284 protein-coding genes and 3 riboswitches (2 of these 287 running past the window's edge) are annotated in these 461,373 nt (G+C 73.5%); of the genes, 180 read left to right on the top strand and 104 right to left on the bottom strand.

The window, feature by feature from the left end:
- From J3R08_RS20625 to J3R08_RS20570, 12 genes are all read left to right on the top strand, one after another.
- Positions 1-718, top strand: partial view of a type I polyketide synthase gene (locus J3R08_RS20625; RefSeq protein WP_209962523.1) — the 3' portion only. Its footprint begins 21,851 nt before the window's first position; only the last 718 of its 22,569 coding nucleotides appear in the window; its start codon lies off the left edge, out of view; the stop codon is at positions 716-718.
- Between the two features lie 26 nt (positions 719-744).
- Positions 745-30,561 (top strand): type I polyketide synthase, encoded by a 29,817-nt coding sequence (locus J3R08_RS20620; protein ID WP_209962521.1) that lies wholly within the window; start codon positions 745-747, stop codon positions 30,559-30,561.
- A 349-nt stretch (positions 30,562-30,910) separates the two neighbouring features.
- A complete protein-coding gene (locus J3R08_RS20615) occupies positions 30,911-40,981 on the top strand; it encodes a type I polyketide synthase (RefSeq protein ID WP_209962519.1) in 10,071 nt (3,356 codons plus the stop codon).
- 43 nt (positions 40,982-41,024) lie between these two features.
- Positions 41,025-55,670 carry a type I polyketide synthase gene (locus tag J3R08_RS20610; RefSeq protein WP_209962517.1) on the top strand — a complete coding sequence of 4,882 codons (14,646 nt, stop codon included), beginning with the start codon at positions 41,025-41,027 and terminating at the stop codon, positions 55,668-55,670.
- 40 nt (positions 55,671-55,710) lie between these two features.
- Positions 55,711-66,897 carry a type I polyketide synthase gene (locus J3R08_RS20605; RefSeq protein ID WP_209962514.1) on the top strand — a complete coding sequence of 3,729 codons (11,187 nt, stop codon included), beginning with the start codon at positions 55,711-55,713 and terminating at the stop codon, positions 66,895-66,897.
- Between the two features lie 46 nt (positions 66,898-66,943).
- Positions 66,944-81,070, top strand: coding sequence for a type I polyketide synthase (locus tag J3R08_RS20600; RefSeq protein WP_209962513.1), 14,127 nt, complete (start codon positions 66,944-66,946; stop codon positions 81,068-81,070).
- Positions 81,071-81,117: 47 nt separating this feature from the next.
- Positions 81,118-92,067: a type I polyketide synthase gene (locus tag J3R08_RS20595; RefSeq protein ID WP_209962511.1), complete on the top strand. Its 10,950-nt coding sequence runs from the start codon at positions 81,118-81,120 to the stop codon at positions 92,065-92,067.
- Between the two features lie 36 nt (positions 92,068-92,103).
- On the top strand, positions 92,104-97,098 hold the full coding sequence (locus J3R08_RS20590) for a type I polyketide synthase (RefSeq protein ID WP_209962508.1): 4,995 nt from the start codon (positions 92,104-92,106) through the stop codon (positions 97,096-97,098).
- A gap of 46 nt (positions 97,099-97,144) precedes the next feature.
- Positions 97,145-106,642 carry a type I polyketide synthase gene (locus J3R08_RS20585; RefSeq protein ID WP_209962507.1) on the top strand — a complete coding sequence of 3,166 codons (9,498 nt, stop codon included), beginning with the start codon at positions 97,145-97,147 and terminating at the stop codon, positions 106,640-106,642.
- A gap of 25 nt (positions 106,643-106,667) precedes the next feature.
- Positions 106,668-112,127, top strand: a complete 5,460-nt coding sequence (locus tag J3R08_RS20580; protein ID WP_064445432.1) for a type I polyketide synthase — start codon at positions 106,668-106,670, stop codon at positions 112,125-112,127.
- Between the two features lie 87 nt (positions 112,128-112,214).
- Positions 112,215-113,267, top strand: a complete 1,053-nt coding sequence (locus tag J3R08_RS20575) for an ABC transporter ATP-binding protein (protein ID WP_043322803.1) — start codon at positions 112,215-112,217, stop codon at positions 113,265-113,267.
- Complete coding sequence (locus J3R08_RS20570; RefSeq protein ID WP_043322806.1) at positions 113,264-114,103, top strand: ABC transporter permease; 840 nt, start codon at positions 113,264-113,266, stop codon at positions 114,101-114,103. The genes J3R08_RS20575 and J3R08_RS20570 overlap by 4 nt, the downstream gene beginning before the upstream one ends.
- Before the next feature lie 109 nt (positions 114,104-114,212).
- On the opposite strand, the gene J3R08_RS32495 is transcribed toward J3R08_RS20570, so the two are convergent.
- Positions 114,213-117,035 carry a LuxR family transcriptional regulator gene (locus J3R08_RS32495; protein ID WP_209962505.1) on the bottom strand — a complete coding sequence of 941 codons (2,823 nt, stop codon included), beginning with the start codon at positions 117,033-117,035 and terminating at the stop codon, positions 114,213-114,215.
- 513 nt (positions 117,036-117,548) lie between these two features.
- A complete protein-coding gene (locus J3R08_RS20560; protein WP_209962503.1) occupies positions 117,549-120,404 on the bottom strand; it encodes an AAA family ATPase in 2,856 nt (951 codons plus the stop codon).
- A gap of 1,271 nt (positions 120,405-121,675) precedes the next feature.
- On the opposite strand from J3R08_RS20560, the gene J3R08_RS20555 reads away from it, so the two are divergent.
- On the top strand, positions 121,676-123,049 hold the full coding sequence (locus J3R08_RS20555; RefSeq protein WP_069088287.1) for an AMP-binding protein: 1,374 nt from the start codon (positions 121,676-121,678) through the stop codon (positions 123,047-123,049).
- A gap of 42 nt (positions 123,050-123,091) precedes the next feature.
- On the opposite strand, the gene J3R08_RS20550 is transcribed toward J3R08_RS20555, so the two are convergent.
- On the bottom strand, positions 123,092-123,529 hold the full coding sequence (locus J3R08_RS20550; protein ID WP_069088288.1) for a cold-shock protein: 438 nt from the start codon (positions 123,527-123,529) through the stop codon (positions 123,092-123,094).
- Positions 123,530-123,685: 156 nt separating this feature from the next.
- Here J3R08_RS20550 and J3R08_RS20545 point away from each other — a divergent pair, with 156 nt between their 5' ends.
- Positions 123,686-124,348, top strand: coding sequence for a 4'-phosphopantetheinyl transferase (locus J3R08_RS20545; protein WP_064445435.1), 663 nt, complete (start codon positions 123,686-123,688; stop codon positions 124,346-124,348).
- On the opposite strand, the gene J3R08_RS20540 is transcribed toward J3R08_RS20545, so the two are convergent.
- Positions 124,345-125,757 carry an acyl-CoA synthetase gene (locus J3R08_RS20540; RefSeq protein WP_209962501.1) on the bottom strand — a complete coding sequence of 471 codons (1,413 nt, stop codon included), beginning with the start codon at positions 125,755-125,757 and terminating at the stop codon, positions 124,345-124,347. The two genes, J3R08_RS20545 and J3R08_RS20540, sit on opposite strands and share 4 nt — an antisense overlap.
- Positions 125,758-125,954: 197 nt before the next feature.
- On the opposite strand from J3R08_RS20540, the gene J3R08_RS20535 reads away from it, so the two are divergent.
- The 13 genes from J3R08_RS20535 (at position 125,955) to J3R08_RS20480 (ending at position 136,931) form a co-directional block, all read left to right on the top strand.
- A complete protein-coding gene (locus J3R08_RS20535; RefSeq protein ID WP_104112197.1) occupies positions 125,955-126,620 on the top strand; it encodes an HAD-IA family hydrolase in 666 nt (221 codons plus the stop codon).
- A 304-nt stretch (positions 126,621-126,924) separates the two neighbouring features.
- Positions 126,925-127,866 carry an ABC transporter ATP-binding protein gene (locus J3R08_RS20530; RefSeq protein WP_209962500.1) on the top strand — a complete coding sequence of 314 codons (942 nt, stop codon included), beginning with the start codon at positions 126,925-126,927 and terminating at the stop codon, positions 127,864-127,866.
- Positions 127,863-128,600: an ABC transporter permease gene (locus J3R08_RS20525; protein ID WP_043322827.1), complete on the top strand. Its 738-nt coding sequence runs from the start codon at positions 127,863-127,865 to the stop codon at positions 128,598-128,600. Before J3R08_RS20530 ends, J3R08_RS20525 begins: the two co-directional genes overlap by 4 nt.
- 251 nt (positions 128,601-128,851) lie before the next feature.
- Complete coding sequence (locus J3R08_RS20520; protein ID WP_104112198.1) at positions 128,852-129,094, top strand: DUF5988 family protein; 243 nt, start codon at positions 128,852-128,854, stop codon at positions 129,092-129,094.
- Between the two features lie 20 nt (positions 129,095-129,114).
- The gene (locus J3R08_RS20515) at positions 129,115-129,495 is read left to right on the top strand and encodes a glyoxalase/bleomycin resistance/extradiol dioxygenase family protein (RefSeq protein ID WP_064445437.1); all 381 of its coding nucleotides are present in this window, start codon (positions 129,115-129,117) and stop codon (positions 129,493-129,495) included.
- A 457-nt stretch (positions 129,496-129,952) separates the two neighbouring features.
- On the top strand, positions 129,953-130,516 hold the full coding sequence (locus J3R08_RS20510; protein ID WP_166456131.1) for a dihydrofolate reductase family protein: 564 nt from the start codon (positions 129,953-129,955) through the stop codon (positions 130,514-130,516).
- A 178-nt stretch (positions 130,517-130,694) separates the two neighbouring features.
- On the top strand, positions 130,695-131,309 hold the full coding sequence (locus tag J3R08_RS32135; RefSeq protein ID WP_245254778.1) for a hypothetical protein: 615 nt from the start codon (positions 130,695-130,697) through the stop codon (positions 131,307-131,309).
- Positions 131,310-131,338: 29 nt separating this feature from the next.
- Positions 131,339-132,925 (top strand): hypothetical protein, encoded by a 1,587-nt coding sequence (locus J3R08_RS20505; RefSeq protein ID WP_245254777.1) that lies wholly within the window; start codon positions 131,339-131,341, stop codon positions 132,923-132,925.
- A 141-nt stretch (positions 132,926-133,066) separates the two neighbouring features.
- Entirely contained in the window at positions 133,067-134,188 is a 1,122-nt protein-coding gene (locus J3R08_RS20500) for a glycosyltransferase (RefSeq protein WP_374102411.1), read from the top strand.
- Positions 134,189-134,228: 40 nt separating this feature from the next.
- A complete protein-coding gene (locus J3R08_RS20495) occupies positions 134,229-135,083 on the top strand; it encodes a DMT family transporter (protein WP_043322834.1) in 855 nt (284 codons plus the stop codon).
- Positions 135,080-135,214 (top strand): hypothetical protein, encoded by a 135-nt coding sequence (locus J3R08_RS32490; protein WP_255358557.1) that lies wholly within the window; start codon positions 135,080-135,082, stop codon positions 135,212-135,214. The genes J3R08_RS20495 and J3R08_RS32490 overlap by 4 nt, the downstream gene beginning before the upstream one ends.
- A 45-nt stretch (positions 135,215-135,259) precedes the next feature.
- Positions 135,260-135,796: a phosphatase PAP2 family protein gene (locus J3R08_RS20485; RefSeq protein ID WP_158559977.1), complete on the top strand. Its 537-nt coding sequence runs from the start codon at positions 135,260-135,262 to the stop codon at positions 135,794-135,796.
- Between the two features lie 748 nt (positions 135,797-136,544).
- Entirely contained in the window at positions 136,545-136,931 is a 387-nt protein-coding gene (locus tag J3R08_RS20480; protein WP_124778765.1) for a hypothetical protein, read from the top strand.
- 82 nt (positions 136,932-137,013) lie between these two features.
- Here J3R08_RS20480 and J3R08_RS20475 read toward each other — a convergent pair whose 3' ends face one another.
- Positions 137,014-138,651 carry a hypothetical protein gene (locus J3R08_RS20475; RefSeq protein ID WP_043322839.1) on the bottom strand — a complete coding sequence of 546 codons (1,638 nt, stop codon included), beginning with the start codon at positions 138,649-138,651 and terminating at the stop codon, positions 137,014-137,016.
- Positions 138,652-139,406: 755 nt separating this feature from the next.
- On the opposite strand from J3R08_RS20475, the gene J3R08_RS20470 reads away from it, so the two are divergent.
- The 6 genes from J3R08_RS20470 to J3R08_RS20445 are packed head-to-tail and all read left to right on the top strand — an operon-like array spanning position 139,407 to position 143,960.
- Complete coding sequence (locus tag J3R08_RS20470) at positions 139,407-139,709, top strand: urease subunit gamma (protein WP_187693725.1); 303 nt, start codon at positions 139,407-139,409, stop codon at positions 139,707-139,709.
- Positions 139,706-140,086 (top strand): urease subunit beta, encoded by a 381-nt coding sequence (locus J3R08_RS20465; protein ID WP_069088292.1) that lies wholly within the window; start codon positions 139,706-139,708, stop codon positions 140,084-140,086. Before J3R08_RS20470 ends, J3R08_RS20465 begins: the two co-directional genes overlap by 4 nt.
- Complete coding sequence (locus J3R08_RS20460) at positions 140,083-141,786, top strand: urease subunit alpha (protein WP_043322842.1); 1,704 nt, start codon at positions 140,083-140,085, stop codon at positions 141,784-141,786. Before J3R08_RS20465 ends, J3R08_RS20460 begins: the two co-directional genes overlap by 4 nt.
- Positions 141,786-142,475, top strand: coding sequence for an urease accessory protein UreF (locus tag J3R08_RS20455; RefSeq protein ID WP_209962498.1), 690 nt, complete (start codon positions 141,786-141,788; stop codon positions 142,473-142,475). The genes J3R08_RS20460 and J3R08_RS20455 overlap by 1 nt, the downstream gene beginning before the upstream one ends.
- Positions 142,465-143,223 (top strand): urease accessory protein UreG, encoded by a 759-nt coding sequence (gene ureG / locus J3R08_RS20450; protein WP_197494839.1) that lies wholly within the window; start codon positions 142,465-142,467, stop codon positions 143,221-143,223. Before J3R08_RS20455 ends, ureG begins: the two co-directional genes overlap by 11 nt.
- Positions 143,223-143,960, top strand: coding sequence for an urease accessory protein UreD (locus J3R08_RS20445; protein WP_209962496.1), 738 nt, complete (start codon positions 143,223-143,225; stop codon positions 143,958-143,960). Before ureG ends, J3R08_RS20445 begins: the two co-directional genes overlap by 1 nt.
- Here the strand turns inward: J3R08_RS20445 and J3R08_RS20440 are convergent.
- On the bottom strand, positions 143,947-144,423 hold the full coding sequence (locus J3R08_RS20440) for a MarR family winged helix-turn-helix transcriptional regulator (RefSeq protein WP_209962493.1): 477 nt from the start codon (positions 144,421-144,423) through the stop codon (positions 143,947-143,949). The two genes, J3R08_RS20445 and J3R08_RS20440, sit on opposite strands and share 14 nt — an antisense overlap.
- 96 nt (positions 144,424-144,519) lie before the next feature.
- Here J3R08_RS20440 and J3R08_RS20435 point away from each other — a divergent pair, with 96 nt between their 5' ends.
- The 8 genes from J3R08_RS20435 (at position 144,520) to J3R08_RS20400 (ending at position 152,725) form a co-directional block, all read left to right on the top strand.
- A complete protein-coding gene (locus J3R08_RS20435; protein ID WP_043322855.1) occupies positions 144,520-145,602 on the top strand; it encodes a substrate-binding domain-containing protein in 1,083 nt (360 codons plus the stop codon).
- A gap of 404 nt (positions 145,603-146,006) precedes the next feature.
- A complete protein-coding gene (urtA, locus tag J3R08_RS20430; RefSeq protein WP_043322858.1) occupies positions 146,007-147,251 on the top strand; it encodes an urea ABC transporter substrate-binding protein in 1,245 nt (414 codons plus the stop codon).
- A 65-nt stretch (positions 147,252-147,316) separates the two neighbouring features.
- Complete coding sequence (urtB, locus tag J3R08_RS20425) at positions 147,317-148,204, top strand: urea ABC transporter permease subunit UrtB (RefSeq protein WP_043329910.1); 888 nt, start codon at positions 147,317-147,319, stop codon at positions 148,202-148,204.
- Positions 148,201-149,331 carry an urea ABC transporter permease subunit UrtC gene (gene urtC / locus J3R08_RS20420; protein WP_209962491.1) on the top strand — a complete coding sequence of 377 codons (1,131 nt, stop codon included), beginning with the start codon at positions 148,201-148,203 and terminating at the stop codon, positions 149,329-149,331. The genes urtB and urtC overlap by 4 nt, the downstream gene beginning before the upstream one ends.
- Complete coding sequence (gene urtD, locus J3R08_RS20415) at positions 149,328-150,104, top strand: urea ABC transporter ATP-binding protein UrtD (protein ID WP_209962489.1); 777 nt, start codon at positions 149,328-149,330, stop codon at positions 150,102-150,104. Before urtC ends, urtD begins: the two co-directional genes overlap by 4 nt.
- The gene (gene urtE, locus J3R08_RS20410; protein ID WP_069088657.1) at positions 150,104-150,796 is read left to right on the top strand and encodes an urea ABC transporter ATP-binding subunit UrtE; all 693 of its coding nucleotides are present in this window, start codon (positions 150,104-150,106) and stop codon (positions 150,794-150,796) included. The genes urtD and urtE overlap by 1 nt, the downstream gene beginning before the upstream one ends.
- A 182-nt stretch (positions 150,797-150,978) precedes the next feature.
- Complete coding sequence (locus tag J3R08_RS20405) at positions 150,979-152,046, top strand: lytic polysaccharide monooxygenase (protein WP_043322864.1); 1,068 nt, start codon at positions 150,979-150,981, stop codon at positions 152,044-152,046.
- 94 nt (positions 152,047-152,140) lie between these two features.
- Positions 152,141-152,725: a hypothetical protein gene (locus J3R08_RS20400; RefSeq protein WP_104112210.1), complete on the top strand. Its 585-nt coding sequence runs from the start codon at positions 152,141-152,143 to the stop codon at positions 152,723-152,725.
- Positions 152,726-152,834: 109 nt separating this feature from the next.
- Here J3R08_RS20400 and J3R08_RS20395 read toward each other — a convergent pair whose 3' ends face one another.
- Complete coding sequence (locus J3R08_RS20395) at positions 152,835-153,434, bottom strand: TetR/AcrR family transcriptional regulator (protein ID WP_043322870.1); 600 nt, start codon at positions 153,432-153,434, stop codon at positions 152,835-152,837.
- Between the two features lie 129 nt (positions 153,435-153,563).
- Between J3R08_RS20395 and J3R08_RS20390 the strand changes: the two genes are divergently transcribed.
- Positions 153,564-154,721 (top strand): alkane 1-monooxygenase, encoded by a 1,158-nt coding sequence (locus J3R08_RS20390; protein WP_209962488.1) that lies wholly within the window; start codon positions 153,564-153,566, stop codon positions 154,719-154,721.
- Positions 154,722-154,948: 227 nt separating this feature from the next.
- A complete protein-coding gene (locus tag J3R08_RS32735; RefSeq protein WP_280841733.1) occupies positions 154,949-156,664 on the top strand; it encodes a lipopolysaccharide assembly protein LapB in 1,716 nt (571 codons plus the stop codon).
- Positions 156,665-156,756: 92 nt separating this feature from the next.
- Here J3R08_RS32735 and J3R08_RS20380 read toward each other — a convergent pair whose 3' ends face one another.
- The gene (locus J3R08_RS20380) at positions 156,757-159,096 is read right to left on the bottom strand and encodes a lysylphosphatidylglycerol synthase domain-containing protein (RefSeq protein ID WP_209962486.1); all 2,340 of its coding nucleotides are present in this window, start codon (positions 159,094-159,096) and stop codon (positions 156,757-156,759) included.
- 119 nt (positions 159,097-159,215) lie between these two features.
- Between J3R08_RS20380 and J3R08_RS20375 the strand changes: the two genes are divergently transcribed.
- From J3R08_RS20375 to J3R08_RS20315, 13 genes are all read left to right on the top strand, one after another.
- Positions 159,216-159,872, top strand: coding sequence for a DedA family protein (locus J3R08_RS20375; protein WP_209962484.1), 657 nt, complete (start codon positions 159,216-159,218; stop codon positions 159,870-159,872).
- A gap of 39 nt (positions 159,873-159,911) precedes the next feature.
- Positions 159,912-162,452 carry a magnesium-translocating P-type ATPase gene (gene mgtA / locus J3R08_RS20370; protein WP_209962481.1) on the top strand — a complete coding sequence of 847 codons (2,541 nt, stop codon included), beginning with the start codon at positions 159,912-159,914 and terminating at the stop codon, positions 162,450-162,452.
- 102 nt (positions 162,453-162,554) lie between these two features.
- A complete protein-coding gene (locus tag J3R08_RS20365; protein WP_209962479.1) occupies positions 162,555-164,147 on the top strand; it encodes a beta-1,3-glucanase family protein in 1,593 nt (530 codons plus the stop codon).
- Positions 164,148-164,259: 112 nt separating this feature from the next.
- Positions 164,260-164,479: riboswitch (cobalamin riboswitch) on the top strand.
- Positions 164,480-164,594: 115 nt separating this feature from the next.
- Positions 164,595-166,844 (top strand): 5-methyltetrahydropteroyltriglutamate--homocysteine S-methyltransferase, encoded by a 2,250-nt coding sequence (gene metE / locus J3R08_RS20360; RefSeq protein ID WP_209962477.1) that lies wholly within the window; start codon positions 164,595-164,597, stop codon positions 166,842-166,844.
- Positions 166,845-166,967: 123 nt separating this feature from the next.
- The gene (locus tag J3R08_RS20355) at positions 166,968-168,599 is read left to right on the top strand and encodes an Ig-like domain-containing protein (protein ID WP_209962475.1); all 1,632 of its coding nucleotides are present in this window, start codon (positions 166,968-166,970) and stop codon (positions 168,597-168,599) included.
- Positions 168,600-168,813: 214 nt separating this feature from the next.
- Positions 168,814-169,974, top strand: a complete 1,161-nt coding sequence (locus tag J3R08_RS20350) for an alkaline phosphatase PhoX (protein ID WP_209962473.1) — start codon at positions 168,814-168,816, stop codon at positions 169,972-169,974.
- Positions 169,975-170,175: 201 nt separating this feature from the next.
- A riboswitch (cobalamin riboswitch) is annotated at positions 170,176-170,312 on the top strand.
- Positions 170,313-170,409: 97 nt separating this feature from the next.
- Positions 170,410-171,453 (top strand): peptidase, encoded by a 1,044-nt coding sequence (locus J3R08_RS20345; protein ID WP_209962471.1) that lies wholly within the window; start codon positions 170,410-170,412, stop codon positions 171,451-171,453.
- Positions 171,454-171,521: 68 nt separating this feature from the next.
- Positions 171,522-171,974: a hypothetical protein gene (locus J3R08_RS20340; RefSeq protein WP_181373699.1), complete on the top strand. Its 453-nt coding sequence runs from the start codon at positions 171,522-171,524 to the stop codon at positions 171,972-171,974.
- Between the two features lie 85 nt (positions 171,975-172,059).
- Positions 172,060-172,197, top strand: a riboswitch (cobalamin riboswitch).
- A 136-nt stretch (positions 172,198-172,333) separates the two neighbouring features.
- Positions 172,334-173,788 (top strand): terpene cyclase/mutase family protein, encoded by a 1,455-nt coding sequence (locus J3R08_RS20335; RefSeq protein ID WP_209962469.1) that lies wholly within the window; start codon positions 172,334-172,336, stop codon positions 173,786-173,788.
- Complete coding sequence (locus tag J3R08_RS20330) at positions 173,785-174,684, top strand: hypothetical protein (protein WP_209962467.1); 900 nt, start codon at positions 173,785-173,787, stop codon at positions 174,682-174,684. Before J3R08_RS20335 ends, J3R08_RS20330 begins: the two co-directional genes overlap by 4 nt.
- Positions 174,677-175,921 (top strand): CbiQ family ECF transporter T component, encoded by a 1,245-nt coding sequence (locus J3R08_RS20325; RefSeq protein WP_209962465.1) that lies wholly within the window; start codon positions 174,677-174,679, stop codon positions 175,919-175,921. The genes J3R08_RS20330 and J3R08_RS20325 overlap by 8 nt, the downstream gene beginning before the upstream one ends.
- On the top strand, positions 175,918-177,549 hold the full coding sequence (locus J3R08_RS20320) for an ABC transporter ATP-binding protein (protein WP_104112224.1): 1,632 nt from the start codon (positions 175,918-175,920) through the stop codon (positions 177,547-177,549). Before J3R08_RS20325 ends, J3R08_RS20320 begins: the two co-directional genes overlap by 4 nt.
- Positions 177,546-178,400, top strand: a complete 855-nt coding sequence (locus J3R08_RS20315; protein ID WP_051610840.1) for an ECF transporter S component — start codon at positions 177,546-177,548, stop codon at positions 178,398-178,400. The genes J3R08_RS20320 and J3R08_RS20315 overlap by 4 nt, the downstream gene beginning before the upstream one ends.
- A gap of 20 nt (positions 178,401-178,420) precedes the next feature.
- Here the strand turns inward: J3R08_RS20315 and J3R08_RS20310 are convergent, their stop codons facing one another.
- Positions 178,421-179,779: an RICIN domain-containing protein gene (locus J3R08_RS20310; RefSeq protein ID WP_223200961.1), complete on the bottom strand. Its 1,359-nt coding sequence runs from the start codon at positions 179,777-179,779 to the stop codon at positions 178,421-178,423.
- On the opposite strand from J3R08_RS20310, the gene J3R08_RS32125 reads away from it, so the two are divergent.
- The 3 genes from J3R08_RS32125 to manD all read left to right on the top strand — a co-directional run bounded on the left by J3R08_RS32125 (position 179,778) and on the right by manD (position 181,830).
- Complete coding sequence (locus J3R08_RS32125) at positions 179,778-179,963, top strand: hypothetical protein (protein WP_223200962.1); 186 nt, start codon at positions 179,778-179,780, stop codon at positions 179,961-179,963. The two genes, J3R08_RS20310 and J3R08_RS32125, sit on opposite strands and share 2 nt — an antisense overlap.
- Positions 179,964-180,366: 403 nt before the next feature.
- Entirely contained in the window at positions 180,367-180,537 is a 171-nt protein-coding gene (locus tag J3R08_RS20305; protein WP_013287071.1) for a hypothetical protein, read from the top strand.
- Between the two features lie 84 nt (positions 180,538-180,621).
- Positions 180,622-181,830, top strand: coding sequence for a D-mannonate dehydratase ManD (manD, locus tag J3R08_RS20300; RefSeq protein ID WP_043322904.1), 1,209 nt, complete (start codon positions 180,622-180,624; stop codon positions 181,828-181,830).
- Between the two features lie 10 nt (positions 181,831-181,840).
- Here the strand turns inward: manD and J3R08_RS20295 are convergent, their stop codons facing one another.
- The 6 genes from J3R08_RS20295 to J3R08_RS20270 are packed head-to-tail and all read right to left on the bottom strand — an operon-like array spanning position 181,841 to position 189,708.
- Entirely contained in the window at positions 181,841-183,952 is a 2,112-nt protein-coding gene (locus J3R08_RS20295) for an alpha-glucuronidase (RefSeq protein ID WP_043322907.1), read from the bottom strand.
- Complete coding sequence (locus J3R08_RS20290) at positions 183,949-184,638, bottom strand: hypothetical protein (protein ID WP_043322910.1); 690 nt, start codon at positions 184,636-184,638, stop codon at positions 183,949-183,951. The genes J3R08_RS20295 and J3R08_RS20290 overlap by 4 nt, the downstream gene beginning before the upstream one ends.
- Positions 184,635-186,161: a xylan 1,4-beta-xylosidase gene (locus tag J3R08_RS20285; RefSeq protein ID WP_043322913.1), complete on the bottom strand. Its 1,527-nt coding sequence runs from the start codon at positions 186,159-186,161 to the stop codon at positions 184,635-184,637. The genes J3R08_RS20290 and J3R08_RS20285 overlap by 4 nt, the downstream gene beginning before the upstream one ends.
- Positions 186,158-187,801 (bottom strand): extracellular solute-binding protein, encoded by a 1,644-nt coding sequence (locus tag J3R08_RS20280; protein ID WP_043322916.1) that lies wholly within the window; start codon positions 187,799-187,801, stop codon positions 186,158-186,160. The genes J3R08_RS20285 and J3R08_RS20280 overlap by 4 nt, the downstream gene beginning before the upstream one ends.
- A gap of 42 nt (positions 187,802-187,843) precedes the next feature.
- Positions 187,844-188,782: a carbohydrate ABC transporter permease gene (locus J3R08_RS32120; RefSeq protein WP_223200963.1), complete on the bottom strand. Its 939-nt coding sequence runs from the start codon at positions 188,780-188,782 to the stop codon at positions 187,844-187,846.
- On the bottom strand, positions 188,779-189,708 hold the full coding sequence (locus J3R08_RS20270) for a sugar ABC transporter permease (RefSeq protein WP_043322921.1): 930 nt from the start codon (positions 189,706-189,708) through the stop codon (positions 188,779-188,781). Before J3R08_RS20270 ends, J3R08_RS32120 begins: the two co-directional genes overlap by 4 nt.
- 67 nt (positions 189,709-189,775) lie before the next feature.
- Here J3R08_RS20270 and J3R08_RS20265 point away from each other — a divergent pair, with 67 nt between their 5' ends.
- On the top strand, positions 189,776-190,804 hold the full coding sequence (locus tag J3R08_RS20265) for an acetylxylan esterase (RefSeq protein ID WP_209962464.1): 1,029 nt from the start codon (positions 189,776-189,778) through the stop codon (positions 190,802-190,804).
- 29 nt (positions 190,805-190,833) lie between these two features.
- Here the strand turns inward: J3R08_RS20265 and J3R08_RS20260 are convergent, their stop codons facing one another.
- The 3 genes from J3R08_RS20260 to J3R08_RS20250 are packed head-to-tail and all read right to left on the bottom strand — an operon-like array spanning position 190,834 to position 193,087.
- Positions 190,834-191,799: an ABC transporter permease subunit gene (locus J3R08_RS20260; RefSeq protein ID WP_104112233.1), complete on the bottom strand. Its 966-nt coding sequence runs from the start codon at positions 191,797-191,799 to the stop codon at positions 190,834-190,836.
- Positions 191,796-192,695, bottom strand: coding sequence for an ABC transporter ATP-binding protein (locus J3R08_RS20255; protein ID WP_104112234.1), 900 nt, complete (start codon positions 192,693-192,695; stop codon positions 191,796-191,798). Before J3R08_RS20255 ends, J3R08_RS20260 begins: the two co-directional genes overlap by 4 nt.
- Positions 192,692-193,087: a GntR family transcriptional regulator gene (locus J3R08_RS20250; protein ID WP_043322934.1), complete on the bottom strand. Its 396-nt coding sequence runs from the start codon at positions 193,085-193,087 to the stop codon at positions 192,692-192,694. The genes J3R08_RS20255 and J3R08_RS20250 overlap by 4 nt, the downstream gene beginning before the upstream one ends.
- A gap of 155 nt (positions 193,088-193,242) precedes the next feature.
- Between J3R08_RS20250 and J3R08_RS20245 the strand changes: the two genes are divergently transcribed.
- The 4 genes from J3R08_RS20245 (at position 193,243) to J3R08_RS20230 (ending at position 198,309) form a co-directional block, all read left to right on the top strand.
- Positions 193,243-194,769 carry an alpha-N-arabinofuranosidase gene (locus J3R08_RS20245; protein WP_209962462.1) on the top strand — a complete coding sequence of 509 codons (1,527 nt, stop codon included), beginning with the start codon at positions 193,243-193,245 and terminating at the stop codon, positions 194,767-194,769.
- Positions 194,770-195,161: 392 nt separating this feature from the next.
- A complete protein-coding gene (locus tag J3R08_RS20240; RefSeq protein ID WP_043322939.1) occupies positions 195,162-196,418 on the top strand; it encodes an ABC transporter substrate-binding protein in 1,257 nt (418 codons plus the stop codon).
- Between the two features lie 71 nt (positions 196,419-196,489).
- Entirely contained in the window at positions 196,490-197,443 is a 954-nt protein-coding gene (locus J3R08_RS20235) for a carbohydrate ABC transporter permease (RefSeq protein ID WP_051611455.1), read from the top strand.
- Positions 197,440-198,309, top strand: coding sequence for a carbohydrate ABC transporter permease (locus J3R08_RS20230; RefSeq protein WP_043322941.1), 870 nt, complete (start codon positions 197,440-197,442; stop codon positions 198,307-198,309). Before J3R08_RS20235 ends, J3R08_RS20230 begins: the two co-directional genes overlap by 4 nt.
- A gap of 17 nt (positions 198,310-198,326) precedes the next feature.
- Here J3R08_RS20230 and J3R08_RS20225 read toward each other — a convergent pair whose 3' ends face one another.
- Positions 198,327-199,856 carry a glycoside hydrolase family 43 protein gene (locus J3R08_RS20225; RefSeq protein WP_209962460.1) on the bottom strand — a complete coding sequence of 510 codons (1,530 nt, stop codon included), beginning with the start codon at positions 199,854-199,856 and terminating at the stop codon, positions 198,327-198,329.
- An 80-nt stretch (positions 199,857-199,936) separates the two neighbouring features.
- On the opposite strand from J3R08_RS20225, the gene J3R08_RS20220 reads away from it, so the two are divergent.
- Both J3R08_RS20220 and J3R08_RS20215 read left to right on the top strand, forming a co-directional pair.
- Positions 199,937-201,601, top strand: a complete 1,665-nt coding sequence (locus J3R08_RS20220) for a CocE/NonD family hydrolase (protein ID WP_209962458.1) — start codon at positions 199,937-199,939, stop codon at positions 201,599-201,601.
- Between the two features lie 27 nt (positions 201,602-201,628).
- Positions 201,629-203,593: a right-handed parallel beta-helix repeat-containing protein gene (locus J3R08_RS20215; protein WP_209962456.1), complete on the top strand. Its 1,965-nt coding sequence runs from the start codon at positions 201,629-201,631 to the stop codon at positions 203,591-203,593.
- A 65-nt stretch (positions 203,594-203,658) separates the two neighbouring features.
- Here J3R08_RS20215 and J3R08_RS20210 read toward each other — a convergent pair whose 3' ends face one another.
- The 6 genes from J3R08_RS20210 to J3R08_RS20185 are packed head-to-tail and all read right to left on the bottom strand — an operon-like array spanning position 203,659 to position 212,151.
- Positions 203,659-206,088, bottom strand: coding sequence for a phosphoketolase (locus J3R08_RS20210; protein WP_064445476.1), 2,430 nt, complete (start codon positions 206,086-206,088; stop codon positions 203,659-203,661).
- A 33-nt stretch (positions 206,089-206,121) separates the two neighbouring features.
- On the bottom strand, positions 206,122-208,716 hold the full coding sequence (gene adhE / locus J3R08_RS20205; protein ID WP_245254776.1) for a bifunctional acetaldehyde-CoA/alcohol dehydrogenase: 2,595 nt from the start codon (positions 208,714-208,716) through the stop codon (positions 206,122-206,124).
- A 56-nt stretch (positions 208,717-208,772) separates the two neighbouring features.
- Positions 208,773-209,591: an ABC transporter ATP-binding protein gene (locus tag J3R08_RS20200; protein ID WP_043322950.1), complete on the bottom strand. Its 819-nt coding sequence runs from the start codon at positions 209,589-209,591 to the stop codon at positions 208,773-208,775.
- Complete coding sequence (locus tag J3R08_RS20195) at positions 209,584-210,399, bottom strand: ABC transporter permease (protein WP_064445478.1); 816 nt, start codon at positions 210,397-210,399, stop codon at positions 209,584-209,586. Before J3R08_RS20195 ends, J3R08_RS20200 begins: the two co-directional genes overlap by 8 nt.
- Entirely contained in the window at positions 210,396-211,166 is a 771-nt protein-coding gene (locus J3R08_RS20190; protein ID WP_043322952.1) for an ABC transporter permease, read from the bottom strand. The genes J3R08_RS20195 and J3R08_RS20190 overlap by 4 nt, the downstream gene beginning before the upstream one ends.
- Positions 211,167-211,173: 7 nt before the next feature.
- Positions 211,174-212,151 carry an ABC transporter substrate-binding protein gene (locus J3R08_RS20185; protein WP_064446444.1) on the bottom strand — a complete coding sequence of 326 codons (978 nt, stop codon included), beginning with the start codon at positions 212,149-212,151 and terminating at the stop codon, positions 211,174-211,176.
- A 238-nt stretch (positions 212,152-212,389) separates the two neighbouring features.
- On the opposite strand from J3R08_RS20185, the gene J3R08_RS20180 reads away from it, so the two are divergent.
- Genes J3R08_RS20180 through J3R08_RS20170 form a run of 3 tightly spaced genes read left to right on the top strand, consistent with a single transcriptional unit; the run spans position 212,390 to position 214,565 of the window.
- Complete coding sequence (locus J3R08_RS20180) at positions 212,390-213,619, top strand: flavin-dependent oxidoreductase (RefSeq protein WP_280841735.1); 1,230 nt, start codon at positions 212,390-212,392, stop codon at positions 213,617-213,619.
- The gene (locus J3R08_RS32115) at positions 213,616-214,083 is read left to right on the top strand and encodes a MarR family winged helix-turn-helix transcriptional regulator (protein WP_209962451.1); all 468 of its coding nucleotides are present in this window, start codon (positions 213,616-213,618) and stop codon (positions 214,081-214,083) included. Before J3R08_RS20180 ends, J3R08_RS32115 begins: the two co-directional genes overlap by 4 nt.
- Positions 214,080-214,565 carry a DUF3237 domain-containing protein gene (locus J3R08_RS20170; RefSeq protein ID WP_051610848.1) on the top strand — a complete coding sequence of 162 codons (486 nt, stop codon included), beginning with the start codon at positions 214,080-214,082 and terminating at the stop codon, positions 214,563-214,565. The genes J3R08_RS32115 and J3R08_RS20170 overlap by 4 nt, the downstream gene beginning before the upstream one ends.
- Before the next feature lie 103 nt (positions 214,566-214,668).
- Here J3R08_RS20170 and J3R08_RS20165 read toward each other — a convergent pair whose 3' ends face one another.
- Both J3R08_RS20165 and J3R08_RS20160 read right to left on the bottom strand, forming a co-directional pair.
- Positions 214,669-216,102 carry a class I adenylate-forming enzyme family protein gene (locus tag J3R08_RS20165; RefSeq protein ID WP_209962449.1) on the bottom strand — a complete coding sequence of 478 codons (1,434 nt, stop codon included), beginning with the start codon at positions 216,100-216,102 and terminating at the stop codon, positions 214,669-214,671.
- Entirely contained in the window at positions 216,092-217,636 is a 1,545-nt protein-coding gene (locus tag J3R08_RS20160) for an NAD(P)-binding domain-containing protein (RefSeq protein ID WP_043322960.1), read from the bottom strand. The genes J3R08_RS20165 and J3R08_RS20160 overlap by 11 nt, the downstream gene beginning before the upstream one ends.
- A 63-nt stretch (positions 217,637-217,699) precedes the next feature.
- Between J3R08_RS20160 and hutH the strand changes: the two genes are divergently transcribed.
- The 7 genes from hutH to J3R08_RS20125 are packed head-to-tail and all read left to right on the top strand — an operon-like array spanning position 217,700 to position 226,439.
- Positions 217,700-219,187, top strand: coding sequence for a histidine ammonia-lyase (gene hutH / locus J3R08_RS20155; RefSeq protein WP_043322962.1), 1,488 nt, complete (start codon positions 217,700-217,702; stop codon positions 219,185-219,187).
- An 11-nt stretch (positions 219,188-219,198) separates the two neighbouring features.
- On the top strand, positions 219,199-220,764 hold the full coding sequence (locus tag J3R08_RS20150; protein ID WP_209962447.1) for an NAD(P)-binding domain-containing protein: 1,566 nt from the start codon (positions 219,199-219,201) through the stop codon (positions 220,762-220,764).
- A 1-nt stretch (position 220,765) separates the two neighbouring features.
- The gene (locus J3R08_RS20145) at positions 220,766-221,839 is read left to right on the top strand and encodes an alpha-hydroxy acid oxidase (protein WP_064445489.1); all 1,074 of its coding nucleotides are present in this window, start codon (positions 220,766-220,768) and stop codon (positions 221,837-221,839) included.
- A complete protein-coding gene (locus tag J3R08_RS20140; RefSeq protein ID WP_166456168.1) occupies positions 221,836-223,170 on the top strand; it encodes a cytochrome P450 in 1,335 nt (444 codons plus the stop codon). Before J3R08_RS20145 ends, J3R08_RS20140 begins: the two co-directional genes overlap by 4 nt.
- Entirely contained in the window at positions 223,167-224,435 is a 1,269-nt protein-coding gene (locus J3R08_RS20135; RefSeq protein WP_209962445.1) for a cation:proton antiporter, read from the top strand. The genes J3R08_RS20140 and J3R08_RS20135 overlap by 4 nt, the downstream gene beginning before the upstream one ends.
- Before the next feature lie 52 nt (positions 224,436-224,487).
- A complete protein-coding gene (locus J3R08_RS20130; protein WP_104112254.1) occupies positions 224,488-225,159 on the top strand; it encodes a response regulator transcription factor in 672 nt (223 codons plus the stop codon).
- Positions 225,159-226,439, top strand: a complete 1,281-nt coding sequence (locus J3R08_RS20125) for a HAMP domain-containing sensor histidine kinase (RefSeq protein WP_069088329.1) — start codon at positions 225,159-225,161, stop codon at positions 226,437-226,439. Before J3R08_RS20130 ends, J3R08_RS20125 begins: the two co-directional genes overlap by 1 nt.
- 132 nt (positions 226,440-226,571) lie before the next feature.
- Here the strand turns inward: J3R08_RS20125 and J3R08_RS20120 are convergent, their stop codons facing one another.
- Together J3R08_RS20120 and J3R08_RS20115 are read right to left on the bottom strand one after the other, a co-directional pair.
- Positions 226,572-227,282: a hypothetical protein gene (locus J3R08_RS20120; protein ID WP_233607837.1), complete on the bottom strand. Its 711-nt coding sequence runs from the start codon at positions 227,280-227,282 to the stop codon at positions 226,572-226,574.
- Between the two features lie 11 nt (positions 227,283-227,293).
- Positions 227,294-229,663: a fibronectin type III domain-containing protein gene (locus J3R08_RS20115; RefSeq protein ID WP_104112255.1), complete on the bottom strand. Its 2,370-nt coding sequence runs from the start codon at positions 229,661-229,663 to the stop codon at positions 227,294-227,296.
- 191 nt (positions 229,664-229,854) lie between these two features.
- Between J3R08_RS20115 and J3R08_RS20110 the strand changes: the two genes are divergently transcribed.
- From J3R08_RS20110 to J3R08_RS20080, 7 genes are all read left to right on the top strand, one after another.
- Positions 229,855-230,652, top strand: coding sequence for a TIGR02452 family protein (locus J3R08_RS20110; RefSeq protein ID WP_209962444.1), 798 nt, complete (start codon positions 229,855-229,857; stop codon positions 230,650-230,652).
- A 9-nt stretch (positions 230,653-230,661) separates the two neighbouring features.
- Positions 230,662-231,114, top strand: coding sequence for an OsmC family protein (locus J3R08_RS20105; RefSeq protein ID WP_209962441.1), 453 nt, complete (start codon positions 230,662-230,664; stop codon positions 231,112-231,114).
- Between the two features lie 254 nt (positions 231,115-231,368).
- Entirely contained in the window at positions 231,369-232,823 is a 1,455-nt protein-coding gene (locus J3R08_RS20100; RefSeq protein WP_166456172.1) for a family 43 glycosylhydrolase, read from the top strand.
- 41 nt (positions 232,824-232,864) lie between these two features.
- Entirely contained in the window at positions 232,865-234,376 is a 1,512-nt protein-coding gene (locus J3R08_RS20095; protein ID WP_209962439.1) for a family 43 glycosylhydrolase, read from the top strand.
- 38 nt (positions 234,377-234,414) lie between these two features.
- Positions 234,415-235,863 (top strand): RICIN domain-containing protein, encoded by a 1,449-nt coding sequence (locus J3R08_RS20090; RefSeq protein WP_209962437.1) that lies wholly within the window; start codon positions 234,415-234,417, stop codon positions 235,861-235,863.
- 285 nt (positions 235,864-236,148) lie between these two features.
- Entirely contained in the window at positions 236,149-237,804 is a 1,656-nt protein-coding gene (locus tag J3R08_RS20085) for a glycoside hydrolase family 43 protein (protein WP_181373695.1), read from the top strand.
- Between the two features lie 151 nt (positions 237,805-237,955).
- Positions 237,956-239,296, top strand: coding sequence for a cytochrome P450 (locus tag J3R08_RS20080; protein WP_158629871.1), 1,341 nt, complete (start codon positions 237,956-237,958; stop codon positions 239,294-239,296).
- A gap of 65 nt (positions 239,297-239,361) precedes the next feature.
- On the opposite strand, the gene J3R08_RS20075 is transcribed toward J3R08_RS20080, so the two are convergent.
- Genes J3R08_RS20075 through J3R08_RS20045 form a run of 7 tightly spaced genes read right to left on the bottom strand, consistent with a single transcriptional unit; the run spans position 239,362 to position 247,006 of the window.
- Positions 239,362-240,552 carry an acyltransferase gene (locus J3R08_RS20075; protein ID WP_043322976.1) on the bottom strand — a complete coding sequence of 397 codons (1,191 nt, stop codon included), beginning with the start codon at positions 240,550-240,552 and terminating at the stop codon, positions 239,362-239,364.
- Positions 240,549-241,865: a glycosyltransferase gene (locus J3R08_RS20070; RefSeq protein WP_043322978.1), complete on the bottom strand. Its 1,317-nt coding sequence runs from the start codon at positions 241,863-241,865 to the stop codon at positions 240,549-240,551. The genes J3R08_RS20075 and J3R08_RS20070 overlap by 4 nt, the downstream gene beginning before the upstream one ends.
- A gap of 20 nt (positions 241,866-241,885) precedes the next feature.
- Entirely contained in the window at positions 241,886-242,806 is a 921-nt protein-coding gene (locus J3R08_RS20065) for a diacylglycerol kinase family protein (RefSeq protein WP_043322980.1), read from the bottom strand.
- Positions 242,793-243,788, bottom strand: a complete 996-nt coding sequence (locus J3R08_RS20060) for an NAD(P)-dependent oxidoreductase (RefSeq protein WP_043322983.1) — start codon at positions 243,786-243,788, stop codon at positions 242,793-242,795. Before J3R08_RS20060 ends, J3R08_RS20065 begins: the two co-directional genes overlap by 14 nt.
- Complete coding sequence (locus tag J3R08_RS20055) at positions 243,788-244,837, bottom strand: thiamine-monophosphate kinase (RefSeq protein ID WP_043322986.1); 1,050 nt, start codon at positions 244,835-244,837, stop codon at positions 243,788-243,790. The genes J3R08_RS20060 and J3R08_RS20055 overlap by 1 nt, the downstream gene beginning before the upstream one ends.
- A 1-nt stretch (position 244,838) precedes the next feature.
- Complete coding sequence (locus tag J3R08_RS20050; RefSeq protein ID WP_069088339.1) at positions 244,839-245,825, bottom strand: UbiA family prenyltransferase; 987 nt, start codon at positions 245,823-245,825, stop codon at positions 244,839-244,841.
- Entirely contained in the window at positions 245,822-247,006 is a 1,185-nt protein-coding gene (locus tag J3R08_RS20045) for an aminotransferase class I/II-fold pyridoxal phosphate-dependent enzyme (protein ID WP_208635142.1), read from the bottom strand. Before J3R08_RS20045 ends, J3R08_RS20050 begins: the two co-directional genes overlap by 4 nt.
- A gap of 823 nt (positions 247,007-247,829) precedes the next feature.
- On the opposite strand from J3R08_RS20045, the gene J3R08_RS20040 reads away from it, so the two are divergent.
- From J3R08_RS20040 to J3R08_RS20030, 3 genes are all read left to right on the top strand, one after another.
- The gene (locus tag J3R08_RS20040; protein WP_223200967.1) at positions 247,830-248,213 is read left to right on the top strand and encodes a VOC family protein; all 384 of its coding nucleotides are present in this window, start codon (positions 247,830-247,832) and stop codon (positions 248,211-248,213) included.
- Positions 248,214-248,261: 48 nt separating this feature from the next.
- Positions 248,262-248,912, top strand: a complete 651-nt coding sequence (locus J3R08_RS20035; RefSeq protein WP_043329946.1) for a M23 family metallopeptidase — start codon at positions 248,262-248,264, stop codon at positions 248,910-248,912.
- Between the two features lie 157 nt (positions 248,913-249,069).
- Complete coding sequence (locus J3R08_RS20030; RefSeq protein WP_231915417.1) at positions 249,070-249,888, top strand: endonuclease/exonuclease/phosphatase family protein; 819 nt, start codon at positions 249,070-249,072, stop codon at positions 249,886-249,888.
- Here the strand turns inward: J3R08_RS20030 and J3R08_RS20025 are convergent.
- Positions 249,868-250,695 carry an SAM-dependent methyltransferase gene (locus tag J3R08_RS20025; protein WP_043322995.1) on the bottom strand — a complete coding sequence of 276 codons (828 nt, stop codon included), beginning with the start codon at positions 250,693-250,695 and terminating at the stop codon, positions 249,868-249,870. The two genes, J3R08_RS20030 and J3R08_RS20025, sit on opposite strands and share 21 nt — an antisense overlap.
- A gap of 254 nt (positions 250,696-250,949) precedes the next feature.
- Here J3R08_RS20025 and J3R08_RS20020 point away from each other — a divergent pair, with 254 nt between their 5' ends.
- From J3R08_RS20020 to J3R08_RS19955, 14 genes are all read left to right on the top strand, one after another.
- Positions 250,950-254,090 carry a BTAD domain-containing putative transcriptional regulator gene (locus J3R08_RS20020; RefSeq protein ID WP_140946095.1) on the top strand — a complete coding sequence of 1,047 codons (3,141 nt, stop codon included), beginning with the start codon at positions 250,950-250,952 and terminating at the stop codon, positions 254,088-254,090.
- A 116-nt stretch (positions 254,091-254,206) separates the two neighbouring features.
- Positions 254,207-255,907, top strand: coding sequence for a bifunctional 3-(3-hydroxy-phenyl)propionate/3-hydroxycinnamic acid hydroxylase (locus J3R08_RS20015; RefSeq protein ID WP_209962435.1), 1,701 nt, complete (start codon positions 254,207-254,209; stop codon positions 255,905-255,907).
- A gap of 199 nt (positions 255,908-256,106) precedes the next feature.
- The gene (locus J3R08_RS20010; RefSeq protein WP_043329952.1) at positions 256,107-258,131 is read left to right on the top strand and encodes a hypothetical protein; all 2,025 of its coding nucleotides are present in this window, start codon (positions 256,107-256,109) and stop codon (positions 258,129-258,131) included.
- 1,322 nt (positions 258,132-259,453) lie between these two features.
- A complete protein-coding gene (locus J3R08_RS20005) occupies positions 259,454-268,144 on the top strand; it encodes a type I polyketide synthase (protein ID WP_209962433.1) in 8,691 nt (2,896 codons plus the stop codon).
- Positions 268,141-272,967, top strand: a complete 4,827-nt coding sequence (locus tag J3R08_RS20000) for a type I polyketide synthase (RefSeq protein ID WP_209962431.1) — start codon at positions 268,141-268,143, stop codon at positions 272,965-272,967. The genes J3R08_RS20005 and J3R08_RS20000 overlap by 4 nt, the downstream gene beginning before the upstream one ends.
- A 1-nt stretch (position 272,968) precedes the next feature.
- Positions 272,969-276,340: a non-ribosomal peptide synthetase gene (locus J3R08_RS19995; RefSeq protein ID WP_209962429.1), complete on the top strand. Its 3,372-nt coding sequence runs from the start codon at positions 272,969-272,971 to the stop codon at positions 276,338-276,340.
- 16 nt (positions 276,341-276,356) lie between these two features.
- Positions 276,357-282,005, top strand: coding sequence for a type I polyketide synthase (locus J3R08_RS19990; protein WP_209962427.1), 5,649 nt, complete (start codon positions 276,357-276,359; stop codon positions 282,003-282,005).
- Between the two features lie 103 nt (positions 282,006-282,108).
- Entirely contained in the window at positions 282,109-286,662 is a 4,554-nt protein-coding gene (locus J3R08_RS19985) for a non-ribosomal peptide synthetase (protein WP_209962425.1), read from the top strand.
- The gene (locus J3R08_RS19980) at positions 286,659-291,353 is read left to right on the top strand and encodes a condensation domain-containing protein (RefSeq protein ID WP_209962423.1); all 4,695 of its coding nucleotides are present in this window, start codon (positions 286,659-286,661) and stop codon (positions 291,351-291,353) included. Before J3R08_RS19985 ends, J3R08_RS19980 begins: the two co-directional genes overlap by 4 nt.
- Positions 291,350-293,062: a cyclic peptide export ABC transporter gene (locus J3R08_RS19975; protein WP_043323008.1), complete on the top strand. Its 1,713-nt coding sequence runs from the start codon at positions 291,350-291,352 to the stop codon at positions 293,060-293,062. Before J3R08_RS19980 ends, J3R08_RS19975 begins: the two co-directional genes overlap by 4 nt.
- On the top strand, positions 293,016-293,879 hold the full coding sequence (locus J3R08_RS19970) for a thioesterase II family protein (protein ID WP_209962421.1): 864 nt from the start codon (positions 293,016-293,018) through the stop codon (positions 293,877-293,879). Before J3R08_RS19975 ends, J3R08_RS19970 begins: the two co-directional genes overlap by 47 nt.
- Positions 293,876-296,743 carry an amino acid adenylation domain-containing protein gene (locus J3R08_RS19965; RefSeq protein WP_064445514.1) on the top strand — a complete coding sequence of 956 codons (2,868 nt, stop codon included), beginning with the start codon at positions 293,876-293,878 and terminating at the stop codon, positions 296,741-296,743. The genes J3R08_RS19970 and J3R08_RS19965 overlap by 4 nt, the downstream gene beginning before the upstream one ends.
- 83 nt (positions 296,744-296,826) lie before the next feature.
- Positions 296,827-297,816: a TauD/TfdA family dioxygenase gene (locus J3R08_RS19960; RefSeq protein WP_082930898.1), complete on the top strand. Its 990-nt coding sequence runs from the start codon at positions 296,827-296,829 to the stop codon at positions 297,814-297,816.
- Positions 297,817-297,943: 127 nt separating this feature from the next.
- Positions 297,944-300,259: an MMPL family transporter gene (locus tag J3R08_RS19955; protein WP_209962419.1), complete on the top strand. Its 2,316-nt coding sequence runs from the start codon at positions 297,944-297,946 to the stop codon at positions 300,257-300,259.
- Positions 300,260-300,335: 76 nt separating this feature from the next.
- Here J3R08_RS19955 and mce read toward each other — a convergent pair whose 3' ends face one another.
- Positions 300,336-300,806 (bottom strand): methylmalonyl-CoA epimerase, encoded by a 471-nt coding sequence (mce, locus tag J3R08_RS19950; protein WP_064445516.1) that lies wholly within the window; start codon positions 300,804-300,806, stop codon positions 300,336-300,338.
- Between the two features lie 130 nt (positions 300,807-300,936).
- On the opposite strand from mce, the gene J3R08_RS19945 reads away from it, so the two are divergent.
- On the top strand, positions 300,937-301,755 hold the full coding sequence (locus tag J3R08_RS19945; RefSeq protein ID WP_064445517.1) for a M23 family metallopeptidase: 819 nt from the start codon (positions 300,937-300,939) through the stop codon (positions 301,753-301,755).
- A gap of 46 nt (positions 301,756-301,801) precedes the next feature.
- Here J3R08_RS19945 and J3R08_RS19940 read toward each other — a convergent pair whose 3' ends face one another.
- From J3R08_RS19940 to J3R08_RS19920, 5 genes are read right to left on the bottom strand one after another with little or no spacing between them, the layout of a single operon-like run.
- Positions 301,802-303,220, bottom strand: coding sequence for an adenylosuccinate lyase family protein (locus J3R08_RS19940; protein ID WP_043323016.1), 1,419 nt, complete (start codon positions 303,218-303,220; stop codon positions 301,802-301,804).
- Positions 303,217-305,190 (bottom strand): FAD/NAD(P)-binding domain-containing protein, encoded by a 1,974-nt coding sequence (locus tag J3R08_RS19935; RefSeq protein WP_064445519.1) that lies wholly within the window; start codon positions 305,188-305,190, stop codon positions 303,217-303,219. The genes J3R08_RS19940 and J3R08_RS19935 overlap by 4 nt, the downstream gene beginning before the upstream one ends.
- Positions 305,187-306,395, bottom strand: coding sequence for an FAD-dependent monooxygenase (locus J3R08_RS19930; protein WP_209962417.1), 1,209 nt, complete (start codon positions 306,393-306,395; stop codon positions 305,187-305,189). The genes J3R08_RS19935 and J3R08_RS19930 overlap by 4 nt, the downstream gene beginning before the upstream one ends.
- Positions 306,392-307,963: a class I adenylate-forming enzyme family protein gene (locus J3R08_RS19925; RefSeq protein ID WP_209962415.1), complete on the bottom strand. Its 1,572-nt coding sequence runs from the start codon at positions 307,961-307,963 to the stop codon at positions 306,392-306,394. The genes J3R08_RS19930 and J3R08_RS19925 overlap by 4 nt, the downstream gene beginning before the upstream one ends.
- A 9-nt stretch (positions 307,964-307,972) precedes the next feature.
- Complete coding sequence (locus tag J3R08_RS19920) at positions 307,973-308,515, bottom strand: SRPBCC family protein (protein ID WP_064445522.1); 543 nt, start codon at positions 308,513-308,515, stop codon at positions 307,973-307,975.
- Between the two features lie 136 nt (positions 308,516-308,651).
- Between J3R08_RS19920 and J3R08_RS19915 the strand changes: the two genes are divergently transcribed.
- Positions 308,652-310,301, top strand: a complete 1,650-nt coding sequence (locus J3R08_RS19915) for a helix-turn-helix domain-containing protein (RefSeq protein ID WP_209962413.1) — start codon at positions 308,652-308,654, stop codon at positions 310,299-310,301.
- Here the strand turns inward: J3R08_RS19915 and J3R08_RS19910 are convergent.
- The 4 genes from J3R08_RS19910 to J3R08_RS19895 are packed head-to-tail and all read right to left on the bottom strand — an operon-like array spanning position 310,269 to position 313,898.
- Positions 310,269-311,291, bottom strand: coding sequence for an alcohol dehydrogenase catalytic domain-containing protein (locus tag J3R08_RS19910; protein ID WP_244205980.1), 1,023 nt, complete (start codon positions 311,289-311,291; stop codon positions 310,269-310,271). The two genes, J3R08_RS19915 and J3R08_RS19910, sit on opposite strands and share 33 nt — an antisense overlap.
- Positions 311,288-312,127: an arylamine N-acetyltransferase gene (locus J3R08_RS19905; RefSeq protein WP_209962411.1), complete on the bottom strand. Its 840-nt coding sequence runs from the start codon at positions 312,125-312,127 to the stop codon at positions 311,288-311,290. The genes J3R08_RS19910 and J3R08_RS19905 overlap by 4 nt, the downstream gene beginning before the upstream one ends.
- Positions 312,128-312,130: 3 nt before the next feature.
- A complete protein-coding gene (locus tag J3R08_RS19900) occupies positions 312,131-312,940 on the bottom strand; it encodes an arylamine N-acetyltransferase (protein ID WP_209962410.1) in 810 nt (269 codons plus the stop codon).
- 4 nt (positions 312,941-312,944) lie between these two features.
- Positions 312,945-313,898 carry an amidohydrolase family protein gene (locus J3R08_RS19895; protein ID WP_245254775.1) on the bottom strand — a complete coding sequence of 318 codons (954 nt, stop codon included), beginning with the start codon at positions 313,896-313,898 and terminating at the stop codon, positions 312,945-312,947.
- Between the two features lie 253 nt (positions 313,899-314,151).
- Here J3R08_RS19895 and J3R08_RS19890 point away from each other — a divergent pair, with 253 nt between their 5' ends.
- Complete coding sequence (locus J3R08_RS19890) at positions 314,152-315,156, top strand: 3-oxoacyl-ACP synthase III family protein (RefSeq protein ID WP_043323037.1); 1,005 nt, start codon at positions 314,152-314,154, stop codon at positions 315,154-315,156.
- Positions 315,157-315,172: 16 nt separating this feature from the next.
- On the opposite strand, the gene J3R08_RS19885 is transcribed toward J3R08_RS19890, so the two are convergent.
- Both J3R08_RS19885 and J3R08_RS19880 read right to left on the bottom strand, forming a co-directional pair.
- Positions 315,173-316,267 (bottom strand): transposase, encoded by a 1,095-nt coding sequence (locus tag J3R08_RS19885; protein ID WP_209962406.1) that lies wholly within the window; start codon positions 316,265-316,267, stop codon positions 315,173-315,175.
- Positions 316,268-316,406: 139 nt separating this feature from the next.
- On the bottom strand, positions 316,407-317,102 hold the full coding sequence (locus J3R08_RS19880) for an NAD(P)-dependent oxidoreductase (protein ID WP_043323041.1): 696 nt from the start codon (positions 317,100-317,102) through the stop codon (positions 316,407-316,409).
- Between the two features lie 128 nt (positions 317,103-317,230).
- Here J3R08_RS19880 and J3R08_RS19875 point away from each other — a divergent pair, with 128 nt between their 5' ends.
- Complete coding sequence (locus tag J3R08_RS19875; RefSeq protein WP_064445529.1) at positions 317,231-317,908, top strand: TetR/AcrR family transcriptional regulator; 678 nt, start codon at positions 317,231-317,233, stop codon at positions 317,906-317,908.
- A gap of 51 nt (positions 317,909-317,959) precedes the next feature.
- Here J3R08_RS19875 and J3R08_RS19870 read toward each other — a convergent pair whose 3' ends face one another.
- A complete protein-coding gene (locus J3R08_RS19870) occupies positions 317,960-318,628 on the bottom strand; it encodes an NAD(P)H-dependent oxidoreductase (RefSeq protein WP_064445530.1) in 669 nt (222 codons plus the stop codon).
- A gap of 190 nt (positions 318,629-318,818) precedes the next feature.
- Between J3R08_RS19870 and J3R08_RS19865 the strand changes: the two genes are divergently transcribed.
- Positions 318,819-319,235 (top strand): DUF4440 domain-containing protein, encoded by a 417-nt coding sequence (locus tag J3R08_RS19865; protein ID WP_064445531.1) that lies wholly within the window; start codon positions 318,819-318,821, stop codon positions 319,233-319,235.
- A 51-nt stretch (positions 319,236-319,286) separates the two neighbouring features.
- Here the strand turns inward: J3R08_RS19865 and J3R08_RS19860 are convergent, their stop codons facing one another.
- On the bottom strand, positions 319,287-320,291 hold the full coding sequence (locus tag J3R08_RS19860) for a nitronate monooxygenase family protein (RefSeq protein WP_209962404.1): 1,005 nt from the start codon (positions 320,289-320,291) through the stop codon (positions 319,287-319,289).
- Between the two features lie 83 nt (positions 320,292-320,374).
- Entirely contained in the window at positions 320,375-322,474 is a 2,100-nt protein-coding gene (locus J3R08_RS19855) for an MMPL family transporter (protein ID WP_197494845.1), read from the bottom strand.
- Positions 322,475-323,495: 1,021 nt separating this feature from the next.
- On the opposite strand from J3R08_RS19855, the gene J3R08_RS19850 reads away from it, so the two are divergent.
- On the top strand, positions 323,496-325,169 hold the full coding sequence (locus J3R08_RS19850; protein ID WP_209962402.1) for a LuxR C-terminal-related transcriptional regulator: 1,674 nt from the start codon (positions 323,496-323,498) through the stop codon (positions 325,167-325,169).
- Between the two features lie 54 nt (positions 325,170-325,223).
- Here the strand turns inward: J3R08_RS19850 and J3R08_RS19845 are convergent, their stop codons facing one another.
- Positions 325,224-327,893: a helix-turn-helix transcriptional regulator gene (locus tag J3R08_RS19845; RefSeq protein WP_209962400.1), complete on the bottom strand. Its 2,670-nt coding sequence runs from the start codon at positions 327,891-327,893 to the stop codon at positions 325,224-325,226.
- 419 nt (positions 327,894-328,312) lie between these two features.
- Here J3R08_RS19845 and J3R08_RS19840 point away from each other — a divergent pair, with 419 nt between their 5' ends.
- The 14 genes from J3R08_RS19840 (at position 328,313) to J3R08_RS19775 (ending at position 342,283) form a co-directional block, all read left to right on the top strand.
- Complete coding sequence (locus tag J3R08_RS19840; protein ID WP_064445534.1) at positions 328,313-329,401, top strand: polyprenyl synthetase family protein; 1,089 nt, start codon at positions 328,313-328,315, stop codon at positions 329,399-329,401.
- Positions 329,401-330,456 (top strand): mevalonate kinase, encoded by a 1,056-nt coding sequence (gene mvk, locus J3R08_RS19835; RefSeq protein WP_209962399.1) that lies wholly within the window; start codon positions 329,401-329,403, stop codon positions 330,454-330,456. The genes J3R08_RS19840 and mvk overlap by 1 nt, the downstream gene beginning before the upstream one ends.
- The gene (gene mvaD / locus J3R08_RS19830; RefSeq protein ID WP_051610894.1) at positions 330,446-331,486 is read left to right on the top strand and encodes a diphosphomevalonate decarboxylase; all 1,041 of its coding nucleotides are present in this window, start codon (positions 330,446-330,448) and stop codon (positions 331,484-331,486) included. The genes mvk and mvaD overlap by 11 nt, the downstream gene beginning before the upstream one ends.
- On the top strand, positions 331,483-332,592 hold the full coding sequence (locus J3R08_RS19825; protein ID WP_043323053.1) for a phosphomevalonate kinase: 1,110 nt from the start codon (positions 331,483-331,485) through the stop codon (positions 332,590-332,592). The genes mvaD and J3R08_RS19825 overlap by 4 nt, the downstream gene beginning before the upstream one ends.
- Positions 332,589-333,671, top strand: coding sequence for a type 2 isopentenyl-diphosphate Delta-isomerase (gene fni, locus J3R08_RS19820; protein ID WP_069088370.1), 1,083 nt, complete (start codon positions 332,589-332,591; stop codon positions 333,669-333,671). The genes J3R08_RS19825 and fni overlap by 4 nt, the downstream gene beginning before the upstream one ends.
- Positions 333,668-334,723, top strand: a complete 1,056-nt coding sequence (locus J3R08_RS19815) for a hydroxymethylglutaryl-CoA reductase (RefSeq protein WP_113973015.1) — start codon at positions 333,668-333,670, stop codon at positions 334,721-334,723. Before fni ends, J3R08_RS19815 begins: the two co-directional genes overlap by 4 nt.
- Positions 334,724-334,725: 2 nt before the next feature.
- A complete protein-coding gene (locus J3R08_RS19810) occupies positions 334,726-335,901 on the top strand; it encodes a hydroxymethylglutaryl-CoA synthase (protein WP_209962397.1) in 1,176 nt (391 codons plus the stop codon).
- 53 nt (positions 335,902-335,954) lie between these two features.
- Positions 335,955-336,845 carry an aromatic prenyltransferase gene (locus J3R08_RS19805; protein ID WP_104112297.1) on the top strand — a complete coding sequence of 297 codons (891 nt, stop codon included), beginning with the start codon at positions 335,955-335,957 and terminating at the stop codon, positions 336,843-336,845.
- 90 nt (positions 336,846-336,935) lie between these two features.
- On the top strand, positions 336,936-338,069 hold the full coding sequence (locus J3R08_RS19800) for a sensor histidine kinase (protein WP_245254774.1): 1,134 nt from the start codon (positions 336,936-336,938) through the stop codon (positions 338,067-338,069).
- Positions 338,066-338,728 carry a response regulator transcription factor gene (locus J3R08_RS19795; RefSeq protein ID WP_030499014.1) on the top strand — a complete coding sequence of 221 codons (663 nt, stop codon included), beginning with the start codon at positions 338,066-338,068 and terminating at the stop codon, positions 338,726-338,728. Before J3R08_RS19800 ends, J3R08_RS19795 begins: the two co-directional genes overlap by 4 nt.
- A gap of 191 nt (positions 338,729-338,919) precedes the next feature.
- Positions 338,920-339,315 (top strand): DUF6223 family protein, encoded by a 396-nt coding sequence (locus tag J3R08_RS19790; RefSeq protein ID WP_209962393.1) that lies wholly within the window; start codon positions 338,920-338,922, stop codon positions 339,313-339,315.
- A gap of 54 nt (positions 339,316-339,369) precedes the next feature.
- Positions 339,370-339,834 (top strand): DUF6220 domain-containing protein, encoded by a 465-nt coding sequence (locus J3R08_RS19785; RefSeq protein WP_043323072.1) that lies wholly within the window; start codon positions 339,370-339,372, stop codon positions 339,832-339,834.
- Positions 339,831-341,882, top strand: a complete 2,052-nt coding sequence (locus J3R08_RS19780; RefSeq protein ID WP_209962391.1) for a multicopper oxidase domain-containing protein — start codon at positions 339,831-339,833, stop codon at positions 341,880-341,882. The genes J3R08_RS19785 and J3R08_RS19780 overlap by 4 nt, the downstream gene beginning before the upstream one ends.
- Positions 341,883-341,893: 11 nt before the next feature.
- Positions 341,894-342,283 carry a VOC family protein gene (locus J3R08_RS19775; protein ID WP_113973010.1) on the top strand — a complete coding sequence of 130 codons (390 nt, stop codon included), beginning with the start codon at positions 341,894-341,896 and terminating at the stop codon, positions 342,281-342,283.
- 141 nt (positions 342,284-342,424) lie between these two features.
- Here J3R08_RS19775 and J3R08_RS19770 read toward each other — a convergent pair whose 3' ends face one another.
- Positions 342,425-342,892, bottom strand: a complete 468-nt coding sequence (locus J3R08_RS19770; protein WP_209962389.1) for a DUF6069 family protein — start codon at positions 342,890-342,892, stop codon at positions 342,425-342,427.
- Between the two features lie 94 nt (positions 342,893-342,986).
- Complete coding sequence (locus tag J3R08_RS19765; protein ID WP_209962387.1) at positions 342,987-344,972, bottom strand: anthranilate synthase family protein; 1,986 nt, start codon at positions 344,970-344,972, stop codon at positions 342,987-342,989.
- A gap of 214 nt (positions 344,973-345,186) precedes the next feature.
- On the opposite strand from J3R08_RS19765, the gene J3R08_RS19760 reads away from it, so the two are divergent.
- The 9 genes from J3R08_RS19760 to J3R08_RS19720 are packed head-to-tail and all read left to right on the top strand — an operon-like array spanning position 345,187 to position 353,955.
- On the top strand, positions 345,187-346,470 hold the full coding sequence (locus tag J3R08_RS19760) for an aspartate kinase (RefSeq protein ID WP_198033257.1): 1,284 nt from the start codon (positions 345,187-345,189) through the stop codon (positions 346,468-346,470).
- Between the two features lie 15 nt (positions 346,471-346,485).
- On the top strand, positions 346,486-347,307 hold the full coding sequence (locus tag J3R08_RS19755) for a 2-amino-3,7-dideoxy-D-threo-hept-6-ulosonate synthase (RefSeq protein WP_043323078.1): 822 nt from the start codon (positions 346,486-346,488) through the stop codon (positions 347,305-347,307).
- A 31-nt stretch (positions 347,308-347,338) separates the two neighbouring features.
- A complete protein-coding gene (locus J3R08_RS19750) occupies positions 347,339-348,442 on the top strand; it encodes a 3-dehydroquinate synthase II family protein (protein WP_064445545.1) in 1,104 nt (367 codons plus the stop codon).
- 26 nt (positions 348,443-348,468) lie between these two features.
- Positions 348,469-349,230, top strand: coding sequence for an amidohydrolase family protein (locus J3R08_RS19745; RefSeq protein ID WP_209962385.1), 762 nt, complete (start codon positions 348,469-348,471; stop codon positions 349,228-349,230).
- Complete coding sequence (locus tag J3R08_RS19740) at positions 349,227-350,543, top strand: phenylacetate--CoA ligase family protein (RefSeq protein ID WP_187692351.1); 1,317 nt, start codon at positions 349,227-349,229, stop codon at positions 350,541-350,543. The genes J3R08_RS19745 and J3R08_RS19740 overlap by 4 nt, the downstream gene beginning before the upstream one ends.
- Before the next feature lie 10 nt (positions 350,544-350,553).
- Positions 350,554-351,744, top strand: a complete 1,191-nt coding sequence (locus J3R08_RS19735) for an FAD-dependent monooxygenase (protein WP_187692350.1) — start codon at positions 350,554-350,556, stop codon at positions 351,742-351,744.
- Positions 351,744-352,529 (top strand): 2,3-dihydro-2,3-dihydroxybenzoate dehydrogenase, encoded by a 786-nt coding sequence (locus J3R08_RS19730; RefSeq protein ID WP_187692349.1) that lies wholly within the window; start codon positions 351,744-351,746, stop codon positions 352,527-352,529. The genes J3R08_RS19735 and J3R08_RS19730 overlap by 1 nt, the downstream gene beginning before the upstream one ends.
- Before the next feature lie 32 nt (positions 352,530-352,561).
- Complete coding sequence (locus J3R08_RS19725; RefSeq protein WP_209962383.1) at positions 352,562-353,242, top strand: isochorismatase family protein; 681 nt, start codon at positions 352,562-352,564, stop codon at positions 353,240-353,242.
- A gap of 11 nt (positions 353,243-353,253) precedes the next feature.
- Positions 353,254-353,955, top strand: coding sequence for an SDR family NAD(P)-dependent oxidoreductase (locus J3R08_RS19720; protein WP_209962381.1), 702 nt, complete (start codon positions 353,254-353,256; stop codon positions 353,953-353,955).
- Here the strand turns inward: J3R08_RS19720 and J3R08_RS19715 are convergent.
- A complete protein-coding gene (locus J3R08_RS19715; RefSeq protein WP_209962380.1) occupies positions 353,948-354,688 on the bottom strand; it encodes a DUF6081 family protein in 741 nt (246 codons plus the stop codon). The two genes, J3R08_RS19720 and J3R08_RS19715, sit on opposite strands and share 8 nt — an antisense overlap.
- Before the next feature lie 195 nt (positions 354,689-354,883).
- Here J3R08_RS19715 and J3R08_RS19710 point away from each other — a divergent pair, with 195 nt between their 5' ends.
- The 8 genes from J3R08_RS19710 (at position 354,884) to J3R08_RS19675 (ending at position 364,337) form a co-directional block, all read left to right on the top strand.
- Entirely contained in the window at positions 354,884-355,219 is a 336-nt protein-coding gene (locus J3R08_RS19710) for a DUF485 domain-containing protein (RefSeq protein WP_043323102.1), read from the top strand.
- On the top strand, positions 355,216-356,895 hold the full coding sequence (locus tag J3R08_RS19705; protein WP_051610899.1) for a cation acetate symporter: 1,680 nt from the start codon (positions 355,216-355,218) through the stop codon (positions 356,893-356,895). The genes J3R08_RS19710 and J3R08_RS19705 overlap by 4 nt, the downstream gene beginning before the upstream one ends.
- Positions 356,896-356,955: 60 nt before the next feature.
- Positions 356,956-358,554: an FAD-dependent monooxygenase gene (locus J3R08_RS19700; protein ID WP_209962378.1), complete on the top strand. Its 1,599-nt coding sequence runs from the start codon at positions 356,956-356,958 to the stop codon at positions 358,552-358,554.
- 78 nt (positions 358,555-358,632) lie between these two features.
- A complete protein-coding gene (locus J3R08_RS19695; RefSeq protein WP_209962377.1) occupies positions 358,633-359,874 on the top strand; it encodes a 3-deoxy-7-phosphoheptulonate synthase in 1,242 nt (413 codons plus the stop codon).
- A gap of 345 nt (positions 359,875-360,219) precedes the next feature.
- Positions 360,220-361,158, top strand: a complete 939-nt coding sequence (locus tag J3R08_RS19690) for a ParB N-terminal domain-containing protein (protein ID WP_197494849.1) — start codon at positions 360,220-360,222, stop codon at positions 361,156-361,158.
- A gap of 180 nt (positions 361,159-361,338) precedes the next feature.
- Positions 361,339-362,820, top strand: coding sequence for a vanadium-dependent haloperoxidase (locus tag J3R08_RS19685; protein WP_209962375.1), 1,482 nt, complete (start codon positions 361,339-361,341; stop codon positions 362,818-362,820).
- 108 nt (positions 362,821-362,928) lie between these two features.
- A complete protein-coding gene (locus tag J3R08_RS19680) occupies positions 362,929-363,267 on the top strand; it encodes a PadR family transcriptional regulator (protein WP_043323114.1) in 339 nt (112 codons plus the stop codon).
- A complete protein-coding gene (locus tag J3R08_RS19675; protein WP_209962373.1) occupies positions 363,264-364,337 on the top strand; it encodes a DUF1700 domain-containing protein in 1,074 nt (357 codons plus the stop codon). The genes J3R08_RS19680 and J3R08_RS19675 overlap by 4 nt, the downstream gene beginning before the upstream one ends.
- Here J3R08_RS19675 and J3R08_RS19670 read toward each other — a convergent pair.
- A complete protein-coding gene (locus J3R08_RS19670) occupies positions 364,334-366,325 on the bottom strand; it encodes an acyl-CoA dehydrogenase (RefSeq protein WP_069088386.1) in 1,992 nt (663 codons plus the stop codon). The genes J3R08_RS19675 and J3R08_RS19670 overlap by 4 nt on opposite strands.
- 176 nt (positions 366,326-366,501) lie before the next feature.
- Between J3R08_RS19670 and J3R08_RS19665 the strand changes: the two genes are divergently transcribed.
- Genes J3R08_RS19665 through J3R08_RS19655 form a run of 3 tightly spaced genes read left to right on the top strand, consistent with a single transcriptional unit; the run spans position 366,502 to position 371,562 of the window.
- Entirely contained in the window at positions 366,502-368,223 is a 1,722-nt protein-coding gene (locus J3R08_RS19665) for an ABC transporter ATP-binding protein (RefSeq protein WP_209962372.1), read from the top strand.
- Entirely contained in the window at positions 368,220-370,004 is a 1,785-nt protein-coding gene (locus tag J3R08_RS19660) for an ABC transporter ATP-binding protein (RefSeq protein WP_209962370.1), read from the top strand. The genes J3R08_RS19665 and J3R08_RS19660 overlap by 4 nt, the downstream gene beginning before the upstream one ends.
- A 34-nt stretch (positions 370,005-370,038) precedes the next feature.
- The gene (locus J3R08_RS19655; protein ID WP_069088388.1) at positions 370,039-371,562 is read left to right on the top strand and encodes a methyltransferase; all 1,524 of its coding nucleotides are present in this window, start codon (positions 370,039-370,041) and stop codon (positions 371,560-371,562) included.
- A gap of 41 nt (positions 371,563-371,603) precedes the next feature.
- Here J3R08_RS19655 and J3R08_RS19650 read toward each other — a convergent pair whose 3' ends face one another.
- Genes J3R08_RS19650 through J3R08_RS19625 form a run of 6 tightly spaced genes read right to left on the bottom strand, consistent with a single transcriptional unit; the run spans position 371,604 to position 376,724 of the window.
- The gene (locus tag J3R08_RS19650; RefSeq protein ID WP_069088389.1) at positions 371,604-372,302 is read right to left on the bottom strand and encodes a LysE family translocator; all 699 of its coding nucleotides are present in this window, start codon (positions 372,300-372,302) and stop codon (positions 371,604-371,606) included.
- Positions 372,295-372,678 carry a hypothetical protein gene (locus tag J3R08_RS19645; protein ID WP_205796696.1) on the bottom strand — a complete coding sequence of 128 codons (384 nt, stop codon included), beginning with the start codon at positions 372,676-372,678 and terminating at the stop codon, positions 372,295-372,297. Before J3R08_RS19645 ends, J3R08_RS19650 begins: the two co-directional genes overlap by 8 nt.
- Before the next feature lie 5 nt (positions 372,679-372,683).
- Positions 372,684-373,943, bottom strand: a complete 1,260-nt coding sequence (locus tag J3R08_RS19640; RefSeq protein ID WP_104112319.1) for a lysine N(6)-hydroxylase/L-ornithine N(5)-oxygenase family protein — start codon at positions 373,941-373,943, stop codon at positions 372,684-372,686.
- A 16-nt stretch (positions 373,944-373,959) separates the two neighbouring features.
- The gene (locus J3R08_RS19635) at positions 373,960-374,997 is read right to left on the bottom strand and encodes an FAD-binding oxidoreductase (RefSeq protein ID WP_043329999.1); all 1,038 of its coding nucleotides are present in this window, start codon (positions 374,995-374,997) and stop codon (positions 373,960-373,962) included.
- Positions 374,990-376,354: a class I tRNA ligase family protein gene (locus J3R08_RS19630; RefSeq protein ID WP_043323134.1), complete on the bottom strand. Its 1,365-nt coding sequence runs from the start codon at positions 376,352-376,354 to the stop codon at positions 374,990-374,992. Before J3R08_RS19630 ends, J3R08_RS19635 begins: the two co-directional genes overlap by 8 nt.
- Positions 376,347-376,724 (bottom strand): cupin domain-containing protein, encoded by a 378-nt coding sequence (locus tag J3R08_RS19625; RefSeq protein ID WP_043323137.1) that lies wholly within the window; start codon positions 376,722-376,724, stop codon positions 376,347-376,349. Before J3R08_RS19625 ends, J3R08_RS19630 begins: the two co-directional genes overlap by 8 nt.
- A gap of 298 nt (positions 376,725-377,022) precedes the next feature.
- Here J3R08_RS19625 and J3R08_RS19620 point away from each other — a divergent pair, with 298 nt between their 5' ends.
- Entirely contained in the window at positions 377,023-377,928 is a 906-nt protein-coding gene (locus tag J3R08_RS19620) for a helix-turn-helix domain-containing protein (RefSeq protein ID WP_205796698.1), read from the top strand.
- Positions 377,929-377,970: 42 nt separating this feature from the next.
- Here the strand turns inward: J3R08_RS19620 and J3R08_RS19615 are convergent, their stop codons facing one another.
- From J3R08_RS19615 to J3R08_RS19590, 6 genes are all read right to left on the bottom strand, one after another.
- On the bottom strand, positions 377,971-378,645 hold the full coding sequence (locus tag J3R08_RS19615; protein ID WP_069088392.1) for a pyridoxamine 5'-phosphate oxidase family protein: 675 nt from the start codon (positions 378,643-378,645) through the stop codon (positions 377,971-377,973).
- 118 nt (positions 378,646-378,763) lie between these two features.
- On the bottom strand, positions 378,764-379,126 hold the full coding sequence (locus J3R08_RS19610; protein WP_043323144.1) for a helix-turn-helix transcriptional regulator: 363 nt from the start codon (positions 379,124-379,126) through the stop codon (positions 378,764-378,766).
- Between the two features lie 78 nt (positions 379,127-379,204).
- Positions 379,205-379,612 (bottom strand): arsenate reductase ArsC, encoded by a 408-nt coding sequence (locus J3R08_RS19605; RefSeq protein ID WP_209962368.1) that lies wholly within the window; start codon positions 379,610-379,612, stop codon positions 379,205-379,207.
- Positions 379,613-379,668: 56 nt separating this feature from the next.
- On the bottom strand, positions 379,669-380,754 hold the full coding sequence (gene arsB / locus J3R08_RS19600) for an ACR3 family arsenite efflux transporter (RefSeq protein WP_113972990.1): 1,086 nt from the start codon (positions 380,752-380,754) through the stop codon (positions 379,669-379,671).
- Between the two features lie 100 nt (positions 380,755-380,854).
- Entirely contained in the window at positions 380,855-381,547 is a 693-nt protein-coding gene (locus tag J3R08_RS19595) for a helix-turn-helix domain-containing protein (RefSeq protein WP_064445567.1), read from the bottom strand.
- A gap of 82 nt (positions 381,548-381,629) precedes the next feature.
- A complete protein-coding gene (locus J3R08_RS19590) occupies positions 381,630-382,013 on the bottom strand; it encodes a metalloregulator ArsR/SmtB family transcription factor (protein WP_064445568.1) in 384 nt (127 codons plus the stop codon).
- 328 nt (positions 382,014-382,341) lie between these two features.
- On the opposite strand from J3R08_RS19590, the gene J3R08_RS19585 reads away from it, so the two are divergent.
- Genes J3R08_RS19585 through J3R08_RS19575 form a run of 3 tightly spaced genes read left to right on the top strand, consistent with a single transcriptional unit; the run spans position 382,342 to position 384,324 of the window.
- Positions 382,342-382,668: an ArsR/SmtB family transcription factor gene (locus tag J3R08_RS19585; protein WP_369799347.1), complete on the top strand. Its 327-nt coding sequence runs from the start codon at positions 382,342-382,344 to the stop codon at positions 382,666-382,668.
- Positions 382,669-382,723: 55 nt separating this feature from the next.
- Positions 382,724-384,139: an NAD(P)-binding domain-containing protein gene (locus tag J3R08_RS19580; protein WP_209962366.1), complete on the top strand. Its 1,416-nt coding sequence runs from the start codon at positions 382,724-382,726 to the stop codon at positions 384,137-384,139.
- Entirely contained in the window at positions 384,139-384,324 is a 186-nt protein-coding gene (locus tag J3R08_RS19575) for a hypothetical protein (RefSeq protein WP_069088398.1), read from the top strand. Before J3R08_RS19580 ends, J3R08_RS19575 begins: the two co-directional genes overlap by 1 nt.
- On the opposite strand, the gene J3R08_RS19570 is transcribed toward J3R08_RS19575, so the two are convergent.
- On the bottom strand, positions 384,321-385,103 hold the full coding sequence (locus tag J3R08_RS19570; RefSeq protein WP_104112325.1) for a DUF2470 domain-containing protein: 783 nt from the start codon (positions 385,101-385,103) through the stop codon (positions 384,321-384,323). The two genes, J3R08_RS19575 and J3R08_RS19570, sit on opposite strands and share 4 nt — an antisense overlap.
- Positions 385,104-385,254: 151 nt before the next feature.
- On the bottom strand, positions 385,255-385,551 hold the full coding sequence (locus tag J3R08_RS19565; RefSeq protein ID WP_064445572.1) for a DUF1540 domain-containing protein: 297 nt from the start codon (positions 385,549-385,551) through the stop codon (positions 385,255-385,257).
- Between the two features lie 636 nt (positions 385,552-386,187).
- Here J3R08_RS19565 and J3R08_RS19560 point away from each other — a divergent pair.
- Positions 386,188-386,763, top strand: a complete 576-nt coding sequence (locus J3R08_RS19560) for a VanZ family protein (RefSeq protein ID WP_209962364.1) — start codon at positions 386,188-386,190, stop codon at positions 386,761-386,763.
- A gap of 84 nt (positions 386,764-386,847) precedes the next feature.
- Here the strand turns inward: J3R08_RS19560 and J3R08_RS19555 are convergent, their stop codons facing one another.
- Entirely contained in the window at positions 386,848-389,568 is a 2,721-nt protein-coding gene (locus J3R08_RS19555; protein ID WP_043323166.1) for a sugar-binding protein, read from the bottom strand.
- A 508-nt stretch (positions 389,569-390,076) separates the two neighbouring features.
- Here J3R08_RS19555 and J3R08_RS19550 point away from each other — a divergent pair.
- The 7 genes from J3R08_RS19550 to J3R08_RS19520 all read left to right on the top strand — a co-directional run bounded on the left by J3R08_RS19550 (position 390,077) and on the right by J3R08_RS19520 (position 398,723).
- Positions 390,077-391,225 (top strand): ROK family transcriptional regulator, encoded by a 1,149-nt coding sequence (locus J3R08_RS19550; protein WP_043323169.1) that lies wholly within the window; start codon positions 390,077-390,079, stop codon positions 391,223-391,225.
- 259 nt (positions 391,226-391,484) lie between these two features.
- Entirely contained in the window at positions 391,485-392,537 is a 1,053-nt protein-coding gene (locus J3R08_RS19545) for an extracellular solute-binding protein (RefSeq protein WP_064445575.1), read from the top strand.
- Between the two features lie 61 nt (positions 392,538-392,598).
- Positions 392,599-393,672 carry an ABC transporter ATP-binding protein gene (locus J3R08_RS19540; protein ID WP_043323172.1) on the top strand — a complete coding sequence of 358 codons (1,074 nt, stop codon included), beginning with the start codon at positions 392,599-392,601 and terminating at the stop codon, positions 393,670-393,672.
- Positions 393,669-395,417 carry an iron ABC transporter permease gene (locus J3R08_RS19535; RefSeq protein ID WP_064445576.1) on the top strand — a complete coding sequence of 583 codons (1,749 nt, stop codon included), beginning with the start codon at positions 393,669-393,671 and terminating at the stop codon, positions 395,415-395,417. The genes J3R08_RS19540 and J3R08_RS19535 overlap by 4 nt, the downstream gene beginning before the upstream one ends.
- A complete protein-coding gene (locus J3R08_RS19530) occupies positions 395,405-396,226 on the top strand; it encodes a creatininase family protein (RefSeq protein WP_209962362.1) in 822 nt (273 codons plus the stop codon). Before J3R08_RS19535 ends, J3R08_RS19530 begins: the two co-directional genes overlap by 13 nt.
- Before the next feature lie 47 nt (positions 396,227-396,273).
- Positions 396,274-397,728 (top strand): argininosuccinate lyase, encoded by a 1,455-nt coding sequence (locus J3R08_RS19525; RefSeq protein WP_043330003.1) that lies wholly within the window; start codon positions 396,274-396,276, stop codon positions 397,726-397,728.
- Positions 397,729-397,823: 95 nt separating this feature from the next.
- Positions 397,824-398,723, top strand: coding sequence for an ROK family protein (locus J3R08_RS19520; protein WP_043323180.1), 900 nt, complete (start codon positions 397,824-397,826; stop codon positions 398,721-398,723).
- Positions 398,724-398,793: 70 nt separating this feature from the next.
- Here the strand turns inward: J3R08_RS19520 and J3R08_RS19515 are convergent, their stop codons facing one another.
- From J3R08_RS19515 to J3R08_RS19405, 23 genes are all read right to left on the bottom strand, one after another.
- On the bottom strand, positions 398,794-399,654 hold the full coding sequence (locus tag J3R08_RS19515; RefSeq protein WP_209962360.1) for a CoA ester lyase: 861 nt from the start codon (positions 399,652-399,654) through the stop codon (positions 398,794-398,796).
- Between the two features lie 12 nt (positions 399,655-399,666).
- Positions 399,667-401,130 (bottom strand): dihydroorotase family protein, encoded by a 1,464-nt coding sequence (locus J3R08_RS19510; RefSeq protein WP_043323186.1) that lies wholly within the window; start codon positions 401,128-401,130, stop codon positions 399,667-399,669.
- A gap of 22 nt (positions 401,131-401,152) precedes the next feature.
- Entirely contained in the window at positions 401,153-402,559 is a 1,407-nt protein-coding gene (locus J3R08_RS19505) for an MmgE/PrpD family protein (RefSeq protein ID WP_064445579.1), read from the bottom strand.
- Positions 402,552-403,391 (bottom strand): cyclase family protein, encoded by an 840-nt coding sequence (locus J3R08_RS19500; protein WP_187693394.1) that lies wholly within the window; start codon positions 403,389-403,391, stop codon positions 402,552-402,554. Before J3R08_RS19500 ends, J3R08_RS19505 begins: the two co-directional genes overlap by 8 nt.
- A 31-nt stretch (positions 403,392-403,422) precedes the next feature.
- A complete protein-coding gene (locus J3R08_RS19495; protein ID WP_043330005.1) occupies positions 403,423-404,622 on the bottom strand; it encodes a CaiB/BaiF CoA-transferase family protein in 1,200 nt (399 codons plus the stop codon).
- Positions 404,615-405,475 carry an IclR family transcriptional regulator gene (locus J3R08_RS19490; protein WP_043323194.1) on the bottom strand — a complete coding sequence of 287 codons (861 nt, stop codon included), beginning with the start codon at positions 405,473-405,475 and terminating at the stop codon, positions 404,615-404,617. Before J3R08_RS19490 ends, J3R08_RS19495 begins: the two co-directional genes overlap by 8 nt.
- Positions 405,476-405,517: 42 nt before the next feature.
- Positions 405,518-406,507, bottom strand: coding sequence for an EamA family transporter (locus J3R08_RS19485; RefSeq protein WP_069088405.1), 990 nt, complete (start codon positions 406,505-406,507; stop codon positions 405,518-405,520).
- Positions 406,494-406,958 carry an Ohr family peroxiredoxin gene (locus J3R08_RS19480; RefSeq protein WP_043323200.1) on the bottom strand — a complete coding sequence of 155 codons (465 nt, stop codon included), beginning with the start codon at positions 406,956-406,958 and terminating at the stop codon, positions 406,494-406,496. The genes J3R08_RS19485 and J3R08_RS19480 overlap by 14 nt, the downstream gene beginning before the upstream one ends.
- Entirely contained in the window at positions 406,955-407,782 is an 828-nt protein-coding gene (locus tag J3R08_RS19475) for an alpha/beta fold hydrolase (protein ID WP_043323203.1), read from the bottom strand. Before J3R08_RS19475 ends, J3R08_RS19480 begins: the two co-directional genes overlap by 4 nt.
- The gene (locus J3R08_RS19470; protein WP_043323205.1) at positions 407,779-409,143 is read right to left on the bottom strand and encodes a M20/M25/M40 family metallo-hydrolase; all 1,365 of its coding nucleotides are present in this window, start codon (positions 409,141-409,143) and stop codon (positions 407,779-407,781) included. Before J3R08_RS19470 ends, J3R08_RS19475 begins: the two co-directional genes overlap by 4 nt.
- A gap of 34 nt (positions 409,144-409,177) precedes the next feature.
- Positions 409,178-409,924: an SDR family NAD(P)-dependent oxidoreductase gene (locus J3R08_RS19465; RefSeq protein WP_043323206.1), complete on the bottom strand. Its 747-nt coding sequence runs from the start codon at positions 409,922-409,924 to the stop codon at positions 409,178-409,180.
- Between the two features lie 100 nt (positions 409,925-410,024).
- The gene (locus tag J3R08_RS19460) at positions 410,025-410,876 is read right to left on the bottom strand and encodes an ABC transporter permease (RefSeq protein ID WP_043323208.1); all 852 of its coding nucleotides are present in this window, start codon (positions 410,874-410,876) and stop codon (positions 410,025-410,027) included.
- Between the two features lie 12 nt (positions 410,877-410,888).
- Complete coding sequence (locus J3R08_RS19455; protein ID WP_209962358.1) at positions 410,889-411,719, bottom strand: ABC transporter ATP-binding protein; 831 nt, start codon at positions 411,717-411,719, stop codon at positions 410,889-410,891.
- Between the two features lie 24 nt (positions 411,720-411,743).
- A complete protein-coding gene (locus tag J3R08_RS19450; RefSeq protein ID WP_043323209.1) occupies positions 411,744-412,853 on the bottom strand; it encodes an ABC transporter substrate-binding protein in 1,110 nt (369 codons plus the stop codon).
- A gap of 128 nt (positions 412,854-412,981) precedes the next feature.
- Entirely contained in the window at positions 412,982-413,368 is a 387-nt protein-coding gene (locus J3R08_RS19445) for a hypothetical protein (protein WP_043323211.1), read from the bottom strand.
- On the bottom strand, positions 413,368-413,679 hold the full coding sequence (locus J3R08_RS19440) for a hypothetical protein (RefSeq protein WP_064445583.1): 312 nt from the start codon (positions 413,677-413,679) through the stop codon (positions 413,368-413,370). Before J3R08_RS19440 ends, J3R08_RS19445 begins: the two co-directional genes overlap by 1 nt.
- The gene (locus J3R08_RS19435) at positions 413,679-414,755 is read right to left on the bottom strand and encodes a class I SAM-dependent methyltransferase (RefSeq protein ID WP_064445584.1); all 1,077 of its coding nucleotides are present in this window, start codon (positions 414,753-414,755) and stop codon (positions 413,679-413,681) included. Before J3R08_RS19435 ends, J3R08_RS19440 begins: the two co-directional genes overlap by 1 nt.
- 63 nt (positions 414,756-414,818) lie before the next feature.
- Positions 414,819-416,846 (bottom strand): FAD-dependent oxidoreductase, encoded by a 2,028-nt coding sequence (locus J3R08_RS19430; RefSeq protein WP_209962355.1) that lies wholly within the window; start codon positions 416,844-416,846, stop codon positions 414,819-414,821.
- A 361-nt stretch (positions 416,847-417,207) separates the two neighbouring features.
- The gene (locus tag J3R08_RS19425) at positions 417,208-417,792 is read right to left on the bottom strand and encodes a TetR/AcrR family transcriptional regulator (protein ID WP_043323222.1); all 585 of its coding nucleotides are present in this window, start codon (positions 417,790-417,792) and stop codon (positions 417,208-417,210) included.
- Positions 417,793-417,850: 58 nt separating this feature from the next.
- Entirely contained in the window at positions 417,851-418,576 is a 726-nt protein-coding gene (locus tag J3R08_RS19420) for an ABC transporter ATP-binding protein (RefSeq protein ID WP_069088408.1), read from the bottom strand.
- Positions 418,573-419,703 (bottom strand): ABC transporter permease, encoded by a 1,131-nt coding sequence (locus J3R08_RS19415; RefSeq protein WP_069088409.1) that lies wholly within the window; start codon positions 419,701-419,703, stop codon positions 418,573-418,575. Before J3R08_RS19415 ends, J3R08_RS19420 begins: the two co-directional genes overlap by 4 nt.
- Before the next feature lie 115 nt (positions 419,704-419,818).
- Positions 419,819-420,286, bottom strand: coding sequence for an SRPBCC domain-containing protein (locus tag J3R08_RS19410; protein WP_209962353.1), 468 nt, complete (start codon positions 420,284-420,286; stop codon positions 419,819-419,821).
- On the bottom strand, positions 420,240-420,620 hold the full coding sequence (locus tag J3R08_RS19405; protein WP_176722809.1) for a metalloregulator ArsR/SmtB family transcription factor: 381 nt from the start codon (positions 420,618-420,620) through the stop codon (positions 420,240-420,242). Before J3R08_RS19405 ends, J3R08_RS19410 begins: the two co-directional genes overlap by 47 nt.
- Positions 420,621-420,944: 324 nt before the next feature.
- On the opposite strand from J3R08_RS19405, the gene J3R08_RS19400 reads away from it, so the two are divergent.
- The 10 genes from J3R08_RS19400 to J3R08_RS19355 all read left to right on the top strand — a co-directional run bounded on the left by J3R08_RS19400 (position 420,945) and on the right by J3R08_RS19355 (position 431,746).
- Positions 420,945-422,147: a dipeptidase gene (locus J3R08_RS19400; RefSeq protein WP_043323232.1), complete on the top strand. Its 1,203-nt coding sequence runs from the start codon at positions 420,945-420,947 to the stop codon at positions 422,145-422,147.
- On the top strand, positions 422,144-423,769 hold the full coding sequence (locus J3R08_RS19395) for an ABC transporter substrate-binding protein (RefSeq protein ID WP_209962352.1): 1,626 nt from the start codon (positions 422,144-422,146) through the stop codon (positions 423,767-423,769). Before J3R08_RS19400 ends, J3R08_RS19395 begins: the two co-directional genes overlap by 4 nt.
- Positions 423,770-423,801: 32 nt before the next feature.
- Positions 423,802-424,755, top strand: coding sequence for an ABC transporter permease (locus J3R08_RS19390; protein WP_043323238.1), 954 nt, complete (start codon positions 423,802-423,804; stop codon positions 424,753-424,755).
- Positions 424,756-424,819: 64 nt separating this feature from the next.
- A complete protein-coding gene (locus J3R08_RS19385) occupies positions 424,820-425,701 on the top strand; it encodes an ABC transporter permease (RefSeq protein ID WP_223200978.1) in 882 nt (293 codons plus the stop codon).
- A gap of 2 nt (positions 425,702-425,703) precedes the next feature.
- Positions 425,704-426,885 (top strand): Xaa-Pro peptidase family protein, encoded by a 1,182-nt coding sequence (locus J3R08_RS19380; RefSeq protein WP_166456228.1) that lies wholly within the window; start codon positions 425,704-425,706, stop codon positions 426,883-426,885.
- Positions 426,882-427,718: an alpha/beta fold hydrolase gene (locus tag J3R08_RS19375; RefSeq protein ID WP_043323247.1), complete on the top strand. Its 837-nt coding sequence runs from the start codon at positions 426,882-426,884 to the stop codon at positions 427,716-427,718. Before J3R08_RS19380 ends, J3R08_RS19375 begins: the two co-directional genes overlap by 4 nt.
- The gene (locus J3R08_RS19370; RefSeq protein WP_043323248.1) at positions 427,715-428,698 is read left to right on the top strand and encodes an ABC transporter ATP-binding protein; all 984 of its coding nucleotides are present in this window, start codon (positions 427,715-427,717) and stop codon (positions 428,696-428,698) included. Before J3R08_RS19375 ends, J3R08_RS19370 begins: the two co-directional genes overlap by 4 nt.
- On the top strand, positions 428,682-429,671 hold the full coding sequence (locus J3R08_RS19365) for an ABC transporter ATP-binding protein (RefSeq protein ID WP_043323250.1): 990 nt from the start codon (positions 428,682-428,684) through the stop codon (positions 429,669-429,671). The genes J3R08_RS19370 and J3R08_RS19365 overlap by 17 nt, the downstream gene beginning before the upstream one ends.
- Before the next feature lie 29 nt (positions 429,672-429,700).
- On the top strand, positions 429,701-430,903 hold the full coding sequence (locus J3R08_RS19360; protein ID WP_198033260.1) for a dipeptidase: 1,203 nt from the start codon (positions 429,701-429,703) through the stop codon (positions 430,901-430,903).
- An 87-nt stretch (positions 430,904-430,990) separates the two neighbouring features.
- A complete protein-coding gene (locus tag J3R08_RS19355; RefSeq protein WP_064445588.1) occupies positions 430,991-431,746 on the top strand; it encodes a GntR family transcriptional regulator in 756 nt (251 codons plus the stop codon).
- Between the two features lie 67 nt (positions 431,747-431,813).
- On the opposite strand, the gene J3R08_RS19350 is transcribed toward J3R08_RS19355, so the two are convergent.
- Complete coding sequence (locus tag J3R08_RS19350; RefSeq protein WP_082930904.1) at positions 431,814-433,181, bottom strand: PHB depolymerase family esterase; 1,368 nt, start codon at positions 433,179-433,181, stop codon at positions 431,814-431,816.
- A gap of 242 nt (positions 433,182-433,423) precedes the next feature.
- On the opposite strand from J3R08_RS19350, the gene J3R08_RS19345 reads away from it, so the two are divergent.
- The 4 genes from J3R08_RS19345 to J3R08_RS19330 all read left to right on the top strand — a co-directional run bounded on the left by J3R08_RS19345 (position 433,424) and on the right by J3R08_RS19330 (position 437,373).
- Positions 433,424-434,395 carry a PaaX family transcriptional regulator C-terminal domain-containing protein gene (locus tag J3R08_RS19345; RefSeq protein ID WP_064445590.1) on the top strand — a complete coding sequence of 324 codons (972 nt, stop codon included), beginning with the start codon at positions 433,424-433,426 and terminating at the stop codon, positions 434,393-434,395.
- 76 nt (positions 434,396-434,471) lie between these two features.
- Positions 434,472-435,725: a cytochrome P450 gene (locus J3R08_RS19340; RefSeq protein ID WP_209962350.1), complete on the top strand. Its 1,254-nt coding sequence runs from the start codon at positions 434,472-434,474 to the stop codon at positions 435,723-435,725.
- A 95-nt stretch (positions 435,726-435,820) separates the two neighbouring features.
- A complete protein-coding gene (locus J3R08_RS19335) occupies positions 435,821-436,081 on the top strand; it encodes an acyl carrier protein (protein WP_030499102.1) in 261 nt (86 codons plus the stop codon).
- Between the two features lie 53 nt (positions 436,082-436,134).
- Positions 436,135-437,373, top strand: a complete 1,239-nt coding sequence (locus J3R08_RS19330) for a beta-ketoacyl synthase (protein WP_043323254.1) — start codon at positions 436,135-436,137, stop codon at positions 437,371-437,373.
- 8 nt (positions 437,374-437,381) lie between these two features.
- Here the strand turns inward: J3R08_RS19330 and J3R08_RS19325 are convergent, their stop codons facing one another.
- The 3 genes from J3R08_RS19325 to J3R08_RS19315 all read right to left on the bottom strand — a co-directional run bounded on the left by J3R08_RS19325 (position 437,382) and on the right by J3R08_RS19315 (position 439,743).
- A complete protein-coding gene (locus tag J3R08_RS19325; protein ID WP_209962348.1) occupies positions 437,382-438,704 on the bottom strand; it encodes a glycosyltransferase family 2 protein in 1,323 nt (440 codons plus the stop codon).
- A gap of 2 nt (positions 438,705-438,706) precedes the next feature.
- Entirely contained in the window at positions 438,707-438,976 is a 270-nt protein-coding gene (locus J3R08_RS19320; RefSeq protein ID WP_030499105.1) for a phosphopantetheine-binding protein, read from the bottom strand.
- An 86-nt stretch (positions 438,977-439,062) separates the two neighbouring features.
- Entirely contained in the window at positions 439,063-439,743 is a 681-nt protein-coding gene (locus tag J3R08_RS19315; protein WP_209962346.1) for a 4'-phosphopantetheinyl transferase superfamily protein, read from the bottom strand.
- Between the two features lie 65 nt (positions 439,744-439,808).
- Here J3R08_RS19315 and J3R08_RS19310 point away from each other — a divergent pair, with 65 nt between their 5' ends.
- A complete protein-coding gene (locus J3R08_RS19310) occupies positions 439,809-441,215 on the top strand; it encodes a condensation domain-containing protein (RefSeq protein ID WP_069088419.1) in 1,407 nt (468 codons plus the stop codon).
- Between the two features lie 16 nt (positions 441,216-441,231).
- Here the strand turns inward: J3R08_RS19310 and J3R08_RS19305 are convergent, their stop codons facing one another.
- Complete coding sequence (locus J3R08_RS19305) at positions 441,232-442,434, bottom strand: cytochrome P450 (protein ID WP_043323260.1); 1,203 nt, start codon at positions 442,432-442,434, stop codon at positions 441,232-441,234.
- 10 nt (positions 442,435-442,444) lie between these two features.
- Positions 442,445-443,608 (bottom strand): nucleotide disphospho-sugar-binding domain-containing protein, encoded by a 1,164-nt coding sequence (locus J3R08_RS19300; protein WP_209962344.1) that lies wholly within the window; start codon positions 443,606-443,608, stop codon positions 442,445-442,447.
- A gap of 193 nt (positions 443,609-443,801) precedes the next feature.
- Here J3R08_RS19300 and J3R08_RS19295 point away from each other — a divergent pair, with 193 nt between their 5' ends.
- A complete protein-coding gene (locus J3R08_RS19295) occupies positions 443,802-444,968 on the top strand; it encodes a cytochrome P450 (RefSeq protein WP_064445596.1) in 1,167 nt (388 codons plus the stop codon).
- Between the two features lie 7 nt (positions 444,969-444,975).
- On the opposite strand, the gene J3R08_RS19290 is transcribed toward J3R08_RS19295, so the two are convergent.
- On the bottom strand, positions 444,976-445,839 hold the full coding sequence (locus tag J3R08_RS19290) for a TauD/TfdA family dioxygenase (RefSeq protein WP_064445597.1): 864 nt from the start codon (positions 445,837-445,839) through the stop codon (positions 444,976-444,978).
- A 161-nt stretch (positions 445,840-446,000) separates the two neighbouring features.
- On the opposite strand from J3R08_RS19290, the gene J3R08_RS19285 reads away from it, so the two are divergent.
- From J3R08_RS19285 to J3R08_RS19260, 6 genes are all read left to right on the top strand, one after another.
- Positions 446,001-447,026, top strand: a complete 1,026-nt coding sequence (locus J3R08_RS19285; protein WP_043330014.1) for a methyltransferase — start codon at positions 446,001-446,003, stop codon at positions 447,024-447,026.
- 244 nt (positions 447,027-447,270) lie between these two features.
- Positions 447,271-448,290, top strand: coding sequence for a polyprenyl synthetase family protein (locus J3R08_RS19280; RefSeq protein WP_069088422.1), 1,020 nt, complete (start codon positions 447,271-447,273; stop codon positions 448,288-448,290).
- Positions 448,287-449,324, top strand: coding sequence for a UbiA family prenyltransferase (locus J3R08_RS19275; protein ID WP_064445599.1), 1,038 nt, complete (start codon positions 448,287-448,289; stop codon positions 449,322-449,324). Before J3R08_RS19280 ends, J3R08_RS19275 begins: the two co-directional genes overlap by 4 nt.
- Positions 449,321-451,018: a prenyltransferase/squalene oxidase repeat-containing protein gene (locus J3R08_RS19270; RefSeq protein WP_209962342.1), complete on the top strand. Its 1,698-nt coding sequence runs from the start codon at positions 449,321-449,323 to the stop codon at positions 451,016-451,018. Before J3R08_RS19275 ends, J3R08_RS19270 begins: the two co-directional genes overlap by 4 nt.
- The gene (locus J3R08_RS19265; RefSeq protein WP_209962340.1) at positions 451,015-452,286 is read left to right on the top strand and encodes an NAD(P)/FAD-dependent oxidoreductase; all 1,272 of its coding nucleotides are present in this window, start codon (positions 451,015-451,017) and stop codon (positions 452,284-452,286) included. Before J3R08_RS19270 ends, J3R08_RS19265 begins: the two co-directional genes overlap by 4 nt.
- Positions 452,283-453,308: a histidinol-phosphate transaminase gene (locus J3R08_RS19260; RefSeq protein WP_209962338.1), complete on the top strand. Its 1,026-nt coding sequence runs from the start codon at positions 452,283-452,285 to the stop codon at positions 453,306-453,308. The genes J3R08_RS19265 and J3R08_RS19260 overlap by 4 nt, the downstream gene beginning before the upstream one ends.
- Here the strand turns inward: J3R08_RS19260 and J3R08_RS19255 are convergent.
- Positions 453,213-454,217 carry a hypothetical protein gene (locus J3R08_RS19255; RefSeq protein WP_043323270.1) on the bottom strand — a complete coding sequence of 335 codons (1,005 nt, stop codon included), beginning with the start codon at positions 454,215-454,217 and terminating at the stop codon, positions 453,213-453,215. The two genes, J3R08_RS19260 and J3R08_RS19255, sit on opposite strands and share 96 nt — an antisense overlap.
- 15 nt (positions 454,218-454,232) lie before the next feature.
- Positions 454,233-455,171 carry a 3-oxoacyl-[acyl-carrier-protein] synthase III C-terminal domain-containing protein gene (locus J3R08_RS19250; protein WP_043323271.1) on the bottom strand — a complete coding sequence of 313 codons (939 nt, stop codon included), beginning with the start codon at positions 455,169-455,171 and terminating at the stop codon, positions 454,233-454,235.
- A gap of 71 nt (positions 455,172-455,242) precedes the next feature.
- Between J3R08_RS19250 and J3R08_RS19245 the strand changes: the two genes are divergently transcribed.
- From J3R08_RS19245 to J3R08_RS19220, 6 genes are all read left to right on the top strand, one after another.
- A complete protein-coding gene (locus tag J3R08_RS19245) occupies positions 455,243-456,439 on the top strand; it encodes a glycosyltransferase (protein WP_051610904.1) in 1,197 nt (398 codons plus the stop codon).
- Between the two features lie 48 nt (positions 456,440-456,487).
- The gene (locus J3R08_RS19240; RefSeq protein WP_043323273.1) at positions 456,488-457,465 is read left to right on the top strand and encodes a daunorubicin resistance protein DrrA family ABC transporter ATP-binding protein; all 978 of its coding nucleotides are present in this window, start codon (positions 456,488-456,490) and stop codon (positions 457,463-457,465) included.
- A 23-nt stretch (positions 457,466-457,488) separates the two neighbouring features.
- Entirely contained in the window at positions 457,489-458,253 is a 765-nt protein-coding gene (locus J3R08_RS19235; RefSeq protein WP_030499122.1) for an ABC transporter permease, read from the top strand.
- A gap of 121 nt (positions 458,254-458,374) precedes the next feature.
- Positions 458,375-460,027 carry a class I adenylate-forming enzyme family protein gene (locus J3R08_RS19230; RefSeq protein WP_043323274.1) on the top strand — a complete coding sequence of 551 codons (1,653 nt, stop codon included), beginning with the start codon at positions 458,375-458,377 and terminating at the stop codon, positions 460,025-460,027.
- A gap of 44 nt (positions 460,028-460,071) precedes the next feature.
- A complete protein-coding gene (locus tag J3R08_RS19225; protein WP_069088428.1) occupies positions 460,072-460,548 on the top strand; it encodes a hypothetical protein in 477 nt (158 codons plus the stop codon).
- 347 nt (positions 460,549-460,895) lie between these two features.
- Positions 460,896-461,373, top strand: the 5' end (the start) of a protein-coding gene (locus tag J3R08_RS19220) for a glycoside hydrolase family 11 protein (RefSeq protein ID WP_064445607.1). 521 nt of this gene lie beyond the right edge of the window; 478 of the gene's 999 nt are visible here — the first part of the coding sequence; the start codon lies at positions 460,896-460,898; the stop codon falls past the right edge of the window.

The raw sequence follows: 461,373 nt of genomic DNA, 5'->3' as shown, positions 1-461,373 counted from the left end.
GACCGCCATGGCGCCGGCCGACGCCGTGCACGCCATGCGGTACGCCGCCGGCCTGCCCAGGGCGGCGCTGACCGTGGTGGACGTCGACTGGGCGGTCTTCGCCCCGGCGTACGCCTCGGCCCGCCCCCGGCCGCTGCTCGACGACATCGCCGAGGCCCGGGAGGCGCTGCACGCCCACGCCGTGGAGCAGCAGCCCGGCGGCGCCGCCGACGCCCTGCGGGAGCACCTGCTCACCCTGCCCCGCCCCGAGCGGGTCCGGCACCTGGTCGACCTGGTCCGCACCCACGCCTCGGCCGTGCTCGGCCACGCGGGAACGGACCGGGTCAAGCCGCAGCGGGCGTTCAAGGAGCTCGGATTCGACTCGCTGACGGCGGTCGAGCTGCGCAACCGACTGACCGGCGTCACCGGCCTGTCGCTGCCCGCGACCCTCGTCTTCGACTACCCGAACCCGGCCGTGCTCGCCGAGAACCTGCTCGACGGTCTGCTGCCCGAGGCGGCGCAGGCGGACGACGGCGACCCGGCGGAGGCGGCCGTCCGGCAGACGCTCGCGGCGATCCCGCTGGCCCGCCTCCGTGAGGCCGGGCTGCTGGACCTGCTGCTCAACCTCGCCGACACCGACGGCGACGACGGTGACGAGTCCACCGACGAGGACCTGGACCTCGACGACCTCGACACCGACGCCCTCGTCAGGCTGGCGCTTGACGGAACCGATTCCTGACCGTTGTCCCCAGTACGGAGCTCATGATGTCTACGTCCGCAGACAAGGTCGTCGAGGCGCTTCGCGCGTCGCTCAAGGAGACGGGCCGCCTCCGTCAGCTCAACCAGCAGCTGACCGCCGCCGCCAGGGAGCCGATCGCCATCGTCGCGATGTCCTGCCGCTATCCGGGTGGCGTCGCCAGCCCCGAGCAGCTCTGGGACCTGGTGGCCTCCGGCGGCGACGCGATCGGCGGCTTCCCGACGGACCGGGGCTGGGACCTGGACAACCTGTACGACCCGGACGCCGACCGGGCCGGCCGCTCCACCACCCGCGAGGGCGGCTTCCTCTACGACGCGGCCGACTTCGACGCGGAGTTCTTCGGCATCTCGCCGCGCGAGGCCGTGGCGATGGACCCCCAGCAGCGGCTGCTGCTGGAGACGTCGTGGGAGGCGTTCGAGCACGCCGGCGTCGCACCCGCCTCGATGCGGGGGCAGAAGGTCGGCGTCTTCGTCGGCACCGCCGCCAACGGCTACGGCATGGGCCCGCAGAGCGAGGCCGAGGGCGCCGACGAGGGCTACCTGCTGACCGGTACGGCCACCAGCGTCGTCTCCGGGCGGATCGCGTACGCCCTCGGCCTGGAGGGCCCCGCGGTCACCGTGGACACCGCCTGCTCGTCGTCGCTGGTCGCCCTGCACCTGGCGTGCCAGGCGCTGCGGCAGGGCGACTTCGACCTGGCCCTGGCCGGCGGCGTGTGCGTCATGGCCACCCCCGGCCCGTTCGTGGGCTTCTCCCGGCAGCGAGGGCTCGCCCCGGACGGCCGCTGCAAGTCGTTCGCCGCCGCCGCCGACGGCACCGGCTGGTCCGAGGGCGTCGGCATCCTGCTGGTGGAGCGGCTGTCGGACGCGCAGCGCAAGGGGCACCCGATCCTCGCCGTGATCCGCGGCAGCGCCGTCAACCAGGACGGCGCGTCCAACGGTCTCACCGCACCCAACGGGCCGGCCCAGCAGCGGGTGATCCGGCAGGCCCTCGCGAACGCGCGGCTGACCACGGCCGACGTGGACGCCGTCGAGGCGCACGGCACCGGCACCGTCCTCGGTGACCCGATCGAGGCGCAGGCCCTGCTGGCCACGTACGGCCAGGGCCGCCCCGCTGACCGGCCGCTGCTGCTCGGCTCGATCAAGTCGAACATCGGCCACAGCCAGTCGGCCGCCGGTGTGGCCGGTGTGATCAAGATGGTGATGGCGATGCGGCACGGGCTCGTGCCGTCCACCCTGCACGTCGACGAGCCGACGCCGAAGGTGGACTGGTCGGCCGGCGAGGTGTCGCTGGTGACCGAGGCGACGCCGTGGCCCGCGACCGACCGTCCCCGCCGGGCGGCCGTGTCGTCGTTCGGGATCTCCGGCACGAACGCGCACACCATCATCGAGGAACCGCCCGCCCCGGACCCCGCCGACCCCGCCGACACCGGGCCGGCCCCGACCGTCGCCCTGCCGGCGGTGCCCGTGCTGCTCTCCGCCCGCTCCGAGGCAGCGCTCAGCGCGCAGGCGGGTCGCTGGGCCCGGTGGCTGGAGGACGACGAGGCCCTGCGCACCGTGGACGTCGGCTGGTCGTCGGTCGTGTCACGCTCCGCGCTGGAGCACCGCGCGGTGCTCACCGCCACCGACCGCGAGGAGCTGCTGGCCGGGCTGCGCGCCCTCGCCGCCGGCCAGCCGTCCGGCGCGCTGGTCGCCGGGCAGGCCGCCGACCGGGGTCCGCTCGCGGTGCTCTTCTCCGGTCAGGGCGCGCAGCGTGCCGGCATGGGCCGGGAGTTGTACGCGGAGTTCCCGGTCTTCGCCGCCGCGCTGGACGAGGTGTGCGCACAGCTCGACGCGCTGTTGCCGCGCCCACTCAAGGAGGTGCTGTTCGCACCCGAGGGTTCCGCCGAGGCGGAGCTGCTGGACCGGACGGTGTTCACGCAGGCGGGTCTGTTCGCGGTCGAGGTGGCGTTGTTCCGCCTGGTGGAGTCGTTCGGCGTCGCCCCCGACCTGGTCGGCGGTCACTCGATCGGCGAGGTCACGGCCGCGCATGTGGCGGGGGTGTTGTCGCTGGCGGATGCGTGTGTGTTGGTGGCGGCGCGGGGCCGGTTGATGCAGGCGTTGCCGGCCGGTGGTGGGATGGTGGCCGTCGCGGCGGCCGAGGCCGATGTGCTGGCGACGCTGGACGGCTTGACCGGTGTGGGGGTCGCGGCTGTCAACGGGCCGACGTCGGTGGTGGTCTCCGGTGCGGTGGAGGCGCTCGACGAGGTGGAGCGGGTCTGGCGTGGGCGGGGTGTGCGTACGCGCCGGTTGTCGGTGAGTCATGCGTTCCACAGCCCGTTGATGGAGCCGATGCTGGACGAGTTCCGGGTGGTCCTGGAGGGGTTGACGTTCGAGGCGCCGGCGTTGCCGGTCGTATCGAACGTGACCGGTGCGCCGGCTGACGTCGACGAGATCCGTAGTCCCGACTACTGGGTGCGGCACGTGCGGGAGGCTGTGCGTTTCGCCGACGGGGTCGCCGCGCTGCGCGCCGCCGGGGTGGACACGTTCCTGGAGATCGGCCCGCGCAGCGTCCTGACCGCGATGGTCGGCGACATCCTGCCCGCCGACGACGGGGTGCTGGCCGTCGCCGCGCAGCGCGCCGACCGCCCCGAGGCGCGGGCCCTGCTCGCCGGCCTCTCCGAGCTGCACGTCAACGGGGTACCCGTCGACTGGGCGGCCCTCTACGCCGGCGCCGGAGCGACCCCGGTCGCCCTGCCCACGTACGCGTTCCAGCGGCAGCGCTACTGGCCCGAGCAGATGCCGGCCTCGGCCACCGGCCCGGTCAGCCCGGACGTGGTGGACGTCGAGTTCTGGTCGGCCGTCGAGCGCTCCGACGTGGCGGCCCTCGCCGCGCAGTTCGGCACCGACGGGGCGGGCGTCCTGGCCCCGGCCCTGCCGGTCCTGTCGTCCTGGCGCAAGGCGCGGCTGCGGGACGCCGTAGTCGACAGCTGGTCGTACCGGGTGGTGTGGAAGCGGACCACCGTCCCCGCACCGCTCACCCCGCCGGGACGCTGGCTGCTCGTGGAGCCCGCCGACGACGCCGCCACGACCGAGTGGGCCGGGGCGCTCGCGGGGGCGCTGAGCGCCGCCGGCGGCGAGGTGTCCCGGCTGGCGGTGGACCCGCTCGCCGAGCGCGACCAGGTGACGTCGCGGCTGGCCGGCGCCGCGGGGGACACCCCGTTCACCGGGATCGTCTCCCTGCTGGGCCTGCTGGAGCGACCCCACCCCGGCCAGCCGGCGGTGCCGCTCGGCACGGCCGCCACGATGACGCTGGTGCAGGCCCTGCACGCCGCCGACGTCGCGACACCACTGTGGATGCTCACGCGGGGCGCTGTCGGCACCGGCGACACCGACCCGGTGCGCAGCGTCGCCCAGGGCGGGCTGTGGGGCCTGGCCCGGGTCGCCGGGCTGGAACACCCGCAGCTCTGGGGCGGCCTGGTCGACCTGCCGGACGCGCCCGGGCGCGGCGACTGGGACCACGCGGTGGGCGTCCTGACCGGGGGCGGCCACGAGGACCAGGTTGCCGTGCGGCCCTCCGGCGTCTTCGTGCGGCGCCTGGTGCGCGCCACGCCGGCGGCCGTCGGCACCGTCGACCGCTGGCAGCCGTCCGGCACCGTCCTCGTCACCGGCGGCACCGGGGCGCTCGGCGCGCACGTGGCCCGCTGGGCGGCGGCCAACGGCGCCGAGCACCTCGTGCTGACCAGCCGCCGCGGCGAGCACGCCCCCGGGGCGGCCGAGCTGCGCGACGAACTGACCGCGCTCGGCGCCCGGGTGAGCCTGGTCGCCGCCGACATGGCCGACCGCGCCCGCGTCGAGGCGCTGCTGCGCGACGTCGACGCCGACCCGGCGCCCCTGACCGCGGTGGTGCACGCCGCCGGGGTGGGCCAGCTGAACTTGCTCGTCGACACCGACCTCGCCGGCCTGGCCGGGGTGCTCGACGGCAAGATCGCCGGCGCCGTGCACCTGGACGAGCTGCTGGGCGACCGACCGCTCGACGCGTTCGTGCTGTTCTCCTCCATCGCCGGCATCTGGGGCAGCGGCGGCCAGGCCGCGTACGCCGCCGGCAACGCCTTCCTCGACGCCCTCGCCGAGCGGCGCCGCGCCCGCGGCCTGACCGCCACCGCGGTGGCGTGGGGCCCCTGGGCCGACGGCGGCATGGCCAGCGGCGAGGGGCAGGAACTGCTGGCCCGCCGTGGCCTCAGCCCCATGTCGCCGGCCCAGGCCGTGTACGCGCTGCGCAGCGCCGTCGGCCGGGCCGGGCCGGCGGTGACCGTGGCGGACGTCGACTGGTCCCTGTTCACCCCGGCGTTCGCCGCCGCCCGCGCCCGCCCCCTGCTCGACGACATCGCCGAGGCGCGCGACGCTCTGCGCGTGGTCGACGCGGAACCGGAGGGGACCGTCGGCGGCGGGCTGCGGCAGCACCTGCTGACGCTGCCCCGCGCCGAGCAGGACCGCCACCTGACCGAGCTCGTACGCACGCACACCGCCGCCGTGCTCGGCCACTCCGGCACCGAACTGGTCAAGGCCAACCGGGCGTTCAAGGAACTCGGCTTCGACTCGCTGACCGCCGTCGAGCTGCGCAACCGGCTCGGCGCCGCCACCGGCCTCACCCTGCCCACCACCCTGGTCTTCGACTACCCGAACCCGGCCGCCCTCGCCGACCACCTGTCGGCGACGCTGCGCCTGCACGAGGTCGAGACCGTCACCGCCTGGGGCCCCGCCGGGCCGGTCGACGACGACCCGATCGTCATCGTCGGCATGAGCTGCCGCTACCCGGGCGGCGTGGCCAACCCGGACGACCTGTGGGAGCTGGTCGCCACCGGGCGCGACGGCATCAGCGGCTTCCCCGACGACCGCCACTGGGACATGGGCCGGCTGCTGGCCGTCGACGCCGACGGGCAACCCGTCTCACACACCCGCGAGGGCGGCTTCGTCGACGGCGCCACCACATTCGACCCGGGCTTCTTCGGCATCTCGCCGCGCGAGGCCGTCGCCATGGACCCGCAGCAGCGGCTGCTGCTGGAGGCGTCCTGGGAGGCCATGGAGCAGGCCGGCATCGACCCGGAGGAGCTGCGCGGCAGCCGTACCGGCGTCTTCGTGGGCGCCTCCCCGTCGGGCTACGGCACCACCGACACCCCGGCCGAGCTGGCCGGCTACCAGCTCACCGGCGGCGCGCACAGCGTCATCTCGGGCCGGGTGTCGTACACCTTCGGGCTGGAGGGCCCGGCGGTGACGGTCGACACCGCCTGCTCGTCTTCGCTGGTGGCTGTGCACCTGGCCGCCCAGGCGCTGCGCGGCGGCGAATGCGACATGGCGCTGGCAGGCGGCGTCACCGTCATGGTGACGCCCGGCGCCTTCGTCGAGTTCTCCCGCCAGGGCGGCCTCGCCCCGGACGGGCGCTGCAAGTCCTTCGCCGCCGACGCCGACGGCACCGGCTGGTCGGAGGGCGTCGGCGTGCTGCTCGTCCAGCGCCTCTCCGACGCCCGGCGGCAGGGCCGCCAGGTGCTCGCCGTGCTCGCCGGCAGCGCCGTCAACCAGGACGGCGCGTCCAACGGTCTCACCGCCCCCAACGGGCCGGCCCAGCAGCGGGTGATCCGGCAGGCCCTCGCGAACGCGCGGCTGACCACGGCCGACGTGGACGCCGTCGAGGCGCACGGCACCGGCACCGTCCTCGGCGACCCGATCGAGGCGCAGGCCCTGCTGGCCACGTACGGCCAGGGCCGCCCCGCCGACCGGCCGCTGCTGCTCGGCTCGATCAAGTCGAACATCGGCCACAGCCAGGCCGCCGCCGGCGTCGCCGGCATGATCAAAATGGTCCAGGCGATGCGGTACGGCCTGCTCCCACGGACCCTGCACCTCGACGAGCCGACCCCCCACGTGGACTGGTCCGCCGGCGCGGTCTCCCTGCTCACCGAGGCGCGCCCCTGGCCGGCGGTGGACCGGCCCCGCCGGGCCGCCGTGTCGTCGTTCGGCATCAGCGGTACGAACGTGCACCTGATCCTGGAGCAGCCGCCCACGCCGACCGACGCGGACGAGCCGGCCGACGGCGACGAGCCGGTCACCGGTGACGAGCCGTCCCGGGTGCCGGTGGTGCTGCCGCTGCTGCTGTCGGCCCGCGACGCGGCCGGGCTGTCGGCGCAGGCCGGCCGCTGGGCGCAGTGGCTCGGCGGCACCGGGGCCCCGCGCCCGCTCGACGTGGCGTGGTCGTCGGTGGCGTCGCGTTCCGTACTGGAGCACCGGGCCGTCGTGTGCGGGGCGAGCCGGGACGAACTGCTGGCGGGCCTCGAAGCCGTGTCGGCGGGCGAGGTCTCGGCCGGCGTGCTCACCGGCCCGGGCGGCCAGCGCGGCCAGTTGGCGCTGTTGTTCTCGGGTCAGGGTGCGCAGCGTGCGGGGATGGGGCGGGAGTTGTCTGCCCTGTTCCCGGTGTTCGCCGCCGCGTTGGACGAGGTGTGCGGGCACCTGGATCCGTTGTTGCCGCGTCCGCTCAAGGAGGTGCTGTTCGCTGAGGCGGGTTCCGCCGAGGCGGGGTTGCTGGACCAGACTGTGTTCACGCAGGCCGGGTTGTTCGCGGTCGAGGTGGCGTTGTTCCGCCTGGTGGAGTCGTTCGGGGTCGTGCCGGACATGCTGGCCGGTCACTCGATCGGTGAGGTGACCGCGGCGCATGTCGCGGGCGTGTTGTCCCTGGCCGACGCGTGTCAGCTCGTCGCCGCGCGGGGTCGGTTGATGCAGGCGCTGCCGACCGGTGGCGGGATGCTGGCGGTGGCCGCCGATGAGGCTGCGGTGGCGGAGTCGCTCGTCGGGATGACCGGCCGGGTCGGTGTCGCGGCCGTCAACGGGCCTGCCGCCGTCGTCGTCTCCGGTGCCGTCGAGGCCCTGGACGAGGTGGAGCGGGTCTGGCGGGATCGGGGCGTGCGCACTCGCCGGCTGGTGGTGAGTCACGCGTTCCACAGTCCGCTGATGGAGCCGATGCTCGACGAGTTCCGCGCGGTCCTGCACGGCCTCACGTTTGCTACGCCGTTGTTGCCGGTGGTGTCGAACGTGACCGGTGCCCTGGCCGGCGACGAGATCCGCACGGCCGACTATTGGGTGCGGCATGTGCGCGAGGCGGTGCGCTACGCCGACGGGATCGCCGCTCTGCGGGCTGCCGGGGTGGACACGTTCCTGGAGGTCGGGCCGCAGAGCGTCCTGACCGCGATGACCGCCGACGTGCTGCCTGACGACGAGGCCGTGCTGGCCGTCGCGGTGCAGCGCCGTGACCGTTCGGAGGCGCAGGCGTTGCTGCACGCCCTGGCGGAGCTGCACGTGCACGGGATGCCGGTGACCTGGACGCAGTGGTTCGCCGAGAGCGGCGCGCGGCGGGTGGACCTGCCCACGTACGCCTTCCAGCGGGAGCGGTACTGGCTGCCGCCCACCGGCCAGTCCGCCGACGTCTCCGGGGCCGGCCTCGGCGTGGCGCGGCACCCGCTGCTCGGCGCGGCGGTGTCGGTCGCCGGCGAGGACATGGTGGTGCTGACCGGCCGGCTGTCGGTGCCGACGCACCCGTGGCTCGCCGACCACATCGTCTCCGGCGCCGTGGTGGTGCCGGGCACCGCGCTGGTGGACCTCGTCGTCCGGGCGGGCGACGAGGTCGGCGCGTCCCGCGTCCGCGAGCTGACAGTGCTCGCCCCGCTCGTGCTGCCCGCCACCGGCGGCGGGGTACGGGTCCAGGTCCGGGTCGGTCCCGTCGACGGGACCGGCAGTCGCTCGGTGACCGTGCACTCCCAGCCCGAGGACGACTCCGAGTCGGGCTGGACCCGGCACGCCGACGGGCTCGTCAGCGTCCCCACTGCCGACGAGCCCACCCCGGGCGCCTGGCCGCCACCCGGCGCGTCCGAGGTGGACGTCACCGGCTGGTACGCGACGGTCGCCGAGCACGGGCTCGCGTACGGGCCGGTCTTCCGGGGCCTGCGCCGGGCGTGGACCGCCGACGGCGAGGTGTTCGCCGAGGTCGCCCTCCCCGACGAGGTCACCGGTGACCCGGCGGGCTTCGGGGTGCACCCGGCGTTGCTGGACGCCGCCCTGCACCCCGTCGGGCTGCTGCCCGCCGACCAGTCGGGCGGCGGTCCCCGGGTGCCGTTCGCGTTCGAGGGTGTGCAGGTCCACGCCGTCGGCGCCCGGACGCTCCGGGTCCGCCTCACCGCCTCCGGCAACTCGGTGCGGCTGGTCGCCGCCGACGAGACGGGCGTGCCCGTGGTGTCGGTGGACTCGCTGGCACTGCGCGAGATGACCGGCCTGGCGGCCGCGCCGGACGAGGCGTACCGATCCCTGTTCGAGGTCTCCTGGCAGCCCGAGCAGATCGCCGCGCCCGACGGCGCGTACGGCTGGGCCGTGCTCGGTGACCGCCCGCTCGACGGCGCGCCGCAGCTCCCGGCGTACGCCGACGTCGCCGCTCTGACCACGGCGGCGACGGACGGCACCGCCCCGGCGGCGCTGCTGCTACCCGTCACCCCGGCGACCTCCGGGACGGACGTGCCCGACGCGGTGCGCTCCGCCACGACGGACGTCCTCGGCGCGGTGCAGGCGTGGCTGGCGGCCGAGCCGCTGGCGGACTCGCGGCTGGTCGTCGTGACCCGCGGCGCCGTGACCACCGGCGCCGACGACCGCGTCAGCGACCTGGCGGGGGCGGCGGTCTGGGGCCTGCTGCGCTCGGCCCAGTCGGAGCACCCCGGCCGGCTCGTGCTGGCCGACCTGGAACCCGGCGCCGACCTGGACGCCGACCTGCTGGCCCTGCTCGCCGCAGCCGCCGACGACCCCGACCTCGGCGGGCAGGTCGCGGTGCGTTCGGGTACGGCGTACCTGCCGCGGCTGGTCCGCGCCACGGGCGCCGCGCGGACCCCGGCGACCCTCGGCGGGGGAACCGTCCTCGTCACCGGCGGCACCGGATCGCTGGGCGCCCTGGTGTCCGAACACCTCGTCACCGCCTACGGCGTGCGTTCGCTGGTGCTGGCGTCCCGGCAGGGCCCGGGGGCCCCCGGAGCCGACGAGCTGGTGCGGCGGCTGGCCGCGCTGGGCGCGACCGCCCGCGTGGTCGCCACGGACGTGACCGACCGTGAGCGCGTCGGCGAGCTGGTCCGGTCCATCACTGCCGACGACCGCCTGGCCGGGGTGGTCCACACCGCCGGCGTCCTCGACGACGGCATCGTCAGCGGGATCACCGCCGACCGGCTGGCGGACGTGCTGGCCCCGAAGGTCACGGCGGGCTGGTGGCTGCACGAGGCGACCGCCGAGCTGGACCTCGACCTGTTCGTGCTCTTCTCCTCCGTCGCCGGGGTGCTCGGCTCTCCCGGCCAGGCCGCGTACGCGGCCGGCAACGCCTTCCTGGACGCCCTCGCCGTGCTGCGGGCGCAGCGCGGGCTGCCCGCCGTCAGCCTCGCGTGGGGCATGTGGGACACCGACGGCATGGCCGCGTCGATCAACGACACCGACCGGGCGCGGGTGACCCGGGCCGGTCTGGTCCCGATGACCGCCCCGGTCGGGCTCGGGCTGTGGGACGCCGCCCTGACCCACGGCGGCGCGGCGCTGGTGCCGGCCGTTGTCGACCTGCCCGCCATGCGGGCACGGACCGCCGCCGGCCGGGTGCCGGTGATGCTGCGGGGCCTGGTGGGACCGGCCGCGAAGCGTCGCCGCTCCGGCACCGGCGCGTGGGCCGACCGGCTGGCCGGCCTCGACCCGCAGGAGGCGCGTACGCAGGTGGCCCTGCTGGTGCGCGGGATGATCGCGCAGGTGCTCGGCCACGGCGGCGCCGATGCGGTGCCGGCGGACCGGGCGTTCCGGGAACTGGGCTTCGACTCGCTGACCGCCGTCGAGCTGCGCAACCGGATCAACAGCGCGAGCGGACTGCGGCTCACGTCGACGCTCGTCTTCGACTACCCGACCCCCGCTGCCCTGTCGGAGCACCTGTACGAGCAGCTGTCCGGCCAGGTCGCCGAGCAGCAGCGGGCCGTGCGGGCGACAAACGTCGACGAGCCGATCGCCATCGTGGGCATGGCCTGCCGCTACCCGGGCGGCGTGACGAACCCGCAGCAGCTGTGGGACCTGGTCGCCGCCGGCGCCGACGGTATCGGCGAGTTCCCCACCGACCGGGGCTGGGACCTCGACCGGCTCTTCCACCCCGACCCGGACAACCCCGGGACGTCGTACACCCGCCACGGTGGCTTCCTGTACGGGGCCGCCGAGTTCGACCCGGACTTCTTCGGCATCTCGCCGCGCGAGGCGATCGCCATGGACCCGCAGCAGCGACTGCTGCTGGAGGCGTCCTGGGAGACGTTCGAGTCGGCCGGCCTCGACCCGTCGCGGCTACGTGGCAGCCGGACCGGCGTCTTCGCCGGGCTCATGTACCACGACTACGCCTCCGGCGTGCAGGACCTGCCCGAGGGCGTGGGCGGCTACCTCGGCACCGGCACCTCCGGCAGCGTGCTGTCCGGCCGGGTCGCGTACACCTTCGGCCTCGAAGGCCCGGCCGTCACTGTCGACACGGCGTGCTCGTCGTCGCTGGTGGCGCTGCACCTCGCGGTGCAGGCACTGCGCGGCGGCGAGTGCGACCTCGCGCTCGCCGGTGGCGCGACGGTGATGGCGACGCCGGGCACGTTCATCGAGTTCTCCCGCCAGCGGGGCCTGTCGCAGGACGGTCGCTGCAAGTCCTTTGCGGCGTCGGCGGACGGTACGGGCTGGTCCGAGGGTGTGGGCGTGCTGCTTGTGCAACGACTCTCCGACGCGCAGCGGGAGGGCCGGCGGATCCTGGCGGTGGTACGGGGCAGCGCCGTGAACCAGGACGGTGCGTCGAACGGGCTGACGGCCCCCAACGGCCCGTCGCAGCAGCGGGTGATCCGGCAGGCCCTGGCGAACGCCCGGCTCACCACGGCCGACGTGGACGCCGTCGAGGCGCACGGCACCGGCACGACCCTGGGTGACCCGATCGAGGCGCAGGCCCTGCTGGCGACGTACGGGCAGGACCGGCCCGCCGACCGGCCGCTGTGGCTGGGCTCGATCAAGTCGAACATCGGCCACACCCAGGCCGCCGCCGGGGCGGCCGGCATCATCAAGATGATCATGGCGATGCGGCACGGGGTGCTGCCGTCGACGCTGCACGTCGACGAGCCGTCCCCGCACATCGAGTGGAGCGCCGGGGCGGTCTCCCTGCTCACCGAGGCCCGCGACTGGCCCGCGGCGGGTCGGCCCCGTCGCGCCGCGATCTCGTCGTTCGGCGTCAGCGGCACCAACGCGCACGTGATCATCGAGCAGCCCCCCGCCGAAGCGGAGCCCACCCGGGGCGAGCACGCGCCGACGCCCGCCGCCGGGTCGCTGCCGACCCCCGTGCTGCTCTCGGCCCGCTCCGAGGCCGCCGTCGCGGCGCAGGCCGACCGCTGGGCCCGCTGGATCGCCGACGACGAGAAACTGCGCCCCGCCGACGTCGGCTGGTCGTCGACAGTCAGCCGGGCCGTGCTGGAGCACCGTGCGGTGGTCACCGCGACGGGCCGGGACGAACTGCTGGCCGGGCTGCGGGCGCTCGCCGCCGGTGAGCCGGCCGCCGCCGTGGCAACGGGGACCGGCACGACGCGTACGCAGCTGGCCGTGCTCTTCTCCGGCCAGGGTGCGCAGCGTGCGGGGATGGGCCGGGAGCTGTCCGCCCTGTTCCCGGTGTTCGCCGTCGCGTTGGACGAGGTGTGTGCGCAGCTGGATCCGTTGCTGCCGCGTCCGTTGCGGGAGGTGCTGTTCGCGTCGTCGGGGTCCGCTGAGGCGGGGCTGCTGGACCAGACGGTGTTCACGCAGGCCGGGTTGTTCGCGGTCGAGGTGGCGTTGTTCCGTCTGGTGGAGTCGTTCGGGATCGTGCCGGACATGCTGGCTGGTCACTCGATCGGTGAGGTGACGGCTGCGCATGTGGCCGGGGTGTTGTCCCTGGCCGACGCGTGCGTTCTCGTGGCCGCGCGGGGTCGGTTGATGCAGGCGTTGCCGGCCGGTGGCGGGATGCTGGCGGTGGCCGCCGACGAGGCTGCGGTGGCGGAGTCGCTCGTCGGGCTGACCGACCGTCTCGGTATCGCGGCCGTCAACGGGCCCACCGCCGTCGTCGTCTCCGGTGCCGTCGAGGCCCTGGACGAGGTGGAGCGGGTTTGGCGCGACCGGGGGGTGCGGACCCGCCGGCTCACCGTCAGCCACGCGTTCCACAGCCCGCTGATGGAGCCGATGCTCGACGAGTTCCGCGCCGTCCTGGCGGGGCTGGCGTTCCGGGCGCCGCTGCTGCCGGTGGTGTCGAACCTGACCGGCGCGCTCGCCGACCCGCAGGAGATCACCCGCGCCGAGTACTGGGTGCGGCACGTGCGGGAGGCCGTCCGCTACGCCGACGGCATCGCCGCCCTGCGGGCCACCGGGGTCGACACCTTCCTGGAGATCGGCCCGCAGAGCGTCCTGACCGCCATGAACGCCGACCTGCTCGCCGATGACGCGCTGGCGGTGGCCGTCCAGCGTCGGGACCGGCCCGCCCCGCAGGCACTGCTGCACGCCCTCGCCGACCTGCACGTCCACGGTGTCCCGGTGACCTGGACGCAGTGGTTCACCGACGCCGGCGCCGCCCGGGTCGACCTGCCCACGTACGCCTTCCAGCACCAGCGGTACTGGCTCGGCGCGGGCCAGACGCGTACCGCCGACGTGTCCGGGGCGGGCCTCGGCGTCGCCGGGCACCCGCTGCTCGGCGCGGCGGTCTCCGTGGCCGGCGAGGACATGGTGGTGCTGACCGGCCGCCTGTCGACGTCGACGCACGCGTGGCTCGCCGACCACATCGTCTCCGGCGCCGTGGTGGTGCCGGGCACCGCGCTGGTGGAACTGGCCGTGCGGGCGGGTGACGAGGTGGGCGCGTCGCGGGTGCGGGAGCTGACCGTGGCCGCGCCGCTGGTGCTGCCGGAGTCCGGCGCGGTGCGAGTGCAGGTACGCGTCGGCGCGGCCGACGAGACCGGCACCCGGGTCGTGGCGGTGCACTCGCAGTCCGAGGGTGATCCGGAGGCTGACTGGGTGCGGCATGCGGAGGGCGTGCTGGAGCCGGCGTCGGCCGACGAGCCGGGCGTGGGGGAGTGGCCGCCGGTCGGTGCGTCCGAGGTGGACGTGGCGGGCTGGTATCCGGTGCTTGCGGAGCGTGGCCTGGCGTACGGGCCGGTGTTCCGGGGGCTGCGCCGGGTGTGGACGGGCGGCGACGAGGTGTTCGCCGAGGTGGCGTTGCCGGATGAGGTGGCGACGGAGGCGGCGCGCTTCGGTGTGCACCCGGCGCTGCTGGATGCGGCGCTGCATCCGGTCGGGCTGCTGGTGGGTGCGGAGGGTCCGGGTGGGCCGCGGGTGCCGTTCGCGTTCGAGGGTGTGCAGGTGTATGCCTCGGGCGCGCGGGTGCTGCGGGTCCGGCTGTCGCGTACGGGCTCGGCGGTGCGTCTGGTCGCGTGCGACGAGTCGGGCGCGGCAGTGGTCTCGGTCGACTCCCTCGCCCTGCGCGAGCTGACCGGCGTGACCGCGGCAGGCGCGGCGGCCCGCGCGATGTTCGAACTCACCTGGCAGGCCGACGAGATCGCCGCCGCCGGAGACCTCTCCGGCTGGGCGCTGGTCGGCTCGCCGGCAACCGCCGACCTGCCGGCGTACGGCGACGTCGAGGCGCTCGTCGCGGCCGTCGACGCCGGCCGGACGATCGCACCGAAGGCGCTGCTGCTGCCGCTCGACGCGGCGGAGAGCGCGGTCCCCGACGCGGTACGCGCGGCGACCACAGCCGTGCTGGCGACCGTGCGGTCCTGGCTGGCGGCGGACGCGCTGGCGGAGTCGCGGCTGGTGGTGGTGACCCGGGGCGCGGTGTCGGTGGCGGCGGACGACGGGGTGTCCGACCTGGCCGGTGCGGCGGTGTGGGGTCTGCTGCGGTCGGCGCAGTCGGAGCACCCGGGTCGCATCGTGCTGGCGGACGTCGACGTCGACGTGGACGCCGGGCTGCTGGGTGTGCTGACCACAGTGGCCGACGAGCCGGTGGCGTTCGGTGGTCAGGTCGCGGTGCGTGCGGGTGAGGTGTTCGTGCCGCGCCTGGTGCGTGCGGTCGCTGCGGTGTCGGTGGAGACGCCGGTTGTGGGTGACGGTGCGGTGCTGGTGACCGGCGGTACGGGTGCGCTCGGGGCGCTGGTCGCGGAGCATCTGGTGTCGGCGCATGGTGTGCGGTCGCTGGTGCTGGTGTCGCGGCGCGGTCCGGAAGCCGCCGGTGCGGGCGAGCTGTCGGAGCGGCTGTCGGCGCTGGGTGCGTCGGTGCGGGTCGTTGCCTGTGACGTGACGGACCGGGACCAGGTGTTCGGTCTGGTGGCGGAGGTCGTTGCCGGGGGTCGGCTGGCGGGTGTGGTGCACACCGCCGGTGTCCTGGACGACGGCGTGGTCGAGGGGCTGACCGCCGAGCGGCTGGCGGGGGTGTTGGCGCCGAAGGTGTCGGCGGGTTGGTTCCTGCATGAGGCGACGGCGTCGCTGGGTCTCGACTTGTTCGTGGTGTTCTCGTCGGTTGCTGGTGTGTTGGGTTCGCCGGGTCAGTCGGCGTATGCGGCGGGCAACGCCTTCCTCGACGGGCTTGCGGTCCACCGGCGGCAGCTCGGGTTGCCTGCGGTGAGTCTGGCGTGGGGGATGTGGGACACGGCAGGCATGGCCGCCTCGATCGACGAGGCGGACCGGGCGCGGTCCGCGCGGGCGGGTCTGACGCCGATGAGCGCCGAGATCGGGTTGGAGCTGTTCGACGCCGCCCTGGTGGCGGAGCGGCCGGCGTTGGTGCCGGCTGTGATCGACGTACCGGCGATGCGCGCAGCGCTCGGCGCCGGCCCGGCGCCGGCCGTGCTGCGTACCCTGATCGGGTCGACGGCGGCCCGGCGACGGGCCGCGCGGAGCGGCGACTGGGCCAACCAGCTCGCGGGCCTGGCGCCCGACGAGGCACGCGCCCAGATCGACGTGCTGGTGCGCGGTCTGGTCGCGCAGGTGTTGGGGCACGGTGGTGCGGAGTCGGTGCCGGCGGACCGGGCGTTCCGGGAGCTGGGCTTCGACTCGCTGACGGCGGTGGACCTGCGTAACCGGTTGAACGCGGCCACGGGGCTGCGGCTGGCCTCGACGCTGGTGTTCGACTATCCGACCCCGGCCGTGCTCGCCGACCACCTGCACGAGCAGGTCTCCGGGCAGATCACCGCCCGCCAGACGGCGGTGCTCACCGCCGGCACCGACGAGCCGATCGCGATCGTGGGCATGGCCTGCCGCTACCCCGGTGGCGTCGACAGTCCCGACCAGATGTGGGCGTTGCTGGCCGGCGGCGGCGACGGGATCTCGGAGTTCCCCACCGATCGCGGCTGGGACCTGGAGAGCCTGTTCGACCCGGACCCGGAGCACAGCGGTACGTCGTACACGCGCCATGGTGGTTTCCTGTACGGGGCGGCGGAGTTCGACCCGGGCTTCTTCGGTATCTCGCCGCGTGAGGCCCTGGCGATGGATCCGCAGCAGCGGTTGCTGTTGGAGGCGTCGTGGGAGTCGTTCGAGTCGGCGGGGCTTGATCCGCAGCGGTTGCGGGGCAGCCGGACGGGTGTGTTCGCCGGTGTCATGTACCACGACTACGCCTCCCGCCTGATGGACCTGCCGCCGGACGCCGAGGGCTTCGTCGGCACGGGCACGTCGGGCAGCGTGCTGTCCGGTCGGGTCGCCTACACCTTCGGGTTGGAGGGGCCGGCGGTCACCGTCGACACCGCGTGCTCGTCGTCGCTGGTGGCGCTGCATCTCGCCGCGCAGGCGCTGCGTTCCGGCGAGTGTGATCTGGCGTTGGCCGGTGGTGTGACGGTGATGGCGACGCCGGGGACGTTCATCGAGTTCTCCCGTCAGCGCGGGCTGTCGCAGGATGGTCGCTGCAAGTCGTTCGCGGCGTCCGCCGACGGCACCGGCTGGTCCGAGGGCGTCGGCGTGCTGCTCGTGGAGCGGCTGTCGGACGCGCGGCGCAACGGGCACCGCGTGCTGGCGGTGGTGCGGGGCACGGCCGTGAACCAGGACGGTGCGTCGAACGGGCTGACCGCGCCGAACGGTCCGTCGCAGCAGCGGGTGATCCGGCAGGCCCTCGCGAACGCGCGGCTCACCACCGCCGAGGTGGATGTGGTGGAGGCGCACGGTACGGGCACGACGCTGGGTGACCCGATCGAGGCGCAGGCTCTGCTGGCGACGTACGGGCAGGAGCGTCCGCAGGATCGGCCGCTGCTGCTCGGGTCGGTGAAGTCGAACATCGGGCACGCGCAGGCCGCGGCCGGTGTGGCTGGTGTGATCAAGATGGTCATGGCGATGCGGCACGGTCTGGTGCCGGCGACGTTGCATGTGGACGAGGCGTCGCCGCATGTCGACTGGTCGGCGGGAGCGGTGGCCCTGGCCACCGAGCCCACCCCGTGGCCGGCGGTGGACCGGCCGCGTCGGGCGGCGGTGTCGTCGTTCGGGATCTCCGGCACGAACGCGCATGTGATCATCGAGCAGTCGCCGGCTGAGACGATCGAGGGTGAGATCGTCGCCCGCGACGTGCCGCCGGTCGTGCCGGTGCTGCTGTCGGCCCGCGACGCCGCCGCGCTGTCGGCGCAGGCGGGCCGGTGGGCGCGCTGGCTGACCGCCGACGAGGCCCCGCGTCCGCTGGACGTGGCCTGGTCATCCGTCACCACCCGGCCCGCGCTGGAACACCGGGCGGTCGTCACCGTCGCCGACCGGGACGACCTGGTCGCGGCGTTGACCGCCCTCGCCGACGGCGACCCCACCGGTACGGTCGTCTCCGGCGCCACCGGCCAGCGTGGCCAGCTCGCGCTGCTCTTCTCCGGCCAGGGCGCGCAGCGCGCCGGCATGGGCCGGGAGTTGTACGCCGGGTTCCCGGTGTTCGCCGCCGCGCTGGACGAGGTGTGTGCGCACCTCGATCCGCTGCTGCCGCGCCCGCTGCGGGAGGTGCTGTTCGCGTCGTCGGGGTCCGCCGAGGCGGAGTTGCTGAACCAGACGGTGTTCACGCAGGCCGGGTTGTTCGCGGTCGAGGTGGCGCTGTTCCGTCTGGTGGAGTCGTTCGGGATCGTGCCCGACATGCTGGCCGGTCACTCGATCGGTGAGGTGACCGCGGCGTATGTGGCCGGGGTGTTGTCCCTGGCCGACGCGTGCGTCCTCGTGGCCGCGCGGGGTCGGTTGATGCAGGCGTTGCCCACGGGCGGCGGCATGCTGGCCGTGGCCGCCGACGAGGCTGCGGTGGCGGAGTCTCTCGCCGGGATGACCGACCGTCTCGGTATCGCGGCCGTCAACGGGCCCACCGCCGTCGTCGTCTCCGGTGCCGTCGAGGCCCTGGACGACGTGGAGCGGGTCTGGCGCGACCGGGGCGTGCGCACTCGCCGGCTGACGGTGAGCCACGCGTTCCACAGCCCGCTGATGGAGCCGATGCTGGCCGAGTTCCGCGCGGTCCTGCACGGCCTCACCTTTGCCACGCCGCTGCTGCCGGTCGTGTCCAACGTGACCGGGGCCCTGGCCGGCGATGAGATCTGCACGCCGGAGTACTGGGTGCGGCACGTGCGCGAGGCGGTGCGGTTCGCCGACGGGATCGCCGCCCTGCGGGCTGCCGGTGTGGACACCTTCCTGGAAATCGGGCCGCAGAGCGTCCTGACCGCCATGACCGCCGACGTGCTGCCCGACGACGACGGTGTGCTGGCGGTGGCTGTGCAGCGCCGGGACCGTCCGGAGGCGCACGCGCTGCTGCACGCCCTGGCGGAGCTGCACGTGCACGGGATGCCGGTGACCTGGACGCAGTGGTTCGCCGAGACCGGCGCGCGGCGGGTCGACCTGCCCACGTACGCCTTCCAGCACCAGCGCTACTGGCCCACCGCCGGCCGGGCGCGTACGGGCGACGTGTCCGGGGCCGGACTCGGCCGCACCGGGCACCCGCTGCTCGGCGCGACAGTGGACCTGGCCGGCGACGACGAGATGGTGCTGACCGGCCGGCTCTCCCTGACCACGCACCCGTGGCTGGCCGACCACACGGTCTCCGGGCTGACGCTCGTACCCGGCACGGCCCTGGTCGAGCTGGCCGTACGGGCCGGCGACGAGGTGGGCCTCTCCCGGCTGCGGGAGCTGACCATGGCCGCCCCGCTGGTGCTCCCCGAATCCGGCGGCGTACGCATTCAGGTGCGGGTGTCCACGTCGGAGTCGCCGCAGCGTCCCGTCGCCGTCTACTCCCGCCCCGACGACGATCCCGAGGCGGGCTGGACCCGGCACGCGGAGGGTGTGCTGGAGGCGTCCACCGCCGACGAGCCCGACACGATCACCTGGCCCCCCGCCCCGGCGTCGGAGGTGGACCTCGCGGGGTGGTACGCGACGCTGGCGGAGCACGGCCTGGCGTACGGGCCGGTCTTCCAGGGACTCCAGCGCGCCTGGGTCGGCCGCGACGAACTGTTCGCCGAGGTGGCCCTGCCGGAGGCCGCCGCCATGGAGAGCGCCGGATTCGGCGTGCACCCGGCGCTGCTGGACGCCGCCCTGCACCCGATCGGGCTGCTGCTCGGTGGCGAGGAATCGAGCGGACCACGGGTGCCGTTCGCCTTCGAGGGCGTGCAGGTCCACGCCGCAGGCGCGGGGACGCTGCGGGTGCGCCTGACCCGCGACGGCTCCGGGCTGCGGCTGGCCGCGTACGACGAGGTGGGCGCGCCGGTCGTGTCGATGGACTCCCTCGTCCTGCGAGAGCTGACCGGCGCGGCCGCGCCGGGCGTGGCCTCGCGGTCGCTGTTCGAGCTGCGGTGGCCGGCCGTGCAGACCGCACCCGCCGGGGAGCTTTCCGGATGGGCGCTGGTGACCGGCGGCCTGGAGCTGCCGGCACCGGTAGGAATGCCCACGTACGCCGATGTGGCGACGGTCGCGGGGGAGGAGTCCGTCCCCCGGACGCTGCTGCTGCCGGTGTTCCCCGCGCCCGGCGCGGCGGCGCCGGAGTCGGTCCGGGCAGTGACCTCGGACGTGCTGGCGACGGTGCAGTCCTGGCTCGCGGCGGACGCCCTGGCGGACTCGCGGCTCGTGGTCGTGACCCGGGGTGCGGTGTCGATCGGCGACGGCGACCGGGTGACCGACCTGGCGAGCGCGGCGGTGTGGGGTCTGCTGCGTTCGGCGCAGTCGGAGCACCCGGGCCGCATGGTCCTCGCGGACGTCGACGGCGACCTGGACGCCGCGCTGGTTGCCCTGCTGGACGGCGTCCTGCGGGAACCGGCCATGACCGGCGGCCAGCTCGCCGTCCGCGAGGGCGCGGTGTACTCGCCGCGCCTGGTCCGGGCCGGCGTCACGGCCGCGCAGACGCCCAGCCTGGGTGACGGCGCGGTGCTGGTGACCGGCGGTACGGGTGCGCTCGGGGCGCTGGTCGCGGAGCACCTGGTGTCGGTGCACGGCGTGCGGTCGCTGGTGCTCGTGTCGCGGCGCGGTCCGGAGGCCGCCGGTGCGGGCGAGATGTCGGAGCGGCTGTCCGCGCTGGGCGCGTCCGTGCGGATCGCCGCCTGTGACGTGACCGACCGGGACCAGGTCGGCGCTTTGGTTGCCGAGGTCATCGCCGAGGGTCGGCTGGCGGGTGTCGTGCACACCGCCGGCGTCCTGGACGACGGTGTCGTGGAGGGGCTGACGGCGGCGCGGCTGGCCGGGGTGTTGGCGCCGAAGGTGTCGGCGGGTTGGTTCCTGCACGAGGCGACGGCGGGTCTGGATCTGGATCTGTTCGTGGTGTTCTCGTCGGTGGCGGGTGTGCTCGGCTCGCCCGGTCAGTCGGCGTACGCGGCGGGCAACGCCTTCCTCGACGGGCTTGCGGTCCACCGGCGGCAGTTGGGTCTGCCGGCCGTCAGTCTCGCGTGGGGCATGTGGGACACCGCCGGCATGGCCGCCTCGATCGAGGAGGCGGACCGGGCGCGGTCCGCGCGGGCGGGTCTGACGCCGATGAGCGCCGAGGTCGGGCTGGAACTCTTCGACGCCGCCCTGCGTGCCGACCGTCCGGCCCTCGTACCGGCCGTGATCGACGTGCCCGCGCTGCGGGCGGCGACCTCCGGCGGCCCCGTGCCGGCCGTGCTGCGCACCCTGATCGGCGTGACCGGCACCCGCCGCCAGGCGGGGCAGGGCGGTGGCGGCTGGGCCGACCGGCTCGCCGGGCTCACCGAGGACGAGGGCCGCGCCCAGGTCGACGTGCTGGTGCGGGGCCTCGTTGCGCAGGTGTTGGGGCACGGTGGTGCGGAGTCGGTGCCGGCGGACCGGGCGTTCCGGGAGCTGGGCTTCGACTCGCTGACGGCGGTGGACCTGCGTAACCGGTTGAACGCGGCCACCGGGCTGCGGCTGGCCTCGACGCTGGTGTTCGACTATCCGACCCCGGCCGTGCTCGCCGACCACCTGTGGTCGGAGTTGGCCGGCGTGCGTCAGTCGACCGCCGGACCGGTCGCCGGCACGGTCCTCGGCGCCGACGAGCCGATCGCGATCGTGGGCATGGCCTGCCGTTACCCGGGCGGGGTGGAATCCCCCGACGAACTGTGGGAGTTGCTGGCCGGCGGCGGTGAGGGGATCGGGGAGTTCCCGGCGGATCGCGGCTGGGACCTGGAGTCGCTCTTCGACCCGGACCCGAACCGCAGCGGTACGTCGTACACGCGCCACGGCGGTTTCCTGTACGGGGCGGCAGAGTTCGACCCCGGTTTCTTCGGTATCTCGCCGCGTGAGGCCCTGGCGATGGATCCGCAGCAGCGGTTGCTGCTGGAGGCGTCGTGGGAGTCGTTCGAGTCGGCGGGGCTTGATCCGCAGCGGTTGCGGGGCAGCCGGACGGGTGTGTTCGCCGGTGTCATGTACCACGACTACGCCTCCCGGCTCATGGACCTGCCGACCGAGGTGGAGGGCTACGTCGGGACCGGCACGTCCGGCAGCGTGCTGTCCGGTCGGGTCGCCTACACCTTCGGGTTGGAGGGGCCGGCGGTCACCGTGGACACGGCGTGCTCGTCGTCGCTGGTGGCGCTGCACCTCGCCGCGCAGGCGTTGCGTTCCGGCGAGTGTGATCTGGCGTTGGCCGGTGGTGTGACGGTGATGGCGACGCCGGGGACGTTCATCGAGTTCTCCCGGCAGCGCGGTCTGTCGCAGGATGGTCGCTGCAAGTCGTTCGCGGCGTCGGCCGACGGCACCGGCTGGTCCGAGGGCGTCGGCGTGCTGCTGGTGCAGCGGCTCTCCGACGCCCAGCGCGAGGGCCGGAAGATCTACGCCGTGGTGCGGGGCACGGCCGTGAACCAGGACGGTGCGTCGAACGGGCTGACGGCGCCGAACGGTCCGTCGCAGCAGCGGGTGATCCGGCAGGCCCTCGCGAACGCGCGGCTCACTGCGGCCGACGTGGACGCCGTGGAGGCGCACGGCACGGGTACGACGCTGGGTGACCCGATCGAGGCGCAGGCCGTCCTGGCCACGTACGGGCAGGACCGGCAGGGGCGGGAGCCGTTGTGGCTCGGCTCGGTCAAGTCGAACATCGGGCACACGCAGGCCGCCGCCGGTGTCGCCGGTGTGATCAAGATGGTCATGGCGATGCGGCACGGCGTCGTCCCGCCGACCCTGCACGTGGACGAGCCGTCCCCACACATCGACTGGTCGGCGGGGGCGGTGGCCCTCGCGACCGAGCCCACCCCGTGGCCGCGGGTGGACCGGCCGCGTCGGGCGGCGGTGTCGTCGTTCGGGATCTCCGGCACCAACGCGCACGTGATCGTCGAGCAGCCGCCCGCCGAGACGATTGAGGGCGAGATCGTCGCCCGCGACGTGCCGCCGGTCGTACCGGTGCTGCTCTCCGCGCGCTCCGACGCGGCCCTGGCCGGCCAAGCGGGCCGGTGGGCGCGCTGGCTGGCCGCCGACGAGGCCCCGCGTCCGCTGGACGTGGCCTGGTCCTCCGTCACCACCCGGCCCGCGCTGGAACAGCGCGCCGTCGCCGTGGTGGCCGACGGCAACGACCTGCTCACCGCGCTTCGGGCCCTCGATGCGGGCGAGCCGTCGGGGGCTGTCGTGACCGGTTCTGCCGCCGCGCGCGGCCAGCTGGCGCTGCTGTTCTCGGGTCAGGGTGCGCAGCGTGCGGGGATGGGCCGGGAGTTGTCCGCCCTGTTCCCGGTGTTCGCCGCCGCGCTGGACGAGGTGTGTGCGCACCTCGATCCGCTGCTGCCGCGTCCGCTCAAGGACGTGCTGTTCGCGTCGGAGGGTTCCGCTGAGGCGGAGTTGCTGGACCAGACGGTGTTCACGCAGGCCGGGTTGTTCGCGGTCGAGGTGGCGCTGTTCCGTCTGGTGGAGTCGTTCGGGGTCGTGCCGGACATGCTGGCCGGTCACTCGATCGGTGAGGTGACCGCGGCGCATGTCGCGGGCGTGTTGTCCCTGGCCGACGCGTGTCAGCTCGTCGCCGCGCGGGGTCGGTTGATGCAGGCGCTGCCGACGGGCGGCGGCATGCTGGCCGTGGCGGCCGACGAGGCTGCGGTGGTCGAGTCGATCGCCGGGCTCGCCGACCGGGTGGGCGTCGCTGCGGTCAACGGACCCACCGCAGTGGTGGTGTCCGGTGGCGTCGAGGCCCTCGACGAGGTGGAGCGGCACTGGCGCGACCGGGGCGTGCGCACTCGCCGCCTGACGGTGAGCCACGCGTTCCACAGTCCGTTGATGGAGCCGATGCTGGCCGAGTTCCGCGCGGTCCTGCACGGCCTCACGTTTGCTGCGCCGTTGTTGCCGGTGGTGTCGAACGTGACGGGTGCCCTGGCCGGCGATGAGATCTGCACGCCGGAGTATTGGGTGCGGCATGTGCGTGAGGCGGTGCGGTTCGCCGACGGGATCGCCGCTGTGCGGGCTGCCGGTGTGGACACGTTCCTGGAGGTCGGGCCGCAGAGCGTCCTGACCGCGATGACCGCCGACGTGCTGCCTGATGACGACGGTGTGCTGGCGGTGGCTGTGCAGCGCCGTGACCGTCCGGAGGCGCACGCGCTGCTGCACGCCCTGGCCGAGTTGCACGTGCACGGGATGCCGGTGACCTGGGCGCAGTGGTTCGCCGACACCGGCGCACGCCGCGTCGACCTGCCCACGTACGCCTTCCAGCACCAGCGCTACTGGCCCGAGGGCACGGCCGAGAAGCGGGCCGCCCCGGACGGCGGCGACGTCGAGTTCTGGACCGCCGTCGAGCGTGGCGACCTGGCCGCCCTCGCCGCCGAACTCGGCGACGACCCCGACGCCCTGGACACGCTCGGCCCGGCCCTGCCGGTCCTCTCGCGCTGGCGTCGTCACCGGTCCCGGGACACCGCGTTGGACGGGTGGTCGTACCGGATCGGGTGGGAGCCGGTCCGGCCGAACCCGAAGACCAGGCTGTCCGGGCGGTGGCTGATCGTCACCGTCGACAGCGGCGCCGACGCGGGCGTGGCGAAGACCCTCACCCAGGCCGGCGCCCGGGTGGACACGCTCACCGTGTCGTCCACCCTCGACCGCGCCGACCTGGGCGAGCGGCTGCGCCGGATCAGCGGGGACGGCTGGGCCGGGGTGCTCTGCGTCCTGCCCCGCCAGGACCGGCCCCCGGCGCACACGCCGGCGTTGCCCGCTGGCACGGCCGCCCTGCTCACCCTCGTCCGGGCGCTCACCGACACGGGCCTGGCCGGACGGGTGTGGGCGCTCAGTCGGACCGCGATGCCCGTCACGGCCGGCGAACGGGTCGACGACGTCTGGGCGGCCCTGGCCTGGGGCCTGGGCCGGGTCGTCGCCCTCGAACAGCCGGACCGCTGGGGCGGCCTGGTCGACCTGCCCGCCCGCGCCGACCGCGGCGCCCGCGCCGGGCTCGTCGCGGTCCTCGCCGACGGCACCCTGGACCAGGTGGCCGTCCGGCGCAGCGGCATCTTCGGCCGGCGGCTGGTGCCGGCCGCGCCGCCCGCCGGGTCAGGTTGGCGGCCCGCCGGGACGGTGCTGGTGACCGGTGGTACAGGAGCGTTGGGTCGGCACGTGGCCCGCTGGTTGCTGGCGAACGGGGCCGGTGAGGTGGTCCTCGCCTCGCGGCGGGGTCCGGGGGCGCCGGGTGTGGCGGAGTTGGTGGCCGAGTTGGGTGCGGTGCGGGTCGTGGCGTGCGACGTCACCGACCGGGCCGCCGTCGACGCCCTCGTGGCGGACCTGCCGGAGCTGACCGCCGTCGTGCACACCGCCGGAGCGTCCGGCGGCACCACCCCGGCGTACGAGGTGACCGACGGCGAGCTGTCGGACACCCTGGCCGGCAAGGTACTCGGCGCCCTGCACCTCGACGCCGCCTGCCGGGGTCGCGACCTCGACGCGTTCGTGGTCTTCTCCTCGGTCGCCGGTGTCTGGGGCGGCGGCGGGCAGGCCGGCTACGCGGCCGGCAACGCCCTGCTCGACACCCTCGTCGCAGCCCGCCGGGCGAAGGGCCTGCCCGCCACCGCGCTGGCGTACGGCCCGTGGGCGGAGGACGGCATGGCCGCCGGGGAGACCGCCGACGGCCTGCGCCGCCGCGGGTTCAGCCCGCTCGCGCCCGACGCCGCCGTCGCGGCGCTCGGCCGCTGGGTGAACGCCCCCGAGGCGGCCCCGGTGATCGTGGACGTCGACTGGTCCCGGTTCGTCACGGCGTTCACCGCCGCACGGCCGAGCCACCTCTTCGACCGGGTCGCCCCCGCCGTCGCCGAAGAGCCGCAGCGGCCGGAGAGCGCCGCCGCCACCGACGGGCTGCGCAACCGGCTCGCCACGCTGCCGGCGACCGGCCAGGAGGCGCTGCTGGTCGACCTCGTCCGCGCGGAGGCGGCGGCCGTGCTCGGCCACCCCACCACCGACCAGGTGCCCGCCGGCCGGGCGTTCCGGGAACTGGGCTTCGACTCCCTCGCCGCCGTGCAACTGCGGGACCGGCTGGGCCGGGTCACCGGCCTGACCCTGCCGTCGACAGTCGTCTTCGACCACCCGTCCGCGGCGGAACTGGCCCGCTTCCTGCGTACCGAAATCGTCATCGGCGCGGACGGCGGCCCGGTCACCGGCGGCGTGGCCTCTGCCCGGCCGGCGGCCGACGAGCCGATCGCGATCGTCTCCATGGCCTGCCGCTTCCCTGGCGGGGTGTCGTCGCCGCAGGAGCTGTGGCGCCTGCTGGCCGAGGGGGTGGACGCGGTCACGCCGATGCCGGCCGACCGGGGCTGGGACCTCGAGGGCCTGTTCGACAGCGACCCGGAGCGGGTCGGCACCAGCTACACCCGCAGCGGCGGCTTCCTGCACGACGTCGTCGGCTTCGACGCCGCGTTCTTCGGGATCAACCCGCGCGAGGCCCTCGCCATGGACCCGCAGCAGCGGCTGCTGCTGCACACCACCTGGGAGGTCTTCGAACGCGCCGGCATCGACCCGCACCGGGTACGCGGCTCCGCCACCGGCGTGTTCATGGGCACCAACGGGCAGGACTACGCCACGCTGCTGCTGGGCGCCCGCTCGCAGGTGGAGGGCTACCAGGCGACCGGCAACGGCGCGTCGGTGGTCTCGGGCCGCCTGGCGTACTCGTTCGGGCTGCACGGCCCGGCGGTCACCGTCGACACGGCCTGCTCGTCGTCGCTGGTGGCGCTGCACCTGGCCGCGCAGGCGCTGCGCAGCGGCGAGTGCGACCTCGCCCTCGCCGGCGGCGTCACGGTGATGTCGACCCCGGGCGCGTTTTTGGAGTTCTCCCGGCAGCGCGGCCTCGCGGCCGACGGGCGGGTCAAGGCGTTCGCCGAGGCCGCCGACGGCACGGGCTGGGGCGAGGGCGTCGGCGTCCTGCTGCTCCAGCGGCTCTCCGACGCCCAGCGCGACGGCAACCGGATCCTCGCCGTCGTACGGGGCAGCGCCGTCAACTCCGACGGCGCGAGCAACGGCCTCACCGCCCCGAACGGACCCGCCCAGCAGCGGGTCATCCGGCACGCGCTGGACAACGCCGGCCTCACCCCCGCAGACGTGGACGTCGTCGAGGCACACGGCACCGGCACCACCCTCGGCGACCCGATCGAGGCGCAGGCGCTGCTGGCCACGTACGGCAGGGACCGAACCGCCGAGCGGCCGCTGTGGCTCGGGTCGGTGAAGTCGAACATCGGCCACACCCAGGCCGCGGCGGGCGCGGCGAGCCTGATGAAGATCGTGCTGGCCCTGCAACACGAGGTGCTGCCGAAGACCCTGCACGTCGACGCGCCGACTCCGCACGTCGACTGGTCCTCCGGCACGCTGGCGCTGCTCACCGAAGCACGTCCGTGGGCCGCCACGGACGGACCCCGCCGGGCCGGCGTCTCCTCGTTCGGCATCAGCGGCACCAACGCCCACGTGATCATCGAGGAGGCCCCGGCGCCGGTCGCCGCCGCCGGCACCGCAACGTTCGACGTGACCGCGGGGCACGGCGAAGCGCGACGCGACCACCGCGCCGTGGCCCTGCCGTGGCCGGTCTCCGCCGCCGATCTGCCCGCCCTGCGCGAGCAGGCCGGGAAGCTGGCTGACCACGTCGCGACCGGCGACGACCCGGCCTGCCTGGTCGCCTGGGCGCTCGCCGACGGCCGCGCCCACCTCGGCCGGCGGGCCACCGTGATCGCCGCCGACCGGGAGACCCGGCTGGCCGCGCTGCGCGCCCTGGCCGCCGGGGAGGAGCACCCAGCGGTGGTCACCGCCCGGCGACGCGCCGGCGGCCTCGCCGTCCAGTTCTCCGGCCAGGGCGCCCAGCGCCCCGGCGCCGGCCGCCAGCTGTACGACACGTTCCCCGTCTTCGCGGCGGCCCTCGACGAGGTCTGCGCGGCCCTGGACCACCAGCTGCCGCAGCCGCTGAAGCCGGTGCTGTTCGCGGCCGAAGGCAGCGCCGAGGCGGCGCTGCTCGACGAGACGGTCTTCACCCAGGCGGGGCTGTTCGCGCTGGAGGTGGCCCTGTTCCGGCTGGTCGAGTCGTTCGGGGTGGTGCCCGGGCACGTCGCCGGGCACTCCATCGGCGAGATCACCGCCGCGCACGTCGCCGGCGTGCTGTCCCTCGCCGACGCCGCCACGCTGGTGGCCGCCCGGGGAAGGCTCATGCAGGCCCTGCCCGCCGGGGGCGGGATGCTCGCCGTCGCCGCCGACGAGGCGGCCGTCGTCGAGTCCCTGGCCGGGCTGGGTGACCGGGTCGGCGTCGCCGCCGTCAACGGCCCCACCGCCGTGGTGCTCGCCGGGGCCGTCGACTCCCTCGACGGGCTGGAGCGGCTCTGGCGGGAACGCGGGGTGCGCACCCGCCGGCTGCGGGTCAGCCACGCCTTCCACAGCCCGCTGATGGAACCGATGCTGGCCGAGCTCCGGGCCGTCCTCGACGGACTGGCGTTCGCCGCGCCGCTGCTGCCGATCGTGTCGAACCTGACCGGGCGGCTCGCCGAGCCCGACGAGATCCGTACGCCCGACTACTGGGTGCGCCACGTCCGCGAGGCCGTCCGGTACGCCGACGGGATCGCCGCGCTGCGCGACGCGGGCGTGGACACCTTCCTGGAGCTCGGACCGCAGGCGGTGCTGACGGCGATGGCCGCCGGCCTGCTGCCCGGCGACGAGGACGGCACTGCCGTGGCGGCGCTGCGCGCCGGCGCCGACGAGCCGGCCGCCCTGCTCGCCGCGCTGGCCGTCGTGGACGGCACCGGGCGGGACGTCGACTGGGCGGCGGTGCTCGCCGCGCTGGCCGGCCCCCGCCCGGATCCCCGCCTGCTGCCCGAGCTGCCGACGTACGCGTTCCGGCCGCAGCGCTACTGGCCGACCCTCGACACGTCGCCGGCACCGGTCGCCGACCCGGTCGACGACGCGTTCTGGCGGGCCGTCACCGACGGCGACCTGGGCCGCCTCGGCCTCGACCCGGACCAGCCGATGCGCGAGCTGCTGCCGGAACTGGAGTCGTGGCGGCGTCGCCAGCAGCTCGACGGCACCCTGGCCGGCTGGCGGTACCGGGTCACCTGGGAACGCCGGGCGCTGACCGGCGCCGACCCGGGCACGTGGCTGGTCGTGGCCCCGCCGCACCAGGTCACCGACCGGGTGCTCGCCGCCCTCACGGCCGGCGCCGCGGCGGTGCACCTGCTGACCGTCGACCCGGCCACCGCCACCCGCGACGGTCTGGCCGCCGACCTCGACCGGCTCGCCGCCGCGCACCAGCCGACGGCGCTGCTGTCCCTGCTGGCATTGGACGAGGCGCCGCACCCGGAGCAGACCGCACTGCCGACCGGCCTGGCGGCGAACCTGCTGCTGGTGCAGGCGCACACCGGCCGCTCCGGCCCGGCCGTACCGCTGTGGCTGGCCACCACCGGCGCCGTCGCCGTCGACGGGGAAGCGGTCGCGCACCCGGCGCAGGCCACCACGTGGGGCCTCGGCCTCGTCGCCGCGCTGGAACACCCCCGGCACGTCGGCGGAGTCGTCGACCTACCGGCGGGCCCGGCCGAGGCGGCGTACGCCGCCCTGGTCGGGGCGCTGGTCAACGTCGACGGTGAGGACCAGCTCGCCGTCCGGGAGGCCGGCGTGCACACCCGGCGGCTGGTCCGCGACACCGGGCTGCCGGCGGCGGGCAACGGCTACCGGCCGAACGGAACCGTCCTGCTCACCGGCGGGACCGGCGCCCTCGCCCGGCACACCACCGACTGGCTGGGACGCCACGGCGCCGAGGTGCTCCCGCTGGCCGAGCCGGCCACGGGCAAGCTCGGTGACCTGATGGAGCAGCTCGCCGCCGAGGAACGCTCGGTGACCGCGCTCGTGCACGTCCCGGCCGAGACCGGCTCGGTGCCGCTCGCCGAGCTGACCCTCGCCGGCCTGGCCGCCGACCTGGCCGCCACCGTCGGCGACGTCCCCAGGTACGCCGACGAGCTGGCGCACCGCCCGCTCGACGCGTTCGTGCTGTGCACCTCGACCACGGGGGTGTGGGGCGCGGGCGGCCGGGCCGGCCAGTCCGCCGGCGATGCGCTGCTGCACGCGCTCGCGGCGAACCGGCGGCACGGGGGACTGGCGGCCACCGCCGTGGCGTGGGGCCCGTGGAGCGACGACCCCGAGTCGCCCGAGCAGGCGCAGCTGCGTCGGCGGGGCCTGCCGGGGCTGCCCCCGGAGCTGGCCCTCGAGGCGTTCGGTCAGGCGCTGCGGGCGGAGGCGGGGCTGATCGTCGCCGACGTGCGCTGGGACCGGTTCGTGCCGACGTTCGCGTCGATGCGGCCGTGCCCGCTGCTGACGGGGGTCCCGGAGGCGGGCGCGGCGATGCCCGCCGACGACGAGCGCCAGCCGGCGGACGACGAGGCGGCGACCGCGCTGCGGGAGCGGCTGCGGCCGCTGAGCCCCGCCGAACGCGAAGGCGTCCTCGTCGACCTCGTGGGCGGCCTGGCGGCGACCGTGCTCGGCCACGGCGGGGACGCGGGGCTGGAGCCCGACCGGGCGTTCCGCGAGGTCGGGTTCGACTCGATGACGGCCGTGGAGCTGCGCAACCGGCTCCGCGCCGCCACCGGCGTCCAACTGCCCGCCGCCGTGGTGTTCGACTACCCCACGCCGGCGGCCCTCGCCCGGCACCTGCGCGACCGGCTCGCGGAGGACGGCGCCGCCGCGGCGGCCCCGCTGCTCGCCGAGCTGGAACGGCTCGACGGTGTCTTCGCGGCCGACGCGCCGGACCGGCTGACCCGGCAGAAGCTGCTGGTGCAGCTGCAGGCGTTCGTCGCCCGGTGGGGCGACGACCGTGGTCCCGTCGAGGAGAAATCGGCCACGCACACCCTCGACGACGCCACCGATGCCGAGATCTTCGATTTCATCCACCGCGAGCTGGGTGGCCCCGGCGGCAATTTGCCGGGGATCTAGGAATGGTGTCGTACGACCGTTGTCGACGGTCGTGACACGCTGGGCCGGGCGGGTCCGCGCACCCGCCCGGCCGCACCCCGCGAGGGCGGTGCGCCACACCGGTCGCGGGGCGGGTCGGCCCAGCCTGGGCCCCCGCCACCTAGGGGCACCCGTAGGGGCACGCTAGGGGTTGTGACCGCCGTCCGGCGACAATTACCTTTCGTCCGGCGCGTAAGACCTGGTGGGGGGCTGAAACGCCATTTTGTCTGGCAATTCGTGGTCGGCTGAATGGGTTTGGATCTTCGCGGCTTGTGGCGTCCGTGGACGGTATTGGGTCGCTGTTTCTCTCCGACCCGAAGAGGTGGCGTCAATGGCGACTGAAGATACGCTCCGGGAGTACCTGAAATGGGTGACGGCGGACCTTCACCAGACCCGGAGGAAGCTCGGCGAGCTTGAGGCGGCCAACCGCGAGCCGATCGCCATCGTCGGCATGGCCTGCCGCTTCCCGGGCGGGGTGGCCTCGCCCGAGGAACTGTGGGAGCTCGTCGACTCCCGCCGCGACGCCTACTCCGCGTTCCCCGCCGACCGCGGCTGGGACCTGGCCCGGCTGTTCCACCCGGACCCCGACCACCCCGGCACGTCGTACGTGGCCGAGGGCGGCTTCGTCGACTCCGCCACCGAGTTCGACGCCGCGTTCTTCGGCATCTCGCCGCGCGAGGCGCTGGCCATGGACCCCCAGCAGCGGCTGCTGCTGGAGACGTCGTGGGAGGCGTTCGAGCACGCCGGCATCGACCCCTCGACGCTGCGCGGCCACCAGGTCGGAGTGTTCGCCAGCACCACCGGCCAGGACTATGTGGGGCTGCTCCAGCAGCCGCCGCCCGGCACCGAGGGCTACATCCTCACCGGCACCGCGGCCAGCGTCGTGTCCGGCCGGATCTCGTACGCGCTCGGCATCGAGGGCCCCGCCGTCACCGTCGACACCGCCTGCTCGTCGTCGCTGGTCGCGCTGCACCTGGCCTGCCAGGCGCTGCGGCAGGGCGAGTGCACCCTGGCACTGGCCGGTGGGGCCACCGTCATGTCCACCCCGTCCGCCTTCATCGGCTTCAGCCGCCAGCGTGGCCTGGCCATGGACGGCCGGGTCAAGTCGTTCGCGGCCGCCGCCGACGGCACCGCCTGGGGCGAGGGGGCCGGCCTTCTGCTCGTCGAGCGGCTCTCCGACGCCCGCCGCAACGGCCACCCCGTCCTCGCGGTCGTACGCGGCAGCGCGGTCAATCAGGACGGCGCGAGCAACGGTCTGACCGCCCCCAACGGCCCGTCCCAGCAGCGGGTCGTGCTCCAGGCGCTGGCCAGCGCCCGGCTCGCGCCCGAGCAGGTCGACGTGGTGGAGGCGCACGGCACCGGCACCACCCTCGGCGACCCGATCGAGGCGCAGGCGCTGCTGTCGACGTACGGGCAGGGCCGCCCGGCCGACCGGCCGCTCTGGCTCGGCTCGGTGAAGTCGAACATCGGCCACACCCAGGCCGCTGCCGGCGTGGCCGGCGTGATCAAGATGGTGATGGCGTTGCGGCACGACACCGTGCCCGCCACCCTGCACGTCGACGAGCCGACGCCCAACGTGGACTGGACGGCCGGCGCGGTGTCGCTGGCGACCGAGCCGCAGCCGTGGCCCGCCGGGGAACAGCCCCGCCGCGCGGGCATCTCCTCCTTCGGCATGAGCGGCACCAACGCCCACGTGATCATCGAGGAGGCGCCCGCCGCCGACCCGGCGGACGCCCCGGACGGCCCCGCCGCCACGACCGACCCGGTCACCGCGCCCGTCACCGCCCCGGTCGACGGTGCCGGCCTGGTGCCGGTGCTGGTCTCCGCCCGCGACGCCGCGTCCCTGACCGTGCAGGCCACCCGCTGGGCCGACTGGCTCGACGAGCGCCCCGAGCCGCGGCTGACCGATGTCGGCTGGTCCTCAGCGAGCACCCGGGCCGGCCTGGAGCACCGCGCCGTGCTGCTCGCCGGCGACCGCGCCGACCTGACCGCCGCCCTGCGCGCGCTGGCCACCGGCGGCGACGCCCCGGGCCTGGTCACCGGCGCGGGCCCGCGCGGCGGCAAGCTCGCGTTCCTCTTCTCCGGCCAGGGCGCGCAGCGCAGCGGCATGGGCCGCGAGCTGGCCGCCGCGTTCCCCGTCTTCGACCGGGCGCTGACCGAGGTCTGCGTCGAGCTGGACCGGCACCTGCCCCGCCCGCTCGCCCCGGTGCTCTTCGCGCCCGAGGGCGACGAGGCGGCCGGGCTGCTCAACCAGACCCTCTACACCCAGGCCGGTCTGTTCGCCGTCGAGGTCGCGCTGTTCCGGCTCCTGGAGAGCTGGGGGGTCGTCCCGGACGTGCTGCTCGGCCACTCGATCGGCGAGCTCTCCGCCGCGCACGCGGCCGGTGTGCTGTCGCTGCCCGACGCCGCCACGCTGGTGGCCGCCCGGGGCCGGCTGATGCAGGCCCTGCCGACCGGCGGCGCGATGCTGGCCGTCCAGCTCCCCGCCGACGCCGTCCGAGCCGCCCTGGCCGGCGTCGAGGACGCCGTCGCCGTGGCCGCCGTCAACGGGCCCACCGCCGTCGTCGTCTCCGGCTCCGCAGTCGTCGTCGAGGAACTCGAACGCCGCTGGGCCGACCAGGGCGTACGTACCAGGCCGCTGCGGGTCAGCCACGCCTTCCACAGCCCGCTGATGGAACCGATGCTCGCCGAGTTCGCCGCCGTGGTGCGCCGGCTGGAGCTGCAACCGCCGGCGCTGCCGATCGTGTCGAACCTGACCGGCGCCGTCGCCGACGCCGACGAGATCCGTACCGCCGAGTACTGGGTGCGGCACGTGCGGGAGGCGGTCCGCTTCGCCGACGGCGTCGAGCAGCTGCGGGCCCTGGGCGTGCGTACGTTCCTGGAGGTCGGCCCCAGCGGGGTGCTCACCGCGCTGGCCCGCGACGTCCTGGCCGACGACGAGACCGCCGCCGTGGCGCTGCTGCGCCGCGACCGCCCCGAGCCCACGTCGGCGCTCACCGCCCTCGCCGAGCTGCACGTCGGCGGGGTGGAGGTCGCCTGGACGCGGCTGTACGCGGGCGCCGAGACCGCGCGGGTGCCGCTGCCCGGGTACGCCTTCCGCCGCCAGCGCTTCTGGCCCGAGCCGCCGCCCGCCGGCCCCGACACCGCCTCCGCCGACGGCGACGACGAGTTCTGGGCCGCCCTGGAGCAGGCGGACGTCGACACGCTGCGCGGCGAGCTGGGCGACGACGACGAGCAGGTGCGGGCGCTGCTGCCGGCCCTGCCCGTGCTGTCCTCCTGGCGCCGGTCCCGGCGGGAACGCTCCCTCGTGGACGGCTGGTCGTACCAGGTGAGCTGGCAGCCCGTGCCGGTCGGGGACGGCGACGCCCCGGCGGGCCGCTGGCTGGTCGTGCTGCCCGCCGAGGACGCGCCGGCGTGGGCCGACGGCCTGGCCGGGCTCTTCGGCGACGCCGAGCCGCTGGTGCTGCGCGTCGGCGCCGCGGACCTGGACCGCGCGGCGCTCGCCGCCCGGCTCCGGGTGCTGACCGGCGGCCGCGCTGTCGACGGCGTGCTCGCCGTCGTCGCCGGCCAGGACCGGCTGCTGCCCGAGCACCCCGGCGTGACCCTCGCCGCCGCCGGCACCCTCGCCCTCGTCCAGGCGATGACCGACCTGGACCTGGTGGCGCCGCTGTGGTGCGTCACCAGCGGAGCGGTGGCGGCGGCCCCGGGCGACCGGGTCACGCACCCGCTGCAGACCGAGGTCTGGGGCCTCGGCCGCGCGGCGGCCGTCGAGCAACCGCACCGCTGGGGCGGCCTGGTCGACGTGCCGGCCACCGTCGACGCCGCCACCACCCGGCGGCTCGCCGCCGTGCTGGCCGGCCACGGCGGCGAGGACCAGGTGGCCGTGCGCCCCGGCGGCACCTGGGCCCGCAGGCTCACCCCGGCCCCGCCGCCGAGCGACGAGAGCCCGGCCGGTGACTGGTGGTCCGGCGCTGTCCTGGTCACCGGCGGCACCGGCGCCCTCGGCGGCCACGTCACCCGCTGGCTGCTCGACCGGGGCGCCGGGCGGGTGGTCCTGGCCAGCCGCCGGGGCGCCGCCGCCCCCGCCGTGGCGGACCTGCTCGACCGGTACGGCGCCGACGGGCGGGTCACCGCCGCCACCTGCGACGTCACCGACCGGCGGTCCGTGGCGGACCTGGTCGGCTCGCTGCCCGACCTGACGGCGGTCGTGCACGCCGCCGGCACCGACCAGCTCACCCCGATCACCGACACCACCCTCGACGAGTTCTCCCACGTCGTCGCGGGCAAGGTACTCGGCGCCCTGCACCTCGACGCCTGCCTCGCCGAGCGCGACCTCGCCGCGTTCGTCATGTTCTCCTCCATCTCCGGCGTGTGGGGCAGCGCCGGGCAGTGCGCGTACGGCGCCGGCAACTCCCTGCTGGACGCCCTGGCCGTCAACCGGCGCGACCGGGGCCGGCCGGCCACCGCCGTCTCCTGGACGGCCTGGGGCGGCGCGCACGGCATGGCCGCCGAGAACGTCGCGACCGAGCAGCTCAACCGGATGGGCCTGCCGCCCGTCGATCCGGAGAAGGCGCTCGTCGCCCTCGACCGGGCGCTGCGGCGGCCCACGCCCTGCGTGACCGTCGCCGACGTCGACTGGAGCCGGTTCCACCCCGCGTTCACGGTGGCCCGGCCCAGCCCGTTCCTCGGCGACCTGCCGCAGGTGCGGGCGCTCGTCGCGCAGGAGGAGGCCGCCGCGCCGGCGGACGGGGTCGCGGCGCCGCTGCGCCACCTCGCGGCGCTCCCGGCGGCGGAGCAGGAGCGGGAGCTGCTGCGGCTGGTCAACGAGCAGACCGCGGCGGTGCTGGGCCACGCCACCCCCGACGAGCTGCGCGGGCGCCCGTTCAAGGACCTCGGTTTCGACTCGCTGACCGCCGTGGACTTCCGGGGGCGGCTGAACGCGGCCACCGGCCTGCGGCTGCCCACCACGCTGGTCTTCGACTACCCGACCCCCGCCGAGCTGGCCGCGCACCTGCGCGAGCTGGTCTCCGGCGCCGCCCCGGCCGCCGCCCCGCAGGCCGTCGTCGTCGACGCCGACGAGCCCGTCGCGATCGTCGGCATGGCCTGCCGCTACCCCGGGGGCGTCGACGGGCCGGAGGCGTTCTGGCGGCTGGTCGCCGACGGCGTGGACGCCATCTCGCCGTTCCCCACCGACCGGGGCTGGGAGATCCCCGAGCCGGCCGAGGGGACGCACCCGCCGGCGGGCGGCTTCCTCCACGACGTGGCGGACTTCGACCCCGCGTTCTTCGAGATCTCGCCCCGCGAGGCCCTCGCGATGGACCCGCAGCAGCGGCTCACCCTGGAGACGTCCTGGGAGGCGCTGGAGCGGGCCGGGGTGGACCCGGCGTCGCTGCGGGGCACCCGTACGGGCGTCTTCGTGGGCGCCTCCACCTCCGGCTACGGCACGGGGCTGACCGAGGTACCCGAGGGCGTCGAGGGCTATCTGATGACGGGCGCCGCGCACAGCGTCATCTCCGGCCGGGTCGCGTACGCCCTCGGGCTGGAGGGCCCCGCCGTCACCGTCGACACGGCCTGCTCCTCGTCCCTGGTGGCGCTGCACCTCGCCGGGGCGGCGCTGCGGCGCGGCGAGTGCGACCTGGCGCTGGCCGGCGGCGTGGCCGTGATGGCCACCCCGACGGCGTTCCAGGAGTTCTCCCGCCAGGGCGGACTCGCCTCCGACGGGCGGTGCAAGTCCTTCGCCGCGACGGCGGACGGCACCGGCTGGTCCGAGGGCGTCGGCATGCTGCTCGTGCAGCGGCTCTCCGACGCCCGGCGGCAGGGCCGCCGCGTCCTCGCCGTGGTACGCGGCTCCGCCGTCAACTCCGACGGCGCGTCGAACGGGCTGACCGCCCCCAACGGCCCCTCCCAGCAGCGGGTGATCCGGCAGGCGCTGGCCGGCGCCGGGCTGGCGGTCACCGACGTGGACGTCGTCGAGGCGCACGGTACCGGCACCGTCCTCGGTGACCCGATCGAGGCGCAGGCGCTGCTGGCGACGTACGGGCAGGACCGGGGCGACGCCGGCCCGCTGCTGCTGGGCTCGGTCAAGTCGAACATGGGCCACGCGCAGGCCGCCGCCGGTGTGGCCGGCGTGATCAAGATGGTGCTGGCGATGCGGGAGGGCACCGTACCGGCGACGCTGCACGTGGACGAGCCGTCGCCGCACATCGACTGGTCGGCCGGCGACGTGGAGCTGGTGACCCGGTCCCGGCCGTGGCCGGCCGCCGACCGGCCCCGCCGCGCGGCGGTCTCCTCGTTCGGTATCTCCGGCACGAACGCCCACGTGGTCGTCGAGCTGCCCGCCGACGCGCCCGCCGGCGCCGAGGCGGCCGACGCGCCGATGCCGCCGCCAGCCGCTGCGGCGGGGGAACGCCCCGCCGGGCTGCTCACCGCCGACGTGGTGGCCTGGCCCGTCTCGGCCCGCTCCGCCTCGGCCCTGGCCGCGCAGGCGTCCCGGCTGGCCCGGCATCTGCGCGCGCACCCCGGCCTCGCCCCGGCGGCGGTCGGCTGGTCGCTCGCCGCGACCCGCTCGGCGTTCGACCGGCGCGCCGCCGTGCTCGGCGCGACCCCCGGCGAGCTGCTGGCCGGCCTGGACGCGCTCGCCGCCGGCACCCCGGCCGGCAACGTCGTGACCGGCACCGTCGCCAACCACGGCGCCGGACCGGTGTTCGTCTTCCCGGGCGCCGCCCCGGCGGGCGCGGTGGCCGAACTGGTGGGCCGCTGCCCGGTCTTCGACGACACCCTCGCCGAGTGCCGGCAGGCCCTCGCGCCCTGGGTCGACGTCGATCCGGCCGCCCTGCTCACCGGCGCGGACGCTGCCTGGGTCGACCGGCCGGAGCTGGCCCGGCCCGTCCGGTTCGCCGTCGGCGTGGCACTCGCCGCCGTCTGGCGGCACGCCGGTGTCACCCCCGCCGCTGTCGTCGGCACCGGCGACGGCGAGGTCGTGGCCGCGTACGTGGCGGGCCTGCTGTCCCTGCCCGACGCCGCCCGCACGGTGGCGATGCGGGCCCGCGCCGCCGCCGGCGGCCTGGACCACGACGGCCTCCGCGCCGCCCTGGCGGGGCTCGCGCCGCAGCCCGGGACCGCCCGGCTGGCCTCCACTGTCACCGGGGACTGGGCCGACGCGGCGGGCCTCGGCGTCGACCACTGGACCGACCCGGCCACCCTGGGCACCGACCCGGCCGTCCCCGGCGCCGGGGACGGGGGGCCGGAGCGGCTCGACGCCGCCCTGCGTGCCGCCGTCGCGGCCGGCCACCTGACCTTCGTGGAGGTCTCGCCGGAGCCGGCACTGGCTGCCGGGATCGCCGCCGCGCTCGACGCCGCCGGCACCCCCGGACACGTCCTGGACACCCTCGGCGGCTCGGCCGACGCCGCCACCCGGCTGCTGACCGGCCTCGCCACCGCGCACGCCCTCGGCCTGCCGGTGGAGCACCGCCGGCTGCTGCCCGAGTCCGAACCGGTCGACCTGCCCACGTACGCCTTCGACCGGCACCGCTACTGGCTGGAGCGCACCGGCGCGCACCGCTCCGTCCTGCCCGCCGTGGGCCTCGACGTGGTGGACCACCCGCTGCTCAGCGCGGTGGCCGACCTGCCCGGCGACGAGGGCCTGCTGTTCACCGGCCGGATCACCCTCACCACCCACCCCTGGCTCGCCGACCACGCCGTGCTGGGCACGGTGCTGCTGCCCGGGACGGCCCTGGTGGAGCTCGCGTCCTGGACCGGCCGGCAGGCCGGCGCGGCGACCGTCGCCGAGCTGAACCTGGAGGCGCCCCTGGCGATCCCCACCGAGGGAGGAATCGACCTGCGGGTACGCGTCGGCCCGCCGGACGAGACCGGGCACCGGCCCGTCGCCATTCACACCCGGCGCGACGACGACACCGCGGCCGACGGTTCCCGGCCCTGGCAGCGGCACGCCTCCGGGCAACTCGCCGACACCGCCGACCCGGACCCCGCGCCGGCCGCCGTGTGGCCGCCGGCCGACGCCGAGCCGATCGCCCTCGACGGGCTCTACGCCCGGCTCGCCACCCAGGGCTACCACTACGGCCCCACCTTCCGGGCGCTGCGTGCCGCCTGGCGCTCGGGCCCGGACATCCTCGCCGAGGTCGCCCTGGACGCCGACGCGTCCACCGACACCACGGCGTTCTCGGTGCACCCGGCCCTGATGGACGCGGCGCTGCACGCCATCGGCGCCAGCGCCACGGCCGACGACCCGGCCGGCGACCCCGCCGGCGGCGCGTCGGGCACCGACGGCGGCCCCGGCATCCGCCCGGGCCTGCCGTTCACCTGGTCGGGCGTCACCATCCGGCCCACCCGTGCCCGCGAGCTGCGGATCCGGCTGCGCGCCACCGACGCCGGCTCCGTGGCCCTGACCGTCACCGACACGGGCGCGACCCCGGTCGCCTCCGTCGACGGTCTGGTCCTGCGGCCCATCTCCGGCGAGCAGCTCAGCGCCGCCCGCCGCTCCGCCAGCCGGTCCCTGCACCGCCTCGACTGGCTCGCCCCCACCACCGGCCGCGCGGACACCGCCTCCCGGCTGGTCGTCCTCGGCGCCGACTGGTCCGGCGCCGACCGGCACCCGGACCTGTCGACGCTGGTCGCCGACGTACGCGCCGGTGCCGCCGCGCCCGACGCGGTGGTGGTGACCTGCGCCGGAGCCGCCGCCGACGAGCCGCACCCGGCCGCCCAGGCGCACCGGGTCGCCCACCGGATGCTCGCACTGGCCCAGCAGTGGCTCGCCGAGGAGGCCCTGACCGCCGCCCGGCTGGTGGTGGTCACCCGCGGCGCGGTCCGGGTCGACCCGGACGAGCGGATCGCCGACGTGCCGGCCGCCACCGCCTGGGGCCTGCTGCGCTCCGCCCAGTCGGAGAACCCCGACCGGATCGTGCTCCTCGACGTCGACGACGACGCCCCTGCCGCCGCGCTGCTGCCGGCCGCCCTCGCCACGGGCGAACCCCAGCTCGCCGTACGCGCCGGGCAGCTCCGGGTGCCCCGGCTGACCCGCCTCGGGCCGCCCCCGGCCGAGGCGTCCGGCCCCGACCTGGCCGCCGGCACCGTCCTGGTGACCGGGGCGACCGGCCTGCTCGGGCGGCTCGTGGCCCGCCGGCTCGTCACCCGGCACGACGTACGGCACCTGCTGCTGGTCAGCCGCAGTGGAGCGGACGCCCCGGGCGTCGCCGCGCTGGTCGACGAGCTGGCCGGACTGGGCGCCACCGTCCGGGTGGCCGCCTGCGACGTCACCGACCGCGAGGCGCTCGCCCTGCTGGTCGACCAGCTCCCCGCCGACCTGCCACTGACCGGCGTGGTGCACGCCGCCGGGGTGCTCGACGACGGTGTCCTGCCGGCGCTCACCCCGGAGCGCTTCGACACCGTGCTGCGACCCAAGGTCGACGCGGCCTGGCACCTGCACGAGCTGACCGAGAAGCTGGACCTGGCCGCGTTCGTGCTCTTCTCCTCGGCGGCCGGCCTCTTCGGCGGCCCCGGGCAGGCCAACCACGCGGCGGCGAACTGCTTCCTCGACGCCCTCGCCCAGCACCGGCACGACCGGGGACTCCCGGCGCTCTCACTGGCCTGGGGCCCGTGGGTCAACGACACCGGCGACGGGCAGACCGGGCACGTCGACGAGGCCCGGATGAACCGGGGCGGCTTCGTGCCGCTCGGCGCCGAGGAGGGCATGGACCTGTTCAGCGAGGCCCTGCGCTTCGCCGAGCCGGTGGTCGTACCGGTCGACCTGGACCTCGCGTTGATCGGCCGGCACGGGCCGGCGGCGGTGCCGCCGGTGCTGCGGTCGCTGGTGCGGCCGTCGGCGACGGGCGCGGCCCGGGCCGCCGAGCGGAACCCGGCCGAGGCGCTGCGGGAGACCCTCGCCGCCACGGCGGAGGCCGACCGCGACCAGGTGCTCTCCGACCTGGTGCGGACCCACGCCGCCGCCGTCCTCGGCTACGCGTCGATCCGCTCGATCGACGCCGAGCGCGGCTTCGTCGAGCTGGGCTTCGACTCGCTGACCGCTGTCGAGTTCCGCAACCGGCTCAACGCGGCCACCGGCCTGCGGCTGCCCTCCACGCTGATCTACGACCGGCCGACCACGGCCGCGCTCGTCGAGTACCTGCGCGGCGCGCTGCTGGCGGAGCGCAGCACGTCCGCGCTGACGGTGCTCGGCGAGCTGAACAAGCTGGAGCACGCCATGCGCGCGGTGTCCACCGGCGACACCGACAGGGCCGCCGTCGGCGTCCGGTTGCGCGAACTGCTCTCCCTGTGGACCTACACCGAGGCCGGTGCGGACTCCGCCGCCGACGAGGGCACCAGCCTCGAGTCGGCCTCCGCCGAGGAGATCTTCAGCCTGCTGGACGAAGAGTTCGGCTCGGCCTGATCCGGCATGTCGCACACCTCGAACCCCGATACGGAGTGGCCCGATGCCCACTGAGGCAGAGTTCCTCGACTACCTCCGGCGTGCCACTGCCGACCTGCGCGACGCGCGCCGGCGGGTACGCGAGGTGGAGGCCAAGGACCGCGAGCCGATGGCCGTCATCGGCATGGCGTGCCGGTTCCCGGGCGGGGTGTCCAGCCCGGCCGAGCTGTGGGACCTCGTCGACCGGGGCGGCGACGGGGTGGGCGACTTCCCGACCGACCGGGGCTGGGACCTGGAGCGGCTCTTCAACGTCGACCCGGACAACCCGGGCACGTCGACCAGCAACCAGGGCGGCTTCCTCTACGACGCGCCACAGTTCGACCCGGGCTTCTTCGGCATCAGCCCCCGCGAGGCCCTGGCGATGGACCCGCACCAGCGGCTGCTGCTGGAGACCTCCTGGGAGGCGTTCGAGCACGCCGGCATCGACCCGCAGGCGCTGCGTGGCAGCCGGACCGGCGTCTTCGCCGGGGTCATGTACCACGACTACGCGTCGCGGGTGCTGGACCTGCCCGACGGCGTCGAGGGCTACATCGGCACCGGCAACTCCGGCAGCGTGGTGTCCGGCCGGGTGGCGTACACCTTCGGGCTGGAGGGCCCGGCCGTCACTGTGGACACGGCATGCTCGTCGTCGCTGGTCGCCGTGCACCTCGCGACGCAGGCGCTGCGCCAGCGGGACTGCGACTTCGCGCTCGCCGGCGGTGTGACGGTCATGTCCACCCCGGGCACGTTCGCCGACTTCTCCCGCCAGCGGGGCCTGGCCTCCGACGGCCGGTGCAAGTCGTTCGCCGCCGCCGCCGACGGCACCGGCTGGTCCGAAGGCGTCGGCGTGCTGCTCCTGCAACGGCTCTCCGACGCCCGCCGCGACGGCCGGCGCATCCTCGCCGTCGTCCGGGGCAGCGCGGTCAACCAGGACGGCGCCAGCAGCGGACTCACCGCCCCCAACGGCCCGTCGCAGGAGCGGGTGATCCGGCAGGCCCTCGCCAACGCCCGGCTCTCGCCGGCCGACGTCGACGTGGTCGAGGCGCACGGTACCGGCACCACCCTCGGCGACCCCATCGAGGCGCAGGCGCTGCTGGCCACGTACGGGCAGGACCGGGGCGACGGCGGGCCGCTCTGGCTGGGCTCGGTCAAGTCGAACCTGGGTCACACCCAGGCCGCCGCGGGGGCCGCCGGCCTGATCAAGATGATCGAGGCGATCCGCCACCGCACCATGCCCGCCACCCTGCACGTCGACGAGCCGTCCCCGCACATCGACTGGTCCGCCGGGCAGGTCTCCCTGCTGACCGAGGCGCGCGCGTGGTCGGCCACCGACCGGCCGCGCCGGGCCGCCGTGTCGTCCTTCGGCATCAGCGGTACGAACGCGCACGTCATCCTGGAGGAGGCGCCCGGCGACGACGCCCCGTCCACCGACGAGGCACCCTCCGCCGTCGACGCGCCGGTCGCGCTCCCGCTCGCCCCGGTGTTCCTCTCCGCCCGTACGCCGGAGGCGCTCGCGGGGCAGGCCGGCCGCTGGGCCGACCACCTCGCCCGCGTCGACGCCCCACGTCCGGTGGACGTCGCGGTCTCCTCGGTCAGCCGCGCGGGGCTCGAACACCGCGCGGTCGTCCTGGCCGGCGACGCGGACGACCTGCTCGCCGGGCTGCGGGCCCTCGCCGCGGGCGAGCCGACCGGCGCCGTCATCACCGGCGCGTCGGCCCCGCGTGGCCGCACCGCCGTCCTCTTCTCCGGCCAGGGCGCGCAGCGCGCCGGTATGGGTCGCGGGTTGTACGGGGCGTTCCCGGTGTTCGCCGCCGCGCTGGACGAGGTGTGCGGTCACCTGGATCCGTTGTTGCCGCGTCCGTTGCGGGAGGTGCTCTTCGCCGGGGCGGGCACGCCCGGGGCGGAGTTGCTGGACCAGACGGTGTTCACCCAGGCGGGCCTGTTCGCGGTCGAGGTGGCCCTGTTCCGGCTGATCGAGTCGTTCGGTGTCGCGCCGGACCTGGTGGCCGGGCACTCCATCGGCGAGATCGCGGCGGCGCACGTGGCGGGCGTGCTCTCCCTGGCCGACGCGTGCGCGCTGGTCGCCGCGCGGGGCAGGCTCATGCAGGCCCTGCCGGCGGGCGGCGGCATGCTCGCCGTGGCCGCCGACGAAGCCGCGGTGGCCGCCTCCCTGGCGGGGCTGACCGGCCGGCTGGACGTGGCCGCCGTGAACGGCCCCGCCGCCGTGGTGGTCGCGGGCGACGTCGAGGCGCTCGACGAGGTGCAGCGGGTGTGGTCCGAGCGGGGTGTGCAGACCCGCCGCCTGCGGGTGAGCCACGCCTTCCACAGCGCCCGGATGGACCCGATGCTGGCCGAGTTCGCGGCCGTCGCCGAGGGACTGACGTTCCGGCCGCCGACGATCCCCGTGGTGTCGAACCTGACCGGCCGCGTCGCCGACGCCGACCAGCTCTGCGACCCGGGCTACTGGGTGCGCCACGTACGCGGCACCGTTCGCTTCGCCGACGCCGTCGACTGCCTGCGCGCCGAGGAGGTCGACACCTACCTGGAGGTGGGACCGAACGGCGTCCTCACCGCCATGACGCAGAACTGCCTCGCCGAGCGCGCGGAGGACGAGCCGGCGCCCCTGCTGGTGCCGGTGTCGCGCCACGACCGGCCTGAGCCGCAGGCCCTCCTGGAGGCCCTCGCGTCGCTGCACGTGCACGGCCGCGCCGTCGGCTGGGCGGGCCTGCTCGACCGGGCCGGCGGCCGGCACGTCGACCTGCCGACGTACGCCTTCGAGCACCAGCGCTACTGGCTGGAGCCGGCGGGCCGCTGGACGGACGTCTCCGGTGCCGGCCTCGGCGCGGCCGGGCACCCGCTGCTCGGCGCGGCGGTCTCCGTGGCCGGCGAGGACATGGTGGTGCTGACCGGCCGTCTCTCGACGTCGACGCACGCGTGGCTCGCCGACCACGTCGTCTCCGGCGCGGTGATCGTGCCGGGCGCTGCCCTGGTGGAGTTGGCGGTGCGGGCGGGTGACGAGGTGGGTGCGTCGCGGGTGCGGGAGTTGACCGTGGCCGCGCCGTTGGTGTTGCCGCGGGTGGGTGCGGTGCGGGTGCAGGTACGCGTCGGCGCGGCCGACGAGGCGGGCGTGCGTGTGGTGGCCGTGCACTCGCAGCCCGAGGGTGATCCCGAGGCGGAGTGGGTTTCGCACGCGGAGGGTGTGCTGGAGCCGGCGTCGGCCGACGAGCCGGGCGTGGGGGAGTGGCCGCCGGTCGACGGTGTCGAGGTGGACGTGGCGGGCTGGTATCCGGCCCTGGCCGAGCGCGGCCTGGCGTACGGGCCGGTGTTCCGGGGGCTGCGCCGGGTGTGGACGGGCGGCGACGAGGTGTTCGCCGAGGTGGTGTTGCCGGACGAGGTGGCCGGTGACGCCGCGGGGTTCGGCGTGCACCCGGCGCTGCTGGACGCCGCGCTGCACCCGATCGGGCTGCTGTCCGGCTCGGAGGGCTCGGGCGGGGCGCGGGTGCCGTTCGCGTTCGAGGGTGTGCAGGTGTGGGCCTCGGGTGCGCGGGTGCTGCGGGTGCGGTTGACCCGCAACGGTTCGGCGGTGCGCCTGGTCGCGTGCGACGAGTCGGGCGCGGCCGTGGTGTCGGTGGACACCCTCGCCCTGCGTGAGCTGACCGGGGTGTCGGCGTCCCCGGACGCGTCGGCCCGGTCGCTGTTCGAGGTCGCCTGGCAGGCCCAGGAGGTCGCCCCGGCCGGGGACGCCTCCGGGTGGGCGCTGCTCGGCTCGCCCGCCGCCGGCCTGCCGGCCGTCGCTGAGCTGCCGGTGTACGCCGACGTCGAGGCGGTCGCCGTGGCGTCGGGTGTGGCGCCGCGTCTGTTGCTGGTGCCGGCGGGTGGCCTGCGCCGGGCCCTGCACGCCGAGACGGAACCTGCTTCGGTCCCCGGTGAGATGCCCGCCGCCGTCGACAATGGCCCCGAGTCGGTGCGGGCGGCGACGTCGCAGGTGCTGGCGACGGTGCGGTCCTGGCTGGCGGCGGACGCGCTGGCGGAGTCGCGGCTGGTGGTGGTGACCCGGGGTGCGGTGTCGGTCGGGGACGGAGACCGGGTCACCGACCTGGCCGCGGCGGCGGTCTGGGGTCTGCTGCGCTCGGCGCAGTCGGAGCATCCGGGCCGCATCGTGCTGGCGGACGTCGACGGTGACGCGGACGCCGGGCTGCTGGCTGTGCTGGGTTCCGTGGCCGACGAGCCGGTGACGTTCGGTGGTCAGGTCGCGGTGCGCTCGGGTGAGGTGTTCGTGCCGCGTCTGGTGCGTGCGGTAGCGCCCTCGTCGGCGGACGGTGCCGTGGTGGGTGACGGTGCGGTGCTGCTGACCGGCGGTACGGGTGCGTTGGGCGCGTTGGTGGCGGAGCATCTGGTGTCGGTGCACGGTGTGCGGTCGCTGGTGCTGGTGTCGCGTCGTGGTCCGGAGGCTGCGGGTGCGGGTGAGTTGTCGGAGCGGTTGTCCGCGTTGGGTGCGTCGGTGCGGGTGGTCGCCTGCGACGTGACGGACCGGGACCAGGTGTTCGGGCTGGTCGGTGAGGTTTCCGCCGAGGGTCGGCTGGCGGGTGTCGTGCACACCGCCGGCGTCCTGGACGACGGTGTCGTGGAGGGGCTGACGGCGGCGCGGCTGGCCGGGGTGTTGGCGCCGAAGGTGTCGGCGGGTTGGTTGTTGCATGAGGCGACGGCGGGTCTGGATCTCGACTTGTTCGTGGTGTTCTCGTCGGTGGCGGGTGTGTTGGGTTCGCCGGGTCAGTCGGCGTACGCGGCGGGTAACGCGTTCCTCGACGGGCTTGCGGTCCACCGGCGGCAGCTCGGGTTGCCTGCGGTCAGCCTCGCCTGGGGCATGTGGGACACCCCCGGCATGGCCGCGTCCCTCGACGAGGCGGACCGGGCGCGATCGACCCGGGGCGGCATCACCGCGATGAGCGCCGAGACCGGGCTGCGGCTGTTCGACGCCGCCCTGACCGCCGGCCGGCCGGCCCTGGTGCCCGCCGTGATCGACCTGGCCGCCCTCCGGGCCGCTGCCGGCGCCGGCCTGGTGCCGCCGATGCTTCGTAACCTGGTCGGTACGACCACGACCCGCCGCCAGGCGGGACAGGGCACCACCTGGGCGACCCGCATCGGCGGCCTGACCGCCGACGAGGCGCGCGCCCAGCTCGACGTGCTGGTACGCGGCCTCGTCGCGCAGGTGCTCGGGCACGGCGGGGCGGAAGCCGTGCCCGCCGACCGGGCGTTCCGCGAGCTGGGCTTCGACTCGCTGACCGCCGTCGACCTGCGTAACCGCGTGAACGCGGCCACCGGCCTGCGGCTGCCCTCGACGCTCGTATTCGACTACCCGACGCCGCAGGCGCTCACCGCCCATGTGCACGCCGAACTGGCCGGCGCCGCAGGTCGCCCCGCCGCGCCGGGCGCGCGGACCACCACCCGCGCCGACGAGCCGCTCGCGATCGTGGGCATGGCCTGCCGCTACCCGGGCGGCGTCGAGACGCCCGACCAGCTGTGGGCGCTGCTGGCCGCCGGCGGGGAGGGGATCGGGGAGTTCCCCACCGACCGCGGGTGGGACCTGGAGAGCCTGTTCGACCCCGACCCCGACCACCCCGGCACGTCGTACACCCGCCACGGCGGTTTCCTGTACGACGCCGGCGCGTTCGACCCCGCCTTCTTCGGCATCTCGCCCCGCGAGGCCCTCGCCATGGACCCCCAGCAGCGGCTGCTGCTGGAGGCGTCGTGGGAGACGTTCGAGTCGGCCGGGCTGGACCCGCAGCGGCTGCGGGGCAGCCGGACCGGTGTCTTCGCCGGCGTCATGTACCACGACTACGCCTCCCAGCTGATGGAGCTTGCCGACGAGGTCGAGGGCTACGTCGGCACCGGCAACTCCGGCAGCGTCCTGTCCGGCCGGGTCGCCTACACGTTCGGCCTCGAAGGCCCGGCGGTCACCGTCGACACCGCGTGCTCGTCGTCGCTGGTGGCGTTGCACCTCGCGGCGCAGGCGCTGCGGTCGGGTGAGTGTGATCTGGCGTTGGCCGGTGGTGTGACGGTGATGGCCACGCCCGGCACGTTCGTCGAGTTCTCCCGGCAGCGGGGTCTGTCGCAGGACGGCCGCTGCAGGTCGTTCGCGGCGTCGGCCGACGGCACGGGCTGGTCCGAGGGCGTCGGCGTGCTGCTCGTGCAACGACTCTCCGACGCGCAGCGGGAGGGCCGGCGGATCCACGCCGTCCTGCGCGGCACGGCCGTCAACCAGGACGGCGCGTCGAACGGGCTGACCGCCCCGAACGGCCCGTCGCAGCAGCGCGTGATCCACCAAGCCCTCGCGAACGCCCGCCTGACCCCGGCCGACGTGGACGCCGTCGAGGCGCACGGCACCGGCACGACGCTGGGTGATCCGATCGAGGCGCAGGCTCTGCTGGCCACGTACGGGCAGGAGCGTCCCGTCGACCGGCCGCTGCTGTTGGGGTCGGTGAAGTCGAACATCGGGCACACGCAGGCCGCCGCCGGTGTCGCTGGTGTGATCAAGATGGTCATGGCGATGCGGCACGGCCTCGTCCCGCCGACCCTGCACGTGGACGAGCCCTCCCCGCACGTCGACTGGACCGCCGGGGCGGTCGCACTCGCCACCGAGCCCACCCCCTGGCCGGCCGTGGACCGGCCGCGTCGGGCGGCGGTGTCGTCGTTCGGGATCTCCGGCACCAACGCGCACGTCATCATCGAGCAGCCGCCCGCCGAGACGGTCGGCGCGCGGCCCACCGACCGGCCGCGCGCCGACGTCGTACCCCTCGTGCTCTCCGCCGTGGACGCCCCGGCGCTGCGCGACCAGGCGGCCCGGCTGAAGGCGCACCTCGCGGCACACCCGGAGCTGGCGCCGGCCGACGTCGCGCACGCCCTGGTCACCACCCGGGCCACGTTCGACCACCGCGCCGTCGTCCTCGGCCGCGACACCGTCGACCTGACGCGGGCCCTGGAGTCGTTCCACCTCGGCGAGGCCACCGCCGCCGTCACCGGCGTCGCGGCGCGCGCCGCCGACCCGGTCCTCGTCTTCCCCGGCCACGGCGACCCGTGGCCCGCCGCGACCGTCGAGCTGCTGGACCGGGCACCGGAGTTCGCCACCGCGATCGCCGCCTGCGAGGCGGCCCTCGCCCCCCACGTGGACTGGTCGCTCGCCGCCGTGCTGCGCGGCGCGGACGGCGCTCCCACCCCGGCCGACCCCGGGGTGGCGCCGGCCGTCCGGTGGGCCGTGGCCGTCTCGCTGGGACGCTGGTGGCGCTCCCTCGGCGTACGACCCGCCGCCGTGCTCGGGCACGCTCACGGCGCGCTCGCGGCCGCCTGCGTGGCCGGCGCGCTGTCGCTGGAGGACGCGGCGAGGACGATCGCCCTCGCCAGCCCGGCGGAGGACGGCCCGGACGCGCTGGCCGGGATCACCCTCCGGGCGGCCGACGTGCCGCTGTACTCGGCGACGACCGGCGGCCCGGTCGACACCGACGGCCTCGACGCCGCCCGGTGGTATCGGGACCTGACCACCGACGCCGACGCCGAACCGGCCGTACGCGCCCTGCTCGACCAGGGCCACCGGGTCCTCCTCGAGGCTGCCCCGGCGACCGTGCTCGCCGCCGGCATCCGCGAGAGCGCGCGGGCCGACGACGCCGTCGTGGTGGCCGCCGACGACACCGTGGCCGGCGGCTGGCAGCGCATGCTGACGGTCCTCGCCGGACTGCACGTGCACGGCGTGCCCGTCGACTGGACGGCGATCCTGGGCGCCCCCACCGGCCCGCCGCCCCCGCTGCCCACGTACGCCTTCCAGCGCCGGCGCTACTGGCCGCAGCCGACGGCGGTGACCGCCCCCGCCCCCGCCGGCACCGACGAGGCGGACCGGCGCTTCTGGGAGGCCGTGGAACGCGCCGACGCGTCTGCGCTGGCCGCCGCCATGCGCATCGACGAGGCCACGGTCAGCTCCCTCGACCCCGCGCTGCCGCTGCTCTCCTCCTGGCGCCGGCGCCGCCGCGACGAGTCCACCGTGGACTCGTGGCGCTACCGGGTGACCTGGAAGCCGCTGGTCGTCGCGCCGGAGGCCACCCTCGCCGGTACGTGGCTGCTGGTCGTGCCGGCCGCCGAAGCCGAGCACCCCCTGGTCGACGGCGTCGCCCGGACGCTGGGCGAGGGCGGGGCCGAGGTCGTCCGGATCGACGTGCCGGAGACGGGCCGGCCGGTGCTGGCCGAGCGGCTGGCGCGTACCGGCGGGCCCGTCGCCGGGGTGCTCTCCCTGCTCGGCCTGGACGACGCGCCGCACCCGGCCCACCCGGTCGTCCCGGCGGGTCTCGCCGCCACGTACGCCCTGGTCCAGGCCCTCGGCGACACCGGCGTCACCGCCCCGCTGTGGTGCGCCACCGCCGGCGCGGTCTCGACCGGCCGCGCCGACCAGCTCGACCGCCCCCGCCAGGCGATGCTCTGGGGGCTCGGCCGGGTGGTCGCCCTGGAGCACCCGGACCGCTGGGGCGGACTGCTGGACCTGCCCGCCGAGCTGGACCCCCGGGACCGGGCCCGGCTCGTGGCGGTGCTGGCCGGCGTCGACGCGGAGGACCAGCTGGCGCTGCGCCCCTCCGGGGTGTTCGCCCGGCGACTGGTCCGCGCCCGCGCCGAGCGCACCGCGACGCAGGACTGGCGTCCCGCCAGCGGCGCCGTCCTGGTCACCGGCGGCCTCGGGTCCATCGGGGCCCAGGTGGCGCGCTGGCTGGCCCGCGAGGGCGTGGGTGAGCTGGTGCTGACCGGCCGCCAGGGCCCCGCCACGCCCGGCGCCGACGAGCTGGCCGACGAACTGCGCGCCGCCGGCGCCACAGTCACCGTGGCCGCCTGCGACGTCGCCGACCCGGCCGCCGTACGGGCCCTCGTCGAGCGGCTCGCCGGGCAGGGCACCCACATCGGGGCCGTGTTCCACACCGCCGGTGTCGCCCACGCCGCGCCCGTCGCGGCCACCGACGTCGCCGACCTCGCCGACGCCCTGCGGGCCAAGGTGGCCGGCGCGGTCAACCTCGACGAGGCGTGCGGCGACGAACTGTCGGCGTTCGTGCTCTTCTCCTCCGGCGCGGGCGTCTGGGGCGGCGGGCACCAGGGCGGCTACGCCGCCGCCAACGCCTTCCTCGACGCGCTCGCCGAGGATCGGCGACGGCGCGGACGGGCCGCCACCGCCGTCGCCTGGGGTGCCTGGGACGGCGGCGGCATGGTCGACGCCGAGGGCGCCGCCGACCAGATGTTCCGCTCGGGCGTCCGGGCCATGCGCCCCGACCTCGCGGTCTCCGTCCTGGCCGAGGCGCTCCACCACGGCGACACCACGCTCACCGTGGCGGACATCGCCTGGGACCGGTTCCTGCAGACCTACACGCTGGCCCGCCCCCGGCCGCTGATCGCCGACATCCCCGAGGTGGCCCGGCTGCTCGCGGCCGGGCAGCGCGACGGCGGCACGCCCGACGCGGCGTCCCCGCTCCGCGGCCGGCTGGCCGGCCTCGCTGCACCGGAACGCCGTCGGGTCCTGCTCGACCTCGTACGCGTCCACGCGGCGGCGGTGCTGCGCCTGTCCTCGCCGCAGGCGCTGGCGGCGGACCGGTCGTTCCGGGAGATCGGTTTCGACTCGCTCAGCGCCGTCGAGATGCGCAACCGCCTCGCCGAGGCGGTGGGACTGAACCTGCCGGCGACCCTGGTGTTCGACCGCCCGACGCCCGACGCCCTCGCCGAGCACCTGGCGGGCAGGCTCGCGGGCGACGACACCCCGGCGACCGAGCCCGTGCGGGCCGCCACCGCGCTGGACGAGCCGATCGCCATCGTGTCGATGAGCTGCCGCTACCCCGGCGGCGTCGCCGGCCCCGAGGACCTGTGGCGACTCGTCGCCGAGGGACGCGACGGCATAGTGGAGTTCCCGACCGACCGGGGCTGGGACCTGGCAGCCATCTACGACCCCGATCCCGACCGGCCCGGCACCTCGTACGTGCGCGAGGGCGGCTTCCTCACCGACGCCGCCGGCTTCGACGCCGCCCTGTTCGGCATCTCCCCGCGCGAGGCGATGGTGATGGACCCGCAGCAACGGGTGCTGCTGGAGAGCGCCTGGGAGCTGTTCGAGCGGGCCGGCACCGCGCCCGCCGACATGCGGGAGACCAACACCGGCGTCTTCGTCGGCACCAACGGCCAGGACTACGCGACGCTGCTGATGGCCGCCCGGGTCGAGACCGAGGGCTACCAGGCCACCGGCAACGTCGCCGCCGTCATCAGCGGTCGGCTGGCGTACCACTTCGGGTTGCAGGGGCCCGCCGTCAGCGTCGACACCGCCTGCTCGTCGTCGCTGGTGGCGCTGCACCTGGCCTGCCAGTCCCTGCGGCAGGGCGAGTGCGACGTCGCGGTTGCCGGCGGCGTGACGGTGATGGCCACCCCCGGCCCGTTCCTGGAGTTCGCCCGGCAACGGGGGCTCGCCCTCGACGGCCGGTGCAAGTCGTTCGCCGGGGCCGCCGACGGCACCGGCTGGGGCGAGGGCGTCGGCTTGGTGATGTTGCAGCGGCTCTCCGACGCCCAGCGCGACGGCCGGCGGATCCTCGCCGTCGTGCGCGGCTCGGCGATGAACCAGGACGGCGCCAGCAACGGCCTGACCGCCCCCAACGGGCCCGCGCAGGAGCGGGTGATCAACCAGGCGCTGGCCAACGCGCGGCTGAGCGCCGCCGACGTGGACGCCGTCGACGGGCACGGCACCGGCACCCGGCTCGGCGACCCGATCGAGGCGCAGGCCCTGCTGGCCACGTACGGGCGGCAGCGCCCCACCGACCGGCCGCTCTGGCTCGGCTCCGTGAAGTCGAACATCGGCCACACCCAGGCCGCCGCCGGCGTCTCCGGCGTGATCAAGATGGTGCTGGCCCTCCAGCACGACCTGCTGCCGCCCACCCTGCACGTGGACGAGCCGTCGCCGCACGTGGACTGGTCGTCCGGTGCCGTCGCGCTGCTGACCGAGGCGCAGCCGTGGCCGGACGTGGACCGGCCGCGCCGCGCCGGCGTGTCGTCGTTCGGGGTCAGCGGCACCAACGTGCACGTGATCCTCGAACAGGCGCCCGCCACGCCCTCGGCCGACACCGCCGCCCCCCGTCCGGCCGGCGCCGACGCGCCCACGACCAGCTCCAGCCGCGGCACGCCCGGCGCCGCCGACGGGACGCTGCTGCTGCCGTGGGTCGTATCGGCAGACACCGCCGACAGCCTGCGGGCGCAGGCGGCCCGGCTGGCCGACTGGCTGCCGGGCAGCGGAACACCCGCGGCCGACGCGGCCCGGGCACTGGCCACCGGACGGTCCCCGCTGCGGCACCGCGCGGTGCTGCTCGCCGCCGACGCCGACGCCGCCCTCGCCGGCCTGCGGGCCCTGGCCGCCGGGCAGGACCACCCCGGGCTCACCCGGGGCGCCGCCGAGCCCGGCGGCGCGCTGGCGGCGCTCTTCTCCGGCCAGGGCGCGCAGCACGCCGGGATGGGCCGACGCCTGTGGGAGACGTTCCCCGTCTTCGCGGCGACCCTCGACGAGGCGTGCCAGCACCTGGACGCGTACCTGCCGCGGCCGCTGCGCGGGGTGCTGTTCGCCGAGCCCGGCACCGCCGAGGCCGACCTGCTCGACCAGACCGTCTTCACCCAGGCCGGGCTCTTCGCCGTCGAGGTGGCGCTGTTCCGGCTGCTCGAACACTGGGGGGTCCGGCCCGACTTCGTGGCCGGGCACTCCGTCGGGGAGATCAGCGCGGCCCACGTCGCCGGAGTGCTCGACCTGGCCGACGCCTGCGCGCTCGTCGGCAACCGGGGGCGCCTGATGCAGGCCCTGCCACCCGGCGGCGGGATGCTCGCCGTCGCCGCGCCCGAGGTCGACGTGCTGCGGGCCCTGTCCGGCACGCCGGGACAGCCCGCCGTCGCCGCCGTCAACGGGCCGGCCGCCGTCGTCGTCGCCGGCGCCGAGGACGTGCTGACCGAACTGGCCGCCCACTTCGCAGACCTCGGCGTACGCACCAAGCGGCTGCGGGTCAGCCACGCCTTCCACAGCCCGCTGATGGAGCCCATGCTCGCCGAGTTCGCGGCCGTCGCGGCGACCCTGTCGTACGCCCCGCCGACGGTGCCGCTGGTGTCGAACCTGACCGGCACGGTCGTCGACCCCGAGCAGCTCTGCACACCCGACTACTGGGTCCGCCACGTCCGCGAGGCGGTCCGCTTCGCCGACACCGTCACCCACCTGCACTCCCACGGGGTGACCCGGTTCCTGGAGATCGGGCCGGACACCGTGCTGACCGCCCTGACCGCCGACGCGCTGCCGGTGGACGCGCCGGTCGTCGTGACCGGCGTGCAGCGGCCCGGCCAGGACGAGGTGGCCACCCTGCTCGGCGCGGTGGCCCGGCTGCACTGCCACGGCGTGCCCGTACGCTTCCCGGCACTGCTGCCCGGCGCCGCCGCCCCGGTGGACCTGCCCACGTACGCGTTCGCCCACCAGCGGTTCTGGCCGACCCTCGACGCGGCGGCGACCCACACCCCCGCCGCCGCGCACGACGACGTCGACTCGGCGTTCTGGCGGGCCGTGGCGTCCGGCGACGGCGACGCGCTCGCCGGCCGGCTCGGCCTCGACGCGGACCGGCCGCTGCGGGAACTGCTGCCGGAGCTGGACCGGTGGCGGCGCCAGCAGCAGGAGGACACCCTCGCCGGCGGCTGGCGCTACCGGATCACCTGGCGCCCGCGGGCTCTCGTCGCGGGTGCCGTCGACGGCACGTGGACCCTGGTGCACAGCGGTACGGACCAGCCGGTCGTCGACCGGCTCGCCGAACTGCTCACCGCGCGGGGCGGCATCGTGCGGCAGCTCGCCGTCGACCCGGCGACGACCGACCGGAGCACGCTCGCCGGGCAGCTCGCCGCCGCGGCGTCCACCCGGATCGTGTCGCTGCTCGCCCTCGACGAGCGGGCGCACCCCGACCGCTCGGCCGTGCCGCTGGGCCTGACCGCGAACCTGGCCCTGGTGCAGGCGGTCACGGACGCCCTGCCACCGGTGCCGCTGTGGCTGCTCACCCGGCGGGCCGTGGCCACCGGCGCCGGCGATCCCGTCGCCCACCCCGCCCAGGCCACCACGTGGGGCCTCGGCCTGGTGACCGCGCTGGAACACCCCCGGCACTGGGGGGGCCTGCTGGACCTGCCCGCCACCCTGGACACCGCCGCCGCCGAGGGAGTCCTGGCGGCCCTCACCGCCGCCGGCGACGAGGACCAGCTCGCGGTGCGTGACTCCGGGACGTACCTGCGGCGGCTGGAGCGCGCGCCCCGCGCCGAGGCGCCGGCCGGCTGGCAGGCGCCGGGCACCGTCCTGGTCACCGGCGGCACCGGCGCCGTCGGCCGGTACGCCGCCGGCTGGTTCGCCCGGCACGGCGCGCGGCGGCTGCTGCTGGTCAGCCGGCGCGGCGCGGCGGCCCCCGGCGCGGACGAGGCGGTGGCGGAACTGGCCGCTCTCGGCGCCGAGGCGCGGGTGCTGGCCTGCGACCTGGCCGACCGGGACGCGGTCGCCGACCTGGTCCGTGGCCTGCGCGCCGACGGTGAGACCGTGCACGCCGTGGTGCACGCCGCCGGGGTGGGCCGGCTCAACCCGGTCGCCGCCGTGACCGAGGCGGAACTCGCCGACGTCGTCTCCGGCAAGATCGCCGGCGCGCGGCACCTCGACGAGTTCCTCGACCCGGAGCCGCTCGACCTGGTCGTGCACTTCTCCTCCATCGCGGCCGTCTGGGGCGTCGGCGACCACGGGGCGTACGCCGCCGGCAACGCCTTCCTGGACGCCTGGGCGCAGTCCCGGCCGGCCGGGCGGGCCCGGCACCTCTCGGTGAACTGGGGACCGTGGGCCGGCGGCGGCATGGTGACCGACGCGCACGCGGCGGCCATGAGCCGGCGCGGGGTGTCCCTGCTCGACCGGGAACCGGCGATGGCCGCCCTGCGAGCCGGCCTCGACGGCGACGACACCGCCCTCACCGTCGCCGACATCGACTGGGAACGCTTCGCGCCGGTGTTCGCCTCCGCCCGGCCCCGGCCGCTGATCAGCGAGATCGCCGAGGTGGCCGCCCAGGCCGCGGCGGCGCGCGCCGACGCCGAGGACGGCGACCAGGTCGCCGGCGAACTGCGCAAGCGGCTCGGCGAGTTGTCGCAGGCCGAACAGGCACGGCTGCTGGTCGATCTCATCCGCACCGCCGCGGGCGAGGTCATCGGCCACGACAGCCCGTACGCCGTGGAGGCCGGGCGGCCCTTCCGGGACCTCGGCTTCGACTCGCTCACCGCCGTGGAGCTGCGGGGCCGGCTGGCCCGCTCGACCGGGCTCAGCCTGCCCAGCTCGGTGGTGTTCGACCACCCGACCCCGCAGGCGCTGGCCGAGCACCTGCGGGCCGAACTGCTCGACGAAGCGTCGGTGGAGGCGCTGCCCACCCTCGCGGAGCTGGACCAGTTGGAGGGCGCCCTCGCGCTGCGCGACCCGGACGACATCGGCCGGGTGCGGATCACGATGCGCCTGCACAGCCTGCTCGAACGGCTCGGCGCCGCCGAGGAACGCCGGGAGGACACCGCCGAGGTGGCCGGCCGGCTGCGGGCGGCCAGCAACCAGGAGCTGTTCGACCTCATCGACCAGGACCTCGGGCTCTCCTGAGCCGCCCGGGATCTGTGGTGTCACGAGAAAGCGAGATGTCATGGCGGACGAAGATCGGCTGCGCGAATACCTGACGCGCGTCGTCGCCGAGCTGCAGCAGACCCGCCAACGGCTGCGCGAGGTCACCGCCGAGGAGTCCGAGCCGGTGGCGATCGTGGCGATGAGCTGCCGCTACCCGGGCGGCATCAGCTCGCCGGAGGAGCTCTGGGAGTTCGTCTCGTCCGGCGGGGACGCCATCGGCGACTTTCCCACCGACCGCGGCTGGGACCTGGACCGGCTCTACCACGCCGACCCGGACAACGCCGGCACCTCGTACACCACCGCCGGCGGGTTCCTGCGCGACGCGGGGCAGTTCGACGCCGCGCTCTTCGGCATCTCGCCGCGCGAGGCGGTCGCCATGGACCCGCAGCAGCGGCTGCTGCTGGAGGTCACCTGGGAGCTGTTCGAACGCGCCGGCATCGCCCCGCTGTCGCTGCGTGGCAGCCGCTCCGGCGTCTTCGTGGGCACCTCCGGGCAGGACTACGCCGCCGTGCTGCACCGGGCGCCCGGCGTCGAGGGGTACGTGCTGACCGGCACCGCCGCCAGTGTCGTGTCCGGTCGGCTGGCGTACACGTTCGGCCTCGAAGGCCCGTCGGTCACCGTGGACACCGCCTGCTCGTCGGCGTCGGTCGCCATCCATCTCGCCTGCCAGGCGCTGCGCCAGCGCGAGTGCGGCCTCGCCCTGGCCGGCGGCGCGACCGTGCTGGCCACCCCCGGCCCGTTCGTCGAGTTCTCCCGGCAGCGCGGCCTCGCCGCCGACGGCCGGTGCAAGTCGTTCGCCGCCTCCGCCGACGGCACCGGCTGGTCCGAGGGCGTCGGCATGCTGCTGCTGGAACGGCTCAGCGACGCCCGCCGCAACGGCCACCCCGTGCTCGGCGTCATCCGCAGCTCGGCGGTCAACTCCGACGGCGCGTCGAACGGCCTCACCGCCCCCAACGGCCCGTCCCAGCAGCGGGTCATCCGGCAGGCCCTGGCCGGCGCGAAGCTCACCCCCGACCTGGTCGACGTGGTGGAGGCGCACGGCACCGGCACCACCCTCGGCGATCCGATCGAGGCTCAGGCGCTGCTCGCCACGTACGGCCGGGAGCGGGGCGACGCCGCGCCGCTGCTGCTCGGCTCGATCAAGTCCAACATCGGGCACACCCAGGCCGCCGCCGGCATCGCCGGTGTGATCAAGATGGTGCTGGCGATGCGGCACGGCGTCGTGCCGGCCACCCTGCACGTCGACGAGCCCACCCCGCACGTGGACTGGGCCGCCGGCGCGGTCACCCTCGTCACCGAGGCCACGCCGTGGCCGGCCGTGGACCGGCCGCGCCGGGCCGCCGTCTCGTCGTTCGGGATGAGCGGCACCAACACCCACCTCATCCTCGAACAGCCCGAACCGGCCGGCGTCGAGGCGGACCACCCGGTGCCGCCCGCGCCCGCGCCGGTGCTGCTCACCGGCCGCACCCGCACCGCGCTGCGCCGCCAGGCCGAGCGCTGGTCGGCCTACGTCGCCGACGACGCGCACCTGCGTCCGGCCGACGTCGCCTGGACCTCGGCGGTCTCCCGCTCGCCCCTGGAGCACCGGGCGGTCGTGCTCGCCGACGACCGCGACGGTCTGCTCGCCGCGCTGCACGCCCTCGCCGACGACCGGCCCGCCCCCGGGCTGGTCACCGGCGCCGCCGCCGAACGCGGCGGGGTCGCGTTCCTGTTCTCCGGCCAGGGCGCCCAGCGCGCCGGCGCCGGCCGGGAGCTGTACGAGGCGTACCCGGTCTTCGCGGAGGCGCTCGACGAGGTCTGCGGCCACCTCGACCACCGGCTGCCCCGGCCGCTGAAGCCGCTGCTGTTCGCCGAGCCCGGCACCGCCGAGGCCGACCTGCTCGACCAGACCGTCTTCACCCAGGCCGCGCTGTTCGCCGTCGAGGTGGCGCTGCACCGGCTGCTCGGCTCCTGGGGCCTGGCCCCCGACATGGTCGCCGGGCATTCCGTCGGCGAGCTGACCGCCGCCCACGTGGCCGGCGTGCTCAGCCTCGACGACGCGTGCGCCCTCGTCGCCGCCCGGGGGCGGCTCATGCAGGACCTGCCCACCGGCGGCGCGATGCTCGCCGTGGCCGCCGACGAGGCCCGGGTCGCCGAGTCGATCGCCGCGCTGACCGGCCGGGTCGCCGTCGCCGCCGTCAACGGCCCCGACGCCGTCGTCGTCTCCGGCGACGCGGCGGCCATCGACGAGCTGGCGGAACTCTGGACCAGCCGGGGGGTGAAGGTGCGGCGGCTGCGGGTCAGCCACGCCTTCCACAGCCCGCTGATGGAGCCGATGCTCGCCGAGTTCGCTGCCGTCGCCGCCCGCCTCGACCTGAGCGCCCCCACCCTGCCGGTGGTGTCCAACGTGACCGGCGAGCTGGCCGACCCGGCGCAGCTCACCGACCCCGGCTACTGGGTGCGCCACGTCCGGGAGGCCGTCCGCTTCGCCGACGGCGTACGCGCCCTGCGCGCCCACGGCGTCGGCACCTTCGTGGAGGTCGGGCCGGACGCCGTGCTCACCGCCAGCGTCCAGGAGACCCTCGCCGGGATCGAGACCGACGCCGCCTCCGCCGTGGTGGTGCCGGTGCTGCGCCGGGACCGCCCGGACCGCCGTGCCCTGCTCGCCGCCCTCTCCCAGCTGCACGTCGCCGGCACGCCGCCGCACTGGGCGGACGTCCTCGCCGGCCGGCCCGGCCGGCTCGTCGACCTGCCCACCTACCCGTTCGAGCGGCAGCACTACTGGGTGCCGGCCGAGGCGCCCACCGACGACACCACGACGGGCGGGGCCGGCGCGCTCGACCGCCGGTTCTGGGCGGCCGTCGAACGCGCCGACCTCGACGCGCTGCGCGACACCCTCGCCGTCACCGACACCGCCGCCGCCGAGTCGCTGCGTACCCTGCTGCCCGTCCTCGCCGACTGGCGGCGGCAGCGGCAGGAACACTCGGTCCTCGACGGCTGGCGGTACCGGGAGGAATGGCAGGTGGCCCCCGAGCCCGCCCCCGCCCGGCTGGCCGGCACCTGGCTGCTGGCGCTGCCCGCCGACGACGCCGACGACCCGGCGGCGCGGGCCGTCCGGGCCGCGCTGACCGGCGCCGGCGCCGACGTGCTGCCGCTGACGGTGGAGCCGGACGCCGACCGGGCCGGCCTCGCGGCGGCCCTCGCCGGCACCGAGCCCGCCGGCGTCGTGTCCCTGCTCGCCGGGGAACCACGCACCGCCGACGGCACCGTCCTGCCCGGCCTGACCGCCACCCTCGCCCTCGTGCAGGCGCTCGGCGACGCCGGCGTGGCAGCGCCGCTGTGGCTGGTCACCCGGGGAGCGGTCGCCGCCGCCTCGTACGACCGGCTCGCCGACCCGGCGCAGGCCGCGATCTGGGGCCTCGGCCGGGTCGTCGGCGTCGAGGCGCCGCACCGCTGGGGCGGCCTGGTCGACCTGCCGTCCGACCCCGACGACCGGGCCGCCTTCCGGCTCGCCGCGATCCTCACCGGCTCGACCGGCGAGGACCAGCTCGCCGTACGCGGCCCCGGCGTCTTCGCCCGCCGCCTCGTCCGCGCCGCCCTCGGCGACCGTCCGCCGGCGCGCCGGTTCACGCCCACCGGCACCGCCCTGGTCACCGGCGGCACCGGCGGGCTCGGGGCGCGCGCCGCCCGCTGGCTCGCCGCCGCCGGAGCCGAGCACGTCGTGCTGGTCAGCCGGCGCGGAACCGACGCCCCCGGCGCCGCCGAGCTGGAGGCCGAGCTGGCCGGCCTCGGGGCCCGGGTCACCGTCGCCGCCTGCGACATCGCCGACCGGGCCGCCCTCGCCGACCTGCTCGACCGGGTCGAGGCCGACGGCCCGCCGGTGCGCACCGTCGTGCACACCGCCGGCGTCGCGCAGGCCACCCCGCTGGCCGAGGTCACCCCCGCCGAGCTGGCCGGGGTGACAGTCGGCAAGACCGCCGGGGCCACCCACCTCGCCGACTTGCTCGCCGACCGGGAGCTGGACGCCTTCGTCGTCTACTCGTCCATCGCCGCCACCTGGGGCAGTGGCGGGCAGGCCGGGTACGCGGCCGGCAACGCCTACCTGGACGCGCTGGTGCGGCGGCGGCGCGCCGACGGCCGGGCCGGCACCGCCATCGCCTGGGGCCCATGGTCCGACGGCGGCATGCACGCCGCCGACGTCGAGCGGAACCTGCGCCGCCGGGGCCTGCCCGCCATGGACCCGGCCCTCGCCATGGCCGCGTTGCAGCAGGCCCTCGACCACGACGACGTCACAGTGACGGTGGCCGACGTGGACTGGACCCGGTTCGCCCCCGCGTACGCCTCCGCGCGCCGCCGGCCGCTGCTGGAGGGCGTACCGGAGGCGCGGGCCGCCCTCGACGGCGGCGCCGCGGCCGACGACGGCGACGACGGCCCGGCGGCGACGCTGCGCCGGCGCCTCGCCGCGCTGACCCCGGCCCGCCGCGAGGAGACCGTCGCCGACCTGGTCCGCGAACTCGCCGCCGACGTGCTCGGCCACGACGGCGGGGCTGCCGCCGTGGGCGCGACCACCGCGTTCCGCGACCTCGGCTTCGACTCGCTGACCGCCGTGGAGCTGCGCAACCGGCTCGTCGCCGCCACCGGGCAGGCGCTGCCCACCACCCTGGTCTTCGACCACCCCACCCCGGTGGTGCTGTCCCGCTTCCTGCTCGCCGGCCTCTTCGGCGCCGACGCCGGGGCGGCTCCCGTCGCTGTCCCGGCCGCCGTGGGCGACGACGAGCCGGTGGCCATCGTCGCCATGGCCTGCCGCTACCCCGGCGGCGTCGACGGCCCCGAACGGCTGTGGCGCCTCGTCGCCGACGGCGTCGACGCGATCGGCGACTTCCCGACCGACCGGGGCTGGGACCTCGACCGGCTCTACGACCCCGACCCGGCCAACCCCGGCACCACGTACGCCGACAAGGGCGGCTTCCTGCACGGGGCCGGCGAGTTCGATCCCGGTTTCTTCGGGATCTCGCCGCGCGAGGCGGCGGCGATGGATCCGCAGCAGCGGTTGTTGCTGGAGGTTTCGTGGGAGGCGGTCGAGCGGGCAGGGGTTGAGCCTGGGGTTCTGCGGGGTTCGCGAACAGGGGTGTTCGTGGGCACGAATGGTCAGGACTATGGGGCCCTGCTGATGGCTGCGGGGGAGCAGGCCGAAGGGTTCGGGGCCACGGGCAACGCCGCCAGTGTGGTGTCGGGCCGGGTGGCGTACGCGTTGGGGTTGGAGGGGCCGGCGGTGTCGGTGGACACGGCGTGTTCGTCGTCGCTTGTGGCGTTGCACCTGGCGGTGCAGGCGCTGCGGCGTGGCGAGTGCGACCTCGCCCTCGCCGGCGGCGTCACGGTCATGGCCACCCCCGGCACCTTCTTCGAGTTCTCCCGGCAGCGGGGCCTGGCGGCCGACGGCCGGTGCAAGGCGTTCGCGGCGGCTGCGGACGGCACGGGCTGGGGCGAGGGTGTGGGCGTGCTGCTGGTGGAGCGGCTGTCGGACGCGCGGCGCAACGGGCACCGGGTCCTGGCGGTGGTGCGTGGGTCGGCGGTCAACCAGGACGGCGCCTCGAACGGGCTGACCGCCCCGAACGGCCCGTCGCAGCAGCGGGTGATCCGGCAGGCCCTCGCGGGCGCCCGGCTGGGCAGCGCGGATGTCGACGTGGTCGAGGCGCACGGCACGGGCACCACGCTCGGTGACCCGATCGAGGCCCAGGCCCTGCTCGCCACCTACGGCCAGCACCGCGAGGGCGGCGAGCCGCTGCTGCTCGGCTCGATCAAGTCCAACATCGGCCACACGCAGGCCGCCTCGGGCGTCGCCGGTGTGATCAAGATGGTGCTGGCGATGCGGGAGGGCGTGGTACCGGCGACGTTGCACGTGGACGAGCCGTCGCCGCACATCGACTGGACCTCCGGCGCGGTGGAACTGGCCACGCAGTCGCGGCCGTGGCCGGTGGTGGACCGGCCGCGCCGGGCGGCGGTGTCGTCGTTCGGCATGTCCGGCACCAACGCCCACGTGATCATCGAGCAGGCCGACGAGCCGCAGGCCGTGGCTGCCGCTCCGGCCGAGCAGGGCCCCGGGCTCGTGGCCTCCGACGTCATGGTGTGGCCGCTGTCGGGACGGTCGAAGGGCGCCCTGACCGGCCAGGCGGCTCGCCTGGCGGAGTACGTGCGCGAGCACGGCGAGGTGGACGCGGCGGCTGTGGGCTGGTCTCTCGCCGCCACCCGGTCGACGTTCGACCAGCGGGCGGTCGTGGTCGGGTCGAGCGCGGAGGAGTTGCTGGCGGGGCTGGACGCTCTGGCGTCTGGGTCGCCGGCCGGCAACGTGGTCGAGGCGGCGGCTCTGTCGCATGGCGCGGGTGCGGTGTTCGTGTTCCCGGGTCAGGGTGCGCAGTCGGCGCGGATGGCGGCGGGTCTGGTGGGTCGTGCGCCGGTGTTCGACGCGCGTCTGGCGGAGTGTCAGCGGGCCCTGGCCCCGTACCTGGACGTCGATCTGGTGTCGGTGTTGACGGGTGACGACGAGTCGTGGCTGGAGCGGGTCGAGGTCGTGCAGCCGGTGCTGTGGGCCGTGGGTATGGCCCTGGCGGCGGTGTGGCAGCACGCCGGGGTCACCCCGGCGGCGGTGGTCGGTCACTCGCAGGGTGAGATCGGCGCGGCGTGTGTGGCCGGGATTCTCTCCCTGGAGGACGCGGCGAAGGCGGTGGCGTTGCGGTCGCGGGCGCTGACGGTGCTGCGGGGCACCGGGACGATGGCGTCGGTGGACCTGTCGGCGGAGGCGGTGGCCGAGCGGCTGTCGGCGTTCCCGGGTGTCGGGGTGGCGGCGGTGAACGGTCCGTCGACGGTGGTGGTGTCGGGTCCGCCGCAGCCGGTCGCGGATCTGGTGGCGGCGTGTCAGGCCGACGGGGTGCGGGCGCGGTTGATCCCGGTGGACTACGCGTCGCACTCGGCGGCGGTGCAGGAGGTGGCCGAGCGGTTGCGCGCCGATCTGGCCGACGTGAGCCCGCAGCCGGGGCACACTCGGCTCGTCTCGACGTTGACGGGGGACTGGGTCGATCCGTCCTCGATGGACGCCGGCTACTGGTACGACAACCTGCGGCAGACCGTGCAGTTCGACGCCGCCGTGCGCGTCGCTGTCGCCGCCGGGCACACCACGTTCATCGAGATCAGCCCCCACCCGGTGTTGACGATGCCGGTGACGGCGATCCTGGACGGTGCGGGCGTCACCGGGCACACCCTGGGCAGCCTGCGCCGCGGTGACGACGACCCGACGCGGCTGCTGACCAACCTGGCTACCGCCCACACGATCGGCCTGCCCGTCGACCTGACGGCCGTCCTCGCCGAGACCGACGTGGTGGCACTGCCCACCTACGCCTTCGAACGGGGACGCTACTGGCTGGACGCGCCCGCGCACCGCGTACGCGACGTCGGCTCGGCCGGCCTCCAGGACACCGGGCACCCGCTGCTCAGCGCGGCCGTACCCGTCGCCGACGACCGGGCGGTGGTGCTGACCGGGCGGCTGTCGGTGCGTACCCACCCGTGGCTGGCCGACCACGCCGTCGGCGGGGCGGTGATCGTCCCCGGCACCGGCGTCGTCGACATGGTGGTCCGGGCCGGCGACGAGGTCGACGCCGGCCAGGTGGGCGACCTGACGCTGATCAACCCGCTGGTGCTCCCCGCGACCGGCGCGGTGCAGGTGCAGGTACGAGTGGGCCCGCCCGCCGACACCGGCGAGCGGAGCGTCACCGTGCACTCCCGCCCCGAAGAGGACGCCGGCGCCGAGTGGACCCGGCACGCCGAGGGACTCCTGCTGCCGCAGCTGCCCGCCCCGACCGCCGTACCGGGGCAGTGGCCGCCGGCCGACGCCGTCGAGGTCGACGCCGACCTGGACGCCTGGTACGCGCAGACGGCCGAGGGCGGCCTCGGCTACGGCCCCTCCTTCCGGGGGCTGCGCCGGGTGTGGCGCGGCGACGGCGAGGTCTACGCCGAGGTGGCCCTGCCCGAGGAGGCGAGCGCCGACGCGTCCCGCTTCGGGCTGCACCCGGCCCTGTTCGACGCGGCCCTCCAGGCCAGCGGGGTCACCGCCCTGCTCGGCGACGCGGCGGACACCGCCGGGGCGGGCTGGATGCCGTTCGCCTTCCGGTCGGTCGCCCTGCACGCTTACGGCGCCACCCGGCTGCGGGCGCGGCTGCGCCCGCTCGGCCCGGACACCGTCGCGGTCACGCTCGCCGACACCGCCGGCCAGCCGGTCGCCACCGTCGAGTCGCTGACGTTCCGCCCGGTCGCCGCGGGCCGGGCCGACGAGGCCGCCGCCCTGCGCCGCACGTCGGTGTTCCACCTGGACTGGACGCCGCTGACGGACACCGGGGCGGCGGCCGGGGAGGCCCGCTGGGCGCTGCTCGGCGACGACACCCTCGGCCTCGCCGGGGCGCTCGCCGCCGCCGGGCACCCGGTGCGGTCGCACGCCGACCTGGCGGCACTGGTCGCCGAGATCGGGGAGTCCGGGGACGTACCCGATGTGGTGCTGGACCTGTGCTCCGGCGCGGAGCCGGACCCGCAGCGGGCCGGTGAGGCCGCGCACGACGCGGCCCGCGACGCCCTCGCGCTGGTGCGGCAGTGGTTGGGCGAACCCCGGCTGGAGCGGTCCCGGCTCGTGCTGCACACCCGGGGCGCGGTCGGCGCGGCCCCGGGCGAGGCCCCCTGCGACCTGGCCCGGGCGACCCTGTGGGGGCTGGTCCGCTCGGCGCAGTCCGAGCACCCCGGCCGGTTCACGCTGCTCGACACCGACGACGCCGCCGCCTCCCTGGCGGCCGTCCCGGCGGCCGTCGCCTCCGGCGAGCCGCAGCTCGCGCTGCGCGACGGCGCGCCGCTCGTGCCCCGGCTGGCCCGGGCCCGCGACGCCGGTGTGTTGCCGCTGCCCGCCGACGAGGTGCCGTGGCGCCTCGACGTCACCGAGAAGGGCACGCTGGAGAACCTCGCCCTGCTGCCCGGTCCCGAGGCGGGCGGGGAACTGCCGGCGGGCCACGTCCTGGTCGGGATGCGCGCCTCCGGGCTGAACTTCCGCGACGTGGTGCTGGCCCTCGGCATGGTCCCCGACCAGGAGGTGCTGGGCAACGAGGGCGCCGGCGTGGTGCTCGGCGTGGGGCCGGGCGTCGCCGACCTCGCCCCCGGCGACCGGGTGATGGGCATCTTCTCCGGCTCGTTCGCCTCGGCGGCGGTCACCGACCGCCGGCTGGTCACCCGCATCCCCGACGGCTGGTCCTACACCGACGCCGCCGCCGTGCCCGTGGTCTTCCTGACCGCCTGGTACGGGCTGGTGGAGCTGGCCCGGCTGCGCGCGGGCGAGTCCGTGCTCGTGCACGCGGCGGCCGGCGGCGTGGGCATGGCCGCCGTGCAGATCGCCCGCCACCTCGGCGCGGAGGTCTACGGCACGGCCGGCCCCGGCAAGTGGCCGGCGCTGCGCGACACCGGCTTCGACGACGCGCACCTCGCCTCCTCCCGCAGCCTCGACTTCGCCGACGAGTTCGCCCACCGCACCGGCGGGCGGGGCGTCGACGTGGTGCTCAACGCCCTGCGCGGCGAGTACGTCGACGCGTCGCTGCGGCTGCTCGCCGACGGCGGCCGGTTCGTCGAGATGGGCAAGACCGACAAGCGGGACCCGCGGCGGGTCGCCGCCGACCATCCGGGCGTCAGCTACCAGGTCTTCGATCTCATCGAGGCCGGCCCGGAGAAGATCGGCGCGATGCTGGGCGAGCTGATGGCGCTTTTCGCCGCCGGTGCGCTGCGGCCCCTGCCCCGGCGCACCTGGGACGTCCGGCGCGCCCCCGAGGCGTTCCGCTTCCTCAGCCAGGCCCGGCACGTCGGCAAGCTGGCCCTGAGCATTCCGCAGGCGCCCCGGCTCGACGGCACGGTCCTGGTCTCCGGGGCGACCGGCACCCTCGGCGCGCTGCTCTGCCGGCACCTGGTCACCGCGCACGGCGCCCGGCAGCTGCTGCTGGTCAGCCGGCGCGGCCCGGACGCCGAGGGCGCCGACGAACTGCTCGCCGACCTGAAGGCGCTCGGCGCGGACGTGTCGATCGTCGCCGCCGACCTGGCCGACCCGGACGCCGTGGCGGACGTGCTGTCCATGGTGGACCGGCGGCATCCGCTGCGCGCCGTCGTGCACGCCGCCGGCGTCCTCGACGACGCCACCGTCGAGTCGCTCACCCCCGACCGCCTCGCCGCGGTGCTGCGGCCCAAGGTCGACGTGGCGTGGAATCTGCACCGGGCCACCCTCGGCCACGACCTGAGCGCGTTCGTGCTCTTCTCCGCCGCCGCCGGCGTGTTCGGCGGTCCGGGCCAGGGCAACTACGCCGCCGGCAACGCGTTCCTCGACGCCCTGGCGGAGCACCGGCGGGCCCTCGGTCTGCCGGCGGTCGCGCTGGCGTGGGGCCGCTGGGCACAGGCCAGCGGCATGACGGGCCACCTCGACTCGGCCGACATCCGTCGCCTCGACCGGGGCGGCATGGCGGCGCTCTCCGACGCCGAGGGGCTCGCCCTGTTCGACGCCCTCTGGCGCTCGGAGCGGGCGACAATCATGCCCGCCAAGATCGCCACCGGCGTGGCCGCGCCCGGGTCGCCCGTACACCCGCTGCTGACCAACCTGGTCCGCGCCGCCGGCCGCCGGGCCGCGGCCGGCGAGGCCGCCGACGGGCAGGCGTACGCCGAGACGCTGCGCGCCCTGCCCGACGACAAGCGGGTACGTGCCCTGCGCGACCTGGTGCTGGCGCACGTGGCGGTCGTTCTCGGCCACGGCGACCCGGCCGGCATCGAGCCGACCCGCGCGTTCCGGGAACTCGGCTTCGACTCGCTGACCGCCGTGGAGCTGCGCAACCGGCTCGGCGCGGCCACCGGGCTGCGGCTGCCGGCGACGCTGGTCTTCGACAACCCGACGCCCGAGGCGCTCGCCGTCCACCTGGCCGGGCAGTTCGCCCCGGTGAGCCCGGCCGGCGAGCCGTCGGCGGCGGGCCGGGAACTCGACCGGCTGGAGGCGGCGCTCGTCGGGCTGGACCCGGCCGACGACGAGTTCCGCCGGATCACCGACCGGCTGCACGGCCTGCTGGGCCGGCTGACCGAGCGGCAGGCGGACGCGGACGGCGACGACGACCTGGAGTCGGCCACCGCCGAGAACATCTTCGACCTGATCGACCGCGAGCTGGAGACGTCGTGACCACCAGCCGCAACGACATCGGCATGCCGAGTGAGGTAGGTCCACGGTGAGCAACGAGGACGAGAGGTACGTCGAGTACCTGAAGCGTACGACCTCGGAGCTGCGGCGTACCCGGCGTCGGCTGCGCGAGCTGGAGAGCCGGGACTCCGAGCCCATCGCCATCGTGGCGATGAGCTGCCGCTACCCGGGCGGCGTCGACAGCCCCGAGGCGCTGTGGCAGCTCGTGCACGACGGCGGCGACGGGATCGGGCCGTTCCCCGCCGACCGGGGCTGGGACCTGGAGAACCTCTTCCACCCCGATCCCGACCACCCGGGCACCAGTTACGTGCGCGAGGGCGGCTTCGTCTACTCCGCCGCCGACTTCGACGCCGACCTGTTCGGCATCTCGCCCCGCGAGGCCCTCGCCATGGACCCGCAGCAGCGGCTGCTGCTGGAGACCTCCTGGGAGGCGTTCGAGCGGGCCGGGCTGCCGCTGCCGGCCGTCCGGGGCAGCCGTACCGGCGTCTTCGTCGGGGCGTCGTCGCACGGCTACGACGGCATGATGGCGCAGGCCGAGAACGGCGAGGGCCACCTGCTCACCGGCAACGCCACCAGTGTCATCTCCGGCCGCGTCGCGTACACCCTCGGGCTGGAGGGGCCGGCGGTCACGGTCGACACGGCCTGCTCGTCCTCGCTCGTCGCCATCCACCTGGCCGCGCAGGCCCTGCGCAACGGCGACTGCGAGCTGGCCCTGGCGGGCGGCGTGACGGTGATGCCCACCCCGGCGGTCTTCGTCGGCTTCAGCCGGCAGCGCGGTCTCGCCGCCGACGGGCGGTGCAAGGCGTTCGCCGCCGGCGCGGACGGCACCTCGTGGTCCGAGGGCATCGGCATGCTGCTGCTCACCCGGCTCTCCGACGCGCAGCGGCACGGCTACCCGGTGCTCGCCGTGGTACGCGGCAGCGCGGTCAACTCCGACGGCGCGTCCAACGGGCTCAGCGCCCCGCACGGCCCCTCCCAGGTGCGGGTCATCCGCCAGGCCCTCGGCAACGCCCGGCTCACGCCCGAGCAGGTCGACGTGGTGGAGGCGCACGGCACGGGCACCCGGCTCGGCGACCCGATCGAGGCGCAGGCGCTGCTGGCCACGTACGGGCAGGACCGCGACGAGGCCGCGCCGCTGCTGCTCGGGTCGGTGAAGTCGAACATCGGGCACACCCAGGCAGCCGCCGGCGTGGCCGGTGTGATCAAGATGGTGATGGCGATGCGGCACGGCGTCGTGCCGCCCACCCTGCACGTCGACGAGCCGTCGCCGCAGATCGACTGGACCGCCGGGGCCGTCACCCTCGCCACCGCCGTCACGCCGTGGCCGGCCGTGGACCGGCCGCGCCGGGCCGCCGTGTCGTCGTTCGGCGTCTCCGGCACCAACGCGCACACCATCATCGAGCAGGCCCCGGCTCCCGCCGAGGTCGAGGCCGAGGCGACCACGCCGCAGTCCCGCACGGTGGCCCCCGTGCTGCTCTCCGCCCGCTCCGACGCCGCGCTCGCCGCGCAGGCCGGCCGCTGGGCCGCCCGGTTCGCCGCCGACGACACCCTCCGCCCGCTCGACGTGGCCTTCTCGTCGGTCACCTCCCGCTCCACCCTGGACCGTCGGGCCGTGCTGTCCGCGACCGGCCGCGACGACCTGCTCGCGGGGCTGCGCGCCCTCGCCGCCGGGGAACCGGCCGGTACGGTCGTGCTCGGTGCCGGGGTGCCGCGCGGCCAGCTCGCGGTGCTCTTCTCCGGCCAGGGCGCGCAGCGCGCCGGCATGGGCCGGGAGCTGTACGCCGAGTTCCCGGTGTTCGCTGCGGCCCTCGACGAGGCGTGCGGGCACCTGGACAGGGCCCTGCCGCGCCCGCTGCGTGAGGTGCTCTTCGCCGCCGAGGGGTCGGCCGACGCCGAGCTGCTGGATCAGACGGTGTTCACACAGGCGGGGCTGTTCGCCGTCGAGGTGGCGTTGTTCCGGTTGGTCGAGTCCTTCGGGGTCGTGCCGGATTTCGTGGGTGGCCATTCGATCGGTGAGGTCACGGCCGCGTGTGTGGCGGGGGTGCTGTCGCTGGAGCACGCCTGTGCGTTGGTGGCGGCGCGGGGCCGGTTGATGCAGGCGCTGCCCGCCGGGGGTGGGATGCTGGCCGTCGCGGCCACCGAGGCCGACGTGGCGGCCACGCTGGACGGGCTGGCCGGCGTGGGGATCGCGGCGGTCAACGGTCCGCAGGCTGTTGTGGTCTCCGGTGCCGTCGAGGCCCTCGACGAGGTGGAGCGGGTCTGGAAGGACCGGGGTGTGCGGACGCGTCGGCTCGCGGTCAGCCACGCGTTCCACAGCCCGCTGATGGAGCCGATGCTCGCCCGGTTCCGCGCGGTGCTCGACAAGCTCACCTTCGCCGCGCCGTCGCTGCCGGTCGTGTCGAACGTGACCGGGGCACTGGCCGACGCCGACGAGATCCGCACGCCCGACTACTGGGTGCGCCACGTCCGCGAGGCCGTCCGCTTCGCCGACGGGGTCGCCGCGCTGCGCGCCGCCGGGGCGGACACGTTCCTGGAGATCGGCCCGCGCAGCGTACTGACCGCGATGGTCGGCGACATCCTGCCCGCCGACGACGCCGTGCTGGCCGTCGCCGCGCAGCGCGCCGACCGGCCCGAGGCGCACGGGCTGCTGGCCGGGCTGGCCGAGCTGCACGTGCACGGGGTGGCGGTCGACTGGCGGCAGTGGTTCGCCGACACCGGCGCGCGCCGCGTGGACCTGCCCACGTACGCCTTCCAGCACCAGCGCTACTGGCCCGAGGTCGGCGGCACCGCCGTGACGGCCGTGCCGGGTGACGCCGCCGAGGGGGACTTCTGGGCGGCCGTGGAGCGTGGCGACCTGACCGGGGTCGCCGCCCACCTGGCCGTGCAGGACGACCCCGCGGCAGTGGAGGCGCTCGCCCCGGCCGTACCGGTGCTGTCGTCGTGGCGGCGGGCCCGGCAGCGCGACGCCGTGGTGGACGGCTGGACCTACCGGGTCGAGTGGGAACCCGTACGCCCCGCCGCCGTTCCGGCGCTGACCGGCCGCTGGCTCGTCGTCACCGCCGACAACGACGACGCCGGGGTGGCCGGCACGTTGACCGGTGCCGGCGCCCACGTCGACACCCTGACCGTCGCCCCGGGCGTCGATCGCGCCGAGCTGACCGGGCTGCTGCGCGGCCACGGCGAGCAGGGCTGGGCCGGCGTGCTCTGCGTGCTGCCCGCGACCGACCGGGCGCTGCCGGACGCCCCGGCCGTCTCCGTCGGCGCCGCGCTGCTGCTCACCCTCACCCAGGCGCTCGCCGACGCGGGCCTGCCCGGCCGGCTCTGGTGCCTCACCCGGGGCGCCGTGCGCGCCGGGGCCGGCGAGACCCTCACCGACCCGTGGGCCGCCCTGGCCTGGGGCCTCGGGCGGGTCGTCGCCCTCGAACAGCCGGACCGCTGGGGCGGCCTGGTCGACCTGCCCGCCCGCGCCGACCGCGCCACGGCCGACGCGCTGCTCGCCGTCCTCGCCGACGCCGGGCACGACCAGGTGGCGATCCGCCCCCAGGGCGTCCTCGGCCGGCGGCTGGTGCCGGCCGTGCCGCCGGTGGGTGTGGGTTGGCGGCCTGCCGGGACGGTGCTGGTGACCGGTGGTACGGGTGCGTTGGGTCGGCATGTGGCGCGGTGGTTGCTGGCGAACGGGGCCGGTGAGGTGGTCCTCGCCTCGCGGCGGGGTCCGGGGGCGCCGGGTGCGGCGGAGTTGGTGGCCGAGTTGGGTGCGGTGCGGGTGGTGGGGTGCGACGTCACCGACCGGGCTGCCGTCGAGGCTCTGGTCTCCGGGCTGCCGGAGCTGACCGCCGTCGTGCACACCGCCGGCGTGATCGACGACGGCGTCCTCGACGGGCTCGACCTGACCCGGATGCAGGCCGTCCTCGACGGCAAGGTCCGCGCCGCCCGGGTCCTGCACGAGGCCACCGCCCACCGCGACCTCGACGCGTTCGTGCTCTTCTCCTCCCTCGCCGGCGTCATCGGCAGTGCCGGGCAGGGCAACTACGCGGCGGCCAACGCCTATCTCGACGCGTTCGCGGCCTGGCGACGCGACCAGGGCCTGCCCGCCACCGCCATCGCCTGGGGCGCCTGGGCTGAGGACGGCATGGCCGCCGCCCTGACCGCCCGGCTCGCCCGGGGCGGGGTCGACGCGCTCCCCGCCGCCGAGGCCGTCACCGCCCTCGGCCGGCTGGTCAACACCGCCGAGCCGGCGGTCACCGTCGCCGCCGTCGACTGGGGACGCCTCGCCGCGTCCTGGGGCCGGCCCACGCCACTGATCGCCGCCCTGCCCGGGGTGCCCGCCGTGCCCACCGGTCCCGTCCGCGCCGTGGTGGTCGGCCGGTCCCTGCCGCAGCTCGCCGACCTCGTACGCACCCAGGCCGCCGTCGTGCTCGGCTACCCGGCCGGGCGGCCGCTGCCCGAGCGCACCTTCCGTGACCTCGGCTTCGACTCGCTCACCGCCGTCGAGCTGCGCAACCGGCTGACCGCCGAGACCGGTATGACCCTGCCCGCCACGCTGGTCTTCGACCACCCCACGGTCGCCGAACTCGCCGCCCACCTGCACGGCCTCACCGCCGGGCACACCACCGGCGAGGTGGTCGCCGACGGCACCGGCCGTGACCGCGAACCGATCGCCATCGTCGCCATGAGCTGCCGCTTCCCCGGCGGGGTCACCTCGCCCGAGCAGCTCTGGGACCTGCTGGCCACCGGCACCGACGCGCTGAGCCTGATGCCCGGCGAGCGCGGCTGGAACCTCGCCGAGCTGTACCACCCCGACCCCGAGCACCTCGGTACCAGCTACGTCCGGGAGGGCGGCTTCGTCGCCGGTGCCGGCGAGTTCGACCCGGCGTTCTTCGGCATCAGCCCCCGCGAGGCCCTCGCCATGGACCCGCAGCAGCGGCTGCTGCTGGAGACCACCTGGGAGGCGTTCGAGCGGGCCCGGATCGACCCGACCGCCCTGCGCGGCAGCCGCACCGGCGTGTACGTCGGCACCAACGGCCAGGACTACGGCTCGCTGCTGATGGCCACCGGGGATGTCGACGAGAACTACCTCGCCACCGGCACCTCCGCCAGCGTCATCTCCGGCCGGCTGGCGTACACCTTCGGGCTGCACGGCCCGGCCGTCACCGTCGACACGGCCTGCTCGTCGTCGCTGGTCGCGATGCACCTGGCCGCGCAGGCCCTGCAGACGAGGGAGTGCGACCTGGCCCTGGCCGGCGGCGCCACCGTGATGGCCACCCCCGGCATCTTCGTCGGCTTCTCCCGCCAGCGCGGTCTCGCCGCCGACGGCCGGTGCAAGCCGTTCGCCGGAGCCGCGGACGGCACCGGCTGGGGCGAGGGCGTCGGCCTGCTGGTACTCCAGCGGCTCTCCGACGCCCGCCGCGACGGCAACCCGGTCCTCGCCGTGCTGCGCGGCAGCGCCGTCAACCAGGACGGCGCCTCCAACGGCCTCACCGCCCCCAACGGCCCCGCCCAGCAGCGGGTGATCCGGCAGGCCCTCGCGAACGCCGGACTCACCGCCGAGCAGGTGGACGCCGTCGAGGCGCACGGCACCGGCACCACCCTCGGCGACCCGATCGAGGCGCAGGCCCTCATCGCCACGTACGGCCAGGACCGGCCCGCCGACCGGCCGTTGTGGCTCGGCTCGATCAAGTCGAACATCGGGCACACCCAGGCGGCGGCGGGTGTGGCCGGGGTGATGAAGATGGTGCTGGCGATGCGGCACGGGGTGCTGCCGCCCACGCTGCACGTGGACGAGCCCACCCCGCACGTCGACTGGACCGGCGGCAGCGTCGAGCTGCTCACCTCCGCCCGGCCGTGGGAGCCGGCCGACGGGGTACGCCGCGCCGCCGTCTCCTCGTTCGGGATCAGCGGCACCAACGTGCACACCATCCTCGAACAGGCCCCCGCCGACGAGCCGGAGCCCGGACCGGCGGCCGACGTGCCGACCGGGGAGCTGCCCTGGGTGCTCTCCGGGCGCACCGTCGACGCCCTCACCGCCCGCACCCGGGACCTGCGCGAGCACCTCGGCACAGTGGACGACGACGCGCTCGCCGACGTCGGCTGGTCGCTGGCCGCCACCCGCGCCGCCCACGACCACCGGGCCGTCGTCTTCGCCGCCGACCGCGACGACCTGGCCGCGTCCCTCGACGCGCTCGCCGCCGGCCGGCCCGGCCCGCAGACCGTCACCCGCGTCCCCGGCACGCCGGGCGAGGTCGCGTTCGTCTTCCCGGGCCAGGGATCGCAGTGGGCCGGGATGGCCGCCGAGCTGCTCGACACCGCCCCCGTCTTCGCGGAGACGTTCGCCGCCTGCGCCGAGGCGCTGCGCCCGTACGTCGACTGGTCACCGACCGACGTGGTGCGCGGCGCGCCCGACGCCCCGTCGCTGGAGCGCGTCGACGTCGTGCAGCCCACCCTGTTCGCGGTCAGCGTCTCGCTCGCCGCGCTCTGGGAGTCGTACGGGGTGCGCCCCGGAGCCGTCGTCGGCCACTCCCAGGGGGAGATCGCCGCCGCGTACGTCGCCGGTGGCCTCACCCTCGACGACGCGGCGGCCGTGGTCGCGCTGCGCAGCCGGATCATCGCCGGCATCGCCGGGGACGGCGGCATGGTCTCGGTCGCCACCACCGCCGACGAGGCCACCGCGACGATCGCCCGCTGGGCCGGCCGCATCGCCCTGGCCGCCGTCAACGGACCCACCTCCGTCGTGGTCTCCGGCGACGGCGCCGCCCTCGACGAGCTCGTCGCCCACTACGAGTCCCACGAGGTGCGGGTGCGCCGCGTCCCCGTGGACTACGCCTCCCACTCCGCGCACGTCGAGCAACTGCGCGAGCAGCTCCTGGAACTGCTCGCCGGGCTGCGGCCCCGCACCGGCGAGGTCCGGTTCCGCTCCACCGTCGAGGGGGACTGGCTTGACACCGCCGCCCTCGACGCCGACTACTGGTACCGCAACCTGCGGCAGACCGTCCGCTTCGATGAAGCGGTACGCAGCCTCGTCGCCGCCGGCTACCAGACCTTCGTCGAGGTCAGCGCCCACCCCGTGCTGACGATGGCCACGCAGGAGAGCGTCGAGCTGGCCGCCGCCGACCCGGACGCGGTCACCGTCACCGGCAGCCTGCGCCGGGGCGAGGGCGGCCTCGGCCGCTTCCTGCGCGCCCTGGCCGAGGTCTGGGCCGGAGGTACGGCCGTGGACTGGCGGCCCGCCTTCGCCGGCCTCGCCGGGCGTCGCCTCGACCTGCCCACGTACCCGTTCCAGCGGCAGCTCTACTGGCCGCAGCCGTCGACCGCGCCCGCCCCCGCGGTCGGGACCGCCGGTGCCGTGGCCGACGACGAGGTCGACGCCCGGTTCTGGGCGGCCGTCGAGGCGGAGGACCTGACCGCGCTCACGGCTGAACTCTCCGCCACGACCGAGCCGGGGCCCGTCCCGGAGACGGCGTTCGCCGACGTGCTGCCGGTGCTCGCCGCCTGGCGTCGCCGGCACCGCGACCAGGCCACCGTGGACTCGTGGCGGTACCGGGACAGTTGGACGCCCGTCGCCCCCGACGCCTCCGGCGAGCCGGCCGTCACCGGCACCTGGTGGCTGCTGACCGGCCCCGACGACACCGGCGCGGCCGAGGCCGGCTTCTGCGCCGAGGCGTTGCGGCGCCACGGCGGCACCGTCGTACCGCTGGCGCTGGACGCCGACCGCACGGACCGCGTGGCGCTCGCCGCCCGGCTGCGCGACCTCGCCGACGGCGGCCCCCGCCCCGCCGGGATCGTGTCGCTGCTGCCGCTCGACGAGACGCCCGCCCCGGCGTACCCGTCCGTGCCGGTCGGTTTCGCCGGCACCGTCACCCTCGTGCAGGCGCTCGGCGACGCCGGCGTCCGCGCGCCCCTGTGGTGCCTCACCCGGGGCGCCGTCGCGACCGGCCCGGCCGACCCGCTGCCGCACCCGCTCCAGCAGCTCACCTGGGGCTTCGGCCGGGTCGCCGCGCTGGAGCACCCGGACCGCTGGGGCGGCCTCGTGGACCTGCCCGACGAGCTCGACGACGCGGCCGGCCGCCGGCTCGTGCGCGTCCTCGCCGGTGCCGACGGGGAGGACCAGGTCGCGCTGCGGTGGGCCGGCGCGTTCGGCCGGCGACTGCTGCACGCCCCGCTCGGCGACACGCCCGCCCCGCGTGCCTGGCGGCCCTCCGGCACCGCCCTGGTCACCGGCGGCACCGGCGCGCTCGGCGGGCACATGGCCCGCTGGCTCGCCGCCAACGGCGCCGCGCACCTGGTGCTGGTGAGCCGGCGCGGCCGGCAGGCCGAGGGCATCGCCGACCTCGAGGCCGAGTTGGTCGCACTGGGCGCCCGGGTGACCGTCGCCGCCTGCGACGCCGCCGACCGCTCGGCGCTCGCCGCCGTCCTCGCCGACCTGCCGTCCGAGCACCCGCTGACCACAGTCGTGCACACCGCAGCCGTGCTCGACGACTCGGTGATCAACTCGCTGACGCTGGACCAGGTCGACTACGCGCTCAGCGCGAAGGTCACCGCCGCACTGAACCTGCACGAGCTGACCCGCGCGCTGGACCTCGACGCGTTCATCCTGTTCTCGTCGATGGCCGGCACCGTCGGCAGCTCCGGCGTGGGCAACTACGCCCCCGGCAACGCGTTCCTCAACGCCCTCGCCGAGCACCGCCGCGCCCTCGGCCTGCCCGCCACCTCCATCGGTTGGGGCGCCTGGGGCGGCGGCGGCATGGCCGACGGCGAGTTCGGCCGGATGCTGCACCGCCACGGCGCACCCGAGATGCCGCCGCGGCTCGCCGTCGCGGCCCTGCACCAGGCCGTCGAGCACGACGAGACGTTCCTGACCATCTCGAACATCGCCTGGGAGCGGTTCTTCGTCGCGTTCACCGCCACCCGGCCCGGCCCGCTGATCTCGGAGATCCCCGAGGCGCAGCGGTTGCAGGCCACCAAGGGACTGGCCGAGACGAAGGAGACCGACGAGGCCGGCCCGGCCGGCGCGTTCACCCGGATGAGCGCCGCCGAGCGCCAGCAGGCGCTGCTCGACCTGGTCCGCGACCAGGCGGCCACGGTCCTCAGGTACGCCGACGGCCAGGCCGTCGACCCGCACCACGCGTTCCGCGACCTCGGCTTCGACTCGGTGACCGCGGTGGAACTGCGCAACCGGCTCGCCACCGCCACCTCGCTGCGGCTGCCGGTGACCCTGGTCTTCGACTACCCGTCGCCGACCGCGCTCGCCCGGCACCTGCACGAGGAACTGGGCGGGGAGGCCGCCGTGGCCGTCGAGGCCGCCCCGGTGGCGTTCGGCGACGACGAGCCGGTGGCCATCGTGGCCATGTCCTGCCGCTTCCCCGGCGGGGCCAACGATCCCGAGCGGTTCTGGCAGATGCTGCACGCCGGCCGCGACGCGGTGTCGGACCTCCCCGGCGATCGGGGTTGGGACGTCGAGCGCCTCTACGACCCCGACCCCTATTCCACCGGCACCTCCTACGTCCGCAGCGGCGCCTTCCTCTACGAGGCGGCGGAGTTTGATGCCGGTTTCTTCGGGATTTCCCCCCGCGAGGCGTTGGCCATGGATCCGCAGCAGCGGTTGTTGCTGGAGGTTTCGTGGGAGGCGGTCGAGCGGGCAGGGGTTGCGCCTGGGGTTCTGCGGGGTTCGCGAACAGGGGTGTTCGTGGGCACGAATGGTCAGGACTATGGGGCCCTGCTGATGGTGGCGGGGGACGAGGTGGAGGGCTTCGCGGGAACGGGCAACGCCGCGAGTGTGGTGTCGGGTCGGGTGGCGTACGCGTTGGGGTTGGAGGGGCCGGCGGTGTCGGTGGACACGGCGTGTTCGTCGTCGCTTGTGGCGTTGCACCTGGCGGTGCAGTCGCTGCGGCGTGGCGAGTGCGACCTGGCCCTCGCCGGCGGCGTGACCGTGATGGCGACGCCCGGGCTGTTCGTGGAGTTCTCCCGGCAGCGGGGCCTGGCGGCCGACGGCCGGTGCAAGGCGTTCGCGGCGGCTGCGGACGGCACGGGCTGGGGCGAGGGTGTGGGCGTGCTGCTGGTGGAGCGGTTGTCGGACGCGCGGCGCAACGGTCACGAGGTGCTGGCGATCGTGCGGGGCAGTGCCGTCAACCAGGACGGCGCCTCGAACGGGCTGACCGCCCCGAACGGTCCCTCGCAGCAGCGGGTGATCCGGCAGGCGCTGGCCTCGGCGCGGCTCTCCGCGGCCGATGTGGACGTGGTCGAGGCGCACGGCACCGGCACCACGCTCGGTGACCCGATCGAGGCGCAGGCCCTGCTCGCCACGTACGGGCAGGAGCGCGACGAGCCGCTGCTGCTCGGCTCCGTGAAGTCGAACATCGGCCACACCCAGGCCGCCGCCGGCGTCGCCGGCGTGATCAAGATGGTGCTGGCGATGCGCGAGGGCGTGGTTCCCGCGACGCTGCACGTGGACGAGCCGTCGCCGCACATCGACTGGACCTCCGGGGCCGTCGAGCTGGCGATCGAGTCGCGGCCGTGGCCGGCCGTGGACCGGGCGCGCCGGGCGGCGGTGTCGTCGTTCGGAATCTCCGGCACCAACGCCCACGTCATCATCGAACTGCCCGAGGACCTCCCCGCCGAGAGCGTGGAGCCCGACGGCGAGGCCGCCGAGGATCGCAGCCCGGGGCTCGTGGCCTCCGACGTCGTCGTCTGGGCGGTGTCGGGGCGGTCGAAGGGCGCGCTGGCCGGTCAGGCCGCCCGCCTGGCCCGGCACGTCCGCGCGCACGCCGACCTCGACGCGGCGGCGGTGGGCTGGTCTCTCGCCGTTACCAGGTCGGTGTTCGACCAGCGGGCGGCTGTGGTCGGGTCGGGCGTGGAGGAGTTGCTGGCGGGGCTGGACGCTCTGGCGGCTGGTGCGCCGGCGGGGAACCTGGTCACGGGTACGGCCGTCGGGACGAGTGCGGTGTTCGTGTTCCCGGGTCAGGGTGCGCAGTCGGCGCGGATGGCGGCCGGTCTGGTGGGTCGGACGCCGGTCTTCGACGCGCGTCTGGCGGAGTGCCAGCGGGCCCTGGCCCCGTACCTCGATGTGGACCTCGTTGCGGTGTTGACCGGTGACGACGAGTCGTGGCTCGATCGGGTCGAGGTCGTGCAGCCGGTGCTGTGGGCTGTTGGTGTGGCGCTGGCGGCGGTGTGGCAGTACGCGGGTGTGGTTCCGGCTGCGGTGGTCGGTCACTCGCAGGGTGAGATCGGCGCGGCGTGTGTGGCCGGGATTCTCTCCCTGGAGGACGCGGCGAAGGCGGTGGCGTTGCGGTCGCGGGCGCTGACGGTGCTGCGGGGCACGGGGACGATGGCGTCGGTGGACCTGTCGGCGGAGGCGGTGGCCGAGCGGCTGCCGGCGTTCCCGGGTGTCGGGGTGGCGGCGGTGAACGGTCCGTCGACGGTGGTGGTGTCGGGTCCGCCGCAGCCGGTCGCGGATCTGGTGGAGGCGTGTCAGGCCGACGGGGTGCGGGCGCGGTTGATCCCGGTGGACTACGCGTCGCACTCGGTGGCGGTGCAGGATGTCGCGGAGCAGTTGCGCGCCGACCTGGCCGACGTGACGCCGCGACAGGGCAACGTCCGGCTCGTCTCCACCCTCACCGGGGACTGGGTGGACCCCTCCTCGATGTCGGCGGACTACTGGTACGACAACCTGCGGCAGACCGTCCAGTTCGAGGCCGCCGTCCGGGTGGCCGTCGAGGCGGGTCACACGACGTTCGTCGAGATCTCACCGCATCCGGTGCTGACGATGCCGGTCACGGCGATCCTGGACGACGCCGGCGCGACCGGGCACACGCTGGGCAGCCTGCGGCGCGGTGACGACGATCCGACGCGGCTGCTGACCAACCTCGCCACCGCCCACGCGATCGGCCTGCCCGTCGACCTGACGGCCGTCCTCGCCGAGACCGACGTGGTGGCACTGCCCACCTACGCCTTCGACCGCAGCCGCTTCTGGCCCACCGCCGTGACCGGGCAGGACGGCGCCGAGGAGACCCCGAGCGGCGTCGACGCCGCGTTCTGGGCGGCCGTCGAACGCGAGGACCTGGCCGCGCTCGCGGAACTCACCGAGCAGGACGCGACGGAATCCCTGGAACGGCTGGGCGGGGCCCTGCCCGTGCTCGCCTCCTGGCGACGCCGCCAGCGCAACCGGTCCGCCCTGGACGACCTGCGCTACCGCGCCGTCTGGCAGCCGTACACCGGCACGCCCGTCAGCTTCCTCCCCGGCGCCTGGTGGGTGATCGCCGACGCGCGGCACCCGGAGGAGGGCGAGGCCGCCGTCGCCGAACTGTCCCGCCGGGGCGCCGACGTCCGGCTGGTGTCGCTGCCGGAGAACCTGACCGACCGGGCCGCCCTCACCGCGCACCTGAGCGGTGTCACCCGTACCTCCGACGGCGGAACGGCCCCGGTCGACGGGGTGCTGTCCCTGCTCGCCCTCGCCGACGGCGCGGTCGACGACACCCAGCCGGTGCCGCCGTTCCTCGCCCGGTCGCTGGCGCTGATCCAGGCGCTCGGGGACCTCGACGTCGCCGCGCCGCTGTGGTGCGTCACCCGGGGCGCCGCCGGCACCACCCGGGGCGGCACCGCCGGCCGCCCGGAGCAGTCGCTGCTCTGGGGCCTCGGCCGGGTCGTTGCCCTCGAACACCCCGAGCGGTGGGGCGGCCTGGTCGACGTACCGGCCACCCTGGACGACCACGGCTGGGACCTGCTCTGCGCCGCCCTCGCCGGCCTCGACGGCGAGGACCAACTGGCGGTCGACGGCGCCACCGTCCTGGTACGCCGGCTGGTACGCGCGCCCGGCGGCGAGGCGCCCGCCGATGACGCCGGCTACCCGGGCACGACGCTGGTCACCGGCGGCACCGGCGCGCTCGGCGCGGAGGTGGCCCGCTGGCTGGCCGCCCGGGGCGCCGAGCACCTGATGCTCGTCAGCCGCCGCGGCGCGGACGCCCCCGGCGCCACGGCACTCGTCCGTGAGCTGACCGGGGCGGGCACCCGGGTGACCGTCGCGGCCTGCGACGTGGCCGACCGGGCCGCGCTGGCCAAGCTGCTCGACGAGGTGCCCGCCGACGCGCCGCTGACCACCGTCGTGCACGCCGCCGGCGTGCTGGAGGACGGGGTGCTCGACGGGCTCACCCCCGACCGGCTCGCCACCGTCCTGCGACCCAAGGTGCTCGGCGCCCTGCACCTGCACGAGCTCACCCTCGGGCGGGAACTGCGCGCGTTCGTGCTGTTCTCCGCGATGGCCGGCCAGCTCGGCGCCGCCGGTCAGGGCAGCTACGCCGCCGCCAACGCCTACCTCGACGCGCTCGCCGAGCAGCGGCACCGCCAAGGCCTTCCGGCCACCTCGGTCGCCTGGGGCCCCTGGGCGGCCGGCGGGATGGCCGCCACCGACCAGGCCGTCGAGGAGCGCCGCCGGCGTACCGGCGTGGCCCGCCTCGACACCGCGCTCGCGCTCACGGCGCTCGCCCAGTGCGTCGCGCGGGGCGAGCCGGCGACGATGGTGACCGAGATCGACTGGGCCCGCTACGTGCCCGGCTTCGTGGCCGTGCGGCCCAGCCCGCTCATCGCGGGTGTGGCCGAGGCACGGCGGGCCGTCGCCGAGCGGGCCGAGGACACCGGCGTCTCCGCGGAGTCCCTGGCCGCCCTGCTCGCCGGGCAGACCGACGCCGAACGACGCAAGACCCTGCTGGAGCTGGTACGCGGGCAGGCCGCCGCGGTGCTCGGGCACGCCTCGATGGACGCCGTCGAGCCGGACCGGGCGTTCCGCGAACTCGGCTTCGACTCGCTGACCGCCGTGGAGCTGCGTAACCGGCTCACCGCGGCGACCGGCGTGCGGCTGCCCGCCACCGTGGTCTTCGACTACCCGACCGCCGCCGGGCTGGCCGAATACGTGCGGGCCGCGATCGTCGACGGCGGCGTGGCCGGGGTCGCACCGGTCTTCGGTGAGCTGGACAGGTTGGAAGCGGCACTCTCCGGCTCGGCGCCGGACCGCAGCGCCCGGATTCGGATCACCGAACGGCTGCGGGCGCTGCTGGCCTCCCTCAACGGGGCCGACGCCCCGGCGGACGGCGACACCGTCGCCGAGAAGCTCCAGGACGCGACGCCGGACGAGGTCTTCGACTTCATCGACCGCGAGCTGGGGATGTCCTGACGTGATCGCTGCTGCGACGACGGGTCAACACAAGGAGTGCGCGGTCCATGGCTGACGAGGCGAAGCTTCTCGACTACCTCAAGCGGGTCACCGCTGACCTGCACCAGGTGCGCCAGCGCCTGCGCGAGGTGGAGGCCGGTGAACAGGAACCGGTCGCCATCGTCTCCATGAGCTGCCGCTTCCCCGGCGGGGTGCGCTCTCCCGAGGACCTGTGGGAGGTGGTCGCGTCCGGCCGGGACGTGGTCACCGACTTCCCCGAGGACCGCGGCTGGGACCTCGGGTCGCTCTACGACAGCGACCCTGAACAGAGCGGCACGTCGTACACGCGGCAGGGCGGCTTCGTCCACGACCTGGCCGACTTCGACCCGGGCTTCTTCGCGATCTCCCCCCGCGAGGCGCTGGCGATGGACCCGCAGCAGCGCTGGCTGCTGGAGACATCGTGGGAGGCCCTGGAGCGGGCCGGCATCGACCCGCACTCGCTGCGCGGCAGCCGCACCGGCGTCTTCGCCGGCAGCACCGGCCAGGACTACGGCACCGTGCTGATGGGTGCCGCGCAGGGCCTGGAGGGGCACCTGATGACCGGCAACGCCGGCAGCGTGGTCTCCGGCCGGATCGCCTACACCTTCGGGCTGGAGGGCCCGGCGGTCACCATCGACACCGCCTGCTCGTCCTCGCTGGTCGCCCTGCACCTGGCGGGGCAGGCGCTGCGGCAGCGGGAGTGCACCCTGGCGATCGTCGCCGGGGTCACCGCCATGTGCACCCCGGCCGCCTTCGTCGAGTTCTCCCGGCAGCGCGGCCTCGCCGCCGACGGCCGCTGCAAGGCGTTCGCCGCCGCCGCCGACGGGACCGGCTGGTCCGAGGGCGTCGGCGTCCTGGTGCTGGAGCGGCTGTCGGACGCGCAGCGCAACGGCCACCCCGTCCTCGCCGTGGTGCGGGGCAGCGCCGTCAACCAGGACGGCGCCTCCAACGGCCTGAGCGCCCCGAACGGGCCGTCGCAGCAGCGGGTGATCCAGCAGGCGCTGGCCAACGCCGGCCTCGCCACCGGCGGCGTGGACGTGGTGGAGGCGCACGGCACCGGCACCCGGCTCGGCGACCCGATCGAGGCGCAGGCGCTGCTCGCCACGTACGGGCAGGACCGGGGGGACTCGGCGCCGCTGCTGCTCGGGTCGGTCAAGTCGAACATCGGTCACGCCCAGGCCGCCGCCGGTGTCGCCGGTGTGATCAAGATGGTCATGGCGATGCGGCACGGCGTCGTACCGCCCACCCTGCACGTGGACGAGCCGACGCCCGAGGTCGACTGGTCGGCCGGCGAGGTGTCGCTGGTGACCGAGGCGACGCCGTGGCCGGCGGTGAGCCGGCCGCGCCGCTCGGCCGTCTCCTCGTTCGGGGTGTCCGGCACGAACGCCCACACCATCCTGGAGCAGGCTCCGGAGCCCCAGCAGTCCCCGTCGGCCGCCGCCGCGTCGCCGGTCGAGCGGCCGGTCGTGCCGGTGCCGGTGTCGGCCCGGGACGCGGCCGGCCTCGCCGCGCAGGCGGGCCGCTGGGCGGCCCGGATCGCCGCCGACGAGACCCTGCGGCCCCTGGACGTGGCCTTCTCGTCGGTCACCTCACGCTCCACCCTGGAGCACCGGGCCGTGGTCTCCGCGACCGGCCGTGAGGAGTTGCTGGCCGGGTTGCGTGCCCTGGCCGCCGGGCAGCCGTCGGGTGCGGTTGTCACGGGCCAGGCCGGCGGCCGGGGTCCGTTGGCGGTGCTGTTCTCCGGCCAGGGTGCGCAGCGCGCCGGCATGGGCCGGGAGTTGTACGCCGAGTTCCCGGTGTTCGCCGCCGCGTTCGACGAGGCGTGCGGGCACCTGGACAGGGCCCTGCCGCGCCCGCTGCGTGAGGTGCTCTTCGCCGAGCCGGGTTCGGCTGAGGCGGAGCTGCTGGATCAGACGGTGTTCACGCAGGCGGGGTTGTTCGCCGTCGAGGTGGCGCTGTTCCGTCTCGTCGAGTCCTTCGGCGTCGCCCCCGACCTGGTCGGCGGCCACTCGATCGGCGAGGTCACGGCGGCGTACGTGGCGGGGGTGCTGTCGCTGGAGCACGCCTGTGCGTTGGTGGCGGCGCGGGGCCGGTTGATGCAGGCGCTGCCGACCGGTGGCGGGATGCTGGCGGTCGCGGCGGCCGAGGCCGATGTGGCGGCGGCGCTGGACGGGTTGGCCGGTGTAGGGATCGCGGCGGTCAATGGTCCGCAGGCTGTTGTGGTCTCCGGTGCCGTTGAGGCCCTCGACGAGGTGGAGCGGGTCTGGAAGGACCGGGGTGTGCGGACGCGTCGGCTCGCGGTCAGCCACGCGTTCCACAGTCCGTTGATGGAGCCGATGCTCGCTGATTTCCGGGCCGTTCTCGACGGGTTGGAGTTCGCCGCGCCGGTGCTGCCGGTCGTGTCGAACGTGACCGGTGCCCTGGCCGGCGATGAGATCCGCACGCCGGAGTACTGGGTGCGGCACGTGCGCGAGGCGGTGCGGTTCGCTGACGGGGTCGCCGCGCTGCGCGCCGCTGGGGCGGACACGTTCCTGGAGGTCGGCCCGCGTAGCGTGCTGACCGCGATGGTCGGCGACATCCTGCCCGCCGACGACGCCGTGCTCGCCGTGCCGGCGCAGCGCGGGGACCGGCCCGAGGCGCACGGGCTGCTGGCCGGGCTGGCCGAGCTGCACGTGCACGGGGTGGCGGTCGACTGGCGGCAGTGGTTCGCCGAGACCGGCGCGCGGCGCGTCGACCTGCCCACGTACGCCTTCCAGCACCAGCGCTACTGGCCCGAGGCGGGCGCCGGGTGGACCGGCGACGTCACCGCCGTCGGCCTGCGCCCCGCGCAACACCCCCTGCTCGGGGCCGCCGTCGGCGTCGCGCACGCCGAGGGATTCCTGTTCACCGGCCGGCTGGCCCGGCGTACCCACCCGTGGATCTGTGACCACGTCGTCTTCGACACCGTGCTGCTGCCCGGCACGGGCTTCGTCGAACTCGCCCTCCAGGCCGGCGCGCACGTCGGCGCGGACCACGTCCGCGAACTCACCCTGGAGTCGCCGCTGATCCTGCCGGAGACCGGGGGCGTCGACATCCAGCTCTGGATCGGCCCGGCCGACGAGACCGGCTGCCGGTCCGTGTCGCTGCACTCCGCCCAGGACGGCGAGCCGGCCGAGGGCACGGGCGAGCGGACCTGGACCCGCAACGCCAGCGGCGTGCTGGCCAGCGGCCCCGCCGCCCCGAGCGGCCCCGCCGGCTGGTCCGACCTGACCACCTGGCCGCCGCCGGGCGCCACCGAGGTCGGCACCGACGACCTCTACCTGAACCTCTCCGCCCAGGGCTACGACTACGGTCCGTCCTTCATCGCCCTGCGCTCCGCGTGGCGGCGCGGCGACGACCTCTTCGCCGAGCTGGCGCTGCCCGAGGCCCCCGCCGCCGAGGCCGGCGGGTACGGCCTGCACCCGGCCCTGCTCGACGCGGCGCTGCACACCCTCGGCCTGACCACGCCGGCCGGAGAGCCTTCAGGGGCGGGCATGCCCCCGGGGTACGGCCGGCTGCCGTTCTCCTGGAACGACGTCGCCCTGCACGGCGCCGGGGCCGCGGCGGCCCGCGTCCGGGTCTCGCACACCGGCCCCGACAGCATCTCGCTGCTGCTCACCGACGTCACCGGCGCGCCCGTCATCTCCGTCGGCTCCCTGGTCCTGCGGCCGGTCTCCGCCGACCAGCTCCGCACCGCCTCCGGCGGCGGCACCGAGTCGCTCTTCCAGGTCGATTGGGCGCCGCTCGCGCTGCCCGCCGGCCCGTCCACTGTCGACTGGGCGGTCATCGGCGACGCCGCGGCGCTCACCGACGCGGTCGCGGCCACCGGCACGGCCGTGGCGGCGTACCCCGACCTGACGGCCCTGGCCACGGCGATGGACGACGGGACGGACGCGCCCGGCGTGCTGGTCCTGCCGTTGCTCGACCCGCCCGCGTCGGCGGACGTGCCGCGCGCCGTCGCCGAGGCGACCCACCGGGTGCTTGCCGTGCTCCAGCAGTTCCTCGCCGAGGAGCGCTACGCGGTGTCCCGGCTGGTGGTGCTGACCTCGGGCGCGGTCGCCACCGACCGGGACGCCGACCTGACCGACCTGGCCGGCGCCGCCGTGATCGGCCTGCTCCGCTCCGCCCAGTCGGAGAACCCCGACCGGTTCGTGCTTGTCGACGTCGACGACGTGGCCGGCTGTGCCGCCGTGCTCGTCCCGGCCGTCGCGACCGACGAACCGCAGGTCGTGATCCGCGCGGGTGTCGCCGCCGGCGCCCGGCTCACCCGGGTTCCCGCCCCGGCCGAGCCGCCGGCCGCCCCGTTCGACTCCGACGGCACCGTCCTGATCACCGGCGCCACCGGAACCCTCGGCCAGCTGATGAGCCGGCACCTGGTCAGCACGTACGGCGTCCGGCACCTCATCCTCACCAGCCGGCGCGGCCGCGCCGCCGGGGGCGTCGCGGAGCTTTGCGCCGAGCTGGAGGCGCTCGGCGTGAGCGTCACCGTCGCCGCCTGCGACGTCGCCGACCGCGCCGCCGTGGCCGAGCTGCTGGCCGGCATCCCGGCGGAGCACCCCCTCACCGCCGTCGTCCACGCCGCGGGCGTCCGCGACGACGGCGTCATCTCCTCGCTCACCCCCGAGCGGATGGACGGCGTGCTGCGGCCCAAGGTCGACGCCGCGTGGCACCTGCACGAGCTGACCGCCGACCTCGGCCTGAAGGCGTTCGTCTCGTACTCCTCGCTGGCCGCCACCGCAGGCGGCCCGGGCCAGGGCAACTACGCCGCCGCCAACGCGTTCCTCGACGGGCTGGCCCACCACCGCAAGGCGCGCGGCCTCGCCGCGCTCACCCTCGCCTGGGGCCTCTGGGCCGACCGCAGCGGCATGACCACCGAGCTGGACGACGTCCACCTCAACCGGATCTCCCGCTCCGGGGTCGCCGCCATGGAGGCCGAGGAGGGGCTCGCGCTCTTCGACGTGGCCTGCCGCACCACCGACGCCGCGCTCGTCCCGGCCCGGCTGGACCTCGCCGCGATGAAGGTGCAGTTCGCCGGCGGGAGCATCCCGCCGCTGTACCGGGCGCTGATCCGCACGCCCGCGCGCGCCGCCGCGGCCACCACCGGCGCGTCACTGGTGCAGCAGCTCGCCGGGCTGGGCGACGCCGAGCGGGCCGCCGCTCTGGTCGAGATCGTCCGCGGGCAGGCCGCCGCCGTGCTCGGCTACCCCGACCCGGCGGCCATCGAGCCGCGCCGGGCGTTCAGCGAGTTCGGCTTCGACTCGCTGACCGCCGTCGAGATGCGCAACCGGCTCAACAACGCCTTCGGGATGCGGCTGCCGGCCACCCTCGTCTTCGACTATCCGACCCCGCACGACCTGGCGGGCTTCCTGGGTACGGAGATCGCCGGCACCCCGGTCCCCGTGCGACCCGCGACGACCACCGTGCCGGTCGGCGACGACGAGCCCCTCGCGATCATCGGCATGGCCTGCCGGCTGCCCGGCGGCGTGTGGTCGCCCGACGACCTGTGGCGGCTGGTGGTCGACGGCGTCGACGCGATCAGCGACCTGCCGACCGACCGTGGCTGGGACCTCGACAGCCTCTACAGCCCCGACCCCGACGCCCCCGGCACCTTCTACGCCCGCGGCGGCGGCTTCCTCAGCGGCGTGGACCGGTTCGACCCCGGCTTCTTCGGCATCTCGCCCCGCGAGGCCCTGGCCATGGACCCGCAGCAGCGGCTGCTGCTGGAAACCACCTGGGAGTCCTTCGAGTCCGCCGGCATCGACCCGGCCGACGTACGGGGCAGCAGCACCGGCGTCTTCGTCGGCACCAGCGGCCAGGACTACGGCTCGCTGCTCGCGTACTCGCCGGAGGCCGCCGAGGGCTACATGCTGACCGGGATGACCAGCAGCGTCATCTCCGGCCGGGTGGCGTACACGTTCGGACTGGAGGGGCCGGCGGTGTCGCTGGACACGGCCTGCTCCTCGTCGCTGGTGGCCCTGCACTGGGCCGGTCAGGCGCTGCGGCGCGGCGAGTGCGACATGGCCCTCGCCGGTGGCGTGATGGTGATGGCCACCCCGACCGCCTTCGTCGAGTTCTCCCGGCAGCGCGGCCTGGCCGCCGACGGCCGGTGCAAGTCGTTCGCCGCGTCGGCCGACGGCACCGGCTGGTCCGAGGGCGTGGGCATGCTGCTCGTGCAGCGGCTCTCCGACGCGCGCCGACAGGGCCGCACCGTGTACGCGGTGGTGCGCGGCTCGGCGATCAACCAGGACGGCGCCTCCAACGGGCTGACCGCCCCGAACGGTCCGTCGCAGCAGCGGGTGATCCGCCAGGCGCTGGCGTCGGCCCGCCTTACCACGGCCGACGTGGACGTGGTCGAGGCGCACGGCACCGGCACCACGCTCGGTGACCCGATCGAGGCGCAGGCCCTGCTGGCCACGTACGGGCGGGAGCGGCCCGCCGACCGGCCGCTGCTGCTCGGCTCGATCAAGTCGAACATCGGCCACGCCCAGGCCGCCGCCGGGGTGGCCGGTGTGATCAAGATGGTGCAGGCCATCCGGCACGGCCTCGTCCCGGCGACGCTGCACGTGGACGAGCCGTCCCCGCACATCGACTGGACCTCCGGCGCCGTCGAGCTGGCCACGGAGTCGCGGCCGTGGCCGGCGGTGGACCGGCCGCGCCGGGCGGCGGTGTCGTCGTTCGGCATCTCCGGCACGAACGCCCACGTGATCATCGAGCAGGGTGACGAGCCGGTCGACGCCGCACGCGTGCACACCCGGCCCGGCCTCGTGGATTCCGGCGTCGTGGCATGGCCGCTGTCGGGGCGGTCGAGGGAAGCCCTGACCGGCCAGGCGGCCCGGCTGGCCCGGCACGTACGCGAGCACGGCGAGGTCGATGCGGCGGCGGTGGGCTGGTCTCTCGCCGCCACCAGGTCGACGTTCGACCAGCGGGCGGTCGTGGTCGGGTCGAGCGCGGAGGAGTTGCTGGCGGGGCTGGACGCTCTGGCGTCGGGGTCGCCGGCCGGCAACGTGGTCGCGGCGGCGGCTCTGTCGCATGGCGCGGGTGCGGTGTTCGTGTTCCCGGGTCAGGGTGCGCAGTCGGCGCGGATGGCGGCGGGTCTGGTGGGTCGTGCGCCGGTTTTCGACGCGCGTCTGGCGGAGTGTCAGCGGGCCCTGGCCCCGTACCTCGATGTGGACCTCGTTGCGGTGTTGACCGGTGACGACGAGTCGTGGCTGGCGCGGGTGGAGGTCGTGCAGCCGGTGCTGTGGGCTGTGGGTGTGGCGCTGGCGGCGGTGTGGCAGCACGCCGGGGTCACCCCGGCGGCGGTGGTCGGTCACTCGCAGGGTGAGATCGGCGCGGCGTGTGTGGCGGGGATTCTCTCCCTGGAGGACGCGGCGAAGGCTGTGGCGTTGCGGTCGCGGGCGCTGACGGTGCTGCGGGGTACCGGGACGATGGCGTCGGTGGACCTGTCGGCGGAGGCGGTGGCTGAGCGGCTGTCGGCGTTCCCGGGTGTCGGGGTGGCGGCGGTGAACGGTCCGTCGACGGTGGTGGTGTCGGGTCCGCCGCAGCCGGTCGCGGATCTGGTGGAGGCGTGTCAGGCCGACGGGGTGCGGGCGCGGTTGATTCCGGTGGACTATGCGTCGCACTCGGTGGCGGTGCAGGAGGTCGCGGAGCGGTTGCGCGCGGACCTGGCCGACGTGAGCCCGCAGCCGGGGCACACTCGGCTTGTCTCGACGTTGACGGGGGACTGGGTGGACCCGTCCTCGATGGACGCCGGTTACTGGTACGACAACCTGCGGCAGACCGTGCAGTTCGACGCCGCCGTGCGCGTCGCTGTCGCCGCCGGGCACACCACGTTCGTCGAGATCAGCCCCCACCCGGTGTTGACGATGCCGGTGACGGCGATCCTGGACGATGCGGGCGTCACCGGGCACACCCTGGGCAGCCTGCGCCGCGGTGACGACGATCCGACGCGGCTGCTGACGAACCTGGCGACCGCCCACGCGATCGGCCTGCCCGTCGACCTGACGGCCGTCCTGGCCGGGACCGACCCTGTCGCCCTGCCCACGTACGCCTTCGACCACCAGCGGTACTGGGTCGAGCCGCCGGCGCACCGGGCGCAGGATGTCAGCTCCGCCGGTCTCCAGGACGCCGGGCACCCGCTGCTCAGCGCCACGCTGACGTTCCCCGACAGCGAGCGGATGGTCTTCACCGGGCGGCTGTCGGTGCGTACCCACCCGTGGCTCGGCGAGCACCGGGTGATGGACAACATCCTGCTGCCCGGCACCGCCTTCGTGGAACTCGCCACATACGCCGGTGCGCAGGCCGGCTGCCCGACGGTGGAGGAGCTGACGCTGCTCGCCCCGCTCGTCCTGCCCGAACTCGGCGCGCTCCAGGTGCAGCTGACGGTCGGCGACCGCGACGACGACGGGCGGCGCACCGTCCAGCTCCACTCCCGGCCCTACCGGGACGGCTCCGACGAGATCCTCGCCGACGTCGCCTGGACCTGCCACGCCACCGGCCTGCTCGGCCCGCAGCCGGCCGACGCCGCGCCCGCCTTCGACCTGGGGGTGTGGCCGCCGCCCGGCGCGACGCGCGTCGAGTCCGACGACTTCTACTCCGGCATCGAGGCGACCGTCTTCGGGTACGGGCCGGCGTTCCGGGGTCTGCGTGCCGCGTGGATCCGCGACGACGAGGTCTTCGCCGAGGTCGAGCTGCCCGCCGGCCACCACGCCGAGGCCGGCCGCTTCGGCGTGCACCCGGCGCTGCTCGACGGCGCGCTGCAGGCCATGTCGATCGGCGGCTTCCTCGGCCGGATGGGCGACCGCGCCGACGTCGGCGTGCCCCGTCTGCCGTTCGCCTGGACCGGGGTCTCCCTGCTCGCCGCCGGGGCCACCGCCCTGCGCGTGCGCGTCGCCGCGGCCGGCGAGGTCGGCGTCTCGTTCCAGGTGGCCGACGCCACCGGCGCCCCGGTGCTGCACGTCGACTCGCTGATCATGCGCCGTGTCTCCGGGGACTCCCTCGGCGCGGCCCGCTCCGGCCGGCACGAGTCGCTGTTCCAGGTGGACTGGCCCGTGCTGCCGGTGCCCACCGGCCCCGTGCCGGCGGCCATCCGCTGGGTGGCGCTCGGCGACGACCTGGTGCTCAGCGCGGCCTGCGAGGCGGCCGGTGCCCGGGTGCGTACCGACGTCGGGCTCGACACCCTCGGCGACCTGCTCGCCGGGGGTGAGCCGGCGCCCGAGCTGGTGATCGTCCCGGTCGGCGACGCCGGGAACCCGTCGGACCCGGAGCTCGCCGCGCAGGCGCGCGCCGCCACGCACCGTACGCTCGCCGCGTTGCGGACCTGGCTCGCCGACGACCGGTTCGCCGACTCGCGGCTGGTGCTCGTCACCCGGGACGCGGTCGCGGCGGGGGAGCAGGAGCAGGTGAACCTGTGCCAGGCCCCGGTCTGGGGCCTGCTGCGTGCCGCCCAGCTCGAACACCCGGGCCGGTGCCAGCTCGTCGACCTCGACGACGCCCCGGACAGCGCCGCCGCGCTGGCCGCCGCCATCGCCTCCGGCGAGCCGCAGCTCGCCGTGCGCGACGGGCAGGTCCGCACCCCACGGCTCGGCCGGGTTCCGGCCGGTGTCGAGCCGCTGCCCGGCGGGATCGACCCGGCCGGCACCGTGCTGATCACCGGCGGCACGGGCGTGCTGGGCCGCATCCTGGCCCGCCACCTCGCCACCAGCCACGGCGTACGGCACCTGCTGCTGGCCGGGCGGCGCGGCGCGGCGGCCGAGGGGATCGGCGACCTGGTCGACGAACTCGCCGGCACCGGTACGGAGGTGACCGTCGCGGCCTGCGACGCCGCCGACCCCGAGGCCCTGTCGGCGCTGCTGGCCGGGGTGCCTGCAGCGCACCCGCTCACCGCCGTGGTGCACGCCGCCGGCGTCCTCGACGACAGCGTGCTGGAGTCGATGACCCCCGAACGGGTGGACGCGGTCGCCGTGCCGAAGATCGACGCCGCCTGGCACCTGCACCGCCTCACGGCCGACGCGAACCTTGCGGCCTTCGTCCTGTTCTCGTCGGCGGCGGCCACGCTGGGCAGCGCCGGCCAGTCCAACTACGCGGCGTCGAACGCCTTCCTCGACGCCCTCGCGGCGCACCGCCGGGCACGCGGGCTCGCCGGCATCTCGCTCGCCTGGGGCCTGTGGGCGCAGGCCAGCGGCATGACGGGCCACCTCGGCGGCGACGACGTGCGGCGGATGGCCGAGCAGGGCGCCACCGGCCTGGCCACCGAACAGGCGCTGGATCTCTTCGACGCCGCGTGGCGGCTCGACGCGGCAACCGTCCTGCCGATGCGCCTGGACGTCGGGACGCTGCGCGGGCAGGCGGAGACCGGCACCCTCGCGCCCATGCTCCGGGCCCTGGTCCGGGTGCCGCTGCGACGCTCCATGGACGCCACCGGTGCCCGCTCCGGCGGGGTGCAACTCGGTCGGCGGCTCGCCGGACTGGCCGCCCCGGAGCGGCTCAAGGTGGTGCTCGACGTGGTACGCGCGAACATCGCCGCCGTCCTCGGCCACGCCGGCTCGGACGCGGTCGACCCGAACCGGCTCTTCACCGACCTGGGCTTCGACTCGCTCACCGCCGTCGATCTGCGCAACCGGCTCAACAGCCTGTCCGGCCTGCGGCTGCCGGCGACGCTCGTGTTCGACTACCCGACGCCGACGGCGCTCGCCGAGAAGCTGACGAGCGAGATCGCCGCCGACGCGGCGCCCTCCACCCAGCCGCTCTTCCAGGGCATCGACACGGTGGAGAGCCTGCTCACCGCCATCCCGCTCGACCCGGCGGCCCGCGCCCGGTTCACCGCCCGGATGCAGGACCTGCTCGCCAAGGCGTCCGACCTGGCGGCCGGGCCCACCGTCGAACCGGACCGGCCAGACCTCGACTCGGCCAGCGACGACGAGATCTTCGACTTCATCAGCAAAGAGTTTGGAATCTCCTGAGATGACCAACCTTCGGACCGAGGCAGGGGCCACCCGATGAGCGACGACAAGCTGCGGTACTTCCTGAAGCGGGTGACAGCCGACCTGCACGACACCAAGCGCAAGCTGCAGACCGTCGAGGCCCGCGACCAGGAGCCGCTGGCCATCGTCTCGATGAGCTGCCGCTTCCCGGGTGGCGTGCGGTCGCCGGAGGACCTGTGGGAGCTTGTCGCCGACGGCCGGGACGCGCTCACCGAGTTCCCGGACGACCGGGGCTGGGACCTGGAGGCGCTCTACGACCCCGACCCGAACAAGCCGGGCAAGAGCTACACCCGCATCGGCGGGTTCCTCGACGGCGCCGGTGACTTCGACCCGTCCCTGTTCGGGATCTCGCCGCGTGAGGCCCTCGCCATGGACCCACAGCAGCGGCTGCTGCTGGAGACGTCCTGGGAGGCAGTCGAGCGGGCCGGCATCGACCCGCTGTCGCTGCGCGGCAGCTCCACCGGTGTCTTCGTCGGGCTGAGCACCTCGAACTACGGCATGGGTCTGCCGAACGTGCCCGAGGGTGTCGACATGTACATCGGCACCGGCAACACCACAAGCGTGGCGTCCGGCCGGATCTCGTTCACCCTCGGCCTCAACGGCCCGGCCGTCACCGTGGACACCGCCTGCTCCTCCTCGCTGGTGGCCCTGCACCTCGCCGTGAACGCCCTGCGCCGCGGCGAGTGCGACCTGGCCATCGCCGGTGGCGTCACCGTCATGGTCACCCCCGGCGTGTTCGTCGTCTTCTCCCGGCAGCGCGGCATGTCCGTCGACGGCCGGTGCCGGGCCTTCGCGGCCGGCGCGGACGGCACCGGCTGGGGCGAGGGCGGCGGCGTGCTCGTCGTGGAGCGGCTGGCCGACGCCGAACGCAACGGCCACCCGGTCCTCGCCGTGATCCGGGGCAGCGCCCTCAACCAGGACGGCGCCTCCAACGGGCTCACCGCCCCCAACGGCCCCTCTCAGCAGCGGGTCATCCGCCAGGCCCTCGCCAACGCCCGGCTCGGCTCCGCCGACGTCGACATGGTCGAGGCGCACGGCACCGGCACCACCCTCGGCGACCCGATCGAGGCGCAGGCGCTCATCGCCACGTACGGGCAGGACCGCCCGGCCGACCGTCCGCTGTGGCTGGGCTCGGTGAAGTCGAACATCGGCCACACCCAGAGCGCCGCCGGCGTCGCCGGGCTGGTCAAGATGGTGATGGCGCTGCGTAACGGCGTCATGCCGGAGACCCTGCACATCGACGAGCCGTCCCCGCACGTGGACTGGACGGCCGGGGCGGTCTCCCTGCTCACCGAGTCCAAGCCGTGGCCGGAACTGGACCGCCCCCGCCGCGGCGGCGTCTCCTCCTTCGGGGTCAGCGGCACCAACGCCCACGTCATCCTGGAGGAGTACCGCCCGCGCGTCGCCGAGGCGGCGACCGTCGACGGCGGGCAGGCGGACGGGACCGGCGCCGTCGAGCCCGCGCGCCGGCCGGGCCTGGTCGCGTCGGACGTGACCCTCTGGCCGGTGTCGGCCCGGTCGAGGACCGCCCTGGGCGGGCAGGCGGCCCGGCTCGCGGACTTCCTGCGCAGGCGCGGCGAGATCGATCCGGCGGCGGTCGGCTGGTCGCTGGCCACCACCCGCTCGACGTTCGACCACCGTGCCGCCGTCGTCGGGTCGACCGCCGACGAGCTGCTGGCCGGGCTGGACGCCCTCGCCGCCGGCCAGCCGGCGGGGAACCTCGTCACCGGTACGGTCACCAGCGCCGGCGCAGGTCCCGTCTTCGTGTTCCCGGGTCAGGGGGCGCAGTCGGCGCGGATGGCGGCCGGGCTCGTCGGTCGTACGCCGGTGTTCGACGCGAAGCTGGCCGAGTGCCAGCGGGCCCTGGCGCCGTACCTCGACGTGGACCTCGTCGCGGTGTTGACCGGTGACGACGAGTCGTGGCTGGAGCGGGTCGAGGTCGTGCAGCCGGTGCTGTGGGCCGTCGGCATCGCCCTGGCGGCCGTGTGGCGCGCGGCGGGCGTCGTCCCGGACGCGGTGATCGGTCACTCCCAGGGCGAGATCGGCGCGGCCTGTGTCGCCGGGATCCTGAGCCTGGAGGACGCCGCGAAGGCAGTGGCGTTGCGGTCGCGGGCGCTGACGGTGCTGCGGGGGACCGGGACGATGGCGTCGATCGACCTGTCCGCCGACGCGGTCACCGAGCGCCTGGGGGAGTTCCCGGGCGTCGGAGTCGCGGCCGTCAACGGGCCGTCCACCGTCGTGGTGTCCGGCCCGCCGCAGCCCGTGGCCGACCTCGTGCAGGCGTGCCAGGCGCAGGGCGTCCGCGCCCGGCTGATCCCCGTGGACTACGCGTCGCACTCCGAGGCCGTGCGGCAGGTGGCCGAGCAGCTCCGCGCGGACCTGGCCGGCGTCACCCCGCGGGCCGGCCACACCCGGCTGGTCTCCACCCTCACGGGCGAGTGGGCCGACCCGCTCACCATGGGCGCGGAGCACTGGTACGACAACCTGCGGCAGACCGTGCAGTTCGACGCCGCGGTCCGTACGGCGGTCGCCGCCGGGCACACCACGTTCGTCGAGATCAGCCCGCACCCGGTGCTGACGATGCCGGTCACCGCGATCCTCGACGACACCGGCGTGAGCGGGCACACCATCGGCAGTCTGCGTCGTGGTGACGACGACGCGACCCGGCTGCTGACCAACCTCGCCACCGCGTACGCCGTCGGCCTGCCCGTCGACCTGGCGGACGTCCTCGCCGAGACGGAGGTCGCGCCGCTGCCCACGTACGCCTTCGACCACCAGCGGTTCTGGCTCGACGGCAGCGGCGGGCCCGACCTGGAGACCCTGCTGTCGGGCATGAGCGGCGACCCGGGCGACGCGGGCTTCTGGGCCGCCGTCGAGAGCGGGGACGTCACGGCGCTCGCCGAGACCATCGCCACCGAGGAGACCCCGGCACACGAGGTTCTCGACGCGCTGCTGCCGGCCCTGCCGATGCTCACCTCCTGGCGCCGGCAGCGGCGCCGGCAGGCCGACATCGACAGTTGGCGCTACCAGGACACCTGGAAGCCCCTGACCGGCGTCGCCAACCGGGGCATGGACGGCACCTGGGTCGTGGTCATGCCGACCGGCGACATCATCGAGCCCTGGCAGGACGCCTGCGTCGAGGCGATCGCGGCGGCCGGCGCGACGCTCGTGCCGGTGGCCGTCTCCACGCCCGACGTCGACCGCGACCAGTTCGGCAAGCTGCTGCAGGAGGCGCTCGCCGCCGCACCGGGCGGCGACGCCACCGCCGACGCCGCCGGCGTGGTCTCGCTGCTCGCCTTCGACGAGCTGGCCCACCCGCTGTACCCCTCCGTGCCCGGCGGCTTCGCCGCCACCGTCGCGCTCTTCCAGGCCCTCGGCGACATCGGCCTGCGCGCGCCGATGTGGAGCGTCACCTCCGGCGCCGCGTCGGTAGGCATGGCCGACCTGCTGCGCGCCCCGGCGCAGTCGCTGGTCTGGGGCTTCGGCCGGGTCGCCGCGCTGGAGCACCCGCAGCGCTGGGGCGGCCTCGTGGACCTGCCCGAGGCCGTGGAGGACCGCTGTGCCGACCTGCTGGTCGCGGCCCTCACCACCGCCGGGGACGAGGACCAGATCGCGGTACGCCCGAGCGGCCTGCTCGCCCGCCGGCTCACCCGCGTCCCGCTCGGCGACAGTCAGCCCGCCAACCCGTGGCAGCCGTACGGCACGGGGCTCGTCACCGGCGGCACCGGCGCGCTCGGTGGGCACGCCGCCCGCTGGCTGGCCCGCAGCGGTGTGGAGAACATCGTCGTCGTCAGCCGGCGGGGCATGGCCGCGCCCGGCGCGCAGCAGCTCGTCGACGACCTCACCGCGCTGGGCGCCCAGGCCACAGTGGTCGAGTGCGACGCCTCCGACCGCGACGCCCTGGCCGAGCTGATCGAGGCGATCCCCGCCGAGTACCCGCTCACCGCGGTCGTGCACGCCTCCGCGGTCCTCGACGACGCCATGATCAACGACATCCGGCCCGAGCAGATCGAACGGGTGCTGCGGGCCAAGGTCGACGTCGCGTACAACCTGCACGAGCTGACCCTCGACCACGAGCTGTCCGCGTTCGTCATGTTCTCGTCCTTCGCCGGCAGCGTGGCCAGCTCCGGCGTCGGCAACTACGCCCCGAGCAACGCGTTCCTCGACGCGCTCGCCCAGCACCGCCGGGGCCTCGGCCTCACCGCCACCTCCGTCGCCTGGGGGGCGTGGGCCGGCGGCGGCATGGCCGACGGGCCGCTCGGCGAGCTGCTGCACCGCCACGGCGTACCCGAGATGACCCCGGAGGCGGCGATCACCGCGCTGCACCAGGCCGTGGACCACGGCGAGGCGTTCCTCACCATCGCCGACATCGCCTGGGAACGGTTCTCCGTCGCGTTCACCGCCACCCGGCCCGGTCCGCTGATCAGCGACCTGCCGGACGTGCGGCGGCTCGCCGCCGCCGAGGCGATGGACAGCGTGGAGGTCGGCGACGGCCCGGAGTCGTTGCGGGAGCGGCTCGCCGGGCTGCCCGCCGCCGAGCGGTTCGCCGTGCTGCTCGGCCTGGTCCGTGGCCAGGTCGCCGCCGTGCTCAACTACCCGTCCGCCGACTCCGTGGACGAGCATCGGGCGTTCCGGGAGCTGGGCTTCGACTCCGTCACCGCCGTCGAGCTGCGTAACCGGCTCGGCGCGGCCACCGCCGTGGCCCTCCCGGTCACCCTGGTCTTCGACTACCCGACCCCGACGACCCTGGCGGAGTACCTCTACGCCGAGGTCGCCCACGACGACGTGGTCACCCCGAACGCGCTCCTCGACGATCTGGACCGGATCGCCGAGGGCCTCGACGTGGTCGCCCGGGACGAGGCGGCCCGGGTGCGGGCCACCGTACGCCTGCAGGCGATGCTCTCCCGGCTCGGCCAGGACAGCGGTGGCGCCGACATCGGCCGGCACCTCGACGACGCCACCGACGACGAACTGTTCGCGATGGTGGACAAGGACCTCGGCATCTCCTGACCCAGCTCCAGCTCTCTCCCGTCTCTTTCGAGGAAGCGGCACTCCGATGGCCAACGAAGACAAGCTCCGCGACTACCTCAAGCGGGTCATGGCTGATCTCCACGACACCCGCCGCCGACTCAGCGAGGCCCAGTCCCAGGAACTGGAGCCGGTGGCGATCGTGGCGATGAGCTGCCGGTTGCCGGGCGGGGTGCGCAACCCCGACGACCTGTGGGAGCTGTTGCGGGACGGCCGGGACGCCGTCGCGCCCTTCCCCGACGACCGGGGCTGGGACCTGGAGCGCCTCTACCACCCCGACCCCGACCACCCGGGCACCTCGTACGCCCGGGAGGGCGGGTTCGTCGACGGGGCCGGCGACTTCGACTCCGCCTTCTTCGGCATCTCGCCGCGCGAGGCGCTGACCATGGACCCCCAGCAGCGGCTGCTGCTGGAGACCTCCTGGGAGGCGGTCGAGGCCGCCGGCATCGACCCCGCCTCGCTGCGCGGCAGCCGGACCGGGGTGTTCGTCGGCACCAACGGGCAGGACTACGGCACCCTGCTGATGATGTCGCCCGACGGCGACGAAGGGCACTCGATGACCGGGGGCGCGGCGGCCGTCGCGTCGGGCCGGGTGTCGTACGCCCTCGGGCTCGAAGGACCGGCCGTATCCATCGACACGGCCTGCTCGTCGTCGCTGGTGGCGCTGCACCTCGCCGTGCAGGCGCTGCGGGCGGGGGAGTGCGACCTGGCGCTGGCCGGCGGGGTGACCGTGATGGCCACCCCGGGCCTCTACATCGGATCCAGCCGGCAGCGCGCACTCTCCACCGACGGGCGCTGCCGGTCGTTCGCCGCCGCCGCCGACGGCGCCGGGTTCTCCGAGGGGGTCGGCTGGCTGCTGGTCGAGCGGCTGTCGGACGCCCGCCGCAACGGCCACCGCGTCCTGGCTGTGGTCCGCGGCACCGCCGTCAACCAGGACGGCGCGTCGAACGGGCTGACCGCGCCCAACGGGCCGGCCCAGCAGCGGGTCATCAGCCAGGCACTCACCTCCGCCCGGCTCTCCACCGCCGACGTCGACGTGGTGGAGGCGCACGGCACCGGCACCAGGCTGGGCGACCCGATCGAGGCGCAGGCGCTCATCGCCACGTACGGGCAGGACCGTGACGAGGCGCCGCCACTGCTGCTCGGCTCGGTGAAGTCGAACATCGGCCATGCCCAGGCCGCCGCGGGCGTGGCCGGCGTGATCAAGCTGGTGCTCGCCATCCGGCACGGCCTCGTGCCGGCGACGCTGCACGTCGACGCGCCGTCGCCGCACGTCGACTGGACGGCCGGCGCGGTGGAACTGGTGACGCAGGCCCGCCCGTGGCCCGAGACGGGCCGGGTACGCCGGGGCGCCGTCTCCTCGTTCGGCATCTCCGGCACCAACGCTCACGTGATCATCGAGCAGTCGGCTGAGCCGGTCGAGTCGGGTGCGGGTGGGCGTGGGGCGGGGTTGGTCGCTTCGGATGTGGTGGCCTGGCCGGTGTCGGCGCGGTCGGGGGCGGCGTTGGCCGGTCAGGTTGCCCGGCTTGCGCGGCACGTGCGTGAGCGGGGTGGGATCGATCCGGTGGAGGTGGGCTGGTCGTTGGCGGCTACCCGGTCGGCGTTCGATCATCGCGTCGTTGTCGTCGGGTCGTCCGTCGAGGGGTTGCTTGCCGGGCTGGATGCCTTCGCTGCCGGTCAGCCGGCGGGGAACGTGGTCACGGGGGTGGCGTCGAGTCCGGGTGCGGGTCCGGTCTTCGTGTTTCCGGGTCAGGGCGCGCAGTCGGCGCGGATGGCGGCGGGGCTGGTGGGTCGTACGCCGGTGTTCGACGAGTGTCTGGCGGAGTGCCGGCGGGCGTTGGCGCCGTATCTCGATGTGGATCTCGTGTCGGTGCTCACGGGCGAGGACGAGTCGTGGCTGGACCGGGTCGAGGTGGTGCAGCCGGTGCTGTGGGCCGTCGGTGTCGCTCTGGCGGCGGTGTGGCGTGCGGCGGGTGTGGTTCCGGACGCGGTGATCGGCCACTCGCAGGGTGAGATCGGCGCGGCGTGCGTGGCGGGCATTCTGAGCCTGGAGGACGCGGCGCGGACGGTGGCGTTGCGGTCGCGTGCGCTGGCGGTGCTGCGGGGTACCGGGACGATGGCGTCGGTGGACCTGTCGGCGGAGGCGGTGGCCGAGCGGCTGCCGGCGTTCCCGGGTGTCGGGGTCGCGGCGGTCAACGGCCCGTCCACCGTCGTGGTGTCGGGTCCGCCGGAGCACGTCGCCGGCCTTGTCCAGGCGTGCGGGGCCGAGGGTGTTCGTGCCCGGCTGATCCCGGTGGACTACGCGTCGCATTCGCCCGCGGTGCAGGAGGTCGCCGAGCAGCTTCGGGCGGACCTGGCCGGTGTCGGTCCGCGGGCCGGTCACACCCGGCTCGTGTCCACTCTCACCGGGGACTGGGTGGATCCGGCGGTGATGACCGCTGACTACTGGTACGACAACCTGCGGCAGACTGTGCTCTTCGACGCGGCCGTGCGGACGGCTGTTGCTGCCGGGCACACCACGTTCGTCGAGATCAGCCCGCATCCGGTGCTGACGATGCCGGTCACCGCGATCCTCGACGACACCGGCGTGAGCGGGCACACCATCGGCAGTCTGCGTCGTGGTGACGACGACGCGACCCGGCTGCTGACCAACCTCGCCACCGCGTACGCCGTCGGCCTGCCCGTCGACCTGACGAGGGTGCTGCCCGCCGCGGCCACCGTCGACCTGCCCACGTACGCCTTCGACCACCACCGGTACTGGCCCGCGCCGCCGCTCTTCCTCACCGCGGCCGACGCCGCCCCGGACATCGACCGCTGGCGCTACCGGGTCACCTGGCGGGCCCTGCCCGACCTGCCGCTGACCTGGCTCGCCGGCACCTGGCTCGTGCCGGTGCCCGCGGCGCTGGGCGACGACCCGCTGGTCACCGACGTGCTGTCGGCCCTGGGCAACTTCGGCGCGGACGTCGTCCCGGTGGAGCTGGACGTCACACACGACCCGGCGGCGCTGGCCGAGCGGCTGAGCGCCGCGCTCACCGGCCCGGACGGACCCGTCGCCGTGCTCTCGCTGCTGGGTCTGGACGAGCGGGCGCACCCGGAGCATCCGGCCACCTCGCTGGCCGTCTCGGGCACCGCCCTGCTGGTGCAGGCGCTCGGGCTGCTCGGCGTCGAGGCGCCGCTGTGGTGCGCCACCCGGGGAGCCGTCGTGGCCTGCGCCGACGACCCGGCGCCGCGCCCCGCCGCCGCCTCCGTCTGGGGGCTCGGCCGCGCCGTCGCCCTGGAACACCCCGCCCGCTGGGGCGGCCTGCTCGACCTGCCCGACGTGCTCGACGCGCAGGCCGGCGCGCTGCTCTGCGCGGCGCTCGGCGCCAGCGGTGGCGAAGACGCCTTCGGCGACGACGGCGCGGAGCAGTCCGGCCGGGGCGAGGACCAGCTCGCCGTCCGCGCCTCCGGCGTCTTCGTCCGCCGCCTCACCCGGATCACCGAACCCGAGCCGGTCGAGTCCGGCGACGCGGACGACACCCGGCGGATGCGCGGCACCGTGCTGATCACCGGTGGCACCGGCGGACTGGGCGGGCATCTGGCCCGCTGGGCGGGCCGCTCCGGCGCCGCGCACGTCCTGCTGGCCAGCCGGCGCGGCCCGGACGCCCCGGGCGCCGCCGAGCTGGAGGCGGAGCTGACCGGTCTCGGCGTACGGGTCACAGTGGCCCGCTGCGACGTCGCCGACCGGGCACAGGTGGCCGACCTGCTCGCCGCCGTCCCCGCCGACGCCCCGCTGAGCGCCGTGCTGCACACCGCCGCCGTCCTCGACGACGGCATCGTCGACACCGTCACCGCGCAGCGCCTGCACACCGTCGCCGCGTCGAAGTGCGTCGCCGCGCTGCACCTGGACGAGCTGACCCGCGACCTCGACCTGGACGCCTTCGTGCTCTTCTCCTCGGTGGCCGGAACCACCGGCAACGCCGGGCAGGGCGCGTACGGGGCGGCCAACGCCTTCCTCGACGCCCTCGCCGAGCGGCGCCGGGCCGAGGGACTGCCGGCCCTCTCGGTGGCCTGGGGCGCCTGGCGCGGGGCCGGCCTGCCCGCCGAGAACGAACGCGCCCAGGAACGGCTGCGCCGGGGCGGCATGATCGGCATGGACCCGGAACTGGCCGTCGAGGCCCTCGCCCGGGCGCTGCGCCGCGACGAGCCCACCACAGTCGTCGCCGACATCGACTGGGCCCGTTTCGCCCCCGCGTTCACCCTGGTACGGCCCAGCCCGCTGATCGGCGACCTCGCCGAGGCCCAGGAGGCGACGCAGCCGGCCGGGCAGCAGGAGGCCGCCGAGGAGGAGACGGGCGTACCATCGGCCCTCGCCCGGCGGCTCGCCGCGCTCGCGCCGGGGGAGCGCACCGCGACACTGCTGGAGCTGGTGCGGCAGTGCGCGGCGACGGCCCTCGGCTACGGCGCCGCCGACGACATCCCGGCCACCCAGCCCTTCCGCGACCTCGGCCTGGATTCGCTGACGGCAGTCGACATGCGCAACTTCCTGGCCGCCGCCACCGACCTGCGGCTGCCCGCGACGCTCGCCTTCGACTATCCGAACCCGACGGTGCTCGCCGCGCACCTCGGCGAACTGCTCACCGGGATCGTCCCCGACGCGACCACCCCCGCCCCGGCCGCCGCGGCCGAGGACGACGACCCGATCGCCATCGTGGCGATGAGCTGCCGCCTGCCCGGTGGGGCGGACACCCCGGAGCAACTGTGGCAGCTCCTCGCCGCCGGCGGCGACGCCATCGGGGAGTTCCCCACCGACCGGGGCTGGGACCTGGACCGGCTCTTCGACTCCGATCCGGAGAAGGAGGGCACCAGCTACGCCCGTGAGGGCGGCTTCGTCACCGGCGCCACCGACTTCGACGCCGGCTTCTTCGGCATCAGCCCCCGCGAGGCCCTCGCCATGGACCCGCAGCAGCGGCTGCTGCTGGAGGCGTCCTGGGAGGCGGTCGAGCGGGCCGGGATCGACCCGCACACGCTGCGCGGCAGCGCCACCGGCGTATTCGTCGGCACCAACTACCAGGACTACCGCAACCTGATGTTCAGCGCCGAGGGCGCCGAGGGGCACCTGATGACCGGCAACGCCGGCAGCGTCCTGTCGGGCCGGGTGTCGTACACCCTCGGGCTGGAGGGCCCCGCCGTCTCGGTCGACACCGCCTGCTCGTCGTCGCTGGTCGCGCTGCACTGGGCCTGCCAGGCGCTGCGCCGCTCGGAGTGCTCACTCGCCCTGGTCGGCGGCGTGACCGTCATGTCCACCCCCGGGGTGTTCGTCGGCTTCAGCCGGCAGCGGGGCCTCGCCCCGGACAGCCGGGTCAAGGCGTTCGCCTCCGCCGCCGACGGCACCGGCTGGGGCGAGGGCCTCGGCCTGCTGCTCGTCGAGCGGCTCTCCGACGCCCGCCGCAACGGTCACCCGGTGCTCGCGGTCATCCGGGGCAGCGCCGTCAACCAGGACGGCGCTTCCAACGGCCTCACCGCCCCGAACGGGCCGTCGCAGCAGCGGGTGATCCGGCAGGCGCTCGCCAATGCCGGCCTCGCCCCGGCCGACGTGGACGCCGTCGAGGCGCACGGCACCGGCACGAAGCTCGGCGACCCGATCGAGGCGCAGGCCCTGCTCGCCACGTACGGCCGGGAGCGGCCCGCCGAGCAGCCGCTCTGGCTCGGCTCGATCAAGTCGAACATCGGTCACACCCAGGCCGCCGCCGGTGTCGCCGGGATCATCAAGATGGTGCTGGCGCTGCGGCACGGCTACCTGCCGCAGACCCTGCACGTGGACGAGCCGACCGACCAGGTGGACTGGAGCGTCGGTGCGGTCGAACTGCTCCGCGAGGGCCGCCCCTGGCCGGTCACCGACCACCCGCGCCGCGCCGCCGTCTCCTCGTTCGGCATCAGCGGCACCAACGCGCACACCATCCTGGAGCAGGCCCCGGAGCCGGTCGAAGCCGAGCAGCCGACCGGTGACCCGGCGCGGCTGCCGGTGGTGCCGGTGCTGCTGTCGGGCCGTTCGGGGCTCGCGCTGGCCGCCCAGGCGCAGCGCTGGTCCGAGCAGCTCACCGGGCTGGAGGCGCCACGTACGGTCGACGTCGGCTGGTCGTCGGCCGTCGCCCGGGCAGCCCTGGAACACCGGGCCGTCGTGCTGGCCACCGACCGGATCGCGCTGGGCGCCGGGCTGCGCGCCCTCGGCGCCGGCGAGGACGCGCCGCTGGTGGTCACCGGCGTGGCGGTGCCCCGGCCGAAGGTGGCGTACCTGTTCTCGGGGCAGGGCGCCCAGCGGGCCGGGATGGGTCGCGAGCTGGCCGAGGCGTTCCCCGTCTTCGCCGCCGCCCTGGACGAGGCCTGCGCCGCCCTCGACGCGCACCTGCCCCGCCCGCTCAGGCCACTGCTCTTCGCCGAGCCCGGCACGCATGAGGCCGAGGCGCTGGACCGCACCGAATTCACCCAGCCGGCGCTGTTCGCCGTGGAGGTGGCGCTGTTCCGGCTGTTCGAGGCGTGGGGGGTCCGCCCCGACGCCGTCGCCGGGCACTCGATCGGCGAGATCGCGGCCGCCCACGCCGCCGGTGTGCTCTCCCTGGCCGACGCCGCCGAGCTGGTCGCCGCCCGGGGCCGGCTGATGCAGGCGCTGCCGGCCGGGGGCGCGATGCTCGCCGTCGCCGCCACCGAGGCCGAGGTGACCGCCACGCTCGGTGAGCGGGCCGACCGGGTCTCCGTCGCGGCCGTCAACGGCCCCGCCGCGGTCGTGGTGTCCGGGGCCGGCGACGCCGTCGAGGAACTGGCCGCCCAGTGGGCCGCCCGGGGTGTCCGGGTCCGGCGCCTGGCGGTCAGCCACGCGTTCCACAGTCCGCTGATGGATCCGGTGCTCGACGACCTCGCCGCCGTCGCCGGACGGCTGCGGTACGCGGCTCCGAGCATCCCGATGGTCTCCACCGTCACCGGCGCGCCGGTCGACGCGGCGGAGATCGGCGCGCCCGGCTACTGGGTGCGCCACGCCCGCGAGGCGGTACGCTTCGCCGACGCCGTCGTGGCACTGCGCGAGCGCAACGTCACCGGCTACGTCGAGATCGGCCCGGACGGGGTGCTCACCGCCCTCGCCCAGGCCGTCCTGGCCGATGCCCCGGCCGGCGGCCGGGCCCCGCTGGTGGTGCCCGCCCTGCGCCGGGACCGCGCCGAGCCGAGCACCCTGCTGCGCGCGCTCGCCGCGCTGCACACCCACGGCGTCTCCCCGGACTGGTCCGCCGTCTACGCCGGTACCGGCGCCCAGCGGGTCGAGCTGCCCACCTACGCGTTCGACCGGCAGCGCTACTGGCCGGAGCCGCCGCCGTGGGCCGCCCTCGTGGCCGCCGACGAGGCCACCGAGGTCGAGCGCCGCTTCTGGGCCGCGGTCGAGGCCGAGGACCTGGAGTCGCTGGCCCGCGACCTCGACGTGCACCGCGACCAGCCGTTCGGCACCGTGCTGCCCGCCCTGTCGGCGTGGCGCCGGCGCGGCCGGGAGCAGGCCCTGGTCGACGGCACCCGCTACCGGGCGGTCTGGGAGCCCATCGCGGAGACCTCGCAGGAGCAGGACCCCGGCCGGTGGCTGGTGCTGCTGCCCGCCGACCGGGCCGACGACCCCGACCTGCACTCCTGCACCTGGGCCCTGGGCGCCGAGGTGAGCATCGTGCCCGTGGACACCGCCGCCGACTCCGAGGAGCTGTGCGGCGGGTTCGCCGACGTGCTCACCGAGGCGCTCGGCGCGGGCGACGGGCCGCTGTCGATCCTGTCCTTCCTCGGCCTGGACGACGCCCCGCACGCCGAGCACCCGGCGCTGCCGCGCGGCCTCGCCGCGACCGTGCACCTGCTCCAGCAGCTCGTCGACCTCGACGCCTCGGTCCGGCTCTGGTGCGTCACCCAGGGCGCCGTCGGCCTCGGCGACGGCGACGCCCCGGCCAACCCGCGGCAGGCGATGCTGTGGGGCCTGGGCCGGGTGGCCGCGCTGGAGCAGCCCGCCCGCTGGGCCGGGCTGGTCGACCTGCCCACTGACCTGGAGCCGTGGACGGCGATGCGTCTCGGCGGCATCCTCACCGGCGGCGGCGTGGAGGACCAGCTCGCCGTCCGCGAGTCCGGGGTGCTGGTGCGGCGGCTCGTACCGGCCACCACCACCGACGGGGAACTCACGCCGTGGCAGCCCCGGGGCACGGTGCTGATCACCGGCGGCGCCGGTGCGCTCGGTGGGCACGTGGCCCGCTGGGTGGCCGCCGAGGGCGCGCAACGGGTGGTGCTGACCAGCCGGCGGGGGACCGGCACCCCGGGCGCCGCCGAGCTGATCTCCGAGCTGGCCGGGCTCGGCGTGGACTGCCGGGTGGTCCGCTGCGACGCCGCCGACCGCGCCGCCGTCACCGACCTCCTGGCCGATCTCCGGCGGGAGGGGCCGCCGCTGCGCGCGGTGGTGCACGCCGCGGGTGTCAGCGAGGTGGTGCCGCTGGCCGACACCACCCTGGAGGACCTGGCGTACGTCATCGCCCCGAAGGTCTGCGGCGCCGAACACCTCGACGAGCTGCTCGGCGACGCCGAACTGGACGCGTTCGTGCTCTTCTCGTCCATCTCGGCGGTGTGGGGCAGCGGCGGACAGGGCGCGTACGCGGCCGGTAACGCCTACCTGGACGCGCTCGCCGAGCGGCGACGCGGCCAGGGCCGGGCGGCCACCTCCATCGCCTGGGGACCGTGGACCGAGTCGGGCATGTACACCGAGGGTGCGGCGGAGCAACTGCGCCGCCGCGGCCTCCAGGTGATGCCGCCCGGCGTGGCGATGGCCGGGCTGCGGCACGCCCTGGCGGTCGGCGACAGCTGCGTCACCGTCGCCGACGTCGACTGGGCCACCTTCCAGCCGCTGTTCACCTCGCTGCGGCCCAGTCCGCTGCTGGCCGACCTGCCGGCCGTACGCGGGCTGGCCGCCGCCCCCGCCGAGGCGCCGGAGGCGGTCGCGCCCGGCGCCCGGGACCTGCTCGCCGGGCTGCGGGCGCTGCCGGACGACGAGCGGCGGGCCGCACTGCTGGAGATGGTGCGGGTCGACGCGGCGAAGGTGCTCGGCCACCCCTCCGCCGACGCGATCGAGACCGACCGGGGCTTCCTGGACCTCGGCTTCGACTCGCTCACCGCCGTGGAACTGCGCAACCTGCTCACCGCGGCGACCGGGCACGACCTGCCCACCACCGTCGTCTTCGACTACCCCACCCCGGACGGCCTGGCCGGCCACCTGTACGAGCAGCTCTTCGCGGGCGCTGCGGGGGAGGACGGCGACGGCGGCGACGAGGAGTCCGTGCGCCGGGCCCTCGCCGCGATCCCGCTCGACGAGCTGCGGCAGGCGGGCCTGCTCGACCAGCTGCTCCAGCTGGCCCGTACGAGTGCCGGCACGCCGGCCGTGGCGTCCGCTGCCCCGGTCACGCCGTCCGCACCCGAGACCCAGATCCGCGAACTCGACGTCGCCGGCCTGGTCCGGATGGCCCTGGAAGGCTCCGACTCGTGACCCGGCCGGCCCTGAGGAGCGCCCGATGAATGTTTCCCTGGACGAGGTCGTCGGCGCGCTGCGTGCGTCCCTGCTCGACAACCAGAAGCTCAAGCAGCAGAACCAGCAGCTCACCGCCGCGCTCAGCGAACCGGTGGCGATCATCGGCATGAGCTGCCGGTTCCCCGGCGGTGTCGGGTCACCCGAGCAACTGTGGGACCTGGTGGCCGCCGGCGGCGACGCGATGTCGGCGTTCCCGGACGACCGGGGCTGGAACCTGGGCGCGCTCTACGACCCGGACCCCGACCCCGACAGCCGGGGCACGTCGTACGTGCGTGAGGGCGGGTTCCTCTACTCCGCCGGGGACTTCGACCCGGCGTTCTTCGGCATCAGTCCCCGCGAGGCCCTCGCCATGGACCCGCAGCAGCGGCTGCTGCTGGAGACCGCCTGGGAGGCGTTCGAGCGGGCCGGCATCGACCCCACCCGGCTGCGCGGCGCGCCCACCGGTGTCTACGCGGCCACCAGCAGCCAGGGTGACTACGCGGCCCTGCTCACCGGGGTCACCGGCGGCGTCGAGGGCTACCTCGGCACCGGCAGCGCCGCAGCCGTGGCGAGCGGCCGGATCTCCTACGCTCTCGGGCTGGAGGGGCCGGCGGTCACCGTGGACACCGCGTGCAGCTCGTCGCTGGTCGCGCTGCACCTCGCCTGCCAGGCGCTGCGGCTGGGCGAATGCACGATGGCGCTGGTCGGCGGGGTGTCGGTGATGGCCACCCCGACCGTCTTCGTGGAGTTCTCCCGGCAGCGGGGCCTGTCCACCGACGGCCGGTGCAAGTCGTTCGCCGCCGCCGCCGACGGCACCGGCTGGTCCGAGGGGGCCGGCATGCTGCTCGTCGAGCGGCTCTCCGACGCCCGCCGCAACGGCCACCCGGTCCTCGCCGTGCTGCGCGGCAGCGCCGTCAACCAGGACGGTGCGAGCAGCGGGCTGACCGCTCCGAACGGCCCGTCGCAGCGCCGGGTGATCCGGCAGGCTCTGGCGAACGCGGGGCTGGGTGCCGACCAGGTCGATGTCGTCGAGGCGCACGGTACGGGCACCACGTTGGGTGATCCGATCGAGGCGCAGGCGCTGATCGCGACGTATGGGCAGGGTCGGTCCGCGGATCGGCCGTTGTGGCTCGGCTCGGTGAAGTCGAACATCGGGCACACCCAGGCGGCGGCGGGTGTGGCCGGGGTGATGAAGATGGTGCTGGCGATGCGGCACGGGGTGCTGCCGCCCACGCTGCACGTGGACGAGCCCACCCCGCACGTCGACTGGTCGGCCGGGGCGGTGTCCCTGCTGACCGGCCCGCAGCCATGGCCGGAGACCGGGCAGCCACGCCGGGCCGCGGTCTCCGCGTTCGGCATCAGCGGCACCAACGCACACGTCGTCATCGAGCAGGCCGCCGCGACGGACACCGACGACGTCCGGCCGGCCGGTACGCCCGCCCCGCCGGTACCGTGGATCGTCTCGGCCCGCTCCGCACCGGCCCTGGCCGGGCAGGCGCGGCGGCTGCTGGCGCATCTGGCCGATCACCCCGATCTGACCCCCGCCGACGTGGCGTACTCGCTGGTCACCACCCGGGCGGCCCTGCCGTACCGGGCAGCGGTGATCGGCGGGGACCGCGACGCGCTGCGGGCCGGCCTGCACGCGGTCGCCGAGGAGCGCGACACCCCCGGCGTGGTGCGAGGCGTGGCCCGCCCGGCCGGCAAGGTCGCGTTCCTCTTCACCGGGCAGGGTGCCCAGCGCCTCGGCATGGGCGCCGAGCTGTGCCGCCGGTTCCCGGTCTTCGCCGCCGCCTTCGACGAGGTGGCCGGGGAGCTGAACCGGCACTTGAGCCGGCCGCTGCGGGAGGTGGTCTTCGCCGAGGCCGACTCGCCCGGCGCGGATCTGCTGGACCGTACCGAGTTCACCCAGCCGGCGCTGTTCGCCTACGAGGTCGCCGCATACCGGCTGGTCACCGCCTGGGGGCTACGCCCGCAGTTCCTGCTCGGCCACTCGGTCGGCGAGCTGGCGGCGGCACACGTCGCCGGGGTGCTGTCGCTGGCCGACGCGGCGACCCTGGTGGCCGCCCGGGCCCGGCTCATGCAGCAGTTGCCGCCCGGCGGGGCGATGCTGGCGGTGCAGGCGTCCGAGGCGGAGGTGGTCCCGCTGCTCGACGAGCGGGTGTCCCTGGCCGCCGTGAACGGCCCCCGGTCGGTGGTGCTCTCCGGCGACGAGGAGGCCGTGCTCGCGGCGGGGCGGCGGCTGTCCGCCGAGGACCGGCGGTCCCGTCGGCTGCGGGTCAGCCACGCCTTCCACTCCGCCCGGATGGACGCCATGCTGGCCGACTTCCGGATCGTCGCGGAGAAGGTCGCGTGGCACCCGCCGAACCTTCCGATCGTCTCCGACCGCACCGGCGAGCCGCTCACCGCCGCCCAGGCCACGGACCCGGGCTACTGGGTCGACCACGTCCGGGACACCGTCCGTTTCCACGCGGGCGTCGCCACCCTCGCCGCCGGCGGCGTCGGAACCTTCGTGGAACTCGGCCCCGACAGCGCCCTGACCGTGCTGGCCCGGGAGTGCCTGCCCGACATGGAACCGGCGGCCTTCGTGCCGCTCGCCCGCCGGGACCAGCCGGAGGCGACCACGCTGCTCGGCGCGCTGGCCGCGGTCGACCTGCGCGGTGCCGGGGTCGACTGGGCGGCTCCCTTCGACGGCAGCGACGCCGCGCGCGTCGAGCTGCCCACCTACGCCTTCCACCGCGAGCGTTTCTGGCCGGACCCGCCCACAGTGGATCTCATCCCGCCCGCCGCGACCGGAGAGGACGAGGAGTTCTGGGCGGCCGTGGCGCAGGGACGACCGGCCGAGCTGGCCGCCGAGCTCGGCCTGCCCGCCGACCGGCAGGACGCGCTCGCCGACGTGCTGCCCGCCCTCGCCTCCTACCGGGACCGGCGGCGTCGCGGATCGGAGCTGGACGGGCTGCGCTACCGCGCCGACTGGGAACGCGTCGACCTGTCCCCGGCCCGTACCACGCCGACCGGCCGATGCCTGCTGGTGGCCGGGGCCGGCACCGACGCCACCGCGGTGCTCACCGTGCTGCGCGCCGAGGGCCTGGAGCCGACGCTGGTCACGGTCGGAGACGACCTGGACGCCGTCGCCCGGGCCTCGCTCGCCGACGGCACCTGGTCGGTCGTGGTCTCGCTGCTGGCGGCGCAGGACCCGGCGGCCGGCGCGGGAACCGGCGCGCTCGCCGGGACGGCCGCGCTGGTGCGGGCCCTCGCCGCTGCGGGGAACGGCACGCCGATGTGGACCGTGACCCGGGGCGCGGTGGCCGTCGACGCGCACGACGCCGCTCCCGGCGTGGCCGGGGCGTACCTCTGGGGCCTGGGCCGGGTGCTGGCGCTGGAGCAGCCGCGCGTGTGGGGCGGGCTGGTCGACCTGCCGGCGGAGCCGGACGACGTCGCGCTCGCCGCGCTCGCCCGGGTCGTCGCGTCCGGCGGCGACGAGGACCAGGTGGCGGTACGCGCCGGCGGGGTGTATGCCCGGCGGCTCCGCCGGGCCCCGGCCGGCGCCACCGATACGGACTGGCGGCCCCGCGGCGCGGTCCTGGTGCACGGGTCCGCGCAGGTGCGTACCCCGCACCTGCTGCGCTGGCTCGCCGAGCGCGGCGCGTCGCACCTCGTCCTCGTGGGGCCGGTGGCGGATGCCGACCCGCCCGGCCCGGACGTCACAGTCACCGCCGTCGGCGACCTGGACGGGCTGCCCGAGGTGCTGGACCGACTGGCCGCCACCGGCAGCGAGATCCGCACCGTCCTGCACGTCGCCGACTCCGACGGGGCCGGCGACCCGGTGGCGGTGCTGGACCCGCACGAGCTGGCCGACGCCGTGGCCGCCCGTACCGCCGCCGTGGAACTGCTCGGGCGGGCCTGCGCCGGCCTGCCGGTCGACGAGTTCGTCGTCTTCGCCTCGACGGCCGCCGTCTGGGGCAGCGGGGGAGCGGCGGTCGCCGCCGCCGTGGGCGCCGGGCTGGCGGCGCTGGCCGCGGGCTGGCGTGCCGCCGGCCGCCCGGCCACCGTCGTCGCGTGGGTGCCCTGGGCGGACGAGATCACCGACGCGGCGCAGTTGCGCCGCCGGGGGGTCCGGCCGCTGCCCGCCGACGTGGCCCTGTCCGCGCTGGGGCAGGCTCTGGTCCGCGGCGACGACCAACTGGCCGTGGCCGACCTCGACTGGCCCGCGTTCGTGCCGGCCTTCACCGCCGTACGGCCCAGCGCGCTACTGCGCGGCGTGCCCGAGGCGACGGCCGGCGCGGAGCCGGGGGCCGGCGACGCCGCGACCGATCCCGCCCGCGCGCTGCGCGAGCGGCTGGCCGGCGTTCCGGCCGGCGACCGGCACCGGATCCTGCTGGACCTGGTCCGGGCGCGGGTGGCCACCGTCCTCGGGCACGCCTCGCCCAACGCGGTCGAGGCCGACCGGGACTTCCTGGAACTCGGCTTCGACTCGCTGACCGCACTGGAACTGCGCGACGCGCTGCGCCAGGAGACCGCGGTGGAGCTGTCGGCGACCCTGCTCTTCGACCACCCCACCCCTACGGAGCTGGCCGTTCACCTGCTCGGCCAGCTCCTCGGCGCGGACGACGCCGGTGGACCTGCCGGGGAGAGTGCCGGCGGCGGACTGCTCGGTGGGTTGTTCAACCAGCCGAAGGCGCGCGAGGACCCGGCCGGGTATGCCGAACTGCTGGTCAAACTCGCCCAGTTCCGCCCCCGCTTCCGCGAGCCGGCGCAGCTCACCCGCCCGGCCGGGATCCTCCGGCTGGCCGAGGGCGGCGCCCGGGCGCAGTTGGTGTGCTGCTGCACGATGTCGCTGCTCTCCGGCGCGCACGAGTACGCCCGGCTGGCCGCCGGCTTCCGGGGCGTACGTGACGTGTGGGCCCTGCCCAACCCCGGGTTCGGCGTGGGCGAGGAGCTTCCCGCCGACCTCGACGCGCTGCTGCGGGTGCACGCCGACACGGTGCTGCGTACCGTCGGTGCCGGCCCGTTCGTGGTGGCTGGTCACTCCGGTGGTGCGATGGTGGCCAACCTGCTCGCCGGGGAGCTGGAACGCCAGGGCCGCCCGCCGGACGCGGTGGTGCTCATGGACACCTACCCGGCCGACAGCGAGGTGCTCGGCGGGTGGGTGCCGCAGCTTCTCGACGGGATGATCGACCGGGACACCGCGTACACGCCGATGGACGACTGGCGGACGACGGCGTGGGCGGGCTACCTGCCGCTGTTCCTGGACTGGCAGCCGACCGAGATGGCGGCGGCGACCCTGCTGGTGCGGGCCACCGAGCCGCTGGGGGAGTGGGACGGCGAACCGGACGGCTGGCGGTCGCGCTGGCCCTACCCGCACGAGGCTGTCGACGCGGCCGGCGACCACTTCAGCATGGTCGCCGACCGGGGGCCGGAACTCGCCGGCACGGTCCAGCGCTGGCTGGCCGCGCGGGGTCTGTGACCGGTTCCGCCCCTGGCGTGCCCCTAGCGCCCCCTATCGGCACACATACATCTATCGGACCGACGTTCCAGGACGGAGCATGACGACGTGGACGAGGCAGTGGTGGTCACGGAGCTGGTCAAGCGGTACCAGCCCAACATGCCACCGGCGGTGGACGGGCTGAGTTTCTCCGTCGCCGCCGGTGAGGTCTTCGGCCTGCTCGGGCCGAACGGTGCGGGCAAGACGACGACGATCGGGGTGCTGACCACACGGGTGCGGGCCACCTCGGGCCGGGCCCGGGTGTGCGGCGCGGACGTGATCGGCTCGCCCGCCGCCGCCCGGCAGTTGCTGGCGGTCGTACCGCAGCGGGTGAACCTGGACCGGGCGCTGACCGTCCGGCAGAACCTGCTGTTCCACGCGGCCTACCACCGGGTGCCCCGGGCGCAGCGCATCCGGCGGGCGGACGAGTTGCTGGACCAGATGGGGCTCAAGGACTTCGCGAACCACCGCACCGACTTCCTGTCGGGCGGCCTCGCCCAGCGGACGATGATCGCCCGCGCGCTGATGCACTCGCCCCGGGTGCTCTTCCTCGACGAGCCGTCGGCGGGCCTCGACCCGCAGTCCCGGCTCTTCGTGCACGACCGGATCGCCGAGCTGAAACGGGACGGCGTGACAGTGGTGGTCACCACGCACGACATGGACGAGGCGGAGAAGCTCTGCGACCGGGTCGGCATCGTCGACCACGGCAAGCTGCTCACCATGGACACGCCGTCCGCGCTGACCCGTACGCTGCCGGGCAGCAGCACCCTGACCCTCGTGGTGACCCCCGGCGCCTCCGCCGAGGAGGTGCGGGCCGCGCTCGATGCGATCCCCGACGTGGAGCAGGTGGAACACTTCAAGATGACCGCCAAGGTGCCCGTCGCCGCGCCGGCGTTTCCCGGCATGCCGGCGATGCCGGTGCCCGCCCCGGTCCCGGACGCGCCCGCCGACTCGGACGCCCCCCTGTCCTTCCGGGTCTACACCAGCGGTCAGCCGGCCAACGCCATCCCGATGGCGATGAAGATCCTCGCCGACCTGGGTTGCGAGGTTCGTGACCTCAACATCGGCCAGCCCAGTCTGGAAGATGTCTTCATCCACCTGACCGGAAGGGAACTTCGGTGAGCGTCACCGCCCCCGCCCCCCCGTCCGCGCCGTCACCGCCCGCGGCGCCGCCGCCGGTGCGCGCGCTGGACCAGCTCGCCACCTTCCGCGCGGTGCTCTCGCGGGACCTGTTCGTCACCGGCCGGGAGCTGATCGGCTTCCTGCTCCAGGTCTTCATCCAGCCGCTGTTCATGCTGCTGATCTTCGGCAAGGTGCTCAGCGACCTGGGCTACGCCAGCGACGACTTCTCCAACGTGCTGCTGCCCGGCGTCATCGCGCTGAACGCCTTCCTGATCGGCCTGGAGAACACCGCGCTGCCGATGATGATGGACTTCTCCTTCACCCGGGAGATCGAGGACCGCCTCCTGGCGCCCATGGCGACCCCGCTGGTGGCGCTGGAGAAGATCGTTTTCGGGGGCATCCGTGGCCTGATCGCCGGTGTGGTGCTGATCCCGGTCGGCATGCTCATGCTCGGCGTCACCTGGCCCTGGGCGGTGGTGCTCAAGGTGGTCGGGGTGTTGGCGATCGGCGCGCTGGTCGGCGCGGCGGTCGGTCTCGCCTTCGGCACCCTGGTGCCCACGCAGCACATCCAGATCATGTTCACCGTGGTGATGACCCCGATCATGTTCACCGGCGCCACCCAGTTCCCGCTGCTCGGCCTGGACTCGCTGCGCTGGTATCAGGTGATCTGTTCGCTGAACCCGCTGACCTACATCAGCGAGGCGACCCGGTCGCTCGTCGGCCCGCCGGGGGTCGAGTCGCTGCCGCTCTGGCTGTGCATGTGTGTCCTCACCGGGGTCTTCGTGGTGTTCTCGGCGATCGGCATGCGTGGCTTCATGCGCCGCGCCATGGACTGACCGCCCGGACGCGATCCGCCGAGGGCCCGAACCGCAGATGCGGTTCGGGCCCTCGCTTTCGCCCCGTGTCGCAGGGGGGCCGGTGGTCACCGCGCCCCTGCGACAGCCGTCAGGACGTGGCGCTCTGTGCCTCGTCGGCCAGCGTCTCGGCATACACGACGAGCCGGGACGGCAGGTCGGTCCGGCGCTTCACGTCGAGCTTGCGGTAGACCCGGGTCAGGTGCTGCTCGACAGTGCTCACCGTGATGAAGAGCTTGCTGGAGATCTGGCGGTTGGTGTGGCCGTGTGCGGCCAGCGCGGCAACGCGCCGCTCGGCGTCGCTCAGCCCGTCGTCCGGTTCCTGGAGTTCGGCGGCGGCCGGGTACGCCGGCAGTCCACTGCCCGGCTCCCGGCGGATCAGCCGCTGAGCCAGCACCGACGCCCCGCAGTCCTGCGCGAGCTGGTAGGCGCGGCGGACGAGCAGCCGGGCGCGGGCGGAGTCTCCGGCGCGCTGCAGCGTCTGACCGGTGTCGCCGAGGGCGCGGACGAGCTCCAACCGGTCGCCGCTGGACTGGAGCAGGTTGACCGCTTCGGAGAGCAGCTTGCGCCGGTGGTCCTGGGCGGCGGTGGTGGCGAGCAGGCGCAGCGTACGGCCCCGGGTCCGGTCGTCGACCCCGTGCGGCACCCGCAGTTGCTCCTGCAGGAGCTGCATGGCCTGCGTCTTGTTGCCGACGCTGAGCTGCACCCGGGCCAGCTCCAGCCGCCACGGCACCAGTCCGGCCGCGTCGATCCCCCACGTGCGCATCAGCTCGCCGCAGCGCCGCAGGTCGGTGGTGGCGGCGTGCGGCCGGCGTACGGCCAGGTGGTGCCGGCCGCGTGCGGCCAGGTAGTGCAGGCCCAATGGGGTGCGGAAGATGCCGGGCGGGGTCGGGTGGGCCAGCCACCGGTCGGCCTCGGCGAACCGGCCCGACTCCGTCGCGGACGCGATCAGGGTGGACAGCGGTCCGGCGATCGCCACTCCCCAGGCGGGGGCTGACATGTCCTCCAGGGCCGCGCGGGCGTGGTGCTCGGCACCGGGCAGATCGCCGACGCGCAGGGCCGCCTCCGCCCGGATCGCCCGGATCACCGCCCGCCAGCCCGGCGCGTGCTGAACCACCGGCCGGTCGAGCAGCACGTCGCCCCAGACCACGGCCCGGTCCGACCGGCCGGCCCAGAGCAGCGCCAGCAGGGGCGCGGTCAGCAGGCCGAGGGCGCCGTCGTCCGTGTGGTGGCGCTGCAGGATCTGCTCGGCGGTCGGCGCCGTGTCGTTGTCGGCGGTCGGCGTCAGCGCGGTGCCGAGCACCGTGACCGCCTGCAGGAGCGGGCTGACGGTGGTCGGGGCGCCGGCCGCGCGGCTCCAGGTGGCCGGCGTCTGCCGTACGCTCGCCAGGTGGTCCGGGTGGGAGAGGGAGACCAGAAGCTGCATGATCCGCAGGCGGCCGGGCGGGGTGGCCGGAGCCTGCTCCTCGTCCGCCGAGAAGCCGCTGACGGCCTCGGCAGCCTCGTCGACGCGGCCCTGCCAGAGCAGGTACGGCACGGCGGAGAGGCTCGCATCGGTGGACCAGCCGGCGGCGCGCGCCGTCTGCACCAGCTCCGTCAGCTGCCCGTTCACCGTCAACGGGTTGAGCTGCCAGCGGGCATTCACCAGCATCTCGGTGGTGGCGGTGCGTTGCCGCTCGTCCACCGGCGCGCTGGCGAGCAGCCGCAGGCAGGCCGCCGCCACGTCGGGCCGGCCGGACGAGAGCGCGTGACCGGCGGCGTCCTGGAGCACCGGCACCCGCCAGCCGGCCACCGTCGCACCGGCGGCCACGAGGTGCTCGGCTACCACGCTCGCCTCGGCGCCGCGGTCGTGCAGCACCTCGGCGGCCCGCTGGTGCAGGGCGCGCCGCTCGTCGGCCGACATGTCAGCGAGGATCGAGTGCAGGATACGCGAGTGGCGTAGCTGGTCGGACTCCATCAGACCCGAGGTACGCAACACCCGCACCGCCGGGACCGTGGTCGCGGGCATCACGTCGAGGAGGTGGCCGAGCAGTTCGGCCGACGCGGGCCGGTCGAGCACGGCGAGCGCCTGGGCCACCCGGCGTACCCCGGGCTCGTGGCGGTAGAGGCACCCGAGGACGGCCTGGTCGAACGCGTCACCGACGGACGGAAGGTCGTGGTCGCTGCCCCCGCCACCGGCCCGTTCGTCGAGCAGCGCCCGGGTGAGCAGTGGATTGCCTCCGGTCATCCGTACGTAGTGTTCCGCGGTCCTGCGGGTGTCGGCGTCGTCGACGGCGCCCTCGACCAGCCGGGCGACGGCGTCGACGGTCAGTGGTGGCAGGCCGATCCGGGAGAAGTGCGGCTGGCTGAGCAGCTCGGCGCGGAACAGCTGGTGCGGCGGGCGCAGCGTCGACGCCTCCGCGAACACGACCATGATCCGGGCGTGGCGCAGCCGCCGGGTCACGTAGAGCAGGCAGTGCAGCGAGGCCGGGTCCGCGTGGTGCACGTCGTCGACGAGGAGGACCAGGGGCCCGTTGGCCGTCAGGTCGATCAGGGTGGTGAAGAGGCCGTGCAGCAGGGGTGCCCAGGCCCGGTCTACGTCAGACGCCTCGCCGCCGACTTCGGGCAACGGCACCGCGGAGGTGGCGTCGCGCAGCAGCTTCCCGACGTGGGCGGCGGCCTCCGGGGCGAGTCGTGCACTGTGGAACAGCTGCCCGACGACTCCCAGGTGGAGACCGCGCTCCGCCCGCGAGCCGGTCGCGCTCATCACCTGCCCGCGGGAGCCGGCCGTCCACTCGCCGAACGACTCCAGCAGGCTGGTCTTGCCGCTGCCCACGGCACCGGTGACCAGCGCGACGTGTCCGCGCTGCTGCTCTTCGCACGCGTGGAACACGCGCCGCAGACGGGTGATCTGTTCCTCTTGCTGAACCAACACCTGCGCGTAAGCCCTCCTTGTACGCGGCGCGGGCCTGGAAACGCCGGTGCGGCCCGACACCGCCACCCCTGCCGGAGACAGCCGCCCCTCCGCCCGCGTCTCGACGGGTAGGGGTGGAGCGCGCCGGGCGGCCACGCCGGGTGGACCTGAAATCCTTCGTCGGACCGGTCTTCTCGCCGTACGGTCCGCGTGTCGAGGCGAGTCTGGCACCGGCATGATGGTGCGACAACGGGCGTGAGACCCCATCGTTTCGCATCCAAACCTGCGGGCCCCGGAAGGCATTTAGGGGTTGCGCGGTTCGGGGTGATGGGTGTTGGAGCCGATCGGCCCGGGGGAGGCGACACGCCGGTGAGCGGCTGGTGCCGGGGCGTACGGCTCGATGGTGCCACACCGCGACTCCCGGCGCACGCCGATGATACCCACAGTGGTGGTGAGCGAACTCTTCGCGACGGTCGGCGAGGGTGACGGTCGCGTGACGCCCGTCGGCTGTTCCGTGCGGAAGCCCGACCGGGATCAGCGCGGCCGAGGGCCGGACGGACGGCCGCCCGGGGGGTCCGTGCCCCGCGTCAGCGGATCCAGCACCGTCGTGCCGGAGCGGTCGAACCGCAGCCGTCCGGCGAGTTCGCCGCGCGAGTTGACGTCCAGCTTCCGGTAGATGCGCGTCATCCGCTGTTCGATCGCGCTGACCGTCAGGAAGAGCTTCTCGGCGATCTCACGATTGGTGTGACCCTGGGCGGCCAGGGTGGCCATCCTGGATTCGGTGTCCGTCAGGCCCTGGACCAGGACCGCCGCATCCGCCCGGCTGCCGGTGGCGCCGTCCCTGGTGGACAGGGCGCTGGGCCACAACGTCGGGATGCCGCACTCCTCCGCGAGGGACCGGGCCGACCGGGTCGCGGCGCGGGCCTGCCGCCGGTCGCCGGCCTGCTCGTAGGCGTGACCTAGGTCGGCAAGGTTGTGCGCCAGTTCCATCCGGTCGCCGCACTGCCGCAGCAGCCGTACGGCGCTGCGCAGGTGCGGGATCCGTTCCTGTCCCTCCTCGGTCGCGGCCAGAACCCGCAGGGCCGCGGCCCGGTACCGGACATGGACGGGCCGCAGCCGGGCCAACTCGTCGCGCACCAGCTTGCGCGCCTGCAGACGGCGGCCCATCCGGAGCAGTGCCCGAGCCGACTCGGTGCGCCACGGCACCAGGCCCGAGAAGTCCAGCTGCCACCGCTGCATCAGCTGCCCGCAGAGCTGGAAGTCGGCCAGCGCGGCCTCGGGGCTTCCCGCGGCGAGGGCGTGCGTCCCGCGGGCGTGCAGGTAGTGCAGCCCGAGCGGGGTCTCGAAGATCGCCGGCGGCACCGGCACCTGAAGGCAGGCGGCCGCCGTGTCGAGCTGGTCCATATAGGTCAGCGCCCGTATCCGGACGGCGAGAGGTATCCCGATCACCACCCCCCAGCCTTTCGGCGAGAGCTGCCCCAGTGCCTCGTCGGCCAGCTTGCCGGCGCGGGGGAGGTCGCCGAGCCGGCCGGCGACGGCGGCCCGCAGGGCGGTGAGCGTGGCCGAGGGGGTGGGGTGGTGCGGGGTGGCGAGGTGGCGGTCCAGCCGGTCGCACCAGTCGTCGGCCAGGTCGAGCTGGTCGGCGTAGATCATGGCGATGAGGGCGCAGATGACCCTCCACATGTGCGGTTCGTCGTCCGGCCCGGTGGTCGACAGTGTCCGCTCGGCCTGCTCGACCACGCCCGCGTCACCCCGGGCCAGCACGCCGGACAGCAGGATGACTCCGCTGAGCCCGTGCTTGACCCGGGCCAGCGTGAGCGGATCCCGCGCGGCCACGGCGGGCGCGGGCCGGTCGACCATGACCCCGGGATAGAGCGTCGAGATCCAGCCGGTGATGATGAGCAGCTCGGCCACGGACTGCGGATCGGCGGGATCCGACCGCTCGCTGAGGTGCCTGACCAGGTCGACGGCCTTGTCGATCTCACCGTGCCAGAGGAGGTACTGGATGGGACCGGCGGCCTGTTGGCTGCCGAGGTGCCCGGCCCGGATGGCGGTGGCGACGCTGACCAGGTGGGGGATCGTGGCCTGCGGGTCGAGTCGCCACTCGGCGCGCGCCAGCGCGGAGCGGATCCGCGCCCGCAGACACTCGCCGACGCCACTGCGGTGCGCCCGGCGCAGGTACCGCAGGGCGGTCTCCACCTCGCCGTCGAGCAGCGCCTGCTCGCCGGCGTCCAGCAGGGTCTGCGCCATCCAGGGTTCGGCCAGCTCGCCGATGTCCACCAGGTGCGGCGCGATCCGGGCCGGGGGCGCGCCGTCGTCGTGCAGCAGGCGGGCTGCTCCCAGATGCAGCCGTACGCGTTCCTCGGCGGTCATCCCGTCGATCACGGCCTGGGTCACAGCCGGATGGCGCAACCCCTGTTCGTCGATCAGCCCCGCGCTGGTCGACTTGTCGACAGCGCCCAGCGCGGGGTGCAACCGGGCGTCGACGAGATGCGGCAGCAGGCTGCCGTGCAGCGGCTCGCCGGTCACGGCGAGCACCCGGGCGGCGTTGAGCACCAGGCGGTCGCAGCGGTACAGGCAGCTCAGCACGGCCTCCCGGAACGACTCGCCGACCGCCGGGGCGCCGGCGGACCGTGGCGCGGCTGCCTGGTCATCGGCGAGCGCGTGCACCAGGAGCGGATTCCCGCCGCTGATCCGGTGGCTCTCCTCGGCGATGCTGCGGGCGAGCGGGATGTCGAGCCGCTGGGCGAGCAGCTGGAACGTCCCCTCGGCGGTGAGCAGCGGCAGGCGGATGCGGTGCAGCTTCGCCGGTTGCAGCATCTCGGCGTGCACGTCCGCCTGCCACGGCCGGGTGCGTGGCGCCTCCGTCAGGACCATCAGCACGGATAGGCCGGAGAGCCGCCGGGCCACGTAATCGAGACAGCGCAGCGACGGCACGTCCGCGTGGTGGATGTCGTCCACCACGATGACCAGCGGCCCCCGCGAGGTCAGTTCGAGCAGGGCGCGCCCGATGGCGGCGGTGAGCCGGGCGTTCTCCGCGTCCGCCGGATCGGCGTCGCTCCATGCGAGGGCGCCCGCGTCCAGCAGCCGGGCGAGGCGGGCCCGGATGTCGGGGGCGTCCGCGGCGCACGACGGCACCGCGCGGACGAGCTGCCGGACGACCTCCAGCGGTACGCTGCGCTCCGCGCGGGAGGCGCTCGCGCCGATGACCCGTGCTCCGGCGTCGCAGGCGCGCCGGGCGAAGGCCTGTGAGAGCGCGGTCTTGCCGGAGCCGACCGGGCCGGTCAGCACGGTCACCGGCCGGTCGGTCGGCGAGGTGCCGCCGCGGAGCAGGTCTGCGAGTCGGCGCTCCAGCAGGCCGAGCTGGCTCGAACGCTCGGTCAGCTCCATCACCGCCCCCTCCGGGGGAGGGCCGGGTGCCCGGTGCGGCCCGACAGCTCGACCAAATTGGAGACCGGCAATTCTTGACCCATTCCATTATCGGCAAGGATCGACTGGTGTCGAGCCTTGCCGGTGCGCCATCGACCGACTTGACCGGTTGGCTGCTGCGAGCCGTGTTCCCGTGTGCGTCGGCGATAATTCCCCAGCTCTCTCGGGGTCGACACTTCCTATCGACCTGCTTGATGGTGGGAGTATGGCAGTTGGGCAATTGGGCGGCAAGCCGAGTTGTGTAAAGGATGGGCAAACATGGGTTACTTGTCTCGGGTGACCCGACCGGGGGTGGCGACGGAAAGTCGCCGGCTGGTCCCGTACCGTGACAGAGCGCTCTCCTGAGCCGATGGTTCCGCTTATTCGGCCCGCCTGCTGATTGGCGAATGGGCTCTTCCGTGCTAATCCGACGTCCGGGCGTTACCGGTCGCTCTCGCCGCAGGGTTCGAAGCTGCCGCGGTCGCGGCGTGCGGAGGCGTCGAGCTGGGCGTCATCGTCGTTGAACTCGGCGTTCGTGACCCCGCCCGTGCCGATCCCGGCGCGGGCGGGCGTGGTGCCGGAAGCTGCTGTGGAGGTGTCGTCCGCCCCCGGGGCGGGGCCGTGGGGTCCGGTCGGGGCTCCGGCAATTGCCGGAGGCGCTCGATTGTTGCGATGTAAGGCATTGATGCCGGAACTGCGATCGATGCCTGTCCGGCCCTGCCGGCGGTCGAGGCTTGGTGGCGTCGGCGGGCCACGATTCGGACGTTTGGGAGATTCTGCGATTATGTATGAAAAAGAATTATGAATCCGAGTGTCCCGTTGGTTGCGGAGGCCTGCGGTCCCATCCGGCCCGAAGGCTGATCTAATGCGGCACACGTCAATGCGATAAAGCCGTGACGGCTAGCTGCCGGGCATCGAGGAGGACGTTTTACGGTCGATTTTCGCTCGCTGAGGACAAATGCGGCCTCTGCATTGTTCGCCGAGCCGGAGTGAGCGCTCGGGTCGGCCGTTGTGTCAGGACGGCCGGGATTCGGTCCTAGCTGGCCAGTAGGCCCGGACAGGGGGATTCGGACTCGGCGGCTAGGGGTTGTGCCCGACGATAGCCCGGCCCTAATTTCGGGGCACCCGGTCTCCACCGTCTGGATAGCCGGACATGGGGCCGTGCAGGCCCGAGACCTGAAGGGTTCTGTGGCCGTCGTGATGTCCCAGCTGCCGCCGCGACTCGTTGCGGCCCCGCGCAGGGGATAGCGGAGATGACACTGCTGCCGGTGCTGCGTGGATTCGGTGCGGATCGGGCCGACGCGGTCACGGTGGCCGGAGAAGCCCTCTCCAGCGAGGCCCTGCTGGGCTGCGTCACCGCCGTCGCTGATCGGATCAGGGGCGCGACCGCGGTCGCGGTCGACGGCACACCGACGCTGGAAGCGGTGGTCGGAATGCTCGGCGCCCTCCTCGCCGGGGCACCGCTCGTACCGCTGCCTCCCGGCGCCGACGAACGCGAACGCCGCCGTATCCTGCGGCAGTCCGGAGCGACGGTGATCCTCGGCCGTGCCCCGTCCGGGGCCGACGGCCTGTCCACGATCCCGGTCGACCTGCGAGAACACGCCTCGACGCGGCATCCCGAGCCCGCCCCGGGCAGCGACGCCGTCATCCTCTACACAGGTGGCGCATCAGGGCCGCCACGAGGGGTGCGCATCTCGCGCCGCGCCATCGCCGCCGACCTCGACCTTCTGGCCCGTGCGTGGCACTGGAGCGAGGAGGACGTGGTCGTCCAGGGCACCCCGCTGTTCCGGGCGTACGGTCTGGTCGTCGGCCTGCTCGGCGCGCTGCGGGCCGGCAGCCGTTTCGTCCACCTCGACCACGCCGGCACCGGGCCGGTCGGCTCCGTGCACCTGGCGTCGCCCGACCAGTGGGCGAAGATAGCGCTGGACGGCCACCGGGCCCGGCCGCTGTCCGCGGCGCGGATCCTCGTTTCCGCGGACGGCCCGCTGGCCCGCGCCGTGGCCGAACGGCTCCGACTGCTCACCTCGCACCGGCCGGTGCAGGCCTACGGCACCACCGAGACGCTCGTCGCGCTGACCGGGCGCCCCGGCGACCGTACGGTGCCGGGCGCTGTCGGCACCCCCCTGCCCGGCGTCGAGACGCGCGTGCTGGACCGCGAGGACCGGCCGGTGCCGGCCGACGGCCAGTCGGCGGGCGAGCTGAGCGTCTGCGGGCCGATGCTGTTCAGCGGGTACGTCGGCGGGCGGAGCCTCGCCGCCGGTCGCTGGCACGCCACCGGCGACCTGGCCAGCGTGGCCCCCGACGGCACGTACCGGATCATCGGGCGACGCGGGCTCGACGTGGTGCACAGCCGGGGCCGGCGGATGCCCGCCGGGCAGATCGAGGAGGCGTTGCTGAGCCACCCCGGCGTGCGCGACGCCGCCGTCGTCGGCACGCCGCACCACGCGCTCGGCGAGCAGGTCACCGCCTACGTCGTCGCCGAGGGGGTGACCGCGCAGGTGCTCATCGACCACGTCGGCCGGTACCTCTCGGCGGGCCAGCGCCCCCGGCGGGTGCACTTCGTCGACGAGTTGCCGCGCAGCGCCTTCGGGCGGATCAGGAAGTCCCTGCTGATCGCCGGCGGCTGAGCCGGCCGGACAGGGGGCAGCGGTGACCCGCCCCCGCCACGGTCAGCCCTCCACCCAGCCGTGCCGCCGGGCCAGCTCCAGCATCCTCGCACGTACCGCCACGATCTGCGCTCCGGTCAGGTCCGACACGGAGGTCACCAGCGCCTCGGTGGTCTCCGCGGAGAAGGCCCGCTCGGAGAGGACGTCGCACAGGCCCTCGTCGTCCTCCGCGCCGCCCGTGGCCTGTCCGCTGTCCCTGCTGCGCCCGCCGCCGACCGTGACGCCGGACACCCGCACCAGCACGGCCTTGGGCCCGCGCTCGGTCTCCACCGCGTCGTACTCGACCGGGACGCCGGGCGTCAGCGCCCACTTGTCGCCGTCGAGCATGTTCGCGTGCACGAACACGTCGTCGCTGCCGTCGTCCGGGGCGATGAACCCGTAGCCCCGCACCTCGTCGAACCGCACCACTTTGCCAGTGAGCATCGCCATTCCCGCGTCCATCCGCCCCAAATCCAGGTGCCCCGCCCGCAGGACCGGGACGGCGCTCAGAGTGGCACCTGTCCCGTGCAGGCCGGCACCCGTACCCGACCCCTATGGTGCACCTATCGCCGAGGCCCGCCGCGGCGAGGGGTGCCGCAGCGCCTACCATCGGCCAACGTGATCGAGCAGATCCTGCCCTCCACCGTGGCGGTGTCCGAGTCCTTCACCGATCCCGCCGGCGTGACCCTGTTCCCCGAGGAGGAGGCGCTGGTGGCACGGTCGGTGGAGAAACGACGCCGGGAGTTCACCACCGTGCGGCACTGCGCCCGGCTGGCTCTCGGCGAGCTGGGCCTCGCCCCGGCGCCGATCGTCTCCGGCGCACGCGGTGCCCCGCTCTGGCCCGACGGCGTGGTCGGCAGTATGACGCACTGCGATGGCTACCGGGCGGCGGTCGTCGGCCGTACGGCGGCGTTCGCCAGCCTCGGGGTGGACGCCGAGCCGCACGCCCCGCTGCCCGACGGGGTGCTCGGAGCGATCGCCCTGCCGGCCGAACGGTCGCGCACCGTCACGCTGGCCGCGGTCCGCCCCGCCGTCTGCTGGGACCGGCTGTTGTTCAGCGCCAAGGAGGCGGTGTACAAGGCGTGGTTCCCGCTCACCGGCCAGTGGCTGGACTTCTCCGAGGCGGACATCGTGTTCGACCCGGCCGGCACGTTCGAGGCCCGGCTGCTGGTGCCCGGTCCGGTGCTCGGCGGGGCCGAGGTGCGGGCGTTCGCGGGCAGGTTCCTGGTCGAGCGGGGACTGGTGGTCACCGCGATCAGCATCCCGGCGGTCGCGTCCTAACCGTCGGCGCTGAGCCGCGTCTTCTGCACCTTGCCCAGGGCGTTGCGGGGCAGGGCGTCGACCAGGCGCACCTCGCGTGGTCGCTTGTGCGCCGAAAGGCGCCGGGCCACGAAGTCGATCAGCTCGGCCTCGCCCACCCCGTCGCCCACCACGTACGCGGTGACCTGCTGACCGAGGTCGGGGTGCGGTGTGCCCACCACGGCTGCCTCACGGACCCCCGGGTGAGTCAGCAGGGCGTCCTCCACCTCCCCGGCGCCGATCCGGTAGCCGCCGCTCTTGATCAGGTCGGTCGACGCCCGGCCGACGATCCGGTGCCAGCCGTCCGGGTCGACGGTGGCGACGTCCCCGGTGCGGAACCAACCGTCCGGGGTACGGCTCGCCGCGTCGGCGTCCGGACGGTTGAGGTAGCCGTCGAACAGCGTGGGGCCGGTGACCTGAAGCTCGCCCATCGTCGCCCCGTCGGCCGGGAGCGGGGTGCCGTCGTCGCCGACCAGCCGCGTACGGACCCCGGGCAGCGCCAGCCCGACGGTGCCGGGCCGGCGTGGGCCGTCCGTCCGGGCGCTCACAGTGATCAGGGTCTCGGTCATCCCGTACCGCTCGACGACCCGGTGACCGGTGAGGGTGGCGAGGTCGGCGAAGACCGCCGCCGGCAGCGCCGCGCTGCCCGAGACCAGCAGCCGCGCCGGACGTAGCGCCCGGGCCGCGTCCGGGTCGGCGGCGATTCGGGACCACACCGTCGGCACCCCGAAGTACATCGTGCCGTTGGCGGCGGCGTACCGGTCGGGGCGGGGGCGGCCCACGTGGTGCAGCCGGCCGCCCAGCCGCAGTGGTCCGAGCACGCCGAGCACCAGCCCGTGCACGTGGAACAGCGGCAGGCCGTGCACCAGCAGGTCGTCCGGCGTCCATGCCCAGGCGTCGGCCAGCCCGTCGAGGCAGGCGGCGATCGCGCGGCGGGAGATCACGGCGCCCTTCGGGGCGCCGGTGGTGCCGCTGGTGTAGAGGATCACCGCGGTGCAGGCCGGATCCGGCTCGGGGTGGACGGTGTCCGACCGGCGGGTCAGGTCGACGGGTACGACGGGCCGGCCGGCGTCACCGACGGTGCGTTCCGCGCCGGCCGGGGCCAGCAGCGCCGTCGCGTCCGAGTCGCGCAGGATGTGATCGCGCTCCATCGGCCCGGCGTCCGGCGGGATCGGCACGACCGCAACCCCGGCCGTCAGCGCGCCCACCACGCCGACCACGGTCTCCAGGGTGGCGGTGGCCTCGATCGCCACCCGGTCGACGCCGCGCAGCTCGTCGGCCACCGCCGTGGCAAGGCGGCGAAGCTCCACCCAGGACGCCGCCCGGCCGCCGACCCGGATCGCGTCCGGGTGCCCGTCGGTTGTCTTCGTCAGCCAGCCCAGCAGCGGCATGGTGCGATCCTCTCAGCGGCCCGGTCCGAGCCCTGCCGGGGGCCGCGACGCCGGTAGGGTCGTGGGGTACCGCCGGATCCGGGCGGGCGAGTGCGCCGCCGGTGGGCCGGGAGAACGGTCCTGACCGTAGTCGGGGGTCTCCGCGGCCTGCCACCCCTACCGGCCGTGGCGGTCGTGCGGGCGGGGAGGTGACATCGATGGTCGCGAGGGCGACGGCGGCACCCGACGGTGTCCGGGCGGTGGTGTTCGACCTCGACGGGGTGCTGGTCGACAGCCTCGCCGTGGCCAGAGAGGCGTTCGCCCTCGCCTACGCCGAGGTGGTCGGCGACGGCCTGGCCCCGGTCGACGAGTACTGCCGCCACCCGGGCCGGTACCTGCCGGAGGTGCTGGAGCTGATGGGTCTGCCGGCGGCGCTCGCCGAGCCGTTCGTGCGGCAGAGCAACCGCCTTGCACACCGGGTCAGCCCGGTCGTCGGCGCGGCGGAGCTGCTGCGCACCCTGCGTCGGCGGGGGATCGGGCTCGCCGTGGCCACCGGCCGCAGCGGTGTACGCGCCCGGGACCTGCTCGGCCGGCTCGACCTGTTGCCGCTCGTCGACCACGTGGTGGGCTCGGACGAGGTGCCCCGCCCGAAGCCCGCGCCCGATATCGTACGGCGGGCGCTGCACCTGCTCGGGGCCCGGCCGGAGGAGGCGCTGATGGTCGGCGACGCGCCCAGCGACCTGGCCAGCGCGCGGGCGGCCGGGGTGGCGGCGGTGGCCGCGCTGTGGGGCGAGTCCGACGAGGAGACGCTGCGCGCGGCCGGCCCGGACGTCGTTCTGACCCGGCTCGACGAGCTGCTGCCGCTCTGCCCGGCACGGCGGTGACGAGCCACACCGGATCCGTGGGCGGGAAGCCGCCCGGAGCCGCCGCCCGCCCGGACGGGACGCCCGGACACCTGGCGTGACCGGGCGACACCCCTGTCGCCGGGCGGTACCCCTGTGGAGGATGGTTTCCCGCCTCGACACCCCCGATTCGTCACCTGATCAGTTGATCGGGGCATCGGTTGCGCGGATGATGTCGGGCGTCGGTCGGCCCGGGTCCGGCCCGTTGCCGCGGACCGACGCCGCGATCAGCCGAGTGGTCCGCCCTTCCCGGCGGCAAACCGCACATGAAGGAGGACCATCCCGGATGCCGGTCATCGAGGTCGATCATCTGCAGAAGCGGTACGGCGAGAAGGTCGCGGTCGACGACGTTTCCTTCACCGTCGAGCAGGGCGAGATCTTCGGCGTCCTCGGCCCGAACGGCGCCGGCAAGACGACCACTGTGGAATGCGTGCAGGGGTTGCGCCGTCCCGACGGCGGGACCGTCCGGGTGCTCGGGCTGGACCCGGTGCGCGACCGCACCGAGGTGCGCCAGCGCGTCGGCGCCCAGCTCCAGGAGAGCCAGCTGCCGGACAAGGTGCGGGTGCGGGAGGCGCTGGACCTGTACCGGTCCTTCTACCGCAACCGGGCCGACATCGACGAGCTGCTGACCGACCTCGGCCTGGCCGAGCAGCGCAACACCTACTTCCAGAAGCTCTCCGGCGGGCAGAAGCAGCGGCTGTCGGTGGCCCTGGCGCTGGTGGGCAGGCCGGAGATCGCCATCCTCGACGAGCTGACCACGGGCCTCGACCCGCAGGGCCGCCGGGACACCTGGGATCTCGTCGAGCGGATTCGCGACCGCGGCGTCACCGTCGTGCTGGTCACCCACTTCATGGAGGAGGCGCAACGACTCTGTGACCGGATCGCGATCATCGACAAGGGGCGGATGGTGGCCATCGACAGCCCCGCTGGCCTGCTCGCCCGGGTCGGCAGCGAGCACCGGGTGCACTTCCGCCCGGCGGAGCCGGTCGAGGACGCCCTGCTGCTCGCCGCGCCCGACGTGACCGGGGTCAGCCGCTACGGGGCGGAGGTGACGGTGACCGGCACGAAGGACGTGCTCCAGTCGGTCCTGGCAGTGCTCAACGGGCGCGGGACGACCTACACGGACCTGCGGGTCGAGCAGCCCACCCTCGACGACGCCTTCGTCGCCCTGACCGGCCGCGGCGGCCGGGCCGCCGCGCAGTCCCCGACCGACGGGAGGTCGTCGTGAGCGCCCTGTCCAAGCTGATCGCCGTCGAGACGAAGCTGTTCCTCCGGGAGCCCGTGTCGTTGTTCTTCGTCTTCGCCCTGCCGATCGGCCTGATGCTCGTCTTCGGCCTGCCGCAGCGTGCCGGTACCGCCGCCGACACCGGCCAGCACGCCGAGCAGACGTTCCTGCCGTCGCTCGCGCTGGCTCTCACCATCGGCATGCTCGCGCTCTTCACCCTGCCGATGGCGCTGGGCATCTACCGGGAACGCCGGATCCTGCGCCGTCTGGCGACCACCCCGGTGCAGCCCGCGCTGCTGCTGGTCGCCCAGGTCGTGGTCAACCTCGTGATGGGCGTGCTCGGTGCGGTGGTCACCTCGATCGCCGTGCGGTTCCTGCTGGACCAGCCGGCGCCGGCCAACCTGCCCGGGTTCGTACTGGCCTTCCTCCTCGGGGTCGCGTGCCTGTTCGCCGTCGGCCTGCTGATCGCGGCGCTGGCGCCGTCGGCCCGGGCGGCACAGTCGATCGGCCCCGCGCTGTTCTTCCCGCTGCTCTTCCTGGCCGGCGCCTGGCTGCCCCGCGACCGGATGCCGGGTGCCCTGGCGGCCGTGGCCGACTACTCGCCGCTCGGCGCGACTGTCGACACCATCGGCGCGGCGTGGGCGGGGGCCGACCCGGAGCTGCCGCAGCTGATCGCCCTGGCCGTCACGGCCGCCGTCGCCGCCCTGGGGGCGACGCGGTTCTTCCGCTGGGAGTGAGCCCGCCTCCCGACCGGGCTGGTCCGGCATCGTCGCTGCCCAAGGCCGTTTCTAGGGGTGCGCTAAGGGTGCTCACGAAATGTGATCTGCACTACGTTCGGAGCTGAACGGGTGGCCGCTCACCGGACAAGGACGTTCGACCGCGGAGCGTCCGTTCACCCGGCAACGGGTGTCGTTGGACCTGTGTGGACCGAACCGCGTCGCCCCTGCGGCGGCTCGTGGGGTGTGCGGAATGCGACGGAGGTCGTGCCATGAAGGACGTTTCGCAAGCTGATCCGGTCGCCCGGGACGCCGCCGGCGTCATCGATGTCGTCCTGGAGGGCGGCCCGGCCGGCCTGCCGGCCGATCTGCGCAGCCGTCGGGTGTCCAGGGCCGAGAAGAAGATCAAGATCCTGTACTACGGCGGGTACGAGCACTTCGAGCGGGGCGCCGCCGCCGCGACGGTCGAGCCGGTGGTCTTCCGCTGGACCGGCCGGACCCGGATCGCCGAGTAGCGAAGGGACGCAGCAGTCTCATGCGGGCACAGGACCAGCGGACGGGACCGCACCTGACGGTCAGCGACACGAGCGAGGCGATCGCCTTCTACACGGACGTCTTCGACGCCGTGGCCATCCAACGGGAGTGCCTGCTCGACGGGCATGTCGTGCACGCGGAACTGGCCGTCGGCGGTCATCGCCTGATCGTGAGCGAGTGGTGGGAGGCGGGCGACCCGTCGGTGGCCGCGAACCGTGACGAGGTGTTGACCATCGAGCGGACGGACCCCGAGTCGGTGCTGCGGCGGGCGGTGGCCGCGGGCGCCCATGTCGAGCCGCCGGCTGCCCCGTCGCACCAGGTCACGTTGCGCGACCCCGCCGGCCTCTGCTGGACCGTCGTCGGCCCGCAGCGGGCGGGGTAGGGCGAGTCCCGGCGGACCCGGGACAGGCCGCGGGAACCCGTGCGTACGGCGCGGGTTCCCGCGGCCTGTCCGGCGGGACGTCGCCGGAGTCCGCGCGGTGCGCGGCGCCTGGGCGCTCCTCCGGTCTCCTGGTCAGCCGCGCGGCGGTCCCGCCGACAGTCCGGCTTCCGCCGTCAGGTCCTGAGTCGTACGCGGGCCGGCGGGGGCGACGATCACCTGATCGTCTGCCGGGCCGACGGTTCCCTCAGCGCCTCCGCCACCAGCGTACGCAGCCGCCCGGCGGTCGCCCCGGCCGGCACACGCGGCGGTGGGCGTGCACCGTTCGCTGTTGGTGTCCGCCGGAGGTGTCGGATCTGGGCAGGGGTGTTCGTAGTCAATGAGCGGGGCAGCCCACGAGGCTGCTGGGTGATGCGCCCGTGCGTCCAGGCTGTTGCGGTTGACCATCGAGAGGTAAGGCATGGCCAAGCTGATCTATGTGAACAACGTGTCGCTCGACGGCTACATGGAGGACGAACGCGGCGCGTTCGCCTGGTTGCCGATGGACGACGAGGTGTTCGTCGTCTACACCGATCTCCTGCGGTCCGTGGGCACGTTCCTCTACGGACGGCGGCTGTACGAGGCGATGGCCGTCTGGGAAACCGACGCCGCTCTGGCCGCGCAGTCCGACCTCATGGCCGACTTCGCAAGCGCCTGGCAGGCAGCGGGAAAGGTCGTGTACTCCACGACCCTCGCCGCGGTGTCGACCGCCGACACCCGGCTCGAACGCCGCTTCGACCCCGCCGCGGTACGCGAACTGAAGGCCACGGCCGGCAGCGATCTCACCGTTGGAGGTGCAAACCTCGCGGCGCAGGCTCTTGAGGCCGGGCTGGTCGACGAGTGCCAGCTGTTCGTCTGGCCCGTGGTCGTCGGCGGGGGTAAGCCGGGCCTGCCGTCCGGCATGCGCGTCGACCTCGAACTCCTCGACGAGCGCCGATTCCGAAACGGCGTCGTACACCTCCGCTACCGCCCTGTCGGGCAGTGAACGACGGCCCGTCCGATCGCCTGCGCTTGCGTGAAGGTGGGGCGCTGACGGCTGATCCGACCGGATGAGGTCGACCATCACCCACTCCGGTGAACGCACCCCGGGCGCGGCTCAATCCCCGCTCTCGGTGTTCGGTGTTCGGCAGCGGCACCGTGGCAGCTTCTGTGACGCTGTCCTGGTGAGCGCGCCCGGTGACGAGGCTGTCGAGCTGCGTGTTCACGGGGTCTCCGGCGCGTCGGCGGAGACCATCGTCGATCATCCGATCGTGGTGCGGGTGGCGGGGGACCGGCACGCCGGGTTCTACCGGGTCCGGGAGGGACTCGGTCGGGCGGGCGGCGCCACCGCCGGGGTGGTGGTGGAGGCGTACCGGTGGGGGGCCCTGACCGCGGGGGTGGCGGTGCGGACGGCGTCCATGCTGCTGCTGTTGCCGTTCATGCTGGGCAACCTCGCGGTCTGGCTGCGCCCCACCCTGGCGGACCGGTTCGGCCTGCTCGGCGGGTTGTGTCGCCTGCTCGCCGGGTCGCTGACCGTGGCGTTCACGCTCGCGCTGGTCGGGGTGAGCATGAACCTGCCCGGCTGGCAGTGCGTGCCGTACGTGGAGTGCCGGCAGGGGCGGCCGTACCTGTCCTGGCTGGCGGCGTTGCCAATGGGCCCGCGCCTGGCGGTGCTGGCATTGGTGCCGCTGCTGGCGTTGCGGGTGTTCTGGGCCGTCGGCGCGCGCTCGCGCGTGCCTTCGAAGGCTTCGAGGCCACCCCGCCACACGAGCGGCTGCTGGAGTCGACCGGGAGCCTAGCCGCACCGGGGATCTGGCACGACGAGCGGATGACGTCGTGGCTGCGTCAGATCCATGTCGGGCTGGGCGCCGGCACTGTTTACCTCAGCCTGGTCGTCGCGGTGTCACACGATCGGTGGAACGGCGTAGCCGTCGCGCTGCTCGGCCTCACCGGCGGACTCGTGCTGTTCTGCGCCGCGCTGCTGCTGGTGACAGTGAGCGTGAGGTGGGCCGGCCCGCTGCGACGCCTGCTGTGGATCCTCGTCGCGGTGGCCACCGTGTCGAGTCTCGGATACGCCGTGTCCCGACGGGAGGTGCCGGTGGTGGCCGGGCAGATGCCCGGCTACGAGGGCGCGGCCGCCGGCCTGGTCACCGCGCAGGGACTGCTGCTGGTCCTGATCGCCGCGGTGACGCTGGCGCGGCAGCACACCCGGCCGGCCGGCTCGCGCGCGCTGCTGCGCGGACTCGGCACGCCGCTGGTGGCGGCGATGTCGGTCACGGTCACCTCCGCCTACACCACCACGTTGGTGTTCCGGACCGCCGACCATCTCGACCGGGGCCGCATCCCCGACCCGATCCGGCCCAGCCCACCTGCGCTGGGCCCACTGGAACCACCGGTGGCGTACTGGTGGGCCGCGCTCGCCGGGCTGGCCGCGTTGCTCGTCGTCACCGCGGCGATTGCCTTCACCCTGCCCGCCGCCCGGCGCCGTCGTCGGGCGTACGCGCGACGCGTGGTCGAGCGGGACTACCCCGACGCGCCCGCTTCGGCGGCGCCGCGGCTGGCCGCGGTCCGCGACACGGTCGCCCGCTCCTTCGTCACCGAGGAACTCGGGCCGACCCTGGTCGCGTTCTTCGTGGTCTCCTCACTCGGGCTCGCCACCGTGGCGCTCGACCTCGTCGGGATCGGCCCCACACAACTCGCCGCCCGCCTCAATCGGCGCCACGACGTCCTCGCCGTGCTCACCGCATATGTCACCGACATCGGTATCTGGATCATCAGCCTCATCGTCGTCGGACTGCTGATCCTGGCCTACCGCGCGTACCGGTCGCCGGAGACCCGCCGGCTCGTCGGCGTGTTGTGGGATCTGGGCACGTTCTGGCCCCGGACGGTGCACCCGTTCGCACCGCCCTGCTACGCGGCGCGGGCCGTGCCCGAACTGACGCGGCGGGTCTGTGCACTGGCCGCGCATGGGCCCGTGGTGATCTCCGGGCACAGCCACGGCTCGGTACTGGCCGCCGCCACCGTCCTGCACCTGCCATCCGAGACTCTGCCACGGATCGCGTTGCTGACCCACGGCAGCCCCCTGTACCGGATCTATGCCCGCCTCTACCCGGCCTACCTCGGCGAACGGGTGCTGTGCGAGCTCGGTGAGCGGATCGACTGGCGGTGGCGCAACCTGTGGCGTGATACCGACCCGATCGGCGCGCCGATCTTCGACCATCCCGACCTCACGCCTGGCGTACCTCGGGAGGCCGCAACTGTCGACGTGCGGCTGCGCGATCCCCGCGGTGTCACCGTGGAGCCGACGGACACCGTTCCGCCCGCAGTGGAACGCCACTGGCCGTATCACACGCAACCGGAGTACCAGGACGCTGTCAGGCTCCTCGTCGGGAGGATCCGTGGCCGTGCGCCGTAGGTGGTGAGGTCAGGTTCGGGGCGCGGCCTGGACGACCACGGGGGGAGTCGCCCAGGCCGCGTCGGTGGTCAGGTGTGACGACGGTGACAGCGGGTACCCGCGCCCGTGAACAACGGGTGGCGGGAGCATCCTCATGCCCGGATCCCTCCCGGAACGTGGCCTGCACCGGATCACCGGTGTGGCGGCGGAGGGATCGTCGTGGTGTCGGCCGACATCGGCGCGGGCCACGACGCCGCCGCCGCTGAACTGGCTGCCCGGCTCGCCCTCGACGGCGTCGAGGTGCACCACCTCAACTTCTTCACGTCCCTGCCCAAGCCCCTGCACGGGATGATCCGCGAAGGTTACCGGTCGCTGTTGCGCTGGTGCCCGCTCAGCTACGACGCCTTGTTCACGATCACCGACCGTTCGCCACCGCTGGTGGCTATGATCAGGTCCGCCTTACGGTCGGCCCGCCGGCGGATGCTGATGCAAATGCCGCCGGACACCGGCCTGGTCGTGTCGACGTTCCCGTTCGCCAACCAGATCCTCGGCCCGCTGCGCCACAGCGGGAGGCTGAGCACACCGGTCGTCACCTATGTCACCGACTTCGTCATCCACCCGACCTGGATGGCGACCGGCGTCGACACCTACTGCGTGATCCACGAGGCCACCCAGCAGCAAGCCGCTGTTCGTGGCGCACCGGACGTCCGACTCGTCGACCCGCTTGTACCCGCCCGCTACCGGCCACCGACGGATGCCACCAGACGCGCCGCCCGCGCCCAGTTCACGCTGCCCGAAAAGGGAAGACTAGCGCTCATCGTCGCCGGGTCCTGGGGTGCCGGCGACGTGGCCCGTACCGCCAGGGAGGTACTGGCCGCCGGCTGTGTCACACCGGTGGTGGTATGCGGACGAAACGACAGCCTGCGCCGGCGCCTGGCCGGCTTTCCCGGGCACGTCATGGGCTGGGTCGACGACATGCCCACCCTCATGCAGGCGGTGGACCTGATCGTGGAGAACGCTGGTGGCCTCACCTGCCAGCAGGCACTGGCCGCGGGTCTGCCCACCATCACCTATCGCCCGCTTCCCGGCCACGGCCGAGCCAATGCGCAGGTGCTCGCCGGCGCAGGCCTGACCACCTACGTCCGAAACCCCGCCGACCTGTGCCAGGAGTTGACCCGCACAGCGGCTTCCGCCCTGCCGGCGTTCACCAGCGCCGACGACATGGCCGCGATCGTGTCCGCGACCCTACGGTCCGGGGCCGGAGTGGATGGGAACCCGCGGTGACGTCCCGGCGCTCACCCGCGGACCACTCCTGCACCCAGCCATGATCTTTTACGCGCTGGCCGGGGCCTTCAGCTTCGCGCTGTCCGCCGCGCTGCATCAGCGCGCCGCGGCCCAGCAGCCGCGCTTCGCAGCGCTCGACCCGCGGCTGTTGCTGCGGCTGTTCCGCAACCGCCTGTGGCTTTCCGGCTGGATCCCGGACACGGCCGGAGTCGTCTTCCAGGTGCTCGCGTTGCGTTCCGGCGCGCTCGCGGTCGTGCAACCCATCATGGCCAGCGGGCTGTTCATGGCAGTGCTGATCGAGGCCGTCATCGCCGGCCAGCGCGTCGCGCGCCGGGACCTGCTCGCGGTTGCGGTGGGCGTGGTGGGCCTGACCGCGTTCCTGCTTCTCGCCGACGTCCGCGCCGGTGTGACCCGCCCTGCGCCGACGGCCTGGACGGTCGCCATGAGCTGCGCGGTGGCGGCCATTACGGCCTGCGTCCTGGCCGCGCGCCGCCGCCATGGCGCCGCGCGGGGCGCGCTGCTGGGCGTGGCCAGCGGCGTCGCGTACAGCTTCGCGGCGGCGCTGGTCAAGGACCTCGCCGGCGGCTCCCCGGGCTCCCTGCTGTCCGCCGTGGTCAGCTGGCGATCCGCGGCGCTGATAGTGGCCGTCGCCATCGGGCTGATCCTGAATCAGGCCGCCTTCCAGCACGGTCGCCTCGCCGCACCCCTGACAGCTCTCACGCTCACCGACCCCGTCGTCAGCGTTCTCGTCGCCATCACCGTCTTCCGGGAAACACTCTCCGACGAGCCCATCCGTATCGTCGGCCTTGTCCTGGCGGCCGTCACGGTCGGCGGCGGCGTGTGGCTCGCTGCTTCCGCCTGCTCGGCGGGATCGGTCGAACACCGCCGACGGTGACCGTCACCCTTCCCGGTGCCTTCGTGGGCGTGCTGCTCGGCGTCGGCGCACCCGTCGAGGCGGTCGCCGTCGCGGTGACCATCGAACTGGTCGCCGACGGGCTGCTTCGCCGACCGGAACGCCGCGGATAACCCGATCTCCCCGAGGTCCCGCCACCGAGTCGGCAGGATGACATGGTGAACTACCGCCTGTTCGAACTCATCAACGATCACGCCGGACGCATCGACGGTATCGACGACGCCATGGAGTTCGCCGCGACCAGGTTGCTGTATCTGATCTTCGCAGTCACCGCGTTGCTTGCCGTGGTGACACTGCGCCGCCGACGAACACGCCCGGTCGTCGAGCTCGGCGCCGCCCTGGTCCTCGCCTTTGCCGCAGCCACCGTCCTGGCGCATTCGAACAGTCAGCAGCGCCCGTTCCAGAGTCATCACGTGCACCAGCTGATCCCTCACGGTGCGGGAGTTTCGCTGCCCAGCGACCACGCCACCGCCGCGTTCGCGCTGGCGTTCGGCGCTTACGCCTTCCTGAGCCGCCGGTGGGGCGTGGTACTGGCCGGAGCGGCGCTTGTCGTCGGGGTCGCCCGCGTCTGGGTCGGCGTGCACTACCCAGGCGACATCCTCGCCGCGGCAGTCATCGCCGGCCTCGCCGTCGTGGCCGTCAGCCTGGCGGGCCACCGCCGGCGTCGACTCGGCGCACCGAGTCGACGAACATAGCGGGGCACCAGTCAGCCGGACCCTGGCTCCGATCATCACATTTACGAGGCGCCACCGCGTGAAGCCTTCGGTAACGACGAGGCCGTCACCAGTGATGACCGGCGTATGTCCCAGGACGTGCCTCATGCCGGGCTGCCGCGAGGCAGACCATGCGTTGGGCGCTCTGCTTGTGACGCCCCTGCCATGGCCGCCGCCCGCGCAGGCGATGTGCGGGGCGGTGGCTGTGCCTCGGGGAGCGGGCTGCCCGTTGGGCCCTACGAGGCGTCCGCTTGGCCTGGGCGGTCAGGGGACCCAGCAGACGGAGGTTGCCGTGGGCCGGGACGCCGGGGTCGGTGGCGCAGAGGAACAGCGTCTGGTCCGGGGTGCCCGGCATGGCGCCTCGTCAGCATGCTCGGTCCGACCGCCGGGTGGCTCATCCGCTTGATGCCGTGCCCGCGCTCGTACACGTGGTGCCTGTTGCGGCAGGTACCGGACTGCGGATTCCTGATCGGCAGCTCGCTGACGAGCTGGTTGTTCGGGTGCACGGGTCGCCCGGCGCGCCTGCACGGCCGGTGCATGTGGTCACGCACCGACCGTTCTCGGCCCGCCGGAGGTCACCCGCAGCGGTGACGCTCCCGCTTCGGTGTCTGGGATCGGCTCGTTTCGGCAAAGATCGGAGGGCGGGGCAGGCGCAGCAAGGGGCCCGAATGGGTGTCTGCCCGCCACATCGACGCTCCGCCAGCAGGGGCGAGTTCCTACGGAGGGTGTGGTGGCCGACGGGAACGCAAGCGACAGGGGCCTGCGGCTGGCGGCTGTCCTGCTGGGCCTGGCCGGGATCTTCGACGCGGTAGCTGGTGCGGCCGACCTGAGCGGCGCCCGCTACGTCTCGGTTGCTGACGGTGCCGTGCACGAGCACGACCTCACCGGCTGGGCTTGGCTGCATCTGGCCGTCGGGGTGTTCACGGCGCTGGCCGGAGCCCTCGGACCGCTCCGCCGCCGTTGGTCGACGTCCCTGGCTCTGGCCGCGGTGGTGATCTTCGTCGGGCTCCACCTGTTCTTCCTCACCTATCACCCGATCCGCACGGTGCTGGTGCTCGGACTGGCACTGGCTGCCGCCCGCTTACTGATCATCAATCGATCTCGCGCTGTCGCTTGAGAGCGTCCGGGCGACGGTTACCCGCACACCTACGCAAGCGAGTGGCCGGCTCCGCGGTGGGCCGGCGACCAACGAGGACGGATCAGTCGGTTGGCTGACACACCTTCCCCGTGAAGGCGGGATCGGGTTGCCGGAACGCGGACCAGGCCGGGTTGGCCGCGATGGGCAGGGGCGGGGCCTGCCAGGCGGCGCCGAGACGTTGCAGGAGTGGGTACTCCTCGCGTTCCTGCTGGATCGGTTCGCCGGAGAGGAAGGTCAGGAGCCGGTCTTCGACCAGGCTGCGGTTGAGAAGACCCCCGTGTACGCCGGGCATCTGGAAGACGGGGATCCCGCTGTAGTCGCCGGGTGGCGCCTCTGCGGCCGTGGTGGTGGGAATGAAGGCGACCATCCGGATCCCGGGCACCGGACACATGAGTTGGTTACGGTAGAACGGCGCGTCGTCGACCAGGGAGCGGATGAACGGTTCGTCGGGCCCGGCATGTGGGCCACCGAACAGGCGCATCACGCCGAACACGATCCGAAGCTGCGATCCCGTCGCCACGCCCCAGCCGTGGTTCTCGCGCGGGGGCGGGTAGTAGGCGCGACCCGCGTTGATCAGAGGACTGAACATGGCCAGCGTGTCGACGGCGGGGTGCGCTCGCTGCTGAAGGTAGGTTCGGGCGACGATCGCGCCTTCGCTTTCCCCGATCAGGGCGATCGGCCGGCCGGTGCGCTGGTGTAGTCGTCGCACCTGTGCGTCGAGGAGTCCCACGCTGTCCGCCACCGAGATCGTGGTGTCGTGCGGCCGGTAGGGCAGGGGTGTGCCGTCCCGGCTCAACCCCCGGTAGGAGAACCTCTCGACACGATTGTCGAGAGGTTGCTCGCCCCCGTACGACGACCCGTAACCTGCGAGGACGATGACTGCCTGCGGCACGTCGGGCGGCAGCGGGTGGTCGAGGACCACCGCCTCAGCCCGCAGGCTCTTGTCCGGCACGGCATCCACCATCGGCGGGATGAGCAACGGCACCGCAAGGGCGAGAACCGCCGCGACGGGAGTCGCCGGCACCCTCACCCACCGTGTCGATGGATTGATCAGCGCGGTACGGACCGTCCGGTTCCACAGCAGCCCGTTGACCACCCCGGCCACGGCGGCCACCGGCACCGACCACCAGCCCGGCAGACTCCAGCACAACGCGCCGGCCACGGTCAGCACCACGAAGTTGAGCATCGACCATCCCACCAGCGAGATCGACGGCAGGCCTCGCCACCACGGCCCTACCACAGCCGCCCGTTGCAGGAATGGCGCCAGCAGGAACAACGGCACCAGGGAGGCCAGCAGGACCCAGGACAGCGCCACCACCGACGCGGCCACCGAGATCAAGGCCCACGGGGCGACGAAGACCGCCACCAACGCGGCGAGCCCGACATTCCGTTTCAACAGCCACCGCGCCGGTGGCCGAGGCACCTCAGCCGGCCATGCCAACATCACCAGCAGCGTGTGGAAGAGCCCTCGGGCCACCACCAGCAAACTGAGCCAGAACACGAATGACGGCCACGAGTCGTGATAGACATACAGCCACCGCAGGTCGTGGTAGGTGTCGTACGGCCACACCGCCGCCGCCTGCGGCGCGAGGCCCCGCGCCGCGACGAAACCCAGCGAGACCAAGACGACGGCCTCGACCGTCGGAGACACCGCGGTCAGCAGCAGCAGGCCCACCAGTCTGCGGTCCGCGACCAGCACGCTGCCTCCCTTGCCGTTGCCCTCTGCATGGAGATTTCCGCACACCACACCCAAACGACGGCGTATCCCGCAAGGCCGTACCCGATAGGAACAGCACCGCCGCGCCTGCCGGGATGGCCGGACCGCGAAGGCCGCGTTGCTGGCGCCGCCGGCTGCCCTTCTGGGAGCGGGTTCGGACCCTTGTCAGCGAGTCGACATCCGCGCACCGCGCCGGCTACCCACCACCGGGCGGGCCCTCACCCTCCGGCAACCTGTCCGACATCGACGCCGCCGGCCGCGGCGGCTGCACCTGCGCCCTCGACGTAGGGACGGAGTTCGGCGACGCATCGCGGCAGCGCGTTCGAGCACCGCCTGCCGTCGGATCTCCTCGTCTTCGCACCACAGTTGCAGGAATACCCGACGACGGCTTCCCCGACGTGCGCCCGCGTCAGCTCGCGAATGGGGTACTGCGGGCGTCCCTGGCGTGCCATCCGACCCGGACACCGGCAGGGCTCGATCCCTCACACCGAGCACACTGTTGCCCCCGCCGGTGGCGATCCTCTACGGTCTGCTCAAGCGGTGGGCGGTGCGGTCCGCATCCGACCGACACCGCCGGGTGCCCGTCGCGCGGGCCGGGATGGTGGAGTCCCGGGCCACCCGTAGGCGGCGTCGCGGCGGTCGTGTGACTCCAGCTCGTACTCCGGGTGGTCCTGCCCGGCGCGGCTCCACGCGGAGCCGACGGCGAGCGGGCCACGCCGACCCCACCGGAGAATCCCGTGTTCCTCAGCCCGCACGAGCAGGACCGCCTGCTCGTCCACGTCGCGGCCGACGTCGCTCGCCGCCGCCGCGAGCGCGGCCTGCGACTCAACTATCCCGAAGCCGTCGCGATCATCACCGCTTTCCTTCTCGAAGGGGCCCGTGACGGACGGTCGGTGGTCGACCTCATGTCGGCCGGCCGGAGCGTGCTCGGCCGCGAGGACGTCCAGGAGGGCATCCCCGAGCTGCTGAGGGAGGTGCAGGTGGAGGCGACGTTCCCGGACGGTACCAAGCTCGTGACGGTGCACCACCCGATCCCGTGATCCCCGGGGAGATCCTGCCGGCGGCCGGCCCGGTCGAGATCAACGTGGGCCGGCCGGTGACCACTCTGGTCGTGGTCAACACGGCCGACCGTCCGGTGCAGGTCGGCTCGCACTACCACTTCGCCGAGGCCAACCCGGCCCTGATGTTCGATCGGGCGCTCGCCTGGGGTCAGCGTCTCGCCGTTGCGGCGGGCACCTCGGTCCGGTTCGAGCCGGGCGTGAGCCGCACCGTCGAGCTGGTTCCGCTCGGCGGCGCACGCGTCGTGCCCGGCCTGCGCGGCGAGTGCGCCGGGCCGCTGGACGAAGCGCCACCGGCCGCGCCGGGAACAGACGCGCCGACGAGCGGGGCGCCGACGACCGACGGGCCGGCGCGGTGACCGCCGTGCGGCGGGACCGCTACATCGATTTGTACGGGCCGACCACCGGCGACCGCATCCGGCTGGCCGACACGAGCCTCCTGATCGAGGTGGAGACCGACCACTGCGCAGGCGGCGACGAGGCGGTCTTCGGCGGCGGGAAGGTGATCCGCGAGTCGATGGGCCAGTCGCGGGCGACCCGCGCCGAGGGCGCCCTCGACACCGTCATCACCGGCGCGGTGGTGCTCGACCACTGGGGGGTGGTCAAGGCCGACGTGGGTCTGCGCGACGGGCGGATCGTGGCGCTGGGCCGGGCCGGCAACCCGGACACCATGCCCGGCGTCCACCCCGAGCTGGTCATCGGCCCGGCCACCGAGGTCATCGCCGGGAACGGCCGGATCCTCACGGCCGGCGCCGTCGACACGCACGTGCACTTCATCTGCCCGGAGATCGTCACCGAGGCGCTCGCCGGCGGCATCACCACACTCGTCGGCGGCGGCACCGGCCCCGCCGAGGGCACCCGGGCCACGACTGTCACCCCGAACGCCTGGCACCTGGCCCGCATGCACGAGGCGCTGGACACGCTGCCGGTCAACGTGCTGCTGCTCGGCAAGGGCAACACCGTCTCACCGGAGGCGCTGTGGGAGCAGCTGCGCGCCGGCGCGGGCGGTTTCAAGCTGCACGAGGACTGGGGCACCACACCGGCGGCGATCGACGCCTGCCTGCGGGTGGCGGACGCCTCCGGGGTGCAGGTCTCCATTCACACCGACACCCTCAACGAGGCCGGTTTCGTGGCCGACACGCTGCGGGCGATCGCCGGCCGGGCCATCCACTCGTACCACACCGAGGGTGCGGGAGGCGGGCACGCGCCGGACATCATCACAGTGGCCGGCGAGCCGAACGTGCTGCCGTCGTCGACCAACCCGACCCGGCCGTACACCGCCAACACCCTGGCCGAGCACCTGGACATGCTGATGGTCTGCCACCATCTCAACCCGTCCGTGCCGGAGGACCTGGCCTTCGCCGAGAGCCGCATCCGGCCGTCCACCATGGCCGCCGAGGACCTGCTGCACGACCTCGGCGCGATCTCCATCATCGGCTCCGACTCGCAGGCGATGGGCCGGGTGGGCGAGGTGATCCTGCGAACCTGGCAGAGCGCGCACGTCATGAAGGAGCGGGTCGGCGCGCTACCCGGCGACGGCGCTGCCGACAACCACCGGGCCCGCCGGTACGTGGCGAAGTACACCATCTGCGCGGCGATGGCGAACGGGCTGGACCGGGAGATCGGCTCGGTCGAGCCGGGCAAGCTGGCCGACCTGGTGCTGTGGGATCCGGCGTTCTTCGGCGTACGACCGCACCTGGTGCTCAAGGGCGGCATGATCGCGTACGCCCAGATGGGTGACGCCAACGCGTCCATCCCGACGCCGCAGCCGGTGCTGCCACGCCCGATGTTCGGGGCGTACGGCGCCGCGGCGGCTGCGACCAGCCTGGCGTTCGTCGCGCCGGCCGCCCTCGACGCCGGGCTGCGCCTGGACGTGCGGCGGCGGGTGGTGCCCGTCGCGGACGTGCGCTCGCGGGGCAAGGCCGACCTGCCGGAGAACGACGCGATGCCCCGGATCGAGGTGGACCCGGACACGTTCACCGTGCGGATCGACGGTCAGGTGGTGGAGCCGGACCCGGTGACACGCCTGCCGATGGCCCAGCGGTACTTCCTGTTCTGATGACGACGTCGAGCCTGCTCCTGCTGGTGGCCGACGGTCGCTTCCCGGCCGGCGCGCACGCCCACTCCGGCGGCCTGGAGGCGGCCGTCGCCGCCGGCCGGGTCACCGACCTGGCCACGTTGGAGGCGTTCCTGGCCGGCCGGCTGGCCACCGCCGGGCTGGTCGGTGCGGCGTTCGCGGCGGCGGCGCACCGGGCGGTGACGTCGGGTTCCGCCGTACGCGGGTCCACGCTGGCGTTGCTCGACGCGGAGCTGGACGCCCGGACGGCGGCGCCGGCGCTGCGTACGGTGTCCCGCCGCCAGGGACGGGCCCTGCTGCGCGCGGGCCGGGCCATCTGGCCGGAGGCGTCCTTCGACGACCTGCCCGCCACACCCGGCGGAGCACACCAGCCGCTGGTGCTCGGGCTGCTCTGCGCCGCCGCGGGCCTGAGCCGCGCCGAGACCGCCACGGTCGCCGTCCACGGGACGGTGACCGGTGCGGCCAGCGCTGCCGTACGCCTGCTCGGCCTCGACCCGTACCGGGTCCAGGCCCTGCTTGTGGGTCTCGCCGGCCGGTGTGACGGCACCGCGGCGGCGGCGGCCCGGGCCGCCGACGACCCACCCGAGCGGCTGCCCGCGGCGGCCGCCCCGCTTGCCGACATCCATGCCGAAGCTCATGCCACCTGGGAGGTGCGTCTCTTTGCGTCCTGACACCGTTGCGCCCGAGGCCGACCGGAATCCTGCCCCGCACGACGAGACCGTTCCGCACACCCACCCCGAGCCGGGGGTGGACCCGCATCCGCCGCTGGCCCAAGCCGGCCGGGCGCTGCGCGTCGGCATCGGCGGGCCGGTCGGGTCCGGCAAGACCGCCCTGGTGGCGGCCCTGTGCCGGGCGTTCGCCGGGGAGCTGCGACTCGGCGTGGTCACAAACGACATCTACACGACCGAGGACGCCGACTTCCTCAAGCGGGCCGGTGTGCTGGACCCGGCCCGGATCCGCGCCGTGGAGACCGGTTGCTGCCCGCACACCGCCATCCGGGACGACATCGGGGCCAACCTCGACGCCGTGGACGAGCTGGCCGAGGCGGTCGGCCCGCTGGACCTGGTGCTGGTCGAGAGCGGCGGGGACAACCTGACCGCCACGTTCAGCCGAGGGCTGGTGGACCGGCAGATATTCGTGGTCGACGTGGCCGGCGGGGACAAGGTGCCGCGCAAGGGCGGACCCGGGGTGACGTCCGCCGACCTGCTCGTGATCAACAAGACCGACCTGGCCCCCATGGTGGGCGCGGACCTGGCCGTCATGGACCGGGACGCGCGGGCCCGGCGCGGCGACCTGCCGACCGTGTTCCTGTCGATCGTCGGCGACCCGGCGGCGGGGCGGGTCGCCGACTGGATCCGCCACGAACTGGCCCACCACGCGGCTCTGCACCCGGTCGCCGCGCGGGGCGGCCCGGCCTGATGCGCGCGTACGCCCGGCTGGTGGCCCGGGCCGACGGCCGGGGCGGCACGGTCCTCGCCGAGTTGAGCGGTGAGACGCCGCTGCTGCTGCGGCAGACGCCCGGGCGCGGTCGGGCCGTGACGGTGTACGTGGTCGGCGGGGCGGCCGGCCCGCTCGCCGGCGACGACCTGCGGCTGGAGATCGACGTGGGACCGGGGGCGGCGGTGCGGTTGCACACCGTCGCCGCCTCGGTCGCCCTGCCCGGCCGGCCCGGCGTCGTGTCGCGGATGGCGGTCCGTGCCGTGGTGCACGACGGCGGCGCGCTGCACTGGCTGCCGGAGCAACTGGTCGCCGCGGCCGGCTGCGCCCACCTCGCCGAGTCCCGGGTCGAGGTGGCCGCCGGGGCGAGGCTGACCTGGCGCGACGAGGTGATCTGCGGCCGGTACGGCGAGGCGCCGGGCAGCGCGGTCGTGCACACCCGGGTCGACTACGACGGCCGTCCGTTGCTGCGCCAGTCGCTTGCCGTGGGACCGGGCGCGCCCGGCTGGGCCGGCCCCGCGGTGCTCGGCGGCGCGCCGGCCACCGGGTCACTGCTGGTGGTGGACCCGTCGCTTCCCCACGAGCCCGCGACGGTCGAGGGCACCGTCGCCCGGCTGCCCCTGGCGGGCGGTCCGGCCACACTGTGGACCGCCACCGCTGCCGACGCGCACACGCTGCGCGCCCACCTCGACGGCGATCCGCTGCTCACCGAGGCGTAGTGAGGCGAAAGCCGGCCGTCTCAGCGTCATCGCGCCGAGCCGCCGGGTCGAGCCGGGCGATCAGGTCGGCGAGGTGGTCGAGCAGGGGAGTGTCGGCCGGTACGCCCGCCTCGGCGAGGCTGGTGCGGACCCGCTCGTCGAGGCGGGCGTGCTCGCGGCGGCCTCGGGCGGTCAGGTGGGCCCGGATGCGTCGCCGGTCCAGCGGGTCGATCCGCCGGAACACCAGGTTCCGGTCGACGAGCTGGTCGACCAGCTTGGTGAGGGTCCCCGGCGGCAACGACGCCTCGGCGGACACTTCGCTCATCGGATGGCCCTGCCCGTCGGCGAGCAGGCAGAGCACCCGCCACGCCTCGGTGGTCAGGTCGTCGTCGGCCAGCACGGCGGCCAACCGGCGGGAGAGCAGCCGTTCGGCGCGGGTGAGCGAGCGCAGCAGATCGGCTGGCGCCCCGGGCACGTCTGACATGGAACTCCCTGGGCCGGTGGCCCTGCCATGGTAGCGACTCGTCCCGCTCCATGGAGAGCTATGGTTTTCCCACGTCGGCCGGGCAATCATGGGCTCATGTCCGCGCCGGCCCCGCCGTGGCTCACAGTCGATCGGGCCGTGGTCAGCATCGCGCTGGTGTACCCGATGCGCGGGCCGGCGGGAATGTTCGGCCCGACCTGCGAACTCTGCGCCCAGCTCGCGGTCGAGGAGATCAACGCCGGTGGCGGGGTGCTGGGCCGCGAGGTGCGGCTGGTGCCGGTCGACGGTGGCGCGCCGCCGGCCGAGGTGGCCGCCCAGGTGGAGGCGCTGGTGTCGGTGGGCGCCGTGCAGGGCGTGACCGGCTGGCACATCTCCTCGGTGCGGCAGGCGCTCGCGCCCCGGGTCGCGCACCGCGTGCCGTACGTCTACACCGCCCTGTACGAGGGCGGTGAGCGTACCGAAGGGGTCTATCTGACCAGCGAGACGCCGGACGCCCAGCTGTGGCCCGCGATGCGGCTGCTCGCGGGGGAGCAGGGCGCGCGCCGCTGGTTCGTGGTCGGCAACGACTACGTGTGGCCCCGGCGCACCGCGCGGGCGGCCCAGCGGTACGCGCTGCGCGGCGGTGGTCGTGTGGTGGGGCAGGCGTTCCTGCCGTTGGAGACACACGACTTCGACGACGTGTTGCGCCGGATCGAGCGCAGCGAGGCCGACGCGGTGGTGATGCTGCTCGTCGGCGCGGACGCGGTGCGGTTCAACCGGGCGTTCGCGCGTGCCGCGATGGACCAGCGCTGCCTGCGGCTGAGCACCCTGATGGACGAGAACATGCTGCTGGCCAGCGGGGCGGGCGCGACGCGGCGGCTCTACAGCACGGCGGGCTTCTTCGCCGGCCTCGTGACGCCGGAGAACCTCGACTTCCACGGCGAGTTCGCCCGCCGGTTCGGGGTGGAGGCGCCGCCGCTGGGCAGCCTGGGGGAGTCCTGCTACGAGGGCGTGATGCTGCTCGCCGCGCTGATCGGGCAGGCCCGCACCCTGGACGTGCGGGCGATCGAGACGGCTGCCGACACGGTGGCGTACCACGGGCCGCGCGGCCGGCTGCAGCTGCGTCGACGGCACGTGCGCCAGCGGATCTACCTCGCCGAGGCAGACGGTCTCGACTTCACAGTGCTCGCCCAGCTCTGACCGCCCGGTACCGGCCCTTGACACGTCCACCCGGCCCGGCCCTAAGATACTTCCTGCGTGAAGTATCTACCCCAGGGGTGGATACCGCGAATGTCTGTCCACCGTCGGCGGAATCTGTCCGCCGACCATTGTGGTGGCGCAATTCTTCACCGAATTCATCACGGCTGGCACCGCCTCGCACGGGGCGGTGTCAGCCGTTGCGGCGTGCGTTCTCTCCGGGTTTCCGGGAAACAGTCAATTAAGGACCGGGAAACGTCCGCGCAATCATGCCGGTCAACGCTTTGCGTGCCCATAGCCGATGCGATGACCACAGGCGACGTCCACCCGTCGACCCCGGCATCGCCAACTCCACCGGACCGCACCGACCGTCCTTTCGCTACTTGAGCGCACCGCAGGGAGATTAGATGTCACTTCTTTGGGGCCGCCGCATCCTGGCGGGGGCCATGACCCTCGTCGCCGCGGTCGCCGTGACCGCGTGCGGCAGCAAGACCAGTGACGAGGGCGGCGCGGCCGGCGTCACCGCCGACGTCTCCGGCGACACCGTCAAGGTGGGCCTGCTCAACTCGCTCTCCGGCACCATGGCGATCAGCGAGGTCACCGTCCGCGACTCCATCATGCTCGCCGTCGAGGAGATCAACGCGGCCGGCGGCGTCCTCGGCAAGAAGATCCAGCCGATCGGGGAGGACGGCGCCTCGGACTGGCCCACCTTCGCGGAGAAGGCCGAGAAGCTGATCTCCGAGGACCGGGTCGCGGCCGTTTTCGGGTGCTGGACGTCGGCCAGCCGCAAGGCGGTCAAGCCGGTGTTCGAGAAGAACAAGGCGCTGCTGTTCTACCCGGTGCAGTACGAGGGCCTGGAACAGTCGCCCTACATCTTCTACACGGGCGCGACGACAAACCAGCAGATCGTCCCCGGGCTCGACTACCTCAAGGCCCAGGGAACGAAATCGGTCTACCTGGTCGGCAGCGACTACGTCTTCCCGCGAACGGCGAACAAAATCATCAAGGCGTACGCGGCGGCGAACGGCATGACTGTGGTCGGTGAGGATTACGCGCCGCTCGGGTCCACCGAATTCGGCACGATCGTCAACAAGGTCAGGTCGTCCGGCGCGAAGGCGGTCTTCAACACCCTCAACGGCGACAGCAACGTGGCGTTCTTCAAGGAGTACAAGTCGGCCGGGCTCACCGCCGCCGCGATGCCTGTGGTGTCGGTGTCCATCGCCGAGGAGGAGGTCAAGAGCATCGGCACCCAGTACCTGGAGGGTCAGCTGACCGCCTGGAACTACTACCAGACCACGCCCGGCGCGGCGAACGGCAAGTTCGTGGCCGCGTACAAGGCGAAGTACGGCGCGGACAAGCCGACGAGCGACCCGATGGAAGCCGCCTACGTCAGCGTCTACCTGTGGAAGGCGATGGTCGAGAAGGCCGGCGCGTTCGACGTCGAGAAGGTCCGTGGCGCCTCCGACGGCATCACCTTCGAGGCGCCGGAGGGCCTGGTCACCGTCGACGGCAAGACCCAGCACATCGCCAAGACCGCCCGCATCGGCAAGGTCGGCGCGGACGGCCTGATCACCGAGGTGTGGAACTCCGGCAAGCCGATCGCGCCGGACCCGTATCTGAAGACCTATCCGTGGGCGAGCGGCCTGAGCTGACGACGCCGGCCCCGGGCGGGGTGGCCCCGCCCGGGGCTTCGACCAGCAGTACGGGAGTACCCACCGTGACAGTCCTCTTCGGTCAACTCTTCACCGGCATCAGCATCGGCGCGGTGCTGCTGCTCATCGCGCTCGGGCTGGCGCTGACCTTCGGCCAGATGAACGTCATCAACATGGCGCACGGCGAGTTCATCATGGCCGGCGCGTACACCACGTACGTGCTGCAACAGAGCATCACCGGCGCCGGCCTGTCGCTGCTGGTCGCGCTGCCGGTGGCGTTCGTGGTCGCCGGCACGATGGGGGTGCTGCTGGAGATCCTGCTGATCCGCCGGCTCTACGCCCGTCCGCTGGACACCCTGCTGGTCACCTGGGGCGTGTCCCTGATGCTGCAACAGCTCGCGCGGGACATCTTCGGCAGTCCGAACGTGCAGACCCGCGCGCCGGATCTGCTCACCGGCAACGTGGCGGTGCCCGGCGGGCTGACGGTCGCCAACAACCGGCTGTTCATCCTGGCCCTGGCCCTGGCCGCCGTCGCCGCCCTCACGCTGGCGCTGCGGTTCACCCCGCTCGGACGCCGGATCCGCGCGGTCGTGCAGAACCGCGACCTCGCCGCGGTGTCCGGCATCCCCACCGCCCGGGTCGACCGGACGACCTTCTTTCTCGGCTCGGGCCTGGCCGGGCTCGCCGGGGTGGCGCTCACCCTTCTCGGCCCGATCGGCCCGACCATGGGCACCAACCTGATCATCGACGCCTTCCTGGTCGTCGTGGTCGGCGGGATCGGTCAGCTCAAGGGCAGCGTGATCGTTGCCTTCGCCCTCGGGGTCCTCCAGGCCACCGGGGAGTACCTCACGACCCTCAGCGTCGCCAAGGTGATCGTCTTCGTGGCGATCGTCGCGTTCCTCCAGTGGCGGCCACAGGGCCTGTTCACCCTGCGGACCAGGAGCCTCGCATGACCGCCGTGACACCCGCGCCGCCGAGCACCGCCGGCGCACCGGCCCCGGCCGACGTCGCGCCTGGGAGCCGGCCCGGTGGCCGGTCCCGGCTGCGCGCGGCGGCGGGGTTCGCGTTCGGCGCGGCGCTGCTGTTCGCCGTCGCGCCGCTGGCGCTGTCGGACTTCCGGCTGGCCCTGCTCGCCAAGTACCTCTGCGTCGCCATGGTGGCCGTCGGCATCGGCATCGCCTGGGGGCGCGGCGGCATGCTCACCCTCGGCCAGGGCGTCTTCTTCGGCCTGGGCGGCTACGCGATGGCCATGCACCTCAAGCTCGCCGACGCGGGTCCCGGTGGGATGCCCGACTTCATGCAGCTGTACGGGCAGCTCGACGAACTGCCGGTCTGGTGGCGGCCGTTCGCCAGCCCGTGGTTCGCGCTGCCGGCCACGGTGCTGCTGCCGATGGCCGTCGCGTTCGGGCTCGGCTCACTGGTGTTCCGCCGCCGGGTGCGGGGCGCGTACTTCGCCATCCTCAGCCAGGCGCTCGCCGCCGCCATGGTGATCCTGTTGATCGGCCAGCAGGGGACCACCGGCGGCACCAACGGGCTCACCGACATCCAGGGCTTCTTCGGTTACGACCTGGACGACCCGGTCAACCAGCGGATGGTCTACTTCATCATCGCCGGCGTCCTGCTCGCGCTGCTCGCGCTGGCCCGCCAGATCGTCCACAGCCGCTACGGGGAACTGCTGGTGGCGGTGCGGGACAGCGAGGAGCGGGTCCGCTTCCTCGGCTACGACCCGGCGTCGGTCAAGCTCGTCGCCTACGTGGTGGCGGCGGGTATGGCGGGCCTCGCCGGCGCGCTGTTCGTGCCGGCGGTGGGCATCATCTCGCCCGCCCTCATCGGCATCGTCCCGTCGATCGAGTTCGTCATCGGTGTGGCGGTGGGCGGCCGGGCCACGCTGCTCGGGCCGGTGCTCGGCGCGGTGGCGGTGGCCTGGGCGCGTACCGCCCTCTCCGAACGTTTCCCGGGCACCTGGACGTACCTGCAGGGTCTGCTCTTCGTGGTGGTCGTGGCGTTCCTTCCCGGCGGCCTGGCGTCGCTGTGGGCGCTGGCCCGCCGCCGCGCCGAGCGGGCGGAGGTGCGCCCGTGAGCGACGACCGGCTGGACGGGCTGTCCGTCCGTGACGTGCGGGTCAGCTTCGACGGCTTCACCGCCGTCGACGGCGTCTCGCTGGAGGTGCCCGCCGGTGACATCCGGTTCCTGATCGGGCCGAACGGCGCCGGCAAGACCACCCTTGTCGACGCGATCACCGGTCTGGTGCGGGCCACCGGCTCGGTGCGCTTCGGCGACCAGGAGCTGCTGGGTCGCCCGGTGCACCGGATCAGCCGGCTCGGCATCGGCCGGACGTTCCAGACGTCGACGGTCTTCGAGGAGCTGTCGGTCGTGCAGAACCTCGACATCGCCGCGGGCGCCCGCCGGAGCTGGGCCACCCTGGCCCGGCGCCGTCGGGGGATCCCCGACGAGGTGGCCGCCGCGCTGGAGACCATCGGGCTGGCCGGCCGGGCCGACCAGCTCGCCGGCACGCTCGCGCACGGCCAGAAGCAGTGGCTGGAGATCGGCATGCTGCTGGTGCAGGACGCGCGGCTGCTGCTGCTCGACGAGCCGGTCGCCGGGATGAGCCACGAGGAGCGCGACGCCACGGGCGTCCTGCTGGAGACGGTGAGCCGGGATCGCACGGTGGTGGTGATCGAGCACGACATGGACTTCCTGCGTCGCTTCGCGCGCAGCGTCACCGTGCTGCACGCGGGGAGGGTGCTCAGCGAGGGCACCGTGGCGCAGGTCCAGGCGGACCCGCGCGTGCAGGAGGTCTACCTCGGCCACCCGGTCGACGCCGGGTCGGTCCCCAGCCCTCTGGAGGCATGATGCTGACCCTGCGTGGGGTGCACGCCGGATACGGGCGTTCCCGGGTGCTGCACGGCGTGGACCTCGCCGTCCCGCCCGACGGGGTGGCCGCGGTGCTCGGGCACAACGGCGCCGGCAAGAGCACCCTGCTGCGGGTCGCGGCGGGCCTGCTGCGCCCGACCGCCGGCACCGTCGAGATGGACGGCGAGGACGTCACCCGTCTCGCGCCGCACGAGCGGGTGGCGCGTGGCATGGCGTACGTCCCGCAGGGCCAGCAGTGCTTCCCGCACCTGACGGCGGCGGAGAACCTGCGCCTCGTCGCCGACGCCCGGCGCGACGGCGCGGTGGCGACGGCGGAGGCGCTGGACCTGTTCCCGGCGCTGCGTCCGCTGCTGCGGCGGCGGGCCGGGCTCCTCTCCGGCGGCCAGCGTCAGCAACTCGCCATCGCCCGCGCGTTGATCACCCGGCCCCGGCTGCTCATGCTCGACGAGCCGACCGAGGGCATCCAGCCGTCGGTGGTCGCCGAGATCCAGGAGCGGATCGTCGAGCTGACCCGGCAGTCCGGCTTCAGCGTGCTGCTCGTCGAGCAGCATCTCGGGTTCGCGCTGCGGGTGGCGAACCGCTATCACGTCCTCGAATCCGGCCGGGTCACCTCGCACGGCGACGGGGGAGTGACGGCGGAGCGGGAGGTACGGGCGGCTCTCGCGGTCTGATCCGGGGCGGGTCCGATTTACATTGACGGCGGTCTTTACTAAGATCGTGGCTGGGAGTCGCCAAGCGCTGCTGGGCAGCAGTGCCGTCCACCTGGTGGGCGGCTTGAATCGATCGGCGTCACCTTCTCCGGGGTGGGCACCCAGCGAGGGCCACTGGGCGTCGGCGCATCCACTGGAGCATCATGAAAATCTCACGGACAGCACGCCGTCTGGGACTGGCCGCGGCCGCAGTTCTCGTCGCCTCGTTCACGATGGTCGTGGTCAACCAGGCCGGTCCGGCCTCGGCGCACGGATCGGTCACCAACCCGCCGTCACGCAACTACGGATGTTACGAGCGCTGGGGTTCCGACCACCTCAACCCCACGATGGCCCAGACCGACCCGATGTGCTGGCAGGCGTGGCAGGCCAACCCGAACACCATGTGGAACTGGAACGGCCTGTACCGCGAGAACGTCGGCGGCAACCACCAGGCCGCCGTGCCGGACGGGCAGCTGTGCAGCGGTGGTCGCACCCAGAACGGCCTGTACGCCTCGCTCGACGCGGTCGGCGCGTGGACCGCGAAGTCGATGCCGAACAACTTCACGCTGACGCTGACCGACGGCGCCAAGCACGGTGCCGACTACATGTTGATCTACATCACCAAGCAGGGTTTCGACCCGACCACCCAGCCCCTCACCTGGAACAGCCTCGAACTGGTGCTGCGCACCGGCAGCTACCCGACCACCGGGCTCTACGAGGCGCAGGTGAACGCGGGCAACCGCACCGGGCGGCACGTCGTCTACACCATCTGGCAGGCGTCCCACCTCGACCAGCCGTACTACCTCTGCAGTGACGTGATCTTCGGCGGCGGCAACAACCCGCCGCCGACGACCCCGCCGCCGACCACGGCGCCGCCCACCACCCCGCCGCCCACCACGGCGCCGCCCACCACGCCGCCGCCGGCCGGCAACGGCGCCTGCACCGCCACCTACCGCAAGACCAGCGAGTGGTCCGGTGGCTTCGGCGCCGATGTCACCGTCCAGGCCGGCAACGCCGCCATCTCCGGATGGACGGTGGCGTGGACCTGGCCCAACGGCCAGAGCATCACCAACGCCTGGAACGCGACGGTCACCTCCAGCGGCTCGTCGGTCTCCGCGTCGAACGTCGCCTACAACGGTTCCCTGAGCGCCAACGCCAGCACCAGCTTCGGCTTCAACGCCTCCTGGAACGGCACCAACTCCGCACCCACCCTCACCTGCACCGCCCGGTAACAGCGTCTGCGGTGGGGTGGCGCGGCACGCGCCACCCCACCGCCGGCAGGGCCCTGCGCCAGCATCAGGAACCGCGACGAGGTGAGGAACGACAATGATTTCCCGGGTAGGCGTCGGCGGCTGGTACCGAAGCGTCTTCGTGTGGATCGAGGTGTGCCTGCTTGCCGCGTCGCTCGGTGTGGCCGCCCTGGTCACCTCGACCACCCCGAGGACGGACCCGGCAGTTCTCCGCCAGGAGATCCTGACCCGGATGCGTACGACCCTCGAGCAGGCGGACCCGAAAGATCATCAGCACGCCGGGCACACCGCCCCACAGGCGCCGGCCGGAGAGCAGGCGCCGCCGGCGATCGTCTGCGGGGTCCATGTCTACGGTTACGAGCCCACCGGGGCCGCCACACTGGCCGACGTCGAGACGGTCTACGGCTTCCACCTCTGCGGCGTCGCCGAACAGAAGCGCCACTGGGACGGGGCGGTCAAGCTCGTCGGCCCGGTGATCATGGACATGACCACCCAACCTCCCGGCATTCAGGTGGTCGAGGCGACCGCCGACGTCAGGTTCGTCGACCGGCTACGGGAGATGTTCCCCGACAAGTACGAGGAACTGGCGCTCAGGGAGGCGTTGCCCGCATCGGAGATGGCCGACCTGCGACGCCGGTACGACGCCGCCGCCGGCCTCTGACCACGCCGGACGGCCCACACCCGCCGGCGGGCAAGCGGCCTGGCCGGCAGCAGATCGTCACCGGCGGGGATGCTCTCCTTCCGCCGTCTGTGGCAGCTGTTGCGCCGGTTCACGCCCGCGGCGGGTCCAGGAAGCGTTGTGCCAGATCGGCGAGGGTGTCGGCGGTGGTGTCGACGGGCGCGGTCGGCAGCACGATGTGGCTGACGACCAGTCGCGCGAGGGATTCGGCGCCGACGGTGACGTCATCGGCCGGCACCCGGGGCAGGTGCGTGCCCGCCCACTCGCTCAGCACCGTGACGGCGGCGGCCAGGGCCAGGTCGGCGCGGGTGGTCAGGTAGGGGAGCAGGGCGTCGGTGCCTCGGGCGCTGTTGAGGACGGTTTTGACCAGCGGGTCGGTGCCGGCCTGCGTCAACACGAACGTGACCGCGGCATGGACGGCGGCCCGCACGTCGCCGCCGTGTGCGGACAACGCCTCCCGCACGCCGTCCGTGAACCGGTCGATCTCGCGGTGTGCGATGGCTTCGCCGAGTCCGGCCTTGTTGGTGAACTCGTTGTAGAGCGTCTGCCTGCTCACGCCCACGCGGGCCGCCACGTCGGCCATTCGTACCGCGTCCCAGCCGCGGTCGATCGCCAGGTCGCGGCCGGCCTTGAGGACCGCGTCGCGGAGGTGGCGGCGCGCGGTGTGGCGATAAGGCGGAGGGTCGACCATGGTGCGCCGAGTCTATCGACTGGACACATGCGCCTTGCACGCCCACCAAATTTACGCGGGGCCAGATATTGTCAAGCATGGGTATCCGTGTGACAGTCGACGCAGCGCTCGACACTCCGGAGGCGGCACATGCAGACCTCGATCGATGCTCCAGCGGTCGCCGCCGGTTGGCATGACGGCAAGAAGCACCTGTGGCCACTGGCTCTTCTCGTGCCGGTGCTGCCGTTCCTGGCGTACGCGTTGTGGCAGGCCGGCGCGGGACCCGCTGCCTGGTGGCTCACCCCGGCGGTGGTCTTCGGACTCATCCCGGTCATCGACGTGCTGCTCGGTGACGACGGGGAGAACCCGCCCGACGACGTCGCCCGGCGGTTGCAGGAGGTCCGTTACTACCGCTGGATCACGTTCCTGTTCCTGCCGGCGCAGTACGCCGCCCTGCTGCTCGGAGCATGGGTCTGGACGCGTGGCGGCCTCGGTCTCGCCGGCGCCGCCGGCCTGGTCGCCACCATCGGAATCGTCAACGGACTGGCCATCAACACCGCACACGAGCTCGGCCACAAGCGCGAAACGGTCGAGCGGTGGATGTCGAAGATCGCGCTCGCGCCCACCGGGTACGGCCACTTCTACGTCGAGCACAACCGCGGACACCATGTCCGTGTCGCCACACCGGAGGACCCGGCCAGCGCCAGGCTGGGGGAGAGCTTCTACTCGTTCTGGCCACGTACGGTCTGGGGCAGCCTCATCTCGGCGTGGCGGCTGGAGATCGGCCGCTTCCGGCTGCGGCGCAAGAGTCCGTGGACGCTGCGCAACAACCTGCTCAACGCCGGGCTCATGACCGTCGTGCTCTTCGCCCTGCTGATCGCGGTGTTCGGGTGGCGGCTCGGGCCCTTCCTGCTCCTACAGGCGATCGTCGGCTTCTCGCTGCTGGAAGCGGTCAACTATCTCGAGCATTACGGACTGTGCCGCCGGCGCACAGCCACCGGCCGCTTCGAGAAGGTCGACCCACGACACAGCTGGAACAGCGACCGCGTCGTCACCAACGTGTTCCTCTTCCAGCTGCAACGCCACAGCGACCACCACGCCAACCCGCTGCGCCGCTACCAGACGCTGCGCAGCTTCGACGTCTCGCCGCGGCTGCCCGGAGGCTACGCCTCGATGGTGTTGCTCGCTCTCGTTCCGCCGCTGTGGTACCGGGTGATGAACCCACGGGTTCTGGCGCACTACGGCGGCGACCTGAACCTCGCCAATCGCAACCCCCGCGCCGAGGCCCGGCTGCGGCGCCGCTACTAGACCTCGGCCCTGCGCCGCGAATTGCGAGCACCCTTCTTATTTGCATCGACCGGGATTACGCTCTGGGCCAGTCCTGAGGTGGATCACATCGGAGGTTCCTATGAGGAGAATGACCATCCGTCGCACTTCTGCGCTCCGCCTGGTGTCGGGCGCACGCCGGCTGTGGATCGAGTGGTGCTGGTAACTGCCGGTCCGGCGGGCGCTTCCGGGCGCCCGCCCCTGCGGCGGTGGGCCCTGCGGTGACCGGCGGGCCGGAACGTTACGACTGCCACCGCGACCACGGGCCGTACGCCGGGGTCTCGGTCTTTCTGGGTCGGGTCGCCGCCGACCGGCCCCGCCTGGCGGCCCGGCACGCGGTCGAACTGCGCGCGATCGCCCCCCGGCTCGATCCGGCGGCCCGGCCGGCCGCCGAGGAGGAGCCCATCCGCTTCCACCCCGCCCGCCGTACCGCCTGCCTTGCCTACGGCGCGGCGGAGTTGGTGGCGGCCTGGGCCGGCACGCTCCGGCGGCCGGTGACCGTCCGGTTCGATCACGTCGCCAGCGCCGACGAGACGACCACCGAGCTGCTGGACGCGCTGGCCCGCCGGCTCGGGCCTTCCCCGGTGCGCCTCGACCTGCGCGACGAGGGCGCCCCCGACCCGGCGCCCGACGGGCGCACCCCGCAGGCGCTGCGGCGGGCCCTGGGCGACAGCCTGGCCCGCGGCTACTACCACCACGCGGCCCGGGTCGCCCGGCGCGGGCGGGCGACGGTCACCCCCGACGGCGACCTGCGGCACTGGTGGGCGTTCACCACCGGCCTGGCCACCGCCCTGGCGGCCCTGAACCGGGCCGCCGCGGCGCTCGACCTCTACGACGAGGCGCGGGCCGTCACCGACGACCCGAAGATCACGATGTCGGCGGCGTACGCCACCGCCATGCTGCACGCCCGGCACCTGCCGGCGGCCGAGCAGGACCCGGCGCTGGCCCGGCAGTGGCTGGAGCGGGCGCTGTACCTCGCCGCCGAGCTGGCCGACCCACGCCAGCGGCTGTTGTCGACGGTCTTCTACGAGCAGGGCCTGGCGCTGCTGGACAGCCGGGCCGGCCGGCCCGACCGCGCGCTGCGGCTCGTTGACGACGGACTGGCCCGGCTGACGGCCGCGCTCGGGCCCGGCGAACGCCCGCAGGACCTGGCCCGGCTGCGCCACAACCGGGCGCAGGTTCACCTCGCGCTGGGCGACCCGGCGCGGGCGCTGGCCGACCTGGACACCGTGATCGCGCACGACCCGGACAACTGCGAGTACTACGTGGACCGCGCCGCCCTCTACCGGGCGGCGGGCCGGACCCGGGCCGCGATCGGGGACTACGACGCCGCCATCCGGCTGGGACCGCACCTGCCCGAGGCGTACTACAACCGGGCCGTGCTCCACCAGGAGCGGGGCCGCCCCGAGCGGGCGCGCGCCGACCTGGAGCGGGTGCTCGCCATCGAACCCGGGCACCTCGACGCCCGGATCGCCCTGGTCAACCTGCACGTGGAGCGCGGCGAGCTCGACGCCGCCGAGGCCGGCGCACGGGCCGGGCTGGCCGGCGCTCCGCACGAGCCCGCGCTGCTGTGCACCCTGGGCCTGGTTCTCGCCGAGCGCGGCCGGCCCGCCGAGGCCGACGAACTGCTCACCCGGGCCCTGAGCGGGGACCCCGGGCTGGTGGAGGCGTGGACGAACCGGGCCGCTGCCCGGTTCGAGCGCGGCGACGTGGCCGCCGCGCTCGCCGACCTGAACCGGGCGGTGGCGCTGTCGGAGGCCCCCGTGCCGCGCTACAACCGGGGCACGGCCCTGACCCGGCTGGGCCGGTGGGACGAGGCGGCCCGCGACTTCGCCCATGCGCTCGCCCAGCCCGGCCTGGACCGGGCCCTGCGCCGGGATCTGCGCGCGGAACTCGCCCGCTGTCGCCGGGCGCTGGCCGGCTGACCCGGCCGGGCGTAGCTCGGGAGACGGCCGAAGACGCGCGGATCGCCACTGCCGCTCCGGCCCCGCCCACGGTCGCCCGCCGTCGCCGGCGTTCACAGCAGCCGGCGCCGGGTCAGGAGCCGGAAGGCCAGATATCCCGGCGGTACCGGGAGCCAGAACGTCGCGAGACGGTAGATCAGGGTGCCCGCGACGGCGGCGTCCAGTGGCACTCCGTAGAGCAGCAGACCGGAGACGAGCGCGGCTTCGGTGGCGCCGAGCCCGCCGGGGGTGGGCGCGGCGGACGAGACACCCTCGCCGACGAGGCAGACCAGGATCACCGGGGGCAGGTGGGCCAGCGGGACCGGGCCGGCGGCGATCAGCGCGACGTAGAGACAGAGGCCATAGGTGAGGGTGAGCGCCGTCGACGCGACGACGAGCCACCGCAGCCCGTGCTGGTGGCGCAGTTCGCGCAGCGCGGTCACGACCTGGCCGGCCGCGGCGCGTCCACGCCGCCGGACCCGGGGTACGGCGAGCACGCCGGCGAGGACCAGCAGCACGGCCAGGGCGCCCAGTAGCAGCGGCAGTGCCCTGGCCGCGTCGTGGGTGAGGATGCGGGCGGGCTGGCGTGCGAACGGCAGCAGCACCGGCAGCAGCAGCACGACGGACACCACGCCGGCGGCGCGGGAGACGGCCACGGCGGTGCCCGCGTCAGCGGCGACGAGTCCCTTCTGGTGCAGGTAACGCAGGCTGAGCGCGGCGCCACCGAGGCTGCCGGGCGCCAGCCGGTTGGCGAGCGACGCGGCCACCTGCACCAGGGTGGCCTCGCCCAGCGGGACCCGGCCGGCCGTGGCCAACCGGAGCACGAGACCGCTGAGCAGGTAGGTCAGGGCGGAGCCGAGCAGCGTCGCGGCGACCGCTACCGGGTTGGCGTGCACGATCAGACCCAGGGCGGTGCGGATCTCGCCGAGCTGGGGGAGCAGCAGGTGCACGACCAACCCCAGGACCAGCAGCTCCAGGACGGTGCGGCGGCTGATCCGGACCACCTTCGCCGCCGGGCGGTCGCGGTCCGGGCTGCGTCGCAGGATCTCCTGGTGAAGGCTGTCGAGCATGCCGGGCCGGGCGCGCAGGGCGGTCCGGCCGGCGCGGGACAGCACCGCGGGTTGCAGGAACGGCACGCTGTCCGCGACCGCCGCGACACCCAGGCGGTCGATCGCCGCATCGACCACGCCGGCCGGGTCGACCCGGCCGGCCAGGGCGACCATCAGCTCGACGACGTCGCGGGCCCGCTGCTCGGCCGAGGCGTCGTCGGCGCCGAAGCCCAGGTCCACCAGGTAGACGTGGTCCCGGCCGACGAGCACATTCGCGGCCCGCAGGTCCCGGTGCGCGATGCCCACCCGGTGCAGACGCGCCACCTGGTCCCAGGCGTCGCGTACGGCGGCAAGCGGGACCGGCCCGACGACGGCGTCCAGCGGGGCGGCGTCGATGAACTCCTGCACCAGCACGGCGTCGCCGCCGGGCGCGGCGGCGGTCGTGACGACGGCCGGTATCCGCACGCCGGCACGCGCGGCGAGCAGGGTCAGACAGGTCTCGTGTTCGCTCTGCTGCCGTGCGCTCAGGTACGGCGGCGCGTCGGCCACGTGGCGGTAGCGCATCCGCCGGTAGAGCTTGTAGACCCAGTCCGCGTCGCGTTGCTCGCCACCGGTCACCTTGACGAACAGTCGCCGACCGCCGGTGGTGACCGCCTGCCACGGCTGCGAGCCACGGGCGTCGCCGTGGATCGGCGCCAACCATGCCACCTCGATCCCGCGCCGCCGCAGCGTCGCCCGCAGTGCGGGCACCGACCGTTGCGGCCCGACCTCGCCGACCACGAGTCGGGCCAGACACACCGCGAGCCAGCCGACGAGGACACCGCCGGCCACGTCGATCGGCAGATGCGCTCCGACGTGGATCCGCGCGACGGCGACCAGCCCGATCACCACCCAGGCGGCGCGGCGCCACCGGGGGCCGCCGGCCCGCGCGGCGACGAGCGCCAGGGCGGTGGCGACCGCGACGTGTCCCGACGGGTACCCGAGGCGTCCGGTGATCGTCTCGCGCAGGACCACGTCGGTGAACAGCGCCGCGGGCCGCTGCCGGGCGACCGCGGCCTTGACGGCTGTCGCGAGCCAGTACGCCAGATTCCCGGCCAGCAGGAGAGTCCACGCGGCGCCGATGCGGCGTGCGATGACGGCTGCTGCGGCGGCGACGAACACCGCCGGGTACGAGCCGAGCTGCATGACCAGGACCAGGACCGGGGTCAGCCCGGCCGGAAGGTGGTTGAGCAGGGTGAACAGGTCCTGCTCCCAGCGAGGCACCCGGTGGCTGCGTACGGCCGCGCTGAGCGCCGCCAGAAGGCACGCCGAGACGGTCAGGCTGACCAGCAACGCCGGCGACGGGCGATGCGTACGCGCTCCCACCGGTCCTCGGCCGCCCCTCGTCCGGCACCGTCCCTGCCGTCGACCCGAACCCTACGTTTCGTCCGCCCGCGGGAGGCGCTTCTCTCTCACCGGCCACTCTCCGGGGCGACAATCATCGGGTGGCCAGAATCCTGGCGGTGCTCGTGGGGCTGCCGCCGCTGCTCGTCCTGACCCTGGTGATCGTCCTGCCGGCCCTGGAGTCCTCGACGCTGCTCGGGCTGGTCGTACCGGGTGAGACAGCGATCCTGATCGGCGGGCTGGTGGCCCACGGTGGCGCGCTGCCGCTGTGGGCGGTGGTGGCCGCCGGGGCGGCCGGGGCCTGCCTCGGTGACCAGGCCGGGTACGCCCTCGGCCGCCGGTACGGCGCGGGTGTGCTCGCCCGCGCCCCGCGAGTGCTGCGCCGGCGCCTCGACATCGCGCGGGCCCGCCGCCTGGTCGCCCGCCGCGGGGCGTGGGCGGTGCTCATCGGACGCTGGGTGGCGGTGCTGCGCGCCGTGGTTCCCATGATCGCCGGCGCAGGTGGGATGCGGTGGCCGGTGTTCCTGCGGGCGAACCTGGCCGGCGGCCTGGTGTGGGCGACGGCCGTGGCGCTGCTGGGCTACCTGGGCGCCGCCTCCTACCGCTATCTGGAACGGGAACTGGGCATCGGGGAGTGGGCGCTGCTGGCCCTGATCGGCGTCGGCGTGGCGCTGCGGGCGTGGCAGAGGGCACGGCGCGAACCGGCCGACGGTGAGCGGGCAGGCCAATCACCCGCGCGCGGTGGGGCGGATCGGTAGCGTCACTCGTGGGGGTGGCCGGCGACCGCGGAGTGCGCAGTGGGGCGAGCAGACGACGGGCGCGCGGCGTTCTGGGCCGGGCCGCTGCCGCAGGCCGTGGCCGCCGTCGGAGCCTCCACGGCCGGGCTCACCGGTGAACGCGCCGCCGCCCTGCTGCGCGAGCACGGGCCCAACCGGGTCGACGCGGGCGCCAGGCGGGGCTGGCGGCTCCTGCTGTCGCAGTTCACCAGCCCGATCATCCTGATCCTGGTTGCCGCGACCCTGCTGTCGATGGCCGTCGGGGATCTGATCGACGGCACCATCATCCTGGCCATCGTCGCGGCCAGCGGTGGCCTCGGCTTCTGGCAGGAACACGCCGCCGGGCGGGCCGTCGACGCGTTGCAGGCCCGGGTCCGGGTGGACACCGAGGTGATCCGCGACGGGCGTGAGGTGTCCGTACCGGTCGAGGAGGTCGTCGTCGGCGACCTCGTGGTGCTGCGCGCCGGGGACGTCGTCCCGGCGGACTGCCGGATCGTTCAGGCGGAACGTCTGCAGGTCGACCAGGCGGTGCTTACCGGTGAGTCGTTCCCCGTACCCAAGTCGGACGACCCGTCGCCGCCGGACGCGGAGCTGACCGCGCGCGGCAACGCGCTGTGGATGGGTACGCACGTGGCCAGCGGCACCGCGCGCGCGGTGGTGATGCGCACCGGCCGCGACAGCACCTTCGGAGCGGTGTCCCGCCGGGTCGCCTCCCGCCCCGCCAGCACCGGCTTCCAGCGCGGGCTGACCCGCTTCGGGCTGCTGCTCGTGCGGATCATGGTGGTGCTGCTGGTCGGCATCTTCGTCGCCAACCTGCTGCTGCACCGCCCGGTCATCGACTCCCTGCTGTTCTCGCTCGCCCTCGCCGTCGGGCTGACCCCGCAGATGCTGCCGGCGATCGTCGCGGTCAGCCTCTCCGCCGGCGCCCGTGCGATGGCCGCGCACCGGGTCATCGTCAAGCGCCTCGAGGTCATCGAGGACTTCGGCGCCATGACCGTGCTGCTGACCGACAAGACCGGCACCCTCACCGCCGGCACGGTCACCCTCACCGGCTGCCTCTCGGTCGACGGTGAGCCGGACGCCGAGGTGGCCCGGCTCGCGAGGCTCAACGCCGGCCTCCAGCGTGGATTTCCCAACCCTGTCGACACGGCGATCATGAGGGGGCAACCACCCGCCGACCAGGGCACCCGCATCGCCGAGGCGCCCTACGACTTCACCCGCCAGCGCCTGTCCCTGCTGGTGCGCGACGGAGACGAGCCGATCCTGGTCACCAAGGGTGCGCTACGCGCGGTGCTCGACGTCTGCGCCACCGCACGCACCGCCGCGGGCACGGTACCGCTGGACGAGGTACGCGAGCGGGTCCTGCGACGGTTCGCCGCGCTCAGCGACCAGGGCGACCGGGTACTGGGCCTCGCCGTGCGAGCCATGCCCGGCGCCACCGCCGTCGCCGTCGCCGACGAACGGGAGATGACGCTGGTCGGGCTGCTCGCCTTCCAGGACCCACCCCGCGCAGACGCCGCCGCCGCCATCCGCCGGCTCGCTGACATGGGCGTCACGGTCCGACTGGTCACCGGCGACAACCGGCACGCCGCCCGGCACGTCGCCGCCAGCGTCGACCTCGCCGGCGAACCGCTCGTCGGCGCCGACCTCGCCGCCTGCCCCGACGACCAGTTGCCGGAGCGGATCGCCGACGTCACCGTGTTCGCCGAGGTGGACCCGCTGCAGAAGGAACGCATCCTGACCGCGCTGCGCCAACGCGGCGACGTCGTCGGGTTTCTCGGCGACGGCATCAACGACGCTCCCGCGCTGCACGCCGCCGACGTCGGCATCTCCGTCGACACCGCTGTCGACGTCGCCAAACAGGCCGCGGCGATCGTGCTGCTCGACAAGAACCTCGACGTGATCGCCGACGGCATCCGCCTCGGCCGCCGCACGTTCACCAACACCTTGAAGTACATCCGGGTCAACACCAGCGCGTCCTTCGGCAACGTCGTCAGCATGAGCATCGCCGCGCTCCTGCTGCCCTTCCTGCCGCTGCTGCCCCGTCAGGTCCTGCTGCTCAACTTCCTCTCCGACATCCCCTACACCACCCTGTCCACCGACTACGCCGATGCCGAGCAGATCCAGCATCCGCGTACCGTCGACGTCCGGACCATCCGCAGGTTCATGCTGGTGTACGGCTCGATCAGCATCGCCGTGGACCTCCTCGTACTCGGCGCCCTGCGCTGGTGGTGGCACGTGTCGACCGACGTCTTCCGCGCCGCCTGGTTCGTCCAGTTCACCGCCACCGAGATCATCGCGCTGCTGGTGCTGCGCTCCAATCGGAGTTTCCTGCGCAGCCGCCCCTCCGCCGCGCTCGCCGGCACCGGACTGTTGCTCATCACGGTCACCGTCGCGCTGCCCTTCAGCCCACTGTCCGCGCCACTCGGACTCGCCGCGCTCCCGCCGGTGGTGCTGGCGGCCCTCGCCGCGGTCACCCTGGTCAACGTCGCCGCCAACGAGACCGCCAAGTACGTCGTCCCGCCGGACCCGACCGCCGCACGGCGGGTGCCCCGCCCGTGACGGTCTGGCGTCCATCGGTGATCGCCTATTGACAAACAAAATTAACAATTGGACCCTGCTGAGAGAGCGCTCTCCCGTCCCTGTCTCCAGCGAGGTGTCGCCATGCGTCTTCGAAGAAAGCTGCTCGCCGCCGCGTCCGCACTGCTCGCCGGGCTCGCGGGCACCGTCGTCGCCACGCCCGCCCACGCGGTCGGACCCGCGTTGCTACCCGTCACCGTCACCAACACCACCGGTCGCACCGACCCGGTCTACCTCTACGTCATCGGCGTCCAGCTCTCCTCCGGCCGGCTCGGCTACGTCACCGCCGGTGGCGCCTTCGTGCCGTGGAGCGGCGGGCAGATCCCGCCGTCGCCCGCGCCGGACGTCTCCATACCGGGCCCCGGCAACGGCGGCAGCACCACGATCCAGTTGCCCCGGGGCTTCTCCGGCCGGGCCTACTTCGCCCTCGGGCAGAAGCTGAAGTTCTTCCTCACCCCGGACGGACTGGTGCAGCCCGCGCCCTGGGCGGCCGGTGACGCGAACCGCGACATCCTCTTCGACTGGAGCGAGTTCACCTACAACGACTCCGGGCTGTGGCTCAACAGCTCCCAGGTCGACATGTTCGCGATCCCGCACGCGGTCACGGTGACCGGCGCCAACGGCGTCACCAAGCGCACCGGCGACGTGGTGGCCAACGGACGCAACGCGGTCATCGACGGCATCCGGGCGCAGCCGGGCTGGGCCAACACCGTCCACACCCGCTCCGACGGGACCGTGCTGCGCGTCCTGGCCCCGGGGAAGGCGGCCGGGGCCGGCCTGCTGAGCACCACCTACCTGGACTCCTACATCGCCTCCGCGTGGAACGCGTACACCACGAAGACGCTGACCGTGGCGCCCTTCGCCGACCAGCCGGCCATCCGGTACTACGGCCGCACCTCGGGCAACACCATGACCTTCACAAACGGCAGCGGCCAGGTGGTCGCCTCCTTCAACCGGCCCTCCTCGGCCAGCGTCTGGGGATGCGACGGCGACCTGCCCGCGCCGAACGACCAGGTGGTCGGCCCGATCTCGCGTACGCTCTGCGCGGCCCTCAACCGAGGCACGCTCGGCACCATCGACACCCAGCCCAGCACGAACGCCGCCGACTTCTACCGCAGCAACCCCACCAACCAGTACGCCCGCCTGATCCACGCCAACATGACCGACGGCCGGGCGTACGCGTTCGCCTTCGACGACGTCGGCGGATTCGAGTCACTGGTGCACGACGGCGACCCCCGTTCGGCCGGACTGATCCTCAGCCCGTTCACCGGCGGTGGGGGCGGCAACCCGGCCACCGGGGTGCCCGTGGTCAGCAACTGGAACAACAAGTGCATCGACGTGCCGAGCTCCAACTTCGTCGACCGCGCGCCGCTGCAGATGTGGAACTGCAACAACACCAACGCGCAGAAGTGGACGTTCAGCGGCACGGCGCTGAAGAGCCAGAACAACAAGTGCATGGACGTCGACGCCGGGTCCACCGCCAACGGGGCGGTGGTGCAGCTCTACACCTGCAACGGCACCGGCGCCCAGCAGTTCACCCTGAACTCGGCCGGGGACCTGGTCAACCTTCAGGCCGACAAGTGCGTCGACATCAAGGACCGGAACGGCAACGACGGCGCGAGGCTCCAGCTCTGGGACTGCACGGGCACGGCCGGCCAGAAGTGGCGTAAGGGCTGACCGGCCCTGCGACGGGGGGCGGGGGCCGACCGCGAGTCGCTCCCGCCACCCGCCGCGACGGCTCGCCGTCCCGCAGGACGGACGCGCCGACCACGTCGGCTCACCGCCCCATACGATGGACAACGGTGCTGGTTCGCCGTGCCCGTGAAGGGTGTGGCGTCGTAAGAGGGAACCCGGTGTGAGTCCGGGACTGCCCCGCAGCGGTGAGTGGGAACGACAGCCGTCATCGAAGCACTGGACCGTGAGGTCTGGGAAGCGACGGCCAGTAGGTGACCGGGTGGATCCGGTCGCGCCCGCGAGTCCGAAGACCTGCCCGCACCGCGCGCACCGTCCGGTGTGCGCCGCCGACGGTCGCTCGGGACGGCCGGTGCGGAAGCCGGTACGCCGTCTGTACCTCTTCCCTCCCCGCCTCGATCGGCCTCGTGTGCTTCGAGGGAAGGGATCTCCATGAGTACCGCATTCGGTCAGAGCACCGTGCTGGGCTATCCGCGTATCGGGGGCAACCGGCAACTCAAGAGGGCCGTCGAGGCCTACTGGGCGGGCCGGATCGACGCCGAGGAGTTGGCGGCGACCTCTGCCGCGCTACGGGCGAAGGTGTGGCGGACGCTGCGCGACGCGCGCCTGGACGCGATCCCGTCCAACACGTTCTCCTACTACGACCACGTGCTGGACACGGCCGTCGCCGTCGGCGCGATCCCGCGCCGGTTCGCCCGTCTCGGCCTCGGCGACCTCGGCACCTATTTCGCCATGGCCCGGGGCGTCGATGCCGAGCCGGCGCTCGAACTGACGAAGTGGTTCGACACCAACTACCACTATCTGGTTCCCGAGATCGGCTCCGACACCACCTTCGCGGCGAATCCCGACAAGGCGCTGCGCGAGTACCGCGAGGCCCGCGAGCTGGGAATCGACAGCCGGCCGGTGCTGGTCGGGCCGGCGACATTCCTGCTGCTGGCCAAGCCCACCGAGGCCCGCAGCGAACCGTTCGACCGGCTGACCGACCTGGTCGACGTGTACGCCGGCATCCTGCGATCCCTCGCCGCGGCGGGCGTGCGATGGGTGCAGCTGGACGAACCCGCCTACGTCGCCGACCGGAGCGCCGCCGAGATCGACGCGCTGCGGGAGGCGTACACCCGGCTCGGCGCGGTGGAACAGCGGCCGGCGATCTTCGTCGCCACCTATTTCGGCGAGCTCGGTGACGCGCTGCCCGCCCTGCTCGACACGCCGGTCGAAGCGGTCGGCGTGGATCTGGTGGCCGGGCCCGGCAACCTGCGGCGGCTGGCCGGTGCGGGACCGCTGCGCGGCAAGACGATCGTGGCCGGCCTCGTCGACGGCCGCAACGTCTGGCGTACCGACCTGCGGGCCGCCGTGGCGGCCGGTGCCGCCGTCACCGCCCTCGCCGACCACGTCGCCGTGTCCACCTCGTGCTCGCTGCTGCACGTGCCGGAGGACCTGTCCGCCGAGACCGCTCTCGACCCGGCGCTGCGTCAGCGGCTCGCCTTCGCCCGGCAGAAGGTCGATGAGGTCGTCCGGCTCGGCCGCGCGCTGCGCAACGGCACCACGTCCCTGCCCGAGCCGCTGCCGCCCACCCCTGCCGCCTGGCGCGACGACACCGTACGCGGTCGGCTCGCCGCGCTGCGCGCCACGGATCGGCAGCGCGGCGCGTACCCGGAGCGTGCGGCGGCACAGCAGGCCCGGCTGAACCTGCCGCCCCTCCCGACCACGACCATCGGATCGTTCCCGCAGACCGACGAGCTGCGCCGCGCGCGTGCCGAGCACCGGGCCGGGCGTCTCGACGCCGCCGCCTACACGCAGCGGATGCGCGCCGAGGTCGAGCACGTCGTCCGGCTCCAGGAGCGGCTGGGCCTGGACGTGCTCGTGCACGGCGAGCCGGAACGAAACGACATGGTCCAGTACTTCGGCGAGCAGCTGGACGGGTTCGCCGCCACCGAACACGGCTGGGTCCAGTCCTACGGCTCCCGATGCGTGCGTCCGCCCGTCATCTACGGCGACGTGGCACGCAGGGCGCCGATGACCGTCAACTGGTCCACCTACGCGCAGTCGCTGACCGACCGGCCGGTCAAGGGCATGCTCACCGGCCCGGTCACGATCCTGGCCTGGTCGTTCGTCCGCAGCGACCAGCCACTGGCAGACACCGCGGACCAGGTCGCGCTCGCCCTGCGCGACGAGTGCCGTGATCTCGAGGCAGCCGGTATCCGGGTCATCCAGGTCGACGAGCCGGCGCTGCGTGAGACGCTGCCACTGCGCAGGGCGGACCAGAAGGCGTACCTGGACTGGGCAGTCGGGGCGTTCCGCCTGGCCACCTGCGGAGTCGCCGACGACACCCAGATCCACACCCACCTGTGCTACTCGGAGTTCGGGGAGGTGATCACGGCCATCGACGCCCTCGACGCCGACGTCACGAGCATCGAGGCATCCCGCTCCCGGATGGAGGTCCTCGACGACCTCGCCGCTCTCGGATACCGCCGGGGTGTGGGGCCCGGCGTCTGGGACATCCACTCACCCCGGGTGCCGTCCCACGACGAGGTCGTCGGCGCGCTGCGCCGGGCCGTGGCCGCGGTGCCGGCCGAGCGGCTGTGGGTGAACCCCGACTGCGGCCTCAAGACGCGCGGCTATCCCGAGGTCGAGGCGTCCCTCCAGCACCTGGTCGCCGCCGCGGCCGAGCTGCGCGGACGCTGAGCCGCCGGCCGGGCGGAACGCCGCGCCGTTCCGCCCGGCCCGGGCCCGGTTCAGCCCTTGACAGGCCGTGCCCCGAGCGCCGAGGCTGCATGAAGTGATGTATGTCGATGTTACGGGGGCGTGATGCGACGCAGGATCTTCGCGCTGGCTACAGCAGCCGCGGTCGTCGTCGGCGGGGCCATGACGATGGCGCTGCGGCCGGCCTACGCCGCGACGGCGTGCACGGTGGACCACACCATCACCCGGGAGTGGTCCAGCGGCTTCTGGGCCGAGCTCACCGTCACCAACCTGGGCGCTCCCGTCACCGACTGGTGGCTGCGGTTCCGGCAGGCGAACGGTCAGACGATCACCATGGGCCTCGACCGGCTGCCGGACGGATACACGCTGGGCAGCGGCGAGATGTATCCGATGACCATGCTCCGTCCGCCGGCGGGATCCACGCTGCCGACCGGCGCCTCGGTGACGGTGCGGTTCGGCGGCAACTACCAGGGTGCCGACCCCGAGCCGACCGACTGGGTGTTGAGCGGCCAGCCGTGCGACGGGGACGGCGCCGACCCGACCGGCTCGTCGCCGCCGCCGGCCTCGGGGAGCCCGCGGCCCAGCCCACTGCCGGGCGGGCCGTCGGTGGCGCTCACCTCGCCCCGGCCCAATGACTTCTTCGCCGCGCCGGGCGTCATCCCGATCCGTGCCGAGGCCACGGCGGCGCCCGGCCGGCGGATCGAGCGGGTCGAGTTCCGCGAGCGCGGCAGGCTGCTCGCCGTGGACACCACCGCGCCGTACGCGTTCGACTGGCGCGGCGTGCCGCCGAACAGCGGCACCCGCCTCACCGCCACCGCCTACGACAGCAGCGGCGCCCAGGCCACCGCCGAGGTCCGCGGCGTCCGGGTGCTCCCGCCGCAGGCGCCCGGCGCCGCGCCTGCGCTGAAGGCGTCCGGCAACCGCATCCTCACGGTCGCAGCCAGTCCGAGGCCGTACCGGCCCCGTGGAATCATCCGGTCGGCCGCGCCCGGCGAATGCGCATGGGGACCGATCCACTGGGACGGCCCGGTCGACGACGCATCGGTAGGTGCGTTGCGGGCCCGCGGCGTCAACGCGGTACGGGTCGTGCTGAGCGACGCCTGCTACGCCTACACCGGCAGCCCTGCCGACAGGCAGAACCGGGTCGGCTACCTCGACGAGGCGGCCCGGTACGTCGACCGGCTCGTCCGGGCCGGCATCACACCCGTCGTGTCGCTGCGGCAGAGCGACATCTCCGCCACCCGCACGTTCTGGAGCGCGGCGGCGGAGGTGTTCGGCGACGACAACGCAGTGGTCTTCGACATCTCGCCGTACGACTTCCCGGCGGCCGGCGGCACCGATCCAGCGGCGGTCTGGACCTGCTGGCGCGACGGCGGTACCTCGTGCACGGGCACCGGCCTGCCGCCCTTCGGCGTGCAGGAGCAGATCCGCCTGCTTCGCGTCCAGGGCTCGTTCAACCTGGTCCTCGCCGCCGGGATCGACGGCGGCAACGATCTGAGCCGGTGGCTGGAATATCGCCCGGCTGACCCGGACGGCCGTAGCGTGGCCGCCGCCTGGCGCGTCGACGACCGCTCGGCCTGCGCCACGCCGGCCTGCTGGCGGTCCACGCTGCTCCCGGTCGCCGCCCAGGTGCCGCTGGTCGCCACCGACGTCAGCGCCGGCCCGGGGGCGCCGACGTTCGTACCGCGGACTGTCGCCTGGCTCGACCAGCACGGCATCGGCCACCTGCGCCGGTGACCGGGGGAGGGGAGGTCGCGGCCGGAGGGCCGGTCAGACGGCCGCGCGCGCCCACTGCTGGTTGGTGCCGCTGCCTCTCCTACCCGTACGACCCCTCGACCGGGTCGGCGTGGGCGGGACATCGCACATCGAGCCGTCCATCGACGTTCATCCAACAGATCGGCGTGCGTAAGCTCCGCACGGTCGGATCCATGGAACCTACGGAGGAGGTTCCATGGATCGTCGAACGATGTTGCGGGCCACTGTTGTCGGTGCGGGCGCTGTCGCCCTGCCGTTCACGGCGTGGTCGGCGGCGTACGGAGCCCCGGCACAGAACGCGGCGGGGCCCTACGGCGGGCTTCAGGCAGCCGACGCCAACGGCATCCAGATGCCGGCCGGGTTCACCAGCTCGATCGTCGCGCGGTCCCGGCGGACGGTGCCGGGGACGTCGTACACCTGGCACGACGCCCCGGACGGCGGCGCCGTGTTCCCGAACGGCACCGGCTGGATCTACGTGTCGAACTCCGAGGTGTCGGCCGGTGCGGGTGGCGGCGCCTCACGCCTCGTCTTCAACTCCAGCGGCGCCGTGGTCGGGGCGTCGCGGATCCTCTCCGGCACCAACAACAACTGCGCCGGTGGGAAGACACCGTGGAACACCTGGCTCTCCTGCGAGGAGGTGTCCCTGGGCCGGGTCTTCGAGACGTACCCCCTCGGCGGGACCGCGGTGGCGCGTCCCGCGCTGGGCCGGTTCAAGCACGAGGCGGCCGCGGCCGACCCGGTCCGCCGGGTCGTCTACCTGACCGAGGACGAGACCGACGGCAAGTTCTACCGCTTCGTGCCGGCCACCTGGGGCGACCTGTCCGCCGGAACCCTCCAGGTCCTCCGCGCCGGTACGGCCACCTCCGGCACGTTCACCTGGGCCACGGTGCCCGACCCGGACGGCTCGCCCACCCCGACCCGGCAGCAGGTGTCCGGCGCGAAGACGTTCAACGGTGGCGAGGGCTGTCACTACGCGGACGACACCGTCTGGTTCACCACGAAGGGCGACAACCGCGTGTGGCAGGTCAACCTGGCGGCCGGCACGTACGAGCTCGCCTACGACGACAACCTGGTCAGTCCGGGCGCCCCTCCGCTGACCGGCGTCGACAACATCACCGGGTCCACTGCAGGTGACCTCTACGTCGCCGAGGACGGCGGCAACATGGAGATCTGCATGATCACGCCGGACGACAAGATCTCGGTCTTCCTGCGGATCACCGGACAGAGCGGTTCGGAGATCACCGGGCCGGCGTTCACCCCGGCGGGGGACCGGCTGTACTTCTCCTCGCAACGCGGCACGACCGGCTCGTCGTCCGGCGGCATCACCTACTGCGTCACCGGTCCGTTCCGCCGTTGACCGGCTCCCGGTCCCGCCGGCAGTGACCACACGGTGAGGGACGCCCGGTCCTCACCGGGCGTCCCTCACCGGCGTACTCCACGCGGACGCGCCGGGACGACGGCCTCTCGACGTCGGGGTGTGAAACCGCCGATTCCGCCGGCCGTCACGGCACGTGGCCGGTTCCTGGCGCATTGACATCGGCGCACCGGCCACAGCAGACTGTCGCGACAACTGAACCACCGCGTGTACGTGCGGGGGAAGACCGGTCGAAATCCGGCGCTGGCCCGCAACGGTAGGCCGCCCAGGGAACTCTGCGGCGGCGAGCCCGAATACCCGTCGTACGCGTGCATCCGCTCCCCACCCGTCGTGGCCCACGGGTCGGAGTCCCGGACGACCCCGCGTACTGCGGTCGTCCGGGCTTTCGACGACCGCCGGGCCGGAAAGGCGCTTCCGATGGTCGTCCGCCGAAGCCGGCACCGCCTGCTCGCGCTCCTCTGCGGCGTACTCGCCGCCCTCACCCTCACCACACCGGCCGTCGCCGCCCCCGGGCGCGCCGCCCTCACCCGCCCGGAGGCCGCCGCCGGCTGGCTCGCCCGGCAACTCGTCGACGGCGAACGCTTCGAGGCGGTCTTCGACGGTGTCGCCTACCCCGACCAGGGGCTGACCCTCGACGCCGTGTTCGCCTTCGCCGCCGCCGGCGTGGCCGACGACCACGGCGCCGGCGCGCTGGCCTGGGTCACCCGGCCGGACATCCGCGACGGCTATCTCGGCGACGGCGTCTCCGAGGCGTACGCGGGCGCGACCGCCAAGCTCGCCCTCGCCGTGCAGGTGCGCGGCGGCGACCCGGCCGACGTCGGCGGGGTGGACCTGATCGCCCGGCTGCGTTCGCTCCAGACGCCGGCCGGCCGGTTCAGCGACCGGTCCGCGTATGGCGACTACAGCAACGCGTTCAGCCAGTCCTTCGCGCTGCTGGCGCTGGACCGTACGGCGGCCGGGGCGCCTCCGGCGGCGGCCGCCTGGCTGGCCGGCACCCGATGCCCGGACGGCGGCTACCCGCTGCTGCCCGCCCAACCGGTCTGCACGTCCGACGTGGACGCCACCGCGCTCGTGACGCAGGCGCTGCGCGCCGCGGACCGTCCGGCCGACGCCGCCGCCGGGCTGCGCTGGCTGGTGTCCGTTCAGCGTGCCGACGGCGGCTTCGCCAATGCGGCCGGCACACCGAACGCCAACAGCACCGGCCTCGCCGCGCAGGCCCTGCGCGACGGTCACCGGCTGCCGGCCTGGGCGCGGTCCCGGGCGTTCCTCGCCGGACTCCAGGTCGGCTGCGCCGGGGCGCCCGCCGACCGGGGCGCTGTCGACTTCGACGGTGGCGGCTTCGACCCGGCCACCGCGCCCCGGGCCACCGCCCAGGCCGTCCTCGGTCTCACCGGGGTCGGGTACGCCCGTCTGTCCGCCGCCGGCGCCGACCCCGGCGCACCGGTGCTCGCCTGCCCGTGAACCGCCTCGCCGCTCACCCGATCACAGGAGGACCCGTGTTCCGTCACCGTCCCACCGCCCGCACCTGGATGGCCGGCCTGCTGGCCGCCGTCGTGGCCGGCGTCGCGCTGACCGCAGTCGAACCCGCGCCCCGGTCGGCGCACGCCGCCGCCTGCGCCGGCACCTCGGGAGTCACTGTGGTCGTCGACTTCGCCGCGCTCGGCGGCGGCGTCCAGGTCGCCTGTGCGCCGGGCGATCCGGCCACCGGCCTGGCCGCGCTTCAGGCCGCCGGCTTCACCGTCACCGGCACCGCCCGCTGGGGCCTGGCCTTCGTCTGCCGGATCAACGGCAAGCCCACCGCCGCGACCGAGCCGTGCGTCAACACCCCGCCGGCCACCGCGTACTGGTCGTACTGGCACGCGTCCAGCGGCGGCTCCTGGTCCTACAGCACGTCGGGGGCGACCGGCTACAACCCCGCGCCGGGCAGCGTCGAGGGCTGGTCCTTCGGCGCCGGCGCCCCGCCGAGCATCGCCGCTCCCTGACCCGCCGGCTGCGAACGGTGTGACCAGCGGCGCGCCGGGTACCGGCAGCTGCTCTGGCGTCGTCGCGCGCCCGGGCGGTACGGTGTCGGCACCCGGTGCGCCGGGCACAACTGCATACGTCCCGTGTGGGGGGAAGCCGGTTCGAAGCCGGCGCTGACCCGCAACCGTGAGCGAGAGTCCCTTTCGCGAGCCGGAATGCCCCGCCCGGGACGAGCGGCTTCCACTGTCGAGGTCTACAGGGTGAAGTCCGGGCCGCCGAGGTCCGACCACCCCGCCCACCGCAGCACGCGGAGCGGGGTGTCCGTCTCTCGGGGTGCTTTCCGGAGGTTTCACCGACCGCTCTGCGAAAGGCACCCCTGATGCCCCTGTCCCGGCGTCTCACCACCGGTCTCGGTACAGCCACGGTGACGGCTCTCGCCGCGATCACCGGCGCCCCGCCGGCCGTTGTCGCGGCACCCGCCCCGGCCCACGTCACCGCCGCCCGCGACGCCGCGTCCTGGCTGGCCGGCGAGTTCACCGACGGGGCGCTGCCCGGCCCGTTCGCCCCCGAGGACTGGGGGCTGACCATCGACGGCCTGGTCGCGCTGTCCGCCACCGGCGTCGACGCACCGACCCGGCAGGCGGCGACCGCGCAGGTCGCGACACACGTACGGTCCTACAACAGCTACGACGACTGGGGCATCGAGGGCTTCACCGACGGCGGGGCCACCGCCAAACTGCTCTACGCCGCGGCCGCCGCCGACGCGGACCCCACCGACTTCGGCGGCTACGACCTGCGGGCGGAAACCCTGTCGCTGATCGCCACGGCCGACGCCGGGCACCAGCGGGGACGGATCACCAGCCGTACCACCGCCGACAGCGGCCCGGACGCCAGCAACACCTTCGACCAGTCCTTCGCCGTGCTCGGCCTGGCCCGCAGCGGCGACCTGCCACAGGATCCGGTGGACTTCCTGATCCGGCAGCAGTGCGCGGCGGGCGGCTTCCGGCTCTACCCGGACGCCGCCGACGGGCCATCGCCGTCCTGCGACGACCAGCCCGGCGCCACCCTCGACGTCGACTCGACCGCGATGGCCGTGCAGGCGTTGCTGGCCGCCGCCGAGGACGGCGCCACGGGCGCCGGCGACGCCGCCCGCAAGGGCGCCGACTGGCTGGTCACCCAGCAGCACGCCGACGGTTCCTTCGGCGGCTCGGGACCGACCACCGGCGCGAACTCCAACAGCACCGGCCTGGCCGGGCAGGCCCTCGCCGCCGCCGGCCGCGACGACGAGGCCGCCCGGGCGGCGACGGCCCTGGCCGCGCTGCAGCTCACCGCGGGCAACGGTGGCGCGGCCTCCGCCGACGCCGGCGCGATCGCCTACAACACCGACGGATTCACGGCTGCCGCGGCGGCCGGGATCACCGACACCGACCGGGACCAGTGGCGCCGGGCCACCGCGCAGGCCCTGCTCGGGCTGGCCCAGGTCCCGCTGGGCCGGATCGGCCTCGACCCGCCGCCCACGTCGACTCCCACCCCGACCGGCACGGCCTCGCCCACCGCGCCGTCCACGCCCTCCGCGTCTCCCACGCTCACCACGTCGCCTCCACCGACCGGCACCGCCGGCCCGACGCCGAGCGTGACCAGCCCTGCGGCGACACCCGCGCCTACGACCGCGGCGCCGGCCACCGTCGCGCCGCCGATCACGACCCCGGCCGCGTCCGGGCCGGGCGGGCTGCCGACGACCGGCGTGGCGATCGGTAGCTACCTGCTGATCGCGCTGCTGCTGATCGGTGGCGGAGTGACACTGCTCGTGCTCGGCCGACGGCGGGCGGGATGAGCCTCCGCGCCGCCCGTGGCGCGCTGGCCGTCGCCCTGGTCACCGCCTGCACCACGATCGGACCGGGCAGTCCTGCGGTGGCCGCCGGGTCGGCCGGCTACTGCCCGGACGCCTCCGGGGTCACAGTCGTGGTGGACTTCAACGAACTCGGCGGCGGGACGGTGGTGCGGTGCGCGCCGGGCGCCCAGGCCACCGGCCTCGCGGCGCTCAAGAACGCGGGCTTCCCGATCACCGGAACCCTGCGCTGGGGCGAGGGGTTCATCTGCCGGATCGACGGCAAGCCGTCGGCCGCGACGGAGAAGTGCGTCGACACCCCGCCTGCGAGCGCCTACTGGTCGTACTGGCACGCCCCGAACGGCGGCAGCTGGACGTACAGCGACAAGGGCGTGCTCAACCGCAAGCCGGCGGCCGGCAGCTTCGAGGGCTGGTCGTTCTCCCTCAACCGCAACGCCGACGACGCGCCCCGTCCCGGCGTCGCGCCGAAACGCCCCGCCCCGCCACCGCCACCGCCACCGCCGCCGCCCACGGGCGGTGAGCCGGCGGCGCCACCACCGGCGGGAGGAACCGTCGCACCGCCGCCGGTCGCCGGTGGCCGGCCCGGCGAGCCCACCCGGCCGGGCGGCACCTCCGGCCCGCCGGTCTCCGTCGGCCCGCCGACCTCCGCCGGCACGTCACCGACGGGCGGTACGCCGACCCTGACGGCGACGCCGGGCGCCGCCACCGGCACGGCACCGCAGGGCTCCTCCGACGAGCCGGTGGTGACGGATGTCGCCGCGTCCCGTGACGACGACGGCCTGCCACTGGGCACGATCGCCGGGGTGCTTCTGCTCGCCCTGCTCGCCACCGGCGCGCTGGTCGCGGCCCGACGACGCCGTGCCGCCGACCCGGATGACTGACGTCACGGTCACCGGGTCGCGGCCGGCCGACGCCCGTCGTCTGCCGGGCCGGTGGCCGGTGTGGTGGCTGCCCCGGGGGCTGCACCCGGGCGCATGGTGGCTGTGGGCGCTCGGCCTGGCCACCGCGGCCAGCCACACCACGAATCCGCTGCCGCTGGCCCTGCTCGTCGCCGTCGCCGGTCTGGTGGTGGTGCGCCGCCGGGGCGACGCGCCGTGGGCGTTGGCGTTCCGCATGTACGTCTGGCTCGGCGCGGTGATCGTCACGATGCGGGTGGTGTTCCGGATCGTGTTCGGCGGCGGCCAGGGCGACCACATCCTGGTCCGGCTGCCGGAGATCCCGCTGCCCGCGTGGGCGGCGGGCATCCGCCTGTTCGGACCGGTCGCCGCCGAGCAGATCCTCGGTGGCTTCTACGACGGGCTGCGGCTGGCGACGATGCTGATCTGCCTCGGTGCGGCGAACGCCCTGGCCAACCCGAAGCGGCTGCTCAAGGCCGTACCCGGAGCGCTGTACGCGATCGGCACCGCCGTCGTGGTCGCGTTGTCGGTCGCCCCGCAGCTGGTGGAGAGCGTGCTACGGGTCCGCCGGGCCCGGCGGCTGCGCGGCGCGTCCGCCCGCGGGATGAGGGCGCTGCGCGGGATCGCCCTGCCGGTGCTGGCCGACGCGTTGGACCGGTCCCTGGCCCTCGCGGCCGCGATGGACTCCCGTGGTTACGGCCGCACCGCGGCGGTGCCCGCCGGGCAGCGAACCGTCACCGGGGCGCTCGTCCTCGGCGGGCTGGTCGGCGTCTGCGCCGGCACCTACGGGCTGCTCGACACCGCCGCACCCGGCTACCTGGGGCTGCCGATGCTCCTGGCCGGACTGACCGCCGCCGTGACCGGCATGCTGCTGGCCGGCCGCCGGGTCCGCCGCAGCCGGTACCGACCGGACCGCTGGCGCCCGGCCGAGCTGCTCGTGGCCGGCTGCGGGGTGGCCGCCGCGGCACTGACCATGCTCGCCGGCTCGGTGGACCCGGAACTGCTCTACCCGCCGGTCAGCCCGCTCACCTGGCCCCAGCTGACCCCGCTGACGCTTCTCGCCGTCGGCGTCGCGGCGGCACCCGCCTGGCTGGCGCCGCCACCACCGCCGACAGTATGTGCCGGACGCCCGCCGGCGGTGGACCGGCCCATCCCCGTCACGGACGTGCCGGCAGACGGAGTGCGCGCCGCGAGGGCATCGACACCGGGAGACCGCCCATGATCACTTTCGACCGGGTCACCGTCCACTATGCCGAGGGCGGCCCGCCACCGTTGCGGGATGTGACGTTTCGCGTCGAGGAAGGTGAACTCTGCCTGGTCGCGGGCCGTACCGGTGCCGGAAAGTCGACGCTGCTGCGGGCGATCAACGGTCTCGTCCCACACTTCACCGGCGGCACCCTGCACGGCGCCGTCACCGTCGACGGCAGGGACACCCGCACGCATCCGCCGCGCGATCTCGCCGACGTCGTCGGCGTGGTCGGCCAGGACCCGTTGGCCGGCTTCGTCACCGACACCGTCGAGGAGGAACTGGCGTACGGGATGGAGCAGCTCGCCCTGCCACCCGCGGTGATGCGCAAGCGGGTGGAGGAGACGCTGGACCTGCTCGGCATCGCCGACCTGCGCGACCGGCCCCTGCGGACGCTGTCCGGCGGTCAGCAACAGCGGGTCGCCATCGGCGCGGTGCTCACGGCGCACCCCCGGGTGCTGGTGCTCGACGAACCCACCTCCGCGCTGGACCCCACCGCCGCGGAGGACGTGCTCGCCACCGTCACCCGGCTGGTGCACGACCTCGGAGTGACAGTGGTGCTGGCCGAGCACCGGCTGGAGCGCGTCCTGCAGTACGCCGACCGGCTGCTGTACCTGCCCGGCGACGGCCATGTCCACGACGGGACGCCGGCGACCGGGCTGGCCCACATCGACATCGCGCCACCCCTGATCGAGCTGGGTCGCCTCGCCGGCTGGACACCGCTGCCGTTGTCGGTCCGTGACGCCCGCCGACGGGCGTCCGACCTCCGGCACCGGCTCGCCGGCGTGGCGCCGCCGCCGGTCCCGGCGGGCGCGGACACCGGTCCCACGCTGACCGCGCGGAAGATCGTCGTACGGTATCCGGGCACCGTCGCGGTGGCCGGCGTCGACCTCGATCTGCGCGCCGGCCGGGTCGTCGCGTTGATGGGCCGCAACGGATCCGGCAAGTCCAGCCTGCTCTGGGCGGTGCAGGGCAGCGGCCCACGCCACGGCGGCACCGTCGCCGTGACCGGGCCGAAGGGCACCGTCGACCCGAAGGCCCTGCCGGCCGGTCAGGCCCGCCGGCACGTCGGCCTCGTCCCGCAGGACTCCGGTGACCTGCTCTACCTGGAGACAGTCGACGCGGAGTGCGCCCAGGCCGACCGGGAGACCGGCGTGCCGGCCGGCACCTGCCGGGCGCTGGTGGACCAGCTCGTCCCCGGACTGCCCGGTGACCGGCACCCCCGGGACCTGTCCGAGGGACAGCGGCTCGCCCTCGCACTCGCCGTGCAGCTCACCGCCGCTCCGCCGGTGGTCCTGCTCGACGAGCCGACCCGCGGCCTGGACTACCATGCCAAGCGGCAGTTCACCGCCGTCGCCCGGATGCTGGCCGGCAGCGGCCGAGCCGTGGTGGTCGCCACCCACGACGTCGAACTCGTCGCGACCCTCGCCGACCGGGTGATCGTGATGGCCGAAGGGGAGATCGTCTCCGACGGCACCACCGCAGAGGTCATGCTCGCCTCGCCGGCGTTCGCGCCGCAGGTGGCCAAGGTCCTCGCCCCTGCCCCCTGGCTGACAGTGGAACAGGTCGCCGCCGCGCTCGACGAGACCAGGGCACCGGCATGAGCGTGCTGCGGGTCGCCCCGCGTACCGCTGTGGTGCTGACCCTCGCCTCGGCCGCCGCGCTGGCCACCTTCACCTGGCCGTTCTTCGTCCCCGCACACCCGGAGAGCACCGCCCGCACCGGCGAGGCGCCGCTGGTCTTCATCGTCATGCTGCCGGTACTCGTGGCGCTCGTCCTCGCCGAACTCACCTCCGGCGGCATCGACAGCAAAGCCCTGGCGATGCTCGGCGTACTCGCCGCCGTCAACGCCGCCCTGCGCCCCCTGGGTGCGGGGACCGCGGGCATCGAGACCGTGTTCTTCCTGCTCGTCCTGGCCGGCCGGGTCTTCGGACCCGGGTTCGGGTTCCTGCTCGGTGCCACGTCGCTGTTCGCCTCCGCCCTGCTCACCGCAGGCGTCGGGCCGTGGCTGCCGTTCCAGATGCTCTGCGCCTCGTGGATCGGCCTCGGCGCCGGCCTGCTTCCGGCCCGGCTGCGCGGCCGCGCCGAGGTCGCAGTCCTGGCCGGGTACGGGATGCTCGCCGCCTACGGCTACGGCCTGCTGATGAACCTGTGGTTCTGGCCGTTCAGCGTCGGCGCGGACACCCAGCTGTCCTACGTCGCCGGTGCCCCCGTACTGGAGAACCTGCACCGTCTCGCCCTGTTCACCGCCGTCACGTCCACCTTCGGCTGGGACACCGGCCGCGCGATCACCACCGCCGTGGCGATAGTCCTCGCCGGTCCCGCCGTCCTCGCCGCGCTGCGCCGCGCCGTCCGGCGGGCCGCGTTCGGCGCGCCGGTCACCTTCGCCGCGGCGTCCGACAGGCCCGCGGCGAAGGTGACCGGCATCCCGCAGTCCTCCTCGCAGGCGACGTAGGGCGCCGGCCGGAGGGTCGGTCAGACGGTCGTACGCGACCACTGCTGGTTGGCGCCGGTGTTGCACGCGTACTGCTTGAGGACCACACCGTCAGCGGTCGATGCGGCCGGTACGTCCACGCACTTGCCGCTGTGCCGTGCCCGGAGTTGGAAGTAGCTGCCGCCTGTGACCATCTGGAACTGCTGGTTGGTGCCGGTGCCGCAGGTGTACTGGATCAGTTCGGCGCCGTCGGCGGTGGACGCGCTCACGACGTCGAGGCACTTTCCGCTGTTGCGGCTGACGAGTCGCCAGTAGCCGTTGCCGGCGTCCTGGAACTGCCACTGTTGCCACGTGTTGCCGTTGTACGTGTACTGGCCGACGCGCGCGCCGTTGTCGGTGTTCGGTTGCTGGACGTCCATGGCCTTGCCGCTGTGTCGCACGGTGATCCGGTAGAACGTGTCAGTCGGCGGGGGCGTCGTGGGGCCGCCGCCGATGGTGTCGCCCCAGGCGTACCGGATCTGGTCGGCGCCGGAGGTGTTGCGGACGGTCAGGTTGAGGTCGGTGCCGCTACCGCTGAGCGAGTACATCGAGTACCAGTCGTAGCCGATGGTGCCGGGCTTGCCGCCGAGCGCGGGCCAGTAGGTGCCGCCCATCCGGTTGTCGCGCATGACCTGGGCCATGGCGCGGATGTGGCGCACGAAGTTGTCGGTGCTGTTCGCGTCGGCGTAGTTGCGGCCGTCGTTCATGGGTGCGCCGAACTCGGTGGCGACCGCCCGCGACGCGCAGTTGCCGAGGCGGGTCTGGATGTGGCTCCGGAAGGCGTCGTAGGTCATCTCGCCGTAGAAGAAGGCGTAGTGGTGGAACGACAGCAGCGTCGAGGCGAATCGGCTGTCGTTGCAGATGTCGCGCAGGTCCTGACTGAACCCGGTGCCCCCGATGAGCACCCGGCTGGGCACCGCCGAGTAGTGGTAGCTGAGCCAGTTGGCAGCGACGTTGCGCCACTCCGTCGAGCTGTAGCCGTGGGGCTCGTTCATCGGCTCGAAGTAGACGTTGGAGTTCGAGCCGTACGTGTTGGTCACCGTGGACCACATCGCGTTCCACGCGGCGAGGTTCGTGATCCGGCCGCCGGAGGCGGCGCCGTCCTCCCAGTAGGCGAGGATGACCTTGAACCCGCGGGCGGTGGCGGCGTCGATGGCGCCCCGGTAGGCCTCCCACCACGCCGTTCCCACCGTGTGGGTGTTGATGGGTAGCCGGACGGTGTTGACGCCCATGGTGGAAGCCATGTCGTCGTAGAGGGCGTTGGCCTTGGCCCGCACCGTCGCGTTGCTGTCGGAGGAGCTGAGGCCCTGCACGACGAGGGGACCGGTGCTGAAGTTGTCACCCAGCACGGCCCAGTTCATGCCTCGGAACTGGTTCGTGGCGGCGACGGCGGGCGACGACATGACGACGCCGCCGCCGACCATCGCCGTCGTCGCGGCCACCAACACGATCAGCAGCCGGCGTAGTGACCTGGTGCTCCGCGCCGGGCCCGCTGGGCGGCGCCGCGACGAGGTGGTCCGCGTCGGGAAGTGGTCGATCATCTGATCCAGCCTCTCTGGCTCCGGACATCAGGCTGACCGCCGAATCCGCTGCTGCCCGTAGTGGTCCCAGGTCCCTCTGGAGATGGGCGCTGTTAGCGCTAACGCCGGTGGAGCGGCGTACCTCCGGGCTTCAGCGGCGGGGTGCGTGACACCGAGGCAGGGGTATGCCTTCTGGCTGTTAAATGTGCGTTGCGAACAAGTGTTCGCGATCACATCCGGAGTGTCAAGGCATCGATGTGCGTCGTCCCCTGTGGCGATCGGGGTGCTGGGGTGGGGCGTGGCCCTGCGTCGACCTCGTGAGCCAATGAGGCGCATGGTTCTCCAGTGGATCGCCGCCGGCCTCCTGTTGCTGATCGGGCCGGCGCGCTCGGCGGGCGGGCGCGGCGGAGGCGTCGGATACTGGGTCGATGACCAACCCCGACCTCGATCCCGAGGTGTACCCGCCGATCGACCCGCGTGAGGACGTGCCGGACGATCCCGGCGAACTCCTCCCGGACACGCCCGGTGAGCTGCCCGAGGCACCGGTCGAGCCGATGCCCGACGACGGGGAGCCCGGGGGTGTGCCCGAACCGGCCTGACCGGCCCGGCGCCGGGGTGCCCAATAGATCGACGATGGTGGATAATCTTGCGGTGACCGGCGCGCGGACCGCAGGGGAGACCGGATGAGAATCGTCGACGCCCGGGTGATAGTGACCTGCCCCGGCCGGAACTTCGTGACCCTGAAGGTCGTGACCGACGAGGGAGTCACCGGAGTCGGCGACGCCACCCTCAACGGCCGGGAACTGGCCGTCGCGTCCTACCTGCGCGACCACGTCGTGCCGCTGCTGATCGGGCGCGACCCGGCCCGGATCGAGGACACCTGGCAGTACCTCTACCAGGGGTCGTACTGGCGGCGCGGGCCGGTCACGATGAGCGCCGTCGCCGCCGTGGACACCGCGCTGTGGGACATCAAGGGCAAGGTCGCCGGGCTGCCGGTCTACCAGTTGCTCGGCGGCCGGTCCCGCGAGGGCGTGACCGTGTACGGGCACGCCAACGGCGAGACGGTCGACGAGGTGCTGACCGAGGTCGCCCGTTTCGTCGACCTCGGCTACCGCGCGGTGCGGGTGCAGTGCGGCGTGCCCGGCCTGCCCCGGACGTACGGCGTCAGCGCCGACAAGATGTTCTACGAGCCCGCCGACGCCGCGCTGCCGACCGAGACGACTTGGTCGACGGAGGCGTACCTGGCCCACGTGCCGGGCGTGTTCGCCCGGGTCCGCGAGGAGTTCGGGCCCACCCTCCGGCTGCTGCACGACGTGCACCACCGGCTCACCCCGATCGAGGCGGCGCGGCTCGGCAAGAGCCTGGAGCCGTACGCGCTGACCTGGATGGAGGATCCGGTCCCGGCGGACCTGCAGGAGGGCTTCCGGCTCATCCGCTCGCACACCACCACGCCGATCGCCGTCGGCGAGGTCTTCAGCAGCATCTGGGACGCCGCCCAGCTCATCCGGGAACAGCTCATCGACTACGTCCGTACCACTGTGGTCCACGCCGGCGGGATCACCCACCTGCGACGCATCTTCGACCTCGCCGCGCTGCACCACGTCCGCAGCGGCTCGCACGGAGCCACCGATCTCTCCCCGGTCTGCATGGCCGCCGCGCTGCACCTGGACATCGCCATCCCCAACTTCGGTCTGCAGGAGTACATGCGGCACACCGAGGCGACGGACGAGGTGTTCCCGCACGGCTACCACTACGACGGCGGCTACCTGCATCCGGCCGAGACTCCGGGGCTCGGCGTGGACATCGACGAGCAGGCCGCGGCCCGCTACCCGTACGCGCCGGCCTACCTGCCGGTGAACCGGCTGACGGACGGCACCGTGCACCCCTGGTGAGCGCGCCGGCTCAGTGGATGCGGCGGCCGTGCGCGTCCGGGATCCCGGACTTGCGGAAGAAGTACGTGTTGATCTGGTCCCGCCACTCGACGGCGCTGCGGAGCTGTTCGTCGAGGCGCTCGGCGACCCGGTCGTGGACGGCCGGGTCGACCGCCCCGGCGACGAGCCGCCACCGCTCCCGCATCGCCATCACCTCCTCGACCCCGGCGAAGTGCGTGTCGTAGATGTGCTGGATCACGGTACGGCCGCTGTGCAGCACGTGCCGGTACGGCACGTGATGGAAGAACAGCAGCAGTTCGTCGGGGCAGCGTTCACGGGACTCGTACACCTCGGACCACGGCGGCGGGTACTGACCGGTGAAGCCGGTCCCGGTCGCCCGGGTCCGGTCCACCCCGACGCCGTCGCGGTCGGCGAAGTGGTAGGTGCCCCACGCTGTGTACTCGTAGCCGTCCACGTCCGGGCCGTAGTGGTGGCCGGGCCGCACCATGAACCCGACGCCGAGCGGGGCGGTGTAGCGCTCGTAGGTGCGCCAGGAATCGTCCATGATCGCGTGCATCGTGCGCCGCAGCGCTTCCGGGTCGCCGGAGGTCACCGGCAGCCACGTCAGGTCGATCCACTCGTCGAGGATCGCGCCGGGATCCAGCAGCGGATCCCAGGCGAGCCGGCCGAAGGCGTACAGGTTCGCCTGAGCCAGCGGGTGCCCGGTCCAGAACGGGTCGTCGCCCACGTTGGACACGGCGACCAGGCCGCCACCGGCGCCCGCCCGTCCGGCCGCAATGTCGGCGATCGTGTCGCCGGCCGCGCCCCGGGGCCGGAACCGCAGCACCTCGCTCCACCAGGGGCCGAGGTAGCAGACGTGCCGCTGCTGGCCGGTGTACTCCTGCGTCGCCTGCACCTCCACCGCCAGCCGGGTAGCAGGCATCGCGGCGAGCACCGGGGACACCGGTTCGCGTGGCTGGAAGTCGATCGGGCCGAACTTCACCTGGACGATCACGTTGTCGGCGAATCGTCCGTCCAGCGGCGCGAAGTGGTCGTGGGCGGCCCGGGCGCGGTCGGTCGACCGGTCCCGCCAGTCCTGGTGGTGGTCGTAGACGAACGCCCGCCAGCGCACCACGCCGCCGTGCGGTGCGAGCGCCTCGGCGAGCAGGTTCGCGCCGTCGGCGTGGTCGCGCCCGTACGCGAAGGGGCCGGGCCGGCCCTCGGAGTCGGCCTTCACCAGATAGCCGCCGAAGTCGGGAATCCGCCGGTACACCCGCCGGGTGGCGGCGGCCCACCAGTCCCGTACCCGCTCGTCCAGCGGATCGGCGGTGGGCAGGCCGCCGAGGACCACCGGGGCGGCGAAGGTCACCGCCAGATGCACCCGGATGCCGTACGGGCGGAACCCCTCGGCGATCTCCGCGACGTCGCCGAGCCGGTCGGTCAGCAGCAGCGCCTCGGTGTCGTGCACGTTGACGTTGTTCACGCAGATCGCGTTGACGCCGCAGGCGGCGAGCAGGCGGGCGTAGTCGCGGAGCCGGGCGGGCTCGCGCCGGGCGGCGCCGTCGCGCCAGAACAGGGAGCCGCCGGCGTAGCCCCGCTCGACCTGGCCCGACACCGGGTGCACGGCCACGTTGTCCCAGTGGTCGAGCATCCGCCGGTCCAGCGCCGGCCGGTGCCGACTCGCCGGAAGGCCGTCGTCGAAGGCCGCCGCGCCGAGCCGGACCACGTGGAACATCCCGTACAGCAGGCCGGCCGGCGCGTCGGCCAGGACCACAGTCACGCCGCTCGCCCGCGTCAGCAGGTATCCCTCGTCGCCGAGGGCGCCGTCGCCGGTGCCGTTCACCGCCGGTGTCGCACCGAGCCGGGCCGCCTCCGCCGCCGCGTTCGGCACCGGGCCGGTGCCGCGCAGGGCCAGCACCAGGTCGGCGTCGACAGGCCACGGTGGCCCGTGCCAGAGCCGTCCGCCGTACCGGGCGCAGGCCCGGCTCACCTCGTCGAGGACGGTGTCGACCAGGAGACCGTCGCCGTGCACCAGCACCGGCCGGGAACCGAGCTCACGGAACGCCGCAGTCGGTAGCCAGGCGGCATGCCAGGCCGACTCGCCGCTGTCGGCCGACAAGCGGCCGGTGACCGGGACGCTCACGCGGTGAACTCCGCCCGGATGTCGTCGATCATGGGAGCACCGATCCGCAGCAGCGCCAGCACCAGGAGCGCTGCGAGCAGGGCGAGCACCGCCTCGGAGAACACCGCGGTGACGCCGGCGGCGGCGACCAGCAGCGCGACGTTGCCGAACGTGACGCCGGGCTTGCGCGCCACGTAGTAGACGGCGAGCCGGAGCACGTCGCGGGTGCGGAAGGTGAACAGCGAGACGATCACCAGCGCGTTGACCCCGACCAGGATCACCCCCGCCCCGACCACGACGAGCGGCACGGCCCACCAGCCGGGGACGGCGGCGGCGGGCAGGTTCGCCAGGTTGACCGCGATGACTGCGAGCCACAGCAGCGTCGGCGCCCAGACGCGCAGCACGCCCGCCAGGTTGGCCCGGTAGGCCCGGCGGAACGCGGCGGCGGGACGGAGATCGGTCAGGTCGGGGCGCTGGTGCCGCAGCGTGTGCAGCGCGGCCGAGACGGCCGGACCGACCGGCAGCGCGGCGGCGGCTACCAGCGGAAGGTTGCTGCTGTCGCGGTCGAGCAGCACGAGCACGGCCAGACCGGGCAGCGTGCTCACCAGGAGCAGCAGTTCGACCACGAGCAGGGTGTGGACCGTCGCGGCGGCCCGCGACAACGGCCCGTCGCCGAACTCCCGCAGCCCGCCGGTCGCGCCGGTCACCGTCGGTCCTCGTGCGGGTCGAGCAACCTGTCGTCCCACCACGGCGGCGTCTCGTCCACTACCGGGGTCAGCTCGGCGAGAGTCACCTCGTGCCGGGCGAGGACGAGGTCGAGGTCCGCCCGCCCGCCCGCGACCGGCAGTGCCCGATGGGTACGGGCCGGCTCGGCGGCCTCCCGCAACGCGTCGAGCTGCCGTGGCCGGGGTGAGTGCGGGCTGCCCATCTCCCGCCAGGCCGCGAAGGCGTTGCCGGCGTCCTCACTCACTGCCGAGCGGAGCAGGAACGCCGACGCGGTGCCCGGCGGGCCGATCGGAACGGACAGCGACAGGGTGTGCCGCTCGGGTACCGGCTCGCGGCCGGTGACGTCCACCGGGGCCCAGGCCAGGACCGCGACCCGGCCGTCGGGGTGCCGGGTGACGAGATGGTCCGGCCCGCGCGCGAGCACCTCGTCGCCGAGCCGGGCCATGAACGCGTACAGATGGTAGGTGGGTTTCTTGATCTGCCGGTGGGTGAGCAGGCCGAAGCCGCCGTGCAGCGGCGCGGTCGGCACCCCCTCCTCCTCGAACACGTCGCTGAAGGTCCAGTAGGAGAAGGAGTCGACCAGATCCCCGCCGCCGGCCAGCACCGGAGCGAGGTAGGCGGCGTGGAAGGCCGTGTCGTGGATCGGGTTGTCCGGCCGGTAGGAGGAGTTGAACTCGGTGATGTGCACCGGGTGGTCGGCCAGCGCGGTGCCGGCCAGGTGCCGGCGGGGCGCGGCGAACTGTTCCAGCAGCTCCGTGGCCGGAGCCAGGGTCTGCCGGGTGCCGAACGGCAGGTGCCGCGCCGGGCCGGAGGTGTAGGCGTGCCGGCTGACGAAGTCGACAGGCACGTCGCGGTCGGTGACGAACTCGGCGAACGGCTTCAGCCACTCGTCGGCGCCGGGGGACAGGGCCGGGCCGCCGACCTGGAGCGCCGCGTCGACGTCCTTGACGGCGTGCGCCGAGACCTCGTACAGGCGGTGGTAGGCGTCCTGGTCGGCGCCCTGCCAGAACGCCGGCAGGTTGGGCTCGTTCCACACCTCGATCGGCCAGCCGCGCACCTCGTCGAGGCCGTACCTGTCGACCAGGTGGGCCACCGTCGCGCGCACCAGGTCACCCCATTCGGTGTACGACTCCGGAGGCGTCACGTTTCCCCGCCACCAGAACACGGTCTGGTCGCCGGAGGCGAGCGCCGAGGGCATGAACCCCAGCTCCACGAAGGGCCGGATGCCCAGCGCGAGGTATGCGTCGACGGCCTGGTCCACGTAGGTGAAGGCGTGCCGCACCCGGCGCTCGCCCCGGTATTCGTACGGGCGGTGCACGCCGACGCCGTCGCTGAGCAGCCCGTGGCCGCGGATGTGCCGGAAGCCGATGTCCTGCTGCACCAGCGCCAGCGAGTCCTGATAGTCACGTCGCAGAGCCAGGTCGAACCGGCCGGTGCCCACGCAGGTACGCCAGGCGTCGGTCAGCCGGCCGGCAGGCCGGTCGGGGACGAGGAGCCGCGTCATCCGTGGTTCTTGCGGTACCGGTCGTACGCCTTGTTGACCAGGTCGATGTAGGCCTGCGCGTTCTTGCCCTTCAGCTCCGAGACGTAGGCGTCCCACTCGCTCAGCGGCCGCTGGCCGAGGGCGAACTTCAGCGTGTTCTGGGTGACGTGGTCCTTCAGCGCGGTCGCCCACAGCGTCGTCTGCTCCCGCTCGGAGTCGCTGAGCGGCGCCGGTGGCGGAGTCACCCAGGGCGCGGCCTTGCGGGCGTTCATCTCCTTCTGGAACTCCAGTTCCTCGGGCGAGAAGAACGACTGCACCAGGTCGAGCTTGCCCCCGTAGGCGAAGACGCCGTTGTAGAAGCCGAAGTCCTTCTGCAGGTGCTTGGTGCCCTTGGGGTTGAGGCCGATGACGTTGACGTCCGGGGCGAGGGTGCGCTTGCCCGAGCCGTCCTTGGTGTACGTGGTTCCCTCGACGCCCCACTTGGCGAACTCCTGGCCGGCGTCGGAGTACCAAAGCCAGTCGACGAACTGCATCATGGCCACGAAGTTCTTGCCGTCGCGCGCCTTGCTGGAGATCATCACGCCGTTCTCCAGCCGGCTCGCCGGGTTGACCGCTCCGGCCGGCCCGACCGGGAAGAGGATCTTGCCGAGCCGGGCGTTCGGGTTGATCTTCGCGATGTCCGGGCGGTAGTCGTTCACCAGGGTCTGCGCGTTCGTGCTGATCACGAAGGACTTGCCGCTGGCGAGCTTCTGCCGGGCCTGGTCGTCGGTCTGGGTGAACGTCTCCGGGTCGAGCAGCCCCTCGGCGACCAGCTTGTGGAGATACTCCACCACCTGCCGGTAGCCGTCCGAGGCGCCGGTGAAGACGTACTTCCCGGCCCCGGAGTCCCAGCTCGTCGGCTGGTAGTTCCAGCCGGCGCCGGGCAGGCCGTGCGCGAGGGCCAGCATGTTCAGCAGGTTGCCGGCCGGGTTGGGCTTGCCGAACCGGTCGGAGAACGGGATGACGTCCGGGTGGGCCGCCTTCATCGCCTTGAGCATGGCGTACACCTCGTCCCAGGTGGTCGGGGACGGGATCTTCAGCTGCTCCAGCACGTCGGTGCGGACCGCGAGCGTGTAGTCCTGCCAGGGCTTCTCGTGCAGGCCGGGCAGCAGGTAGAACTTGCCGTCCTCCTGCCGGAGCGTGTCCATCTCCGGCTGGAGCTTCCACTTCTCGATCTTGTCCTTGAAGTGCGGCATCAGGTCGAGGTAGTCGCTGACCGGCAGGATGGCGCCGGAGGAGACGTACGAGTTCTCCTGCGGGTGGTAGGTCTTCGGGATGATCATCGGGGCGTCACCGGAGCCGACCAGCACGCTGCGCTTCTGCTCGTAGTCGCTCAGCGGCACGGCGACCGGGTCCAGCTTGACGTTCGTCCGCCCGGCCAGCTCGGTCCAGAACAGCCACTCCGGCTTGAGCGGGTAGTTCGGGTGGTTGTTGTAGAGGATCGAGAACGTGACCGGCTCGGTGGCCTTGAACTGGTCGCCGATGCCGTACTTGTCCATCGCGCCCGTACGGTTGCGGTCGAGGTCCTTCTTGTCCGGGGTGTCGTCGCCGCAACCTGCCAGGGCGACGACGGCGGCCGCGCCGCTGGCGAGCAGTACCTGGCGCCGGGACAGCTGGGCCATGGGTTCTTCCTTCCGGTGGTGGGGTGGTGGTGCGGGCGGCGGCTATCCCTTCACGGCGCCGAGCATGATTCCGGAGACGAAATAGCGCTGGATGAAGGGATAGACCGCGAGGATCGGCAGGATCGTCAGCACGATCGTCACGGACTGGATGGTGGCGGCGGACTGGACGACGTCGCCGGCGCTGCCGAGGCCGCCGCCGGTCTGCGTGGCGTCGGTCGCGCCCGCGATGAGGTTGCGCAGATAGACCGTCACCGGGAGCAGGTCCTGCCGGTCCATGTAGAGGAACGCGGCGAACCACGAGTTCCAGAACGAGACGGCGTAGAACAGCACCATCGTGGCGACCATCGCCTTCGACAGCGGCAGGACGATCCGCAGCAGCGTGCCGTACGTGTTCAGCCCGTCGACGGCGGCCGCCTCCTCCAGCTCGACCGGCAGGCTCTCGAAGAACGCCTTCATCACCAGCAGGTTGAACACGTTTATCGCGTTGGGCAGGGCGATCGCCCACACCGTATTCTTCAGCCCGAGGCTGGTGACCAGGACGTAGTTGGGGATCAGGCCGCCGGTGAAGAACATGGTGAACACGGCGATCCCGACCAGCGCGGTCCGGCCCCGCAGGTGTTTCTTCGACAGCACGTAGGCATAGCAGGTGGTCAGCACGACGGAGACGAGCGTGGCGACCACCGTGTAGAAGACGGTGTTGCGGTAGCTGACCCAGAACGTCGGGTCCGACGTCACCACCCGGTACGCGGTCAGGTTGAACCCGCGCGGCACGAGGTTCACCTCGCCCGCGACGATGTACGCGTTGTCGCTGAGCGAGCGGGACACGATGGTGAGGAACGGATACAGGGTCACCACCACGACGCCGGTCAGCACGAGGGCGTTCACCACCTGGAAGACCCGGTAGCCGCGGGTGGGCCGGGGGCCACGCGGCCGGGCCGCCGGTTTCCGTGTACGGGCCTGGGCGCGGGCCTGCGTGCTCACCACAGGCTCGTCCCCACCGTGCGCCGGGAGATCGCGTTCGCCGACAGCACCAGCGTCAGCCCGATCAAGGACTCGAACAGGCCGATGGCTGCGGCGTAGCTGAGGTTCCCGGAGACGATGCCCACCCGGTACAGGTAGGTCGAGATCACGTCCGCCGTCGGGTAGGTGAGCGGGTTGTACAGCAGCAGGATCTTTTCGAAGCCGACGGCCATGAAGGTGCCGATGTTGAGGATCAGCAGCGTCACCATCGTCGGCCGGATCCCCGGCAGCGTCACGTGCCAGGTCTGCCGCCACCTGTTGGCGCCGTCGATGCGGGCCGCCTCGTACAGGTCGCCGTCGACGGTGGTGAGCGCGGCGAGGTAGAGGATGGTGCCCCAGCCGACGGTCTGCCAGACCTCGGAGGAGACGTAGATCGTCCGGAACCATCCGGCCTGCTGCATGAACGCGACCGGCTCGCCGCCCACGGCGCGCACCATCTGGTTCACCGTGCCGTCCACCGACAGCAACTGGAGGACCATGGCGGCCACGATCACTATCGACAGGAAGTGCGGCAGGTAGGACACCGACTGGACGAACCGCTTGAGCGCGCGGTTGCGCACCTCGTTGAGCAGCAGCGCGAGCACGATCGGCAGCGGGAAGCAGAACACCAGCGTCAGCGCGCCCAGCACCAGCGTGTTTGTGAACACGCTCCAGAAGGTCGGGTCGGTGAAGAACAACCGGAAGTACCGCAGCCCGGTCCAGTACTCGCCGAAGAGGCTGCCGCCCGGCTGGAAGCGCCGGAACGCGATCACGTTGCCGAGCATCGGCAGGTAGCGGAACGTCAGGAAGAACAGCAGCGGCAGGACTGCGAGCGAGTAGAGCTGCCAATCCCGGCGCAGGGCCCGCCGCCAGGGCGTACGGCGACTGCGCGGGGTCGGGGCTGCCAAGCTCGTCCTCCCCCTGACCGTCGGCCGGAACGTTTCCGGTAATACGTCGTAAGCCTTTCGGAAATTTATGGGTATCGTTATCTTCGTGTCAAGAGCGTCGATTGATATCTCCCTCGGCCAGCTCCGCCGCTACACGCCGGCTGTCGTCGAGCCCGCCGACTTCGACCGGTTCTGGCGGGCCACCCTCACCGCCGCCGCGGCCAGCCCGGTGCTCGTCGACGTCCGCCCCGAACCCACCGACCTGCGGCTGCTCGACGTGTGGGACGTGACGTTCGCCGGGTTCGCCGGCGAACCGGTGCGGGCCTGGTACACCCGTCCCGCGGGCGTAGCCACGCCGCTGCCGGCAGTGGTGGAGTACCCCGGCTACGGGCGCGGCCGGGGCCTGCCGGGGGAGCGGCTCACCTGGCCGGTGGCGGGCTACGCCCACCTGCTGGTGGACAACCGGGGACAGGCCGGCCTGTACAGCCGCGGTGACACCCCGGACCCGCACGACGCTCCCGGCGGGCCCAGCCCCGCCACGAGGGGGATCCTGTCCCCGGACGACTACCACTACCGCCGCCTGATCACCGACGCGGTCCGCGCGATCGACGCCGTCCGCGTACTGCCCGGGGTGGACCCGGCCCGCGTCGCCGCGGTGGGCAACAGCCAAGGTGGTGGACTCGCGCTCGCGGCGGCGGGCCTCGCCGACGGCCTCGCCGCGCTCCTGGTCACCGCCCCGTTCCTGTGCGACATCCAGCGCGCCATCGAAGTGACCGAGGCGTCCCCCTACGGCGAGATCGCCCGCTACCTCGCGGTGCACCGCGAGGCCGAGGAGCCGGTCCGGCGCACGCTGTCCTACGTCGACGGCGTCACCTTCGCCCGGCGCGCCACCGCCCCGGCGCACTTCGGGATCGGTCTGCGCGACGAGGTCTGCCCACCGAGCACCGGCTTCGCCGCCTACAACCAGTACGCCGCCGCGAGCGGATCGGCGGCGCCGCTACGGGAGATGCACACGTACCCGTTCAACGGCCACGAGGGCGGGGAGGCCGTCCACGTCCGGCGGCAGCTGCGCTGGCTGGATGCGGTGATGCGTTCCGCCGGGACGGCAGCCGGCTGACGGACTTACTGGATGTCCGATGCAGGGCGCTAGATCACCCGGCGGCGTACCCGCCACACCACCACGCCGATCAGGATCGCCGCGACCGCGACGAACACCGCCGCCTCGATGAGCTGGAACGTCCAGAACCGGTCGGCCGGGTGGTAGACCCCGAACCGCTGGATGCCGCGTTCGTGCAGGAACTGGCTGAGGTTCGTGCCGGCCTGGTTGGCCGCGTCCTCCAGTTCGTAGTACTCCGTCGAGCTCAGCCTGCGCCCGGCGGCGTCCGCGTAGCCGCGTTCGATCACCCAGTCGGCGACGCCGGCTCCGGCCTGACCCTTCGTGCCGCCGGCGGGGACCGGCTCCATGGTGGTGAGCGGCGTGGCGTACGCGGGACGGGCCAGAAGCGCCACCGACATCCGGGCGGCGAGGAACGCCCCGAACGCGACGCCGAACGCGGGCAGGCTGCGCCGCAGGATCGCCCCCGCGGCGGTGGCGACGCCGAACGCGAACAGCGCGTACGCCAGCGGAACGAGCCCTTCCAGGTCGAAGGCGTCGTACTGGAACCGCCCTTCCCAGGCGTCGAACGGCTGACGGAACCAGGTGAGCACGGCGGTGAACATGCCGGTGAGCGCGACTGTGACGCCGGCCAGCGCGGCGAGCTTGGCCACCAGCCAGCGCATCCGCGGCACGGCCTGGGTCCAGGCGAGCTGCCAGGTGCCGTCCTCCAGTTCGCGGGCGAGCAGCGGCGCGCCGAGGAACGCGCCGATGACGACGGGCACCAGGTAGAAGGCCGCGAGGAGGTTCTCGACGTATCCGTACTCCTCGTCGAGCCGGCGGAAGGCGGCCGTGCACGTCTCGCCGGCGCCTGCTGTTCCCGCGCACCGGGCGGGGCCGCCGGGGAACAGGTCGTGGGCCTGCGTCCCGAGCACCAGCAGGGCGATGCCGAACACGCCGAGGAGCAGACCGAGGACGCAGACCTCGGTGCGGTGCTGGCGCCAGATCAACCACGTCATGCCGCCACCTCCGACGGGACCGCGGCGCCCGGCTCGGACGGCCGGCGCAGGTACGCCAGCACCAGGTCCTCCAGCCCGACCGGCTGGGCCTGCCAGCCCGGGGCGGCCGGGATGCCGCCGTCGCGTACCAGCAGGGTGGTGTGCCGGTCGCCGTGGACGGCCTCCACGACGGCGCCGGCCCGGTCGAGGTCGGTGGCCGTGCGCGGGCCGACGAGCAGCCGGTGCTCGGCGAGGAGGGTGTCGATGTCACCGGTGAGCGTGACCCGGCCGTGGTTGAGCACGACCAGGTGGTCGCAGACACGTTCCAGCTCGTGCACGACGTGGGAGGAGAACAGGACCGTCACCCCGCCGTCGGCCACCGCGCCCATGAGGACCTGCAGGAATTCGCGCCGGGCCAGCGGGTCGAGGCTGGCCACCGGCTCGTCGAGGACGAGCAGGTCCGGCCGTTTCGCCAGGGCCAGGGCCAACGCGACCTGGGCCTGCTGCCCGCCGGAGAGCGAGCCGGCCCGGCGGTCCAGCGGGATGCCCAGCTTCGCCAGCCGGCGCTCGGCCAGCCCCTGGTCGAAGCGGAGGTTGCAGGCCCGGCCGAAGCGGAGCATCTCGGCGACGGTGAAGCGCTTGTACAGCGGGTGGTCCTGGGCCAGGAACCCGATCCGGGACAGGGTCTGCGGGGTGCTGGCGGTGACGTCGTGGCCGAGGACCTCGACGGTGCCGGTGCTCGGCGCCAGCAGCCCGACGATCAGGCGCAGCAGCGTGGTCTTGCCCGCGCCGTTCGGCCCGACCAGGGCGATCACGCCGCCCGCCGGCAGGGTCAGGGTGCAGTCGCGCAGCGCCCAGCCCTTCCGGTACCGCTTGCCCACGCCGTCGGTGCGCAGCGCGATCTCGGTGTCTGTCACGCCACGTCCTCGTTTCTCGTCTGCTGGTGGACGGAGGTGAAGAGCGCGTCGACCGCCTGCTCGTCGAGGCCGGCCTCGTAGGCGCGGCGCAGCCACGTCGCCAGGCCGCGGCGCAGCGACGTGTACGTCGACGGCGACATCGCGGCCGACTGCTGCTCGGTGACGAACGTGCCCTGGCCGGGCCGGCCGGTGACCAGGTTCTCCTGCTCCATCTGCCGGTACGCCTTGGCCACGGTGTTCGGGTTGATGGCCAGGTCCTCGACCACCTCGCGGATGAGCGGGAGGCGGTCGCCGGGTTGGAGGAAGCCCAGCAGCACCGCCTGGCGAACCTGCTGGACGAGTTGCAGGTACGGCGGCACGCCGGAGTGGGTGTCGAGCCGGAAGACGAACACTGGTAGCCCTTCGCTGCTTTACTAGTACCGTAGTAAAGCAGCAGGTGGGCGGTCAAGAAGGGCGGGTTGGCCGCGGCTGGGGGATCGACATGATCGCCGATGGCTGTATCGTTGCCGACGCCGCATCCCGCAGGCCGCTTCCACCAAGGACGACCATGACCGCCTCCACCGTCACCGCCGTCATTGACCTCGACCTGACCGGCCCCACCATCTCCCGCCACGTCTACGGCCACTTCGCGGAGCACCTGGGACGCTGCGTCTACGGCGGCTTCTGGGTGGGGGAGGGCTCCGCGACCCCGAACGAGGGCGGGATCCGCCTCGACGTGGTGGAGGCGCTGCGCCGCATCGGCATCCCGAACCTGCGCTGGCCGGGCGGCTGCTTCGCCGACGACTACCACTGGCGCGACGGGATCGGCCCGCGCGAGCTGCGGCCCCGCATGGTCAACTCGCACTGGGGCGACGTGGTCGAGGACAACTCCTTCGGCACGCACGAGTTCATGGCGCTGTGCGAGCTGCTGGGCGCGGATCCGTACGTCTCCGGCAACGTCGGCTCGGGCAGCGTGCGGGAGATGTCCGAGTGGGTCGAGTACCTGACCCGCGGCGACGACTCTCCGATGGCCGCCCTGCGGCGGGAGAACGGGCGCGACGAGCCCTGGCGGGTCCCGTTCTGGGGACTGGGCAACGAGGCGTGGGGCTGCGGCGGCAACCTGCGCGTCGAGCAGTTCGCCTCGCTGGCCCGCCAGTACGCCACCTACGTCCGCGACCACGGCGACAACACCGTCTACCGGATCGCCGCGGGCGCGAACAGCGACGACTACCACTGGACCGAGACGTTGATGCGCTCCTTCGACGACCTGGCAGCGCCGGACTCCCGCGCCTGGCCGTTCCAGGCCGTCTCGCTGCACTACTACACGATGACCCGAGGCTGGTCGTCGAAGGGCGCGGCGACCGGCTTCGACGAGGAGGAGTGGTACCTCGCGCTGCGGAACGCGACCCGGATCGAGGAGCTGGTCTCACGCCACGAGGCGGTCATGGACCGCTGGGACCCGCAGCGCAAGGTCGGCCTCGTCGTGGACGAGTGGGGCACCTGGTGGGACGTGGAGCCGGGCACCAACCCCGGCTTCCTCTACCAGCAGAACACGCTGCGCGACGCGCTGGTGGCCGCGGTGCACCTCGACACGTTCCACCGCCACGCGGCGCGCGTCGTGATGGCGAACATCGCGCAGACGGTGAACGTGCTCCAGGCCATGATTCTCACCGACCCGGAGACGGGCGCGCTCGTGCTCACGCCCTCGTACCACGTGTTCGCGATGAACCGGGCCCACCACGACGCGGCGTCGCTCGCGGTGACTGTCAAGGGCGAGGTCCCGGTGCGCGAGGTCGCGGGGGATCACCTGGCGACGCTCTCCGCGTCCGCCTCGACGCGCGGCGACACGGCGCTGGTCTCGCTGTCGAACCTCGACGCGCGGCGTCCGGTGACCGTCGTCCTCGACCTGCGCGGTCGGGACGTCACCTCCCACCGTGCCACCGTCCTGACCGCCGACGCGCTCGACGCGCACAACACGCCGTCGACCACGGGCGTCGCGCCCCGCGAGCACGCCGGGGTCACGGACCACCCGCGTGGCCTGGAGGTCGAACTGCCGCCGCACGCGTACGTCACGGTGGCGCTCGACCTCGCCTGACCGCCGGACACACGGCTCCGCGCACGGCCGCGTGACGACAGCGGTCCGGTGACGCCTGCGTTCCTCTCCTCACTCCGGCGCCTGGGGCCAGTAATCGCCAGTGACCTCGGTCGATCGAGTTCGCCCAGTGGCGCGCTGCTCGGTCCGATAATTTTCGGTGCTGTGCCGGTCGGAACGTCTGCCTCTTGCCCGGTGCTACCGCAGGCAGCGGGGTCGTTGACGGATGGCGGGGCACTTAGTAGCCTCAGCGCACACAATCCTGGCATGTAAATATCTCGATAAGTTTCGGAGACGACGACCTCGCCTGCGGTGCCCACCGCCGGAGGGACCGTCGCGCTGATTCGCCGCGGTCACCCGACCACCGCCGCGCACGATTACCGCATGGAGGGCCGTTGAAACGCGTCCGGAGCACCGTAGCCATCATCGCCACCGCCGCGCTCCTCCTCGGCGGATGTGGCGGATCAGACGGCGAATCCGACTCGAAGACCTTCGAGTTCTGGTCGTTTGCCAACATCAACCAGAAGGCCGACGTCGACGTCTATACCAAGGCGCACCCCGATGTGCGCATCAAGCTCACCGAGGTCGGCAGCACCACCGAGACCGCGCAGGCGCTCACCGCCGCGCTGGCCGGTGGCAAGGTGCCCGACCTGGTGCTCATCCAGGCCGACGACCTGCCGAAGTTCATGCAGTCGCCGGACAACTTCGTCGACCTCACCACGCTGGGCGCCGGCGACATCAAGGGGAACTACCTCGACTGGGTGATGTCGCAGGCGACGACCAAGGACAACAAGATCATCGGGGTGCCGACCGACGTCGGCGGGCTGGCGGTCGCCTACCGTACCGATCTGTTCAAGGCGGCCGGCCTGCCCACCGACCGGGACGAGGTCGCCAAGCTCTGGCCCACGTGGGACGAGTTCATCAACGTCGGTAAGCAGTACGTCCAGAAGACCGGGAAACCGTTCGTGGACAACACGCCGACCAGCGTCTTCTTCCAGGCGGTCAACCAGGGCAGCCAGCGCTACTACAGCGCCGACCGCAAGCTCGACTACGACAACGAGCAGGTCAAGGCGGCGTTCGACGTGACGCTGAAGGCCTTCGAGGCGGGCATCTCCGCCAAGCAGGGGTCGTTCTCCTCCGGCTGGACCGCGGCCATGAAGAAGGGCGACTACGCGGTGGTGTGCTCACCGTCCTGGATGCTCAGCCAGATGAAGACGAACGCCCCCGAGACGAACGGCAAGTGGGACATCGCCACCATTCCCGGGGGTTCGGGGAACTGGGGCGGCAGCTTCCTCGCCATCCCCAAGCGCGCCAAGAACGCGAAAGCGGCGTGGAACTACATCTCCGAGATGCAGTCGCCGAAGGGTCAGCTCGAGCACTTCCTGATGCAGGGGTCGCTGCCCACCACGCCGTCGGTCTACACGGACCCGCAGCTGGTCGGAAAGACCGACCCGTTCTTCAGCAACGCGCCGATCGGCAAGATCTACACCCAGTCGGTGCTGGGGATCAAGCCCTTCTACTTCGGCCCGCAGGACGGCCCGATCGGCACCGAGTTCCTCAACACGCTCACCAGCGTCGAACAGGGCAAGGTGAGCCCGGCGAAGGCCTGGGACACCGCGCTGACAAACGTCAAGAACGCCGTACGCGAATGACCGAGGGCTGACGTGCGGCAGCCGGGTGACGCCCGGCTGCCGCCCATCGCGGAGGTGACGCTTTGACCACCATGCTCAGCCCGGCCACGGCCCCGCCGGACCTCCGGCGGCCCCATCGCAGACGGCGGATCCAGCAGGGCGTACGGGAGTTCCTGGCGCCGTACGCGTACATCGCGCCGTTCTTCGTGCTCTTCCTGATCTTCGGTCTCTTCCCGCTGCTGTTCACCTTCTACATCTCCCTGTTCGACTGGGATCCCATCGGTGAGCACCGTTTCGTGGGGCTGGACAACTTCACCGAACTTCTGCACGACCCGCGCTTCTGGGGCGCGTTGCGGAACACGTTCAGCATCTGGGTGATGTCGACGGTGCCGCAGTTGCTCCTGGCGCTCGGCCTGGCGCATCTGCTCAACCACGCGCGGCTGCGGCTGGCCGCGTTGTTCCGGATGTCGGTGCTCGTCCCCTACGTCACCTCGGTCGCGGCCACGACCATCGTCTTCGCGCAGATGTTCGACCGCGACTACGGCATGATCAACTGGTTCCTCGGGCTGCTGGGCTTCGACCACATCGACTTCACAGCCTCGCTCTGGGGCAGCCACGTCATGATCGCCACGATGATCGCCTGGCGCTGGACCGGGTACAACACGCTGCTGTACCTCGCCGCGCTGCAGTCGGTACCCCGGGAGCTGTACGAGGCCGCCGCCGCCGACGGCGCGAACGGCTGGAAACAGTTCCTGCACATCAGCATCCCGTCGTTGCGGCCGATCATCGCGTTCACCGTCGTGACGTCGACCATCGGCGGGTTGCAGGTCTTCACCGAGCCGCTGCTGGCCAACCCGGTGGGCGGGCTCACGTGCGGGGCGGCACGGCAGTGCCAGACCGTCACCCTCTACCTCTACGAGCAGTCCTTCGGGCAGTTCCACTTCGGCTACGGCGCGGCGGTCGGCGTCGCGCTCTTCGTCATCGTGGTCGCCTTCTCCGGACTCAACTATCTGCTGGCCACCCGCGTCCGCTCGGAGCGCCCATGAAGCCCGCACCCTCGACCGCCGCGCCCGTACGGACCCGGCGGCGCTCGGCCAACCGCGTCTCGATCGCGGTGTACGCGCTGCTCACGCTCGTGGCGCTCGCCAGCGTCTTCCCGCTCTACTGGATGTTCGTGGTGGCGACGACGGACTCCGCCACCGCGACGACCCTCCCGCCGACGATCACACCCGGCGGCAACTTCCTGCACCTGGCGGAGCTGGTCTTCACCATCGTGCCGTTCGTGCAGTCCCTGCTCAACAGCGTCATCGTCGCCGGCACGATCGCCGTGGGCCAGGCGGTGCTCTGCGCGCTGGCCGGGTTCGCCTTCGCCAAGCTGTCCTTCCCCGGCCGCAACACGCTGTTCCTCATCGTCGTGCTGACTATGACGGTGCCGGCGCAGCTGGCGGTGGTGCCGCAGTACCTGATCATGTCCCAGCTGGAGTGGGTCGACACCCTGCAGGCGGTGATCGTTCCCGGTCTGGTCAGCGCGTTCGGCATCTTCTGGATGCGTCAGCACATCGGCAGCACCATCGACGACGAGCTGATGGCCGCGGCGCGTGTCGACGGCGCCACCACCTGGCAGATCTTCTGGCGGATCGCGTTCCCGCTGGTCCGCCCGGCGGCGTACGTGCTGGGGCTGTTCACGTTCGTCTACGCGTGGAACGATTTCCTGTGGCCGTTCATCGTCCTGAAGTCGCCGGAGAACTACACCGTCCAGATCGCCATCAAGGCGCTGCAGCAGAACCGGGACATCGACCTGGGGCTGGCCATGTCCGGCTCGTTCCTGGCCACCATTCCGCTGCTGGTGCTGTTCGTGTTCGTCGGACGCCGTCTGGTGCAGGGAATCATGGAAGGCGCATTCAAGGGGTGAGGTCCGTCTCGGTCCCGTCAGCCGGCCGGCCGGTAGTCGAACCAGTCGAAACCGGCGCTTCCCTCGGTGACGTACATGCCGATGACCCGGCCGGTGAACCCGGAGGCGACCTCGGTGGACAGGTAGCGTCCGTCGAGCTCCGCCAGGCACGACCAGCCGTCGCCGGTCTCGACCTCGAAGCTGATCGTGTCACTGCCGGCCGCCGTGACGCCGACGAGGCCCGCCCGCGCCAGGTCGCCGGACGAGGTGACCGTCGGGGGCAGCACGCCGGTGGTCCGGATGGCCAGCGCCACGGTCACCGCCCCCGCGGGCACCGCGCACTCCCCGAACACCTGCCGAAACGGTCCGACCCGGCCGACGACCCGGGCCTGCCCCCGGGCGAGCTCCAGGTCGTAGTGGTGGGCCTCGTCGATCCTGATCGTCAGGCCGGACCGGCCGGAGCCGGGATCGATGCGGGCGCTGACCCGGCAGTCGTGGTGCTGCTGGCGGCGGCCGACGACGGTGGCGCCACTGCGGTCGAGGCTGTCGCCGGTCGCGTGCAGCGTCAGCCAGCCGGGCCGGTCGGTCAACGACCACGCCGAATCGGGCCGGCTACGGGGAGAGATCCACTGTGGGCCGAGCCGCTCGTCGTCGAAGTCGTCCCGCTCGGCCCACCGGCTCGTCCCATCCGGGCCGGTGACGATCGAGACCGGGTCGACCACCGGCCACCCGTCTACCCAGCGCACCGGCGCCAGGAACGTCTCCCGTCCCAGGACGTGGTAGGGCGGCCACTGGCCCTTCGGCCGGATCCCCAGCAGAACCATCCACCAGCTGCCGTCGGCCGCGTCGACCATGTCGGCGTGCCCGGTCGCCTGCACCGGCCGGTCGGTGCCGCGATGCGTCAGGATCGGATTGGCCGGCCCGGGCTGGAACGGCCCGCGCGGCGAGCGGGCGCGAGCGACACTCACCGCGTGGCCGGTGTGGGTGCCGCCCTCCGAGAGGAGCAGGTACCACCAGTCGCCGATCCGGTACAGATGCGGCGCCTCCGGGTACTGGCCGCCCGTCCCCGACCACATCGGCACCGGCCCTTCCAGGACCTCTCCGGTACGCGGGTCGATCCGGTACGACTCGACCCCGGACACCGTCATCCAGCAGGTGCCGTCGTCGTCCCACGCCAGCGACGGGTCCACGTGGGGAAGATCCAGGTAGACCGGGTCCGACCACGGGCCGGCCGGGTCGGTCGCCGTGACGATCAGGTGCCGGTCGAGCGTGACGTTCGTCGTGACGACCCAGAACCTGCCGTCGTGGTGGCGGATCGTCGGCGCGTAGATGCCCCGCGAGGCGAGCGTGTCGGCCGGCAGACGGAGCTGATCGGCGCGGTCCAGCACGTTGCCGATCTGCCGCCAGCTGACCAGGTCACGACTGTGGAAGATCGGCACACCGGGCGCGTACTCGAAGCTCGAACACACGAGGTAGTAGTCGTCACCGGCGCGGCAGATGCTCGGATCGGGCCAGAAGCCCGGGAGGATCGGGTTGCGGTAGCCGTCGTCCGCAGGCTCCGGTTCCATTTCCGCTCCTTCTCGTACGGGCACGACGCCTCCACGAGTGTCGATGTCGCGAACCGTATCGGACAACCCGCGAGTGGGCGATGACAGTTCTCGGCCGCCTCCTGTCCCGGCGCCCCCGTGGCGACGCGGCCACGGAGTTTCCGTACACCTTCACCGTGCGGCGCGGGCTGCGCGTGCCGATGGACGACGGCGTGGAGCTGGTCGCCGACCTCTACCAGCCGGTCGGCGTGGTGGAACCGCCGTTGCCCACGATCGTCGTCCGCTCCCCGTACGGCCGGCACGGCTCGCTGACCCACGCGCCGGCGCTGGCCCGCGCGGGGTTCACGGTGCTGGTGCAGAGCTGCCGCGGCACCGGTGGCTCCGGTGGCAGTTTCCGGCCCCAGCTCGACGAGGAGCGCGACGGCATCGCCACCCACCGGTGGGTACGCCGCCAGCAGTGGTGCGCCGGCACCGTCGCGACGTACGGGGAGAGCTACCTCGGCTACACCCAGTGGGCGGTGGCCGGACGGATGTGCCGTGACGACCCCGGCAACGCCCCGGACGCGCTGTGCCTGAACGTCACGATGGCCGACTTCGGCCCGATCACCTGGACCAACGGCGCGTTCTCGCTGGAGGGCTCGCTCGGCTGGTCGCGCCGGATGGACCTGCGGGGCCTGCGCGGCGCCCTGGTCCGGGCGTGGCTCGCGCGGCGGCCGGACCGGAAGCTGGCCGCGGCCTTCGACGTGCTGCCGCTGTCCGGTGGCGACACCGCGGTGGCGGGCCACCCCATCAGCTGGTACCAGGACTGGCTGGCCCACGAGAAGCTCACCGACGACTACTGGACCCGGCAGTCGCACACCGCGTCGGTGCCCGACGTCACCGCGCCCGTGTACATGGCCACCGGCTGGTACGACATCTTCCTGCCCTGGCAGCTGCGCAACTACGCCCAACTCGTCGCGGCCGGCCGCCCGCCCCGGCTGACCATCGGCCCGTGGGGCCACAGCAGCGCGCAGAGCCCGTTCCTCACCGAGTCCATCGCGTTCCTCAGGGAACACTTCGCCGGCGCGCCCACGACCCGGCCGGCGCCCGTGCGCGCCTTCCTCACCGGCGCGGAGCAGTGGCACGATCTGCCCGCGTGGCCACCGCCGGGCACCGTGGCGCAGCGGTGGCACCTGCACCCCTCGGGGCTGCTCGACCCGGCCGTCCCCGGCGCGGGCAGCACCCGCTACACCTACGATCCCGACCGGCCCACGCCCGCGCTCGGCGGCCCCGGCATGGGCCCGTCCCCGGGGCCGGTCGACAACAGCGCCCACGAACGCCGCGCGGACGTGGCCGTCTTCCGCAGTCCACCGTTGGCGCACGCGCTCGTACTCGCCGGGGAGCCGACCGCCCATGTCCGGTTCCGTTCGACGGCGGCCAGCGCGGACGTGTTCGTGCGGATCTGCGACGTGCACCCCGACGGCCGCTCGATGAGCGTGAGCGACGGGATCCGCCGCGTCGGCGGCGTCGGTACCGCGACTACCGACCCGCAACCGGACGAGGACGGGTTCGTCGAGCTGGAGGTGCCGCTGTGGCCGGCGTTCCACCGCTTCGCCGCCGGCCACCGCGTCGCCGTGCAGGTCAGTTCCGGAGCGCATCCGCGCTACGCCCGCAATCCCGGCACCGGCGAGCCGGCCGCCACCGCGGCCAAAACGGTACGGGCGGAGCAGGAGATCTCCCACGGCGGCGACCACCCGTCCCGGATCGACCTGCCGGTATGGACCTGAACAGACATCTCCAGAAGGGACCCCCGGATGGCATCCGTATTCCATGTGGCGACAAGCGGTTCCGATCGCGCCGACGGCTGCGCCGAGCGGCCGTTCCGGACGATCAACCGGGCGGCCGGCGTCGCCCAGCCCGGTGACACGGTGGTGGTGCACGCGGGGGAGTACCGCGAGTGGGTGAAGCCACGCCACGGCGGTCTCAGCGACTCCCGCCGCATCACCTACGAGGCCGCGCCCGGCGAGCACGTGGTGATCAAGGGATCGGAGCGCGTCACCGGCTGGGAGCCGCTCGGCGGGACGGTGTGGCGGGCACGAGTCGACAACGCGCTGTTCGGCTCGTTCAATCCGTTCGCCGAGGAGGTGACAGGTGACTGGATCGTCCACCGCACCGGCACGCCACCCAAGCACCTCGGCGAGGTCTACCTGAACGGCCTGAGCTTCTTCGAGGTGGGGAGCCGCGCGGAGGTCGAGGACCCGCCCCGGCGTACCGAGGTCGTCGACGACTGGACCGGGGTGACCCGTCCGGTCGGCGATCCCGACCAGACCCGGCTCGTCTGGTACGCCGAGGTCGGTGAACAGACGACGATCTGGGCCAACTTCCAGGGCGCCGACCCGAACACGGAACTGGTCGAGATCAACGTACGCCGCAGTGTCTTCTACCCGGAACAGCCGCACCTGGACTACATCACCGTCCGTGGCTTCGAGTTGGCGCACGCCGCCAGCCCGTGGGCGCCACCGACCGCCGACCAGCCGGGCCTGATCGGACCCGGCTGGGCGAAGGGCTGGGTCATCGAGGACAACGTGATCCACGACGCCAAGTGCTCGGCGATCTCGATCGGGAAGGAGGGCTCCACCGGGCAGAACTTCTCCGCTCTGCGCGGCGACAAGCCGGGCTACCAGTACCAGCTGGAGTCGGTCTTCGCGGCCCGCCGGATCGGGTGGGACCGGGAGCACATCGGCTCGCACGTGATCCGCCGCAACACGATCTACGACTGCGGCCAGAACGCGATAGTGGGTCACCTCGGGTGTGCGTTCTCCACCATCGAGGACAACCACATCCACCGCATCGGCCTGAAACGCGAGTTCTACGGGTACGAGATCGCCGGCATCAAGCTGCACGCCGCCATCGACGTGGTGATCCGGCACAACCGGATTCACGACTGCTCGCTCGGCACCTGGCTGGACTGGCAGGCGCAGGGCACCCGGGTCTCCCGCAACGTCTACCACGACAACTGCCGGGACCTCTTCGTCGAGGTCAGCCACGGTCCCTACCTGGTCGAACACAACATCTTCGGCTCACCCGCCGCGTTGGAGCTGTTCAGCCAGGGCGGTGCCTTCGTCAACAACCTGATCTGCGGCACGGTGCGGCTGGAGCCGGTGCTGGACCGCGCCACCCCGTACCACCTGCCGCACAGCACGCAGGTCGCCGGGTACGCGGTGATCTACGGTGGGGACGACAGGTACGTGGGCAACCTCTTCCTGGGCGGCGATCCGGGCGCGGCCTACGCGACGGGTGCGGAGGGTCGAGGGACGCCGCTGGGCGGCACCGCCGGATACGACGGCCATCCCGCGTCGTTCGCGGAGTACCTGGCCCGCCTGGACGAGCAGCCGCCCAGCGACCAGAAGAAGTACCTCGACGTGAAACAGCCGGTGTACGCCCGGGCGAACGCCTACGCCGCGGGCGCCCGGCCGTTCGCGGGCGAGCGTGAGCCGTGGGTGCTGGGCGCCGCGACGGTGACGGTCGTCGCCGAGGGCGACGCGGTCTGGCTCGTCACCGATCTGCCCGAGACGTTCGACGAGGCCCGTGTCGGTGTGGTCACCGGCCGGGATCTGGAACGGGTCCGGTGCGCCGACGCGGATTTCGAGGAGCCGGACGGCAGCCCGGCCGTCATGGGCGTCGACCTGGTGGGGGAACCCCGGCAACCGGGACGCAAGGGCGCCGTCGGCCCGATCGCGGGCCTCGCGTCCGGGTCGCGCCGTACGCGCGTCCTCTGACGGCGGACCCGCCCGTACGCGAACGGAGACGGTGACGCCGGGCGGCGTCACCGTCTCCGTCTGCCTCAGCCGCGCGCGGCCCAGTCGCCGAGGGCCCAGTCGCGCACCTCGGGCATGTCCTCCAGGTGCTCCACCACGTACGTCTCGTGGCGGTCGAGCTGGCTGCGGCACCACGCCTTGAGGTCGGCGGCGCCGCGTGGGAGGCGCTTGGCGTTGTTGATGGCGTCCATCACGAGGTGGTACCGCGACGCCTTGTTGCGCACCGTCATGTCGAACGGGGTGGTGGTCGTGCCCTGCTCGATGAAGCCACGCACGCGGAACCGGTCCGCGTCCGGGCGGCCGTGGACGAGCTGGTGGATCGCGCCGGGGTAGCCGTGGAAGGAGAAGATCACGTCGACGTCGTCGGTGAACAGCTCGGTGAACAGGGTCTCGCTCATGCCGTGCGGGTGGTCCTTGGGCCGGACCAGGGTCATCAGGTTGACCACGTTGACCACGCGGACCTTGAGCCCGGGCAGCCGCTCGCGCAGGATCTGTGCCGCCGCGACCGTCTCCATGGTGACGACGTCGCCGGCGCAGGCCAGGACGATGTCGGGATCGCTGGTGCCGTCGTCGGTGCCGGCCCACTCCCAGATCCCCGCGCCGCGGGCGCAGTGTTCGATCGCCTCGTCCATGGACAGGTACTGCAGCTGCGGCTGCTTGTCGATGACGATCAGGTTGATGTACGACCGCGACCGGAAGCAGTGGTCGGCCACCGACAGCAGGGTGTTGGCGTCCGGCGGCAGGTAGACCCGGGCGACGTCGCCCCGCTGGGTGAGCACCACCTGGATCAGGCCCGGCCCCTGGTGGGAGAAGCCGTTGTGGTCGTTGCGCCACGCCGTCGAGGTGAGCAGCACGTTGAGGCTCGGCACCTTCGCCCGCCAGGGCAGGTGCTTGGCCTCCTGCAACCACTTGCCGTGCTGCACGGTCTGCGAGGCGCTGACCATCGCGAACGCCTCGTAGGTGGCGAACATGCCGTGCCGGCCGGTCAGGTTGTAGCCTTCCAGCCAGCCGTGGCAGTTGTGCTCGCTCAGCACCTCCATCACCCGGCCGTCGCGGCCGATCGCCACGTCCTCCGGTGTCACCCGCTCCATGAAGGCACGGTCGGAGACGTCGAAGACGCTGCCGAGGCGGTTGCTGTTGGTCTCGTCCGGACAGAACAACCGGAACCGGTCGGCGTTGCGCGTGTAGATGTCGCGGATCATCTCGCCCAGCTTGCGCGTCGACTCGGCCCGCTGCTGCGCCGGCCGGGGCACCTCGATCGCGTACGACCGGAAGTCCGGCAGGTCCAGGTCCCGGGTCAGCAGTCCGCCGTTGGCGTGCGGGCTGGCGCTCATCCGCAGGTCGCCGCCGGGGGCCTGGTCCCGGATCAGCGCCACCGGCGCGCCGGTGGAATCGAACAGCTCCTCCGGACGGTACGACCTGAGCCAGCGCTCGAGCAGCGCGAGGTGCTCCGGGTTGTCCTTGACGCCGGACAGCGGCACCTGGTGCGAGCGCCACGTGCCGGTGACCGGCGTCCCGTCGACGGTGTCCGGGCCGGTCCAGCCCTTCGGCGACCGCAGGACGATCAGCGGCCAGGTCGGGCGGGTGCCGTCCCAGGAACCGTCACGGGCGGCGGTCTGGATGTCGTGGATCCTCGTCCACGCGGCGGCGAGCGCGGCGGCGAAGCGGTGGTGCATGCCGGGCAGGTCGGAGCCCTCGACCTCGATGACGTCGTAGCCGTGGCCCCGCAGCAGGTGGCGTACCTCCTCGGGGGCCTTGCGCCCGAGTACGGTGGGACCGGAGATCTTGGCGTCGTTGAGGTGCAGGATCGGCAGGACCGCGCCGTCGCGTTCGGGGTTGAGGAAGGACACGCCCTTCCAGGAGCCCTCGAGCGGCCCGGTCTCGGCCTCGCCGTCGCCCACCACCGCGATGGCCAGCAGGTCGGGGTTGTCCATCACCGCGCCGAACGCGTGGACCAGGACGTAGCCCAGCTCGCCACCCTCGTGGATGGAGCCCGGGGTGGTCACCGACACGTGCGACGGGATGCCGCCCGGGCTGGAGAACTGCCGGAACAGGCGCAGCATCCCGGCCTCGTCCTGGCTGACGTCCGGGTAGATCTCGCTGTAGGTGCCCTCCAGATAGCCGGCGGCCACCAGCGCCGGCCCGCCGTGGCCCGGGCCGGCCAGGTAGATCGCCTGCTGACCGGTGTGCCGGATCAGCCGGGAGACATGCGCGTAGATCAGCGACAGGCCGGGGCTGGTTCCCCAGTGGCCGAGCAGGCGCGGCTTGATGTGCTCGGCCGACAGCGGCTCGCGCAGCAGCGGGTTGCCCTGCAGGTAGATCTGCCCGATGGTCAGGTAGTTGTTCGCCCGCCACCACGCGTCCAGACGGGCGAGTTCGGTGTCGTCGAGTTCGGCGAGCGTACGGATTTCGGATTCGACCGCGGTCACCGTGCTTCCTTTCACTGATCTCGTCATGTCCGGACCCAGGTTAGGCCCAGCCGGGCTCGTTCACCGGGGGCCGCAGACCGCAAGCCGCGGGACCTTCGGCCCTCTCGATCCGTAGTACGCGGCGCGCATCAGTTCCCGCATGTCGCCGAGCATCGGCATCCGCGGATTGGCCGGCGCGCACTGGTCCTCGTACGCGTTCAGCGCCTGCTGCGGCAGCGCGGCGAGGAAGGCCCGCTCGTCCACCCCGACGGCCGCGAACGACGGCTCGATGCCGACCTCGTCGCGCAGGCGCTCGATCGCCGTGGCCAGGGCTTCGACCGCTTCGGCGTCGGTGGCCGCGGGCAGCCCGAGGGTACGGGCGATGTCGGCGAAGCGCTGCGGCGCCCGGTACGTCTCGTACCTGGGCCAGCCGGTGAGCTTGCTCGGCACGGTCCCGTTGTACCTGATGACGTGCGGGAGCAGGATCGCGTTGGTGCGCCCGTGTGCGACGTGGAACGTGGCACCCAGGGTGTGCGACATGGCGTGCACGATGCCGAGGAAGGCGCTGCCGAACGCCATGCCGGCGATCGTGCCGGCGTTGTGCATCTTCTCGCGGGCCACCGGGTCCGCGGCGCCCTGGTGCACGGCCCGGGCGAGGTTGCCGAAGATGAGCCGGACGGCGTGCAGGGCCAGACCGTCGGTGAAGTCGTTGGCGTAGACCGACACGTACGACTCGATGGCGTGGGTGAGCGCGTCGAAGCCGCTGTCCGCAGTGACCACCGCCGGCAGGTCGGCGGCCAGGACCGGGTCGACGATCGCCACGCTCGGGGTGAGCGCGTAGTCGGCGAGCGGGTACTTCTTGCCGGAATCGGTGTCGGTGATGACCGCGAACGGGGTGACCTCGGCTCCGGTGCCGGAGGTGGTCGGAACGCAGACGAGCTGGGCCAGCGCGCCGAGGGTGGGGAACTTGAAGGCGCGTTTGCGGATGTCGAAGAACTTCTCCCGCAGATCGGCGAAGACCACCTCGGGGTGCTCGTAGCGCAGCCACATCACCTTGGCGGCGTCCATCGCCGAACCGCCCCCGAGCGCGACGATGGTGTCCGGCCGGAACGAGCGCATCAACTCGGCGCCCCGGTCGACCGTTTGTACGCTGGGCTCCGGCTCGACGTCGTCGATGATCTGCAGGGCGACCTGCTCGCGGCGGCGGTGCAGCACGGACAGCACGCGGTCCACGTACCCCAGTCTGGTCATGGTGTGGTCGGTCACCACGGTGACCCGGCGGACGCCGGGCATGTCGGCGAGGTAGCGGATCGCGTTCGGCTCGAAGTAGATCTTCGGCGGCACCTTGAACCACTGCAGGTTGTTCGTCCGCCGGGCCACCCGCTTGATGTTGATGAGGTCGACCGCTGTGACGTTGTGCGACACCGAGTTGTGGCCGTAGCTTCCGCAGCCCAGCGTCAGCGACGGCAGGAAGGCGTTGTACATGTCGCCGATGCCGCCCTGCGAGGCCGGCGCGTTCCAGATGATCCGGACGGCCTTGACCCGGCGGCCGTACGCCTCGGCCAGGTCGGCGTCGCGCGTGTGGATGACGGCGCTGTGCCCCAGGCCGTCGAACTCGACCATCTGCTCGGCGTACTCGAATCCCTGGTCGTGGTCGGTGGCGGGCAGCAGGGCGAGCACCGGGCAGAGCTTCTCCCGGGTCAGCGGCTCGGCCGGGCCGACCCGGTCGACCGGAACCAGGATGACCGAGGTGTCCGGGTCGACCGGGAATCCGGCGTGTTCGGCGATCCAGGTCACCGACTGCCCGACCACGTCCGGGTTGAGCTTCCCGGAGCCGAAGAGCAGCTTCTCCAGCAGCGACTTCTCCTCCGGCGTCGCGATGTGGGCGTGCAGTCGCCGGAACTCGGCGAGGGCGGCCGGCCGGATCGCGTCGTCGATGATGACGGCCTGCTCGGAGGCGCAGATCATGCCGTTGTCGAACGCCTTGGACAGCACCACGTCGTTCACCGCGCGGGCCACGTCGGCCGACGCCTCCAGGTACGCGGGGACGTTCCCGGCGCCGACGCCCAGCGCCGGTTTGCCGGTGGAGTAGGCGGCCCGGACCATGGCGTTGCCGCCTGTCGCCAGGACCACCGAGACGTCGGGATGGCGCATCAGCTCGTTCGTCGCGGCCACCGACGGCTCGTCGATCCACTGGATGCAGTGCTCCGGCGCGCCGGCGGCGACGGCGGCGTCGCGGACCGTGCGGGCCGCTTCCTGGCTGCACCGTTGCGCCGCCGGGTGGAAGGCGAAGATGACCGGGTTGCGGGTCTTGAGGGCCAGCAGCGCCTTGAAGATGGTGGTCGAGGTCGGGTTCGTCACGGGCGTCACCGCGGCCACCACGCCGACCGGCTCGGCGATCTGGGTGATGCCCGTGATGTCGTCCTGAGCGATCACCCCGACCGTGCGGACGTCGGCCATGTGGTTGGTGACGTGTTCGCAGGCGAAGATGTTCTTCACCGCCTTGTCCTCGAACACGCCGCGACCGGTCTCCTCGACCGCCAGCATCGCGAGTTCGGCGTGCCGGCCGAGCGCCGCCACCGACGCCTTCTTCACGATCCCGTCGATCTGTTCCTGGCCGTAGGAGTCGTAGGCGGCCAACGCCGTGAGACCGTTCTCCACCAGGGTTCCGATCATGCTTCCGCCCTCCATCGGTCGTCACCCCGAACATAGATCCGCGGTGATCGATGCGACTATGGCCGGTGGGCCCGCGAGGACGGGACCACCGGCCCGCGCTTGGCCCGCTGGATCTGTTCGTAGACGTGGGTCCGCAGTTCGGTGAACCGGGGCAGGGCCCGGGTGGTGAGCTGATCGCGTTCCGCCGGGAGGTCGATCACCAGGTCCTCCTGCACCCGGGTCGGTGAGTTCGACAGGACGAGCACGCGCTGGCCCAGGTAGACGGACTCGTCGATGTCGTGCGTCACGAAGACGGTGGAGATCCCCCGGGTCAGGTGCAGTTCGCGGACGAGGTCCTCCAGGTCCGCGCGGGTCTGCGCGTCCACCGCGGCGAACGGCTCGTCCATGATCAGCACGTCCGGCTGGTACGCGATGGCGCGGGCGATCGCCACCCGTTGCTGCATTCCGCCGGAGAGCTGCCACGGGTGGCTGCGCGCCGACTGCGGCAGCCCGACCGCGTCGAGGGCGTCGGCGACCAGCCGGGCGCGTTCGGCGCGGGAGAGCTTCTTGTGGCGGAGCGGAAGCTCCACGTTGCCGCGGACGGTCAGCCACGGGTAGAGGCTGCGGCCGTACTCCTGGAAGACCACGGCCATCGCCGGGCTCGGCCCGGTCACCGGCGAGCCCTCCATCTCGACCAGGCCGCTGGTGGGCCGCAGCAGTCCGGCGAGGCATTTCAGGAGCGTGGTCTTGCCGCAGCCGGAGGGACCGACGACGCACAGCAGCTCACCGGGATCCATGGTGAAGCTGAGATCCCCGATCGCCTCGACCTCGCCCCGGCCGGAGGCGTAGACCTTCCGCAGGTGCTCGACCCGCAACAGGGGGGTCCCGTCAGGCACGGGTGATCTCCTTCATTCCGTGGTACCAGCGCAGGACGCGGCGTTCGACGACACCGAAGGCCACGGCGAGGAAGACGCCGATGAGGCCGAGCAGGAGGATGCCGCTCCACATCTCGGCGATGAGGTAGTTCCGCTGGAAGTAGGCGATCCGGTAGCCGAGACCGGCCGACGACGCGAACATCTCCGAGATGACCATGAGGATCAGGGCCACCGAGAGCGCCTGCCGTACGCCGGTCATGATGCGCGGACTCGCCGCCGGGAGGATCAGCAGCCACAGCCGGTCCCACCGCGAGATCCGGAACGAGCGGGCGGTCTCCAGCATCACGCTGTCGGTCGACCGGACGCCTTCGATCGTGTTCAGCAGGATCGGCCAGATCGCGCCGGAGGTGATGACGACGACCTTCATGGTGTCGGTGATGCCGAGCAGGAGCATCGCGACCGGGATCAGCACCGGCGGCGGAATCGCGCGGAAGAACTCCAGCAGCGGCTCGAGCATCTCGCGTAGCGGGCGGAGCCGGCCGATGACGACGCCGGCGGCGACGCCGAGCAGGATCGACGCGAACAGGCCGATCAGGAGCCGGTACACGCTCGGCAGGACGTCCTCGACGAACGCCGGGCCGATCCAGGTCTGCCGGAACGCGTCGAGGAGCGTGCCGGGGCCGACGAGGAACCGGCTCGTCGACCGGGTGGACCAGACCGCCCAGAGGCCCACGGCCAGGACCGGAAGGCCGACCGCGAACAGGAGGTTCTCGGCGACCCTGACGCCCAGGTCACGAGGGCGGGCCTTTGCCGCGCCGACGGCGGTCATCGGGCCGCCTCGTCCGCGAGCACCGACTGGTGCCAGGCCAGCGAGCGGCGTTCGACGAAGCGGAACACGACGTTCACCAGCAGGCCGAGCATCCCGGTGACCACGACGAGGCCGTACAGGCCGACGGCGTCACCGGCGGAGCGGGACAGCTCGATCATCCGACCGAGGCCGGGGTTGCCGATCACCATCTCGGCGGTGACGGCCAGGATGAGCGCGACCGCCGCGCCGAGGCGCAGGCCGGTCATCAGGTACGGCAGAGCGGTCGGCAGGATGAGGTAGCGCAGCCGCTCGGCGCGGGTGAGGCCGAAACTCCGCGCGGTGTCCCGGGCGACGCTGTCGACGTCGGCGACGCCGTAGATCACCTGCACGAACACCTGCCAGAACGCCGCGTAGACGATGATGACGAGAGCGGCGCGCATCTGCAGGCCGAACATCAGCACGGCCAGCGGGATCAGCGCGACCGACGGCACCGGTCGCAGGAACTCGACTGTCGTGTGGGTCGCGCGACGCAGGAACGGCACCATCCCGACCACGGTGCCCAGCGCGACCGCCGCGAGCGTCGCCACCGTCAGACCGATCGCCCACGACGTCATGGTGAGCCGGACCCGACGCCAGAACGCCAGGTCGCGGACCTCCTGGGCCAGCCGTCCGAACACGTCGGTGGGGTACGGCAGGTAGTCCGGGTCGACCAGCCCCAGCGCCGGGATCAGTTGCCAGACGACGAGGAACCCCAGCAGGCCGACGGCGCCCAGCAGGATCTTGCGCATCGGCCGGCTACTGCTGCTGCTGGATGAGGCGGTCGAAGTCGGGTCGCCGGTCGAGTACGCGGTACTTCTGGGCGAGCGTCGCCAGTTGCTCCAGGCCGGCCCGGTCGAGCTCCCACCCGAACGACGGGAGCCGCACGGAGTCCGCCACCGCCTCCGGCAGTTCGAGGTTGTCCTTGATGGCCTGGCGCAGATCCTTCTCGTTGGCCGGATCCTTGGCCCAGGTGAGCGTCTTCTTCATCGCCGCCGAGAAGTCCGCGACCAGGGCGGCATCGGAGTCCTTCAGCTTGCTCGACGTGATCGTCGTCAGGGTGGTGAGTCCGGGGACGGTGGCCTGGTACGGAGCGACCACGAGGACGTCGCCGCGCTTGCGCATCTGGGTGATGAACGGCTCGGTCACCCAGGCGGCGTCGATGTTGCCGGCGGCGAGCTGGGCGGGCGCGTCCGGGAAGGCCACCTCGACGAACTTGACCTTGGTGGGGTCGCCGCCGTCCTTCTCGACCGCCGCCATGATCGTGACGTCGCCGGCGGCGCCCAGGCTGTTCACCGACACCTTGCGCCCGGCGAGCTGGGACGGCCGGGTGATGCCGGATTTCGCCGACGCCAGCACGGCGTTGATGTCGTCACCGTCGGCGTAGGACGACGCGTAGTTGCCGATGATCACCACGCCGAGGTTCTGCAGGTCGGCCCGGAACGGGCCGAACGGCTGACCGATGGCGAAGTCGATGTCGCCGTTGATCAGGGCTGGGATGGCCTGGGCCCCGCCCTGTGCGGGCACCACTTCCACGTCGAGCCCCTGCTCCCGGAAGATGCCCGCCTTGATGCCGCCCCACAGCGCGGCGGTCTCGCTGATGGGCAGCGCCGCCACGCGGACCTTGCGCAGCTCGCCGCTGGACCCGGGGGACGGATCGGTGGCATCGGAGTCGGTGCAGCCGGTCAGGGCGATCGCGACGCTGGCGAGAACAGCCAGGGCGGTGACCTTCTTCATGGACGAGCCCTTCCGTGCGAAGCGCTGGTGCATCCGGAGGAGTGGGGGCCGGCGAACAGAGGTGAACCATCCGACCGCGTCGATCAGCGTCGTGCAGAGTTGATTGATTGTCAAGAATTCTGATAAGGCCACTCGCATTGCGACCGAAGTGGTCCGACCTCGATGACAATGCGTCTTGACGAACGACGATTTTGTGACCAAACTGTGCGGTGGCGGAGGGGGCGACGACTTGGCGATCGTGATCGTGGGCGCTGGTATCGGTGGCCTCACCACCGCGCTCAGCCTGCACCGGGCCGGCTTCCGTGACATCGCCGTCTATGAGCGCGCCGACGCGCTGCGCCCACTCGGCGTCGGGATCAATCTGCTTCCGCACGCCGTCCGAGAGCTGACCGAATTGGGCCTCGGAGAACGCGTGGAAAGGCTGGGCGCCGCACCCGGCACACTGGCTTACTACAACCGGCACGGTCAGCAGATCTGGAGCGAGCCGCGCGGACTGGACGCCGGATATCGCTGGCCGCAGCTTTCCGTGCACCGCGGCCGGTTCCAGATGGAACTGCTCGCAGTGGTGCGGGAACGGCTGGGCGCCGACGTGGTGCGCACCGGGCACCGGCTCGTCGGCGTCCACGACGGCGTCGCACGCTTCGCCACGGCAGCGGGAGAGGTGAGCGTCGCGGCCGACCTGATCGTCGGCGCGGACGGCATCCACTCCGCGCTGCGCCGGCAACATCAGCCCGACGAAGGGCCGCCGATCTGGAACGGGCTGACACTGTGGCGGGGGACGGCCCGGGCACCCGGATTCCTGGACGGGCGAACCATGATCATGGCGGGGGACGCGGAGCAGAAGTTCGTCGCGTACCCGATCGGTCCCGGCGTGATCAACGTCGTGGCCGAGCGGCGCGGCCCCGGCTTCGCCGGGCCCAACGCGGACTGGAACCGGGCCGTCGACCCCGCGCCCGTCGTCGCGCTCTTCGCGGACTGGCGTTTCCCGTGGCTCGACGTGCCGGAACTGCTGGCCGCCGCCGACGAGATCCTCGAATACCCCATGGTGGACCGCGACCCCATCGACACGTGGACCCACGGGAACACGACGCTGCTCGGAGACGCGGCACACCCGATGTACCCGAACGGCTCCAACGGGGCGTCGCAGGCGATCCTGGACGCGCGTACCCTCGCCTTCCACCTCGCCACCGCGACGACGGTCCCGGCGGCGCTGGACGCCTACGAGGCGGACCGGCGGCCGGCGACCACCGCGCTCGTGCTGAGCAACCGGCGGCAGGGCCCGGAGCAGGTGATGGTGCTCGCCCGCGAGCGCGCGCCGGACGGGTTCGCGCACATCCACGACGTCATCCCGCCGGAGGAGCTCACCGAGATCGCCACCGGCTACAAGAAGGCGGCCGGCTTCCTGCCCGCCGATCTCAACGAACGCGCCTCCCTGACGCCGACGGTCTTCTCCGGTGTCCTGCCGTGACCGGCCCCGAATCGGCCGAACTGGACGCGGCACGCCTGGCCTCGGTGATCTCACCGCTGCGCCGCACGCTGCTCGCCGCCGCCCGGGCCGCCGAGCACCTGCCGGAGATCCCGGACGCGCAGATCGAGATCGTGCGGGCGTTGCCCCGGGGCACCGTGTCCGGCCCCGGTGAGCTGGCCGAACGACTCCGCTTGAGCCGCTCCACGGTCAGCAACCTGCTCACCACGATGGAGGGCAACGGTCTGGTCGAGCGCCGTCCCCGTCCCGGCAACCACCGCCACGTCGACGTGCTCGCCACCCCGAAAGCCCTCGACCTGTTCGACCGCTTCGACCTCGCGAGCGGAGACCTGGTCGCCCGCGCCGCGGCCACGCTGCCCGCGGCGGACCGCGCGGCCCTCGCCGCCGCGGTGCCCGCGCTGGAACGCCTGCGCGACGCGCTCGCGGACACCAAGGACACCCCATGAGTACGCGCCGACCCGCGGTCAGCGCCCCGGCGGTGCCCGGTCTGGAGGCCGCGTTCGACGTGGAGGTGCGGCTCGGCGCGCTGGAGGACCACGGGGTGACCCGCGCGGGCCACCGGCGCGTGGTGCCTGTCGTCGGCGGCCGGGTCACCGGCCTCTTCGACGCCGACATCCTGCCCGGCGGCGCCGACTGGCAGCTGGTCCGCCCCGACGGCGCCATCGAGATCGACACGCGCTACTCGGCGCGCACCGCCGACGGCGGCCACGTCTACCTTCGCACGTTCGGTGTCCGCAGCGGCCGTCCGGAGATCCTCGCGGCGTTGTTGCGCGGCGACGCGGTCGACCCCGCCGAGTACTACTTCCGCCTGGGCGTACGACTGGAGACGTCGGTGCCCGCGCTGGCCGCGCTGGAGCAGTCGATCTTCGTGGCGTCGGCGATCCGCGAGGCCGACCGGGTGCGCTACACCGCCTACCGCGTCACCTAGGTGGTTTGCGTTCCGGGCCTCAGGCCTGCGCTCCCGCGTAGATCCACGGCACGATCAGCGCGTACCCGAGCAGGAGCGCGCCGACGGTGACGACCGGTGAAGGTCATGTGGGTGTCGGGTACGCCAGGGCGCGCTTGTCCGGCTTGCCGCTCGCCGCCACCGGAACCCGCTCGATGGCCTGGATCGTCTTCGGTGCCGACGAGTCGCCCAGCGCCTCCGTCACCACGGCACGCAGCCGCCCGGCATCGATGTCGTGACCGGCGGCCGGCACCACGTACGCGTGCACCGCCTCCCCGGTGACGTCGTCGGGACGGCCGACGACGTACGCCTCGGCGACCGTGGGATCGGCGGCGAGGACCCGCTCGATCGGGCCGGCGTACACCAGGTTGGCGTGCACGATGATGACGTCCCGGATCCGGCCGAGCAGGTGCAGGTAGCCGTCGCCGTCCAGCCGGGCCAGGTCGCGGGTGCGCACCCAGCCGTCGACGAACACGTCGGCGGTCTCGGCCGGGTCGCCCCAGTAGGCGGTGGCCTGCGCCGGTGTCCGTACGAACAGTTCCCCCTCGGTGGCGGGCCGGCCGTCGGCGTCCCGGATGGACAGCGCGGTCACCGCCGGTGGGCGGCCGACCGAGGCGAGCGCGGCCGGGGACGCCAGCATCTCGGCCGGCGTCACCATCGTGATCATCCCCGTCTCGGTCTGGCCGTAGCCGTGGAAGACGACGGGGCCGAGCACGTCGAGCGCCTCGGCCAGCCGGCCCGGTGGGAGTGGGGAGCCGGACACCAGCAGGGCCCGCAGGCTGCTCAGGTCGACCGGATCGGCGCGCTGGTCGCGCACGAGCTGGTACAGCTTGCCCACGGTGATGACGCTGGCGGTCGCCCGGTGCCGGGCGATCATGCCGGGGAAACCCGGGGGCCGGGCCGCGACGAGGGTGCCGCCCGCGGCCAGGGTGAGGATGCCGTACTCCAGCATCACCTGGCTGCTCAGCGAGCCGAAGACCAGGTACCGCTGGAGCCGGGTGGCGAGGTCGGCGACCGCCGGGGGCCACCGGTCCGGGTACGGGGCCCAGGCCGCGCTCATCGCCGCGTACGTCTGCGCGCAGCCCTTCGGGCTGCCGGTGCTGCCGCTGGTCCAGACGATCCGGGCGACGTCGTCCGGGCGACCGGCGGCGATCAGCGGCCTTCCGTCGTCGGGGGTGCCCGCCAACTCGGCGACCCGGGCGTCGTCGACCAGCAGCGTGTTCTCGCCGAGTTGCCAGGCGCGGTGGGCCGGTGTCAGGTCGGGGCGGATTCCGGATACCCGGGCGCCGACCGCGAACGCCGCGATGATCGCCGCGAACGCCTCCGCGGTGACGCCGAGCCGCAGGGCCACCCCGACGCCGGGGCCGGCCCCCGCGGCCCGGAGCCCGGCGGCGATGCGCCGGACCAGCCGGTACATCTGGGCCGTGGTCACGGTCTGGTCGCCGTCCTCGAAGACCGGCCGGTCGTCACCGGTGGCGAGCAGGTCCAGCACGGGCTGCGGCCAGACCTCAGCCGGCATCGGAGAGCACGCCCTTGACGAAGAGCACGAGCGGCTGGTGGTGCACGTCCGGCAGATTCCAGTGGTTCTCCAGGTTCTCCGCGAGGTGGTGCGTCGCGACGACCCGGCCGCCGCGATGGACCCGGACGACCGGGTGCAGGTAGCTGGCGTCGTGCGCGTGCGCGGCGTCGTTCTCGGCGATCCGCGGCACCGTGACGTCGAACGGGTCGACCTGGTCGTGGTCCGGCCCGTACTCCAGGGTGACCACGAACGCGAACGGCTCCGGGCCCAGGCCGCCGTCGTGCACGTACGCGACGGGCACCTCCTCGTGGTAGCGCGCGGTGTCGCCGTCGACGACGACGACGTCGCCGAGGACCGCGAACTGCTGCCACAGCGCGGAGGTGCGGTTGATCCGGGCGATGACCGCGTCGGCGATCGCCTCCGGGGTGGGTTCCAGCGGCGTGGCCGGCCACGGGGTGTCGTGGTGGCGGGCGCCGAGGATGCGGTGCAGGGCCCGCACGCCGTACCGGAAGCCGTGGATGAACCCGTTCGTCGAGCGCTTGAAGTCGCGCTGCTGGGTGAGGGTGCCGGCGAAGTAGAGGCCGGGCACGTTCACCGACTCGTACGCCGGGGTCTGCTCGGGGAAGCGGTCGTTGATGACCAGCCGTGGCCGGGCGGACGGGTCGAAGATGCTCGCGTCGAACCGGAATCCGGTGCAGAGGATGACCCGGTCGTAGTCGATCTGCCGGATCGCCTCGACCGTGCGGGCGTACCGGAAGTCGATCCGGTAGCCGCCGTCGTCGCGCCGGGCGATCCGCTCGACGACGCCGTCGAGGACCGCGTTCTGCGACTTGAGCTGGTACGTGTCGAGGAAGTTGTTGTTCACCGCTCGCAGGTGCCCGACGTAGTGCGACTGCCACGCCAGCTTGATCGAGTGCGGGCCGGCGACGTGGATGACAGCGGCCGTCTCGACCAGGGCGTCAGCGGTCTCGAAGGCCGAGTTGCCCTTGCCGATGATGAGGACGCGCTGGTTCGTGAAGTCGTCCGGGTCGACGCTGACCGTGTCGTACCGCTCGGCGAGCGCGGCGCCCTCGATCGGCGGGACGTACAGCTGGGACACGCCGGTGGCGACGACCACCCGGCGGGCGGTGAGGGTGTCGTCGCCGGTGTCGACGGTGAACAGGTCGCCGTCGCGCGCGATCCGGGTGACCCGGGTGTCGTACCTGACCCGGAGGCCGCGTGCGAAGTCGGCGAGGTAGCGCACCAGGTCGGCCGCGTCCGGGAAGTACCGGCGGCTGTAGTTCTTGAACAGCAGCGCCGGATCGTCGGTGAGCAGCGAGTTCCAGTCCGCGCGCAGGTTGAACTCCGGATCGTCGGACCCGGTCCAGACCTTGTTGATCGAGATGAGTTGCCGGTGCCGGGGGTAGGTGGTGAAGAACGTGCCCGGCGCCGGGCCGGCCTCCAGGACCAGGTAGTCGCGGCCGTCGCGCTCCAGCAGGTGAGCGAGCTGCAACCCGGCCGGTCCGGCTCCGATGATCAGATAGTCGACCGTCATGCGCCGCAACGTAGCGACTCGATCTCAGAGCGTTCTGAGAATTCGTCTCTAGGGTGCGATCGCATGACGACAGAGGTGGACCTCGATGTCCCACTGCGGATCGCCGACCTCCGTGCCGCCCGTGACCCGGTCAAGGTCGTGGTCGGAGCACAGGCCAGGGAGCGCGTCACGGCCGCCCGTACCTTCCTGTCCGCGGTGCTCGGCGACGACCGTGCGGTGTACGGCGCGACCACCGGCTTCGGCGCTCTCGTCGGGTACGCGGGCCGCGCCGACCTGCGCGACCAGGCCGACAACACGCTCGCCCACCTCGGCGCGGGGCAGGGCCCGGAACTCGACCCGGAGGTGGTCCGCGCGACTCTGCTGCTGCGGGCCGCGTCGCTGGCCCGGGGCGCGTCGGGGGTCTCGCCGCACGTCATCGACGCGCTCGCGGCGATGCTCGCGACCACGTTCGTCCCCGCGGTGCCTCGGCTGGGTTCGGTCGGCGCCAGCGGTGACCTGATCCCGCTGGGCGCCGCCGCCCAGGCGTTACGGGGCCGTGGGCACGCCTACCTGGACGGGGTACGGCTACCGGCGGCCGAGGCGCTGCAGCGGGCCGGCCTGGAACCGCTGCCGCTGGACGGGCGGGACGCGCTCGCCCTGGTCAACGGCACGTCGCTGACCACCGCGGCGACGGCGCTGGCGCTGGACGCGGCCCGCTGCGCGCACCGGGCGGTCCAGGTGCTCACCTGCCTGCTCGCCGATCTGCTGGGCAGCGACACGCAGTTCCTCGACGCCCGGCTGCTGGCCGCGTACGGCCATCCGGGCGCGGTCGACGTGGGCGCGCGGATGCGGCGGGTCGGCGCCGGGATCGTCGCGTCCGGGGCGCGCCCGTTGCAGGAGCCGTACAGCATCAGGTGCGCGCCGCAACTGCTCGGCGCGGCCGAGGACGCGCTGCGCTACGTCGACGCCGTCGTCGGGGCCGACCTCGCGAGCGTGACCGACAACCCGCTGTTCTTTCCCGACGAGGACCTCGTCGTGCACGGCGGCAACTTCTTCGGGCAGCCGGCCGCGTTCGCCGCCGACGTGCTGTCGATGGTCGTGGCGCAGGTCGGCAACCTCGCCGAACGGCAACTGGATCTGCTCGTCGACCCGAACCGCAACGGCGGCCTGCCGCCGATGCTGGCCGCCGGCCCGGGACAGCAGCACGGTCTCCAGGGCGTGCAACTGGCGGCGACCGCCCTGATCACCGAGATCCGCCGGGACACCATGCCCGCGAGCATGCAGAGCGTGCCGACCAACCTGCACAACCAGGACGTCGTCCCGCTCGGCACCCAGGCCGCGCTGCGGGCGCTGGACCAGACCCGGCTGCTGCACCTGATCGTCGGATCGCTCGCGGTGGGACTGCGCCAGGCGGCGTACGTCGGCGCGCGTGCGCCGACCGCGCCCGGCTGTGCCGAGGCGCTGGCCGCGGTGGCCGCTGTCGTACCGCCGATCGACCCGGACCGGCCGCTGGACGCCGACGTTCGGCGCGCCGCCGATGTGATCGCCGATTTCTCCGTTTCCTTCTCCTGAGGTGGACGCACATGACGCTTGACTACCTGATCGTCGGAGCCGGACCGGCCGGCCTGCAGCTCGCGGCCCTGCTGGAGGCCGACGGCAAGCGCGACTATCTGGTCCTGGAACAGGCGGGGATACCGGGGGCGTTCTTCGCCACCTTCCCCCGCCACCGGCAACTGATCTCCATCAACAAGCCGCACACCGGCTCCGACGATCCGGAGCTGAACCTGCGGCTGGACTGGAACTCGCTGCTCAGCGACGACCCGGCGCTGCGGTTCACCGGCTACACCGAGCGGTACTTCCCCGACGCCGACGTGATGGTCCGCTACCTGGCCGACTTCGCCGCGAAGACGGGGGCGCGTGTCCGGTACGGCTGCCGCGTGACGTCGGTCGGCAAGGTCGACGGGGTGTTCGAGGTCCGGGCGGGGGAGGAGGTGTTCCGGGCGCGACGGCTCGTCGTCGCCACCGGCGTCTCGCAGCCGTACCGGCCGGAGATCCCGGGCCTGGAACTCGCCGAGCAGTACGCGGAGATGTCCGTCGACCCGCGCGACTACCTGGACCAGAAGGTGCTGATCATCGGCAAGGGGAACTCCGCGTTCGAGACCGCGGACAACCTGATGGAGACCACCACGCTGATCCACGTGGCCGGGCCGAGTTCGATCCGGATGGCCTGGCGCACGCACTACGTGGGACACCTGCGCGCGGTGAACAACAACTTCCTGGACACCTACCAGCTGAAGTCGGCGAACGCGATCCTCGACGGCGACGTCAAGCGCATCGAGCGCGACGGCGACGGCTTCACTGTGACCTTCTCGTTCTCCCGCGCCGACGAGGTGGTCAAGGAGCTGCGGTACGACCGGGTGCTCGCCTGCACCGGGTTCGCCTTCGACGCGTCCATCTTCGACGACACCTGCCGTCCGCAACTCGCCATCCGGGACCGCTTTCCGGCGCAGACCCCGGAGTGGGAGTCGGTGAACGTGCCCGGCCTCTACTTCGCCGGCACGATCAGCCAGGAGCGGGACTTCAAACGCTCGACGAGCGGCTTCATCCACGGTTTCCGGTACGCCGTCCGGGCGCTGCACCGGATCCTGGAGCGGCGGTACGGGGACACGCCGTGGCCGGCGGAGAAGCTGGACGCCACCGGGGAGCTGATCGCCGACGCCGTCGTCGCGCGGGTCAACCGCACCTCCGCGCTGTGGCAGCAGTTCGGTTTCCTCGCCGACGTGGTCACCGTCGCCGGGTCCGACGCGCGCTACCACGAGGAGGTGCCCGTCGAGTACTTCACCGGCACCGGCCTGCGTACTTCCGACCACGACTACGAGCACGCCTTCGTGGTCACCCTGGAGTACGGTCCCGAGCACGACCAGGTGGACCCGTTCGACGTCACCGTCAACCGGGTCGCCCAGGACGTCGCCGGCCAGGCCCACGACGCCGCCTACCTGCATCCGGTCGTCCGCCATCACCGGGCGGGCCGGGTCGTCGCCACCCACCACTTGGCGGAGAACCTGGAGAACCGGTGGGACCGGCCGGAGACCCACGTCGCGCCGCTCGTCGCGTTCGTCGACAGCTGCCTGAGCAGTGCCGAGAGCTGAGATGCGCCCGCTCGACGCGGCGCTGGACGGTCCGGCGCTGAACCTGGCCGAGCTGGCCGCCGACGCGCGGGGCCGCCTGGACCCGGTGCACTGGGACTTCTTCTCCGGCGGAGCCGGCGAGGAACGTACGGTGCGCGCCAACGAGGCGGCCTTCGCCCGGCGCTACCTGGTGCCCCGCGTCCTGCGCGGCGCCGCCCGGCGCGACCTGCGGGTCTCCCTGTTCGGCAGCCGGATCTCGATGCCGGTGCTGATCGCGCCGACCGCGTTCCACCGGCTGGCCCACCCCGAGGGCGAGGTGGCCACCGCCCGCGCCGCCACCGAGGCGGGCACGATCATGGTGGTCAGCATGGCGGCCACCCGCCCGGTCGAGGAGATCGCCGCCGCCGGCGGGCCGCTCTGGTTCCAGCTGTACCCGCAGCCGGACCTCGACTTCACCGCATCGGTGGTACGGCGGGCGGAGGCGGCCGGGTGCAGCGCTCTGGTCGTCACCGTCGACTCGCCCGTGTTCGGCCGGCGCGAACGCGACCTGCGGCACGGCTTCGTCGACCTGCCGGCCGGGCTGAGCTGCGAGAACATGCGCGACGCGACCGGCCGGGTGCGGGACATCGAGATGGACGCCGGGCTGGACTGGGCCCGGATCGCCCGGCTGCGCGAGATCACCGCGCTGCCGATCCTGCTGAAGGGGGTGCTGCATCCGGCGGACGCGGCGCTGGCCGTCTCGTACGGTCTCGACGGTCTGCTGGTCTCCAACCACGGGGGCCGGCAGCTCGACGGCGCGCTGGCCACCCTGGACGCGCTGCCCGCGGTGGTCGAGGCCGTCGGCGGGCGGCTGCCGGTGCTGCTCGACGGCGGTGTCCGCCGGGGCGCCGACGTCCTGGTGGCGCTGGCGCTCGGCGCGAGCGCGGTGCTGGTCGGCCGTCCGGTGCTGTGGGGGCTCGCGGTGGGCGGCGCCGCCGGGGTACGCCACGTGCTCGACCTGCTCCACGCCGACCTCGACCGGACGCTGACGCTGGCCGGCGTCACCGGGCCGGCCGACCTGCGCGACGACCTGGTCGCCACGGTGGCGTGCGGATGAGCGCCCTGATCGTCCTGCTGGTCCTGGCCGGGATCGGGTGGACCGTGCCGTACTGGCTGCCCCGCACCGTGGTCCGGCTGCGGGAGTGGGTGTTCGTCAGAGTCAACGGTGTCGAAGGCGTTCCGGTGCCGGGCCCCGTCGTCGGCATGGAGCACTTCGAGCGGGTGTACGCCGATCCTGCGGCGGACGGACGCAGCCGCGGGGCCGGGCTGTCGGACCTGTTCTGGTACTGGCTGGCGCCCGGACCGCACATGCACCAGGAACATCTGGAGCCGGGGGAGCGCTACCGCACCGTCGCCGCCACGACCCGGCGGGTGCTCGCGGTACGCCGCGAGCGCTGCGACGCTCTCGCCACCGCCGCCACCCGGCGGGTGCTCGACCGGTTGCCGGCCGACCGGACCAGCCACGTCCGGCTGCGTGACCTGATGATGCCGGTCTGGGCCGAGGTCTACTACGAGCTCGTCTTCGGCGAGGCGTGCCCGCCGCACGCGCGGGCGCTGATCGTCGCCAACGCCGACGACGTGGTCAGCGGGCTGAAGTGCACCGGACTGCGGCACATGCGCCGGCGCGAGCGGCTGACCGGGTATCTGCGCGACCGGATCGAGGCGGGCACCTGCCCGGTGACGCTGCCGCCGCCGTTCACCGCCCAGGAGACGGCCTGGTATCTCCAGGGCGCGTTCTTCAACACCGCCGTGGTGCAGATGTCCGAGGCGATGGCGCACGTGCTGCTCGCCCTCGCCACGCACCCCGACGTGCAGCGCGGACTGGACGGTGACGACGCGCTGGACCGGGTGATCGACGAGACGCTGCGGGTGCACCCGCTCTTCGGCGTCGCGCACCGGATCACCTCGGCGCCGATCGCGCTGCCCACCGGCGTGTCGCTGCCGGCCGGAACGGTGCTGCTCTTCAACTACCTGGCGTTCCACCGCGGTGGGGCCGCCGGTGACGACCGGTTCGACCCGGACCGGTGGCTGACGCTCAAGCGCGGCGACGCGCACTTCATCCCGTACGGGGTCACCGCGAACCGCGCCTGCCCGGCCCGCGGCGTCGCGCCGGTGATGATGCGCGCCGCGACCCGCGAGGTGCTGCGCCGCTACGTGCTGACCTCCTCCGTCTCACACACCCGGTCGCTGCCCAGCCGGGGCCCGGCGTATCTGACACCGGTCGGGAGCCCCCCGCCGGGGCGGCTGCGGCTGGCCGCGATGCGGTCGCGGGACCGGTGGGCCGACGTGGGCCGCAGTATCCGGCAACTGGTGTTCGGCACCTGGATGGTGGTCGACGCCCGCCGGCAGCGGTTGTGCACCGACTACTTCGAGAGGGCTGTCCGATGACACCAACGGAGCTGGCGCCACGGTTCTTCATCGCGGTCACGGTGATCCTGATCTTCTGCAAAGGGGTCGCGTGGCTGCTCGGCAAGGCGGGCCAGCCCGCCGTGGTCAGCGAGATGCTCGCCGGCGTACTGCTCGGCCCGTCGCTGCTCGGGCTCCTCCTGCCGGACGTGCAGAACGCCCTGTTCCCGGCCCCCCTGCTCCCGGTCCTCTACATCGTGGGTCAGGTCGGCCTGGTGCTGTTCATGTTCCAGGCCGGGTACGCGTTCAGCAGCCATCGGGTCACCGGGCTCGCCGGCACCGCCGGCCTGATCTCGCTGGCCGGAGTCACCGCGCCGCTGCTGCTGGGGGCGCTGCTGGTGCTGGTGACGGCGGGCGTTGTGCCGATCCAGGCCGACGGGACGTCACTCGGGGTCTCGGCCGCGTTCGTCGGCGTCGCCCTGGCCATCACCGCGTTCCCGATGCTGGCCCGGATCATCACCGAGAAAGGGCACGCCGGCACCCGGCACGGCACGCTCGCCCTGGCCAGCGGCGCGATCGACGACGTGGTCGCCTGGATCATGCTGGCCGCCGTGCTGGCGGTCGCGTCCGGCCGGGCCGGTCCGGCGATCGTCACCGCGGGCGGAGCGGTCCTGTTCGGGCTGGTGCTCTGGTTCGGCGGGCGTACGGCCGCTGCCACGCTGATGACCCACCGGGCCCTCAACGACCGCGCCCGGCTGCTCGGCACCGTCGCCCTGCTGTTCCTGGTCGCCTGGTACACCGACGAGATCGGGCTGTACGCGGTCTTCGGCGCGTTCGCGGTCGGCGTGGTGATGCCGCGCACCGACAATACCGACAAGGTGGTGGATACGCTCACACCGGTCGCCGCGACGCTCTTCCTGCCGTTGTTCTTCACCTACTCGGGCCTGCGTACGGAGTTCGGCCTGCTCGCCTCGCCGCCGGTGCTGTTGTTCGCGCTGGCCTGCGTGACGGCGGCGATCGCCGGCAAGTTCGGCGCCTGCTGGGCGGCGGCCCGGCTGCGGGGTGAGCCGTCGAGCGTCGCGATGCGGGTCGGCGCGCTGATGAACGCCCGTGGCCTGATGCAGCTCATCGCGCTGAACGTCGGGCTGGAGGCGGGCATCGTGAGCCCCGCCCTGTTCACCGTGCTGGTGCTGGTCGCGCTTGTCACCACGCTGATGACGACGCCGGCGCTGAGCTGGATCGAGCGCCGGGAGGCGCGGCAGCCCGACGGCGTACGGACGCCCGCGCTGGCGGTTTCAGATAGTTGAAGAGGCAAGTACTGACCCTTCCATCGTCAACCATCTATGAGATCGTTAACATATGCGGGGCGGAACATCGAACCGGCTGTTGCTGGTCGAGGACGACGCGGATCTGACCGAGATGCTCACCGAGACGCTCGGCCACGAAGGTTACCTGGTCGACCAGGCCTTCGACGGCCAGCGCGGGCTGCATCTCGGGCTGACCCGCCCGTACGACGTGATGGTCATCGACCGGATGCTGCCGGCGCTCGACGGCCTCGACCTGGTCACCCGCCTGCGCGCCCGGGCGGTCCCGGCCCGGACCTTGATGCTCACCGCCCTCGGCACCGTCGACGACCGGATCGCCGGGCTGGACGCGGGCGCCGACGACTACCTGGTCAAACCGTTCGACCTCGACGAACTGAGCGCCCGGGTCCGGGCGCTGTGCCGGCGCCGGCCCGAGCCGACCGACGTGCTGCGCATCGGCGCCGGGCGACTCGACCTGGGACCGCGCGAGGCGGTGCTGCCCGACGGCACCCGGGTGGCGCTGTCCACCCGCGAGTTCGAGCTGCTGCGGGTGCTGGCGGCCCGGCCGAACGCCGTCCATCCGCGAGCCGTGCTGCGCCGCAAGGTCTTCGAGGAGGCTGCCGGCGCATCGATAGTGGACACGTATGTCTACTACCTGCGGCGCAAGCTCGGCCGCGCGGTGGTACGCACCGTGCACGGTCTCGGCTACCGCCTCGGGACCCTCTGATGGAGGCGGTCGAGAAGGCGATCGTCAGACGGGCCCGGCTACGGATCGGCCTGCTCGTCGGCCTCACCATCGGCGGCCTGCTCCTGCTGGCCGGTGGCATCTCCTACGCGGTCCTGGTCCGCGGCCAGGAGGCGCAGATCCAGCGTGAGCTGGCGTGGGGCACGGAACACGGGACGATCGCCGGGCCGCCCGCATGCAGTTGGATCTTCCGGTACGACGGCGCCACCGTGCGCACCGGCGCGAACCCGCCGCCACCGGGCTTCCCGTTGCACGACACGCTGGCCACCGTGGCGGCGAACCGGACCACCGAGATCACCACCGTCGCGCGTAACGGCACCACGTACCACGTACGCACCGAGGCGCGCGGCGACACCGTCGTCCAGGCGGTGTTCGACGCCCGCTTCCAGCTCTCCGACCGCCGGCACCTCCTGCTCGCGTTCAGTCTCGCGGCGGTGGCCGGGCTGCTCGCCGCCGTGCTCACCGGTGTGCTCGTCGGCCGCCGTGCCGTCGCGCCGCTCGCGGAGGCGCTGACCCGGCAGCGCCGCTTCGTCGCGGACGCCAGCCACGAGCTGAGGACGCCGATCGCCCAGGTGCACACCCGGGCCCAGCTGATCGCGCGCCGGGCACGCAACGACGGCGCCGCCACGAACCTGGACGACCTGGAACGGCTGATCGGCACCACGCGCCGGCTCGGCGAGATCGTCGACGACCTGCTGCTCTCCGCCCGGCTCGCCGCCGCGCCCGCCGACCGGGAGCCGGACCCGCCGGTCGACCTCACCGCGCTGATCGGTACGACAGTCGCCGCCGAGGGTGACCGGGCAGCCGAGCGCCAGGTCACGCTCGTCCTGGACGTCCCGGGTGACCCGCTGCCGGTGCCGGGTGTCGAGTCGGCCCTGCGCCGGGTCGTCGGCGAACTGCTGGCGAACGCGCTCGCCCACACCCCCGCGGGAGGCCGGATCACCGTGACGCTGCGGGCGGTGGACAACGCCGCGGAGTTCGTGATCGCCGACACCGGCAAGGGCTTCGACCAGGCGGACGCCCGGCGGATCTTCGACCGGTTCCACCGTGGCGCGGGCGCCGGAGACCGCCGCTTCGGCCTGGGACTGGCGCTGCTTCAGGAGGTCGTCACGAGCCACCACGGCACAATCGAGGCGGAGGGTCATCCGGGCCGGGGAGCCCGCTTCACGGTGCGCCTTCCCACGGCGGGATCGTCGGCTACCACGGGTCGGGCCGCGCGGATCAGGAACCTTCGGATGTGGCAGCTCGGCGCCGGTACGTGATCGCCGGACGGGACGGATTGCCACACCGGGACGCCGCGTGGTCGCTCCGAGCGCACTGGCCGCCAGTGCGCTCGGAGCGACGGATGAGATCGCCGGTGCGAACCCGGGCATCCCCCGGCCCGCGGTGCCGGGTCAGATGCCGAGCGACCTCCGAGTGGCCCGCACCGTGTCGGACAGTTCCTCGTAGCAGTCGAATCCCCGCTCGATGCAGTCCATGTCGACCCCGCATTCGCGCTGCCGCGCCCGCAGCAGTGACTCGTCCGCCACGTACACCGGAAAGGTCAGGAAATCGACGTCGGGAACCCGTTCCCGGAGCACGGCTACCTCGTCCTGCCCGTCTTCCCTGACCTGGAGCCAGCCGTTGAGGTCATCGTGGACGACCGCGCCGGCGGCGATCCCCTTCGTCCAGCCGGTGAAGAGCGCGGCGAGGCTGGTGGCGGCACGAGCCGAACCCCAGACGTCGGGGGTGAACTCGTAACGCCAGATCTCGCCCTCGTACTCGCCGGCGAGCACGAACGTGTAGACCAGATGCTCGAAGTTGAACAAGCGCACCTGGTGCCGCCACGGGAACGGCGTGCCGATCGAGATGGCCAGGGTGTCGAGTTCCTCGCCCCCGTCGGCCGGCCACGGCATGATCCAGCCGCCGTTGGGAAGCAGCCGCCGGGGCGGCCAGTTCTGTGACTGGAACCAGGTCAGCTGCTCCGCGACGTGGTCCACGCCGAAGATGCGGTAGACCGAGCCGGGCGGCTGCCCGGCGGGCGCCTCGGCGTGCTCGGGCCAGTCGAGGCCGGCCGCGGTCGCCGCCGCACGGTACTCCGCGACGGCGTCACGCAGTACGCGCATGTCGTCGAGCATCAGGGAGCCGCCGCCGGCTTGGGGCTCATGCACATGCTGGCCCCGCCCTCACTGACCCGGAACCCGAAGCTCGGCCCGTTCGCCGCGACCCACGGCTTCACCGGCAGCACGATGAACCGCTCTCCGTCGGCGACCTCGCACTTGCGGAAGAACGCCGACATCTCGGTGCCCTGCGGGCTCGACTCCGACGGTGGAACCGGCTTCAGGGAAGCGCGCTCGCCCGACAGGTTCACCGCCTGGTTGGTCACCCAGAACGGGAACTCGTCGCACACGGTTCCCGGCGCGCGCCCGGTGCACTCGTTCGGCGTGAAATGGGTGTTGAACCACCGGCGTGGATAGCCGGCGTCGATGGCGGCCCGACCGCCCTGGCTGCGAGCCGGGTAGAACCACTGGGCCCGCGTCGGTGGCTGCGGATATCCACCGTCACCCATCGCCGTCACGATGTGGGTCCCGGTCTCCTTCATGGGCCGGAGGTCGTAGGACACGCCACCGGGGACGTAGACGGCGAAGCCGTTGTCGCAGCCGGCCGTACCCTGGGTGCCACGCTGGGCGGTGCACGCCGCATCGATGATCCGCTTGAGCCGGCCGTCCTCGGCGTTGGTCCAGGCGAAGGGAATGCCGTCCCGGTCGGCCACCAGCTTCGTCGTCTTGATCACCTCCGCGTAGATCTTCAAGCTGTTGTACCACTCGCCCTCGTCCGCGCCCCAGTTCTCGAACGTGTCGAAGTCGGTGTCGTGGCGGATCGGGTACTCGAGGATGCCGTGGATGCCGATCTGACCGGGGAAGAGGATCTCGAGCAGCGCCCAGAGCGCGAGTCCGATGCCGATTCCCGAGAGAGCGACGACGACCCAGGAGGTGCCGACGGCGGCAGCGGGCGCGACTGCGACGAGCCGGACGGCCTGCGCGGCAGGCGCCAGCACGAGCGTGCACGTGGTGGTGTTCTGGGCGCACCAGGTGATCGGCATCGTCGCATTGCCCGGATCGAACAGCGTCGAGACGCGACCGGGGACCGGGTCCACCGAGGAGATCACCGGACCACGGCCGGGCGGTGCCGCCGAGAAGAGAAGCTGGGTGAGGCTGTCCGCGCAGTTGACGAGCTTCTCCCCGGACGGCGGTAGGAAGGCGTCCAGGCAGCTGTCGTTCGAGACGGTGTAGCAGCCCGGGAACAGCTCCGTGCTGCCGGCCGGCACCGTGACACTGGTACGCGAGTCCGCAGCGAGGTAGAAGTCTCCGCCGCTCCCGGCGCACTGAGAGCCTTCGCTTGCCGCCTGCTGGGTGGCGGCGGGAGACACCTCGTCCGTATTGATCATGGTGGTGAAGTCGGCGGAGAGCTCACGGGCCACCGTGCGGTCGGCGCGTAGCGCCTCGACCCGGAACGTGTACGGCGTGTACTCCTCCAGGGGGCCGATCGGAAGGACGATGCTGTTACCCGCCGTGCACGGGTTCGCCGGATTGCCGTCGGCGTCCTGGCAGAAGTGGGTCAGCGAGAACTCGTCGTACAACTGGCCGTCGAGGTAGGCGCGGTAGCTGGTCTCGGTTGCGGGGTCGGGATGCCATGTTGCCGTGGCGGCACCCTGCTCCGGGTCGAGGACCAGGTCGGCGTCGGGATCCGGTGGCGGCGGGGCGGCGGCCGTCGTGAAGGACGCCGTGGCGCGGGTCGCGGACTTGTTGCCGGCCAGGTCGACGGCGACCACGGAAACCGTGTGGTTGGTGGACGGCGACAGCCCGGTGATGGAGTACGACCGGGTGCCGATGGTGGTCCGGTGCGGGGTTCCGCCGTCGACGGTGATCTCGTACCCGGCAAGGCCGTAGTTGTCCGTGGCCTCGCCCCAGGTCGCCTTGGCCGTGGTCGCCGTGATCGCGCCGACGGTCAGGTCCGGGACGGCGCTCGGCGGGAGCAGGTCCACCACGGTGACGGACCGCAGGATCCGGGCGTAGCGTCCGGGTTCGCGTTCGGCGCGGGCGCACACCTCGTTCTCGCCCAGTTCCGCCGGGCGAAGACTGGCGGTCCACGACGCCGACCAGTCCGACACACCGGCCGGCGGCGGCCCGAGGGTGATGTCGGTGGTGGTCAGCCGGCCGACCGAGACGTCGACCATGGTGGCGTTCTTGTGCAGGAAGCCGCTGAGAGCGATCTTCCCGTGCTCGTCAACCGCGACCTCGGTCCCGGTCGTCGGCCCTTCGAGCCGGATGGAGGCGTGGTTGACGTCCTCCGGCACCGACGGGTCCGCGCACGCGGGAAGTTGCTCGGCCGGAGTCGCCTCGGCAGCCGGCTGGCTCACCAGGCCGACGGGGAGGATGAGCGAGACGGCGAGCGCCGTAGCTCGTAAGAATCTGCTGAAATGCCTGTCGTGCCCATGGTTGGCCATGCCTACCCCCGTATGAATGACGCCAATCAATGGTTGGGCGGACATTAGCAAGGCGCGGTCCATCGTGGTGGCCCCCTCGTCGCCCGGTCGCACCAGGCGACGTGGCCGGAGCGGAGGTCACTAATCGGTTGCCCGTCGCGGTGACGGCTGCCTAGATTGCCGATCATGTACGACATCGACGGGCGTTCCGGATGAGCAGCCGTCTCCGCGAGATCGCCCGGCAGACGGTCGCGATCGCCGAGTCGGGGCGCTACCGCAACAGCGCCGGCGAGGACATCGCGATCGAGGCAGCGGTCAGCGCCGCGGTCGACGGCACCCGTGAGCACCTGCCGGACGAGGTCCTCCACCTGGACGGCGCGAAGCCCGGCGCCGACACCGTCGAGGTGACGTACGAGTCGACGTTGCAGGCGGCCCGCCGGCTCGGACCCGGCGCGGCGTGTCTGGTGTTCGCGTCGGCGAAGAACCCGGGTGGCGGGTTCCTGGGCGGGGCGAAGGCGCAGGAGGAGAGCATCGCCCGCTCGTCGGCGCTGTATCCCTGTCTGCTCGCCGCCCCGGACTTCTATGCCTTCCACCGGGGGCAACGGGATCTGCGCTACAGCGACCGCGTCGTCTACTCCCCGGGCGTGCCGGTGTTCCGTGACGACAAGGGGAACCTGCTCGACCGGCCGTACACGACGTCCTTCCTGACCGCGGCGGCGCCGAACCTGGGCGCGATCGTGCGCAACCAGCCGGAGCGCGCGCCGGACGTGCCGGCGGTGCTGGGCCGGCGGGCCCGGCGGGTGCTGGAGGTGGCGGCCGCGCACGGGCATCGGACAGTGGTGCTGGGCGCGTGGGGGTGCGGGGTGTTCCGCAACGACCCGGCCGTGGTGGCCGGCGCGTTCGCCGACGCGCTCCGGGTGGTCGACCGGTTCGACCTCGTGGTGTTCGCCGTGCGCGACGGGCTGCCGGGCACACCGGTCTACCGCACGTTCGCGGAGCGCTTTCGGTAGGTTCGTCGCATGAGTGAGGACACGCTCCGGTCGGTGGAGATCGAGCGCACCAGCGTGGGCAGGTACGTCGTGCGCAACGCCCGTGGCGGCGAGCTGTCGATGGGTACGGGGGAGGACGCGACCTTCACGCCCGTGGAACTGCTGCTGGCGGCGCTCGGCGGCTGCACCGCCGTCGACGTCGACCTGGTGACCAGCCGGCGCGCCGAACCGACCCGGTTCGCCGTCACGGTGAGCGGTGACAAGATCCGCGACCCGGAGGCCGGCAACCGGATGGAGAACCTCACCGTCACCTTCGCGGTGGCGTTTCCGGCCGGCGCGGACGGTGACCGGGCCCGCGAGGCGCTGCCCCGATCTCTGCGGCAGTCACACGACCGGCTCTGCACCGTGTCCCGCACGGTGGAGCTGGGCACCCCCGTCACCATGGTGGACGCGGGCGACAGGGGCCCGTCCGAGCCTCGGTGACCGCCGGAGACCCGGCGCCACCCGGGCCGATCCGCCAGGTCTGTTAACGCTAACCAATGCCGAGGCAGTGTCCCGGCATGGGTCGCCATCCGGCCACAGAAAAGCCTTCGGGAAGCTTCGACCCCTCGATTACCTTGACAGCCGTCTATGTTATCGAAAACATGACTGGTAACCCGGACGTAACGCCGCTGCCATGATCGCTCGCCCCGTCTCGTGATCTCGGGAGCGGAAGCGACCAAGCGCGGGAGGTTTCGGTGGCACGGACCGCTCAGACGACGCGGACGGTTGCGGTGGTGGTCTCGGCGACCCTGGCACTCGGCGCGGGGGCGCTGGCCGGGGTGCCGCCCGCGTCGGCGGCGACGGTGGACACGACCGCGTCGTACGTGTTCGTGAACCGGCACAGCGGCAAGGCGATGGACCTGTACGACTGGTCGACGGCGGAGAACGCGCCGGTGAACCAGTGGACGCGCAACGACCTCGCGGTGCAGCAGTGGCAGTTCGTGGACGCCGGTGGCGGCTTCTACAAGGTGCGGTCGCGGCACAGCGGGAAGGTGCTGGAACTGCCGAGCGGCAGCGACGGCACCCAGCTGGTGCAGTCCACCGACAGGTCGTCGGCCACGCAGCAGTTCCGGTTGCAGGACTCCGCGGGCGGGTTCGTGCGGTTCGTGAACCGCCAGTGGAACAAGGTGATCGACGTGTGGGGCTGGTCGACCGCCGACGGCGGCCGGCTGGCCGGCTACTCCGACCTGGACGGCGGCAACCAGCAGTGGCAGCTGATCCGCCTGGGCGGCGGGACGCCGACCACCCCGGCACCCACCACTCCGGCGCCGGCGTATCCGCAGCCCGGCCGGGTCACCGGCGACATCGGCGTGCACGACCCGACGGTGGTCAGACGACCCGACGGCACCTACCTCGTCGCGCACACCGGTGACGACATCGCGTTGAAGACCTCCACCGACCGGGTGGCCTTCCGCAACGCGGGCACCGTCTTCCCCGGTGGCGCGCCGTGGACCACCACGTACACGGGTGGCGCGCGCAACCTCTGGGCGCCCGACCTGTCGTACCGCAACGGGCGCTATCACCTGTACTACTCGGCGTCGACCTTCGGCTCCAACCGTTCGGCGATCTTCCTGGCCACCAGCGCCACCGGAGCCTCCGGGAGCTGGACCAACGAGGGGCTGGTCGTCGAGTCGCGGACCACCGACGACTTCAACGCCATCGACCCGAACCTCACCGTCGACGACCAGGGCCGCTGGTGGCTCACCTTCGGCTCGTTCTGGTCCGGCATCAAGATGATCCCGATCGACCCGGCCACCGGGCGCCGGCTCGGCACCGCCATGTACGGTCTCGCGAACTACGGCCCCGGCATCGAGGCGCCGGTCCTGGTCAAGCGCGGCGCCTGGTACTACCTGTACGTCTCGTTCGACAGATGCTGCCAGGGCGCCGCCAGCACGTACCGGATCATGGTCGGCCGTTCGGCGAGCCCGACCGGGCCGTTCCTGGACCGCGCCGGCCGGGACATGCTCGCCGGGGGCGGCACCCAGATCCTCGCCTCGCACGGCAGCGTGCACGGGCCCGGCCACCAGGCGGTCCTCGCCGACACCGACGGCGACGTCCTCTTCTACCACTACTACGCCGACAACGGCGCGTCGCTGCTCGGCGTCAACCGCATCGGCTACGACGCCGACGCCTGGCCCTACGTCTACTGACCCGGGACCACCCCCGATACCTGGCCCACCTGGGAGGGCACATGCCGCTTCGACACCTGCTCCGCACGGCCCACCGGGCCGGCGCGGCGCCCGCACGCCGTCGCCTGCGGCCGATGCTGGCCGCGGCGCTCGCGGCGCTCGCGGCGCTCGCGGCGATCGCCGTGACCGCCGGCCTGCCGGTGGCCGGACCCGCGCAGGCCGCACCGGCGGTGAACCACACCAACCCGCTGGTCAACCAGCGTGCCGATCCGCACATCGTCAAGCACACCGACGGCTACTACTACATGACCGCGACGGTGCCGGAGTACGACCGGATCGTGCTCCGGCGGGCCACCACCCTCCAGGGACTGGCCGGCGCCGCGGAGACGACGATCTGGCGCCGGCACACCAGCGGAGAGATGGGCGCCCACATCTGGGCGCCGGAGATCCACTTCATAGACGGCAAGTGGTACGTCTACTTCGCCGCCGGACGCACCGACGACGTCTGGCGGATCCGGATGTACGTGCTGGAGAACGCGAGCGCGAACCCGCTGTCCGGCTCGTGGACCGAACGCGGCCGGATCACCACGCCGTGGGACACGTTCAGCCTGGACGCCTCCACGTTCGTCGTGAACGGGGTGCGGTACCTGACCTGGGCCCAGCAGGAACCCGGCATCTCCACCAACTCCAACGTCTACCTCGCCCGGATGGGCGCCAACCCGTGGCAGATCACCGGCACGGTGACCCGGCTGGTGGTGCCGACGTACGACTGGGAGACCCGGGGTTACCGGGTGGCCGAGGGCCCGACGGTGATCCAGCGCAACGGCCGGGTGTTCCTCACCTACTCGGCGAGCGCCACCGACGCCAACTACTGCCTCGGCATGCTGACCGCGTCCGCCGGCGCGAACCTGCTCGACGCCGCCGCCTGGAGCAAGAGCCCGACCCCGGTGTTCGCCAGCAGCGCCGCCACCGGCCAGTACGGCCCCGGACACAACTCCTTCACCGTCTCCGAGGACGGGCAGAGCGACATCCTGGTCTACCACGACCGCAACTACCGGGACATCAGCGGCGACCCGCTCAACGACCCGAACCGGCGGACCCGGATCCAGAAGCTGTACTGGAACGCCGACGGCACCCCGAACTTCGGCATCCCCGTGCCCGACGGGGCCACCCCGGTCCGGCTGCGGTCACACGACCTGACGACGAGCTACGTCCGGCACTACGACTACCGCGCCCGCGTCGAGCCGAACGTGACGAAGCTGGCCGACTCGCAGTTCCGCATCGTCCCCGGCCTCGCCGGCGGCGGATCGGTGTCGCTGGAGTCCACGAACTTCCCCGGCTACTACCTGAGGCACCGCGCGTTCGCCCTCTACGTCGAACGCGACGACGGCTCCGCCCTGTTCGACAACGACGCGAGCTTCCAGCGCCGTCCCGGCCTGGCCGCGCCCGAGGCGCTCTCGCTGGAGTCGCAGAACTACAGCGGCCGGTACGTCCGCCACCGCGACGGACTGCTCCAGCTCGAAGCGGTGGACACCAGCGCCGACCGGGCCACTGCCACCTTCCACCTGGAGTAGGCGCCCGCAAACCGGCGTACCCCCTTTGGAGGTCCACGATGCTCAACCCCGCAGTGACGTCGCCGCCCGGTGCCCGACGGCCCCGGCGGGCCGGCCTGGTGCTGGCCCTGGTGGCGGCGGTGGCCGGCGCGATCGGCGTGGCGGCGGTGGCCGCGCCGCCGGCGCAGGCCGCCACCATCGACACCAGCGCCTGGTACGTGCTGGTCAACCGCAACAGCGGCAAGGTCCTCGACGTCCGGGACACCTCGACCGCCGACGGCGCGGTGATCCAGCAGTGGTCCCGCAACGACGGCGCGTGGCAGCAGTTCCAGTTCGTCTCCTCCGGCAGCGGCTACTACCGCCTGCGAGCCCGCCACAGCGGCAAGGTGATCGACCTGTGGGAGTGGAACACCGCCGACGGCGCCGAGTACCGGCAGTGGCCCGACCTCAACGGCACGAACCAGCAGTTCCGGGTCCTCGACTCGGACAGCGGCTACGTCCGCCTGATCAACAGGCACTCCAGCAAGGCCCTGGAGGTCTGGGAGCGGTCGACCGCCGACGGCGCCCGGATCAGCCAGTACACCGACCTCAACGGGTGGAACCAGCAGTGGCAACTGGTGCCGATCGGCGCTGGCAGCCCCGGCACGCCCCAGACAGGGCTGGTCGGCTGGGCCACCCAGAACGGCGGCACCACCGGCGGCGGCAACGCCGCCGTCACGACGGTGACCAGCGCGTCCGCCCTGTCCAGCGCGCTCGGGTCGTCCAGCGCCGCGGTGATCCGGGTCTCCGGCACGATCTCCTGCTCCGGCATGCTGCGGGTCCGCTCCAACAAGACGATCCTCGGCAACGCCGGCGCGACGATCTCCGGCTGCGGATTCACCGTCAGCGGCGACCGCAACGTCATCGTCCGCAACCTGAACTTCCGCAACTGGAACGATGACGCCATAAACGTCGAGCAGTCGGCCACCAACATCTGGATCGACCACAACAGCTTCACCAACGGGTACGACGGCGCTGTCGACATCAAGCGCGGCTCCGACTTCGTCACCGTGTCCTGGAACCGCGTCTACGGTCACGACAAGTCGATGCTGCTGGGCCACAGCGACGACAACGGCAGCCAGGACGTCGGGCACCTCCGGGTCACCTACCACCACAACTGGTTCGACGGCTCCAACCAGCGCCACCCGCGGGTGCGCTTCGGCAACCCGGTCCACGTCTACAACAACCTCTACAGCAACGTCGGCGGCTACGGCGTGGCGTCGACGATGAACGCCGGGGTGCTCGTGGAGGGCAACTACTTCGAGAACACCGCCGACCCCTACCACCGGGGCGAGGGCTCCTCCGGCCCCGGATCCCTGGTCGCACGCAACAACTGCTTCGTCAACTCGGGGGCCGGGCAGGCCGGCGGCAGCGTCGCCGGCATCCCGTACCCGTACACGATGGACGCCGCCTGCGACGTGAAGTCCGTCGTGACGGCGGGCGCCGGCGCCGGCCGGATCAGCGTCTGACCGCGCGCCGCCTGGCGCCACCACGTCACCGGCTGGGCCGGCCCGGGCTTTCTCGGGCCGGCCCGGCCGTCGGAAGCAGGGCCGGGCCGGGCTCTCATTGCGGGGCCGCCGAGGGGGTGACGGGATGAACTATCGGAAGAAGTTCCGGAAACAGAAAGCGCTAACAGAACACAGATGTACTGGTCGTCGACATTGTCACTAGAACGCTTCAACGGATAGTCTGTGCCGGTCGGGCGATCGAAGTTCGCCGAAACTTTCGACAAGCTACCGCTACGGAGAAGCGACATGACGACCGCAACAAAGAGCCCCGAAACAGCCGGGCCCCACGGCGGCGAGGTGCGCGGCCGTCTGATCCGAAATCCGGTTCTTCCCGGCTTCAACCCCGACCCGTCGATCTTGCGCGTCGGCACCGATTACTACATCGCGACGTCGACCTTCGAGTGGTACCCGGGTGTCCGCCTGCACCACTCGACCGACCTGGTGCACTGGCGCCCGCTCGGCGGCGTCCTCACCGAGCGGCGTCTTCTCGACCTCACCGGAGCGGGTGACTCCTGTGGCGTCTGGGCGCCCGATCTGTCCTATGTGGATGGCGAGTTCCATCTCCTCTACGCCGACGTCGCCAGCTTCGCCAGCGGGTACTGGGATCCCCAGAACTACCTGGTGACCGCGTCCGACCTGGCCGGGCCCTGGTCGGATCCGGTGGTGCTGCACGGGCGCGGGTTCGACGCGGCGTTGTTCCACGACGAGGACGGCACGACCTGGATGCTGTCGATGACCGCGGACTGGCGGCCCGGCCGCGACCGGTTCGCCGGCATTCAGATCCAGCAGTACGACCGTGAGGCCCGTCGCCTCGTCGGCGCCGAACGGGTCATCTTCCACGGCACCACGGTCGGCGTCACCGAAGGGCCGCACCTGTACCAGAAGGACGGCTGGTACTACCTGGTGACCGCGGAGGGTGGCACGTCCTGGACGCACCAGGTGACAGTGGCCCGCTCGCGTAGCCTGTTCGGGCCGTACGAGGTCGATCCGGCCGGCCCGATGCTCACCTCGCACGGTCGTCCCGAGCTGGAGCTGCAGAAGGCCGGCCACGGCAGTCTCGTGTCCACGCCGGACGGGCGTTGGTACCTGGCGCACCTGACCGCCCGGCCGTACACCCCACTCGGCCGGTGCGTGCTCGGCCGGGAGACCGCGATCCAGGCCGTGCAGTGGCCGGAGGGGGAGTGGCCGCGCATCGAGGGCGGGGTACCGGCGGTGACGGTGCCGGTGCCGGGCGAAGCCGAGCCGGCAGAGGATCCGACGGAGGACCGGGACGACTTCACCGGGCCGGTGCTCGGCCCGGAGTGGTCGACGCTGCGCCGCCCCGCCACTGCGGACTGGGTGGACCTCACGTCGCGTCCGTCGTACCTGCGGATCCAGGGCGGGCAGTCGCCGGTCGGCCGCCAGCGTCCGAGCCTGGTCGCGCGCCGTGTGACCGCGCAGCAGTGCGAGCTGACCGCGCACATGCGCTTCGAGCCGGCCAACTACCGCCAGCTCGCCGGCGTCACCGCCTACTACAACACCCGCAACTGGCACTTCGCCTACGTGACCGCCGACGACGACGGGCAGCCGGTACTCGAGGTGATGTCGTCCGACAACGGCCGGCGGGCCATGCACGACGCGTGCCGCGTCGAACTGCCGGAAGCGGGGGAGATCACGCTGCGGGTCACCTTCGACGGTCCCCGTGTCACGTTCGCCTATCAACCAGCCGGCGCGGCGCACTGGATCGGGCTGCCGGCGGAACTGGACGCCACCATCCTGTCCGACGAGTACGCGGCGACGCTCGTGGACGGTGAGCCGGAGGGCTGGGGCTTCACCGGCGCGTTCGTCGGCCTCTGGGTACAGGACCTGGGCGCCGAAGGCGGATACGCGGACTTCGACTGGGCCTCGTACCGCTCCTGGTGAGTAGTGGCCGGCCTGATCGCGGCCGGGTGTGTGCGCCGTCCCCGGCGTCCGCGCCCGGCCGCGTCGCGTTGCGCACCCGGTCGGTCGACGTCTCGGCGCGGCACGTGGAAACATGGTCGACGTACGTCGATCGATCGAACGGGGGATCATCGTGACGACGCAATTGTCAAAGGCCGCCGTCGTGCCGGGTCCGGCCGGGCATCCGCTCCTCGGCATGCTGCCGGCGCTGCGCCGCGACCTGCTGGGCACGATTCTGGACGGCTTCCACACGTATGGCGACGTGGTGGCGTACCACGTCGGACTGCCCCAGGGACCGCGCGCCGTCAGCATGGACGTGGTGAACGTGCACCACCCCGACGGCATCCACCAGGTCCTCACCACGCCGCAGGTGTTCAGCCGCCGCGCGAGCGCGTACGAGATCCTCCGCGAGTTCATCGGAGAGGGCCTGCTGACCAGCGACGGAGACCGGTGGCTGCGACAGCGGCGGACGCTGCAACCGCTGTTCACGCCGCGCCGGGTGGCCCGCTACACCGAGCTGATGACCGAGGAGGCAGCCCGCGTCGCCGACGACATGGCGCTCACCACGGGATCCGTCGTGGACCTCTACCAGGTGATGCAGCGCTACACCATGCGTGTCGTCGGCCGGGCGCTGTTCGGCGACGACATCGACGAGGTCGTGCCCCGTCTGCAGGAGCTCATGCCGATTCTGGGCGACCTCGCGCTGGCGCGCGCCCTGCAGGTGGTCAAGCTGCCGCTGAGCTGGCCGACGCCGCGGGCACGCCGGATCGGGCAGGTACGCGCGAGTCAGTACGAAATCGTCGACCGCATCATCGCCGATCGACAGGGCCGGGCGGTCGGGGAGGGTAAGGAGGATCTGCTCAGCCGGTTGTTCGCGGCCGAGGATCCGGAGACCGGGCAGGCGCTGTCCATCGAGGAGATCCGGGACCAGGTCCTGGTGTTCCTGCTCGCCGGCCACGAGACGACCTCGGCCGGGCTGGCCTTCACCATGCACCTGCTGGGCCGCCATCCCGACGTGCAGGAGCGGGTCGCGGCCGAGGCCGCCACGGGCGACGGGGAACTGGTGCGGGCCGCGGTCCTGGAAGGCATGCGGCTGTACCCGCCCGTGTACAGCATGGAGCGGATGTCCGAGACGGACGTCGTCGTCTCCGGTCACCGGATTCCCGCCAACACCAAGGTGGTACTCGCTCCCTGGGTCACGCACCGGCACCCGGAGTTCTGGCCCGACCCCGAGCGCTTCGAGCCCGACCGGTTCCTCGGCCGGCAGGAGCGGCCGCGCTATGCGTATTTCCCCTTCGGTGGCGGGCCGCGTAGCTGCATCGGGGAACACTTCGCGCTGCTGGAGATGACCGTACTGCTGAGCGCGTTGCTCGCCCGCTATCGCGTCGACACGCGCGACGAGAGGCTGGAGCTCGTACCGATGGTCACTCTGCGTCCGGCCGGCGCGGTCCGGGCCACGCTGACCGTCCGGTGAACCGGCGCCCTGGCTGATCCGACGGGGTCAGCCAGGGCGCGTCCGGCTCCGGTGAGGGTCGGTCGCTACGTGACCCGCGACCCTTCGCCCTTCGCGGCGGGCACCGCCTCGACGGCTGGTGGAGCGCCAGTCACCGCGGCGGGCCGGGGATCGGCGGCACGCCTGCGGGGCCTGGCGAACCGGCGCATCATCGGCCGTTCCACGCTGACGTGCAACAGCGACGCGAGGCCGAGCGTCACCAGGTACGCGCCGACCATGACGGCCAGCGCAGCGGCGACACCGAAGCCCTCCGGGGACATGTTGCCGGCGCCGTACAGCACCAGGATGTGGATGAGATAGAAGGCGAAGGACGTGTCGCCCAGCCAGCCGGCGACCGGCCCGCGCAGTGGCGAGCGGTGCCCCTCGACGTCGGCCCGGGCTGCGGCGGCCACCAGCAGCGCGAGCGGGACGACCATCGCCGCGACGACCGAGTAGAGCAGCGGCACGACTTCGGAGACGCCGTAGAAGGCCAGCGTGACAAGTGCGGCGGCGGGCAGGCTCAGCCGGAACCACAGGCCCTGCATGACGAGCCGGGCGATGACGATCCCGAGGAGGAAGTCCAGCATCCGGATCAGCGGAAACTGTTGCACGAACCAGAACTGCGGAAATGCCGCATCCGCATAGGTGTACGTCGGCTCGGCGGGAAGGAACGCCGTGGAGACGACGGGGGCGACGAGCATCGCGGCGACGATGCCACCGGCGATCCACCAGAGCCAGGCGGCGGAGAGCCGCCGGAACCCGGCGAGCAGCCACGGGAACGACGCATAGAAGAAGATCTCACAGCTCAGCGACCAGCTCGGCGGATTGATTCCGTTGAAGATGAACTCGTCCGGAATCCAGCTCTGCACCAGCGTGATGTTCGCCAGCGTCGGCCACAGCGGCGCGCCGCCCCGGATCAGGACCATGAGAACGACGACCACGGCGCACACGACCAGATGGTTCGGCAGGATCCGGGCGGCCCGGCGGCGCCAGAACTGGCGCTTCGGCTCGTGCTCCGGAGCCGACCAGGTCAGGACGAAGCCGCTGAGGATGAAGAAGAAGCCGAGGGCGGCAGAGCCGGTCCGGCTGAGGACGGCGAACCACCAGTCGTCGATCCGGTCGTCGGCGAAGAAGCCGAACAACGTCGTGTGGGAGAAGAAGACCGTCACGGCCGCGATCCCCCGCAACCCGTTGAGCGTCGGCAACTGCCGGGCCATGCGGCCCGCCTGCTGTGTCATCGGCGGCCACCCTCCGTGGTGTCGGACAACTCCTGTCGGCGTACCGGCCGGCGCGTCCGGAACGCCTGCTCCGCGATGCCGGCCGCGCGCCGTACGCCGTCCAACTCCGCGATCCTGCGCTTGTAGTGCTGGGCCTTCGCCCGGTAGGCGGGGTCGCCGCTCACCCTGTCGACGGCCGCACGAAGCCGCCCCGGAGTCACCTTGTGCACCGGGATGAACTCGCCCGCGCCGAGGTACTTGAGCCGGGCCGCCACGCCCGGCTGGTCGTTGCCCACGGGTAGCGCGACCATCGGCACGCCGTGGGCGAGGGACTCCAGCGTGGTGTTGATTCCGGCGTGCGTGATGACGAGGGACGCCCGCGCCAGCAGGTCGAGCTGTGGTGCGTACCGCACCACGATCGGGTTGCCGGCCAGGTCGGCCGGCGGCTCGACATCCGTGCTGCCGAGGGAGACGACCAGTTGCGCGTCGAGTCCGGAGCACGCCTGGGCGATCGCCCGGAATATGTGCGGGAGGCGGTTCTGGAGGGTGCCCATCGACGCGTAGATCAACGGGCGACCGTCGAGCTTTTCCCACGGGAAGGACACCGGCTCGGTGCTGTCCTCGTCATGGAACGGCCCGGTGTAGTGGAACGTGTCCGGCAACCGGGTGCGCGGGAAGTCGAAGAACGGCGGCTGCTGGGTGATCTGGGCGAGGTCCGAGCCGTCGTTGACTCCCTTGACCGGCGGCAGGCCCCATGCGGCGCGACGTTCGTTGATCCGTTGCACCACCGGCCGGATGACCCAGGCGATCACCTGGTCGCCCAGCATGTTGCGCACGCGCGCGAGCAGTGAGGGATGGTACGGCCACGCCGTCATGAACGGCGGTACACCCGGCTCGGTGTTCAGCGCCAGCGCGTTGCAGACGTTCACGACCGGAAGGTCGAGGTGTTCCGCGACGGAGTTGCCCGCGCCGTAGACCTGGTCCACCAGCAGCGCGTCAATGCCGTGCCGCTGCACCAGCCCCGGTAGGTCCCGCAGGAGGACCTCGACCTCCCGTACGTAACCGCGGACGATGAAACGGATCGCGGCCAGACCGGTCAGCCGGCCCTGTTCCTCGGAGAAGCGGGCCAGTGTGCCGACCGGAAACTCGCGCTCGCCGATCGGTGCGAAGGCGAACCCGGCCGTGAACGACCTCGTCCCGGCGTCCGGCAGGGAGACCAGGGTGACCCGGTGGCCGCGTCGGAGCAGTTCCCTGCCGAGCGTCGCCATCGGGCTGAGCTGACCGGTGTAGTCGGGGACCACCAGTCCGATGTGGAACGTGTTCGGGGCAGGCATGTCTCGCTCCCTCGCTGGGCTCATACCACAGTCGTCAGACGCGACTGATGTATCGAAAACTCGGCCGGGGTACGTCCGACGATCTCGCCGTCCACCTCCACCGGCAGCGGGCTGTCCGCGTCGACACGCACGGTGCGCACCTCCTGCCGGTGGATCGCCGGGTGTCCCGCGGCGGCGCCGCGGAACACCCGCCACATCAGCCCGGCCACGCCGGCCCGGCCCACACCGGCCACCCGCACCGCGTCCAGGTAACCCGCCCGCGGCGGCTCGGCGCGGCCGAAGGTCAGCCCGCCGGCGAAGTACGGCACCTTGAGCACGGCCAGATTGGTGATGATCTGGTGCGACGGTTCGCCGTCGAGTTCCAGCCGCACCGCGACGGGCCGCCAGCGGGCGAGCGTCCGGATGCTGGACGCCGTCTCGGCGAGTTGGAGGTTGAGCCGCTTGAGGACCCGGTTGGCCGGTGTCTTCTCGGTGAACCGCTGGCCGATCACGCTGATCAGCCCGACCGTGCAGCTGACGAGGAAGTACCTGTGGCCCCGGGTGCCGTCGGGCCGGGTGAAGGTCACCTCGCCGACATCGGTCTCCCGGTCGCGGGCGCGGTCGAGCAGACCGCCGAGGTCGGCGACCGGCCGCAGGCCGCGGGCGAAGTCGTTGCAGGTGCCGGCCGGCACGTACGCCAGCCGCACCTTCTCCCCGCCCGCCACCAGCACCCCGTTGGCGACCTCGGACAGTGTGCCGTCACCACCGACCGCCACCACCGTGCCGTACCCGTCCTCCACCGCCTGTCGCCCGAGCGCGATGCCGTGCCCGGGGTGGCGGGTGAACCAGCAGTCCGCCTCGGGTAGCTCGGTGGCGATCCGCTGCTCGATCGTGCGCCCGCGCTGGACCCCGGAAGCGGGGTTGACGATGCAGACGGCCGGGCCGCGCTCACCGGCCGCCATGTGCCTGCTCCTTCGTCAGGTCCGCCAGGGAGTGGCTCAGCGCCTCCGCGAAGCCGACCCGTGGTGAATAGCCGATCGACCGGATCCGGCCGACGTCGTACCGCATTCCTCCGGCGACGGACCGGACCGCGTAACGGGTGAGCAACGGCCGGCCCGACCCGGTGCCGATGCCGGCGAGCCCGGCCAGTTCGGACAGCGCGCCCACGGCCAGCGCCGCGCCGAACGGGACCGACGAGGTCGGTGGCCTTGCCCCGATCCGCTCGGCCACCGCGGCGAACAGCCGCCCCAGGGTCAGGCCGTACGAGTCGCCGACGATGAACCGCCCACCCGCGCACCCGGGTGCGGTGCCGGCCAGCACGATCGCGTCGGCCAGGTTCGCGCTGTACGTCAACTCGATCGGGGGCGCGCCGCGGTCGAACTGGACGAGCTTGCCGTCTCGCAGTCCGCGCACGAGCTCGGGCAGGAAATTGCGGTCACCGGGTCCGAAGACCCAGGCGGGGTACACCACAGTGACGTCCAGGCCGTTCCCGTGGTACGACCACGCCACGTCTTCCCCGGCAGCTTTCGACAGCGGGTACGGGTATCGCGGCACCCGCCGCGGTGACGCCTCGTCGATGACCTTCGCGGCGTCGAAACCGAAGACGTCGACGGTGCTCAGGTAGACGAACCGGGAGACGCCGCAGCGTCGCGCCTCGTCCAGCACCGCCCGGGTGCCGTCCCGGTTCACCTGCCAGATGCGAGGGCCGGGCCGCCAGTCGGTCAGATCGGCGGCCGCGTGCACCACGAGGTCGACGCCCGCGCAGGAGCCACGCAGCGACTCCGGATCGGTCAGGTCACCGAGGTGCGCCGCGTACGTCGCGTGGTCCGGTGCGGGCGTCCGCACCAGCCCTCGTACCGACCAGCCGTTCTCCGCGAGCGCGGCCGCGACCGCGCGGCCGACGCAGCCGGTGACACCCGTCACCAGCGCGACACGGGACCCCATCACGAGCCGTCCGTCAGCAGTGCACGCAGGTCGGCGAGCAACGACCCGGCCGGGTCGAGCGCCCGCATGCGCGGCAGCAGGTTGCGCAGGTCCCGGCGCTGGCCTGACTCGTCGATCAGCAGCAGTTCCGGGCCGGCGACGAACTGTCCCACGTGCGCGGGCTGGAGGCCGCGCTCCGACATCGCCCGGGAGCATCGCTCCGCGTCGGCCGGATCGATCGCGTACAGCAGCTCGAATTCGCCCCACTCCGCGGCAGCCGAGCACCACCGGGGCAGGCGGGCCGCCTCCGCGACGGCGGAGGCGATCGGCGCGTACACCTCGTCGTGCAGCACCACCTCGACCCCCAGGCCATTGAGCTCGGCCAGGCTGACCGCCGCGCTCAACAGGCCGTCGCTGGTGTCGATGCACGCCCGGGCGTACCGGCGCAGTGGATCGCCCGCGGCCACCCGCGCCTCAGGCAGCCACGGATCGCCCGCCGCCGTGCCGCCCAGCGCCAGGGTGCGGAATCCGACCGCGTTGCCGGCTCCGACCGGACCGGTCACGTAGAGCGCGTCACCGGGGCGGGCGCCGAGCCGGCTCAGGACGGAACCGCGGCGCAGCGTACCCAGGGCACACGAGGTGAAGCTCTCCTCGTTGGCCCAGTTCGTGTCACCGCCAACGACGTGGCAGCCGTAGCGTTCGGCGGCCTCGGACGCGCCGCGCCCGAACTCGCGGGCGTCCTCGAGAGTCCATCTGTCCCGGCGCAGCGAGCAGGAGACGAGCACGGCGACCGGGTCGGCGGCCACCGCGGCGAGGTCACTCACGCTGACGGTGGTGGTCAACCACCCCTTCGCGTACGGCGTGGTGGCGGTGGCCAGCTCGGCGCCGTCGTTCAACGTGTCGACGGTCAGTGCCAGGAGCCCGCCGGCGCCCAGATCGAGGAGTTCGGCGTCGGCCTCGAAGGCGTTGTTGAGCTGCCGGGGCGACCGGACCATGCACTCGCGTATCGCGGTGATCAGGCTGCCCTCGGCCGCGTTCAGGGACAGCCGGTTCCAGGCGGTGGAGGTCATGTCATGCCTGCCGGGAAGACTGGGTCGCGCGCAACGTCAGCTCCAGATAGGCCATCATCGGAACGGCGACGACGAGGAAGAGCGTCGGCCGGTGCAGCGCGCCGAGCGACAGGAAGAACAGCGTGGTCGCCCTGATGAACCAGACCAGCGCCTCGTACGCGCGGGTCTCCGGCGCCCTGATGAGCGTCACGAGACTCTGCGTGAACCCGAGCCCGGACGCGACGAGCAGCGCCCAGAAGACGACCTCGGCATAGGCGCCCGCGCGATCGGCGCCCGCCACGGCCGCCGCGCCCGCGGCCACCACCGCCACGACCGGGAACACCACGGCGATCCGGCTGGAGGCCCTGGTCCCGATGGCCACCGGCAGCGTCCGGTAGCCCGCGACCCGGTCGCCTTCGATGTCCTTGAAGTACCCCACGAGGCAGAAGCCACTGAACGCGACCGCGACGAGCGCTGTCTGGAACCAGGTCACCGCCGGGATGTCGAGCCATCCCGCGTCGGGTCGGACGGCCACGGCGCCGAGCACCGTGAACAGCGCCATGTCGACGCCGTTGACGAGGTTGCCCAGCATGGGGATGCGCTTGGTCCAGGAGTAGACCAGGTGACCGCCGATCGCGATGACGCTCCACAGGGCCAGCGTCGGTGCGACCACGACAGCCACCAGCATCAGCGCGGTGGACAGCGCGAGCGTCAGCCCCAGCCCGACGTGGGGGTTTATCAGCCCGGTGACGAAGGGGCGGTCCGGCGCGTTGACGGCGTCGGCCTTGCGGTCGAACCAGTCGTTCATCACCACGCCGACGCCGTATCCGAGGGTGCAGAACAGCAGCCCGATCACGATGCTCGCGGCGCTGGCCCCGACCGGCGGCGCCGTCATGCCGACCAGACCGGCCGACAGCGAGAAGGGCACGAAGTGGAGCCGCCACATCCGCGCCCAGGCCACCAGCAGGTCCCGGGTGCTGACTGCGGGTTCGAGCCGGCTGACGGTCATCGGTCCTCCAGGTGCATCAGGTCGCGGACTTCGGCGAACGCGGCGACGACGCGCTTGAGCTGCTCCGACGTGTGCGTGGTGGCGAAGCTCGCCCGCAGCCGGGGCGAGGCGGCCGGGGGGACCACGGCGTTGACGTACACGCCGCGGTCCAGCAGGCTGCGCCACGCGAGCAGGGTCTGCTGGACGCCGTCGAGCCGCACCGACACGATCGGCGTCTCACTCGGTATCGGGTCGTAACCCAGGGCGGTGAGCTCGCGACGCACGTACGAGGCGTTCTCGACCGCCTGCCGGCACAGCCACGGTTCCGCCCGCAGGATGCGCAACGCGGCGTAGGCGGCGGCCAGGTTCGCCGGCGGCGCGGATGCGCTGAAGATGAGGCTGCGCGCGTGGTGGCGGAGGTACTCGATGACATCCTCCGGACCGAGCACCGCGCCGCCGATCGACGCCAGCGACTTGCTGAAGGTGACCGTGACGAGGTCGACCTGATCGGTGACGCCGAAATGGGCGCTGGTGCCCCGGCCGTCGGCCAGCACGCCGATGCCGTGCGCGTCGTCGACGAGCAGGCGGGCGCCGTACTGCCGGCACAGCCGGACCACCTCGTTCAGCGGGCACAGATCGCCGGCCATCGAGTAGACGCCGTCGACCACGACCAGCCGGCCGGCGTCCGAGGGGCCGGCCGCCAGCTGCCGCTCCAGGTCGGCCATGTCGTTGTGGGCGAACCGGCGGGTCTTCGCACGGCTCATGCCGCAGCCGTCGTAGGCCGAGGCGTGCGCCTCGCGGTCGAGGATGACCTCGTCGTGACGAGACAGCAGCGACGCGATGACTCCGACGTTCGCCTGGTAGCCGGTCGGGAACACCAGAGCGGCCGGCATGCCGAGGAACTCGGCCAGCTCGTGCTCCAGCTCCTCGTGCAGAGGTGTGTTGCCGTTGAGCAGCCGAGAGCCCGTACGCGACGACCCGTACGCCTCGATCGCCGCCTGCGCCGCTGCTTTCACCTGGGGGTGGGAGGTGAGTCCGAGGTAGTTGTTCGAGCCGCACATCAGGATGTCGCCGTCCCCGGTCTGCGCGACGGTCGCGTCCTGCCCCTCGAAAGGAGTGAAGTACGGGTAGAGCCTGGCCGCGCGAGCCTCCCTGCTCTCGGTGTACGACCGGCAGCGGCCGAAGATGTCCACTGTCACCACGTTCGCGTAACCCCTCTCGTCTGGTACCCCGTGTGCATCAGGTCATCGGGCGGACCTGCTGCCCCAGCTGTCGGCGAACTCGCTCCGGACGGCGGCGCACCGCCGACCGGTTCCGGCCGGCACGGAACCGCTGTGCGGAGGGAGGTGGGCGATCGGACGCGGACGGCGTACGGAGGCTCTGCGGGTGGGTGCCCGCCGAGGCGGGCCCGGGCTCTCGCCGCAGGGTGGCCGGGCCTGCCCGGCGGCCTGGCGCAACGGCGCGCCGACACGCCGGTGGCGGGTTCGCCCGGGTGAACGACGGCCGCCGGCCGCGGTTCGGCCATTCCGAATGCGAGCGGGTGATCCGGGCGCCGCGGCCTGCACTTCGATCCGGGGCCGGCGATATCTGCCGGCATCAGGCCATCAGGCTTGCGAAGGCTCTCGGAAGCCAGGAGCAGAACCAGAAGACGCGCTTCTACAGCAGCGCGATGAAAACGGTATTTCGATGGCAACGCATAGACCGGTACCTCCCCCGTTCCGCTGTCGACATTCATCAGCGGCGAATCGCTAAGCGATCTCTCTGGGGCAGGATGCTACGCCGGATCCGCAGCGCGAGTCCACCCCGCTTCGGGCGTCGGTTCCTCCCGGGCGCGGGGTCCACGCCGGCTTCCGGTGCGGTGCGCAGGGCGGTGATCGAGGGCTTGAACAGGGGTCATCCGGCCGGTTCGACAAGATCAACGAATAGTCGTCGATGAATAACCCGCATCTTCGTTCCGGCTGCCCGGCTTTGACCGGTCGCGCATCGGGCAGGCGAATCGGCGGGGGAATGTGGATAATGATCGTCGTGGCGCATCGCAGCAGACTCTCGACGATCCTGATCGACGTGCCGGGCGGTGAGGCGCCCGCAGCCGCCGCCTTCTGGTCGACGGCACTCGGCGTTCCGGCACGTACAGTCCCCGACGAGCCGCAGTTCACCTCTCTGCACGGCGCGTTGCCCGGCCTGGTGCTCGCGATCCAGTCCGTGGACGAGCCGGCTCGATATCACGTCGACATCGAGACCGACGACGTCGAGGCCGAAGCACGCCGGCTGATCGCCCTCGGCGCTGTCGAGGTCGGCCGCTGGCTGGAGTGCATCACCTTACGGGCTCCGGGCGGTCATCTCGTGTGTGTCATCCCGTGCCACAGCGATCCGAAGACCTTCGAGTCCCTCTCCCAGGCGTGGGAATAGGCGCGCGGCCACGCAGGCGTCCGCATGGCCCGTGTCATGCTCGAAGCGATGAGCACCCAGCGCCCGCGCGACCCACGTCCCCTCCGTCGGCCGCGCCGCCCCCTGGCCCGCGTCGCGTTGGTCGCCGGCGTCCTCGCCGCGTTGGGCGCCGTCGCTGTGGTCGTGGTGCCGCTGCTGCGGCCGCCGGGCCCGCGACCGGCCTTCCAGCTCCCGGTGGCCTGCGGTGAGACGTGGCGCCTGTCGACCTATCCCGGGCACGACGACTACGACATCGACCTGTTCCCGACCCGGGGCGAGGCGTGGGGACGGCCGGTGCTGGCCTCCGCCGCCGGCACCGTCACCGTGGCCGGGGTCAACGGTTCCCTGGGCGGTCGCACCCCGCAGGACCCGAACGGGCCGAAGGGGCGCGGCGGCGGCTACTGGGTGAAGATCGACCATGGCGGGAAGTGGGAGACGCAGTACCTGCACCTGCTCGAACCGCCGCTGGTCGAGGCCGGTCAGCGGGTGGCCCGCGGCGATCAGCTCGGGCGGGTCGGCAGCACCGGGAACTCCGGCGCCCCGCACCTGCACTACGAGCAGCGCCGGGGCTGGGAGAAGGTGGAGGCCCACTTCGACGGCGTGCCGTCCGGCATCACGTCCGACGACCGCGAGTACACCGTCCGGCTGACCAGCGCGAACTGCGACCAGGGTCGCCGGTAGCCACGGTTCGGCGTACCACCGGGGTCGCGCCGGACGGCGGCGAGAGCGGTCCCGGCGATAGGATCACCGGCACCCGCCGCCCGTACCCGCTGGAGCCCCGCTGTCCCGGCAGCCCGCCACCCGTCCCGCCCGGCGTGCCCGCCGGGCGCTGGCGCTGGTGTGCCTGCTCGTCGTGGCCGGGCTGCCCGCAGGGTCGGCGCCGCTCGGCGAGCCCGGGTCCGGGACGCTGCGGGTGCTCCAGATGAACCTCTGCAACAGCGGCCGGGCCGGCTGCTACACCGGCCGGGCCGTCCGCCAGGCCGCCGACGTGATCGCCGTCGAGCGGCCCGACCTGGTCACGCTCAACGAGATCTGCCGCGACGACGTGGAGACGCTGGAGCGCGCGCTGCGGGCCGCCCGTCCCGGCGGCACGGTGGTGTCCGCGTTCCACGCCGCCGGTGACCGCCCCAACGCCGGGCCCACCTACTGCAACAACGGCCAGCCGTACGGGATCGGGTTGCTGACCCGCCTCGACGCGCGCGGCGCGCGGCCCACAGTGCACCGCGGCACCTACCCGGCGCAGGATTTCGCCGACCCGGAGGAGCGGGTCTGGCTCTGCCTGCGGGCCGCCGGGCTGCTGCACGCCTGCACCACGCACCTGGCGAACACCAGCGGTCAGGTCGCGCTGGCCCAGTGCGCCCAACTGGTCGGCGCGGTGGTGCCGGCGATCCGCCGCGACGGCGGGTACGCGCCCACAGTGCTCGCCGGTGACCTCAACCTGCGCGTCGGCGGCACGCCGGACGTGCGGTCGTGCGTGCCGGCGGGTTACCGGCGGATCGACGACGGCGCCCGGCAGCAGATGGTGACGACGGGCGACGTCACCATCTGCTGCCACCGGCCGGTGGACATGCGCGGGACGACCGACCATCCGGCGCTGCTGGCGACGGTGTCGATCGACGGCGAGCCCGCGACGGACCTACGGTTTGCGGGCGAGTAGCCCGACGAACGTGTGGTAGGTGTCGGTCTGCTGCGGCGCGGGCGCGCCCGGATCCGGACGCCACTCGGCCAGCGGCACCAGCCCCGGCTCCAGCACCGTCAGCCCGTCGGCGAAGGCGAGGATCTCCTCGTCGGTACGCCAGCGGCCGGTGCCCAGCGACTCGTTGAAGACCCGCTCGACCTCGCGCGCCTTGCGGGAGCCCTCCGGGTCGCGCTCGCCGGGGTCGCGGAAGTGCGAGATCGCCACGTAGCTGCCGGACGGCATCGCGTCGATCAGCTCCGCCGCCACCGCGCCCGGGTCCTCGTCGTCGCCGAGGTGGTGCAGGATCGCGAAGAGCAGCAACCCGATCGGCCGGTCGAAGTCGAGGAACCGGCGGACGTCCGGGTCGTTGAGGATCTCCTGCGGCGCCCGGACGTCGGCCTGGATCACCGTCGCGGTGCCCTCCGCGGCGAGCAGCGCCCGCCCGTGGGTCAGCACGATCGGGTCGTTGTCCACGTAGACCACCCGGGCGGCCGGGTTGTGCTCGGTGGCGACCTCGTGCACGTTGCCCTGCGTGGGCAGCCCCGAGCCGAGGTCGAGGAACTGGTCGATGCCCGCCTCGGTGACCAGGAACCGGATGACCCGGCGCAGGAACGCCCGGTTGGCCTGGCCGGCGGCGGGCCCGTCCGGCGTGATCCGCAGCGCGTGCTCGGCGACCTTCCGGTCGACCTCGAAGTTGTCCTTGCCGCCCAGGAAGTAGTCGTAGACCCGGGCGACGCTGGGAACGTTGAGGTCGATGCCGGGGGGTGCCGCCTTGTCGCGGGTCACAGGCGTCTCCATTCGATTCTGATCAGCGCCGCCCGCCGGTGGGGTTACGGGCGTTTTCGGGGAGTGTAGCGACCGGACGGCCCGAATTGTGGCCCCGGCTGGTACCGCTCCCACGGCGTCGGCCCGTCACCAGCACGTTCACCGTGCGACACGCGGAACGCGCCGGGCCGGAACCGGTTCGCCGATGTCCGATGTGGCGTTCACACTGCCATACTCGGCATCGGACAGGTGAACATCGTCGTAAGGGTGATGGCGTGCGGTTCCGGGTGCTGGGTCCGCCCGGCATCGACCGGGACGGGCGAGGCGTGCCGCTCGGCGGGCCGAAGCAGCGGGCCCTGCTGGCCCTGTTCCTGCTGCGGCCGAACCGGTTCGTCGCCGCCGACTGGCTGGTCGAGGCGCTGTGGGACGGGCGACCGCCGGCCAGCGCCCACACGACGCTGCGCACCTACGTCGCCGGACTGCGCCGGGCGGTGGAGCCCGAGCGGTCCCACCGCGAGCCGGCGCGCGTCCTGCGCAGCCGCCCCCGGGGGTACGAGCTGCGGGTCGAGGACGATGCCGTCGACGCGATCCGATTCGGACGCCTGGTGGACCGGGCGGCGGACACGCTCGCGGCCGGGCAGCCGGCGGTCGCCGAGCGGACGTACGCCGAGGCGCTGGCACTGTGGCGGGGCGAACCGCTCGCCGGCGTCGGCGAGCTGAACGCGGTGCGTCCGGAGGTGGCGCGGCTGACCGAGCTGCGGCTCACCGCCGAGGAGGGCCGCCTGACGGCTGCCGTCGCGGCCGGCCGGCACGCGCCGCTGCTGGCGGAACTGCGCCGCTTCGTGTCGGCGAATCCGCTGCGCGAGGGGGCCCGCGCGCAGTTGATGCTGGCGCTGTCCCGGTCCGGCCGGCAGACCGAGGCGCTCGCGGCCTTCGACGAGGGCCGCCGGGTCCTCGCCGCCGAGTACGGCCTCGACCCCGGTGAGCAGATGCGGGCGGCGCACCGGCTGATCCTGGAGCAGGCCGTACCGGCGCAGCCCGGACCCTCGGCGGTGGCCGGCCGGCAGGTCGTGCGGGCGGCCGGGCCCGCGCCGGCGCCGGCCGAACCCGAACCGGGCCCGGCCGCGGAGTCGCCGCGGCGGCACGCGGACCCGCTCGTGGGGCGCGGCGCCGAGCTTGCGCTGCTGCGGGAGACGCTCGACGCGGCCACCCGGCGCGGCGGGCGGGTGCTGGCAGTGGTGGGGGAGGCGGGCATCGGCAAGACCAGCCTCGCCGCGGCGCTCGGCGACCGGGCCGCCACCGGCGGCGTGCCGGTCGTCTGGGGTCGCTGTCCCGACGTCGGGCAGGCGCCACCGTTCTGGCTGTGGAACCAGGTGGTACGCGCGCTCGCGGCGATGCCGGACGCCGGCGCCACCGGCTCGGCGAGCCGCCTGGGCGGGTTCGCCGCCGGATCGCTGCCCGGCCCCGCGGAAGGCGGCGGCCTCGACCCCACGGCGCGGTTCCAGGTGTACGAGGCGGCGTCCGGCCTGGTGCACGCGGCGGCCCGGCGGCACGGCCTGCTGGTCGTGCTGGACGACCTGCACGCCGCCGACCCGGACTCGCTGCTGTTGCTGCGCTACCTCTCCGCCGGGCTGTCCACGTCCCGGGCGCTGGTGGTCGCAACGCTCCGTCCGTACGACCACGACCCGGCCCTGGTGGCGACGGTCGCCGAGCTGGCGCGCGGCCGCGACTTCGGTCAGCTCCGGCTCGCCGGGCTGGACGCCTCCTCGGTCGCCACCCTCGTCCGGCGCCGGACCGGGGTGGCGCCGCCGGAGCCGGTGGTGGCCCGCCTCGTCACCCGCACCGGCGGGAACCCGTTCTTCCTCACCGAGCTGCTGCGGTCCCGCACCGACGCGGCGGCCGACGCGGAACTGCCGCCGAGCATCCGGGACACGGTACGGCTGCGGCTCGTCGGGCTGCCCGAGCCCGCCCGACGCTGCCTCGACCTGCTCAGCGTGGCCGGACACGACCTGGACCTGCAGGTGATGGTGGCGGCGCTGGACACCACCGCACCGGCGGTCGCCGAAGCGCTCGCCCCGGCGTACACGGCCGCGCTGGTCACCGAGGCGGGGCCGGGCACCGTCACGTTCCGCCATCCGCTGATCGCCGAGGTCACCTACGCCGAGCTGGTCCCGCCGCGCCGGGCCGCGTTGCACGCCCGGCTGGCGCGCGCGTACGAGCGGGCCGCCGGTGTCGCGCCGGCCGAGCTGGCCCGCCACTACGGTCAGGCGATCGGCCTCGGACACGGCGAGGACCACCTGCGGTGGTCGCTGCGCGCCGCCGACGACGCGACGCGGCGGGTCGCCTACGAGGACGCGCTCGGTCACCTCGAACGCGCCGCGCACCGGCTGGCCCCGGCCGCGCAGACCTCGCCCGACGCGGCGTCCACCGAACTGACCGTCCAGCTGCGCCGCGCGGCGCTGTTGCAGATGACCGTCGGCGTCGGCAGCGACGCCGTCGACCAGGTCTGCGCCCGCGCCCGGGAGCTGCTGACGCTCGTCGGGCCGGACACCGACCTCCGGCACGCGCTCTGGGCGCTGGGTGAGCTGGCCGCCAACCGGGCCGAGTTCGCGATCTGCGCCGACCTCGCCGGGCGCCTGGTGCGGTCCGCGGACGACGGCAGCGGGCTGATCGCCGTGGCCGGTGAGTACCTGCTCGGCGCGGTCGGCTACTTCACCGGCCGTCAGGCCGAGGCCGAGCGGCGGCTCAGCGCCGGCATCGAACGGCTGCGTACCGTCGACCGGGCGCTGCTGCGCCGGGAGGTCGGCCGGCGGCCGGTGCTGGCCTGCCACAACTTCCGGGCACTCGTGCGGTCGATGCGCGGCGACCCGGCCGGCGCCCGGGCGGACATCGCCGACGCCGAGGCCCTCGCCGAGGAACTGGACGACCCGTACGGCCGGGCCAACGCGGCGCTCTACGCGGCCTGGCTGGCGATGCAGGAACACGACGTCGACGCGGCCGACGCCGCGGGACGGCGGTGCCGGGACATCGGGAGGTCCACCGGCCTGCCGCACATGACGGCGACCGGCGCGTACTTCCTGGAGTGGGCCGCCGCCCGCGCCGGCGACCACGGCCGGCTCGACGCGATGCGCGCTGCCGCCGACGGGTTCTACCGTCCCGGGTTGCGGTCCACCCGCACCATCACGTGTGCCGCGATGGCCGAGGCGTACCTGACCGCCGGCCGCGCGGAGACCGCCGCGACGCTGGCCGAGGAAGGGCTGGCCGTGGCGGACCGGTTCGGTGAGCGCGTCGTCGTCGCGGAGCTGCACCGGATCCGTGGGGTCGCGCGCCGCGACCGCGCGGAGTGGGACCTCGGCGCCCGGATCGCCGCCGACCAGGGCGCCGCACTGCTGCGGCAGCGGTTCGCGACGTTCTGACCGGTGTGGCGGCCCGCCTCCACGCCTTCTCCACACCCTTTCCACGCCGGGCTGGTGCCCTGGTCGGCGTCGGACGGCCGGAGCCGTCCGGGACCACGTTCCGAAAGGGCATCACGATGGGATCAGTTCAGCCGCCGGATCGCCAGGCCGTCCAGGAGGTCGACGTCGCCGTCATCGGCTGCGGGCCGGTGGGCGCGCTCACCGCGAACCTGCTCGGCGCCCGCGGCGTCCGCACGCTCGTCGTGGAGCGCAGTGCGACGGCGCACGGCCAGCCGCGGGCCTTCTCCTGCGACGACGAGGCGATGCGCATCTACCAGCAGGCCGGCCTGCTCGACGAGATCCGCGACGCCACTGTCGCGCCGCCGCTCGTGGAATACGTCAACGGCGCCGGCCGGGTCTTCGCCCGGATGGCGCTGTCCGAGACGGACTTCGGGTACGGGCACGCGCCGCTGCGCTTCTTCGACCAGCCTCGGCTGGAACACACGCTGCGTACCGGGCTGGACCGGTTCCCGCACGTGCAGCTCTCGCTCGGCACCGAGATGGCCGGCCTCACCCAGGACGAGGACGGGGTCACCGTGCTGCTGTCCGACGTGGCCACCGGGCAGCGGCGGACGGTCCGCGCCCGGTACGTGCTCGGCTGCGACGGCGCGCGCAGCGCCACCCGCGCCGCCGTCCGGATCCCGCTGTCCGGGGCGAGCTACGCCGAGCCGTGGCTGGCCGTCTCCGGCGACGTGCCGCCCGACGCGGTACGGGTCGGGGACACCCGGTTCGTCTGCGACTGGCGGCGTCCGGCGTTCGTGTCCCCGGGCGCGGCAGGCAGCTACCGGATGGAGTTCATGCTGCGCCCGGGGGAGACCGAGGACGAGATGCGGCGGCCCGAGACCGTCGCCGCGCTCGTCTCGCCGTACGTCGATCCGGACCGGTTCACAGTCACCCGCGCGGTGGTCTACACCTTCCACCACCTCATCGCGCGACGGTGGCGGGAGGGACGGGTGTTCCTGCTCGGCGACGCCGCCCACCAGATGCCGCCGTTCATGGGCCAGGGACTGTGCAGCGGCCTGCGCGACGCGGCGAACCTGTCGTGGAAGCTGTCGCTGGTGCTGTCCGGCGTCGCCGACGCCGCAGTGCTCGACACGTACGAGATCGAGCGGCGCCCGCACACGGTGGAGATGGCGCGCACGAGCGTCCGGCTGGGGCACGTCTTCCTGGCCCGCAACCGGGTCACCGCCGGAATGCGCGACGCCGCGCTGCGGGCGGTGCAGACGATCCCCCGGGTACGGCGGTTCGTGGAGCACTTCGAGTTCAAGCCGGTGCCGGCGTACCGGCGGGGCCTGATGGCCGGCGGGCGGCGCGCCGGCGTGGTCGGGACGATGTTCCCCCAGCCGCGGGTCCTCGTCCCGGGCGCGCCCGGGACGCGCCTGCTCGACGAGGTGCTCGGCGACGGTTTCGCCGTGCTCGGCCGCGCCGGCGTGGACAACCCGCTCGGAGCGTGGCGGCCGGGGCTGCCGGCGCGGTTCGTCGCGGTCCACCCGAGCGGTACGTCGCTCGCCGACCTGCCGGATCCGCTTGCCGGCTCTCCGGCACCCGGCGGGCCGGACCGGGTCGACGTGGTGGACGCCGAGGGGGTGCTCGGCGGGTGGCTGCTACGGCACGGCGCCGACCTGGTGGTGCTGCGGCCGGACCGGTTCGTGTTCGCCATGGTGGCTGCCGGTGGGATCGAGCAGGCCGGGCGGGACCTGTCCGCCGCGCTCGGCGCGCCGGACGGAGGCCGGAGCCGGGCGGACACCCCGGGACTCGCGGCGGCAGCCGATTCGTGACCGGACGCCCGGCAGTCGTGCCTCCCGGGGCCTCTCGTCGTCCACAGCGGACGGCACGGAGGTCACCCACCACCACCCGCCCTGGTCGTACCAGACCTCGTGGACGGGGCACGCCCTTGCCGGGATGCGTGCACGCGCGTAGGAAGAGCACCACCATCCACCACCGTCGTACCACACTCCGATGCCGAAGGAGACGCGCGTGCCCACCCCCAGACGGCTCCGTCTCGCCGTGTCCGCGCTGGTGACCGTATCGGCCGTGTTGCTCGGCTCCGGCGCCGCCGCGGCGCCGCCCGCGCCGGCCGCGAACCGGTCCTGCGACCCGATCGACCCGGCGGCCTGCCTGCTGCCGTTCCCCAACGACTACTTCACCGTGCCGGACCGCAGCACGCCGACCGGCAAGCGGGTGCGGTTCGCCGCCTCCGCGATGCCGGCGAACGTGCTCGGCGTACCGATCGACCCGGCGGAGTGGAACCGGCAGGACGGGTTCAGCCCCGGCTCGCCGATCCTGGCGCGCGTACCCGGTCTCGACGCCACGCGGACCCGGATCGCGCCGGTCACCGACGTCGCGCGCTCGCTGGCGCCGGACGCGCCGATCGTGCTGCTCGACGCCCGCACCGGGCGGCGTACGCCGTACTGGGCCGAACTGGACGCGCACGCCGCCGGCAACCCGGACCGGCAGGTGCTGATCATCCGGCCGGCGGTCGCGCTGACCGAGGGCGCCCGGTACGTCGTCGGCCTGCGCGGCATGCGCGACGGCGACGGCGCGCTGATCCCGGCCCCGAAGGCGTTCCGCAGTTACGTGACCGGCGCGGGCCTGGACCGGCGTGACCCGCGCGCGCCGCAGATGAAACGGATCCTCGCCGACCTGACCCGGGCCGGCGTCAAGCGGCACAGCCTCTACCTGGCCTGGGACTTCACCGTCGCCAGCCGGCACGGTCTGACCGGGCGGATGCTGGCGGTCCGGGACGGCGCGTTCGCCGCGCTCGGCCGCCGCGCTCCCTCGTTCACCGTCAGCCAGGTCACCGACTACACGCCCGAGCAGGACCCGCTGATCGCCCGGCAGGTGACCGGCACCGTCGCCGTGCCGTCCTACCTGACCGGTGACGGGGGACCGGGCTCCCGGCTGCACTACGGTCCGCCCGGCGGCGACGGCACGCCGCCGACGCCGAACGCGCTGCCCACACCGTCCGGCACGACGGTGGCGGCCGACTTCGTCTGCAACATCCCGCGCAGCGCGTCCGCCACGAAGCCAGCCCACCTGTCGCTCTACGGCCACGGTCTGCTCGGCCGGCCCACCGAGATCAACGCCGGCAACGTCAAGACGATGTCGCAGACGTACGACTTCACCTTCTGCGCGACCAGCTGGATCGGCATGGCGGCGGCCGACGTCCCGTACGTGGCGGGCGCCTTCACCGACCTCAGCGCCTTCCCGGCGGTGGCCGACCGGCTCCAGCAGAGCTTCCTGAACTTCCTCTTCCTCGGCCGGACGATGATCCATCGCAACGGGTTCGCCGCCCACCCGGCGTTCCGCGACGCCGCCGGACGGCCGCTGATCGACGTGGCCGGCGGGCTGCACTACGACGGCAACAGCCAGGGCGGCATCAACGGCGGCGCGCTGACCGCCATCGCCCAGGACTGGACCCGCTCGGTGCTCGGCGTGCCCGCGATGAACTACTCCACGCTGCTGCAGCGCAGCGTCGATTTCGCCCCGTTCCAGACCGTCCTGGACGGCTACTACCCGGACAAGATCGATCAGCAGCTCGTCTTCGGGTTGTTGCAGATGCTGTGGGACCGGTCCGAGGCCAACGGGTACGCCCAGCACATGACCGACCGGCCGCTGCCGCGTACCCCGGCGCACCGGGTCCTGATGCACGTGGCCTTCGCCGACCAGCAGGTCTCCACCGCGGCGGCGGAGGTGCAGGCCCGCACCATCGGCGCCCGCCTGCACACTCCGGCGCTCGCCGACGGCTGGTCACCGGACGTGCGCCCGTTCTGGGGCATCGCGCCGATCCGCAGGTACCCGTACGCGGGCTCGGCCATGGTGGTCTGGAACAGCGGCGCGGCGTACGCGCCACCGCCGACGAACCTCGCCCCGGCCGGACCGGAGTACGGCGAGGACTCGCACGAGTTCCCCCGCGCGCAGCCCGGCGCGCAGCGGCAGAAGGCCGTCTTCCTGCTCACCGGCAAGGTGATCGACGTCTGCCCGGGCCGGCCCTGCCCGTGACGTCCGGACCGGGCGTGCGATGGCGCACGCCCGGTCCGCCGCCGGGGGAGTGGCGCCACCGGCAGCGGCGCGCGGCGTCTGATCGCTGACAGGTGAATCAGCGATTGGATATCCCGCGTCTTTACGGCCAGATCCCGAACAAGACCTCATTATCCGGCTCTTCTCCGCAGTAGGAACTGTCTCCGATAAGGCGCCGATTCCACATGAGACGGACATGTCCCTCCAGTCCGTGATTGCGGCACGGGTGGATGAGACCGGCCGGCACGGGCTCCTGGGCGAGAAGTCAACCCCGTGGATCAGGGCAATTTTGAGGACTTCTTCCTCTTGTTTTCCCCCACTCCTTTCCTTTGGTCGACGCGCTTATCGCGCGCCCCGATCCGGATGCGGAAGCCATTTCCGCAGGTCGCGTGGAGTGTCGTGAGCATACTGATCTTGGCTGCCCGGATTGGTGGCCCTGATTGGCGTGATCGACGGGCAACGCAGAGCGACGCCTGGTGTTATGCTGCGCTCCGGGGGAGGTAGTCTGGATGATGTCATCGGCTATCAGACGGGCCTTGGCCAGGAGTTTCAGGCCCGTACACGACGGCGTTTATTCCACTCGTCAATATGTGCGGCGAGGACGGCATAGGCGGGGCGGATGACGCCCGCCGACGCGCTTCTTGGCTGAAGCGCACCACCTGTCACGGGCATGGCGCAGCGGGGCACGTGGGCCGCCGTACGCGCGTTCGCCCGCGTTTTCCCTGCGGTAAGGCGCGCCGCTGTGTATGCCGTGATGACCTACGGCCTGCGCTTTTGCGCGCTCCCTGCCGGGCGGGGCGCTGCTCCGGGTCGACTGTCGGGTAAGTGGCGCGCAATTATCCGACAGTGGCAGAGCTGCGTTCACCTGCAGTTATGAAAATCGTTCCCGCCTGTCGGGGAGTTGGCGCTCGGTGCGTTGCTTGCGCCTCCTGGGAAAGCCGAGTTACACAAACTTTATCAACGATCAGGGTTGACACTCGCCGATGAACGCCGGGATGCTGGTGCCGCCGCCGTCCTGGTAGTCGGCGGGACGAACGCGGATCATTTCGCGAAGTCCAGAACGTGCTTTCCGGATTATTAACGTGGTGCGAACGCAGCATTAATCATGCATTCGCGCCGGACCTACTGTGCCTTTACCGGACGTCAGAAGGAATCGGATCGTGGGCATTTCCCTGCCAGGACGAGGCGATGCGGCCGACCCAGTGCGACAGTCGGCCGGGTCCGCCGGTCGCGCTGGTCAACCGCCGAAACCCGGCACCCTGGTCGACCGGTTCCGTGCGGTCCTTCTCGACCGTCCGGACGGCGTGACCTATCGGTTCCTGGCCGACGGCGAGAACGACGAGGTCGCCATTTCCAACGCCGACATGGATCGGCGGGCCCGGGCCATCGCCGCCACGTTGCGAGAGCGCGTGAACGAGGGCGAGCGGGCGCTCATCGTCTGCCCACCGGGCCTGGACTACCTCGCCGCGTTCCTGGGCTGCCTCTACGCCCGGGTGATCGCCGTACCGGTGTATCCGCCGAACCCGGTGCTGCTCAAGCGGACCCTGCCCCGGCTGATCGGCGTGATCCAGGACGCCCGTCCCGCTATCGTGCTCGCGCCGGCGGAGATCACCGCGATGGCCGGCCAGATCACCGCGCTGGCGCCCGCGCTGGGCTCGCTCGTCTGGCAGGCCGTCGACCGGATCGACCCGGCCGTGGCCGACGGGTGGCGCGAGCCCGGCCTCGGCGGTGACGACGTGGCGTTCCTCCAGTACACGTCCGGCTCCACCGGGCGGCCGAAGGGCGTGGTGCTCAGCCACGCCAACCTGCTGGCCAACCTCGAGGTGACGAACCAGCGTTTCATCACCGACGTCGAGACCACCCGGCTGGTGAGCTGGCTGCCGCCGTACCACGACATGGGGCTGATCGGCGCCATGCTGCAGCCGCTCTACGCCGGGTTCCCGGCGACCTTCATGTCACCGACGTCGTTCCTCAAGCGCCCGCTCCGCTGGCTGCAGGCCATCTCCACCTACCGGGCCACGCTCAGCGGCAGCCCCAACTTCGGTTACGAGCTGTGCCTGGCGAAGACCACCGCGGACGAACGCGCGGCGCTGGACCTGAGCAGCTGGCGGCTGGCGTTCAGCGGGGCCGAGCCGGTCCGGGCCGAGACCATCGACCGGTTCGTGGCGGCCTTCGGGCCCAGCGGGTTCCGCCGCGAGGCCTTCTACCCCTGCTACGGCCTGGCCGAGGCGGCGCTGTTCGTCGCCGGCGGGCTGGCCGGCACCGAACCGGCAGTACGCCGCGTGCGTGCCGCCGACCTCGCCGACAACCGGGCGGTCGAGGCCGGCCCGGACGAGGAGAGCCGGACGCTCGTCAGCTGCGGAACGGCGGCCGCCGGGCACGAGCTGGTCATCGTCGACCCCGCTACCTGCGAGCGGCTCCCGGCCGGCCGGGTCGGCGAGATCTGGTTCGGTGGCGGCAGCGTCGCCCAGGGCTACTGGGGACGCCCGCAGGAGAGCGAGGAGACCTTCCGGGCCCGGCTCGCCGGCAGCGGCGACGGCCCGTTCCTGCGCACCGGCGACCTGGGCTTCCTGACCGACGACGGGGAGCTGTTCGTCACCGGCCGGCACAAGGACCTGATCATCATCGCCGGGCGGAACCACTACCCGAGCGACATCGAGGTGACGGTCGAGCAGAGCGATCCGACGCTGCGTCCGGGCTGCGGCGTGGCCTGTTCGGTGGAGGTCGACGGGGAGGAGCGGCTCGTCGTCATCCAGGAGGTCGGCGGCAGCCGCGCCCGGCTCGACGCCGAGCGCGTCGTCACGGCGATCCGCGGCGCGGTCGCCCAGGAGCACGGCCTCCAGGTGCACGACGTGGTCCTGATCAAGCAGGGCAGCATCCCGAAGACCTCCAGCGGAAAGCTGCAACGGCGGGCCGCCCGGCAGTCCTTCCTCACCGGCGACCTCACGGTGCTGGCGCGCTGGAGCGCGGCCGACCCGGAACACGTCACCGGCGGTGCGGGCAGCACGCCGGCACCGGCCGTGGCCGCGCCCGGTCGCGCCGAGGTCGAGCAGCGCCTCGTGGCGGAGCTGGCCGCCCGGCTGGGGATCAGCCCGCAGGCGGTGGACCCCACCCGGCCCGTCGCCACGTACGGGCTGCAGTCGGTGGAGATGGTCGGGCTCGTGGGCGAACTGGAGACGTGGCTGGGCCGTACCCTGTCCGCGACCCTGATCTGGGAGTACCCGACCATCGAGGCGCTGGCCGCCCACCTCGGCGACCCGGCCACCGGCTCCGAACCCGCCGCGCCGGTCGAGCCCACGGCGCAGGCCGATCCGGCCGCGACCACGGCGACCGGCGCCGAGGCGACCGCGGGCCACGCGGACGCGACCGACGAGGCCGTCGCCGTCATCGGCATCGGCTGCCGCCTCCCCGGCGGCGTCGACGGACCGGAGAGCTTCTGGCGCCTGCTGACCGAAGGACGCGACGCGGTCCGCGAGGTGCCCGCCGACCGGTGGGACGCCGACGAGCTGCACACCGACGACGCGACGACGCCCGGAAGGACGACCACCCGCTGGGGCGGCTTCCTGGACCGGATCGACCAGTTCGACCCGCACTTCTTCGGCATCGCCGCCCACGAGGCCGCCCGGATGGACCCGCAGCAGCGGCTTCTCGCCGAGGTGACCTGGGAAGCGCTGGAGGACGCCGGCTTGGCCGCCGACGACCTGGCCGGCTCCCCGACCGGCGTCTTCATCGGCATCGCCACCAGCGACTACGCCCAGCTCACCCTCGCCGACCTCGACCGGGTCGACGCGTACACCGGCACCGGCAACGCGTTCAGCATCGCGGCGAACCGCCTGTCGTACCTGTTCGACCTGCGCGGCCCGAGCATCGCCGTCGACACCGCCTGCTCCTCCTCGCTGGTCGCGGTGCACCAGGCCGTCACCAGCCTGAGCCGGGGAGACTGCACGCTGGCCGTCGCCGGCGGGGTCAACGTGGTCCTGTCACCCGCGCTGGCGATCAACTTCAGCAAGGCCGGCGCGATGGCGGGCGACGGTCGCTGCAAGACCTTCGACGCCCGGGCCGACGGCTACGTCCGCGCCGAGGGCGCCGGCGTGGTGATCCTCAAGCCGCTGTCCCGGGCGCTCGCCGACCAGGACCCGATCTACGGGGTGATCCTCGGCGGGGCGGTCAACCAGGACGGCCGGACCAACGGGCTGATGGCGCCGAACCCGCACGCCCAGGAGGCGGTGCTGCGCAGCGCGTACGAGCGGGCCGGCGTGGCGCCGGAACAGGTCGGCTACGTCGAGGCGCACGGCACCGGCACGCTGCTCGGCGACCCGATCGAGGCCAAGGCGCTCGCCGCCGTGGTCTGCGCCGACCGCGATCCGGCGCGGCCCCTGTTCATCGGATCGGTCAAGTCCAACCTCGGCCACCTGGAGGCCGCCGCCGGGATCGCCGGCCTGATCAAGGCCGCGCTGGTCCTGCGGCACCGGCAGATCCCGCCGACCCTGCACTACCGGCAGCCCAACCCGCACATCCCGTTCGCGCAGCTCGCGCTCCAGGTGGCCGACACCGGCCAGCCGTGGCCGGACGGGTACGCGCGGGCCGTCGCCGGAGTCAGCTCGTTCGGCTTCGGCGGCACCAACGCGCACCTGGTCCTCGCCGAGCCGCCCCGGTCCGACCGGCACGCCTCCTCCGAAACGGCTGCCGCGCCCGGCGACCTCCGCCTCAACGGCAGCGCGCCCGCCGGAGGCGCCCCGGCGGACCCGGCCCGGCTGCTGACCATCTCGGCCCGTACCCCCGAGGCGCTCGGCGAACTCGCCCGGCGGTACGCGGCGAAGCTGCCCCCGCCCGGCGAAGGCGCGGACCTCGCCGCCGTCTGCGCCGCCGCCGCCGTGCGCCGCACCCACCACGAGCACCGGCTGGCCTGCGTCGGTGACTCGCCCGAGCAGGTACGGGACGCGCTCGTCGCGTACGCGGCCGGCACGGAACGGCCCGGGCTGTCGTGGGGCGCCCGGCGCGTCTCCCGGCGCCCGAAGCCCGTCTTCGTGTTCTCCGGCCAGGGGCCCCGGTGGTGGCCGATCACCGAGGACCTGCTCGCCGAGCCGGCGTTCCGCGACACGTTCGCGCAGTGCGACCGGGCGCTGCGGCAGTACGTCGACTTCTCCCTGCTCGACCTGGTCACCGGCCGGGGCGACGCGAGTCTGCTGGACGACCCGGCGGTCGCCCAGCCCGCGCTGACCGCCGTGCAGATCGCCCTGGCCGCGCTCTGGCGCTCCTGGGGCGTCGAGCCGGCCGCCGTGGTCGGGCACAGCGTCGGCGAGGTGGCCGCCGCCCAGGTCGCGGGCGCGCTCGGCATCGCCGACGCGATGCGGGTCGCCCGCCAGCGGGGCCGGGTCATCCGCGCCGCCATCGGCAACGGCCGGATGGCGGTGCTCGGCCTCCCGCTCGACCGGACCGAGCAGTTGCTCGCCGAGCGGCGGCCGGGCGCCGTCTCGGTCGCCGCCGCCAACGGACCGGAGTCCACTGTGCTCTCCGGCGACGGCGCGGCCCTGGCCGCCCTCGCCGAGACGCTGACGGCCGAGGGGACGTTCTGCCGGATGCTCGAATCGGTCGACTACGCCTCGCACAGCCCACAGATGGAGCCGCTGCGCGCCGAGCTCGGCGCGCTGCTCGACGGGCTCACCCCGGGGCCCGCCGCCGTGCCGATGCTCTCCACGGTCACCGCCGGGCCGATCGACGGCGCCGCGCTCGACGCCGCGTACTGGGCCGACAACCTGCGCCGGCCGGTGCTGTTCGACACCGCCGTCACCCGCCTGGTCGACGCCGGGCACGACGTGTTCGTGGAGATCTCCCCGCATCCCATGCTCGGCGGCCCGGTCACCGAACGCATCGCCCGCCAGCAGCGCGACGGCGTCGTCGTCGCCTCGCTGCGCCGCGACGAGCCGAGCCGGGCCACGGTCCTCGGTGAGCTGGGCCGCCTCTGGACCGCCGGCTGCCCGGTCGACTGGCGCCGGATGTACGGGCCGGTCGTGCCGATGGCCGCGCTGCCGGCGTACCCGTGGCAGCGGGAACGGCACTGGCTCACCGACGAGTACCCCCGGACGCGGCGCACCGCCCACCGCGGGCACCCGGTGCTGGAGACGTACGTCCGGTCCGCCGCCGAACCGGGCGGACACCACTTCGGCGTCCGGCTCGACCTGGCCGGGTTCGGCTACCTGCGGGACCACGTCGTCGAGGACAGCCCGGTGCTGCCGGCCAGCCTGCTGCTCGACGCGGCGCTGGCGGCGACCCGGCGGCTCCTCGACGATCCGGCCGCGGTGGTCGAGCGGATCGAACTGACCCGGGTCACCCTCGTCGAGGAGCTGGCCGAGGCGGACACCGTCCAACTCGTCCTGCTCCCGGAGACCGCCACCGGCGGCACGCTGCGGATCTACAGCCGCGGACCGGACGACGCCTGGAACGAGGTGGCGCACGGCCGGTACGGCGCCGCGCAGCCGTTCCCGGCCGGCGCCGTCGAGCCGCTGACCACGGTCCGCTCGCGCTGCGGCGAGCAGCGGGACAGCGCCGAGCACTACGCCCGGCTGGCCCGGTCCGGCCTGCGCTACGGCCCCGCCTTCCAGGGCGTCGCCGCGCTCTGGCAGGGCGAGCGCGAGGCGGTCGCCGAACTGCGCGACCCGGCCGAGCTGACCGGCGACCGGGAGCCGTACCTGGTGCACCCCGCCCTGCTGGACAGCTGCCTGCAGGTGCTGGCGGCGGCCATGACCGGCGCCGACGACGGGACGTACCTGCCGGTGGGGGTGGAGCGTTTCGCCCTCGCCGCCGGCCCGGGCGTACCCCGATGGGCGCACGCCACCGTGGGCGGGGCCGCCACCGACGGCCCGGAGATCGACGGCGCCCGGGTGGTGCTCTACGACGCGGCCGGCGACCCGGTGGGCGAGATCGCCGGCGTGCGGCTGCGCCGGCTGGCCGGCTCCGGCCCGGCCGACCCGGTCGGCGAGGCGCTGCTCGACCTGGCCTGGCAGGAGGCCACCGACGGGGCACAGACGCCGGAGACCGGCGGCTGGTGGCTGCTGCTCACCGGCGCCGACCCGGTCGGCGGCGACCTGCGGGCCGCGCTGTCCGGCCGGGGCGTGGACACGGTGACCGTCGCACCCGGTGACGCCTACCGGCAGGTTGCCCTGGACCGGTACGAGGTCGACCCGGCCCGGCCGGCGGACTTCGTGACGCTCCTGACCGACCTGCGTGCCGCCCGGCCGGAGCCGTGCGCCGGAGTGCTGCACGCGTGGAGCCTCGACGTGCGCCTCACCGAGCAGAGCCCGGCCGACCTGCCGGACACCCCACTGGACCGGCTCGAACTGCTCGGTCCGGTCGCCGTCACGCATCTGGTGCGGGCGCTCACCGAGGTCGGCGGCCGGTCACCCCGGCTGGTGCTGGCCACCCGGGGCGCGCAGGTGGTCGCCGCCGACGCGGGCGCGCCGGACCCGGCCCAGGGCGGCCTCTGGGGACTGGCCCGGGTGGTCGCGCTGGAACACGCCGAGCTGCGCCCCACGATCGTCGACCTCGACCCGGCCGACGGGCGGCACGGCGTTCCCGGCCTGGTCGACGAACTGCTGCACCGGCCCGGTGGCGAGCAGGTCGCGCTGCGCGGCGGCCGGCGCTACGTGCCCCGGCTGGTCCCGTGGCGCGCGCCCACGGCCACGCCGGCGCGTCCGCACCCGTTCGACCGGTCCGCCGCCGACGGCAACTACCGGCTGCTGTCGGTGCAGGGACACCTGGGCAGCCTGACGCCGGTGCTCTCCGCACGCGTGCCGCCCGGCCCCGGCCAGGTGCAGATCGAGGTGGCCGCCGCCGGACTCAACTTCAACGACGTGCTCAAGGCGATGGAGATCTGCCCCGGCGTACCCCCGGGCATCGTGCCGCTGGGCGGCGAGTGCGCCGGCCGGGTCACCGCGCTCGGCGCCGGAGTCACCGGCCTGAGCGTCGGCGACGCGGTGATGGCGGTGGCCCCGTCCAGCATGGCCGCGTACACCACCACCCGGGCCGAGCTGGTCGCCCCCGTCCCCGGCGGGCTCACCGACGAGCAGGCCGCCGCGCTGCCGATCGCGTTCCTCACCGTGGTGTACGGCCTGGAGTACCTGGCCCACCTCGGCGAGGGCGACACCCTCCTGATCCACTCGGCCACCGGCGGCGTCGGCCTGGCCGCGCTGCAGGTGGCCCGCCGCAACGGCGCCGAGGTGCTGGCCACCGCCGGCAGTGAGGAGAAGCGGGAACTGCTGCGCCGCCTCGGCGTCAAGCACGTGATGGACTCCCGGTCGCTGCGTTTCGCCGACGAGGTGCTGGCCCTCACCGACGGCCGGGGCGTGGACGTCGTGCTCAACTCGCTCACCGGCGAGGCGCTCACCCGCAGCCTCGGCCTGCTCGCGCCGAACGGGCGGTTCGTCGAGATCGGCAAGCAGGACATCTACGCCAACAGCCACCTCGGCCTGCGGGCGCTGCGGCACAACCGCTCGTTCCTCGCCGTCGACCTGGAACGCGCCTTCGCCGAGCGGCCGAAGCTGATCGCCCGCCTCTTCGCCGAGGTGCTGCGCGGCTTCGACAGCGGCGAGTTCACCGCCCTCCCGGTGACCACCTACGACTACGCCGACGCGGCGGCGGCGTTCGGTCTCATGGCGCAGGCCCGGCACACCGGCAAGATCGTGCTGCGGCCCGGTGGGCACGAGGTGGCCGCCGTACCGCCGGGGGAGGTCCCGGTCCGGCCGGCCGCCACGTACCTGATCACCGGTGGTCTCGGCGCTCTCGGCCTGGAGACCGCCCGCTGGCTGGCCGGTCGCGGCGCGCGGCACCTGGCGCTGCTCGGCCGCAGCCGGCCCTCGGCGTACGCCGGGCAGGTCCTCGACGAGTTGCGCGGGCAGGGCGTCGAGGTCCAGGTCCGGCAGGCCGACATCGCCCGCCACGAGGACGTCACGGCGGTGCTGGCGGACCTCGACCGGACGATGCCGCCGCTGGCCGGCGTCGTGCACGCCGCCGGTGTGCTGGACGACGGGCTGATGCTGCAGCTCGACCGGGCCCGGTTCCGGGCCGTGGCCGCGCCCAAGGTGGACGGCGCCTGGCATCTGCACCGGGCCACCCTGGACCGGGACCTCGACTTCTTCGTCCTCTACTCCTCGGCCGCCGCGCTGCTCGGCTCACCGGGCCAGGCCAACTACGCCGCCGCGAACGCGTTCCTGGACACGCTCGCGCAGCGGCGCCGGGCGCAGGGACGGGCCGCGCTGAGCGTCAACTGGGGTCCCTGGTCCGGGTCCGGCCTGGCGGCCCGCCCGGACCGTGGCGGCCAGCTCGCCGGGCAGGGCATCGTCGGCATCGACCCACGCGACGGCATCGAGGCGCTGGACCGGCTGGTGCGGACCCCGGCGGCGCAGGCGGCCGTCCTGCCGCTGGACCTCGACCGGCTCCGCACGGCCGCGGCCGGCGGGCTCGTGCCCGCGCTGCTGGCCGACCTGGTCGCGGTGGACACCCCGCGCACGGCCGAGGGCCGGGCGCGCTCCGGCGAGGTACGCCGGCGGCTGCTCACCGTCGAGCCGGGCCGCCGCCGGCGCGCCCTGCTCACCGGGCACGTCGCCGGTGAGGTGGCCCGGGTGCTCAAGGTGGACGCCGACCGGGTCGACGTCACCTCGCCGCTGGCGAACATGGGCTTCGACTCGCTGATGTCGCTGGAGCTGCGCAAGCGGCTGGAGACGTCGCTCGACGTCGAACTGTCCGCCACGCTCGCGTGGCGCTTCCCGACCATCGACGCGCTCGTACCGCACCTCGCCGAGCGGATGGACGTGGCGCTGGAGGCCGGGCCGGACGCCGACGTCTCCCCGGCGGGGACCGGCCCGGCGACCGCGCCCGGCGCGACACCGGCCGCCGGGACCGACGACCCGGCCACCGACCTGGAGCAGCTCTCCGACGACGACGTCGAGGCGCTCCTGCTGGCCAAGCTCAACCAGATCGAGGAAGGGCGTCAGGGATGACCACGACCGGGCAGCAGGCGCAGGCGCCGAACTCCACGCTCAAGCGCGCCTACCTGCAGATGGAGCGGATGCAGCGGCAGCTCGCCGAGTACGAGCGCGGCCGGACCGAGCCCGTCGCGGTCGTCGGCATGGGGCTGCGCTTCCCCGGCGGCGCGGTCGACGCGGAGAGCTTCTGGCGGATCCTGCGCGACGGCGTCGACGCGGTCGCGGAGATCCCGGCCGACCGCTGGCCGGTCGACGAGTTCTACGACGAGCAACCGCAGCAGCCCGGCAAGATGCGGACCCGCTGGGGCGGCTTCCTGGACCGCGTCGACCACTTCGACTACGAGTTCTTCGGCATCTCCCGGCGCGAGGCGCTGGCCATGGACCCGCAGCAGCGGCTCGCCCTGGAGGTGTCCTGGGAGGCGCTGGAGAACGCCGGGAAGGCGCCGACCGCGCTGGCCGGCAGCCGTACCGGGGTGTTCCTCGGCGTGTGCAGCAACGACTTCGCCACCGAGAACTTCCCCGGGCTGGAGGACATCACCGCCTACGCCAGCACCGGCACCGCGCACAGCGTGGTGACCGGGCGGATCTCGTACGTCTTCGACTTGCGCGGCCCGAGCGTGGCGGTGGACACTGCCTGCTCCTCCTCGCTGGTGTCGGTGCACATGGCGGTGCAGAGCCTGCGGTCCGGCGAGTGCGACCTGGCCCTCGGCGGCGGGGTGAACGTCGTCCTGTCGCCGCTGCCCAGCGTGGCCTTCTCCCAGTTCCCCGGCATGGTCGCCCCGGACGGCCGGTGCAAGACCTTCGACGCCCGCGCCAACGGCTACGTCCGCAGCGAGGGCTGCGGCATCGTCGTGCTCAAGCGTCTGACCGACGCGGTACGCGACGGCGACCAGGTGCTCGCGGTGATCCGCGGCGGCGCGGTCAACCAGGACGGTCGCAGCTCCGGGGTGACCGCCCCGAACGGGGTGGCGCAGCGCGACGTGCTGCGCCGGGCGCTCGCGGCTAGCGGCGTCGCCGCCGAGCAGGTCTCCTACATCGAGGCGCACGGCACCGGCACCACGCTCGGCGACCCGATCGAGGTCGAGGCGCTGGCCGAGGTGTACGGCCGGGAGGAGGGCGCACCGGTCTACCTGGGGTCGTCGAAGACGAACGTCGGCCATGCCGAGGCCGCCTCCGGCATCGTCGGGCTGATCAAGGTGGTGCTCGCCCTGCACAAGGGCGCGATCCCGCCGAACGTGCACTTCACCGAGCTGAATCCGCACATCTCCTTCGCCGGCACCACGTTCGCGGTGCCGACCGAGTTGAGCGAGTGGCCGGCGGTCGCCGAGCGGCCGGTGGCCGGGGTGAGCAGCTTCGGTTTCAGCGGCACCAACGCCCACCTGATCGTGCAGGCCGCGCCCGAGCCGCCGGCCGTACCGTCGGAACCGGCGGTGGAGCGGCCCCGTTCGGTGCTGCCGCTGTCGGCCCGGACGCCGGACGGGCTGCTGGAGCTGGCCCGGCGCTACCAGCAGCGACTGTCCGCCGACCCGGGCGCGGCGCTGGCCGACGTCTGCTTCTCGGCCGGCACCGGACGGGCCCACTTCCCGCACCGGCTGGCCGCCGTCGGCGCGTCCGTCCGGGAGGTCGCCGACCAGCTCGCCGACTTCGTCGACGGGCTGCCCGGCGACCTGCCGGTGGTGGGCGAGGCCGGCAGCGACGACGTGGTCTTCCTCTTCACCGGGCAGGGCCCGCAGCGCGTCGGCATGGCCCGCGCCCTCTACCAGACGCAGCCCACCTTCCGGCAGGCCGTCGACCGCTGCGACGAGATCCTGCGGCCGCTGCTGGACGTCCCGCTGCTGGACGTGATCTACCCGGCCGACCCGGACTCCGACCTGGTCTACCGCACGACCTACTCGCAGCCGGCGCTGTTCGCGGTGCAGTACGCCATGGCGCAGATGTGGCGCTCCTGGGGCGTCGAGCCGGTGGCGGTGCTCGGGCACAGCTTCGGCGAGTACGTGGCCGCCTGCGTGGCCGGCATGATGAGCCTGGAGGACGGGCTGCGGCTGGTCGTCGAACGCGGCCGGCTGATGTGGGAGCTGAACGACAACGGCGCGATGGTGGCCGTCTTCGCCCCCGAGGCCGAGGTCGCCGAGGTGCTCGCCGGGTACGCCGACCGGGTGTCCGTCGCCGCGGTCAACGGCCCCGGCACCACCTCCATCTCCGGTGAGCGGGAGGCGCTGGCGCGGATCTGCGCCGAGTTCGACAGGCGCGGGGTGAAGACCAAGCAGCTGCACATCACCACCTCGTCGCACTCGCCGCTGATCGAGCCGATCCTGCCGGGCCTGCGCGCGGCGGCCGACGCGGTGACGTTCACCCCGCCGCGCATCCCGCTCGTGGCGAACCTGACCGGTGAGCTGTGGCCGTGGGACACCGCCCCGGACGCCGACTACTGGTGCCGGCACGCCCGCCAGCCGGTGCGCTTCGCGGCCAGCATCGACACGCTGCGCGAGCTGGGCTACCGCACCTTCGTCGAGATGGGACCCGCGCCGACGCTGCTCGGCATGATCAGCGACAACCTGCCGGCGGGGGAGGCCCTGCTGGCGCCGAGCCTGCGGCCCAAGCACGACGACTGGGCGGTGCTGCTGCACACCGTCGCCCGGCTCTACACCGCCGGCGTGGACCTGGACTGGGCCGGTTTCGACCGGGACTACCGGCGGGCCCGGGTGCCGCTGCCCACCTACCCGTTCGAGAAGACGCACTGCTGGCAGGAGCCGCGCCGCACGCAGCGGCAGCAGCAGCGGCACACCGGATCGTCCACCGTGGACGACACCGACGAGGACGGCGCCGCCGCGTACGCCGACGACGACCTGCTCTACCGGCTCGACTGGCAACCTGTCGACGCGCCCGCGCCGGCTCCCGACCCGGAAGCAACCCCGGCCCGGACCTGGCTGGTGCTCACCGACGGGACCGGGGTCGGCGCCGGGTTCGCCGACGCCGTCGCCGCCCGGGGCGAGCGGGTGGTACGGGTGTCGCCAGGCCTGGCGTACCGCGTCGACGGCGCGCGGGCCGAGGTGCGCCTGGACGGCCCGGCGGACCTGAGCCGGCTGGTGGACGAGCTGGCGCTCGACGGCGGCGAGCTTCAGGTGCTGCACCTGTGGAGCCTCGACGACACCGACCCGGACGGCACGGCGGACGCCGCCGCGCTGCTGCGGGCCACCGAGCGGGGCAGCCTCAGCGCGGTCCACACCGCGCAGGCGCTGGCCCGGGCGCGGGGCCCGGAGACGGTACGGCTCTGGCTGGTCACCCGCGGCGCGGTACGGCCGGCCGACGCCCCGGGCGGCCCGGTGTCGCTCGCGGTGGCCCAGTCGGCCCTGTGGGGCCTGGGCCGGTCGTTGCAGCAGGAGCACTCGGCGCTCTGGGGCGGCCTGATCGACCTCGACCCGGCCGCCGACTCGGCCACGCTGGCCACGCGCCTGGTGGGGGAGCTGACCGCCCGCGACGCCGAGGACCAGGTCGCGTTGCACGGCGACCGGCGCTACGTGGCCCGGCTCGTCCGCCAGGCGGTGCCCGAGGCCGACGCCGCCGACGGGCCGTGGCGGCCCGACGCGAGCTACCTGATCACCGGCGGCCTCGGCGGCATCGGCCTGGAGGTGGCCCGGTCGATGGTGCGGGCCGGCGCGCGGCGGCTGGTGCTGCTCGGCCGCACCGTGCTTCCGCCCCGCGCCGAGTGGGCCGGCCTGCCCGCCGACCATCCGGCGGCGGCACGTGTCGCCGGGGTGCGCGGGCTGGAGGCGCTCGGGGCCGCCGTGCACGTGGCCTCCGTCGACGTCGCCGACGAGGAGGCGGTACGGGCGTTGCTGGCCGGCTACGACCGGGAGGGCCGGCCGCCGATCCGGGGCGTCGTGCACGCCGCCGGCACCGGTGAGGTGGCCCCGCTGATGGAGCTGACCCGGGCCGACCTGGAACGCCCGCTGCTGCCCAAGGCGGTCGGCGCGTGGGTGCTGCACCGCCTGTTCGCCGGCCGGGAGCTGGACTTCTTCATCCTGTTCTCCTCGACGAGCTCGCTGCTCAGCTCGCCGTTCGTGGCCGGGTACGCGGCGGCAAACGCCTTCCTCGACGCGCTGGCGGCGCAGCGCCGCGCCGCCGGACTGCCCGGTCTGAGCGTCAACTGGGGTATCTGGGAAGGGGTCGGCCTGGCCAACCGGGGCGCCGACGCCACCCCCGGGCTCAGCAAGGGCATGGGCACGCTGCGGCCCGGCCAGGCGCTGCGGGTCTTCCACCGGCTGCTGCGCCACGACGAGCCGCAGATCGCCGTGGTCCCGGTCGACTGGACCGAGTGGGGGCGCCGCTACCAGGAGGTCTCCGGTTCGGCCCTGCTCGCCCCGCTGCTGCGCGGCGACGGCCCCGCCCGGCCCGCCCGGCGTACGGCCCGGACCAGCCTGCTGCCCAGCCGCGCGCAACTGCTGGCCCTGCCGGCCGACCGGCGCGCCGAGACGCTCACCGGGCAACTGGTGCTCACCGTCGCGGCCACCCTCGGCTCCGCGACGGCGTCGGTCGGGCTGGACCAGCCGCTGTTCGACCTGGGCCTGGACTCGCTCATGGCGGTGGAGCTGAAGAACGAGATCGAACGCCAGCTCGGCGTCTCGCTGTCCATCGCGGTGTTCCTGGAGGGCGCCACCCTGCGCACCCTCACCGAGCAGATCGTCAGCCGGCTGCCGGCCGGTGCGGACGACGGCGGCGCCGACGCGGCGGCCATCGGGCGGGTCGAGCGGTTCGAGGACGTCGCCTCGGAGCTGCTCGCCGAGCTGGAAGGCCTCTCCGACGAGCAGGCGCGGGCCGTACTGGGCCAGGAGGCATGAGATGACCGACCTCGACGCACGGCTCGCCGCGCTCTCCCCGGAGAAACGGGCGCTGTTCGAGAAGCTGCTGCGCGAGCGGGGCCAGGCGCGGCCCGCCCGGCGGGAGAACGTCTTCCCGATCTCCGTGATGCAGCAGGGCATCTGGTTCCTGGAGCAGCTCCGCCCCGGCAACCCGGCGTACCTGATCCCGGCGGCGGTGCGCATCCGCGGCCCGCTGGACACCGCCCTGCTGCGGCAGGCGGTCGACGGGATCGTCGCCCGGCACGAGTCGCTGCGGACCACGTTCGAGCTGCGCGACGGGCGGCCGGTGCAGGTGGTCCACCCGGCGCTCGCGATCCCGCTGGCCGAGACCGACCTGCGCGGCACGCCGGCCGGCGGCGACGAGCTGGAGGCGCGGATCGTGGCCGCGCTGCGCGAGCCGTTCGACATCACCACCGGCCCGCTGCTGCGGCTGGCCCTGCTCCGGCTCGGTGACGACGACTGCGTGCTCGGCGTGGCGATGCACCACCTCGTCTCCGACGGCTGGTCCGTCGGGGTGCTGCTGGGTGAACTCTCCACCCGGTATGCCGCGCTGGCCACCGGCGACCGGCCGGCGCTGCCCGAGCTGAGTGTCCAGTACGGCGACTACGCCGCCTGGCAGCAGGACTGGCTGGGCGGGGAGGACCTGTCGGCGGACCTGGCCCACTGGCGGGAGCACCTCGCCGGGGCGCCGGCCGTGCTCGACCTGCCGACCGACCGGCCCCGCCCGCCGGTGCAGGGCTTCCAGGGCGCCTCCCACCCGTTCACGTTGCCCGAGCCGGTGCTCACCGCGCTCGGCGCGCTCGGCAAGCAGCACGGCGCGACCACGTACATGGCGCTGCTGGCCGCCTTCGGCGTGCTGCTGCGCCGCTACAGCGGGCAGGACGACGTGGTGGTCGGCGTGCCGATGGCCAACCGGGACCGGGCCGAGGTCGAACCGCTCATCGGGTTCTTCGTCAACACCCTGCCGGTCCGCGTGGACCTGACCGGCAACCCGACCTTCACCGAACTGCTGGGCCGGGTCCGGGACGCCTGCCTCGGCGCGTACGCCCACCAGCGGGTGCCGTTCGAGAAGGTGGTGGAGGCGCTGAAGCCGGCCCGCGACCTCAGCCGGCCGCCGATCTTCCAGGTGGGGCTCTCCTACCAGAGTGACCCGCTGCCCACGCTGGCCCTGGCCGGGGTGGAGTTCGAACGGCTGCCGCTGCGCGCCCAGGGCGCCCGCTTCGACCTGGAGCTGCAGCTGTTCAACGACGCCGGTGGGGTCAGCGGCTGGTTCGAGTACGACCGGGACCTGTTCGAACCCGCCACCATGGCCCGAATGGCCGGGCACTACCGGCGGATCGTCGAGCTGGCCGTCGCCGGCCCGCACACGGCTGTCGACGAACTGCCGTTGCTGGACGCCGACGAGCGGGACGCCGTGCTGGCGCTGTCCCGGGGCGAGGCGCGGCGGTGGCCCGGCGCGGGCTGGGCGCACGAGCAGATCGCCGAGCGGGCCCGGCGGACGCCGGAACTGCCGGCGGTGCGGTTCGCCGGCCGCACCGTCGGCTACGGGGAGCTGCTGCGCCGGGCCAACGGGCTGGCCCGCCGGCTGCGTGCCGCCGGGGTCGGCCCCGGCGTGCGGGTCGGCCTGGTGCTGGAACGCTCGGTGGAGCTGGTGGTCGGCCTGCTGGCGATCTGGCAGGCCGGCGGCGCGTACGTGCCCGTCGACCCGGGCCTGCCGGCCGGGCGGGTGGCGCTGATGCTCGACGACGCGGACCCGGCGGTGGTGCTCACCCAGCGGCGGCTCGGCGAGAAGCTGTCCTGGGACGGGCCGCTGTGGTTCGCCGACGAGCTGCTCACCGACGACGTGCCCGCGGACGCCGCCGACGACCGGCCCACCCCGGTACGCGGCACCGACGTCGCCTACGTCATCTACACCTCCGGGTCGACCGGCCGGCCCAAGGGCGTGCCGAACACGTTCGCCGGCATCCGCAACCGGCTGCTGTGGATGCAGGACGCCTACGGCCTCGGCCCCGGCGACCGGGTGCTGCAGAAGACGCCGTACTCGTTCGACGTCTCGGTCTGGGAGTTCTTCTGGCCGTTGATGACCGGCGCGACGCTCGTCGTGGCCCGCCCGGACGGGCACCGCGACGGCGCCTACCTGGTCGACACGATCCGCTCTGAACAGGTCACCACCGTGCACTTCGTGCCCTCCATGCTCCAGGCGTTCCTGCGCGAGCCCGACGTCGAGCGGTGCGTGAGCCTGCGTCGGGTGATCTGCAGTGGCGAGGCGCTTCCGCGCGACCTGCAGGACCGCTTCTTCACCCGGTCCGCCGCCGAGCTGCACAACCTGTACGGCCCGACCGAGGCGGCGATCGACGTCACCGCCTGGGCCTGCCGCCGCGACGACCCCCGGCCGGTGCCGATCGGGCGGCCGATCGCGAACACCCAGGTGTACGTGCTGGACCGCCATCTGCAGCCGGTGCCCGTGGGTGTGCCGGGCGAGCTGCACATCGGCGGGGTCAACGTGGCGCTCGGCTACCTGAACCGGCCCGAGCTGACCGCCGAACGGTTCCTCGCCGACCCGTTCGCCACACCGGCGCCGGCCGGCGGCACGGCCGTCACCGGCGACCGCGACGACGACCGGCCGCCCGCCCGGCTCTACAGGACCGGTGACCTGGGCCGGATCCGTGCCGACGGCGCGATCGAGTACCTGGGCCGCCTCGACCACCAGGTGAAGCTGCGCGGCTTCCGGATCGAGCTGGGCGAGATCGAGGCGGCGCTGACCGCCTGCCCCGGCGTCACCGAGGCGGTGGTGGTGGCGCGTGCGCACGGCGGCGACACCCGGCTGGTGGCGTACCTGGTCGGGCCGGCCGTGCCGGCCACCGGTGAGCTGATCGGCCGGTTGAAGGAACGGCTGCCCGACTACATGGTGCCGGCGGTCTTCACCACGCTGGACGCCCTGCCGCTGACCCCGAACGGCAAGGTGGACCGGTCGGCCCTGCCCGAACCCGACCTGGCCCGCCCGGAGCTGCGCAGCCCGTACGTGGCGCCGCGCGACGAGCTGGAGCGGACCGTCGCCGGCATCTGGCGGGAGCTGCTCGGCGTGGAGCAGGTCGGGGTGGACGACAACTTCTTCGAGCTGGGCGGCCACTCCCTGCTGATGGCCGAGGCCCGCCTGCGGCTCGTCGCGGCGGCCGGCCGGGACGTGACGCTCGTCGAGCTGTTCCAGTTCCCGACCGTCGCCGCGCTCGCCGGTTACCTCAACCGGCCCGGCGCGGACGGCGACGGCCTGGGCGACGCCCAGGAACGGGCGGCCACCCGCCGGCAGTCACTGAGTCGACGTCGCCGCCGCTCGTCGGCCGCGCAGGCATGAACGGTAGGTGAGACAGATGTCAGAGGACGTCGAGAACCTCGACCAGATAGCCGTCATCGGCATGGCGGGGCGCTTCCCCGGCGCGGCCGACGTGGACGAGTTCTGGGCGAACCTCACGGCCGGCCGGGAGGGGATCGCCCGCCTGTCCGACGAGGAGCTGCGCGCCGACGGCGTCGACCCGCAGGTGGCCGCGCGGGACGACTACGTGCCGGCCAAGGGCGTCCTGGCCGACGCGGACCGCTTCGACGCGGGCTTCTTCGGCTACCACCCCCGCGAGGCCGAGGTCCTCGACCCGCAGCACCGGGTCTTCCTGGAGTGCGTGTGGACGGCGCTGGAGTCGGCCGGCCACGACCCGAAGACCTTCGACGGGCGCATCGGCGTCTTCGCCGGGTCGAGCCTGAACTCGTACCTGCTGTTCAACCTGCTCGCCAACGAGCAGGCGGTGGACGCGGCCGGCAGCTACCAGACGCTGATCTCCAGCGACAAGGACTTCCTGGCCACCCGGGTGTCGTACAAGCTGAACCTGACCGGGCCGAGCATGACCGTGCAGACGGCCTGCTCCACCTCGCTGACCGCGGTGCACCTGGCGGCCCAGAGCCTGCTCAACGGCGAGTGCGACCTGGCCCTGGCCGGCGGCGTGTCGGTGAGCGTGCCGCTGCGCGGCGGCTACCGCTACGAGCAGGGCGGCATCCTCTCCCCGGACGGGCACTGCCGGCCCTTCGACGCGCAGGCGCAGGGCACCGTCGCCGGCAACGGCGTGGGCGTGGTGGTGCTGCGGCGGTTGACCGACGCCCACGCGGCCGGGGACACAGTGGACGCGGTCATCCTCGGCACCGCCGTGAACAACGACGGCTCGCTGAAGGTCGGCTACACCGCGCCGAGCGTGGACGGGCAGGCCCGCGTCGTCGCCGAGGCGCTCGCCGTGGCCGACGTGGACCCGGACAGCATCGGCTACGTCGAGACCCACGGCACCGGCACCGCCCTCGGCGACCCGATCGAGATCACCGCGCTGACCCGCGCGTACCGCAAGCACACCGACCGGGTGGGCTACTGCGCGATCGGCTCGGTGAAGAGCAACGTCGGGCACCTCGACGCCGCGGCCGGGGTGACCAGCCTGATCAAGGCGGTGCTGGCGCTGCGCCACGAGGCGATCCCGGCGACCCTGCACCACACCCGGGCCAACCCCGAGCTGGCGTTGCCGACCAGCCCGTTCTTCGTCAACACCGAGCTGCGGCAGTGGCCCCGGCGGGAGACGCCGCGCCGGGCCGGGGTCAGCTCGTTCGGCATCGGCGGCAGCAACGTGCACGTGATCCTGCAGGAGGCGCCGGCCCCGGCCGCGTCGGCCGCCGCGCCGCCCGCCGCACCGGCCGTAGCCCGGGTGCTGCCGCTGTCGGCCCGGTCCGCGCCGGCGCTGGCCGCCGTGGCCGGCCGGCTCGCCGACCACCTGGCCGCCCACCCCGACCTGGACCTGGACGACGTGGCGTACACGCTGGCCGCCCGCCGCCGGGCCTTCGAGCACCGTACGGCGGTGACCGGCCGGGACAGCGCCGACCTGGTCGCCGCGCTGCGGCGGGCCGCCGACGCCGGCACGGGCACGCCTGCCGGACGGGACGCGCCGGTGGCGTTCCTCTTCCCCGGCCAGGGCGCGCAGTACGTGGGCATGACGCGGGGCCTGTACCGCAGCGAGCCGGTGTTCGCCGCCGAGCTGGACCGCTGCGCCGACCTGTTCGCCGGCCACCTCGGCGAGGACCTGCGGGTGCCGCTGTTCGCGGCCGACGACGGGACCGGCGACGCGGCGCTGGCGCTGGCGCGTACCGCTGTCACGCAGCCGGTGCTGTTCGCGGTGGAGTACGCGCTGGCCCGCCTGTGGATGTCGTGGGGCGTCCGCCCGGCGGCGATGGTCGGGCACAGCGTCGGCGAGTACGTGGCCGCCTGCCTGGCCGGGGTGTTCTCCCTCGAGGACGCGGTGGCGCTGGTCGCCACGCGGGGGCGCCTGGTGCAGTCGATGCCGGCCGGGTCGATGCTCGCGGTGTTCCTGCCCGAGGCGGAGGTGACCGGCCGGCTGACCGGCGGCCTGTGCGTGGCGGCGGTGAACTCCACCGGTCTGTGCGTGGTGGGCGGCCCGACCGCCGAGGTCGACGCGCTGGCGCAGCGGCTCGCGGCGGACGGGGTGGCGTGCCGCCGGCTGCGCACCTCGCACGCCTTCCACTCACCCAGCATGGACGCGGCTGTCGCGCCGTTCGTCGACGCGGTCCGCCGGGTCGCCCTGCGCCCGCCCGCCACCCCGTTCGTCTCCAACGTCACAGGCGCCTGGATCACCGACGAGCAGGCCACCGACCCGGAGTACTGGGGACGACACCTGCGCGCGCCGGTGCGTTTTGCCGACGCCCTGGACGTGCTGCTCGCCGACGAGGAGCTGGTGCTGCTGGAGGTCGGTCCGGGGCAGACGCTGCGCAACTTCGTCCGCCAGCACCGCGCCTGGCACGAGCGGCGGACGGTGGCCGGATCGGTGCGGCACCCGGACGAGCCGCGCGACGACCAGGAGTACCTGCTGGCCGGGCTGGGTGAACTCTGGGCCGCCGGGGCGCCGGTGGACTGGGCCGCCCGCGCCGGGGACACGCCGCGGCTGCTGCGCCTGCCCACGTACCCGTTCCAGCGCCAGCGCTACTGGATCGAGCCGCGGCCCGGCCCGGTCCGGCCCGCGCCGGTCGCGGCGACCGGGCCGGACGCGCAGTGGTTCCACGTGCCCGGCTGGCGGCGGCTCACCGCGCCGGCCGCCGGGACCGCCGACGGGGCGACCTGGGTGGTGCTCGGCGCCGAGCTGCCGCTGGGCGTGGCGCTGGCCGGGCGGCTGGCCGACGACGGCGCGACAGTGCTGCGGGTCAGCGCCGGCGACGAGCTGCGGGAGACCGGCGAGCGGGCCTGGTCGCTGGACCCGGCCAGCCGGGACCAGCACGCCGGCCTGCTCAAGTCGCTGGAGGTGGACGCCGGCCGGACGATCCGGGTGGTGCACCTGTGGAGCCTGACCGTGGAGCCGGGCGACGGCCCGGATCCGGACCGGATCGACAGCGCCCGGCGGGTCGGGTTCGACAGCCTGCTGGCCCTGGCCCAGGCGATCGGGGACGTGCAGCCGGGCGCCCCGGTGGAGATCGACGTGCTCAGCCGGGGCCTGTTCGCGGTGACCGGCGAGGAGAGCCTGCAGCCGGAGAACGCCCCGCTGCTCGGCGCCACCACGGTCATCCCGCAGGAGGTCCTGGACGTCACCTGCCGCGTGCTGGACCTGCCCGCCGCCGACCTGCCCGCCGCCGACCCGGCGCCCGGCCCCACGACCGTGCTGGCCCGACTCACCGCGCCCACCGCCGACCGGGAACTGGCGCTGCGCGGCCGGCACTGGTGGGTACGCGACTTCGAGGCCCGTCCCGCCGACGCCGCCGGCGGGACGGGCGGCCGGCTGCGGCCCGGCGGCGTCTACCTGATCACCGGCGGTCTCGGCGGGGTCGGGCTGGCGCTGGCCGAGCAGATCGCCCGCTCGGTCGACGCGCCGGTGCTCGGGCTGCTGCACCGCTCGGCGTTCCCCGACTCGACGCGGTGGCCGGACTGGCTGGCCGAGCACGGCGAGCAGGACGACACCAGCCGGCGGATCCGCGGCGTGCAGCGGCTGCGGGAACTGGGGGCGCGGGTGGTGGTGCTGCACGCCGACGTCACCGACCGGGCCGCCCTGTCCGACGCGGTCGGACGGCTGCGCGCCGAAGGCGGTGGCCTGCACGGCGTCATCCACGCCGCCGGCCTGCCGTCGCGGGGACTGATCGCGGTCAAGTCCGGCCGGGACGTGACCGACGTGCTGGCCGCCAAGACCGTCGGCACGCTGCACCTGGACGCCGTCTGCGACGCCGACGGACTGGACTTCCTGCTGCTCTGCTCGTCGCTGACCGCGCTGCTCGGCGGGCCGGGGCAGAGCGACTACTGCGCGGCGAACGCCTTCCTGGACGTCTACGCCCAGTGGCGGCGAGCCACCACCGGGGCGCCGGTCGCGGCTGTCGCCTGGGACACCTGGCGCAACACCGGCATGGCCGCCGGCCTGGTCGAGCGGCTGCACGGCGGCGCCGCGCTGACCGGGCACCCGCTGCTGCAACGCCTGGTCTCCTCGACCGGCACGTCCCGGACGTACGCCACCACGCTCAGCACGGCCGACAGCTGGATCGTCGACGAGCACCGGATCATGGGCCACGGCCTCGTTCCCGGCACCACGTACCTGGAGCTGGTCCACGCGGCGGTCGCCGACCGGGCGGCCGGCCGGGTGGTGGAGCTGAACGACGTGCTGTTCCTGATGCCGGTGATCGTGCCGGACGGTCGGAGCCGCGAGCTGTTCACCACGGTGGAGGAGCGCGACGGGCAGCTCCGGTTCAGCGTGCAGAGCCGCGTCGACGGGGAGGCCGGCCGCTGGCAGGAGCACGCGAGCGGCACCGTGGCCTTCCACGAGCGGCCGGCGGACACGGCCCGGGACCTGGACCGGCTGCGCCGCGACTGCGCCGTCACCGAGGTGATCGACACCGAGGACGAACTGAAGCGGCGGCTGAAGCTCGACCGGGTGGAGCAGGGCGGCCGGTTGCAGTTCTCGTTCGGCCCGCGCTGGCGGTGCCTGCGGCGCATCGAGGCCGGCGAGCGGCGGCTGATGGTCACGCTCGAACTGGCCGAGGAGTTCGCCGCCGACCTGGAGCGCTACCCGCTGCACCCGGCGCTGCTGGACGTGGCCGGCGCGTCCGCACGGATCCGCGCGCGGGACGTGTTCTACCTGCCGTTCACCTACCGCAGCCTGCGGGTCTTCGCCCCGCTGACCCGGGTGGTCCACTGCCACGTCGAGGTGGACGAGGCCGGTGACTCCGGCGAGACGCTCACCGTCAGCATCGAGCTGATCTCCCCGCAGGGACAGCTGCTGGCCCGGATCACCGACTTCACCATCAAGCGGATCAACGACATCGACGGCCTGCTGGAACAGGTGCGCGACGGCGCGGTGACCGCCGCCGGCACGGGCGCGGGCGAGGCGACGCCGGGCACCCTGCACGTGCTCAGCGAGGGGATGACCGCCGCCGACGGGATGGCCGCCTTCGACCGGCTGCTCGCCGCGCCCGAGCTGCCGGAGCACGTGGTGGTCACCGGCCGAGACCTTTCCGGGCTGCGCCGGCTGGCCGCCTCGATCACCCCCGCGCTGCTCGCCGGGGAGGTGGAGCAGATCGCCCCGCCCCGGGGCACCCATCCGCGGCCCGATCTGGACACCCCGTACGTGGCGCCGGGCACCGAGGCCGAGCGGACGGTGGCGGAGATCTGGCAGGAGGTGCTCGGCCTGGACCGCGTCGGCGTGCACGACGACTTCTTCGCCCTCGGCGGACACTCGCTGGCCGCCGTGCAGATCGGCGCGAAGATCCGCGGCCGGTTCGGGGTGGAGCTGAACCTGCGGGGCTTCTTCGACAGCCCGACGGTGGCGCACACGGTGACCGTGCTGGCCGACCCCGGCGGGCCGGGGGATCGGGGCGCCGACCGGATCGAAGCGGTGAGCCGGGACGTGCCCGACGACGAACTGGCCGGCCTCGACGAGCTGTCCGACGAGGAGATCGAGGCACAGCTCGCCGCCCTGCTCGCCGAGGACGACGGCGGGGGACGGGCATGAGCCGGCCGCTTCCGCCCGCCCCGGCGCGTGCCCGCCGTACGCGAGCGCCGCACGTCCTGTCCGCAGCCGTGTCAGCTCACCCACACACCGAGGATGATCGCCCGTGACGACCACCGACCTGGGCAGCCTGTCCGCCGCCGAGAAGCGCGCACTGCTGGCCGAGCGGCTGCGGCAGAAGAAGCAGCGGCGGGAGTTCCCGGCCTCCTTCTCCCAGCAACGACTCTGGTTCCTGGAGCAGCTCTCGCCGGGCAGCGCCGCGTACAACATCCCCGGCGCCGTCCGCATCCTGGGTCCGCTGGACCTGGAGGTGTGGCGGCGCTGCTGCAACGAGATCACCCGCCGGCACGAGGCGCTGCGGACCACGTTCACCGAGGTCGACGGCGAGCCCCGGCAGCTGGTCAACGCCGTCTGCGAGCCGGAGTTCACCGTGGTCGACTGCGCCCACCTGCGCGGACCGCAGGGTGAGGCGGGCATCCAGGAGTTGGCCCGGGAGGAGTTCACCCGCCCGTTCGACCTGGCCGGCGGGCCGCTGCTGCGGGTGCGGTTCCTCCGGCTCGGCCCGCAGGAGCACATCCTGCTGCTGACCATGCACCACATCGCGGCCGACCTGTGGTCCATGTCCGTGGCCATCGCCGAGCTGGTCGAGCTGTACGGGGCGTTCGCCGCCGGTCGCGAGTCGACCCTGCCGGACCTGCCGATCCAGTACGTCGACTACACCGTCTGGCAGCGGCAGCGGCTGGAGGGCGACGCGCTCGACGCCGACCTGGAGTACTGGAAGAAGACGCTCGCCGGGGCGCCGGCCGCGCTGGAGCTGCCCATCGACAAGCCCCGCCCGGCGGTGCAGAGCACCCGGGGCGGCTCCCGGCCCTTCGCCCTGCCCGAGCCGGTGATGACCCGGCTGCGCGCGCTGAGCCAGCGGGAGGGCGCCACCCCGTTCATGACCCTGCTCGCGGCCTTCCAGGCGCTGCTGCACCGCTACAGCCGCGAGGACGACATCGTGGTCGGCGTACCGGTGGCCAACCGGAACCGGCCGGAGATCGAACGGCTCGTCGGCTACTTCGTCAACACCCTGGCGCTGCGCACCGACCTGTCCGGCGACCCGAGCTTCCGCGAGCTGGTCGGGCGGGTCCGGCAGACCTGCCTCGGCGCGTTCGCCCACCAGGAGGTGCCCTTCGAGCGGCTGGTGGAGGAGCTGGCCCCGCGCCGGGACCTGTCCCGCTCGCCGATCTTCCAGGTGCACTTCATCTTCCAGAACATCCCGATGCCGAAGTTCGACGTGGCCGGGCTGCGGCTGGAGCCGGTCGACGTGGAGAGCTCCACCGCCCGGTTCGACCTGGAGCTGCAGGTCTTCGACCGGCCGGACGGGCTGACCGGCTGGTTCGAGTACAACACCGACCTGTTCGAGCCGGCCACCGTGGAGCGGATGTCCCGGCACCTCGCGCAGCTGGTGGAGAACCTGCTCGCCGACCCGGACCGGCCGATCGACCAGGTTCCGATGCTCGGCGGCGACGAGGAGCGTGACCTGCGGCTGCGGTGGAACGACACCCGCCGGGACTGGCCGCAGCCGGTGTGCGTGCCGCAGCGCTTCGCCGCCCGGGCCGCCGCCACCCCGGACGCCCCGGCGCTGCGCACCGACCGGGAGAGCCTGACCTACGCCGAGCTGGACGGGCGCTCGACCCGGCTGGCCCGCCGGCTGCGGCGGCTCGGGGTGGCCCGGGAGACGATGGTCGGCATCTGCCTGGAGCGTTCGGCCGACATGGTCGTGGCGATGCTCGCCGTGCTCAAGAGCGGCGGTGCGTACGTGCCGCTGGACCCGGGTTTCCCGCCGGACCGGATCGCCTTCATGCTCGCCGACTCCGACCTGTCCGTGCTGCTCACCAGCAGCGACGTGCTGGCGGGCCTGGGCGGGGTGAAGGCGCAGCCGCTCTGCCTGGACCTGCTCGGTGACGAGCTGGCCGCCGAGTCGGCCGAACCGCTGGACGTCGACGTGCGCCCCGACGACCTGGCGTACGTCATCTACACCTCCGGCTCCACCGGCCGGCCCAAGGGCGTGCAGGTGCCGCACGGGGCGCTGGGCAACTTCCTGCTCGCCATGGGCGAGCGCCCCGGCGTCACCGCCGACGACGTGCTGCTTGCGGTCACCACGCTCTCCTTCGACATCGCCGGGCTGGAGCTGCTCCTGCCGCTGGTCGAGGGCGCCTGCGTGGCAGTGGTGAGCCGCCAGGTCGCCGCCGACGGGGAACGGCTGGCCGCCGCGCTGGCCGCCTTCGGCGCGACGGTCATGCAGGCCACCCCGTCCACCTGGCGGATGCTGCTCGACGCCGGCTGGACCGGCGAGGCCGGGCTGCGGGTGCTGGCCGGTGGCGAGGCGCTCCCCGCCGAGCTGGCCCAGCGCCTGCTCGGCCGGTGCGCCGAGCTGTGGAACATGTACGGCCCGACCGAGACGACCATCTGGTCGGCGGTGGCGCGGGTCGACCACGGCCCGATCTCCATCGGCGAGCCGATCGCCAACACCGAACTGCACGTGCTCGACGGCAGCGGCCACCTGGTGCCGCCGGGTGTCCCCGGCGAGCTGCACATCGGCGGCGCCGGCCTGGCGCGGGGCTACCTGGACCGGCCCGAGCTGACCGCCGAGCGGTTCGTCCGGCACCCCTTCCCGATCGGGCTGGGCGACCGGCTCTACCGCACCGGCGACCTGGTCCGCCGTCGCGCCGACGGGAGCATCGAGTTCCTCGGCCGGCTCGACCACCAGGTGAAGCTGCGGGGCTTCCGGATCGAGCTGGGCGAGATCGAGTCGGTGCTGGAGCGGCAGCCGCAGGTCAACCAGGCGGTGGTGACCGTACGCGAGGACACCCTCGGCGACCAGCGGCTGGTGGCGTACGTGGTGGCCGGCGCCGACGCCCGGGCCGAGGCGGCGGCGCAGTGGCCGCACGAGGTGGAGCAGTGGCGCGACGTCTGGGACGCCGCGTACGACGTGACGGAGACCGGCGAGGTCGACCCGACGTTCGACACCCGGGGCTGGAACAGCAGCTACACCGGAGCGCCGATCCCGGTGGCGGAGATGCGCGGCTGGGCCGAGGCGACCGCCGAGCGGATCCTCCAGGACGGCCCGCGCTCGGTGCTGGAGATCGGCTGCGGCACCGGCCTGATCCTCTACCGGGTCGCCCCGCACGTGCGCCGCTACTGGGGCACCGACATCTCCGCTGTCGCCCTGGACCGGCTGCGCGCCGACGTGCCGGCGCGGGGACTGTCCGGGGTGGAGCTGTTCGGCTGCGCCGCCGACGAGCTGGACGCGCTGCCCGACCAGCTCTTCGACGTGATCGTGCTCAACTCGGTGGCGCAGTACTTCGCCGACGAGGACTACCTGCTGCGGGTGATCGAGGGCGCGCTGCCCCGGCTCGCCCCGGGCGGCTCGCTCTTCCTCGGCGACATCCGCAGCCTGCCGCTGCTGGAGACCTTCCACACCTCGGTGCAGGTGGAGCGGGCCGAGGCGCAGGACAGCGCCGAGCAACTGCGCGAGCGGGTGCGCCGGGCCGTCGCCGACGACCGGGAGCTGGTCTTCGACCCGGGCTTCTTCACCGCGCTGCCGGCCCGCTTCCCCCGGCTGACGGGGGTACGGGTGATGCCGAAGCTCGGCTCGGTGAGCAACGAGCTGACCCGGTTCCGCTACGACGTACGGCTCACCGTCGACGGCGACGTCGTCGACGCCGGGGACGTGACGTGGCTGGACTGGCGCGACAGCGGGCTCACCGCGGCCGGGCTGCGCGAGCGGCTCACCGCCGACCGTCCGGCGCTGCTCGCGCTGCGCGGCGTACCCAACGCCCGCGTCGACCACTGGGCGCGGGCGGCGACGGCGCTCGCCGGGGCGGACGGCACGGTCGCCGACCTGCGGGCCGAGGTGGCGTCCCCTGTCGACCCGGCCGCCGTCGAGCCGGAACAGCTGCGCCGGCTCGCCGACGAGACCGGCTACCGGCTGGACCTGGACTGGTCCGGTCACGGACCGGCCGGTGACCTGACCGTCGTGCTGCGCCGGCTGGCCGGCGACGGCCGGCCGGAGACGCCGCTGCCCCGGCTCGCCGGGCCGCCCGCCGCCGAGCCGCGCTGGGACTCGTTCGTCAACGACGCCCTCGGCCGCCGGGCGAGGCGGCTGCTGCCGCGGCTGCGGGCCGCGGTCGGCGAGCAGTTGCCCGACTACATGGCGCCCTCGGCGTACGTCTTCCTCGACGCGCTGCCGCTCACCCCGAACAACAAGGTCGACCGCAAGGCGCTGCCCGCGCCCGAGTCGGGCCGGCGGCAGGTGACATCGGCGTACGTGGCGCCGCGTACACCGGTCGAGGAGGTGATCGCCGGCATCTGGGCCGAGACCCTCGGCGTCGACCGGGTCGGCGTGGGCGACGACTTCTTCGCCCTCGGCGGGCACTCGCTGCTCAGCACCCGGATGGTGGCCCGGGTCCGGGAGGCGTTCGGCGTGGACGTGCCGTTGCACAAGGTCTTCACCGACCCGACGGTCGCCGGGCTCACCCGGGCCCTGACCGCCGACCCCGCGCAGCGGACCGTCGTGGAGAAGACCGCCGAGTTGCTGATCCGGCTCAGCGACCTGTCCGACGACGAGGTGCAGCAGGCGCTCGACCGCGCCGACGGAAGGACGCAGGCATGAGCACCAGGCGGTTCGCCCTGTCCGCGCAGCGGCTCGCGCTGCTGGGCAACCTGCTCCAGGAGGAGGGCATCGACCGCGCCCCGGCGCGGACCGTGCCACCGCGCGCCGACCGGGACGCCCCGGTGCCGCTGACCTTCTCGCAGAGCCGGATCTGGTTCCTGGAGCAGTTCGCGGCGCACACCTCCGCGTACGTCATCTCCACGGCGATGCGGGTGCACGGCGACTTCCGCGCGGACCTGTTCGCCGGCGCCTGCGCCGAGGTGGTCCGCCGGCACGAGTCGCTGCGGACGGTCTTCTTCGAGCGGGACGGACGGCCGTACCAGCAGGTGCGGGCCGAGCTGCCGCCGGACGTGCGGGTCGAGGACGTGCCCGGGGTGATGACACCCGGGGAGGTCGACGCCGAGCTGCGCCGCCGCGAGGAGGAGCTGATCGGCCGGCCGTTCGACCTGGCCGCCGGTTCGCCGGTGCGGGTCCGGCTGCTCCGCTTCGGCCCGCAGGTGACCGGCGTGCTGCTCAACCTGCACCACCTCGTGTCCGACCGCTGGTCGATGGGGGTGCTGCTGCGCGAGCTGATCGACTGCTACCGCGCCCTGCTCACCGGCGGGCCGCACGGCCTGCCCGAGCTGCCGGTGCAGTACGCCGACTTCGCCCTCTGGCAGCAGGAGCCGGACGCTCAGCAGGCGTGGGCGGCGGACCTGGCGTACTGGACGGGCCAGCTCGGCGGCGCGCCACCGGAGATCGGCCTGGTCGGTGACCGGCCCCGGCCGAGGGAGAAGAGCTACCGGGGTGACTCGGTGCCGGTGGAGATCCCGCCGGCCGTGGTGACCCGGCTGCGGGCGCTGTCCCGGCAGGAGAACGCCACGCTGTTCATGGTGCTCCAGGCCGCCTTCGCGGTGCTGCTGCACCGGCTCACCGGCGACGAGGAGGTGGTGGTCGGCTCGCCGGTGGCCAACCGGCGCTTGGTCGAGCTGGAGCCGCTGATCGGGCTGTTCATGAACACCGTGGCACTGCGTACCGACCTGCGCGGCGAGCCGTCGTTCCGGGAGCTGCTGCGCCGGGTCGGCGCGGTGTGCCTGGCCGCGTACGACCACCAGGGCATCCCGTTCGAGCGGCTGGTCGAGCAGTTGCAGCCGGAGCGGTCGGCGGCCGGCACCCCGGTCTTCCAGGTGCTGTTCTCGTACCAGAACGTGCCGTTCCCGTCCTGGCACGACGGGCCGCTGCGGGTCGAGCCGGTCTCGCTGGACGCCCGCAAGGCCGAGTTCGACCTGCTGCTTGACCTCTTCGAGGACGGCGACACGATCTGGGGGCGGCTGGAGTACAGCACCGACCTGTTCGACGAGGCGACCGCCCGGCGTCACGTGAGCATGTTCCACCGTCTGCTGCGGGGCCTGCTGGACGACCCGGACACCCCGATCGGCGTGCTGCCGCTCGTCGGCCCGGTCGAGCGGGACGAGCTGCTGGCGCTGGCCACCGGCCCGGCGACCGACGCCGCCCGTCCGCTGGTCGGTGACGCCTTCGCCGCGGCGGTCCGCCGTGACCCGGCCGCCCCGGCGGTGCGGTTCGGCTCGCGTACGGTCGGCTACGGCGAGCTGGACGCGCTCGTCGGCGCGCTCGCCGACCGGTTGCGGGCAGCGGGCGTGCGCCGGGGCACCCGGGTCGGCGTGCGGCTGGACCGGTGCGTGGAGCTGGTGGCCGCGCCGCTCGCCGTCTGGCGGGCCGGCGGGGTGGTCGTACCGGTGGACCCGGCGCTGCCCGCCGACCGGGCCGCCGCGCTGCTGACGGCGGCCGAGGTCGCGTTGCTGCTCACCGCGCGCCCGCAGGGCGGCGTCCCGCGCTGGTCCGGGCCGACCTGCCTGGTGGACGACCCGTCCGCCGACCCGCGCGCCGTGCCCGACGCCGCCGTGCCCGGTGCCCTCGTGCCGGACGCCGCGGCGCCGGCCGGCGCGGGCACTGTCACCGGCGGCGACCCGGCCTACGTCACCTGTCCGCCCGACGGTGCGCCGCGCACCACGGTGCACAGCCACGCCGCGCTGCGCGACCGGCTGCGCTGGTTGTCCGAGGCGGCCGGGCTGACCGCCGACGACCGGGTGCTCCAGCAGGCGCCCCTGGCCGCCCCGGCGGCGGTCTGGGAGCTGTACGCCCCGCTGCTGAGCGGCGCGGCCGTGGTGCTGGCCCGGCCCGGCGGAGACCGCGACGCCCGCCACCTGGTCGGCCTGATCCGGGCGGAGCGGGTCAGCGTGGCCTGCTTCCGGCCCGACCTGCTCGCCGAGCTGCTCGACCAGCGCGGGGTGGAGCGCTGCGCCGCGCTGCGGCACGTGTTCTGCGGTGGGGCGCCGCTGTCCCGGGACCTGGTGGCGCGCTTCGCGGAGCGGTCGCCGGCGGCCCTGCACCACGTGCTCGTGCCGCCGGACGTGGCCGCGCCGGTCACCGCCCACCTGTGCGCCGTCGACGGCGAGCTCACCGATCCGGCCACGCCCGACGGCGAGCCCGCCGATCCGGCCAGGCCCGACGGCGGGCAGCGGCAGTTGATGCCGGTCGGCCGCCCGGTGCCGGGCACCCGGGCGCACGTCCTGGACCGGGCCGGTCAGCCACTCCCGGCCGGTGTGCCGGGGGAGCTGTACGTCGGTGGCGACCCGCTTCCGGCGCCGGCCGGAGGTGTGGCGGCGCTGCTGGCGCCGGACCCGTTCGGCACGGCGCGCGGCGCGCGGCTGCTGCGCACCGGCGAGCGGGCCCGGATGCGCGCCGACGGCGTGATCGAGTACCTGGGCCGCCTCGACCACCAGGTACGGCTGCGCGGCTTCCCGGTGGACCTGGACCTGGTCGAGTCGATCGTGTCCGGGCATCCCGCGGTGACCGAGGCCGCCGTGGTGGCGCACGACGACCGGCTGGTCGCGTACGTCGTGGGGCAGGCCGGGGCCGGTGAGCTGGCGGCGTACCTGAGGCAGCGGCTGCCGGAGAATCTGCTCCCGGCCGCCTGGGTGGCGCTGCCGGAGCTGCCGCGCACCCCGGCCGGCACCGTCGACCGGTCCGCCCTGCCCGCGCCGCAGCCGCCCGCCGGCGAGCCCGCCGCTGCTGCCGAAGCGCCCCGCGACGAGGTGGAAGCGGCGATCGCCGACATCTGGCGGGAGCTGCTCGGGATCGACGAGGTCGGCCGGGACGACAACTTCTTCACCCTGGGCGGGCACTCCCTGCTCGCCACCAAACTCGCCGCGCAGATCGACGCCCGGTACGGCGTACGGCTCGCGCTGCGCGACCTCTTCGGCAACCCGACCGTCGGCTGGCTGGCCGGGCAGGTCCGGCGGCACGCGAGCGGCGCGGACACCGGCCCGGCCCCGATCCCGCGCGTCGGCCGCGACGGCGACCTGCCGCTGTCGTTCAGCCAGGAACGGCTGATCCGGCACCACCCGCTCGGCCCGGCCGACCCGATCCACAACGTGGTGACCGCGCTGCGGCTGACCGGACCGCTGGACGAGGCGGCGCTGCGCCGCGCCCTGGACGACGTCGTCGGGCGGCACGAGGCGCTGCGGACCCGGATCGTGGACGGTCCGGACGGGCCGGCGCAGCGGATCGAACCGGCCGGCGGCTGGCCGTTGACGGCGGTGGACCTCCGCTACGCCGAGCCGGGCGAGCTGCGCGCGCTGATCGAGGAGCAGGGACGGCGGCCGTTCCGCATCGACGCGGAGCCGATGGTGCGCGGCCTGCTGGCCCGCCTCGGCGAGGACTGGTACGCGCTGGTGCTCACCATGCATCACCTGGTCACCGACAACTGGTCCTACGGGGTGCTGGTGCGCGACCTGACCGAGTTCTACGGCGCCCACGCCGCCGGCCGGGCGCCGCGGCTGCCGGAGCTGGCCGTGCAGTACCCCGACGTGGCGGCGTGGCAGCGCCGGCAACTGGCCGGCGGCGCGCTCGACGCGCACGTGGACCACTGGCGGCGCGCCCTCGCCGGCCTGCCACCGGCACTGACGCTGCGGCCACCGGGCACCGGGACGACCGCCGCCGACGGCTTCACCCGCGCGTTCCGCGTCGACCCGGCGGTCACGGAGAAGCTGCGCGGGCTCGCCCGGCAGGAGGGGGCCAGCCTGTTCATGGCGCTGCTGGCCGCGTACCACCTGCTGCTCGCTGCCTGCTCCGGCCGCGACGACATCCCGGTGGGCTTCCCGGAGGCGGGCCGGGACCGGGCCGAGACGGCCGACCTGATCGGCTGGTTCGTGCACCCGCTCGTGGTACGCGCCGACCTGACCGCCGCGTCGACGTTCGCCGGGCTGGTGCGGCAGGTCCGGGACCGGACGCTCGACGCGTACGCCAACCGGGCCGTGCCGCCGTGGCTGGCGGCGCCGGCCACCGCGGACGGTGACCCGACGCGGACCCTGTTCAACCTGCTCAACGCCGAGGTGCCGGAACTCGCGTTGCCCGGGCTGCGGGTCGATTCGTTGGAAATCGGTGACGACTACGTCTTCTCCGAGGTGCTCGGCACCAACCTCAGACCGGCGGAGGTCGACTTGGCTCTGATCATGCGGGAACAGGGCGCGGAACTGCACGGCACCTGGATCTTCTCCACCGACGTCCACGACGCCCGGGCGCTCCAGGCGCTGATGCGACGCTGGGACCTGCTGCTCGGCCGGCTGGCCGACTCGCCGGCGGCGCCGCTGACCACGCTCCGTGCCTGGCTGGACGAGGTGGGCGCATGAGCCTCTTCGCCTACCTGCTGCGCTACAGCCGGGGCCCGTTCCTGCTGGCCATCGCGGCGGGCATCGTCAGCGGCGGCACCGGCGCCGCCTTCATCGCCATGGTCAACCTGGCGCTGGCCGCCGATGCCGCGCCCTCGCAGCGGCTGATCTGGGGATACGTGGCGCTCTGCCTGGCCACGCTGGTCACCAAGTTCGTCTCCCAGAGCATGCTGTACCGGCTGTCCCAGGGCGCCGTCTACCACCTGCGCCGCCGCCTCATCGACGGCATCCTGGACGCCCCGCTGCGGACCGTGGAGCGGACCGGCACGGCGCAGCTCTACTCGGCGCTCGCCGACGACGTGGTGGTGATCGCCGACGCGCTGCCCGGCCTGCCGGGCATCTGCTCGGGCGCGGCGTTCGTGCTGGTGGCCATCGCGTACCTGGTGATCGTCTCACCGGCGGTGGCGCTCGCCACCGGCGCCACGGTCGTCGTGGGCGTGCTGCTCTACCTGCTCGTCTCCGCCTCCGGCCTGGGTGCGCTCAAGGCCGCGCGGCGGGAGCAGGACGCGCTGTTCGGTCACTTCCGCTCGGTCACCGAAGGGCTCAAGGAGCTGAAGCTCAACCGGGAGCGGCGGGCCGCGCTGATCGACGGTGAGCTGACGGCCACGGCGTCCGCCTACCGCCGGCACAGCGTCTTCGGCCTCTCCGTCTACGAGGGCGCCACAGGTGGCGGCCAGGCGGTCTTCTTCGCCTTCATCGGCCTGCTGCTGTTCGCCTTCCCCGCCTGGTTCGCCCTGTCCGACCAGACGCTCACGTCGTGCGTGCTGATCCTGCTCTTCGCCGTCTCCAGCCTTCAGGGCGTCCTCGTCTGGTTCCCCGCGCTGGGCCGGGCGTCGGTGGCCCTGGGGAAGATCAAGGAGCGGCTCGCGGAGCTCGACGCGGGTCTCGGCGGGCCGGGCGCGGGGCGGGCGCCCGCCGTGCCGAACAGCAGGGTCCCGGCCGCCGCGGGCCGGGCGGGCAACGTCTTCGCCGGGTGGCGAAGCATCGCCTTCCGCGGAGTCAGCCACGTCTACCCCGGACCGAAAGGCGAGCAGTTCGTGCTCGGCCCGCTGGACTTCGAGTTCCGGCGCGGCGAGATCCTCTTCGTCGTCGGCGCCAACGGCAGCGGCAAGACCACCCTGGCGAAGGTGCTCACCAGCCTGTACGAGCCGGAGAGCGGCGCGATCCAGGTGGACGGCACCCAGGTCACCGCGGCCAACCGGGAGGACTACCGCAACCTGTTCTCCGCCGTGTTCTCCGACTTCCACCTCTTCGACAGCCTGCTCGGGCTGCCGGCGGGGGAACAGGCCGCCAAGGCGCAGCGGTACCTGGAGCGCCTGCAACTGGACCACAAGGTACGCGTCGACGGGGACCGCTTCTCCACCACGGCGCTCTCGCTCGGGCAGCGCAAACGGCTGGCGTTGCTGGTGACGTACCTGGAGGACCGCCCCTTCTGCCTGTTCGACGAGTGGGCGGCCGACCAGGACCCGGTCTTCAAGGACTTCTTCTACCGGGAACTGCTGCCGGAACTGCGGGACCGGGACAAGGCCGTCGTGGTGATCAGCCACGACGACCGCTACTTCGACGCCGCCGACCGGCTCGTCCGGCTCGACTACGGCCAGATCAGGGAGGAGGAGGTTCCCCGTGGACAGTCGGTGGCTGGGCGGTCAGGTGTGGAATCCGGACGCTGACGTCCGCCTGTTCTGCCTGCCGTACGCAGGTGGCGGCGCGGCGGCGTTCCGGGGCTGGCAGCGCGCCGCGCCACCCGGAGTCCAGGTGGTGGCGTTGGAGTTGCCCGGCCGGGGCACCCGGCTGCAGGAGGCGCCCTTCCTGCGCCTCACCCCGCTGATCCGGTCCCTCGCCGACGCGCTGACCGGCGCGCTGGACCGGCCGTACGCGCTGTTCGGGCACAGCATGGGTGGCCTGCTCGCCTTCGAGCTGGCCCGGGCGCTGCGCCGCCGCCCGGTGCGCCAGCCGGAGCACGTGTTCGTCTCCGCCGCCGCGTCGCCGGACTCCCCGTCGTCGCGACCGCTGCTGCACTGCGCCGCCGACGACGAGATCCGCGCGCACCTGGCGAAGCTGGGCGGCACCCCGCCGGAGGTGCTCGACAACGCCGACCTGATGCGGCTGATGCTGCCCGTGCTGCGGGCCGACTTCTCGGTGCTGGAGACGTACGAGCACCGCCCCGAGCCGCCACTGGCGACGCCACTGACGGTGCTGGGCGGCCGGGGGGACCGGATCGTGCCGCCGAGGGCGCTCGACGGGTGGCGGCGGCACACCTCGGCCCGGTCGCGGCTCTGCCTGTTCCCCGGCAACCACTTCTTCCTCCACGGCGCGCGGGCCGAGGTGGTGGCGACGGTGGCGCGGGATCTCGCCGCCGTCGTACCGCCGCCCTGGGTGTCCGGCGCCGCCGACCGGTACCACCACCGACCGCCCCCGACCACAGTCGCCGCCGTACCCGCCCGGAGCGGGCCGCCGGTGGACCGGAACCCAGGAGACGAGACATGACCCCCCTCGACCCGGCGGTGGACGCGGCCGACATCGAGCCGTTCACGCTGCTCAGTCCCCGGGACCGGGCGATCGTCCCGGCCGGCGTCAGCGACGCCTATCCGCTGCCCGACGTACCGGCCGACCTGGTCGCGCAGGCGTCGGCGTTCACCGAGGTCGACCTGGACGGCCGGCGGATCGAGGACCCGGCCCCGTTCGCGCCGGAGCGTTTCGCCTCGGCGGTCGAGGCGGTGGTGCGCGCGCACGAACTGCTCCGTTGCTCGACCGACCCGTCCGGCGGCACCGAGCCGCTGTACCTGGCGCATCCGGACGCCACGGTCCCGCTGGCCCGGCACGACCACCGCAGCGTCGACGCGGACAAGCGCGACGCGATGCTCGCCGCGCTGCTGGAGACCGAACGGGCCACGCCGTTCGACCCGGCCGCCGCCGGGGCGCTGCGGCTGACCGTGATCCTGGAGACCGAACAGAGCTGGACGCTGCTGGTCGCCGCGCCCCGGGCGCTGAGCTGCGTGGCCGACCCGGCGGGCATCCTCGCCGAGCTGCTGCGCGCCTATTACGCCGCGGCGCCGGTCACCGCCACCCGGCACGCGCCCTGCGTCGCGGACGCGCTCGACGCCGCCGCCGACTTCGAAGGCGAGGAGTACTGGACCCGGGCGCTGGCCGGCGGCTCCTGCGCCCTGCCCGGCGGCTGGGGCGGCGCGGCCGGGAGCACCGAGCTCACCGTCGACCTGGCCGGGATGTCCGCCGGGCTGGCCGTGCTCGCCGACGCCGCCGGGGCGCCGCTGTCCACTGTGCTGTTCGCCGCCCACCAGACCGTGCTCGGCATGCTCGGCGCCGAACCGGCCGGGCACACCGACGCCACCCTCACCCCGCACGGCGGCGCCGCGCGCCCGGACTGCGAGCGACTGCTGCACCGCGTGGTGCGGCCCGTGCCGACGGCCGCCCGCGCGGCGACCTGGCGGGCGCTGGTGCGCGACGTGGCCGCCCACGAGCGCGACGCGTGGACCCACCGGCTCGCGTACCGCCCGGTCACCGGCGGGCCGGGGCAGGGGCAGCACGCCCTCTTCGAGTGGGACCCGGCCGCCGGCCTGCCCGGTGAGCCGCTGCCCGGCCTGCCGGCCGACCGGGACGGGTACGGCCTGCGGGTCACCGCCGGGCCGGACCGCCTGCGCCTGCGCGTCGCCGGGGAGACAGTCGACCCCGGGTACGCCCGCCGGCTCGCCGCGCTCTACCGGGAGGTGCTGGTGGCGATGGCCGCCGACCCCGACGGTGACGCCGGGCGCACCTACCTGCCGGCGGACGAGCGCGACGCGGTGCTGCGCGACTGGGCCGTCGCGGAGACGGCGCACCGGGGCGACGTGACCGTGGTCGACCTGATCCGGGCCCAGGCCGACGCCACTCCGGACCGGATCGCCGTCCGGGTCGGCGACAGGCGGCTCACGTACCGGGAGCTGATGCGGCGGGCCAACCGGCTCACCCACCACCTGCTCGACCTCGGCGCCGGCCGGGACACCCTGGTCGGTGTGTGCCTGGGCCGCACACCCGACCTCATCCCCGCCCTGATCGCGGTCTGGCAGTCCGGGGCCGGCTACCTGCCGCTGGATCCGCAGCTGCCGGCGGAACGGCTGCGCTACATGATCGAGGCGGCCGGCAGCCCGGTGGTGGTCACCTCCACCGTCGAGCAGGCCACCCTCACCGGCCTGTACGACGGCGTCCTGGTCCTGGTCGACGCGGACGCGGCGGCCGTCGCGGCCCGGCCCGACACCCCGGCGACCGTGCCGATCGACCCGGCCCAGCTCGCCTACGTCATCTTCACCTCCGGCTCCACCGGGCGGCCCAAGGGCGTGCTGGTGCCGCACGCCGGCCTGGCCAACTATCTGCTCTGGACCGTCGGCGCGTACGCCGCGCACGGCCCCGGCGGCGCCCCGGTCTTCTCCTCGATCTCGTTCGACCTGGGCATCCCGAACATCTTCACCCCGCTGATCACCGGGGAGCCGGCGCACCTGCTGCCCGAGCCGCTGGACACCGCCGACCTCGGGGCGCACCTGCTCACGGGCGCGCCGTACAGCTTCATCAAGATGACCCCGGGCCACCTGGACCTGCTCACCTGGCAGCTCACCGGGGAGCAGGCGCGGGACCTGGCCGGCATGGTCATCGCGGCCGGGGACTCGTTCACCGCGGCGCTGGCCGAGCGCTGGCTGGATCTGGCCGGGCCGGACGGCACGAAGGTCGCCACCGAGTACGGCCCCACCGAGATCACCATCGGCAACTCGGGGCAGCCGATCAGCGAGCCGCCGGCCACCGAGCTGGTGCCGCTCGGAGTGCCGATCGTCAACACCACCATGTACGTGCTGACCGAGCGGCTCGACCCGGTGCCGGTCGGCGTGCCCGGCGAGGTCTGGATCGGCGGCGTCGGGGTGGCGCGCGGCTACCTGGGCCGCCCGGACCTGACCGCGGACCGGTTCCGGCCCGACCCGTACGGCCCGCCGGGCAGCCGCCTCTACCGCAGCGGCGACCTGGCCCGCTGGCTGCCCGACGGCACGCTGGAGTTCCTCGGCCGCATCGACAACCAGGTCAAGATCCGGGGCTACCGGGTGGAACTGGGCGAGATCCAGGCCCGGCTCGCCGCCCATCCGGGCGTCCGTGACGCCGTGGTGCTCGCCCGCGAGCCCAGCCCCGGCGAGAAGCGCCTGGCGGCGTACGTGGTGCTCACCGCCGGCGCGGCGGTGGACGCGGCCGCGTTGCGCGCCCACCTCGCCGTCGACCTGCCCGACTACATGATCCCGGCGGACGTCGTCGCCATCGACCACATTCCGCTCACCACCAACGGGAAGGTGGACAGCCGCGCGTTGCCCGCCCTCTGATCCGCTCCCACGAATCCCCTCCGTGCCGACACCGGCCCCCGTGCGCCGGGACGATCGCGCACGCCGTACGAGAGGACGAATCCATGACCACGACATCTGACCGGTCGACCCGCGGCGCGCAGGGACTGAGGCTGGACCTCGCCGACGACGAACGGACCGCCCTGCGGGCGCTGGCCGAGGAACTCGTCGCCGCGTCGCCGCGCCTGCTGGACGACCTGTCCTGGGTGACGCAGGCCCGGCAGGCGAGCTGCCGGATGCCGCTGCGGCTGATGGAGACGCTGCGCGACTTCCGCAGCGACGCCGGGGCCACCGGCTCACTCGTGCTCGCCGGCCTTCCGGTGGACGAGCGCGACCTGCCGAGCACTCCGACCGTCCGGGAGTCGGTGGAACGGGCGACCACCGTGCCGGCCGTCCTGGCCATGCTCGTCGGCCTGCACCTCGGCGAGGTGATCGCCTACCGCAGCGAGAAGAGCGGCGCCCTGGTGCAGAACGTCGTCCCGGTGCGCGGCCTGGAGGACTCCCAGAGCAACGCCGGGTCGGTGCCGCTGGAGTTCCACGTGGAGAACGCGTTCCACCGGGAACGCCCCGACTACGTCGGCCTGCTGTGCCTGCGCAACGATCACGCCAAGCGGGCCGGCACGCTGGTCACCTGCATCCGGCAGGCCCTGCCGCTGATCGAGGAGACCGACCGGAAGGTGCTGCGCGAGCCCCGGTTCGTCACCGCGCCGCCGCCCTCGTTCCGCCAGGGTGACCGCACCACGCCGCACGCGGTGCTCACCGGCAGCGTGGAGGACTCGAACATCTGCCTCGACCTGAACGCGACCACCGCGCTGGACGAGGAGGCCGGCGAGGTGATGGCGCGGTTGAAGCGGATCCTCACCGACGTCTCCACGCCGCTGGTGCTGCAGACCGGGATGATGGCGCTCATCGACAACCGGCTGGTGCTGCACGGCCGGTCCGAGTTCACTCCCCGCTTCGACGGGCGGGACCGTTGGCTGCACCGGGTCTACGTGCACCTGGACAACCGGCGGAGCCGGGAGTTCCGGGACGACGCCGGCGCCGTACTCAACTGATTTCGACGTTCACAAGGTCCACAAAACGGCCTCTAGTGGACGGTAGGCTGACCGGCGCCGGAAGGGGGCGCCGGCAGCCGTACCGCAGTGGCCGGCGGACATCAGTGCCAACCGCGAAAGGGATTCGATGACCGACACGCTGTCGCGCACCCGCCGAGGTGGCGAACACCGGCCGCTGGAGGAAGGCTTCCTCTACCGCTGGGCCGTCTGGGCGGCGCTCAATCCAGTGAAGGTCATCCTGGTCTGGCTGGTGCTGCTCGCCGGCGCGGCCGTCTCGGCCGGCTACTTCACCTCGCACCTGACCGGCAACACCAACTCCGTGATCGGCTCCGACTCGGAGAAGGCCGCCCAGCTGATCAGCGCCGAGTTCCCCGACACGCCGAGCGAGACCGACTTCGTGGTCCTGCACTCGACCTCGATCGACGCGCAGGACCCGGCGTTCCGCGAGGTCGTCCGCACCGCTGTCGAGCGCTACCGCCAGGCCCCGGACGTGCGCACCGTGGTCAGCCCGTACGACGCGCCGGACCGGCTCATCGCCCCCGGCGGGAAGACCGCGCTCGTGCCGGTCAGTCTCGACGGCGACGACAAAAAGCTCCAGGAGCAGGCCGGGCCGCTCGGCGAGATCGCCGAAGGGCTCGGCACCGGCCAGGTGGAGGCGTACTTCACCGGCGTCTCGCCGCTCGCCGCGGCCGCCGTCGAGCAGGGCAACGAGGACCTGTCCATGGCCGAGACGATCGGCTTCCCGGCCGCCGCCATCGTGCTGCTGCTCGCGTTCGGGTCGCTCGTGGCGGCCGCCATCCCGCTCCTGCTCGGTGTCGTCGCCGTGCTCGCCGCGTTCGGCGCGCTCGGCATCGCCACCCACTTCACCACCTTCGACGTGTTCGTGCAGACCGCTGTCAGCATGGTCGGCATCGCGCTCGGCATCGACTACACGCTGTTCATCGTCACCCGGTTCCGCGAGGAACTGGCGAAAGCAGGTGACAGCGGCCGTCCGGAACGGGCCCGGGCCATCGGGCGCACCGTGGCCACCGCCGGGCAGGCCGTCCTGTTCTCCGGCATCACCGTCGTCGTCTCGCTGGCCGGGCTCTGGCTGGTCCGCTCCGCGAAGGTCTATTCGATGGCCGTCGGCATGACAGTCGCCGTGCTGGTCATGATGCTCATCGCGGTCACCCTGCTGCCCGCCCTGCTCGGTCTTCTGGGCCCCCGCATCAACCGCTTCGCGCTGCCCTGGGCCCGCCGGTCGCTGGCCCACCCGGACCCGGAGCACTCCGGCTGGGCCAAGGCCATCGCCGTGGTCATGCGCCGTCCGCTGCTCGTGGCCGCGCTCGGCACCGTCCTGCTCGGCGCCCTGTCCATCCCGGTCTTCCACCTTCAGTACGGCGTCGACCTCGGCGCCGGCGCGGTGGCCGAGTCGCCGCCGGGCAAGGGGTACGGCATCGTCTCCGAGGCGTACGCGCCCGGCGTGCTCGCCCCGATCACAGTTGTCGTCTCGGCCGGCGGCGACCGGTTCACCGACGCGCAGCTCGACGCCGTCGCCCGGTTCAGCGACCAGGCCGCCGGCAACCGGGAGGCCGCTGACGTCGTGAGCGTCACCCGGGTGCTCGACGCCCAGGCCAAGGGGCACACCACCGCCCACCTCGAAGCCGCGACGCGCGCCGCCGGCCCGGCCCTGGCCGAGCTGGTGAGCCGGGACGGGGACACCACTGTGGTCACCGTCCGTCCACGGCACGGCGCGGACACCGACGAGACGGCCGATCTGGTACGCGAGCTGCGCACTCAGGCCGGTGGCGCGTTCGCCGGCACCGGGCTGACCGCTCACGTCGGCGGTGGCCCCGCCGAGATCGTGGACATCACCGACGAGAGCTCCCGGGCCATGCCGCTGGTCATCGGCGCCGTGCTGGCGGCGAGCTGGCTGCTGCTGTTGATCGCCTTCCGCTCGCTGGTCCTGCCGTTCGAGGCGATCTTCATGAACCTGCTCACCTCGGGCGCGGCCTTCGGCGCGGCGGTGCTGGTCTTCCAGGAGGGGCACGGCGCCGACCTCCTCGGCGTCGAGCGGACCGGGTTCATCCAGGTGATCCTGCCGCTGTTCGCGTTCGCCCTGGTCTTCGGGCTCTCCATGGACTACCAGGTGTTCATGCTCTCCCGGATGCGCGAGGAGTGGGACCGTACCGGCGACAACGCCGCCGCCGTCCAGCTCGGACTGACCCGCACCGCGAAGGTGATCACCGCCGCCGCGGCGATCATGGTCGTGGTCTTCGCGTCGTTCATGTTCACCCGCATCCTCGAGATCAAGCAGATGGGCTTCATGCTGGCCCTGGCCGTGCTGATCGACGCGACGATCGTCCGGCTGCTGCTGGTCCCGTCCCTGATGCGGCTCATCGGTCGCGGAAACTGGTGGCTGCCCGGCTGGCTGGACCGGATCCTGCCACGCACCCGGCACTGACCGCGGCGCCGTCGAGGTCCCGCCGGACCGGCACGATCCGGCGGGACCGGCCGTTCGGGGCGGCCGGGCGGCCCGCTCAGGCGGCGGCCGGCTCGACCAGCTCGACCAGGATTCCGCCCGCGTCACGCGGGTGGACGAAGTTGATCCGGGAGCCGGCCGTGCCGCGCTTGGGCTGCTCGTAGAGCAGCCGTACGCCGCGCTCACGCAGCTCGGCGGAGGTCTCCTCGACGTCGTCGACGGTCCAGGCGATCTGCTGCACGCCCGGGCCGGACTGGCTGAGGAAGCGGGCGATCGGCGAGGTCGGGGTCAGCGGGGCGAGCAACTGCAGCCGGCCCTGGGCGGGGTCGGGGCCGATCGACATCATCGCCTCCCGGACTCCCTGCTCGGCGTTCTCCTCCACGTGCACGCACCGCATGCCGAAGACGGTCTCGTACCGCTCGATCGCCTCGTCCAGATCATTCACCGCCAGGCCGATGTGGTCGATGCCGCGCAGGCCGATTCCGGACAGCGCAGACTGCTGCGCCGAAGGTGAAAGCTCGTCAGACATGTCGTCAGCCTAGTGCCGGAAACGGGTTCTTCGAATAGGCGTCCATCGACGGAATGACGACCGGCGAGGGCGTGCGTGGCGTCCGGGCGAGGCGCTTGCCCCGCGTCCGAACCGGCCGTACCTTACATCGATGATCCTCAGTGACGGGTCGTCCCGGGACGTCGGCCACGGCGCTCCGCCGCCCGAGGACCTCGGCGGCATCGCCTACCTGCGCGGACTGTCCAGACGCGGGCTCCTCACCGGCGCCGCGCTGGCCGCGTCCGGGGTGTCGGCCGCCTTCGCCCTGCTGCCCGGCTCCGCCCGGGCCGCCGGCGGCTACCAGCGGCCGTGCGGACGTGTCCGCATCTCCAGCTCCTGGCAGGACCACCGGAACCGGACGCCGCCCTCGGCCGAGCCGGGCACCGACTACGCGGTCGGCGCCGGCACCCCGGTCATGGCGGCGGCGAACGGCACGATCCGGTTCGTGAAGGCCGACACGTCCACGGCCACCGGGCGGGTCGTGGGGATGGCCCACGACGACGGCAACTACACCCGGCACCTGCACCTGTCGGCGGTCGCCGTCTCACCCGGTCAACGTGTGTCGCGTGGCCAGACCATCGCGTACTCCGGCGCCTCGGCCAACGGCAGCGAGTCCGGCGTCGGGCCGCACGTGCACACCAGCCTCTGGCTGAACACCGCCAGTCCGACGGATTTCCGCGCGACAGTCGATTTCGAGAGCTGGGCCGGAGACGTCACCAACCCGAACCCGCCCGACCAGGAGGCAGACGACGTGTTCATCGCGAACGTGAAGGGCAACTGGTATCTCGTGGTCCCCCAGGGCACCGGCAAACCGCGGGCGGTGGTCCTCGGCGGCGACAGCAACGCCGCCGCCTCCGGCATCCCCGTCCTGAACTTCACCTGGGATCCGTCGATCAGCGCGCTGCGGGCCGCGGTCGACGGCATCGGCTGACCCGATCCCGCGTCCGACCGCGGCCCGTGCGCGCGGGGACCAGCGGTCAGCGCCGGGCCGGCTCCGCCCGGGCGACGACCGCGCCGTCCACGAGCGTGCCCGCCGCGCCGAGGTAGCCGGCCGGATCACCGATCCGGGCCAGTTCCTCGGCGGTGTAGCGGCCGCGCAGCTCCGGCGTCTCCGCCAGGACGTCGTACAGGGCGCGGTCGGTCGCGTCGGCCTCCGCGGCGGCCCGGGTCAGCACCTCCTTGATCCGGTCCCGGCCGACGACGGGGGTGAGCCGGGCGGCGACCCGTTCGGAGGTGAGCTGGCCCCGGGTCAGCGCCAGGTTGGCCGCCATCCGCTCCGGGCGCACCACGAGCCCCCGCGTCAGCGTCACGGCCGCCTCCGCGGCGCCGCCGGTGAGCCGCAGGCACTCGCGCAGCAGCAGCCACTCGGCGTGCCACACGCCGGCGGACCGCTCGTCCTCGCTGAGCAGCGCCTGGGTGAGCCCGGCCGCCAGCGGCGGCACCTGGAGCGCGGCGCTGCGGATCAGCGTGGCGAGGACCGGGTTCCGCTTGTGCGGCATCGCGGAGGAGGCGCCGCGCCCGCTGGCCGCCGGCTCGGCCACCTCGCCCACCTCGCTGCGCGCCAGCGAGAGCACGTCGACGGCGATCTTGCCGAGCGCGCCCGTCACGAACGCGAGCACCGCGGCGAGGTCGGCCAGCGGCGTACGCAGCGTGTGCCAGGGCAACGCAGGCCGGCTCAGGCCGGTCTCCTCGGCGAACGCCGCCACGAGGCGGTCCACGTAGCCGGGGTCCGGCTCGGCCGCGCCGTCCAGCGCCGCGTACTCCAGATAGCCGGCCAGCGTGCCGGCCGCGCCGCCGAGCGACACCGGCAGGCCCTGGTCGCGTACCCGGCACAGCCGCACCCGGGCGTCGCACAGCAACTGGTGCCAGCCGGCCGCCTTCAGCCCGAACGTGGTGGGGGCGGCGTGCAGGGCCAGCGTCCGCCCGGCCATCGGCAGGTCGCGGTGGGTCAGCGCCAGCCCGGCGAGCGCGTCGACGGCGGCGGCGAGGTGGTCGTCGATGACGGTGAGCGCCCGGTGCGCGACTGTCATCGCCGCGGTGTCCAGGATGTCCTGGCTGGTGGAGCCACGGTGGACGTACTCGGCGGAGGCCGGGTCCAGCTCGGCGACCGCGCGGGTCAGCTGGGCCACAAGCGCCACCACCGGGTTCGCGGTGTCCCGGGACGCCATCGCGACGCCCCGCAGGTCGAACAGCTCGGCCCGGGCGGTCCGGGTGATCACCGCAGCGGCCTGGACGGGCAGCGTGCCCAGCCGCGCCTGGGCCCGGGCGAGCGCCGCCTCGGCGTCCAGCATGGCCTGCAACCAGGCCCGGTCGCCGACCACCGGCTCGATGCTCGTGCCGGCGCGCACCGGTGAGAGCAGGCCGCTGTCCACCGCCACCTCCAGCGTGTCGATCACACGATCACCCCCGGGAAGCGGGCCGGCCCGGAGGCCGCGCGGTCGGCCACCGCATGTCCGGCCGGCGCGAGCGAGCGCACCTCGGCGGCGATCGCGTCGGCGTCGGCCAGGATCACCGAGTCGTTGCCCGGCCGGATGCCGGCCGCCGTCACCCAGTGCACCGACTCGGTGGGCACACCGAACGCGAACCGGCGCGGGTGCGGCTGATCCTGGGCGTCGACGACCCGGTAGGGACGTTCGGTCACGGCGAGTCCTCCTGTCTCGTACGTGCCGCCGTCGTAGGGGATCCGGTACGGCCGGCACTGTTCGGTGTCGAGCATGTGGCGCAGCAACGGGTCGGCGGTGCCGCGCAGGTCGGGTTCCGGCAGCCGCGCCTCGATGAGGACGCCGGCGCGGACCGGGGGACCGGGCACGGTCCGGGACGTCGCTTCGAACGCGGGTGTCTCGGTGTCGATGACGATCTGGGTGTCCGGCCCGGTCAGTTCCAGCACACCGGCTTCGATCAACGCGATCGTCTCCTCGATGCGCCGGGCCGGCGGGCCGATCGAGAGGAACGCGTTGAACGGGGTGAACCAGCCGGTCAGCTCGTCGCGGTACGAGTCGCCGTCGATCCCGCCGTGATCGACCGCCAGGCGGATCTCGTTGCGCAGGTCACGCAGGACGTCCAGCGCTGCCTTGAGCGGCCCGTCGACGTTGCCGGCCCGCGCGTGCGCAACGTCCCGGGCCAGGTGGTCCAGCGCCCAGGCGCGGAAGTCGTCCCGGTCGCGGAACTCGCGCCCGCGGTACGGGTGGGCCAGCCGGTCCCAGTCCCAGCGCCGCGCCGGCGGTATCGGGTACTCGTCGAGCAGCGCCGGCCGCCGCTCGGCGGGGGTCGCGAGGTAGCGCACGGTGAAACTCTCGGCCAGGCCGGCGTGCCCGGTGCGGCGCAGCAGCGTCGCGTAGTAGACGCTCTCCACCTCGGCGGCGATCAGCGGCCACACGTCGCGGCGGAACCGGATCGACTCGCCGCGGGCGCGGCGGGCGCGCAGCCGCGCCACGGCCTGCGCGGTCAGCAGCCGGGGCAGGTGCCGGCCGGTCACACCCTTCTGGTTGTCGCCCCGGGCGTGCGCCGGGATGCCCCGGCGGGAACTGGCGGACAACCTCGGTTCGGCGCCGCTGGGCCGGTACCGCAGTCGTCCGCCCTCCTCGGTGAAGCTGCCGCCGCGGCCGACGGTGAGCAGGATCAGGTGGTCGAAGAACGTCAGGCCCAGCCCGCGCAGCAGCACCGGCGCGCCCGCCGGGATGTGGCCGAGGTCGACGTCGGCGGGGTTGGCCTGGGGGAGATAGGTGAGTCCGTGCACCCGGGACAGGCTCGCCGTGCGTGCCTGCCGGGGATCCAGCCGGGCGGCGGCGTGTCCCAGGGCCAGCACCACGGCGTCCAGGTGGTGCAGCCGGGTGCCGTCGGCCAGCCGTACGCCCTGCGGACCGCCCGGCACGCCCGACGTGTCGGCGCTGGCCACCGCGCGGGAGCGGTGGCACCGGATCGAGACGTGCGGCGGCGCGCGGCGCACGATCCGGCGGAAGCTGTCCCGCAGGTAGTGGCCGTAGAACGCCCGGGTCGGATAGTCGTCGGGGCCGAGGGCGCGCGCCTCGTCGAGCACGTCGGGGTCGAGCGCGCCCCACGGGCCCGCCGACGCCACGCTCCGGGCCCACTCGTACAGGCTCGGCCCGGGCTCGATCGGCCCGGCCAGCCGGCAGCTCGGATCGGTGTAGACGGTGATCTGTGAGGCGACGGTGTTCGTCAGCAGCAGCCGGGACTGGTCGGTGCGCCACACCGCGCCGGCGCCGGGCGCGGCGGGGTCCACCACGTGCACGGTGAGGCTGGCGCAGGCCCGGTCGTGCCGTTCCTGGGCGCAGAGCCGCTCCAGGACGGACAGTCCGCGCGGGCCCGCGCCGACGATGCAGATCCGCAGATGCCGCGGGCCTGTCATCGCACGGCCTCGCTCGGGCGCTCGCCGCGCACCCGGGCGGCGTGCATCCAGGCCACCGCCGTGTGCAGCTCCTGCGGCGTCATCGCGGCGAGCGCCCGGTTGCGGGCCGTCGCCGCGTCCCCGGCGGCGTGCCAGAGCCGGATGCTGTCGCGGGAGACGGCCTGCACCGCGGCGGTCCGCTCCCGCCGTTGCGCGACGTAGCGGCGGAGCACCTCGGGCACCGGCTCGGCGCCGTCGCCGAGCAGGTCGCCGAGCACCACCGCGTCCTCCAGCGCCTGGCAGGCCCCCTGCGCGGCGTAGTGCAGCATGGGGTGCGCGGCGTCGCCGAGCAGGGCGACCCGGCCGTCGGCCCAGTCGTCGACGGGCGGCCGGTCGACGAGCACCCAGGCCCGCCACTCGTCGCTGAGGCGCAGCAGGTCACCGACCGCGCCGAGGCGCGACATCGCGGCCCGGACCAGTGCGCCGTCGGTGGGCCGGCCGGCGAACAGCGTGGGCGCGCCGTCGGCGTGACTGGCGGCCATGTTCAGGTACGCCCCGCCGCTGATCGGGTAGTGCACGAAGTGGCAGTCCGGTCCGGCCCACCAGGTGACCGCGTCCCGGCGTACCCGGGCCGGCACCTGGGACATGGGGACTATGGCGCGGTACGCGGTGATGCCGGAGTTGCGCGGCTCGCCGTCGCCGACGAGCTGGCGGCGGATGCGGGAGTGGATGCCGTCGGCGCCGATCACCATGTCGGCGGGGATCCGTTCGCCGGAGTCCAGGCGCACAGCGGCATCGGCGGCGCTCTGGTGGTAGCCGGCCACCGAGGCGGCCGGGCGCAGCGTGATCCGGGGCAGCCGCCGGGCGGCGTCGAGCAGCCGGTGGTGCAACTCGGCGCGGTGCACCACCACGTACGGGCTGCCGAACCGGCGCTGGTACCGCTCGGTCAACGGCATGCTGGTGACGTGGGCGCCGGTCACGCCGTCCATGAACCGCAGTTCCGCCATGGCGACCGCGGTGGCCCGCACCTGCGGTCCCACACCGAGCGCGTCCAGCGCGTACAGGCCGTTGGGGGCGAGCTGGATGCCCGCGCCCAGCTCGGTGAACTCGGGCTGGCGTTCCAGGACCGTCACGTGATGGCCGTGCGCCGCGACCGCCAGCGCCGTGGCGAGCCCGCCGATGCCGCCCCCGGCCACGACCACGCGTACGGGCGTCCGGGTGCTCATCCGGCCGCGCTGTTCCGGTCGAGCAGCTGCCGGGCCAACTCCAACCGTTTGATCTTGGTGGTGGCGGTCTGCGGGAGATCCGCCAGGCGCCGCTGCACCGGACGGGCCATCGGCGGCAGCGTGGCGACCGCGCCGGCCCAGCGGTCGATGTCGATCGGCAGGTCCTCGCTGGTGCAGATCACCGGCACGGGCGGCCCGTCCGGCGCCGGCAGGATGATCACCTCGACGAGTTCGTCCAGCCGGGTGAAGAGCATGTCCTCGACCGCCAGCGTGCTGCCGAACCCGTCGATCTCGTCGACCTCGCGGTCGAGCAGGTGCAGGCAGCCCAGCCGGGTGCGGTAGCCCAGGTCGCCCATCCGCCACCACGATCCGTGGCGCTGACCCTCGTACCGCTGCTGCTCGCCGAGGTAGGTGACGATGCGCCCGTCGGTGCGTACCTCGATGTAGCCGGGGTTGTCGCGGGTGGGCGGGCGTCCGTTGCGGCTGACCACCCGGATGTCGGTCATGCCGGGGAACGGCATGCCGACGCAGCGCCCGTCGGCGTCCTCGGGCCGGCGGCGGGTGAACGCGCGGGCCGCGACCGGGCCGACCTCGCTCTGCCCGTACAGCTGGCCGAACACCGGCTTGGGATGCGCGGAGGCCCCGAGCATGCGCCGGACCGTGCGCGGGTGGATGGCGTCGAAGGTGCTGCTGAAGTAGCGCACGGTGGCCAGCGGCGCGCGCGGGTCGTCGGCCAGCCGCTCCCACCGCAGGAACGAGTTGGGGTGGGTCTCCAGCACGCCCGGACGATGGGTGAGGAACAGGTCGGTGGCCTGGTCCGGGTCGTTGTCGGCGAGCACCAGCAGCGGGAAGCCGCGCAGCATCGTGATCGCCAGCGCGGTGAACAGGCGCGAGTGCACGAACGAGACGTGGATGGCGACCGGGCAGCGGCGGCGCACCAGCGCGGCGACCGACGCCTGCGGGCGGTAGCGCGCCTGCAGCGTCCGTCCGGTGTGCACGGCCAGCTTCGGCAGCCCGGTGGTGCCGGAGGTGTGGGTGACCAGGGTGGGATGGTCGGGGGACATGACGATCGGCGGGACGCTCGGCACACCGGTCAGGGCGCGCAGCGACGTGGCCGACGGATGCTCTCCGGAGGCGAGCAGCACCCCGGCGACCGCCGGGAACACGGTGTCCGCCAGTTCTCCGTCGAGGGTGGCGCGGTCGGTCAGCAGGTACGGCCGGCCGGCCCGGCGGATCAGGTGCAGCACCGTGGTGGCGTCGAGGTGGGGGGAGAGCAGCACCGGCACGGCCCCGATCCGGGCCAGCGCGCACGCGCTCAGCGTGATGTCGAAGTTGTGCGACTTGTGGACCACCACGCGGTCGCCCGGTCGTACGCCGGCGGCGTGCAGGCGGGCGGCCAGGTCGGCGACCAGGCCGGCGACCGCGCCGACGGTGAGCCGCCGGCCGAGTTCCGGCGCCACGTCGAGGTCGTGGTCGAGGGTGATGCTGTTGTCCGGGTGCCGGGCCGCGGCCCGGTCGAAGAGTGTGCCCAGTCGGATGCCGCGATTGGCGATCGTCTGCAGCAACATGTCCGGCTCCTACCGTTCGGTCTCGATGATCGACTTGAGTCGGCGCAGCGTCTCGTGCAGATCGGCGCCGACCTTGGCGCCCCATTCGGTGACGAAACGCCGGCGCTCGTCGTCGTCCATGTCTCGGGTGATCTTGCGGATGCCCTCGGTGGGCTCGTCCATCCGGAAGTGGTGCGTCAGGCGGCAGCCGGCGCCCTCGGGGCTCATCCGGAAGGCCCACACGCTGCTCTGGGCGCGCCCCCGGCTGTCCCGCATGGCCCAGCTGAACTCGACGCCGGGGATCGCGGTGTGCACTTGCGACTCCGTGGTCCAGACGCCGCGGACGACCGGCGCCCAGGCGACGACGTCCTCGCCGCGGACGTTGTGGCCGCGGAACACCGCCCCGGCGGCGCCGGGACGGCCGCTGATCCACTCGCCTCCGGTGCACTCGGTGCTCCACTCCCGGCACCGGGGAAGGTCACTGACGAGCGCGTAGACCTCGTCCGGAGTGGCGTCGACGACGATTTCCGCCTGCGATTCGAACAGTGGCGTGGTGGTATCGGTTTCGGCCATGCGGAGAATCGTCGTTATCGGCTTCCCGAAGGGTCAAAGTGTTCGACTCTGATTCATCAGGTTCGACGTCTTTCGTGGCCGGGGCGCCTATAATCCGGCGCAGATCCGCGACGCGACTACGGACACGGGAAGAGTCATGGGGGGGAGCACGGAACAAGGCGCCGCCGTGCCCGGCTCCGCCGACGACGCCGGGGTGCCGCACGACGAAGGCGGTCTGCTGCGGGACATCGCTCGGCAGGGCCGTCGGCTGCTCGACGCGCCGGCCGCCTTCGTCGCCGTCGTGTCCGAGGACGGACCGACGATCACGGTACGGGCGGCGGACGGCCCCCACGAGGACGGCCGGCTGGACCTGCCCGGTCACCATCCCTCCGGCGCGGCGCTGCTGGACGGATCACCGCTGTGGTGCGGTGACGCGGAATCCGCCCCGGCGACGTCCGGGCCGCACGAGGACGGCGCACTGCACGCGGTGGTCGCGGTACGTCTGGGCCACCTGCGCGGATACGCCCCCCGCCGGTCCGTCGCCGCGCTGTACCTCGCCGACCGGCGCCCCCGGACGGTCACCGAGGGGGAGCGCGTCCAGTTGACCTCGTTCGCCCGGCTCGCGGGCGCGGCGATGGAGAAGACGCAACTGCTGGACGTCGCGATCGCCCGGCTCTACGGGCTGGAGCAGCAGTCCGCCCGTACCGCCGCCGACCTGGACCGGATGCGGGCGCTGCGCTCCGCGCACTACGGCTTCATCGACCTGGCCGTGGCCCGCGGCGACGCGCGCGCCTTCGTGGTGGAGGCCGACCGGCGTCTCGGCGCGTCGGTGCGGCTGTGCACCGACGACGGTCTGGTGGTCGCCGCGAGCCGGTCCGCCGCCGCCGGACCGGAGCCGGGCGTGCCGGACGGCCGCCGCATGGTCGTCCCGGTGCTGGCCGGCGACCGGCGGATGGGAGACCTGCTGCTGGAGATGGACAGCCCGCTCGCCGACCCGGACGGGCAGCTCCTGCTCCTGATCGCCCAGGCGGCGGCGGTGATCCTGCGCCAGCTCGACGACAGCCGGGAGAGCCAGGCCCGCCGTGCCCTGCTCAACGAGCTGATCACCACGCCGCAGCCCACCGGCACGCTTGTCGGACGGGCCCGGCGGCTGGGCGTGCGGCTGGACCGGCCGTACGTCGTGGTGGTGTTGCGCCCGGACGGGGTCAGCCCGCACTGGGCGTCGATGTGGAGCGCGGCGTTCGCCGCCCGGGGTGACGGTCTGTCCGCGCTGCACGACGACGACATCGTGCTGCTGCTGCCGGGGGAGGCCGACCCGGCCGAGATCGCCCGGACGGCGGCGGAGGAGTCGGGCGCGCTCTTCGGCCGCCCGGTGACGGCCGCGGCGTCCGACAGCGGTTCCGGGCCGGAGCGGGTGGCGGTGCGCTACCGGCAGGCGCTGCGCTGCCTCGACGTCATGATCTCAATGGAGCTGGCCGGTCGCGGCGTGTCGGTACGGGAGCTGGGTTTCCTGCCGATGCTGCTGGCCGGCCGGGAGGGCATCGACCAGTTCATCGACGCCACCCTCCAGCCGGTGCTCGACTACGACCGGCACCGCGACGGCGACCTCGCCCGCACGCTCGACGCGTACTTCGAGGCCGGCCGCAGCCCGACCAACGCGGCGGAGCTGCTGCACATGCACCCGAACACGGTCACCCGGCGGCTGGACCGGGTGAAGCGCCTGCTCGGCCCGACCTGGCAACTCCCGGCACAGGCGCTGGAGATCCAGCTCGCGCTACGCCTGCACCGCCTGCTCACCGAGCTGTGACGCCGCGCCGTCCGGGACGACCAGGGCCCGCCGCCCGCGCATCTCGCCGTCCTCCACCATCCGGTGCGCCTCCCGCATCGCGGACAGCGGAAGCCGCACCACCTCGCGCGGGCGCAGCCGGCCGGCCGCGAGCAGCCGGTTGATGAAACCGGCCGCCTCCGCCAGTTCCGCGGTCGTGGCGAGCGAGATGACGAAACCGACTATCGACCTGTCGTTCGTGTACAGCTCACCGGCGGGCAGCGCCGGACGGGTCCGCGCGCCCGCGAGCAGCACGATCCGCCCCCGTACGGCGAGTTGCCCGACCGCCAGGTCCAGGTCGTTGGTGCCGGAGGTGTCCAGGTAGACGTGGACGCCCTCCGGGCAGGACGCGGCGAGCCGGTCACCGAGATCCGGTGCGGCGTAGTCGACCACCTCGACCGCGCCGGCGGCCCGGCAGAACGCCTCGTCCCGGGGCGCCGCGGTGGCGACCACGCGCGCGCCGAGCGCCGTCGCCGTCGTGATCAACGCGGAGCCGACGTTGCCGCCGCCACCGCCCACCACCACCGTCTCACCGGGGCGCATGCGGCCGTGCACCGCCAGCGCCAGGTAGGCGGTGGCGGCCGGGTGCAGCACGGTGACCGCCTCCACCGAGGCCGCCGCCGGTAGCGGGTACAGCCGGTCCGCGGGCACCACCACCTGCTCGGCGGCCGCGCCCTGACGTCCGCCGTGGCCCAGGCTGTTGCACCAGACCCGGTCGCCGGGGCGGAAGCCGGCCACGCCGTCACCGGCGTGCGCGACCACGCCCACCACGTCCCGGCCCACCACGAACGGCAGTGGGACCGGCGTACGGTACGTGCCGGCCCGCACGAACGTGTCGACGTGGTTGACGGTGGTGGCGAGCGTGTCGACCAGCACGTCGGTGGGGCCGGGTCGGGGCGCGGGCAACTCGCCGTACCGGATCTCGGTGGCCGGGCCCAGCCGGTCGACGTAGGCGGCCCGCACTGTCGTCATCGGCGGGCCGGCCCGCCGTCGTCGTTCTGGAAGAACGCCATGCGCGACGACTGGTCCGCGTACGGGCTCGGCGTCGGCGGCTTGTCCAGGACGATCCCGAACCACCGCCGGTACGCCTCCAGCAGCGCGTCGTCGTCGGTGAGCGTCTCGACGCTCCGGCGGTCGCCGGCGATGACCGTCAGCACGTCACCCTGGAGCGTGACCCGGCCGTCGGCGGTGGGCAGCGTGCAGAACATGTTGCGCAGGAACGGCGAGTCCGGGCAGGTGCGGTACCACCACAGGTTCTGCCGGAAGTCGGCCAGGTCGGCCGGCTCGTCGTAGAACCGGTACTGCAGCGCGTCGTTGCGGTACACGTCGACGACCCCCGGCTCGACCCGCCGGGTGGCGAACCGGCCGTGCGGGTCCACGTACGGTTCGGCCGCGTCGAGCCGGAACGGGAACCGGCTGTTCTTGCCGAAGCCGACGTCGACCAGCCAGCGGGAGCCGGTCTCGGGCAGGTCCACGGTCAGCATCAGATGATTGTGCGGGCCGTTGAACCGCCCGGAGAGCCAAACCCGCCCCTGATGCAGCGTCACCGCGAAACCCAGCGCCCGCAACAGGAAGAACAGCGAGGTGTTGATCTCGAAGCAGCCGCCGCCGCGGCGCTGGCGGATCACCTTGTCCAGCACCCGCTCGTCCATGTAGATCTCGTGGCCCAGGTGGTAGTCCAGGTTCTCGAACGGCACCGTGCACGTGTGGCGCTCCTGCAGGTCGCGCAGCGCCGCCAGGTCCGGCCGCGCGGGGCGGGCGGCGCCGATCCGGTCCAGGTAGCCCCGCACCTGCTCGTCGGTCAGCACGGCTCAGTCCCGCTCGTACGACATGCGCATCGACTTCTTGACGTGCGGACTCGGCTTCGGCGGCGCGTCCAGCTTGATGCCGAAGTACTTGTCGTACGCCGCCAGCAGGTCGTCGTCGTTGGTGAGCCGCTCGATGCGCCGCTCGTCGCCGTCGATCACGACGAGCTTGTTCTCCCGCAGGATGATGCGCCCGTTCTCGGTCGGCAGCGTGCAGGACAGGTTCTGCAGGAAAGGCGAGTCCGGTGAGGTGCGGTACCACCACAGCACCTGCATGCCGTCGGCCGCCACGACCGGCTCGTCGTAGAAGCGGTACTGCAGCGCGTCGGCCCGGAAGACGTCGGTGGCGTTGTCGGCGACCCGCTTGGTGGAGAAGGTGCCGTGCGGGTCCTCCTGCGGCTGCGGCGACTCCAGCAGCAGCGGGTAGCGGCTGCTGCGACCCAGGCCGACGTCGCTCAGCCACCGCTGCTCGCCGATGCGCACCGTGGTCACCGAGTGGTTGTACGGCGGCGTGAACTCGTGCCCGAGCCAGACCCGGCCCTGGTGCAGCGTGACGTCGAAGCCCAGCGCCTCCAGCAGGTAGTGGAACGCGTTGTTGATCTCGCCGCAGCCGCCGCCGCGGTTCTGGTACACGATCTTCTCGACCACCCGCTCGTCGATGAAGATCTCCTTGCCGAGGTGGTAGTCGATGGTCTCGAACGGCACCGTCAGCTCGTGCTGCGCGTGCAGCAGCCGCAGCGCCTCGGCGTCGAGCCGCTCCGGCCGGGCCACACCGATGCGGTTCAGGTACGCGTCGACAAGCGTGTCGTCGAGCATGTGGTCACTCTCCTGTCGAGGGAAAACGGGCGAACAGCTTCGCCGCGTTGGACCGGTTGACCGCGGCCCACCACCCCGGATCGAGGTCCGCGTGGCGCGCCACTCCCGCACCGATCGAGGCGCCGAAGGACTCCGGCATGAACGGGTAGTCGGAGCCCACCAGGACCCGTTCCGGATCGGCGAACAGCCGCAGCGAGGCGAGCGCGTGCCGGCCGCACATCGCCACGTCGAAGTAGAGGCGGCGGAGCACGGCGAGAGGATCGTCCGGCAGGCGGTCGGCGAGATCGCGGTTGATGACCGGGCCATAGGTGAGCCGGTCGGCGTAGTAGCTGACCCCGCCGCCGCCGTGCGACAGGATGATCCGCAGCTCGGGGAACCGCTCCAGCGTGCCGTTGTAGAGCAGCTGCGCCACCAGCCGCACCGTCTCGAACGGGAACTCGTACAGCGACAGCGGCAGCCCGAAGGCGGGCTGGCCGGTGGCCGGCGGCACCGCCGGGTGCACGAAGATCGGCGTACGCCGCCGCTCGGCCTCGGCCAGCAGCGGATCGAGCCGGCGGTCGCCGACGTAGAGCCCGTCGTAGTTGGTGAGCAGCCCGAGCCCGTCCAGGCCGAGCACGTCGATGGCGTGGACGAACTCCGCCACGCAGTCGTCGAGGTGGGGGAAGGGCAGCACCGCGAACGCGCCGAAGCGGCAGTCGCCGGCCGCCACGAACTCGGCCAGGTACTCGTTCAGCCGCCGCGCGAGAGCGCGGCTGCGGGCGCGGTCCAGCGGGGGTACGCCCGGCCACAGGCTGACGATCGCGGCGCGTATGCCCTGCCGATCCATCATGGCGAGGCTGCCCGCCCGGCTCCACGTGGGGCGGTCCACTCCGGAAAGAACAGTGGAACCGCCCAATTCGCGAAGCTCGGCCGCATAGAAATCGGGAATTATGTGATGGTGCACGTCGATGGCGTCCATCCACGGTGACCCGGCCGGACCGTTTACGGGTTTGGCGTCCACATCCGCATCGTGGTGACCGGATCGCGTCCGGCCAAGGCGGTGCGGGCGAATATGTCACGTCGGCTCCGCCGGTTGCCCTGCCCGCTGCGGTTGCCATACATTGACCACAGGTCTGGTCTGGAGGACCGTCGACACTATTCGCCGCGAAGTCGGTGCCCGTCCTTATCGCAATTTTCGCGATCGACGGCTGGTGAAGAAATGGACCTGGCGCATGCTCACATATTCGCGTGGCGACCGGCCGATCGGTGTGCTCGGCACCGGCTCCTACCTGCCCGGCCGGGTGGTGACTAACGACGAGGCGGCCGAGCACGCCGGCGTGACCGGCGACTGGGTGTACGAGAAGACGGCCATCCGGCAGCGGCGGTGGGCCAAGCCGGACGAGGCGACCTCCGACCTGGCGATCGGCGCGGCGCGCGTCGCGCTCGCGGACGCCGGCGTCGACGCGGCCGACCTGGCGCTCGTCGTGGTGGCCACCTCGACGCCGGATTCGCCGCAACCACCCACGGCCAGCGTCGTCGCCCACGAGATCGGCGCCGGACGGGGTACCGCCGCGTTCGACGTCAACGCGGTGTGCAGCGGCTTCAGCTACGGGCTCGCGGTCGCCGAGCGGCTGGTGACCGCAGCGGGGGACCGGCCGGCGCTGGTGATCGGCGCGGACGTCTACTCGCGCATCCTGTCGCCGCAGGACCGCCGCACAGTGGTGCTGTTCGGCGACGGCGCGGGCGCCGCGGTGATCGGGGTCGGTGGCGCGCACCGGGTCGTGGCCACCCGGCTGCTCAGCTTCGCCGAGGCGCGCGGGCTGATCGGCGTGGCGGCCGGTGGCAGCCGCCTGCCGGCCTCGGAGCAGACGCTCCGCGACGGCTCGCACCACTTCCGGATGGACGGCCGGGGAGTACGCGAGTTCATCGACACGTACGTGGTCGCCGGCATCGCCGAGTTCCTGGCCGAGCACGGTGTGCCGCCGCACCGGCTCGGGCATCTGGTGCCGCACCAGGCCAACGGCCGGATCCTCGCCTCGATGGCGGAGCGGCTCGGGCTGCCCTTCGACCGCGTCGCCAGCACGTACACCGCCTACGGCAACACCGGCGCCGCCGCGGTGCCCATCACCTACGACCAGCTGTGCCGCTCCGGCCGGGTCCGCGCAGGTGACCTCGTGCTGCTCACCGCATTCGGCGGCGGGATGTCCATGGGGATGACCCTGCTCCAGGCCGGCTGAGCCCGCCCGTCGCGCGTCAGGAGGTGCGCCGCAGGGCCGGCTCCGGCCGGCCGTGCGTCGCGAGCACCGTGTGCGCCGCCGACGCCAGCGTCACGTGGCGGTGCCAGCCCCGGTACGAGCGGCCGGTGAAGTCGCGCAGTCCCACCTGGTCGCCGGTGGACTCCAGGTCGTCGGTGACCCGCCGGACCAGCGCCGCCCGGCGGACCAGGTCGGCGAGGCCGATGTCGCCGCGACTGGTCAGCCACAGCTGGCCGGGCTCACCGCGCCCCGGCGCGCTCAGCTCCACCAGGAGCAGGGGATCGTAGCTGCGGGTGCTGGGCAGCCGAACCGCGACGGTGCCGGCCAGCACCGGCGGGCGCGCCGTGAGCCCGAAGACCGGCCGGCGCTGGTGCCGTACGGTCGCCGCCAGGTCGCCGGCCGGCTCGGCGGTGGCGCCGGCGGCCGGGACCAGCCGCAGGCCGGCGGGCACCCGGACCAGCACCGGCGCTCCAGCGGCCCGTAACCGGCGGACCACCGCCTCGACGTCCATCTCCCGCGCGTCCACCACGACCAGCTCGCCGGCCGGCGCCCCCAGTTCCAGGTACGCCTCGACGGTGCAGGCGCCCAGCGACTGGGCGACCAGGTCGTCCGGAATGGCCGCGCGCCGGCGGCGCTTCTCGTCGGACAACCAGTCCTCGTTGAGGTGCAGCCGCCAGTTGACCGGCGTGACGACGCTCGTCGAGGCCGCCCAGAGACCAACCGCGTGCTGCGCGTTGAGGGACTGCCCCAGGCCCGGCGAGTACCGGCGGCCGACGCCCACCGAGTGCGTCCCGGCCTTGCGGATCAGGGTCGGGTGCAGCACCCAGGTCCGGGCCCCGCTGATCCGCGTGACGTGCCGGGCGAGCGCCCGCCGGACCGGCATCCAGTCCCAGGTGGAGTCGCTGACGAAATGGTGCAGCGCCTGCTCCGCGGCGGGTTCCGTGGAGATCGCGGCGATGTTGCGGATCGACTTGCGTCCCCGGGCCAGCAGCAGCCCGCGGACGTACTCCCGGCCGCGCCGTCGCTGATCGCTGCGCGGCAGCCCGGCCAGGATGTCGTCACACAGATCCGTCAGGTCCTCGTCCAGCAGCATCCTGCCTCCTCGCGGCGCGGCGGCGAATGCACACGAGCTTGGAACCCGCGGCGAGGATGGTCGAGGTGCTGGCGGCACCGCCCTCGGGGCCACAGTGGTTGGCCGAGGCGCAGGTCGCCGGGAGGCCCGCGGGCGGGCGTCACTTGCCGATGTGCAGCGCCTCCCGGATGAACATCTGCGCGAAGGTCGGCGCGCCGGTGGTGGTCACCACGTCGATGAACTGGCCGACGTGGAGGTCCTCGGTCGCCTCCCGGACGAGCAGGTCGGCCAGGTCGGTGCGGGAGGTGAACCGGCCGGGGAGCCGGCGCGGCTCGGCCCGGTAGTCGGTGACGCCGTCACCGTCGAAGAGGCCGGCCGGACGAATGACCGTCCAGTCCAGACCGCTTTCCGACACCACCTTCTCCATCCGCGCCATGTCCTCGTAGACGGTGCGTCCCATCCGCAGCAGGATCGGTGCGATGATCTTCTTGAACGTGAACGTCTCGCCCTCGGCGTGCTCGCCGCTGGTGCCGGTCGACGTCACGCAGACCAGCCGGCGCAGGCCGTGGGCCCGCATCGCGGCGATCATGTTGGCGGCGCCCTCGGAGTAGGTTCGCACCGTCTCCTTCGTGTACGGCACACCCAGCGTCGAGATCACCGCCTGCTGGCCGGCGACGGCGGCGTCGACAGCCGCCGCGTCCAGCACGTCGGCGCCCACCACCCGCAGGTTCTCGCCCCGCACCGGGAAGGACTCCGGACGCCGGGTCACTGCTGTGACGACGTGGCCCCGGGCCATCGCCAGCTCGGTGGCCAGCCGGCCGGTGGGGCCGTTCGCGCCGAACACCACGAGTCTCATCTGGCCCCACCTCTTCGTCGGCGCGAGGGTCGAACGACGGTCCAGCAGTCGAACAACGTTTCGGTGCCCGACCAATGTACTACGCTCACGGGCGGAACAGGCAGATTTCGGGCGAGGCGGGTGACGGGATGGCGGAGCGGAGCCGGAGCCTGTGGCTGCGGACGACGTCGGCCGGGCGGCCCGACCCGCCACTGACCGTCGAGCGCATCACCGCCGCCGCGGTCGAGCTGCTGGACGAGGACGACGTCGGGCAGCTCACCATGCGCCGCCTCGCCGACCGCCTCGGCGTCGGCACCACCACGCTCTACTGGCACGTGGACACCAAGGAGGACGTGATCGACCTCGCGGTCGACGCGGTGTTCGCCGCCACGCCGCCACCGCCGCCCGGCGACGACTGGCGGGCGGACGTCACGACGCTGCTGACCGAGCGCCGTGCCGCGCTGCTGCGGCACCCGTGGTCGGCGGTGATGCGACGACGCCCCGCGGTCGGCCCCGGCTTCCTGTCCTGGATGGAGTTCCTCCAGGCCACCCTGACCCGCGCCGGGTTCACCTCCCGGGACGTCACCGCGGCGAGCTGGGTGCTCTACAGCCACGTCCAGGGCTCCGCGGCCAGCCAGGCCACGCTGCGGTGGTCGGCGGCCGAACGCCGGGAGGGCCAGCTGATGCTGGAGCGGCACAGCGCCAGCTATCCCACACTGGCCGCGCAGCGGCACCTGCTCGACGACGACTGGGACACGAACTTCGCGCTCGGGCTGGCGTACGTGCTCGACGGTCTGACCGCCCGCGCCGCAGCCGGCGCCACCTGAGGCCGGACACGCCGAACCGGCCCGCGCCGGGCGGGCCGGTTCATGTCGGAGTCAGAGGCCGAACTTCTCCGCCAGCAGCCGGCGGTCCACGTACCTGATCGCCGACGTGGTCTGCTCGCGGCCGATCTTGTACGCGGTGGCCACCTCGACCAGCCGCAGCGCCTGGTACTCGAGGGCGGCGAGGTTGTCCTCGTGGACGTTGTTCGCCTCGTGCCGGGAGACGCTGCACGTGCCGTACGGCGCGCCGTTGTTCGGCAGGCCGAGCACCTCGACGCTGGAGCCGTTCGGGACGATCAGCGAACCCCAGTGGCAGATGCAGTTGTGCAGCGCCAGGATGGCCGCCTGCTGCCCGGCGTGCGGCATCGAGCCGGACGCGAACACGGACACCACCTTGTTCGCCAGGTCACCCGGAATGGCGACCGGTCCGGAGTGGTCGATGAAGTCGAGGATCTGCGGAGCCGGCAGCCCGTAGTGCACCGGCGTGCCGATCATGATGGCGTCCGCCGCGACCAGGTCCGCGAGCGTGGCCACCGGGACGTCCGCGGTCTCGGCGTTGAGCTCGGCGTACGCCTTGTGGTCGAGCACCATCGGGCTGGGCAGGTCGGGCACCTTGTAGAGCTGCGCCTCCGCGCCCGCCTTCACCGCCGCAGCCGCCGCTGCCACGGCCATCTGGTAGGTATTGCCGCTGCGGGAGTGGAAGATGATTGCCACCTTGATCACAGGAACGCTCCTCACGAGTCGATGCGCCTGGGCATCGCATGGACCATCTACGGGCATCCTGTCGGCCGCGCCCCGCCCGGCAAACGGCGCGGATCTTAGTTAGTCACCTCGATGTCCGCCGGGGCCGCGACCTGACAGAACCGGCCCGTCGTCGTTGACCGGTCCGTCCCGGTCCGGGTGTGCTGCGCCCATGTCGAACGCTTCCGCGGAACCGCCCGCCGCACCCACCGACCCCGCCGCGCTCCTGCCCCTGTTCGAGCGCGCGTTCAACAACCGCGATCTCGACCAGCTGGAGCAGCTCTACGAGCCGGACGCCCTGCTGATCCTCGCCCCCGGCACGGTCCTGACCGGCGACCAGAGGCGCGCACGCAGCCGGGAGGAGCAGCACTTCCTGCCGATCAAGGTGGCCGTCCGCCACCAGTACGTCACCGGCGACATCGCCCTGGTGATCAACGACTACGTCCACGAGGGAACCGGACCCGACGGCACCCCGATCCGGATCGAGGGCACCGCCGTCGACGTGCTCCGGCGCGGCGCGGACGGCGCCTGGCGCTGCGTCATCAGCAACCCCGCCGGCCTGGGCGCCGCCGGTCCCACCGCACCCTGACCACTGTCGACACCGGGCCGCAGCGGCGCCGGTGACCGGCCGGCCGGACGGTCAGCCCGTCAAACGGGCGACGATGTCGGCGGCCGGGCCCGGCACGGCGGACGCGAAACCGGTCCCGGCCCACAGGTTCAGCGCCTCGGCGTCACCGAGACGTGCCGCCGCGGCCCGGATCGGCGCGGTCAGGTGGTGCACCGCCGGATAGGCGACCGGCGCCGCCGCGGAGTAGGCGTCGGTGAAGCGGTTGGCCAGGGCCCGCGCCGGATGACCGGTGAACGCCCGGGTGACCACGGTCCGGCGGAAGTCGCCGGAGAGCATCGCGGCGCGCTGCGCCGGCCGGGTGCCGGCCTCGTCGGCGAGCAGGAACGCGGTGCCGCTCTGCACCGCCGCCGCGCCGGCCGCGCGCAGCCCCGCGACATCCTCGGCGGACGAGGTTCCGCCGGCCACGACGACCGGCAGGTCCGTGACCGACCGTACGGCGGCGAGCAGGTCCCGCGCCTCGCCGCGCGGCCGGTAGCCGGACGGATCGGTGGTCGAGGCGTGCCCGCCCGCCGTGCCCGCCTGCGCGACGAGCGCGTCCGGTCCGGCGGCGACCGCCCGGCGGGCCTCGTCGGCCGAGGTGACGGTGATCAGCACGTGGCATCCGGCGTCGCGCAGCGCCCGCACCACGCCCGCCGGCGGTACGCCGAACGCGAAGCTCACGAGCGGGACCGCGTACGCCACCGCCAGGTCCACCTTCGCGGCGAAGTGGTCGTCGTCGTGCCGGCGCGGCGTCGGCAGGTCCACCCCGTACCGCTGCGCCTCCGGCAGCAACAACCGGCGGTACGCCTCCACCCGCGCCGGGTCCGGCTCGGCCGGGGTCGGCACGAAGATGTTGAGCCCGTACGGCACGCCGGCCGCGCGCGTCGCGCGTACCTGGTCCTCGACGGCCTCGGGGGTCTGGTAGCCGGCGGCGAGGAAGCCGACCGAGCCGGCCCGGGCGGCGGCGGTGACCAGCGCCGGGTTCGACGGACCTCCGGCCATCGGGGCGACCACGAGGGGAGGGAGCAGCTCGGTCATGGCGTGACCCTACGTCGGTTCCGGACGACAGCGAGTGCGGGGAACCCCGTCCAGGGGTTCCCCGCACCCTGTGGGGGAAGGGCTCAGATCCGGGCCGCTTCCTCGACCCCGGCCGGGGGAACCGGGGCCGTCTTCGCCCGCCGTCCGGGCATCCACCAGTTGGCCTTGCCGCACAGCTCCATCACGGCCGGGACGAGGATCATCCGGACGATGGTGGCGTCGACGAACACCGCCACCGCCATGCCCAGGCCGACCTGCTTGACCGAGACGTCGGGGCCGAGCATGCCGGTGGTGAACACGGCGATCATGATGGCGGCTGCCGCCGTGATCACCTTGGCGGTACGGGCCAGACCGCGGGTCACGGCACGGCGGGTGTCGCCGGTGCGCTCGTACTCCTCACGGATCCGCGAGATCAGGAAGACCTCGTAGTCCATGGAGAGGCCGAACAGCAGCGGGAACATCATCATCGGCACCCATGTCGTGATCGGCATGGAGGTGGGGAAGCCGAGGGCGGACCCGAGCCAACCCCACTGCACGATCGCCACCAGCACACCGAACGAGGCGCCGATGGACAGCAGGTTCATCACCGCCGCCTGCAGCGCGATCGTGACCGACCGCACCAGCACGACGAGCAGCAGCAGGGACAGCAGGATGACCACGGTGATCATCACGGGCAGCCGGGAGCTGGTCTCCTCGGCGAGGTCGATCGCGCCGGCGTTCGGGCCGCCGAGATAGACCTCGCGGCCGCCGGACGCCGCGGGGAGCACGTCGTCGCGCAGCTTGTGCACCAGGTCCGCGGTGGCCTCGTCCTGGGCGCCGGTGCGGGGGAAGGCCATGAAGACGGCGGCCTGCCCGTCCTGGCTGATCCGGGGCGGCGTCGCGTACGCCACGCCCTCGGTGCCGCTCACCGCGGCGACGACCGGACCGAGGTCACTGTTTCCGTCGCCGACCTCGGCGGCGAAGATCAGGGGAGCGCCGTAGCCGGGGCCGAAGCCCTCGGACAGGATCTCGTACGAGGTGTAGCTGCTGCGGTCGCGGGGCTGGACGCTGGCGTCGGGCAGGCTCAGCCGCATCGACAGCAGCGGCGCGGTCAGCACCAGCAGGATGGCGGTTGCCCCGAGCGCGGCGATGACCGGGCGGCGCTGCACCACGCCGGCCCAGCGTTCCGCGAGCGTGCGGCGCTCCTGCTTCGGCGCGTCGGAGCCGGCCTGCCGAAGGGGGCCCCGGCGCGGTACGCGCAGACCCTGGATCTTGTAGCCGGCGAAGCCCAGGAAGGCCGGCATCAGCGTGACCGCGGCGATCATCGTCACCAGCACCGTCGCCGAGGCCCCGAGCGCGACGCCGTTCATCATCTTCTGGCCCATGGCGATCAGGCCCAGCAGCGCGATCATCACGGTGGTGCCCGCGAAGAGGACCGCGTGACCGGCGGTGGTGATGGCCTTGACCGTGGCGCTCTCGGGATCGTCCCCCTCCACCAGGCTGTCCTTGAAGCGGGTGAGGATGAACAACGCGTAGTCGATGCCGACGCCGAGGCCGATCAGCACGGCGATGAGCACCGTGAAGTCCGGTGAGGGGACGAGGTGTCCGACGAGCTTCATCAGCGCGACGCCGCCGAGCACCGCCAGCAGCGCGGTGACGATCGGCAGGCCCATCGCCACCAGCGAGCCGAACGCGAGGAACAGGATCACCGCGGCGGTCACCACGCCGACCGCCTCGGCCGGTCCCTGCGGGGGCGTCTCCGCCTTCTCCGCCCGCTCGCCGCCCAGCCCCAGCGTCACGCCGTCGCCGGAGGCGTCCTTGACCGTGTCGACGAGTGGCTTGGCCTCGGCCTTCTCCACGTCCATCGAGGTCAGCGGGATCGTCGTCCGGGCGATGCGGCGGTCGGCGGTGACCAGGTTGCGGTCGTCGTAGGGCGAGACGATCGGCCCGGTCACCGGTGAGGCGTCCAGGTCGGAGATGACCTTCTCGATCTTCTGCCGCGCCGCCGGGTCGTCGATGCCCCGCTCGGCCTTGATGGCCAGGGTGAGCGTGTCGCCCCGCTGCTCGGGGAAGTGCTTCTCGATCAGGGCCTGCGCCCGTGCGGAATGGGAGTCCCCGCCGGAGTAGACGTTGTCCGGGGCGGCGCCGTAGCGGAAGCCCAGGAACGCCAGGGCGATGACGCCGACGATCCAGGTCAGGAGCACCAGTCGACGACGCCGGTAACAGAACCGCGCCAATCCCGCCAGAGCTCCGTCTGTGCGGGGAGTCTCGGTAGGCATCATCTTCTCCTCAAGTCAATAAGCGCTCTACCTAATGGTCGTGAACAGGCACTTCTGTGTCGCCGTACGGATGCAGGCACTTCCTGGACGTCGCTACCACGGTTGCGGTACTCCATTTGCAGTACACCTGTCGGTATCCGGTCAGCGCCGTATCCTGCGCTTTCTCTGTCGGCAGAGCGGTGCGGTGACCAGCCGCCGTCGACCGCCCGCGGGAGCGGTCGCGTCCGGACCGGGCAGGAGTGACGCCGTGTTCCGGTCGGAGCTTGTTTCACCTGTTCACGATGGTGCTGGACGTTCGGCCAGCCGGTCCGGGACGGTCCGCGGCGAGGGCTGTTTCGGTCATGCGTGCGAGTTCTGCCAATCGTGGCATTGTTTAGGTAAGTCCGATATCAGCGGGATGCTGCCTGATATATGACGGCTGCGCCGGGGCCTGCCGGATAGTTATGATGAGCGACGACGGTGATCGATGGCAAATGTGGTTGCTGTGGGGTAGCGTCATCGACCGAGTCCAGGCTTTTCTTGAGCTGTGTGCGCATATTCCGGGGGGATTATGACAACGGGACGGCCGCGGGAGAACGAGGCGACAGCCGCAGCACGAAATCCGGTGTGCGCCGCCGGGGGGCCGGTGTCCCAGCCGGGGGGCGGAGGGAGCGACGAGCAGGTCCTGCGCGAGATCCTCGGGGTCGACGTGCACCGCGAGCTGATTGACTTCGCGGGCGGTGCCGGCGGAAATCCGCACCTGGTCGCCGAACTGGCGCGCGGGCTCGCCGAAGAGGGATTGATCCGGGAGAGAAATGGTCGGGCGGAATTGGTTTCCCGTCGAATTCCCCGACGTGTGCTGAGTTTTGTCATGCGGCGATTGAATGACGTGAGCGCCGGCTGCCAGCAGTTTCTGAAGGTTGCCGCCGCATTGGGCAGATCCTTCATGCTGGAGGACGTCTCGAGAATGCTGGGCAGATCGTCGGCGGCCCTGCTCCCGCCGGTGGACGAGGCGATCGCCTCGGGCTTCGTCGTGGCCGCCGAGCATCAGCTCGCCTTTCAGAGCGATTTCCTGCTGCGCGGCATCATCGAGGCCATTCCCGGGCCGGCCCGCGACGCCTTACGACGTGAGGCGATGAGCCTTTCCGGGCGACGCAGCCCGGTGGCCGACCGGAATCGCCGGATGGACGCCGCGACTGCCGCGCCGGTGAGCGCGACCGGAGAGGACGCCACCGGATCCTGTTCCCGCGCGCACCGCCTGATCATGAGCGGGAACGCCGAGGCCGGCGTCCGTGTCGCCGAGGCGGTTCTCGCCGGCCCGGCCGCGTCGCCCGCCGCCCGGCGTGACGCGCAGGCGTGTCTGGTGCTGGCCGATCTCCTGCTCGGCGGCGAGGGCGCCGATCCGCTGACCGAGGCGATCCTGCGGGAACGCGACGCCGAGTCCGGTGACGCCGCGCTGGCGATGGCGCTGACCGCCCGGTCCACCGGGCTGTGGTCGGCGGGAAAGCTGGCCGACGGCCTGGAGCTGGGACGGGCGGCGGTGCGGGCCGGCGCGGAGGCCGAACCGGTGTGGCGTCTGCACGCCCAGCTCGCGCTCGCCGGCAAACTCGCGAACCTGCGTGAGTTCGACGAGGCCGAGGCGCTGATCAACGAGGCGGAGGCCGGCCTGCGCGGACTGCCCGCGCCGATCTGGACGGCCGCGCCGGCGGTGATGCGGTCCCGGCTGCTGCTGCAGGCCGGGCGGATCGGGGACGCGCGCCGGGAGGCGGCGCTGGCCACCGCCGCCGTGGCCGGGGACGCGGTGCCCATGCTGCGGCCCCTCGCCTACGCGGTGCTCAGCACCGCCTCCTTCTACATGGGCGACGTGCCCGCCGCGATCGAGTACCTCAGGCGGGGGCAGGAGGACGCGGACCGCCACGTGGTCCTCGACTCGGTGCAGTACTCGTGGGCGGAAGTGCTGATCACGGTCAAGCAGGAGGGCCCGCGGGCCGCCGCCCGGCTGCTGGCGGGCAAGCACCGCCGCCTGCCGACGCGACGCCGCCTGTACGTCGAGGTGCCGAGCGCCGCCGCCTTCCTGGTCCTGCTCGCCCGCGACGTGGACGACCGTGACCTCGAACGCCGCGTCCTCGCCACGGTGGACGGGCTGGCCGCGGACAATCCAGGGATCCAGGTCGTCAGCCTCACCGCCATGCACGCCCACGCGCTGGCGAACAGCGCCCCGGCGGCTCTGGCGCTCATCATCGTGCAGTCACGGGACCCGATCTCGGTGGCGCTGGCCACCGAGGAGCTCGCCAAGCTCTACGCCGCGCAGGCCCAGGCGGGGGGACGGCCGGTGACGCCGGCCCGCGCCGAGGAAACCGGCGTCCCACCGGCGAGCTGCTGGTCGACCCTGTCCGACATGGAGCAGCGGATCGCCTACCTGGTGAGCGTGGGCCTGACGAACCGGCAGATCGCCAAGCAGGTCCACCTGTCCGCGCACACCGTCAACTACCACCTGCGGAAGGTCTACCGGAAGCTGGGCTTCAACACCCGGGCCGAGCTGGCGCACGCCGCGGCCACCTACTCCAGCCGTGCGGCGATCTATTCGATGACCGGCGAGCCGGACTGGGACACGGGCTCCGTGACCGGCAAGGCCAGCTGAACCGCGTCTCCGGCGTCCGCCGGCTGAACCGCGCCCGTCCGCCGGACGGCCCGCTCAGCCGGCGGACGCCGGCTGGCGTGGGGTGGCCAGCGCCGGCCGGACCGCCTCGTGCGCGATGAAGCAGCGGGTCAGTTCGACCCGGCTGTTGATGTCGAGCTTGGAGAAGACGCGCCGCAGGTGGCTGTCGACGGTGTGCGGGGACAGGAACAGCGAGCTCGCCGCCTCACGGTTGGTCATCCCGTCCACGATGGCCCGCACGACCCGCAGCTCCGCGCTGGTCAGGCTCTCCCACCCGGATCGGGGCCGGTCCGGGACCAGCGGGCGGACGTTGTGCGCGGGCACACCACGCAGCTCGGCCTCCACGCGGTCCAGGTCGCGTCGCGCGCCGCGCTCGCGGTAGGCGTCCGCCGCGGCTTCGAGGAGCCGGGTGGCCTCGGCCCGGTCCCGGGTGCCGCGGGCCGCGTCCTCCACCGCGCCGGCCGCGGCCAGCGTACGGCCGGCGAGCCGGTGCAGATCCGCGGCCCGCAGCAGTGCCGCCGGATCGTCGCGCAGCAGACCCGCGGCGTGCTCGGCCGCCGCCGCCAGCGACTGGACGAACGGATTGCCGCGGGCGACGCGCCGGGCGACCTCCACGGCCCGCTCGGCCTCCGCGTCGAGCCCGGCCCGGCGGGCCTGGCGGACGAGCGCCGCCGCCGCGGCCGGCGCCTCGGTGAACAGCAGCGGATCGGGTACGACCTGCCCGGCGACGTTGATCAACGTCTGCACCATCATCGCCGGACGGCCGCTGGCCGCGTGGAACCGGGCCAGCGCCCAGTCCATCCGCGCCGTGTCGTCGGCGCCGGCCAGCCGCTCGGCCGCCCGCAACTGGTCGCTGGCCGTGGCGAGGTCACCGCGGTGCACGCTCAGGTGGGCCAGGACCAGGCGCGCCGGTACGCAGTCGGCCGGCCGGGCGCGATCGGCGGCTCGCAGCGCCGCCTCCGCCTCGGCGCGCGCCTCCTCCAGCCGTCCCGCCGCCGCCAGCAGCTCGGCCCGGTGGCCGCGCCGGAGCGTCTCCGAGCCGGTGTGGCAGGACTCCCGCGTCGTCGGCCGTACGGTGTCCAGCACCGCCTGCGCCTCGTCGCGCTGATCGGCCGCGGCCAGTGCCCGGACCAGCCAGGTCCACAGCGGCCGCCCGCCGGGCGCGCAGCCCGGCGACGGGGTCCCGGGCTCCGGCCCGGCGGGCGACGCACCGCCCAGGCGCTTCGTGACGTCCGCGAGCGCCCGGTCCAGCTTGGCCCGGTCCAGCTCGCACACGTCGCGGCGGGCGCGCGTGCGCCGCAGGAAGCCGGCCGCCAGGCGGTGGCTGCCGGCGGCCCGCATGCCGTGGCCCAGTTCGAGCACGAGTTGCGTCTCGACGTCCGCCGGGAGGTCGCGGCGCAGGATCACCTCCGCGAGGCGGCCGGCCTCGGTGGGCCGTCCCGCCCCGGCCAGCAGGCGCAGCGCACGGGCCAGCGCCCGCGGCGCCTCGGCGGACCTGTTCTCCAGGTGGGACACGGCCTCCGCCACCACCTCGTCGCACCCGCACCGGCCGGAGCGCGGCGCCGGCCCGGCCGCCGCGACGGGCATCGCCGCCTCCGGCGCGGAGCGGGCGACACGTACGCCGGCGGGGGAGTGGGGCGGACCGAGCCGCCCGCGCGGGGCCGGGCCGTCCGCCACGTCGCCCGCCGCCGGCGCGGTGGCGGGCTCGGCGCGCTCCGGTCGCGGGTACGCGGCGTGCCGAAGCGCCTCGCCGACGACCTGGTGGGCGAAGGTCAGCTCCGCGCCGTCGCGCCGCAGCAGCCCGACCCGTACCGCCTCGTCGATCGCGGCGGACACGTCGGCGGCCGGCCCGTCGAGCAGGCCCGTCACCCGGTCGGCGGGGAACGTGTGGCCGAGCCGGCCGGCGGCCGCGAGCAGGCGCCGCAGCGGGGGCGGCATCTCCTCCAGCAGCCCGTGGACGGCGGTGAGGACACCGTCGGGCAGCCCGTCGGACACCACCGACGCGGCGCCGTCCACGATGATCATCTGGCCGGCCTTGATGAACGCGCTGAACACGTTCTCCATCACCTTCGGGTTGCCGCCGCAGCGGGCCGCCCAGCGCAGGACGGAGGCGTCCGGCCGGGCGCCGAGGAGGCCGGCGCACAGGTCGGCCACCGCCTCCTCGCCCGGCTCGCGCAGCCGTACCCGTACCGCGACGTGCTCGGCCAGCCAGTCGACGGCGTGCTGGGCGATCGACCCGGCGGCGACCGGCCGTCGGGCCAGCAGCCAGAGCACCGGCGAGGACGCCAGCCGCGGCACGAGTCCGCGCAGGGCGAGGGCGCTGACGTCGTCGATGCGCTGGGCGTCGTCCAGGGCGACCACGAGCGGACGCCGGCGCGCCGCGACCTCGACCAGATCGCCGACCCGGTCGATCAGCCAGAACGGGTTGGCGCCCGGGACGGCGAGCTGCTCGACCGCCGCTTCGCCGGGCATCGCGTGGCGCAGGAAATTGACCAGCAGGTGAACGGGCACCGGCTGGTCCGTGACGCTTGCCCGCCCGGCCACCACTGTCAGCCCGCGGGCTGCCGCCTCCAGGCCGGTGACCTTCAGCAGGTGGGTCTTGCCGATGCCGAACGGCCCGTCGACCACGACGCAGCCGCCGGAACCCCGCACGGTGGCGTCGAGCAGTTCCCCCAATGAGGACAATTCCCGCTCGCGCCCCGCCATGCGATTCATGATGACCATCCCGTTTTCCTCTGCTGAATCGTCCGACGCGCGCCGCGAGCCGAGGTCCTCGGGCGTTCGACCGTCCGTTCTGGACAGTTGAACGCCGGATCGGTGCGGGCTACTCAGTTATACGGGATCTGCGGCCGTTCGTCGGCGACGTCGCTGGCAGCGCCCACTACTCGCGTGAGTAGTGGGCACGGTGACGGAGCGCGATTACTGTCAGGCCATGCCGGAATCGGCATGCCGGCGCGGACGAAATGGCGGCGCCGATGGGGAGATCGGCGTCGTTTCCGCGCCGGCGCGACCGTCCGGAACGGAATCGACTGATCGCGGCTCGACGTGACTGGTCCAGCGAATCCAGGGGAGTCCGAGATGCGTGAGTGTAATGGTGAATGCCGCCTCGATCGGGAGACCCGGGCATGACCGTCGGACATCTCGGGACGGTCACCGACTCGGCGCCCGTCGACGCCGCGCTGCGGGACTTCTTCGCCGAGCGCCGCGCCGAGGCCCGCGAGCTGGGCGACGACTTCGCGGCCCTGGTCGCCGAGCTGGAGAGCTACGTGCTGCGGGGCGGCAAGCGCATCCGGCCCGCCTTCGCCTGGCTGGGCTGGATCGGCGCCGGCGGCGACCCGGAGGACCCGGTGGCCGGCGCGGTGCTGAACGCCTGCGCCGGGTTCGAGCTGCTGCACGCGTCCGGCCTGATCCACGACGACATCATCGACGCGTCCCAGACCCGCCGCGGCCATCCCGCCGCGCATGTCGCGTACGCCGAACGGCACCGGGCGCGGCGCTTCTCCGGTGACCCGGGCACGTTCGGCACCGGCACCGCCATCCTGATCGGCGACCTGGTCCTGATCTGGGCCGACGTCCTGGTCCGCGCCTCCGGCCTGCCGGCCGACGCGCACGTGCGGGTCTCGCCGGTGTGGTCGGCGGTGCGCTCCGAGGTCATGTACGGCCAGCTGCTCGACCTGATCAGCCAGGTCAGCCGGAGCGAGGACGTCGACGCGGCGCTGCGCATCAACCAGTACAAGACCGCGTCGTACACGGTGGAGCGCCCACTGCAGTTCGGCGCCGCGATCGCCGGCGCGGACGACGACCTCTTCGCCGCCTACCGCGCCTTCGGCGCCGACATCGGCATCGCGTTCCAGCTCCGTGACGACCTGCTCGGCGTGTTCGGCGACCCGGTGGTGACGGGCAAGCCGTCCGGCGACGACCTGCGGGAGGGCAAGCGGACGGTCCTGCTCGCCACGGCGCTCAAGCGCGCCGACGAACGGGACCCGGACGCGGCGGCCTACCTGCGGGCCAAGGTCGGCACCGACCTCGCCGACGAGGAGATCGCCCGCATCCGTGGCATCTTCCGCGACGTCGGCGCGGTCGAGGAGATCGAGCGGCAGATCTCGCTGCGCACCGACCGGGCGCTGGCCGCGCTGGAGGCCAGCAGCGCCACCGCCCCCGCAAAACATCAGCTCGCCGACATGGCGATCAAGGCCACCCAGCGGGCCCAGTGATGTCCACGGAACCGGTGACCGTCGTCGCCCGCCGCGTCCTCGACGACAGGGGTGACGGAGCGGTCCGCCTCGGCGCCGGCCGCGCCCACGGCAAGGCCATCCTGCTGGGCGAGCACGCCGTCGTGTACGGCGCGCCGGCGCTCGCCGTCCCGGTGCCGCAACTGACCGCCGTGGCGAAGGCGCGCCGGGTCGGCGGCGACGGCCCGGACGAGATCTCGTTCGCCATCGCCGGGCTGGAGAGCCCGGAGGTGACGTCGCTGCCGACCGACGGTCTGCAGCACCTGGTGACGGAGTTCCGGCAGCGGGCCGCCGTCACCGAGCCGATGCGCGTCGACGTGCTCGTGGACTGCGCGATCCCGCAGGGCCGGGGGCTCGGGTCGAGCGCCGCCTGCGCCCGCGCCGCGGTGCTGGCCCTCGCGGACGCGTTCGACCGCCGCCTCGACGCCGGCACGGTGTTCGATCTGGTGCAGGCCTCGGAGAACGTGGCGCACGGCCGGGCCAGCGGCATCGACGCGCTGGCCACCGGCGCGACCGCGCCGCTGATCTTCCGCAACGGCGTCGGCCGGGAACTGCCGGTCGCCATGGCGGGCTCCGCGCGGCTGTCCGACCCGGCCGGGTTCGACGCGGTGCTCGTCATCGCGGACAGCGGCGTCAGCGGCAGCACCAGGGACGCGGTGGAGTTGCTGCGTGGGGCCTTCGAACGCTCCCCGCGCACGCGCGACGAGTTCGTCAGCCGGGTCACCAGCCTGACCGAGGCGGCGGCGCACGACCTGCTTCAGGGCCGGGTCGCCGAATTCGGCGCGCGGCTGACCGAGAACCACCGGCTGTTGCGTGACGTGGGGGTCAGCACCGACCGGATCGACCGGATGGTCGACGCCGCGCTCGCCGCGGGCAGCCCGGGCGCCAAGATCAGTGGCGGTGGGCTGGGCGGCTGCATGATCGCGCTGGCCGGGGACCGCCGGGAGTCCGCGGCGGTGGTGCGCGGTGTCCGGCAGGCGGGCGCCGTCCGCACCTGGGTCGTCCCGATGGGGAGGTTCGCCGGCCATGACGACTGACCATCGGACGCAGCAGTCCACGCCGGCGCTGGACCGGCGGGCGACCGCGGTGGCCCATCCGAACATCGCACTGATCAAGTACTGGGGCAAGCGCGACGAGCAGCTCATGATCCCGTACGCCGACAGCCTGTCGATGACGCTCGACATCTTCCCGACCACCACCACCGTCCGGATCGACAGCGGCGCGCCGGCCGACGAGGTGGTCCTCGACGGCTCACCCGCCGGCGGCGAGCGGCGACAGCGCGTCGTCGCCTTCCTGGACCTGCTGCGGCAACTGGCGGGGCGCACGGAACGGGCCCACGTCGACACCCGCAACTCCGTACCGACCGGCGCCGGCCTGGCGTCCTCGGCGAGCGGATTCGCCGCCCTCGCGCTCGCCGGCGCCGCCGCGTACGGCCTCGACCTGGACGCCACCGCGCTGTCCCGGCTGGCCCGGCGGGGGTCCGTGTCGGCCTCCCGGTCGGTCTTCGGCGGCTTCGCGATCTGCCACGCGGGCCCCGGCGCCGGGGCCGCCGCGGACCTCGGCTCCTACGCCGAGCCGGTGCCGGTCGCGCCGTTCGACGTCGCGCTGGTGGTCGCCATCGTCGACGCCGGGCCGAAGGCGGTGTCGAGCCGTGAGGGGATGCGGCGGACCGTCCGGACCTCGCCGCTCTATCCGTCGTGGGTGGCCTCCGGCCGGGCCGACCTGGCCGAGATGCGGACCGCGCTGCTGCGGGGCGACCTGGACGCCGTCGGCGAGATCGCCGAACGCAACGCCCTCGGCATGCACGCCACCATGCTGGCGGCCCGGCCGGCGGTGCGCTACCTGGCGCCGGTCACGGTGGCCGTGCTCGACAGCGTGCTGCGCCTGCGCGCCGACGGCGTCGGCGCCTACGCCACCATGGACGCGGGACCGAACGTCAAGGTGCTCTGCCGCCGTGCCGACGCCGACCGGGTGGCCGACACCCTGCGCGACGTCGCGCCGGGCTGCGCCGTGGTCGTCGCCGGACCGGGCCCGGCGGCCGCGCCGAACCCGGGCAGCCGGCCGTGACCGGGCCGGGCGCCGTGCGCCACCACGCGCCGGGCAAGCTGTTCATCGCCGGTGAGTACGCGGTGCTGGAGCCGGGTCACCCGGCGCTGCTGGTGGCTGTCGACAGGGGAGTGGACGTCACCGTCTCCGGCGCCGACGCCCACCTCGTGGTCGACTCCGACCTCCGCCCGGACCGGGCGCGCCTGCGGTGGCAGGACGGCCGGCTCGTCGCCGCGGACGACGGGCAGCCGGCGCCCGCCGACCTCGGCGCCGTGACCTCCGCGATCGAGGTGGTCGGCGAACTCCTGGCCGGGCGCGGACTGCGCCCGCTGCCGATGCGGGTGGCGATCACCAGCCGGCTGCACCGGGCCGGGACGAAGTTCGGGCTCGGGTCGAGCGGGGCGGTGAGCGTCGCCACGGTGACCGCCGTGGCCGCGTACCACGGGGTGGAGCTGTCGCTCGAATCGCGGTTCCGGCTGGCGATGCTGGCGACGGTGCGCGACGGCGCCGACGCCTCCGGCGGTGACCTGGCCGCGAGCGTCTGGGGCGGCTGGATCGCCTACCAGGCGCCCGACCGCGCCGCCGTACGCGACATGGCGCGGCGGCGCGGCGTGGAGGAGACGATGCGCGCGCCCTGGCCGGGCCTGCGGGTCCGGCGGCTGCCGCCACCGCGTGGCCTCGCGCTGGAGGTGGGCTGGACCGGGGAGCCGGCCAGCAGCAGCGCGCTGACCGGGCGGCTGGCCGCCTCCCGGTGGCGGGGCAGCGCCGCGCGGTGGAGCTTCACCAGCCGCAGCCAGGAGTGCGTACGCACCGCGATCGACGCGCTGGAGCGGGGCGACGACCAGGAACTTCTGCACCAGGTCCGGCGGGCCCGGCACGTGCTCGCCGAGCTGGACGACGAGGTCCGGCTCGGCATCTTCACCCCCCGCCTGACGGCGCTGTGCGACGCCGCCGAGACCGTCGGCGGCGCGGCCAAACCGTCCGGCGCCGGCGGCGGCGACTGCGGCATCGCGTTGCTGGACGCCGCCGCCGCGACGCAGACCGCGCGGCTGCGCGAGCAGTGGGCCGCCGCCGGGGTGCTCCCCATGCCGGTCCAGGTCCACCAGACGAACGGGAGCGCGCGATGATCGCCAACCGCAAGGACGACCACGTCCGGCTCGCCGCCGAGCAGCAGGACCGGCTCGGCGGTCACCACGAGTTCGACGACGTGTCGTTCGTGCACCACGCACTGGCCGGCATCGACCGGTCCGACGTCTCGCTGGCCACCTCGTTCGGCGGCATCGACTGGCCGGTGCCACTGTGCATCAACGCGATGACCGGCGGCAGCACCAAGACCGGCCTGATCAACCGGGACCTGGCGATCGCGGCCCGGGAGACCGGCGTACCCGTCGCGACCGGGTCGATGAGCGCCTACTTCGCCGACGAGTCGGTGGCCGAGACGTTCAGCGTGATGCGCCGGGAGAACCCGGACGGGTTCATCATGGCCAACGTCAACGCCACCGCCACGGTCGAGCGGGCCCGGCGGGCCGTCGACCTGATGCGGGCCGACGCGCTGCAGATCCACCTGAACACCATCCAGGAGACGGTGATGCCGGAGGGCGACAGGTCGTTCGCCGCCTGGGGACCGCGGATCGAACAGATCGTCGCCGGCGTCGGTGTCCCGGTGATCGTCAAGGAGGTCGGCTTCGGGCTCAGCCGCGAGACGCTGCTGCGGCTGCGGGACATGGGTGTCCGGGTGGCCGACGTCGCCGGCCGGGGCGGCACGAACTTCGCCCGGATCGAGAACGACCGGCGCGACGCCGCCGACTACTCCTTCCTCGACGGGTGGGGGCAGTCGACACCCGCCTGCCTGCTCGACGCCCAGGGCGTCGACCTGCCCGTGCTGGCCTCCGGCGGGGTCCGTAACCCGCTCGACGTGGTCCGTGGGCTGGCGCTCGGCGCCGGCGCCGCCGGGGTGTCCGGGCTGTTCCTGCGGACGCTCCTGGACGGCGGCGTGCCGGCGCTGCTGTCGCTGATCTCCACCTGGCTCGACCAGATCGAAGCCCTGATGACCGCCCTGGGCGCGCGCACGCCGGCCGACCTGACCCGGTGCGACCTGCTGATCCACGGACGGCTGAGCGCGTTCTGCGCGGCCCGGGGCATCGACACCCACCGCCTCGCCACCCGCTCCGGCGCCACCCACGAGATGATCGGAGGCATTCGATGAACGACGCCATCGCCGGTGTGCCCATGAAATGGGTGGGTCCCGTGCGGATCTCGGGCAACGTGGCACAGGTCGAGACGGAGGTCCCGCTCGCCACGTACGAGTCGCCGCTGTGGCCGTCCGTGGGCCGGGGCGCGAAGATCTCCCGGCTGGTCGAGGCGGGCATCGTCGCCACGCTCGTCGACGAGCGCATGACCCGCTCGGTGTTCGTGCGCGCCAAGGACGCGCAGACCGCCTACCTGGCCTCGCTGGAGGTCGACGCGCGGTTCGACGAGCTGCGCGACATCGTGCGCACCTGCGGCAGGTTCGTCGAGCTGATCGGGTTCCACCACGAGATCACCGCGAATCTGCTGTTCCTGCGGTTCAGTTTCACCACCGGTGACGCGTCCGGGCACAACATGGCGACGCTGGCCGCCGACGCGTTGCTGAAGCACATCCTGGACACCATTCCGGGAATCTCGTACGGCTCGATCTCGGGCAACTACTGCACCGACAAGAAGGCCACCGCGATAAACGGCATTCTCGGCCGGGGCAAGAACGTGGTCACCGAACTGGTGGTGCCACGGGAGATCGTCCACGACAGACTGCACACGACGGCGGCCGCGATCGCCCAGTTGAACGTGCACAAGAACATGATCGGCACATTGCTCGCCGGCGGTGTCCGCTCGGCCAACGCGCACTACGCGAACATGCTGCTCGGGTTCTACCTGGCGACCGGGCAGGACGCCGCGAACATCGTCGAGGGCTCCCAGGGCGTGACGGTCGCCGAGGACCGCGACGGCGACCTCTACTTCTCCTGCACGCTGCCCAACCTGATCGTGGGCACCGTCGGCAACGGCAAGGGTCTCGGCTTCGTGGCGGAGAACCTGGAACGGCTCGGCTGCCGCGCCGCGCGTGATCCGGGCGAGAACGCCCGGCGGCTCGCGGTCATCGCGGCCGCGACGGTGCTCTGCGGCGAACTGTCCCTGCTCGCCGCGCAGACCAACCCGGGCGAGCTGATGCGGGCGCACGTCCGGCTCGAACGCCCGACCGAGACCACGAAGATCGGAGCCTGACGATGGCCGCGAGACCCGCCGTCGGCATCCACGACCTGTCCGCCGCGACGACGCACCACGTGCTGACGCATGCCACGCTGGCCGCTACCAACGGCACCGACGTGGCCAAGTACCACCGGGGCATCGGCCTGCGGGGGATGAGCGTGCCCGCCCCGGACGAGGACATCGTGACCATGGCCGCTGCCGCCGCCGCGCCGGTCGTCGCCCGCCACGGCACCGACCGGATCCGGACCATCGTGTTCGCCACCGAGTCGTCGGTCGACCAGGCGAAGGCGGCCGGGATACACGTCCACTCCCTGCTCGGCTTCCCCTCGGCCACCCGGGTGGTCGAGCTGAAGCAGGCCTGCTACGGCGGTACGGCGGGACTGCAGTTCGCCGTCGGCCTGGTGCACCGCGACCCGTCGCAGCAGGTCCTGGTGATCGCCAGCGACGTGTCGAAGTACGCGCTGGGCGAGCCCGGCGAGGCGACCCAGGGCGCCGCGGCGGTCGCCATGCTCGTCGGCGCGGACCCGGCTCTGGTACGCGTCGAGGACCCGTCGGGCATGTTCACCGCCGACGTCATGGACTTCTGGCGGCCGAACTACCGCACCACCGCCCTGGTCGACGGGCACGAGTCCATCTCCGCCTACCTGCAGGCGGTGGAGGGCTCGTGGAAGGACTACACCGAGCGCGGCGGCCGCGCGCTGGACGAGTTCGGCGCGTTCTGCTACCACCAGCCGTTCCCCAGGATGGCCGACAAGGCGCACCGGCACCTGCTCAACTACTGCGGGCGCGACGTCGACGACGCGCTGGTAGCCGGCGCCATCGGGCACACCACCGGGTACAACGCCGAGATCGGCAACAGCTACACCGCGTCGATGTACCTCGGGCTCGCGGCGCTGCTCGACACCGCCGACGACCTGAGCGGCCGGACCGTCGGCTTCCTCAGCTACGGGTCCGGCAGCGTCGCCGAGTTCTTCGCCGGCACCGTCGTGCCCGGGTACCGCGAGCACACGCGACCCGACCAGCACCGCGCGGCGATCGACCGGCGGCAGGAGGTCGACTACGACACGTACCGGGAGCTGCACGAGCACGCCTTCCCGGTCGACGGCGGTGACTATCCCGTGCCGGCGGTGACCACCGGGCCGTACCGGCTGGCCGGGCTCTCCGGCCACAAGCGCGTCTACGAGCCGCGATAGCGACCGGCCAACGCCGGGCGCCCCCGACCGAACGACACATGCTTGGAGGATCGATGTCCGGAACTCCCGAGGTGGCCGAGCTCTACTCGACCATCGAGGAATCGGCCCGGCAGCTGGACGTGCCCTGTTCGCGCGACCGGGTCTGGCCCGTCCTGTCCGCGTACGGCGACGCGTTCGCGCATCCCGAGGCGGTGGTCGCCTTCCGGGTGGCGACCGCGCTGCGTCACGCGGGCGAGCTGGACTGCCGGTTCCGGACGCATCCGGACGACCGGGACCCGTACGCCTCGGCGATCGCCCGGGGCCTCACCCCGCGGACCGACCACCCCATCGGCGGCCTGCTCGCCGAGGTGCACCGGCGCTGCCCGGTGGAGAGCCACGGCATCGACTTCGGGGTGGTCGGCGGCTTCAAGAAGATCTACGCGGCCTTCGCCCCGGACGAGTTGCAGGTGGCCTCCGCGCTCGCCGGCATCCCGGCGATGCCCCGCAGTCTCGCCGCGAACGCCGGGTTCTTCACCCGGCACGGTCTCGACGACCGGGTCGGCGTGCTGGGCTTCGACTACCCGGCCCGGACCGTGAACGTCTACTTCAACGACGTGCCGCGCGAGTGCTTCGAGCCGGAGACGATCCGGTCGACGCTGCGGCGGACCGGGATGGCCGAGCCGAGCGAGCAGATGCTGCGGCTCGGCGCCGGGGCATTCGGGCTCTACGTGACGCTGGGCTGGGACTCCCCGGAGATCGAACGGATCTGCTACGCCGCGGCGACAACGGATCTGACCACGCTTCCCGTACCCGTGGAACCGGAGATCGAGAAGTTCGTGAAAAGCGTTCCGTACGGCGGCGGGGACCGCAAGTTCGTCTACGGCGTGGCGCTGACCCCGAAGGGCGAGTACTACAAACTCGAGTCGCACTACAAATGGAAGCCGGGCGCGGTGAACTTTATTTGAACGCCGGCCGGTGCCGCCCGGCCGGCGGCACCGGGATCAATGCCTGTTCGCTCGGGGCTCAACCCTGGCACCCTCCGCTAAAGTGCGATTATGAGGACTGGACTGTCCAGTGTGTGGGCCCGGGTGAAGAACTGGGTCATCGCGGTCGGTGTGGCGGCGGTGCTGCTGATCAGCGCGCTGGCCGGTGACCATCCCGCCCCCGACGGCCTCGGGCTGCTCGGCTACGCGCTGGTGGTGGCGAGCGGCCTGGCGCTGGCCGCCAGTCGCCGGGCTCCGGTCGCCGTGCTGGTCGCCACCGGGCTGTGCGTGGTGGGCTACAACGCGGTCGGCTTCGGGGTGCCGGCCATCGCGTACCTGTTCGCGGTGTACGCGGCGGTCCGGGCCGGGCACCGGCTCGTCACGCTCGGGGTGAGCGCGGCCCTGCTCGTCGTGCTGCCGCTGGCGATCATGGCCTCGCCGGCGGACGGCGCCCTCAAGGAGGCGCTCGCACAGTCGCGGGGCGTGCTCGAACTGGCCTGGCTGGTCGCCGCGGCGGCGGCCGGTGAGGCGTTGCGGCAGGCCGAGCGGCGGGCGGACGAGGCGGAGCGCACCCGCGAAGAGACCGCCCGGCTGCGCGCGACCCAGGAGCGGCTGCACATCGCACGGGAGCTGCACGACTCGCTCACCCACCAGATCTCGATCATCAAGGTGCAGGCGGAGGTCGCGGTCCACCTGGCCCGTAAGCGCGGCGAGCAGGTGCCGGAGTCGCTGCTGGCGATCCAGGAGGCCGGCCGGGCGGCGACCCGGGAGCTGCGCGCGACCCTGGAGACGCTGCGCGACCTGACCAGGTCCCCGTCGCACGGGCTCGACCACCTCCCGGAACTGCTGGCCGGGGCCGAGAAGATCGGCCTGGCCACCACGCTGACGATCGAGGGTGACCAGCGGGACGTGCCGGAGGCGGTGGGCCGTACCGCGTACCGGATCGTCCAGGAGTCGCTCACCAACACGGCCCGGCACGCCTCCGCCGCGGCCGCCGCGGTCCGCATCGACTACCGCCCGGACGCGCTGAGCATCCGGATCGACGACGACGGCACGGCCCGGCCGGGCGTCGCCCCGGTGCCCGGCGTCGGGCTGCTCGGGATGCACGAGCGGGTCCTCGCGCTGGGCGGCCGGCTCCGGGCGGAACCCCGCAGCGGCGGCGGGTTCACCGTCCAGGCAGAACTCCCGGTGGTGCGCGTCCCATGATCAGGATCATGCTGCTCGACGACCAGCCGCTGCTGCGCAGCGGGTTCCGCGCGCTGCTGGACGCCGAGGACGACATCGAGGTGGTGGCCGAGGGCGGGAACGGCCGGGAGGGCCTGGCCCTGGCCCGGCACCACCTGCCCGACCTCGCCCTGATCGACATCCAGATGCCGGTCATGGACGGCGTCGAGACGACCCGGCAGATCGTCGCGGACCCGGCGCTGGCCGGGGTGCGCGTGGTCATCCTGACCAACTACGGCCTCGACGAGTACGTCTTCCACGCGCTGCGCGCCGGCGCCACCGGCTTCCTGGTCAAGGACATCGAGCCGGACGACCTGCTGCACGCCGTGCGGGTCGCCGCGCGCGGGGACGCGCTGCTCGCGCCGTCGATCACCCGGATGCTGATCAACAGGTACGTGTCGGAGCCGCTCTGCGCGGACGTCACGCCCGGCATGGAGGAGCTGACCAACCGGGAACGCGAGGCGGTCGCGCTGGCCGCCCGGGGCCTGTCCAACGACGAGATCGCCGATCGCATGGTGATCAGCCCGCTGACCGCGAAGACCCACGTCAACCGCGCCATGACCAAGCTCCAGGCCCGTGACCGCGCACAGCTGGTGGTGTTCGCCTACGAGTCCGGCCTGGTGTCACCCGGCAATCGCTGACCGGGCGGCACGGCCCGGTCTGTCGCTCGCAGTGCTGCGATTGCGGTATACGGCTGCTCCGCGCGCAGACGCCGCACCGCGGGAATACCGTCACCGCAGTAGATCGATTGTCTCCATCGGCATGACGACCCGTAGCGGAGTCGTTACCTACGCTGGCGCAGATGCCTGTTCCCGCAGCCGAAGGGGCTCCCATGTTCATCCGTCGTCTGCTCACCGCCGCCGCAACCGGCGTCCTCGGTGGGCTCGCACTCGTCGCGCCGGCGGCCGCGCAGGTGACGGCCGCCGACGGTGACGGTGGTTCCGGCCGGGCCGGGTCCGTGCTGGCGCTCGCGCTCGCGTTGCTCGGCCTCGTCCTGGGCGTGTGGGCGTTGCGCTCCGCGGGGCGCGGCGGCGGTCGTGGCAACGCGATCGCCGCGCTGGTGCTCGCGGCGGCCGGCCTGATCGCCGGTGTGGTCGCCCTGGCCGGCTCCGACGGCGGTGTCGGCAGCGGCAACGGCCGTGGCGGCGCCATCGTGTCCGTCGTGCTGGCGCTGATCGGGATCGCCGTCGGCGGTCTGGCATTCACCCGCTCCCGGCGCGCCGCCTGACCGGCGCCGCCGACCGAACACCCCGGTGACCCAACCGACCCGAAGGGGAGTCCCATGCGCAAAGTGTTCGCCGGACTGGCAGCGTTCCTGCTGCTCGTGCTCGTGGTGCAGTTCTTCCTGGCCGCCAGCGGCGCGTTCAGCAACGAGGCCAACGAGGAGGCGTTCCGCCCCCACCGGATCCTCGGTCTGGGGAGCATCCTCGTCGCCGTGGTGCTGACGGTGGCCGCCGCGGTGATGCGGATGCCCGGCCGGATCATCGGCCTGTCCGGCCTGGTCGCCGGGCTGGGGATCCTGCAGGCCCTGATCGCGGTCATCGCCAAGGCGTTCGGCGACTCGGCCGGCGACTCGGCCGTCGGCCGGTACGTGTTCGGCCTGCACGCGGTCAACGGGCTGGTGATGGTGGCCGTCGCCCGCGTCATCCTGCGCAGCGTCCGGCCGGGGCCGGACACGACGACCACGCCCGGCGTGGACACCACTGTGACCGGCCCGGCGGCCGACTCGGCGCGAACGGCCTCATGAGCACGCTCCAATGGATCCTCGTGGACCACGTCGTGGCACTGCTCGGTGTCGCGACGTGGTTCGCGGCAGGCGTGACCGCCGCGCTCGGCCGCAACCGCCTCGCGCTGGGCCTGCTCGCCGCCGCGGTGCTCGTGACGATCACCCGGCTGGGCACCGTGGCGCTGCTGGCCGGGCGCGGCTGGTGGTTCGTCCAGGAGAAGGTTCTGCTGGGGCTGCCGCTGCTCTTCGCCGCCGGGATCGTCGCGGTGCTCCTCGCCGGCCCGCGGCTGCTCGCGGCCCGGCAGTCGCCGGCCACGGGCCTGCCGGCCGGCGGGCTCGTCGCGCTGCTGACCGCCGGTTACGCCGCGCTGGCCGGCCTGGTGGTGACGTTCACCGCCGGCTACCCGTTGACGTTGAGCACCTCGCTGATCGCCGTCGCCGTCGTCTGCGCCGGCGCGCTGCTCACCGCCCGGGTGGTCGGACGACCCACCGGGCAGGGCGCGGACGCGGGCGCCCCGGAACGCTCGGCGGTGGCGGACGCCGGCTCCGCCGAACGCTCGGCGGCGGCTGACGCGGGCTCTCCCGAACAAGCGCCGGTGGCGGCCGGGGCGTCGGCGCTGTCCCGTCGCCGGTTCCTCGGCGTGGCCGGCGGCGTCGTCGCGGCGGGCGCCGGCGCCACCGGCGTCGGCCTGCTCTTCCGGGAGCCCGAGGCGATGGTCACCGGAGGCGGCCCCGGACACGCCGGCGGCGCTGGCCCGAAGGTTTCCGTGGCGGACCTGCGCGGCCCCGGCGCGCCGGCGGCGGGCGGCACCGCGCGACGCCACGTGCTCACCGCCCGGACGGGCACAGTCACGCTGCCGGAAGGGCGTCCGATCGACGCCTGGAGCTACGAGGGCCGGCTGCCCGGGCCGGCCATCACCGCGACCGAGGGCGACCTGATCGAGGTGACGCTCCGCAACGCCGACATCGAGAACGGTGTCACCCTGCACTGGCACGGGTACGACGTGCCGTGCGGCGAGGACGGCGCGCCGGGCGCCACGCAGCACGCGGTGCGGCCCGGCGGCGAGTTCGTCTACCGGTTCCAGGCGGACCAGGTGGGGACGTACTGGTACCACACCCACCAGGCGTCGCACCCCGCCGTGCGCAAGGGGCTGTACGGGACGCTCGTCGTGACGCCGCGCGAGGACCGGCCGGACGCGGAGCGCGGGCTGGACCTGACGCTGCCGGTGCACACGTTCGACGACGTCGTGATCCTCGGCGACCAGGAGGGACGCGCCGTCCACGACGTCCGCCCGGGCCAGCCGGTGCGGCTGCGTCTGATCAACACCGACTCGAACCCGCACTGGTTCGCCGTCGCCGGCACGGCGTTCCGGCTGGTGGCCGTCGACGGCCGCGACCTCAACCAGCCGGGCGAGGTACGCGAGGTCGGCCTCCGCCTGCCCGCCGGTGGCCGGTACGACGTGGTCCTGACCATGCCGGACGCCACTGTCACGCTGCTGCTCGACCACGACCCCGACCAGGGCGTCCTGCTGCGCCCGGCCGGCGCCGGCGGCGGCGACCGCACCCTGCCGGACACCGGCGACTGGCCCGAGCTGGACCTGCTGGAATACGGCGAGCCGGCACCCGTGCCGTTCGACCGCGACGACGCCGACCGGCACTTCACCATCGTCCTCGACCGCGCCCTGGCCATGGTCGACGGCAAGCCCGCCTACGCCCAGGCCGTCGACGGCCGCGCGCACCCCTCCGTCCCGGACCAGCTCGTCCGGGAGGGTGACGTCGTGCGCTTCACGGTGGTCAACCGGAGCCTGGAGACCCACCCGTGGCACCTGCACGGTCATCCGGTGCTGATCCTGTCCCGCGACGGCCGGCGCTACTCCGGCAGCCCGCTGTGGATGGACACCTTCGACGTACGGCCGGGAGAGGTGTGGGAGGTGGCGTTCCGGGCGGACAATCCGGGTGTCTGGATGAACCACTGCCACAACCTGCCGCACCAGGAGCAGGGCATGATGCTGCGGCTCGTCTACGACGGTGTCACCACGCCCTTCGACAGCACGAGCCACGCACACTGAGGGGGACTGCCATGACCGCAGACGTGCACGCCCTGGCCGGCGTCCGCTACGTCGTCGACGACGTACCGGCGGCGATCGAGTTCTACACCGCCCACCTGGGTTTCACGGTGTCGACCGCGTTCCCGCCGGCCTTCGCGGACGTGGTGCGCGGGCCGCTGCGGCTGCTGCTGTCCGGTCCGGCCAGCTCGGGCGCCCGGGTCACGCCGGCGGACGCGGCCGGGTGCGGGCGCAACCGTATCCACCTGATCGTCGACGACGTCGACGCCGAACGGGAGCGGCTGCAGCGGGCCGGGGTGACGTTGCGCAGCGACATCGTGTCCGGGCCGGGCGGTCGTCAGTTCCTGATCGCCGACCCGGCCGGCAACCTGGTCGAGATCTTCGAGCCCACGGCCCGCCGCTGAGCCACCGGACCCGACCGCCTCCCGTCTACCCCGGACCGTCCGCGCCGATCTTGCACTTACCGCCCTTCCAGTGCCGGGGATATCCCTTTTGCGGGGGCCGAAAGTGCAAGATCGCGGAGGCCGGGAGGGACGGTGGCGGGATCAGTACCGGTTCGTGGTGGGTGCGGAGAGCCGGGCGGCCAGGATGGGGATGATCACCGCGCCGGCGATCACGTGGGTGCCGGCGAGGACGAGCTGCGTGGACACGGCGGTGTCCTGGGCGAAGGCGGGCGCGGCGAGGGACAGCACTGTGAACGCGACAGTGCCGGCCACGAAGACGCGTGCGGGCCGCCGGGCCCGCCGGGCCGCGACCACCGCCAGGACGATCCCGCCGATCGACCAGAGCACGACGCTGCGGGCGATGGCGCCCACCGGGATCGCCTGCGCCTGCTCCTCCCAGACCCCCGCTGCCTCCATCGGTACGCCGAGACCCCGGGCGGCGAGCGTGAACGCCTCAGCGGCCACCGCCCCGGCGAGGGTGGCCAGCACGCCGACCAGCCACACCGGAGTGGTGGCCGGCGACCGGTTCGACCGCGCCGCGACGGGGGGTCGGTGAGTGGCCTCATCCACGGCGTCGCCTCCGGTCCGGTGCCTCGATGTGTTCTCGGGAGAATGCGGGGACGCCACGACGGCAGTCAATCGTGGACAGTTGAACGCCGAAGCGTCACGGCCGGGTCCCGTGCCGGCCCGCCGCCTCGGCCGCGGCGGCGGCCGTGCCGTCGGCGAGCAGGGAGACCAGCAGATCGCCCAGGATCCGCGGGCCGTGCTGGGTGAGGACGGACTCCAGGTGGAACTGGACGGACCGGAATCCCGCGCCGCGCAGCGCGTGCACGTCACCGCTGTCCGGGCTGCGGCTGATCTCGATCGGGCCCCGCCGGCCGCCGGCCACCACGTCGTGCGCGGAGCGGGCCGTGTAGGTGTTGTAGAAACCCACCAGCTCCGGCCGGCCGAACAGGTCGATGCGCTTCTGCACGCCCTGGTTGGGCACGGAGCGCCGGGCGAGGGGGAACCCCAGCTCGGCGGCGAGCACCTGGTGGCCCAGGCAGATGGACAGGAACGGCACCGTTCCGGCGAGCAGGTCGCGGGTGAGCCCGCGCAGCGCCCGCATCCGCCTGTCGGTCGGGTCGCCCGGGTCGCCGGGTCCGGGACCGACGACGACGAGGTCGTATCCGTCCGGCCGCAGCGGGCTGTCGAACCGGACGATGCTCGACCGCAGCCCGAGGGCCCGCAACTGGTGGTCGAGCATGGCCATGAAGGTGTCCTCGTTGTCGACGACGAGCACGCGGCGGCCGGCCAGCGCCCGGTTCGGCGTTCGCCGCTCCGCGCCGTCGAGCCAGAACCTCGACAGCGTGGTGTTGCGCTCGCGCAACGCCCGCCGTACCCGGGGGTCGGTGGACAGGGACGAACGTGCCCGCACGGGCGTCGCCGGCCCGCCGTGCGGGTCGGCCGGGTCGACGCCGAGGCCGAGCGCCGCGCGCATGCCGCCCGCCTTGGCCCGCGTCTCGGCCACCTCCGACTCCGGCTTGGAGTCGCGCACCAGGGTGGCGCCGACGCCCAGGCGGAGCGTGCCGTCGTGGTCGATCTCGGCGGTGCGGATCATGATGGCCGAGTCGAGCGTACGGCTACCGGCCGAGTCACTGCCGATCAACGCGAGCACGCCGCCGTAGTAGCCGCGGCCGGTCGTCTCGTGGCGGGTGATGACCCGGAACGCGTTCTCGATCGGGCTGCCGGTGACAGTCGGCGCGAGCAGCGTCTCCCGCAGCACGTCGCGTACGTCCAGGTCGCTGCGCCCGGTCAGGATGTACTCGGAGTGCGTCACCCGCGCCATTTCCTTGAGGAACGGGCCGTGCACCTGGCCGCCGGAGGCGCACATCCGCGCCATCATTTTCAGTTCCTCGTCGACCACCATGTAGAGTTCGTTCGCCTCTTTCGGGTCGTTCAGGAATTCCAGCAGGCCGGAAACCGCCGGACCGGTCGGAGGATGTCGGTAGGTCCCACTGATGGGATTCATCGAGACGGTTCCGTCGATCATGCTGACGTGCCGTTCCGGTGACGCACCGATGAACGTGCCGGCGCCGGAGTGGAACAGAAACGTCCAGTAGGAACCCAGCTCGCCGGTCAGCAACCGGCGGAAGATCGCCAGTTCCGTGGCGGTCGAGTAGTCGGCCAGCCGCGCGGTGAAGGTGCGTCGGATGACGAAGTTGGATCCGGCGCCCTGCCCGATCTCGTCGCCCACCACCCGCTTGACGATCGCCGCGTAGTCCTCGTCGCTGAGGTCGAAGTCGGCGTCGGTCACCGGTACGCCGCGCTCGGGAAGGCCCGCCAGCGCCTGCTCGCGGTCGAGCCCGAACTGCTCGTGGACGCGCATCGCGAGCAGGGGCGCGCCGTCGTCGTGGCAGTCGTACCCCCGCTCGGTGACCTGTCGGTACGGCACCGCGACGAGCAGGTCGTGCCGCCCACCGGTCGCCGGCCCGGCGGGCAGGGGCAGCTCGGTGAGCGTGTCCACCTGGCACACCTCGCCGGTCAGAACCTCCACGTACGCGCTCCCGGCGGCGCCGGGCCGGTGCAGCAGGGCGAAGGCACGCCCGCCGCCGCCGAGACCGGACAGCAGATCCGGGAATCCGGCCACGTTCGATTCCGTCCCGTCCATGTCGCTCCCTTTGCCCTAGAGATCGCCTGTCGATAGTGCGTCCGGCAAAAGGCGTCGCGCATGACGTGTTGTCGCCGACGGCATCACGTGTTTCCGGTAACGCGCCGACGTTATGGCGTGAACGACTGAATCGGCGGGCTACTACTCGGGCGAGTAGTGCCCACGCAGATCGACCGCGATTACTGTCGACCGCAATGCCGATACGACGAGGGCGGTGAAGACGACTGTGGACGTGCTGGTCCAGAAATACGGGGGCACCTCGCTGCAGACCCTCGACCGCGTACGGCACGCCGCGCTGCGGATCGCCGCGGCTCGGCGGGACGGGTCCGCCGTGACAGTTGTCGTGTCGGCCCGCGGCAGCCGCACCGACGACCTGCTGCGGCTCGCGGCCGACGTCGGCGCCGCCGGCCCGTCCCGGGAACTCGACCAGTTGCTCGCAGTCGGCGAGTCCGAGTCGGCGGCGCTGATGGCGCTGGCGTTGACCGGGCTCGGCGTGCCGGCCGTCTCACTGACCGGGCACCAGGCGGAGATCCACACCACCGACCGGCACGGCGACGCGCTGATCTCGCGGATCGGGGCGGCGCGGGTCGAGGCGGCGCTGGGCCGCGGCGAGGTCGCCGTGGTCACCGGGTTCCAGGGGATCGACCGGGCCGGGGACGTCGCCACGCTCGGACGCGGCGGCTCCGACACGACAGCGGTGGCGCTCGCCGCCCGGCTGCGCGCGTCGGCGTGCGAGATCTACACCGACGTGGACGGCGTGTTCAGCGCCGACCCCCGCATCCTTCCGGCGGCGCGTTGCCTGCCGTGGGTCGAGCCCGGCGTCATGGCGGAGATGGCGTTCGCCGGCGCGCGGGTCCTGCACACCCGATGCATCGAGCTGGCCGCCATGGAAGGGGTCGAAGTGCGCGTGCGCAACGCGTCGTCGCAGGCACCCGGAACGACAGTCGTGGACCGGCCGGACGACCGGCCGCTGGAGACCCGGCGGGCCGTGGTGGCGGTGACCCACGACACCGACGTGGTGCGCGTGCTGGTGCACTGCCGCGACGGCCGGCGGGACATGGCGCCCGACGTGTTCGAGGTGCTGGCCGCCCACGGCGCGGTGGCGGACCTGGTGGCCCGGTCCGGGCCGTACGAGAGCGAGTTCCGGATGGGGTTCACGATCCGCCGCAGCCAGGCCGACGCGGTGCGGACCGCGCTGCACGACCTCACCGCGTCCTTCGACGGCGGCGTCCACTTCGACGAGAACGTCGGCAAGGTGTCGGTGGTCGGCATGGGCCTGCTCAGCCGCCCCGAGCACACGGCCCGGCTGATGGCGGCGCTGGCCTCGGCCGGGATCTCGACGAGCTGGATCTCCACCTCCCAGATGCGGCTGTCGGTGATCGTGTCGCGGGACCGCACCGTGGACGCCGTCGAAGCCCTGCACCGCGCGTTCCGCCTCGACCGGTCCGAGCCGGCGGACGCCACGTCCCTGACCTCCCGTCGTTCCGCCACCGCCTGAGAGAGGTAGGAAACCGTGGCCGTACTCAACGCTTCGTTCGCTCGTGGCCTGCGTCTGCGCCGACTGTTCCGGCGCGGCGACGGACGCCTGCTCGTCGTCCCGCTCGACCACTCCGTCACCGACGGGCCACTTCGCCGCGACCTGAACTCGCTGCTCGGTGAGCTGGCCGGCACCGGCGTGGACGCCGTGGTGCTGCACAAGGGCAGCCTGCGGCACGTCGACCACCGCTGGTTCGGCGACATGTCGCTGATCGTGCACCTGAGCGTGAGCACCCGGCACGCGCCGGACCCGGACGCGAAGTACCTGGTCGCGCACGTGGAGGAGGCGCTGCGGCTGGGCGCCGACGCGGTCAGCGTGCACGTCAACCTGGGCTCGCCGCAGGAGGCGCGGCAGATCGCCGACCTGGCGGCGGTGGCGGGGGAGTGCGAACGCTGGAACGTGCCGCTGCTGGCCATGGTGTACGCCCGCGGGCCGCAGATCACCGACTCCCGGGCGCCGGAACTGGTGGCGCACGCCGCGACGCTCGCCGCCGACCTCGGCGCCGACATCGTCAAGACCGACTACGCGGGTACGCCCGAGCAGATGGCCGAGGTGGTGCGTGGCTGCCCGATTCCGCTGATCGTGGCCGGCGGCCCGCGCTCGGCCGACACCGAGACGGTGCTCGCCCACGTCTCGGACGCGCTGCGCGCCGGTGTGGCCGGCATGGCCATGGGCCGCAACGTGTTCCAGGCCGAGCAGCCCGGCCTGATGGCCGCCGCCGTGGCGCGGCTGGTGCACGAACCACGGCACGTCCCGGACCGGTACGACGTCGACGACCGGCTCGCCCTTACGTCCTGAGACTCCCTGACCGTCCACCGAGGAGAAACCCGTGAAGCTGTGCTGGCTGGACATCCGTAACGTCAACGGCGCCAAGGAGGCAATCGTCGAGGAGGCGGTCCACCAGCGGGTGGACGCCGTCGTGGCGGCCGATCCGGCCGACCTGGAGACGCTCCCCCCGACGGTGAGGAAGGTGCTGTTCCCACAGGGCGGGCCGCTGCCGGAGAAGCTGGAACCGGCCGACCTGGTGATCGTCGAACCAGCCCGGCACGGCGAGCCCGCCGAACTGGCGGCCCGGTACCCGGACGTGGAGTTCGGCCGGTACGTCGAGATCGTCGACGCGGACAGCCTGGAGGACGCCTGCCGGTCCGCGCGCCACGACCGGTGGAGCCTGCTGTACTTCCGCGACCCCACCAAGATTCCGCTGGAGATCGTGCTGGCCGCCGCGGCGGGCGCGGCGGGCAGCATCATCACGCAGGTCGCCGACGTCGAGGAGGCGGAGATCGTCTTCGGCGTGCTGGAGCACGGCTCGGACGGCGTGATGCTGGCGCCGCGCGCCGTGGGGGAGGCCACCGAGCTGCGGACCGCGGCGGTGAGCACGGCGGCGGACCTGTCGCTCGTGGAGCTGGAGGTCACCGGCATCCGGCGGGTGGGCATGGGCGAGCGCGCCTGCGTCGACACCTGCACGAACTTCCGCCTGGACGAGGGCATCCTGGTCGGCTCGCACTCCACCGGCATGATCCTGTGCTGCAGCGAGACGCATCCGCTGCCGTACATGCCGACCCGGCCGTTCCGGGTCAACGCCGGCGCGCTGCACTCGTACACGCTGTCCGCCGGCGGGCGGACCAACTACCTCAGCGAGCTGGTCTCCGGCGGCCGGGTGCTGGCCGTCGACTCGCAGGGGAAGTCCCGGGTCGTCACCGTGGGACGGGTCAAGATCGAGACGCGCCCGCTGCTGGCGATCGACGCGGTCTCCCCCTCCGGGACACCTGTCAACCTCATCGTCCAGGACGACTGGCACGTGCGCGTGCTCGGGCCCGGCGGCACGGTCCTCAACGTCACCGAGCTGACCGCCGGCACGAAGGTGCTCGGCTACCTGCCGGTGGAGAAGCGGCACGTCGGCTACCCGATCGACGAGTTCTGCATCGAGAAGTGAGCGGCGGCGGGAAGGGGAGCGGGGCGATGACCGCGCAGCCGGTGCTGGACTTCCACGTACGCCTGGCGCCCCGGCCCGGGGCGCGACAGCGGCTGCTCGACGCGCTGGGCGAGTGCGGGCTGACACGGGCGGTGGTGTGCGCGGGCGGCACCATCGACCTGGACCGGCTGTCCCGCCAGCTCGTCACCGGCGGCCACGTCGAGACCGACGCCGACAACGACGCGGTGGCGGCGGCCTGCGCGGGCACCGACGGGCGGCTGGTGCCGTTCTTCTTCGCCAACCCGCACCGGCCGGCCGAGGCGTACCGGTCCCGGGCCGCCGAGTTCCGCGGCCTGGAGATCTCACCCGCCGTGCACGGCGTCGCCCTCACCGACCCGCGGGTCGCCGACCTGGTGGCCGTGGCGGCGGAGTTCGACCATCCGGTGTACGTGGTCTGCCTGGACCGTCCCGGCGCGGGCGTGGCCGACCTGGTCGGCCTGAGCCGCCGGTTCCCGCAGGTGAGCTTCGTGCTCGGGCACAGCGGCATCGGCAACATCGACCTCTACGCCCTGACCCTGATCCAGGACGAGCCGAACATCTCGCTGGAGACCTCCGGCGGCTACACCTGCGTGGCCGAGGCGGCGCTGCGCCGCCTCGGCGACGGCCGGGTGGTGTTCGGCTCCGAGTACCCGCTGCAGCACCCGGCCGTGGAGCTGGCCAAGTTCCAGGCGTTGCGACTGCCGCCGGACCAGTGGCGGCGGATCGCCTGGGACAACGCGCATCGACTGCTAGGAGAGGAGAAGCGGTGAGCGAGCCGAGTTCGACCCTGCCCCGGCTCGGCCAGTGGCACGGCCCCGAGGACCTGCGGCGCCTTCAGGAGAAGCAACTGGCGGAGACGTTCACCTGGGCGGCCCGGTCGCCGTTCTACCGGGCGCGGCTGACGTCCGGGGCGCCGCCGGTGACCCCGGCCGACCTGGCCGACCTGCCGCTGACCACCAAGCAGGACCTGCGGGACAACTACCCCTTCGGCATGCTCGCCGTGCCCCGCGAACGGCTGGCGACCTACCACGAGTCGAGCGGCACCGCGGGCAAGCCCACCCCCTCCTACTACACCGCGGAGGACTGGACCGACCTGGCGGAGCGCTTCGCCCGCAAGTGGATCGGCATGTCCGCCGACGACGTGTTCCTGGTCCGCACGCCGTACGCGCTGCTGCTGACCGGGCACCTCGCCCACGCCGCCGCCCGGCTGCGCGGGGCCACCGTCGTGCCCGGCGACAACCGGTCACTGGCCATGCCGTACGCCCGGGTGGTCCGGGTGATGCACGACCTGGACGTCACACTCACCTGGTCGGTGCCGACGGAGTGCCTGATCTGGGCCGCCGCGGCGATCGCGGCCGGGCACCGGCCCGACATCGACTTCCCGGCGCTGCGCGCGCTGTTCGTCGGCGGCGAGCCGATGACCGACGCCCGCCGGCGGCGGATCAGCCGCCTGTGGGGGGTGCCGGTCATCGAGGAGTACGGCTCGACGGAGACCGGCAGCCTGGCCGGGGAGTGCCCCGAGGGCCGCCTGCACCTGTGGGCCGACCGGGCGCTGTTCGAGGTGTACGACCCGGCCACCGGGACCGTCCGCGCGGACGGCGACGGCCAGCTCGTCGTCACGCCGCTGTTCCGGGAGGCGATGCCGCTGCTGCGGTACAACCTCGAGGACAACGTGTCGGTCTCCTACGACGACTGCGCGTGCGGCTGGAAGCTGCCCACCGTGCGGGTGCTCGGCCGGTCGGCGTTCGGCTACCGGGTCGGCGGCGCCACCATCACCCAGCACCGGCTGGAGGAGCTGGTCTTCTCCCTCCCCGAGGCGTACCGGGTGATGTTCTGGCGGGCCAAGGCGGAACCGGCGCTGCTGCGGGTCCAGATCGAGGTGGCCGCCGCGCACCGGGTCGCCGCCGAGGCGGAGCTGACCCACGCGATCCGGGCCGCGTTCGGCGTGGACAGCGAGGTCACCGGCCTGGCGCCGGGGAGCCTGATCCCGCTGGACGCGCTGACCAGCATGCCGGACGTGGTGAAGCCACGCAGCCTATTCGGCCCGGACGAGGACTGGAGCAAAGCGCTCCTCTACTACTGAGGGAACCGACATGCCGCAGATGAGGGTCGCCGTGGCCGGCGCCGGCATCGCCGGGCTCGCCTTCGCCGCCGCCCTGCGCCGGGCCGGGATCGACTGCCACGTGTACGAGCAGGCCGAACAGCTGACGGAGGTGGGCGCGGGCGTGCAGGTGGCGCCGAACGCCACCCGGCTGCTGCACCGGCTGGGCCTGCGTGACCGCCTGCGTACGGTGGCGGTGGCGCCGCAGGCGATCGAGATGCGCCGCTGGGACGACGGCACGCTGCTGCAACGCACCCCGCTGGGCAGCGCGTGCGGACGCCGCTTCGGCGCGCCGTACTACGTGGTGCACCGCGCGGACCTGCACAGCAGCCTGCTGTCGCTGGTGCCGCCCGACCGGGTGCACCTGGGCGCCCGCCTCACCGCCGTGACGCAGACCGCCGACGAGGCGTACCTGCACCTGTCCAACGGCACCACCGTCGCGGCGGATCTCGTGGTGGGCGCCGACGGCATCCACTCGGTCGCGCGCGAGCAGATCGTGGCGGACCGGCCGCGCTTCTCCGGGCAGTCCATCTACCGCGGGCTGGTGCCGGCCGAGCGGGTGCCGTTCCTGCTCACCGAACCCCGGGTGCAGTTGTGGCTCGGGCCGGACCAGCACTGCGTCTGCTATCCGGTGTCCGCCGGGCGGCAGGTGAGCTTCGGCGCGACGGTGCCGGCCACCGACTGGCGGCAGGAGTCGTGGTCGGGCCGGGGCGACGTGTCGCAGCTCGCGGCCGCGTACGCCGGCTGGCATCCGGACGTCACCCGGCTGATCGCCGCGGCCGACCGGGTCGGCAGGTGGGCGCTGCACGACCGGGACAGCATCGACCGGCTCAGCGCGGGACGGGTGACGCTGATCGGCGACGCCGCGCACCCGATGCTGCCGTTCCAGGCGCAGGGCGCGAACCAGGCCGTCGAGGACGCGGTGGTGCTCGCGGTCTGCCTGGCCGGCGTGGAGCCGGCGGGCCTGGGCGCCGCGCTGCGCCGCTACGAACGCATCCGCCTGCCCCGGACCACGCGGATCCAGCGCCAGTCCCGGGCCAACGCCGAGACGTTCCACCTGGCCGACGGCGCCGACCAGCGCCGCCGGGACGTCGCCGCGCAGTCCTCGTCCGGCCTGGACCGCCACGAATGGCTCTTCGGGTACGACGCCGAGAAAGCCACCACGACCAGCGGAGGCACCTGATGGAACTGACCGGAATCGAGTCGAGGGTCGCCCTGGTCACCGGCGCGGCGCAGGGCATCGGCGCCGCCGTGGCCGGTGTGCTGGCCCGGGCGGGCGCGCAGGTGGCGGCGGTGGACCGCAACGCCGAGGCGCTGACCACCGTCGTGACGAAGCTCGCCGCCGAGGGCGACTCGGCGCGCGCCTACTGCGTCGACGTGTGCGACAGCGACGCGGTGGACGCGCTGGTGCGGCGGGTCGAGGACGAGATGGGCCCGGTCGGCATCCTGGTGAACGCCGCCGGCGTGCTGCACACCGCCCCGGTCGTCGAGCTGTCCGACCGGCAGTGGCGCCGGACCTTCTCGGTGAACGCCGACGGCGTGTTCCACGTGTCCCGGGCGGTGGCGCGGCGGATGGTCGGCCGCCGCCGGGGCGCGATCGTCACCGTGGCGTCCAACGCCGCCGGGGTGCCGCGTACCGAGATGGCCGCGTACGCCGCCTCCAAGGCCGCGTCCGCCCAGTTCACCCGCTGCCTGGGGCTGGAGCTGTCCGGCTACGGCATCCGGTGCAACGTGGTCTCGCCCGGCTCCACCGACACCCCCATGCTGCGGGCGATGCTCGGCGAGGGCGCCGACCCGAGCGCGGTGATCGAGGGCACGCCGGGCGCGTACCGCGTCGGCATCCCGCTGCGCAAGCTGGCCCAGCCGCGCGACGTGGCCGAGGCGGTCGCCTACCTGGTGTCCGACCAGGCGGGCCACGTGACCATGCACGACCTGTACGTCGACGGCGGCGCGGCCCTGCACGTGTGACGCCGTGGCACGGAAACCGGAGGCGAGAACCGATGGCCATGACCCCGATCGCGCCGTACCGCATGCCCGGCGACGGCGACCTGCCCGGCACCACGCTGCCGTGGCGTCCGGACCCGGACCGGGCCGCCGTGCTGGTGCACGACCTGCAGCGCTACTTCCTGCGCCCGTTCGCGGCCGGGGAGTCCCCGATGGCCGAGCTGCTGCCCAACGTCGCGAAGCTGCTCGCCGCGGCGCGGGCGGCCGGCGTGCCGGTGCTGTACACCGCGCAGCCCGGCGGGATGAGCCGGCAGGACCGGGGGTTGCTGCACGACCTGTGGGGCCCCGGCATGAGCAGCGACGAGGACGACCGGGGCATCGTCGACGACGTCGCCCCGCAGCCGGGCGACACGGTGCTGACCAAGTGGCGCTACAGCGCGTTCTTCCGCAGCGACCTGGAGGAGCGACTGCGCGGCGCCCGGCGGGACCAGCTCGTGGTCTGCGGCGTGTACGCGCACATGGGGTGCCTGATCACCGCCTGCGACGCGTTCAGCCGTGACATCGAGGCGTTCCTGGTGGCGGACGCGCTGGCCGACCTGTCGCGTGCGGACCACCTGATGGCGCTGCGCTACGCCGCGGACCGCTGCGCGGTGCCGTTGTGGACGGCGGACGTGCTGGACGGCCTGGCGGGCGACGCCGGCGCGGCGCGTCCGGATCGGAGCAGCAACAAACGATGAGGAGAGCATCGATGTCGGAACGGACCCGGGTCGTGGTCGTCGGCGGCACCTCGGGGATCGGGCGGCACTTCGCCCGGTCCTGCGCCGAACGCGGAGACGACGTGGTGATCACCGGCCGTTCGGCGGCCCGGACCAAGACCGTCGCGGACGAGATCGGCGGGTCGACCCGGGGACTCGCCCTCGACCTGGCCGAGCCGGAGCGGATCGCGGACGCGCTCGCCGACGTGCCACACGTCGACCGGCTCGTGGTCGCGGCGCTCGACCGCGACCACAACACCGTCCGCGCGTACCGGCCGGGCGACGCGGCGCGGCTGCTGACCGTCAAGCTGGTCGGCTACACGGCGGTCCTGCACGCCCTCGCCCCGCGGATGACCGACGAGAGCGCTGTCGTGCTGCTCGGCGGCCTGGCCAGCCACCGGCCGTACCCCGGCTCCACCACAGTCACCACCGCCAACGGCGGGATCAGCGCGCTGGTCCGGACCCTGGCGGTGGAACTCTCGCCGATCCGGGTCAACGCCCTGCACCCGAGCATCGTCTCCGACACGCCGTTCTGGAGCGACAAGCCCGCGGCGCGGGAGGCCGCCGCGACGCGCGCGCTCACCCGGCGGCCGGTCACCATGCGGGACTGCACCGAGGCGATCGACTTCCTGCTGACGAACCGCGCGATAAACGGGATCAACCTGAACATCGACGGCGGAGACGTGCTCATCTGACGCCTGCGGCGATCCGCCACGGCCCCCACCACCCGGTCGCGCCCTGCCCGTGCTCCCGCTGCTCGCGGGAGTACCGGGCCAGGTCGCGGGCGGAGAACAGCGCCATGCCGGCGTGGAATCCGGTCACCGGCACCGGAACCCGCGCCCAGTAGGCGAGCCGGCCGTCGACGTGGAACTCCACCTCCGACGTCGGCGCCCGGTAGGTGATGGCGTAGCCGTGCGCCCGGCCCGGCTCGGTCGGCACATCCAGGACCACCCGGTGGACGTAGTGCTCGTGCGGCTGGGTCACGCCGGGCAGCGCGAGGCGCTCGACAGTCGCGTACACGGTGTCGTTCGTCGCGGCGGCGTTGAACACGACGCCGGTCTCCAGGTCGAACAGGGCCACCGTGCCGAACGCGTCCAGCAGGTCGTGCGGGATCTGCCGGTACGTCCGCACGCCCATCTCCACCTCGACGGTCAGCGTGCCCTCCGCCGGCACGGCGAAGCGTCGCACCGACCGGTACATCTGCTTGGCGTTGTTCTGCCGGGGATCGGTGTCGTGGAAGCGGGTGAACGGGTCGACGGTCAGCTCCAGCCGCCCGTCGCCGGTGCGGACGCGGGCGTTGCGGTCCTGGTACCTGTGGGTCTGCCCGTCCGCGCCGCTGATCGACATGACCGTCCAGCGGGCGGGGTCCAGCTCGCGGCCGGTGAAGTCGTCGTACGTCCACGCGCTGGTTCTCAGTGCCGACGTCATGCAGTCACCATCGGACGCCGGCCGGGCGCGGGCATCACCCGTTCACGCGGTTCGGCCGGGCCGGGCACGCCAATGCGCCGGCAGCCTCCCGGAAATCGCGTGATTAAGCCATGCCGCAGCGTGAGCGGTCGCCGAGACTGACGCCGCACGCCATCTCCGCATCGTCTGCGACGTTCTCACCAGGGGGAGAGAGCAATGGACACGGCAGCTCCGGCACCGGACGGCGGTCGTTACCTCGCCGTCCATCACAGCGCAGAGTTCAGGGAACTACGGCGACGATCGAGCACGGTCACGCTCTGGGCCAGCGTCGCCTTCTTCGGGTGGTGGTTCCTCGGCAGCCTGCTCGCCACCTACGCTCCGGACTTCTTCCGGGAGAAGGTGGCCGGCCCGGTCAACGTGGGCCTGCTCTTCGTCTTCCTCTCGTTCACCTTCGTGGTGACGCTCGCCGCCTTCTACCTGCGCTACGCCCGCACGCGGCTCGACCCGCTCAGCGAGAAGATCCGCGCCGACCTGGAAGGAGCGTCCCGATGAGCGTCGTCCTCGCCGACCCGCCACCCCCGGTCGACAACACGTGGGCGACGCCCGCGATCGCCGTCCCGGTCACCGTCGTCCTCGCGCTCGCGGTGCTCTACCTGGTCCGCTCGGCGCGCGCCAGCACCACCACCGCGGACGGCTTCCTGCTGGCCGACCGGCGGATCGGGCCGGTGCAGAACGCGCTGGCGGTGGCCTCCGCACCGCTGATGTACTCGACGATGTACATCATCACCGGCCACATCGCGCTCAGCGGCTACGACGCCATCCTGCTGATGACCGCCTTCACCATGGGCACCATGCTCGCGCTGTTCCTCTTCGCCGGGCCGGTGCGCAACGTCGGCGGCTACACGCTCGGCGACCTGCTCGCGGTGCGCGTCCGGGAACGGCCGGCGCGGATGGCCTCGGCGGTGCTCACGCTGCTGACGTACGTCATGCTGACCGTGATCATGATGGCCGCCATCGCGTTCATCTTCAACCGCTGGTTCGGCGTCGACGCCCTCGTCGGCCTTGTCCTCCCGGTCTTCGTGGTCGGCCTGGTCACCGTCGGGTACGTGTACCTCGGCGGGATGCTCGGGGTCACCCGCATCCTGGTGTTCAAGCTGGTGCTGTCGGTGGTCGTGGTGGGCGTGCTGACCGCCTGGGTGCTGGCCCGCTTCGACCTGAACCTGTTCAGCCTGCTGGAGCGGGCCGAGGCCAACGCGGCGCCGGTGCCCAGCGGCAGCGACCTGCTCGGCCCGGGCCGGCTGTTCGGCGAGGGCGCGACCACGCTCGTGCACCTGTCGAAGCTGTTCGCCATCGCAGTCGGGGTGGCGGCGATCCCGTTCCTGTTCATGCGCAACTTCGCGGTGACCAGCGGGCGGGACGCGCGCCGGTCGACCGGGTGGGCGTCGATGATCATCGTCGGGTTCTACCTGTGCCTGTCCGTGGTCGGGCTGGGCGCGGTCGCGATCCTCGGCCGGGACAACATCGGCGTCATCAAGGCCCACCGCGACATCAGCTTCCCCAAGCTCGCCGACGAGCTGGGCGGGCCGGTGATGGTCGGCTCCCTCGCCGGCGTCGCGGTCCTGACGATCGTCGGGGTCTTCGCGCCGCTGCTGCACAGCGCGGTGACGACGGTGACCAAGGACCTGAACGTGCTGCGGGGCCGCCGGCTGGACCCGGCCGCCGAGCTGAAGGACATCAAGCGCAACACCCTGATCATCGGCGTCGGCTCCGTCCTGCTGGCGGTCGCGATGCTGCCGGTACGGACCCACATCTTCATCCCGACCTCGATCGACGTGGCCGGCGCGGTGGTCCTGCCGATCGTCGTCTACGCGCTGTTCTGGCGCCGATTCAACACCCGCGGCCTGCAGTGGACGGTCTACGGCGGCCTCGCGCTCACCGCGTTCCTGGTGCTGTTCTCCAACGGCGTCTCGGGCGAGCCGGACGCCATCTTCCCGGACCGCAACTTCAAGTTCGTGGACGTCGAGCCCGCGCTGATCACGGTGCCGGTCGGCTTCCTGCTCGGCTACCTCGGCTCGCTCACCAGCCGCGAGCGCGACGACGCCGCCTTCGCCGAGATGCAGGTCCGGTCCCTCACCGGCGCGGTGGCCACGGGACCGGCGCGGCCGGCCGCCGTCGACGACGAGGACCGCGACGGCCGCCAGGACCGGGCGCCCAGCCCGGTGAGCTGACCATCCGCCACGGTGTGGGGCGGCCCCCTCCGCCGTCCCACACCCCCTCGGGAGGCAACTGTGGATCCGGTACCGGTTCTGGTCGTGGGCGCGGGCCCGGTCGGCATGGTCACCGCGCTGGCGCTCGCCCGTCACGGCGTCGCCTGCGTCCTCGTCGATCAGGGCTTCGAGACGTCCGTCCATCCCAAGCTGGACTACGTCAACGCCCGCAGCATGGAGTTCTTCCGGCAGTTCGGCCTCGCCGACGACGTGCGTGCCGCCGGGGTCGCGCCCGAGCACCGGTCCGACGTGATCTGGTCGACCGGCCTCGCCGGTGAGCCGATCACCAGGTGGGGCCTGCCCTCGGTCACCGAGGAGTGGCGCCGCATCGCCGAGCACAACGACGGCACCCAGCCGGCCGAGCCGGGCCAGCGGATCTCCCAGATCGACCTGGAGCCGGTCCTGCGGGCGCGCTGCCGGCGGGAACCGCTCGTCGACCTGCGCCTCGGCGTACGGTTCGACTCGCTGACCCAGGACGACGCGGCTGTCACCAGCGTGCTGGCCGACGACACCGGCGGCGAGGTCCGGCTGCGGTCGCGGTACGTCGTCGGGTGCGACGGCGCGTCGAGCCGGGTCCGCCGGGCCGTGGGCATCGGCGAGGAGGGCTTCGACGTGCCCGGCCTGCCGGGCGCGTTCATGGTGCACTTCACCAGCCGGGACCTGGACAGCCTGCACCGGCACGGCCGGTTCTGGCACTACTTCGCGTTCCGGTACGTGATCATCGCGCAGGACGAGGTGGACACCTGGACCGCGCACGTCAACGGGATCGACCCGAACGAGTTCGACGAGCCGCCGGCCGACCCGGAGGCGTTCCTGCTCGACACGATCCGCACCGAGCTGCGGATCGACAAGGTGCTGCTCACCTCGCGCTGGCGTCCCGGCTTCATGCTCGCCGACCGGTACCGCGCCGGCCGGGTGCTCCTCGCCGGGGATTCGGCGCACCGGATGTTCCCCACCGGCGCGTACGGCATGAACACCGGCATCGGTGACGCCGTGGACGTGGCCTGGAAGCTCGCCGCGGTGCTCCGGGGCTTCGGCGGCCCCGCGCTGCTCGACAGCTACGACGCCGAACGCCGCCCGGTGGGGCGGCGCAACATGCACACCTCGCACCGGCACCTGGGCGTGCACCTGCGGGCGGGGGAACTGCTGCGCGACGGCGCCCCGCTGCCGTCCGTCGCGGCCTTCCTCGACGCCGAGCGGGGCGAGAACGAGTACCGGGGCATCGAGCTGGGCTACCGCTATGCCGGCTCGCCGGTGCTCCGGCCGGAGGGCCCGGCCGAACCCCCGGACGACCCGCGGGCGTACACCCCGACGACCTGGCCCGGCGCCCGCCCGCCCAGCCTCCTGCTCAGTGGCGGGCAGCAGATCTTCGACCGGTTCGACCCGGCCTCGTTCACCCTCGTGGACTTCACCGGCGACGGCGCCGCCGATCCGCTGCTGGCGGCGGCGGCCGCGCGGGGCCTGCCGGTCACCCACACCGTGGTGACCGACGCCCGGGCCCGCGAGCTGTGGGAACGCGACCTCGTCCTGCTGCGGCCGGACCACCACGTCGCCTGGCGGGGCAACACCGCGCCGCCGGACCCCGACGCCGTGGTCCAGCGCGTACGGGGTGGCGGATAGGCGCGACGTGCCGTCACCGGCGGCCGGGTCACGCGCACACGCGACCGGCGGTCCGGCTGACTCTCGACTGGAGGACAGATGCAGCAATCCGGTTCAACGGCGGAACGCAGCCCACTCGGGCCGTGGGAGGGCAAGCCGGCGGTCCAGCAACCGGACTGGCAGGACCACCCGGCGTACGCCCAGACCTGTGCGGCGTTGGCGGCGGCCCCGCCGCTGGTCCCGCCCGGGGAGGTACGGCGGCTCCGGCAGGCGTTGTCGGAGCTGGCGTCGGCCGGCGGGCTCCTGCTGCAGTTGGGCGACTGCGCCGAGAGCCTCTACGAGTGCACCCCCCGGCACACCTCCGACAAGATCGAGGTCATCGACCGGCTGGGGGACCGGCTCAGTGAGCTCACCGGGCGCAACGTGCTGCGGGTGGGCCGGATGGCCGGGCAGTTCGCCAAGCCCCGGTCGCAGGCGACGGAGTGGCACGACGCGCTGAGTATCCCCTCCTTCCGCGGCCACATGATCAATTCCGAGCTGGCCGCGCCCGGTACGCGCAAGGCCGACCCGCGCCGCATGTGGTGGGCGTACGAGGCGAGCGACCGGGTGCAGCGGGTGCTGCGCGCCCACCGGGAGGGGGCCGGGCGGGCCGCGCGGACCGAGGGGCCCTGGTCGAGCCACGAGGCCCTCGTTGTCGACTACGAGTCCCGGCTGATCCGCCGGGACCCGGACACGGGTGAGCGCTACCTGGCGTCGACCCACCTGCCGTGGGTGGGGGAGCGGACCCGCCGCTCCGCCGAGGCGCACGTGGCTATGCTGTCCACTGTGGCGAACCCGGTCGGCTGCAAGATCGGGCCGGACGCCGACCCGGACGAGGTTCTGCGGGTGTGCGAGGCGCTCGACCCGCGGCGCGAGCCCGGCCGTCTCGTCCTGATCCCGCGGATGGGCCGGGACCGGATCCGGGAGGCCCTGCCGCCGATCGTCCGCGCGGTGGTGAACGCGGGCCACCCGGTGCTCTGGCTGAGCGATCCCATGCACGGCAACACCGTCAAGGCCTCGGTCGGCCTGAAGACGCGGCACCTCTCCGACGTGGTCACCGAGGCGCTGCGGTTCCGCGACATCCTCGACCGGCAGCGGCAGCACGCCGCCGGGCTGCACGTCGAGGTCGCCGCCACCGACGTGACCGAGTGCGTCGGCGGGTCCGTGGCCGGCGAGGACGACCTGGCGCGTCACTACACCTCGCTGTGCGACCCCCGGCTCAACCCGGTGCAGGCCACCGAGTTGATCGAAGCGTGGGCCAAGGACACCGCGACGGTCGGCCCGGCGCCGAGGCGGCCCTGAGGTGCCGACCGTTTTCGAACTGCGGGAAAATTGACAGAAGGAGACCTGCCGGAGCAAATTCGGCCAGGCTAGCCGCGCCGCAGTTCGTCGTCCACTACCTGCGTGGGTAGTGTCTACTACCCGTGCCGGGACCGTCAGTGGTGTTGCCCAGCAGGAATCCCATCGCAATGATGTGTGGGAAGGTGTAATCCTTCGATCGGTGACGCGCGCACCTCATCTTATCCGCACGGAATCCTGTCTCGGCTGAAGCGAGTGTTTCCAATGTGGGGCAACTCAAACACGCTGGAAGTGAAGGGCAACGACGAGAGATTTTCCCTGCCGGACGCAGCTACGGAGGATCGGTCTGTGCTTGGCGAGACGGTTCCGGTTTCCGCGCTGCTGCCCGGCGACTCCCCGCGACTGGCGGGAGAGAACGTCGAGCACATCCGGCTGCTGGCCGCGATGCACGACCTCCCCCCGATCCTCGTGCAGCGCGGCACGATGCGGGTGATCGACGGCATGCACCGGCTGCGGGCCGCCAAGCTGCGCGGCGACGAGACCGTACGGGTGACGTTCTTCGACGGCGACGACGCCGCGGCGTTCCTGCTCTCGGTCGACGCCAACATCAAACACGGGCTGCCGCTGTCCCGCGCCGACCGGGAGGCCGCCGCCACCCGCATCCTGCGGTTGTATCCGCAGTGGTCGGACCGCGCCGTCGCCGCGGCCGCCGGGCTGTCCCCGACCACGGTCAGCGGCATCCGGCGCCGCCTGCTGCAACCGGCGGCGCGGGAGGGCAGCCGGGTGGGACGGGACGGCCGGGTGCGCCCGCTGGACGGCTCGGCGGGCCGGCGGCGGGCCAGCGCGGTCATCGCGCTCCGGCCGGACGCGCCCCTGCGTGCCATCGCGAAGGAGGCCGGGGTGTCGGTGGGCACGGCGCGGGACGTGCGCGCCCGGCTGCAGGCGGGCCGGGACCCGGTCCTGACCCCGCAGCGGCCGGCGGCCGAGCCCGAGCCGGCCGCCGACGACGGGTCGGAGGCGCGCAGGCGCCGGCCGGGTCAGGCCCCGGCGCCGCCCGTCGACTGGCCGGCGGTACGCGGGAACCTGATCCGCGACCCCGCGGTGAAGTACGCCGAGGTGGGCCGGGCCTTCGTCCGGTGGGCCGACGGGCACGTGGTCGACCCGGCCGCCTGGCGCGAGTTCGTCGACGCCGTGCCGCCGTACTGGCGCACATCGGTGGCCGAGCTGGCCCGCTCGTGCGCCGCCGCCTGGCTGGCGTTCGCCCAGGAGCTGGAGGACCGGGCGTGAAAACGGCGGTCCGCATATTTGCGGCGGTTGTCGACGGCGCGTCGAATTCCGTTGCCGTCGCCACTACCCGATCGAGTAGTGGACCGGCGTGAATAACGCGCGTTAATGTTCCTTCGATCCGCTGCCCTCATTTTCGGTGAGCACATTTGTGCGGCGGTCCAATGGAGAGGAGAATTCCCGGTGAAGATTCTGAGGCGGCCGCGGAAACGGCATCTCGGGGGTGCCGCGGCCGTCGCCGCGGCGATCGCCCTGGTGGTGTCGCTGACAAACGGTGTGTCGGCGGCCCCGCAGGCAGCGACCTTCGACCTCGACCACGGGAACGCCCTGACCGACGTCATCTACCCGGCCCTCAACACCGAGCCGCGGGTCGAGTACAGCGGCCGGCCCGGGTCCTGGGCCGCGGACCGGGCCATGCTCATCGAACTGCCGTGGTTCGACGCCCTGGCGGCGTACCACCCCACCGCGGTCGGCATCTTCTCCACCATCGGCCGCCGTCCCGCCGAGGAGCACACGACGCGCAACAAGAACATCGCCGTCATCTACTCGGCCTACACCTCGCTCAGCAAGCTCTACCCGCAGCACGAGGCGACCTGGCAGCGGATGATGGCCACCGCGGGCCTGGACCCGGCGGTCACCGCGGAGGACCGCACCACCGCCAGCGGCATCGGCATCCTCGCCGCGAAGAACGCCATGGCGGCGCGCCGCAACGACGGTACGAACCGGGACGGCGACGCGGGCGGCCGCCGCTACAACCGCGAGCCGTACGCCGACCACACCGGCTACCGGCCGGTCAACAGCCCGTACGAGCTGCGCTTCCCGTCGCGCTGGCAGCCGAACACCATCTCCAAGCGCGAGGTCGTCAACACGCAGGAGTTCGCGACGCCCCAGTTCGGCCAGGTCAAGCCGATCACCTTCGACCGGCCCGAGCAGTTCCGGCTCACCCCGCCGGTGAACCACCACCTGCTGAACCCGAAGGGCTACCGCAAGCAGGCCGACGACGTGCTGCGCGCCTCGGCCGGCCTGGACGACCGCAAGAAGATGAGCGCGGAGATCTTCAGCGACAACATCACGCCGTACGGCGCCATCGCGCACACGCTGCTGCGGGGCCGGTACAACACCGAGGACTCCGTCCGGTTCATCGTGATGACGGACGTCGCCGGGTTCGACGTGGCGATCGCCTCCTGGTACTACATGCGCAAGTACGACTCGGTGCAGCCGTTCAGCGCGATCCGCCACCTGTACCCGAACAAGAAGCTGACCGCGTGGGGCGGCCCGGGCCGGGGCACCGTCAACGACATCACCGGCACCCAATGGCGCAGCTACCTCAGCTCGGTCGCCATCGCCGCTCCGGAGTACCCGTCGGTAAACGCGGCGGTCTGCGTCGCCTACGCCCAGGTCGCTCGCCGGTTCACCGGCACCGACAAGCTGACCGTGGTGATCCCGGTGCGCAAGGGCTCCTCGATCGTGGAGCCGGGCGTGACCCCGGCCGCCGACATGATGCTGACCTGGAACAGCTACTCGGAGTGGGCCGCCGAGTGCGGGCAGAGCCGGGTCTGGGGCGGCGAGAACTTCCCCGCCTCGGTCGCGGCCGTCGACCAGTACGCGCCGCAGCTCGGTGACCGTGCCTTCGACTTCGTCCAGCGCAAGCTGAACGGGCGCTGATCCCCGCTGTACCGGTCCGCGCTGCCGGCCATGCCCTCGGGCGTGGCCGGCAGCGCGCGTTCCGACCCCCTCACCACATGTCTTGCATAGCAAGGTATCTTGCGAGGCATGGACGGGGCACGTGAGCGGATCACCACGAACATCCGCAAGGGCGTGCTGGAGTACTGCGTGCTCGCGCTGCTCTCACGGCGCGACATGTACGGCCTGGAACTGGCCGACTGGCTCGCCGTGCGCGGCCTGACCGCCAGCGAGGGCAGCCTGTATCCGCTGCTCGCCCGCATGCGGCAGGCCGGCACCGTGCAGACCCGGTGGGTGGCCCCCGAGCAGGGGCACGCCCGGCGGTACTACGCGATCACCGACCAGGGGCGGGCGCACCTGCGGGTGTTCGCGACGGTGTGGCGGGAGATCCAGCCGCACGTGGACGAGTTGATGGGGGAGGAAGGATGAGCGACGACGGCCTCCCGGAGGCGGCGTGGGCCTACCTGCGGGCGCTGGACGCGGAGTTGTCGGACGTCCCGTCCGGCACGGCGGAGGAGATCGTCGCGGATGTCCGCGCGCACATCGCCGACGCCCTCGACAGCGGGCGGAGCGCCGACGAGGTCCTCGCCGGCCTGGGTGCCGCGCCGGACGTGGCCCGGCAGGCGCGGGAGGAACTGGGGCTACCGGACCAGGACCGCCCGGAGCGGGTCGGCCGGACGCTGTCCCTGGTCGCGTCGGCGGTCGGCGTGCTGATCGCCGTGTGCGTGAGCTTCCTGCTGCCGTCCACAGTGCCGGTCGAGCCGATCCAGGCCGACGCCGGCGAGCAGGGCGTCCTCGGCCGGCTCGGTCCGGGAATCGCGCTGCTCACGCTGCTCACGCTGCTACCGGCGCTCGTCGCGGCCGCGCCGCTCGTGGCGCCCGCCCGGGTACGCGCCGGGTCGCGGCTCGCCGGCGCGATCGCGCTGACCATGTTCGCCTGCGCGGCCGGCGAGACGGGCCTGTACTACTTCCCGCTCGCGCTGGTGGCCTGGGCGGCGGCGTTCGTGCCGTGGGCCGTGCGGCGAGGCGCCGGGGGACGGTGGTGGCACGTCCTGGCCGGTGGGATCGTGGCGATGCCCGGCGTACTCGTGGCGGTCGCGTCGGCCGGCGGCTCGGTCGGTGTCGGCTGGGTGGGCGCGGCGCTGTGGATCGCCGGGCCGGTCGCGGCCGGTGCGCTGTGCGCCTACGGATTCCGGGCCGGGTACGCGGTGACCGCGCTGGCCGGCGCGCTGGTCATGATCCTCGCGATGGCCGAGCGCGGCTTCCTGTTCGCCGCCTTCTGGCTGTTCGGCGGGCTGTACCTGGCGCTCGGTGCCGCCGGGTACGCGGCGGCGCGGCCGGCCGACGGTGACCCCGCCACCGCGCGGGCGGCCGACGGTGACCCCGCCACCTCACCGCCCGTCGACGGCGATCCCGCCGGGGCGCCCGGCGCACCGGCCCGGCCGCGACCTGAGCCGGCCACGGAGGCGGACCCGGAGGCCGCGGCGCCGGCCGGCTAGGCCGGCACGGCCTGCGGGTCGGCGGCGGTGTCGTGCGCGGCCATCGCCTCCTGGCGTCCGGGCTCCTCGCGCAGGATCGCGGCGTGCAGCCAGGCGTCCGGGATGGCGAACCCGTCCACGAGCGTGCGCATGTACGGGCGCAGCTCCTTGAGCAGCCCGTTCACCACGCTGGTGATCGTCTTCGAGCGGGCCGGGGTGAGCCGGCCGTGCTCCAGCAGCCAGCCCTTGTTCGCCTCGATCACGGTGAGCGCGTACAGGTCGCAGACCCGGGACAGCAGCTCCTTGACCGCCGGGTCGGCGGTGGCGTCGATCCCGGCGACGAACGCCTCCAGCGTCACCCGGTCGATGTGCGCGGCGGCGACGGCGAGGACGTGGTCCTGGACGTCGTTGAAGATGTCGAAGGGCCGGTCCTTCTTGGTCGACGCGCCACCGCGCAGGCGGCGCACCGCGCTGTCGAGCAGGTGCTCCTCGCGGTCCTCGAAGAGCTTGAGCTGCCAGCCCCGGTCGGTGACCGCGACCTCGTCGTCGCGGCCCGGCACCGCGCTGACCAGACGTGCGATCAGCGCCCGGGCGGCGGTGCGCTCCAGCACCATCTCGCGTACCTGCTCGGCGACGAAGGAGGCGCGTCCCCAGCCGTCGAGCGAGCCGAACTCGTCCCGGTAACCGGTCAGCAACCCCTTGGCGACCAGTTGCAGCAGCACCGTGTTGTCGCCCTCGAACGTGGTGAAGACATCGGTGTCGGCCTTGAGGCTGGGCAGGCGGTTCTCCGACAGGTAGCCGGCGCCGCCACACGCCTCCCGGCACATCTGGATGGTGCGGGTGGCGTGCCAGGTCTGCGCCGCCTTCAGCCCGGCGGCCCGGGACTCCAGCTCCCGCTGCCGGTGTTCGTCGACCGGCCCGTCGCCGCCCTGGATCTCGTCGAGCGCCGCGACCAGCTCCGCCTGGGCGAAGGTCAGCGCGTACGTGGTGGCCAGCGCGGGCAGCAGCTTGCGCTGGTGCGCCAGGTAGTCGTTGAGCAGCACCTCGCGGTCGCCGTCGGCGTCGCTGAACTGCCGGCGGATGTCGCCGTAGCGCACCGCGATGGCCAGCGCCGCCTTGGTGGCCGCCGACGCCGCGCCGCCCACGCTCACCCGGCCCCGGACCAGGGTGCCCAGCATGGTGAAGAAGCGCCGGGAGTCGTTCTCGATCGGGCTGGAGTACGTGCCGTCCTCGGCGACCTGCGCGTACCGGTCCAGCAGCATGTCCCGCGGCACCCGCACGTGGTCGAAGCTGAGCCGCCCGTTGTCCACGCCGAGCAGGCCGGCCTTGGGTCCGGCGTCGCCGATGGTCACGCCGGGCATCGGCCGGCCGTGCTCGTCGCGGATCGGCACCAGCCAGGCGTGCACGCCGTGCCGGCGCCCGCCGGTGACGAGCTGGGCGAAGACCACAGCCATCCGCCCGTCCCGGGCCGCGTTGCCGATGTAGTCCTTGCGCGCCGCCTCGTGCGGCGTGTGCAGGTCGAAGGTCTGGGTCTGCGGGTCGTACACGCAGGTGGTGCGCAGTTGCTGCACGTCCGAGCCGTGGCCGGTCTCGGTCATCGCGAAGCAGCCGAAGAGCCGGCCCGCGACGATGTCGGGCAGGTAGGCGTCGTGGTGCCGCTTCGTGCCGAGCGCGGCGACCGCGCCGCCGAACAGGCCCCACTGGACGCCGGCCTTCACCATCAGTGACAGGTCCACCTGGGCCAGCATCTCGGTGGCGACGATCGAGGCGCCCACGTCGCCGCGGCCGCCGTACTCGACGGGGAAGCCCGAGGCGATGCCCAGTTCGACAGGGAGTTCGGACAGCAGCCGGGTGATGCGCTCGCGAGCCTGGTCACCGGTCTCGCCGTACACCGGGAGGAAGCGTTCGTCGAGGTGTTCGCGGTGCGCCCGGCGGACGTCGGCCCACCGGCCGTCAAGCGTTTCCCGCAGGCGTGCGATGTCGATGCGGCCGGCTGCGTGATCGAACATTGTCACTCCTCGGTGCAGTGGACATTTGCGTACACTCTCGGCCTGATCAACATTACCGGCGGTGATCGCGCGCCGCTGGCGGAGCGCGTGGTGAGCCCGGCCACCCCCCGGCGGTTCGGCTGCCCGCGAAGCTGAGGTTAGGCTGTCCTCACTTCAAGCACTGGAGGCATCCCCTCGTGTCCCCGCTTCCCCCCGGCAGCGCCGTCACCGCCCGGCACGTGCTCCGCCAGGCGCTGCGCCGCCAGCGCCGCCCGGTGCTGATCGGCGTGACCCTGCTCGGGCTGCACCAGGTCACCGAGGCGCTCGTGCCGGTGGCGATCGGCGTCATCATCGACCGGGCCGTGGTGACCGGCGACCCGTGGGCGCTCGCGTACTCCGTCGCCGGCCTCGCCGCCCTGTTCACCGTGCTGGCGTTCGCCTACCGCAACGGCGCCCGCCAGGCGTTCGCGGCCGTGGAGCGGGAGGCGCACCTGCTACGGGTGGAACTGGCCGAGCGCGCGCTCGACCCGCGCGGGCACCGCTCCGGCCTACGCGACGGCGAACTGCTCTCGGTCGCCGCCTCCGACGCCGAACTCTCCGCGTACGTGGTGCGGGTGGCCGGCTTCGGCGTCGCCGCGGTGAGCGCGCTGACCGTCGCGGCCGTCGCGCTGCTGGTCATCGACGTCCCGCTCGGACTCGGCGTGCTCATCGGCGTACCGGTGCTGGTCCTGGCGCTGCAACGGATGGCGCCGCTGCTGTCCCGGCGCAGCGCCTCCCAGCAGGAGGCCCTCGCCGAGACCACGGCGCTCGCCGTCGACCTCGTCTCCGGCCTGCGCGTGCTGCGCGGCATCGGCGCCCAGCACCACGCCGCCGGCCGGTACGCCGCCGCCAGCCGGCGCGCCCTCGCCGTGACGCTGCGCGCCGCCAACACCAAGGGCCTGCACCTCGGGCTCACCACCGCCGCGAACGGCCTCTTCCTCGCCGCTGTCGCCGGTGCCGCCGGCTGGCTCGCCCTGCGTGGCCGGCTCACCATCGGTGAACTGGTGACAGTGGTCGGGCTCGCGCAGTTCGTCGCCGAGCCGGTGCAGACGCTGGGCTACTGCGTGCAGTTGTTCGCGATGGCCCGCGCCTCCGCGGCCCGGGTCGCGCGCGTGCTCGGCGCCGAGCCGCTGACCCGGCCGGGCGCCGCGTCCCGGCCGGACCGTACGGACGGGCCGCGGCTCGTCCTCGACCACGTCGGGCACGCCGCGCTGGACGGGGTGTGCCTGCGCGTCGACCCGGGGGAGATCGTCGGCGTGCTGGCGTACGACCCGGCCGACGCGGACGCGCTGGTCGCGTTGCTGTCCGGACGGGTGCCCGCGGACCGGCGCCGGGGCGCGGTACGCGTCGGCGGCGTACCCGCCGACGACCTGGACATCGACGCGCTGCGCGGCGCCGTGCTGGTCGAGCCGCACGACGTGACGCTGTTCGAGGGAACCGTGGCCGCCAACCTCGCCGCCGGCCGCAGCACCGACGAGGGACGCCTGCGCGCCGCGGTCCGGGCGGCCGCGGCGGACGACGTGGTGGACGCGCACCCCGGCGGCCTCGGCCACCGGCTCGTCGAGCGCGGCGCCAACCTCTCCGGCGGCCAGCGCCAGCGGCTCGGGCTGGCGCGGGCGTTGCACGCCGACCCGCCGGTGCTCGTGCTGCACGACCCCACGACCGCAGTGGACGCCGCCACCGAGGCCCAACTCGCCGACGGACTGGCCGGTGCGCGCCGCGACGCGCCCCGGGGCACGCTGCTGGTCACCAGCAGCCCCGCCCTGCTGCGGATCACCGACCGGGTGGTGGTGATCGCCGACGGCCGGGTGACCGCCGAAGGGACGCACGAGCACCTGCTGGCCACCGACGCCCGCTACCGCGAGGAGACACTGCGGTGACCGCTGACCCGCGTACCGCCGAACCCGGCCGGGCGTTGCTGCCCACCGCGACCGCCCGGCGGACCTGGACGACGCTCGGCGCGGAGTTCCGGCGGCGGCCCGGCCTCAGCGCCGCCGCGACCGCCGTGCTCGTCGCCGCCGCCACCGGCGGGCTGGTCGCGCCCTGGGTGCTCGGCCGCCTCGTCGACGACGTCATCGCCGATGCCCCGGTCTCCCGGATCGCCGGCCGGGTCGCGGTGATCGCCGGCGCGGCAGTGCTCACCGGGCTGCTCACCGCCGCCGGGGCCGCGCTCGCGTCCCGCCTGGGCGAGACCGTGCTGGCCCGGCTGCGCGAGCGGGTGCTCGACCGGGCGCTGCACCTGCCCTCGGCGACGCTGGAACGGGCCGGCACCGGTGACCTGCTGGCCCGGGTCGGCGACGACGTGGCGGTGGTGACGAACGTGATCGCGGTCAGCGGTCCGGCGTTCGTCGGCGCGCTGCTGTCCGTGGTGCTGACCGTGTTCGGGCTGGTCGCGCTCGACTGGCGGCTCGGCCTCGCCGGGCTGGTGGCAGCGCCCGCGTACGCGCTGGCGCTGCGCTGGTACCTGCGCCGGTCCGCGCCGTACTACGCCCGTGAGCGCGTCGCCACCGGCGAGCGGACACAGGCCATGGCCGGCGCGCTGCGCGGCGCGGCGACAGTGCGCGCGTACCGGACCGAGGACGCGCACGTCGCGGCGATCGCCGAGCGTTCCGGCGTGGCGCGCGACCTGTCGCTGGAGATCTTCAACCTGCACACCCGCTTCGGGCTGCGGATCAACAGGTCGGAGTTCCTCGGCCTGGCCGCGGTGCTCGTCGCCGGGTTCTTCCTGGTCCGCGCCGACCTGGTCACGGTGGGCGCGGCGACCACCGCCGCGCTCTACTTCCACCGGCTGTTCAACCCGATCGGCCTGCTGCTGATGGAGTCCGACTCGGTGCTGCAGGCCGGCGCGAGCCTCGCCCGGCTGGTCGGCGTGGCCACGCTGCCCGACACCGCCCCGTCCGCGCCGTCGGCGGCCGGGCGGCGCGGCCCGGCGGCGCTGGACGTCACGGTCCGCCGGCACCGCTACGACGACGACGGCCGCCTGGTCCTGGCCGACGTCGAGCTGCGCCTGGCCCCGGGTGAGCGGGTCGCGCTCGTGGGCGCCAGCGGCGCGGGCAAGAGCACGCTCGCCGGCATCGCCGCCGGGATCATCGCGCCCACCGACGGGTCGGTACGCCTGGGCGGCGTGCCGCTGACCGAGCGGGGCGAGCACGCCGTGCGGCGCGACGTCGCGCTGGTCAGCCAGGAGGTGCACGTCTTCGCCGGGCCGCTCGCCGAGGACCTGCGCCTGGCCGCCCCGGACGCCACCGACGCGGAACTGCTCGACGCGCTGGACCGGGTCGGCGCCACCACCTGGCTGCGCGCGCTGCCGGACGGGCTGGCCACGGCGGTCGGCGAGGGCGGCCACCGGCTCACCGCCGCGCAGGCCCAGCAGGTCGCCCTGGCCCGGCTGGTGCTGGCCGCGCCCGCCGTCGCCGTGCTGGACGAGGCGACCGCCGAGGCCGGCAGCGCCGGAGCGCGTGACCTGGACCGGGCGGCGCTGGCCGCCACCGAGGGACGGACCACGCTGATCGTGGCGCACCGGCTCAGCCAGGCGGTCGCCGCCGACCGGATCGTCCTGCTCGACCACGGGCGGATCGTGGAGCAGGGCACGCACTCGGAACTGCTCGCCGCCGACGGCCGGTACGGGCGTCTGTGGCGCTCCTGGAGCGTCCCGGTATGACCGCGCACCGCCCATCGACCCAGGTGAGGGGAACATGACCGACGCGCCGGCCCGCTTCGTGCTCTTCCCGGGGCGGCACCACCTGCTGACCCGGTTCCAGGCCGACTACCTGTGCCGGCTGGCCGGGGACGAGGCCACAGTGGTCTGGGCGGTGACGTCGGCCAACCACGAGAACACCAGACGCAACCCGGTGCCGTACCACCGGCGGGAAGCCGCGATCGAGCGGTTCAGCGTGCTGAGCGGGCTGCGCTCGATGGTGGTGCCGATCTTCGACACCGCGTACACCGACGCGTTCGCCGAGGTGACGCTGAAATCCATCGCGGTGGCCACCGGGCTCGAACTCACCCCCGCCGACACGCTGCTGGCCTGCTCCACGCCGGAGGTCGCGAAACTGTACGAGCGGCTCGGCTTCCGGATCGCGCCGGTCGAGGCGGACCCGGACCTGCCCGAGCCGCCCGAACGGCCGTGGGACGTGCTGCTGCGCCTGGCCGCCGGGGACGAGACCTGGCGCGCGCTCACCCACCCGGCCACCATCGATGTGTTCGAGCGCTACCGCCTGGTCGAGTCGATCCGGTCGGTGGTGAACGACCCGCTCGTCGGCGCCGAGGGCGGCCTCACGGTGACCCGCGACTACCGCACCTACGTGGAGGCGTTCGCCACTGCCGCGCAGCGCAAGTGGGACTCGGTGCGCGGGTACGTGCAGCCCGGCCGCATCGTGGACATCGGCTGCGGCGCGGGCGCGGTCCTGGAGCTGGCCGACCGGGAGGCCGCGCTGCGCGAGAGCGACCTGATCGGCGTGGAGGTCGCCCGCCACCTCTACCAGGAGTGCCTGCACAAGAAGGCGCAGGGCGTGTTCCGCAACGCCAATGTCTACTTCTTCCACCGCAACGTCCTCGGCGGCGCGGTGTTCAAGGACCGCTCGGTCGACACCACGCTCACGTTCGCGCTGACCCACGAGATCTGGTCGTACGGGCGGCAGCGGGAGTCGCTGCTGCAGTTCGCCCGCCGCATCCACGACCACACGGTGCCCGGCGGCGTCTGGATCAACAGCGACGTGTGCGGTCCGGACGACCCCGGGCGGCAGGTGCTGCTGCGGCTGTCGGCCGACGACGGCGACAACCCGGCCGCGCCCCGCGGCGATCTCGCCGAGCTGACCTCGGCGGAGGTCCGGCGCTACGTCGGCGGGCTGTCGACGCGGGCGCGGCTGGACCAGTTCGCCGTCGACTTCGCGTTCGGCTTCGACCACGAGCCGCTTCCGGACGGCGCGGTACGCCTGTCGCTGGGCGCGGCGATGGACTACCTGACCCGCAAGGACTACACGGACAACTGGCTGTCGGAGACGCAGGAGCAGTTCTGCGGCCTGAGTTTCGCCGACTGGACGGCGCTGCTCACCGAGGCGGGGTTCGAGATCGGCCCGGCGTCGGCGCCGGTGCGCAACGAATGGGTGATCGACAACCGGATCGCACCGGTCGCGTCCCTCACCGACCTCGACGGCCGGCCGCTGGACTGGCCGACCACCCACGTCCTCACCGTCGCCCACCGCCCCCGCAACCAGTGAGACCGACGGCGCCCGCCGCTGCCGGCGGGCGCCGTCGCCGCTCACCGGCTCAGCGCGATCCGGATCGCCAGGACGATCAGGATGAGCCCGGTCAGCCGTTCGATCACCAGCAGCACTGACGGCCGGGTCAGCCAGGGCTGCAACCTGTCGATGAGCATGATGTAGCAGGCCCACCAGAGCACGGCGAGACCGATGAACGTGGCGGCCAGCACCGCCGTGCGGGCCGCCGCCCCGTCGCCGGGCCTGACGAACTGCGGCACGAACGAGACGTAGAAGACGACCACCTTGACGTTCAGCAGCTGGCTGGTGACGCCCATGACGAACGAGCGGCGGGCCACGTGCGGCTCGTCGGCGGCCGGGGCCTCCGGCACCGGCGCGGGGCCGGTCTCCGGGTCCGGCCCGGCGCCGCCCGCGCCGACCGGGACCGGCTGCGCCGCCGGGGCCGTCCGGCGCGGCCGGGTGGCCCAGAGGATCGTGCCGCCCAGGTAGAGCAGGTACAGCGCGCCGGCGACGCGCAGCACCGTGTAGAGCGTCGGCGAGGAGACCAGCAGCGCGGACAGGCCGGCGGTGGCGAACGACGCGTGCACCAGCGCGGCGACGAACAGCCCGGCCAGCACCACGAACCCGGCCCGCCGGCCGTACCTGACGGTCTGCCGGGTGACGAGCGCGAAGTCGACGCCCGGCACGATGATGATGAGCAGGCTGGCGGCGACGAAACTGATGATCTGGATGTCAGACACGACGCCGGCTCTCCTGTCCTGCGGCGAGCGCCGGCGCCGCCTCCTCGATGACGGAGACGCCGCTGTCCTGGCGTGGCCCGTGCCGGCGCCACTGTTCCCGCAGCCGGATCCGGCCGTCCGGCAGCCGCTCGGGCCGGGACTCGCACTCGCCGACCACTATGGTGCCGTCGGTGAGCACCTCCAGGTAGGCGAAGCGCACCACGCCCTGGGCGTCGCAGGTTCCCGCGAGCCGGCCGTGCCGGACCGGGCCGCCGGTGATCTCCGCCCAGACCAGGTCGCCGCGCTGGTGGTAGTGCCCCCGCAGCGGCTCGGCGCCGTCACCGGCGTCGTGGTCCACGGAGACGAAGACGCGGCCGTCGTAGTCGAATGTCGTCATCGCGCTCACGCCCACCGGGTGCTCACGTAGTCGTCACGGAACCGGCAGACCGTGCGGCCGGCGATCGAGTTCAGGATCATCGCGCTGCGGATCGGCAGAATGCTCAGGTTGGAGTCGACGAGCCCCTGCACGTACCGCCCCCGGTTCAGCACGAAGATCTTGTGGTCGTCGGCGTGCTTCCACCGGATCGAGTAGTCCGACTCGATCACCGGTTCGCCGCGCTCGTCCACGTCGATCAGCGCGGACAGCTCCGGATCGAAGGGGAGCGGGGCGAGCCGCCGGCCCGCCGCGACGATCACGTTCACCGCCCGGTGCCGTTCCTCGCCGCTGCCGGCGGTGAGGCACTCCAGCTCCACCTCCCCGTCGAGCTGCCGGGCGCCGGTCACGGTACGGCTCGGCATGATCGTGACCGGGAACCGGCCGGTCCGCAGCCGCTCCTCGTAGTTGTGCTGGTAGACGCCGCGCAGCGTGCCGGGGGAGATGCCGTCGCTGGTCAGGATCTGCCCGGAGACCAGCCGTTCCCGCACGTCCCGGGACAGCGAGAGGAACGCCTCCTGGTAGGCGGGCCGGTACAGGTCGTTCGCCGAGGGGGAGTCCTCCAGCGGCGCGAACCAGGACCGCCGGCCGATCCACTTGATGTCGCGGCAGCCGCGGGCGAGCAGCGCCGCGACGCACTCCGCGCTGGTCTGGCCGCTGCCGATCACGACCCACGGCACGTCCGGCTCGTCGGGCACGCCGGCCAGGCGCCGGTTCAGCTCGTCGGCGACGAACAGGTGCCGGGGGTCGAGGGCGTCCAGGAAGTCCGGTACGAAGGGGACGGTCCCGCTGCCGAGCACCAGGTGCTGGGAGCGGGCGACCTCGACGCCGCCGCTGCGGGTGACTATCGCGCCGTCGAACTCGACCCGGTCGACGCGGGCGCCGTAGGTGATGCGCGGCAACTGCTCCGCCGCCCACACCAGGTACTGCTGGTACTCGATCCGGGGGATGGTGTCGAAACCGGCGCCCAGCAGGGCGTAGACCCGGCCGGTGGTGACCAGGTAGTTGAGGAACGACAGCGGGTGCGTCGGGTCGTAGAGCGAGACCAGGTCCTTGACCCAGCCGGTCTGCATGCGCACGCCGCTGTGCAGCATCCCGTCGTGCCAGCCCGGCTGGTCCCGCGCCTCGAACAGCGCGATGTCGTGCGGCGCGAGCGCGTCGTACATCGCGGCGAGGCTCAGGTTCGCCGGCCCCGCGCCAATTCCCACTGTGTGATAGGTCTGCGTCATCAGTCTGCCTCTGTGTCTAGCCGTGCGGGACACGGATCGCGGATCGGGAGTTCAGCAGGGCGGTGGCGGCGAGCCGGCTGGCGGCCAGGACGGTCTTGGCGGCGCCGCCGCTGCCGCCGGTGAAGGTGTGCACGGCGCCGGCCACTGCGCGCAGGGCCAGGCCGGGCGGGTCGCTGTAGCAGTCGACGGCGCTGACCGGCGGGCCGTCCGGGCGCGGGTCCAGGCCGGGCAGCCGCCGCGCGGCGACCGCCCGCACCCGAGCCGCCAGGCCGGAGTCCGGCGCGGGCGCGGGCGGGTCGACGTCCCAGCGGTCGCTGGGCAGCCCGAGAAGGACACGCCCCGGACCGGCGGGCCGCCCGTACAGGCCGCTCGTCTCATCGACGAAACACGGCAGGTCGGCCCGGCCGGTGCGGTGGTGGGCGTACTGGATGTGCTTGGTGCGCAGCGTGCTCGGCAGCCCGGCGGCGCGCAGCAGGCCCGGCGTCCAGGCTCCGGCCGCCACCACGACCAGGTCACCGGTGAGGCGGCGGCCGTCGCGCAGGTCGACCGCGCCGTCGCCGAGGCGGGCCACCGGCGTGGTCTCGGTCCGGTCCAGGCCCCGCAGGACGCTGCGGCGCAACCGGTCCGGGTCGAGGTGGCCGGCCCGGCGTTCCCAGACCCCCACCGTGCCGTCCGGGAGCCGGTCGAAGCCGAACCGCCGGGAGACCTCGTCGCGGGTCAGCACCTCGGCCCCGGCCACGCCGGCCGCCGCACCGGCGTCGACGGCGTCGAGCAGGTAGAGCGAGCCGGTGGCCCGCCACCCGGCGGCCGCGGCGAGCGCCGGGTCGTCCCGCAGTTCGGCGAGGCTCGCGGTGGCCAGGGCCCGGGCGGCCGGATCGGGCTCGAAGGCGCGTACCAGGCCACCGGAGGCGGCGGTGGCGTCGGCGTGCCCGCCGGCCGGGCCGCCGCCGTGCGGGCCGACCAGCACCGCCTCGGCGCCCGCGTCCCGCAGCCGCCGGGCGAGCAGGACACCGGCGAGGCCCGCGCCGACGACGAGCACGCGGGGCTCACCCACCGGAGGCCGCCGGTTCCGCGCCGCCGACGACGTCGAGCAGGCGGGCCGCCCGGTCCGGGTCACCGGGGTACGCGGCCAGCGCCGCCCGGACGACGGTGGCGCTGTCGAAGTGCGCCGGGCGCAGCGCCTGCTCACCCCGGGTCAGCTCGACGTCGGCGAGCACACCGTCCAGACCGGGTACGGCCCCGGCGAGCGTGGCGGCGTAGCGCGCCTTGAACGCCTCGTACGCCTCGGGCCGGAAGTCCGACTCGTAGCGGTCCGGCCGGTCCCAGCTCAGGAACGCCCGCACCACTGCGGGGTCCTCGTCGGCGAGGAACTCGTGCGCCCAGATCGCGTGCCCCCGGCTGGTGGAGAACTTCGCGCCGGTGAGCCGGTAGAACTCGTTCACCACCAGGCCGGCCGGCCGGTCGGGCAGCCCGGCGGCCAGGTGCAGGGCGGGGATGAGCAGCGCGTAGTAGAAGGCGTTGTCCACCCCGAGGAAGATCCACTGCTCGTCCACGTCCCGCCACGCGTCGAGGTACCCGGCCAGGGTGTCCGCGTCCGGCCGCAGGTGGCGGGCGGGCAGCAGCAGGTTCGCCAGGGCCATCTCGGCCCAGACGTCGATGCGCAGGCCGTCGTCCCACTCGATGCCCCAGTCCGTCGGGTACGCCAGCGGCACCTCCGGCAGCCCACCGTCCAGGTACGACGCGACGAGCCGGCGCAGCCGGGGCGGCAGCACCGCCCCGGACCAGAACCCGGTGAGCCGCTCCCGGTGCTCGTCCAGCCGCAGCACCGGCACCGTGTGGGTGACCGGCTCCGGTGGCGCGTCGCAGCAGGTGGACCGCGCGTCGACCAGGTTCGCGGCGGTGCAGAAGCCGCCGCACCCCTCGCAGGTGCCGCCGTTCGCGCCGGCCCCGCAGGCCGGGCAGCGCCCCGCGACCCGCACGTGGTGCAGGGTCCGCCGGCAGGCCGCGCAGGCGCGCAGCGACACCGGCGCGACCTCGACCACCTTCGCCTCGACCAGTTCGGTGAGCAGGCCGGCCACCGCCTGGCGGTACGCCTCGTCGGCCAGTGGGTCGGCCATCACGTCGTACCGGATCCGCGCGGCGCGCAACGCGGCGTGGATCAGCGACCCGTAGCGGGCGACCGTGTCGGCCGGCGTCTCGCCGTTCGCCTCCGCCCGGGCGAGCACGTAGTTCTGGTGGGCGTCCAGCCCGCACTGGGTCACCACCCGCCGGCCGGCGGCGCGCAGCGCGCGGGCCGCCACGTCCCCGGCGACGTACGGGCCGCTGAGGTGCCCGAGGTGCAGCGGACCGTTCGGGGTGGGCGGCGGGGTGACCAGGAGCACCGCGCCCCGCCCGGCCGGATCGTCAGCCACGGCCGGTCCCGTCGCCCGCGTCCGGCCGGCCGGTCTCGGGGCGCGGCATCCAGTAGACGCTCAGGATGGTCAGCGGCTGTTCGGGGGAGGGGTTGTGGATGATGTGGCGCTGCTCGGGTTCGAGCAGGATCACCCCGCCGGTCGGCACCTCGACCTTCTCGCCGCCCGCCTCGTAGATGGCGGTCCCGCGGGTCACCACGGCGAACTCCACCTCGGGGTGGACGTCCTCGGTGCTGCGGCCGCCGGGCGGGATCACGCACCACATGGCGTCGAACGGCAACGGGCCGAGATCGCGGTACTGGGTCCAGCGGCCGATCTGGATGCCGTACTCGTCGGTGAGCTCGGCGGTGTCGCTGACGTACCTTCGCATGTTCGTCCTCCTGGTCGGCGCGATGCCCGTCGGGCGCGCCGGACGGATCTGGGTTTGCGGAGAGTGACCGGAAGTGGTGCTTCTGCGACGCAGAGCCAACCGCCTGCCGGAGTGGCAATTCGACTTCGGTCGATAGCGTCGGACCCACTGTGGACCTAACCTCGGCTGGCCAACAGGAGCTACACCGGCAGATCACCGGCAATGGCGCTACTGATTGCCCGCTCAGTGGCCGCGCAGCGGTGGTCCGCCTGTACGAATCCACCAGAACCGGTACGGAGACGACGCTGTGATCGGCTACATGGATACGTTGGGTGACGAAATTGCTACCGCTCGGCGACGAGCCAACCTGACTCAGGAGGAACTGGCCGCCCGCACCGGGCTGAGCGTCCGGAGCATCCGCAACCTGGAGTCGTCGCGGGTGACCCGCCCGCGCCCGGCGACAGTGCGGCTGCTGCGCGACGTGCTCGGCCTGCCGGCCCACCCGGCGCCGGCCCGGATCCGCCCCATGCAGTTGCCGCTGGAGATTCCCGGCTTCACCGGCCGTTCGGCACAACTACGGCAACTCGACCGGCTGCTCGACGGCGGACCGCGGCGGATGTCCAGCGTGGTGGTCTGCGTCCTGTCCGGACGCTCCGGGATCGGCAAGACGGCGCTGGCGCTGCGCTGGGCCCACCGGTCCGCCGCACGGTTCGTCGACGGGGTTCTGCACGTCCAGCTCGGCGGAAGCGACTCGCGCCGGCCGGCGGTGGCGCCCGCGGAGGCGCTCGCCGGCCTCATCGAGGCGCTCGACGTGCCCGGCGGCATTCCCTGCGGTCCGGCCGCGCGCACCGGGCTGTACCGCAGCGTGCTCGCCGGGCGCCGGATGCTCATCGTGCTCGACGACGCGCGCGACGCCGAACAGGTCCGGCCGCTGCTACCCGGTGTCCCCGGCTGCATGGTGGTGGTGACCAGCCGGGACCGCCTCACCGGACTGGTCGTCGGCGAGGCCGCGCGTCCGGTCGTGGTGGACGAGCTGGCGGCCGGTGAGGCATGGGAGCTGCTGGCGGCCCGTCTCGGCGAGCGTCGCCTCACCGCCGAACGCGAGGCGGTACGGCAGATCATCGCCCACTGCGCGGGGGTGCCCCGGGCGCTGGCGGTGGTCGCCGCCCGCGCCGCCGTCGCGCCCCGGCTGCCGCTGGCGGAGGTGGCCCGCCAACTGCGGTAGGGACCGGCGGACCGGGGCGGTCGCGCGGCGCGGGCGCCCCGGTCAGCGCCGGTCGGCGCGGGTGCCGGCGCGGGCGGCCACGTGGGCCGGCACCGGCGCGGTCGGCGGGAGCGCCGGGTCGGTCACCGGCTGCTCCCAGCGGGCCACGAGCGGAAGCTCGCCGGCCCAGAGTCCGAGCGCCGCGTCCGGGCTGTCGCCGTCGTCCGGCGGGCCGCTGCGCGTCTTCACCGACGCCTCGGCCAGCGGCAGCGCCAGCAGGGCCGTGGCCGCCAGCTCCCGCCGGTTCGGGCGGCGGGCGTGGTCCCACTGGCCGGGGGCGACGTGCTCGGTGAGCAGGCGGAGTCCGTGCAGCTTCTCCTCGGTGCCGGTCACCCACCGGGGCCGGCCGTAGATCATCGCGCTGCGGTAGTTGACGCCGTGCTCGAACACCGAGCGCGCCAGCACCAGGCCGTCGACCACGGTGACCGTGACGCAGACGTCGGTGTCGGTGGTGAGGCTCCGGCTGGCCACCGAGCCGTGCAGGTAGAGGTGCCGGTCGTCGAACCCGTAGACGGTCGGCACCACCATCGGGTGACCGTCCACCAGGACGCCGAGGTGGCAGACGAACCCGGCCCGGAGCACGTCGAACAGGGCGGCGCGGTCGCGGTGCCCCTTCTCCTTCATCCGGCGCAGGCTCGTGCGGGGCGTCGCGGACAACTGCCCGTCGGCATCGGTCATGGCTGATCTCCCGTCGGTCCCGCCGTTTCTACCGGGCCGGACGGCGCTCCTCAAGAGGGCCGGCGGGGACGACCCGGTCAGGTCGGCGGGTGCTCGCGGCAGCCCCGCGGTCGCCTGCTCAGCGGACCTTCCTCGTCGGTCGCTTACGAGGCGGCGTCAGCAGCTCGGCGATCGCCGAGATCGCGGACGGCACCAGACGGTAGTACGCCCACACACCCCGCTTCTCACGCTCGATCAGACCGGCCTCGGTGAGGATCCGAAGGTGATGGCTGACGGTCGGCTGGGAGAGCCCGAGCGGCGCGGTGAGGTCGCTGACGGACGCCTCGCCCTCCGGAGCGGACTGGATCAGGCTGAGCAGGCGCAGCCGGGCCGGGTCGGCCAACGCCTTCAGCACTCCCGCGAGGCGTTCGGCATCGGCACGCTTGATCGGCTCGCCGGTCAGCGGCGAGATGGCAGGGGTGGCAGTTTTCGCAGTTCCCACGCTTGCATCGTTGCATCAACGGCCGCCGCATGCCGGTGCAACCAGGACCGGATCATGGTGAGTCGCACGACAGGGGTGTCAGGCGGTGGGGCGCAGGTCGGCGAGCAGCCGTTCCACCCGGGCGCGGATCTCGTCCCGGATGGGGCGTACCGCGTCGACGCCCTTGCCCGCGGGGTCTTCCAGCTTCCAGTCCTCGTACCGCTTGCCCGGGAAGACGGGGCAGGCGTCACCGCAGCCCATGGTGACGATGACGTCGGAGGATTCCGCCGTCTCGTACTCGAGGAGTTCGGGGGTCTGGTCGGTGATGTCGATGCCGACCTCCCGCATGGCCTCGACGGCGGCGGGGTTGACCTGGCCGGCGGGCGCGCTGCCGGCGGAGCGGACCTCGACGGTGTCGCCGGCGAGGTGGCGCAGCCACCCGGCGGCCATCTGGGAACGGCCGGCGTTGTGCACGCAGACGAACAGGACGCTGGGTTTGTCGCTCATCGGGTCTCCATGATCCTGATGGTTGCCGTGGCGTGCCGCGGCGTGGTCGGGGCATCTCATGGCCGGGTTCCCGGCGCGGGGAACAGGCGGGCACGGGCCCACAGCGACACGTAGACCAGGCCGACGAGAACCGGGACCTCGATCAGCGGGCCGACGACGCCGGCGAGGGCCTGGCCGGAGGCGATCCCGAAGGTGCCGATCGCGACCGCGATCGCCAGTTCGAAGTTGTTGCCCGCCGCGGTGAAGGCCAGGGTGGTGGTGCGTTCGTAGTTCAGGCCGATGGCCCGGCCGAGCAGGTAGGAGCCGGCCCACATGAGGGCGAAGTAGGCCAGCAGCGGCAGGGCGATGCGGGCCACGTCGACCGGCCGGTCGGTGATGGCCTCACCCTGCAGGGCGAACAGGACGACGATGGTGAACAGCAGTCCGTACAGGGCGACGGGTCCGACCCTGGGCAGGAATCGCCGCTCGTACCAGTCGCGGCCCCTGGTCCGTTCGCCGAGGCGGCGGGACAGGTAGCCGGCGAGCAGGGGGATGCCGAGGAAGACGAGCACGTTGCCGGCGATCTCCCAGCCGGAGACCTGCAGCGCGGCGCCGTCCAGACCCAGCCAGCCCGGCAGCACCGACAGGTAGAACCAGCCGAGCAGGCCGAACGCGAGGACCTGGAACACCGAGTTGACGGCGACGAGGACCGCTGCCGCCTCCCGGTCGCCGCAGGCCAGGTCGTTCCAGATGATGACCATCGCGATGCAGCGGGCCAGGCCGACGATGATCAGACCGGTGCGGTACTCCGGCTGGTCGGCCAGGAACATCCAGGCCAGGGCGAACATGACGGCGGGACCGACGATCCAGTTGAGGATCAGCGACGAGACCAGGAGGCGCCGGTCACCGGTGACGGTGTCGAGGCGGTCGTAACGGACCTTGGCCAGTACCGGATACATCATGATCAGCAGGCCGAGGGCGATGGGCAGGGAGATGCCACCGACCTGGACGGCGTCGAGAGCGTCGTCCAGGCCGGGAACGATCCGGCCGAGCAGCAGGCCGGCGACCATGGCCAGGCCGATCCAGACCGGCAGGAACCGGTCGAGGCGCGAGAGGCGTGCCACCAACGGTGGGGCGTGTTCGGCTCTGGTGGCGGTGCTCATGGGTCTGCTCCCGTGGATCGTCGGTGCCGGCGCGTGCGCGTCGGGTGAGGTCGCCCTGTGCCGGGCGGCTGCGTCGGGCGCCCGCAGACTGAGGCGGTGATCAGGCCGGCTTCCCGCAGGGTGCGGCGGTGTGCGGGGCGACGCGATCGACGCGGTCGGCGAGGTCGGCGTAGGCCGCCTCGAACGCTTCGTCGGTGTCGACGCGGGCCGGGTCCGGCACGGACCAGTGCAGGCGGGGGCGGACCGGCCCGGTGAGTTCCTCGTGGGCGTTGTCGCAGACGGCGATGACCAGGTCGCCGTCCCGGACGACGTCGTCGACGTGTGCGGTGCCGGCCGGGCCGAGGTCGAGGGCGTGGCGGTGGGCCACGGCGAGCGCGCGGGGATGGACCCGCGGTGCCGGCCTGGTGCCGGCGGATGCGGCGTCGCCGTTGGCGCGCTGCCTCCACAGCGCCGCGGCCAGTTGCGAGCGGGCGGAGTTGTGGGTGCAGACGAAGACGACCCGATGCGCGCCCGCCAGTGGTGGCGGCGTGAGGGCGGAGAGGGCGGCCGGTCGGAGTCGAAGGTAGATGCGTCGCCGATCGCCCTCCGACCGGCCCCGAACGACGAGGCCCGCGTCGGCGAGGACCTTGACGTGATGGGCGACCAGGTTCGTCGGCATGGCGAGGGTGTGTGCGATCTCCCCGGGTGAGGCGTCGCCCAGGGTGAGCGCGTCCACGATGGCCAGGCGGGCCGGGTCGCCCAACGCCGCATGGACCCGCGCGCGCTCGACCAGCGAGTAAGACTCAATGTCCATTGACTCAATAATTTCTGATTAATCTGGAGGCGTCAAGCCGCGCGGCCGGATCCCCCGGGAGCGCGAGTCGCCGCGCGGTGGTCTACCGCTGCGCCGCGGCGGTCGGCTCGATTGACAGCAGGCCGGCGAGCTGGCGCAGGATCTGTGGCCGCGCCCGGTAGTAGACCCACGTGCCCCGCCGTTCGGCGTCCACCAGGCCTGCCTCGCGCAAGGTCTTGAGGTGATGAGAGATCGTCGGCCCGGTCAGGTCGAACGCCGGCGTCAGGTCGCACACGCAGGCCTCGCCGCCGTCGGCGGAGGCGATCATCGACATCAGCTGCAGCCGTACCGGATCACCGAGGGCCTTGAACGCGGGCGCGAGGATCGCGGCCGTCTCTGCCGGGACCCGGCGCTGCGCCAGTGGGGGGCAGCACGGCGCGTCGGCGTCGAGGTCGACGAGGGGGATCGGCGCTTGGCGCTTCGGCATGCCCCTAGGTTGACATCCATCTAATCAGCGTGCAACTCTCTGTTTAGACATATGTCAAGACAAGGTGCTCCCAGGAAATGAGGCTCGTCATGTTCGGCTTCCCGCGTCGCCGGCCGTCATCCGTGGCAGGGGTCCGGTTCTGCGACTCCTGCGCCCGGGTGTCCACTCCCGCGCAGAGGATCGCCCGCCTCCGCGACCGCGCCCGCACCACCGCCTACGCGCTGACGGCACCCCGCTGAGAAGCGGGACCGCTGCCCTGCGGATCGCCCGCTCCGGCGCCTGCTAGGCTTCCATCGTCAATCGGCGATTAACGATGGAGGGAGAGATGATGGGGGACCTCCTCGACCGCGACACCGCGCAGACCTATGCCTCGTGGTTCCGGGCCCTCGCGGACCCGACGCGGGTGCAGGTGGTGGAGTACCTGGCCCGCCACGCCCGGCCGATGAGTGTGGGGGAGATCGTCGCCGCCGTCGGGCTCGCCCAGTCCACCGTCTCCCAGCACCTGAAGATCCTCACCGAGGTGCGGTTCGTGCTCGTCGAGCCGGTCGGCACCGCACGCCACTACCGCATCAACGACGCCTGTGTCGGGTGCTTCCCGTCCGCCGCCGACGTCGTCATGGGCCGCCCGGCCCCCGATCCGGTCGGAGCCTGCTGAGGCAGGCGTCACCCGCACCTCTTGATCCGCCATTCTCAACACCGAGGAGTTCCCGATGAGTGTCCTGGACGAGTCGCCCGTCGTGGTGATCGGCGCGGGCCCGGTGGGTCTCGCCGCCGCCGCCCACCTGCACGAGCGTGAGCTGCCCTTCCTCGTCCTGGAGGCCGGGGACACCACCGGCGCGGCGGTGCGGCAGTGGGGGCACGTGCGGCTGTTCTCCCCGTGGCGCTACAACGTCGACCCCGCCGCCCGCCGGCTGCTCGACGACGCCGGCTGGGTCGCCCCGGTCGAGGATGCCCTGCCCACCGGCGCCGAGCTGGTCACCGACTATCTCCAGCCGCTCGCGGACCTGCCGCAGCTCAAGCCCCACCTGCGCTACGGCGCGCGGGTGGAGGCGATCAGCCGGCTCGGCCTGGACCGGCTGCGCACCGCCGGCCGCGAACAGACGCCGTTCCTGATCCGCCTCGCCGGCGGCGACGAGTTGCTCGCCCGCGCCGTCATCGACGCCTCCGGCACCTGGGGCACCCCCAACGTCCTCGGCGCCTCCGGCCTGCCCGCCCGCGGCGAGACGGACGCCGCGGCGTTCCTCGAGCACGCCCTGCCCGACGTGCTCGGCAGCGGCCGGGACCGCTTCGCCGGCCGGCACACCCTCGTCGTCGGCGCCGGCCACTCCGCCGCGAACACCCTGCTCTCCCTGGCCGAGCTGGCCACCGCCGAACCCGGCACCGAGGTGACCTGGGCGATCCGCTCGGCCAGCCCCGCCCGCACCTACGGCGGCGGAGACGCCGACGCTCTGCCCGCCCGCGGCGCGCTCGGCGCCCGACTGCGCGACCACGTCGACGCCGGCCGGATCAGGCTGCTCACCGGATTCTCCGTACACGCCCTCACCCCGGCCGAGGGCCGGGTCACCGTGGCCGTCCGGCACGCCGACGGCACCGACGAGTCCGTCACCGTGGACCGCGTCGTCGCCGCCACCGGCTTCCGCCCCGACCACTCCATCGCGGCCGAGCTGCGCCTGGACCTCGACCCGGTCATGGGAGCCACCCGCGCCCTCGCCCCGCTGATCGACCCGAACGAGCACTCCTGCGGCACCGTCCCGCCGCACGGCGCCGCCGAACTCGCGCACCCCGAGGTCGGCTACTACGCCGTCGGCATGAAGAGCTACGGCCGCGCGCCGACGTTCCTGATGGCCACCGGCTACGAGCAGGTCCGCTCCGTCGTCGCCGCTCTCGCCGGCGACTGGGACGCCGCCCGCGACGTCCAGCTCGACCTGCCCGAGACCGGCGTCTGCAACAGCAACCCCGCCGACTCCACCGGCGCGGACGGCTGCTGCGGCCCCGACCCGGCGGCCACGCCGGCCGCACAAGGGCTGGCGACCGGAATCTCCGGGGGCCTGCTCTCCGCGCCGCTCAGCCTGGTCAGCCTCGACACCCCGACCAACGGTGAGACCGGCGGCTGCTGCACCAGCTGATGACCACCACGACGGCGCCCGCCGGCCCCACGGCCGGCGGGCGTCACGGGTGGCGCCTCGTCGCCGCCCTCGCCGTCACCAGCACCATCGGGTACGCCACCCTCCACCTCCTGCTGGCCGCGGTCACCACCGCCTGCCTTCTCGCCGCCGCCGCGATGCGCTCGGTAGGAAGCGGGCAGCCCTAGCCGAGCAGCGTCCGCAGCGCCCCGGCGAGGCCGGCGCCGGCGGTGACCGGGTGGAGGAAGGACAACCGGATGTCGGCGTGACCGTCCGGCCGCTCCGCGCGCAGCACTATGCCCTCGGCGTCGAGCGCGACCGGGACCATCCGCGTCGCGCCGGCGCTGACGGCGCTGTCGACGAGCGCACCGAGCCGGTCCAGGAGGTCGCCGTGGCACCGGGTCAGGTGCGCGAGGTGGGCGGCCTCGTCGACGGCGATCGGGTCCGGGCGGGCGGCGCGGTACGTGCCGAGGTCCACCGCGACGGGTTCGGTGGCCCGGTCGAGGAGGATCTCGTCCGGCTCGATCGCCCACAGCGCCACCGGCGGCAGGTCGAGCAGCGACATCACGGTGGCCGGGTCGCAGGCGTCGAGCGCGGCCGGGTCGAAGCGGCGGGCGGTGCCCAGGATCCGCAGCCGGTCCCGCACCCGCGAGCGTACGGCGACCGGAGCGAGGTGGGTCACGTCCACGCGTACCGCACCGCGGTGACCGCGCGCGGCCACCAGCAGGCCGCCGGTGCGGCTCATCGCGTCGACCGCGAGGACGATCGTGCCGTCGGGGAGGACTGCGTGGGCGGACAGGAGGTCGGCGGTGGTGTCGCCGAGCGTCAGCCGCAGCGACGAGGCAGCGCTCAGCACGCACCGGGCGGCGACGGCGTCGCGGGGCGTGGAGGTGACCGGAGACGGCCCGGCGGCGACCGGGGTGACGCCGGTCGACGGGGCCGGGCGCCCGGCGGGGTGCAACGCCATGTCTGTCTCCTCGGCCGGAAGGGGTGAAGTCGGCCCAGGTCAGACGGTAGTAGGTAAGCCTTACCTGTGCAACGGCGGGTCGGGTGCCGGAGACGCATACGGGTCACGACGGTGACCGTCGTGACCCGTACGGGCGTGGGTGTCCGCTTTGTTAGGCGGGCTGGTAGGTCAGGCAGTCGCTGACGGTGGCGCCGGGGCCCACCGTGATCGACTCGGCCGTGCAGGCGAGGTTGGTGTTGAACACGCACTCGGCCCGCGCGCACGCGCCCACCGCGCCGGTGACCTCCGCGATCCCGCCGCTCATCGACGACTCGACGAACGTCGCGCAGGACGCCGCGTCGGCGCTCGCCGCCACGGTGATCGCGGGCGCGTGACAACCGTTGTCGTTGAAACTGCACGCCGTGGCGGCGCACTCACGTACCGGCGGAGACTGCAACAGCGTCTTCATGGTGCCTCCAAGTCATGCGGGCCGGCGGTGCGACGGCCGGCCTCGTGGTGCTCGAATGCCATTCGGTATTAGCCCTGCGAGCGGGGCTTCAAACCTGTCCGCCCGAAGTGAGGATCATGCTCACCATAGCAGCGGAATGCGGCGTCGGCGGCGGTAAACCGTCGATCCCGCGCGAACTCCCGGGCGGGCAAAGATGAGGCTTACCTTTGTAAGGAAAGCCTTTGTTTGCCGGTGCGAGGTGGGCGTGCGCTGGCCCCGTCCGCGCTGGTCCGAGCGCAGGGTGCGGTCCGGCGAACGGCCTGGAGCGCGCCGAGGGGTCATGCGGCGGATCGGGGAGGTGAATTGATGTGCGGAAATCGGCTCTCCGGAGCCGGGAATTGGTTTCGCCGCCCGGGGCGGAAATCGAATTTCCGCAGCGCCGGTTCCGTGCACGGAATTGTGCGCCCGCGCCGGTCGGCGGCGGTGGGTCGGCCGGGGGTCCGCGTCGTGCCCGTGCGCCGGGCTGTCGTCCGCGCGGGCCGCCCGGGGCGGGGGCCCGCGGGGTGGCGGGCAGGATGGCACCCTGAGCGGGCCGGGACGCCGGTCCGCGCCGGTCGGACCTGGCGGGATCCCCGGGCGGACAGAAGGTGAGGCGGCGTGGTCGAGGGGTGGCACGGCTGGTTCGGCACGATCAACGGGGTCGTGCTCGTCACGGTGGCCGCGCTGCCGTTGGCCGCGCTGGTGGTGTGGCTCCTCGCGCGCCGGCGCGGCGGCGGGCCGGCCTGGCGGCTGTCGCTGGCCGAGGTCGGCATCGTCTACGGGACCGTGCCGTGGGTCTGGATGATCATGCTCCCGGGGGACGGCGCCGGTGTGGTTCCGGGCCGGGTGAGCCTGGTGCCGCTGCGGGACCTGCTGACCGTCCTCGCGAGCGGGCCGCTGACGGTGGCGGTCCAGATCGTCGGCAACCTGCTGGTGTTCGCGGCGCTCGGGTTCTTCGGCCCGCTGCGGTTCGCGGCGCTGGCGTCGGTGCCGCGGATCCTGGCGCTCGCGGCGGGCTGCTCGGTCCTGGTCGAGGTCGCGCAGTACGTCCTGCGGCTGGACCGGGTGTCCTCGGTGGACGACGTCCTGCTCAACACCGCCGGCGCCGGACTGGCCGCGCTGGCCTCGCGCCGCTGGTGGCCGGCCCCGGCGTCTCCGGACCGGCCCCTGCCGGTGCCGGCGGCGAAACGCTGAACGGCCCGGATACGGCACGATGGGCCGGACCTCACGGCCCGGCCCATCGCGTCAGCGCGTCAGGTCGACGCGTTCACCGTCCGGTCAGCACAGCTTCTTCGCCAGAGCGGTGGTGGCGCCACCGCTCTCGTAGGAGACGAGCAGCGAGGTGCCGGCCGGGAGCGACCCGCTCAGCGGCAGGACGAGCGTGCCGTCCTTCCGCAGGCTGGCCTGGGTCTGCGCCACGACCCGGCTGCCGTCCCAGACGAAGACCCGGGCGGTGCCGGCCTTCTTCACCTGGAGCTGCACCGAGACCTTGTTGGCGGTGCGGGTGACCTTCTTGAGCTTCACCGTGTTGTCCGCCAGCTTGGCGTAACCACCCGGTGCGACCCCGTCCGAGACGGACTGCAGCAGGGTCTGCGGCGAGTCCACGCTCAGCGCCGCGGTGTCGGGCATGATCGGAGCCTTCGGCGCCGACGGCTGCGCCGGCAGGCCCGGCAGGAGCGCGTTGCCCCAGCGCCACGGGTCGGCCCGCACGCCGCTCCAGGTCGACCAGCCGACCCGGGTCTGCGAGCTGAGGTCCTGCGTGTCCGAGTCGTTGACCAGGATGTTCAGGCCCATCCGGCTCGGGTCGATGGTGTCCGGCAGCACGCTGAACGGAATCTTGACCTCGATCCGGTAACCCGTGTACGGGTTGCTGGTCACCACGGAGGCGATCTCCACACCCGGCGCGGTCTCCGGGCCGCCCTGGTGGTTGTCCCGCTCCCGGGCGAAGCACGGCGGGTTCCCGTTGGCCGGGTCGTTCGTGGCCGGGAAGAGCGCCATGTTGAACACCGTGGAGGTGTTCGCCGAGTTGCCGCGCGGGTCGATGCCGAACTCGATGTTGTCGTTACGCCGCGGACGCTTGCAGTCCTCCGGCGGCAGGACGGTGCCGAGCACGTCATCGGTGATGTTGAAGATGGCGTACAGGGCGTCGTCGGTGTGGGTCAGCTGGGCGGTGCCGGAGATGTCCGACGCCGGGGCGGCGGTGCCCTCCCAGCGGGTGGAGATGTCGATGACCTCGCCGGTGTACTCGTGGTCGTGCCCGTGACCGTCCACCGTCGGCGCGGTGGTGGCCTTCGGGATCGTGGTGGTCGGGACCAGGTTGAACGCGCCCGGCTCGGTGGCGCTGCCACCGACGTAGCTGGTCTCGATCTGCACCCGGTAGGCGCCGTTGTCCGGCGCCCGGTTGGCCGTCGGCAGCGACGTGTCGGTGTTGCTGACGGTGAACGTCACCGAGGTGGTGGCGCCCGGCCGCAGGCCGCTGTACGGCACCTGCTGCTCGGCCACCGAGAAGCCGGCGGGAACGTTCAGCTTGACCGAGCCGGACTCGACCCGGGTGCCGTGGTTGGTCAGGTTGACCTTGACGCTGCGGGTGCCGCCGCTGGGGATGTTCAGCAGGGACTCGATGAGCGCGTCGAGCTGCTGGGTCTTGTTCCGCACGGTCCAGGCGCGGAAGTCGGCGATCTCCTCCAGCGGCTCCAGGGTGCCGCGCACCGGAGCGGTGCCCTGCACCTGGGCGCTGCTGACGCCGCTGCCGTCCTTCTTGCTGGTCAGCGTGGCGTTGAGCCGGAAGCGGGTGCCCACCTCGACCTGCGCGGGCGGGGTGACGGTGAAGGTCTTCACGACCTCCTTGCCCGGGGTCAGCGTGCCGACGTTGCCGTTGCCGCTGACGCTCCAGCCGGCCGGGACGTCCAGGGCGACCTTGGCGCCCGGGATGGCCTTCTCGGCGTACAGGACGGTGTCCACCTTGATGGGCTGGCCGCCGACGGCCTCCCAGGTGCGCGGACGCACGTGGATCTCGGTGCCGAGCGGCAGGCCGCCCGGGGCACGCAGGGTGGCGCCCTGCAGCGCGCCGGTGCCGGCGCCCACGTTCGGGTCCGGGTACGGCGTGCGGGTGTCGATCAGCGTCAGCCGGTTGCAGCCGATGGCGTCCGGGTTGGTCGTCGGGAAGGAGCTGTTGCCCCAGCCCTGCGACACGTACTCCCGGCGGGCCCAGGTCTGGACCGTGTTCCACCGGTTGCCGTCGTGCCGCGCCGACTCGTAGCCCTGCCAGGTGCCGAAGATGACGTTGCTGGCCTCGGCCGGCGTGAACGTGGTCTCGCAGGCGGGGCCGTTGGTGCCGGTGGTGCCGCTGCCACCGGTCTGGAAGATGCGGGAGACCCGCCAGGGCTTGAGCCCTTCCTTCTTGATCTGCTCCGGGAACGCCTTCGGGTCGGCCGCCGCGTAGAAGGCCTCCACGGCCAGCATGGCCGCCTTCTGGTGGTTGCCGTGGTTGCCCTGCGTCGCCGAGGGGTTCATCGTGAGGATGACCTCGGGCTTGGTGGTCCGCAGGACCCGCACGATCCGGGACAGCGTCTCCTGGTGGCCCCAGACCTCCTCGGTCAGCGGGGCGCTCGCGGTGTACCAGAAGTCGAGCGCGTCCAGGTTGTAGATGTGCTCGACGCCGGCCCAGCCGACGGCCTTGCGCTCCTCGGCCTCCCGCAGGATGCCGAGCTCCGGGCCCTCCTCGAGACCGGTGGCGTTGCCACCGCCCTCGCCGCGGGTGGTGGTGATGACGCCGGCCTTCATGCCGTGATACTCGTTCCAGTATCCGAGCATGCCGAGCTGGCCTGCCTCGTCGTCCGGGTGCGCGCCGATGAACATGATGTCCAGGTCGACGGGCTTGTCGGACTTCTTGGCCTGTGGCTTCGGTGCTGCGTTCTGGGGGTTGGCCTGGGCCGGAGTGGCCAGGCCCAACGACAGAAGACCGCACATGGCGATCGCTGCCGTGGTGCGCCATCTCATGGGCATACCTCTTCGTCTCGAAGCGAGAGTGCTGCGGCTGGGGGACGGGTCACGGGCCCGGCGCGCGCCGGGTCGTGACGCGGACAGCTGTCCATTGAGGACTGTTGGGTCCTCGCTGGTCGTGGTGCTCGACAACGGGGTGATGGTGTACGCGCACCGTCACGGCGTGAGCGGTGCACACGGTGGCGACGGATCGGTCCACCGGAAGGCCTTCGGGCCGTAACCTAGGGATCTTGCGGAGGCGTCGTCAATAGGCCCGGACGACTTTCTTCCTTATTCGAAGAAACAATCCCCGCAGCTCAGTGGCCCGGCTGCTCGGCCTGCAGCAGCCGGAGGGGGAGCTTTGCCCTATTTTGGGCACCCAATGTGGACGCGAGGGCCCGGTTTTGCGCGCCATGTCGGGGTGGCCTGGCGCGTCCGGCTTGCCACTTCCCAAATTTCCGCTGGCCGGAGCTCCGAGATCATCTCGTTACTTGACGTCTCATTTTTTTCACACTAGGAAGAAAGCGTGTCTGACAAAGCCCCGACCAGCCCGGTCAGCCGTGAGCGGTCCCGTGAGATCAAGCGTCTCTCGGTGATCTTGGCCGCCCGGCAGGCCCGGCGGCTGTCCCGAGTGGACCTGGCCGAGATGACCGGCCTCTCGGCGGCCACGGTCACCGCGCTCGTGCGGGAACTCGTCGCCGAGGGCTACCTCATCGAACGCGGGCCCGGCGCGCCCACCACCGGCCGGCCCCGGGAGATGCTCGAGTTCAACCCCCGCGCCGAGCTCGTCGCGGCGGTGTCGCTGGAGCCACCCCGGATCAGCTGCGAGATCGCCGACAGCGAGGGCGCGGTCATCGCGCACCGCGTCGCGCGGCTCGGCGCGAACGTGGTGGAGACCGTCTGCGAGTTCGTCCTCGACCTCGTCGGCGACAACCTGCCCTCGCTGCGCGGCGTCGCGATCGCGGTGCCCGGCGTCTCCACCAACGGCGCGGTACGCCTCGCGCCGTCGGTCGGACTGGTCGAGGCGTGGCCGATCGGCGAGTCCGTGCAACGGCGGCTCGGCGTGCCCGTGGTCGTCGACAACGACGTGAACCTCATGGCCGCCGGCGAGTGCGTCGCCGGCGCCGGCGCGGACGTGGCGAACCTGCTGCTGATCCACGTCGCCGAGGGCATCGGCGCGGGCCTCGTGCTCGACGGCAAGGTCCGCCGCGGCGCCAGCGGAGCCGCCGGCGAGGTCGGCTTCCTGCCGCTGGGCGGCACGACCGAGCGTCGCTACAGCGGTGTCGGCGACTTCGAGGCCCGGTGGTCGGTGAACGCCATCGCGGAGCGGGTCGTCGCGCTCAACCCGGGCCGCCGGCCCGAGTCGCCGGTACGGGAGCTGAGCCGCCTCGCCGCGACGTCTGCGCCCGCCCGCGAGTACCTCGACGAGGTCCTCGGCGCCTGGGCCGGGCTCATCCTCTCCTGCGCCTGCGTCGTCGATCCGGGACTGGTGCTGCTCAGCGGCGCCGCCGCGGAACTGGACGACGCGGCCCTCGACCAGCTTCAGACCCTCGTCTCCGCCCGGACCCCGGCCCCCACCGAGGTGCGCCGGGCCACCCTCGGTGACCAGGCAGTGCTGCACGGAGCGATCAGCTACGCGCTCTCGGCCGCGGTGCCCCGCCCCTCGCTTCCCTGACCACCACCCGACCCCGGCCCCCGACGACCCCGACCCCGACACCCACCCACCCACCACACCCACAGTCACCGTCGCGGCGACCGCGTCCGGATCCCGGACGACAGGTCGCGGCGCGATGCGGCGCGCCCCGGTCCGGGCGCGACCCGCGGACCTTCGACCCCGAGCCCGGGGAGCCGGCGAACCCGCCGGCGTCCCCGGGCCGGCACCGCACACCGTCTTTCTCCGCTCCCGATAGTTCCCCCGCAAAATGGAGGTACCAATGAAACGTCGTTTGGCCCTGGCCGTCGCGTTCAGCGCGCTGCTGGCCGTCAGCGCGTGCGGCAGCAGTGACGACGACAAGGACACCGGCTCCTCCGGCGCCGCGCCGGCCGAGAAGGTCGTCATCTACAGCGCCCGCGACAAGTCGGTCACCGACTACGTCGTGGAGCAGTTCACGACCAAGAACCCCGAGTACAAGGGCAAGGTCGAGGTGCTCAACATGGGCGCCCAGGAGGTGCTCGAGCGGGTCCGCGCCGAGAAGGCCAACCCGCAGGCGTCGGTCTGGTGGGGCGGCACCCAGCAGGGGCTGGCCGCCGGCGCGTCCGAGGGGCTGCTGGAGTCCTGGCAGCCGTCGTTCGCCTCGAAGATCGACGCGCGGTACAAGGACGCCGAGGGCCGCTGGTTCGGCGAGATCCTGCTGCCCGAGGTCATCATGTACAACAACAAGGCGCTGACCCCGGAGACCGCGCCGAAGGACTGGGACGACCTGGTCGACCCGAAGTGGAAAGACAAGATCATCATCCGGGACGTGGCCGCCTCCGGCACCATGCGCTCGATCTACGCCTCGATGATCCAGCGCTACACCCCCGACGGGTCGAACCCGCAGCCCGGCTACGACTGGCTGCGCAAGCTCGACGCCAACACCGTCGAGTACGCCGCCAACCCGAGCGACCTCTACCTGAAGATGTCGCGTGAGCAGGGCGTGGTCAGCGCCTGGAACCTCCAGGACATCCTGCTGCAGGCCAACGAGAAGATGCCGTTCGGCTATGTCATGCCGGCCTCCGGCGCGCCGGTGCTCGTCGACGGCGTGGCCGCGGTCAAGGGCGGCAACACCGAGGGCGCGAAGAAGTTCCTCGAGTTCCTCTTCGACGACTCGCTGCGGGCCAGCCTGGCCAAGGACTACTTCCAGATCCCCGCGGTCGAGATCGCCGAGAAGCCCGAGTGGCTGACCAAGCTCGACCTCAAGCCGATGGACGTCAACTGGGACGTGATCGGCAAGAACGAGACCGCCTGGATCACCCACTGGAACGCCCAGATCAAGGGCAAGGGCTAAGACGCTCGGAACCGGGCCGTGCTGCGGCACGGCCCGGCTTCGTCCTGGAAGGACCCACGAAATGATCGATGTCCGACTGACGGCGGTCAGTAAGCGCTTCGCCAAGTCGAGCGATTCCGCGGCGGTCGATGACGTCACCGTCACCATCGGAGCCGGCGAGTTCTTCACGCTGCTCGGGCCGAGCGGCTGCGGCAAGACGACGACGCTGCGCATGGTGGCCGGCTTCTACTTCCCGACCTCCGGTCACATCCACTTCGGCGACGACGACGTCACCCACTGGACGCCGAACAAGCGGGACACCGGCATGGTGTTCCAGAACTACGCGCTGTTCCCGCACATGACTGTGGCGCAGAACGTCGCGTACGGGCTCAAGGTCCGCCGGGTCTCCCGCGCCGACCAGGCCCGCCGGGTCACCGAGGCGCTCGAACAGGTGCACCTCGCCGGGTACGGCGACCGGCGCATCGACGCGCTCTCCGGCGGCCAGCAGCAGCGGGTCGCGCTGGCGCGGGCCCTGGTCATCCGCCCGCGCACCATGCTGCTCGACGAGCCGCTGTCGAACCTCGACGCGAAGCTGCGCGAGGAGACCCGCGCCGAGATCCGGCGCATCCAGCGGGAGAGCGGCACCACCTCGATCTACGTGACGCACGACCAGGCCGAGGCGATGGCGATGTCGGACCGGATCGCCGTCATGGAGTCCGGCCGGGTCCAGCAGGTCGGCACCCCGCACGAGATCTACTACAAGCCCGCGAACGCGTTCGTGGCCCGGTTCATCGGGCGCAGCAACGTGCTGAGCCTGCCGGTGACCGGCGCGACCGACGACAGCGTCGCGGTGCGCCTGCCCGGCGGCGCCACCATCGACGTCGGCGCGCCCGCCGGGCACGGGCTCGGCGCGGGCGACACCGCGCTCGTCTCCGCGCGCCCCGAGCACATCGCGCTCGGCGGCGACGACGACACGGCGGCCATGCGCGGCCGGATCAGCCACGTCGAGTTCACCGGCATGGCCACCAACATCAGCGTCGACGTGGACGGCAACGAGGTGATGGCGGCGCTGATCGACGCGCCGGCCGGCCTGCAGCTCGGCGACGTGGTGGGACTGCGGCTCGTACCGGAGCGCCTCTGGGTGGTCAAGCCGTGACCGCTGCGACCCGGACCGCCCCCGCCTGGGCGGCGGCCCTCGGCCGGCGTCTGTCCGGCGGGGCCAATTCCCGCTGGTTCCCGTACCTGCTGGTGCTGCCGCTGGTCCTGGTGCTCTGGGGCTTCGTCGTCCAGCCGATGTTCGCCACCTTCCGCGAGAGCGTCAGCGCCAACGGCTCTGACAACTACCTGCAGTTCCTCTCCTCCTCCGGGGTGGCCCGCGAGTCGCTGTTCACCTCGCTGTTCATCTCGGCCGCCAGCGTGCTGCTCTGCGGCATCGTCGGCGTGGCGATGGCGTTCCTGCTCAAGCGGTTCCACTTCCGCGGCCGGCGGCTCATCGAGGCGTTCATCCTGGTGCCGGCGGCCCTGCCGCCGCTGATCGGCGCCGTGTCCTTCCAGCTGCTCTACAGCAACATCGGCATCGTGCCGCGCGGCCTGCAGGCGCTGCTCGGCACCGAGAAGCCGGTCCTGGCCTTCGACGGCATCGCCGGTGTGCTCGTGGTGCACACGTTCACCATGTACCCGTTCTTCTTCCTGGCCGCCTCCGCGGCGCTGGCCGGGATGGACCCGTCGGTCGAGGAGGCGGCGTACAACCTCGGCGCGGGCCGGTTCCGGGTGTGGCGCACGGTCCTGCTGCCGATGCTCACCCCCGCGCTGATCTCGGCGTCGCTGCTGGTCTTCATGACGTCGCTGGCGTCGTACACCGCGCCGCTGCTGTTCAACGTCAGCCAGACCATGACGATGCAGATCTACATCAACCGCACCAACGGCGACCTGCCGATGGCCTCGGCGTACGCCTCGGTGCTCGGCATCGTCTCGATCATCTTCCTGCTGGCGATGCGCTGGTACGAGGGACGGCGCAACTACCAGTCGCAGTCCAAGGGCATCTCGGCGGTCCGGCGGGAGATCACCAACCCGATCGGCCGCTGGCTCGCGCCGCTCGCCTCGGTGCTGGCCACGCTGGTCCTGCTCGCCCCGGTCGCCGCGATCGCGCTCGTCGCCTTCTCCGAGGACCGGTCCTGGACCACCGAGGTGCTGCCGCCGACGTACACGTTCGAGAACTTCGTGACCATCTTCACCGACCCCAAGGCGTTCGAGCCGATCCTCAACTCGGTGCAGATGAGCCTGATCGCGGTCGTGGGCTGTGTGGTGATCGGCGTGCTCATCGCGTACGCGGTGCGGCGGCTGAAGTTCGTCGGGCGCGGCCTGCTCGACGTGGCCGTGATGATCGCCTGGGCGCTGCCCGGCACGGTCGTCGCGATCAACCTGATCTCGGCGTTCAGCACCGGCAACGCGTTCAGCTTCGGGCAGGTGCTGGTCGGCACGTTCTGGATCCTGCCGCTGGCCTACTTCGTGCGGTTCCTGCCGATCGTGTTCCGGTCCAGCTCCGCGACGCTGGCGCTGATCGACCCGTCGCTGGAGGACGCCGCCCGTAACCTCGGCGCCTCCTGGCTGCGCGCGTTCTACACGATCACCGTGCGGCTGATGCTGCCCGGCGTGCTCGCCGGCGCGCTGCTGGCGTTCGTGCACGGCGTCGGCGAGTTCGTCGCCTCGGTGCTCATCTACACCTCGTCGACGGTGCCGATCTCGGTCGCCATCAACAACCGGATGTACAGCTTCGAGCTGGGCACCGCGGCCGCCTACGGCATGCTCCAGGTGCTGCTCATCTTCGTGGTGATGTGGTTCTCCGGTCGGCTGGAGAGCAGCCGGACCGCGACCCGGAGGGCCGAGCAGTGGACGAACTGATCGAGCGGTGGCGGACCGGGGGAGGGCTGCTCCCGGTCACCCGGGTGCCCGGGCACGCGTTCGCGGCCGTGACCGAGGCGGCCGACCTGGCGGTGCTGCCGGTCGGCGCGGTCGAGTGGCACGGCCCGCACCTGCCGATCGGAACCGACCTGATCCTGGCCGAGGGCTTCGCCGGGGAACTGGCCACCGGGCCGGCCCGGGCGGTGCTGTTCCCGGCGACGCCGTACGCCGCCTGCCCGGGCCAGACCCGGCCGTGGCCGGGCACGGTGGCGCTGCGACCGGAGATCGCCGTCGGCTACCTCGCCGACGTGCTCGCCGGCATCGTCGAGGCGGGCTTTCCCCGGGTGCTCGTGGTCAACGGGCACGACGCCAACATGTCCACCGTCCGCGCCGCGATGGAGTGGGTCTCCGGCCGGCACCGGGCCAGCATGATGCTGGTGAACTGGTTCCAGCTCGTCGGCCCGGACGAGACCACCGAGATGTTCGGTGAGCTGCCCGCCCGGGGGCACGGCGGCGCGTACGAGAGCTCCGCGGTGCTGGGCTTCGACCCGGACGCGGTGCGCCTGGACGCCGCGCCGGACCTGCCGCCGAAGCCGAAACTGCCCACCCCGTACCCGTACGTGCTCGTGGAGTCGCGGCCCGACCCGTGGCAGGGCTGGTCGGGCCATGTCTCGCTGGCCGGGGAGGAGGCCGGCGGCCGGATCCGCGCCACCGCCGGCGCACGCCTGCGCGAGCTGGTCGTGGCGTGGCTCGCCGCGCCGCTGCCCGGGCCCCCCGGCGCCGACGGGCCGGACCAGACGACCGGATGACCACGCGCGGCACGCCGCACGACAACGCACCACCTCGGGAGGCCACCATGAGCCCGTCACTGACCGTCTATCAACAGCACCACCTCCGGGTGGTGTTCGACCACCACGTCGCCCACCTCTACCCGGCGATGGTCACGGCCAGCAAGGCCCACGTCGTCATGCTCGCCGAGCAGGGACTGATCACCGACGAGGCCGCCGCCACGATGCTGCGCGGCCTGGTCACCCTCACCGGGGACCGGCCCGAGGAACTGGAGTACGACGGCAGCGTCGAGGACGTCTACTACACGCTGGAGAAGCGGCTCGCCGCCGCGGCCGGCATCGAGCCGTCGCAGCTCAGCGTGCAGCTCGCGCGCAGCCGCAACGACCTCGACGCCGGCGTGTTCCGGATGGTGCTGCGCGACCAGCTGCTCCAGGTGCTCGACGCGCTGCTGGCCACCGGCCGTACCGTGCTGGACCGCGCGGACCGGCACGCCGACGTGGTGGTCACCGGCTACACGCACCGCCGCCCGGCCCAGCCGACCAGCATCGGGCACGTCTTCGCCGGCTACGCCGAGGCGCTTGCCGGTGAGGCCGCCGCGTACGCCGACCTGCTGGACGAGATGAACCGCTCGCCGCTGGGCTCCTGCGCGTTCGCCGGCACCGACCTGGACATCTCGCCCCGGCGGCTGGCCGACCTGCTCGGCTTCGACCAGCTGATCGTCAACTCGTACGAGGCGGTGGCCGGCGCGGACCACCTGGTCCGGGTCGCCACGCTCAACGCGCAGGCGCTCGCCACCGGGGCCCGGCTGGCCCGCACGCTGATGGACTGGCTGAGCTGGGGCTGGGTGGTCACGCCCGGCGAGTTCACCCAGGGCAGCAGCATCATGCCGCAGAAGCGCAACCCGGTGGTGCTGGAGCACCTCGTCTCGATGGCGGGCGCCGCGGCGGCCGACGCGGCCAGCGTGCTGAACAACGTCGGCGCCGCCTGGTGGGAGGACTCCAACAACGCCACCACCGACGTGCAGGCCCGCCTCTGGGACGGCGACGACCGGGCGTACCGGTTCTTCTCGCTGCTCGGCGGCCTGATCGAGAAGCTGGACCCGCTGCGCCCGCCGTCCGCTGAGGAGATCGTCGCCTCCGGCGCCACCACCACCGCCGCGGCCGACGCGCTGGCCCGCCACGGTGTGCCGTTCCGGGGCGCCCACTCGCTGCTCGGCCGGCTGGTACGCGGCGGCGCGCCCGCCACCTGGACCGGGGACCTGGTCCGGTCCACCGCCGCCGAGCTGGGTCTGACGCTCGACGACGCCGCGGTGCGGGACCTGCTGGCCGCCGCGGTCCGCCCCGAACTCGTGCTGCGCCGCGCCCAGGCCGACGGCCCCGGCGAGGCGGCCGTCCGGGACCAGGTCGGACGACTGTCTACAATGCTCGACGCGGTGCAGGAGCGGGCGCAGGCGTTGCGCGAGCGGCTGACCCGTGCCGACACGGCTCTCGCCGAGGCGGTCGCGGCGAGGGTAGGCCCGTGACGGGGCGACAGACGCAGCTGGCCGTGGTCGCGGACGTCGTGTCGCGGCGACCACGTGATCTGGACCGACGGCCCGAAGGGCGATCTGACATCACCATGGAACGACCGGCAAATCCGCGCCTGCTCGGCATCGACTTCGGCGGCACCAAGATGGCCATCGGCGTGGGCGACGCCGACGGCCGGCTGCTCGTCTCCGAGCGCCTGCCCACCAATGCCGAGCAGGGCGCGCAGCAGGCCCTCACCCGGGCGCTGGACCGGGCCCGCGAACTCGCCGAGCAGACCGGCGGCACGCTCGTCGCGGCGGGCATCGCCTCGCCCGGCGTGGTCCACGACGAGGGCATCGAACTGGCGCCGAACGTGCCCGGCTGGGAGCAGCTGCGGCTCGCCGACGCGGTCCGCGCCCACCTGAACCTGGCGCACGTGCGGGTCACGAACGACCTGAAGGCAGCCGCCCACGCCGAGCTGCGGCTCGGGGCGCTGCGCGACGCGGACCCGGGACTCGTCGTCGGACTCGGGACCGGCGTCGCGGCGGCGGTCACCGTCAACGGCGAGGTGCTGCCGGGCCGCCACGGCGCCGCCGGGGAGATCGCCTACGGGCTGACCGACCACAGCTGGCCGCCCCGGCTGGAGCCGATGCTGGAGGCGACGTTCTCCGGCCGGGCCCTGGACGAGCTGGCGCAGCGGCTGGGCGTGGACGGCCGGGCCGCCGGTCTGTGCGCGGCCGCGCAACAGCCGGGCGAGGTACGCGAACAGCTCCGCCGACGCGTCGACGAACTCGCCCGCCACCTCGTCACCTGCTGCCTCGTGCTCGACCCGCAGCGGATCGTGCTGGTGGGCAGCGTCGCCGGCAACGACCTGGTGCGGGCGCTGCTGACCGAACGGCTCACCCACACGCTGCCGTACCCGCCGGAGATCGTGCTGTCGGACTTCGCGCAGGACGCCGCGCTGCTCGGTTCGCTCGCCATGGCCGTCGAGGCCCAGCCCGCGGTGGTCTGAGCGGGCCGGGCGCCGGGAACGGATCGGGCGGGGCGCGGTGGGGCGCCCCGCCCGGTCGTTTCTCGCGGGTTCAGTCGGTGGACGCCTCGGCGCGGCGTACCACCTCGGCGGCGGCCCGCACCACCGCCCGGTCCAGCAGCCGCCCGTCGGCGTCGGTGGCCACCCCGGAGCCGCCGCGTTCGGCCCGCTCCAGCGCCGCCAGCACGGCCCGCGCCGAGGCCACCTCGGCCTCGGTGGGGGTGAACACCTCGTTGATCGTCGCGATCTGCCCGGGGTGGATGGCGCTGCGGGCCCGGAAGCCCTGCCGCAGCAGCGCCCGGGTGGTCAGCTCCAGCCGTTCCGGGTCGCGCAGCGTCGTCTCCACCGGTCCCACCGGCGGGGTGATGCCGGCCGCCGCCGACGCGACCACGACCTGGGAGCGGATCGGCGCGAACTCCGCCCGCTCCGGTCCCGGCTGCAACCCCAGCTCACCGGCGAGGTCCGCCTCGCCGAGGCCGAGCCGCAGCACCCGTGGCGCCTCGGCCACCCGCGGCGCGGTGAGCACGCCCCGGGCGGTCTCGATCAGCGCCACCACCCGGAACGCCGGGGCGTCCGGGCCGATCCGCCGCTGCACCCGGGTCAGCGCGGCGTCGACCTCGGCGAGCAGCTCCGGCTCGGCCTTCGGCACCCAGACCCCGGCCGCCGCCGGCGAGAGCACCTCGACGTCCGCCGCGACCTGGTCGCTGTTGATCCGCACCCACAGCTCGGGGCCGGCCGGCGCGGCGGCGCCCAGGTACCCGGCGACCGTCTCCCGGGCGTGCGCCTTGCGGGCCGGCGTGACCGCGTCCTCCAGGTCGAGCACGAGCGCGTCCGCGCCGCGCCCGGCCGCCTTGTCCAGCAGGTCCGCCCGGTCGCCCGGCACGTACAGGTAACTGCGCGCCACCGCCGCCATCAGTCGTTCCCCCTACCGCTGCGGGCGGGCGAGGTAGCGGCCGGCCGGCTCGCCGGTGACCTTGCCGTCGACGAGCACGTGCTGCCCGCGCACGAAGGTGTCGGTGACCCGGGCGGTCAGCTCGAAGCCCTCGAACGGCGTGTACTCCTGCGTCGACTCGGAGTCCTCCGCGCGCACCGTCCAGGTCGAGTTCGGGTCGACCAGGCAGATGTCGGCGTCGTACCCCTGCGCGATCGCGCCCTTGTTGCGCAGGCCGAAGCGCTGGGCCGGGTTCCACGAGGTCAGCTCCGCCACCCGCTGGTAGGACAGGCCGCGCCGGTTGCCCTCGGTGACCAGGCCGGGCAGCAGGTACTCGGCGCCGCCGAAGCCGGACTTGGCGACGAAGATGTCGTCGCGCGGCTCACCGAACTTGACCTCGTCCTTGCAGCAGGCGTGGTCGCTGACCACCCAGTCGATCTTGCCGTCCAGGACGTACCCCCAGAGCGCCTCGACGTCGGCGCGCGGGCGCAGCGGCGGGTTGACCTTGCCGCCCAGGCCGTGCGCGGTGTCGATGTCGGCCACCAGGTGGCCGATGGTCACCTCGCGGCGGAAGTCGATGTGCGGGAACGCCCGCGCCATCCGCAGCGCCGCGTCGACCGCCTTCTCCGAGGTCAGGTGCAGCAGGTTGATCTTCGGCAGCCCGGTCTCGTGCGCCAGGTACGACGCGATCGACACGGCCAGTCCCTCGGAGTGCGGCGGCCGCGACGCGTGGTACGCCTCCAGCCCGCGCAGCGTGCCGTCCTGCTCGACCTGCTTGGTGTACGCGCTCATGATCTCGGCGGTCTCGCAGTGCAGCGACAGCGAGATCTCGTCGGCCAGCTCGGGGAAACGCTCCCGGGCCGCCTGGACGCCCCGCATCACGAACTCGAAGTGGGCGTAGTCGTACCGCTCGCCCTCCGGGATCATCAGGAACGAGTTCTGGTCGGCGGAGCGGCCGTGCAGGCCGTGGCTGCCGTAGAACATGAAGATCTTGAACGAGGTGACCCCGTGCTCCTCCACCAGCGACGGCACCTCGCCGATGTGCTCCCGCGACATCGGCGCCAGGTGGAAGCCGTAGTCGATGTAGGAGCGGCCCTCGGTCGCGGCCAGGACCTCGGGGAAGAAGTCCGCGTACCGGCCGCCCCGGTTGAGGTAGTACTGCCCGGTGCGCATGTAGTTCAGCGCCGTGGTGACGCCGCCCTGCACCGAGGCGCGGCTCTCCGAGACGGCGTCCTCGCTCAGCGGGTTGTAGATGCCCCAGTGCTGGTGCGCGTCGACCACGCCGGGGAAGGCGAGCCGGCCGCCGCCGTCGACGACCTGGGCGGCCTCCGCCCGGTCGATCTGCGGCGCGACGCGGCTGATCCGCCCGTCGGTGACGCCGATGTCCATCAGCTCGGGCTCGGGCCGGTCGTGCCGGACCACGCGGACGTTTGTCAACAGCAGGTCGTAGGTGCTCATGGTGTTGCTCCTCGTGCTCGGTTCAGCGGCGGTTGATCAGGCCCATCAGGCCGTGGACGTCGGGGGCCTGGTCGAGCCGGTGGACCTCGTCGGCGATGCGGGCGGCGGTGGCCTCGGGCAGGGACGCGGCGTTCGTGCGGAACTTCACCGCCAGCTCGGCGTCGCTGAGCGGACGCTGCGGGCCGCCCCGGTTGGCCAGGACCTCCTGCACCCACTCGCGTCCGTCCCGGGTGACGATCCGCAGCACCGCCGGGAACTGGTGCGGGAAGATCTCGTCGCACCGCTCGTCGGCCACCACGTCGACCCGCGCCATCAGCGCCCGCCGTTGCGGGTCGTGCGCCAGGGCGTCGGTGAAGTCGGCCAGCTCCACGCCCAGACCGCCGCCGCCGATCAGGCCGGCGGCGACCGCGTACGGGCCGCTGAACTGCGCCTCGTAGCCGGTCTGCGGCGCGCGCTTGCGCTCGATCGGCTGGCCGATGGTACGCACCGTCGGCGTGGGCACGCCGAGCGTGATCGACTCGATCTCGTCCAGCGGCAGCCCGCGCTCGCGCAGCGCGATCGCCGCGTCGATGGCGGCGTGGGTGAAGTGGTTCGCCGGGTACGGCTTGAAGAAGATGCCGGGCACCGCCCACTCGGAGCCGAGCCCGCGGACGATCTCGTCGCCGTCGAACTCGCCGCGCAGGAACGCCTGGAAGAAGCCGAAGCGCCCCTCCAGCACGGTCGGCGGGCCGGTCACGCCGTGCCGGGCCAGCTGCGCGGCGCTGACCGCCGCGTGCGCCGCCCAGCCGCAGTGGATCCGCTTGACGGTGCCGCCGTTGCGGTTGGACTCGATCAGCCCGGCCGCCATCGAGGCGGACACCCCGAGCGCGTCGAGCGTGCCGCCCGCGTCCAGCTTCAGCAGCCGGGCCGCGGCCACCGCCCCGCCCAGCGTGCCGCAGATCGAGGTGGCGTGCTGGCCGTGCTCGAAGAAGACCGAGTTGCCGGCCGCCGGGTCGTAGCCGGCCATGCCGAGGCGTACGCACGCCTCCAGGCCCACCGCGATCGCGGCCACCGTCTCCTGCCCGGAGGCGCCGGACAGCTCGGCGGCGGCGAGCGCGGCCGGCACCACCGTGGCACTGGGGTGCAGCACCGACGGCAGGTGCGTGTCGTCGTAGTCGAGGGAGTGCGCCAGCACGCCGTTGGCGAACGCGGCCAGCGCGGCCGGGACCTTCTCGTCCACGCCGACGGCGGTGGCCTGGCCACGGCCGCCCTGCTCGGCGACGTACGCCAGCGCGGCCTGGCTGGTCGGCAGCGGCTGCGCCGCCACGCAGAGCCCGAGCACGTCCAGCACGCGGGCCCGGACGCTGGCGACCACCTCGTCGGGCAGCGTCGCGGCGGAGGTGTCGGCGGCGAAGGCGGCCAGGTGCCGGCCCAGGGTCGGCTCAGCCACGGCTGACCACCGCCAGCGGACGCACCGGGGAGCCGGTGGCGCCGTACAGCGGCAGCGGGGCCATGACGAAGGTGAACTCGTGCACCCCGTCGCGGGCCAGCTCCTCCAGCGCCATCGTCTCGATCAGGTAGATGCCGTGCTCCACCAGCAGGATCCGGTGCGCCGGCAGCGTGCTGTGGCCCTTGCCCGGCGGCAGGCACTCGAAGGCGATGGTGTCCGCGCCGGCCGCGTGCACGCCCCGCTGCGCCAGCCAGCCGGCGCCGTCCGCGCCGACCCCCGGTACGCCGGAGTCCTTGCCGATGTACTGGTTGCGGTCCTCGTGGTCGAACAGCCGGCCCCAGCCGCTGCGGATGAGCACCACGTCGCCCGCGCCCACCGGCGTGCCCTGCCGGGACACGGTGGCGTCCAGGTCGGCGGGGGTGATCTCGTAGCCGGCCTCGCAGGCCTCCAGGCCCAGCGTGGCGGGCACGTCCAGCAGCACGCCGCGGCGGACCATCGGCGCGACGGTGTGCACGCCCAGCTCGTCGAACCGGCCGCCGACCTGCGCCGCGGCGGCGTCGGCGCCGCCGTGCAGCCGGCCGTCCTGGGACACGTGCGCGAGGGCGTCGACGTGCGTGCCCACGTGTGTGCCCATGACCAGCAGGTCGTTGGCGGCGGAGCCGCCGTCGGCGCGCACCATGTCGCCGTGCCGGCGCGGCAGGGTGAGCCCGAACGCCGGGTGGTTCGGTGACTGCGGCATGCCGACGGTCAGCCGCCGGCCCAGGTCGTAGATCGTGACGCCGGCCTGCACGGCGTCGAGCAGGCGGTCGGCGGTTCTGGCAGTGGTGCCCACGGGGTTCCTCGCGTTTCGGCTGTCGGCGTCGTCAGGCGACGACGCCACGGGCTTTCAGGTCGGCGATCTCGGCCGGGTCGCAGCCGAGCTCCTCGACGAGCAGGGCGTCGGTGTCGGCGCCGGGGGAGCGGCCGGTGAAGCGGATCCGGCCCGGCGTCTCCGACATCCGCCACATGACGTTGTGCATCCGCATCGGGCCCAGGTCCGGGTCGTCGACCTTCGTGATCATCTCGGTGGCCTGCACGTGCGGGTCCTCGACGATGTCCTTGGCGCTGTAGACCGGTGCGACGGCGGCGCCGGCCTCGGCGAAGGCCGCGGCCACCTCGTCGCGGGTCCGCTCACCGATCCACGACCCGACGTACTCGTCGAGCAGGTCCGCGTGCGCCACCCGGCCGACGCCGGTACGGAACCACGGCTCGTCGATCACCTCCGGGTGGCCCACCAGCCGCAGCACCCGCTCGGCGATCGCCTGGGCGCTGGTGGAGATGGCGACCCACGACCCGTCCTTGGTCTGGTACGTGTTGCGGGGCGCGTTGTTCGTCGACCGGTTGCCCTGCCGCTGCTCCACCACGCCGAGCTGGTCGTAGACGGTGGGACCCGGGCCGACGGCGGTCATGATCGGCTCCAGCAGGCTCATGTCGATCACCTGGCCCCGGCCGCCGGAACGCTCCCGGTGCCACAGCGCCATCATCACCGCCGAGGAGGTGGCGATGCCGCAGATGCTGTCGGCCAGCCCGAACGCCGGCAGCGTCGGCGGGCCGTCCGCCGTGCCGGTCAGGTGGGCGAACCCGCTCATCGCCTCGGCCAGCGTGCCGAACCCGGCCCGGGAGGCGTACGGGCCGGTCTGCCCGAAGCCGGTGATCCGGGCGATCACCAGGCCGGGGTTGACCCGGTGCAGCTCCTCCGGGCCGATGCCCCAGCGCTCCAGCGTGCCCGGGCGGAAGTTCTCCACCAGCACGTCGGCCCGCTCGGCCAGCCGCAGCAGCAGCGCCGCGCCGTCCGGCGCGGACAGGTTCAGCCCGATCAGCCGCTTGTTGCGGGAGATCTCCTTCCACCACAGGGGATGGCCGTCCTTGGTCTTGCCGTGGCCGCGCATGCTGTCACCCATGGTCGGGTGCTCGATCTTCACCACGTCGGCGCCGTAGTCGCCGAGGATCTGACAGCACAGCGGTCCGGCGAGGATCGTCGAGACGTCCAGCACGCGCAGGCCCGTCAGGGGTCCGTCACTCACCTGTTCCACCTCCCCAGTTCTGTTCCTGACCCGTCCGTCCGGCGGCACGTTGCGCCGGCGGCCGGAAACCCAGTTCGGCGGATATCTCCGCCGCCGCCGCGGCGACCAGCGCGCCGTGCGCGGCGCAGACCTCCGGGGTGAACCGGTTCTGCGGCCCGCACAGCGAGATCGAGCCGAACACCTGCCCGGTCGCGTAGCGCACCGGCGCGGCCACGCTGCCCGCGCCGTTCTGCCGCTCGCCCATGCTCACCGCGTACCCCTGGCGGCGGACCCGGCCCAGCTCGGACCGCAGCTTCGCGGTGGAGGTGATGGTGGCCGAGGTGACCGCGTCCAGCGGGTGGTGGTCGAGGTAGTCCTCGATCTCCGCGTCCGGCAGCGCCGCGAGGATCGCCTTCGACGACGACCCGGAGTGCAGCGCGTGGCTGGTGCCCAGGGACACCGACATGCGTACCTCGTGCGGCGAGAGCACCTGGTCGATGTAGACGCGGGTCCAGCCCTGCCGCACCGACAGCGTCGCGGTCTCGCCGCTGTCGCGCACCAGCCGGACCAGGTACCGGCGGGCGATGTCCGGCACGTCCAGCGCGCGCAGCGCGGCCAGTCCCACCGCCAGCGCGCCGCTGCCCAGCCGGTACCGCTTGGTCTCCTCGTTGAAGGTGAGGAAGCTGTCGGCCACCAGTTCCTTGAGGATCCGGTGCGCGACCGCCTTGGGCAGTCCCAGCTCCCGCGCGATCGTCGACACGCCGAGGGTCTCCGGCGCCCGTTCGGCGATGATGTTGACGATGTCGAGGGCGCGTCCGAGGCCGGAGCGGGTCCGGCCGGCGGTGGCGCTCTCGACAACCGCTGTGGTGATCATCTTCTCTCCTCCACTGTCGACGTAGGGCGGGATCGCCGGGCCTCAGGCGGGCGCGACCGGAGTCTTCCCGGGCGGCAGGCCGTCCGGCTGCCGGGGTCGCTCCCGCGCGATCACCAGTGCCACCGAGGCGAGCACCACGGCGCCGGCGAGCACCTGACGTCCGGACAACGACTCATCCAGCACCATCATGCCGAGCAGGACCGCCACCACCGGGTTGACGTACGCGTAGGTGGACGCGAGCTGGATCGGCGCGTTGCGCAGCAGCCACGTGTAGACGCTGAAGCCGACCACCGTGGACACGAGCATCAGGTAGGTCCACGCCAGCCAGGACCGGCCCGTCACGTCGGCCAGGCGGAACCCGCTCAGCTCACCGCTGACCACGCTGGCCACCGCCACCGCGAGACCGCCCACGAGCATCTGCCAACCGGTGCCGACCAGGTGGTCGGCCGGCATGCGCAGCCGCTGCGACAGCGTCGAGCCCAGCGCCCACACCATCGTGGAGAGCACCACCAGCAGCATCCCGCCGAGGTGCCACCCCTGCGTCGGCACCGCGAACAGCAGCGCCAGCCCGACCACACCGCCGAGTACGCCCACGGCCGCCAGCGGGGACGGCCGCGGACCGACCACCAGCCGCAGCACCAGCACCCACAGCGGCATCCCGGCCACCAGCAGCGAGGTCAGACCCGTCGGCACGTACAGCTGGCCCAGCGCCAGCAGCGCGCTGCCGGCGCCGACCATCAGCAGCCCGCTGGCACCCACCCCGGTCCACTGCCGCCGGGGCAGCAGCAGCCCCGCCGGTCCCCGCCACAGCGCCGCCACCGCGAACAGCAACAGCGCCGCGGCCAGGAACCGGGCCGAGGTGGCCACCAGCGGCGGAATGCTGTCCAGGGCCACCCGGTTGCCCAGGTAGGTCGAGCCCCAGATCAGGTAGACCGCGCCGAGCCCGACGGCCAGGGCCATCGGGCCGGCGGGCCGCGGCGGATCCGCCGGGTGGCGGGCCGCCGCGGGCCGGGTCAGGTCAGCGGTGTCCATTTACCCGGATCGCCACCGCGGTGTTGCCCCGGAGGGCGTTCGAGTACGGACACATCCGGTCGGCCAGCTCCACCGCGCGCTCCAGGTCGGCCTGCGGGCACTGCGGCGCGGACACGTCCAGCACCACGGCGATCGCGTACCGGCCGTCGTCGGTCTGCCCGAGGGAGACCGAGGCGGTGACAGTCGTCGGGCCGGGCTTGACGCCGGCCTGGCGGGCGGCGACGGCGAGCGCGCTGTCGAAGCACGCGGCGTAGCCGGCGGCGAACAGCTCCTCCGGGTCGGTGCCGGGCGCGTCCGGGCCCCGCTGGGCGGGACGGGTCAGGTCGACCCGCAGCGACCCGGTCAGCGACCGGGCGCTTCCGCCCCGGCCGCCGGACACCTCCACCTTCGCGGTGTAGACGGTGTTCGCCGGTACGACCTTCGCCTCGGACGCCGGGGTGCCGACGTTCATGCCGGCACCTCCGTTCCCAGGTCCGCGTGCACCTGCGCGGCGACCGCGTCGGCGAACGCCTCCGGCTGCTCGTCGGCCACGAAGTCGGTGCCGCCGGGGATGGTGACCAGCTCGGCGCTGGGCAGCGCGGCCCGCACCTGCGGCGTCATCCGGTCCAGCAGGTCGTCGGCGCCGTGCAGCAGCACGATGGGCAGCGCGTCCAGGGCGGCCGTGTCGACGTGGTGGTCGAACACCGCCCGGTACGCGGTGGCGTAGTCCGGGCCGGTCAGCAGGTACTCGGTGACCTGGCGGTTCGCCTCCTCCGGGGTCAGCGCCGGGTACAGGCCGTACACCCGGTCCCAGATCACCTTCAGGTGCCCGCCGTCGCGGTCCGGGGAGTAGCCGGGCGCGTACGACCGCTTCTTCTCCGCCCGCTCCTGCTCGTCGTAGAGCGGGATGCCCTGCAGGATCAGCCGGTGCACCCGCTCCGGCGCCGACATCAGCGCCTGCGCGCCGACGATCGCGCCGGTGTGCTGCCCGAGCAGGTGCACCTTGGACAGCCCGAGGGCGTCGGCGAACTGCCACACGCCGGCCGCGTACTCGGGGATGGACCACGGGCGCGGCGGGGCGTCGGACATCCCGAAGCCCGGCGTGTCCGGGGCGATCACCCGCAGTCCGCGGCGGGCCAGCGGCTCGATGACCGCGTCGTAGGTGGCCGAGGAGAGCGGGGACTGGTGCAGGATCAGCAGCACCGGGGCGTCGGCGTCGCCGCCGTGCCGGTAGTGCACCTGACCCCACGGCACGTCGACGTAGGCGCGGCGGGCCACGCCGCGGGCCCGGGTCACTCGGCCACCGCCAGCGCCGCCATGACCTCGATGACGTGCTTGATGCCGGCCTTGTAGTCGTCCAGCCGGATGTTCTCGTTCGGGCCGTCCACACCGGAGTCGGCCCGAGAGACGCCGACGCCGACGATGGGCCGGTCGGCGATCACGCCCTGGTTGCCGATCCACTGCGTGTACGGCTCGATCACCGGCTCGGTCCCGTACACCCGGCGGGCCGCGTCCGCGACGAGCGCGACGAACGGGTCCCGGTGGTCGGTGAGGTTGGGCCGGCTGGTCGCCATCACCTCGATGCGCAGGTCACCGAAGCCGGTCGCGGCCAGGTGGTCGCGCACGCACCCGAGGACGCGCTCCGGGTCCTGGCCCGGCACCAGCCGGATCTCCAGCTTCGCCGACGCCGTCGACGGGATGCCCAGCGTCACGTCGTCACGCATGTCGCCACCGGCGATGCCGGCCACGGTCAGCGTCGGCACGGTCCGGATGGCCACCGCCGCGGCCTGGTCGTCCAGGTCGCCGGTGAACCGCTCGACCTGGGCCCGCTTGCGCAGGAAGTCCCCGTCGAACGCCACCTTCTCCAGCAGCGCCCGCTCCTCGTCCGTCGGCGGCCGTGCGTCGTCGGCGAAGCCGGGGATCGTCACGGTGCCGTCGGGCCGCTGCAGCTGCGCCAGGGCGGCGGCCAGGCGCGCCGTGGCGGCCGGCAGCAGCGCGGTGTTCTGGCTGGTCAGGTCACGCGGCAGGGTCTGCGCGGTGAGGCGCAGGTAGAGCACGCCCTTCTCGGCCAGCTTGAGCAGCAGCCGGTCCTCGCCGTCGAGCCAGGAGTTCTCCCACAGCGCCGCGTCGCTGGCGAGCCGGTCGGCGTGCGCCTGCACGAACGAGCCCAGACCCGGGCTGTGCAGCCACTTCTTGCCCTCGAAGATGATCCGGTTGGTCACCGGCGGGGTGAGCCCGGCGAGCTTCCAGGCCGCCGCCGCGTGGATGCGGGACATGATGACGCCCTTGTCGTCGGCCACGCCCCGGGCGTAGAGCCGGCCGTCGTGGATCTCCGCCGCGTAGGGCGGGCTGATCCAGTCGGCGTCGTCACCGGCCGGCTCGACCTCCACGTCGTAGTGCGTGAAGTGCAGCAGCGCCTTGTCGCCCTCGCCGGCCACCTCGGCCAGCACGTACGGGTACGACTGCTCCCACGGGATGATCTCGGCCTCGCCGCCCCAGCGGCGGACCGATCCGGCGATGAACTCGGCGGTGGCCTCCATCTGCTCCGGCTCCTGGCGGCGGCTGCGGATGCGGCACAGCTGCTGGAGCTCCTCGACGAACTCGTCGAAGTGGGCGTCGACGGCCGCCAGCGCGGCCGCGGTATCCGGTTTGGGCATGGTGGTCCTCACAGAAGGGGTCGGAGAGGGGAAGTCAGTGGATGGTGACGCCGCCGTCGACGAAGATCGTCTGGCCGGTGGTCATGGCGGCGGCGTCGCTCAGCAGGTAGGCGACCGCGTTGGCGACGTCCTGCGGCTGCGCCATCCGGCCCAGCGGGATGCTCGCCATCTTGTCCGCGAGGTACGCCTCGTCGCCACGTACGTCGGAGGTCATGTCGGTGGGCACGATGGTCGGTCCGACGGCGTTGACCCGGATCCGGTCGGGCGCCCACTCCAGGGCCAGCACGCGCGCCATGTGCATCACGCCGGCCTTGCTCACGCAGTAGCCGAGCGTGTTCAGCACCGCGATGTGCCCGTTCGTGGAGCCGATGTTCACCACCGCGCCGCTCGTCTGCCGCAGCGCCGGGTACGCGGCCTGGCACATCCGGAACGTGCCGGTGAGGTTGACGTCCAGGACGTCGGTGAAGTCCTGCTCGGACATCGTGGCCGCCGGCCCGCGCCGGACGATCCCGGCGTTGTTCACCAGCAGGTCCAGGCGGCCGTGGGAGTCGAGGACCTCGTCCACCAGCGCGGCGCAGGAGCCGGCCGACCGGACGTCGACCCGGTGCCGGGTGTGCGCGCCGCCGGACAGCTCGGCCTCGCTCCAGTCGTCGAGCAGGTCGGCCTGGGCCACGGTGGCCCCGCGCTGCGCGAGCGTCGCCGCGATGCGGGCCCCGATGCCGCGGGCCGCCCCGGTCACCACTGCCACCCGGCCGTCGAACCGGTTCGGGTCGGTGTTCATGTCGCGTGTCCTGCCTTTCCGGTCCGGCCACCGGCCGGGCGGGCGTTGCGCACGCCCGACCGGTGCCCCCAACACGTGACGGCGGTCCCGTCCACTGCCGTCACGCGCCGATCACCTTCGTGTCCTCGGCCCAGAAGGCCAGCCGCTTCTGCAGCAGCCGGATCACGAAGTGCGCCACCAGACCCATCAGCGACAGCACCACCAGCACGGCGAACATGCCGGCGATGTCGAAGTTGTAGTTGGTCTGCAGCAGCAGGTAGCCCAGGCCCTCCTTGGCGCCGATGAACTCGCCGACCACCGCGCCGAGGATGGCGAAGACGATGCCGATGTCCAGGCCGGCGAAGATGAACGGCAGCGCGCTGGGCAGCCGCACCATCCGGAAGATCTGCGCCTTGCTCGCGCCGAACACCGTCAGCATCTGGATCTTGTCGGCGTCGGCCGCGCGCAGACCCTCGATGACGTTCACCAGCATCGGGAAGAACGAGATCACCGCGGCCATGACCACCTTGCTGGTCAGGCCGAAACCGAACCAGACCACGAACAGCGGGGCCAGGGCGACCTTGGGCACGGTCTGGAAGGCCACGATGTACGGCATCAGCGTGGCTTCGACGATCTTGATCTGGGAGATGAACGTGCCGAGCACCAGGGCGGCGCCGACGCCGATCACGAACCCGAGCAGCGCCTCCTGCGTGGTCACCCAGAAGTGACCCCAGAACTGGTCGTCGCCGAGCTGCTGCCACAGCGACTCGACCACGCTCGACGGCAGCGGCAGGACGTACTCGTCCACGCCGAGGAGCTGGACGCCGTACTCCCAGGCCAGCACGACCACGACGAAGACCGTCGGGACCAGCCAGAGCTGGGGCTTCTCCCGCAGGTCGAACTTGCGCCGGGCGGGCCGGGCGGACGGCGCCGGTGGCTGGGCCGGCTTGCGGACCAGGTTGCTTGTTGCCATGGCTGTCCCTCGTCAGTCGATTACGCCGGCGGCGTTGAAGTGTCGGCGGATCCGTTCCACATAGACCCCGGCCCGGTCGGACGACATGATGCCGAGCTCACGCGGCCGTTCCAGGTCGATGTCCATGACCTCGGCGATCCGGCCCGGCCGGGGGCTGAGCACCACCACCCGGTCGGAGAGGAAGACCGCCTCCGGGATGGAGTGCGTGACCAGCACGATCGTCTGGTTGCTCTCCTGCCAGATCCGCAGCAGCTCCACGTTCATGTACTCGCGGGTCATCGCGTCGAGCGCGCCGAACGGCTCGTCCATCAGCAGCACCGCCGGGTCGTGCACGAGCGCCCGGCAGATGCCGGCCCGCTGCTGCATACCGCCGCTGAGCTCGTGCGGGTACTTCTGCTCGAAGCCGTTGAGACCGACCATCTCGAGCAGTTGCTGCGCGCGTTCCCGGTGCCGGCGGGGATCCAGTCGCTGGATCTCCGCCGGCACCATCACGTTGTCGAAGATGGTGCGCCAGGGCAGCAGCGTCGGTGCCTGGAACACCATCCCGACCTCGGGAAGGGGCTTCGTCACGTCCCGCCCGGCGATCCGTACCGCGCCGCCGGTCTTCGGGCTGAGCCCGGCGAGGATCTTCAGCAAAGTGGTCTTGCCGCACCCGGACGGTCCCACGACCGAGATGAACTCGCCGCGACGTACCGTCAGGTTGATGTCGCTCAACGCCAGGGTCGGTGCCGACTTCCAGGGCCGGTACTCCTTGTCCAGCCCGTCGATCTCGATCCAGGAGTCTTCCGACACCGATGCCGGAGCCTGCGTCTGCGCCCGGCGGGCCGTCGCCTTGATGGCCATCGAAATCCCTTCCGCTGTCCGCTGCTAGGCGGTGTAGTTCGCGGCCTTGCTGAGCACCGCGGCCTTGTCGAAGTTGTTCGCGCCGGAGAGCAGGCTCGGGTCCCAGAGCTTCTTCAGGTCGACGTCACCGGAGATCTGGCCGGCCTCCTTGGTGTACGCCTGGGTCTTCGCCCACTCGTCGTCGCTGATCGCGCCCCAGTCACCGAACTGCTCCGGCTCGCCGCTGGCCGGCGTGGCCGTCTTCAGCCACGCGGCGAGGCTCTCGGTGTCCGCCTTGAGCCGCTCGTCGGCGGACTTGCCGGCGAGGATCTGCGGGAAGACCTTGTAGCCGATCTTCATGGCGGCCTCGGGGTTCTTGGCCGAGAAGAGCATCGCCTTGTACGCCGCGCGCAGGAACCGCTCGTACGAGTCCTTCTTGGCGTCGAAGTCACGGGCGCCGACGCTGAAGGTGAGCGACCGGATGCCGGTGAACACGTCCGGGTTGGTCAGGTACTTCAGCTGGGTGCCGGCGTTCTCGATGACCGCGTACGCCTGGGTGTAGAGCGCCAGCATGTCGACCTTGCCGTCGTTGAGCGCGGCGGCGGCCTGCGCGCCGACGCCCACCGGCAGCAGCTCGACGTCCTTGGCCGGGTCCAGGCCGGCGGCCTTGACGTAGGCGCGGGCGTACGGGGCCGAGCCGGAGGCAAGGCTGATCACGCCGATCTTCTTGCCGCGCAGGTCCGCGCCGCCGGTGATCGGGGAGTCCGGCTTCACCGCCATCACCCACGGCCAGTTCTGCACCAGGCCGCCGATGGCCTTGATCGGCACGTTCTTCTCCACCGCGCCGAGCGCCGAGCCGGCGTCGGCCGGGGTGATGTCGCCGCTGCCGGAGGCGACCGCCTGGAGGGCGGCGACCGAGCCGTCGGCGTTGATCGTCTCGACGGTCAGCTTCTCCTCGGCGAAGTAGCCGAGTTCCTTGGCGACCGCGTAGACGGCCACCTCCTCCTTCGGGCCGATCACGGCCGAGGCGATGGCCATGGTCAGCTTCGCCTCCTTGCCCTCGCCGCCGGCCTCGTCGTCGGAGCCGCCGCCGCAGGCGGAGAGAACCAGCGTGGCGGCCAGCGCCGCCGGGAGCAGTGCCCACTTCCGTTTCATATGCACACACCTCGTCGTGAGTCGGGGGAGACCGCCTCCGCCGCCGTGGCGGCGGAGGCGGGGTATCAGGCGTCGCGGCGCGACGCGACAGTTGCCGTCAGGCGTCGCGCGGCGACGCCCCAGTGCCCTCAGGCGTCGCGCAGCGACGCGACCAGTGCCAGGTCGTTGTAGACGTGCTGCTCGACGATCAGCGCGCCGTCGAGCACGAACACGTCCGCGTAGCGGATGTCCTCGAACGGCGTGCCGTCGAGCCACTCCCCGTACAGCCGCCCGAGCGAGGTCACGGTGACCCGCCCGTTGTCGTCACCCACCAGGTAGCGGTCCCGGTGCTTGCGCACCCACCGGTAGGTCCCGGTCGAGGCGGCCGCCATCTCCCGCAGCGAGGAGTACTCCCGGCCGCCCGGGAAGACCAGCCGGGCCTGCGGCGCGAGGAACGCGCCGGCCTCGTCGAGCCGGCGGTCCTCACACAGCTGCAGGTAGCTGTCGATCAGCCCGGGCGCGTCCGGTGCGCTCATCAGCCGGTCTTCTCGCTCAGCGCCGCCTCCCACTGGTCCCGCAGCGGGTGCTCCGCGGGGCCGTGCTCGGTGAGGATGCGCATCAGGCGGGCCAGCAGCGCGTCCCGCTCGCGGTCGAGGACCTGCTGCTCCTCCTCGGTGGAGGCGAACCCGTCGACGGCGCCCTCGGTCAGCACGCCGGAACGGGTCAGCAGCGCCTCGACCACACGTACCCGCTGCCGGGTCACGTGCAGCTCGGTGGAGAGCTGCAGCACCAGGTCGAGCAGCTTGCCGACCTTGGGGTCTCCGAAGTAGTCGAACTCGGTGCTCATCACGCCTCCGGCTTGGTCGCGGCCAGTACGGCCCAGGGGAAGTGCCACTCGGGACGGTCGCCCCAGCCCTGCGGCTGGACGCCGTTGCGGCGCTCGTCGAACGGGGTCCACGACACGTCGGTCAGGCCCGCCTCGGCGCAGACCTCGATCAGGTCCGAGCCGAACAGGTCGTGGAAGAACGGCTCGTTGTTGCGCTCGGCGTGCTCGTAGACGGTGGCGTCGCGCAGCGGGTCGCCGGTGAGCATGAACTCCAGGAAGCGCAGCGAGCCGCCCGGCTTGAGCAGGCGCGCCGCCTCCACGATCGTTTCCCGGATCGCGGTGGCCGGCATCTCGTGCAGCACCATCGTGCCGGTGACCACGTCGCAGCTGCCCGACTCGATGCCGGTGGCCCGGCCGTCGGCCTGCCGGTAGTCGATCGCCAGTCCGGTCGCCTCGGCCTCGGCGTGGGCCAGCCGTAGACCCGGCGCGGCCAGGTCCACGCCGATCACCTGCGCGGTCGGGTACTTCGCGGGCAGCGGCCGGGTGCTCTTGCCGAAGCCGCATCCGATGTCGACGATCCGGGTCGCCGCGGGCAGCTCGGGCAGGGCGGTCTTGGCGAACAGCGTGTGGAACTTGTAGCCGTCGTTGTCGCGCAGCATGACGATGCGCGCCCCGAACTCGTACACGTAGGCCGACATGTCGTCGGAGAAGAAGCTGCCGGGCTGGATGTGGATGTCGTAGTCGGTGTACCAGTCGGGCAGTTCCAGGTCTGGGTTCAGCTCCAGCGAGCCCTTCGGCTGCTCGGGCACCGACGTCAGCTGGTCGGTCAGCTCCTCGCGGCGGCTGAGCACCGCGTCGCCGGCGACCTTCCACAGCATCTTCTGCTGCACCCGCTCCAGGTGGCTGAACCACGGGTAGAGCGGAAGGCCGCGCAGCACCTGGCTCGCGTCGCCGACCGTGGTGGCCGCCGCGCCGGTGGCGCCGTACTCCTCGCGCAGCGCCGGGTAGACGGTGTCCGCCCAGCGCTTGCGCAGGCCGAGGACGAAGTCCACGGCGGAACGCTCATCCAGGGTGAGGCGCTCCTCGATGTCCAGCATGCGTGTCTCCTCTTCAGGTGGGGGAGGACCGGTCCGCGGCGGGCCGCGACCGGGATGGACGGGTCAGTGGGCGTACCGCACGCGATCTGCGGACGCGGTGTCGTAGCGGCCGAGGAACGCTCCCGCCATGCGTCCCTCGTAGACGGCCTCGAAGGCCGTGCGGGGGGCGTTCGCGTCGCCGACGACGTGGATCCGGGGACCGTCGGGCAGCGCGTCGAGCTGCCGGTACAACTCGTCGGCGGCCTGCGGCGAGCCGGCGTCGACGACTGTGGTGACGCCCTCGACGAGGGTGTCGGCGCCGGCGAGCGGACCGCCCAGGGCGACCGCGTCGGCGCCCGCCGGGCGCGCCGTGCGCATCGGGTGCACCGCGATTCCCAGGTCCGCGAAGCGCTTGAGCAGCGCCAGCCGCGAGTACGTGGTGATCTTGGCGCTCACCGAGGCGGTGGGGGAGACCAGGTGGACGCGGGCGCCGCGCCGGGCCAGCCCTTCGGCCACCGAGGCGGCAGCCCAGGTGCCCTCGTCGTCGAGCACGACGACGGCGCCGGTCGGCCGGAAGTCGGGGTCGGTCAGCGCGTCGACGGCCTGCCAGATGTCGATCACCGGCGGGCCGCCGGGCAGCTCCCGCCGGGTGGGCCGGGAGCCGGTGGCCAGGACGACGTCCTGGTAGCCGCCGGCCAGCACGTCCTCGACGCCGATGCGGTGGTCGAGGCGTACCGGGATGCCGGCGGCCTCGACGTCGCGGGCCAGGTCGCGGGTGAGCAGGCCGAGCCGTTCCCGTCCGGGTACGCGCGCGGCCAGTTCCACCTGCCCGCCGAGGTGCCCGCGCGCCTCGACCACCGACACCTGGTGCCCGGCCCGGTGGGCGGAGAGGGCGGCCTCCAGGCCGGCCGGGCCGCCACCGACGACGAGGACCTTCCGCGCGCCGGACGGTCCGGGCAGCTCCGGCCAGGCCTGCGCCCATTCCCGCTCGGCGCCGACCTCCGGGTTGACCACGCAGGAGATCGGCAGGCTGGTCTCCAGCCGGCCGATGCAGCCCTGGTTGCAGGCGAGGCAGGCGCGTACCTCGTGCTGGCGGCCCTGCTCGGCCTTGCGGACCAGGTGCGGGTCGGCGATGTGCGGGCGGGCCAGGCCGACCAGGTCGGCCTCGCCGGCGGCGACGAGCTCGGCGGCCTCCGGCAGGCTGTCCAGCCGGCACACCGCGAGCACCGGCAGGTCCGGGAACTCCTGCTTGAACAGCGCCGCGTGGTGCCGGAACGGGGCGTGGCCGAAGCTCATGTCCGCCATCTGCGTCGCGAGCGACCAGCTGCCGTGGTAGGCGGAGTGGCTGACGTGCACGTAGGCGAGCGGGAAGTCGGCGCGCAGCTTGCCGACGATCTCCAGCACCGCGGCCGGGTCGAGACCGCCGGGCAGGAACTCGTCGGCGCTGACCCGCAGTCCGACGGGCAGGTCCGGCGCGGCGGCCAGCACCGCGGTGAGCACCTCACGGGTCAGCCGCATCCGGTTGTCTAGGCTGCCGCCGTAGGAGTCGGCGCGGGTGTTGGTGTGCGGCGAGAGGAACTGCTGCAGCAGGTGGCCGTGGCCGGCGTGCACCTCCAGGCCGTCGAAGCCGGCATCACGCATCCGCCGGGCGGCGGCGGCGAACGCCTCGACGACGACGGCGATGTCCCGGCGTCCCATCGCGTGTGGCACGTGTGAGCCGGCCGCCCACGGCACCGGTGACGAGGACCAGGCGGCGGTGCGGGTCGCGTCCCCGTTCGCCTGCCGGCCGGCGTGCATGATCTGGGCGAAGATGCGTGCGCCGTGCTCGTGCACGGCCTCGGTCACCGCCGCGTACGCCGGGATCGACGAGTCGTCGAAGCTGCCGAGGCTGATGCTGCGGCCCGCGCTCGTGGGGTGCACGCGGATCGCCTCGGTGATGATCAGGCCGACGCCGCCCCGGGCGCGCTCCGCGTGATAGGCCACGTGGCGCCCGGTGGGCACGTTGTTCAGTCCGAAGTTGGTGGTGTGACCGGGGACGAAGACCCGGTTCCGCAGTGTGAGACGACCGAGCCGGGTGGGGGAGAGAAGAGCGAGAAGCTTGTCGTCAGGCATGCCTCGGACTTCCTGTTTCGGGCCGCACTCGGCATGGCCGAGAGCGTTCGGTTGAACCGTACGCCGTTCGATTGAGTGGAACGGTAGGGGTGACGCCGGTCTCCGTCAACAGGCTACTGATCGGTAACTTACCGAACCGTACTGCCTCTGACCTGCTGTTCCACTAGGCGGAACGCAAGCGGGCAAGGTTCGTCGATTCGTGGCTCGATCGTTCGGGCGGCCACGGGAGATGACAGTGCCGCCGCCCGGCGACCGCCCGGCGGTCCGTTTCGATCGTTCGGTCGGCCGGGTCGGCACTGTCCGGTTCGGAGGGACGCTCGCCGCGAGGCGGCCGGGTGGGACGTGCCGGCGGTGGCGGGGGTCAGGCAGCGGCGGGGCGCACGTACGGCGTGAGCAGCTCGCGGGCGAGGCCGGTGGCCGAGGGAAGGTCGAGGCCGTTCTCGATCATGCGGCTGAGGGCGTAGACGATCGACTGGATGACCTCGGCCATCCGGTTCGGGTCGCTCGCCCCGTGGTCGGCGAGAGCGGCGCGCAGCGGCGCCTCGAGGCTGTCGTGCAGGAGGCGGCTGGAGGTCGCGAGCACCTCGCTGTTGCCGACTGTCGCCATCGCCCGGGCCAGCGCGTGGTCGCCCCGGGCAACCAGTTGCAGGTTGGCCTCGACGTACGCCAGGATCCGCGACCCGGGCGTGCGGGCCTCGGCCATCCGGTTCTCGACGAAGGCCGACCACCGCGGAAAGGTGTCGGCGACGAGCACGTCGAACATGTCGGTGCGTGACTTGAAGTAGGAGTACGCGCTGGACCGGGCCAGGCCGGCGTGCCGCGCCACGTCGGCGAGGCTGGGGATCTGGTCCGGGTGTTGCGAGAGCAGGGCGCGGGCGGCGTCGAGCAGCGCCGCCCGCTGGGCGGCCCGGTGCTCGGCGACGGTTGAGGCCTGGATCTTCGGCACGCCAACCTCCAAGTCTCCGGTGCGCGCACCGGGTCCGCGTCGCGCCCTGCCGTCGCGGTCAGCTGCTCGTGGCGAGCTTGCCGTCGATCATCTCGTAGACGGTGTCACAGTACTGCAGCACGTCGTGATCGTGAGTGACCATGACCACCGCCACCGACCGCTCCCGTGCCTCCTGGGCGAGCAGCTGGACGATGTCGTGGCTGCGGGCCCGGTCCAGCGCCGCTGTCGGTTCGTCCACCAGCAGCACGGACGGCTGTGTCATCAGCGCCCGGGCGATGCCGACGCGCTGGCGCTCGCCGCCGGAGAGCTGGTGCGGCCGGCGGTCGGCCTTACCGGCCAGGCCGACGTGCGCGAGCATCTCCAGCGGGTCGCGTCCGGCGCGGTCCCGCCGCCCGCCCAGTCGCAGCGGCAGGCGCAGCTGGTCGGCAGCGGTCAGCGCGGGCAGCAGGTTGCCCGACTGGAACACGAACCCGACGTGCCGGCGGCGAAGCTCGGTGCGCGCCCGGCGGCTGGACACGGTCATGTCGTGGCCGGCCACTGTGACGGCGCCCTGATCGGGGCGGGCCAGCCCGCCGGCGACGGCGAGCAGGCTGGACTTGCCCGCGCCGGACGGCCCGACGATCGCGGCCAGCTCACCCGGCGCGACGGTCAGGTCCACGTTGTCGAGCGCGTGCACGGTCTCCGCGCCGTCGCCGTGCCGCAGGTGGACGCCGCGCATGACCAGGCCGAGGTCGGCCGGCGCGGTGCCCGTCGTCGAGGGGGACGCTGTGGTCCGGCTGCTCATCGGTTGCCTCCCAGGGCGGTCGCCGGGTCGATGGAGGTGAGGCGGACGACGGCGGCTGCCGCGCCGACCAGGCCGAGCACGAGCAGTCCGGCCGCGGCGGCGGCGATGCTCTGCGGGTGCAGCGCGAACGGCACGTTGCCGCCGGAGATCAGCGCGCCGAGGCCGAGTCCGATCCCCATGCCGACGGCGATGGCGAGGGCCAGCAGGATCAGCGCCTGGGTGAGGGCGTCGCGCAGCACCCAGCCGGTCGAGGCGCCCAGCGCCCGCAGCACGGCGACCTCCTGCTTGCGCTGGATCGCCCAGACCGCGAAGAACGCGCCGGCCACGAGCGCCGAGATCGCGTAGAGGAAGCCCTGGATCAGCTGGAGCGTCGTCGTCTCGGCGGTGTAGCCCGGCGAGGCGCCGTAGGACTCCTCCAGCGTCAGGCTCTCCGTGCCGGCGGCCTTGTCGCCCGCGGCCAGGTCCACCGAGTCGCCGTCGGCCGCGCGGACCGCGACGGCGGTGATCTCCTGGGTGGCCTGCGCCGGCACCTGCGTGCCGGCCGGCGTGCCGGACTTGACCGCCTGCCACGTGGCCAGCGGCACGTACGCCACGTCGACGTGGCCGAAGGTGTCCTGCTGCTCGGTGACGCCGACGACCCGCAGCTTCGTGCCGAGCCGGTCCACCGTCACGGTGTCGCCGACGCGCAGGCCCGCGTCGATCGCGGTGGGGCTCACCACGATCCCGTCCGCCGGGCCGAGCCGGTCGCCCTCGCTGACCGCGGGCGACAGGAACGAGTCGGTCTCGACGCCGAACAGCGCCAGGTCGACCTCGGTGCCCCGGTCGGTACGCCCGTTGATGAGCGTGTTGCCGAACGGGGTCGCCTCCGCCACCCCGGGCTGCTCGCGCCAGGTGTCCACCGTCGAGGCGTCCACCACGCTGCGCGAGAACGCCGAGTCGTGCTGCACGCCGTGGGCGAACGCGAACGAGGTGACCGGAAGGTTCTGCAGCCCGGAGACGCCGTCGCGGACCAGTCCGACGGACAGGCCGGAGAGCATCACCATCAGCACCGAGATCAGCACGATCACGGCTCCCATCAGGGCGAATCGCAGCCGCGCGAACCCCAGCTCACGAATGGCCAGGAACATCAGCCGCCACCTCTCATGTTTGTCGACACCATGTCGCGATCTTACCAACGCGGTGTCGGCAAAAAGCGGGATCCGGCGCTGTCTACCCGACCACAATCCGTGACGGCTCGGCCGGTCAGCCGGGCGAGGGCAGCGTCCCGCGCTCCCGCGTCAGGTACGCCTCGATGCGGGCGAACGCCCCGCTCCACACCTCGGTGGCGAAGAAGTCGCGCAGCTCCGGGGCCGGGAAGCCGCTCTGCGTCACGGTCATCAGCGTGCCGCCGTCCTTCTCCTCGAAGGTGACCTCGACGCGGGTGGTCATCGTCTCGCCGTCCGGGCTGCTGCCGGAGGACTCGGTGACCAGGCGGTGCGGGCGGTCGATCTCCAGGAACGTCTGGGTCTCGCGGAACAGCATGTCGGGGGAGGGCCCCCAGACGGCTGTCTGCTTCCCGCCGACCCGCAGGTCGACGTCGATCTCCACGATGCCCGGCTCCTCGTCCAGGATGCCGAACCAGATCTTCTGTTTGCCGGCGTCGGTGTATGCGTCGAACGCCTCCTCAGGCGTGCCCGGAAGCTGTCGGGTCAGGTGGATCTGGAGCGTCATGGTCACGGTCCTCCGTGGTGAGAGTGAGATAGGCGTCGAGGCCGTCCAGGCGGCGTGCCCAGAGGCGCCGGTAGAAGCTGATCCAGGCCATCGCCGTGTCCAGCGGGGCCTCGCTGAGCCGGCACTGCCGGGACCGGCCGACCTTCTGCGTCACCACGAGACCGGCGTCCTCCAGCGCGCGGACGTGCTTGCGCATGCCGGTGAGGCTCATCCCGGTGGGCCCGGTGAGCTCGCTGATGGTGGCCGGACCCGTGCCGAGCCGGATCAGGATGTCGCGTCGGGTGGGGTCGGCCAGGCTGGCGAAGACCCGGTCGAGCGTCTCTTGCTGAACCACATGGTTCACCGTACAACACTGAACCCCTTGGTTCACCATTGCCGCGCATTCGACGTGCATTTCGCCGTCGAGTGGTCTGACCACTGGGGGTGATCGAGGCGCGGTCCGCCGTTCGGCCCGATCGCCTCGTGCATTCGGCCGGGGCCGGCTCAGTTGCTCGGCCTGCTTGCCGGAGCCCGGTCCCGACCTGCGGGAATGTTCCCCGATTCCGGTAACGGAAAGGTCACGAGGTATTCCTGTGCCGTGCTTGCGCTCGGTACGTTCCACGAGGCATGAGGTCAGACCTCACTCCTCATGCCTCTAGCTGACGAGGTGAGTAGACCAGTGCAGGAACCCGCCCCCCGCTACGCCGGATACCGGTCCTTCGACTACCTGGTGCCGCATGTGGACTACAAGGTCTTCGAGCTCGCGCCACAGATCGGCCGGGTGCCGGAACACGACCTTGGCCTGACCGACGACCAGCGTGCCCGCGTCTCCCGGCTGCTGCGCGAGCACATGGCCATCTCGCTGCACGAGCACCCGAAGATCCTGCCGGCCGACGTGACGCAGTTGCGCGACTACAACCGCACCGGCCGCAACTCCTTCGGGTTCGAGGGCCTGGCCCGGTCCGGCATGACCGCGGTCTTCGACAACTTCATGAACGGCACCGGCTGCGTGACCAGCGAGCACGCCTGGAAGTGGGACGACGTCATCTACGACATCGGCCTGCGCTTCGCCGACGTCGCCAAGCAGGACCACGTGGTGGTGGCGACCACGCTCGAACAGATCTTCGAGGCCAAGCGCAACGGGCAGATCGCCCTGGTGGCCGGCCTGGAAGCAGCCACGATGATCGAGAACGAGCTGGACCGGATCGACATCCTCTACGGCTTCGGCGTACGCCAGATGGGCATCGCGTACAGCCAGGCGAACATGCTCGGTTCCGGCCTCTCCGAGGACCGCGACGGCGGGTTGACCCACTTCGGCCGGCGCGCGGTGGACCGGATGAACAAGCTCGGGATCGCCATCGACATCTCGCACTCCGGCGACCAGACGTCGCTGGACGTGATCGAGGCCAGCCGGGTGCCGGTGTTCATCACCCACGCCGGCGCCCGCTCGGTCTGGAACACCCCCCGGATGAAGCCGGACGAGGTGATCCGGGCCTGCGCCGAGCGGGGTGGCGTGATCGGCATCGAGGCCGCTCCGCACACCACCCTCTCCGGCGACCACCCGCACCACTCGATCGAGTCGGTGATGGACCACTTCACCTACTGCGTGGAACTGGTCGGCATCGACCACGTCGCGTTCGGCCCGGACACCAATTTCGGTGACCACGTCGGACTGCACGACAGCTTTACCCAGCACCTGGCGATCGGAAAGGCCCACGGAGTGGTGGACCACCCTCGGGTTCCGTACGTGAGTGGCATGGAGAACCCGGCGGAGTGCTTCAGCAACATCGTCGGGTGGTTGGTCACGCACGGTTACTCCGACGACGAGATCGCCAAGGTCATCGGCGGCAACATCATCCGGGTTCTTCAGGAGGTTTGGTGAACAAGACAGTCAAGGGTCGGTGGCGGCTCGCTGTCGCGCTCGGCGTGGCGGCCACGCTCGGTGTCTCCGGCTGCGGTCTGAACGAGGAGACCTCCTCCTCCAGCGGCTCGTCGTCGGACTCGGTGCTGCGGATCGGCACCACCACCGACGTGAGCAACTTCAACCCGCTCCAGTCGTTGAGCAAGACCGACTCGTGGATCCTCAACGCGATGTACCCGCACCTGCTGCGGATCGACGGGAACGCGAAGAAGTCGCCCGAGCTGGCCAAGGAATACCGCTACGAGGACGACGGCAAGACCGCCGTCTTCGTGCTGCGCGACGACTTCAAGTGGACCGACGGCAAGCCGGTGGTCGCCGAGGACGTGAAGTTCTCCGCCGAGTCGATCATGAAGTACAAGCTCGGCAACGTCGCGGCGAAGCTGACCTGGGTCGAGTCGGTCGAGGCGCCGGACGCGACCACTGTGAAGTTCAAGCTCTCGCAGCCGTACGCGCCGTTCGCCGAGGGCGTCGGCTTCTGGATGTCGGTCGTGCCGAAGCACGTCTTCGAGCCGGCCGGTGACCTGTCCAAGTTCGCCAACGACTCCAACTGGGTCGGCGCCGGGCCGTTCGTCCTGGACAGCATCACCAAGGGCCAGCGCTACGTCATGAAGCGCAACGAGCACTACCCGCTCGCGCCGGGTGGCAAGGCCGCGGTGAGCCAGGTCGAGTACCGGGTCTACCCGGACGTGAACACCATGATGCTGGCGCTGCGCAACGGCGACATCGACATGATGGGCACCCCGGTGCCGGTCTCGGCGGCGAAGACCTTCGAGAACGACGACAAGATCAAGCTGAAGAAGGTCGGCGCACTCGGCTTCGCGCACCTGACCTACAACATGAAGAACAAGTACCTCGCCGACCAGGACGTCCGGCAGGCGCTGTCGATGGCGGTCGACACCAAGGCGATCATCTCGGCCGTGCTGCAGGGCGACGGCCAGCAGATGGCCGGCCCGATCTCGCCGATCTTCTCCGAGTACGACAACACCGAGCTGCAGCCGTACCCGTTCGACCCGGAGGGCGCGAAGGCCAAGCTGAGCGCGGCCGGCTACAAGGACGCCAACAACGACGGCTTCTTCGACGAGCTGAAGTTCGGCGTGGCGTGCGACCAGTCCAACGCCAACATCACCCGGGTCGTGCAGCTGTTCCGGGAGAGCGCGGCCAAGGCCGGCGTGAAGCTGGAGAACGAGTGCGTGGAGCGGAACACCTTCCTCACCCGCACCAAGAACGGCGAGTACGACATCGACGCCTCGCAGTGGGGTGTCTTCGACAACCCGATGGACCAGCTGCGCAGCACCTACCTGTCCAGCAACCCGGGTGGCATCAACTACAACCTGCTCGAGTCGGCGGAGATGGACGCGCTGATCAACGACGCGGCCGGCACCACCGACGTGGAGGCGTTCAAGACCAAGATCAAGAACATTGACAAGGTCGTGCACGAGCAGGCGTACCTGACCCCGCTGTACGTGGAGAACTTCCAGTTCGCCTACAACGCCAGCAAGTTCACCGGCTTCGTCCCGTCGCCGTCGGACCTGCTCGGCATGGTCACCGCGTACTCGCTGGCCCAGGTCACCCCGGTCAAGTAACCCACCCAACCAGAGGAGAGGAGGGGTCCCCCGTGGCGCGTTTCGTGCTCAGCCGGGCACTGAAGGCCGTCCTGACCGTGTGGATCGCGATCACTTCGACGTTCTTTCTGCTCCGGCTCCTGCCGGGGGACCCCACGACCCTCATGGTCGAGGGCGACATGACACCGGAGATGCAGGCGGCGCTGCTCAAGACGTACGGCCTGGACCGTCCGCTGTGGGAGCAGTACGTGTCGTACCTGCGCGAGCTGGTCCAGGGCAACCTGGGCATCTCGTTCCGTCAGATCCAGCCGGTCACCGACATCATCCTCGACCGGCTTCCCTGGACGTTGCTGCTGGCCGGCAGCGCGTTCGTCCTGACCGTCGCCGTCGGCATCCCGATCGGCGTGGCCGCCGCGGTCAACCGCGGCAAGTGGCTCGACCGCGCGTTGCAGGGCTTCGGGATCAGCGCCAACGCGCTGTTCGTGCCGAGCGTCGCGATCCTGCTGCTGGTCTTCTTCGGCGCCCAGCTCGGCTGGTTTCCGATCGGCGGGGCGATCGACCCGGACACCCGGGGCGCGGCGGCCTACCTGAGCCTGGCACACCACCTGGTGCTGCCGGTGCTCTCCCTGGTCCTGGTGCAGCTCGGCCCGTACGCGCTGACCCTCCGTACCAACATGATCGAGGTCCTCGGTGAGGACTACATCCGCGCCGCGCAGGCGCGTGGTCTCTCGGCCCGGCGTCGGGTGTGGAAGCACGGCCTGCGCAACGCGATCCTGCCGGCACTGACCCTGATGGGCCTGCAACTGGGCACCCTGGTCGGCGGCGCGGTGCTGACCGAGACGGTCTTCGCCTACCCCGGGGTCGGCCGGCTGATCTACGAGGCGGTCGGGCAGCAGGACTACCCGGTGATCCAGGGGGCGTTCATCATGCTCGCCGTCACCGTGGTGATCGCCAACGCCCTGACCGACATGCTCTACGCGGTCCTCAACCCCCGGATCCGGCTGTGAGCGCGCGCCGCGTCCCGGCGCGTCGCCCGGATCCGTTCACCGCCACCACCGAAGGGAGGGTGCCGTGAGTGCCCCCGTGCTGACCGAGCAGGCGCTCCCGCCGGCCCCGGCCGCGCCCAGGCGGTCCTTCCTCTCCGGCTACCTGCGTCAGCCCGTCGTGGCGCTGTCGGTGCTGGTGCTGCTCGTGATGGCGGTGCTGGCGGTCTTCGCGCCGCTGATCGCCGACGAGCCCGCCGGCGCCGGCGCGGACGTGCTGCAACCGCCCTCCGGGGCGCACTGGTTCGGCACCGACGACCTCGGGCAGGATATCTTCGCCCAGGTGGTCTGGGGCACCCGGACCAGCATGGTGATCGGCCTGGCCGCCTCGCTGCTCGCCATCGTGCTGGGCACCGCGATCGGGCTGGCCGCGGCGTACTTCCGGCCGTTCGACGCGGTCGCCACGGTGATCACCGACGTGATGCTGGCGCTGCCCACCCTGCCGCTGATGATCATGCTGGCGGCGGTGGTGAGCCCGAGCGTCACGACGCTGACCCTGATCATCGGGTTCTTCGCCTGGCCCGAGGTGGCCCGGCTGATCCGGTCACAGGGCCTGGTGATCAGCGCGATGCCCTACATCGACGGCGCGCGGGTGCTCGGCGCCACCGGCTGGCGGATCGTCACCCGGGAGATCCTGCCCGCCGTCGTCTCGCTGATGGTGGTCAGCGTGCTGCTCACCGCCTCCCGGGCGGTGATCTCCGAGGCCGGCCTGAGCTTCCTCGGGCTCGGCGACCCGGACGCCTGGTCCTGGGGACGCATCCTGCTCAACGCCCAGCGCAGCGGCACGATCGCGATCGCCTGGTGGCAGACGCTCTTCCCGTCCCTGGCGATCCTGTTCCTGGTGCTGGCGGCGACCCTCGCCGGAACCCGGTTCAACGACACCCGCGACCCCCGTCGCAACGGAGGCTGACCATGCGACTGCCCGAGAGCTTCTACCACAGCGTCCGTGGCCGGCTCGCCGAGGCGCTCGAACAACGAGGGCTGGACGGGTTCCTGGCCACCTCGCCGGCGGAGGTCGCCTTCCTCAGTGGCTTCTTCTACATCGCCACCGAACGCCCGGTGTACCTCTGGCTGCCGCGGACGGGGGATCCGCTGCTGGTGATCCCGCGCCTCGACGAGGAGTACGCGGCCCAGCAGGGCGTGACGGTCCAGACCGTCACGTACTTCGAGTACCCGGGCGTGGTCACCGCCGAGGAGACGCTCGCCTCGGCGCTGTCCCGTCCGGGCGGTCCGGTCCGCCGTATCGGCGTGGGCGCGGGCCTGTCGGTCGGCGCGTTCCGGGCGCTGTCCCGGGCCATCGGCGGGGCCACGCTGGAGACCACCGACGCGGTCGCCGAGCTGCGGCTGCGCAAGTTCCCCGAGGAGATCCCGTTCCACGAGGCGGCCGCGCGGATCTGCGACGAGATGCTGGCCGCCGGACGGGCCCTGATCGAGGAGGCGCTCGCCGCCGGGCGGCCGCTGCCGCGTGAGGACGAGATCGCCCGGCACGTGATCGGCTTCGGCACCGACCGGATGTACGCCGAGTACGACCTGGTCGTCTACACCACCAAGCTGGCCGGCGGGCTGGTCTACGCCGGCCCGAACTCCGCCCTGCCGCACGGCCTGCCGACCCGTCGGCGGCTCCAGCCGGGCGACACCCTGATCCTCTCCCTCGGCGCGGCGGTGGCCAGCCGGTTCGTGGAGAGCGAGCGGACGTTCGTCATCGGCGAGCCCACCGCCGAGCAGGTGCGCTACTACGAGGCCGACCGGGAGGCGCAGGAGGTGGGCACCCAGGCGATGATCGCCGGGCGTACCTGCGCCGAGGTCAACCGGATCTGCCTGGACGTCCTGCGGGACCGGGGCCTGGGCGACTACATCCGGCACCGGCAGGGCCACGGCATCGGGCTGCAGAACCACGAGGCGCCCTGGGTCGAGGACGGGGACCACACCGTGCTGGCCCCCGGAATGCTGCTGTCCAGCGAGCCCGGCGTCTACGTGCCCGGCCACGCCGGCTACCGCATCTCCGACACGGTCCTGGTACAGGACGACGGCCCGCGCCGGCTCACCCGGTACCCGCGTGACCTGGCGTCCAACATCATCGAGGGGGTCCGATGAGAATCAACGGAGCGGAACTGGTCGTCGAGGCGTTCGGCCCGGTCGACGGCCCGGCGATGATCGTGCACCACGGTGCGCCGGGCCTCGGCTCCCGCCAGGAGCCGAAGCGCTCGTTCGGCCCGTTCGCCGACCGCATGCGGGTCATCGTCTTCGACGCCCGCGGCTCCGGCGAGTCCAGCGACGACGAACCGTTCACCCACGAGCAGTGGGTGGCCGACGTGGACGCCATCCGCGCGCACTTCGGCTACGAGACGATCGTCATGGCCGGTGGCTCGTACGGCGGGTTCATCGCCATGGAGTACGCCATCGCCCACCCGGAGCGGGTCTCCGCGCTGGTGCTGCGGGACACCGCCGCGGACACCGCGCACGACCACCTCGCGGTGGAGCGGGCCCGTAACACCGACCGTTCGGTGATCCCGGAGTGGGTCATCGACCGGATCGGCACCGGCCGGTTCGAGAGCAACGAGCAGTTGCGCGAGTACTGGAAAGCGATCCTGCCGCTCTACGACCACCAGCACGACCCGGCAAAGGACGAGGCGCGGCTGGCCGCCACCCGGTTCCACTACCGCACCCACAACGCCGCCTTCGGGCAGAACATGCCCCGCTACGACCTGAAGCCGAAGCTGCCGTCGATCACGTGCCCGACCCTGGTGACGGTGGGCCGGCACGACTGGCGTACCCCGGTGGCCGCCTCGCAGGTCATCGCGGACCTGGTGCCCCGCGGCGAGCTGGTGGTCTTCGAGTCCTCCGGCCACTCGCCGCAACTGGAGGAGCCGGAGCTGTTCCAGCAGGTGGTGCGGGACTTCCTCAGCCGCGCCGGAGTGCTCCGATGAGCCTGCTGGAGATCGCCGACCTGAAGGTCGCGTTCCCCGGTCCGACCGGGCCGGTCAACGCGGTGAACGGGGTGTCGCTGCGGATCGAGTCGGGGCAGACCCTGGCCATCCTCGGTGAGTCCGGCTCCGGCAAGAGCGTCACCGCGCAGGCGGTGACGGGCATCCTCGACGTGCCGCCGGCGACGGTCAGCGGCTCGGTCCAGCTGCGGGGCAGGGAACTGCTGACCCTGTCACGCAAGCAGCGGGAGCGGGTCAGCGGCGAGGAGATCGGGATGGTCTTCCAGGACGCGATGGCCGCGCTCAACCCGGTCTTCACCGTCGGACACCAGATCGTGGAGGTGCTGCGGGTCCGGCGGGGCATGTCCCGGGCCGACGCCCGCCGCCGCGCCGTCGAACTGGTCGACCGGGTGCGGATCCCGGCGGCCAAGGACCGGATGCGGGACTATCCGCACCAGTTCTCCGGGGGCATGCGCCAGCGCATCATGATCGCGCTGGCCATCGCCCTGGAACCGGACCTGCTGATCGCGGACGAGCCCACCACCGCGCTGGACGTGACGGTGCAGGCCCAGGTGATGGAGTTGCTCGCGGAGATCCAGCGGGACAGCGGAATGGGCCTGCTGCTGATCACCCACGACCTGGGGGTGGTCGCCGAGGTCGCCGACGACGTGGCGGTGATGTACGCCGGCCGGATCGTCGAACGGGGCACCGTCGAGCAGATCTTCGCCGGTCCGGCGCATCCCTACACCGAGGGGCTGCTCAACTCGATGCCCCGGGTGGACCGGCGCGACGAGCAGCTCTACGCGATTCCCGGCGCTCCGCCCAACCCGGCTCGGCTCCCTGCCGGCTGCCCGTTCCACCTGCGTTGCCCCCGGGCCACCGACGAGTGCCGGGTCGTCCTGCCGCCGCTGCTGGCGCTGCCGGCCGATCGTGCCAGCGCCTGTCACCACCACGAGGAGGTGCTCGATGCCACCAGGCGATGAGGTCGTGCTGCGGGTCGAGAACCTGGTCAAGCACTTCCCGGTCAAGGGACGGGTCCCGTTCACCTCCGGCGGCGTGGTCAAGGCCGTCGACGGTGTCTCCTTCGACCTGCGCCGGGGCGAGACGCTCGGCGTGGTGGGCGAGTCCGGCTGCGGCAAGAGCACGCTGGCCCGCATGCTCGTCGGGCTGGAGCAGCCCACCTCCGGCGCGGTGCGCTTCGGCACGTCAGTGGTGCACCAGGCCAGGGGACGGGAGCTGCGGGCCCTGCGCCGGCGGATCCAGATCGTGCTCCAGGACCCGTACACGTCGCTGAACCCCCGCCGCACGATCCGGGAGATCCTGCTCCAGCCGTTCGAGATCCATCCGGACGTGCTGGACCGCCGGCGCCGGATCGAGCGGATCAAGGAGCTGCTCGACCTGGTCGGTCTCGACCCCGGCCTGCACCTGGACCGCTACCCGCACCAGTTCTCCGGCGGGCAGCGCCAGCGCATCGGCATCGCCCGGGCGCTCGCGCTGAGCCCCGACGTCATCGTCTGCGACGAGCCCGTCTCCGCGCTGGACGTGTCGGTCCAGGCGCAGGTGGTCAACCTCCTGGAGCGGCTCCAGGAGGAACTCGGCGTGGCGTACGTCTTCATCGCCCACGACCTGTCCGTGGTGCGCCACATCTCCGACCGGGTGGCAGTGATGTACCTGGGCAAGCTCGTGGAGACCGGCCCCGAGGTCAGCCTCTACGAGTCGCCCCGGCACCCGTACACCCGGGCGCTGCTGTCGGCGGTGCCGGTGCCGGACCCGGCCGGCCGGCAGGGGCGGCAGCGGATCCTGCTGGCCGGCGACCCGCCCAGTCCGGTGGATCCGCCCTCGGGCTGCCGGTTCCGGACCCGTTGCTGGCAGGCGGCCGACACCTGTGCCACCACCGAACCACCGCTGGCCGCCGGCGCGCATCCGGTCGCCTGCCACTTCCCGCTGGCCGCGTGACGGCCGGCGATCGCCAAAGGAGAAGCGTCTTGCTGCAAGAACCCGCCCCCCGGTACAAGGGTCACAGGTCGTACTCGTACCTGGAGCCGCACTCGGACTACCGGGTGTTCACGCTGGCCGAGGAGATCGGCCGGGTGCCGGAGCACGACCTCGGCCTGACCGACGCTCAGCGTGCGCGGGTGACGCGGCTGCTCACCGAGCACGCCGCCATCTCGCTGCACGAGCATCCGGTGGTCCTGCCGGCCGACGTCAGCGAGCTGCGGGCCTACAACCGCACCGCCCGCCAGCGCACCGGATACGAGGGGCTGGCGCGCTCCGGCCTGACCGCCGTCTTCGACAACTTCATGGCCGGCGCCTCCTGCGTGACGAGCGAGAACGGCTGGAAGTGGAACGACCTCGTCTACGCCCTCGGGATGCGGATGAGTGACCTCTACAAGCAGGACCACGTCTTCCTGGCCACGTCCCTGGACGACATCCACGCCGCGAAGCGGGACGGCCGGCTGGCCCTGGTCGCGGGCCTGGAGTGCAGCAGCCCGATCGAGAACGAGCTGGACCGGATCGACATCCTCTACGGCTTCGGCGTACGCCAGCTCGGCATCGCGTACAGCCAGGCGAACATGCTCGGCGGGGGCCTGTCGGAGAAGCACGACGGCGGGCTGACGCACTTCGGCCGCCGGGCGGTGGACCGGATGAACAAGCTCGGGATCGCCATCGACATCTCGCACTCCGGCGACCAGACCTGCCTGGATGTCATCGAGGCCAGCCGGGTGCCGGTGTTCATCACCCACGCCGGCGCCCGCTCGGTCTGGGACACCTCCCGGATGAAGCCGGACGAGGTGATCCGGGCCTGCGCCGAGAGGGGTGGCGTGATCGGCATCGAGGCCGCCCCGCACACCACGCTCTCGCAGGCGCACCAGCACCACTCGATCGAGTCGGTGATGGACCACTTCACCTACTGCGTGGACCTGGTCGGCATCGACCACGTCACGTTCGGCCCGGACACCATGTTCGGCGACCACGTGGGGGTGCACGACACCTACGCCGGCAACTACGCCCACGACGCCGGGAACCGTCCGCAGCACCCGCGGGTGGAGTACGTGTCCGGGCTGGAGAATCCGGGCGAGGCGTTCGGGAACATCGTGGGCTGGCTGGTGGCGCACGACTACTCCGACGACGAGATCGCCAAGGTGATCGGCGGCAACACCATCCGGGTACTGGAGCAGGTGTGGTGAGGCCGTGCCGGTGATCGTCCGAGCGGACGTGGACGAACTACACTCCGTACGCCGACGCGGCGGCGGGCAGTGATGAGGTGAGGGCGGATGGCTCGGCGGGAAACCGCGCTACAGGCGGCGCACGGGCGGCTGCGGCAGCTGATCGGCAGCGAGTTCCGGTCGGGTGAGAAGCTGCCCAACGAGCGGGACCTGGCCGATCGTCTGGAGGTCAGCCGCGCGACGGTGCGCGAGGTGCTGGGGCAGCTCGCCGCCGAGGGGGTGGTGACCCGGACCTGGGGGATCGGCACCTTCGTGCACGACGACGCCGAGCGGGTGCCGGTGTCCATCGGTGACGTCACCGCGCTGCGGGACCGGATCACCGCCACGGGTCACCGTCCGACGCTTCAGGACGCGTCGGTCAGCCGGGCGAAGTGCCCGGCCGACTGCGCGCGCGTCCTCGGACTGGAGCCGGGCTCGCCGGTGTGGCGGGTCGACCGGCTCTTCGCCGTGGACGGGGTCCCGGCGGCCTGGATCCGTGATCACCTGCCGCTGCGGTTCGACGGCCGCGACCTCGACCCGTCCGGGCTGCTCAGCATCGACCTGGACATGTTCGAGTTCCTGGCCAGCGCGACCGGCATGCCGGTGCGGCGGGCGGAGATCGAACTCACCGCGGTGCTCGCCGACGACGAGGCCACCGAGCGGCTCGGCGTGGCGGTCGGACATCCGCTGGTCACCGCGACCCAGGTCGGTTACGGGACGGGCGGAGCGGCGCTGTTCCACGGCCACATCACGGTTCGCACCGACGTGTTGACGCTGCGGATCAGCCGCGGCGGGGCTCCGGAACCCGCCCCGCCGGCCGGGTAGCCGGCGGCCCCGCGACGCGGGGTCGCGGGGCCGCCGTCCGGACGTCACCGGGGTCGGGGTACGCCGGTCAGGTGAGCGTGCAGGACTGGCCGTTGAGGGTGAACGAGCTGGGCCGCCCGGCGTTGCCGGTGTGCGTGGCCTGGAAGCCGATGGTGGTCGAGCCGCCGGCCGGGATGGCCGCGTTGTAGGAGACGTTGCGCGCCGTCACCTGGCCCGAGGAGGGGGAGTACGAGGCGTTCCAGCCGGAGGTGATGGTCTGGCCGCCGGGCAGCGTGAACGCCAGCGACCAGCCGTTCACCGCGGTCGAGCCGGTGTTGCTGATGGTGATGTTCTCGGTCAGGCCGTTGTTCCAGGCGTTCAGCTCGATGCGCACCGAGCAGGCGCCGGTGCCGGGCGGCGGCGTGGTCGGTCCCGGCGGCGGGGTGGTGGGGCCGGGCGGGGGCGTGGTCGGCCCCGGCGGCGGCGTGGTCGGTCCCGGCGGGGGCGTGGTCGGCCCGGGCGTGCTGGTCAGGCCGAAGAAGGCGATCGCCGCCGCGGCCATGCCGGACGACGGCAGGCTGTGCCCGGCGCCCTGGATGCTGTACGCCTCGACCTGCACGGTGCCGGTGGAGTCGGCGTAGCGCCGCCGGTTCCAGCCGGACTGCGGCGTGTCGGTGGAGGTGGGGTTCTGGCTGAGCCCGAACACGTTCGTCCACTGCTCGATCGTCTCCTGCAGCAGCGAGTACGGCACGAGCGTGTCGTTGGTGCCGTGCCACAGCTGCACCCGGGGACGCGGCCCGGTGTAGCCGGGGTACGCCTGGCGGACCGCGTCACCCCACTGCTGCGGGGTGCGGTTCATGTTCCCGCCGGTGCACTGGCTGGACCCGGGCGGGTAGTCGGAGGCGCCGGCGAAGCAGTTGAACGGCACCCCCATGAACGCCGCGCCCGCCTTGAAGACGTCCGGGTAGAGCGCCAGCATGTGGTTGGTCATCATGCCGCCGGACGAGCTGCCGGTGGCGTAGACCCGGTCCGGGTCGGCGCCGTACTGCTGCTGCACGTAGCGGACCATCGAGATGAGCGACACCGGGTCACTGCCGCCGCCGCGGCGCTTGGCCGCGTCGGACCAGGTGTCGAAGCAGTTGCCGAACCCGGCCTGCTGGGTCGCGCTGGGATAGATCACGATGAAGCCGTACCGGTCGGCCAGCCCGGCGAACTCGCTGCCGGAGTAGAAGCCGGGGCCGGAACCGCCGCAGCCGTGCATGGCCACCACCGTGGCCGGCCGGGACGGGCGGTTGTCCGGCACGTAGACGTGCATGCGCATGCGCCCGGGGTTGTCGCCGAAGCTGGTCACCTCGGCCAGCGACGCCGCGTACGCGGGTTGCACGGTGGGGATCACCAGGCCGGCCGCCACCAGCGACGCGGCCAGGGCCACCACCATCTTGGCTCTGATTCTCACGGAGACTCCTTCGATCGCCTGTGTGCAGGCGGGAATGAGCGGTCACGCGCCGCGCCGGCCGCCCGGACGGCAGCGGTGTCGCGCCTCGCTCACGGAATGTGGCTTGCCCGGCCCGGCTCCGCGCTCATATGGCACATAGTGTTCCCGTCGGGCGGTGAACTGTCAATCGAAGCACGCCGATATGCTGCGGCGGCGTTCGTCTAGAGTCGATGCTCCGTCCCTGAGCCGAGCCCGGAGCGCGTGTGCCAAGCCCGTTCGACATCGAGGAGATCTACCCGGACGAGGCGCCCACGCCACGGCTGCCCCGGCGGCAGGCCGGCACCTCGCCGCAGAGCGTGGCGGTGACCCTCCTGGCCGACTACACGCTGCGTACCCGGGCCCCGCTGCCGTCCGCCGCGATCGTCGAGCTGCTCGCCGAGACCGGGGTGACGAGCGCCGGCGCGCGTACCGCGATCAGCCGGCTGGCCCGGCGCGGCGTGCTGGAGGGCAGCCGGCAGGGCCGCAACAGCTTCTACCGGCTCAGTCGTGGCGCCGCCGCCGACCTCTCCGCCGGCGGGAGCTGGATCGTCGCCTCCACCGCCGACACGCAGGCGTGGGACGGGTGCTGGACGGTGGTCGCGTTCTCGCTGCCGCAGGACCGCGGCACGCAGCGCCGCGCCCTGCGCGGGCAACTGCGCTGGCTCGGCTTCGCGCCGCTGTACGACGGGCTGTGGATCTCCCCGTACGAGCTGGCGGAGCCGGCCCGGTCGCGACTGGCGCAGCTCGCGCCCGGCGCGGTCACCGTGTTCCGGGGCCGGCAGGACGCGCTCGACGTGACCGGCCAGCGCGCCCCCGTCGACGCCTGGGACATCGCCGCGATCAGCGCCCAGTACGAGGATTTCCTGCGCCGGTGGACCCCGCTGGCGTCCCGGCTGGAGTCGGTCGACGGTCCGGCGGCGGTGCGGGCCCGCACCGAGGTGATGGACACCTACCGGCGGTTCCCCACGCTCGACCCGCGGCTGCCGCTGGAGCTGCTTCCGGCCGGATGGCTGCGCCGGCCGGCCCGGGACCTGTTCACCGCCGTCTACGACGGACTGGCCGAACCCGCGCAACGGCACGTGCGGGCGGTCGTCGCGCGGTTCGCCGATCCGGTGCCGCCCGGCATCCAGGCGCACACGACCGCCGACATGCTCGCCGGCGTACGCGAGGACGCCTGCGGGGCGGGCCCGGACTGACCGCCGGCCGTCCCGTGGACACATCGGCGCCGGTGAGTCTATGGTCACGGGACTGCGGTGACCGCGAGGAGTGGCCATGAGCGTCCGCGTCTCCCTCGACGAGCTGCTCGGCGACGAGGTGCGGCGCGACCCGTACCCCTTCTACGCCCGGCTGCACGAGGCGGGGGAGGTGGCCCGGCTACGGCCGGGCGACCCGCACGCGCTCGTCGTGCACGGCTACGAAGCGGTCAACCGGGTGCTGCGCGACCCGGTGTTCCGGGTGCTCGGCGCCGACTACCTGGACCGGGCCGGCGTCCGCTGGCGCCAGCACCAGGTGACCCGGATCCTGCAGTCGTCCATGCTCAACGCCGCCGAACGCGACCACCTCCGGGTCCGGCACCTGTTCTCCCAGGCGCTCACCCCGCGCCGGGTCGCCGCGCTGGAACCGGCCATCGGGCGCATCGCCGACGACCTGCTCGACCGGCTCGCCGAGGCGGGCGCGGACGGCCGGCCCGTCGACTTCATGGCGCGCTTCGCGCTGCGGCTGCCCAGCGACGTCATCGGCGAGCTGCTGGGCGTGCCGGAGGAGGACCGGGAGTGGTTCCCGCCCCGGGTCCGCGCGTTCGACGCGGTGCTGGAGATCGGTCGCCGGTCCATGCGCGAGGTCCGGGCCGCCAACGTCGCGGCGGCGGAGCTGACCGCGTACTTCACCGACCTGGTCGCCGCGCGCCGGGCGACCCCGCGTGACGACTTCGTCTCCGCGCTGCTGCGCGGCCTGGACGACGAACCCGGCCGGCTGACCGCCGACGAGCTGCTCGCCAACCTGATCATCATGTACAACGCCGGGTTCCGGACCACCGCGAACCTGCTCGGCAACGGGCTGGTGCTGCTCACCGAACGGCCGGACGCGCGGGCCGCGCTGCGCGCCGACCCGTCGGTGGCGGCGTCCTACGTGGAGGAGATCCTGCGGTACGAGCCGCCGGTGCACTTCGCGGTCCGGTACGCCGCGGTGGACACCGAGGTCGCCGGCCTGCCGGTGCCGGCCGGGCGGACGGTGGTCGTGCTGACCGGCGCGGCGAACCGGGATCCGCGCCGCTTCCCCGACCCGGACCGGTTCGACCCGTCCCGCGCCGACAACCGGCACCTGGCGTTCAGCGCCGGGCCGCACTACTGCTTCGGGGCGACGCTGGCCCGGGCCGAGGGGCGGCTGGTGCTGCCCCGCCTGCTGGACCGCTTCCCGGCGCTGACCGCCGAACCGGGGCCGCGCCGCGCGCTGATGCTGCGCGGGTACGACCGGCTGCCGGTACGGCTGACCGATCGGGTGCCTTGTCAAACCAACCTGATCGAGTAAGGTCGATGCTACGCGGAGTGTCCGCTCCGCGCCTCACAGGTTCCGTCGAGCAGGTCGAGCGCGCCGCCAGGCACCGTGGAAGGGAAACACCGGACATGACCGATGAGATCCGCGCGTTCCTCCTCGCCGCACTGACCGAGATGAAGTACGACGTCGGCGACGTCGACGACGACACCGTCTTCGGCCCGGCCGGGCTCGACGTGGACTCCCTCGGCCTGGCCGAGCTCGCGGTGCGGGTGGAGGACCGGTTCGGGGTCGCGTTCGACGACGACGAGGCGGAGGAGCTGGCGATGATGACAGTCGGCGAGTTCAGCCGCGCGGTCGCGGCGCGGATCGCCCCGGCCTCGGCGCACTGACCGATGCCAGGGCACGGCACCCGGCCGCGTCACGCCCCGGCGCGCCGGTTCCGGTGAGCGTGCGCGAACGGGTCACGGTCACCGGCATCGGGCTCGTCAGCCCGGTCGGCGCGACCGCCGCCGAGGTGTTCGACGCGGTCTGCGACGGCCGCTCCGGGCTCACCCGGCCACCGCACGACCATCCGCTGCACGGCGTCGTCGACGTCGCCGCGTTCGCCCCGGCGATCGATCCGGCCACCGTGCTGCCCGGCCCGGAGTCCCGCGTCGTGGACCGGTCGATAGTCATGGTGCTGCGCGCGGCCGAGGACGCGCTCGCCGACGCCGGACTGCGGATCGGCCACGACGTCGACAGCTACCGGGTGGCGGTCGTCGTCTCCGGCGTCGGCGGACTGTCCACGCTGGAGGAACAGGTGCTCGCCCGCGCCGGGCGCGGACGGTTCGGGGTCAGCCCGTACATGCTGCCCGGCACGCTGCCCAACATGGGCGCGGCCCGGATCGCGATCAAGTTCGGCATCCACGGCTACACCTCGTCGATCGGCACGGCGTGCGCGGCCGGCGCGCAGTCGATCGGCGAGGCGCTGCGCATCCTGCGCGCCGGCGACGCGGACGTGGTGCTCGCCGGATGCGCCGAGGCGCCGCTGTTCCCGACGTTCGCCGACGCGTTCGGCAACGCCCGGGCGCTCGCCCGCGGCTGGGCCGACCCGGCCGCCGCGAGCCGCCCCTTCGACCGCCGCCGCAACGGGCTCGTCCTCGGCGAGGGCGCCGGCGTGTTCGTGCTGGAACGCGCCGCGCACGCCGCCGCGCGCGGCGCCCGCCGGCACGCCGACGTGCTCGGCTGGGGCGCCACCAACGACGCCCACCATCCGACCACGCCGCGTCCGGACGGCGCCGGCGCGGCCCGGTGCATGCGCCTGGCCGTCCGCGACGCCGGTCTGGAGCCCGCCGACATCGGGTACGTCAACGCGCACGGCACCAGCACCCGGGCCGGGGACGCCGCCGAGCTGGCCGCGCTCGCCGACGTCTACGGCGCGGAAGCGCCGCCGCTGAGTTCGACGAAGGGCGTCACCGGGCACATGCTCGGCGTCTCCGGCGTGATCGAGGCGGCGATCGCGGTCGAGGCGCTGCGCCGCGGCCTGCTGCCGCCCACCCGCAACCTGGACGAGCCGGAGCGCGACGGCGAGGTCGACCACATCCGTGGGCGGGCACGCGCGACGACGGTGGACGCGGTGCTGTCGAACTCGTTCGGCTTCGGCGGCCACAACGTCAGCCTCGTCCTGGCGCGGCCCGCCTGAGCGGCGGGTCAGCGGAGCGTGATCACCGTGGCCGCGTCGTACGCGGCGACGGCGACGCTGAAGTGCGGGCGCAGCATGTCGGCCACGTAGTCCAGGTCGGCGACGAGCGGCACCGGCAGCAGAGCGCGCTGGTCCAGGCCGGTACGGGTGGCGACCAGCTCGATCCGGTCGGCCTTGAGCAGCCCCCGGGTGAGGAACGCCGGCAGGTCCTCGGGGAGCAGGCAGCGCCACATGTCGACGTTGACGATCACGTCCAGCGCGCCGGCCTTGAACTGCTGGAGCACGGTGCCGAGCAGGTGGGAGTTCGTCCCGCCGACCGGCGCGTCGTGGTCGAACGTGTGCGACCCGGGGCCCAGGTCGAGCGCGGACACGCCGTTGCCGACGACCAGCGCGGCGCTCGTGGCCAGCTCGTCGCGCAGCGACCCGGGCAGCACGTCCGGCCGGCCCAGCCCACCGGAGCGGTACGCCTCGATGGCCGCGCCGTAGAGCCGGATCCGGCCCAGGTGCCGGCCGAACGTGTTGATCCCGTACAGCACCTCGACGTCGTAGCGCAGGTGCTTGCGCAGCAGGTACTTCATGTTGTCCATCGAGGCGATCCCGTTGGACGTCTTGCGGAAGTGCGGGAGGTGGTAGGAGAGCGCGTCGACGTCCAGCCGGAACAGCTCCGGCGGGGCGCCGTGCAGGTGGAACACCCGGTAGAAGAACTCCAGGTCCTCGAAGCCCCACTTGACCATCGCCTCGTCGAAGCCACCGACCCGCCGGAACGACTCGTGGTCCACCGACGCGTTGTGGGTCAGGCCCAGCACCCAGGGCGCGCTCGGGAAGTCGCCCATCCGCTGCGGGAGGGCGATGTCCTCCAGCCGCGGGTCGCCGCGCTCGGCGTCCAGCATCGCCGGCACGACCGGCTCGCCGCGGCGCAGCGCGTCCGCGCCGGCCCAGTCCAGGTCGTACCGCTGGCCGAGCAGCACCCCGGGACGGCCGGCGCGCCCGGCGTGGAAGTCGCGGTGCCGCTTGAGCAGCGTGGGATGCGCCACCGTGTCGGCGTCCAGGAACATCAGCGTGGCCGCGCGGGCCCGGGCCGCCGCCGCGTTGCGGTTGGCGCTGCGCCCCCGGTTCCGGTCGCTGCGCACGTACTCGATCCGCAGCCGGCCCCGGTACGCGTCCACCACCGGGCCCAGCGCGACGGCCGACCCGTCGTCGCCGACGACGACCTCGAAGTCGGCGGCCGGCAGCGTCTGCCGGGTCAGCGAGCGCAGCGTGGTGTCGAGCGCGGACGGGTTCTCGTGCGCGGGCACCACCACGCTCAGGCTGGGCCGGTCCGCTGTGGGCATGCTCAGCGCGCGGTGGAGTTGGCGGTGATGTAGTCGGCCAGGTCCCCGAGCGTCGCCATCCGGTCCTCGTCCAGCTCCTCGACGTCGATCTGGATCTCCAGCTCGTCCTCCAGCGCCAGCAGCAACTCCAGGCCGAGCGAGGAGCTGAGGCCGAGCTCGTCCATCAGCTGGGTCTGCTCGGTGACCGGCGCGTCCGGCCGCAGCATCCGGGTCAGCAGCACGGTCAGGCGGTCCACGACCTGGTCCCGGGGCGGCGCGTCGTGTTCTAGCACCGGGGCTCCCACGGGTCGATCACGCGCTCCAGCATGGAGTCATCAGAGCAGGGGAGATCGGTGAGTGTCAACGGGTGCGATGGTGGTCACGGGCAGTCACTGAGGTCGGTGCGACACTCGACGGCGTACGGCTCGTCGCCGGCCAGCGCCACCGCCACCGCGTACCCCCGTGGCGCGACCAGGTCGGCGAGCCGGTGCCGGCCGGCCGGGTCGGCGCACTCGACCACGTCGGCCCGGTCCACCGGCATCCCGAGGTTGGGCCACAGCCGGCCCCCGGCCGCCTTGACGGCCGCCTCCTTGCGGGCCCACAGCCGCACGAACCGCCGCGCCCGGGCGGCCTGGTCGGGGCCGGCGGCGACGTGCCGCGCCTCCCGGGGGTGGAAGAAGCGCGCGGACGCCGGCACCGGGTCCCCGCCCGGCACGACGTGCTGGATGTCCACCCCGACCGGGCGGCCGTCGCTGAGCGCCACCGCGACCAGATCGCCGGAGTAGGACAGGCTGGTGTGCAGGCCGCGCCACGGCCCGGTCAGCGCCGGTTTGCCGTACCGGCCGCGACGCCAGGTCAGCGCCGCCGGTGACGCGCCCGTGGCCCGCCCGGCCAGCACGCGCAGCGCGCCGTGCGCCACCGTGAACCGGTCCCGCAGCCCGTCGGCGGCGAGCCGCGCGGCCCGGGCCCGCTCGGCCGGGTCGAGCACCGCCCGGTACCGGGCCAGCACGTCCGGCGGCGCCCCGGCCGCAAGCACCCAGACCCGTACGGTGTCCCGCATGGACGGCAGCGTAACGGTGCGCCGTCGCGTTGACACACACCGATGCCCGTTGCTCTCATTGACCGGTGTTCGCGCAGACGGCCCAGGCCCACGTTCCCGTCGCGTTCGCCGGGCCGGGCGCCGGCGTCGCGCCCCTGACCTGGGGGCAGAAGGCCATCATGCAGGACATGCGGGAGACCGGCTGGACGCACAACGTCAGCGGCGCCCACCCGGTGCCGCCGGGCGTCACGGTCGAGCAGGTGGCGGCCGAGTTCGCCGCGCTGATGGCCCGGCACCCGGCGCTGCGGATGCGGCTGGGCGAGGGCGACGGCGGTCCGTGCCAGGTCGTGTCGGCCACCGGCGAGACGGTCCTGGACGTGGTGGACGTGCCCGACGACGCCGACCCGGCCGACGTGGCCACGTTCGCCTACGACCTGGGCCACGCCCGCCTGCTGAGCCACTACGACCTCTACCGCGACTGGTCGGTGAAGATGGCGGTGATCCGGCACCGGGGCGTCCTGGTGCACCGGGTGCTCACGATCGACCACCTCGTGGTCGACGGCACCGCCACGTCGCTGCTCCTGGCCGATCTGGGCCTCGCCGGCCGCCCGGTCCGCCGGGTCGCCGACCCGCGTACCGTGCAGATCCTCGACCTGGGCCGGCGGGAGGAGACGCCGCCGCTGCGCCGGGTCAGCGACCGGGCCGTGCGGCACTGGGCGGAGCACCTGCGGGACATCCCGCCGCTGACGTTCGGCGAGCCGGCCGCCGGTGGGCGCCGGGGGCACCGGTACTGGCACGGCCGGTTCAGCTCACCGGCGGCGTACCTGGCGGTGCGGGCCATCGCGGCGCGGACCCGCACCGACACCTCGCGCGTGCTGCTGGCGGTCATCGCGGTCGCGATCGGCCGGGCCACCGGCGTCAGTCCGCTCACCGCGAAGCTCATCGTCGGCAACCGGTTCCGGCCGGGTTTCGCCGAGGCCATCGCCCCGCTGAGCCAGAACGGCGTGCTGCGCGTCGACACCGCCGACACCACTGTGGACGAGGTGGTGGCGCGTGCCCGCCGGGCCGCGGTGTCGGCCGGGAAGTACGCCTACTACGACCCGGCGCAGCTCGCGGAGGTGTCCGACCGGCTGGACACCGAACGCGGATACCCGGCCCGGATCAGCTGCCGGATCAACGACCGGCGGGTGACCACGCGGCAGGCGGCCGACGTCGGGCTGCACGACGACCCGGTGACCGCCGAGCGGATCCGCCGCCGCGCCGACGAGACGTTCCTGGTCTGGGACGGCCCGCTGGACCACCTGCCCGAGCAGGTGTTCATCACCGTCGAGGACCAGCCGGAGACGGTCTACCTCCAGGTCATCTTCGACTTCGGCTGCTTCACCGAGGAACAGGCGGAACGGTTGCTGCGCGGCGTGGAGGAGGTGGCGGTGGAGGCGGCCCTCGACCCCGCCGCCCCGACCCGGGTGATCCCGGGATCGGCGGGCGGCTGACCGGTCACAGCGCCGGTCACGCGTCCCAGGTCACCGGCAGCGACTCCAGGCTGCGCACCACCAGACCAGGCCGGAACCGCAGCTGCGACTCGTCGACCGCGAGCCGCAGCCCGGGCAGCCGGCGCAGCAGGCCGCCGAGCGCCTCCTGCAGCTCCATCCGGGCCAGCGCCGCGCCGAGGCAGTGGTGCGGGCCGGCGCCGAAGGCCAGGTGCGGGTTGTGCGCGCGGGTCAGGTCGAGCGTGTCCGCGCCCGGGAACACGGTGGCGTCCCGGTTCGCCGACGCGATCGCCGGCAGCACCGCGGCGCCGGCCGGCAGGCGTACGCCGCCCAGCTCCACCTCCTCGGTCGTGACGCGGGGCAGCAGCACCCCGTTGTCGCCGAGCTGGATGAAGCGGGACAGCTCCTCGACCGCCCGGGCCACCGCGACCGGGTCGTCGCCGCGCAGCGCGGCCAGTTGCTCGGGGTGGCGGGCCAGTACGAGCAGGAACAGGTTGAGCTGGTTGGTGGTGGTCTCGTGCCCGCCGACGAAGATGCCGGCGGTGACCGAGACCAGCTCCCGCTCGGTGAGGTCGTCGTGCTCGTCCCAGACCGCGATGAGCGCGCTCATCAGGTCGTCGCCGGGCTCGCGGCGGCGCTGCTCGATCAGCTCGCGGAACGCCTCCAGCGCGGCCCGGGGCGCCTCCGGGTCGGCGTCCCAGTCGCCGACGAGCGCGTCCGACCACTGGCGTACCCGCTCCCGGTCCCGCTCGGGGATGCCGAACAGCGTGCTGATCACGGAGATCGGCAGCGGGCCGGAGACGTGCGTGATCAGGTCGGCGGGCGGACCCGCGGCCACCAGGTCGTCGATCATGGCGTCGACGAGCGCCGCGACCCTCGGGCGCAGCTCCTCCACCCGGCGGACGGTGAACGCGTGCGACACGGCCCGGCGCATCGTGGTGTGCCGGGGCGGGTCCATCCCGATCAGCGAGTCCTCGGCGAGCGAGCCCAGCTCCCGGGTCGGGCGGTTCGGGCCGGCCGCGGCGGCCCGGCTGAACCGCTGGTCGGTGAAGACGCGGCGCACGTCGGCGTGCCGGGTGGCCAGGTACGCGCACGCCCCGTCGGGCAGCTCGACCCGGGCCACCGGGCACGTCTCGCGCATCCGGGTGTAGTCCGGCGACGGGTGGTAGATCGTCGGAGCCGGCGCGAGCGGGTACGGGATGGCCGGCGGGTCCTGCGTCATCTGCGACTCCTCAGATCGGGCCGCCCCGGGCCAGGGCGGCGAGCGTCGGCACCAGGTCGGCGGGGGCGGGCATGGCGTGGACCCGGTCGCGCATCAGCGCCGCCGCGCGCCGCCACGGGCCGTCGGCGATCAGCTCGCGGACGAGGTCCCGCACCGCGGCGGCGGTGGCCTGCTCGCGGGTCAGCCAGGCGCCCGCGCCGGTGGCCGCCAGCCGTTCACCGTTGAAGTGCTGGTCGCTGACCTGCGGCAGGACGAGCTGCGGCACGCCGTACGCGAGCGCGGTCATGGTGGTGCCGGCCCCGCCCTGCTGCACCAGCGCGGCGCAGGTCGGCAGCACCAGCCGCATCGCCAGCGGCCCGTCGGCCAGGCGGACCCCGGCCGGCACCGGCCCCAGCGCCTCGCGCTGGCGCGGCTCGACCACGACGACGACCTCCACGTCCGGCCCGGCCACCGCGTGGATCACCCCGGCCAGGTCGAGCCGGTCGTCCAGGCCCGCGCCGGCCATCATGGTGCCCGCCGTGACGCACACCCGGGGCCGGTCCGCCGGGCGGCGCAGCCAGGGCGGCAGCACGGCCGGGCCGTTGTACGGCACGAACCGCACCGGGCGGCCGGGGCGCCGCATCGGCACCTGCATCGGCGGCGGCACCGGGTCGAGCGTGAGCACTCCGTCCAACGCCACCTCGGCGGCGGCGAGCCCGAACCGGGCGGCGAGCGGCCCGACCACCGACTCCGGGTCCAGGCGCAGCGTGGTCGAGGAGTCCGGCCCCCACAGGTTCAGCACGCCGGGTACGCCGAGCGCGGCGGCGGCCACCGGCGCGGCCAGGTTGAACGGCTCCCAGAGGATCAGGTCCGGCCGCCAGGACCGGCCGAAGGAGACCAGCTCGTCGAGCACGGCGTCGGCGAAGCGGACCACCCCGCCGTCGGCGGTGATCGCCGGCTCCAGGGCGTCCGCCGTGGCGGGCCCGTCGAGCGGCGCCACCGCGCCGATCCGGCCGGCGAACGCGGCGGCGAAGTCGACGTCGGCGCCCAGCGGCACGGCGGCGAGCCCGGCCGAGCTGATCGCGCTGACCATCGAGGGGTGGCTGGCCACCCGCACCTCGTGGCCGGCGGCCTGGAGCGCCCAGCCGAGCGGGACCAGGCTGTAGAAATGCGACCGCCAGCCCCACGTCGACATCAGAATTCGCAGAGCCGCAGTCAAATCCCACCAATCCGCGCGTGAAACGGCAGTCCTGGCCAACCGATGCTAGGTGATGGAAGCGGTACGCGGAAGGTCGCGGACGACCGCAATGGATATTGACGCCGGGCTAACCGATGCTGGAGTCTTAGCCGGTGCCCGAGGTGGACCGCGATCGGCAGGCGGTGGTGCGTTGAGCGTCAATTCCGGGTTGCGTTCCTATCCGTTCGAGCCATTCACCGGCGATCTTCCGGCCGAGCTGCTGGAGATGGTCGTGACCGAGCCGGTCAGCCGGGTGCGGCTGCCCGACGGGCGGGCCGCCTGGCTGGTGCTCGGCTACGAGCAGTGCTGCACCGTGCTGGCCGACCCCCGTTTCTCCCGGCTTCCGCTCGGCGCCACCGCGACGCCGGACGGCGGCGGTCCCCGCGAGTTGAACATGGACGGTCCGCCGCACGCGGCGGTGCGCCGGGTGGCCGCGCGCGCGTTCACCGCCCGCCGCATCGAGACGTTCCGTCCCCGGGTGCAGCGGCTGGTGGACGAGCTGGTCGAGGCGATGCTCGCCGGCCCGCGCCCGGCCGACGTGGTGGCCGGGCTGGTCGCGCCGCTGCCGGTGTTCGTGGTGTGCGACGTGCTCGGCGTGCCGGCCGCCGACCGTCCCCGCTTCTACGCCTGGATCGAGGGGCTGAACTCGGTCACCGCGTACGGCTCGGCCGACGCCGCGACCGCGCAGGCCCAGCTACGGGACTACCTGGCCGGTCAGCTCGCGCGCAAGCGGGCCGAGCCCGGCGACGACCTGCTCTCGGCCTGGGTCCGCGGCACGCACGAGCTGGCCGACGCCGAGCTGGTCGAGCTGGCCATGGGGGTGCTGCTCGGCGGGCTGGAGATCAACTCGACGAGCGCCGGCCTGCTCGCGCTGTTCCGGCACCCGGAGCAGCTGGCCAAGCTGCGCGCGGCGCCGGAGAAGCTCTCCGCGGCCACCGACGAGATCCTGCGCTACACGTCGGTGAGCGCCATGTTCCGGGTGCAGGTGGTCCGGGAGGACCTGGTCCTCGGCGGCGTCGGCATGCGCGCCGGGGACTGCGTGATGGCGGTCCCGTGGGCCGGCAACCGCGACCCCCGGTTCTTCCCCGAGCCGAACGTCTTCGACATCGACCGCAGGCCCGACGCCCCGCACCTGACCTTCGGCTTCGGGCCGCACTTCTGCCTCGGTACGGCGCTGGGCCGGATGCAGGTGGAGCTGTCGCTGGGCGCGCTGCTGACCCGGATGCCGGCGCTCGCGCCGGCGGTGCCGCCGGCCGAGATCCCGTGGCGGCACGACCGGATGAACGGCGGCATCGCCTCGTTCCCGGTGACCTGGTGAGCGGCGGTCAGTAGCTCTCCACCGCGTTGACCCGGCCCGGCCAGTAGCGCTCGCCGGGCGCGGGCGCGTAGTGCTCCCAGCGCGGCGGGTTCCCGGTCGGGTGGTCGCCGAGCACGGTGATCCGCTGCCCGCGGCGCAGTCCCTCGTAGTCGTTCACCGCGTAGTGCTGGGTGACCCGGTTGTCCCAGACCGCGACGTCCCCGGTCCGCCAGCGGTAGCGGCAGGTGAACTGGGGACTCTCGGAGAAGGCGAACAGGTGCTCCAGCAGCGCGTCGCTCTCGTTGCGGGTCAGCTGCGGGATGTGCGAGGTGAACAGCCGGTTGACGTACAGCGATCGACGCCCGGTCTCCGGGTGCACCCGGACAACCGGGTGTTCGGCCCGGCTGGTGAACTCGGTGCCGATCCGGATGACGTGGATGGCGGTCAGCCCGTCGACCAGGTCACGCATCGGCGCGGAGAGCGCCTCGTAGACCCGGCACTGGTTGGTCCACATGGTGTCGCCGCCGACCTCGGGCAGCTGGACCAGGTGCAGGATCGAGGCGATCGGCGGGCTCTGGTGGAACGTCATGTCGGTGTGCCAGACGTCGACCTTGCCGCCGTCGGCGGAGTCGATGACGACGATCTCCGGGTGCCCGTCCAGCCGTGGCAGATAGGGGTGCAGCTCGACCTCGCCGAAGCGGCGGCCGAACGCCACGTGCGCGGCCGGCGTCAGCCCGGTCTGGCCGGCGAGGAAGACCACCTGGTGCTTGAGCAGCAGGTCGTGGATCAGCGCGAAGCCCTCGTCGGTGAGCGTGTTGAGGTCGATGCCGTGAACCTCGGCGCCCAGCGCGCCGGAGACGAGCCGGACCTCGGCCGCGATGGATGTGGTCATCGATGATCCCTCCGGTCTGCGCGCCACGGCTGGTCCGCGAATTGTTCCACGTCCGTGAATGTCCTCACCAGCCGTCGTCGTTGACTCACCCGGCGTACGCCTGGAACCATTCGGTGCCGGCGGGGGCGGCGAGGCCGGCCCGCGACGTGGAGGAGGCGCGGGTGGCGATCGATGCCCCGATCGAGGGTGACGCGGCGGAGCGGCTCGACCGGCTCACCGACCTGGCCACCCCGTTCGCGGTCCGTACGGCGGTGACCCTGCGCGTGCCGGACCTGATCGCCGACGGTGTCACCGGCCTGGCCGAGCTGGCCGGCGCCGCCGGGGCCGACGCCGCCGCGCTGGGCCGCCTGCTGCGCTACCTCGCGCACCGGGGCGTGTTCGTCGAGGTGTCGCCGGACGTCTTCGGCCTGACCGACGTCGGCGAGCTGCTCTGCGACCGCGAGGGCGGTGGCCTCGGCGCCTATCTGGACCTCGGCGGCCTCGGCGCGCGGATGGACCTGGCCTGGGCCGGTCTGCCGCACGCGATCCGCACCGGCGGGCCCGGCTACCGCGAGGTGCACGGGCGGGACTTCTGGGCCGACCTGGACGCGCACCCGGACCACCGGGCCTACTTCGACGCGCTGATGCTCAGCCAGCAGCGGTTCACCGCGCCGGAGGTCGCGGCGCTCTATCCCTGGCGCGAGGCGGGCCACGTGGTCGACGTGGCCGGGGGCGCGGGCGGGCTGCTGCGGGAGGTGCTGGGCGCCCATCCGCACCTGCGGGGCACGCTCGTCGACCGCCCCGAGCCGGTGGCCACCGCCGCCGCGACGTTCGCCGAGTGCGGCCTCGCCGACCGGGTCGAGACCGTGGTCGGGGACTTCTTCGCCCCGCTGCCGCCCGGCGCCGACGTGTACGTGGTCTCGCGCGCGCTCACCGACTGGAGCGACGCCCACGCCACGGCGATCCTGCGGCGCTGCGCCGAGGCGGCCGGAGCGGCCGGCCGGGTGCTCGTCATCGAGGTGCTGCCGACGGTGCCGCACGTGCCGCACCTGTCCGCGTACGACCTGCGGATGCTGGTGCTCGTCGGCGGCCGGGAACGCGGGTTGCCCGAGTTCGCCGCGCTGGCCGCCGCCGCGGGCCTGTCGCCCCGGCGCACGTACCACGGCGCCGACGGGCTCACGCTCATGGAGTTCGCCGCCGGCGCCTGAGGGCGCGTCGCACCTGTCCGGTGCCGTCCCGTGCGCCCGATCATTGACGTATATGCATCGACATGGCGGCCCTGGGTGGAAGGGCGGTTTTCTCTGGGCATCGGTCAATGTGCTGAGAAATGCGGTCACGACATTTGCCGCCACCCATATCTGCTCGCATTTATCAATGGTTGTTCGCGGGGAGGGCGGCCGGTAACGTCTCGCGTGGCGACTAGCCGATCCCTCGCGAAAGGGTCGACGCGTCATGACGGTTGCTGGCTCCACGCGATATCCGCCCTTCATCGACGACCTCGCCCGCAGCGAATCGGGACGGCTGCTGCGCGCCGAACTCGGACGGCGGTGGCCCGAGACACCCGACCAGCTCGACGCGATAGTGCGCTACGCGCTGCTGCCGGCGGGCAAGATGCTGCGCCCGATGATGACGCTGCACGCGGCCGAGGCGGTCGGCGGATCTCCCCGCGACGCGCTCGCCGCCGCGCTCGCCACCGAGTACCTGCACGTCGCGACGCTCGTGCACGACGACATCATCGACGCCGACACGCTGCGCCGCGGCCGCCCCGCGGTCCCGGTGGCGTACGGCATCCCCGGCGCCATCGTGGCCGGCGACCACCTGATCTTCCACGCCTTCCGGGCCGTCGTGGAGGGTGGTCCGGACACCCCCGCCGGCCCGGTCGTCGCCGCGGTGGCCGCGCTGGCCGAGGCGGGACAGGACCTGTGCCGCGGGCAGGCGCTGGAGGCGCGGCTCGTCGGCGACCTGGACGCGGGCGCCCGCTGGTATCCGGAGATGATCCGGCTCAAGACCGGCGCGCTGTTCCGCGCCGTGTGCGAGATCGGCGCGCTGCTCGGCGGCGCGGACCAGCCGGTTGCCGCCGCGCTGGCCCGGTACGGCGAGCACCTCGGGATGGCCTTCCAGATCCGCGACGACCTGCTGTCCTATCTGGCCACCCCGGAACAGACCGGCAAACCGGCGTCCAGCGACCTCAACAACGGCCGCCCCACCCTGCCGCTGCTGCTGGCGTACGACGCGGTCACCGACGCGACCCGGGTGGAGCTGCTGGCGGTGCTGCACCGGCGCGGCGCCGGTCCCGGCGACGTCGAGTGGGTCGCCGCGCTGCTGCGCGACGTCGGCGCGGTCGACGGCGCCCGCCAGCGGATGGTGGGGCACGCCGAGCGGGCCCGCGCCGAGCTGGCCGTGCTCACCCCGTCCGCGGGCGCGGACGTGCTCACCGGCATCGCGGCCTGGATGACGAGCGGGACGGCGTGAGCACGGCCGCCGCCGTGCGGGCACTGCGGGCCCACGTCGAGACCTGGCGGCCCTACACCCTCTGGTACGTGGGGCTGGTCGGCCTGGCCGGCGCCGCCGTGGCCGGCGGCCCGCACCATCCGTGGGTGCTGCTGTCGGCCTGGGCCGCGCCGACCGCCGGCTGGCTCGGCGGCCACTATCTCGGCGACTACTTCGACAGGCACCTGGACGCCGGCAGCAAACCGCACCGGCCGATCCCGTCCCGGCGCCTCGGCGCGGGCACCGCGCTCTGGTGCGGCTGGGCCTGTTTCACGCTGCTCGGCGTCCTGGCCGTGCTGGGCGGGTGGGGCACCACCGCGGCGGCGCTGCTGGCCGGGTGCGGCATCGTCGCGTACAGCAGGTGGTTCAAGGCCCGCGGCATCGCCGGAAATCTGGTCCGGGGCGCGCTCGGCGCGGTCGCGCTCGTCTACGGCGCGCTCGCCGCCGGCCTCGCCCCGGACCGCGCCTCGGCGACGCCGGTGCTGCTCGCGCTCGTCGTCGCGTTCTGGTCGCACGACGCGATGTCCAACCTGGTCGGCGCGTTGCGCGACATCGACGGCGACCGCGCGGGCGGTTACCGGACGCTGCCGGTGGGGCGGGGCGTGCCGTTCGCGGTGCGGACCGTGCTGGCGCTCTACGCCGTCGCGATCGCCGCCGCCGTGGCCGCCGGGCTGCTCGCCGGCCGGGACGCGCGGACCGCGTACCTGATCACCGTGCTCGTGGTCCTGCTGACCGGCGTGGTGGCACTGGCCCCGCTGGTGCGCCGGCGCGGCGGCATGCCGGTCGTGGTGGCGCTGCGCGCGCACTCGGTCCTGGTGGTGGAGCGGGTCGCGCTGGCCTCCGCGGCGGTCGGGCTGGGCCTCGGCGTCGCCGTGCAACTCGCGCTCGCGCTGCCGATGGTCGCGCTGACCTGGGTCGCGCAGCGCGCCATGCGTGCCCGGCACGAACTCGGTCCGCCGGTCGCGGGCCTGACCCTCGCCACCCGCAGTCGAGTACCGGTGGAGGACGCGCCATGACCACTGTGACCACGGAGGCCGTCGGGAAGGCCGTCACCGCCGGCGCGGAGGCGCTCCTGCGCCGGCGCCGCCCCGACGGCGCGTTCGGCGACGACCCGCCCGCCTCGGTGCTGGGTACCGCGGGCGCGGTGGCCGCGCTGCACGCCGCCGACCCGTCCGGCTGCGCGGACCTGGTCGGCGCCGGAACCGCGTGGCTGCGCCGGCAGCAGCACGACGACGGCGGCTGGGGCGGCGTGGTGGGCGCCGGCACCGAGGTCGTGCCCACCGCCGTCGCGATCGCGGCGCTGGCCCTGACCGCGCCGGCCGACAGCGCCGGGGCGATCGCGGCGGGCCGGACCCGGCTGGCCGCGCTGGGCGGCGTCGACACCGTCACCGACCCGGCCATCTCCTTGCTCTGCCGCCAGTTGCTCACCATGGCCGGGATGACCGCCGAGGCGGGCCCGCTGCGCCGGCTGCCACTGGAGATCGTCCTGTTCGACCGGGTACGCCGGCAGCGCCTGTCGTTCCGTACCGCGCCGTTCATCGGGCTCGCCCTGATGCAGGCCGACCTGCTGCCCACCGGCCGCCTGCGCCGGGCCACGCTGGGCCGGGCCCGGCCGGTGGCGCTGCGGCTGCTGCGGTCCATCCACGACCACGAGGGCGGCACCGGCGCGCTCAGCGAGGACCCGTGGCCGGCCGCGCTGGTGCTGCTCGGCCTGGCCCGCAGCGGCGAGGCGCCGGACATCGCCCGCGCCGTCGTCGGCTGGCTGCGCCGGGCGGTACGCCCCGACGGCGCCTGGGACGCGGTCACCAACCTGGACCTGACCCGGACCGGGTACGCGGCGACCGGGCTGATCGCGGCCGGCTACGCCGACGACCCCCGGTTGCGCGCCACCCGGGAGTTCCTCCACGCCGGCCGCAAACCGGAGGCGTTCGAGGTGCTGGACGTGCCGCCGGGCGGATGGAGCTACTCGAACGCGCGCGGCTGGCCGGTGACGCTGGAGTCCGCCGAGATCCTCTCCGCGCTGGCCGGCTTTCCCGGCGCCGGCGCCGACCCGGTCCTGCGCGACGGACTGGCGTGGCTGGTCGGCCGCCAGGACAGCCGCGGCTCGTGGAGCCTGTGGGTCCGTGACACCCGGCTCGCCAACGACGGTCCGTGCCCGGCCATCACCAGCCAGGCGATCCTCGCGCTGCACGACGCCGGCCACCCGGACGACAATCCGGCGATCGCCCGGGCGGCGGCCTGGCTGCTGACCCGGGCCGCGCCCGACGGCACGTTCGAGAACCTCTGGTACCGCGACCACACCTCCGGCACCGCCGTCGTGGTAGCCGCGCTGTCCCGGGTCGGGCACGCCCGGCACGAGGTGGTGCGCCGGGCGGCCCGGTGGCTGCGCGACACCCAGTTGCCCGACGGCTCGTGGGGGCCGGGCGACGGCACGGCGGGCTCGGTCGAGGAGACGTCCTGGGCCGTCCAGGGCCTGCTCGCCACCGGCGACCCGGACGCCACCGGGGCGGTGGACCGGGGCGTGGCCCGGCTGGTCGCCGCCGCCGGGCCGGACGGGAGCTGGCCGGCGGCCCGGGTGTGCAACTACATCCGCCACCACATGCGCTATCCCAACGCCGTGATCACCCAGGCGCTCGCGCTGCGGGCACTCGGCGAGTACCGCCGGGCCGCCGCGCGGCCGGACGTGGCGCCGGGAGCGGTGACCCGATGACCCCCGACGTGGTGGTGGCCGGCGCGGGCGCCGGCGGCCTGGCCTGCGCCCGCGCGCTCGGCGCGCTCGGCCTGCGGGTGCTGGTGCTGGACCGGCAGCGCACCCCGGCGTCGATCGCCAAGGGCGAGATCCTGCAGCCCGAGACGGTACGCATCCTCGACTCCTGGGGTCTGCTGGACGCGCTGCGGGCCACCGGCGCGCGCCCGGTCGGGCGGCTGGCCATCCGTGACCCGGCCGGCGAGCCGTTGCTCTGCCTGGACTACGCCGGGCTGCCCGGCGCGTACCGGCAGATCCTCTGCGCCGACTACGGCGACCTGCGCCGCGTGCTCACCGACCGGCTGCCCTCCGGAGCGCGCATCCGGTGGGGAGCGCGGGTCACCGGCGTCCTGCGCGACAGCGACGGGCGCATCGGCGGCGTCCGGTTCGTCGCCGACGGCGCCGAGCAGGAGATCCACGCGCCGCTGGTGGTCGCCGCCGACGGCATGTCGTCGCCGCTGCGCCGCGGCGCCGGGATCGCGGTGCGGCGCCAGGAGTACCCGCACGGCCTGGTCGCCTTCGACGTGGCCGGCGCCGACGTGGCCGAGGAGGTGTCCGCCTACCGCACCGGCCGGGGACTCTGCCTGGTCTACCCGCTGCCGGGCGGGCGGTGCCGCCTGTACGCGCAGGTGACGCCGGACGAGTTCCGGGGGCGCGTCGACCTGGGCGCGTGGTGCGACCGGCTGCTCGCCGACGTGCCGGCGATCCGCCCGCTGGGCGCGGCGCTGCGCGCGAGCCTGGACCGGCGCCAACTGCTCGCGGTCTACCGGCTGCGCAGCGCGCGCCTGGCCGTGCCGGGGCTCGCGCTCGCCGGCGAGGCCGCCCACGCGGTGCACCCGATGGCGGCGCAGGGCGTCAACAGCTCCCTCGGCGACGCCGAGACGCTCGCCGCCTGCCTGGCGGCCGAGGGCGGCGCGCCGGAACCGGCGGCGGTGGACCGCGCGCTGCTCGCCTTCGAGGCGGCGCGGCGGCCCCGCCTGGACCACGTCGCGACGGTCAGCCACAACGCCTCCCGCATGATCACCGCGGTGTCCGGGCTGCCGAAGCTGCTCGGCGCGCGGATGATGCGCCGCACCGCCGCCAACCCCCGCCTGCTCGGGCTCACCGCCGGCAACCTCTCCGGCACCGACGTCCGGCCGCTGTCCGCGGTCGACCGGCTGTACCAGCTCGGGCTCCTGGCCGACCGGCGAGCGCACACCCCGCCGGTCCCGTCAGAAAGTGAGCGACCATGACGCCTGGCACCGCCGTCGGGACGCACCCGCCGGCCGACCTGTCCATGAACGAGACGCCCTACCCGCCGCTGCCGGGGGTGCGGCGGGTGGTCGCCGACGCCGCCGCGGCGCTGCAGCGCTACCCGGACCGCACGTCGGCGGCGCTCGTGGCCGCGCTGTCGCGGCGGCTCGGCGTGGGACCGGAGGCGATCCTCGTCGGCCCCGGCTCGGCCGGACTGTGCCAGCACCTCGTGCAGTCCCTCGGGCCCCGGCCGGACGTCGTCCACCCGGCCCTGTCGTTCGAGGGCTACCCGCTGATCATCGGCAACGCCGGGGCCCGCGCCGTGCCGGTGCCGATGGACGGGTACGGCCACGACCTGCCGGCGATGGCGGACGCGGTGACCGAGCGGACCCGCTGCGTGCTGCTGTGCAACCCGAACAACCCGACCGGGGCGGCGCTGCGCCGCGACGACGTCGAGGCGTTCCTGGACCGGATCCCGGCCGACGTGCCGGTCATCGTGGACGAGGCGTACCGCGAGTTCGTCACCGACCCGCGCTCGCCGGACGGAATGGACCTGTACCGGGCGTACGGCAACGTCTGCGTGCTGCGCACGTTCTCCAAGGCGTACGGGCTGGCCGCGCTGCGCGTCGGGTACGCCGTCGTGCCGCCCCGGCTCACCCGGGCCGCCGCGCTCACCGGGGCGGTGTTCTTCCCCTCCGCGCTCGCCCAGGCGGCGGCGGTGGCGAGCCTGACGCCGGAGGTGGACGCGGAGCTGACCCGGCGGTGCACGGAGCTGGTGGCGGAGCGTACCCGCCTGGTCGGCGCGCTGCGCGGCCTCGGGCTCACCGTGGCGCCCAGCGAGGCCAACTTCGTGTGGCTACCGCTGGGAGAGCGGGCCGTGCCGTTCGCCGACCGGGCCCGGGAGACCGGCATCCTGGTCATGGCGCTACCCGGCGCCGGGGTCCGGATCACCGTCGGTTCCCCGGAGGCGAACGAGCGGCTGCTCGCGTTCGTCCGCGCGGCGCTCGCCGACGGGCTCTGACCGGCCGGCCAGCGCCAGCGCGACCACGCTCAGGTAGTTCAGGCCGGGCTCGTAGTCGGCCACCACCACCGGCCGGGGCCGCGCCGCGTCCCCGGCGAGACGGTCCAGCAGCGCCCACCAGACCCCGGTGGACGGCTGCCTGCGCGGCCCGGTCGTCACCGCGGCGCCGCCGTGGCCGGGCCACACGGCGGCCAGGTCCGCGCCGAGCACGACCGCGACATCGGTACGTCCGGCCGTCAGCTCGCCCACCTCGGCCGCCGCGAGCGCGGCCACGTCGCCGGCGTCGACGCCCACGTGCTGGCGCAGCGCGGTCACCCGCGCGCCGCCGCCGAGCCCGATCAGCTCGGGACCGCCGGCCGCACCATCGCTGTCGCCGTCGCGGTGCGCGCCGTCGTCGGCGAGCGCGTCGTAGAGCATGGCCACGGCCCGGTGGCGCGCCGGTACGGGCACCGCCGCGTCGTACGGCAGCACCGCCTGCTCGACGGTGAGCAGCAGGGCGCGGCGGCACCCGTACGTGCGGGCGATCCGCAGCCCGGTGAACGCCGCCGCCGAGCCCTGGTCGCAGAGCGCGAACGACATCGGCGTGCCCGGGCAGACGTGACTGAGGTACGCCGCGGTGGCCCGCCCGGGCAGCATGTCGTGCACGGCGAACGCCAGCACGAGCAGGTCCACCGGCTCGTCCGGCGGCACGACGGCGGGGATCAGCTCGGCGGCCATCTCCCCGTACGACTGGCCCAGCGCCGCCGCGGGCGCGTCGAACAGGCCGCCGGGCACACGCAGCCCGTACGGCCGGGTCAGGTCGGCCAGGTAGCCGGCGGCGCGCTCGCGCAGCACGGGGTCGCCGAGCAGCGCGGCCGGACCGGTGAACGTGCGCCGCGCGGCCCGCAGCAGGCGGAGTCCGGTCTCCATGGTGGCCTCCGCCGCTCAGTGCTCGAAGACCATGGCGGCGAACGTCGCGCCGTCCCCGGCGCCCACCGCCGCGACCAGATAGCGGTCACCGGGCCGGAGCAGGTCGCGCTGCCGGGCGGTGCGGTAGTTGACGAACGCGTCGGCGCAGAACACGTGCCCGGTCTCGGTGACGTTGTCCAGCAGCACCCGGTCCAGCGGCAGCCCGATCAGCCGGCACAGCCGCTTCCAGGTCATCAGGTTCACGTTGTGCGGCAGCACCAGCCGCAGCTCGGACAGCGTCGTGCCGGACCGCTCCAGCGCCCGGCCGATCACCTCGGCCAGCGCCGGCCGGTACGCCCGCTGGAACCGCGCCGGGGACTCGCCGCCGGCCACGTCGAACTCGCCCCGCTGGTGGCAGGCGTACGCGAGCAGCCGGTCCCGGCCGCCACCGGCGCTGAGCAGGCAGGCCGAGGCGCCCTCGCTGAACACCGACGTCTCCGGGATGAACTGGGCGTCACGGGTGAACGCCTTCTCGCCGGTCAGCACCAGCGCCAGCGGCGGGCCGTCCGGCGTGTTCGGTTCGGACGCGAGCAGCCGCCCGGCCACGTCGATCGCGGCGAGCGCGCTGGCGCAGGACTGCTGGGTGAGCGTGAACGCGAGCGCGTGGCCCAGCCCGAGCGCGCGGCACACCTCGTGCAGCGGGTTGACCGGGTAGGGGGTGACCACCGGGAAGGCCCGCCCGTACACCACGAACCGCACCCGCCGCCGCAGCGTGTGCAGCGCGGTGAGGCCGTGCGCGGCGCGCAGCAGCAGGTCGGTCAGGGACAGCCCGGGGTCGCGGCGGACCTCGGTCAGGCCGTGGAAGCGGCGGAACAGGCGCACCTGCATGTCGCTCAGGCCCAGTGGCGCGGCCAGGCTCTCGACCGGCACCCGGCGCTGCGGCAGGAACACCGAGACGGCCTCGATGGCCGTCATGCGCGAACCGTCACGACACGGATCAGATCAGTGACGCCGATGGATGTCAACGCGCGTGCGATCATATCGACGTGGCTCGCTTCCTGTTCGTCGTCCTGCCGGTGGAGTCCCATCTGAACGCGCCGGTCGCCATCGCCCAGGAGCTGGAGGCGGCCGGGCACGAGGTGGCCTGGGTCGGGCCGCGCAGCGACCTGCGCCCGCTGGTCGGCCCGGACGCCACGCTGTTCCCCACCGGCAAGCGCTACTACCGCCCCGACGACGCGGCCGGGATGGCCTCGGTGCGCAGCCTCTGGGAGGGGCACGTGCTGCCCGCGAACCGGTTCATCCGCGACGCCGCCGACGCCGCCGTCGAGCGGTACCGGCCGGACGTGGTGGTGGCCGACCAGTACGCGCTGGCCGGCGCGCTCGCCGCGCACCGCCGCGGGCTGCCGTGGGCGACGTTCTGCGTCGGCATGCTGGAGCTGACACCGCCGACCGAGGAGATGCCCGAGTTCACCGGCTGGGTGGACGCCCAGGTCCGCCGCGTGTGGGCGATGACCGACCTGCCCGTGGACGAGACGATCGACCTGCGCTTCTCGCCGTACCTCGTGATCGGCCTGACCACGACGGCGCTCACCGGCCCGGCGCTGCTGCCGCCGGGCTGCGTGCTCACCGGGCCGGCGCTGGGACGGCGGCCGAACGCGCCCGCGTTCGCCTGGGAGGCATGGGATCCCGGCCGCCGGCACGTGCTCGTCACGGTCGGCACGATGGCCGAGCACCTCGCCGCCGACTTCTACCGGCGGATGACGGCGGCGACCGCGCCGCTCGCCGACCGGGTCCAGGTGATCCTCACCGCCGGCGCCGGACTGGTGCCCGACCCGCCGCCGCACGTGCTCGTCGCGCCCCGGGTGCCGGTGCTCGCGCTGATGCCCCGGCTCGACGCCCTCGTGTCGCACGGCGGGCTGGGCACCGTGTCCGAGGCGCTGGCCCACGGTGTGCCGGTGGTGGTCGCGCCGATCCGGCACGACCATCCGGCGGTGGCGCGGCAGGTGCGCCGGGCCGGCGCCGGACTGGAGGTCTCCTTCGGCTCCGCGACCCCGGCGGAGCTGACCGCCGCGCTGAGCGCGGTGCTCGACGAACCCGCGTACCGGGCGGGAGCGCGCCGGGTGGGGGAGTCGTTCGCGGCGGCCGGCGGCGCCCGCGCGGCGGCGGCACGTCTCGCCGTGTTGGCACGCACGGCTCCCGACACTGACGCATCGACCGTTGTCCAACCGTCGGGGCCGAACTAGCCTGACCTGACGCACCCGCGCCGGCGTCGCGCCGCACGAGGAGGCTCGATGATCGAGGCCACCGGCCTACGCAAGTCCTTCCGGGTCGGACGTGGCCGCGGCGCCACCACTGTCGAGGCGGTACGCGGCGTCGACTTCGCGGTCCGGCGCGGCGAGATCGTCGGATTCCTCGGCCCCAACGGCGCGGGCAAGTCCACCACGCTGCGGATGCTCGCCACGCTGATCCGGCCCAGCGGGGGAGCGGCCACCATCGCCGGGGTCGACCTGCTGCGCGCGCCCGCGCAGGTGCGGCGGCGGATCGGCTTCGTGGCGCAGGCCAGCGGCACCTACGACGACTCGACCGCCCGGCGGGACCTGGTCCTCCAGGCCCGGATGCACGGGCTGTCCAAGTCGGTGGCGCAGGAGCTGGCCGCCGGGGCGATCCGCGCGTTCCAGCTCGACGACTTCGCCGACCGCAAGATCAAGACGTACTCGGGCGGGCAGCGCCGCCGCCTCGACGTCGCGCTCGGCGTCATCCACTCGCCGCAGGTGATGTTCCTGGACGAGCCGACGGCGGGGCTCGACCCGCCCAGCCGGGTCCGGATGTGGCAGGAGGTACGGCGGCTGCGCGAGGAGGGCATGACCATCTTCCTCACCACGCACTACCTGGACGAGGCCGACAGCCTCTGCGACCGCGTCTCGATCATCGACGCCGGGCGGATCGTGGCCGAGGGCACCCCGTCGGCGCTCAAGCGCGAGATCTCCGGCGACGTGGTCGCCGTCGACTTCGCCGCCGCCGACGTCGCGGACGAGACCGGCGGCGACCTGCCGGCCGCGACGAAGCTGCTGGCCGAGGCGCCGTACGTGCACGCGGCCGAGCCGGTCGACGGCACGCTGCGGCTCTACGTCGACAGCGCCGCCACGGCCATCCCGCAGGTCATGCGGGCGCTCTACGACCGGGGCATCGAGCCCGGCGCGATCGAGGCCCGCCGGCCCAGCCTCGACGACGTGTTCCTGGCCAAGACCGGCCGGTCGCTCGCCGAGTGACCGGACGCCGAGAGGAGTACGGCGTGAAGCTCGTCCGCGACACCTGGCTGATCTTCCAGCAGGAGGCCGGCCTGATGGTGCGTAACCCGGTGATGGTGGCGTTCAGCCTGGCCCAGCCGATCACCTACCTGATCCTCTTCGCGCCGTTCCTCAAGGTGGTGATGGTCGACCGGGGCGCCTCGACCTACGCCGACGCGTACCGCATCTACGTACCCGGCCTGTTCGTGGCGATGGGCCTGTTCGGCGGCCTGTTCGCCGGTTACGGGCTGCTCAGCGCGCTGCGCGCGGGCATCATCGACAGGTGCCGGGTGACGCCGGTGAGCCGGACCGGCCTGCTGCTGGGCCGGGCGCTGATGCACGTGTGCCTCAACGTGGTGCAGGCCATGGTGGTCACGCTCGTGGCGCTGCCGTTCGGCCTGCGGGTGCACCTGGCGAACCTGCTGGTGTCGTACGCGCTGCTGTCGGTGATGGTGCTGCTGAGCACCTCGATCTCGTACGACATCGCGTTGCTGGTCCGCAACGAGAACAGCCTCGGCGTGCTGGTGAACACCGTCGGGCAGCCGGTGTCGCTGCTGGCCGGCGTGCTCATCCCGCTCGTGCTGGCGCCGATGTGGATCCAGCGGGTCGCGGTGTGGAACCCGTTCGCCTGGGCCACCGACGGCATGCGGGCGCTGTTCGCCGGCCAGATCACCCAGAGCGTGGTCTGGCAGGGCGCGCTCATCATGTCCGGGCTGGCCGCGGCGAGCCTGTTCTGGTCGTCGCGGCTGTTCAACCGCGACGTCTCCTGACCGAGCGTACATCGAGCATTGTCTCAGCGTGGCGGGCGCTCTAGCCTGATCGTGTCCCCGCCCGGCGGCCGGTACGCCGCCGGCGCGGCCGTGACGTGTGTCAGCTGAGGAGGCGACTCGTTTGGGTGCCGACAACTTCCGCGCGACGCTGGCGGCCGACATGGAGCTGGGCGCGGGCAACGTGCTGCTCCGGCTGGCCGAGCACGGCGCCGACATGGACATGCCCCGGGTGACGTTCGACGTCGACGTCGACGGCATCCCCGCCTGGACGCCGCTGTCGCTCGCCACCCTGACCGAGCGGGTCGCGGCGCGGGCGGCGTGGTTCCGGGCGCGCGGCGTCCGCCGGGCCGACCCGATCGCGGTGTACGTGACCTCGGCGCCGGACGTGTTCCTCAACTTCCTGGCGCTGACCTGGCTCGGCGCGATCCCGGCGCTGATGAACGGCAACATGCCGATCGAGCTGGCGGCCGAGTTCGTGCGGCGGCTGCGCGCCGCCGGGGTGGTGGTCGACGCCGACCACGCCGCCCTGGCCGGGCACGACCTCGGCGCGCCGGTCCTCGGCGACGCGGCGCAGACCGGCGCGGGCGACCCGGCGCAGGCCCCGCCGCACCACCGGCACCACCCGCAGGACCCGGTGGTCATCACCCACTCCTCGGGCACCACCCGGGTGCCGGCGGCGATCGTCCACTCGCACCACGGCCTGTTCGCCGCGATCCGCGCGGTCCGGCTCACCGAGTCCCGGCCGTACGGCGAGGTGCGGGAGATGTCCGCGCTGCCGGCCGCGCACGCCGCCGGCATCATCACGCTCAACCAGGCGCTCTGCAACGGCTACCAGCTGCTGTGCCTGTCCGCGCAGGGCGGCCCGTTCGCGCGCAGCGCCGAGACGATCCTCTCCGCGATCGAACGGTGGCGCCCCACCGGCGTCTTCGGCTTCGCGGTGACCTGGTCCGAGCTGGCCCGGGTCGACCTCACCACCCGCGACCTCAGCTCGGTGCGCAACTGGTTCAACACCGGAGACTGCGCGCACGAGTCGCACGTACGCCGGCTGGTCGCGGTCGGCAGCCATCCCACGTACACCCGCGACGGCATGGTGGACGCCCCCGGCTCGAAGTTCGTCGACATGCTCGGCTCCACCGAGATGGGGCACGGCGCGTTCCGGATCACCCACCGGCTGGGCAGCGACCGGTACGACCGCTGTGTCGGCAAGCCGTACCCGTTCGCCGAGATCGCGCTGCTCGACGTGGAGACCGGTGAGGAGGTAGCGCCGGGGCAGGTGGGGCACGTCGGCCTGAAGTCGCCGACGCTGGCGCTCGGGTACTGGAACGACTCGGTCACCACGTACCGCACCCGGCTGGGCGGTTACTACCTCACCGGCGACCTGATGTACCGCGACGAGGCCGGCGACTACCACCACGTCGACCGGGCCAGCGACGCGGTCGACCTGGGCGGCGGGACCTGGCTGTACACCGCGCTGTCCGAGGAGCGCGTCCTGCGGCACTGCCCGGACGTCCGTGACTGCACTGTGGTCGCGGCGGCGGCCGAGGACGGCACGACCGTCACCGACGTGCTGCTCCTGCTCGCCGAGGACGCGGATCCGGCGCGCGACCGCACCGACCGGGTCCGGGCCGCGCTGGGCCCCGCGGTGGCCGCGACGCTGCGCCGGGTGGTGACCGTCCCGGACGACGACGTGGTCATGGGACCCACCGGCAAGGTCCGCAAGTTCCTGATGCGACAGCGCCTGCTCGCCGGCGCCGCGGCGCCCGGCGCCGGCTGAGCGGGGGAGATCGACACCTGGCGCGGCCGTGCCAGAATCTGGCCGTGTCCTACCTCCCCTCGCAGCCGTACCCGCCGATGCACGGCGTCGTCCCGCTGATCGCCTACCCGCACCCGATCGCCCCGCCGCCGGGCTGCGGAGTGCTCGTGGTCTCGGTGAACCGGGGGCCGTACATGATTCCCGCGCCGGTCACCAGCCGCTTCAAGATCGACCGCCAGGTGGTCGCGATCCCGGGCGAGGGCACGTGGCACGTCGCCGTCCCGGCCGGCGGGCACGACGTCCGCTACACCGACTTCATGGGCGTCCCGCTGATGACCACGTCGCTCATGGTCCAGCCGGGAGCCGCCCACCACCTGGTGTTCCGCTTCGGCGGTTGGCGCAACCGGGTGCACGACGGGTACGGCACCGACGTGACGCGGTTCGGCCTGTGGTCGAACTACTCGGTCGCCCTCGTCACGCTCGTCGTCGGCGGGCTGGCCTGCTGCGGCGTGTTCGGGGTGATGCTGGGCTCGACCGGGTAGCGGTGCCCGGCGCGGGCCCGGCCTTGATCCGGAAAGCCGCCGAAACTTCCGGTCACCATCGCTTACTCGGCTCGTTCAAGAGACCTCCGGCAGGGCTGCGACAGCCTCACCCGGCAGCGCTAAGCCCTATTTGTGCTACTTCGGGTTTCCACAACATTTCCGGAACTTGTTGACACGGAGAAATGAGCCTCCAATACTGTGGCCATCGGCGTATCTCGATTGACGTCGATGTCCGTCCACCGCCGTGGCGCGCAGTCGCCCGTCCCGCCGTCCACCAGCGGACGGCCACATGCGGCTCGTGCCACCCGGCTGGCCGCGCCAGCCGGTCACAGGGAGGAAACCCGTCCATGAACGACGCCCCCGTCCGCACGGGCAACCGCAGGCGCGGACGCCTCCGGATGCTCTTCGGCGGCGCCTGTGCCGTGGCGCTGATCGCCGCCGGGACGACGGCGGTCACGTCCGGCCCGGCCTACGCCGACACCACCGTCACGTCGAACTCGACCGGCACCAACAACGGCTACTTCTATTCCTTCTGGAAAGACAGTGGCAACGTCTCCATGACCATGGGCAACGGTGGTCAGTACAGCACCCAGTGGAGCAACATCAACAACTTCGTCGCCGGCAAGGGCTGGAACCCGGGCGGCCGCCGCACGGTCAGCTACTCCGGCAGCTTCAACCCGTCCGGCAACGCGTACCTGACGCTCTACGGGTGGACCCGCAACCCGCTCGTCGAGTACTACATCGTCGACAGCTGGGGCAGCTGGCGCCCGCCGGGCAGCGGCTACATGGGCTCGGTGTCCTCCGACGGCGGCACGTACGACATCT

The organism is Micromonospora sp. HB375 (assembly GCF_017872985.1).
Classification (GTDB): domain Bacteria; phylum Actinomycetota; class Actinomycetes; order Mycobacteriales; family Micromonosporaceae; genus Micromonospora; species Micromonospora chalcea.
Note: the sequence above shows the minus strand (reverse complement) of the source record. Positions and strands in the feature narration are given on the sequence as shown.

Coding starts and splice junctions, on each gene's coding strand:
- J3R08_RS20620 (WP_209962521.1), top strand. CDS start 745: ATGTCTACGTCCGCAGACAAGGTCGTCGAGGCGCTTCGCGCGTCGCTC.
- J3R08_RS20615 (WP_209962519.1), top strand. CDS start 30,911: ATGGCGACTGAAGATACGCTCCGGGAGTACCTGAAATGGGTGACGGCG.
- J3R08_RS20610 (WP_209962517.1), top strand. CDS start 41,025: ATGCCCACTGAGGCAGAGTTCCTCGACTACCTCCGGCGTGCCACTGCC.
- J3R08_RS20605 (WP_209962514.1), top strand. CDS start 55,711: ATGGCGGACGAAGATCGGCTGCGCGAATACCTGACGCGCGTCGTCGCC.
- J3R08_RS20595 (WP_209962511.1), top strand. CDS start 81,118: ATGGCTGACGAGGCGAAGCTTCTCGACTACCTCAAGCGGGTCACCGCT.
- J3R08_RS20590 (WP_209962508.1), top strand. CDS start 92,104: ATGAGCGACGACAAGCTGCGGTACTTCCTGAAGCGGGTGACAGCCGAC.
- J3R08_RS20585 (WP_209962507.1), top strand. CDS start 97,145: ATGGCCAACGAAGACAAGCTCCGCGACTACCTCAAGCGGGTCATGGCT.
- J3R08_RS20580 (WP_064445432.1), top strand. CDS start 106,668: ATGAATGTTTCCCTGGACGAGGTCGTCGGCGCGCTGCGTGCGTCCCTG.
- J3R08_RS20560 (WP_209962503.1), bottom strand. CDS start 120,404: ATGGAGCTGACCGAGCGTTCGAGCCAGCTCGGCCTGCTGGAGCGCCGA.
- J3R08_RS20555 (WP_069088287.1), top strand. CDS start 121,676: ATGACACTGCTGCCGGTGCTGCGTGGATTCGGTGCGGATCGGGCCGAC.
- J3R08_RS20550 (WP_069088288.1), bottom strand. CDS start 123,529: ATGGACGCGGGAATGGCGATGCTCACTGGCAAAGTGGTGCGGTTCGAC.
- J3R08_RS20540 (WP_209962501.1), bottom strand. CDS start 125,757: ATGCCGCTGCTGGGCTGGCTGACGAAGACAACCGACGGGCACCCGGAC.
- J3R08_RS20535 (WP_104112197.1), top strand. CDS start 125,955: ATGGTCGCGAGGGCGACGGCGGCACCCGACGGTGTCCGGGCGGTGGTG.
- J3R08_RS20530 (WP_209962500.1), top strand. CDS start 126,925: ATGCCGGTCATCGAGGTCGATCATCTGCAGAAGCGGTACGGCGAGAAG.
- J3R08_RS20520 (WP_104112198.1), top strand. CDS start 128,852: ATGAAGGACGTTTCGCAAGCTGATCCGGTCGCCCGGGACGCCGCCGGC.
- J3R08_RS20515 (WP_064445437.1), top strand. CDS start 129,115: ATGCGGGCACAGGACCAGCGGACGGGACCGCACCTGACGGTCAGCGAC.
- J3R08_RS20510 (WP_166456131.1), top strand. CDS start 129,953: ATGGCCAAGCTGATCTATGTGAACAACGTGTCGCTCGACGGCTACATG.
- J3R08_RS20505 (WP_245254777.1), top strand. CDS start 131,339: ATGACGTCGTGGCTGCGTCAGATCCATGTCGGGCTGGGCGCCGGCACT.
- J3R08_RS20495 (WP_043322834.1), top strand. CDS start 134,229: ATGATCTTTTACGCGCTGGCCGGGGCCTTCAGCTTCGCGCTGTCCGCC.
- J3R08_RS20455 (WP_209962498.1), top strand. CDS start 141,786: ATGACGACGTCGAGCCTGCTCCTGCTGGTGGCCGACGGTCGCTTCCCG.
- J3R08_RS20445 (WP_209962496.1), top strand. CDS start 143,223: ATGCGCGCGTACGCCCGGCTGGTGGCCCGGGCCGACGGCCGGGGCGGC.
- J3R08_RS20440 (WP_209962493.1), bottom strand. CDS start 144,423: ATGTCAGACGTGCCCGGGGCGCCAGCCGATCTGCTGCGCTCGCTCACC.
- J3R08_RS20435 (WP_043322855.1), top strand. CDS start 144,520: ATGTCCGCGCCGGCCCCGCCGTGGCTCACAGTCGATCGGGCCGTGGTC.
- urtA (WP_043322858.1), top strand. CDS start 146,007: ATGTCACTTCTTTGGGGCCGCCGCATCCTGGCGGGGGCCATGACCCTC.
- urtC (WP_209962491.1), top strand. CDS start 148,201: ATGACCGCCGTGACACCCGCGCCGCCGAGCACCGCCGGCGCACCGGCC.
- urtE (WP_069088657.1), top strand. CDS start 150,104: ATGCTGACCCTGCGTGGGGTGCACGCCGGATACGGGCGTTCCCGGGTG.
- J3R08_RS20405 (WP_043322864.1), top strand. CDS start 150,979: ATGAAAATCTCACGGACAGCACGCCGTCTGGGACTGGCCGCGGCCGCA.
- J3R08_RS20400 (WP_104112210.1), top strand. CDS start 152,141: ATGATTTCCCGGGTAGGCGTCGGCGGCTGGTACCGAAGCGTCTTCGTG.
- J3R08_RS20395 (WP_043322870.1), bottom strand. CDS start 153,434: ATGGTCGACCCTCCGCCTTATCGCCACACCGCGCGCCGCCACCTCCGC.
- J3R08_RS20390 (WP_209962488.1), top strand. CDS start 153,564: ATGCAGACCTCGATCGATGCTCCAGCGGTCGCCGCCGGTTGGCATGAC.
- J3R08_RS20365 (WP_209962479.1), top strand. CDS start 162,555: ATGCGTCTTCGAAGAAAGCTGCTCGCCGCCGCGTCCGCACTGCTCGCC.
- metE (WP_209962477.1), top strand. CDS start 164,595: ATGAGTACCGCATTCGGTCAGAGCACCGTGCTGGGCTATCCGCGTATC.
- J3R08_RS20355 (WP_209962475.1), top strand. CDS start 166,968: ATGCGACGCAGGATCTTCGCGCTGGCTACAGCAGCCGCGGTCGTCGTC.
- J3R08_RS20350 (WP_209962473.1), top strand. CDS start 168,814: ATGGATCGTCGAACGATGTTGCGGGCCACTGTTGTCGGTGCGGGCGCT.
- J3R08_RS20345 (WP_209962471.1), top strand. CDS start 170,410: ATGGTCGTCCGCCGAAGCCGGCACCGCCTGCTCGCGCTCCTCTGCGGC.
- J3R08_RS20340 (WP_181373699.1), top strand. CDS start 171,522: ATGGCCGGCCTGCTGGCCGCCGTCGTGGCCGGCGTCGCGCTGACCGCA.
- J3R08_RS20335 (WP_209962469.1), top strand. CDS start 172,334: ATGCCCCTGTCCCGGCGTCTCACCACCGGTCTCGGTACAGCCACGGTG.
- J3R08_RS20330 (WP_209962467.1), top strand. CDS start 173,785: ATGAGCCTCCGCGCCGCCCGTGGCGCGCTGGCCGTCGCCCTGGTCACC.
- J3R08_RS20325 (WP_209962465.1), top strand. CDS start 174,677: ATGACTGACGTCACGGTCACCGGGTCGCGGCCGGCCGACGCCCGTCGT.
- J3R08_RS20320 (WP_104112224.1), top strand. CDS start 175,918: ATGATCACTTTCGACCGGGTCACCGTCCACTATGCCGAGGGCGGCCCG.
- J3R08_RS20315 (WP_051610840.1), top strand. CDS start 177,546: ATGAGCGTGCTGCGGGTCGCCCCGCGTACCGCTGTGGTGCTGACCCTC.
- J3R08_RS32125 (WP_223200962.1), top strand. CDS start 179,778: ATGCCTCGGAACTGGTTCGTGGCGGCGACGGCGGGCGACGACATGACG.
- J3R08_RS20310 (WP_223200961.1), bottom strand. CDS start 179,779: ATGAACTGGGCCGTGCTGGGTGACAACTTCAGCACCGGTCCCCTCGTC.
- J3R08_RS20305 (WP_013287071.1), top strand. CDS start 180,367: ATGACCAACCCCGACCTCGATCCCGAGGTGTACCCGCCGATCGACCCG.
- manD (WP_043322904.1), top strand. CDS start 180,622: ATGAGAATCGTCGACGCCCGGGTGATAGTGACCTGCCCCGGCCGGAAC.
- J3R08_RS20285 (WP_043322913.1), bottom strand. CDS start 186,161: ATGACGCGGCTCCTCGTCCCCGACCGGCCTGCCGGCCGGCTGACCGAC.
- J3R08_RS20280 (WP_043322916.1), bottom strand. CDS start 187,801: ATGGCCCAGCTGTCCCGGCGCCAGGTACTGCTCGCCAGCGGCGCGGCC.
- J3R08_RS20265 (WP_209962464.1), top strand. CDS start 189,776: ATGGGTATCGTTATCTTCGTGTCAAGAGCGTCGATTGATATCTCCCTC.
- J3R08_RS20260 (WP_104112233.1), bottom strand. CDS start 191,799: ATGACGTGGTTGATCTGGCGCCAGCACCGCACCGAGGTCTGCGTCCTC.
- J3R08_RS20245 (WP_209962462.1), top strand. CDS start 193,243: ATGACCGCCTCCACCGTCACCGCCGTCATTGACCTCGACCTGACCGGC.
- J3R08_RS20235 (WP_051611455.1), top strand. CDS start 196,490: ATGCTCAGCCCGGCCACGGCCCCGCCGGACCTCCGGCGGCCCCATCGC.
- J3R08_RS20230 (WP_043322941.1), top strand. CDS start 197,440: ATGAAGCCCGCACCCTCGACCGCCGCGCCCGTACGGACCCGGCGGCGC.
- J3R08_RS20225 (WP_209962460.1), bottom strand. CDS start 199,856: ATGGAACCGGAGCCTGCGGACGACGGCTACCGCAACCCGATCCTCCCG.
- J3R08_RS20220 (WP_209962458.1), top strand. CDS start 199,937: ATGACAGTTCTCGGCCGCCTCCTGTCCCGGCGCCCCCGTGGCGACGCG.
- J3R08_RS20215 (WP_209962456.1), top strand. CDS start 201,629: ATGGCATCCGTATTCCATGTGGCGACAAGCGGTTCCGATCGCGCCGAC.
- J3R08_RS20210 (WP_064445476.1), bottom strand. CDS start 206,088: ATGACGAGATCAGTGAAAGGAAGCACGGTGACCGCGGTCGAATCCGAA.
- adhE (WP_245254776.1), bottom strand. CDS start 208,716: ATGATCGGAACCCTGGTGGAGAACGGTCTCACGGCGTTGGCCGCCTAC.
- J3R08_RS20195 (WP_064445478.1), bottom strand. CDS start 210,399: ATGACCGCCGTCGGCGCGGCAAAGGCCCGCCCTCGTGACCTGGGCGTC.
- J3R08_RS20190 (WP_043322952.1), bottom strand. CDS start 211,166: ATGCGCAAGATCCTGCTGGGCGCCGTCGGCCTGCTGGGGTTCCTCGTC.
- J3R08_RS20185 (WP_064446444.1), bottom strand. CDS start 212,151: ATGAAGAAGGTCACCGCCCTGGCTGTTCTCGCCAGCGTCGCGATCGCC.
- J3R08_RS20170 (WP_051610848.1), top strand. CDS start 214,080: ATGAGTACGCGCCGACCCGCGGTCAGCGCCCCGGCGGTGCCCGGTCTG.
- J3R08_RS20165 (WP_209962449.1), bottom strand. CDS start 216,102: ATGCCGGCTGAGGTCTGGCCGCAGCCCGTGCTGGACCTGCTCGCCACC.
- J3R08_RS20160 (WP_043322960.1), bottom strand. CDS start 217,636: ATGACGGTCGACTATCTGATCATCGGAGCCGGACCGGCCGGGTTGCAG.
- hutH (WP_043322962.1), top strand. CDS start 217,700: ATGACGACAGAGGTGGACCTCGATGTCCCACTGCGGATCGCCGACCTC.
- J3R08_RS20150 (WP_209962447.1), top strand. CDS start 219,199: ATGACGCTTGACTACCTGATCGTCGGAGCCGGACCGGCCGGCCTGCAG.
- J3R08_RS20145 (WP_064445489.1), top strand. CDS start 220,766: ATGCGCCCGCTCGACGCGGCGCTGGACGGTCCGGCGCTGAACCTGGCC.
- J3R08_RS20140 (WP_166456168.1), top strand. CDS start 221,836: ATGAGCGCCCTGATCGTCCTGCTGGTCCTGGCCGGGATCGGGTGGACC.
- J3R08_RS20135 (WP_209962445.1), top strand. CDS start 223,167: ATGACACCAACGGAGCTGGCGCCACGGTTCTTCATCGCGGTCACGGTG.
- J3R08_RS20130 (WP_104112254.1), top strand. CDS start 224,488: ATGCGGGGCGGAACATCGAACCGGCTGTTGCTGGTCGAGGACGACGCG.
- J3R08_RS20125 (WP_069088329.1), top strand. CDS start 225,159: ATGGAGGCGGTCGAGAAGGCGATCGTCAGACGGGCCCGGCTACGGATC.
- J3R08_RS20120 (WP_233607837.1), bottom strand. CDS start 227,282: ATGCGCGTACTGCGTGACGCCGTCGCGGAGTACCGTGCGGCGGCGACC.
- J3R08_RS20115 (WP_104112255.1), bottom strand. CDS start 229,663: ATGGCCAACCATGGGCACGACAGGCATTTCAGCAGATTCTTACGAGCT.
- J3R08_RS20110 (WP_209962444.1), top strand. CDS start 229,855: ATGAGCAGCCGTCTCCGCGAGATCGCCCGGCAGACGGTCGCGATCGCC.
- J3R08_RS20105 (WP_209962441.1), top strand. CDS start 230,662: ATGAGTGAGGACACGCTCCGGTCGGTGGAGATCGAGCGCACCAGCGTG.
- J3R08_RS20095 (WP_209962439.1), top strand. CDS start 232,865: ATGCCGCTTCGACACCTGCTCCGCACGGCCCACCGGGCCGGCGCGGCG.
- J3R08_RS20090 (WP_209962437.1), top strand. CDS start 234,415: ATGCTCAACCCCGCAGTGACGTCGCCGCCCGGTGCCCGACGGCCCCGG.
- J3R08_RS20085 (WP_181373695.1), top strand. CDS start 236,149: ATGACGACCGCAACAAAGAGCCCCGAAACAGCCGGGCCCCACGGCGGC.
- J3R08_RS20075 (WP_043322976.1), bottom strand. CDS start 240,552: ATGACACAGCAGGCGGGCCGCATGGCCCGGCAGTTGCCGACGCTCAAC.
- J3R08_RS20070 (WP_043322978.1), bottom strand. CDS start 241,865: ATGCCTGCCCCGAACACGTTCCACATCGGACTGGTGGTCCCCGACTAC.
- J3R08_RS20065 (WP_043322980.1), bottom strand. CDS start 242,806: ATGGCGGCCGGTGAGCGCGGCCCGGCCGTCTGCATCGTCAACCCCGCT.
- J3R08_RS20060 (WP_043322983.1), bottom strand. CDS start 243,788: ATGGGGTCCCGTGTCGCGCTGGTGACGGGTGTCACCGGCTGCGTCGGC.
- J3R08_RS20055 (WP_043322986.1), bottom strand. CDS start 244,837: ATGACCTCCACCGCCTGGAACCGGCTGTCCCTGAACGCGGCCGAGGGC.
- J3R08_RS20050 (WP_069088339.1), bottom strand. CDS start 245,825: ATGACCGTCAGCCGGCTCGAACCCGCAGTCAGCACCCGGGACCTGCTG.
- J3R08_RS20035 (WP_043329946.1), top strand. CDS start 248,262: ATGAGCACCCAGCGCCCGCGCGACCCACGTCCCCTCCGTCGGCCGCGC.
- J3R08_RS20015 (WP_209962435.1), top strand. CDS start 254,207: ATGGGATCAGTTCAGCCGCCGGATCGCCAGGCCGTCCAGGAGGTCGAC.
- J3R08_RS20000 (WP_209962431.1), top strand. CDS start 268,141: ATGACCACGACCGGGCAGCAGGCGCAGGCGCCGAACTCCACGCTCAAG.
- J3R08_RS19995 (WP_209962429.1), top strand. CDS start 272,969: ATGACCGACCTCGACGCACGGCTCGCCGCGCTCTCCCCGGAGAAACGG.
- J3R08_RS19990 (WP_209962427.1), top strand. CDS start 276,357: ATGTCAGAGGACGTCGAGAACCTCGACCAGATAGCCGTCATCGGCATG.
- J3R08_RS19980 (WP_209962423.1), top strand. CDS start 286,659: ATGAGCACCAGGCGGTTCGCCCTGTCCGCGCAGCGGCTCGCGCTGCTG.
- J3R08_RS19975 (WP_043323008.1), top strand. CDS start 291,350: ATGAGCCTCTTCGCCTACCTGCTGCGCTACAGCCGGGGCCCGTTCCTG.
- J3R08_RS19965 (WP_064445514.1), top strand. CDS start 293,876: ATGACCCCCCTCGACCCGGCGGTGGACGCGGCCGACATCGAGCCGTTC.
- J3R08_RS19960 (WP_082930898.1), top strand. CDS start 296,827: ATGACCACGACATCTGACCGGTCGACCCGCGGCGCGCAGGGACTGAGG.
- J3R08_RS19955 (WP_209962419.1), top strand. CDS start 297,944: ATGACCGACACGCTGTCGCGCACCCGCCGAGGTGGCGAACACCGGCCG.
- mce (WP_064445516.1), bottom strand. CDS start 300,806: ATGTCTGACGAGCTTTCACCTTCGGCGCAGCAGTCTGCGCTGTCCGGA.
- J3R08_RS19945 (WP_064445517.1), top strand. CDS start 300,937: ATGATCCTCAGTGACGGGTCGTCCCGGGACGTCGGCCACGGCGCTCCG.
- J3R08_RS19935 (WP_064445519.1), bottom strand. CDS start 305,190: ATGACAGGCCCGCGGCATCTGCGGATCTGCATCGTCGGCGCGGGCCCG.
- J3R08_RS19930 (WP_209962417.1), bottom strand. CDS start 306,395: ATGAGCACCCGGACGCCCGTACGCGTGGTCGTGGCCGGGGGCGGCATC.
- J3R08_RS19925 (WP_209962415.1), bottom strand. CDS start 307,963: ATGTTGCTGCAGACGATCGCCAATCGCGGCATCCGACTGGGCACACTC.
- J3R08_RS19920 (WP_064445522.1), bottom strand. CDS start 308,515: ATGGCCGAAACCGATACCACCACGCCACTGTTCGAATCGCAGGCGGAA.
- J3R08_RS19915 (WP_209962413.1), top strand. CDS start 308,652: ATGGGGGGGAGCACGGAACAAGGCGCCGCCGTGCCCGGCTCCGCCGAC.
- J3R08_RS19910 (WP_244205980.1), bottom strand. CDS start 311,291: ATGACGACAGTGCGGGCCGCCTACGTCGACCGGCTGGGCCCGGCCACC.
- J3R08_RS19900 (WP_209962410.1), bottom strand. CDS start 312,940: ATGCTCGACGACACGCTTGTCGACGCGTACCTGAACCGCATCGGTGTG.
- J3R08_RS19895 (WP_245254775.1), bottom strand. CDS start 313,898: ATGGACGCCATCGACGTGCACCATCACATAATTCCCGATTTCTATGCG.
- J3R08_RS19890 (WP_043323037.1), top strand. CDS start 314,152: ATGCTCACATATTCGCGTGGCGACCGGCCGATCGGTGTGCTCGGCACC.
- J3R08_RS19885 (WP_209962406.1), bottom strand. CDS start 316,267: ATGCTGCTGGACGAGGACCTGACGGATCTGTGTGACGACATCCTGGCC.
- J3R08_RS19880 (WP_043323041.1), bottom strand. CDS start 317,102: ATGAGACTCGTGGTGTTCGGCGCGAACGGCCCCACCGGCCGGCTGGCC.
- J3R08_RS19875 (WP_064445529.1), top strand. CDS start 317,231: ATGGCGGAGCGGAGCCGGAGCCTGTGGCTGCGGACGACGTCGGCCGGG.
- J3R08_RS19865 (WP_064445531.1), top strand. CDS start 318,819: ATGTCGAACGCTTCCGCGGAACCGCCCGCCGCACCCACCGACCCCGCC.
- J3R08_RS19860 (WP_209962404.1), bottom strand. CDS start 320,291: ATGACCGAGCTGCTCCCTCCCCTCGTGGTCGCCCCGATGGCCGGAGGT.
- J3R08_RS19850 (WP_209962402.1), top strand. CDS start 323,496: ATGCTGGGCAGATCGTCGGCGGCCCTGCTCCCGCCGGTGGACGAGGCG.
- J3R08_RS19845 (WP_209962400.1), bottom strand. CDS start 327,893: ATGGCGGGGCGCGAGCGGGAATTGTCCTCATTGGGGGAACTGCTCGAC.
- J3R08_RS19840 (WP_064445534.1), top strand. CDS start 328,313: ATGACCGTCGGACATCTCGGGACGGTCACCGACTCGGCGCCCGTCGAC.
- mvk (WP_209962399.1), top strand. CDS start 329,401: ATGTCCACGGAACCGGTGACCGTCGTCGCCCGCCGCGTCCTCGACGAC.
- mvaD (WP_051610894.1), top strand. CDS start 330,446: ATGACGACTGACCATCGGACGCAGCAGTCCACGCCGGCGCTGGACCGG.
- fni (WP_069088370.1), top strand. CDS start 332,589: ATGATCGCCAACCGCAAGGACGACCACGTCCGGCTCGCCGCCGAGCAG.
- J3R08_RS19815 (WP_113973015.1), top strand. CDS start 333,668: ATGAACGACGCCATCGCCGGTGTGCCCATGAAATGGGTGGGTCCCGTG.
- J3R08_RS19810 (WP_209962397.1), top strand. CDS start 334,726: ATGGCCGCGAGACCCGCCGTCGGCATCCACGACCTGTCCGCCGCGACG.
- J3R08_RS19805 (WP_104112297.1), top strand. CDS start 335,955: ATGTCCGGAACTCCCGAGGTGGCCGAGCTCTACTCGACCATCGAGGAA.
- J3R08_RS19800 (WP_245254774.1), top strand. CDS start 336,936: ATGAGGACTGGACTGTCCAGTGTGTGGGCCCGGGTGAAGAACTGGGTC.
- J3R08_RS19795 (WP_030499014.1), top strand. CDS start 338,066: ATGATCAGGATCATGCTGCTCGACGACCAGCCGCTGCTGCGCAGCGGG.
- J3R08_RS19790 (WP_209962393.1), top strand. CDS start 338,920: ATGTTCATCCGTCGTCTGCTCACCGCCGCCGCAACCGGCGTCCTCGGT.
- J3R08_RS19785 (WP_043323072.1), top strand. CDS start 339,370: ATGCGCAAAGTGTTCGCCGGACTGGCAGCGTTCCTGCTGCTCGTGCTC.
- J3R08_RS19780 (WP_209962391.1), top strand. CDS start 339,831: ATGAGCACGCTCCAATGGATCCTCGTGGACCACGTCGTGGCACTGCTC.
- J3R08_RS19775 (WP_113973010.1), top strand. CDS start 341,894: ATGACCGCAGACGTGCACGCCCTGGCCGGCGTCCGCTACGTCGTCGAC.
- J3R08_RS19765 (WP_209962387.1), bottom strand. CDS start 344,972: ATGGACGGGACGGAATCGAACGTGGCCGGATTCCCGGATCTGCTGTCC.
- J3R08_RS19745 (WP_209962385.1), top strand. CDS start 348,469: ATGACCGCGCAGCCGGTGCTGGACTTCCACGTACGCCTGGCGCCCCGG.
- J3R08_RS19735 (WP_187692350.1), top strand. CDS start 350,554: ATGCCGCAGATGAGGGTCGCCGTGGCCGGCGCCGGCATCGCCGGGCTC.
- J3R08_RS19730 (WP_187692349.1), top strand. CDS start 351,744: ATGGAACTGACCGGAATCGAGTCGAGGGTCGCCCTGGTCACCGGCGCG.
- J3R08_RS19725 (WP_209962383.1), top strand. CDS start 352,562: ATGGCCATGACCCCGATCGCGCCGTACCGCATGCCCGGCGACGGCGAC.
- J3R08_RS19720 (WP_209962381.1), top strand. CDS start 353,254: ATGTCGGAACGGACCCGGGTCGTGGTCGTCGGCGGCACCTCGGGGATC.
- J3R08_RS19715 (WP_209962380.1), bottom strand. CDS start 354,688: ATGACGTCGGCACTGAGAACCAGCGCGTGGACGTACGACGACTTCACC.
- J3R08_RS19710 (WP_043323102.1), top strand. CDS start 354,884: ATGGACACGGCAGCTCCGGCACCGGACGGCGGTCGTTACCTCGCCGTC.
- J3R08_RS19705 (WP_051610899.1), top strand. CDS start 355,216: ATGAGCGTCGTCCTCGCCGACCCGCCACCCCCGGTCGACAACACGTGG.
- J3R08_RS19695 (WP_209962377.1), top strand. CDS start 358,633: ATGCAGCAATCCGGTTCAACGGCGGAACGCAGCCCACTCGGGCCGTGG.
- J3R08_RS19680 (WP_043323114.1), top strand. CDS start 362,929: ATGGACGGGGCACGTGAGCGGATCACCACGAACATCCGCAAGGGCGTG.
- J3R08_RS19675 (WP_209962373.1), top strand. CDS start 363,264: ATGAGCGACGACGGCCTCCCGGAGGCGGCGTGGGCCTACCTGCGGGCG.
- J3R08_RS19670 (WP_069088386.1), bottom strand. CDS start 366,325: ATGTTCGATCACGCAGCCGGCCGCATCGACATCGCACGCCTGCGGGAA.
- J3R08_RS19655 (WP_069088388.1), top strand. CDS start 370,039: ATGACCGACGCGCCGGCCCGCTTCGTGCTCTTCCCGGGGCGGCACCAC.
- J3R08_RS19645 (WP_205796696.1), bottom strand. CDS start 372,678: ATGACGACATTCGACTACGACGGCCGCGTCTTCGTCTCCGTGGACCAC.
- J3R08_RS19640 (WP_104112319.1), bottom strand. CDS start 373,943: ATGACGCAGACCTATCACACAGTGGGAATTGGCGCGGGGCCGGCGAAC.
- J3R08_RS19625 (WP_043323137.1), bottom strand. CDS start 376,724: ATGCGAAGGTACGTCAGCGACACCGCCGAGCTCACCGACGAGTACGGC.
- J3R08_RS19620 (WP_205796698.1), top strand. CDS start 377,023: ATGGATACGTTGGGTGACGAAATTGCTACCGCTCGGCGACGAGCCAAC.
- J3R08_RS19615 (WP_069088392.1), bottom strand. CDS start 378,645: ATGACCGATGCCGACGGGCAGTTGTCCGCGACGCCCCGCACGAGCCTG.
- J3R08_RS19605 (WP_209962368.1), bottom strand. CDS start 379,612: ATGAGCGACAAACCCAGCGTCCTGTTCGTCTGCGTGCACAACGCCGGC.
- arsB (WP_113972990.1), bottom strand. CDS start 380,754: ATGAGCACCGCCACCAGAGCCGAACACGCCCCACCGTTGGTGGCACGC.
- J3R08_RS19595 (WP_064445567.1), bottom strand. CDS start 381,547: ATGGACATTGAGTCTTACTCGCTGGTCGAGCGCGCGCGGGTCCATGCG.
- J3R08_RS19590 (WP_064445568.1), bottom strand. CDS start 382,013: ATGCCGAAGCGCCAAGCGCCGATCCCCCTCGTCGACCTCGACGCCGAC.
- J3R08_RS19585 (WP_369799347.1), top strand. CDS start 382,342: ATGGGGGACCTCCTCGACCGCGACACCGCGCAGACCTATGCCTCGTGG.
- J3R08_RS19580 (WP_209962366.1), top strand. CDS start 382,724: ATGAGTGTCCTGGACGAGTCGCCCGTCGTGGTGATCGGCGCGGGCCCG.
- J3R08_RS19575 (WP_069088398.1), top strand. CDS start 384,139: ATGACCACCACGACGGCGCCCGCCGGCCCCACGGCCGGCGGGCGTCAC.
- J3R08_RS19570 (WP_104112325.1), bottom strand. CDS start 385,103: ATGGCGTTGCACCCCGCCGGGCGCCCGGCCCCGTCGACCGGCGTCACC.
- J3R08_RS19565 (WP_064445572.1), bottom strand. CDS start 385,551: ATGAAGACGCTGTTGCAGTCTCCGCCGGTACGTGAGTGCGCCGCCACG.
- J3R08_RS19555 (WP_043323166.1), bottom strand. CDS start 389,568: ATGAGATGGCGCACCACGGCAGCGATCGCCATGTGCGGTCTTCTGTCG.
- J3R08_RS19545 (WP_064445575.1), top strand. CDS start 391,485: ATGAAACGTCGTTTGGCCCTGGCCGTCGCGTTCAGCGCGCTGCTGGCC.
- J3R08_RS19540 (WP_043323172.1), top strand. CDS start 392,599: ATGATCGATGTCCGACTGACGGCGGTCAGTAAGCGCTTCGCCAAGTCG.
- J3R08_RS19525 (WP_043330003.1), top strand. CDS start 396,274: ATGAGCCCGTCACTGACCGTCTATCAACAGCACCACCTCCGGGTGGTG.
- J3R08_RS19520 (WP_043323180.1), top strand. CDS start 397,824: ATGGAACGACCGGCAAATCCGCGCCTGCTCGGCATCGACTTCGGCGGC.
- J3R08_RS19515 (WP_209962360.1), bottom strand. CDS start 399,654: ATGGCGGCGGTGGCGCGCAGTTACCTGTACGTGCCGGGCGACCGGGCG.
- J3R08_RS19510 (WP_043323186.1), bottom strand. CDS start 401,130: ATGAGCACCTACGACCTGCTGTTGACAAACGTCCGCGTGGTCCGGCAC.
- J3R08_RS19490 (WP_043323194.1), bottom strand. CDS start 405,475: ATGATCACCACAGCGGTTGTCGAGAGCGCCACCGCCGGCCGGACCCGC.
- J3R08_RS19485 (WP_069088405.1), bottom strand. CDS start 406,507: ATGGACACCGCTGACCTGACCCGGCCCGCGGCGGCCCGCCACCCGGCG.
- J3R08_RS19480 (WP_043323200.1), bottom strand. CDS start 406,958: ATGAACGTCGGCACCCCGGCGTCCGAGGCGAAGGTCGTACCGGCGAAC.
- J3R08_RS19470 (WP_043323205.1), bottom strand. CDS start 409,143: ATGCCCAAACCGGATACCGCGGCCGCGCTGGCGGCCGTCGACGCCCAC.
- J3R08_RS19465 (WP_043323206.1), bottom strand. CDS start 409,924: ATGAACACCGACCCGAACCGGTTCGACGGCCGGGTGGCAGTGGTGACC.
- J3R08_RS19460 (WP_043323208.1), bottom strand. CDS start 410,876: ATGGCAACAAGCAACCTGGTCCGCAAGCCGGCCCAGCCACCGGCGCCG.
- J3R08_RS19455 (WP_209962358.1), bottom strand. CDS start 411,719: ATGGCCATCAAGGCGACGGCCCGCCGGGCGCAGACGCAGGCTCCGGCA.
- J3R08_RS19450 (WP_043323209.1), bottom strand. CDS start 412,853: ATGAAACGGAAGTGGGCACTGCTCCCGGCGGCGCTGGCCGCCACGCTG.
- J3R08_RS19445 (WP_043323211.1), bottom strand. CDS start 413,368: ATGAGCGCACCGGACGCGCCCGGGCTGATCGACAGCTACCTGCAGCTG.
- J3R08_RS19440 (WP_064445583.1), bottom strand. CDS start 413,679: ATGAGCACCGAGTTCGACTACTTCGGAGACCCCAAGGTCGGCAAGCTG.
- J3R08_RS19435 (WP_064445584.1), bottom strand. CDS start 414,755: ATGCTGGACATCGAGGAGCGCCTCACCCTGGATGAGCGTTCCGCCGTG.
- J3R08_RS19430 (WP_209962355.1), bottom strand. CDS start 416,846: ATGCCTGACGACAAGCTTCTCGCTCTTCTCTCCCCCACCCGGCTCGGT.
- J3R08_RS19420 (WP_069088408.1), bottom strand. CDS start 418,576: ATGAGCAGCCGGACCACAGCGTCCCCCTCGACGACGGGCACCGCGCCG.
- J3R08_RS19415 (WP_069088409.1), bottom strand. CDS start 419,703: ATGTTCCTGGCCATTCGTGAGCTGGGGTTCGCGCGGCTGCGATTCGCC.
- J3R08_RS19410 (WP_209962353.1), bottom strand. CDS start 420,286: ATGACGCTCCAGATCCACCTGACCCGACAGCTTCCGGGCACGCCTGAG.
- J3R08_RS19380 (WP_166456228.1), top strand. CDS start 425,704: ATGCGACTGCCCGAGAGCTTCTACCACAGCGTCCGTGGCCGGCTCGCC.
- J3R08_RS19375 (WP_043323247.1), top strand. CDS start 426,882: ATGAGAATCAACGGAGCGGAACTGGTCGTCGAGGCGTTCGGCCCGGTC.
- J3R08_RS19370 (WP_043323248.1), top strand. CDS start 427,715: ATGAGCCTGCTGGAGATCGCCGACCTGAAGGTCGCGTTCCCCGGTCCG.
- J3R08_RS19365 (WP_043323250.1), top strand. CDS start 428,682: ATGCCACCAGGCGATGAGGTCGTGCTGCGGGTCGAGAACCTGGTCAAG.
- J3R08_RS19355 (WP_064445588.1), top strand. CDS start 430,991: ATGGCTCGGCGGGAAACCGCGCTACAGGCGGCGCACGGGCGGCTGCGG.
- J3R08_RS19340 (WP_209962350.1), top strand. CDS start 434,472: ATGAGCGTCCGCGTCTCCCTCGACGAGCTGCTCGGCGACGAGGTGCGG.
- J3R08_RS19335 (WP_030499102.1), top strand. CDS start 435,821: ATGACCGATGAGATCCGCGCGTTCCTCCTCGCCGCACTGACCGAGATG.
- J3R08_RS19325 (WP_209962348.1), bottom strand. CDS start 438,704: ATGCCCACAGCGGACCGGCCCAGCCTGAGCGTGGTGGTGCCCGCGCAC.
- J3R08_RS19315 (WP_209962346.1), bottom strand. CDS start 439,743: ATGCGGGACACCGTACGGGTCTGGGTGCTTGCGGCCGGGGCGCCGCCG.
- J3R08_RS19305 (WP_043323260.1), bottom strand. CDS start 442,434: ATGACGCAGGACCCGCCGGCCATCCCGTACCCGCTCGCGCCGGCTCCG.
- J3R08_RS19300 (WP_209962344.1), bottom strand. CDS start 443,608: ATGTCGACGTGGGGCTGGCGGTCGCATTTCTACAGCCTGGTCCCGCTC.
- J3R08_RS19290 (WP_064445597.1), bottom strand. CDS start 445,839: ATGACCACATCCATCGCGGCCGAGGTCCGGCTCGTCTCCGGCGCGCTG.
- J3R08_RS19280 (WP_069088422.1), top strand. CDS start 447,271: ATGACGGTTGCTGGCTCCACGCGATATCCGCCCTTCATCGACGACCTC.
- J3R08_RS19270 (WP_209962342.1), top strand. CDS start 449,321: ATGACCACTGTGACCACGGAGGCCGTCGGGAAGGCCGTCACCGCCGGC.
- J3R08_RS19265 (WP_209962340.1), top strand. CDS start 451,015: ATGACCCCCGACGTGGTGGTGGCCGGCGCGGGCGCCGGCGGCCTGGCC.
- J3R08_RS19260 (WP_209962338.1), top strand. CDS start 452,283: ATGACGCCTGGCACCGCCGTCGGGACGCACCCGCCGGCCGACCTGTCC.
- J3R08_RS19255 (WP_043323270.1), bottom strand. CDS start 454,217: ATGGAGACCGGACTCCGCCTGCTGCGGGCCGCGCGGCGCACGTTCACC.
- J3R08_RS19250 (WP_043323271.1), bottom strand. CDS start 455,171: ATGACGGCCATCGAGGCCGTCTCGGTGTTCCTGCCGCAGCGCCGGGTG.
- J3R08_RS19240 (WP_043323273.1), top strand. CDS start 456,488: ATGATCGAGGCCACCGGCCTACGCAAGTCCTTCCGGGTCGGACGTGGC.